This window comes from Novosphingobium jiangmenense (assembly GCF_015694345.1).
In the GTDB taxonomy this organism is placed as follows: Bacteria; Pseudomonadota; Alphaproteobacteria; order Sphingomonadales; family Sphingomonadaceae; genus Novosphingobium; species Novosphingobium jiangmenense.
Genome location: NZ_JADQDC010000004.1, coordinates 1 through 328,521, shown reverse-complemented (window position 1 = coordinate 328,521; position 328,521 = coordinate 1). Strand labels below are relative to the sequence as shown.

Here is a 328,521-nt window from a genome sequence, read left to right as displayed (position 1 = left end):
GGCCGAGAACGCATTCCTTGACGATGGAAGCCATCTGGATCAAAAAGTCATCAGCGCCGATCACGCTCGGCGCAAAGAGACCTGCTGGCCTTTTCCCGCCGCTGCTTCCCAACCTAGGACGTTGTCGAAGGTGATCGACTGGCGCAGGTCTGGCGCGAGCGGCTTGAGCAGGTTGGCGAGGCTGTCGGCGACGCTTTGCGCCCTGAGGCGTGGCTGGGGGATGGCCAGGATGATCCGCGAGTGGCGTTCGTGGGCGATCAGGACGGCGGGTCCGGGAGTTCGGAAGAGCATGCAGTCCGCTTCACGGTCGAGCCACCCGGCGATCTGTTCCGGCGACCAGCCGGCGGCCAGACGGTCCAGCACGGCATTGCGCAGGTCATCGTCGCGTTCGAGGCGGCTTCCGCTCCAGCGGCGTGCCGAGCTCTGCGCCTGGGCATAGGCAGGCTGGTAGCCGACGCGGTTGCCGGTGTTGCGCTTCAGTTCGCGGGCGATGGTCGACGGCTGGCGATCCAGAGTTGCAGCGAAAGCTGGGGGTATCTCGACATGGCACCACCTGTCTGAGGTGTTGCACTTCGTTTGTGAAATCAGGGGGGCTGGGCTGTTCTTCTGGCACAACCACACCAACAGGGAAGCGGGATCCCAGGGCAAGCCCGGGATGACGATGAAGGGAGATGCGGGTAGACCTTGACAAAACGAACCATATAGGTTATAGACCCCACCCACAGGTCAGGAGAGGGCACAAGGCCAACCCGCTCCTCTCCCTTCGGACGCTGATGCCCAGAGTCGCTTTGGTCCAAAGGCTTCCGGCGCGATCGGTGCGGCAGGTGCGCGCGGGTTCAATGCGGGGCGTTAAGCCCAGGACCCACCGGGCAAACCCTGCCGTTACCCAAGGACAGACAGGACACCCCAGGGCTGATAGCACGGCGCCGAACCCTGAGCGACGCTGCGGATGCGGAACCCGCCATGACTTGCGTGACGAAGTCTGCGCAAACGACAGGTTCTTTTCACGCAGCCGCTTGCCAGAAGCCAAAGCAGCCCCGCGAGCCGCTGCCACAGCTTCGTCCTGTCACATATGTCCGCCCACAGGCTGAGCCGACAAGGGGCCCGGAACCGCCCCCGGCCATTCGCAACCGGTCCCGCGCCCTCCCCGCGCGTGCCACGACGGCACCCGCACCGGTCGCGCGATCTGTGCTTATCCCACCGGCGTCATGGTCCGCACTCGCCAGCGGATGAGGCTTCATATCACGTGTCCCGCTCATCCTGAGCTTGTCGAAGGATGCCCACCCCCAACCCCTCCCGCTTGCGGGAGGGGAGACAAGCGCAGCGTCTTGCCCTCCCGCAGGCGGGAGGGCCGCGAGACTTAGCGAGCCGTAGGCGAGTTTAGTCGCAGCGGGGTGGGCGATCAGCGCCGCGCCGGAGATATCTCACGCAAAGCCGCGAAGCCGCAAAGATGTCGCGTCTGCCGGAGGCATCTCACCACCCGGCACGCCCCGGATCCACACGCACACACACCCCGAGGCGCAACACCTTCGCGCCTTTGCGGCTTTGCGTGAGCATCAAAAAGCACACGCTCCCGAAGAGGTGCGGACCTCGGTATTCCAGTCGAGCGTTAGCGCAACCCGAACGAGCCAAGGACCTCCGGACATCAAAACAAAAAAGGGAGCGGCTTGCGCCGCTCCCTCTTGTGGTTCGCCATGTGGCTGGAACTCAGTTCGCCGCCTTCTCGAAGGTTGCGAAGTTCTCGTTCCCGACGAAGCCGAACTTCGTGACCTTGGCGTCCGTGATGATCTTCATCATCCGGTTCGCGATCTCGTAGCTGGCGTATTCCTCGGGCTGGAACTGCAGTTCCGGCTCGGGATTGATCCCCTTCGTCGAAGCGATGATCGAGACCAGCTGGCCTTCGTTGATGGCGGCACCGTTCCAGAGGATCTGGTTGGTTGCCGTCAGCACCAGCTTGTTCTTGATCGGATCGATCGTGACGTTGTTGGGGACCGTCGTCGGCTGCGGGAGGTCGATGTTCACCGCGTGCGTGGCCACCGGGATGGTGATGATGAACATGATGAGGAGAACGAGCATGACGTCGATCAACGGCGTCGTGTTCATTTCCATCATCGGCGAGCCATCATCCTTGCCGCCGCTCATTGCCATGGTTGGTACTCCTGTTCGCTCTCTGGGCCAGTCGAGGGTCCGGGCTTAGCCCGGATCGACCGGCGTCGAGATGAAGCCGACTTTCGGATAGCCGGCGGACTGGACGTTGTAGATCGCACCGGCGATGCACTTCCACGGCACGTTCACGTCGCCACGGATATGCACTTCGGGGATCTTCTCGGGGTCCATGTTGGCAGCGCCACCTTCACGCTTCACGATCGCATCGAGGCGATTGAAAGCCTGCTGGTACAGCTCCTGGTTGTCCACCGGGGTGATGTTGTTGAAATAGACGCGGCACTGGCCGGTGCGCGAAGAACCCTCGTAACCGGGTTCCCTCGGGCTGCGACCTGCAGCGTCGGTCGAGACGACCGAGAGCATCAGGTTCTCGACCTTGTCCTGCGATTCCTCGCTGACAAGAATGGGGACCTTGAGCTTTTCGATCGACTGGATCGCGACGGGCACCGCGATGAGGAAGATGATCAGCAGCACCAGCATCACGTCCACGAGCGGCGTGGTGTTGATGTCCGACATCGGGCGTTCTTCTCCGCCAGCGCCGCCTACAGACATTGCCATGGGTTACATCCTATCCGTCTTGAGCCGCGAGAGGGGCCGGAGCGATCCGGAGAACTGGCTCCGGCCTTTGACCCGCGTTCCGGAAAGGGGCCGGCGGCATGCCACCGGCCCGGTTCTTTGCTTACTTCTTGACCGGGGCGGCCGGGGTGGCCGGAGCAGCCGGAAGAGCAGGCTTCACTGCGCCCTTCGAGTTGATGTTCGCCAGGATGTCGGTCGAGAAGCCCGAGAGCAGCTCGGCGATCTTCTTGTTGCGAGCCTGCAGCCAGTTGTAGGCAAGCACGGCCGGAACGGCGACGAGCAGACCGAGCGCGGTCATGATCAGAGCTTCACCGACCGGACCTGCGACCTTGTCGATCGAGGCCGAACCGGCGAGACCGATGTTGATCAGCGCGTTGTAGATGCCGACCACGGTACCGAACAGACCGATGAACGGAGCGGTAGCACCGACGGTGGCGAGGAACGGAAGGCCACCGGCGAGGCGAGCGTTCACGAACGCTTCCGAGCGGGCGAGCGAGCCGTGCAGCCAGTCATGGGCTTCCATGGCGTCGGTCATCTTGCCGTGCTGGTCTTCGGCGGCGATGCCGTCGTCGACGATCTGGCGCCATGCCGAGTTCTTCTCGAGCTTCGCAGCGCCTTCACGCAGGGTCGGAGCGCGCCAGAACGTGCCGATGTTCTTGTACTGGCCCATGATCTTGTTCTGCTCCATGAGCTTGGTGAACAGGATGTAGAACGAGCCGAACGACATGATCGCGAGGATCACGAGGGTGGCGATGCCGATCCAGTTCGGCTGACCGTTCGGGAACAGGGCTTCCTTGATGCCGAAGGACTTCTGCGGCGCTGCGGCGCCAGCGGCGGCAGCAAGAGCGTAGATGAACATTGCGAGTCTTCCTCTTCAATTCAAATCAAAGTGCGTGAGTGCCGGTTGTGCCAGGCTCTCGTGTCAGTTCCGCGGTCCGGATCAATCCTTCGGGATGACCCAGCGGATCGAGTTCGAATACGAGCCCGTGGTCGGCTGGCCTTCACCGTCGGTCGCGGGCGTGAAACGCGCGCGGCGGCGGACGTTGGCGCAGGTCGCCTCGTCAAGATCCGGGCTGCCCGAAGACCTGGTGATCTGGCAGTCCGTCACCTTGCCGTCGGTACCGACCGTGACACGGAAACCCGTGGTGCCTTCACGCTCTTCGCGAAGCGCACGCGAGGGGTAGTCGTTCGACGTCGCCCAGTTGCCGGGATTGCCCTTGGGCGCAGCACCCTTGGGCTGGAAGCGCGGCGGCGGCGGAGCGGCAGGCGGCGCGGGAAGCGCAACCGGTGCCGGCGGAGCCGGAAGCGGCGGTGCTTCGTTGACCGTCTGGACCTGGGGCGCCGGCGCGTTGAAGCTGATCGGCGGCGGAGGCGCGACGATCGGCGGCGGCGGCGTGTTCTCCTTCGGAGGCGGCGGCGGCGGCGGCTCCTCCGGCGGCTTCTCTTCCTCGATGTTGACCGCCGAGGTCACCTCTTTGACCTTCTTGAACGCCTCTTGAGCCAGCCCCGTAACGAGTGCGTAGCCAACGGCGACATGAAGAATCGCAACGACGATGAGCGCGGTGATCTTGTTACCGCTCATCTGTTGGTCAGCGTATGCCATTCAGCTCCAATACTCCTGATCGCCCACCCGGGCCCGGAGCACGCGCATGACGGCCCTGACCAAGGTGGAGCCCACGCGCAGGATCACCGTCCTGCCCGAAGGCCAATCCAGCAAATTTCAATCCACCCTGCCGGCAACCCGGTCCGCCGACATCAAACCAGGGGGTTTGGCGGCGGCAAGCGTCGGGCTGCTTGTTTTGGATTGCCCGAACGGCCGCATCTTTAACGGCGAAGCCAAAGCCGCGCAAATGCTTTATCCGTTAACTCGTGATTCAGGGTTGCACTGCCTGAAATCAGCCAGAAACGAAGGGGCGGATTCCGCCGGAGACCCTGTTATGCCTAGGTTTGTACCCAATGCCGCGCTGCGCGCAGCAGCCCTCGCCGCGCTCATCTGCGGATTCGCGAACGTTCCCGCGCTGGCTCGGCAGCAGCCGATTCGGGACGTTGACAGCGCAATCAGCGCGGGCGCGTCCGCAACGCTGACATACGCCGACATCGCCTCCATGGCCGATGCGGCAGAGGCCGTCCTGCGCGTGCAGGTCAAGAAAGCATCTCGCCTAAAGCCCGAACAAGCCCCCGGCCTCGCCCCCGGCATGGCCCGACTGCTGGTCGAGGCGCGCACGCAGACGGTGCTGAGCGGCCCGGCCATGGGTGAAACGGTTCGCTACCTCGCCGATGTTCCGCTGGATGCCAAGGGCAAGGTGCCCAAGCTGTCAAAGGCGGTGATGCTGCTGTTTGCGCGCACGGTCCCGGGAAGGCCCGGCGAGATCAGCCTGGTCGATGCAGGCGCGCAGATCGCCTGGTCGGGAGAGACCGAGATGCGCACGCGCGCCATCCTTACCGAGATGCTTTCGCCGGATGCCGCGCCCCGCATCAAGGGCGTGCGCGAGGTGCTGTTCGTGCCCGGCAACCTGATCGGCGAGGGTGAAACGCAAGTGTTCCTGCAGACCGAGAACAACGCGCCGGTATCGCTGTCGGTCGTCAGGCGGCCCGGCATGGAGCGCACCTGGGGGGTCAGCCTGTCCGAGATCGTCGACCAGGCCTCGCGCCCGCCCGCGCGCGACACGCTGACCTGGTATCGCCTCGCCTGCAGCCTGCCCGCGACCATGCCGGCTGGCGCGAGCCTTTCTGGCAGTGCGGCGCAAGTGCGGGCCGCTGCGGAGGACTATGCCTTCGTCATCGCCCAGCTTGGCGAATGTTCGCGCAGCAGGCCCGCCGTGGCCCGCTAGCGTCAGGATCTGAGCAAACGCCGGTTGCCCGCGCCGCCCATGTCACCTAAGGCCCGCCGCGCAGAATCTGCAAATGCAACTGCAAGTTTCAGCGGACGGGAATGACATGAGCGAACCTTTGCGTATCGCGCTGGCCGGGCTTGGCACGGTCGGCGGCGGGGTAATCCGGTTGATCGAGGCCAATGCGGACCTCATCGCACGGCGTGCAGGGCGTCCCATCGTCATTACCACCGTCAGCGCCCGCAACCGCGACAAGGATCGTGGCTTCGACGTCTCGCGCTATGCCTGGGAAGACGACATGGTCATCCTTGGCGAGCGGCCTGACGTCGACGTCGTGGTCGAACTCGTCGGCGGAGCGGACGGCCCTGCACTGGCCCTTGCCCGCACCACCTTTGAAGCAGGCAAGGCACTGGTCACCGCCAACAAGGCGATGATCGCGCATCATGGCGTCGAACTTGCCACCAAGGCCGAAGCCGCCAAGGTCGCGCTCAAGTTCGAGGCCGCGGTTGCCGGGGGCATTCCGGTGATCAAGGGCCTCAAGGAAGGCGTCGCCGCGAACGAGATCGCGCGGGTCTATGGCATCCTCAACGGCACCTGCAACTACATCCTCTCGACGATGGAGGACACCGGCCGCGACTTCGCCGATGTCCTCGCCGAGGCACAGGCCAAGGGTTATGCCGAGGCTGACCCCACCTTCGACATCGATGGCATCGACGCCGCCCACAAGCTTTCGATCCTCTCCTCGATCGCCTTCGGCACGGCGGTGGACTTCAAGCCGGTGCTGGCCACCGGCATCCGCCGCGTCCTTGCCGCCGACATCGCCCAGGCCGATGCGCTCGGCTACTACATCCGCCTGATCGGCATGGCCGAGACCGAGACCGACGCTGCGGGCAATCGCCGCCTGTTCCAGCGTGTCCACCCGCACCTCGTCCATCGCGATCACCCGCTGGCCCACGTCGATGGCGCGACCAACGCCGTGGTGGCCGAGGGCAATTTCGTCGGCCGCCTGCTGTTCCAGGGCGCCGGCGCCGGTGACGGGCCGACGGCCAGCGCGGTCGTTGCCGACCTGATCGACATCGCGCGCGGTGACATTGGCGCGCCGTTCTCGATTCCCGTGGCAGAACTCGACCGCGCGGCTCCGGCCGAAGTCGGGCACCGCACCGGCAAGGCCTATATCCGCTTCACCGTGGCCGACCGCCCCGGCGTTCTCGCCGAAATCACCGCCGCGATGCGCGATGCCGGCGTCTCGATCGAGAGCCTGATCCAGAAGGGTGGCGCCGACGCTGCGCCGGTGATGGTGTCGATGGTGACGCACGAAGGCCCGGAAAGCGCGATTGCCGAGGCCCTGCGCCTGCTCGATGGCTCGCCCGTCCTGGCCGAACCGCCGCTGGTGATGCACATCCTGGGCGAGTGAATCTTCCGGCGCTCTCAGGGCGCCGGGATCTCGCCCTTGGCGATGCGGTCGGCGTCCGAGCCGGGTGGCGGCGGCGGCAGCGCCTTGATGTCGAACATGTAGATTTCGTGCGGCTTCCCGCCGAGGCCGATGCAGCCGCGGCTGCAATCGCGCAGGCCCGAAACGTTGGGAGCGCGCGGGAGACCATCGTCGGTCGACTTCGCGCCGTCGGTCTCGTCGCGCAGCGGCACGCGCTCGCGGTCGCTGGCCTCCTTGCCCCCGCAGACCACGATCGTGCCGTCCGAGCGCTGCATCGGGCGGCACCGTTGCGTCTGCGAATTGGTCAGCAGGTTGCGGGCCACATCGGCGTCGCTCTGGGCCGCACCGGGCACGACCGGCCCCTGGGTTGCCGCAGCAGCAGGCGCCTGATCCTGCGCAAGCGCTGGCCCCGCGCCAAAAAGAAGCGCTGCTGCGGCCAGAACTGCTACTCTCTGTCTCGACAAGACCCTTACCTCGCGTCTAGTGCCAAGGTCACACCAGCGTCATCTCTGCCACGCAATGCCCTTTGCGCGACATAGCGATGATTGCGCATACGTTTGCACAGCTTGCGCGCCGCGTCGAGCCGGGTCTGCCGGTGATATGCTGCACACGGGCTGAACCATATCTCGAAGTACGTCCCCGTTCGTCACCACCCGACCAAGCTGGAGCCATCGTGACCGATAAGACCAACAACCCCGCCGCCTCCCAGGTTCTCGACCGCGTCCTCGTGCTCGAGATGGTTCGCGTGACCGAAGCTGCCGCCATCGGCGCGTCGCGGCTGATCGGTCGCGGCGACGAGAAGGCTGCTGACGCTGCGGCAGTCGAGGCGATGCGCGCGGCCTTCAACGAACTCTACATGGACGGCACCGTGGTGATCGGCGAAGGCGAGCGCGACGAAGCGCCGATGCTGTACATCGGCGAGAAGGTCGGCGCGGCACCGGGCAAGGGCCCGAAGATCGACATCGCGCTCGATCCGCTCGAAGGCACCACCATCACCGCCAAGGACGGCCCCAACGCGCTTGCGGTGCTGGCCGTGGCCGAAGAAGGCGGCCTGCTCAATGCGCCTGACGTCTACATGGACAAGCTGGCATGCGGCCCCGGCTATCCCGAAGGCATCATCGATCTCGACAAGTCGCCGACCGAGAACGTCAAGGCCGTTGCCGCCGCCAAGGGCGTGCAGCCGGGCGACATCAACGTCTGCGTGCTCGATCGTCCGCGTCACTCCGCGCTGATCGACGAGCTGCGCGCGCTGGGCTGCGGCATCAAGCTGATCCCGGACGGTGACGTGGCCGGCGTGATTGCGGTGACCAACGAGGACACCGGCGTCGACATGTACATGGGCACCGGCGGCGCTCCGGAAGGCGTGCTGGCGGCAGCAGCGCTGCGCTGCGTCGGCGGCCAGTTCAAGGGCCGCCTGCTGTTCCGCAACGAGGACGAGAAGGCCCGCGCCCGCAAGTGGGGCATCGAGGACCTGAACAAGCAGTACGACCTCGTCGAACTGGCCAAGGGCGACTGCATCTTTGCCGCAACCGGCGTGACCGACGGTTCGCTGCTCGCGGGCGTCAAGGTCCACAAGAACGGCACGATGACCACCGAGAGCGTGGTAATGCGCGCCTCGTCCGGGACCGTGCGCTGGGTCAAGGGCGAGCACCGCAAGGGCCGCTGATCCGCCAGCCTTGGTGACAACCTGAGGCCGGGTGCTGCGAAGCGCCCGGCCTTTGTGCATCAGGTGCCGAAGCGCACGACGGCGGGAAGCTCGCGCGCGGTCTGCAGCGCCGACGTCCGCCGCAGCTGCTGCGGATTGCTGACCTTGCCGGGGCGCTTCTCGACGTCGCGCGTGCGGAAGGTGCTGACAAGATCGGTGAGGCGCTCGGCCTCCGCCGAAAGGCTGCGCGTCGCCGCAGACGATTCCTCGACCATCGCGGCATTGGCCTGGGTCATCCTGTCCATCTCGGCGACCGCCACATTGACCTGCTCAAGGCTCTCCGCCTGTCGCGCGGCAGACTCTGCGATCTGCGATACGAGCGCGTCCACGGCGGCGATCTGTTCGACGATCCCCGTCAATCGCGCGCCGGTCTCGCCAACCAGCTTGACGCCCTCGCCGACCTGCCCTGTGCTGGTCTCGATCAGGGTCTTGATGTTCTGCGCCGCCTCGGCCGACCGCTGCGCCAAGGCCCTGACTTCGGTGGCGACGACCGCAAAGCCCTTGCCGGATTCGCCCGCCCGCGCCGCCTCGACGCCGGCGTTGAGCGCCAGCAGATTGGTCTGGAAGGCAATGCCATCGATGACCGAGATGATACTGCCGATCTGGTGGGCCGACGCCTCTATGGCAGCCATGGCCGCGACCGCCTGGCGGACGACTTCGCCACCGCTGTGTGCCTCGCCATGGGCGGCGTTGATCGCAGCATGCACGTCCCTCGCCCCCTTCGCAGTCTCGCGCACCCGGCCGGTAACGCCGTGCATTGCGCCTGCCGTCTGGGCGAGGCTGGAGGCCTGCTGTTCGTTGCGGCGGGCAAGGTCGTCGCTGGCGTCGCGGATTTCGGCGATGGAGGTCATGACGCTGGCGGCCCCGACGCGCACGGTCCGCATGGCCGATGCCAGGGCATCGACGGCGCTGTTGTAGTTGGTGCGCAGTTCCTCGTAGCCTTCGGGAAAGGCCTGCGCGATCCGGTACTCGAGGTTCTGGCGGGCCATGCAGTCAAGCCCGGCCGAGAGCGCCGCGACGACCGCCTGCTGTTCTTCCTGAGCCTTGGCCCGGGCGATGCCGTTGTCGCGAAACACCGCGATGGAGCGGGCCATCATCCCGATCTCGTCGTCGCGCTCTGCTCCGCAGGCATCGGACGAGTAGTCGCCCTGGGCCATCCGCTGCATCGTCCCGGCCGTTTCGACGAGCGGCGCGACAACGCGCTGCCGGATGGCACGGGCGGCGAGAAGGACGATGGTCAGAACTGCCACTGCCAGTGCTGCAAAGAGCAGGATCAGCATCAGGACAAGGCGGTTGGCACCTGCCATCAGCTCGGTGCGATAGGCCGTGGACTGTTCGACCAGGCGCTCGACCGCGTCGTGCTGCTTCTCGTAGGCGGGAGTCAGCTCATCGCGATGCACTTGCCGCATCGTCTCGATATCGCCGGAATCGAGAGCCGGAAGGTAACGCTGATCGACGGCTGCCCAGAACGCATCGGCCGTGCCGATGGTCGCCTGCACTTCTTCGCGCAACTCCTCCGGGATCGGCGCCGAGGCCCAATACGCCTTGCGCTGCTCGAACAGCGATCGTTCCTCGGCAAGCGCGGATCTGGCCAGCGCGGCATGCGCCGGATCGACGAGCGTCCTGGTAGTGTGCAGGTAAGGTTCCACGACGAAAGCGGGCGGCGGCAGGATATCGGCCAGCAGTTCGTCCTGTAGAAGGTTGGCGCGATGCAGCGGACCGCCGAAACGGATATAGCTCACGGCGAGCCCCACCACGAGGATCGCGGCAAAGATCAGGCCGACGACCAATCTGGCACCACGCGAAGTCTGCTCGCCGATCATGCCGGTACTCCCGAGTATTGAGAAGTCCGGAATGCAGTATTTGGGTTAATTTGCCCGTCTTGCTACAATAGCGGCATTTACGGTGCTGCTTCCTCCAAGGTTGCATGAAAAAGCCCCGCCAGATTGCTCTGGCGGGGCCTTTCAACTGTCCGAAGGGATCGGCGAAGCTCAGGCTTCGTCACCCTCGATCAGGTAATCACCGGCATCGGCGTCAGTGCCGTGGGTCTCGCCCTCGACCGTCGCCAGCGGATCGTCACCGATCGCTGCTTCCGGGCCCTGCGCCAGTTCCGCCGCATGCTCTTCGGCTGCCGTCGCCGGAGCGATCAGCGATTCCTGGAGCTTGCGGTAGGATGCGCGCAGCGCGGCATCGCGCGAGGAGGCGGCGACGCGCAGGCGGTTCATGCCCGCACCGGTACCGGCGGGGATGAGACGACCGACGATCACGTTCTCCTTGAGACCGATCAGCGAGTCCTTCTTGCCTTCCACGGCCGCCTGCGTGAGCACGCGGGTGGTTTCCTGGAACGACGCGGCCGAGATGAACGAACGCGTCTGCAGCGAGGCCTTGGTGATGCCGAGCAGCACCGGCTTGCCTTCGGCGGGCTGCATGCCCTCGGCCAGCTTGGCGTTGGTTTCGAGCATCTCCTCGAGGTCGACCTGTTCGCCCGGCAGCAGGGTGGTGTCGCCACCGTTGGTGATCTCGACCTTCTGCAGCATCTGGCGAACGATCACCTCGATGTGCTTGTCGTTGATCTTCACGCCCTGCAAGCGGTAGACTTCCTGGATTTCCGCGACGAGGTATTCGGCCAGAGCCTCGACACCCATCACTTCCAGAATGTCATGCGGATCGGGCGAGCCCGAGATCAGGTTGTCGCCCTTCTTGACGTAGTCGCCTTCCTGCACGTCGATCACGCGGCTCTTCGGCACGAGGTACTCGACCGGTTCACCCTCCTCGGGGATGATCGCGATCTTGCGCTTGGCCTTGTAGTCACGCACGAATTCGATGCGCCCTGCGATCTTGGCGATGATCGAATTGTCCTTCGGCTTGCGGGCCTCGAACAGTTCGGCAACGCGCGGCAGACCGCCGGTGATGTCGCGGGTCTTGGCAGCTTCACGCGAAGCACGGGCGAGGATGTCGCCCGCTTCGACGCGCTGGCCGTCCTCGACCGAGAGCGTGGTGCCCGGCGCCATCAGGTAGCGTGCGGCTTCACCCGAATCGTCGTCGAGCAGGGTCAGGCGAGGACGCAGGTCCTCCTTCTTGCCCCGGCCAGCGGCACGGTTCTCGGTGACGACGCGGCTCGACATGCCGGTGGCTTCGTCGGTCTGCTCGGTCAGGGTCTTGCCGTCGACAAGGTCCTGATAGCGCACGATACCCGGCTTTTCGGTGATCACCGGCGTGGTGAACGGGTCCCACTCGGCCAGGCGATCGCCCTGCGAGATGATCGCACCGTTCTCGTGCAGCAGGTGGGTACCGTAGGGCACGCGGTGGATCGCGCGCTCACGGCCCTCGGTGTCGACCACGACGATTTCGCCGTTGCGGGCCAGCGACAGACGACGGCCACGCTTGTCGGTGATCGTCGGGATGTCGCGGTACTGCACGGTGCCGTCCGAGATCGCCTCGAGGTGCGACTGCTCGTTGACCTGCGCCGCGCCACCGATGTGGAAGGTACGCATGGTCAGCTGGGTGCCCGGCTCACCGATCGACTGCGCGGCGATGACGCCGACAGCTTCACCGATGTTGACCGGCGTACCACGGGCAAGGTCGCGGCCATAGCACGTGCCGCAGACGCCCTGCTGGGCTTCGCAGACCAGCGGCGAGCGGATCTTGGCCGACTGCACGCCAGCGGCCTCGATCTTGGCGATCGCGGCTTCGTCGAGCAGTTCGCCCTTCTGCGCGATCACTTCGCCCGACTTCGCCTCGATCAGGTCTTCGGCAAGAGTACGGCCGAGGATGCGCTCGCCCAGCGAGGCAATGGTCGAACCGCCCTGGACGATCGCGCGCATTTCCAGCGCACGTTCGGTGCCGCAGTCTTCCTCGATCACGACGCAGTCCTGCGACACGTCGACCAGACGACGGGTCAGGTAACCCGAGTTCGCGGTCTTCAGCGCGGTGTCCGCGAGGCCCTTGCGAGCGCCGTGGGTCGAGTTGAAGTATTCAAGAACGGTCAGGCCTTCCTTGAAGTTCGAGATGATCGGGGTTTCGATGATCTCGCCCGAAGGCTTGGCCATCAGGCCGCGCATGCCGGCAAGCTGCTTCATCTGCGCCGGGGAACCACGAGCGCCCGAGTGCGACATCATGTAGATCGCGTTGATCGGCTTCTGACGGCCGGTCGCCTCGTCAACAGGCGAGCTCTTGAGCTCTTCCATCATGGCGTTCGCGACCTGATCGCCGCAACGGCTCCAGGCGTCGATCACCTTGTTGTACTTTTCCTGCTGGGTGATGAGACCGTCCTGGTACTGCTGCTCGTAGTCGGCAACCAGTTCCTTGGTCTCGGCAACCAGCGCATCCTTGCTGTCGGGGATGATCATGTCATCCTTGCCGAACGAGATGCCTGCCTTGAACGCGTTGCGGAAGCCCAGCGCCATGATGGCGTCGGCGAACAGCACCGTGTCCTTCTGGCCGGTGTGGCGATAGACCTGGTCGATCACGTCGCCGATTTCCTTCTTGGTGAGAAGGCGGTTGACGATCTCGAACGGAACCTTGTGGCTCTTGGGCAGGCATTCGCCGATCAGCATGCGGCCCGGCGTCGTTTCGAAACGCTTGAGGTACTGCTTGCCGTTCTCGTCGGTCTGCGGAACGCGGGCGATGATCTTCGAGTGCAGCGTGACGGCCTTGGCCTCCAGCGCCTGGTGCACTTCGGCCATGTCGGCCAGCATCATGCCTTCGCCCGGCTCGCCGGCGCGGTCCATCGACAGGTAGTAGATGCCCAAGACCATGTCCTGCGAGGGAACGATGATCGGCTTGCCGTTGGCGGGCGAGAGGATGTTGTTGGTCGACATCATCAGCACGCGCGCTTCGAGCTGGGCTTCCAGCGAAAGCGGCACGTGAACGGCCATCTGGTCACCGTCGAAGTCGGCGTTGAAGGCCGAGCAGACGAGCGGGTGCAGCTGGATCGCCTTGCCTTCGATGAGGACCGGCTCGAACGCCTGGATGCCGAGACGGTGCAGCGTGGGCGCACGGTTCAGCATGACCGGATGTTCGCGGATCACCTCGTCAAGGATGTCCCAGACTTCCTTGCGTTCCTTTTCGACCCACTTCTTGGCCTGCTTCAGGGTCATGGAAAGACCCTTGGCATCGAGACGCGCGTAGATGAACGGCTTGAACAGTTCGAGCGCCATCTTCTTGGGCAGGCCGCACTGGTGCAGCTTGAGTTCCGGGCCGGTCACGATGACCGAGCGACCCGAATAGTCGACGCGCTTGCCGAGCAGGTTCTGGCGGAAGCGGCCCTGCTTGCCCTTGAGCATGTCGGACAGCGACTTCAGCGGACGCTTGTTGGCGCCGGTGATGACGCGGCCACGGCGACCGTTGTCGAACAGCGCGTCAACGGCTTCCTGCAGCATGCGCTTTTCGTTGCGGACGATGATGTCCGGCGCGCGCAGCTCGATCAGGCGCTTCAAGCGGTTGTTGCGGTTGATGACGCGGCGATAGAGGTCGTTGAGGTCCGAGGTCGCGAAGCGGCCACCGTCGAGCGGCACCAGCGGGCGCAGTTCGGGCGGGATGACCGGCACGACGTCGAGGATCATCCATTCGGGGCGGTTGCCCGAATCGATGAACGATTCCACGACCTTGAGGCGCTTGATGATCTTCTTGGGCTTCAGCTCCGACTTGGTCGTCGCCAGCTCCTGCAGCAGGTCTTCCTTTTCCTGCACCAGATCGAGGTTCATCAGCATGTGCTTGACGGCCTCGGCGCCGATGCCGGCCGAGAAAGCGTCTTCGCCATACTCGTCCTGCGCGTCGAGCAGTTCGTCCTCGGTCAGCAGCTGGTACTTCTCGAGCGGCGTCAGGCCCGGCTCGATGACCACGTAGCTTTCGAAGTAGAGGATGCGCTCAAGCTGCTTGAGCTGCATGTCGAGCAGCAGGCCGATGCGCGAGGGCAGCGACTTGAGGAACCAGATGTGCGCAACCGGAGCGGCCAGTTCGATGTGGCCCATGCGCTCGCGGCGCACCTTGGTGACGGTGACTTCGACGCCGCACTTTTCGCAGACGACGCCCTTGTACTTCATGCGCTTGTACTTGCCGCAGAGGCACTCGTAGTCCTTAACGGGGCCGAAGATGCGCGCGCAGAACAGGCCGTCACGCTCGGGCTTGAACGTGCGGTAGTTGATGGTTTCCGGCTTCTTGATCTCGCCGAAGGACCAGCTGCGAATGCGCTCGGGGCTCGCCAGACCGATCTGGATCTGGTCGAAGGTCTCGGGCTTGGCGAGCTGGTTGGTGAATTTGGTCAGGTCGTTCATTTGGTGCCGTTCCCTTGCCTCAAAGCGAGGCGTTGGACGTAAAATCTGGTGCGAAAGGATGGGCGGCGGCAGGACCGCCGCCCGTGTTCCTTACTCCGCCGCCTCGGCGAGACCGTCGTCGTCATCCGTGTCGTCGAGCGACGACAGTTCGACGTTGAGGCCCAGCGAGCGCATTTCCTTGACGAGCACGTTGAAGCTTTCGGGAATGCCGGCCTCGAAGGTGTCGTCACCCTTGACGATCGCTTCGTAGACCTTGGTGCGGCCGACCACGTCGTCCGACTTCACCGTGAGCATTTCCTGCAGCGTGTAGGCCGCGCCGTAGGCCTGGAGCGCCCAGACCTCCATTTCGCCGAAGCGCTGGCCACCGAACTGCGCCTTGCCGCCCAGCGGCTGCTGGGTGACGAGCGAGTACGGCCCGATCGAACGTGCGTGGATCTTGTCGTCGACAAGGTGGTGCAGCTTGAGCACGTACTTCATGCCCACCGTCACCTTGCGGTCGAAGGCATCGCCGGTGCGACCGTCGAACAGCGTGACCTGACCGGATTCATCCAGCCCTGCCAGACGCAGCATGTCGGTCACGTCCTTTTCGACCGCGCCGTCGAACACCGGCGAACCCATCGGCACGCCGTTGCGGACAGCCTGGGCGAACTCGATGATCTGCGCGTCGTCACGTGCGTCGATGTCGCCCGCGTAGTTGTCGCCGTAGATCTCCTTGAGCAGCTCGCGCACCGCTTCCGGCGGCTGGCCGGCTTCGGGGTTCGGGTTGGCCTCGCGCCATGCGTCGAGAGCCGCGCCGATGCGCTTGCCGAGGCCGCGGGCGGCCCAGCCAAGGTGCGTTTCGAAGATCTGCCCGACGTTCATGCGCGAAGGCACGCCCAGCGGGTTGAGCACGAAGTCGACCGGCGTACCATCCTCGAGGAACGGCATGTCTTCCTGCGGCAGGATGCGGCTGATGATGCCCTTGTTGCCGTGACGGCCGGCCATCTTGTCGCCCGGCTGCAGCTTGCGCTTCACCGCAACGAAGACCTTGACCATCTTGAGCACGCCGGGGGCGAGTTCGTCACCACGCTCGAGCTTTTCCTTGCGGTCCTCGAACTTCTCCTGGATCGCCTTCACCGCAGTGTCGTACTGCGCCTTGACCGCTTCCAGCTGTGCCTGGCGCGCATCGTCGGCAACGGCGAACTTCCACCATTCGTGGCGTTCGACGTCGGCGAGCACCTGCTCGGTGATCTCTTCGCCCTTCTTGATGCCCTTTGGAGCGGCAGCCGAGACCTGGCCCAGCAGCATGTCGCGCAGGCGGTTGAAGGTGGCGCGGTTGAGGATCGCGCGCTCGTCCTCGCGGTCCTTGGCGAGGCGTTCGATTTCCTCGTTCTGGATGGCGCGGGTACGGTCGTCGATCTCGATGCCATGACGGTTGAAGACGCGGACGTCGACGATCGTGCCGGCAACGCCCGGCGGCAGGCGGAGCGAGGTGTCGCGCACGTCGCTGGCCTTTTCACCGAAGATGGCGCGGAGCAGCTTCTCTTCCGGCGTCATCGGCGATTCACCCTTCGGGGTGATCTTGCCGACGAGGATGTCGCCCGGGTGCACTTCGGCACCGATGTAGACGATGCCCGCCTCGTCGAGGTTGCGCAGGGCTTCCTCGCCGACGTTCGGGATGTCGCGGGTGATGTCCTCGGGCCCGAGCTTGGTGTCGCGGGCCATGACTTCGAATTCCTCGATGTGGATCGAGGTGAAGACGTCTTCCTTGACGATGCGTTCGCTGATCAGGATCGAGTCTTCGTAGTTGTAGCCGTTCCAGGGCATGAACGCGACGAGCACGTTGCGGCCCAGCGCCAGCTCACCGAACTCGGTCGAGGGACCGTCGGCGATGATGTCGCCCTTCTCGATCAGGTCGCCCACCTTCACCAGCGGACGCTGGTTGATGCAGGTCGACTGGTTCGAGCGTTCGAACTTCTGCAGGCGGTAGATGTCGACGCCCGACTGGCCGGGTTCGATATCGCCGCTGGCGCGGATCACGATACGGGTGGCGTCGACCTGGTCGACCACGCCCGAGCGCAGCGCCGAGATCGCGGCGCCCGAATCGCGGGCCACGGTCTCTTCCATGCCGGTGCCGACATAAGGCGCATCGGCCTTGATCAGCGGCACGGCCTGGCGCTGCATGTTCGAGCCCATCAGCGCGCGGTTGGCGTCGTCGTTTTCCAGGAACGGAATGAGCGAGGCGGCAACCGAGACGAGCTGCTTCGGCGAAACGTCCATCAGCGTGATCTGGTCGCGCGGGCTCATCACGAATTCGCCGTTCTGGCGAGCCGAGACGAGTTCTTCGACGAACGAGCCGTCAGCAGTCAGCTCGGCCGAGGCCTGCGCCACGGTGTGCTTCTGCTCTTCCATCGCCGAGAGATAGATGACGTCCTTGGTCACCTTGCCATCGACGACCTTGCGGTACGGTGTTTCGATGAAGCCGTACTTGTTGACGCGCGCGAAGGTCGACAGCGAGTTGATCAGACCGATGTTCGGGCCTTCCGGCGTTTCGATCGGGCAGATGCGGCCGTAGTGCGTCGGGTGAACGTCGCGGACTTCGAAGCCGGCGCGCTCGCGGGTCAAGCCGCCCGGCCCGAGCGCCGACACGCGGCGCTTGTGGGTGACTTCAGAGAGCGGGTTGGTCTGGTCCATGAACTGCGAGAGCTGCGAGGAACCGAAGAACTCGCGCACCGCAGCCACGGCGGGCTTGGCGTTGATCAGGTCGTTCGGCATGACGGTCGACACGTCGACCGAGGACATGCGCTCCTTCACGGCGCGTTCCATGCGCAGCAGGCCGACGCGGTACTGGTTTTCCAGCAGCTCGCCCACCGAACGCACGCGACGGTTGCCGAGGTTGTCGATGTCGTCGACTTCGCCCTTGCCGTCCTTGAGGTTCACCAGCTCCTTGACCACGGCGAGGATGTCCTCGGTGCGCAGCGTGGTGATGGTGTCCTCGGCATCGAGGCCAAGGCGCATGTTGAGCTTGACGCGACCCACGGCCGAGAGGTCGTAGCGGTCGCCGTCGAAGAACAGGCCGTCGAACAGCGCTTCTGCGGTTTCGCGCGTCGGCGGTTCGCCCGGGCGCATGACGCGATAGATATCGGCCAGTGCATGGTCACGGTCCGGGGCCTTGTCGGCCTTGAGGGTGTTGCGGATCCAGGGACCGGTCGAGACGTGGTCGATGTCGAGCAGTTCGAGCGTGTCGATCCCGGCCTTGTCGAGCAGGTCGAGGTTCTCCGGCGAGACTTCGTCACCGGCTTCGATCCAGATGCGGCCGGTTGCTTCGTCGATCAGGTCACGCGCGGCGTAGCGGCCGAAGATTTCCTCGGTCGGGATCAGCAGTTCCTCGAGACCGTCCTTGGCAGCCTTGTTGGCAGCGCGGGGGCTGATCTTCTGGCCCGCCGGGAAGATCACTTCGCCCGACTTGGCGTCGACGATGTCGAACATCGGCTTCGATCCGCGCCACTGTTCGAGCACGAAGGGCACCTTCCAGCCACCTTCCGCGCGCGCCCACTTCACGATGTCGTAGAAGTGGTGGAGGATCTGCTCGTCATCGAGGCCCAGCGCATGCAGCAGCGCGGTGACCGGCAGCTTGCGCTTGCGGTCGATACGGACGTTGACGATGTCCTTGGCGTCGAACTCGAAATCGAGCCACGAACCACGGTAGGGGATCACGCGGGCAGCGAAGAGGTACTTGCCCGAGGAGTGGGTCTTGCCGCGGTCATGGTCGAACAGCACGCCCGGCGAACGGTGCATCTGCGAGACGATCACGCGCTCGGTGCCGTTGATGAAGAACGTGCCGTTCTCGGTCATGAGCGGGATATCGCCCATGTAGACGTCCTGCTCCTTGATATCGATGAGCGACTTGGTCTCGGTCTCGGCGTCGACCTCGAAGGTCGCGAGCTTGAGCGTCACCTTCATCGGCGCAGCGTAGGTGATGCCGCGCTGGCGGCACTCGTTCACGTCGTACTTCGGCGCTTCGAGGACGTAGCCGTCACGCTCCTTGATATCGAGGCTGGCGGTGCCGGCGAAGTCCTGGATCGGGAACACCGAACGCAGCGTCTTCTCGAGGCCCGAGACATAGCCCACCGACGGATCGGAGCGGAGGAACTGCTCGTACGATTCGCGCTGGACCTCGATCAGGTTCGGCATCTGCACGACTTCGTGGATGTCCCCGAAGATCTTGCGGATGCGCTTCTTCACGCCGGGACGACTGGCTGTCTTGGAAACCATAAAGGTTGCGAGCCTCTTCTCAACAAATGGCCGGAAAACCGGCGGAAATTCTGCCACGCGCAAGGATGGCGCCACCAAACAGCGAAAGGCCGCACAGCGCACGGCGCTCCGTCGAACGGAAGCCATGGCCCGCAGCCTTTTGCGTCAGATGGATTGCCCTTCGCTTCCTTCCCGAGCCACCCCCTGCGCATGGGACGGCCTTGCTCGAAGCGACGAACAGGGGCGGCATATAGGGCACGGCTGTTGCGAAGTCAAAGGGGTGGACCGCGAGGCGGAAGCTCACGGCCGCAGGCGCCGCAAGTAATGAATGCAGTCCATGAACAACGGTTCAGAAACCATGAAACATTGTTTCAGGCGTCGCAAGATGCTGCATCTTACTGGCAATAACGTCACCGTTCATCGCCAATAGGGAACCTTATCTGCGGTTCGTCGCGTTTTCGCTTCATGAACAAGCTCAACACCATGTCGCCCCGCAACACCATGGCGATTTCTGCCATGCTGATGCTTTCTGCAGGAACCGCCTTTGCACAGGACGCTACCGTACCCGTGACTGATGCGCCGGTCGTTGCAGCACCGGTTGCGCCGACCATCGTGATCCCGGTGCCGGAGCCCGTTTCGCCTGCGCCTGCTCCGGTAGTGACCAGTGCGCCCGTAGCGGAGCCCGTTGCCACGGATATAGCAAAGCCGGCGGCGCGCTCGCCGACAACGGCGCGGACTGCGGCCAGAACCGCTGCTCCCGCCAGCCCGGCTGCTGCACGCGAGGATAGCGAAACGGTGACGCCGCCAGTCACGGCGCCGGTGGCTGCCCCCGCCCCGGATACGCGGGAGGCAGCTCCGCCGCCGCCTGTCGCCAGCAATGAACCGGGCGCGCCGGACTGGGCGCTGCCGGTTGGCGCTGCGGCGACGCTGCTCGTCCTTGGCGGCGTTGGCCTTGCCATGAGCCGCAGGCGGCGTCCTTATGAAGAGGACGTGGACTTCGTGCCGCCTGTCGCCACCCGCCCTGCCCTGCGACCGCAGCCCGAGAGCCGCGTTACTCCACCTGTACCGCCTGCGCGCCTCTCTGCGGTGCCCATGGCTTCCACCCCGGTCGTCGGCACTTCCGGTGAGCGTGCAGCCCTGATCGAGAGCATCGTCGCCTCGCCGCCGGACGCTGCGAACCCGTTCCGTTCGCGCAAGGCGCGCCGCCGTCGTGCGCGGATCATGGTCCAGTCGATGGCGGCGCGGAGCGACGTCCCGACCGGGACACCTCGCCCGACCGAGCCCGCAATCGCGGGCGACTACGCCAGCGCCTGATCCTTCGAACTCCCCCAATCCTTCACCCGTCGCCACGTCGTGGTGAAGGGAAGCGGCCTCGTCCACCCCTCCGGACGGGGCCGCTTTTGCGTGCTGCCTACGCATCACATCCGAGAAACGATAAGCCAAATATTGTTTTTCGATATTATTGATTGACGATAAGCCGAATCGGCATTATTGAATTTCGATATCGACCATATCGGAGAACGATCAATGCCCCGCCTCATTCCCCAGACCGCCGCCGCGATCCTCTCGCTGCTGCTGGCTGCCACGCTGTGGTTGCCGACGGTGGACGCGGGCCCGGCATCGTTCGCACGCGCCGAAGGTCCGGTCATGGCGACCTACCAGCTTCCGCTCGTCGCCTGACCGTCACCGTTCAACAGGAGGGAAACACCATGTCCTCGTTCCGATCCGACCCGCTGCTCGGCCTTGCCCGCGCCCTGCTGGTCTTCTTCATGGCAGTGTTCATCGTTGCCGCTGCCGCCTGCGTGATCGCCGTGCCGGTAATCCTGTTCATGCAGGGCGACATCATCGCCGAGATCGCCAAGGAAGCGCCAAAGGCCGCGAACGCCCAGTTCGTCTGGGCCCTTGCCGGACTGATGGTCGCGGTGGCAGCGCTGGTTGCGGCGATGTGGTTCTTCACCCTGAAGCTCAAGCAGATCGTCGACAGCGTTGCTGCGGGCGATCCGTTCATCCCGGAGAACGCCGAGCGCCTGAAGGTCATGGCGTGGATGTCGATCGCGCTGCAGTTCATCGCCGTGCCGGTGGGCCTGTTCGGCGCCTGGGTAGGCGACAAGGTGGAGCCGACCGACGTCGACCTCTCGATCTCGGGCAACGGCCTGCTGCTCGCGCTGGTCCTGTTCATCCTCGCCCGTGTGTTCCGCACCGGAGCGCAGATGCGCGAAGATCTGGAAGGGACCGTGTGATGCCGATCAATGTCAAACTCGACGACCTGCTCCACGCCCGCCGCATGACGCTGACGGAACTGGCCGACCGCATCGACCTGACGCTCGCCAATGTCTCGATCCTCAAGACCGGCAAGGCCAAGGCAATCCGCTTCTCCACGCTCGAGGCGATCTGCCGGGAACTCGACTGCCAACCCGGCGATGTGCTCGGATATGAACGGGACGGGGCCGAATCCGCGTAAAGCTTGACTTCCGGACCCGAATCCTCCAGAGGCCCGCCCCGACCGGTGGGCCTCTTTTGGTTTGCCGATCATCCGTCCGAGACAGTTGGCGTGCGGGATCTGCCCGCACTTAATCTCCAGCCTAGACGGGGAAAAGAGTTTCAAGGCCCCTCGCTCCTTCAGGATCGTGGCGCCCCTCGCGTCTTTTATGGCGCATCTCCTTCCCTTGTCACGGACTCGCCGGTGGCCTTCGGGCCATCGACCCCCGCTTTCGCGGGGGCAAGCAGTAGCCGACTGTCCGGGCCTCCCGGTTCAGTCACATGTGAAGGAGTATGGCATGGATCGTTCGCAGAAAGCCGATTCGGTCGCCTTCCTGAACGGCGTCTTCAACGAGGCCGGCGCGGTGGTCATCACCCGCAACCTCGGCATGACGGTGGCCCAGTCCACCGCCCTGCGCACGAAGATCCGTGAAGCGGGCGCGACCTACAAGGTTGCGAAGAACCGTCTTGCCAAGCTTGCCGTTGCAGGCACCGATTACGAAGGTCTGGGTGATTTCTTCACCGGTCCGACCGCGATCGCTGCCTCGGCCGATCCCGTCGCCGCCGCCAAGGCAGTCGTCGAGTTCGCCAAGACCACCGACAAGATCGAAATCGTCGGCGGTGCAATGGGTTCGCAGGTTCTCGACGCGGAAGGCGTGAAGGCTCTGGCCTCGATGCCCTCGCTCGACGAGCTGCGCGCCAAGCTCATCGGCCTCGTCCAGGCTCCGGCAACCAAGATCGCTCAGCTCGCAACCGCTCCGGCGGCCAAGCTGGCCCGCGTCTTCGGTGCCTACGCCAAGGAAGCCGCATAAGACAGTTCGTTCGATTTACGCTCGCCGCGCCACTCGGGCACGCGGGCACCACAAGATCAGGAGTGAAATACCATGGCCGATATCGCCAAGCTCGTTGAAGAACTTTCGAAGCTGACCGTCCTCGAAGCCGCTGACCTCGCCAAGGCTCTTGAAGAAGCCTGGGGCGTTTCGGCTGCTGCCGCTGTCGCCGTTGCTGCTCCGGCTGCCGGTGGCGCCGCTGCTGAAGCCGCTGAAGAGAAGACCGAATTCGACGTCATCCTGACCGGCGACGGTGGCAAGAAGATCCAGGTCATCAAGGAAGTCCGCGCGATCACCAACCTGGGCCTGACCGAAGCCAAGGCGCTGGTCGAAGGCGCTCCGAAGGCGATCAAGGAAGGCGTGTCGAAGGCTGAAGCCGAAGACATCAAGAAGAAGATCGAAGAAGCCGGCGGCACCGTCGAAGTCAAGTAATCTTCTTCCGGTCTTCCGGACAAGATACAGGGAAAGGCGGGGCTTCGGCTCCGCCTTTTTCGTTTGGCAAAACCGCAGGGTTGCGACACTCTTTCATGGCTTTCCGGGGGGAACGTCATGTCGGAAGAGGTTACGCGCTATCGTCACTTTGCCGCAATCCGGGTGGAGCAACTCGGATACGAGGACGAGAGCCTTCGCCGCCAGTTGTTCTGGGTCCGTGTGGGCAGTTGGCCGCTTCAGCTGATCAGTATCGTACTGCCGGTAGCGGCCGGTTCCGTGGCACTTTCCACAACGGATGACAGCTATGTCGCGGCCCTCAGCTTCGTTGGCGCCGCCGCTGTCGCGCTGCATCGCGGACTGAACTGCGAGGCCTATCAGAGCGCCCTCAAGCGAACGACGCAAGCCGTGCGCAGCATCATCGAGGATTACGAGTGCATTGCGGCACTGGCAGACGAAAAGGTCGCCGACGCCTTGCGCAAGGCCGAAGCCCGCCTGCACGAACTGCGGGCGACCAGCAACGATGTCCCGCCCAAGCGTCGGCAGAGAATTCTGCAAATTCCCGAGATGAATCCCGCAACGGGCGCCTGAAACCGGTCGGCCGGTCGGGCTCCTAGGGGATATCGCCCGCAATCGGCACCAGCACGTCCACCAGCAGCCCGCCGCTTTCGCTGCGGGCGAAGGACAACTCGCCGCCAAAACGCTGCAGCAGCCGGTGTGCCGTGGGGATGCCCAAGCCGAAGCCTGCCGTGTCGCGCGCCCGCGCATCGTCGATACGGTAGAAGGGTGCCAGGATCCGCTCGAACTGATCTTCTGATATGCCCGGCCCATCGTCCGCGATCAGGACGTGCCAGCGGCCGTTGGCATCCGTTTCGACCTTGACCCTCGCCTTGCCGCCGTAGTGGACGGCATTGGCGATCAGCGGATGCAGGGCCATCAGCACGGGCTCGCGCCAGGTCTGGACGACTGCGCCCGGCACGACCTCGACCGAAGCCCTGTCGGGGAACCCGCCCAGCACGAGATCGGTAACGGCGAGGCCGAGGTCGATGGTGACCGGTTCGGGTGCCAGATGCTGCGCGCGCAGATAGCGCTGGAGCGACATCAGCATCGCTTCCATCTCGCCGGTCGCATCGCGCACCAGCTCTGAAATCTCGCGATCGTCGATCAGGTCGGCGGCGATGGTCACGCGCGACAGCGGCGTGCGCATATCGTGGCTGATCGCCTCGAACGAGCGCGCCTGGTCCTCGAGCATGGCGGCGATGCGCTCCTGCATGGCGTTCATCGAACGGGCGAGGCTGCGCAAGTCGTCCGGGCCGCTTTCGCGCACCGGCACCACCTGCCCCTTGCCGATCGCATCGGCAGCGTCCGTCAGTTCACGCAAGGGACGGGTAATGATCCGCAAGGACCAGAGCGAGAGGGCGAAGCCGACCACGGCGGTGATCAAAGTCAGTACTGTCGCGCGCAACGCGATCGGCCAACCTGACGTGACATCGCGCGAGCGGAAGTTCAGCCAGTGCCCGTCGCGCAGGCGCATCGCGCCCACGAGATTGCCATAACCGAGACGGGACGGCTCCAGCCCGAGCATCAGCTGCTGGCCCGCCAGCGTCGGCTCCCAGCGCAGGATATAGCCCCTTATCTCGGCGACGGCCTCGGCATCGCGGCCCGGAATCGCGTGGGGGGAGTTCGCGAGCGCCACTTCGAGATGGCTCGTGCTCATGGTCGAGCCCACCGCCTCCGGGTGCAGCTCATGCAGCCGGTTGCTGACGACCAGCAGTTCGGCCACGCGCCGCGCGTGATCCTCGCGCAGGGTCTCCTTGTCGATGACATCGTAGAACGCGAGGCTGGCCACTGCCTGCACCGCTGCCAGCACCAGCAGCAGCGTTGCGGCGCGGACGGCAAGACGGGACAGGTTCGGCCCATGCGGAGGATGCGACTCAAGCCACGCGCGCAGGCGGCCCATGCCGCCCGCCGATCGTCTTGCCGGACTGCGCCCCACGCGCATCCTGCTTGCCAACTGGCCGAACCCTTCCATTCCGGAAACGCTGTCACTCGCCGACCGACGGGTCAACCATTGCGGCGACGCGGACATCTTTTGTGACACTTGCCAACGGAAAACAGCCGTTTTTCATTACCTTGCGATCTTGCCCGCAGACTTCGGTGCAGTCCTGGCGGCTTCCTCACTGCTGCTGCAGCGCCCGGCACGACTCGCAGACCAAGCGCTTTCCTTCGCGCGTGCTCCGGCCTACACGACCCGTCCCATGTTTGAACAACCGCCGCACAAATGGATCGACGAGCTCCGCGCGATGCTGCGCCTGGCAGCGCCGCTGGTCGGCGCAAACCTGCTGCAGATGGCGGTCTTCGCGGTGGACGTGGTGTTCGTCGCACGCCTCGGGCCGGAGGCGCTGGCCGCATCGTCGCTCTCGGTTTCGCTGTTCGGGCTGCTGATATGGAGCCTGTCGGGCCTGGTCGGTGCGGCATCGCCGCTGATTGCCGCCGAACTCGGACGCCGTCGCCATGCTATCCGTGAAGTGCGCCGTACGGTGCGGATGGCGGCCTGGGCCGGGCTTCTGGCATCTTTCCTGGCGATCGGCGTGTGCTTGCTCGGCGGACCGCTGATGCGCGTGACCGGGCAGGATCCGGGCGTAATCGCGCGGGCGGTTCCCTTCCTGCAAGTCCTGATGTGGGCCGCGATCCCGGCAGTACTGGCCGCACTGCTGCGCACCGTGGTCGCGACTTTGGGCCGCCCCGGCATCGGCACGGCCATCACCGGCATGGCGGTGGCGATCAACGCGCTGGGCAACTGGGTTTTCGTGTTCGGGCACTTCGGCGCGCCGGAACTCGGCCTGCTCGGCTCGGCGATCTCCAGCGTGGTCACCAGCACGGCGATGCTGGTGGCATTCATGCTGGTCATCCGCTTCGATCGGCGCCTCCACCGCTACCGCCTGCTCGGCCGATGGTGGAAACCGGAATGGCAGCGCTTCGGCGATGTCCTCAGAATCGGCCTGCCGATCTGCGGCACGATCATTGCCGAGGCCGGCATGTTCAACGGCGCGGCCTTTCTGATGGGCCGCATCGGCGAGACCGAGCTCGCCGCGCATACGCTGGCGCTGCAGTTCGCGGCCATCGCGTTTCAGGTCCCCTTCGGGGTCGGGCAGGCCGCAACGATCCGCGTCGGCCTTGCCTTCGGAGCGCGCAATAACGCCGCCATCACCTTGGCCGGGAGGGTCGCCACCCAACTCGGCATCGGCTTCATGGCCTTGTCTGCCGGCGTGATGCTACTGTTCCCGCACCAGCTGCTGCAGCTCTACATCGACCCGAGTGCCATCGAAAACGCCCGGGTGGTCGAACTTGCCGTGCTGTACATGATGGTGGCAGCCGCGTTCCAACTGTTCGATGGCGCCCAGGCCGTCGGTGCGAGCATGCTGCGCGGGCTGCAGGACACGCGGGTGCCGATGCTGATCGCGATCTTCGGCTACTGGGTGCCCGGCGTCGGCACGGCGCTGGGGCTCGGACTGCTTACCCGTTTCGGCGGGCTCGGGGTGTGGTTCGGCCTGCTCGTCGGACTCATCTTCGTCGCCGGCCTGATGCACTGGCGCTGGCGCAACCGGGCAAGACTGGGACTCCTGCCTGCCTGAAAGCGCTTTGCCGGTTTGTTCATCGGCGCGAAAAGAATCTGCGCCACACCCATTGACGCTACCTTGGCAGGCACCCATATGCCGCCCGCTGGCACTCTCCCCTTGAGAGTGCCAAGCCTCAATTTTTGCAACTTGGAAGAGGGAGCAACCCTATGTCATTCCGTCCGCTGCACGATCGCGTGCTCGTACGCCGCGTCGAGGCCGAGGAAAAGACTGCCGGCGGGATCATCATCCCCGACAGCGCCAAGGAAAAGCCCGCTGAAGGCGAAATCGTCGCCGTCGGCACCGGCGCGCGCGCCGAGAACGGCACCGTCACTCCGCTCGACGTCAAGGTCGGCGATCGCGTCCTGTTCGGCAAGTGGTCCGGCACCGAAGTCAAGGTTTCGGGCGAAGACCTGCTGATCATGAAGGAATCGGACATCCTGGGCGTGATCGGCTGAGCCGACCTTCCGGATTTCCTGAACCAACTCAAGATATTCAAAGGAACGAGAAATGGCTGCCAAGGACGTACGCTTTTCGCGCGACGCTCGTGAACGCATTCTGCGCGGCGTCGACATCCTCGCCGACGCGGTGAAGGTCACGCTGGGCCCCAAGGGCCGCAACGTCGTGATCGACAAGAGCTTCGGCGCGCCCCGCATCACCAAGGACGGTGTTTCGGTCGCCAAGGAAATCGAACTCAAGGACAAGTTCGAGAACATGGGCGCCCAGATGCTGCGCGAAGTGGCCTCGAAGGCCAACGACGCAGCCGGTGACGGCACCACCACCGCGACCGTTCTCGCCCAGGCGATCGTTCGCGAAGGCATGACTGCGGTTGCCGCCGGCATGAACCCGATGGACCTCAAGCGCGGCATCGACATCGCCGTCGGCAAGGTCGTCGAGAACCTCAAGGCCCGTTCGACCCCGGTCGCCGGTTCCTCGGAAATCGCGCAGGTCGGCATCATCTCGGCCAACGGTGACACCGAAGTCGGCCAGAAGATCGCCGAGGCGATGGAAAAGGTCGGCAAGGAAGGCGTGATCACCGTGGAAGAGGCCAAGGGCCTCGAATTCGAACTCGATGTCGTCGAAGGCATGCAGTTCGACCGCGGCTACCTCTCGCCCTACTTCATCACCAACCCGGAAAAGATGACGGTCGAACTTGAGAACCCGTACATTCTGATCCACGAGAAGAAGCTGTCGTCGCTGCAGGCGATGCTGCCGATCCTCGAAGCCGTGGTGCAGTCGGGCCGTCCGCTCCTCATCATCGCCGAAGACATCGAAGGCGAAGCGCTGGCGACCCTCGTTGTCAACAAGCTGCGCGGTGGCCTCAAGATCGCGGCCGTCAAGGCTCCGGGCTTCGGTGACCGCCGCAAGGCCATGCTGGGCGACATCGCCACGCTGACCGCCGGCGAGATGATCTCCGAAGACCTCGGCATCAAGCTGGAGAGCGTCACGCTTGCCATGCTCGGCCAGGCCAAGAAGGTCACCATCGACAAGGACAACACCACGATCGTCGACGGCGCCGGTTCGGCCGAAGAGATCAAGGCCCGCGTCGAGCAGATCCGCGCGCAGATCGAAGTCACCACTTCGGACTACGACCGCGAGAAGCTGCAGGAGCGTCTTGCCAAGCTTGCTGGCGGCGTTGCCGTGATCAAGGTCGGCGGTGCCACCGAAGTCGAAGTGAAGGAGCGCAAGGACCGCGTCGACGACGCTCTCCACGCCACCCGCGCGGCGGTTGAAGAAGGCATCGTCCCCGGTGGCGGTACCGCGCTGCTGTTCGCGACCAAGGCTCTCGACGGCCTCAAGGGCGCCAACGACGACCAGACCAAGGGCATCGACATCGTGCGTCGCGCGATCCAGGCTCCGATCCGCCAGATCGCTGCCAACGCAGGCCATGACGGTGCCGTCGTTGCCGGCAACCTGCTGCGCGAAGGTGACGAGAACCAGGGCTTCAACGCCGCGACCGACACCTACGAGAACCTCAAGGCTGCCGGCGTGATCGACCCGACCAAGGTCGTGCGCACTGCCCTGCAGGACGCTGCCTCGGTCTCCGGCCTGCTGATCACCACCGAAGCGGCGATCAGCGAGAAGCCGGACGACAAGCCCGCGATGCCGCCGATGGGCGGTGGCATGGGCGGCATGGGCGGCATGGACTTCTAAGTCCAAGCAGCTCACGCTGACACGAATTGGGCCGGGAGGAGCGATCTTCCCGGCCTTTTTCGTATCGGCAGGATGCAAAGCGGGAACAACTGGCGACGGACTGCGTTCTTTGCGGGATGAACTGCGTGCAGCCCGGCCCCGTCGAACTGACCCGACCATGAAGGACGGCTTTGCGGCGGCGCGTCCCTCATCCCGGGCAGCGGCGATCGACCGCGAGATCTACCGCATCCTCTTCGAGAACATGGAAGACGGCTTTTGCGTCATCGAGTTTCTCGATGGCCCGCACGGTCCCTTGAGCGACTATGTCCATGTGCTCGCCAATCCGGCCTATGAGCGGCATACCGGCATTCCCAACGTGGTCGGACAGTACTTGCGCCAGATGGTGCCCGACGAGGCGGATGACTGGATCGCCTTCTACGGCAAGGTCCTGAAAACCGGCGAACCGATCCGCTTCCGCAACGAACTGGTGGTGACAGGGCGTCACCTGGAGGTCTCCTCGTTCCGGATCGGCACCTTCGAGGACCGGCTCGTCGCCGTGCTGTTCAAGGACGTGACCGAGCGCGTCAGCGCGGAAGGGGCACTGCACCAGCTCAACGAGACGCTCGAGCAGCGGGTGGCCGATGCCCTTGCGCAACGCGAACATGCCGAAAGCGCCCTGCGCCAGGCGCAGAAGATGGAAGCGGTAGGCCAGCTGACCGGCGGTCTCGCGCACGATTTCAACAACCTGCTCGCCGGAATCACCGGCGCGTTCGAACTGATCGGACGTCGTCTGGTTCAGGGGAGGCTCGACGAGGTCAACCGTTACGTCGATGTGGGCCTTGGCGCGGCACAGCGCGCTGCAGCCCTGACCCATCGGCTGCTCGCATTCTCGCGGCGGCAAACCCTGTCTCCCCGACCGACCCACGCCAACCAGCTCGTGGCAGACTTCATCGATCTGGTGCGGCGCACGATGGGGCCTGCGATTTCGGTCGGCGTTGAACTTGATCCGGACCTGTGGCCAGCGCTGGTCGATGCGAACCAGCTCGAAAACGCCCTGCTAAATCTGTGCATCAACGCCCGCGACGCCATGCCGGACGGCGGGCAGCTGTCGATCTGGACGGGCAACGTGACCCTCGACGAGGAAGGCGCTCGCAAGCGTGGGCTTGCGCCTGCCGACTATGTAACCATCACGGTCGGAGACACGGGCGTCGGCATCCCGCCCGAAGATCTCGACCGCGTGTTCGAGCCGTTCTTCACGACGAAGCCGACAGGCAAGGGAACTGGTCTAGGCCTGTCCATGGTCTACGGCTTTGCCCGCCAGAGCAACGGGCTGGTGCGCATCCGGTCCACCCCCGGGCTGGGCACGCAGGTGCGAATCTATCTGCCACGGCACGAAGGTTGCACCGATGCAACGGCCGAAGAACCGGTCGTGGGCGCACTTGATGGGCAGATCGGCGCGACCGTGCTGGTGGTCGATGACGAGCCAAGCGTGCGCATGATGATGATCGACGGGTTGCAGTTGATCGGCATGAAATGCATCGAAGCTGCAGACGGGGCTTCTGCGCTGGCCATGCTCGACCGGCATCCCGCGATCGATCTGCTGATCACCGACGTCGGCCTGCCCGGCGGGCTCAACGGCCGTCAGGTAGCAGACGAAGCGCGCCGGCGCATTCCCGCACTCGGCGTCCTGTTCGTGACCGGTTATGCCGACAGCGTGGTGCTGCAAAAGGGCTCCGAAGTCGAACTCGGGACCGACGTGCTGACCAAACCGTTCCTGATCGACGACCTGCAACGCAGGGCCGCGAGCCTGATTGCGAGTGGCGCAACCGAAGACCGCGGACAGGTCAGCCCGGCCTGATCCTTTCGAACAGATCGACCACGGTGTCCTCGTCGAGCGCATGCTCGCCATATCGAACGAACCCGAGCTTTGCAGCCAGAGAGACCGAGGCATCATTACCCCGCTCGATCATGCAGGCGACGCGCACTGCGTCGTGCGTGGCGTCGAACCAGTCCAGCGCAGCCCGCATCCCCTCCGCGGCATAGCCCTTGCCCCAGTGCTCTCGCGCCACGATCCAGCCGGCCTCGACGACATCGTCCATGCCCTTGCCGAAGCCGCGCATCGAATGGAACACGCCGAGCTGTCCGACAAAGGCTCCGGAAGTCCGTTCGTGTGCCAGAAAGAGGCCGTAGCCGTAGAGATGCCAGCATCCGGCCGCGCGCATCGCGCGGGAGAACATGTCGGTGGTCGGATCGTCTGGCCGGGGGCCGAGAAAGCGGTGCACCTCGGGATCGGCAACGAGATCGCGCAGCAGCAGGTAGTCCTCGCGGCCGGGCACCGACAGTATCAGGCGTTCGGTAGTGATCGTGGTCATCGCGTCAGAGCAGCACATCGAGCCCATGCAATGCAAGGCCGACAAGCCCGCCCACCAGCGTTCCGTTGATGCGGATGAACTGGAGGTCCCGGCCGACTGCGCCTTCGATGCGATCGGTTACGGTCCTGGCATCCCAGCGTTTGACCGTTTCCGAAACGAGGCGGACGATTTGGGCTCCGTAGCGGGTCGAAATGCCGACAAGCGTGCGCCGGGCAAAGCGGTTGACGACTTGTTGCAGGCGCACGTCCCGCTGCAGTGCCTGACCGAGTTCTGCCAGACTCGCCCCGAACTGCCCGCCGAGCGCCCCTTTCGGATTGCGCACAACCTGCAACAGACGCGCGCGGCCGCGTTCCCACATTCCGTCGAGCCAGCGGCCGAACGCGGGATTGGCGAGCACCTCGCGCTTCATGCGCTCGACCCTGGCCTTCATGTCCGGATCGTGGACCAGATCATGCGCGAGCGTCTTGAGGCCTTCCTCGATCTTCCGGCGCAAGGGATGGTCGGGAACCACCAGCGTCTCGGCCAGCAGCTTGTAGAGGCCATCGAGGATGGCGTTGGCGAGCTTCTCGTCGAGCCCGGTCCAGCGCAGGATGGTGTTCGCCCGCTCGTGGATGGTTGACTGGATCAGCGGCTCATTGGCCTCGATCGTCTCCGCCGCCTTGCGGATCAGGCTTTCGATCACCGGCATGTGCCGGCCATCGGCTATCGCGGCACCGAGCAGTTGCCCCAGCAGCGGCGCGAGATCGAGCTTCTCCAGTTGTGAGCGCAAGGCCCCCTTGGCCAGCCCGCCAAGCTCTTCGGGATCGAGCGATTCGAGGACGTCGGCCAGCAATCCCGCCGCTCCGTCCCGCAGTCGGCTTTCGCCCGTCCGGGGATCGGCAAGGAACGCACCGGCAGCGGCAGCGGCATTCACCGCACCCATGCGACGGGCGACCACCTGCGGAGTCAGGAAGTTGGCCTGCAGGAACGCGGCCATCGTATCGGCGATGCGGTCCTTGTTCTCGGGAATGATCGCGGTGTGCGGGATCGGCAGGCCGAGCGGGTGGCGGAACAAGGCGGTAACCGCAAACCAGTCAGCCAGGCCGCCGACCATGGCCGCCTCGGCAAAGGCCCGGACGAAGCCGAGCGCCGGGTGCAGGCCTTCAAGACGACGCGTGACGATGTAGATCAGCGCCATTGCGACAAGCAGGCAGGTCGCGACGATCCGCATGCGCCGGGCACGATCCGCAGGCGATTGTCCGGCGCGCTTCGGTATCGGGCGGCCGGGGCCGCTGGTGGCCGAAACGGGTGGTTCGGCAGGGTGAGGCAATTCGGCGGTCACTCCGCCGGAAATGCCTCGTGCTGCGGTTCGTTCCGATGCGCGGAGATGACCGGCTGCGCGGGCGCCGTTGCTCCCGCCGATGGTTCATGGCCGAGCACCTTGCGGGCCAGCCATGGTCCGATCCGCTTTTCGATGCCATCGGCAATGCTGAAGCCCGCCGGCACGATCAGCAGCGTGAGCGCGGTCGACAGGGTCAGGCCGCCGATCACCACAACGCCCATCGGCGCCCGCCACCCGCCGTCGCTGCCAACCGAGACCGCCGTCGGGATCATGCCCGCAACCATTGCCACCGTGGTCATGATGATCGGCTGGGCACGCTTGTGACCCGCCTCGGTGATCGCGGCGAGCTTGTCCTTGCCGGTCGCCATTTCCTCGATCGCGAAATCGATCAGCAGGATCGAGTTCTTCGCGACGATGCCGAACAGCATGAGGATGCCGATGAACACCGGCAACGACAGCGCCTGCCCCATCAGCCAGATCGCGATCAGGCCGCCAAGGGGGGCGAGGAACAGCGACCCCATGTTGACCAGCGGCGAGATGAAGCGGTGATAGAGCAGCACCAGCACCGAGAACACGAGCAGGATGCCCGAGGCGACGGCGATGACGAAGTTCTTCATCAGCTCGGCTTGGAACTTGTCTTCGCCGGCCGCGGTGTTGGACACGCCCTGCGGCAGGTTCTGCATCACCGGCAGCTTCATGATCGCGGCCATGGCATCGCCCTTGACCACTCCCGGAGGAAGGTCGGCACCCACGAAGACGCGGCGGCTCTGGTTGTAGCGCTGGATCTGGGTCGGGCCTGAACCGAAGCCGATCTCGGCCACCCGTGACAGCGGCACCGACCCGCCGGAAGCCGTCGGAACCGGCAGGTTCTCGATGGTCGAGAGGTCGCGGCGCGAGGATTCGGGAAGCTTCACCCGGATCGGCACCTGACGATCGGACAGCGAGAACTTCGCGCTGTTCTGGTCGATCTCGCCCTGCGTGGCGATACGGATCACCTGGCTCAGTGTCTGGGTGTTGACGCCGAGGTTCGCCGCGAGATCGAGCCGCGGCTTGATGATCACTTCCGGACGGCGCAAGTCGGCGCTGATGCGCGGGGCCACGACCAAGGGCAGAGCGCTCATCTGGTCGACAAGGGTCTGCGCGGTCTTCTGCAACTGGTCCGGATCGGAGCCGGCCAGCATGATGCTGATCGGACGGCCCGAGCCACCACCCGGGCCGCCGGGGCCCTGCGCCTGGAAGTTCGCGCGAATGTCGGGAATTGCCTGCAGCTGTGGTGTCAGCTCGCGCTCGAAATCGAGGCTCGTGCGCTTCCGGTCCGGCCGGAGATTGACATAGATGTTGGCGCGCGCCTCGCGCACCGAGGCGAGCTGGGATTCGACTTCCTGCTGCTTGGCCAGCAAGGCAACCACTTCGGCAACCTTGCGCTCGGTCTGCTGCAGCGTCGTGCCCGGCACCATCTCGATGGTGACCGTGCTGGAATCGCTGTCTGCGTCGGGGAAGAACTGGGCCGGGATCGACGCGAACATGATCAGCGTCAGGGCGAATGCGCCCACGCCGATGCCCATCATCCACAGGCGGTGATCGCGCAAGCGCGCGCGGAAGCGACGGCGCGGATGTTCGGCGCGGTAGGCCTTGGCCTTCGACGTATCGAGCGACCAGCCGAGCACCTTCATGTACTTGTCCATCCACGGCCCGCCGCCGTGCTCGGCCTCGCCATGGGCCTGCAGGAAGTAGGCCGCGATCATCGGCGTGATCATGCGCGCGACAAGCAACGAGAACAGCACCGAGATGACCACGGTAAGGCCGAAGTTCTTGAAGAACTGGCCCGACACGCCCGGCATCAGCGCAACCGGGAAGAACACCGCCACGATCGAGAACGTGGTCGCAACGACCGCCAGACCGATCTCGTCAGCGGCATCGATGGCCGCCTGATAGGCGGTCTTGCCCATTCGCATGTGTCTGACGATATTCTCGATCTCGACGATCGCGTCGTCGACGAGCACCCCCGCTACCAGACCCAGCGCCAGCAGCGACATCTGGTTGAGCGTGAAGCCCATCAGGTCCAGCACCCAGAAGGTCGGGATCGACGACAGCGGGATGGCCAGGGCCGAGACGATCGTCGCGCGCCAGTCGCGCAGGAACAGGAACACCACCACGACCGCCAGCACGGCGCCCTCGACCATCGCGTTCATAGACGAACGGTATTGGTCCTTGGTGTAGTTTACCGAGGTGAACAGCAACTCGAAGTGGATCTTGCCACCCTGCTCCTGCTCGATCTTCTTCATTTCCTTGAGCGCGCCGTCGTAGACCGAGACGTCGGATTCGCCGCGCGCGCGAGAGAACGAGAAGGTCACGACGCCCTTGCCGTTGAACTTCGCGATGGATGTCAGTTCGCTGTAGGAATCGCGCACATCGGCAACGTCGGCGAGGCGGACAGTGCGATTGCCGGAAAGGGCGATCTCGGTCTGTGACAGGTCGTAGGCAGACTTGGCGTTGCCCAGCACGCGGACCGACTGGCGCGAACCGGCAACTTCGGTCTTGCCGCCGGCAGCGTTGATGTTGACCTGGCGCAGTGCCGCGTTGACCTGGCTTGCGGTCACGCCAAGCGCCTTCATCTTCATCGGATCGAGCGTGACCGCAATTTCGCGGTTCACCCCGCCCGAGCGGCTGACCTCGGCCATGCCGGGCACCGTCAGCAATCGCTTGGCGATCGTGTCGTCGATGAACCACGAGAGCTGCTCGATGGTCATGTCGTCGGCCTGGACCGCGTAATAGGCGATCGGGTTCGACGAGGTTTCGACCTTGAACACCTGCGGCTCGAGAATGCCTTCGGGCAGGTCCGAACGGATCTGGTCTACCTGGTTCTTGACCTCGTTGACCGCGGCATTGATGTCCTGCCCGATCTTGAACTGGACCTGGGTCTGGCTGCTGCCTTCCGATGCGGTCGAAGTCAGCGTGTCCACGCCGGCGATCGAACGGACAGCCGATTCCACGCGCTGCGTGATCTGGTTCTCGATTTCGGTCGGTGCAGCGCCGGGCTGGCTGATCTGGACGATGACGACCGGGAATTCGATGTCGGGATTGTCCTGGACCTTCATCTGCATGAAGGACACCAGCCCCGCGAGCGTCAGCCCGAGGAACAGCACGATCGGCACGACCGGGTTGCGGATGCACCAGGCCGAGATGTTCTGGAAGTTCATCGCCAGCCCTTACTTCTGAACGACCGGTCGGACCTTGTCCCCGGGGTTGAGGAAGCCGCCCGCTCTCAGAACCACGCGTTCCCGGCCGGACAGCCCTTCGACAACGGCAATGCCCCGCGCACTGACCTCACCGGTCTTGACCGGACGGCGCACGGCCTTGTTGTCACCGTCGATGACGAAGACATACGAGCCCTTGTCGTCCGAAAGGATCGCCGATTCCGGCAGCAGGGGCGCGGTGATCATGCCAGAGGTCAGGGTCGCCGTGGCAAAGCCGCCGGGACGCAGGGCATTGTCATAGCTCAGCGCGATACGGGCGATGCCTTCGCGGCTGGTCTGGTCGATCGTCGGCGAAAGCTGCCAGACCTGTCCTGAAAAGGCCCGCGTCGTGCCGACCGGCGTCACTTCGGCGCTCGCTCCGACCGAAAGGCGCGCGAGATCGGCTTCGGACAGGCGCGCCTGCATTTCCATCTGGCCGTCGCGGGCCATGGAGAACAGCACGCCGGCACCGGGGCTGACGACCTGCCCGGGTTCCGCCGCGCGCGTCAGCACCAGGCCCGAAGCAGGCGCGACGATGTTGAGACGGGCAGCGCGCGCGCCGAGTTCGCCAAGGCTCGCGCGGGCAACCCGCACCCGAGCCACGGCAGCATCGCGCGTTGCGGTCAAACGGTCGACGTCAGCCTTCGAGATGAAGCCGCGCTCGACCAGCTTGAGCGCACGATCGAGATTGGCCTGAGCCAGCCGGGCATCGGCTGCGGCGACTTCGACATTGGCGGCCTGGCTGGCGATCTGCTGGCTTTGCACCGAGCGGTCGATCACGGCGAGAACCTGCCCGGCCTTGACCCAGTCACCGGCATCCACCAGCACCTGGACAATCTGGCCGCCTTCGCCCGCCACGCCCACCGGCATTTCCCGACGCGCAGCGATGGTACCGCTGGCGGTAATGCTGCGAGGTATCGTTGTGGTGCCGGGCACGACGACCGTGACCACCTGCGCCTGCGCGTTCTTGCCTTCGTCGGGAGCGGCACTGTCGCCGGAATGCATGAAGAACCACACGCCGATCAGCGCGGCAGCGATGAGGCCGCCAATGACCCACAGCCGCCGCGTGGAAGCGGGGTCTTGTGGCTCTCCGTCGGACTGCGGAAGCGCGCCGGTCATATTGATGGTGGTTTCGTAATTCATGTCTGTCACTGCCTTCGTCCCATGGCGGGGCGAGGGCGGGCCCCTTGTAACTCGAGTAGGTGTGTTATCTTCATAACGCACTTGCCGCAAGCACGCGGCGCCGCCTTCTGGCAGCTACCTCGCGTCCAATAGACACCCTTCCGACAAGGCGCAATTCCGTCTCGACGAAGGACTTAAGCCGAATTGGACTCCGTGTCTTTCTTGCACCTGTAACTTTTTGTAACCGGTCCGGTATCGAAAGGCGCGCATTGGTTCAGGTCGCGCGCCCTGAAAAGATGACCCAAAGAACAACGGCCGCCTCCCGAAGGAAGCGGCCGCCGCGGATGGAGCTGGTTGGGAGATCAATACTTGAGCTGGCGCTCATACAGATCGCGGTAATGCTGGATGCGGGTAACCCTCAGGCCCTGCATTCCCGAACGGTCGACCGCGCGCTGCCACGAGGCGAACTCCTCGAGCGTGAGGCCATAGCGCTCGCAGACCTCGTCGATGGTCAGAAGTCCGCCGTTAACGGCAGCGACAACCTCGGCCTTGCGACGGACGACCCAACGGGTCGTGTTCGCCGGGGGCAGACTGTCGATGGTGAGCGGCTCACCAAGCGGACCGATGACCTGGGCCGGACGGATTTTCTGGTTCTCGATCATGTCAGTCTCGTGCTTCGGCGCGGCCTTGCCGCGTCACGTTCTGTGTGGCGAAGGCTGTGCCCAAGGTTGCTTTGCCATTCGCTGAAGAGTTTGGGTTAACGACCCGTTCATGCGCCGGAACGCCCGAATTTGCGGACGCAAGGAAGCTGGCTGCACCCTGGTGGAAGCTGCCGATTGCACCCTGTTCGTCCTCGCCCAGGAACTGCAAGGTCCGGCGCAGATCCTGTGATGCGGTGATCCGTGCGCACAACATGTGCCACGACAGCGGCCTTAGCGCAGCCCCGCCCTCGAAAGCCGCATCGCCGCTGGTGAAAGCAGCCGGATTGTTGAAGCTCATGTCCATTGCCAGAAGACTTAGACCCAAGATGGCTAAGGTCTGGTAAAGGCCCTGTTTAGCGGTTGTTCATTCTGGCTTGCGTCGGCCCCACCCTGGCACGCTTTGCGCTTCAGCAGGAAAAAGCCTATGGGCGCGCAATGCTCGATACCGCTGCCCTTCCCGACCTTTTCGACTTGTCCGCACCACTCAAGGCGCGGCGCATCGTGGTTGCCATGTCGGGCGGCGTGGACAGCTCCGTGGTTGCGGGCATCGCCGCTGCCAGTGGCGCCGAAGTGATCGGCGTGACGCTGCAGCTCTATGACTACGGCGCGGCAACCGGCCGCAAGGGCGCATGCTGCGCCGGCGACGACATCCGCGATGCGCGCGCGGTCGCCGACCGTCTGGGCATCGCGCATTATGTGTTCGACCACGAATCCAGCTTCCGCGAGGAAGTGGTCGAGCGCTTTGCCGACGACTATCTCAACGGTCGCACCCCGATCCCCTGCGTTCGCTGCAACATGGGGCCAAAGTTCACAGACTTGCTGGCGATGGCGCGCGAACTCGGCGCGGATTGCCTGGCCACGGGGCATTACGTGCGCCGGGTCATGGGCGCTGCTGGCGCCGAACTGCATCGAGCCGTCGATCCCGCCCGCGACCAGTCGTACTTCCTTTACGGCACCACCGAATCCCAGCTCGATTACCTGCGGTTCCCGCTGGGAGGGCTGCCCAAGACCGAGACGCGTCGGATCGCCGAAGAACTGGGTCTCGTCGTCGCCGCCAAGCCCGACAGCCAGGACATCTGCTTCGTGCCGGATGGCGACTACGCCAAGATCGTCCGCGCGGTGCGTCCCGAGGGAGACGCGCCCGGCGAGATCGTGCACGCGGCCAGCGGCGAGGTGCTCGGGCAGCATCGCGGCATCATCCATTACACGGTCGGCCAGCGGCGCGGGTTGGAGATCGGCGGGCAGCCCGAACCGCTTTACGTCATCGGCCTCGATGCGCCGCAGCGCCGGGTGCTGGTCGGGCCACGCCAGATGCTCGCCGTCAGCCGCGCCAAGATCATCGAGACGAACCGCATCGGTCCGCTCCCGGCGGGCCCCCTGACGGCCAAGGTCCGCTCGTTGGCCAAGCCCGTCCCGGTCGAACTGGAAGGGCCGCTCGGAGAAGGTGCGACGGCTGAGATCCGCTTTCTCCAGCCGGAGTTCGGCGTCGCCCCCGGTCAGGCCGCCGTGCTCTATGCCGGCGAACGCGTCGTCGGCGGTGGCTGGATCGATTCGACCGAGCGCTGGGAAGCCTGAGCGGCTACTTCCACGGCTCGAGCACGCAGCCTGGACCTTCGCGATAAGTTGCGGTCTGGCTGAACACGAGGGCGAAGCGCGCGGTCACGCTCCTTGCCTCGGCGTTCTCGCTCAGCGTCACCAGTTCCATGCCGGGCTCGAAGTCCTTGCGGCAATCCGACAGTTCGCGCCCGCCGACAAAGCGGCACGAGCAGGCGACGCGCGCGCCATAGCTTGCACCCGTCGTCGCATAGCCGCGAATCGCCGACCAGAATGTCGCCAGCAGCGCCAGCACGATCACCAGCAGGATCAGTGCCGCGCGCAGGCGCCAGCTGCGCCTGGGCGCGATGGTCAGCGACGGAGCTGTGGGGGAACTGTGGTTGCCGGTTGCCATGACTGCCGATTCTGGTCGAAAGGACTGGCCCGATGGCCCGCCGCTCGCTCTCCCTTATCGTGACCCTCGCGCTGCTGCCAGCCGTGGCAGCCTGTTCGCAGGGGAAGAACGCGCCTGACGGCCCGCCGCCGGTCTCCGAAGCCGCGCTCAAGGCGGTGGTCAAAGACCCCGGCACCAACCGGGACAAGCTCGCCCGCGCCGTCGATGCCCTGTTCGCTCCCGAAATGGGCGAGACGCGCGCGGTGATCGTGATGAAGAACGGCCGCATTGTCGCCGAGCGCTACGCCGAGGGCTATCACGAGAACACACGGTTCGTGAGCTGGTCGATGGCCAAGTCGGTCACCGGGGTGATGATCGGCATGCTCGTTTCCGATGGTCGCCTGCGGCTTGACGAGAGCGCACCGGTTCCGGCCTGGCAGCGCCCGGGCGATCCGCGCGGCGAGATCACCCTGCGCCAGTTGCTGCAGATGCGGTCGGGTCTGCGCCATTCCGAGGCGATAAATCCGGTCTACGAATCCGATGAAGTGCGCATGCTCTTCCTCGACGGTCGCGACGACATGGCGCGCTATGCCGAGGACCAGCCGCTGGAGGCAGAGCCGGGGCGCAAGTTCGAGTACTCTTCGGCGACCAGCGTGATTCTGGCGGACCTCGCCGCCCGCGTGCTTTCGCCTGCGCCTGATCCCGAGAGCCGCCGCCGCGCCGTGGCAGACTATCTGCGCACGCGGCTGTTCGAACCGGCGGGCATGAAGTCGATGCTGCCCGAATTCGACGCATCGGGCACGCTGATCGGTGGTTCGCTGATCCACGGCACCGCGCGCGACTGGGCCAGGTTCGGCGAGTTCCTGCGTAACAAGGGCTCGGTCAAGGGCGCGCAGATCATCCCGCGCCAGTGGATCGAGTTCATGCTCACGCCCTCGCCGCGCGAGGCGCAGTATGGCGCGCAGATCTGGCTCAACCGGACACCGACGAACGGCGAATCCTCGCTCTTTCCGGAGCGTGGCCCGAGGGACCTGTTCTCGTGCATCGGCCATCTCGGCCAGTACGTGATGGTCAGTCCGAGCCGCGGCCTCACCGTGGTCCGCCTCGGCAAGACGCAGGACGACAAGCTGGCACCGGTCGTCGACGGACTTGCGGATATCGTCTCGCTGTATCGCTGAGAGCGAACTTCAAGGCAGGCGGAACAGGCCCTCGACCACTGTCACGCAATCGCCGCCGAGCAGCACACGGTCCCGTTCGAGACGACAGACGAAATCCGCCCCGCGCGCCGACGCCTGATGCGCAGTGAATTCCGTACGCCCAAGCTTGGCCGCCCAATAGGGCGTCAGGGCAGCATGGGCCGATCCTGTCGCAGCATCCTCGTCGATCCCGCCACCGGGCACAAACACGCGGCTGACGATGTCGGCGCCCGAAGCATGAGCTGTACCGGGCGCCGTTGCGATGAACTGCACGTCCCCGAACCGGAGCAGCGCCTTGAAATCCGGGGCCAGCGCGAGCACCTCGTCGGCGGTGGCATAATGGAAGATGTTGTAGCCATCACCCTGCCAAACCTCGTCCGGTTGCCCCGGCCCCAGCAACGGCACCGCCTCGTCAAACGCGCCGGGCGCAGTGGGCACGGCGGGGAGCGAGAGCACGTAGCGCTCGCCATCCCGCGACACTTCCAGAACGCCTGCCTTGCGGGTCGAGAAGGTCACCCGCCCCCGCATTGGGTCCTGCGCCAGCACGACATGACCCGAAGCAAGTGTGGCATGGCCGCACATCGCGACTTCGACAGCAGGCGTGAACCAGCGCAGTTCGAAATCCGCCGCACCGCTGTGGTCGGGCACGAGAAATGCGGTTTCGGCGAACATGTTTTCCGCGCCGATGGCCTGCAGCGTTGCATCGTCGGGCCAGGCTTCCAGCATCATCACCGCCGCCTGGTTGCCGCCGAGCGCGCGGGCGGTGAAGGCATCGACGTGGAAGTAGGGGACCTTCGAATCGCTCACGCGCCGGGTGCTCCTTGCGCCAGGATGGCCGGGCTGGTGCCGTCAGGTCCGGGATTGAGCAGGTTTTCAGCGCCCATCATGTCCTCGTCGACCAGCCCTTCCGGATCGGGGTGGATGAGAATTTCGACACCGGGGAATTCCGCCGTCAGCTTGTCCTCGATCTCGTCCATAACACGGTGGGCTTCGGTCACGGTCATGCGTCCGTCGACCCAGACATGGAACTGGACGAAATCGCGGTTGCCGCTGGTGCGGGTTCGCAAGTCGTGCAGGCCCTTGAGTTCCGGATGCTGGGCAACAACCTCAAGGAACCGCTCGCGCTTTTCGAGTGGCCATTCGTGGTCCATCAGCTGCTCGATCGCTTCCTGCGAGGCACCCCATGCGCCCCAGCCGAGCCACAGCGCGATGCCGAAGGCGAAGACCGCGTCCGCGCCCTTGATGCCGACGTAGGTATCCAGCACCAGCGCCGCGATCACCGCGAGGTTGAGGAACAGGTCCGACTTGTAATGCACATTGTCGGTGCTGATCGCGAGGCTGCCGGTCTGGCGGATCACGTGACGCTGGTAGGCCAGCAGCGCGACCGTTGCGGCCAGCGCGATCGTCGAGACGATCACGCCCGATTCCGCTTCGGCTACTTGCGCAGACCCGAGGAACTGGCCGACGGCGCGGAAGGCAAGGCCGATCGCCGAGATCGAGATCAGCACGACCTGAAACATTGCAGCGAGCGCCTCGGCCTTGCCGTGCCCGAAGCGGTGGTTGTGGTCGTCAGGCTGCGAGGCGACCCAGACGCCCATCAGCGTGGCGAGGCTGGCGACGAGATCGAGCGCAGTGTCTGCCAGCGAGCCGAGCATGGCCGTGGACCCCGTGGAGATCACCGCCCACGCCTTCATGCCCACGAGCAGCACCGCCACAGAGATGCTGGCAAGCGCCGCCTTGCGGTTGAGATCGTTGTGCGCGTCGGTGCGGGTCATGTCCATGATTCAGAGCCTTAAGGGTAAAGCAGGGTGCTGGTCCAGCCGCCCGCGCCATCGCCGACGAAGCGGCGGCGTTCGTGCAGGCGATAGTCGCGATCCTGCCAGAACTCGATAGCGGAGGGCGTCACGCGATAGCCCGACCAGTGCGCCGGGCGGGGCACGTTGCCATCGGGGTACTGCTCGCGCAGTGCGGCAACGCGGTCGAGATAGACCTGGCGATCCGGCAGCGGGCGCGACTGGTCCGACGCGGCTGAGCCGAGACGTGATTCGGGATGGCGGCTGGCGAAGTAGGCGTCGGCCTCTGCCGCCGTCACCTCGGCGATCGTGCCTTCGATGCGGATCTGGCGGCGCAGCGATTTCCAGTGGAACAGCAGCGCGACATTCGGATTCGAGGCCAGCTCTCCGCCCTTGCGGCTGTGGAAGTTGGTGTAGAACACGAAGCCGTCGGGACCGTGGCCTTTCAGCAGCACCATGCGTACCGACGGGTGACCGTGAGGCGTGGACGTGGCGAGGGCCATCGCGTTCGGATCATTGGGCTCGCTGGCCTTAGCTTCGGCAAACCACGATTCGAAGATCGCGAAAGGATCGTCGTGGGGGATCGCGTCGGAATTCTGTTCAGGTTGCACCGGGATTTCCTGAAGGGGGTTTACGGGGTTTACACTGTCCTGAAAAAAGGCGTCAGGGGCGGTTCGGGCGAAGTCTTTGCACGAGAGCGGCCTCCGCCTTCGCGGGGACTCTGCGCTTCGGGCAGAGGTTTTCCATGACCGGGATCAATTGCATGGAACCGACCTACTCCTCCCGCGCAATGTAGGAAAGGCAACCTTGCGGGCAGGCCTCGCAAATCCTAGCTAGGGAGCCATGGCCGATCCGTATTCGATCCTGGGAGTTCCGCGCAGCGCAAGCGAGAAGGACATCAAGTCTGCCTATCGCAAGCTCGCAAAGGAACTGCACCCGGACACCAACAAGGACAATCCCAAGGCGGCGGAGCGCTTTTCCGAAGTGACCCGCGCCTATGACCTGCTGTCCGACAAGGACAAGCGGGCCAAGTTCGACCGCGGTGAAATCGACGCCGATGGCAATCCGACCGGACCGTTTGGCGGTGGTTTCGGGGGCGGTGGTGGCTTTGGCGGTCACCAGGGCGGGTTCCGCCACGACGGTGGCTTCGAGGGCGGCTTCGGTGGCGGCGGCCCCGACATCGGCGACATCTTCGAAGGCCTGTTCGGCGGGCGCGGCGGAATGGGCGGCGGCTTCGGTGGGGGCGGCGGCGCGCGTCGCGGTCCTCCACCCAAGGGCGCCAACGTGAACTATCGCCTGCAGGTCTCGTTCGTCGACGCGGCAACGCGCGCCAACCAGCGCATCACGCTGTCGGATGGCAAGACCATCGACCTCAAGCTGCCCGCCGGGATCGAATCCGGCCAGCAGATGCGGCTTGGCGGCAAGGGCGAACCAGGCCCCGGCGGCAACGGCGACGCCATTGTCACCATCGAGATCGGCAGCCACCCGTTCTACGAGCGGGACGGCGACAACATCCGGCTCGACTTGCCGATCAGCCTTTCCGAAGCGGTCGGTGGTGCGAAGGTAAAAGTCCCGACGGTCGACGGCGCAGTGATGCTGACCGTTGCGCCCGGCAGTTCTAGCGGGCGCACGCTGCGCCTCAAGGGCAAGGGTTTCACCCGCAAAGACGGTACGCGCGGCGACCAGCTCGTCACCCTGCAGATCGACATTCCTGCCGACGATGCGGATCTGAATGCCCGTCTCGAGGGTTGGCAGGACATGCGCAACGTTCGCGACAAACTCGGGGTCTGAATGAAGGCGCCCGGCCAGCATCCGCCGGACGCGCGACCGCTTGTCGACATGCCCGACCTTTCGCCGGAGGCACGGCGCCGCGAAGCGCTGCGTTGGCGCTCGGGCCTCGCCGAGGCGCGCGAACGCCTAGGCCCGGGGAGCCGTGCCTGGGAAGTGGTCAAGCGCGTGTGGACCGGCGTATTCAACGACGGCTCGATCCATGCTGGCAACCTCGCCTACATGATCGTGATCGCGCTGTTCCCGTTCTTCATTACCGGCGCGGCGCTGTTCTCGTTCATCGGCGAGGCGAGCCAGCGCGCCGCCGCGATCGACACGGTGCTTATTGCCCTGCCCCCGGTGGTCGCCTCGACGATCGAGCCGGTCGCCCGCAGCGTGATCGAAGCGCGAACCGGCTGGCTGCTGTGGATCGGCGGCATCGTCGGCCTGTGGACAGTGGGCAGCCTTGTCGAGACGATCCGCGACATCCTGCGCCGCGCTTACGGCACGCGCTGGGAACACGCCTTTTGGCGCTATCGACTGGCCTCCACCGGCATAACCCTCGCTTCGGTGGTGCTGATCCTGCTGGCGATCTTCGCGCAGGTGCTGATCGGCGCGGCGCAGGAAGTGATCGAGGCGTGGCTGCCCCAGTTCGGCACTCTGGTCGACAGCCTTGCCCTCTCGCGCTTCATCCCGGCCGGCGTCCTCTACGGCGCGCTCTGGCTGCTCTTCATCTCGCTGACACCGGGTGCCTATCGCGGTCGCAGTTATCCCAAGTGGCCCGGCGCGCTGTTCGTGACGGTCTGGTGGATCGCGGTGACGACGCTGCTGCCGACCGCACTCCGGACCTTTTTCTCCTACGATCTCACCTACGGAAGTCTGGCCGGGATGATGATCGCCCTTTTCTTTTTCTGGCTGGTCGGCTTAGGGATGGTTGTGGGGGCCGAACTCAACGCCGCACTTGCCGAAACGCCGGAAGAGCGCGACATGCTGGGACAAGCCGACAATCGCGCACGCGCCTCGGCGGCGAGCGCCGGGAACGAAACAAGAAGCGAGAACGAAAACGCATGACCGGACTTATGCAAGGCAAGCGCGGCCTGATCATGGGCCTTGCCAATGACAAGTCGCTCGCCTGGGGCATCGCCAAGCAACTGCACGAACATGGCGCCGAACTGGCCTTCTCCTATCAGGGCGAGGCGCTGGAAAAGCGCGTGCGCCCCTTGGCGGCAAGCCTTGGCAGCGATTTCCTGATCGAATGCGACGTGTCCGATATGGCCGCGCTCGACCAGACGTTCGAGACGCTGAAAGAGCGGTGGCCGACGATCGACTTCATCGTCCACGCCATCGGCTATTCCGACAAGAACCAGCTGCGTGGGCGTTTCTACGACACCACGCTCGACAACTTCCTGATGACGATGAACATCTCGGCCTACAGCCTCGTCGCCGTGACCAAGCGGGCGATGGAGATGATGCCGAACGGTGGTTCGATCCTGACACTGACCTATTACGGCGCGGAAAAGGTCGTGCCGCACTACAACGTGATGGGCGTGGCCAAGGCGGCGCTGGAAACCAGCGTGAAGTACCTCGCCAACGACTGCGGACCGGCGGGTGTGCGCGTCAATGCGATTTCGGCGGGGCCAATCAAGACGCTGGCCGCCAGCGGCATCGGCGACTTCCGCTACATCCTCAAGTGGAACGAGCTGAACAGCCCGCTGCGCCGCAACGTGACCATCGAGGACGTGGGCGGCGCGGGGCTGTACTTCCTGTCGGACCTGTCGTCGGGCGTGACCGGCGAGACGCATCATGTCGATGCCGGGTACCACACCGTCGGCATGAAGCAGGAAGACGCGCCGGATATCGCGCTGGGGTAATGCTCTCAGACTTCGTCATTCCCGCGAAGGCGGGAATGACGAAGTTATGGAATCCAGCCCCTTGCAGGCTTCAGGGCTGCGTGGGTGCAGGTGTGCCCGGAGCCTGTTCGCCCGCCTGCTCCCGCTCCCGCTCGCGCTTGAGCCTTGCCTCATATTCTTTCTCGATCTGCTCGACGCGCGCCTGTTCGGCGGCGGCATCGGCGTCGATGGTCTGGAGGCGCTTGGCGCGCTCTTCCTCGATCAGCTTGCCGAACTGGACGTCGGAGCCATTCTTCTTCTCGGAATAGGCGCGGTCGATCAGGCGGGTGAGGCAGCCGGTGGCGCCGCCAGCGCCGACCGCGGAGCACGAGTTGGTGCCGAAGTTGCCCACCGTCTCATAGGCGCGGACCTTCTGACTCCATGCCTGGTTGACCGGGGCGTTGGGGTTGTCACGCAGCGGCTTGGGGATGCGGAAGCGCTCGGCCTCGTCCTTGCGCGCGCAGACGGTGATCGTGTTGCCTTCGGACTTCGGACAGGGATCGTCGCCATAGACGATGAGCTGATTGACCTTTTCGCCCGATGGATCGAGCAGCGGCTGGTCGGCGCCTTGCGCAAAGGCCGGAGCGGCAAAGGCGCTCGAGAGCAGCAGGGCGGCAGGGATCAGGCGCTTCATCTTTGGTCTCCGGTCAGGCTCGCCCTGATATAGGGCGCGCGGGCTCTGAATGGTAGATGAAGGAGCGCACTTCCCTGCGCTGGATCAAATCCGCTTCGAAAGCGCGATGGCGGCGCGGCACCCCAAGCGGATGGCGTGGAACAGCACCGGATAGGCAGGCGCCTTTTCCGCCCCCGCCGCCAGCGCCGCATCGCGGTGCTCGCGCTCATCGTCGCGGAATTCGCGGATCATGGCGGCAAGTTCGGGGTCCTCGTCGCCGAGTTCCTCGAGCTGTTCGGTATAGTGCCGGTCGATCTCGGTCTCGATCGCGGCGGTGCACGCCATCGCCGCTTCGGGGCCGATCAGCGCGGTGGCTGCGCCCAGGGCAAAGCCTGCGGCCGACCATACCGGCTGAAGCGCCGTGGGACGCACGCCGCGCCTGGCGATCAGCGCATCGAACTTTTCGCGGTGACCGGCTTCCTGCTCGGCCATGGCGGCGATTTCCGCCGAGTGCGGGGCGCGGTTGCCCATGACGGCGAGTTGGCCTGCATAGATCCGCGTCGCGCCGAATTCGCCGGCCTGGTCGACGCGAAGCATTTCGGCGAACTTGGTCATGTCAGGCTCCCTTGCGGCTCTTGCCGAGCAGCGCGAAGACAAGGATCGCGCCTGCTGTAGAGATCAGGAAATTGAACCCGGCGAGGCTGATTCCGAAGAGGTCCCAAGGGGCAACGTCGCAGCGCACGACCGGCGCGTTCATGATCGCATCCAGCGGATTACCGCCGCCAGCAACGGTCGAACAGGCGGTGACGCCTTCCCACCAGCCATATTCGACGCCGGCATGAAACCCGCCGATCAGGCCGGAAATGCCGATGGCGGTAGCCGCGAGCGTCACCGCCAGATCGCCGGAGCCCTTGCCCTTCATCGTCAGCGCCAGAAGCGCCAGCACGATCGCGGCGATATGCGGATAGCGTTGCCACCAGCACATCTGGCAGGGGTAGAGCCCGAACACGTATTGCGAGATCAGCGCCCCGCCCATCAACGCGGCGGGGACGATCAGAGCGAGCGCGTAGGCGGCGTTGCGGGACTGCTGCGAGGTCATGGCCGGCGCCTTATTAGCGCTTCAGCTTGGCGGCAAGCGCGGCGCGGGGCTGGGTACGGTTCAAGGTCTGCACCGCGTAGTACAGCTGGAAATCCTTGATGTCCTTCGCCTTCAGCTCCTCGGGCGTCATCCGGAAGCGCGGGTCCTCGACCTTGTCCTTCTCGAGGTCCTTGTCCTCCACCTTGATCTCGTTCTGAAGATGCCGCTGCAGGTCGCTTTCGCGGTAGGTCATCTTCGCGCGCTTGCGCAGATCGGGATCGGAAATCTGCGGCACGGCGATGTCCGGATCGATGCCGCCTTCCTGGACCGAGCGGCCCGACGGCGTGTAGTAGCGGGCCGTGGTCAGCTTTACCGAGGTATTGCTGGTGAGGTTGAACTTGGTCTGGACGCTGCCCTTGCCGAAGCTGCGCTGGCCCATGATCACGGCGCGATGCTGGTCCTGCAGGGCACCTGCGACGATTTCCGATGCGGACGCCGAGCCTTCATCGATCAGGACGATCATCGGCACGCCCTTGGCGATATCCCCCTTGGTATCGATCTCGGCCGGATAGACCTCGGTGTCGCGCGCATAGCGGCCGCGCTGCGAGACAATGGTGCCGCGTTCAAGGAACAGGTCCGACAGGGCAATGGCTTCGTCGAGCAACCCGCCGGGGTTGCCGCGCAAGTCGAGCACGAGGCCGGTGACCTTGCCCCCGGTCTTCGCCTTGGCTTCATTCCATGCGCGCTGGACCGAAGTACCGACATCGGAACTGAAACTGGAGACCGAAATGACGGCGACGTTGCCCATCATTTCCAGCTCCACCGGCTTCAGTTCGATGATCTTGCGGGTGAGCGTCACGTCGAAGGGTTCGTCGCGACCGGGGCGGAACACGCTGAGCTTGATCTGCGTGCCCGGCGAGCCGCGCATCTGGTCGACAGCGTCATCCAGCGTGCCGCCATAGATGAGCTTGCCATCGAGGTGGGTGATGAAATCGCCCGCCTTGATGCCCGCCAGATCCGCCGGACTGCCCTTGGTCGGCGCGATGACCTTGACCGCGCCATCGTCCATCGTCACCGACAGCCCCAGCCCGCCATAAGCGCCGTCCATCTGGATGCGCAGGTTCTCGTCGGCGCGCTCGTCAAGATAGGCGCTGTGCGGATCGAGCGTGGCCAGCATGCCATCAATCGCGCCCTTGAGCAGCTTGTCGTCGTCGACCGGCTCGACGTAGCTCGACTTGATCCGTTCGTAGACCGCCATCAGCTTGGCAAAGTCGGGGCCGGATTGCGCGTCGACCGCGGCAAGGCCGGTGGTCGCAGCCGGGATCAGGGCAACGGCAGTAACAAGCGCGGTGGCGCGCAGCAGGGGGGCGAACTTCATTTGCCCGGGGGCCTTTCGCGAAGAGGCAGTCATTGCGGAGTTTTTATAACCCCCGCTGAATTAACACCAGATGAGGTTTTGGGACAGGGCGAGTGCCCTGCATCGACCAAAGGCGGATTCGGCCCGACCAGCGTCTTCAACTGCGCAAGTCGAGCGGGTTGACCGGCGTGCCATCGCGGCGGAGTTCCACCGTCAGCACCGGACGGCCCGGTCCGGCGATTCCCAGCGGCGAGCCCTGCACGACCTTGTCGCCCACCCGCGCGGCAACGCGGCCGAGATTGGTGACGAGCGTGGTCCATCCGCCGGAATGCTCGACGATCACGATGGTGCCATAGCCGCGATAGGGCCCGGCGAAGGCGACGCGACCGTCGGCGGGGGAGACCACCTGTGCGCCGCCTGCAGGGGCTAGGGAGACACCGGTCGTCAGACCCGTTGGCGATTGTGCTCCGAAGCCGGAAACGAGACGACCGGATACCGGCATGATCCACGCGAGCTTCGGGGAGGAGGTGGCCGTCATCGGCGGCGGGGCGTCGACGGCCTTGAGGACCTCGCCCGGACGCGTCGGTGGCAGCACCGGTCCGGGAAGTGCGGCGAGTTGCTGGCGCAAGGCACCATCGGCCTCAAGCTTGCCCATCAGGCCGGACAGATCGCGCGTCTGCTCTGCCAATGCCAGCGCGCGATCCGATTCCTGCGCGGCGACGCCTTGCGCCGCGCGCGATGCAAGGCGCTGGCGGCTTTCGAGCGCGGCAAGTTCAGTGCGCCGGGCGCTGAGCGACTTTTCACCTTCGCGCAGTTGCGTCGCGGCAAGGCGCGCTTCGTCCTGCAGCTTGCGGCCACGGACGATCTCGGCGCGCAGGGAAGCGGTGCGGCGCTGCACTTCGGGGAGCATGGTCTCCATCACCGCGCGCAGGTGAATGGTGTCTCGCACGGAATCGGCGCGAACGAGGCTGAAGGCGAGTGGGCGGCGGGCCATCATCTGCAGCGCGGCGGTGAGGCGCACGACCGGCTCCTGCCGCTCCGCCATGCGATTTCGCAGGGTCTCGCGCTGACGGTCGATCAGCACGATCCTTGCCTGCGCGAGCTGGATCTCGGCCTCGGACTGTTGGATACGGGCAGCTACGGCGGCAGCTTCACGGGCGGTGCGATCAGCCTCGGCAGTGGCTTTCAGTGCAGCCTGTTCGAGCTGTTCGGCGCGGGTGCGTGATTGCGCGAGTGCCTGCCCGGCGCGGCGCAGGACTTCGCCTGCCTCACCGGCATCGGCATAGGGCGTCGCCTGCTGCGCCGTCACCTGCCAGCCGAGCACTCCTGCAAGGCCCAGGCAGATGAAAACGAAAGCAAGGCGTGACGTCATGCCGCCACTATCCTTCGCGGTGATAGGGATGACCAGCAAGAATGCTGGTGGCGCGCCAGAGCTGTTCGGCAAGCATGGCGCGCGCCATCATGTGCGGCCAGGTGGCCTTGCCAAACGCGATCAAAAGGTCGGCTGATTCTCGCAAGGGATCGTCATGACCGTCCGCCGCACCGATCAGGAAGCGGCATTCGCGCACGCCATCGTCTCGCCAGCGGCCAAGGATCGCGGCGAACTCGCTGGAGGTGAGCTGCTTGCCGCGTTCATCGAGCGCGACGGTGCGCGAAGGCGTTTGCGATGGCGTGGGGATTGAGCCGCCACGGTCGGGCAGTTCGGTCATCTTCCAGCCCCACGAAATGCGCTTGGCATAACGCTCGACCAACTCCGCCTCCGGCGAACGGCCGATCTTCCCGCGGGCGATGACGTGGAGCAGCATGGAAACGGTCTAGCGGGGATTGGGCTGCGTGAGAATCCCCGATCCATCCCTTCAGTTCGTCGTCCCCGCGCAGGCGGGGATCCAGAGTGCGCGAATTGTCGTCGCAAAACGACGAAGTTTTAGTGCGCCGGATTCCCGCCTGCGCGGGAATGACGAAAACGGCTTACGCCGCGCCAGCGTCTCCGAAGGCCCACATGCGTTCGAGGTTGTAGAACGTGCGCACTTCCGGGCGGAAGAGGTGAACGACGACGTCGCCCGCATCGATCAGCACCCAGTCCGCCGCCGGAAGACCCTCGATCCGCACGTGGCCGAAACCACCGTGCTTGATCCGCTCGGCCAGCTTCTGCGCCATGGCAGCGACCTGACGGGTCGAGCGGCCCGAGGCGATCACCATGTAATCGGCCACGGAGCTCTTGCCCTCGAGCGGGATGGAAACCACCTCCTGCGCCTGATCGTCGTCGAGCGACTGCAGCACGAGATCGTGCAGCGCGGCGGGGGTATAAGGAGTCTTGGGAGCGGTGCCGGCATTGGCCGACAGCGGTTGTACGCTGGTCATGATGCGCGAAATGGCCTCCGTGGCTCAAGAGTCAAGTGATAACGGTTGGAACGCGCAAGAGTTTCTATGCTCCGCACTATGGCGGAACATGGATCAAGGTGTTGCGCGGTCAGGGTTTTCCTCGCCCGACAAGGCAATGCGTGACAGCATCGCGCATGGCCGCCGGTGCGTAGCGGCGGGACCAATCCGGGTCATGGGCGCGAATCGCGCTGGCCGACCGGTGGTCAGGATCGAAGCGAAGAATGGTCAGCGCCGGAGCGCTCCGCATTGCGCCGGAGACGAACCGCCCGGGCCGCTGGCGCCAGCGGCGCAGCCAGGCCATGGCAGGACTTGCCAAGGCAGCCGAATCATAACCCGGACGGGCGATCACCGCAATCGGCATCTCGCTCGCGATCTGCCGCCAGTGTTTCCACCTGTGGAACTGGGCAAGATTGTCCGCGCCCATCAGCCAGACGAAGCGGCGTTTGGGGTAGCGCCGCTTGATCGCGCGCAAGGTGTCGACGGTGAAGCGCGTGCCAAGTTCGCGTTCGATCGCCGTGGCGCGGATCGGGGCATTGCGGCTCTGTCGACGCGCCGAAGCCAGCCGCGCTGCGAGCGGGGCCATACCTTCGACCGGCTTGAGCACATTACCGGGGGAAACCAGCCACCACACTTCGTCCAGCCTCAGCGCTTGAAGCGCAAAGAGCGTGACGCGGCGGTGGCCGCCGTGCGCCGGGTTGAAGCTGCCGCCGAACAGGCCGGTCAGGGGCGCGGCGGGATTCCTCAGGGGCGAACCTGACCCGAGCCACGGACCAGCCACTTGTAGGTGGTGAGGCCTTCGAGCGCGACCGGGCCCCGCGCGTGCAGGCGACCGGTGGCGATGCCGATCTCCGCACCAAGGCCGAACTCGCCACCATCGGCGAACTGGCTGGAGGCGTTGTGCATCACGATCGCACTGTCGACTTCGGTGAGGAAGCGGTCGGCCACAGCCTGATCTTCGGTAACGATCGCGTCGGTGTGGCCCGAGGCATGGGCGGCGACATGGGCAAGCGCCTCGTCCAGCCCATCGACCACTGCGACCGAGAGGATCGCGTCGAGATACTCGGTGTCCCAGTCGTTGGCGGCAACGGGCACGATGCGCGGATCGATGGCGCGGGCGCGGGCGTCGCCGCGCAGCTCGCAACCCACATCGAGCAGAGGTTCGACAAGGCCGTGCGGATCGGGATAGGTCGCATCGATCAGCAGCGTTTCCATCGCCCCGCAGATGCCGGTGCGGCGCATCTTGGCGTTGAGTACGATCGCCTTGGCCATGGCCGGATCGGCAGCGGCGTGGACGAAGGTGTGGTTGATGCCATCAAGGTGGGCGAGCACGGGCACGCGGGCGTCGGCCTGGACGCGGGCGACAAGGCTCTTGCCCCCGCGCGGCACGATCATGTCGATCAGGCCGGCCGCCGCGAGCATGGCGCCGACGGCGGCTCGGTCCTGAGTGGGCATCAGTTGCACAGCATCGGCAGGCACGCCGCCCTCGACGAGGCCCGCAACCAGCGCCTTGTGGATTGCGCGGTTGGAGTGGACGGCTTCGGAACCGCCCCGCAGGATCGTGGCGTTGCCCGAGCGTACGCAGAGCGCGGCGGCATCCGCGGTCACGTTCGGACGGCTTTCGTAGATGATGCCGATGACGCCCACGGGGATGCGCAGGCGCTGCAGAACCATGCCGTTGGGGCGCGCGGCTTCCGAAATCACTTCGCCGACGGGATCGGCAAGGCTGGCCACCTGATCGACGGCATCGGCGATCCCGGCAAGCCGCTCGGGCGTCAGCTTCAAGCGGTCGAGCATGGCGCCGGTCAGGCCATTCGCCTCGCCATTGGCCATGTCCTGCGCGTTGGCGGCAAGGATTTCCGCCTCGGCGGCGCGCAGCGATGCAGCGGCAAGCTTGAGCGCGCGTTCCTTGGCTGGCGAATCCATCCGCGCCAACTGGCGCTGCGCCGTGCGGGCGGCGCGGGCGAGGCCTTCGACCAGATCGGTCACGGATTCGGGCTGCTGTGCGGGCTGACTGGACATGGGCTGCGCCCTAGCACCTGCGTTGCGCGATGTCATCCGGATGGGTGATTGCAGGGCGACTCGAAGCACTCGATAAGGCTGGATGTGCGCCTGCTTAAACCAGTGCAAACGATTCATCGGGGGACTCACACGCTTCGCCGCGCCTTTGCAGATTCGGATTCGCTAGTCGGGAACCCGCTGGCTAGTTCGCGCCGCGACGGGATCTGAATTAACCAACCAACGCAGATAAACGACGGGGGTCGCCTGCCTGTGCCATCGATAAAGCCTGCCCGCTTTGCGGCTGCGCCAGCTATGGCAAAGGAAGCGCTTGCGCGGGTCCGCAGCTGGTTTCCCGAGCGTGAGTTCTTCATGCGCTCGCAGGGTCAGGTCCGCTTCATCCGCATCTCCTCGCGCCTGCAGATGACTGTGGCCGGTGGCATTGCCGCAGCCGTGCTGCTGTGGCTGGTGGTCATGGCCGCAACGCTGCTTTCCACGTTCACCGCCTCGCGCGACCGGACGGCATTGCTCGAACGGGAAGCCGCAGTGGCCTCGGCAGAAAGCCGCGTGGCCAAGTATCGCGGCGGGCTGGAGGGCGTGGCCGACGATCTCAATCGCCGTCAGGACTTCATCGAGAAGGCCATCGAAGGCACCATCGGCGAACTGCCCAAGGACCTGCCGCAAGGCACCGTGTCCGACAGCAGCGGCGAGGCGCAGAAGACCGTGCGCAAGATCTCTATGGAACTGCCCGAGGCCAAGCGCCTTGCCGAAGTCGAGGCGCGCCAGCTCGCCTTCATCGAGCGGCTGACCCGGTTTGCCGATGCGCGTTCGGCGCAGGCCGAAACCGCGATCCGGCGCGTTGGCCTGAACCCGGCGATTCTCCGCGCATCCTCACGTGAGGGCCAGGGCGGTCCGCTGATCCGACTGTTTACCGACAGCGACGCGACCGTCGATCCGCGCTTTGCCCGGCTTGGTGCCAGCCTTGAGCGGATGGCGGCGCTGGAAAAAGGTCTGCGCCGCATTCCCAACACCCTGCCCGCCAGCCTCGAATACATCTCGAGCGGCTTCGGCTATCGTTCGGACCCGTTTACCGGCGGCCCGGCATTTCATGCTGGCCTTGATTTTCGCGGCCCGGTTGGCGCGCCGATTTATGCCGCTGCTGCGGGTACGGTAAGTTTCGTTGGCCAGCGGCAGGGCTATGGCAATGTCGTCGAGGTCAGCCACGGCAACGGTCTGATGACGCGCTATGCCCATATGTCGCGCACAGAGGCGCGGTTCGGCCAGAAGGTTGAAGCCGGCAGCGAGATCGGCAAGATCGGCAATACCGGGCGCTCGACCGGGCCCCACCTCCATTTCGAAGTGCGGATCAACGACCGTCCGGTCAATCCGCGCCCCTTCCTTGAGGCAAACAGGCATGTTCAGGAAATCCGCGCCGGAAGCGCCGCGCACCGTATCGGGGAGTAATTCAGCAATGGCCGCGACTTTCTCCGTGCTGGGTGCCGACGTTGCCGTGAAGGGCGATCTTTCCGCCAGTGCCGATCTGCACATCGACGGCAGCATCGAGGGCGACATTACTTGCGCCGCACTGGTGCAGGGCGAGAAGAGCACGGTGACCGGTGCGATCAAGGCGCAGAGCGCGCGGCTTTCGGGCACGGTCCACGGCTCGATCGAGGCGGGCGAGCTGGTGATCCTCAAGACGGCGCGCATCCATGGCGACGTGAGCTACGACACGCTGACGATCGAGCAGGGCGCGCAGGTCGACGGGCGCTTCGCCCACCGCGTCCATGCGGGCGAGGAGCCGTCGCTGACTCTGGTCAGCTGAGGGTGCTTTGCATCGTACGCCCCTGACATCCGTCAAGGGCTTGCGGCACCGGCCCGATCCCCCGCCCGGCCACCCAAATCCTGCCGTAAAGGGCGTCCGGGCAGCGGAGCGGGCCGGCGCCGCAACTCTTTTCTTGCCGATTCGCCATTCCCGGCTTACATCGGCGAGGTTCAAGGCCGCTCCGCGAGGGGCGGCCCTTATTGTATCCGCTTTTCGCGGAGCCGCTTTTTTCGGGAGATTGTCCGTGAGCAACCAGCCCACGTATCCGCTGATGCCGCACGCCACCGCGTCCTGGCTCGTCGACAACACCGCGCTGACGTTCGAGCAGATCGCCGAGTTCTGCGGGCTGCACATCCTTGAAGTGCAGGCCATGGCCGATGATCTGGCCGGGCAGAAGTACACCGGGCGCGATCCGATCCACTCGGGCGAACTGAACCAGGCCGAGATCGACAAGGGTCAGGCAAACCCGGACTACAAGCTCAAGATGCAGCGCGCGCCGATCTCGGTCAGCCGCACCAAGGGCCCGCGCTACACCCCGGTTTCCAAGCGTCAGGACAAGCCCGACGGCATCGCCTGGATCCTGCGCAACCATCCGGAAGTTTCGGACGCACAGATCGGCAAGCTGATCGGCACCACGCGCACCACCATCGCCGCGATCCGCGATCGCAGCCACTGGAACATCGGCAACATCAACCCGAAGGACCCGGTGACGCTGGGCCTGTGCTCGCAGCGCGAACTCGATTCGCTGGTAGCCAAGGCCGCCAAGAAGGCCGGCATCGAGGACAACGGCGAGGCCGCCCTGCGCCTCGGCACCGACCGGGAAGCCCTGATCGAGGAACTGCGCGCCGAGCGTCAGGCCAGTGCCAAGGCTGCCTCGGAAGCCGCGCAGGAAGCCGAAGCCGCCGCGTGGCTCGCCGCGCGCCGCGCCGAGGGTATCTCGGACAGCTGAACTTCCGCCTCAGGCTGACGAAAAAGGACCGCCCTTGCGAAGGGGCGGCCCTTTTTCGTTGCCTTTGCAACAGGCTCAGATCGCCAGCACGATCTTGCCGATGTGGCTGCCCTGTTCCATCCGGACGTGGGCGGCAGATGCCTCGGCCAGCGCAAAGGTCTGGTCCATGATCGGGCGCAACTCGCCTGCCGCCACGAGCGGCCAGACCGTATCGCGGATTTCCGAGGCCAGCGCGGCCTTGAATGCCTTCGAACGCGGGCGCAGGGTCGAACCGGTCAGCGTCAAGCGGCGGCGCATGACTTCGGCCATGTTGAGTTCGGCCTTCAGCCCCCCCTGCACCGCAATCGTCACGTGGCGGCCGTCGTCGGCAAGGCACTTCAGGTTGCGTGCGACGTAATCGCCCGCGACCATGTCGAGCACGAGGTCGACGCCCCGCCCTTCGGTGATGCGCTTCACTTCCTCGACGAAATCGCTCGCCTTGTAGTCGATTGCATGGGCCGTGCCGATCTCCAGCGCCTGGCGGCACTTGTCCGGGCCGCCTGCGGTGACGATGACCGTGACACCGAACAGCTTGCCGAGCAGCACAGCCATCGAGCCGATGCCACTGGTGCCGCCGTGGACAAGGATCGTCTCACCGGGAGCCGCCATGCCGCGTTCGAACACGTTGTGCCAGACGGTGAACAGCGTTTCCGGGATTGCCGCCGCCTCGGCCAGCGAGAGGCCCGTCGGCACCTGCAGGCACTGCGCCGCCTCGGCAATGCAGTATTCGGCATAGCCGCCACCTGCCACCAGCGCGCAGACCATCGTGCCGGTGAAGGGCCAGGTCACCCCTTCGCCCATGGCGACGACCTGTCCGGAAATCTCCAGTCCCGGCAGCGGCGAGGCATCGGGCGGCGGCGGATAGAAGCCCTGTCGCTGGATCACGTCAGGCCGGTTCACGCCGGCGAACGCTACCCTGACCAGCACTTGCCCGGGACCGGGTTGCGGAACCGGGACAGTCTCGGGCCGAAGCACTTCCGGCCCGCCCGGGGCGTCCCAGCCGATTGCCGTCATTGTTGCAGGAATGCCGCTCATCCACCGCCCTTGTCGCTAGCGAATACCAATTTGCCCTTGGCTAGCCATGCAAGGCGTTGACAGCAAGGCACTGCAATGCCCAAACTGCCCGATATGGACCTTGATGAGCGCCCTCGCCCGAAAGGGGATCTGGCCAGCCAGCTGGCAACCGAGGTGCTTGACCCTTATTCGCACGACGAACTGAACGAGCGCATCCGCCTGCTCGAACTCGAAATCATGCGCACGGTTGCCCATCGCGACAAGGCGAGCGCCCATCGCGCCGCAGCTGAAGCCCTGTTCCGAACGCCTCCTCCTTCAGGCGAGGCCGGATGAATTCGCGCGCCCTTCCCTTTGCCGAAGGGCGTCACCATATCCCGGCATATACGGGTGTCTTTCAGGCATCTGTTCTCACCCTCACACGTGGTTTAGCCCGGGTTAATAACGCGTGTGCACTCTCCATGTCGGAGAACCCACCGGCGCAAGCCAGAAAGTAGCCGCAACATGCCCAGTTTCGCCCAGAGTCTCGAGAAAACGCTGCACACCGCGCTCGCCAACGCGTCCGAGCGCAGCCACGAGTACGCGACTCTCGAGCATCTCCTGCTGGCCCTGATCGACGATCCGGATGCGGCGCAGGTCATGCAGGCTTGCGGCGTGGACCTTGGCGATCTTGGTGACGTGGTGCGCCAGTACCTCGATCAGGAATACCAGTCGCTCAAGACCCAGGAAAAGGCCGATCCCCAGCCGACCGCCGGGTTCCAGCGGGTGATCCAGCGCGCCATCCTGCACGTGCAGTCCTCGGGCAAGGACACCGTGACGGGGGCGAACGTGCTGGTCGCGCTGTTCTCGGAACGCGATTCCTATGCGGTCTACTTCCTCCAGCAGCAGGACATGAGCCGCCTCGATGCGGTCAGCTTCATCAGCCACGGCATCGGCAAGGGCGGCCGGCAGGTTGAAGGCCGCACGCCCAAGGGCGCCGAGGAAGAGGCTCCGAAGCAGCAGGAAGAAAAGGCCGACGCCAAGGGCCAGAAGAAGGAAACCGCGCTCGACCAGTTCTGCGTCAACCTCAACGAGAAGGCGCTGAACGGCAAGGTCGATCCGCTGATCGGGCGCGGGCCCGAAGTGGACCGCACGATCCAGATCCTGTGTCGCCGTTCCAAGAACAACCCGCTCTACGTGGGCGATCCGGGCGTCGGCAAGACCGCCATCGCCGAGGGTCTGGCGCGCAAGATCGTCGAAGGCGAAGTGCCGGAAGTGCTGTCCGAAGCGGTGATCTACTCGCTCGACATGGGGTCGCTGCTGGCCGGAACGCGTTATCGCGGCGACTTCGAGGAACGCCTCAAGCAGGTCGTCTCGGAGCTCGAGAAGATGCCGCACGCGGTGCTGTTCATCGACGAGATCCACACCGTGATCGGTGCCGGCGCGACCAGCGGCGGGGCCATGGATGCCTCGAACCTGCTGAAGCCTGCGCTTTCGGGCGGGACGATCCGTTGCATCGGCTCGACCACCTACAAGGAGTTCCGCAACCACTTCGAAAAGGACCGCGCCCTGCTGCGCCGGTTCCAGAAGATCGACGTGAACGAGCCGACCATCGAGGACACGATCAAGATCCTGCGTGGCCTGCGCACCGCGTTCGAGGAACACCACAAGGTCAAGTACACGCCTGATGCGATCAAGACCGCAGTCGAGCTTTCGGCGCGCTACATCAATGATCGCAAGCTGCCCGACAAGGCGATCGACGTGATCGACGAAGTGGGCGCGATGCAGATGCTGGTGCCGCCGAACAAGCGCAAGAAGACCATCACCGCGCGCGAGATCGAGCAGGTCATCGCGACGATGGCGCGCATCCCGCCCAAGTCGGTCAGCTCGGACGACAAGAAGGTGCTCGAACATCTCGAGCGCGACCTGAAGCGTCTGGTGTTCGGTCAGGACAAGGCGATCGAGGTCCTGTCCTCGGCAATGAAGCTGAGCCGTGCAGGCCTGCGCGATGCAGACAAGCCGATCGGCTCGTTCCTGTTCTCGGGCCCGACCGGCGTCGGCAAGACCGAAGTTGCCCGCAGCCTCGCCCAGATCATGGGCATCCCGCTGCAGCGCTTCGACATGTCGGAATACATGGAGCGCCACTCGGTTTCGCGCCTGATCGGTGCGCCTCCGGGCTACGTCGGGTTCGATCAGGGCGGTCTGCTGACCGACGCGATCGACCAGCAGCCGCACTGCGTCCTGCTGCTCGACGAGATCGAGAAGGCCCACCCCGACCTGTTCAACATACTGCTGCAGGTGATGGACAACGGCCGCCTGACCGACCACCACGGCAAGACGGTGGATTTCCGAAACGTGGTCCTGATCATGACCACCAATGCGGGCGCTTCGGACATGGCGCGCCAGGGCATCGGCTTCGGCGATGTGTCGAAGGCCGACGCGGGTGACGAGGCCGTGAAGAAGATGTTCACGCCCGAGTTCCGCAACCGTCTCGATGCGATCGTGCCGTTCGGTTACCTGCCGCCCGAGGTTGTCAGCCGCGTGGTCGACAAGTTCGTGCTGCAGCTCGAACTGCAGCTGGCCGAACAGAACGTCCACATCCAGTTCGATGCCGAAGCGCGCAGCTGGCTGGCCAAGAAGGGCTATGACAAGCTCTACGGTGCCCGCCCGATGGCCCGCCTGATCCAGGAAAAGGTCAAGAAGCCGCTCGCCGAGGAACTGCTGTTCGGCAAGCTCGCCAATGGCGGCGAAGTCCACGTCAGCCTCAAGGAGGACGCGCTTTCCTTCGAGCTGACGCCGGCCGCGCCCAAGCTGGTCAAGAAGAAGGCCCGCAAGGGCAAGGCCGGAAGCGCGGCGACCGAAGAGCCGAGCGCGGACGAAGCCGAATAAGCTTCAGGCCTTGAAGGAAAGGAAGGGCGGCATCGCAAGGTGCCGCCCTTTCCTTTGGGATTTATCGCGCCTCGGGCAGCGGCGTATGCGGCGCTGCCCATTCACCCCGGTCGATCAGGCCGTCGCCGTTGCTGTCGATCATCGTGAAGCGCGTGTTGTTGAACGCCATCCATTCCGACAGGGTCAGCTTGCCGTCGTTGTCCGTGTCGGCCACCGCGAGCAGGCTCTGCGGGGTGAGTCCATCCAGCTCCGCCAGCATCGCTGCCCCGGCCTGAAGCTCCGCGGCGTTGAGATTGCCGTCGTGTTCCATGTCCATCATCTCGAACAGGCTTTGCGCGCCCTGAGCGTATTCGGCGCTGGAAATGCTGCCGTCGTGCGCTGCATCAAGCCGGTCGAAGCTGGCCAGCGGATTGCGTGACGGCGGGACAGCGGTGACGGGAGGTTCCGGCGGAGCGACCGCCGGTATCGAAGCCGTGGGCGAGACATCGGGGCCGGTCTCCTTCCCCTTGCCGTCACACCCCGCCAGCAGCACGGCTGCGCACAACGGCGCGAGCAGGAGGGGGCTTTTGCGGAGCATGGCTTGTCTCCCGGATCGCTGGTGGAGGGCTGGGGCAAGCTAACTCCATGACCTGAACCTTGCCTGTCCCGCGTGTCGAAACCTGTGGCATTGGTGCATCTGGAACGAATCCCGGCGGGCAGCCATTGTTCCGGCATGGCAGCGGCATTCTCGTGGATCAGGGCGGAGCCGATGGGCATCCACGTTGCGCCTGCCGACGTATGGATCGACCCGGCACGTCCGGTGGAGACGGCTCTGGTCACCCATGGCCATGCCGACCACGCTCGCGGCGGCCACGGTCGCACGGTGGCGACGCCGGAAACCCTGGCGATCATGCAACTGCGGTACGGGGTTGAAGCGGACAGCGCAGTTCGGGCGGCTCCTGTTACCTATGGCGAGACGCTGGAACTGCGCGGCGGCGTGCGCGCGACGTTCGTACCCGCCGGTCATGTCCTCGGCTCGGCCCAGATCCTGCTGGAACACGCTGGCGAGCGCGTCGTCATCACCGGGGACTACAAGCGCCGCGCAGATCCGACCTGCCCACCGTTCGAGGTGACACCCTGCGACGTGTTCATCACGGAGGCGACGTTCGGGCTGCCGGTGTTCCGCCACCCGCCGATTGCAGATGAAATGGCCAAGCTGCTCTCTGCGCGAGAAAACGATCAGGGGCGCTGCGTGCTCGTGGGTGCCTATGCACTCGGCAAGGCGCAACGCGTGATCGCCGAACTGCGTGCTGCCGGCTACAGCGAAACAATCTGGCTGCATGGCGCGATGGAGCGGATGTGCCGGCTTTACGAGGACCACGGCGTCGATCTGGGCGATCTCAAGGCCGTCGCGGGCGTGCCAAAGGCGGCGCTGGTCAACAGCATTGTGATCTGCCCGCCGTCCGCGCTCAACGACCGCTGGAGCCGTCGCCTGCCCGATCCGGTCACCGCTATGGCGTCAGGCTGGATGCGCGTGCGGCAGCGGGCGCGGCAGCGCAATGTCGAACTGCCGCTGATCATCTCGGATCACGCCGACTGGGATGAACTGACCCACACCATCGCGCAGGTGAACCCGGCCGAGACTTGGATCACCCACGGTCGCGAGGAAGCGCTGCTGCGCTGGTGCGAACTGACGCAGCGCAAGGCCCGTGCCCTGGCGCTGGTGGGGTATGAGGACGAGGACGACTGATGGAGCGCTTCGCCGCCCTGCTCGACGCGCTCGTCCTCACGCCATCACGCAATGCCAAGCTGGCGCTGCTGGCCGAGTACTTGCGTGAGATGCCCGATCCCGATCGGGGCTGGGCGCTGGCCGCGCTCACCGATGGGCTGGACTTCCCGGCAGTAAAGGCGAGCCTGATCCGTTCGCTGATGGCCGAGCGGGTCGACCCGGTGCTGTGGACGCTGAGCCGCGATTACGTGGGCGATACGGCCGAGACCGCCAGCCTGCTCTGGCCTGAGCCGATCGGCGAGCGCCTGCCCCCGCCCTCGGTCGCCGAAGTGGTCGAGACCTTGCACGCCAGCACGCGCAGCACAGCACCCGGAATTCTCACCGACCTGATGGACCGTCTTGACGTCAACGGTCGCTATGCTCTGCTGAAGCTTGCCACCGGCGCAATGCGCATCGGCATTTCCGCGCGCCTCGCCAAGGTCGCATTTGCGCAGGCCTTTGAAGTCAGCGTCGAGGATGTGGAGGAATACTGGCACGGGCAGGCACCACCTTACCTGCCCCTGTTCGACTGGGCCGCCAATGGCGCGGCACCGCCCCGCACCGACCTACTGCCGCTGTTCCGGCCCTTCATGCTGGCCCATCCGCTCGAAGCGGAAAGCCTCGACCTCTCGGAATTCGCAGCCGAGTGGAAATGGGACGGCATTCGCGTGCAGATTGTTCATGTCGCGGGCGAGACGCGCGTCTATTCGCGCAGCGGCGACGACATTTCCGGCACCTTTCCCGAAGTGACCGCTGCGCTGACCACGCCCTGCGTGCTCGACGGCGAACTGCTGGTGCGCGGGGCGCATCAGGGCGGCGAGACTGGCGGGGCGGCAAGCTTCAATGCCCTGCAGCAGCGTCTTGGCCGCAAGTCCGTGTCGAAGGCGATGCTCAGCGATTATCCCGCGTTCGTGCGCCTCTATGATCTGCTCATCGAGGATGGTGAAGACTTGCGCGAATGGGCCTGGGAACAGCGCCGGGCGCGGCTGGAAGCACTGGTGCCCAAGCTGGACCAGAACCGCTTCGATATCTCGCAGGTGATCGAGGCCCGGAGCTTCGACGAACTCGCCGAGATTCGTGCAAGGGCGCGTGACGAGGCGATCGAAGGAGTCATGCTCAAGCGGCGCGACAGTCCCTACGTCGCCGGACGGCGGACCGGGCTGTGGTACAAGTGGAAGCGCGATCCGCTGCTGATCGATTGCGTGCTGATGTATGCGCAGCGGGGTTCGGGGAAGCGGTCCTCCTTCTACTCGGACTACACCTTCGGCTGCTGGAACGGCGATCCGGACGAGGGCGCAGAGCTGCTTCCGGTCGGCAAGGCCTACTTCGGCTTTACCGACGAGGAGCTGAAATGGCTCGATCGCTACGTCCGGCAGCACACCGTAGCGAAGTTCGGCCCGGTGCGCGAGACCGACAAGTCGCTGGTGTTCGAAGTCGCCTTCGATTCGGTCCACGCCAGCAAGCGCCACAAGTCCGGCGTCGCCATGCGTTTCCCCCGCATCAGCCGCATCCGCAACGACAAACCGGCTCATGAAGCTGACCGGCTTGAAACGCTCAGGAACCTGATCGCGGACTAGGCTCTGGCGGAACCCTGCAACGCCATTGCCGTTCTTCCGTAAAGCTCTGGGAGAGAACGCTAATGGCCAACCTTTTGTTCGCCGCTCCGGCCTATGCCCTGGGCCGACTCGCATGGACATCGCTGCGCACCGGGAGCGAGTGGACCCGCTATCGCCAGTGGGATGCAGTGGCGACGAACTGGGCCATCGGTGCCGTGCTCGGCGGCATGGCGGCAGGATTGGCGGCCAAGGCCCTTCCCCACCGCGAATGAAGCGCCAAGTGATTGATTGCGGTCAATGTTGCGGGCGCAGATCGCGGGCAGAAGCAAGGCTCCAGATCCCAGTTCCGGAGCAATTCCTTGGCTACCCAGGCCCCCGCAAAAAGCCCCTACGACCGCCTTGGCGGCATCGACACTCTGCGCCGCATCACCGACCGCTTCTATGACCTAATGGACGCCGATCCGGCCTATGCCGAACTGCGCGCGATGCACGCGCCCGACCTTGCGCCGATGCGCGAATCCCTCCCCGGTTTCCTCTCAGGGTGGAGCGGCGGCCCGCGCGACTGGTTCGAGGCGCATCCCGGCAAGTGCATGATGTCAATGCACAAGCCCTTCCCGATCACGCGCGAGACGGCCACGCAATGGGCCGACTGCATGTCCCGCGCCATCGCCGACGTGTCTCCCGAAGACAGCGAGATTGCAGCAGGGCTCAGCGAGGTCCTTGGCCAGATGGCCAAAGGCATGGCGCGCACCTGATTCCCTTGCGCGCGAAGCCGCGCTAGAAGGCGCGCGTGATCCTCAACGACCGCCAGCGCCGGACGTTTGCCATGGCTCTTGCCGGGATGGCCGGTTTTGTCGATTCGGTTGGCTTCCTGTCGGCGCATGGATACTTCGTGTCGTTCATGTCGGGAAACACCACGCGCCTTGGCGTCGCGCTGGGCACCGCTCCCGCCGATGCATTGGTCCCGATGCTGCTCATTCTCGGGTTCATCGCTGGAGTGACCGGCGGCGCGCTGGTCTCGGAGCGCGCCGGTTCCTTTCGCAAGCCCGCCGTTCTGGCGCTGGTCACCACGCTGCTGGTCGCCGCCTCGCTTGCCCGCTTCGCCGATCACGGAGCGCTGATGATGGCGGCGCTGGTGCTGGCGATGGGCGCGCTCAACAACACCTTTCAGCGCGATGGCGAGGTGACCGTTGGGCTGACCTACATGACCGGCGCGCTGGTCAAGCTTGGCCTTGGTCTTGCGCGACGTCTTTCGGGCAAGCGCGATGGCGCCTGGGCGTCCTGGGCGCAACTCTGGGCAGGCCTGCTGGCTGGCGCGGTGCTCGGCGCGTTCCTGCAGGACCGCCTGCCGCTGGGCTGCCTGTGGATCGCCAGCGCGTGGAGCGCTTTGATGGTGGCGATCGCCTTCAAGGTTCCCGCTGAAAGCTAGGGTCCGCACCCTAGGCCGGCGGGATCCTGAACAGCTTCTCCCGAGAAGTTGCGCCGCGCAACATTTCGACCTTCGAGGGCGCAACTTGCAAGGCCTGCGCCAGCAGTTCGAGAACGGCAGCGGTGGCCTTGCCATCCTCTGGCTTGGCACGGACCTTCACCGCCACGCGGCCGGCTTCTATCTCGATCCCTTCGCCACGTGCGCCGGGCGTGACCCGCACCGCGAGCCGCCCCTCACCATCCGCCAAGGCGCGCAAGGCCTCGGGCGGTGGAAGATCAGCCTTCGGTCGCGCCAAGAACGGCCGCCTTATGCGCCTGCCCGTTGCGGACATACCCTTGGACGCCACGCTGCATCTCGGTGATCGCAACGTCGTTGAGATCGCGCATGTACACTGCGGGACGCCCGCTCCACAGCTGGCGCGAAAGCACGCGCTTGCCGCCGGTGAGCATGGCGCCCGCCGCCAGCATGCCGTCGCTTTCGATATGCGCGCCGCTCATCACGATCGCGCCGAGGCCGACGAAGCCGCGATCCTCGATCACGCAGCCGTGGACCATGGCGAGGTGTCCGACCAGCACGTCCTCGCCGATGATTGTCGGGAAGCCCTCGGGCTTGTTCGGCGCAGGGCTGTCGACGTGGATGACGCTGCCATCCTGGATGTTGGAACGCGCGCCGATGCGGATGAAGTTGACGTCGCCGCGCAGCACGCAATTGTACCAGATGGACACGTCAGGCCCGATTTCAACATCACCGATGATTCGGCACCCCGGCGCGATGAACGCGGATTCGTGGATGCGCGGTGTCTTGCCGTTGAAGGGGATGATCGAAACGTCAGGGTAAGTCATCTACTTGCTCATCAGGCGCGCCGCATGGGCAGCATGGTAGGTCAGCACGCCAGAGCAGCCCGCGCGCTTGAACGATACTAGCGTTTCGAGCACCATCGCATCGCGATCGGCAGCGCCTGCCGCCACCGCCGCCTCGATCATCGCGTATTCGCCGCTCACCTGATAGGCGAAGACCGGCACGCCGAAGGTTTCCTTCACGCGGCACGCAATGTCGAGATAAGGCAGCCCCGGCTTGACCATCACGCTGTCCGCGCCTTCGGCCAGATCCATTTCCACCTCGCGCAGCGCTTCCTCGGCGTTACCCGGGTCCATCTGGTAGGTCTTCTTGTTGCCCTTGAGCAGCCCGCGCGAGCCGACCGCATCGCGGAACGGGCCGTAGAACGCAGAGGCGTACTTGGCCGCGTACGACATGATCTGCACGTTGATATGGCCCGCGCCTTCGAGCGCCTCGCGGATCGCGCCAATGCGGCCGTCCATCATGTCCGAGGGCGCAATGATGTCAGCCCCGGCGGCGGCCTGGTTGAGGCTCTGGCCGACGAGCATCTCGACGGTCTGGTCGTTGAGGACATAACCCTGCTCGTCGATCAGCCCGTCCTGGCCGTGGCTGGTATAGGGGTCGAGGGCGACGTCGGTCAGCACGCCAATGTCGTCGCCGCAGGCGTCCTTGATCGCCTTGATCGCGCGGCACATCAGGTTGTCGGGGTTCAGGGCTTCCTTGCCATCCTCGCTACGGCGATCTGGCTGGGTATTGGGAAACAGGGCGAGGCAGGGAATGCCAAGCGCCACGGCTTCCTTCGCTCGTGCGACGATACCGTCGACCGACCAGCGCGAGACGCCGGGGAGCGAGAGGATCGGGTCCTCGACGCCATCGCCCTCGGTCACGAACAGCGGCCAGATCAGGTCGGCGGGGGTGACCAGCACTTCGCGGTGCATGGCGCGGCTCCATGCGGTGGCACGGGTGCGGCGCAGGCGAGTCATCGGATAAGTCGTCATGGCAAGCAGGCCTAGCGCTTGGCCCGCCCTGCTGCAATCAGTGAGAGCGGTTTGCGGGAATCGCGGTGATCTGCGCAAGCTTGCTGCGGAAGGCGGCAAGTTGCGCCGGATCGACGGTGGCGCGCTGGACGATCGAGGTCATCGACATCGGATTCACGGTCTGGCCCCCTCGATACATCTCGTAATGGAGGTGCGGACCGGTCGAAAGCCCGGTCGAGCCGACATAGCCGATCACCTGCCCACGTCGCACGCTCATGCCCGGCGCGACGGCAATGCGGCTCATGTGGCCATAGCCGGTGCCGATGCCGCCGCCGTGATCGAGGCGGACGTAATTGCCATGCCCGCCATGCCACCCGGCAAAGCTCACGCGGCCATCGGTGGCGGCATAGACCGGCGCGCCCCAGCTGGCGGCAAAGTCGATCCCGGCGTGCATGCGCACATAGCCGAGGATGGGATGGCGGCGTGAGCCGTAGCCCGAGGTTATATGACCATTGACCGGCGCACCGAGGAAGCCGGTCGTTTCCTGCGCGCCTTCGGCCATGCCCTGTGGTGAGTAGAACGCGCCATCGTTGCCCCAGCGCAGGAGTTGCAGCACCGGCTTCCCGGCCCGGACCACGCCAGCATAGAGCAGATCGCCCGGTTGCTGCTCGCCCGTTCCGGCGCGGCGGTTGGCAAAGACCAGATCGAACTCGTCACCCGGCGCGATTTCCTCGAATGCCATGTGTTCGTCGATCGTGCGCAGATAGTCCTGCACCGCAGACGGTGGCGCCCCGGCCGCGCGGGCCGAGCGATAGAGGCTTGCCCCGACGATGCCGCGAATGCGCTGCGGTGAGGTGTCGACGGCAATGGCGTTGCTGGCCAGCGCCAGACCACCACCGCTGCGCCGGATGTCGAGCGCGAGATCGAAGCGCGGGCGGAACGAAAGCTGCTCCAGCGGGCGCGGTTGGGCCGGGCTGGTGCGCGCGCCCAGGCGGATCGAGAAACGCGTGCCCTCTGGAATCGCGCCCGGCTTGACCTGCCCACCGACCAGATCGAGCACCCGCACGATGTCGGTGCTGGCAAGGCCAGCCCGTTGCAGCATGCGCGGGAAGCTGTCGCCTGCGCCGAGCGTGGCGGTGAGGTCGATGCTCGGGCGTTCGGGCGCGGCGGCCAGCGGGATCACTGCAGACGTAGCGTTCATCCGCCGCCCGTTGTCCGCGCCAAATGCCAACGGACGGATGCCCTGCACGCGGAATTCGTCGTGCGCGGCGTCGTCGAGCAAGGTCAGCGGCGCAGCCTGCAGCGGTGCAAAGCTGGGCCACATCAGCACAGCAGCCGCCCCAAGGCCGAGCATGGTGCCAAAGCCCCGGAACCAGCGGGCACTGCCGAGGTCCTCGGCCAGATCGGGAACGAGATCGAACTTCGCGAAGGCGCGTTCGACCGGTGCCGTAAGGCGCGGCCAATGCCGCTCGAGTCCATGTTCCAGGCGACCAAGCAGCAACTGCCAGCGCGTCGGCGGTACCGGTACGCGCGGTGGCGCGGTGCGCTGGCCGAAGCCGCTCCCCCCACCCGCTCCGGCGAGTGCCCAGATCTGGTCCCGTGGCGTGAACACGATTGCTGCCTTACCCTCTTGCGCTCCGGACTGCACGGACAAGGTTAATGTTCGGTGAAATCGGCCACTTTGTCGCCTTGGCTCAAGGGTGTGGCAGTACACACCGGCGCTCGCTATGCTGGAACAGGTTACAGGGGGAACGGGATTGAGCGGCACGGAGACTTTGGGTGACATGGCTGGCGCGCTGGCTGCGGCGCGGACTGTGGAGCCGACTGCGGGCGAGTATCGCGCCGATGGCCACACCCACGAATCCGCCTGCCTCAATTGTGCAACGCCGCTGGTCGGCAGCCATTGCCACGCCTGCGGGCAAGCCGCCCACGTCCACAAGACACTGGGCGCTTTCTTCCACGATCTGCTTCACGGCGTGTTCCATTTCGAGGGCAAGATCTGGCGCACCTTGCCAATGCTGGTTGCCAAACCGGGCAAGCTGACCCGGGAGTACATCGACGGCAAGCGCGCAAGCTACGTCAGCCCGATTGCGCTGTTCCTGTTCTGTGTGTTCCTGCTGTTCACCACGATCAATTCGCTGGGCGGCGATATCGGCGCCAGCGTCAACACGACCGTAGAGCAGGGCCTCAAGCAGGAGCGCGAGGATCTGGTCAAACTGAAGGCCGAGCGCAGCTCGGCTACCAGCGACGCGGCACAATTGGCGAAGATCGATGCGGCCATCGCCGAAACGCGCAAGAACATTGCGGGGCTTGAGCAGGTCAAGGCAAGCGGCATCAGCGTGGCCAATGTCGACACCAGCGGCCTCGAGACAGCGGGCGACGTCGGCTGGATCAACGAGGCGGTGAAGAAGGCCAAGGCCAACCCCGGTCTCGCGCTCTACAAGGTGCAGACCTACAGCTACAAGCTGAGCTGGGCGCTGATCCCGATCTCGGTGCCGTTCCTATGGCTGCTGTTCCCGTTCAGCCGCCGCTTCGGGCTTTACGATCACACCGTGTTCGTGACCTACTCGCTGTGCTTCATGACCCTGCTGGGAATCGTAGCGACGATTGGCGGGAAACTCGGCATCGTCAGCATCGGCGTAGTCGCCATCCTTCCGCCGATCCACATGCTCCTGCAACTGCGCGGCACTTACGGCCTGTCATGGTTCGGCGCATGGTGGCGCACGTGGTTCCTCAGCATGTTTGCTTTCATGGCCATGATGCTGTTCGCAGTCATCATCCTCGTCGAGGCGGGTGGCTGAACCTGATGTCTGAAACAAAGAAGGCCGGAGGTTTCCCCCCGGCCTTCCTTGTTTCAAGCTGATCCGGTGATCAGGCCGGCTGCGGATTGGCCGAGCCGAACTTCTTGCCAGCGCGCGGCACGGCCGAACCCTGCGCTGCCACCGGGCGGGCGGTGCCCGTCGGGTTCTGCGGACGGTCGATCTTGCCGCTGTCGAGCAGTTCCTTGATCTCGTCGCCCGTCAGCGTCTCGTATTCGAGCAGCGCCTGGGCGAGGAGGTGGAGCTTGTCCTCGTTGGTCTTGAGGATGTCGGTGGCACGGGCATGGGCACCATCGACGAGCAGGCGGATTTCGCTGTCGATCAGCTTGTTGGTCTCGTCCGAGGCGAACAGGCGGGCAGAGCCGCCCATGCCGAGATAGCCTTCCTGCTGGTCTTCATACTGCAGCGGCCCGAGCTTTTCCGACATACCCCACTTGGTCACCATCGAGCGGGCCAGCGAGGTGGCGTACTGGATGTCCGAAGAGGCGCCCGACGATACCTTGTCGTGCCCGAAGATCAGCTCTTCCGCCACGCGACCGCCCATGGCGACCGAGAGGTTCGCGTGCATCTTGTCGCGGTGATAGGAATAGCTGTCACGCTCCGGCAGGCGCATGACCATGCCCAGCGCGCGGCCACGCGGAATGATCGTCGCCTTGTGGATCGGGTCGGACGCCGGTTCCTTGACCGAGACGATGGCGTGGCCGGCCTCATGATAGGCGGTCATCTTCTTCTCGTCATCGGTCATGACCATCGAGCGGCGTTCGGCGCCCATCATGACCTTGTCCTTGGCGTCCTCGAACTCCTGCATGGCGACGAGGCGCTTGTTGCGGCGCGCGGCGAGCAGGGCGGCTTCGTTGACGAGGTTGGCGAGGTCCGCACCGGAGAAGCCCGGCGTGCCACGCGCGATGGTGCGCGCATTGACGTCAGGTGCCAGCGGCACCTTCTTCATGTGGACCGAGAGGATCTTCTCGCGGCCTTCGATGTCAGGGATCGGCACGACCACCTGGCGGTCGAAGCGACCGGGGCGCAGCAGCGCTGGATCGAGCACGTCGGGGCGGTTGGTCGCCGCGATGATGATGATGCCTTCGTTGGCCTCGAAGCCATCCATCTCGACCAGCAGCTGGTTCAGCGTCTGCTCGCGCTCGTCGTTGGAATTGCCGAGGCCGTGGCCGCGATGACGACCGACGGCGTCGATTTCGTCGATGAAGACGATGCACGGCGCGTTTTTCTTGGCCTGCTCGAACATGTCGCGCACGCGGCTTGCGCCGACGCCGACGAACATCTCGACGAAGTCCGAACCCGAGATGGTGAAGAACGGCACGCCCGCCTCACCGGCAATGGCGCGGGCGAGCAGGGTCTTGCCGGTGCCGGGCGAGCCGACCAGCAGCGCGCCCTTGGGAATCTGGCCGCCAAGCTTGGAGAAGCGCGAAGGATCGCGCAGGAACTCGACGATTTCCTCAAGCTCCTCGCGTGCTTCGTCGATGCCAGCAACGTCATCGAAGGTGACGCGGCCTGAACGCTCGGTCAGGAGCTTGGCCTTGGATTTGCCGAAGCCCATTGCACCCGATCCGCCGCCCTTCTGCATCTGACGCAGCGCAAAGAAAGCAACGCCGAGGATCAGCAGGAACGGCAGCGAATTGAACAGGATGTACATCAGCATGTTCGGCTGTTCGGCCGCTTTGCCGGCATACTGCACGTTGTTGTCCGCCAGCAGCTTGGGCAGATCGGAATCGCCCGGTACCGGAATGGTGGCGAACTGGCCGCCGTTCTTGAGCGTGCCGGTAATGCGCTCAGGCGCGATCTCGACCGAGCGGACCTGGCCTTCGCTGACCTGCGATCGGAACGCGGAATAGGGAATGGTCGTGGCGTTGGTATCGACACGCGATCCGAACATCGAGACCACCAGCAGGAGTGCGAGGAAGATCCCGCCCCAGACGAGGAGGCTCTTGATCCACGGATTGCCCTGGGGCTGGTCGTCGTTCATCGCTGTCTTTCCGCAATCGCCCGGGAACGCGGGCGGCTCTGGAGCCAATGTAGGGTTGGCCACCCGATTCTCAATAACGCCTGAATCGCAATATAATGGAATTGTGGTTTTTCGGCGACCTGCCTTGAAGGCGAATGTCCCTTAGTGCCGGGGCTTGGGCGCAAGCGTGAAACGCCAAGTCTCCTTGCGCGCATCGCCCTTCACGCCGCCCAGGGTAGCGACCCCGCCCGAGCGCAAGGTGCCGAGCCAGCGTAGCAACTCCGGCCCGCGTGGAACAGGTGCATCGAAAGCAGACAGAATCCGTTCGAGCACACGGAGGGAGAGCGTGTCCGGCAAGTCGGCGGATGGGCGCCACAGCACCGCCTCCCCGGTCTGCGTCACGTCACTCCAGAGTCGAGCAACGATCCATTCCAGCGCCTGATCCGCCTCCGCCAGATGTTTTGCGCTTGCCGCAAAGCCCTTAGCATCGAAAGCCTTGCTTGACGTCAAGGCGTCGCGCGTACGCACGCGCTCGTACCCGGGATCGCGGTTGGAAGGGTCATCAGAAGCAACAAGACCGGCCGCTGCAACGACCGACTGCAATTCGGCGCGGCGCAATGACAGCAAGGGACGGATAAGCGGAAGGTCGGGCGCTCCCGGCACATGGGCAACGGCTCGCATGGCGGCAAGCCCACGCAGACCCGCCCCGCGATTGAGGCGCATGACCATTGTCTCGGCCTGATCGTCGGCATGATGCGCGGTGACGATGGCGACCAGACCTGCGGCCTTCACCCACTCCGCCAGCGCCGCATAGCGCGCCGCCCTCGCCCGCTCCTGAACCCCACTGCCTTTTTCCAGCGAGAGCTTCAGCGTCCGGTGCGGAATGCCACGGTCCGCGCAGACCGCAGCGACCAGCGCCGCTTCATCCGCCGATTCGGCCCGCAACCCATGGTCGACCGTGGCCACGCAGAAGTTGCGCGGCGCAACTTCGTGGAACAGCAGGAGCATGGCCAGACTGTCCGACCCGCCCGATACGGCAAGCCCGACGGGTCCATCGGGAGCAACCGCCGTCCACTGCACGGCAAAGCGCGCAGCGGCAGCGGTCAGGCTATTCCCGGCACCATTACTTGCACTTCACCGTGCCGCGTGCGGCATCGTACTGGCCCTTGAGGCGCCCGGCGATCTCGCCCGGATAAGTCGAGGCGAGTTCGGCAAAGGCGCCGCAAGCCTTCTCGGTATCCTTCAGCTTGACCATGGCGATGCCGAGGTAGAGCAGGCTGTCGGGCGCGCGGGCGCCCTTCTTGTCGGCCAGATAGTTCTGCAGGAAGAACTGCGCCGCCGTGCCCGGCTTGCCATCGTCCAGCCAGGCACGGCCCAGCAGGTTGCGGCCAAAGCTGATCATGTTGTGCTTCGGGTGGCGATCCACGTAGATCTGCAACTGCTGCTGCGCCTCGGGATAGAACTTTGCCTCCCACAGGCGGAAACCGTAGTTGTAATCGTCCAACGCAGCATCGCCGGTTGCAGGCTTTTCGATCGCCTGCACCGCCGCGACGCGCGCCGCCGATGGCGACGCGGGCTTTGCGGCGGCCGGGGTTGCGGGCTTGGCCGGCGCTGGCTTGCTGGTCGCTGGCGCTGCGGGCTTCGGCGCGACCGGTGTCGGCGCCGGAGCAGGCGTTTCGGTTGCGGTCGGAGCCGGTGCGACCGCCGGTTCCTCTGGCGCTGGTGCAGGAGCAGCCGCAGCCTCGAGCTTGGCCAGCCGCTCCTCGATCTTGGCCGAGCGGTTCTGTCCTTCCTCGACCTGCGCCGTCAGCCGCGCCATCTGCGCCTCGACCGCGTCCATCCGCGCCAGAATGTCGGTCACCGCCGAAGACGCGGGCGTGCCGGTGGGCGTCGTGGTCGACTGGCCGGGCGTGATTTCGGGGACGAATGTCTTGCCTGCGCCGTCCGGGAAGACCTTGCGCTGCATCGCGCGGATTTCTGCTTCGATCCGGCGCAGGCGCATTTCAGGATCGACCTGCGCAGTCGTGGTCTTGGGTGGAGTGGACTGGGCCAGAACCGGCGCGGCAATCGGGGCGGCAAGCCCCAGAAGAAGGGCTCCAAGCGGCGCTGCACGCCGGATAGTCAAGGTCATGGTCGTTCCCGTTCAGCGGCGCACGATCCCGCGCGCACCCTCAATCAACGGCGCAAGTTTGCCCGATAGCCAGCATCAAGTCGAGACCGACCGGCAGGTTATCCGCCCGTTGCGGCGTGTTTTCAGCGCTGCGTCGCTGGTGCAGCCGCCGCTTCTGCAGGAGGAGGTGCTGCAGGCATCGTAGCCTCGGGCGTAGCTACCGGTTGTGCGGCGCGCCGACGCACGACAGGCCGTGCGACAGGGGCCGCAGTCAACGGCGTAGCAGAAAGAGATGGCGCAGCAGCAGGAGTCCCGCGCGCCAGCAAGGCGGCCGCAGACACCGGCACATCCTTCACGATCCCTTCCTTCTCGGCAATGCGCGGAACGGCCTGCCCGCCGATGGTCACCGAAAGTGCATCGGGGCGGCCCGTCCACAGCTTCGGCTCGACAACGTCCTGCGGCACCGTGAAGCTTTCGCCCTTGGCCAATTCCTTCTGCAGGATCTGCTTGCCGCTGCCGTCATAGAACTTGACCCAGATGCGGTCCTCGTTAGCGGTAAACACGACAGGACCTGTCGGTTGAGGCGCAGCAACCGGAGTTGCGGGAGGCACTTGGGCGGGCGCCGGCCGAGTCTCTTCCAGGTTCACCAGCGAAGGCAGTGCGGCCGAGGGCAGGTAATAGCTGCGCCAGAACGCCAGACCGCCGAGAGCGATTGCCACGGCAAGGCCGGCCGCAAGCCAGCCCGTCAGGCGCGAGGGCGTCTTTGCCGGATCGCCGACCTCGAACTGGTTGATCGCGCGCGGAGGCGGCGGAGGCGCTTGCCGATCAAGGTCGGCGCGCACTGCATCGGCCACGACTTTCTCGTCGAGGCCTACCGCGCGGGCATAGCTTCGGGCAAAACCCAGCGCATATGGGCGCCCCGGAAACGCGGCATAGTCGCCGCTTTCCAGAGCCTCGAGATGCCGGGCCGTCACTCGCGTGGCCTGGGACAGCTGCTTCAGGTCAAGCCCGGCCGCTTCTCGCGCCGCGCGCAGCACATCACCCGCCTTGGGCAGGGCGGGTTCGCCTGCCGGCATCAGCGTATCGTCAGTATTGGTAATGTCCTGCAGACCGCCGGCTTCAGCCAAGGCGTAACTCCCGTCTTCCGCGCCCATTGATCAGGCATGCTTTGCAACCCGTGTGACAGGCTTCGCCGGACCGCTGTGAAAGTCAACGGCCTTGGGCGAAAAATGGCAGAATTCGGCGACGAAGCGCACTTTTGAAGATGCGAGCGGCGGCGCGGACCTCGCCCGCGCGGATGTCAATCACATTCTATGCCACGATAGAACGCCCATTCGGCTATGGCCGAGCGCAAGTCCCTTGGCGGTTCGGAGAGCCAGCCGTTCATCGCGGTGCGAATCTCGTTCAGGTCGATCTTGCGCACCAGTTCCTTGACCGGGCCCACGGCTGCCGGTGTGATCGACAGGCGGGTTATGCCAAGGCCGAGCAGCGCCAGCGCCTCCAGCCTGCGCCCGCCCATTTCGCCGCATACCGTCACGTCGGTGCCGAACGGCGCCACAGTGTTCACCACGCGGCGCAGGAAACGCAGAATCGCCGGACTCAGCCAGTCATAGCGCTCGGCCAGCTTGGGATTGGCGCGATCCGCCGCGAAGAGGAACTGCGTGAGGTCATTCGTGCCGATCGACAGGAACGACAGCTTGGGCGCCAGCACGTCGAGGCATTCGGCCAGCGCCGGGACTTCCAGCATCGCGCCATAGCGGATCGCCTCGGGCAGGATCTTCTTCTGCTTGCGCAGGAAAGCCAGCTGGCTTTCGAACACGGCCTTGGCCGCATCGAATTCCCACGGTTCGGTGACCATCGGGAACATGACGTTGAGCGTGCGCCCGCCTGCGGCTTCGAGCAGGGCTCGGGCCTGCACCTTGAGCAACCCGTCACGTTCAAGCGCGACGCGCAGGGCGCGCCAGCCCATGGCGGGGTTTTCCTCCGCCTCGCCATCGTTGTGGCGCAAGTAGGGCAGGACCTTGTCACCGCCGATATCGACCGTGCGGAACACCACCGGACGGTCTCCCGCCGCGTCCATGACGTCGCGATAGAGCCGGGTCTGCCGCTCGCGCGAGGGCAGCGTTGCCGAGACCAGGAACTGGAACTCGGTGCGGAACAGGCCGATGCCATCCGCACCGGTCAGGTTGAGCATCGGCGTATCGTCGCGAAGACCTGCGTTCATCAGCACCGTCACACGGGTGCCATCGCGCGTGAACGGCTCGACCTCGCGCATCGTGGCGTAATGCGCCTGGCGCTCGCGGTTCTTGGCAAAGCGCGCCTCGAAAGCCTCGATCAGCGTCGGCGCAGGCCGCACGTCAACCACGCCCTGATCGCCATCGAGCAGCAGATGATCGCCATCGCGGACCTTGCCACGCAACGCCCGCATCCGGCCTACCACCGGAATGCCCATCGCCCGCGCCACGATAACCACGTGCGCGGTGAGCGAGCCCTCTTCGAGGATCACGCCCTTCAAGCGCCGCCGGTCATATTCGAGCAGTTCCGCCGGACCGAGATTGCGCGCGATCAGGATGGCGTCGCCCTTGAGCCCCATGCTCGCGGCCGTGCCGAGCTGGCCCGAGACGATCCGCAGCAGACGGTTCGAGAGGTCCTCGAGATCGTGCATGCGATCGGCCAGCAAGGGATCGTCGATCTGGCGCATGCGCATGCGGGTGCGCTGCTGGACGCGCTCGATCGCGGCTTCGGCAGTGAGGCCGGAATCGATCGCCTCGTTGATCCGGCGCGACCAGCCTTCGTCGTAGGCGAACATGCGATAGGTCTCGAGGACCTCTTCATGCTCGCCGCCCACGCCGAACTCGGCCTGGCTGGCCATGCGGTCGATCTGTTCGCGCATCTTGTCAAAGGCGAGGTAGACGCGCTGGCGTTCGGCCTCGGTATCTTCGGCCACGACGTGTTCAATGGTGACGCGGGGCTGGTGATAGACGGCAACGCCACTGGCCAGCCCCTTCACCAGCGTCAGTCCCTTGATGCGATCCGGCCCGGTCAGGTGCGCGGGAACACCGAGCGTTTCCTCGTCGTCGATCAGCTCGGCATTGGCGATCAGTTCCGACAGCACCATCGCCACGGTCTGCAGCGCCTCGATCTCGACCTCTTCGTAACGGCGCGGCTCGACATGCTGGACCGCGACGACGCCCACGGCCCGTTCGCGTCGCACGATTGGCACGCCGGCGAAGGAGTGGAACTTTTCCTCGCCCGTTTCGGGGCGGAACGCGAAGTCGGGGTGCGCGGCCGCTTCGGCAAGGTTCAGCGTCTCGACGTTGCCGGCGATCGTGCCGACCAGGCCTTCGCCCACCGCCAGCCGGGTGACGTGGACGGCTGCCTGGTTGAGGCCGCGCGTGGCGAACAGCTCGAGCATGCCCTCGCGCAGGAGGTAGATCGAACAGACCTCGGAATCGAGATTCTCGCCGATCACCTCGACAATCTGGTTGAGCTTGGCCTGGGCACCGGCCCGCGAGGCCATGACCTCGTGCAACGAGGTAAGGATTTGACGGGCGGCGGTCACGGCGCTGAGCATGAACGCTGGATTAGCCTAGTGCGCGCGGTTTGGGAATGTTGCGCACAATCCGATGCGGAAGCGTCTGCCCTGCGGATAGCTATTCGCTTCGCCGGACACAAAAGAGCCGCCCGGTGGGGCGGCTCCGTGTGGTGCCTTGGAAGGCGCTCGCGCTCAATGGAGGCGGGACAGCTCTTCCTTGATTTTCAGCTTCTTTCGCTTGAGCTGAGCCACCAGCGTATCGTCAGGGAGGGGCCGGGACATCTCCATCTGGATCTGCTTTTCAAGTCCGGCGTGCTTTGTCTGGAGTGCGCTGATGTGCGTCGATTCCATGCTTTGTCCTCCTTTAGGGATAAAGTCCCTTCAGAAAACCGCACGAGGCCATCCCCGTGCGGGGCGGCGCAACCTTTCGGCCGGTTCTTGCACGACTCGAACAGGCGGCGCGTTGTCATGCTCCCACATTGGCCGTATCTTGCAAGCCAAACCGCGCTGGAGCGTTGCAGTTTACGGGTCATGCCGTAAGTCGTGCTAACCCACCGGTTCATCGGGTCGAAGGAGTTGGGCGGAACGTGACCGAAGAGGAAATGCGCAAGCGGCTTGCGGCGCTGCGTATCGAACACCGTGACCTTGATGCGGCCATCGACGCGCTTTCGCTCAACGGCGCGCGCGACCAGCTGCAGATCGCCCGCCTCAAGAAGCGCAAATTGCTGCTGAAAGACCAGATCGCGATGATCGAGGATTACCTGATCCCGGATATCATCGCCTGAAATCAGACACTTGATTCGCTGATCCTGCAAACGCAGGTTGTCCCGTTAAGAAACGTTCACGAAACGGGACGGCAATCCGCGCGTTGTCCTGTTGGCGAAAGACCCACGACAGGACTATGCGCTGTCCATGCCTTTGTTGCCGAGCCTCAACCCGCGTATCGTCGACGCCCTACATGCGCAGGCGCTGAGCCTGGCCGACGAGGTGCGCACGCGGTTCGAGCGGCTGCGCACCGAGACCAACCGGATCATTGCTGACGATGAAGATCTGCGCCGCGTGCAGGTCAGCTGCGAAGCGTTGCGCACGACGACGCGGGTGATGCATTGCCTCGCCTGGCTGCTCAACCACCGCGCCCATTTCGCCGGTGAGCTTTCCGAACTGCAACTGCGCCGCCACGGCCGTCTGATCGCCAATTTCCCTGACAGCGATCCCGAAGTCGTGGCCACGCTGCCCGAGGACGTGCAGGTGCTGGTGCACGAAAGCCAGCGGCTCTACCAGCGCATCCAGCGGCTCGAACAGGCGTGGCGGTCCGAGGCCATCGCCAATGGCAGCGCAGTGCAGCGCCTGCGCGATCGCCTTGCGCGTGCGGTCGCGGATCATTCGAGCGCGGCGTGATTTGTTTGGCGTCGTGACGTCATTGCTCGCGATTTGACATGACTTGCGCGGTTGCGCAGGCGCGTTGCAGTCCCCATACCCCAGCGATGGCCCAGATGCCCCCGATCCCCGACCGCAGCGAATGGCCCCTCGGCCGCGCCGAGCAGCTCGAACCGCTGGTGCGCCGCGTGCTCGCGCCCAACCCTTCGCCCTATACCTTCACCGGCACGCAGACCTATCTCGTCGGCGCGGGCAGCGATGTCGCGGTGATCGATCCCGGCCCCTACGGCATGGACCACGTCGTCGGCTCCGAAAGCCAGGGCCATCTCGAAGCGATCCTCGCGGCCGTTGGCGATGCCAAGGTCACCGCCATCGTCTGCACCCACACCCATCGTGACCACAGCCCCGCCTCCCGCCCGCTGGCACAAGCCACCGGCGCGCCGATCATCGGCTGCGCTCCGCTGACCATGGAGGACGACGGCCCCCGCGCCGATGCCGCCTTCGACGCCGACTACCGGCCAGACCGCATTCTCGCCGATGGCGAGCGCATCTGCGGTGATGGCTGGACAATCGAAGCCGTCGCCACCCCCGGCCATACCTCGAACCACTTGTGCTACAGCGTGGTCGAAAGCGGCGCGCTGTTTACCGGCGATCACGTCATGGGCTGGTCGACCTCGGTGGTCTCCCCGCCCGATGGCGACATGGCCGCCTACATGGCCAGCCTGCAGAAGCTGCACGACCGCGACGACCGCGTGCTCTATCCCGCCCACGGCCCGCAGATCGACAATCCGCGCCAGCTCGTCCGCGGCATGCTCGGCCACCGCCGCCAGCGCGAACGCCAAATTCTGCGCCTGCTCGAGGATGGCGGACCCCACGCGATCCCGGAATTCGTCGCCGCGATGTACAAGGGCCTCGACCCGCGCCTGCATGGCGCAGCAGGCCGCTCGGTGCTCGCCCACCTGCTCGATCTGGAACGACAGGGACGAGTCCGGGTTGAGGACGAGACATGGATGATCCCAGCCTGACCCCCCGCCCAGCGCCCACACGAACCGCACCAACCCTCGCGCGGATCTCGCTGCTGCCATGGGGCCTGTTCCTCGTCGCGCTGGCCGCTGCCGCGTTCTTCGCCTGGAAATGGTGGCAGCCCGACGACCTCGGCGATCCCTTGGCCACCAGCCTCGTCGCCTTCGAGAAGCAGGACAAGCTGACGGTGTTCAGCGCCGAGCTCGCCCCCGTCGTATCGAGCAACGATTCCCGCCTGTTCGGTCTGGTCAATTCCAAGCAGGTCGCGGTGATTCCCGCACGGATCGACTACACGATCAATCTGGCACAGGTCGGCCGTGACCGGCTGACGTGGAATGCCGAAGGCCAGACCCTGTCGGTCCGTCTGCCCCCGCTCACCGTGAGCCGCCCCAACCTCGACGAAGCCCGCGCGCAGTACTTGCGCGACGGCATCTGGATCAGCCGCGATGCGCAGGACAAGCTGACCCGCGACAACACCCGGCTGGCCGAAGCGCAAGCGGTGCAGCAGGCCGCCAACCCGGTGCTGATGAATCTCGCCCGGCAGGCCGCCAAGGAAGCCATTACCCAGAACCTGTCGATCCCGCTGCAGGTTGCAGGGTACGGCAAGGCAAAGGTCGAAGTCACCTTCGACGCAAAGTAGGACCGCAAATCTGGTTGCATGTGTGACCGTCGTCACCGCCAGAGCGGACCGAATCGCCTAGCGGGCGCCTCGGGACTGGTGGAGACATCGAATGGCTACCGCCGCAATCAATACAACTGCTTATCCGTACTCGCGCGACCAGCGCTTCTTTACCCGCATGGCCATCGGCATGGCGGTGTTCGTCGTCCTCGCGTTCGGCCAGTGGGCCTTGCGCGGGATGTCGTCGCCGACCACGGCGCCCATCTGGGTCCATCTCCACGGCGTGGCGATGCTGTCGTGGCTCGGCATGTTCGTGCTGCAGAACCAGCTTGCGCTGACCGGCAACATCGCCCTGCATCGCAAGCTTGGCTGGGTATCGCTGGCGCTCGTCCTGTTCATCGCCGGCCTCGGCATGTTCACCGGCCGCATGGCGATCGAACTGCACCGCGTGCCGCCGTTCTTCAGCAACGCCTATTTCCTCGCGCTGACGCACATCGGCACCGCGCTGTTCGCCGCCATGGTCATCGCCGCCATCGCCATGCGCCGCGAAACCCAGTGGCATCGCCGCCTGATGATGGGCGCGATGATCCTGATCCTCGAACCCGCGATCGGTCGCCTCGTGCCTGCTCCGATTCTCGGGCCAACGCTGACGCCGATTGTCGAGGGCGCGTTCCAGCTCTTCGCTGTGGGCATCATCGCGATGCACGACTTGCGCGAAACAGGCGCCGTCCATCCCGCCACCCGCTTCAGTGCGCTGGCCGTGGTGGTCCTGTTCGGCGTGGTCATGGGCCTTGCCGTCTTCCCGCCGTTCGTTTCGCTGGCAGAAGGTATTGCGGCAGCGGGTTGAGGTCCCTAAGTCCCCCTCTCGCCCGCAAGACCGAAGCGGGCGGGAGGACGTGACGCGATGACTGCCCAGCCCCTGAACCTTTCCGGCCTTGACCTGCGCGCCGAGATCGACCGCCTGCGCATGGAGCGCAACGCGGTGATCCTCGCGCACTACTACCAGCGCCCGGAAATCCAGGACCTCGCGGATTTCGTCGGCGACAGCCTCGAGCTCTCGCGCAAGGCCGCGGCCACCGATGCCGACGTCATCGCCTTCTGCGGCGTCAAGTTCATGGCCGACACCGCCAAGATCCTCAGCCCTCAGAAGATCGTCGTCCTGCCCGACATGGACGCAGGCTGCAGCCTCGAGGATTCGTGCCCGCCGGACAAGTTCAAGGCGTTCCGCGAAGCCCACCCCGATCACATCGCGCTGACCTACATCAATTGCTCGACCGAGGTGAAAGCGCTGTCCGACGTGATCGTCACCAGCTCCAGCGCCGAGACGATCCTCGCCCAGATCCCGCCCGAGCAGAAGATCATCTTCGGGCCTGACCGCCACCTCGGCGGCTATCTCAACCGCAAGTTCGGCCGCGACATGCTGCTCTGGCCGGGCGTGTGCATCGTGCACGAGGCGTTTTCGGAAACGGAATTGCTCAAGCTCAAGGCGCAGCACCCCGACGCGCCCATCGCCGCGCACCCGGAATGCCCGCCGCACATTGTCGACCATGCCGATTACGTCGGCTCGACCAGCGGCATCCTGCAATATGCCAAGACCATGACCGGCGACACGCTGATCGTGGCGACCGAGCCGCACATCATCCACCAGATGCAGCTCGCCATGCCCGACAAGACCTTCATCGGTGCCCCCGGCGCGGACGGCAACTGCAACTGCAACATCTGCCCCTACATGGCGCTCAACACGATGGAAAAGCTCTACCTCGCCCTGCGCGACCTGCAGCCGCGCATCGAAATGGACGAAGACCTTCGCCTCGCCGCCAAGAAGAGCCTCGACCGCATGCTCGACATGGCAAGCGGCACCGTCGGGCTGGGCGATCTGGGAGCGAAGCCTTTCGGGGGGTGACTCGCCATGCGTTACGCCGAAGCCTTTGAATCGCTCGGATACAAGCTGAGATCAGCTCGTCAGGACTGGTCAGCAGAGAAGGATGATGGCGTCTGTATTACCATCTGGAAGCGCAGACTTAACTGGCAAGACCTTTCATACGATACTCGCGAGCACAAGAACTCCATCGCAGACTGGTCGGTAAAATCCGGGAACAAGAAGCGCATTCTACATGCGAGTCGTGCCCTTATCGAATTTGATGGCTGGATTGATGCCATCCTGATCAGCGGAGAACCGGGGATCAGTTACGAAGATGCCCAAGTGTGGTTTCCCACCGAAAAGCAGGGTCGACGTTGGCGGGTAGTCTACTTGGATGAAGAAACTGGTCACCTCCGTCTGGAGGCCCAATAAGATCTACCCGGCCATCACCCGCCGCACCATCTCCGGCTCGGCCTCGATCACCTTGAGGTAGGCGCGGACGGCGGGCGGCGGCATGTGGCGGGCCATTTCGTATTGGCGCAAGTTCGCTACAGGAATGCCGTAAGCTGCAGCAAACTCCTGCTGGCTCAGGCTCAGGCGGTATCGCAGCACGCGGAACCTGCGACCCATATGTGCTCGTTCAAGGTCTGCCACACTGACATCCCGGTCCTCAGGATCATTAGGGTCTGCCGGAATTGCGATCGTAGTCTCTTTGTTCACTGGAATTGCTCCTTCGCACCGAGATAAATCTTACGGTGCGGCCTCGCCAGACGTGAATGGCAGTGTAGAGTTTACCCTGCACCAAGCCGGTTATCTTCCAACGCTCTTCTTCGTCGCCGATCCGGATCGTTGGCGTAAGCAAGTGGAACGGATCACGGAAAATCCGCATCCCGAACGCAAGCTTCAACCCGTGCTTGAAGCGATTGGCCTCGTCCTTGGCGGGATCGAACTCGAACTCCATTGCCTCTGACTATGTGATTCACACATAGCAGAGGAGCACAGACAAGTCGAGAATGGCGCTACCTTGCGGGTTTTCCCTCACCCAGCCGCGCCAGCACCAAGGCCGCGCCGACGAGTGCCATGCCTATGGCGTCGGGCAGGGCGAGGACCTCGCCGAACGACAGCCAGCCGACAAGGACCGAGACTGCGGGTTGCGTCAGCAGCACAAGCCCGATCACCAGCGGCGGGAAGTGGCCGAGCGAATAGACCAGCAGGCCCTGGCCGACGATCTGGCTCGCCAGCATCAGGCCGATGAGCGGCCACCAGTTCTGCGCGATCACCGGCTCGCCCATCGCCAGCGCGGTGACGAGCAGGACCGGGCATCCGGCAAGGCTTGACCAGAACAGCAGGCTCCACGGCTTCAGCCGCTCGCGCACGTTCTGCACCAGCAGGATGTAGACGACGTAGAACAGCCCGGCGAGGATGCAGAACAGGTCCCCGGCAAGGGTCCGCGCGTCGATCTCCATCGAACGGCCGAGCAGCAGCCCTGCCCCGCCCAGCGCCATCGCCACGGCGGCAAACTCGCGCAAATGCGGGCGGCGGTGCATCGTCACCAGGCCCCAGACCATCAGGATTACGCTGCCCGAATTGCCGAACAGCGTGGCGTTGCCGAGCTTGGTCCGCTCGATCCCGACGTGCCAGCTCGCCAGATCGAGCGCAAAGACAACGCCCGCTGCGGCAATGAACCACCAGTCCTTGGCCGGATACCCGCGCAAAGGCTCCTTCCCGCGCCATGCGAACAAGGCGAGCAACGGCAGCGCCAGGGCCAGCCGCCAGAACCCGGCCGAGACCGGTCCGCTATCGGCGATCCGCACGAACCACGGCCCCAGCGCCAACGCAACGTTTCCTGTCAGCAGGGCAAGGAAATGCTTCGGCGTGGGACGAATTGACAGGTCTGCGTCACTTGAAATCGTCATGGGCGCAGCCTAATCCAGTTGCAAAGCGAAACCTAGGATGGATCCTCGCGTTTCGCGGTCATTTACCGAAAGGCCCTCTAGCATGCACGAACCGCTGTTCCAGCCCCTGCGCCTTGGTGCGATCGAAGCGCCCAACCGCATCATCATGGCACCGCTCACCCGCGGTCGCGCAACCGCCGAAGGCGTGCCGACGCCGGTGATGATCGAATACTACCGCCAGCGGGCCAGCGCGGGGCTGATCATTTCCGAAGCGACCGGCATCAGCCGCGAAGGTTTGGGCTGGCCCAGCGCGCCGGGTATCTGGTCGGACGAACAGACCGAAGCGTGGAAGCCGGTGACCGAAGCCGTGCACGAGGCTGGCGGGCGCATCATCATGCAGCTGTGGCACATGGGCCGCATCGTCCACCCGTACTTCCTCGGCGGCGAACCGCCGGTCTCTGCTTCTGCCACCCGCGCGCCCGGGCAAGCGCACACGCCGGAAGGCAAGCAGGACTTCGCGACGGCACGCCCGCTGCGCCTCGATGAAATGCCGCGCCTGCTCGATGACTACACCCGCGCTGCCGAGAACGCCAAGAAGGCAGGGTTCGATGGCGTGCAGCTCCACGCCGCCAATGGCTACCTGATCGACCAGTTCCTGCGCGACGGCACCAACCTGCGCGACGACGACTACGGCGGTTCCCCGCAGAACCGCGTGCGCATCCTGCGCGAGGTGGTGGAACGGCTGATCGCGGTCTGGGGCAAGGACCTCGTCTCGGTTCGCCTCTCCCCCAACGGCGAATCGCAGGGCACCGACGACAGCAACCCCGCCGCAACCTTCGGCGAAGCAGCGCGCGTGCTTCAGGACCTCGGCATCAGCTTCCTCGAACTGCGCCAGCCCGGACCCGACGGCACCTTCGGTTCCACCGAAGTGCCCAAGCAGGACGCCTTGATCCGCTCGATCTACACCGGTCCGCTGGTCCTCAACAGCGACTACACGCCGGAAGAGGCAGCGGCCGACGTTGCCTCCGGCCGCGCTGACGCGATCAGCTTCGGGCGTCCGTTCATCTCGAACCCCGATCTGGTCGAGCGCATCCGTGTCGGGGCGCACATCAATCCGAACAAGGGGGTGCCACAGACGTGGTATTTCCCCGGCGAGGTCGGCTATACCGACTATCCGACGCTGGCGGAGGAAACCGCCACAGCCTGATGGAGTAATGCCGCATGCCGCCAAGATCATGGCTCTTCGTTCCCGGTGACAGCGAGAAGAAGCTGGGCAAGGCCATGTCTACCGGTGCGCATGCGGTGATCGTCGATCTCGAGGACGCGGTTGCCCCGGCGGCCAAGCCGCAGGCCCGCGTCCTCGCCCGCGACTGGCTGTCGATCCACCGCCAGCAGGTGACCGAAAACCGCCCGCTGGCGCGCTGGGTGCGGATCAACGCGATCGAGACCGGCATGTGGCGCGAGGACCTTGCCGTCGTCATGGCCGGTGCCCCCGACGGCGTGATGCTGCCCAAGTGCGAGGGCCCCGACCAGATCCGCATGGTCGCCGCCGAAATCTACGAGCTCGAACAGCGCAACCGCGTGCCCAACGGGGCGACGAAGATCCTGCCGCTGGTCAGCGAGACCGCGCGCTCGGCGCTTACCATCCCGTCCTATGTCAACGAACCGATGCCGCGCCTTGCCGGGCTGACCTGGGGTGCCGAGGACCTGTCCGCCGTGCTTGGCGCCAGCCGCAAGCGCGATGCCGAAGGCGCATGGACCGATGCCTTCCGCTTCATCCGCGCGCAGTGCCTGCTCGTATCCCATGCCAAGGGCGTCTGGGCAGTCGACACGCTCTACGACGATTTCCGCGACGAGGACGGTACGCGCCGCGCCGCCGAAGCCGCCAGGGCCGATGGCTTCACCGGCATGCTGGCGATCCATCCCAGCCAGGTGCCGATCATCAACGCCGCCTTCGCGCCGAGCGAGGAGGAACTGGCCGAAGCCCAGGCCATCGTCGCGCTGTTCTCGGCAAATCCCTATGCCGGCACGCTGCAGTACAACGGCCGCATGGTCGACCAGCCGCACCTCAGGATGGCAAAGCAGCTACTGGGGATCGGCTGAATCCGCAGGCGGGGCGGCGGCTTCGGCAGGCGCCTCCTCGGCCGCATCGCTCGCCTCGGGCGCAGCCTTCTTCTTCGCCTCGGCATGGACCGCAGCCAGCGGCGGTGACGCTGTCGAGGTATCGAGGTCGATCATGTCGTCCGAGATCGACCCCGGCAGCACTTCGCCACCGGCTGCCGTTGCCACCTTGTCGTCGGCCTTCTTGCCGCAGCCGCCAAGCGCAAGGCCGAGTGCAAGCGGGGCGAGAATCAGGCGACTGATGGCGGGCACGGCGTATCCAGACGTTCGAGAAAACGGTCGAGGTGCGAGAGCAGCGCCTCGTCCCAGGCCTCCGGTTTAACCTCCCTGCCCAGCGCGGCAAGACTGGTCACGCCGAATTCCTCGATCCCGCACGGCACGATGCCGCCGAAGTGCGAGAGATCGGGCGAAAGGTTCACCGAAAAGCCGTGCATCGTCACCCAGCGACGGATGCGCACGCCGATCGCGCCGATCTTCGCCTCGCGCCCGTCCGCACCATGGGTCCAGATGCCGACGCGCCCCTCGGCGCGCCACGATTCCACGCCGAAGTCGGCCAGCGTCTCGATCACCCAGCCTTCCAGCGCATGGACGAAGCCGCGCACATCGCGCGCCCGCTTGCGCAGGTCGAGCAGCACATAGCCCACCCGCTGCCCCGGCCCGTGATAGGTATAGCGCCCGCCCCGCCCCGCCTCGACCACCTCGAAACGCGGATCAAGCAATTCGTCGGGCGCGGCACTGGTCCCGGCGGTGTAGACAGGCGGATGCTCGAGCAGCCAGATCAGTTCCTGCGCATTGCCCTCGGCAATCGCGGCATTGCGCGTCGCCATTTCGTCAAGCGCGGTGCGATAGGGCACTTGCGCGCTTTCGCGGCGGATCTCGATGCTCTCGTCCAAAGCCATGGCCAGCGAGATGGCGCAGCCAGGCGCGTGAGACAAGAGGCGCAGGCGGCAAAACTGACGTTCGACCTCGCCGCCCGACGCTGCTATTGACCCGGCCATGACACCCCGTCTCGACAGCAGCCTCGCCTGGAAGACCGCCACTCGCCTCGTCGCCACCAACCGCGACATGCTGATGGCCATTGCCGGCGTGTTCTTCCTGCTGCCGGGCCTCGCCTTCACCATCTTCGTGCCCGAACCGCAGATGGCGCCGGGCACGCCGCCCGGAAAGATGATGGAGATCATGGCCGAAGCGTGGACCTCGTCGCTCCCGCTCCTGATCGTCGTCACGCTGCTGCAGATGGCCGGGACCGTCACGATGCTCATTGTGATGACCGATCCGCAGCGGCCCACCGTGGCGCAGGCGATCAGCCGGGGCTTCCGCGCCCTTGGGCCGTACATGCTGGCCCAGCTGATCGTCGGCGGTGCGATCGGCATGGCGTTCCTCGTGCTGGTGAGCGCTGCGGCACTGACCGGGGTGCAGGCGATCGGCGCGATCGTCATCCTCGCCGCTTTCGTGGCGATGATCTGGTGCAGCCTGCGCATGGCACTGGTTGCTCCGGTGCTGGCGATCGAGGCCGAGCGCAATCCGGTGCAGGCACTGCGCCGTTCGTGGGCGCTGACGCAGGGCAACTCGGGACGCCTGCTGGCGTTCTTCGTGCTGCTGGGGGTGGTCTTTGCCGTGGTCTATGGCCTGGCGATGATGCTGGTCGGCGTCGTGCTGGTGCTGACCACCGGCGGCGAGCTGCAGCGCGTGCTTACCGCCGCCGTCTCGAGCGCCATCACCTCGGGCGCCCTGGTCTATTTCATCGCGATTCTGGCAGCGGTCTACCGCCAGCTGGCCGGACCGCCGACGGCGGAAATCCGCTCGGTCTTCGACTGAGGGATTATTCCTTCCAGCCCCAGCTGATCACGCAGGGCGGAATGTTGACCGGCTCGAAGCCCTTGTCGATGCGGCGGAAGAACTGGCCCATCAGGTCCCGCGCGCGGGCAGTGTACTGATAGACGAGGAATGCCCCGCCCGGGCGCAGCACGCGATGCGTCGCGCCCATGATCGCCGGACCCACGCCTTCCGGCAGGTTCGAGAACGGCAGGCCCGAAAGCACGTAGTCGGCATGGTCAAACCCATGCGCCTTGACGATCTCTTCCACATCCGCAGCCGAACCATGCACGGCGATGAATCGGCTGTCGCCGATGGTCTTCTGCAGGTAGGCGATGAAATCAGGGTTCGTGTCGATCACGATCAGACGGCCATCGCGGCGCAGCTTTTCCAGCACCGGGCGGCAGAACGTGCCCACGCCCGGGCCGTATTCCACGAAAAGGCGGCATTCTTCCCAGTCGACCACCGACAGCACGCGCTCGATCGTGCGGTTGGACGAAGGGACAATCGCGCCGACCATCGCCGGATGCTTGAGGAAGCCCTTGAAGAAGATACCGGCCGGTCCCGCGAAGCGTTCCACCTTGCGTTTTGCCCGCTGAAGAAGAGGCTCACGCGCCACCTGGGTCGAAGTCATTGCAGGAAATGGTCCTCTGCCGGTCAAGCTGGTTCAAGCGGGTCGCAAATTTGGCCTGCCATTGCAAGCAGTGTTAGCCCGGCCTAGTCAGCAATGGATGAACCAGCCGTGGACAATTTCGATCCCCGGACAAGGGGCCGAGGGATGAGCGAAGGACCGATCCGCCTGCCGAAGGAGCGCATGGCGCTGCTTTTTGCGGTCATGCTGGTGACCGCTGCGGGCAACACCGCGATGCAGTCGGTCATGCCCTCGATCGGCACCCGGCTTGGCATTGCCGACGTCTGGGTGAGCCTTGCCTATTCGTGGTCGGCGCTGCTGTGGGTGATGATGGCACCCTATTGGGCGCGCCGGTCCGACCGTCGCGGCCGCAAGGCGATGATGGCGCTGGGTGTCACCGGCTTCATCTCGTCCTTTGCCCTGTGTGGCATGATCCTGCACTTCGGCCTAGATGGCTGGTTCGGCGCGGGCCTGACCATGGCACTCTTCGCCCTCGCCCGTTCGCTCTATGGCGGTTTCGGCTCCGCTGCGCCGCCCGCCGTGCAGGCCTATGTCGCCAGCCGCACCGGCCGGGCCGACCGCACCAAGGCGCTGTCGCTGGTGGCCTCGAGCTTCGGCCTCGGCACAGTGCTCGGGCCCGCCCTCGCCCCGCTGCTGATCCTGCCGGGCCTTGGCCTCGTCGGCCCCTTCGCCATGTTCGCGCTGTTCGGGATCATCGTGCTGGTCCTGCTGCGCACCCGCCTGCCCGATGACGATCCGCGCTTTGCCGCGCGCGGCGAGGTCATGTCCGCTCCGTTCAGCGCCTCGTCCAACCCGCGCATGGTCGAGGAGCATCCCGATGGCAGCCCGGACGAATTGCCCGAAGCCGAACCGCAGCACCTCGGCATCGACCGCCTGCGCTGGACCGATCGCCGCCTGCGCCCCTGGCTCGTGGCAGGCCTGATAGGTGGCCATGCGCAGGCCATGGTCCTTGGCGTGATCGGCTTCCTGCTGCTTGACCGGCTCGGCCTGCGCGGCGACCCGGATGCCGGTGCAGGCCCGGTCGGCCTGGTGCTGATGTGCGGCGCGGTGGCGACACTACTCGCGCAATGGGGCCTGATCCCCATGCTCGGTCTCGGCCCGCGCACGTCCACCCTGTGGGGCATGGGCCTTGCGGCCCTCGGGATCATCCCGGTCGCCACCGGGCAGGACCTGCACACGATCGCGGTGGGCTTTGCCATCGCCTCGATGGGCTTCGGCCTGTTCCGCCCCGGGTTCACCTCGGGCGCAAGCCTTGCCGTCTCGCCCGCCGAGCAGGGCCAATCCGCCGGAATCGTCGCCTCGGTCAATGGCGCGGCCTATATCGCCGCACCGGCCATTGGCGTGTGGCTCTACAACCATTCGCAGTGGCTGGCCTGGGGCGTGATGGAGGTGCTGTCGCTGGGCGTCGTGCTGCTCTGCCTCTTCGCCATGAGGCGCGATCCCGCCTGAACCGCCTGATCACTTGCCACCGCGCTCGTTTGGCTCCAAGCGCACCGGTGCAATGACCGCACCCCGGCAATCACAGACAGTTATCGCGCGTGGCGCAGGATCGAACGCGCTCAGCTTCGTGATCCGCTTCGCGGCGCGGGCCTCGTTCCTCTACGTCGGCGCACGGCTCTATGGTGCGGCCAACTACGGCGTGTTCACCATGGCCAGCGCGATGGTCGAACTCGCCGCCCCCGTCGCCAGCCTCGGCCTCAAGCGCATGATCTTTCCCTGGCTGGAAGAGGCGACGCAAGGCGAACAGCCACGCGGAGCGACGCACGTCCTGCTCGACGCGCTCCTGCTTGCCACCCTTTCGGGTCTGGTGGTCTCGGCGCTGCTGGTCCTGCTGGCTGAAGCCCTGCCGGGCAGGATCGTTTCAGACAGCCTGCGCCTCGCGCTTGCCCTGATCGCACCGGCGGTGCTCGGGCAGGTCATCGGCGACATTGCCCTCGCCGCAACGCGCTGGACCCACAAGATGCGCTACGAAGTCATCGCGCGGGGCCTTGTCGAGCCCTATGTGCTGACCGCGGTGGCCTTCGGCGCGTGGTATATCGGGCTCGAACAGACCGGCATGGTCATCGGCTACTGGGCCGGATCGGTCGCGCTGGTGCTGTTCTCGGTGTGGAGCGCAAGACATTGCCTCGGTCCGCTCCACTTGCGCCGCTGGCGTCCGCACCCGGCCGAACTGCTCCGTCGCGCCCGCGCCCTGGCGCCGGCCAGCGGCAGCGATTTCCTGACCACGCTTGCCCAGCGCATCGATCTCTATCTCGTCGGCTTCCTTCTCGGCGATGCTGCGGTCGGCGTCTATGGCGTGCTGCGCCAGTTGCGCACGCCGATCCTGCAGGTTCGGCAGGCCTTCGACGGCATCCTCACTCCGCTGACCGCGCGCACGATGATGACCGATGGCGACGTTGCCACCGGCAAGGCGACTGCGGCCGCCACGCGCGTGATCCTGACGATCCAGCTCGGCGTCGTCCTGCTCATGGCCGCGACGGGAGAGGCCCTGCTCGACCTTTTCGGCGCGCATTACGCAGGCGGTTACGCGGCACTGCTGGCGATGGTGCTGGCCGAGACCGTCAACGGCGCGTTCGGCGTGTCCGAGATGATCCTCTATTACCGCCGTCCGGCCCTGGCGCTGCAGGTCAACCTGATCCTGATCGTGATCGCCGCGCTCGCCATCCCGCTGCTGACGCCGCAGTACGGCATCCTCGGTGCGGCCTTCGCCATGCTGCTGGCGGCGCTGGTCGCCTCGTTCATGCGGCGGCACTGGCTTTCAGGCCTCGGCGTCCGGCCCCATCCCTTCCACGCCGCGATCCCGCTGCTTGCAGCCGGAACGTCAGTGCTTCTCGGCGTCTGGCTCGGCGGCCTTGCCAAGGTCAGCGCGCTGGCAGGTGCGCACCCCGTGGTGACCAAGGCCGTCTCGCCCCTGATCGCGCTTGCCTTCTACGGCACGTTCGTCGCGCTCTGGCGCAAGGCGCAGCCCGGCGTCCTCTCGCTCAATCGCTTCCGCGTCAGCTAGATTCTGGAAGCCGTGCGCTTGGCGGCGCGGTTGTGCAGCTGGACCGAGATCAGCAGCAGCAGGTTCAGCACCACCACCTGGTAGAAGAAGTAATAGACCGGGCTGCCCGCGATCATCGCCAGACCCAGCACGATCGCGCGCGGGTTGGGGCCGAGCAGCTTGAGGAAATTGAGCAGCGGCTTCTGCTCGCGCGCCACTTCCGCCCGGATCGCCTCGAGCCTTGGCTGATCGCTGGTGGCCAGAGCGCCGCGCACGGCCTGATCGACCTGATGGGCGTGGGGAGTCATACCCGCGGCGAGGAACAGGTAGCCCTTGGTGATCAGCTCGAACAGCCGGGCAATCGGCCCGCGCGAGCCGAACACGCCGTCGCTGTTGTCCTTGGCATTGTTCAGCCAGGGCACCGCATAGGTCCAGTACTGGTAGAACCGGCGCTGCACCTCGACGTGGTTGGACTGGACGATATGGCTTGCCCCAGCCCCCAGCGTCCATGCCCATGCGGCACCTGAGCCGATCTGGCGGGTCAGCACGAAAGCGAGCAGCACATAGAGCACGATGTGGCTGACATAGTCGCAGACGCCGTCGACCATTTCACCGATCGGGCTGGACTTGCCGGTGATCCGTGCAAGGTCGCCGTCCGCGCCGTCGACCACGTGCCACGACATGTGCAGCGCCATGCCCAGCATCGCGCCCATCGGCCAGCCGAGCGCCCAGGTGCCGCCGGTCGAATCCATGTTGAAATAGACCACGCCCGCCGCGACGACGAGCAGCCCGCCGAAGACCGAGACCATGTTCGGCGTGAGCGGCGTATGCGCGAGCAGCCTCGCCAGCCGCCATGCCAGCGGGTGGTAGAGGTGATAGTTCAGCCCGTCCTGCAATTCCCGCGGACGCTTGGGGCGTTCGATGGCCCCCGTCCGATTCCCCGCGTTCACCCGTGCGACCCCTTGATGCCGTGCCAGACAGAATGTGCATCCCGCCGATGCCGTCTTGGCGCATCAGGTAGCGGTGTCTATAGGCCGTGGAAAGAGCCTCCGATGCTCTGGATGAGGCACCCACGCTTGAATACCCCGTTTTCCGTCGCGATTCCGGCCAGTTCCTACCTGCGTCGCCGCATCGGCGGCATCAGCGGCGTGGCGCGCGGGGTGATTCTCGCCGATCTCGTCGGAGCGGCCTCGATCGTGATCGTGGCCGATTCCCCGGTGGCCGAGGACTGGCACCGCAGCTTTGCCATGCGCACCCGGTCCTTGCCGCAGGTCAGCTACGTATCGCCTTCCGATCCCTTGCCGCCGGGCACTGCCCTGCTTCCGGCCGAAGCGCAGCCGACCAAGGCGGCGCTTGAAGCCCTGCGCGAGGACCCGGCGCTGGTGCTTGTCCCCGGCGACCCGCGCCTGATCCGCGAGAGCAGCGACCATGGCACCGTCATGGCCCTGCTGCGCGCGACGCTGAAGCCCACCGAGGGGCCGGTGGGGCGGTGGATCAACCGGCCGATCTCGTTCCGCATGTCGGCGCTGGCGATGAAGTTCGGAATCGGCCCCGATCCGATCACCTGGTTCACCCTTGCCCTGGCGATGGTCATGGCAGTGATCCTTGGCCAGGGCGGGGTCGAGTGGCTGGCGCTAGGCGGCTTCCTGTTCCAGGCCGTCTCGGTCACCGACTGCGTCGATGGCGACATTGCCCGCGTTTCCTGGGCGATGAGCCGGCGCGGCGCGCTGCTCGATACCGCTTGCGACATGGTCGCCAACCTCGGCTTCGTGATCGGCCTGATGACCGGCGTGATCCGCACCTATGGCATTGATTACGCATGGATTGCGCTGGCTTGCGTGGTGCTGCTGGTGAGCGGCATCATCGCCATGAGCGTGCTCGTCCGCATGGGTCCGAAGCGCGGCAGCTTCGATGTGCTGCGCGCCGCGCTCGAACAGCGGCTTGATGGTCGGCCCGTCCTGCAGACCGTGACCCTGACGCTGGAGCGCCTGTTCAAGCGCGACGTCTACGTACTTGTGGCCTGCGTGTTCTGCCTGCTCGGCCTTGCCTGGGTCCTGCCGGGAATGCTGCTCGGAGGCCTGTGCATCTGGCTCGGCGCGGTGGCCTGGTGCGCCCCGCTGATCGCTGCCGACAGCGAGGGAATGCTGCTTCCGCCGCACATGCGGCAGCTCTGAAGCGGCATTTCCAACTCTCCCCCAACTCGGGGCCAACTCCCCCGCAACTCTGGGACAACTCTACGACAACTCTGGCGCAACCCTGTTGCAACTGTGGCACCCTTTGGTGCTGCATCGCGGCATCAGTGGCCCCCACCCCTTGCGCGATGCGTTGCGTTCCCCCAAATTGACCCGGAAGCGACCGCAACAAGGAACCGGGATAAAACATGAAGGGTGTGATCCTTGCTGCGGGCCGTGGCAGTCGGCTCGGCGATGCGACCGAGTCCCTGCCCAAGCCGCTGATGGCGGTTGCCGGCCGGACTTGCCTCGATTTCGCGATCGAGGCACTGCTTGCCGTGGCCGGTGAAGTCATCGTCGTCACCGGATACCGTGCTTCGTTGATCGAAGAGCACATCGCTGCCGAATGGCCCGACGCGCCGGTCAGGACCGTGCGCAACGGCCAGCTTGAAGCAGGCAACCTGACCTCGCTCGGCGCGGCACGGGAACTGATCGGCGATGCGCCCTTCGTGCTGACCAATGCCGACCACCTGTTCCCGGCCGACATGTACACCCGCCACTTCACCACCGAGGCTGCGGGCCGGACCGTGGCCGTCGCCTGCGAGCGCGAGCGGCCGGTGCTGCCCGACGAGATGAAGGTGATCGAGAAGGACGGCGCGCTGCAGGCGATTTCCAAGACCCTGCCCAAGTACGACGGCGCCTATATCGGCACGACTTTCGTGCGCGAAGTAGCGCGCGCCGGCTACTGGGCAGCATTCGACCGCGTGCGCGAGACCAAGGATCTTGCCACCGCCTCGGTCGAGATGGTCCTGCACGAACTGGCGCAGGACGAGGCGACTGCGCCGCAGGTGCGCTGGCTTTCGGGCCTCAAGTGGTTCGAGGTGGATACCCCCGAGGATCTGGCCGTGGCCCGCGAAAGCCTGACCGCGTGAGCGCAGAAGGCGAAGTCCGCGTTCTGGTGTTCGACCTCGACGGCACGCTGGTGCCGACGATGGACGACTATGCCGACCGCGCGGCGCAGCTGATGGAAGAATCGTTCGGCACACCCTTCGACCAAGCGCGCCGCTCCTATTTCGCCACGTCCGGCCTGCCGTTCGAGAAGCAGTTGCGCCAGCTCTATCCGGGCCAGGATACCGATCCGGTGGCCCAGCGCTTCGAGGACTGGAAGGACGGCTACCTGACCGGAATCGCCATCGCACCAGACACCGCCGCGCTGCTGCAGCAGTGGCGCGACCGGGGCCTGCTGGTGGCGATATCCTCGAACAACCTTGAACACTATGTCGAACGCCTCGCGCGCGACTGGCCCGTCGACATGGCGCTCGGCTATCGCGCGCCTTCGGCCGGAGATCCGGGCTTTGCCAAGGGCGAGCCGCACTTCCGCGCGATCGAGGAACGCTTCGGAATCGCGCGGGGCGGATTCCTGTTCACCGGAGATTCACCGAACGACGCCCACATCGCCGCTGCCGCGCGGGTGCGCTTTCGTGCGCTCCTGACCGACGCGTTCGCTCCGGACGATTTCGAGAGGGCGGTTCCGGGGACCCGGACCCTGACAAGTCTTGCCGAACTTGGTGACCATATTGCCACGGTTGCCGACCCGGTTGCAGGCCTGTAGGGGCGATCCGGCAAAACGGACTATCGCGGGCAGCATTTTTCGGTTAAGGGCGCGGTCCCATCGGAAATTGCTGTGGCTTGCGCGCCCATACTTTGGTGCAGTGCAGGCGGCACGATTGCGAGCAGGGAGTGGGGATTGCAAGGTCTGCCATGACCGGCGGTTCCCCGCTTCGTCTTGACGGACTGAGGATTCGGCTTGCATTCGATGGCATTTCGGTATTTTGAGGCAGTTTGATTACAGCCGCCGCAGGGCGCCTGTCTGAAGGGATCGTTATTCATGAAGCCAATCAAGGTCGCCGTGATCGGCGTGGGCAACTGCGCTAGCTCGCTGGTGCAGGGTGTAGCCTACTATCGCAACAACAACTCGTCGCAGGGCCTCATCCACGACCGCATTGGCGGATATGGCGCCGGTGACGTCGACTTCGTGCTCGGCGTTGACGTCGATGCGCGCAAGGTCGGCAAGGACATCGCCGAAGCCATCTTCGCTGCACCGAACAACACCACCGTGTTCCAGCCGAACGTTCCGATGACCGGCGGCAAGGTGATCATGGGTCGCGTGTCGGACGGCGTTGCCGCGCACATGACCTCGGTCGGCGAAAAGGGCTTCATCGTGGCCGACCAGCCCGAAGCCACCCAGGCCGACATCGTCAAGGCCCTCAAGGACTCGGGCGCCGAAGTTCTCCTGAACTTCCTCCCCGTCGGTTCGCAGGAAGCCACCGAATTCTACATGGAATGCGCGCTTGAAGCCGGCGTTGCCGTCGTCAACTGCATGCCCGTGTTCATCGCTTCGACCCCGGAATGGGAAGCGAAGTTCCGCGAGAAGCGCATCCCGATCGTCGGCGACGACATCAAGGCGCAGGTCGGTGCAACCATCGTCCACCGCGTGCTCTCCAGCCTGTTCGCCGCCCGCGGCGTCAACGTCGAGCGCACCTACCAGCTCAACACCGGTGGCAACACCGACTTCATGAACATGCTCGACCGCCAGCGTCTGGGCAGCAAGAAGGAATCGAAGACCGAGGCAGTGCAGGCCATGCTCGCCACGCGTCTCGAGGACGAGAACATCCACGTCGGTCCTTCGGACTATGTTCCGTGGCAGAAGGACAACAAGCTGTGCTTCATCCGCATGGAAGGCCAGCAGTGGGGCAACGTTCCGATGAACCTGGAACTGCGCCTGTCGGTTGAAGACAGCCCGAACTCGGCCGCTTGCGTGATGGACGCGATCCGTTGCTGCAAGGTCGCGCTGGACCGTGGCGAAGGTGGTGCGCTGATCGGCCCGTCGGCCTACTTCTGCAAGCACCCGCCGCAGCAGTTCAACGACGACGTCGCCGCCCAGATGGTCGACGAGTACGCCTCGGTCGAGAAGCTCGCCGCTGAATAAGCTGCAGTTTCACTGACGGATTGAAAGGCCGACCCGACGCAAGTCAGGTCGGCCTTTTCATTTGCCGCCGAAACCTTTACCCGGAGCGACCATGGATGCGCTGATCATCGCTGCCGGTTTCGGCAGCCGCCTTGCCGAGCTTTCTCCTTCGAAGCCGATGACCCCGGTCGCGGGAGTGCCGCTGATCGAGATCGGCGTGCGGCAGGCAATGCTGGCGGGCGTCACCCGCGTGGTGGTCGTCACCGGCCATCAGGCCGATCTGCTTGAAGCCTTCCTCGCTGACCTTTCGGTTCGCGCCGGGATCGAGATCGTGCCGGTGCGTCTGACCAACTGGTCCACGCCCAACGGCCACTCCGTCATGGCCGGGGCGACGCGGTGCGAGGGCAACTACCTGCTGATGATGGCCGACCACATGTTCGAGGCCGACATTCTCGAGCGGCTGATCCACGAACACCGCCCGGACTGCGCGGTGACGCTGGCGGTGGACCGTCGCATCGACAATCCGCTGGTCGATCCCGAGGATGCGACCTGGGTGAAGATGGACGACGAGGGCATGATCACCGCCATCGGCAAGACCATCACGCCCTACGATGCGGTCGATTGCGGCGCGTTCCTCGCCACGCCGGATCTGGCCAAGGCGATCCACGAGGCGATTGCCGAGGGCAAGCCGGGGAGCCTGTCGGACGGCATGCAGCGCCTGGCCGATGCCGGACGCGCCGGCACGATGGACATCGAGGATGCCTGGTGGATGGACGTCGACGATCCGCGTGCGCATACGCTCGCCGAAGAGCTGGCGCCGTGGCATCTGGCGCGCACTTTCGCGGATATCGGCGTGCCTGCGGGCGAGTAAGCCTGCCCGCCACAGCTTTTCACCGACAGGGCCCACTCCAGCCCCTCCCGCGAGCGGGAGGGGAGAGCAGCGCTATCCGATCAAGGATACTTGAGGTGGATGCGGGTCGACAGGCCCGACTTCGAGATGTTCAGCCGCACCGAGCGGAACGAGGGAATGCTCGCGATCGTCGGCGGGTTGTTGGAAAAGCCGAAGCCTTCCTCGGGCAGGCCGAGCACGCCGCTGCGCTTGAGGTTCCGGCTGCTGTCCTCGTCATGATAGACCGCCAGCGCATAGACGCCGGGCTTGGGCACGTAGAGGCACATGCGCGTTTCCGGCGCGGTCGCATCGACGCGGCCGACATACATTGAGCCCTTCTTGACGAGGAACTTGCGCGGCTCGTCCGCATAGAGCGTCACCGCCATCAGCCCGTTGCCGTTGCGCACGCCATCGACGGTGACGTTGATGTAGGTGTCGCTCACCGGCCCGGCGCAATTGGGGCCGTTGGCATTGGCGGCGGTGCTGCCGGTCATGAGAGTGGCGGCGAGCGCAGTGGCAGTCAAAGCGGCCGCGGCGCGCAACCGTTTCGGCTTGGTCATGTCAAAAAGCCCCGATTTCGATGTTTCCTGCGGCAACCGCTTGTTCCACGTGCCTTCATTGAAAGCCCACGCAGCGCCTTTTCTCTTCCCCGCCACATCCAATAACGGCGGTTGTCTGGTTCGTTAAGTAAGATTCGTGCCGTGAATAGCGGCTGAACCCGGCCCTTGTCCGGCGTTCATGATCCATAACGCAGCAAAACCGGGACATTGCGTGTGGATAATGCGCCCGGTGGCGCTTGTTCCGCCGATTCGCCAACGGTAAGCGCGAGGAATGGGGTGGCTATGCCCGGGCGCATGCGCGTTTACCAATCCGCCTGCCACCCGCTGCAGGAAGATGTCCAGATGACCCCGCTGATTTCGCCCTCGATCCTTTCTGCAGACTTCGCACAACTGGGCGAGGAAGTGCGCGCGATCGACGCCGCCGGGGCAGACTGGATCCATGTCGACGTGATGGACGGCCACTTCGTGCCCAACATCACGATCGGGCCGATGGTGGTGAAGGCGCTGCGCCCGCACACGACCAAGCCGTTCGACGTGCACCTGATGATCTCGCCGGTCGATTCCTACCTGCAGGCCTTTGCAGATGCGGGGGCGGACATCATCACCGTGCATCCCGAAGCCGGCCCGCACATTCACCGCACGGTGCAGGCGATCAAGGGACTGGGCAAGAAGGCGGGCGTATCGCTCAACCCCGGAACCCCGGCGAAGATGCTCGATTACCTGATCGATGACGTCGATCTGGTCCTGATCATGAGCGTGAATCCCGGCTTTGGCGGGCAGAGCTTCATTTCCAGCCAGCTTCGCAAGATCGAGGCGGTGCGGAAGATGATCGACAAGTCGGGCCGGGACATCCACCTCGAAGTCGATGGCGGGGTCGATACCCGCACGATCCGCTCCTGCGTCGATGCCGGGGCCGATGTGCTGGTGGCCGGAACCGCCACGTTCAAGGGCGGGCCCTCGCAATATGCTGCCAACATTGCCGCGCTGAAGGCCATCGGCGCGGGGCAGGCCTGACATGGAGAACGGCGGCTTCCCCGATCTCGGAAGTCGCCCGGCGGACGCTGGCCGTTCCGCCAAGGCATCCGCCATCCCGCTCGAGGCGACGAAGGAGGAACCGCTGGCTGATCCGACGCCCGAGCCGTCCACCCGTTATCTGCCGCTGGAGGACGACCGTCCCGATCCGGCAGTGATCGAGCCCGGCCGCGCGCTGGCGCTGGCCGATTTCGCCCCGCCTGCCATCGGCGCCGGCGATCGCCTGGTGCGGTTCGCCTATAGCCTCGGCCTTCCCGCCAGCGCGATCCACCCTTTCCGCAAGCGGGCAAAGACGCGGCTGACGGCCACGGTCACCCCGCCGCTTCCGGGCGATGCGGCAGCCGGCAAGGCCTTGCGCGCCGGGCATTTCCTCGTCCACGGCTACAAGTCGCCGATTGCCGACACCGCCTTCTCCGGCCCGCGCCTGCCACCGGCGTTCGAGCGGATGGTCCATGGCTTCCGCTGGCTGCGCGATCTCGAATCCGGCGGCACGCGGGCGCAATGCGTGCAGGTGGCAGAGCGCATTCTCGGCACCTGGCTCAATGCAAATCCCAAGCCTGATCCGACGCCTGCCTGGGACGTCGGCAATGTCGGGCACCGCCTGCTGAACTGGATGGTCCACGCGCCGCTGATCCTTTCGGGGCAGGACCGCGCCCTGCGAACGCGGGTGCTGCACACGATCGAGGACACCGCGCGCTGGCTGGACCGGCGGGTGACCAAGGCGGATGACCGGCTGTCCGAAGTGGCGGGCTGGTGCGCGCTCGTCGCGGTCGGCCTGCTAATGGCCGATGGCAAGCCGCGCCGGCTCTATGGCGAGGCCGGGCTGGTCAAGGCGCTAGGCGAACTGGTGGGTGACGATGGCGGCGTGCTGTCGCGCAGCCCGCTCTGCCAGATCGAGGCGATCGAGCTGCTGGTGGAACTGCGCGCCTGCTACGAGGCGATCCGGGCCGAGCCGCTGCCGCAGATCCAGACGATGCTGACGCTGCTGGTGCCACCTTTGCTGGCGCTGCTCCATGGCGATGGGGCCTTGGGCAACTGGCAGGGCGCGGGCGCAGTATCCGCCGAGCGGATCGAGGAACTGGTGCGCGCGAGCGGCATCCGCACCCGGCCTTTGCGCGATGCGCGTCAGTGGGGCTACCAGCGCGCGACGGCGGGCAAGACCGTGCTGCAGTTCGATGCCGGACCGCCGCCGGTAGCGCGGCACACGCGCGATGGCTGCGCCTCGACGCTGGCCTTCGAGCTGAGCCATGGGGCGGAGCGGCTGATCGTCAACTGCGGCGGTGCGGCCTTTGCCGGGGGCATGATCCCGCTGCGGCTCGAACAGGGCCTGCGCGCCACGGCGGCGCATTCGACGCTGACGATCGACGATTTCAACTCCACCGCCGTGCTGATCAACGGCAAGCTGGGATCGGGCGTATCGGAGGTCGAAGTCGATCGCCGCACGCTCTCGGCCGAGGGCGCAGGGCCGGGCGCAACGCGGATCGAGGCGAGCCACAACGGTTATGTCAGCCGCTATGGCCTGACCCACCGCCGCATCCTGATCCTGCGCGACGATGGCACCGAACTGCGCGGCGAGGACCTGCTCGTGCCTTCGGGCCGCAAGGGCAAGCGCGGGATGATCGGCGTGGCCCTGCGCTTCCACCTGGGGCCGCATATCGAGCTGGCGGCGAGCGCAGATGGCAAGGGGGTGACGCTCAGCCTGCCCGATGGCAGCCTGTGGCAATTCCGATCTGGCCGCGATGGGGTCGGAATCGAGGAATCCCTCTGGGCAGACGGGCTCGGACGGCCTATCGGCACCCGGCAACTGGTCGTGACGGCCAAGGTTCCCCGCAGCGGCGAGAGCTTCTCGTGGCTGCTGAAGAAGATGCGATAGATAGGAATTCCCACGTGAGCGAGGTTACGATCAAGCGGGCGCTGCTTTCGGTGTCCGACAAGTCCGGTCTTGTGGATCTTGGCAAGGCACTGGCAGCGCGCGGCGTCGAGCTGCTGTCGACCGGCGGCACCGCCAAGGCCCTGCGCGATGCAGGGCTGAGCGTGAAGGACGTGTCGGAGCATACCGGCTTTCCCGAAATGATGGACGGCCGCGTCAAGACGCTGCACCCGACGATCCATGGCGGGCTGCTGGCCGTGCGCGACAACCCTGAACATGCTGCCGCGATGGCCGAGCATGAGATCGGCGCGATCGATCTCGTCGTGGTGAACCTCTATCCGTTCGAGGCGACCGTGGCCAAGGGCGCCGAGCGTGACGAGGTGATCGAGAACATCGACATCGGCGGGCCGTCGATGGTGCGCTCGGCGGCCAAGAACCACGATTACGTGACGATCCTGACCGACGCTGCGGACTACGCCGCGTTCCTCGGCGAACTGGAGCAGACCGGCGGCGCGACGACGCTGGCCTTCCGCCGCAAGATGGCGGCCAAGGCCTATGCGGCGACCGCAGCCTATGACTCGGCGATCTCGCAGTGGTTCGCGACGGTCGATCAGGGCGAGCACTTCCCGCCCGTCCTCGCCGCCGCGCACACCCGCGTGACGACGCTGCGCTATGGCGAGAACCCGCACCAGGACGCGGCGCTTTACGTGCCCCGCAATCCTGCCGTGACCGGTCTGCCGCAGGCGACGCAGGTGCAGGGCAAGGAACTGTCCTACAACAACTACAACGATGCCAACGCGGCACTGGAACTGGTGGCGGAGTTTGCCGGGGCCAAGCCGACGGTGGTCATCGTCAAGCACGCCAACCCCTGCGGCGTCGCCACCGCGGACACGCTGCTCGACGCGTGGAAGGATGCGCTGGAGTGCGACTCCGTTTCGGCGTTCGGCGGCATCGTGGCGACCAACGTGCCGCTCGACGGACCGACGGCCAACGCGATCTGCGAGATCTTCACCGAAGTGGTCGTGGCGCCGGGCGCCGATGATGCCGCCAAGGAAGCCTTCGCGCGCAAGAAGAATCTGCGCCTGCTGCTGATCGACAGCCTGCCCGATGCCAATCGCAAGGGCCTGACCACCGTGCCGATCGCAGGCGGCCTGCTGGTGCAGGATCGCGATGCCGGCAAGATCGACAAGGCCGACCTCAAGGTCGTGACCAAGCGTGCGCCGACCGAACAGGAACTGGAAGACGCCCTGTTCGCCTGGACCGTGGCCAAGCACGTCAAGTCGAACGCGATCGTCTATGCCAAGGACGGGGTGACGGCAGGCATCGGCGCGGGCCAGATGAACCGTCGCGATTCCTCGCGCATCGCTGCGGCCAAGGCCAAGGAAGCAGCCGAGACGCACGGCTTTGCCGAAGTGCGCACGGTGGGCTCTGCCGTCGCTTCGGACGCGTTCTTCCCCTTCGCCGATGGCCTGATGGCAGCGGTCGAAGCAGGCGCGACCTGCGTGATCCAGCCGGGCGGCTCGATCCGTGACGAAGACGTGATCAAGGCGGCTGACGAAGCTGGCCTCGCCATGGTCTTCACCGGCATGCGCCACTTCCGGCATTGAGGCAAAGCAACTGCTGAATGCCCACCCCCAACCCCTCCCGCATGCGGGAGGGGAGCGAGACTTACTGAACGCAGTGAAGTTAGTCGCAGCGGGGTGGGTATTCGGAGCTCTCGTATTTGCAGACGGAAAAAGGGCCGGCCCCGCGTGGGGACCGGCCCTTTTCGATGCCGTCCAAGGCAGCTGAAATCAGCGGTAAAAGATGTGGCTGTCGACGCGGGCCATGCGGGTCTTGTCCCAGCGGGGCGAGACGCGGGCGGCGTGGAAGAACATGGCGCCTTCGACCGGGCTCTTCCACAGGCCTTCATCGGCGATCTTGGCGATGCGCACGGCGGTCTGCCAGGCGTGGCTGTCGCGGTTGATGGCGGGCATCGAGCGGCCACGCACGAACGAGAACTGCGAGGGCTGGTAGACCACGCCGCAGTAGGAAGCGGGGAAGCGACCGGAGTTGGCGCGGGCCACGATCACGCGGCCGACTGCGAGCTGTCCGGCAAGGGTTTCGCTTTTGGCTTCGAAGTAGACGGCGCCGGCAAGGCACTCGAGCTCGTTCGAAAGCGCGGAAGGAATCTGGGTTTCCTCGACCAGCTCGGAAAGCGATGCCGCGTCGGCGGCTTCAGCTTCGATGGCAGCTTCGGGCGTTGCAGTGGCAACAGGCTGAACCACGGGCTGGGAGATGAAGGTCGCGGTGATCGCGGCCGGGGTGGTGATGGACTGCGCAGAGGCGTGGGATCCGCCAGTGCTGAGAAGCGTTGTGATGAAAGTCGCAGCTATGCTCAGGCTAGCGGCGTATTTGAACTTGGTGCTCATACTCTGTCGTCAATAGGCGGTGAACTTCCGTCCATGGCGCGACAGGACACCGGTGAGCGCGAGAGAACCCCGCGTGCCGGTCTGCTGCCGAAGGGCCATGTCGGTTGCCCCCCGTCTGCGTGCCAGTGCCTTGGGCCTTGTTGCCGTCGGTCACCGCCTGCGCAAAAATCGGTAGGGCGCCTTTATTGTGCGCTGCGGCAGAGTCAACCCGTGTTCAGGCAGGGGAAAGGTTGTCCCGGACGAAGCGTTCGCGATCCGCGACAGTCAGTTCGACTATCCACACATCGGGATCCTGCCGCATTCTACGGTCCAGATAGTCTTCGAATTCCTGTTTATTGTCAGATACTTGGGCCTTGGAAACGCGCCATTTGCGACGTCCATCAAGGTCTGGCATCCGTTCGTAGAGAACGCCAAGCGACTGATTTTCCAAGATAACAAGCAGGATGGTGCCACCGTCCCGCTCACCCTTGTGCAGGACCATGGCAAAGCCGCCGCCGGCCTGAACCGTGCGGACGAGTCCCTGGACTTCGAGATGTGCGGGCAGGCGTGAATCCACCGCCGAACCGCTCAATCGAGCGCGGCGCGCAGGCCGGCGTTGTAGCCATCCAGGCTGGACAGCGGGATGCGCGAGCGCTGGAACGTGCCGGTGCCACGCCCCACTTCCTCGCCATCCTCATCGATCAGCCGCGCTTCGGCGACGAGCACGCGGCGTCGGCCCGAGACCCAGTGCCCTTCCGCCGTTACCCGCCCACCCTTGATCGGGCGGCTGAAGAACAGGTTGAACGAGGTGGTCAGCAGGAAGCGGTCGGTGACGAGCGTGTTGGCGGCATAGAACGCGGCGTCGTCGAGCATCTTGAAGTAGATGGTGCCATGGGCGGCGCCCGCCGCGTGGAAGCACGATGGCGTCACGTCGAAATGGATGCGCGACAGGCCTTCACCGACGACTTCAAGCCGGGATTCGAACAGGTTGTTGACCGGGGCCGAGGCATAGAGGCCTTCGAGCGCGCGCCAGTGCAGGCTTGCGCTGTCGGCGCTGGCCTCAGGCGGCATCGCGATCGATGACGTTGACGAGCAATCCGTAGATCGCGTCGGCGTCGGTTGCAGAGACGAGGCGTTCGTGCATGCGTTCATCGCGCATCAGGCGCGAGATCGCGGCCAGCGCCTGAAGATGCGTGGCGCCCGCCTGCGAGGGCGAGAGCAGGCCGAACACGCAATCGACCGGCATCCCGTCGGCCGCGGCAAACTCGACCGGGTTTTCAAGGCGGAAGAAGACCGCAACCGGGCGATCCAGCCCGTCGATCCGCGCATGGGGAATGGCAACGCCGCGACCGAAGCCGGTGCTGCCGAGCTTCTCGCGCTCCTCGATGCCGTCGATCACCACATTGGCATCGAGTCCGTACACCGCAGCAAAGCTGGCCGCGAGATCGGCAAGGATCTGCTGCTTGGTATCGGCCCGCATGACGCGGACAGCCTGGGGATCGAGTTGAAAGAGAGCCGACATACGGAAAAAACGTATCACATAAGTGCAAAGGCACGGTGAATTGGGGCGCGCCATGCTCCCGAATGCCGCGGAAGGCAAGCGCAAAGCGATTCCGCGGGCCCCGGTATCACGGCGTGCGAAGGAGGCACTTGCGCCTCCTTCGCGTCACCTGTGCAAGCGCCTTACTTGGGTTCGACCCAGCCGATCGAACCATCGCCGCGGCGGTAGACCATGTTGTGAACGCCGGTGCCGGCATTCTTGAACAGGAGCGCATTGGTGTTGCGCAGATCGAGCATCATCACCGCGTCGGAAACGCTGGCGGTGGGAACGTCGACGCGGGTTTCGGCGATGACCAGCGGCGCGTCTGCCGGTTCCTCCTCGCTCGCCTCGTCATGAACGAAGACCGTGTAGGCCGCTTCCTGCACCTGGAAGTTGGCCTCATCAGCCTTGCGGGCGTGATCGGCGCCTTCGTGGCGATCCTTGATGCGGCGGCGATAGCGGCGCAGCTGCTTCTCGATCTTCTCGGCCGACTGGTCGAGCGCGACGTGCGCGTCCTGGGCAATGGCGCTGCCCTTGAGGATCAGGCCCTGCGTCACGTGGGTCACGATATCACATCGGAATCCGCCGTGCGGGGCCTTGCCCAAGGTGACGTTCGAGGAAAGCGCTCGGGAAAAGTGCTTGTCGACGATGGCGCCGAGGCGCTCCTCGGCATGGGTCTGCAGCGCAGCGCCGGTTTCGACCTGGTGTCCCGAAACGCGAATATCCATAAGTCACTTCTCCTGTCACTCGGGCGAGACGCCCGGTCGTCCTCAACCCCGGACCATGCGGCCGGGTTTCAGCGCGACCAGATCGGCTCGGCAAAGCCCGCCATGAATTCGGCATGACGGGCAAGCTCCTCGGCGCTCGCGGCGTGCGGGCGCGGGGAACGGAATGCGCGGGTCAGGCTGGAGGAGACGGTGATCGACTCCTCCACCACGACAAGACCGGCTGCCCCTGCGGCATCTGCCGCCAGTTCGAGGCCGATCTGCCGCCCGCCCATCAGCTCGACATAGAGCTGGGCGAGCAGTTCCGCGTCCAGTAGCGCCCCGTGCTTGGTGCGGTGGCTGCGGTCTATGCCGTAGCGCGTGCACAGGGCATCGAGGCTGAGCTTGGCACCGGGGTGCTTGCGCCGCGCGATGGCCACCGTATCGACCATGCGATCGCGGCTGACGGGTTCGCGCCCGCACATTTCCAGCTCGTTGTTGATGAAGCCGAAGTCGAATCCGGCGTTGTGCGCGACCAGCGGCGAGTCGCCGAGGAAGTCGAGCAGCGCGTCGGCTTCGGCGGCGAACTTGGGCTTGTCGGACAGGAACGTGATCGACAGGCCGTGCACGGCCTCGGCCTCTGCCGGCATGTCGCGCTCGGGATTGAAGTAGCAATGGAAAACCGCGCCCGTGGGCACCCGGTTGACCATTTCGACACAGCCGATCTCGACCAGCCGATCCCCGCTTTTCGGGTCCAGTCCGGTCGTCTCGGTATCGAAAACGATCTCACGCATTGAAGAATATGTGGACCCCTCCGCCGTGGCTGACAAGGGGGTGGGAGGGTTACCGACCGAGGTTTTTTTCCCGGATGGCCGCAACCAGCGCGGCAACTTGCGCCTCCGTCTCGGAGAGGGTGACGCCGGTATCGATGACATGGTCTGCGCGCGCGCGCTTCTCGGCGTCGGGCACTTGCAGCGAGAGGATATGGGCAAACTTTTCGGGCGTCATGCCGGGGCGGGCAAGCACGCGCTGGCGCTGAACCTCAGCCGGGGCAGAGACGACCATGACCGCATCGAGATCGCTGCCGTGGCCCTTTTCGTAGAGCAGCGGGATGTCGAAGACGACGAGCGGTTCGCCCATGTGTTCGACCATGAAAGCATGGCGCATCCGCGCGACGGCGGGGTGGACGATGGCCTCGAGCCGCTTCAACGCTTCGGGATCGCCAAAGACCTGTGCGCCGAGTTCCTGACGCTTGACGCCTTCCGGGCCTGTCGTGCCGGGGAAGGCTTGCTCGATTGCGGCAAGCAGTTCGCCGCCGGGGCCTTGCAGATGGTGGACGGCGGCATCGGCGTCGAACACCGGCACGCCCAGTTCGCGCAGCATCAGCGCGACGGCGGACTTGCCCATGCCGATCGAGCCGGTAAGACCGAGAACAAAGGGGCGGCTCATGCCAGGATCCTTGCGCGCAGCTCGGCGTCGGCTTCCCCGCGCGGCGGCGTCGCGCCGAAGAAGCGGCGAAAGGCGTAGTCGGCCTGTCCGATCAGCATCGAAAGGCCATCAACGGTGCGGAATCCGGCGGCTCTGGCGGCCTTGAGGAATTCGGTCTCGAGCGGGCTGGTGACGATGTCGTAGAACACCGAACCCGGCGGCGCGTGAGTCATGTCGAAGGCGAGCGGGGGCTGGCCGGTCATACCGAGCGAGGAGGCGTTGACCACCAGATCAAAGCAGCCTTCGCGGTCATCGAAAGCAAAGTCGGTGGCATCGGCGAAGTGATCAAGCGGGGCGACGTGGTGTTCGCCCTGCGGGTCGAGTTCGTCGAGGAGGGCGCGGGCCTTGTCGACATTGCGGCCCGCCAGCACGAGGACGATGTGCTCATCCGCCAGCGCGGCGATGATCGCCCGCGCGGCGCCGCCGGTGCCGAGAACGCGAGCCATGCGGAAATAATGGGTCTTGGCCAGCTCCTCGCGCAGGGGTTCGAGGAAGCCGGGAGCGTCGGTGTTGTACCCCACGAGCGCGCCGTCTTCCGGCACGATGGTGTTCACCGCACCGATGCGCTCCGCCAGTGCATCAAGCCGGTCGAGGAGCGGAATTACCGCCTGCTTGTGGGGCATGGTCACGTTGCAGCCGCGCCAGTCGGGATCGGCGCGACGGGCGGCAAGGTAGTCAGCCAGACCCTCGGCCTTGACGTGCGCACGGTCGTAGCGGCCCTCCAGCCCAAGCTTCTCGAGCCAGAAGCCGTGGATCACCGGGGACTTGGACTGTGCGATCGGATCGCCGATCACTTCGGCGTAAGGAACACTCAAGACGGCAACTCACCCTGTTCGCGCAATGCACCGAGCAGGGCCAATAGCGGCATCCCCAGCACGGTGAAGTGGCTGCCTTCGATCTGTTCGAACAGCTGCACGCCCAGCGCCTCGATCCGGAACACGCCGACGCAGCCCGAAACCTCTGGCCACTCCCTGTCGAGATAGCTCTGGATAAATGCGGGAGAAAGCTCTCGAACCCGCAGTTTTGCGGTCTCGCAGGTTTTCCATATCACTAGGCCATCGCGCATCAGGACGGCGGCGGAATGGAGGTGCATGTCCTTGCCGGAGAAGAATTCGAGATGTTCGGCGGCATTCTCGCGGCTCGTCGGCTTGTCGAACTGGCGGCCGCAGACTTCGACCATGGAATCGCCGCCCAGCACGAGCCGTCCGGGCATGGCGAGCGAGACGGCAAGCGCCTTGGCCTCGGCCAGGACGCTGGCGATCTGGCAGCCGGTGACGCCAATCAGTTCGCGCTTGATGGCACTTTCGTCGACATCCGAAGAACGCGCCTCGAAAGGCACGCCCGCAGCCTCGAGCATCATCTTGCGCGAGTAGCTCTGGCTCGCGAGGACAAGAGTCATATCGGTTTGGCTCCATCGCCGCCCGCTCCGGCGGTGCGTTCGTTGTAGAGATTGATCACGGCAGCGGCGGTTTCCTCGATCGAGCGGCGCGAGACGTCGATCACCGGCCAGCCGTTGTCGGCGAACATGCGCCGCGCGTATTGCACTTCGCGCGTCACTTGATCGTTGTCGACATAGGCGGTTTCGGGCGCCTGGTTCAACGAAAGCAGGCGGTTGCGGCGCACCGCGATCAGGCGCTCCGGGCTGGTGGTGAGGCCCACGACCATCGGCCGGCGCAGCGAAAAGAGCATCGACGGCGGCGGGCTTTCCACGACGATCGGGATGTTCGCCACCTTGTAGCCGCGATTGGCGAGGTAAATCGAGGTCGGCGTCTTCGAACTGCGCGAAACGCCCGCCAGCACGATGTCGGCTTCTTCCCAATTCTCCCAGTTCACGCCGTCGTCATGGGCAATTGTGAACTGGATCGCATCGACGCGGCGGAAATAGGCCTCGTCCATCATGTGCTGGCGGCCGGGACGGCCCTTGGCCTGGACGCCGAGCTGCTGCTGCAGAGCATCGGTCACCGCATCGAGCGCCGGGACCATCGGCAGGCCAAGGGCAACGCAGCGCTGTTCGAGCCGCTCGCGCGTTTCGGCATTGACCAGCGTGAACAGGACAAGCCCCGGATTTGCCGCGATTTCGCCCATGATGCGATCGAGATGCTGCATAGAGCGGACCATCGGCCAGAAATGGCGCACGACATCAGCACCATCGAACTGCGCGAGCGCCGCCTTGGCGATCATTTCCAGCGTTTCGCCGGTGGAATCCGACAGGAGGTGCAGGTGCAGGCGCTGCATTTGCGGGCTTTCGGTGGATATCCGGGCAAGGTCGGGATGACCCTGTGGAAACAGCACCGATAAACCACGGGACAGAGTCAGGGACAAGTTTCCACGTCGGATTCACCCTCGTTCCGAGTCATCTTCCGGGGCACTTGTGGACAAGTGGACAGTGTTTTCCCCAGCCTGTGGAGAGCGGTGAGAACTTCGCGTTGACTCATGCACTGTCCAGAGTCGCGAACACCGAAAAGTGTGGAAGGTGACTCACAAATCGGGCAGACGAGTGCAATCCCCGGTTTCCACAGGGCCAACAAACACCTTCAACCTGATTCTAAGAATCTATTTTAGTGGATTGGATCGAGAACCCGATGCCCGGCCCTCTTCTTGAAACGCTGCGTGGTGCCAATCTTTCCCGCCGGCCGATCTGGCTGATGCGCCAGGCCGGGCGCTACCTGCCCGAATACCGCGAACTGCGCGCCGAAAAGGGCGGCTTCCTCGCGCTGGTCTATGACACCGACGCTGCTGCGGAAGTGACCGTGCAGCCGATCCGCCGCTTCGGCTTCGATGGTGCGATCCTGTTCTCGGACATCCTGATCGTGCCCTACGCTATGGGCCAGGACCTCAAGTTCCTCGTCGGCGAAGGCCCTGACCTCTCCCCCCGCCTGCTCGACGTGGCGCTGGACAGCCTTGTCGCGGTGCCTGAGCGTCTTTCACCGATCTACGAGACGGTGGCCAAGGTGAAGGCGCAGATTGGCCCCGAGACGACGCTGCTGGGCTTTGCCGGCTCTCCGTGGACGGTCGCCACCTACATGGTCGCCGGTGAAGGCAGCCGCGATCACCACGACACCCGCGCGCTCGCCTATCGCGATCCGGGCCAGTTCCAGGCGATCATCGATGCGATCTCGCACGTGACCATCGAATACCTCTCCGGACAGGTCGAAGCGGGTGCCGAAGGCCTGCAGCTGTTCGATTCATGGTCGGGCAGCCTCGCTCCTGCTGAATTCGAACGCTGGGTGATTGCGCCCAACGCCAAGATCGCGGCGGAAATGCAGCGTCGCTATCCGCACGTGCCAGTGATCGGCTTCCCCAAGGGCGCGGGCGAGAAGCTTGCCGCCTATGCCCGCGAGACCGGCGTCAATGCCGTCGGCGTGGACGAGACCATCGACCCGCTGTGGGCCGCGCGCGAGATGCCGGCGGGCATGCCGGTGCAGGGCAATCTCGATCCGCTGCTGTTGCTGGCGGGCGGTCCGGAACTGGAAAAGCAGACCATCCGCGTGCTCGAAGCTTTCGCCGACCGCCCGCACGTGTTCAACCTCGGCCACGGCATCGGCCAGCACACCCCGATCGAGAACGTCGAAGCGCTGCTGAAGATCGTACGGGGCTGGTCGCGCGACTGAACCTTTTCGGGCACTTGCAAACCGCGATTTCCGCGCCGAAATAGCCCTGGGGGGCGCATTTTCAGGCGGAAACGCACATCATGCAGCAGGTATTGGCGATGCTCTATCTCTGGCTCAAGGCGGGCCATGTCATCTTCGTGATCTTCTGGATGGCCGGCCTGTTCATGCTGCCGCGCTTCTTCGTCTATCACCAGGAAGCGCCGGAAGGCTCGCCCGAGAATGCGATCTGGGTGGATCGCGAGCGCAAGCTGATGAAGATCATCATGTGGCCGGCGCTGGTGGTGGTCTGGTTGCTCGGCCTGCTGCTCGCCATGGACATCGGCGCGTTTGCGCAAGGGTGGTTTCACCTCAAGCTGGCCTTCGTGCTCGTGCTGACGGCCTATCACTTCTGGCTGGCGAGCTATGCGCAGCAACTCGCCCAGGGCGTGAGGAAACTCTCGGGCAAGAAGCTGCGCATGCTCAACGAGATCCCGGGCATTGCCGCCGCGGTAATCGTCATCATGGTGATCGTGAAGCCGTTCTAGCCGCGAAGTGTCCGCAAACCATCGCGCATCGCGTTGCGGACGAGCCGCATCGGCGAGCGCGGCAGGTGCTTCCATTGCGAGCCCCAGGCATTGGCCCGGGCATCGTGCGCCTGCTGGCGGGGGAAGGCCGCGCTGTGGCGGGGCAGTCTGATCATGTGCCGTTCCTCTCGAATGGCCGGTTTTCCGGCTTGATGCGAGAAGGATACCACCCCCTTGCCCCCATCCACAATTGACTATCGCCCGCCCGAGGCATATCTGGCGATGAACCGGAATGCAGATGCGCTGCCGATGATGCAGCCGCCCTCTCGCTTTCTCCAAGCCCTTCAGAGGTTTCCGGCCATCACCTATCCCACTGGGAACACAAGAAATGCACCTGAAAGAACTCAAGAAGAAGACCCCCGCCGAGCTGGTCCAGATGGCCGAAGAGCTCGAGGTCGAAGGCGCAAGCACCATGCGCCGCCAGGACCTGATGTTCGCGATCCTGAAAGAGATGGCGGAAGACGGCGAGGAAATCCTCGGCATCGGCACGATCGAGGTCCTGCCGGACGGCTTCGGCTTCCTGCGCAGCCCCGAAGCGAACTACCTTGCCGGGCCTGACGACATCTACGTCTCGCCGAACCAGGTCCGCAAATGGGGCCTGCGCACCGGCGATACCGTGGAAGGCGAAGTCCGCGCGCCCAAGGATGGCGAGCGCTATTTCGCCATCACCCGCCTGATCAAGGTCAACTTCGACGAACCGGAGGCCGTGCGCCACCGCGTCAACTTCGACAACCTCACGCCGCTCTACCCGAACGAGCGCCTCAAGCTCGACACGCTCGACCCGACGGTCAAGGACAAGTCGGCCCGCGTGATCGATCTGGTCTCGCCTCAGGGCAAGGGCCAGCGCGCGCTGATCGTCGCCCCGCCGCGCACCGGCAAGACCGTGCTGCTGCAGAACATGGCGAAGGCGATCACCGACAACCATCCGGAAGTCTTCCTGATCGTCCTGCTGGTCGACGAGCGTCCGGAAGAAGTCACCGACATGCAGCGCAGCGTGAAGGGCGAGGTCATTTCCTCGACCTTCGACGAACCGGCATCGCGCCACGTGCAGGTTGCCGAGATGGTCATCGAGAAGGCCAAGCGCCTGGTCGAGCACAAGCGTGACGTCGTCATCCTGCTCGACTCGATCACCCGCCTCGGCCGCGCCTACAACACGGTCGTTCCGTCCTCGGGCAAGGTGCTGACCGGTGGTGTCGACGCCAATGCCTTGCAGCGCCCCAAGCGCTTCTTCGGTGCCGCCCGCAACATCGAGGAAGGCGGCTCGCTCTCGATCATCGCGACGGCCCTGATCGATACCGGCAGCCGCATGGACGAAGTGATCTTCGAAGAGTTCAAGGGCACCGGCAACTCGGAAATCGTGCTCGACCGCAAGGTTGCCGACAAGCGCATCTTCCCGGCGCTCGACGTGGGCAAGAGCGGCACCCGCAAGGAAGAGCTGCTCGTGCCGAAGGACCAGCTCTCGAAGATGTGGGTCCTGCGCCGCATCCTCATGCAGATGGGCACCGTCGACGCGATGGAGTTCCTGCTCGACAAGATGAAGGATTCGAAGACCAACGAAGACTTCTTCGCGACGATGAACCAGTAACAGGAAAGGCCCGGAGCGATCCGGGCCTTTCGTTATAGCTTCATCGCCAATCCCGCGCTCGTCACCCCCGCGCAGGCGGGGGTCCAGCTGGACAGGAAGCGTCGTCGCGATGCGACGGCAATGTCTCTTGCTGGATTCCCGCCTTCGCGGGAATGACGAAGGTTGAGCGACATTTCGGGCAGGGGATAAAATTGCCCCGCTCGCTTGTTTCCACCCATCATGCCCGCCACATTCAGACACATGGCCCCGCGCATTCCTGCCCAGCCTCGGAAGTCCGCGCACACTGGCGTGGTCAAGGCGGTGCTTGGGCCGACCAACACCGGCAAGACCCACCTCGCCATCGAGCGGCTCTGCGCGCATTCTTCGGGCGCGATCGGCTTTCCGCTGCGGCTGCTGGCGCGCGAGGTCTATGACCGGGTCTGCGCGATCAAGGGTGCGGACAAGGTTGCGCTGATCACCGGCGAGGAGAAGATCGAGCCCAAAGGTGCGCGCTGGCACCTGTGTACGATCGAGGCGATGCCCTCGCGCCCGGATCTGGCCTTTGTCGCGCTCGACGAGGCGCAGCTTTCCGCCGATCCCGAACGCGGCCATGTGTTTACCGACCGCCTGCTGCACACGCGCGGTCGCGAGGAGACGATGCTGCTCGGCTCCTCGACGCTGGAGCCGATGATCAAGGCGCTGGTGCCCGAGGCGGATATCGTCACCCGCCCGCGCTTTTCGACGCTCACTCACGTCGGCGCCAAGAAGCTTTCGCGCATTCCGCCGCGCAGCGCGATCGTCGCGTTCAGTGCCGAGCAGGTCTACGTCATGGCCGAGATGCTGCGGCGGTTCCGGGGCGGCGCGGCGGTGGTCATGGGCGCATTGAGCCCGCAGACGCGCAATGCCCAGGTCGCGATGTATCAGGCGGGAGAGGTCGACTACCTCGTCGCCACCGATGCGGTGGGGATGGGCCTCAATCTGGACGTGCATCACGTTGCTTTCGCCGGCCTCTCCAAGTTCGACGGCCACCGCCAGCGACGGCTGACGACCGCAGAAATGGCGCAGATTGCCGGGCGCGCCGGGCGTCACCAGCGCGATGGCACTTTCGGTACGCTGGCGGGCGCGGGTGGCACCAATCCCGAGTTCACGCCGGAAGAAATCTACGCGATCGAGGAACACCGCTTCCCGCCCCTCACCCGTCTGTTCTGGCGCGAGGCGGAGCCGCGGTTCGACAGCCTGGCCGCGCTGATCGAGGATCTCGAGAGCATTCCCCCGCGCCCCGAACTGGTGACGCCGCCCCAGGCCATCGACCTCGCCGTGCTCAAGCGCCTCGCGGAAGATCCCGAAACTGTTGCAAGCGTCCGTGGCAAGCGTGCGGTCGAGCGCTTCTGGGAAGTCTGCCGCCTGCCCGATTTCCGCTCGCAGGGGGAGGAAACGCACAGCCGCTTCGTCGCGCGCCTGTGGCAGGACCTGCGCCACGGCTATCTCGGCGCGGACTACGTGGCGCAGGCGATTGCCCAGTTCGACAACCCCTCGGGCGACATCGACACGCTGCAGGCTCGCGTCTCGGCAATCCGCTCGTGGGCCTATATCGCGCAGCGGCCCGACTGGGTGCTGGCGAAGGAGGAAATGTCGGCCCGCGCCCGCGCGGTCGAGGCCCGACTGTCCGACGCCTTGCATGCGCGCCTGACCGAACGCTTCGTCAACCGCCGTACCGCCGTGCTGATGCGCAAGGCCGGAGCCGACGCCTCGCTGCTGCCGGTGCGCCTGGCGGATGAAGGAGCGGTGCTGGTCGACGACGAGCCGATCGGCCACCTCGAAGGCTTTCGCTTCGTCGTCGATCCCCTCGCCCGCGCGGAGGACCGCAGGCTGCTGCTGGCTGCAGCGGAACGCCATCTGCCCGGCCTGCTTGGCAAGCGCGCCAAGGCGTTGATCGCAGCGGCGAACGATCTGCAGGGCATCGAGTTCGAAGACACCGCGCTTGTCTGGCAGGAGAACGTGGTGGCCAAGCTGGAGCGCGGGCGCGCCATGCTCTCCCCTCGCCTAAAGCCTGATCCCGCTCTCGACCGGCTCGCACCCGACGACAAGGCCGGAGTGGTCGCCGCGCTCGAGTCGTGGCTTCAGGCGCAGCACCAGCGTCATCTCAAGCCCCTGCTCGCGCTCGACGACGCAAGCCGCGATCCCGCTTCGGGCCCGGAACTGCGCGCCCTGCTGCTCCATCTCGTGGAAGCGGGCGGAGTGCTGGTGCGAGAAGGTTCGGGTCTCGACCGGCTCGACGTCGCACAACGCCAGCGTCTCAAGAAGCTCGGCGTGCGCATCGGCGCGCTCGACCTGTTCCTCCCCAATGCCCTGCGCCCCGGCGCGATGCAGGCGTGGCACCGCCTGGCGCGGATCTGGGGCAAGCCGGCTCCGCTCCCGCCCGAGACGATGCAGCCCGTTGTCCACGCCAGGATCGCGCCCGCAGGATACCGTCGCCTCGGCAACGAATGCCTTCGCGTCGATCTCGCGGAAAAGCTGCTGCACGCCGCCCACGCCACGCGCATGGGCACCAAGGCCAGGCGCGTGTTCCTCGATCCTGCCGTCGCCCGTTCGATGAATCTCTCGACCGCAGCCTATGCGGCCCTGCTCCGCGCCGGGGGCTTTCGCGTGCACATGGGCCGTAGCCTGCCCGAAAAGGCATACGGCCCGCCGCACCCGCCGCTGTGGGATTGGCGCCCGACCCGCCGCGAGGCACCGATCGAGAACGAAAGGCCAAAGCCGCCACCCACCGGAGCATTCGCCGCGCTTGCCGAACTGGTGGCGCGATAGAAAGAGGAGAGAGCCTGCTTGCGGATCGACAAGTTCCTCTGGTTCACCCGCTTTGCCGGCAGTCGCGGCCTTGCCCAGGACTGGGTCAGTGCCGGCCACATCCGCCTCAATGGCCGCCGGATCGAGCGATGCAGCGCCGACGTGCGGCTTGGTGACGTGCTGGTCCTGCCGATGCGCAGCCGGGTGACGGTGATCGAGGTTCTGATGATCCCTGCCCGGCGAGGTCCCGCTGCCGAGGCGCAGTCCTGCTATCGCCTGCTCGAAATTCCTGACCAATCGCCGCCCGATCATGCGCCCGCTTGACGCCACCGCCCAAAGGCCTCTAGCACGGCCTCAAACGAAGACCTGAGGGATCAAATCGCCATGACCTACGTCGTCACCGACGCCTGTATCCGCTGCAAGTTCATGGACTGCGTCGAAGTCTGCCCCGTGGACTGCTTCTACGAAGGCGAGAACATGCTGGTGATCAACCCCAGCGAGTGCATCGACTGCGGCGTGTGCGAACCGGAATGCCCGGCCGAGGCGATTCTGCCCGACACCGAATCCGGGCTCGAGCAGTGGCTCGAACTCAATGCCAAGTATTCGGCGGAATGGCCGAACATCACCGCCAAGAAGGACGCTCCGGCCGACGCCGACGAGCACAAGGGCGAAGAAGGCAAGTTCGACAAGTACTTCTCGGCCGAACCCGGCGAAGGCGACTGATTCCAGCAGTTTGCGAGGGCGGGCGCAAGGTCGCCAGCCTCGCTTGCCTGCCCCCTGCCTGCGCAGCGTAAGGCGTTTGTTGTCTCCGCAATGGAGGCAGCAAACGATTTCCGCTGCGCTGCAGTGCGTTCAGGGGTGGTAATTTTGTTGCCGAGATGTTATATGGGCCGCCAAGCGCCGGTGGGCTCATGCCTGTCCGGCGTCTTTTCACCACGAAAACGGCAGGACGAGAACAGCAACCGGATCGCAAGCCTCGCATGACCGTCGATCCGGCGGGCTCATGCCTGTTTCCCCCAAGGCTTCGCACCCCTCCGTTTGCCGGTCCTGCCCGCGTCGAAAGGATTACCAATGGCAGGTAAGGCTCTCGCCTTCGATGTTGGGGACTACGTCGTTTATCCGAAGCATGGTGTCGGCCGGGTGGTCGAACTTCAGGACGAAGAAATTGCCGGCATGAAGCTGCAGCTCTACGTGCTGCGCTTCGAGAAGGAACGCATGACCCTTCGCGTTCCCGTCAACAAGGTCGAAGCGATCGGCATGCGCAAGCTGTCTTCGGACAAGACGCTGCGCGAAGCGCTCGATACGCTCAAGGGCAAGCCCAAGGTCAAGCGCACCATGTGGTCGCGCCGCGCCCAGGAATACGAAGCGAAGATCAATTCGGGTGACCTCGTGTCGATCGCCGAAGTGACGCGCGACCTGTTCCGCGCCGACGATCAGCCGGAACAGTCCTATTCGGAACGCCAGATCTTCGAAGCGGCCTCCTCGCGCCTCGCCCGCGAACTCGCGGCGATGGAAAAGACCGATGAGCCTGCCGCGCTCAAGAAGATCCTCGCGATCCTCAACGAACACGCGCCGAAGTACTACGAAACGGCCTGATCCGTTTCGCGCACTGGCGTTTGAAAAGAGGCCTCCGGGAAACCGGGGGCCTTTTTCGTTGCCGGACTTCCCGACGAACAGCCGCGCCGTTTCCACGAACGACTTGGCCACCATCGTATCACCGTGTTATATCGGCAATACAGTCAGGAGTGACCTTGTCATGTTTCAGAATATCGTTCGTGCCTTGGCAGGCGTTGCTGTCATGGGTCTCGCCACCGCGCTCGGCGGGTGCGACGGCGCCAATATCTCGTTCGACGGCAAGAAGGGCGTGCCCTTGGCCGAACTCGACATGAGCGGCGCTGCGCCCACTGGCATTGCTCTGCTCGGGCCTGACAACGTCCGCGTCACGCGGGGCGACAAGCTGGCGATCACGGTCGAGGGCGAAGGCGCCGACAAGCTGCGCTTTGCCCTGTCCGAAGGCCAGCTCGGCATCACTCGGGACGACTGGAAGCTTGGGCAATCCACCCGCGCGGCGACGGTAAACGTGACCCTTCCGGCGCTCAGCGAAGTGGTGCTGGCGGGTTCAGGCAACCTCACCACCGACCAGCTCGGCGGCAACGATGCCAAGATCACCGTGGCAGGATCGGGCGTCGTCGAAGCCCGCGCGATCGACGCGCAGAAGCTCGGCATCGATGTCGTCGGCTCGGGCAAGCTGCGCGCGGCGGGCAAGGCGAAGGAACTGAAGATGACCGTCGCCGGTAGCGGCGATGCGGAAATGGACGGACTGACCGTCGACGAGGTCAAGGTCGACGTCGCCGGTTCGGGCAATGCCCGCTTCGCCTCCAACGGCCACGTCAACGCCAACATCATGGGCTCGGGCGAAGTGCGCGTGTTCGGCCGCGCCACTTGCAAGGTCAGCGCGATGGGTTCGGGTAAGCTGGTCTGCGAGAATGGCGTGACGCCGAACAGCGATTCCGCTGATGCGAGCGACGCTGCCGAGGAACAGTAAGGTCGATCAGGCCGCGGCGCGGCGGAGGCGGTCGTTGATCGCCACGCCGATGCCGTGGTCCGGAATGGGCGCCACGGCAATCGAGCCCTGTGGCGCCGCCGCTCCATCATGCAGGCAGGCGTAGAGGCGTGCTGCCGCTTCGGCCAGGTCGCCTGAAGATGACAGCGTGACGTCTCCGGCAATCTCGCCGAAGCCAATCAGGAATTCCCCTTCCCGCCCCTCGGTCGCATTCAGCCGCATCGGCTTTCCCGGCGCATAGTGGCTGGCCAACTGCCCGGGTGCCTCGATTTTTGCTGACGTCATGGCGGCACTTTCGCTGCCCAGAACGCCCGTAATCTCGGCCTCGGTGATCGGGCCGGGCCGCAGCACCGTCCACGAACCATCGGCGCGCAGGCCGACGATGGTGGATTCGATCCCTTGCTGCGTTTCGCCGCCATCGAGGATCAGGTCGACCCGGTCACCCAGCGAGTCTGCGACATGGGCAGCGCTGGTCGGACTGACCCCGCCCGAGCGATTCGCCGATGGCGCGGCGAGCGGCAATCCACAGGTTTTCAACAGGGCCTGCATCACCGGATGTGCGGGGCACCGCAGGGCTACGGTGGGAAGGCCAGCGCTCACCGCCGGAGCAAGTCCCGCACCTTCGCGCAAGGGCAGGACCATGGTCAGTGCGCCGGGCCAGAATGCCTCCGCCAAGGCCCTCGCCCGGTCGTCGAACACGGCCAATGTCTCGGCTGCCGTAACGTCAGGCACGTGGACGATCAGCGGGTTGAAATCGGGGCGACCCTTGGCGCGATAGATGCCCGCCACAGCTGCATCGTCGTCGGCGCGTGCGGCCAACCCGTAGACAGTCTCCGTCGGCACTGCGACCGTACCGCCATGCGCGATGACACGGGCGGCCTCATCCAGTCCCCGATCATCGGGCAGGTGCACTTTGGAAGGCTTTGTCGGCTCCATCAGGCTCGCTATAGGGAGAGCCGAGGCCCGCGCCAAGCGCACAGACCTTGTGCCTGAAGTTGCGCGAGACAGGAGAGGACAATGACTTTCACCCCGCCCACCGCCGACCAGCTTCTCGCCATCCGCGTGAGCGCTGGAATCGACGAGCTGGCGCAGAGCGAACGCTTTGCCGCCGCCACGCCCGATCTGGTCGAGGCGATTGTCGAAGGCATCGGCGCCTTTGCGTCGGGCGAATGGGCGCCGCTCCACCGCGACGGCGACAAGATCGGCGCGAAGTGGAAGGACGGCGAAGTCACCCTGCCCCCAGGCTACGTTGACGCTTACAAGGCCTTCGTCGAGCAGGGCTGGAACTCCATCGCCGGTTCGGCAGAGTTCGGCGGCCAGGGTCTGCCGTTCACCCTCGCCACCGCCACGCTGGAAACGCTGGGTGCGGCGAACATGGGCTTCACGCTGCTGCCGATGCTTACCGTCGGCGCAATCGAGGCGCTGGAGCATCATGGCAGCGCGGCGCAGAAGGCGATGTACCTGCCCAAGCTGATCTCCGGCGAATGGTCGGGCACCATGAACCTGACCGAGCCGCAGGCCGGCTCGGACGTCGGCGCGCTGCGCTCCACCGCGACGCCGATCACCGAAGGCCCGCACGCCGGAAAGTACCGCATCGCCGGGACCAAGATCTTCATCACCTTTGGCGAGCATGACGCGGCCGAGAACGTCATCCACCTCGTCCTTGCTCGTACGCCCGGCGCGCCGGAAGGATCGCGTGGCATCTCGCTGTTCATTGTCCCGAAGTTTCACGTGGAACAGGACGGTTCGCTCGGCGCGCGCAATGACGTCCGTTGTGTTTCGATCGAACACAAGCTTGGCATCCACGCTTCGCCGACATGCGTGATGAGCTATGGCGATAATGACGAGTGTATCGGCGAGATGGTCGGTCACGAGAACGGTGGCCTGCGCGCCATGTTCACGATGATGAATTCGGCCCGCATCAATGTCGGCAGCCAGGGCGTGCAGATCGCCGAGCGCGCGTTCCAGCAGGCCCGTGCTTATGCCCGCGATCGCGTGCAGGCCGCTCGGGCCGGTTCGCCCGACAAGTCGCCGGTCGCCATCATCGAGCACCCCGACGTGCGCCGCATGCTGATGCGGATGCGCGCGCTCACCGAAGGCAGCCGCGCCCTGCTCTACTATACCGCAGGACAGGTCGACCGTGGCGCGCTCGGCAACGAAGCGGCGCAGAAGCGGGCGGAACTGCTCGTGCCGATGCTCAAGGCCTGGGGCACTGACATCGGTTGCGAAGTCGCCAGCCTCGGCATCCAGATCCATGGCGGCATGGGCTTCATCGAGGAGACCGGCGCGGCACAGCACCTGCGCGATTCGCGCATCGCCCCGATCTATGAAGGCACCAACGGCATTCAGGCTGCCGACCTCGTCACCCGCAAGCTCGGCTACGATAACGGGGGCGTTCTCCAGTCGCTGATGGCCGAGATCGCTGCGGAAATGGAGGATGTCCCCGAAGTCGCCGCGCTCGCCAAGGATGCCGCCGCCATCGGCCAGTGGATGAGCACCACCGCCTCGCTCGACGACAAGCTGGCAGGCTCGGTGCCCTTCACTACGATGTGCGCGGTGGCCGTTGCCGGTTGGCAGCTTGGTCGCCAGTCACGCGCGTCGGACCTGCACAGCAAGATCGCGGTGACCAAGTTCTTCAACCGCGTGATCGTGCCCGAGGCGCGCGGGCTTGGTTCCTCGGCGATGGCCGGTGCGGCGCTGCTCTACGATCTCGACAGCGAGGCGCTCGCGGGATAACCGCCAGTCGATGACTGACGCCCTGCTGACCCGCATCGCCGAAGCGCTGGAGCGCCTTGCTCCGCCGCGCGACGCCAGCGCCGACTGGCTTGCCTTCCCCGCATACGTCTGGGACGGCAAGGCCGCGCGCGGGATCGATCCGCTCGAGGCCCCGGCGCTCGATCTGATGCAGGGCATCGACAAGCAGAAGGCGGCTGTTGTGGAGAACGTCGCGCGGCTTTCGCGCGGCGCTGCAGCGCACGACATGCTGCTGTGGGGCGCGCGCGGCATGGGCAAGTCTGCCTTGCTACGTGCCGCAACTCTCGCAGCGCAGACCTCCCTGCCCGGCTCGATTGCGCTGGTGCAGGCCAGCCCGGATGCAGGCCTGGCGGATCTCTTCGCGATCCTGCGCAAGATCGACCGCCGCTTCCTCGTCTTCCTCGACGATCTCGGCTTCGATGCGTCCGACAGCGACGGCGCGCGCAAGCTGCGGTCGTGGCTGGAAGGTGGCGTCGAGGCGCGGCCCGCCAATGTCCGCCTTGCCGTGACGTCAAACCGCCGCGCGATTGTCGAGCGGCACTTGTCCGAGCAGGACGATCCGATCAACCCGCGCGACGTGGTGGATGATCGCCTCGCCCTCGCCGACCGCTTCGGCCTCAGCTTGGGTTTCCACAACTGCACGCAGGACGATTACCTCGCGATCATCGCGGGATATGCGGCGCACTTCGGACTTGCTTACGAGGAAGGTGATGCCTTGGAATGGTCCAAGCGCCGCGGTGGGCGCTCAGGCCGTGTGGCCTGGCAGTATGTCAACGAACTGGCAGGCCGGGCCGGGCGGGCGCTTTAGCTAACCCCACCCATTCGTCATTCCCGCGAAAGCGGGAATCCAGCGAAACACAGCGCTCTCACTGGATTCCCGCCTGCGCGGGAATGACGATTTCTTAGATCACTCCTGCGGCTTCACCAGATCCGAATCCGCATTGGGCTTCATGATGAACTTGCCGGTGCCCTTGGGCTGTGGCGGAGCCGTGCGCGCCGGAAGCGGTGTGATCGCTGCCGCAGGCTTCGCGCCCGGCGCCACAACGCGCCAGATCACGCCGCCGGTATCGTCGCTGACCAGCAGCGCGCCATCCTTGGCGAAGGCCACCCAGGTCGGGCGTCCGTGCGCGGTGTTCTCGTCAGCGAGAAATCCGGTCAGCACCGGCACCGGCGGATTGGGCAGGACATTGCCGCGCGTGTCGAACTTCACGAAGACCACGTCATAGCCCGAGAGCGGACGGCGGTTCCAGGACCCATGCCGCGCAATGAACGCACCCTGCTGGAAATTGTCGCCCATCAGGTTGCCGCCCTTGGCAAAGGCAAGGCCCAGCGGCGCCACGTGCGCGCCGAGGCCGTATTCGGGCTTGCGCACGTAATCGAGCATGTACTCTGGCATCGGCGCCTTCACGCGCTGGTCGATATTCTTTTTCCAGTAGATCCACGGCCAGCCATAGTTCGCGCCGAAGGGCACGTTGGTCAGGTAATCGGGCACGAGGTCCGAGCCGAGCATGTCGCGCTCGTTGACCACGGTCCACAGCTCTTCGCTGTAGGGGTTGAAGTCCAGCCCGTTGGGATTGCGCAGGCCACCTGCGTACTCGTACGACTTCTTCTTGGCGAAATCGTACTGGTGGATCGAGGCGCGGCGATATTCCGCATCGATGCCATCCTCGGCGATGTTCGAGGACGAGCCCACCGTGACGTAGAGCTTCGAACCGTCCGGCGTCAGCAGCAGGTTGCGCGCCCAGTGGTTGCCGCCGCCGGGCAGTTCCATCAGCTTTTCCGGCTTGCCGGTCAGCGTGGTCTGGCCAAGTTCATAGGGGAACGAGAGCACGGCGTTGTGGTTTGCCACCAGCAACCGGCCTTCGCGGAAAGCCATGCCGAACGGCGAATCCAGCGCCGGGTTCTCCATCACGAAGCGCTGCTCGGCCTTGCCGTCACCATCGCCATCGCGCAGCAGCACGATCTTGTTGGGCGAGGGATCGCCCGCGCCGACCGCCTTCATCAGGTAGCCCATCACCACGCCGGTAATGCCTTCCACCTTGCGCGGCGGCGAGTTGGTCTCGGCCACCAGCACATCGCCGTTGGGCAGCGTCACAACGGTGCGCGGATGATCAAGCTTGTCGGCAAAGCGGGTGACCACCAGCCCCTGCGCCGCGACCGGCGCCTCGCCATCCTTCCACCCGATCGGATCGGCGGTCTTGATCGTCGGGATGGTCTGGCTGTCGGGCATGGCCAGCTTGGGCTTTGGCCCCGAAGTCTCGTTGAGCGTGTACTCGGCCGAGGACCCGTGGATCGACCAGGCGACCCAGGCGGCGATGATGGCGACGATCACGAGCAGCGCGATCAGCAGTTTCTTGAGCAGCTTCATGAGGCGAATCTAGGCCCGCCCGCCCTTGAGGGCAATGGCGCACCGCGTGAAGTTGCGCGGCGCGACTTTTCGGTCCGGTTGCGCTAAGTTCCGGCGCATGTTCACATTCGCACCCACCGACGGCCAGAGCCGCGCCGAACTCCACGCCGACCTCCTCGAAGCCGCCAAGGCGATCACCGATGGCGAGCCCGACGGCATTGCCAACATGGCCAACCTCGCCGCGCTGATCTGGCAGTACCTCCCCGACCTCAACTGGGCGGGCTTCTACCGCATGGTCGGCGGCGAGCTGGTGCTCGGGCCCTTTGTCGGCAAGCCCGCCTGCATCCGCATTGCCCTCGGCTCGGGCGTCTGCGGGACGGCAGCGGCCACCGCGACCACGCAACTGGTGCCGGACGTCCACGCCTTCCCCGGACACATCGCCTGCGACGCGGCAAGCCGTTCGGAACTGGTCGTGCCGGTGATTCGCGATGGCGCGGTGATTGCCGTGATCGATCTCGACAGCCCCTCCTCCGCCCGCTTCGACGAGGACGACGCGTGCGGAATCGAGGCCTTGGCGGCGGCGATCGCCACGCGGATCTGATTCCTGCCCCGAATCGGGACAGGCGGGAACTCTACGCCCGCCGGAACCTTGGTTTCGTGCGGAGTCTGATGGTAAGTTTGCGGTTAACGAACCTTATCTGGGGCAAACCGCATGCTTCGTCATCTCCTGATCGCCACCGTCGCGCTAAGTGCCGCCTCATCTCCGGCTCTGGCCGGTGATCGCCATCAGGGCGGTCAGGTCAGCGGTGGCTGGCAGGGGGGCTATTCGGGCGGCTACTACGGTGGCGCCGCAGGTCCGATCTACTATCCGCCGATGATCGGCGCGCCCTACCCGACCGTGGTCATGGCGCAGCCGCTGCCCGACGCCCCGCCGCCACCGCCAGAGGGCTATCGCCCCAACAACTACCGCCCCCAGAATTATCAACCCGAACCCGATCCGCGCTGGGCCGAAATGAACGAGCGCTGCGCGAAGGTCTATGGTGACAAGGGCGTCGGCGGTGCGCTGCTTGGTGGCGTGCTGGGCGGCGTTGCGGGCAATCGCATTGCCGGAAAGGGTGACCGGGTCCTCGGCACCGCCGTCGGAGCCGTCGCCGGAGCGGTTGCGGGCAACGTGATCGACAAGGCCGAGGACAAAGGCCTGCGCCGCGAATGTGACGATTACTTCGCCTCGCTCCCGCCGCAAGGCTATCCCGGCGTTGCCTATCCCGGTTACTACCCCGGCTATGCGCCCTACGGCTACGTGATGGTCCCGGTCATGCTTCCGCAGCAAAAGCCCTGCGTTGAAACAACCGTTGTCACCGAGCGATGGGTGGAGACCCGGCGCAGCCGCGTGATCCCACCACGTCCGAGAGTAATCAAGGAAAAGCGGGTCAAGGAAAAGCGCGTCTACACGGGTTGAGACCACCAACTTTTCGTCACAACACCCTCGTCATTGCGAGCCCGCGAAGCGGGAGAAGCAATCCAGAGCATCGCAACAAGCCGCTCTCGATTGCTTCGCTTTGCTCGCGATGACGAAGTCTGAATCGAAAGGGCCCGCCCTCCAATCCGGAGAGCGGGCCCTTTCCTTGTTCACTTTCGTCATTCCCGCGCAGGCGGGAATCCAGACAAAACGACAATCAGAGCTTGCGCCCGATCAGTTCCTTCATGATCTCGTTGGTGCCGCCGAAGATGCGCGTAACGCGCGCACCGCGCCATGCCCGGGCAATCGCGTACTCGTTCATGTAGCCCGCACCGCCGTGGAGCTGGAGGCACTTGTCCATCACTTCCCACTGCAGTTCGGTGTGCCACAGCTTGGCCGCAGCACCTTCCTCCGCAGTCAGTTCCTTCTTCAGGTGCCGAGCCAGCGCCCAGTCGAGATGCGCCCAGCCCACCTGCAGCTTGGTCTTGAGATCGGCCAGGGTGAAGCGGGTGTTCTGGAAATCGAGGATCGGCTTGCCGAATGCCTTGCGCTCACGCGTGAATTCCACGGTATCGTCGAAGGCCTTCTGTGCCGAAGCCTGTGCACTGACGGCAATGGAAAGACGCTCCTGCGGCAGTTCGCTCATCAGGTAGATGAAGCCCTTGCCCTCTTCACCCAGGCAGTTGGTGATCGGCACGCGCACGTCCTCGAAGAACAGCTCCGAGGTATCGGCCTCGTCCTGCCCGATCTTGTCGAGGTTGCGGCCGCGCTTGAAGCCTTCGCGATCGGCCTCGACCAGCACGATCGAAACGCCCTTCCACGCCGGCTGCACTTCGGTGTCGGTCTTGCAGCAGACCAGGATCAGGTCGGCGTTCTGGCCATTGGTGATATAGGTCTTCGACCCGTTGATCACGTAGTGGTTGCCGTCCTTCTTGGCCGTGGTCTTCATGCCCTGAAGGTCCGAGCCGGTGCCGGGTTCGGTCATGGCGATGGCGGTGATCACTTCGCCCGAGACCATCTTGGGCAGCCACTTCTTCTTCTGTTCTTCCGAGCCGTAGGAGACGATGTAGTTGACCACGATGTCCGACTGCAGCGAGAAGCCGGTAGCGACGCGACCGTAATAGGCGCTCTCTTCATCGACGATGGCGTTGTAGCCGAAGTCGAGGCCAAGGCCGCCGTACTCCTCGGGCACGGTCGGGCAAAGCATCCCCAGCTCGCCCGCCTTGGGCCAGATGCTCTTGGGCACGATGCCCGCTTCGGCCCATTCGTTGGAATGCGGAGCCACTTCGTCCTGCAGGAAGCGGCGGACGGTCTGGCGGAAGGCTTCGTGGTCTTCGTTGTAGGCTGTGCGCGGGATCAGGTCGAGCGACATGGCCAATCTCTCCGGTTTCTGGTTTGGTTGTGCGCAGCCTATGCGCACTGGCCCGTCCCGGTCAACGAGAATTAATCGACCAATTAATGTCCGATGGTGCAGGCCATTCTGACGTCGTGACGCCAGAAAAGTGCAATACTGACAGCTATTTAGAACTCGCCTCCGGTCAGTCGCTGGCAGATCAGGTCCAGTTGGTCGAGGTTCTTGTAGCGAATCGTCACCGCCCCGGTCGTCGGATCGGAGTCCGGCTGGATCGTAACCTTGAGTCCGAGAAAGTCCTCGAGGTGCTGCTGGATCGCGGCGAGATCCGCCGCACCCACGGGGTCCTTGCCCGCACGCGCCTGCCGACGCTGGCCCTCGGGCCGCGAAGCCTTGCGCGCGAGCTTCTCGACATCGCGGACCGACAGGTCCTTGGCGACGACTTCGCGTGCCAGCCCGATAGGATCGGGCGCGTTGATCAGTGCGCGGGCGTGACCCATCGACAGTTCGCTGCGCACCACCATGTCGAGCACTTCGTCAGGCAGCCCCAACAAGCGCATCATGTTCGCCACATGGCTGCGCGACTTGTCGACGAACTTGGCGATGTCGTTCTGCGTCAACCCCTCGCTGTCGGCCAGGCGCTGATAAGCACGCGCTTCTTCCACCGGGTTGAGGTCTTCTCGCTGCAGGTTCTCGATCAGCGCCAGCGCCGCAACATCGCGATCGTCGAGCTTGCGCACGATCGCCGGGATTTCGTGCACGCGCGCCTTCTGCGCCGCGCGCCAGCGCCGCTCACCGGCAACCAGCTGGTAGCGCCCGCCCGGCAGCGGTCGCACCACCACCGGCTGGATGACGCCACGCGCCGCGATCGACTGTGCCAGTTCCTCGAGTGCGTCTTCATCGAAGTGACGGCGCGGCTGTTCCGGATGCGGTTCAATCGAAGCGACCGTCAGCAGCGCCAGTCCGCCATCGCGGCTCTCGGCCACATCGGCGGGTGTGACCGAGATGCGCGCAATCGGTTCCTCGCGGCGGACTTCGCCCATCAGCGCGCCCAGGCCACGGCCGAGTCCGGTCCTGCGCGCGGGTGCCTTCACTGCGTCCTCGCCGCTCATGCCGCTTGTCTCCTCTCGGGCAGGCGACCGATCAGCTCGCGCGCCAGTTTCATGTAGGCCTGCGATCCGGGGCAGGCATGGTCATAGATCAGTGCCGGCAAGCCATGGCTCGGCGCTTCGGACAGGCGCACGTTGCGCGGGATCACGCTCTCGAACACCAGATCGCGCAGGCACGAGCGCACGTCATCGGCCACCTGGTCGGTCAGGCGATTGCGCCGATCGTACATCGTCAGCACGATGCCGAGAATGCCGAGGTCCGGATTGAACCGCTCTTGCACCCGCTCGACCGTCTGCAGCAACTGGCTCAACCCTTCGAGCGCGAAGAACTCGCACTGCAGCGGAACCAGAATGGTGTCGGCCGCCGTCAGCGCGTTGAGCGTCAGCAGGCCGAGCGACGGCGGGCAATCGATCAGGCAGATGTCATGCCCGGTATCGCCGTTCAGCACCTTGCGCAGGCGATGGGTGCGGTCCTCGACGCTGACCAGCTCCACTTCGGCGCCCGAAAGGTCGACCGTCGCGGGCACGATATCGAGCCCCGGGATCCGCGTTTCCATCAGGCATTCCGCGACTGACGCCTGATCGATCAGCAGATCGTAAGACGAGCGCTCGCGCTCTCCCGCCGAAATGCCGATACCGGTCGAGCAGTTGCCCTGCGGATCGAGATCGACGAGCAGCGTTTTCCACCCCGTCGCCGCGAGCGCAGTGGCGATGTTGATCGCCGTGGTGGTCTTGCCTACCCCGCCCTTCTGGTTTGCGACCGCGATCGTGATCATGCGCGTTTGCCCTTGGCCTTCGAGGTTCGCGGGGGATTGCCGCCGAGCAATCGGCCACAGATCACACCAGCGTTCGCATCCGTCAGGGATTGTTCCACGTGAAACACGTGATTCCATGATTCGGGGAGCATCTGCAATTCTTGCGCCGCCCCTGCCCCTTTCGGCAACAGCCAGACCGTGTCCGGTGTGGAAAAGCGTGCAGAAAGCGTAACCAATTTGTCCAGTGGCGCAAACGCGCGTGCGGAAATTACCGCGTGCGGACCCGAAGGCAGATCCTCTACCCGTGACAGGACGACGCGGACATTGTTCAATCCGAGGGCGCCAGCAGCGCGTTGAAGCCATTCGGTGCGCAGGCGCCGGGAATCCACCAGCGTGACCGGGCGGTCCGGCTGCAGTGCAGCGACCGCCAGTCCCGGAAATCCGGCGCCAGTCCCGAGATCGAGCCATTCGCCGTCAGGGAGTGTTTCACGTGAAACATGCAGCAGCTGCGCCGAGTCGAGTACATGCCTCACCCACACATGCGGCAGGGTCCCGCGCGCAACGAGGTTCTGCCGCTCGTTCTCTTCGAGCAACAGTAAGACCAGTTTCCTCAAGCGCTCCATGCCAGCGTCGTTGACGCCCAGCACTTCCCGAAGCCAGACCTGCGCTTCCGCTTCAGTCGCAATGATCACGCCGCCATCCTCCGCCGCGCGTGGACCAGCAGGCTGGCCAAGGCCGCAGGTGTGATCCCGGCAATGCGACCTGCCGCCGCGAGGGTGTCGGGCTGCGCTTTCTCAAGACGCTCGACCATCTCGTTCGACAGGCCGGGCACCTCGGCAAAGGGAAAACCGTCGCCCAAAGGCACGTGGTCCGAAGCGCGCAGATCCCGCAATTCGGCATCCTGCCGCGCGAGATAGGGCGCGTAAGCAGCGTCTTCCTCAACCTCTTCGGCAAGCAGCGGATCGAAGGTCTCCTCTCCGATCCACGGACGCAATGTCTCCAGCGTCACTTCGGGGAAGCGCAACCACTCGGTGAGCGAGCGCCGAGCACCATCCGCGCCAACCGCCATCCCGGCGCGGTTGATCTCGGTTGCCGTCGCCTCTTGCCCAAGGGCAGCCTCAAGCCGCCTACGCTGCGCCTGTCGCTCTTTGAACCAGCGCGCCCGCTCTTCGCCGATGCAACCCACTGCAAGCCCGATCGGCGTCAGCCGCGAGCTGGCATTGTTCGCGCGCAGCCGCAGGCGATACTCGGCCCGCGCGGTCAGCATCCGGTAAGGTTCGCTTACCCCATGCAAGGTCAGGTCGTCGATCATCACCGCCATGTAGCTATTGGCGCGATCCAGCTCCGGCGCTTCTCGCCCCAGGACTGCCGCCGCCGCGTGCATTCCTGCAACCAGACCCTGAGCCGCCGCTTCCTCGTATCCGGTCGTGCCGTTGATCTGCCCGGCGCAATACAGCCCCGGAATCGCCTTGACCTCCAGACTCCGCCGCAGCGCGCGCGGATCGATGTGATCATATTCGACTGCATATCCCGGCACGAGGATCTCGGCCTGCTCCAGCCCTTGCATCGACCGGATCATCGCCACCTGCACGTCGGTCGGGAGCGAAGTCGAGACGCCGTTGGGGTAGACGGTAAAGTCGTCCAGCCCTTCCGGCTCAAGGAATACCTGATGCCCGTCGCGGTCGCCGAAGCGATGGATCTTGTCCTCGATCGAAGGGCAATAGCGCGGACCCTGTGCGCCAATCGCGCCGGTGAACAGTGGCGAGCGGTCAAGCCCGCCGCGGATGATCTCATGTGTCCGCTCGTTGGTCCGTGCGATGGCGCAGAACACTTGCGGCAGCGGACGCGCCCTGGTCAGGGGCGACATCGTCCAGGGATCGGCATCGCTCGGCTGTTCGGGCAGGCGCGCCCAGTCGATGGTGCGGCCATCGATCCGTGGCGGCGTCCCCGTCTTGAGCCGCGCCATCGGCAAGTCTGCCGCGCGCAATTGCTGCGCCAGGCGGTGCGCCGAATCCTCGCCGATCCGCCCTCCGTCCATGCGCTCCTCGCCCCGGAACAGACGCCCGCCGAGGAAGGTGCCCGTGCACAGGACGACGGCCCTGCCCTCAATCCGCGTTCCGTCGGCAAGGTCGATCCCGGCGACGCGGCCTTGTTCCAGGTGAAGCGCAGCAGCCTCTCCGCCCACCACCGTAAGGTTCGGCTGTGCGGCGATCATTGCCTGGATTGCTGCCTTGAAGCGTTTGCGATCCGCCTGAACGCGCGGCCCCTGCACGGCACTGCCCTTCGAGCGGTTGAGCATCCGGTAGTGAATCGCCCCCGCATCAGCTGCCCGCGCAATCAGTCCGTCAAAGGCATCGACCTCGCGCACGAGGTGCCCTTTGCCCAATCCACCGATGGCAGGATTGCAGCTCATCGCGCCGACCGTCGCCGGATCGAACGAGACCAGTGCTGTCCGCGCGCCCATCCGCGCCGCGACGGCGGCCGCCTCGACGCCGGCATGTCCGCCGCCGACCACGATGATGTCGAATTGCTGCATAGCCAGCGCGATACGCGACTTGGAGATTCGCGTCAAAGTTTCAGGCGTGGTGTTTCACGTGAAACGCCTACTTGCCGATGCAGAATCGCCCGAACAGCGCATCGAGCATATCCTCGGTCCCGGTGCGGCCAACCAGCGCATCCAGCGCCCGCCGTGCCAGACGAAGGTTCTCCGCCGCCAGCAGACCATCGCGCTCCGCAGCCGCAAAGCGGAGTGCTTCGGCAACTTCGCTCAGGCGCTCATGCTGGCGCTGATTGAGTGCTGCGTCTCCCGGCGCCGGCAGGGCACGGCGGGCATGGTCGACCAGAGCTGAGCGCAGAGCCACCATCCCTTCGCCTGTCCGCGCAGAGACAACCAGAGCTTCGCCCGACTTCCGGGCAGCGGTCTGATCATCGGCGCGCGCAGAAACTTCCCACAGCGTCCGCCCATCCGGCCCTTCTCCCTCTGGCCCTAGCCACAGGATCAGGTCGGCCTTCTCCGCAGCAGCCCGCGCCCGCGCGATACCGATGCGTTCGATTTCTCCCGCACCTTCATCGCGCAGACCGGCGGTGTCCACGAATGTGAACGGCACCCCATCGAGCGACGCCGCAAAGGTCAGAACATCGCGCGTCGTGCCTGGCTCCGCTGCCGTGATCGCCGCTTCCTGCTCGACCAGAGCGTTGAACAGCGTCGACTTCCCCGCATTCGGCGGCCCTGCCAGTACGACGCGGAAGCCTTCCTTCAGCGGCTCGGCACGCGGCCGGTCAAGCCAAATGCCGATCCGTCCGGCCAAGGCGAGGCACTCGCCGGCAAAGCCTGCCGGAAGCGCCGCTTCCCCCTCGCCCACGTCATCTTCGTCCGAGAAGTCGAGCGCCGCTTCCAGCTTCGCCGAGACCCGAAGCAGTTCATTGCGCCAAGCCTCCACCTCGCGCGAGAGCGCTCCCTCTGCCATGGTTAGGGCAACGCGCCGCTGCAGTTCGGTCTCCGCCGAAAGCAGGTCGGCCAACCCCTCCGCTTCGGCCAGATCAATCCGTCCGTTGGCAAAGGCCCGACGGGTGAACTCCCCCGCCTGCGCGCGGCGCAAACCGGGCAGTCGCTCAAGCGCGGCCTCGACTGCAGCAACAACCGCGCGGCCGCCATGGAGGTGTAGCTCTGCGCTGTCCTCGCCCGTCGCCGTTCCCGGACCGGGCAACCACAGCACCATTGTCCGGTCGAGGTGCGTGCCGTCGACCGGATCGGCCAGCGTCGCCAAGGTGGCACAGCGCTGCGTGGGTAGCTTGCTCGTAAGTGCGCTCAGCGCAGCACCAGCCTGGGGCCCGGAGATGCGGATAACGGCAATGCCCGCAGGTGGCGGGCCGGAGGAAAGGGCGAAGATGGTATCGGTCACCGCCCCGCCCTACACTGTTCCACGTGAAACGTCAGTCCTTGGACTTCTTCGAACTCGTTCCCGTCATCGCGCCAAGACCGCCCTGCTCCATGAAGTTCTGGAACAGCTTCAGCCCGATCTCGCCCATCGGCGCGACCTGCTTGGCGAAGCTCTGCAACTGGTCGAGGCTGCCCGCCCCCTGCATCGCCTTGGCGACACTCTCGACATAAACGTCGTTAGCCTTGGAAACATCGGGGAGGCCGAGGAACCGGCGGGCTTCCTCTGGGGTGCAATCGACTTCGACGGTAACCTTCATGTGCGTCCCTTCCCGGCATCCGCTTGTCAGCGAAGACTGTCATGCACGCTTGGCAAAGTCCACCTCCGGGGCCAACATGGTTTCCGACCAAGACCTTTGAATCGCAGGATGAACGACAATGGGTGAAAAGATCACGTTTGCAGCGCTCGATGGCGAAGGCGAAATCCCCGGCTATCTCGCCACGCCCGAAGGGCCGATCCGCGCCGCGATCATCGTCATTCCCGAGATCTTCGGCGTGAACCCCGGCATCCGCCACAAGTGCGAAGCCTGGGCCGATCAGGGTTACATGGCGCTGGCGCCCGACATCTTCTGGCGCTTCGCTCCCGGCGTCGAGCTGGATCCCGACGTGCCCGAGCAGATGCAGGAGGCCTTCGGCTACTTCGGCCAGTACGACGCGGACAAGGGCGTCAAGGATATCGAAGCGGCGATCCGCTTCCTGCGCGGCTACGAAGGCATCGACAAGGTCGGCCTCGTCGGCTTCTGCCTGGGCGGTCGCATGGCCTACATGGCTGCGGCCCGCACCGATATCGATGCCTCGGTCGGCTACTACGGCGTGATGATCGACCAGATGCTGAACGAATCGCACGCAATCGCCAATCCGCTGATGCTGCACATTCCCACCGCCGACCACTTCGTCGGCCCCGAAGCGCAGAAGGCGATTCACGACGGCCTCGACCCGCACCCGAAGGTGACGCTGCACGATTACGAAGGTCTCGATCACGGCTTTGCCGCCGAGATGGGCAGTCGCCGTGATGAGGACGGCGCGGCCCTCGCCGATCGTCGCACCCGCGATTTCTTCGCACAGCACCTCGGTTGAAGATCGGGGGCTGATGCACCTGCGTTGCGCCGGATCAATGCCGGCGCCGCGCACCTGCCCTACCGATAAACAGAACAACGGGAGAAGCACATGAAACTCGGCCTCGCAGCCTGGCACCGGTACATGGTCAGCGGCGACATCGCGCTGCTCGACGAACTCGTCGCGGACGATGCCGTGTTCCACTCCCCCGTTGTCCACACCCCACAGGAGGGCCGCGAGAAGGTGCTGATGTACCTTTCCGCAGCGGGCCACGTCTTCGGCAACGGCACCTTCCGCTATGTGCGCGAACTGGTCGACGGACCCGAAGCCTGCCTTGAATTCGAGTGCGAGATGGACGGGATCAAGGTCAACGGCATCGACCTGATCCGCTTCGACCTCGAAGGCCGCATCGTCGACTTCAAGGTCATGGTCCGCCCGTTGAAAGCGATCAACAAGGTCTGGCAGCTCATGGCCGAGCGGCTGGAGAACACCTGACTCTCCTTCGTCATTGCGAGGAGAGCAATCGACGAAACTATCCAGAGCTTGCGCAGAGCCGCCCTGGATTGCTTCGCTCCGCTCGCAACGACGATTGGGAGAGAGGCATGAAAAAAGCCCGCAGCGTGAACTGCGGGCTTTTTCTAAGCCATTGATCTCTAAAAGAAATCAACCGTCGTAGTCAGCACCCAGAGAGGTGTTGCGCACCGGTGCTGCGGCGGTGATGCGCAGCGCTTCGGCCGACTGCGACAGCGAGCCGATTTCATCGACTTCATCGTCGTCGTCAGGCAGCACGCGCTGCAGCGACTGGATGACGTTTTCCTTGAGCACGGCAGGACGCACTGTCTCTTCGGCGATCTCGCGCAGGGCGACGACCGGGTTCTTGTCGCGGTCACGATCAACGGTGAGTTCGGCGCCGCCCGAGATGGCGCGTGCGCGCTCGGCAGCCAGCAGGACGAGATCGAAACGGTTGGGGACCTTGTCGACGCAATCTTCGACGGTAACGCGCGCCATCAGGCACTCCAATCAATCAAAGGATACGGAAAGGACGGCAGCTAGGCCGGGGGTGTGGAAAAGTCAAGGATTCGCACAGGGCTTTAGCCGTGGCGCCTTATCGTCCATCCCTTGCTAGATTCGTTCTGCTCTACCACACCTTCTTGTTCGAGCATGGCAAGGAGAGTTCTGGAGATGTGGCCGACGTGACCTTCATGTCCTCCGTAGATTCCGAGCGTACGACCAATTTGTGCATTGGTCATTTCACCTGATTGGCGTTCAAGTAGGCTCACAATCGCTGCCTTCAGTCCAGCCATAGCCACTTGCGCTTGGCGGTACTCATCGCTCTGCATAAGGCTTCCCTCAAAATCAGTTACTCGTCGTCGCTCGCATAAGCGGCGCGCAGGTCGTCCGGTGCGAGATCGCTGAACCGGGTGATGCGCGATTCGAAGCGCAGGCGGACCTTGCCGGTGGAGCCGTGGCGCTGCTTGGCGACGATCAGTTCGGCGAGGCCATAGACGCGCTCCATTTCCGCCTGCCACGCGGCATGGGCTTCCTGCACCTTGGGATCGTCGTTGCCCTGCGGCTGCTTCGGCTCCTTGGCAGCGACGTAGTAGTCTTCGCGGAACACGAACCAGACCATGTCGGCGTCCTGTTCGATCGAGCCCGATTCGCGCAGGTCCGAAAGCATCGGGCGCTTGTCGTCGCGCTGTTCCACCGCACGCGAAAGCTGCGACAGCGCGATCACCGGGACCGAGAGTTCCTTGGCCAAGGTCTTCAACCCACGCGAAATCTCCGAGATTTCGTTCACGCGGTTGTCGCTGCGGCCCGATCCCTGCAGCAGCTGCAGGTAGTCGACGATGATCAGGCCGATGTCGTGACGGCGCTTCAGGCGGCGGGCGCGAGCGCGCAACGAGCCGATCGTCAGCGCCGGGGTATCGTCGATATAGAGCGGCAGTTCGGCAAGGCGCTGGCTGGCGAACGAAAGCTGCTGGAAGTCCTCGCGGCTGATGCGGCCCATGCGCAGCGCTTCGGAACTGATGCCCGACTGCTCGGCCAGAATACGCGTGGCCAGCTGGTCGGCACTCATTTCGAGGCTGAAGAAGGCGACCCCTGCCCCCACCGAGTCCTTGAGCGTGATGCCGTCGGCCATGTCGCGCCGCAGCCGGTCGGCCGCGTTGAAGGCGATGTTGGTGACGAGCGAGGTCTTGCCCATGCCGGGGCGTCCGGCAAGGATGATAAGGTCCGAATCGTGGAGGCCACCGATCTTCTCGTTGACCGAGGTCAGGCCGGTTGTCTTGCCCGAGATATGGCCGCCCGAAAGCAGCGCCTTCTCGATCATTTCCAGCGACGCGCGCGTCGCCTGCGCAAAGCTCTGCGCCTCGCTGCCGGTCTGCGCGCCTTCGGCCACGGCATAGAGCGCGGCTTCGGCCTTCTCCACCTGCTCGAGCGGCGCCACCGAATCGCTGGTATCCAGCGCGCCTTCGACAAGATTGCGCCCGACCGAGATCAACTCCCGCAGCAGGGCGAGGTCATAGATCTGCTCGGCCAGCTCGCGCGGGTTGAGCAGGCCCTGCCCGTCGGACGTCAGTCGCGCCAGATAGGCAACGCCACCCAGCTCCTTCAGCCCCTCGTCGCTTTCGAAATAGGGCTTGAGCATCACCGGGGTGACCACCGCCTTGCGATCGATCAGGGCTTGGATGCGTTCGAACACCCGGCCATGGACGGCGGCAAAGAAATGCTCTGATTTCAGCGGGGTCTGCAGCTCTTCCAGGATGCGATTGTCGATCAGCACCGCCCCCAGAAAGGCCGCTTCCGCCTCGACGTTGGAGGGCAGGGCGCGGATTTCCGATGGTTCGCGGGTGAGGATGGCTTCGCTGGCGGACATGGCGGCATAGTGCCCGAACCAGCCCGATCCGGCAATGGACCTGCCCTGTGGATAGCGGGGAGCACGCGGTCAAAACCCTTGCCCGAGCCCGACGCGTCTGCAACACATGAAGCCCTGATGGCAGACCCGCGCATCTCCCATATCGAGCTGGACGAAGCGACGATCATCTGGCGCAACGCCGATATCGAGCAGGAGCGGCGCATCGCGATCTTCGACCTGATCGAGGAAAACACCTTCAAGCCGCTGCGCGCGTTCGAGGCCGGGCATACCGGGCCCTATCGCCTCAAGCTCTCGGTCGACGACGGACGGCTGGTCCTCGCCATTGCCGACGATGCCGGCACCCCGCTCGAAACGATCATCCTCGGCCTCGGCCGCTTCCGCCGCCCGATCCGCGAATATTTCGCGATCTGCGACAGCTACTATCAGGCGATCCGGAAGGCCACCGCGTCCGAGATCGAGACGATCGACATGGCCCGGCGCGGCATCCACAACGATGCCGCCGATACCCTGCTCGAACGGCTCGAAGGCAAGATCGATACGGACTTTCCCACGGCCCGCCGCCTCTTTACCCTGATCTGCGTGCTGCATATCAGGGGCTGAGAACAGACTCGGGGCGCACGACTCTCACAATGCCGAAAAAACGGAATACTGGCCGCCCCGGCGCGGCGCGAAGGCGCATTCTCGGCGTCCTGCTGCTCGTAGTGCTGATCGCGAGCGGCGTGGCATGGTGGAAGGCACGCACGTGGATGCCCGACCGCCGCGATTACGCTGTGCAAGGCGTCTGGCTCAGCGACGACGATGGTCCGATCGACTGGCGCCTGCTGCGCGCTGCCGGTGCGGATTTCGCCTACCTCACGGCCAGCGAAGGCACGTCGACCCGCGACACCGCCTTTGCCGATGGAGTCATAGCCGCGCGCGAACGGGGCATGCAGGTCGGCGCGCTTCACGTCTATGACCTCTGCGCGCCCGCCGATGCGCAGGCGGCAAACTTCGTCACCGTGGTCCCGCGCGACAAGGACCTGCTGCCGCCGGCGATCCGTCTCGACATCGATTCGCGCACCTGTCCGCAGGTCCCCGGCGAAGCGCAGATGCAGAGCGAGCTGACCACGTTCCTCAACCAGGTGGAAAAGCACGCCGAAAAGCCGGTGATCCTGATGGTTTCGCGCAGCCTCGAGAAGGAATACCACCTCGCCGCGCGGATTGATCGCAACATCTGGTTGGCGCAGGATTTCCTCGCGCCGAGTTATGCCGGCAGGCCGTGGGTAATGTGGACCGCCACCGACCGCTTGCGGCTGGATGCCAGTACGAAGCCGCTGCATTGGGTCGTGGTGCAATCGTGAGGATTCTGGTGTGACCGACGTTCTGGCCAATTCCCGCGAAGACCTGATCGCCGCCGCCCGCCGCGCGATGGACACGGCTTACGCCCCCTACTCCGGCTTCCACGTCGGCGCGGCGCTGCTGTTCGATGACGGCGCGATCGTCACGGGCGCGAACTTCGAAAACGCCAGCTACGGCCTCTCGCTCTGCGCCGAGACCGTCGCCGCCTCGATCGCCTCCCACGCCGGACGGCGCGGCGGCTTGGTCGCCGTGGCGGTGCTCGGCGGCATGGGCGGAGCGGTCGAAGCGGCGATCAGCCCGTGCGGCCGCTGCCGCCAGGTGCTGAACGAACTCGCCGCGCTCGGTGGCACCGATCCGCTGGTGATCTGCGTCGGCGCGCACGAAACCGTGGAAATGCGCCTCTCGGTGCTCTTGCCCAACGCCTTCGGCCCCGCCAATCTCGCCTGAACCTATATTGGGAGCCTGACTTGGCCATTCTTTCCGACAAGTGGATCCGCGAAAAGGCGCTGAACGAGGGCATGATCGAGCCCTTCGTCGAGAACCAGCGTCGCGATGGCTGCATCTCCTACGGCCTCTCGTCCTACGGCTACGACGCCCGCGTCGCGCCCGAGTTCAAGATCTTCACCAACGTCGATTCCGCCGTGGTGGACCCGAAGAACTTCGACGGCGCCAGCCTGGTCGATCGCGAGACCGACGTCTGCGTGATCCCGCCCAATTCCTTCGCGCTCGCCCGCACGGTCGAATACTTCCGCGTGCCGCGCGACGTGCTGGTGATCTGCCTCGGCAAGAGCACTTATGCCCGCTGCGGCATCATCGTGAACGTCACCCCGCTCGAACCCGGCTGGGAAGGCCACGTCACGCTCGAATTCTCGAATACCACGCCGCTGCCCGCCAAGATCTATGCCAACGAGGGCGCCTGCCAGTTCCTGTTCCTGCAGGGCAACGAACCGTGCGAAGTCAGCTACGCCGATCGCGCCGGCAAATACATGGGCCAGCGCGGCGTCACCCTGCCGAGGCTGTAAGCCCGGTCCCAAATCGTCATTCCCGCGCAGGCGGGAATCCAGCGCGCAAGGTCTGTCATCTGGATTCCCGCCTGCGCGGGAATGACGAACCGCTGGGGCTTAATCCCCCGCTTAAATCCGGTTGCAATCGTCACCGAACTCGCCAAGCTGCCGCCCATAAACACAACAGGCGGAGAGGCTGATGGAGAAGTCGGAAAGGCCCTATGACGTGGTCGTCTATGGGGCGACGGGGTTTACCGGGCGGCTGGTCGCGGAATATCTGGCGCGGCATTACGGACAGGAAGGCCCGCGCTGGGCCATGGCGGGCCGCTCCGCTGCCAAGCTTGCCGAAATCCGCGCGCTGATCGAAGCGCCCAAGAATACGCCTCTGATCGTCGCCGACGCCGCCGATCCCGCCAGCCTCAAGGCCATGGTCGAACAGGCCAAGGTCGTCGTCACCACAGTCGGCCCCTATCAGCTCTATGGCGAACCGCTGCTGGCGGCCTGCATCGCCGCAGGCACCGATTATGCCGACTTGTGCGGCGAACCCGTGTGGATGCGCCAGATGATCGACAAGTACGGCGAAGAAGCCAGGCGCACCGGCGCGCGCATCTGCTTCTCGAGCGGCTTCGATTCGATCCCGTTCGATCTCGGCGTGTTGATGCTGCAAAAGGAAGCGGTTGCGCGGTTCGGCCGCCCTGCCCCGCGCGTCAAGGGCCGGGTACGCGGCATGAAGGGCGGCGCTTCAGGCGGCACCGCCGCCAGCCTCAAGGCCACGCTTGCCGCCTTGGGCCGGGACCCCTCGCTTATACCGCTGATGCAGAGCAGCTTCTGCCTCACCCCCGGCTTCGAAGGCCCGGCACAGCCTGCGGGCGACAAGGTCCAGCACGACGATGCGCTCGGCTCATGGGAAACGCCGTTCATCATGGCGGCGATCAACACCAAGAACGTCCACCGCACCAACGCCCTGCTCGGCCATGTCTGGGGCACGGACTTCTTCTATGACGAGATGGTGCTCACCGGCCCCGGCGATCAGGGCAAGGCCATTGCCGAACACATGGCCAGGACGCCGATGATCGGCCGTCCCGACGATCCGCAACCCGGCGAAGGCCCGTCGAAGGAAGAGCGCGAGACCGGCTTCTACGACGTCCTGTTCCTCGGCGAAATGCCCGACGGCCAGACCATCCGCTATGGCGTGAAGGGCCGATACGATCCCGGCTACGGCTCCACCAGCCGGATGATCGCCGAAACCGGCATCGCCCTGCTCTCGGCCAAGGCTCCCGGCGTGATCGGCACGCCCGGCGCGATCCTCGGCGAAGCCCTGGTTGACCGCCTGCGCGCCCACGCCGAAATCAGCTTCGCGGCGGAATAGGCGCGCTTGCCTACGTCTGCCGGGGCTGCCTGAGCATCTCCCAACTTCGTCATTCCCGCGCAGGCGGGAATCCAGTTCAATGGCTGGTCGCTGGATTCCCGCCTGCGCGGGAATGACGAGGGTATAGGTTCAGAGCGGGGTGGGCATCCTGCACGACCGTTCAACAACAACAAAGCCCGCCTGCCGCTTTTGAGGGGATCCACGGCAGGCGGGCTCGTTGCAGCAACAGCCCTCGATCTGGGGGGTCAGGCTGCTGCGGCGTAGGCTTCCGCTTCGGCGGCGATGAGGATATCGGCGAGCATCCAGTAGGCCTCGCCCCAGGCCGCCAGCACTTCGTCGGTGGCCACTTCGGCACCCAGCACGTCGCGAATCGCCGGGAGCAGCGCCTCGGCGACATAGGGGTAATGCTCGGCCTTCACGCCGGTCTCGACATGGCGCTGCACCATCCGCGTCACCGCCGGCCCGAGGTTCTCGAGCTTGTCGATGTTCTTCGAGTAGGCGAGGATCGCATTGGCCAGACGGCGCGGCTGCTCGCCGCTTTCCTGCGCGGCGGCGTCGAACATTTCCTTCACATCTTCGTTCTGGAACAGGCGCTTGTACATGGCGGTGGTGATGTCCACCCCGTGCTTCTCGATCACCGGAGCAGTGGCCTTGACGATGGTCTTTGCATGTTCGGAAGCAGTGCGCATGGGGGATCTCCAATCAGGTATTGAAAATACCGGTATTTTATCTGCTTGATTTAGGCAAGAGGAAAAACGATCTTCCTGTCATGCAATTGACCCAGCACACCGACTTCGGCCTGCGCCTGCTGATCGTGCTCGCCCGCAATGGTGCGGCAGTGAGCCTGCCTGCCTTCTCGGCCGAGCAGGGCTTGAGCTACCATCACGTCGCCAAGGTCGCCCAAGGGCTGGTGCAGGCAGGGCTGGCACAATCGCAGCGCGGCCGCAGCGGCGGAATTGCCCTCGCCCGCCCGGCTGACGAAATCACCGTCGGCGAAGCAGTGCGCAAGCTCGAAAAAGGCCTGCGCCTCGCCGACTGCGCGACCTGCGCCCTGCGCGAAAACTGCGCGCTCAGCAGCGTCCTCGCCGAGGCGCTCGAAGCCTTCCTCGCCGTGCTCGATCGCTATACGTTGGCCGATGTCTCGCGCGAGGGCGTCGCCGCCTTTGCGCCATGGGCCGCGATTCCCGCAGCCCCGTCCTGCGCGGTTACGGAGCTTTCCTGAGCGCCGCCACGCAGGCCGCCCGGTCCACGTCGCGCCCATCCCCGCGCCGCGCATCGACATAAGTCGCGGTCGGCTTCCCGCCATTCGCCGGGGGATACAGGTAGACGTCGAGGATGCAGGCCGTGCCCGACCACTGCAGCTTGCGCGCATCGTCCTCGATCACGTCGAGCCGGGGCGGGCCGAACACCCGGCCAAGCTGCAGCGCATCCGATCCGATCACGCCCTCCAGCCCGGGGATCATCTGCACTTGCGCGGTCGGCTTGCCCACCGGCGCCGGACGCGGCACCGTCGTGCGGACCGGGGCGCTGGGCGCTGACCGGACGACGGCGGTCTTGCCGCCGGTTGGCGCCCCTCCCCCACCGCACGAGGCGAGCAGGAGAGCCAGAGCGGGCACGGACAGGATCTTCAGGCGCGTCACGCCTGCGGGATGCCGCGCTCTCGGGTCATCGTCAACCATGGCCCTTGGCGGATTGGCGCATTGCGCCATCGGACCGGCGCGTTCACCGGCTTGCTGCAACGCGGCATAGCGGCTAGGCCAGCGCCATTCCCGAATTCACGGAGCCTCCCTGCATGTCCGAACCGCTTTACGACGTCATCGCCATCGGCAACGCCATCGTCGACGTGATGGCCCCTTGCGAGGATGCGGACATCGAACGGCTCGGCCTCGCCAAGGGCGGCATGACTCTGGTCGACACGGCCCGCGCCACCGAACTCTACGACGCGATGGGTCCGGCCCGCGAAATCTCGGGCGGCTCGGCGGCCAACACGCTGGCAGGCCTCGCTGCTCTGGGCGCAAAGTGCGCGTTCATCGGCCAGGTCGCCGACGATCAGCTCGGCGAAGTCTTCGCCCACGATATCCGCGCTGGCGGCATCGATTTCCAGACGCCCGTCCGCGCTGACGAGCCGCCGACGGCGCGCTGCCTGATCTTCGTCTCGCCCGATGGCCAGCGCACGATGAACACCTTCCTCGGTGCCTCGCAGTTCCTGCCGGCCGAGGCTCTGGACGACGCACAGATCGCCTCGGCCAGCGTGCTCTATCTCGAAGGCTACCTGTGGGACCCGGAAGAGCCGCGCAAGGCCATGCGCCGCGCCATCGCCGCCGCCCGCAACGCCGGGCGCAAGGTCGCCTTCACCCTGTCCGACGCCTTCGTCATCTCCCGCCACGGCGACGATTTCCGCGCCCTGATCGATGATGGCCAGATCGACATCCTCTTCGCCAACGAACACGAACTCGCCGCGCTGACCGGCATCGAGGACTTCCACGCCGGGATCGAACAGCTCGCCGCCAAGGTCCCCACTGTCGTCGTCACTCGCAGCGAAAACGGCGCCCACGCCATCAGCAACGGCGAACACGCCCACGTCCCCGCCGAGCCGATCGACAAGGTCGTCGACACCACCGGCGCCGGCGACCTCTTCGCCGCAGGCTTCCTCTACGGCTACGTCCGCAACAAACCGCTCGCCGAAAGCCTCACTCTCGGCGCCATCTGCGCCGCTGAAGTGATCTCGCACTACGGCGCGCGCCCCGAAGCCAACCTGCAGGAACTTGTGGCCAAGCGCTTGGGCTGACGCCCGAAAAATCCTCCCCATTTCACGAAGTGCAAATGGGGGGTGGCAGCGCGAAGCGCTGACGGAGGGGCCTACCGCCCCATGAACGCCTCGATCTCCGCCACCGTGCGCGGGATGCCGGTGCTCAGGCGTTCGCAGCCGGTGGCGGTGACGAGGTAGAGGTCCTCGATGCGGATGCCCTGATTGGCTTGCTGGTTATACAGCCCCGGCTCGATGGTGATCACCGCGCCCGCCGGGATCGGCTTGGCATAGTCGCCCGCGTCGTGGACATCGAGGCCGACGAAGTGGCCAAGGCCATGGGGGAACTCGTCAATGCGCCCGGCCTTGCGGAACAGGGCATAGACCGCCTCGGTCATGTCTTCGTGAATCACGCCGGGTTTCAAAAGCTTGGCCGCCGCGTCCTGCGCCGCCATGACCAGTTCATAGTCGGCCCGCTGCTGCGCGGTGAACTTGCCAGAGGCCGGGAAGGTGCGGGTGATGTCGCAGGCATAAGTGCCGACAGAGGCCGCCGCATCGATCAGCACCAGATCCTGCGCGCCGATCACCGCATTGCCGTGGGCATAGTGCAGCGAAGCGGCATTGCGGCCGGTCGCCACGATCGAATCGTAGGACAGCCCCTCGCCCCCGCCCTGCCGGAAGCCGTCTTCGAGCAGGGCTGTCAGCTGCCGCTCGGTCATGCCCGGGCGCACCGCCTTCATCGCGGCAAGTTGGCCGGCCTGCGTCGCGGCGAGCGCCTTGCGCATCAGCTCCAGCTCGCGCAGTTCCTTGACGGTACGTAGGGCGGGCAGCAGCGCGCTCTGGTCCTTCATCGTGCAGCCCGGAACATGGCTCATCACCCGGCCATAGAGTTCCATCGCGGGCGGTACCGGGGCCGAAGCGCTGGTGATCGGGCCCATGAAGTGCAGCGTCCGGCTCCGCGCCGCGAGTTGGGTGACGAGGCCATCCAGCCCTGAGGTTCGTCTAACCCTCTGAATTCCCGTGCGTTGTTCGATCAGCGAGCCCAGCGGCAAGCGCTCCACATCCCAGCGCTCGGTCTCGACATCGCGCGACGGGAGCAGCAGGAATTCCCGGTAGGTCCGCTCCGCCGGGGCCAGCACCAGCACGGCGCCGGGTTCGTCGACAATCCCGGTCAGCCACGCGAAATCGCCGGACTGGTAGAACGGCGGACTCACCGGCCCGCTGGTCCGGTCACGCTCCGCCCCATGGATCACCGCCACGCCATCCTTTAGCGTTGCCATCAACTTCGCCCGGCGCTCGCGGTAGACCTCGGGGCCGAACGGGAAGGTGCCCGAGGGCGTGGCGAAGCCTTGCGGCGGCAGGACCTGCGCGCGGATCGAGATCGAGAGCGAGGCGGTCGCGGCGGCGGCTCCGGCGAGGAGCGAGCGGCGGGTCAGGTGCATGTCGGATTTCCCCATGTGTGAGGGAAGCCTAGAGTGTTTCACGTGAAATGCGAGATGCCCGTTTGCAGGGCGATGGTGCCCGGGAGTTGCGGGGGAGTTGGGGGAGAGTTCGGGGGGAGTTGCCCTTCTGCCCCCGAGAGTTGGAAATGCCGGGAGCGTAGGATCAGGCCTGCTGGATATAGACCCGCATCGCGTCCGCCTCGGCCTCGATCTTGTCGAGCCGGTGCTTCACGAGGTCGCCGATCGAGACGAAGGCGACCATGGAATTTCCTTCCACTACAGGGAGATGGCGGAAGCGGCGCTGGGTCATCAGGGCCAGCGCCTCCATCACCGAGGTCTGAGGGGAAACGGTGACGACCGGCGCAGTCATCATGTCGCGCACCTTCATGTGCAGCGCCGCCTCGCCATGCTTGTGCAGGCAGCGGATCATGTCGCGTTCGGAGAAGATTCCGGCCACGCCGCTGTCCCCGTCGCTCACCGGCAGGGCGCCGATGCGGTGGTGGGCGAGCATGTCGATCGCGTCGGAAACCTGCGCGTCGGCGGACACGCTCCAGACTTCACCGCGTCCCTGAATGACTTGCGCAATCGTCATGGCATCCTCCTTCGTGATGCGGCCGACTTGCGCCTTCGGGCGTCTTTTCGGGCCGCCTGAACTCCCATAGGGATCATGCCATCTTGGTGGCCATTGTCAAAGCCGTTGCGCGCACCATCTTCGAACGCCAAAGGACTTTGCCATGGTCGGACGCTCACCCCTCGATGATCCTGAAAACGCTCGATTTGCCTGGGCGCGATACCGGCAGATCATGCGCTGGATGGCGCTGTTCAGCACTGCCGTGGTCGGCGTGGTCCTCTATGTTCTTTACCTCCAGATCGGCTTCGTTTCGATCCACCTTTACATCGCCTCGGCACTGGGCGTCTGGCTGACGATCATGCTGATGGCGGCACTGATGGGACTGGTGTTCCTGTCGAGCGGCACCGGCCACGATGAATCGATCGAGGACCGGCTGGAGGATGAGCGGAACCGTTGAGGTTTCTGTGTCGCGCCCCTATCTTGCAGGCATGAGCGAAACACAGGTCACCCTCGCCCCGAGCGCCGCCGCCCGCGTTGCCACCATCGCGCAAAAGCAGGGCAAGCCCGCAATCCTGCGGCTTTCGGTCGAAGGCGGCGGCTGTTCGGGCTTCCAGTACAAGTTCGGACTGGCCGAAGCGCCCGAGGATGGCGACCTGATCGCCGAGACCGATGGCGTGCGGCTGGTGGTCGACGAGATCAGCCTTGGCCTGCTCGAAGGCAGCGTGGTGGAATACGTCGAATCGCTCGGCGGCGCGGCATTCCGGGTATCGAATCCCCAGGCGGCATCAGGGTGCGGCTGCGGCGCATCGTTCGCGATATGATCAAGGTTTCATCGTTCAACATCAACGGGATCAAGGCCCGCCTTCCCCGCTTGCTCGAATGGCTTGAGGAGACGCGGCCGTCGGTTGCCTGCCTGCAGGAGATCAAGACGCAGGACGAGGGTTTCCCGGCGGCCGAGTTCGAGAAGATCGGCTATCACGCGATCTGGCACGGCCAGAAGGGCTTCAACGGCGTGGCAATTCTGGCCGATGGCCAAGCGCCGGTCGAAGTGCAGCGCGGCTTGGCCGGAGAGCCCGAGGACGAACATTCGCGCTATCTCGAGGCCGATGTCTTCGGCATCCGCGTGGTGTGCATCTACCTGCCGAACGGCAACCCGCAGCCGGGCCCGAAGTTCGACTACAAGCTCCGCTGGATGGAGCGGTTGCGCAAGCGCATGGCCGAGATCGCGGCCGAGGACGTGCCCGCAGTGGTGATCGGCGACTACAACGTGATCCCCGAGGACAAGGACACATTCTCGGTCAAGGCGATGGCCGATGATGCGCTGACGCAGCCCGAATCGCGCGATGCCTATCGCCGCCTGCTCAACGACGGCTGGACCGACGCGATCGACACCTTCAATCCGCAAGGCGGGGTGTGGACGTTCTGGGACTATCAGGCCGGTGCCTGGCAGCGCGACCATGGCTTCCGCATCGACCACGCCCTGCTCTCGCCCGAACTGGCCGACCGGCTGGTGGCGGCGGGCGTCGACAAGGAATACCGTGGCCGCGAGAAGGCCAGCGACCATGCACCGGTTTGGGTGCAGTTGCGGGGCTAACGTTTCGTCGCACGCGGTGAACGGTTCGCAGATTGTCACATCACCTGATTGAATCCCTGTGCAGGGCGTCACCGAAGATTCAGGCGACTCGGGCCATGGGCAGCGAGACGCAAAGACGATTTGTGAAAGCTGACGACAATGGGCCTGTTCAAGCCTGACTTCTTCCGCGCTCTGGCCTTCGGCTTCCTGATGGGAGCGGCGGTCATGGGCATCACTTCGGGGACGACCGCACTGGCGACTCCCGATACCGAACAGGTCTCGCACTAGGATGCGCCGCCCGCTCCTTTCCGCACTCTTGGCGGTGGGAGTGCTGACCGCTTCCTGCCAGCAACCGGCGCAGGCCGAAGGTGCGGTGGCAACGCCGGCCGCAGCAGTCCAAGCCAACGAAGCTCCGGGCAAGAAGACCGCCGTGTTTGCCGGCGGCTGCTTTTGGGGCATCGAGGCGGTGTTCAGTCATCTGAATGGCGTCAGCAGCGTCGTTTCCGGCTATCATGGCGGGGCGAAGAATACGGCGATCTATGACGTCGTCGGCTCCGGGCGCACCGGTCACGCCGAGGCGGTGCGGGTGACCTATGATCCCGCAAAGATCCGCTACGACCAGCTTCTGCGCGTGTTCTTTGCTGTCGGCGCCGATCCGACGCAGCTGAACTACCAAGGCCCTGACCACGGCACGCAGTACCGCAATGCGCTGGTGCCGATGAATGCGGAACAGGCGCGGGTGGCTGCGGCCTACCTCGGCCAACTCAAGAAGTCCGGCCTGTGGAAGCAGCCGCTTGTCACCGCGATCGAGCCCTACAAGGCGTTCTACCCGGCGGAGGGCTATCATCAGGACTTCGCCGCGAACAATCCCGACCACGGCTATATCAAGCGGTGGGACGCGCCCAAGGTGGCGAATCTCAAGCGGCTGTTTCCGGACCTGTACAAGGCCGGCTTCACGCGGAACTGATTGGCGCCTCTTCGTCATTGCGAGGAGACGCAGTCGACGAAGCAATCCAGGGCGTCACAGCAAACCGCACTGGATTGCTTCGCTCCGCTCGCAATGACGAAATGATCAGGGCAAGTAGCCGTCCAACTCCTGATTTGCGTGGCGGCAAGGACGTGCCTATCTAGGGACGATGTCCGGGCACCATCATCACGATTTCGCAGGCGACAAGCTGATCGAGGCCGCGCGCGATGCGCTGGTTGCTTCGGGCGAGCAGTGGACCGAGATGCGTGCCGACGTGTTCGAGGCGCTGGCGGCGCACGAAAAGCCCGCGTCCGCCTATGACATTGCCGAAAGCGTCGGCGCGCGGCGCGGCAAGCGGGTTGCGGCCAATTCGGTCTATCGCATTCTCGACCTGTTTGTGCGCACCAACCTCGCCCGACGGGTGGAAAGCGCCAATGCCTATGTCGCCAACAGCCATCCCGGTTGCCGGCACGACTGCATTTTCCTGATCTGCGACCTGTGCGGCAAGGCCGTGCACAACGATGACGACAAGCTGACCGGTGCGTTGCGCCTGGCCGCGCAGGCAGCGGGCTTTGCCGAGGTGCGACCGGTGGTCGAGATTCGCGGCCATTGCGCGGAGTGTGCTGCCGAGGATTGAATTTGCCTGATGGGGAGAGGGCAGCATGAACGATCAGGCACACGAGCCACGGTACCTGCCGACGCGGAAGCAGTTTGCGGCGGTTATTTCCGGCAATGCGCTGGAATTCTACGATTTTTTGAGCTTCAGCTTCTTCGCGGTGAACGTTTCGCGGGTCATGTTCCCGGCCGGTGCGCCGGGTAGTGCGCTGCTGCTCACGCTGATGACGGCAGGGGCCGGTTTCGGCGCGCGGCCATTGGGAGCGATCCTGTTCGGCCTGCTGGGCGACAAGGTGGGACGCCGCCCGACGATGCTGGCCACCTTCGCATTGATGGGCGTGAGCGCGATCGGGCTGGCGTTGACGCCGAGCTATGCTGTGATCGGAATCTGGGCGCCGGTGCTGGTCGTGCTGTTCCGGCTGTTGCAGGGGCTTGCGGCTGGCGGCGATGTGGGGCCGACAACGGCTTTCCTCGCCGAGAGTTCGCCGCCCCACAAGCGCGGGATGCTGGTGGCGCTGCAACTGGTGGCGATGCGCATCGGCGTGCTGTGCAGCGGCCTTGTCGGGCTGGTGCTGGCGAGCGTGCTGACTCCGGCTGAGCTCGATGCCTGTGGCTGGCGCATCGCCTTTGCCATCGGCGCGGGGATCGTGCCGCTGGCCTTCATCCTGCGGCGGCGGCTGGATGAGACGCTGCATTTGCCCGAGACGGGGCCGAACGTGGTGACCGAGCTCGACGTTCCGGCCTATGCGGCGGCATTGCTGGGGGTGTTCGGCTTCCTGCTGGCGGGCGCGACGGGGGATTTCCTGTTCGTCTATGCGGTGACGTTCCTGAAGATTCCGGTGACGAACGGCTACCTGCTGCAGATGGCGGCAGCGGGGACGCAGATCGTCGGGCTGCTCTTTGGCGGATGGCTGGGCGACCGGATCGGGCGGCAGAAGGTGAACTTCGCCACCGCGCTGCTGGCGGCGGCGGTTTCGCTGCCGTTGTTCCGCTGGGGCATCGCCGCCGGAACGCTGGCGCAACTTGCTCTTGCGGCTGCCCTGCTCCTGCTGATGGCGACGGTTTCCGCCGCGGTTGCCTATGCCGCCTTCGTGGAAATCACGCCGAAGCGGCACCGCGCCGGGCTGGTCGGCATCGGCTATGGCGTGGTGGTGGCGCTGACCTTCGGGCTGACGCCGGTGCTGCTGACGGACTACATCGGCCAGAGCGGCGATCTTGCCGCGCCCGGTTATGCGTTCGTGCTGGCGGCCATCGCGCTGGTCGCGTCGTCGGTGATGCTCGGCAAGCGCACGCCCCGGACCATGGGGAAGGCTTTGGCAACATGATCCTGTTCGACAGCGCCAAAGCATCGGTGTAAGGGCGGTGGGATGAATTCAGAACCGGCAACGCCGCTGCTAGACACGGTCGATACCCCTGAGGATCTTCGTAAGCTTGCGCCTTCGCAGCTTCGCCAGCTTTCGGACGAATTGCGCGCCGAAATGATTTCTGCCGTCGGTTCGACGGGCGGACATCTTGGCTCGGGCCTCGGCGTGGTCGAACTGACCGTGGCGATCCACTATGTGTTCAACACGCCGCAGGACAAGCTGGTGTGGGACGTGGGCCATCAGGCCTATCCGCACAAGATCATCACCGGGCGGCGCGACCGTATCCGCACGCTGCGGCAGGGTGGGGGGCTTTCGGGCTTCACCAAGCGCAGCGAGAGCGAATACGACCCGTTCGGCACCGCGCATTCGAGCACCTCGATCTCGGCGGCGCTGGGCTTTGCCATCGCCAACAAGCTGAGCAACCGTCCCGGCAAGGGCATTGCCGTGATCGGCGACGGCGCGATGAGCGCGGGCATGGCCTACGAGGCGATGAACAACGCGGGCGAGGCGGGCAACCGGCTCGTGGTCATCCTCAACGACAACGACATGTCGATCGCGCCGCCGGTGGGGGGGCTTTCGGCCTATCTCGCGCGGCTGGTGTCCTCGCGCCAGTTCCTGGGTTTGCGTGAAATCGCCAAGCGCCTGTCGCGCAAGCTGCCGCGTCCGCTGCACGCTGCCGCGCGCAAGACCGACGAGTTCGCGCGCGGCATGGCCATGGGCGGCACGTTGTTCGAGGAACTGGGCTTCTACTATGTCGGCCCGCTCGACGGGCACAACATCGACCAGCTCATCCCGGTGCTGGAGAACGTGCGCGATGCGGCCGAAGGGCCATGCCTCGTCCACGTGGTGACGCAGAAGGGCAAGGGCTATGCCCCGGCCGAGCAGGCGGCGGACAAGTATCACGGCGTGCAGAAGTTCGACGTGGTTACGGGCGAACAGGTCAAGGCCAAGCCCGGCGCCCCCGCCTACCAGAACGTGTTCGGCGAGACGCTGGCCAGGCTGGCCGAGACCGACGCGACGATCTGCGCGATCACGGCGGCGATGCCGAGCGGCACGGGCGTCGACAAGTTCGCCAAGGCGCATCCGACGCGCACCTTCGACGTCGGCATTGCCGAGCAGCATGCGGTGACGTTCGCGGCGGGCCTTGCGGCAGAGGGTATGCGCCCGTTCTGCGCGATCTATTCGACCTTCCTGCAGCGCGCGTTCGACCAGGTGGTGCATGACGTGGCGATCCAGAACCTGCCAGTACGCTTTGCGATCGACCGCGCCGGGCTGGTCGGGGCCGATGGCGCGACCCATGCCGGATCGTTCGACATTACCTACCTCGCCACCCTGCCAAACATGGTGGTGATGGCAGCGGCGGACGAGGCGGAGCTGGTCCACATGACCTATACTGCCGCCCGCCACGACAGCGGTCCGATCGCGTTCCGCTATCCGCGCGGCAATGGCACCGGCGTCGCTTTGCCGGACGAGCCGGAACTGCTCGAGATCGGCAAGGGCCGCATCGTGCGGTCAGGGTCGAAGGTGGCGCTGCTCTCGCTGGGCACGCGTCTGGCCGAAGCGCTGAAGGCGGCGGACCAGCTGGAGGCCAAGGGGCTTTCGACGACGGTGGCCGACCTGCGCTTTGCCAAGCCGCTTGATACCGACCTGATCCGCCAGTTGATGACCACGCACGAGGTTGTCGTGACGATCGAGGAAGGCTCGATCGGCGGGCTTGGCGCACACGTGCTGACCATGGCAAGCGACGAGGGGCTGACCGATGGCGGCCTCAAGATCCGCACCATGCGGCTGCCCGACGTGTTCCAGGACCATGATGCGCCGGACAAGCAGTACGACACGGCTGGGCTCAACGCACCGCAGATCGTCGATACGGCGCTGAAGGCGCTGCGCCACAACTCGGCGGGCGTGAGCGAAGCGCGGGCCTGAGCGCCCGCGTCAATCCTGACGTAAAGCGCTGATCAGCCGACCCACATCCACAGCCCGGCAGGGATGCCGAACAGGTGGTAGTGGAGCCAGGTGGCGATGAACCAGACGAGGAAGGCAAGGAGCCAGATCGTCTTGAGGCCGGCCAGTTCGCGCAGTTGTGGCCAGAAGGTCGTCCGCCGCTGCCAGGGCGAAAACTCGCGCTTGTTCTGGGCGACCTTGCGCTTGTCCTGAAAGTGCGAGCCGAGCAGCGCCAGAAGGATCAGGCCGGCCATCAGAATCAGCACGCGCGGGGTGGGCGAGGCGATCATGTGGCCAAGCGCCCAGAGGGCAATGCCCCACATCATCGGATGCCGCGTCACGCGGAAGACGCCGACCGGAATCCACGTGCCGACGCCTGCCGCGCTCTTGCCCGGAAGGGCCGGATTGCGGGCGAAGGAGGGAATGAGCAGCGCCAGCGCGGTGATGGTCAGGATACTGGCCAGCGCCCATGGGGCGACCGACATGCCATTCCACAGTGCACCGTCAGCCGGCGCACGATCGAAGACGACCACCGCCCAGGCGAAAGTGCCGATCGAGACCAGCGAGTAGAGCAGCAGGAAGCCCTGACTGCCAAGTGCGGACGCCAGCGTCGGGCGCAAGGGACCCGACATCAGAAAATGCGTACCGACGAAACCGGCAGTTGCGACCACCAGGTGGATCAATGCAGGATCCATTTGCGCCCCCTCATGCACGTCTCCGCCGTTGATCCGGCGCGAGCTCTGTCAGCAACACTCTAGTCACATTACAATTCTGTAACAATACGGAGTTTCCTGCCGATTGATCCGCAGCGGGTGAGCTCAGCTCACCCCGTGCATAAGCTTCTTGAGCGGGAGCGCTATGACAAGCAGCACTGCGCCAATGCCGACCGAGATCCAGCCGATGGTGGTGAACACGCCGACATAGGTATCAAGGCTGACCTTGAGGTTGGTCACCTGTCCGCCCACGGTCTCGACGCTGGCGACCTGCGCGACCATGCCCGCGACGTATTGCGCCACGGCGATCGACAGGAACCACACGCCCATCATCATGCCGACAATGCGGGCCATCGAGAGCTTGGTGATCATGGACAGGCCGACCGGCGAGATGCACAGTTCTGCCATGGAATGGATGAGGTAAAGACCAGCCAGCCACACCAGACCGACCTTGAACTGGGCATCGGCGAACTGCGCGCCCCAGACGAGGAGAAGGAAGCCGGCGCCCACGCCCATCAGGGCGATGGCGAACTTTACCGGGATCGAGGGCTCGATGCCCTTGCGGGCCATGCCGTTCCACATTGCACTGAAGATCGGCGCGAGCGTGACGATGAACAGGGCGTTGAAGATCTGCGTCTGGCCCGCAGGCATGACATAGACGTCTTCGCTGCCGAAGCCCTGGGAACGGGCATAGACCATGCCGAAGAAGCCCGCGAGCATGACCACGCCGAAGCCCAGCGTCATCCTGCGCTTGGTCGCAGGATCTTCGCCATTGCCGAAGAACCACGCCAGCGCCCAGCCAAGACCTCCAAGGAGCACTGCGAAGAACAGGTAGTAGCTTGCGGGCGTATCGCGGAACATCGCGAAGAGCGGACGCGTCCAGCCGATCTCGAGCTGGGTGTTGCGTTCGGCAAACAGGGTGAGCGAGGAACCGGCCTGTTCGAACAGGGTCCAGAACACCGTGTTGAACACGATCAGCACCATCGCCGCGACCATCATCTGGAATTCGACGCGGTTGCCCGCAGCCAGCGCCCAGATCAGGATGCCGGGTACGGCCAGCAGGAAGGTGCCGAACATCAGCTTGCCCATGATCGGCAGGCCGAGGAAGTAGCCGACGATGCCTTCGCCCGCTTCGGGGGCGACATAGGCCATGAGATTGGTGAACAGGAAGAAGAACAGCGGCACGCAGACCAGCGCCGCGCCATAGATCAGCCAGTCCTTGCGCGGATCGGCGCCGACAGGGCGCTCGCCATAGCCATCGAGGCGCCCACCATCGAACTGGAACAGCACCCACGAGAAGGTCATGCCGATGGCGGCAAGGCCGAAGCCCGCCCACCAGCCGACGCTTTCGGCGAGGATCGGGCAGAAGAACTGCGAGATCAGCGAGCCGAGGTTGATGCCCATGTAGAAGATGGTGAAGCCGGCATCGCGGCGCCGGTCGCCATCGGCGTAGAGCGAGCCGACGATCGTCGAGATATTGGGCTTGAAGAAGCCATTGCCGACGGTGACCAGAGAGAGGCCGGCCAGCAGGATGGCGATGTGGAACTGCGAGCGTTCGCCGTCCGACTGGAACCCGCCCGGTGCAATGCGTCGGGCCTCGGCACCGTCTGCCGTCTTTAGCGAGACGGATTTGTCGTCATTCCCGACGATCTGGAGGCGCTGCCCGCCCATCTCGACCGAGCGCACTTCACTTCCCGCCGCCTCGGTGACGGTGACTTCGTAGCGCTGCCCTTCGATCGTGGCATAGGGCTTGGCCGCCTCGCCGCCGAAGCAGAGCATGAAGTAGCCGATCGCCATCAGGATCGCGCCGAACTTCACCGATCGCTTCGAGCCGAGATAACGGTCGGCGATCAGTCCGCCGATCAGCGGCGTGAGATAGACGAGCGCCGTAAAGCCGCCGTAGATGCCGGTGCTGGTGGTATCGTTGAACAGGAAGTGCTTGGCGAGATAGAGCGTGAGGATCGCCCGCATGCCGTAATAGCCGAAGCGCTCCCACATCTCGGTGGTGAACAGGCGCTTCAATTGCGCGGGATGTCCGAACCACTCGCCGGAGGCGGTGGTCTGCGGGCTCGTCAGGTTGTCTTGGGCCATGCGGGCGAGCGTTCTCGTCGTGTTTGTTGCAACAGATGCCGCGCCTCTCCCGCGCAGCATTCCCGACCGCTGTAGTGCCACGATCGACGATGGCAATAAACTATTTTCAATCGCAACCAATACGGTCTGGACCGGTCCGCGAAAGGCCGAGCCGCCGCGCATCGCCTTCGGCAGTTGTGCGTCTCGCTGTATTATGGCACTAGATCACCATGGTCATCACCACCAGCCAAACCAGCCGCCCGGTCTATCTTCGCCTGCGTGACGAGATCTGTGCGGCGATCCTGGAGGGGCGTTACGCCGATGGCCAGATGCTGCCCTCCGTGCGGGCCTATGCGGCTGAACAGGGTGCCAATCCGCTCACCGTTGCCAAGGCCTACCAGCAGTTCCAGGACGAGGGCCTGGTGATCGTCCAGCGGGGGGTCGGGATGTTCGTGGCGCCGGGGGCCAGCGAAGTCCTGCGCCGCCGCGAGCGCGAATCCTTCCTGCGCGATGAATGGCCGGCAGTGGCCGCACGGATGGCTCTTCTCGGCATTACGCTGGCTGACGTTACGGAAAGCGCCTGAAACGGTCCATTTTTGGGCCGTCCCGACATTATGAAACGATTGTCACACCCGATTCTGCGTGGCAGGATCGTGACTCGCGCTCGTACGGGGGTTCGGGCGCTGGGATCGTCAATAAACGGGGGGCGTCCGCAAGGTCGCCTGGCGGAGGGAAAGAATGATAAGATCGGAGCTGCTGCAAGCGCTCGCCAAGGAGAGTCCTGGTATGCGCAGCGAAGAAATCGAGCGCGTTGTCGACGTTTTCTTCGATGAGATTGCCAAGCGCCTTGCCGAAGGTGGCCGAGTGGAACTGCGCGGGTTCGGCGCGTTCTCCACGCGTGAACGCGATGCCCGCAAGGGGCGCAACCCGCGCACCGGGGAAACCGTCGAGGTTCCCGGCAAGCGCGTGCCCTATTTCAAGGCAGGCAAGGAAATGCGCCAGAGGCTCAACGCCGACTGACGTCTTGTCCGGACAAATTCATGAGAGGCGTTGCAACCGGCGTTGCAGCGCCTCTTTTGCTGTGGCAGGCGCTTGGATTGCCCGTGGGTGGAACAATGGGCGGCAAAACGATGGGCGGACGTGGCGGAATGGTAGACGCCGGGGACTTAAAATCCCTTGATCCTTGATCGTGCGGGTTCGAGTCCCGCCGTCCGCACCAATGAAATCAATGACTTAGGCCGCTCCTCGCGCCTCATCTCCAGACTGCGTGTGTACTTCTGGTGTAATCGTGCCGGGAAGACTCGTCTCGATCGCGGTTATCGCTGAGTCGATATGCTCGCCGGCGAGGTGCACATACCGCATCACCATCGCCAGCGTCTTGTGCCCGCTGATCTTCTGAATCGTAGGGATATCGACCTTCGACATGACCAGCCGCGTGATGGCCGTGTGCCTCATCACGTGGGGCGTCACCTTCGCCGGATCGAGCTTCGCCCTGACGACCACGCGCTTGAATTGGATCGACATCGCGTCGCGCGGTCCGAAGGTCCTGTCGTTCTTCGTGATGCCGAAGATGTAGCCGTCCTTGTCCTCGCGCTGCTCTCGCTCCTTCTTGAGCATGTCAGCCAGCACGGTTGTGATCGGCTGCTCACGCTGTCCAGCCTTTGCTTTGGCCACATGGATGCGGCGAAGATCGAAGTCGATGTCGCTCCACTTCACGTTCAGGATCTCGCGGTGGCGCATGCCCGTGTTCAGCCCGAACGCGACAAAGAGCCAGCAGTACGGATCCTGATCTTCAATCGCTGCTTGCAATAGGGCTTGCTGATTCTTCGGCGTCAGGACCACGATCTGTTTTCGGGGCTCTGCTCCCTTCTTGATAAGCGGGATGTCATCCTTGCGCATCCACTTCCACTCGGCCAGCCGCCGAAGCATGTGAGACAGCGTGGCGAGCTCGCGATTGACCGTCGACTGCATGGCGCCCTGGCCAAGTCGGTACTTCACGTAATGCTGCACGGTGAACTCGGTTATCCGGTCCGCGCGCTGATCCTTGAAGTAAGGGACCAGATGCATGTTGAGCTGCTGCCGCTTCTTAGGGATGCCTTTGCCACCCACCTCTTCCAGGCGATCGATGTAGTCCTTAGCAGCTTCCCGGAAGGTGCGATGGATCTTCCGCCCGGCTGGTAAATCGAGCCGGCCTTCGCGAGCCTTTGTTCGAAAAGTCTCGATGGCGCGCTCAGCTTGCTCCCGGGTCACGCCTTCGCTTTCGCGACCGATCACCCTATGGACGCGCCGGCCGTCCACCATGATGTTGACAGAATAGCGAACGTCGCCAGTCTTCAGGCGTTCTGCTGTGATCCCATGCTCGTGGAGCTTTTCGCCCTTCTGTAGGCCGCGGATTGCCGGACGGGTGAGCCGGTTGAACTTCAAGGCCATGCTTATTCACCTCCGGGCTTGCGGAAGAAGGCGAGATCCGCGTGCTGGGGCATGACTTTGCCGACAGCTCTCTTGAGAACATCGATGCGAACCGCGAGGTCAACCAGAACACCTGGCTTATGACGCGCGATCGGCAAAAGTCGGCTTAGGTCCGAGCCAAGACTGAATTCTGTGTAGGACGAACTGTCATCGCGGAGAGCGGAAAGGCTATCCGATTCGAGATACTTTAGGGCGTTGATCTGCACATAGGCATAGAAGTGTTCACCTTCGGCAGCCCGGCTCTCGGCTTCCGATCCCACCCCCTCCGCCGCATAAAACGGAGCGTCAGCGAAGCGTGCCGCCACCATCGAAGGTGAAACTCCTGCCTGCAAGAGATCCAGATAGAACTGGAATTCGCAGAGATGCCAAGTCTCATAAGCTGCACGGATGCCGCGCCCGGTGTTCGTGCCGTTGGGCAAACCCATCTTCTGGAGCTGCTGAAGGCGGGAAGCGAAGGTCTTGTACTTGATGCCTGACACGTCAAAGGCCACAGCAAGGAACTGGACGACCTTTCCAAACGTGAAGGTCGGCGCCCCCTCCGGCGAAATCCCATTCCCAACCACTGACATCCAACGACTCCAAAAATTTCACGGATACTTATCCGTTTCCGCTTGACCACACAATTAGGGGTGCACTATCTCTTTTTCAACGGAAACCTTTCCGTATCCGTAATTCGGAGTTTGGTCATGAGTGCTACCTTTGATCACGTTCGGGTGAGAGTGCTGCCGGATGGCCGGGTGTCCAGGTCAGACGCGGCGACATATCTTGGCTACGCACCCAAGACTTTGGCGGAGTACGCACGGCTGGGCCGAGGTCCGCGCCCGCGCCGAGTTGGTGGGCGCGTTTTCTACCTGCTCAAGGATTTGGATGCGTTTCGGGACACCGGCGCACGAGAAGCAAGCTAGAAGTACGGCCGTTTTAAAATAGGTTCGATGGACCTATTGACATGTGCCCATGAAATAGGTGTAATGGACCTATGCTATTTGATCGCGCCACCTGCTATCCAGTGAGCAAGGCTTTCTCGCGTCAGCAAGTCCAGGAAAGGACGGGCATTGCGGATGACGTTCTGGCATTCTGGATGAAGCAAGGTTTGCTCGTCCCCCTGCCAGCCGAGCCGCGAGCTCACCGGCGCTTCTCCTTTGCGCAATTGCACGTTGCGATGTTCCTGAACTCGCTCCGTTCTCTTGGCGTGAACGTCGGCGTCCTGCGGCAGTTTGCCGATCTCTTCCAGACGGGCCTCCGTGAGGCTGAAGCTGCAGAGCTGTCGGCTTCTGAGCTCAGCGCAGCGATCCGACTGAATCTGAAGCTTGCTCAGTTCGCATCGGGTCGTCCGGTGCGCGTGCGCATCTCCGCAGACGACTGGGGCAAGTCAGGCACTGCCGAGACTGAGCGCGACATCGTGCAGTCGTGGTTCTGGGAAGAATCGCGCGACGGTGCTTCCGACGCCGGCGCAGAGTATGCCCAGCGCATCTCAGGCAGCTTGGGGACGGCAATTGACTGGGCGCTACAACTGACTTCTGCGGAGCATCTGATGCTTGAGGGCGATAACGCCTGGGTTGCTTGGCAAGATGCTTCCGGCATTGCTCGCTTGGCCCACGATGACGAAGTCTCTCTCCATAACGAGGATGGGCCTCTGGGGGCATTCTACGTCCCGATCTCGCGACTGATTCGGAAGCTGTGGCCTGAACGCGTCGAGCCTGCTCGCCAGAGCCGTAAGGATCGAGTGGCCAGCTTGCTCTCTGGATTGCGGCAAGACCGTGCGACAGATCATACCGAAGGATCAGAGATGGACGGATAAACGAAACCCCCGCGCGGTGAGGCGCGAGGGTTAGCGTGTCAGTGTAGGAGCCGACGCGCCAGCCCTAAGCGAACGTGCGGGGGAACTCAAGAAGTTCCCGGGCGCCAGTGCGCGCCACCCATGAAAGACAGGTCGCAATGGCTGATTTTCAGCATCGGAGGCGTGCGCCTTCAGCATACGCTCGCATCAGAAACCAACTCACCGGTGACGCGATAGCCAGCCGGTTAGAGCTCGCTACCGGGACGACTTTCCGTCGTTCGCATGAACACCACCGTGCGTGTTGGAATAAGTTTGTGTTCCAACGGTGTAATGGGATTCTTGTGGTGCTGGCCATATCGAACGGAGCCAGCCAATGACCAATGATCCCGGCGCACTCGCACCCGTTGCGTACTCGATGAGCGATGCATGTCGCGTGCTCTCGATCGGCAGGACCAGCCTTTATCGACTCGTGAAAGAGGGTCGCATTGAGACCCGAAAGATCGGGACGCGCACCTTGATCCCGGCCGCGAGCCTTCGCGCACTTGTCGAGGGAGAGTCGGCATGAGCAAGCATTCGACGCCCTTCGCCGATCTCGCAAGCTCCCTTGACCGGCTGGCACAGGAACTTTTCGGCGCCAGCGATCTCGAAGGCACCTCACCGGAGTACTTTCAGAGCCGGATGCTTTCTTTCCTCACGTTGCTTGCCGACGTGGTGAAGGCAGCGCGAGTGACGGTTGAGCCGGCAATGGCGGACGAAGCGCATCGCGCTAATTCCGCACCTGGGGAGGCAGCTTGAGCCATGCCTCACAAATGCGAAACCCCGCCGTTTCGGGGCGGGGCATCGCGCGATAAGCTGGCCTGCGGATCGCGCTTCTCCTCTACTCTTGATGCGCACCGCGCGCAATTCCTGATCTCGGCGCACGCAGTGCGGCCCGAGCGGGCAGGGTTGCTTGCGACGATTGCGTTTGGCGGTGCGGCATGATCAGCGCCCCTATTGACTTGCCAGGCGGCTTTCGCGCCACGTTCAGCCTTAGCGGATACGTGCTGACCTGCGAGTGGGAACCAGATGTTCCAACGCAGGAGCAGTTCCACCAGATCCGGCAGCACTATCTGTTCGCTCGCGACGCCTTTCTCGCGACGCAGGTGAACGATGTGTTCATCGTCCACCCAGCGATTGGCGAGGTGGTTGGCCATGCCTGACTATCCATTTCGCGGACGCGGTCCTGCCATAATCCTGCAGTTCCCTCATCGCGCAATTCGAGCGTGGATCGTCAGCCCGATCGTGGGTGACTGCAACAAGTGGATCGCGCAGCTCGTAGGGGCTCCAGTGAACGGCCCGACTCGCACTGAAGTGACGCAATTCAGTCTGCTCGAAGCGCTTGTGAAGGACCCGGCATTTCGGCGAGGTCTGCCTGTCTACTTTCGGGCCCGCCCGGAGCACTGGACGAGGCGGCAGGCATGATCGGCACTATCCGAATGCATGATGGTCAACGCTACTGGGTCGCGAACACAGCGACCTATGTGAGGCCAGACGGGTCACTTGGCATCATGCTGGTTTGGGCATCGCAGTGCCCAGAGTGCGGCGCCAGGTTCCAGTTTACCGCACCAGCCGCAGCCTCAACATTTCGCCCGAACCGCCGGTGCCAGAAACACAAGCGGCCGGGTTGCCGGCCCAAGGTGGTTGCATGACGTACGATCAACCCCTTGCCGCCATGATGGGCGATGTTGCCAAGGCCCTGCTCCCAGAGCCCAACTCTGATTTGTCCAGGCCGCGCGATGGCGTGCTGAAGTTCGGGAAGCGCGGGTCGCTTGAGGTCAACCTCGAGGGCGGCTGGTTCCACGATTACGAGTGCGGCGCCAAGGGTGGTGTGCTCGAACTCGTCATGCATAAAGCCGGATTGCAGGACAAAGCGTCTGCTTTTCGTTGGCTCGAGGAGCAGGGAATCAAGCAGCGCGACGAGCCAAAGACGGCCGAAAAATCCAGCTCAACCTTCTACGATTACCATGACGAGCAGGGTAACACCGTGTTTCGTGTTGAGCGCAGGCTCCGGGGTACGGAGAAGGAATTCTGGCAGCATGGTCCCGATGGGAAGGGCAGCTTTGTATCTCGCAAGGGCTGCATGCAGGGCGTCAAGCGGGTCCTTTACCGTCTTCCTGATCTGCTCAACGCCGATCCCGCGTCGGTTGTCTTCTATTGCGAAGGCGAAAAGGACGTCGACCGGCTTAGGGCCTTGGGTTTCACTGCAACAACCCATCCGGGCGGGGCAGGAAAGTTCGACGCGGTGCGCGATGGCATCAAACAACATCTCGCCGGCCGTCGGGTCGTGCTCCTCGAGGACAACGACGAAGCCGGGCGGGAGCATGCTGCGAAGGGCTTAGCGCTTCTGCGCGGAATCGCATCGGAATGCGCCGTTCTCAGTTTGCCCAACCTTCCCGCAAAGGGTGACGTCTCTGATTGGCTTGATCAGGGCAATTCAGCTTTCGAGCTTGAGCAGGCGGCAGAAACAGCGCTTCTTGATCGGGCAGGCGCGTCAGAGGTGAGTGGCGAAGATCAGGAAGATGATCTCCGTCCAGTTGCTCGGAAGTCGACGAACACTAGCCGACCCGTCATCGAAGTTGAGGCTGGAGAGCTCCACAATATCGCCAGCGCGGGCGAGGAGGCGCTCATCCAGGCTAGCGCTCCGTTCTATTCCCGCAGCGGGAACATTGTCCGGCCTGTAATTGACGATCTGCCCGCGGCTCATGGAAGGCGAACGAAGGTCGCGCGCCTCAAAACGGTGAGTGTCGACTCGATGGTGGATCACCTTTCGCGAAGCGCGCAATGGATGAAGTTTGACGGCCGCAAGAAGCGACTTGCCCGAACTGACCCGCCGCGGGTGGTTGCTCAGACAATCTTGGCGCGCGATGGCGAGTGGCAATTCCCTCGGCTGGCAGGCGTGATCACCACGCCTACTTTGCGACCCGATGGCACCATCCTAAGCGAGCCAGGATACGATCCTGCAACCCAGCTGCTGCTCATGGATCCTCCAGAGCTTCCTAAAATGGGGGATCGTCCGACGAAGGAAGATGCACTGCGGGCATTGGAGCAATTGGACAGTCTTCTGGACGAGTTTCCGTTCGTCAACGACGCCAGCCGCGCCGTTGCTCTGTCTTGCTTGATCACACCGGTGGTCAGAGGCGCGATGCAGGTCGCACCCATGCATGTGACCTCGGCGCCGGTCGCTGGCTCGGGCAAGAGCTACATCATCGACTTGGCGGCCGCGATCAGCATTGGTCAGCGTGCGCCTGTGATCGCGGCGGGGAGGGACGAGGCGGAAACCGAGAAGCGGCTTGTGTCTGCTCTCTTTGCCGGTCAGCCAATTATCTCCATCGACAACGTCAACGGTGATTTGGGCGGCGACTTCCTCTGCCAAATGATCGAGCGGCCGATCGTCGAGCCACGCGTCTTGGGCACTTCGAATTCCATCAGGATCGAGAGCCGCGCAACGACCTTTGCGACGGGCAACAACATTCGCTTGGTGGGCGACATGACGCGGCGTGTCGTTCTCTGCTCGCTTGACCCGAACGTCGAGCGGCCGGAGTTGCGCCAATTCCGCACGCGACCGTTCGACCTGGTGCTTGCTGACCGCGGCAAGTATGTGGCCGCAGCGCTGACAATTGCCCGCGCTTATGCTGTCGCCGGTTTCCCGAACCAGCTTCATGCATTGGCCTCGTTCGAGGACTGGTCGCGCATTGTCCGCTCCGCGCTTGTCTGGCTGGGGCAACCCGACCCCGTGTCGACGATGGAGGCCGCGCGCGCCGACGATCCGACCACGACAAGTCTGAGAAGCTTACTGGCCTCTTGGTATGATGCAGTCGGCGGAGCTGAAAAGACGACTGCCGAGATCGTTTCAATTGCCAAAGAGCGCGATCCCTATGGCAACCAAATTCGGTCCGGCTTTCTCCTTGCTCTGGGTGATGTCGCCGGTGAGCATAGCGGTGAAATCAACTCCAAGCGGTTGGCAAAGTGGCTGTCCACGCACCGCGGGAGGATCATTGACGGCATGAAATTTGTCGATGGCTACAACAGCCATGCCAAGCAGAAGGCCTGGTCGGTGGCCAAGGCGGGGTAGATTTGCGGGTATTGCGGGTATTTGCGGGTATTGCTGTGGCCAACGCGGGGGAAATGGCAGTGACATCTCTAGAATATGGGCTGAAACAATACCCGCGAAACCCCGCAATACCCGCAAGCCCAGTTATCCGGTGCGTGAAGGGTAGGCAGGATGGCAGACAGTGAGTTGACCGACGCTCCGGAATCTGCGGAGCCGAACCCGCCGCACCTTCTCGCGCGGGCGATGCTCGACCCGTACTTTCGCCATGCGCGTGTTGCGGCGGACAGCGCAGCCAAAACGCTCGGCTGGGGCTCTGGTGACGAGGTCGCTGCCGCGTACCCCGCGTCATTCCGAGACCGGTGTGGCAAGGCAAGTGGCGGCGATCTGGCAGACGCTAGCCATGTGCTCATGGCGCAGGCGTTGACGCTCGACACAATCTTCACGGAATTCGCGTCGTCGGCCGTGAGAACAACGAGCGTCGACGCTGCCGAGCGTTTCATGCGACTGGCCCTGAAGGCTCAGGCGAACGGCCGCGCCACTCTCGAGGCCCTGACGAAGCTGCACCAGCCGCGCGAGCAAATTGTACGCCACATCCACGTCAACGAGGGCGGCCAAGCGGTCATTGCTGATGAGTTCCACCACCATTCGACGGCAGGGGGCTCAGGAGAAAACTATGTCGGACAACCTCATGCAACCCGAGCGGCTGGCTCGAGCACCGCGCTGCTTGGCTCTGACCCGCTCCGGGACCCCATGCCAGTCACCGGCGGTGAAGGGCAATCGACGTTGCCGAATGCACGGCGGAAAGGGAAGCGGCGCACCTAAGGGCAATCGCAACGCCTGGAAACATGGCGCGCGATCAAAAGCGGTCGGCGAGGTGCGAAAGTATCTACTGTCTCTGTGATGCTGCGCGGAGTTTCTTTGGACATCGCGCGCGAGGGCTATCCTGAGATTATGAGCAGACCCACAAAGCGCACGCGCGAGATCGAGCAAACCGTTCTTGAAGGGCTTCGCCTGGGCACGCCGCTGGCCCAGCTCTGTCGGCAGGAAGGAATGCCTTCGGACGAGACCTGGCGCAATTGGTGCAAGGCCGACGCGGAGTTGTCCAAGGCCTATGCCGACGCACGTGACGCGGGATTCGACACAATAGCCGCTGAGGTTTTGACCATCATTGATACCCGAGACGAGGATCCGGCCTCCCGCCGGGTGAGGGCGGAATATCGGCTCAAGCTGCTCGCGAAGTGGGATCCGAAGCGCTACGGCGATCGGGTTGACATGACGAGCTCGGATGGTTCCGTCACACTGGGAGCGCCGGTCTACAAGATTGTAACTGAATAAGGCGGCCAGCCGCGACACAGTGGGCACGGGCGGAAGATAATGCCCGTCATGTGTGGCAGGACACTCGTCACGCGGGCCTAGTTCTGGTCATGTAGACGCATGACTTCACAACCCTTTCATGGCGACCGCCCGATTCAGTCCAAGGATGAGGATCGCTTCGGCTTCTCTGCCTTGGCCGAACGCATTGCAGATGCGCTGACCTCACAGGCCGCAGAGAAGGGCTTCGTCTTCGGACTTGAGGGTAAGTGGGGTTCGGGTAAGTCGAGCTTGCTGGCGCTCATTTTGAAGCAGCTCAGCGCCCGAAAGAAGACTGATGTCAACGTCGTGGAGTTCAGGCCTTGGCTGATCGGCGATCGCGACCAATTGCTTGCCGCGCTCTTCGAAGATCTCGCAAAGGCTGTCGCGGAAGCTGAACATGCGGCTGGCGATGCGACGGGCACGTCTGTTCGTGCTGTTAAAGGCGTCGCGGAGCAAATCCGGAGCTTTGCTAGCCACTTGGCACCAGTTGGCAAACTGACGAGCTTGGCGGGTCTCATTGTGCCAGGCGCTACCCAATTAGGGGACATAGTTAGCAAGATCGCCGAAGCGGCCGCGGAGAGGAGCGAAGGTCCTTCTCTGGTTGAGCAAAAGGAAAAGCTCTCAGAAGCATTGCGCCAGCTTGGCTGCAGGATCGTGGTGACCATCGATGACGTCGATCGGCTGGAGCCTTCCGAAGTGCGAGAGCTCCTTCGTCTTGTGCGATCAGTAGCGGACTTCCCGAACGTCACGTACTTGCTCTGTTATGACGCCAGAGCGCTTGAGCGGTCCATAGAGACGAGCACAGGTGTTGCCAATGGAGCGGCATACCTTGAGAAGATCATCCAGACCGAGGTCGCGGTACCACGTCCTGAGTCATTCGCGCTTCGGCGCTGGTTCTTGGCCGAGCTTCAGACGTTCACCGAATGTGGACATCGACGGGTCAGTGAACTGCAAATGGTCATTGACGAGACAGGAGGCCGCGTCCTCAATTCGCCCCGCGCTGTGGTTCGGGTCCTTGACAGCATCCGCGCCTTTTGGCCGAGCCTAAAGGGACGCGTGGACCTCGCCGATCTGGTGTGGCTTCGCATGACCGCAGTCGGATCGCCAAATTTCTATCGCTGGGCGGAAGAATACGTGACGCACTTTGTGGCGCAGTCGACCGGTCGCGCGCATGTGTCCGAATCAGAGCGGATCCTCTCAGTGAAAGAGATGGAGCAAGCCCTCGTGGCTGACGGGCTGAGCTGGGAAAAGCTATGCTACGAAATGCATCGTCACCTGCCCGGCATCGAGGTCGGCAGATTCAATTCTGATCGCGAGGAACGGCTTTACGCGAAGAACGTGCGAAATTCAGCCGCACAAGATATCATGGACAAGCGGTTGGCAAGCCCGAGCCATGCTCGAATTTACTTCACCTTGCTTGATCCCCCTGACGGCGTGACCGAACAGGACCAGAACGAGTTTGTGGCGGCTGCGGTATCTGACTGGAAGGATGTCGCTGAAGTCCTGCACCGCATGTCTGCGCATCGAGGGGATGCTGGAGCGACGAAAGCTGAGCGGATGCTCGACAATCTGCTTCATTTCGATGCTGAATACCTAAAGAAGTTGGCGATCGAGAACCTAATTGTTGGGCTGGCTGAGGCCGCCGATAGACTTGCGGGTGCCGAACAGGTCGATGCGTGGGGATCACCGCGCGCCTGGTACCTGACTATTCGGATTTACCGGCGGCTGGCGGAGGTTTACCCGTCCAAAAAGTTCCGGGCTGCTCTCGTGAAGATTTCCAAGCATAGCAGTTCTTTGGGCTTTCTCACCGAATTACTTCGACGAGAAACCTTCGCGCTTGGTGTTTACGGTAACCGGCGGGATCCCGACAAAGCGCTGGGCGACAGGGAAACATTCGACCGTATCGCAGCCGTCATGATCAAACGATTCCGGCGGATGGGGTTGGAGGGGGTCATGGCACACCCTTGCGCGACAGACATGCTTTATGCCTGGAGCCAAGCGGGTGGCCGAGATGAGCTAAACAAAGAGATCGAGCGGAAGTCGGAAGATGACGATTGGCTCCTCGCCTTCCTACAGAAACTCTACGGCCCAACTTCCAACCTATCGAGAGATGGTCTCGCCACCTTCTTCGATTCACCTGCGAAGCTTTTGCGGCGCATTTACCTGCTATCGGCAAGCGACCCGACCAATGTGGCAGCGGCCGAAGTCATACGGTCTGTTAAAGCGGGTATCCACTTTGATGGCGATGATTTTCAGGCCATTGTCGAAGCTTGGGAAGATCGGGAGCGCTCGGGAGAGCAAGGGCCCGGACAAGAGGAATAAGCCCGCCAAGGCGAGGCCAACTTCAATCCATACTCCAAGGAGTTTCCATGCTCAGACGCTTGATACTGGCCGCTTGTGCTCTCGCAATGCCACTGGCGACCCCGCTGCAAGCGTCAGAGCGGCTTGAGCCCCTTCGCCTCCGCGCCGGGACCAACGCTGTACCCAACATCGCCGGAGACGGGGCGGCTGGCACGATCACCCTCAACTGGCGCGACAACGGCAACGCATGGGGATACGACGTCTTCACAGTCACCGTGCGCGGCCAGATCGCTACGCTGGAAGGCAGGGATCAGATCACCGACCAGCCTCACACCGGCGAGGACATGATTAGGTCCGTTCGCTTCGCCCGTGGCGTCCACAATGGTCGTTCAACCCTCTTCGCGCTTATTGCCAGCCGCCAGATCGTTGTTTCTGTCCCCAAGCCGGCGACCACCACGGTCAAGGTCTATGCTTTGATGCGCAACGACGATGCGGCTGGACCACCCTACGAGTTCAGGGCGGTCCGGTCGCTCACAGCCAGCCGGTCGTATTGCAACGCCGACATGGCATTGAAGACGGAGCTCGGCTTTCCCCTAGCGCGCACTTACAGCGGGCCACTGACAGTGGATGGCTGTCCGCGGTGATTGCTTGTCCCCATGTGAACGCTCTGGGCGCGGCCAGATGAGCAAGCCCAAACCGGACCTCGACGCCACGTTCGAGGAGCGCGGTCTATGGTGGATCGCATCGGCCCCTGACGACAAGGTGGCTGGTATCATCAAAGTCAGCCCGGCAGAAATCACGCTAGAGCTGGTCGGCATTCTGGGGAAGCTGGATGCCAGCTTTTACTCGGCAAGCGAGAATCTGACCATTCACGGCCTCACCATTGGTGGGCAACGGGTGTCCTTGCCGGATGCCTTCAGACTCGCTCGGAACATCAAAGCACCAGGTATTACGACGGACCGCTACTATGCGAGCTTTGCCGCATTCGGCATTTACATCGCCGACCTTGACTCACCGCTGTTCCGGTCGAGTTGGGCACGCCTGCACGGTTTGGAGGCGTGGCTAAACCATTCCCATTTTCGAAGGGGCTACGATCACGAAGCGCGAAGGCTTGATCTGGAAGTTCACGCCAAGTCCATCGAAACGATTGCTGAATTCGACGACTTGGAGGTGCGCACGGGCACCAACATGTATACAGACCAGCGCGGACGAACAGGATTTGACACCACAGTTCACAGTTGCCTTGGGATCCGATCCGGCCAGGCTCGATCTGTGCGCTGGCACCTTGAAGCTCTGGGCAAGCTTCAGAATCTTGCGAGCCTCTGCTTCGGCTATCCTCTTAAGATGCTGGCTGTGGAGCTCACAGGTTTGGATGCTGAGGGCGATGTCTCTGACGAGCGACTAGAGGTCCATGCCTATTTCAGTCGGATGGATGATGCAGAAACGAAGGACCTGGACAGCAGCGCGCCCGTCATTTCAGCGCCGGAGCTGCTAGAGGCTAACCCTTCGGCCATACAGGCGTGGTTTGAGCAGTACGCGCTGCTTGAGCCGGCAATGCACCTCTTCTTTTCCATCATCGGCACCAAGCAGTTATTTGTGAACGTCCGCTTCCTGCTCGCTGTGCAGGCGCTTGAGGTTTTTCACCGTCGAACAGCGTCGGGAAGGTTGTGCGAGCCGTCGGACTTCGAATCTGCTCGCAAGGCACTCGTGGCCGCGATCCCAGATATGACGCCAGCCGCTCTCCGCGAGAAGATCAAGGGCATGTTGAATTTCGCCAATGAGCCAAGCCTCATGCAGCGTTTGCGATCGCTGATGGCTTCGCTCGAGTTGGAGTTCAATGAGATGCCGGCGGGCGTGGGCGGGAAGTTCTGCCGCTCGCTGGTGGATACCCGCAACTACTACACGCACTTTTCGGCAAACCTGCAGGAGAAGTGCTTAGACGGCGAAGGGATGCATTGGGCCACGCGCCGCATCGTCATGCTCTTTACCGTCTTTGTCTTGATGCGGCTGGGCCTGAAACCGGTGGCGATAAGGGCTGCTTTGACGAGACACCAGGAGTTCAACAGGCTGTGGACCCACGAGGGCAATCCATTCGGTTGAAGCAGGCCTTGGGGTGCAAACAGGGCTTATCCTGAGGTTACAACCTCGGAGGCTCCAGTGGGCACCCACATCCTAGACGCATTCTTCATTACACTTGGCCTCGACACTCGCGACTATGAAAAGGGCGAGCGCGAGATCAACGAGCGTTCCAGCCGCCTGAGGCAGGACCAGAAGAAAACGTTCGACGACATCGAGAGATTCAGCCGGAAGACCGGCGAGAGTGTGCGTAGCCTTAGCCGCGACGTTGTCACGCTCGGGCTGGCCTTCATGGGCGCCAAATCGATCAGTGGATTGATCGGTGACATGATGAAGGGCGCGGCATCGGCTGACCGCTTTGGCCAAATCCTCGGCATGAACACCAAGCAGATATTCGCTTGGCGCAAGGCCATGATGGAATCTGGTGGTCAAGCGACTGACGGTGATGCCGCCCTGTCGGCAGTGCAGCGGGCCAAAATGAGCTATCGCATGGGGCAGATGGGGGCTGAGGAACAGGGCATCTACGGGATGCTGGGAATCAGTGGCGATGACCTGCTCGGTGCTGATGCTGGGAAGATCCTGCAGAAGCTGGCGGCAGCACGCGATAGCCTTGACCCGCAGCTCTACGCGAGCTTGCTGCAGCAGATCGGTCTGCCAGCCTCAACTGTAACGTTTCTGATGCAAGGCAAGAAATCAGTCGATGAGTTGATTGCCAAGTATGCCAAAAATTCAAGCGAGATGGAGAATCTCGCTAAGGAGCAGGAGAAACTGCAAAAAGCCCTCACTGATCTGCAGACGACCCTCGCCAACGATATTGCGCCCCCTCTGACGCGCTTCGCCAACTGGCTAAACACCGTCCTCGGGGGCGGAGATGCGCCGAAAGGACCCGGAACCCCTGACAAGCCCGAAATGGTCTGGTCTTTACCTGGCTGGATGAGCGATCTCTTGGGCATCAAGCGCGACAACGGCGGCTGGTCTGTGCCCGGCAGTAAGGCAGGCCAGGTGAGCAACACTCCGCCTTCGGCTGCGTCGGGCACCGGCAAGACGCGTGCCGATCGCAACAACAACCCCGGCAACATCGTAGATTCGCCCTGGACCAGAAAGCAGGCGGGCTACGCTGGAAGTGATGGTCGCTTTGCCAAATTTTCGTCACCAGAGCATGGCTTCGCTGCGATGGAGAAGCTGCTTGCCAACTATATGTCGCAAGGGCGTACGTCCATTTCCTCGATCCTCTCGAAGTATGCTCCAAGCTCGGAAAACGACGTAGGGGCCTACGCTCGGCATGTCTCTCAACTTACCGGATTTGGTCTCAACGACCGTCTCGGGCGCGAGCATATTCCAATGCTGGCGCGCGCCATGGCGCGGCACGAGGGGTATAGCTTCCGCAAACAGGCAAATGTTTCGGGGCTCATGTCGCTGCACCGCAACTTCGCTCGAAACTCCGCTCCTCGTCCCGGCGCGGGCGGGGTGTCAATCAATAGCATGACGATCAACACGAAGGCCACCGACGCCAAGGGCATCGCTGCAGACTTCAAGAGCGCCCTGAATCGCCGACTGGCAACGGCGCAGTATGATCAGGTGATCGCGCCATGACCCTCAAGCATCGCGTCGTGAAAGTGATTGTCGAGTTGTCATCCGGCGAGTTCAACGCAGAGGGAAGCAATCGCGTCGAGATCGAGGGCGTTCGGTGCTCTGCCGACATCATACATGCGGGATTGGTGGGTGCTAAGGCACAGGTGCGACTGTGGGGCTTGTCGCTGGATCTGATGAACAAGCTGACGGTGACGCGCCAGTTCTTCATTCAGCAGCGCAAGCCCAACCGCCTCACGATCGAAGCGGGCGACGACGACAAGACATCCGTTTGTTTCCGAGGCGGCATCCTTGAGGCATGGGTCGATGCGAGCCAGCCGCCCGATGTCTCATTCCTGATCACCGCCGCCTCCGGGCTCGTCGATCTTGCTAAGCCAGTTAAACCAACAAGCTACAAGGGTGGCGTCAGCGCAGCATTGTTGCTGTCGAAGCTCGTCGAACAGATGGGCTATACACTCGAGAACTCTGGGGTGAACGGCGTCCTCCAGAACCCATACAAGCCAGGATCACTCCGATCACAAATCGAGAGCGTCTGCCGGGACGTCAATTGCGAGTTTCTAATCGACGAAACGAATAAGATCGTAGCGATCTGGCCACAGGGCGCAGCACGGGGCGGCAAGGTGGTGAAGATGTCAAACTCAACGGGTATGGTCGGCTATCCGTCGTTCTCCCAAGCGGGAGTACGGATGACCTCGCTGTACAATCCGGAGATTGAATTCGGCCGACGCCTGCAGGTGGAAAGCCAACTGCAGCCAGCAAATGGCATATGGAAGGTTTATGGGCTTGCGCATCGACTTGAGGCAGAAATACCCAACGGATCATGGTTCACAGACGTCGAATGTACCTATCTAGATTTCAAGCCAGTTTAAGCCGCAATCCCGATTCTACTCAAAGCCTGCAATGTAGGCGCGCCATGTGCAGCGGCATCCTTCATCCCAGCCAGGCCAGCACATTTCGCCGTCAATCAGCGCGCCTTCAACCAGCTTGAAGCGCTTCCCTGAAAGTTGCTTGTGGGCCGCTGCCGAGGCCTCTTTCCCCGCAACAGTGCCACCTCCTGCGAGCGGATAACAGGGCGCTCCGGAATGCATCCAGATTCCGACCTCAAGGCCTTGCTTCAGTTCTCTGGCCAGCCGCATCATTACGGTCGCCCGATTGTGGATGGTACGGGCAATCCGTTGGGCTGAGGCTTTCGGCAGGCCTTCGATTTCGTTCAAGAGCCATCCAGTGAGATTTGCAGCATCGCGCCCGCGCCGAATTGAGGCGAGAGCCGCGCGTGATGCTCCGCGTCTCTTAGCGGCTGGTATATCGCTCTCCCCCGCGATCATATCACGCACCATTCGTTCGACGTCGCCGCTGACTAGATCGGGATCAAACCGGACGGTCGGTAAGACGCCAAAACTTCCGATTGTCCCGTGTTTATGGTCTCTGTGGGTACCGCCACGCAACCATGAGAGCCAGCCCATTCTCGCCTCCGCCCTATCCGGAGACCAAGATATCGAGCATGTCGGACCAATTCCGGCAAGGGCTCACGTCAAACTGTGATCCATATCACGCACATGTGATCCAGCATACGTTCCCGTTCCGCCTCATGGTGTTACGTCAAGACGATGAACAAAGTGATTCTCGGAGCCGTTGCGCTCATCACCGTCGCGGGAACCGGCTGGTATTTCGCTTCGCCCTCGATGGCCATGGCTGGGCTGCGCGATGCAGCGCTGCAAGGCGACAAGGACGAATTGGCCGAGATCGTCGATTTCCCCGCCGTACGAGATTCGATCAAAAGCCAGTTCAAGGCTCAGATGGCAGCGGAGATGGCCAAGGAGCAGAACAATGGTTTCGCGGTTCTGGGCGCTGCCTTCGCCATGGGCATGGTAGACACGATGATTGACGGCGTCATCACTCCCGAGGGCATCAAGGCGATGGTCGAGAACGGTCGTCTGAAGGCAAAGACTAGCGCGAACGCGGCGGAGGCAGAGCCTAAGAAGCCAGCCGAATGGGAGATCGAGCGCGTGAGCTTTGATAAGTTCCGTGCGACCCCAAAGGGCGGGGACAAGGCGTTCGCCATGGTTTTCAAGCGCGATGGCCTCGGCTGGGATCTCGTTGAGATCGATCTGCCAGACAATCTGATGGACAAGTCTCGGGCACAGTAAGGGACGGCGCGGCCTGCTCGGTCACAACCCCACCAGCATCGCATCGATCATGCCCTGCATCAGGTCAGAGATCGGGACTGGGACGCTCGTGGACACGTAGCCGCGGTTCTGCGCCCGGCGTTGCCCGTGATCCTTCAGCCATGACCGGCCATGCAGCCTCCAGGCCCGCTGCAGAAGATTGACCGGGAGAAGATAGCAGCGACGGCTGGGCGCGAAGGCATAGGCGATGAAGTCGCAGGCGAGCGGCTTTTGCACCCAGCCGGGCGAGCGGCGCGCTTCGTCACTCCATTGCTCAAGGAGAATGTCGGGCCAATCGTGTGTCCTGACCTTTTCGTCGACCGTGTACACCCGCCCGCAGGACAGTGTCAGTACACGATCGATACCACCCCTCTGCGCCCAACCGTCGTCGTGGACACTCACGGCGCTTACGAGGGTAGGGAAGGCTCGGTTGTAGAGCTCGGGCCACCACGGCGCGTCCGAGAAGCTTCTGGAGAGCGCGAGGCTGGCTGCGAAGTGGTGAGCATTCGGAGCTTTGCTCGCCTCCATCTTGATCCGCGCTGCCGTCGACGGCGAGCGTTTCTCGGAATGCGCCACGGCCACACCTTTCCTCGAGGCTCGGCCAGCTCAGCCAAAGCCTGAAGGGTTAGGTGCGAGGATACCGACCACTCGGCCGAGGATACGCTGCTCCATTCCACCAGGCCGATATGGGCCATCGCACCAGCGCACCTTCTCCGATGGCCCACCGCCAACGGCGGCGACGGTGTTGTGCCAGATGAAGCACCAGCCCCCGGGCTCCAAGCTTACCTCTACAACGTCCCTCCGGTCCGAGCTCGTCCATTGCACGACGAAGTGCTCGCCATGCATTGGCTCTCGGTCTGTGGGGTCGAAGATCGCCACATCGCCCCTCCGCAAGTGTGGCGCGACGATGTCGGATGAAACTTCGTGGGTGCGAAGCGACGCAGACACTCGATCGTAGACGATATAGGTTCGCAAGCCTGGCTGGGGCGCAGCTGTGGATGTGTTTCGCATGATTTGGCTCTCAGGATTGAGGCTGCGGCTGGTCGCCGCGGGGGACAATTCAGGGAATCGAGTGCTCGGAGCGGTCATCTCTATCGCGCACCCACGCCCTTGCTTCAGGCAGCAGCTCCGCCGGAATCCGCGAGCGAAGATCAGCGACCTTTGTTTGCGCTTCGATGAGATCGCTCTTGCCCGAACTGCCACGCATGCACCGCAAGAGCTCATTCTCCCACCAGGTCAGTATGAGCGCGACGCGAAGGTGCTCGCGAGTTGGACTGCTGCGTGTATTGTCATTTGCCGGCGAACTCAGGATCGATCCTGAGCGCCGATACAAAGCACTAAACCGGTGAAGAGTTGCCATCGGCCACCTCCAGCACCCGCCAGCCGTTCTGCGTTCGTCTGCCAAGCATCCTGGCCGCCCGCTTGACCCGCTGACGGAAGGCTTGATCACGCCGTGCGAAATATGCGCGGTGGGCGGCGATCGCGATGTCTGTCTCAGGCACATCGCCCTCGACAAACCAACGGGGAACGGCGCCTCCTTCGGTTAGCGCACCGGTCGGTTCCACCAGCACACGGCCTCCGTGCGCGAGGAAGTCGCGTAGGGTCTTTTTCCAGATGATCATAGCTTAGGCTCCCATAGCTTGCAGAGAACGGAGCGCGGCGACCAGTGACCTCGCATCCCAGTCGAAGCTGCCGGCGTGCGCAGTGAGATATTCGAGGTCCATGCGCAGAATTGCCTGCTCCTCATCTCTCACGTAGGCCGAGCTGTTGTGGAGTGCGGTCCATATCTGCACTGCAACCCCTTTGGGCGTAGTCGCCTGCGTGGTGTGGATCAGCTTGTCGCATTCGTCGACGATTGCCCAGTACGGCGCCAACGCGGCGTCGCGTCCGTCGACTTCTCCGCCGCTGATCATCGCATGTGCCGCCACGCGACGGTTCCAGGCGTCAATGATCGCTGCGTCGCGCCCGCCCTCCTCAGGCACTGCCGCGAGAGTGGGGGCGCCGGTCAGCGGGGAGCTTCCGAACGCGATGCCGACTGAAGCTGTGCCAATGAAGGAGCGCCGGTCCATCACTTCGCCTCCCGCTTGGCGAGAAACGCGACGAGGTCACGGTCTGCGATGATCTTGGCGCCGGTGCTGGCAACAGCAGCTTGGAAGGAGGCGCGGTTCGGGTTAGGAGCCGGATTAGCCATGACGAGTAAGCCTCTCGTTGGTGGTTAGGGCCGGTTGGAAGTTGGCGCTTCCCTCCGGCCTGATTTTTTGTTACATCAATTGCCGATGACGGGTCAAGCAATTTCTGTAACAAAAAAGCGTGGCCGGCCTGCAAAGGCTCCAACAGCGGTCGTTCGGCTTCCCCTCGAGACCATCGAAGCGGCAGAGCGTTGGGCACTGGCGCAACCAGACCGTCCTGCCAGAGCAACCGCCATTGCCAGACTTGTGGAACTAGCAGCAGAAAAATGCTGACGGAGCCTGACGAATGACGACTTGGGACGAATACAGCGCAGTCGCGCAGCGGTTCGAGGCGTCTCGCCGCAAGCTTCAAGACATCATCACCCAGCTGAAAGATGTCGCGGATCACCTTGAAAATAGGACGGACGAAACCTGCTTTGGCAACCTGCCCGGCGAGGGGGCAACTCGCCTGTGGCCCGGCTGCAAGAGCTTTGATGCTGATGATTTTCCGGATCCCGTTCGGATTCAGGCCGCTTTGGATTCATTCAAAGAAGCCGGGCCGGATTACCATAGGGCGTGGCAGGCACTCCCGAGGGAGCATCGGAAGCATCTGGCACCGCCTGATCTGAGTCTGACAACGAAAACTAAGCGCCGGTCATGAAGAAGGACGAGGCCAAACACCTGATCGAGTTCTGGGCGCCACGCTGGATTGAAGAGTATTGGCGTCCGGCACATGGCGACAAAGAACCGAGCTGGTCAGACTTCCGACCATGGATCAAGGCGCGCCACCCGGACATTCTCTCATTCCGGACACCGACGGGGTCACCCGAGTATTTTGCCGACATGTGGTTCGATAAGACCACCGGCCAGAGTTGGAAGCGATAAAGCACGTGGCGGGCACCGGGCCTCAGCATCTTCGAGCGCGCCGGGCCGGACGGACATGACCGTCAACATAGCGACTGCACCTGTCATTGACCTTCTGGCTGCGGCAGAGGAGTTGCAAGCAGACTTCCCGACGATTTCACGCAAGATCAAGAGATTGAGCGATTGCCACTCGATCAAGGTCGATCTCAATATCGCGCTCGACATGATCGCCTCGTGCCCGGCTGCCTCCCGCGCTCATGATGCCGGTCTGGAGTGGGCGCAGCATGCGAGCATGGCGATGATGCACAGCGCCGTCGTCTTCTATGTGCGGGCGACCAAATCGAAGTCGGATCATCGCGGGACACTCGACCTACGGGCAAAGTTCTCCGGCGATCAGCGCAATTTCCATGACCAGCTGGTTGCTCTGCGGGACGATGCGGTCGCACATTTCGGGCCTGGCCCATTGCCGTCCGGCTTTACATTTCATGACGAGAAGCTTGTCCTTCCCATTGATCGCCAAGATGGTAGCAGCGTGATGATGGTCAGCCGGCGGACGGCGTTTGCACCTGACTTCATCGCAGGCTTCCGCAATCATCTCAGTCGCGCATTGATCTTGGTTCAGCGTGAAATCCAAAAGCGTGAAGCCGACGCGTTGCAGGAACTCACGGATAATCCTGAGCGCGACAGCGTCGAAGCCATTCTTCGCAAGCACGTCACAACGGCGGCAGCGGCTATGGGCAGAGCTGACGCACCTAGCGTTTTCCTGTCGGGTGGTCGACAGGGATCTCAAACGGTGATTCAGTCGGACGCCGGTTGGATCGAGATGCGGCGATCGTGAGGGTGTCATGTCTGCAACGTGTCGCATTCAGGTGATCCACCGAAAAGACGCAGTAAGCCATCGAAGTCCGATGGGGCTTTTGTATCAGATCACCACATCACCAGCGCGGTCGGGTCCTACAGCTTCTGCCGCTGCAAACCTCGCAGCCTAACCCGTAGAAAGTTCCGCTGTTGCTCGATGCTAAACTAACGCTGTCCTACATGTGGGCATTCCCTTATTGGGCTCATCGCGATGGCACTTGACATGCAACCCGCTTGTCGATTCAAACCGAGAAAATGAGCGAGCAATGACAGTGACGTCTCACAGACGGCCCCATTTCCGGCATCCCCCGATCCACGAGCAGGCGATTTCGCTTTCTTTTGGCCGGATTCGGGAGTTTGGGATCGTCGATCCAGGTCTCTTCTGGAACGAGATTATGCGAGATTTTCCGGTCGCAGAGACTGGGCCGCGCTTCATCGCCGCGATTGAGATGTTTGAGGACATATCTCCTTTGGTTGAGTGGGAGGTTGTTCCGCAAATCCAGTTGCCGAAGGCGCTTTTCAAGAACGACCGCGGTGAAATAATTCAGGTTCAGGACGACTCCTTCACCTACAACTGGATACGGGATCATTCTGAGCAACAATATCCTCGCTATGAGGTCACATCGCGGCGCCTGTGGGAACTGTACTCAAAGTTCGAGAAGTTCATAATCGGCCGGTACGGATACATGCCGCCACCGAAGCAATGCGAACTCACCAACGTGAACCTCATCCCTGTGGCGCAATTCGGACGTGATTTCTCCGATATTGCGAATGCTTTCCGGGTCGACCCATTCGCTTGGGATGTTCAAGGACTGGTTGCTGACACATACATCCGGCAACGGCTGCACCGGATTGTCGATGCCGACGGTAAGTCTCTTGGCAGGTTGCATAGCGTGATATCCCCAATCGTTGATCCGGAGGGGGCAAAGTTTTTCCGCTTCGAACTGACTGCAAGGAGCGCACCCGGGATCGGCGGACTGCATGCTGTAAAAGAATTCTTTGCGCTTGCGCACGATATGATCAATGGCGCGTTCCTTGAGAGCGTGACACCTCAAATGCGCCAGAAATGGGAAGAGTATGATGGCTAGCACTGCACTAGCGTTTCCGACGGGCCTACAGCCAGAAGTGGCTTCTCGTGCTCAAGACATGTTGAATTCCCGGCTTGCGCCGCATGGTTGGGCCAATTCGACTGAAGCGGTTGAAGGTCCGATTGACCTTGGTCTCCGGGCCGGGGTACGCGTGCGCTACCAGCCTGATCGAAATCCCGATCTGCCCGAAGGCTTGAAGCGAGTAGTTGAATCTATTCGCCGGATGGAAGCCTTGCCGCCCAATTGGGACAGCTACAAGGCTTTCCCATTGGACGATCGGGCTGTTTCGCCCACGATCGAACTGACCGTTGAAGGTTTGCGCAGATGCGCTCCGCCGCGAGTTGTGCCGCTTCCATCCGGTGGTATCGGTTTGCGGTGGAAATCGTCTGATGCTGAGCTGGAAGTTGACGTTGGACCAGAAGGATTGGCGACCGCCCTTCTTGAGATCAATGGCGAAGAAAACGAGATTTCGGATCCGGTCGCAGTAGATCAGTTGTTTCCGATGCTGCATCGCTTTTGCTCATCTCTGTAAGCACAGGGCATGCAGGAAACTGGCGGTGAAGTATCTGACGACACGTCGATAGACGATGATTGCCGGATGCTTCGCCGCATACATCCTGCCTGGATAAATGAGTTCCGCCCGGAGCGGAGCAACTTTGAGATCCGACGGCCGCATGTCGGACTTTCGGTGACGGCTTGGTTGAGTGACGCCGATCTTGAGGCCGTACTGGCCGAGGCGCCTACGTTCGGCGTGGTTCGTGTGACCGCCGGCGAGTTGCGAGCTGCCGGCTTCAAGATCATGCGAGTGCCGGAACCAGACAACCCGAACCACTGCGAATGCTATGGGGCTATCTCAAAGGGAGATCGGAAAAAGCTCGCTCTCGCTTCGGTATGGGTACGACCACCATCAGAACATGATCCCGCTTCGTATGGAGTTCTGGATGCCTTCTGATCCGGCTGAGATGATACGGTGTTCGTCGGCCCAACCGAACGACGGCGGTGTTCAAAGCTGCTAGGCGCACCAGACCACGCGCCCATTCGGAAATCCTCTCCAGGTTCGGCGACCAAGCTTTATCACAGATCGCTGACTTGCCTCACATTTCATTTGGAGGTCGTCTGGCAGACTGGATTACCCCGTCTGTTGCCGACGATTATTTCTTCAACCCGCAGGCGGAACAAAGCAAATACATCCGACGCATCGAGCAGTGCATTTTTAGTGTAATCTGGCCCGGAATTACACGGGGGTTTATGGTATGTTCCACTCCCCCCATCCTGCTCAAAAGGCCCGGATTTTTCTAGCTTTTTGGATCGCTCGGCACTCTCCGGTATTCCGCGACGTGTTACTTAAAATCCCTTGATCCTTGATCGTGCGGGTTCGAGTCCCGCCGTCCGCACCAGATACAATCCTTATCTAAAGTTAACTGGGCAAGCAGTAACTTTACCGATGCAGGCTTTCGTGCGGATACTTACAGACCTGTAAAAAATACAAATCATTCCGCCGCTTGGTCGGTAACTCCGCGGTAGGACTTACGCGCTATTACTGATTCTGTCAGGGACTTGCGTGCGTCCCTGCAATTGTGGTTGCATGCGGGGGAAAGGGCTTTGTCCCAACCGGTCGACGATCAGGTGCCGAATGCAGATGGAGCGGCGGAACAGCGCGCCGCGCCGCGGTTCACCCTGCTCATCCGGGCTGCCAAGCTGATCGTCGACGGCGAAAGCGAATTCCTCTGCGTGATCCGCGATGCTTCGGTGACCGGCCTCAAGATCCGCCTGTTCAACCCCTTGCCCGAACATGCCTCGCTGGCCATCGAAATGAGCAACGGGGACCGCTACCCGGTCGAACAGATCTGGAGCGAGGGCGAATACGTGGGCTTCCGCTTCACCGGCGAAGTCGACATCGAGCGACTGCTGGATGAAAGCCATGGCGCCTTTCCGAAGCGGCAGGTGCGGCTGCGCATCCATCTCGATGCGATCCTGCATTCCGGCGGCGAGGCCGTTCATGTGGCCTTCCAGGACATTTCGCAGCAAGGCGCCTGCATCGAGAGCGACAAGTGGCTCCTGATGAACGAACTGGTCCGGCTGGAGACGGAAGTACTGCCGCCGATCTATGCCAAGGTGCGCTGGCGCAGCCATCCCCGCTACGGCCTCCTGTTCGAGCAGACGTTCAAGCTTGACGAACTGGCGCGAATCGCTGCGCCGCTTCAGGTGAGCGACCATGGCGATGCGCATTCCGTGCTGGGCGGAAAGCTGCGCCGCCCCTGAGTCCGCATCCGCGCCAGCCGATTTCGCGGAACCCGCACCACCTGTTAACCATCCCTTATCCATTTTCCTTCACCTCTGACCCAAGCGGAAAGCGCTTCAGACGGGGGTTTTGATGGTTAACGGAACGATTCGCGCGCAAGCTGCGGCGACCCGCAAGGTGGACGTGGCGATCATCGGTGCAGGGCCGGCGGGGCTGACGGCAGGGTATCTCCTGACCAAGCGCGGCTTCAGCGTGGCGATCATCGAGAAGGACCACACCTACGTCGGCGGGATCAGCCGCACGGTCGAGCACGAAGGTTACCGTTTCGACATCGGCGGGCATCGCTTCTTCTCGAAGAGCCAGCAGGTTGTCGACCTGTGGAACGAGATTCTGCCCGACGATTTCATCCAGCGTCCGCGCATGAGCCGCATCTACTACGAGGGCAAGTTCTACTCGTACCCGCTGCGTGCCTTCGAGGCGCTGTGGAACCTCGGCCTGGTGCGTTCGACCCTGTGCATGGCAAGCTTTGCCAAGGCCAAGGCGTTCCCGAACAAGAAGGTGAAGAGCTTCGAGGACTGGACCGTCAACCAGTTCGGGCAGAAGCTCTATTCGATCTTCTTCAAGACCTATACCGAGAAGGTCTGGGGCATGCCCTGCGACGAGATGAGCGCAGACTGGGCGGCGCAGCGCATCAAGGGGCTGTCGCTGTGGGGCGCGGTGACCGACGGCCTGAAGCGCAGCCTCGGCCTCAACAAGCGCCCGAACGACGGGATGCAGACCAAGACCCTGCTCGAGACCTTCCGCTATCCGCGTCTCGGGCCCGGCATGATGTGGGATGCCGCGCGCGACAAGATCGTCGCCACCGGCAAGGGCGAAGTGCTGATGGGCCATTCGTTCAAGCAGCTCGCCGCCGATGGTCAGGGCGGCTGGCGCCTTTCTGCCAGCGGTCCGGACGGCGACGTGGTGATTGAGGCTGGCCATGCGATCAGTTCGGCGCCGATGCGCGAACTGGCCGCGCGCCTGCATCCGCTGCCGCAGACCACGCTCGAGGCCAGCCGCCTCAAGTATCGCGACTTCCTCACCGTGGCGCTGAAGATCCGCTCGGAAGAACTGTTCCCCGACAACTGGATCTACATCCACGACAGCAAGGTGAAGGTGGGCCGCATCCAGAACTTCCGTTCTTGGTCGCCGGAAATGGTGCCGGACGAGAGCGTGGCCTGCGTCGGCCTCGAGTACTTCTGTTTCGAAGGCGACGATCTGTGGGATTCCTCGGACGACGACCTTGTCGCGCTGGCGACGAAGGAAATGGCGATCCTTGGACTGGTCAGCCCGGACAAGGTGATCGGTGGCGTGGTGGTGCGTCAGGAAAAGGCCTATCCCGTCTATGACGACGAATATGCGGCGAACGTGGCTGCGATGCGCAGCGAGCTGGAAGCGCGCCATCCGACGCTGCACATGGTCGGCCGCAACGGCATGCACCGCTACAACAATCAGGATCACGCGATGATGACCGCGATGCTGACGGTGGAGAACATCGCGGCGGGCGCGCGGGTCTACGACACCTGGTGCGTGAACGAGGACGCCGAGTATCACGAGGCCGGCAACGAGGGGGCCGAGCAGTCGATCCCGGCACGCGTGGCTTTGAGCGAAGATCAGGCCGCGGCGCTCGCGTCGGTCCGTGACGTACCCGAGCGCATTGCGCCGGCCAAGGCTGCCTGAGCCCAGATCTGGACCGCAAGATGACCGGGATGATCCTGCCGATGATCGATCGCCTGCGCCGCGTAATGCTCCTGCGCTATCTGCTCGCCAGCGTTGGCGCGCTGGCAGTGGACATGGGCTCGTTCCTTGCCTTGCTGGCGGTGGGGAGCGCGCCGGTCATCGCCTCGGCCAGCGGCTACTCGCTGGGCATCCTCGCGCACTGGTTGCTGTCGAGCAGGGCCGTGTTTACCGAAACGGTCGCGGCCGAGCGCGGCGCGCGCAACCGGCAGAAAGCGCTGTTCGTCGGTTCGGCGCTGGTCGGGCTGGCGCTGACGACGCTGATCGTCGGCGTCGGGACCGCGCTCGGGCTGGATTCTCGGGCTTCGAAGATCGTGGCGGTCGGCGCCAGCTTCACCGCCACCTGGCTGCTCAGGAAGCGGATCGTCTTCCAGTGACGCGAGGCCTTTCCGGCTTGCGCCCGGGTGCTGGCGCAGGCCTGCCATGGCGCGGCGTCCTGATCGTCTGGCTGCTGGTCAGCGCTATGATGCTGCTGAGCGGCGGCGGACGATTTTCGCCCGCCTTCTTCCTCGATGGCGACGATGCCCTGCGGCTGCAGCAGGTCCGTGACCTGCTGGCCGGGCAGAGCTGGTTCGACCTCCACCAGTATCGCATCGCGCCGCCCGAGGGCGTGGCCATGCACTGGACGCGCGTGGTGGACTTGCCGCTTGCCGCGCTGATCCTGCTGCTGCGGCCCGTGCTGGGCCAGGCGCAGGCCGAGATCGTGACGATCGTGCTGGTGCCGCTGCTGAGCCTGCTCTGCGCGATGGCTCTTGCCGCGCGGCTGGCCAATCGCGAATTCGGGCCGGGTGCCGGAGTGGTGGCCGCTGTTCTGGTGGCGGCTTCGGTCCCTGCCTCATTCCGCATGATGCCCTTGCGCATCGATCATCACGCCTGGCAGTTCGTGCTCGCGCTGGTTGCGCTCAATGGCCTGTTTGCCCGCTCTGCCCGCAGCGGCGGCGTGGTGGCCGGCCTGGCGCTGGCGCTGGCTTTGGCGATCTCCCTGGAGTCCCTGCCGCTGACGGTGATCGTCGGCGGCCTGTGCACCTTGCGGATGATGCGCGGCGAAAGCGCATGGCTGATCGGTTACCTCGTCAGCCTTGCGCTGGCCAGTCTCGCGCTGTTTCTGGCGACGCGCGGCCTGTCCGATCTGGCGCAGCATTGCGACGCGATGTCGCCGGTGCACGTGGCCGTCTTGCTGTGGATCGGCGCCGGGGCGGGAATCGTCCTGCCGCGGCTGCGCCGTCGCCCGCCGGTGGCCAGTCTCGTCGCACTTGGCCTGCTCGGCCTTGGCGGGCTGGCGATTGCGGGGACGATGGCCCGGCAATGCCTGACCGGCGACGCCTTCGCGGCACTCGATCCGCTGGTACGCAAGGTCTGGCTCGATTCGGTGCTCGAAGGACTGCCGGTGTGGCGTCAGGAGGCGGGGCTCGGCGCGACGATGATGCTGATGCCGCTGTTCGGGCTGTGGGCGTGCCTCCGCCTCTGGCAGCGCGCGCGTGAAATCGGAACGCGCCGGCTGTGGCAGGACTATGCGCTTGTGCTGGCAGGCGCCACGCTTGTCGGCCTGCTGGTGGCGCGCGCATCCGGGGTGGCCTGCCTCTTCGCAGCCGTGCCGGCGGCATGGCAGCTTGAGGACCAGTTCAACCGTTGGCGCGAGGATGCCCTGCTATGGCGGCGGCTGGGCCGGATCGTGCTGATGCTGGCGCTGTTGCTGCCAGGCGTGCTGGTGGCGCAGGCCATGCGTCTGGTCAGGCCATCGGCTGAGCCGGCGCACACACTGACCGAAGCCTGCCGCTTTGAAAAGGCTGTGCCCGCTCTTGCCGCCCTGCCCCGGCAGACGCTGCTGACCGGACTGGACATCGGGCCGACGCTGCTGGTGACGACCCGGCACAAGGTCGTCGCAACCGCCCACCACCGCGCCAGCGCAGCGATGCGCGACGTGCTGGATGCGTTCCTGCGACCTGACGAGGTGGCACGCCGGACCATGGCCAAGCGCGGTGCGACCCTCGTGGTGATCTGCCCCGGCGGCAGCGAGGCGCAAGTCTATGCGAGGATAGCGCCGCAGGGCTTTATGGCTCATCTGATCGCGGGCAACGCGCCGGACTGGCTGGAGCCGGTACCAATCGCCGGGCAGAGCGGCGTAAAGGCCTGGGCGGTGCGCGGCCCCTGACCGTTCGGAGGGACGACTTCCGAAGGAGCGGTCAGTTGCTCATCGCAGCAAAAAGAAAGGGGCGGTTCCGAAGAACCGCCCCTTCTGTTTCGTGATCAATGCCCGAGGGCAGTGGATCAGAAGTTGGCCGAGACACCGAAGCGCACGTAGCGCGGGGTCTGGTAGCTGGTCGGCAGACCATAGAACCATTCGCGGATCGATGCGTCGTTACGATCGCCCAGTTCCTGGAAGTCCAGCTTGCTCTTGAAGTTGAACACGTTGAACACGTCCGCACGCAGGGTGATGCCACCCGCCAGCGATTCCATGGGAATGGTGTAGGCAACACCGAGGTCGAGGCGCTTGTTCCAGTCGCTCTGGAACGCACGACCGCGACCGATCGGCTCATTGAGGGTGCCGTCAAGCACGCCGGCCGCGATCTGCGCGTTGCAGTACCACGACGCTGCCGTCGAGTCCGAACCGCGACCATCGTTCTTCGGGTAGGTGCCGATGCAGCCGAACTTGCGCGGCGACTGCAGCAGCGCGTTGAACGACAGCAGCCAGCGCGGCGTGGGCTTGTACGAACCGAACACCTTGAAGGTGTGGGCGCGGTGGTTCGGCAGGTAGCCGGTCGCACCGTCGACGTAGCCGGGTTCGTCGAAGTCCGAGGTGATGCCGGTATCGTCCTGACCGGTATCCGACTTCACGCCACCTTCGTAGTTGCCCCAGGAACGCGACCACACGTACGAGGCATTGAGGCCCCAGGTGCCGTCAAACGGACGTTCCCAGTTCAGTTCGACCGCCCAGTAATCGCGCTTGGCCTTGGGGATACCAATGAACGAGGCCGGGATCGTGATCGGCTGCAGGTTGCCGGCAGCATCCGTGACCTGGAACACGGCATCGCGGCCCGGGTTCATCAGGATGTAGCCACCACCGTTGACGGTCGGTTCGGTCGTCGCGTTGCAGTAGGCCAGCGTCTGGGTGGCGCAGTAGGCACCGATGATCGAGTCATAGGCTTGACCGTCGCCGTCAAGATCGACGTCTTCAAGAACCGTGCCCAGCTTGCGGTGGATCACGTTGATGCCGATGCGCATCTTGTTGTCGAAGCGATATTCACCGCCAACGATGAATTCGTCCATGTACTGCGGCTTGAGGTTCTGCGAGACCAGCGTTGCCGGCGGCGAAACGGTGCCGTCGGAGAAGACAACGCCATCGACCTTGGTGCCGAGCGTCGGCGCGGTCAGGCTGCCCGAGTAGACGCCACCCGCGCCAGTCGGCAGGGTGTAGAAGTCACGCAGGAACAGTTCGGCGCCGCCGAGGCGGATGTTGGTGTTGGCAGCAACCGGCAGGTAGTAGCGGCCATAGAACGCCGAGAGACGAGCCTTCTTTTCGCCCGTGGGGTCGAAGTTGATGCCAAGGCGCGGCGCCCACTGGTTCTTGATCGACACGAAATTGGTGCCGAGCGAGGTCTTGTTCACGAACTTGTCGTTGCGAAGACCCAGCGACAGGTTGATGCGATCGGTGAGATCCCAGTCGTCCTGCACGTAATAGGCGGTGTTGTTCGACTTGAAGTTGCCGCCTGCAGCATAGGTTTGGACGCGGGCATAGTCGGTGTTCGGAGCGATCAGGCCGTTACGGGCGCCCGAAGCGCCGGCGCGTTCGAAGATGTACGCGATGCCGCCCGAGTATTCGCTGATGCTCGCAGCGAACAGCTTCTCGTAGTCCCAACCGAAGCGGAGCTTGTGCTCGCCCAGCAGCGAGAAGTTCAGGTCGACGTCGACGCGGAAGTTTTCGCGGTCGTCGCGGCCCGATGCCACAAGTGCGTTCGGGTTGCCCGACAGCAGCTTGGCAACGCCGCTGCGGCGGTCAACGACGTAAGGGTCGGCGTCCTGCGGACCGGCGTCGGTCTGGTTGAACTTCGAGCGACCGTAGAGGCCCGAGATCGTCAGCCAGTCGGTGAACGAACCGGTGTACTTGAAGATGTAGTTCTCGCCACCGCGCGATTCGTTGACCTGGCTCAGCGCACCGCTCGAAAGGTTGCGAACGTAAACCTTGTTCGTGTCGCTGTCGTTGAAGTAGGTTGCTTCGACGCGGTGACCGTCGAACAGGTTGAGGTCGAGCTTGCCGCCGTAGAACGGGGTGTTCGACTTCTGCGTCACGCGCTGGGTGTCGGTGAAGTTGCCGTCAGGCGCGCCGGTTGCGGCGATGATGCCCTGGGTACGCGCAGTGTCACCCGAGGTCGAGTAACGGGGGTTGAAGAAGCCGAAGAAGAACAGGCGGTCCTTGATGATCGGACCCGATGCCCAGATGTTGCCTTCAACGCGCTCCAGATAGTCCTGGTCGTTGCGGGCAGCATAGGTGTTCGGACGATCGTTACGCAGCGCGTTCGGCTCGTAATAGACGTTGAACCCGCCGTGGAAGGTGTTCGAACCCGAACGGGTAAGTGCAATGACCGCGCCGCCGGTGTTGCGGCCGAACTCTGCCTGATAGCCACCGGTCTTGACCTGGACCTGGTCGTAGAATTCGAACGGAACGGTGGTGCCACCGACGAACGTGCGGAAGTTCGTCACGTTCATGCCGTTGATGTAGAAGATGTTCTCTGCGACCGACGAACCGGCAAGCGAGATGCCACCGAACGCGGTGTCGCCCGAGGTGGCCTGCGGGGTGAGCAGCTGGATCGCTTCGATGCTGCGGGGAACCGGCAGGTTCTCGGCAACTTCCTGAACCGAGAACACCTGGCCGGTGGCCGTGCCCGAGAAGTCGACGCGACGGACCGGAGCGCCGCGAACGACGATTTCGCCGGTGGTCGGTGCTTCGTTGCTGACGGTGAAGTCGTAGTTGTTGCCGCCCAGCGTCACGGCGACGTTCTCGCTGCGGGTGGTGGTGAAACCGTTGGCAGCGACGGTCACGTTGTAGGTGCCGACTTGCAGGCCGACGACCGAGAACGTGCCGTTGGATGCAGCCGTGGTGGTGCGGGTAAAGCCGGTACCGGCCGATTCGACGGTGACGGTGGCGCCGGGGACCGGGTTGCCGGCATCATCGACGACGGTGCCCGAAAGCGTGGCGGCGGTAACGTTCTGCGCCATCGCAGGCGCGACTAATCCTGCCGAAGCGGTGATCCCGGCAGCAAGCAGCGCCAAGGGCGCGGCGCTCGCACGGAGCGCAGAGAAGGTTTTGATGTTCACGTGTCCAGTCCCTTTTGTCCTGATCCTGCGTGGCCGTTGAGGCTCGCGCAGGCCCTTTCCCGTTTCACCAAACCTTGGCGATGCGCCTTGGCACATAGCGTTTGGCCCCCTGGTTTGACGGGCAAGTTGTGTCTGTGTGGCTGAAATGTGTCGGTGCATCAAAACACGATTTGCGCGAAAGAAATGAATTCGACGCATGTGTAGCGAAACTGCCACACCGCCTTTGGTGCAGGCGAGTTGCCCCCGGATTTCGGTGACTTAGTGGTGATGCACGGAAATTACACTTACCCTTGGTTCACTTGCCATTAATTTCAACGGCGACGGTTTCCGTTGAAACAACAGGGCATTGTGAACGTAAAACGGGTTGCAGCGGATACCAGTATTGGACGAAGCGCCGGTGCCGTACATTGCCATTGTTGCAAACTGTGAACCGAGGTCGCTGTTTGCAGATGTGACCGAGGCTCAGGCCGCGGGGTCGATCAGAAGCAGGGGATCGATCCGGCTCTCGCGCCATTTGACCGACCAGTGCAGATGCGGCCCGGTGGCGCGGCCGGTGCTGCCGATTCTTCCAAGCGGATCACCTCGCCGCACCGTCTCGCCTTCGCTGACGAACAGTTCCGAAGCGTGGAGGAAGGCGCTGTTGAGGCCCATGCCGTGGTCCAGCATCAGCAGGCGGCCCTCGAGGCTGAACGGGCTTTCCGCCGCCAGCGTGACCACCCCGTCGGCAGGGGCCACGTAAGTCGTGCCGGCACCGCCGGCGATGTCGAGGCCCGAATGGTAGGCAGCGGGTTCGCCCTTGTAGATGCGCTGCGCGCCGAAGCGGCCCGAGAAGCGGCCCGGGGCAGGCTTGATGAAGTCCTGCCGCCAGCCTTGTGCGCCGGTGTCGCGCGCACGGGCGGCGCTTATCTTTGCGAGTTCGGCGCGACGAAGGCGGAGGTAGTCCCCATCGGTGACGCCGCCGGGTTTGCGGGCGACGTTGATATGCTCGATCTGCCAGGCGCGGGGCGCGATGGCGATGTCTTGAATGTAGGACGGACCACCGGCCCCCGATACGGCGAGGCGAGCCAATGGCGCGGCATCGCGATCGAAGGCGAGAAGGAACGCGCCGTCACTGGCGAATTCCACCTGCTGTCCATCGAGGGTGAGCGCAGTTGTGCCAGACTGTACCCGCCCGCGCAGCCAGCCTCCCTGTGTCACTCGTCCGCCGGGGTTGAGCACAACAGGGCTGGGCGGTGCATTGCCGAGCGCGAACCCGGCCACCGAGGCGACCGTTCCGGTGAGGAAGGCGCGCCTGTGCAGGATCACGGCTGGCGCCTCATCCTTCGAGATGGCGGCGCGTCGAGATTTCGGCGGTGGCGTAGGCTTCCTGACGCTGGGCGCACCAGTAGCGCAGCGCATCGAGCGGGATCTTCTCGCCCGAGACGGCGCAGACGACATGATCGCCGCCCGAAAGCTGGCGGAACGAGCCGGGGAGATAGTGCAGGCGCGCAAGGCGGCCGGATTGGGACATCAGCATGGGGGCAATGTAGACCTTCCGGCGGCTCAGAACAATTCCTGCTGTCCCTCGGGCCTTGCGGCCGGACGCGGTTTCGGCGCGGGCCGGGATGCTGGTGTTGACGTGGGCAGTGTTGCGCCGGTGCTGACGTCGAGTGTGCCGTCCGCGAACTCCAGCCTGAGGGCGGAGCGGGAGGCTGCATCGTCGCGCGTCCGGACGACATGGCCATCGGACCCGGTGACCAGCACGTAGCCGCGCTGCAGCGGGGCCTTCGGGTCCAGTGAGCGGCGCAGGCGATCCAGCGCTTCGACATTGCCGCGCGCGTGTTCGATGCGCTGGAGCAGGACTTCGGGGCGAAGGCGGCGGGCGTCTAGCCGTTCACGTTCCCGCGTGACCCGCGCGCTGAGCAGGGCGGGGCGCAGGGCTCCGGCGTGGCGGGCGAGGAGTGAGCCTGCGATTTCGGTGCGGTGGATCAAGGCGCGGCGCAGGCGTTCGCCGAGATCGTCCACGCGCTGCGCTTGTCCCTGCAACAAGGCTTGCGGCTGGGGCAGGCGCTGGCTGCGGGCCTCGAGGCGCTCCTTTGCCTGCGCAAGCTGGCGGGCAAGCGCGCGGCGCTGGCGGGCGTTGAGATCGGCGACGAAGGCGGCGAGTTCAGCCTGCACCGGGACGGCGAGTTCGGCGGCGGCGCTGGGCGTGGGGGCGCGCAAGTCGGCGGCGAAATCGCACAGGGTGGTGTCGGTCTCGTGGCCGACTGCGCTGATGATCGGGATGGTGCAGTCCGCGACCGCGCGGACGACCTCTTCCTCGTTGAACGACCACAGGTCCTCGATCGAGCCGCCGCCGCGTGCAACGATGACGAGATCGGGGCGCGGGACCGGTCCGCCGGGCTGAATGGCGGAGAAGCCTCGCACGGCGTTGGCGACCTGCGCCGCTGCGCCCTGGCCCTGCACCAGCACTGGCCAGACGACCACGCGGCTGGGAAAACGGTCGGACAGGCGATGGAGGATGTCGCGGATTACCGCGCCAGTGGGCGAAGTGACGACGCCGATGGTACGGGGCAGGAAAGGCAGGGCCTTCTTGCGCGCGGGATCGAACAGGCCTTCGCCTTCCAGCCGTGCCTTGAGCTTGGCAAGGAGGGCGAGCAGGGCGCCTTCGCCCGCGATCTCCATGCGCTCGATCACGATCTGGTAGTTCGAACGGCCGGGATAGGTGGTCAGCTTGCCGGTGGCGATGACTTCGACGCCGTCTTCGGGGCGGAAGTTCAGGCGCTGCACCCCGCCGCGCCACATGACGCCATCAAGCCGCGCATTCTCGTCCTTGAGGCAGAGATAGAGGTGGCCCGAGGCGGCGCGCTTCACGCCTGACAGCTCGCCGCGCACGCGGACGAAGCCGAAGCGATCCTCGACCGTGCGCTTCAGGAGCGCGGAAATCTCGGAGATCGAGAGGGCCGGAGCGTTGTCGCCGACCGATTCCCTCGCTAGGAGCCCGCCCGAGCCGTTGTTATCGTCGTCGTCATAGGGCGCGGAAGGGAAAGCCATGAATATCCTGCTGCTGGGATCGGGTGGGCGTGAACATGCCCTCAGCTGGAAACTGGCCCAATCGCCGCTTCTGGACAAGCTCTATGCGGCGCCTGGCAACCCTGGCATCGCGCAACATGCCGAACTGGTGGCGCTGGACCTGACCGATCATGCGGCTGTCGTGACGTTCTGCGAGAGCAATCGCATCGGGCTGGTCGTGGTGGGGCCTGAGGCTCCGCTGGTCGATGGCCTGACGGATTCGTTGCGCGCAGCGGGCTTTTCGGTGTTCGGGCCGAGCCGGGCTGCGGCGCAGCTTGAAGGCTCGAAGGGCTTTACCAAGGACCTGTGCGCGCGGGCGAACATTCCGACCGCCGGTTACGTCCGCACGAAGTCTCTGGAAGAGGCGCGGGCGGCGCTAAAGGACTTCGGCGCGCCGGTGGTGATCAAGGCTGACGGTCTGGCGGCGGGCAAGGGCGTCGTCGTGGCGATGACCATGGCCGAGGCCGAAGCCGCCGTGGACGACATGTTCGATGGCGCGTTCGGATCGGCCGGGGCCGAAGTCGTGATCGAGGAATTCATGACCGGCGAGGAGGCGAGCTTTTTCGCCCTCACCGATGGGGCGACGATCGTGCCGTTCGGATCGGCGCAGGATCACAAGCGCGTCGGCGATGGCGATGCCGGGCCGAACACCGGCGGCATGGGCGCCTACAGCCCCGCGCGGGTGCTGACGCCTGAGCTTGAGGCGCAGGCGCTTTCGCAGATCATCGCCCCGACGGTGAAGACCATGGCCGATGAAGGCATACCCTATTCGGGAGTGCTCTATGCGGGCCTGATGCTGACCGAGCAGGGACCCAAGCTGATCGAATACAACGCTCGGTTCGGCGATCCCGAATGCCAGGTGCTGATGATGCGGCTGGAAAGCGATCTCGTTGAACTGCTGCTGGCCTGTGCCGACAACAAGCTGTCGAGCATCCAGCCCCCGCGCTTCTCGAGCGAAGTGGCGATGACGGTGGTGATGGCGGCAGAAGGCTATCCGGGCACGCCGAAGAAGGGCGGGCGGATCGACCATATCCCGGCAGCCGAGGCGAAGGGAGCGAAGGTCTTTCATGCCGGTACCGCGCTTTCGGCGGATGGCCTGCTTTCGGCGAGCGGCGGGCGTGTGCTCAACGTTACTGCCAGGGGCGAGAGCGTGAAGGCGGCGCGCGATGCGGCCTATGTCGCCGTCGATGCGATCAGCTTCCCGGAAGGCTTCTGCCGCCGCGACATCGGTTGGCGCGAGATCGAGCGGGAAGAAGCGGGGGCCTGACCGACCGCTGAATTTGCAGGCTTGACCGGGCGGGCGCCACGCGCTCAATTCGGGTTCAGACAGCGCAAGACAATGCGTAAGCCCGGGAGCCTGAAAGCGATGAACCGACGTACCTTCCTTGCCGGTGCCGGCAGTGCCGCAGTCGTGGGCGTAGCCTTGGCCGCCGCACCATCGTTCGGTGCCGCAACTGGCCGCAAGTTCGGTATCCAGCTGTGGTCGGTCGCCAGGATGCTCAGCGAGGATTTCGAGGGCACCATCGCGATGCTGGCGGGGCTGGGCTATCGGGAACTCGAGACCTACGGGCCATACACCTTCAGTGATCCCCGGCAGATCGAGAACTGGAAGAAGACGGCGGCCATGCTCGGGTTTTCGGGCAGCGGTTTCTTCGGGCTGACGACGGCGCAGATCGGCGCAACATTCGCGCGACATGGCCTGACGGTGCCTTCGATGCACACCGACCTGTTTACGCTGCAGACGCGGATGGGCGAACTGGCAGAGGCGGCCCATGCGCTGGGCGCGACCTATGTCACCCTGCCGAGCCTGCCGGCTGACCAGCGCCAGACCTTCGACGATTATAAGCGCGCGGCGGATATGTTCAACGCGATCGGCAAGGATGCAACGCGGCATGGCGTGCGCTTTGCCTATCACAACCACGGCTACGGGCTGGTGCCGGTGGGTGGCAAGGTGCCGCTGGAGACGCTGATCGAGGCGACCGATCCCGCCCACGTCTTCCTCGAAATGGACACCTACTGGAGCACGGCGGGCGGCGCGGACTGCAAGGCCTATCTGGCGCGCTACAAGGGGCGCTACCGGATGGTGCATCTCAAGGACATGAAGGGCGACCACCGCTTCCCCGGCGATGGGGGCGCGCCGTCGGACTGGATCGGGATGTTCCCGTACCTGACCTACCTTGGCGACGGCTCGCTCGACATGGCCGGGATCATCGCCGCCGCAAAGGAATCGGGCGTCGAGCACTTCTTCGTCGAGCAGGACCGTGCCGACGACCTCAAGGTCGCGATCGCCGGGAGCGCGGCCTACATGAAGAAGATCGGCTTCGAATGATCCTGCGGCAGGGCGTCAGATGACGCCCTGCTCCGCCATCCGGGCAAGATCGGCATCGCTCAGGCCCAGCAGTTCGCCATAGATTTCGGCATTGTGCTGGCCGACCTTCGAGGGAGCCGGTCGGCGGACCGAGCCGGGCGTGGCCGAGAGCTTGGGAAAGCTCGACTGCATCTTGAGAGGACCGAAGCGCTCGGTCTCGACCTCGATGATAGCCTCGCGCGCCTGGAAGTGCGGGTCGGCCAGCATGTCGGGCGCGCGGTAGACGCGGCCGGCCGGGATCGAATGCTCGATCATCAGTGCGTCGACTTCGTCGATGGTCAGCGTGCGGGTCCAGTCGTTGATCAGGTCGTCGAGTTCGTCCTGGTTCTCGCCGCGGGCAAGGTGCGTCGCATAGCGCGGATCGTCACCCAGTTCGTCGCGGCCCATGGCGGTGGCGAGCCGCTTCCACAGCGAATCCTTGTTGGCTCCGATCATGAATTCGCCGTCCTTGCACTTGTAGACGTTGGACGGCGCGATGCCCTTGAGGACCGAGCCGGAGCGCTCGCGGATATAGCCGGTGCGGTCGTACTCGGGGACCAGTCCTTCCATGACCTGCAGCACGGACTCGTAAAGCGCGGCATCGATCACCTGTCCGCGCCCGGAGCGGGTCCGTTCGTGCAGGGCGGCCAGCACGCCCATGCAGCCGTAAGTGGCCGTCAGCGTATCGCCGATGGAAATGCCCATGCGGCTCGGCGCGCGGTCAGGCTCGCCGACGATGTAGCGCCAACCGCCCATGGCTTCGCCGATGCCGCCGAAGCCGGCGCGGTCCGAATAGGGGCCGGTCTGGCCGTAGCCCGACATACGGGCGATGATCAGGTCGGGCTTCTCGGCCAGAAGCACGTCGGGGCCGAGACCCCACTTCTCCATCGTGCCGGGCTTGAAGTTCTCGATCAGCACGTCGGCGTGGGCGATCAGGCGCTTGACCAGCGCCTGGCCTTCTGGAACGCGCAGGTTCGCGCTGACCGAGCGCTTGTTGCGCGCGATCACTTCCCACTGGACCTTTTCCGAACCCTGCCCCCAATCGCGCATCGGATCGCCGGTTACAGGGGGTTCGACCTTGATCACGTCGGCGCCCATGTCGCCCAGCAGCTGGCCGCAGAACGGGCCTGCGAGCAGCTGGCCCAGCTCGACGACACGGATGTCGCGCAAGGGGCCGGGGTTCGGAACGGCTGGGATGCTTGTCGCCATGGTCATTCTGCCGCCTCCAGTAGCGGCCATTCGGGTTGGATCGGTGCAGGCAGGCCGGTCTCCGCTTCGCAATTGGCGCGCAGAACCTCGATGCCCGGACCGTAGTTGAACAGCGGTAGCTCGCCGCGTTCTTCGCGCAGGCGCGCGCGCAGGGCTTCGGTCTCGGCGAGATTGACCGCACCACGGTCATCGGCGACCACGCCATAAGCCCGTGCGCCCTGTGGCGTGACTAGGCCCTGCACGATTTCCTTGCCGACCAGTGCCGGATCGCGGGCGAGCGGATCGCCCCAGCCGCCACCGCCCCAGGTGATGAAGTGGAGCATGTCGCCCGCTTCGACTTCGAGATCCTCGACCTTGTTGCCGACGATTGTCTGCGTGCCATCGGGCTTTTCGAGAATCTTGCGTGCCCGCGCTCCCGGCTCGCCACCGTTCACGCCCCATGGCGGCACGAACCAGCGGTCGTCATGGATCGCGATGGTGCCCTTGGAGAGGAAGCGGTAGGTCATGCGGATGCCGTTGCCGCCGCGATGGAGGCCCGCGCCGCCCGAATCCGGCTCGCACTCGTAGCGTTCGATCACCATCGGGAAGTAGCGCTCGAGGAACTCGTTGGGCACGTTGGTGAAGCCCGGCCAGAGCGAGTGGCCGTCGGGGCCATCGCCCATCGGACGTCCCGGGATGCCGCCGAAGCCGATCTGGAACAGTTGGAACCAGTCGCCATTCTTGCCGGCGCGTTCGTCGTTGCCGGCGTAGAACAAGTGTGGCGACGAGGAGAACCCTGCGGCGTTGAGGAATTCCGGCGTCTTCTGGCCGAGAAGGCCCCCGAGAATGTCGAAGATGCGGCCAAGGGCATGGGTGCGGCCCGAAAGCGCGGCGGGGAACTTCGGCTTGAGCAGCGAGCCTTCCGGAATCCGCACGTCGATCAGGTCGTAGAACCCGTCGTTGAACAGGATCTGCGGGTCGAAGACCATGATCATGTAGATGCCGAAGAACATCTTGAACATGTTCTCGTTGAGGAAGAAGTTGATCGAGGCGACCGACTGCGGATCGGTCCCTGCGAAATCGAGTATGACCTTCTCGCCCTCGCGCCACATCGTGCATTTGATCTTGTAGGGGCCGAACCCCATGCCGTCGTCGCAGATGTAGTCTTCGAAGCTGACCGGCTCTTCGGCGATTGCCATGCCGACCAGAGCCTTCATCGCGCGATGGTTGCGGGCGAGCAGTTCCTGCGTGGCCGAGACATAGACGTCGTCGCCGAAGCGCTCGGCCAGCTCGATCACGCGGCGCGCGGCCACGCGGCACGAGGCGATCAGCGCGTTCAGGTCTGCCGCGCACCAGTCGGGCTTGCGGGTCTGGTGCATGACGAGGCGGATCAGGTCGGCGTTATACACGCCCTTGCGCCAGATCTTCACCGGCGGAATGCGCACGCCTTCCTCGAAGATCGAGCGGGCATTGATCGGCATCGAGCCGACGACCTTGCCGCCGATGTCGCTCTGATGGCCGAACATCGAGGTGTAGGCGATCAGGCGCCCGTCCTTGAACACCGGCAGGAGAACGAGCCAGTCGTTCGAATGGCTGACCGCGCCGCCGACCGAATAGGGGTCGGACAGGAAGATCATGTCGCCGTCTTCCAGCGTGCCGTCGAAGTTGTCGAGGAAGCCGCCGATGAACGAGCCGAACTGGCCGACGATCATCTTGCCGGTGTGGTCCGCGATCAAGGGGAAGGCGTCACCCTGTTCCCGGATACCCGGCGACATCGCGGTGCGGACGAGGGTGGCGTCCATCTCAATGCGCGCGTTGCGCAGGGCGTTCTCGATGATGTCGAGCGTCACCGGGTCAATGGCGACGCGCTCGAACGGCTTGTCGTTGGTCTGGACGATGGTTGCAGGCATGGCTGGTGCTCCCTCAGGCCAGATTGATCAGGATGTTGCCGACGTGATCGACGGTGCCGACGCAGCCGCTTTCGATCAGCGTCGTGGAATCCATTTCGCAGACGATGGCGGGGCCGGGGATCACGTCTCCGGCGCGCAGCTTGGCACGGTCATAGATCACGGCGGGCTGTTCGCGTCCGTCCATCCACAAGGTGTGGTCGCGCATCTTGGCGGCGATGGGATTGCCATCGCCCTTTTCCAGTTCGGCGGCGGGCAGATCGAGCGCACGGCCCATGGCCACGGCGCGGAGGTTCACGATCTCGTGCGGGGTGTCCATGTTGAAGGTGAACAGGCGCTTGTGCTCGGCGTCGAAGCGCTCGAGGATTCCGGCGATGCCATCGGCGTTCAGCACGTCCGGCGTGATCGTCAGCGGCACTTCGAAGGCTTGACCCGCATAGCGCACGTCGACTTCGAAAGCGGTGCTGATCTCGTCCGCGGGCACGCCGTCAGCGAGCAGTTCGGCGCGGGTTTGCGCCGCCATTTCGTCAAGGATGGCGATCAGGTCTGCCGCTTCTGTCTGGCTGGCGAGGCGGCTGAACGAACGGGCGGTTTCGGTGCGCATCCGTGTCGTCGCATCGCCGAGCGCGCAGAGCACGCCGGGGCTGACCGGGGAGATCGCAGGCCACGAACCCATCAGGCGCGCCACCGCGTTGACGTGCAGCGGTCCTGCCCCGCCAAAGCCCATCAGCGCAAAATCGCGCGGGTCATAACCCTGCTGAACCGAGATCATGCGCAGCGCGCCGAACATGTTCTCGTTGACGATGTCGATGATGCCGCGAGCGGCTGCCATGAGGTCGATACCGAGCGCATCGGCGATCGTCTGCACCGCCTTCTTTGCGCCTTCGCGGTCAAGATTGAACGTGCCGCCGAGCAGATTCTCGGGAAGGTAGCCGAGCACGACGTTCGCGTCGGTTACCGTGGGCAACGTGCCGCCTTTTCCATAGGCGACCGGCCCCGGCACGGCTCCTGCGCTCTGCGGCCCGACCCGAAGGGCTCTTGTCAGCTCAGGAACATAGGCGATCGAACCGCCGCCTGCGCCAACCGTCTTCACATCCAATGCCGAGGCGCGGACGGAGAGGTGGCCCACTTCGGTGGTGCGCTGGCGACGGGCTTCGAGGTTCTCGATCAGGGCAACGTCGGTGCTGGTGCCGCCGACGTCGAGGGTCAGGATATTCCTGATTCCAGCGTTCCGGCCGACCCAGATCGCGCCGGTTACGCCACCGGCAGGACCGGACATCAGGATGTTGACCGGATGCTCCTCGGCCTTCTGGGCGCTCATCAGACCGCCGTCGGAGCGCAGCAGCGAGAGCTTGCCGTTCATCCCGGCGTCGGCAAGGCGCGACCGCAGGTTCGAGACGTACTTGCCGACGACCGGGCGCACTGCCGCGTTGGCGACGGTGGTCAGGGTGCGCTCGTACTCCTGCATTTCGGGCAGGACTTCGTGGCTCAGCGACACCGGCACGCCCGGCATGATTTCGGCGGCGAGTTCGCCCACGCGCTTCTCGTGGTCGCCGTTGGTATATGCGTTGATCAGGCTGACAGTGATCGCTTCGACGCCATTGGCCTTAAGCACGCCCAACTGGGTGCGGATGTCGGCATCGTCAATCGGGCGGATTTCCGAGCCTTCGGCGCTCATGCGGCCCTTGATCGTGACCGTATCCTCGAGCGCTGCCAGCGGTTGCGGCTTTGGCCAGACGATCCAGCCGGCAAGCCCGCCGGGCACGAAGCTCCGCGCGATCTGCATGACGTGGCGGTAGCCCTCGGTCGTCACCAGGCCGACGCGCGAACCCTTGCCTTCGAGCACGGCATTGGTTGCCACCGTGGTGCCGTGGAGAAAGTATTCGACGTCGCCGGGCGTGATCCCGGCCTTCTCGCAGATCGCGGTGACGCCGTTGAGGATGCCCTCGGAACTGTCGTGCGGGGTCGAAGGCGTCTTGTGACGCCAGAATGCGCTCGACGAAGTGTCGAACAGCAGGAGGTCGGTGAAAGTGCCGCCGACATCCACGCCAAGGCGATAGCCCATTGTCTTATTGCTCCTGCGGAATCTTGGGGAAGGGCGGCGCCTTGGCCACCATCGAGGGAAGTTCGCGGGCCATGACGCTGGCAAGCCAGCGGTTGGCCTCGATCAGTTGCGACAGGTCCATGCCGGTCTCCACGCCCGCGCGGTGGAGCATGTAGACGACGTCCTCGCTCGACACGTTGCCTGCGGCGCCCGGCGCAAAGGGGCAGCCGCCGAGGCCGCCGAGCGCAGCATCAACGACGCAAGCGCCTGCCTCTACCGCCGCCCAGACATTGGCGATGCCGGTGCCGCGCGTGTTGTGGAAATGCACCCGGACCGGCAGCGGCGCGACGGCCTCGACCACGCGACGGACAAGGCGCGAGACGTGAGCGGGGTCAGCCACGCCGATGGTGTCGGCAAGGGCCACCTCGATCGGCTCGGCCTCGGCCAGCGAAGAAGCCATGGCGACGACGCGGTCTTCCGAGACTTCGCCCTCGAACGGGCAACCGAACGATGCACCGATGGTGGCCTGGCCCTTGAGGCCGGCATCCTTGGCCATTTTGACGATGGCTTTTGCCGCTGCGACCGATTCGTCGCTGGTCTGGCCCTGGTTGGCAATCGCAAAGCCATCGGTCGAAACGCAGACGGCGCCGAGCTCGTGCAGGCGGCCCGTGGCGATGGCGCGCTCGGCACCTTTGGCGTTGAGGACCAATCCGATGAAGCTGACGCCTTCTGCCTGAGGCAGTCCGGCGCATACCTCTTCGGCGTCGGCCATCTGCGGCACGCGCTTGGGATTGACGAAGCTCGTCACCTCGATGCGGCGTGCACCGGCGGCGATGCTGCGGCGGATCAGCTCGAGCTTGTCCGCCGTGGCCACGATCGCCTTCTCGTTCTGCAGCCCATCGCGCGGGCCGACTTCGACGAACGAAATCGTGCGGGCGTTCACGCCGCCTCTCCTCGAGCAGGGCAGGGCATGCCGGAAGTCATCAATCCAGGTCTCTCTTCGTATGCAATATTACTGTGCGGGCATTCCGCAGGCTGCCGAAACCTGCCCGTAGGTGCAGGTCTGCAAGCACCTTGACCGATCAAGTTTGTATACAATAAGCTGCCTAACCAAGAAGCGAGCGTCAAGAGGGGGGCGAAAGCCCGTGCGCTCGCAACAAGCGAATGCCGTCAGAGCATGACCGACGTTTTCGAAACAACGTCATCGAACCATCAGGGAGGTTTGAGAATGCGTGCCACCCGTCTTCTGTTGAACACTGCTGCCATCGGACTGATTGCCAGCGCCGCGCCGTCCTTCGCGCAGGAAGCGCCCCAGGATACCGCGAAGGCCGATGAGACCGGCGAGACGATCATCGTTACCGCCCGCCGCCAGAACGAGCGCCTCCAGGACGTGCCGGCCTCGGTTTCGGTGTTGACTGCCACTGCGCTGCAGAACACCGGCGCGGTCAAGGCCGAGGACTTCACCCAGCTTACCCCCGGCGTCACCATCGTCACCGGCACGGCCGAAGCGGGCGACACGCAGATCAACATTCGCGGCATCAACGGCGCGCGCGATGCCGAAAGCTCGGTCGCGCTGGTGGTCGACGGCATTCTCAAGACCAACACCGCGCAGCTCAACCAGCCGCAGGGTACGCTGTCTCAGGTCGAAGTGCTGAAGGGTCCGCAAGGCGCGCTCTATGGCCGCAACGCTGCGGCTGGCGCGATCGTGCTGCAGACCCTGAAGCCCACCGACACGCTGACCGGCGGCCTGCGGGCGTCCTACGCCAACGAAGCGACTTACGAAGCGACCGCGCACATCGCCGGGCCGCTGGGCGAGAACGTCGGCTTCGTTGCCTCGGGCTACTATTTCTCGACCGATGGCTGGTGGCGCAACAAGTTCCTGAACAACTCCAAGACCGTCGATGACAAGGAGAACTGGGCGCTTGATGGCCGCGTGATGATCGGCAAGGGCACTGCGACCCAGATCGATCTCAAGGCGCGCTACGCCGAGTTCCACGGCGCCTCCTTGCCCTTCAACGCCTCGTTCCACCTGCCGCAGTTCGGCACGGTGAACCCTGCGTTCTATGAAGACGTGAACAAGCACCAGTTCAACTTCTACAACAACATCCGCGCCACCAACGATCAGAAGAGCATCGACGCCTCGATCAAGCTCGACCAGGAGTTCGGCAATGGCATGAAGCTGGTCGCCTGGGCGCTCTACTCGGACGTCAAGCAGGACCTCGTCGCCGACGGCACCTCTGCCGACTTCGCGCGCTACATCACCAATTCCGATCCGCGCGTGGCGAGCACGGTCGGCAAGTGCTTTTCGAGCACGCAGGCCCTCACCGGCTATCCAGTCAACCAGCCCGGCAATATCGGCGCGATCCCGGTACCGTTCCTGTTTGCCCCCGCGAACGGCTCCACCTTCGGTCCCTACAGCCCGACGACCTGCGACGGCATCCAGTACCAGCTGCGCAACCAGAAGGACTTCAGCACCGAAGTCCGCCTGCTGTCGAACACCGACGGGCCGCTCACCTGGCAGCTTGGCGCCTACTACCTGCACATCGACCGCAAGACCGGCGTCAGCCTTGGCGGCGATACCGGTCAGGGCGTGATCAAGCAGCTCTACAACGCGCCGGACACCAAGAACCCGACCTCGCTGCTGCTGGCCGACAAGTTCCGCACCAACGTCTATGCCGCGTTCGGCTCGGCCGAGTGGAAGCCGTCCGAAGTGTTCACAGGTGGCATCGCCCTGCGCTATGACATCGAGGATCGCGCCGCCAATTCGTTGGTGCCCAACGTGACCGATCCGTTCACCGGCGGTCCGATCAATCCGGGCCTCGCCTTCGGGGCCTTCACCCCGCAGAACGCCACGTTCAAGCAGCTCCAGCCCAAGGTGACGCTGAGCTACCATCCGACCAATGCGCTGAACCTCTACGCCAACTGGGGCATCGGCTTCAAATCGGGCGGCTTCAACAACCAGGGCTCCTCGGCCGTGGTCAACACCCGCTTCAACAACGGCGTCACGCCGGGCACGATCAACGCGGGCGTTACCATCAACGACCAGTACCGCAAGGAACGCTCCAGCGCCTTCGAAGCCGGCGTGAAGGGCGAGCTGTTCGACGGCCGCATCACCTATGACCTCGCCGGCTACTACACCCGCGTCACCGACATGCAGTTCTTCGAATTCTTCGTCGGCGATTTCGGCCTGCTCCGCGTGGTCTCGAACATCGACCGCGTCGACATCAAGGGCGCGGAAATCAACCTGACCGGCAAGGTGGTCGATGGCTGGAAGGTGTTCGGCTCGTTCAACGTGACGGACAGCGAGATCAAGAAGAACGCTTCGCGGCCCTACACGGTGGGCAACAAGTCGCCCTACACCGCCGACTGGACGCTGAACCTCGGCACGGAAATCAACGCGCCGCTTTCGGACAGCGCCAAGTTGCTGTTCCGCGCCGACTACCGCGTGACCGGGCCGACCTGGTTCCACTCGGTCCAGGATCAGGAACGCCCGACGATCTTCTCGGGCCTCCTGCCGATCTCGGCGCTGAACTTCCTGCCGCCAGCGTTCGGCAACGCCCGTTACGACGTTGCCAAGCGCGATGCCTTCGGGGTGCTCAACCTGCGCGCAGGGATCACCACCGACCGCTACCGCATCGCCGTGTTCGCCGACAACCTGCTCGACCGGAAGTACATCGCCGAGGCGATTCCGGCGATCGAGTTCGGCGGTTCCTTCATCTCGCCGGGCGCGCGTCGTCTCATCGGGGTTGAAGTGGGCGCGTCGTTCTGATCAGGGACAAATGGGGAGCGGGCGCGTGCCCGCTCCCCGATTGCATCAGGAGATTCCGTGTCCAAAGCCTCGCAGGAAGCCTATCGCAAGATCCGCGCCGGGATTCTGTCAGGCCATTTCCCTGCGGGACAATTCGTGCCCGAGGACGAGTTTGCGCAGTATTGCGGCCTTTCGCGCACCCCGGTGCGCGAGGCTATCGCCGAACTTGTCGCCGAAATGCTGCTGCAACGTTCCGGGACCAACCGGGTCTTCGTGCCGGTCTGGTCCGACGAGGATGAGGAAGAGCTGTTCACGCTACGTGCGATGCTGGAAAGTCATTGCGCTTCCCGCGCGGCGCGGATGATCACCGATGAGCAGATCGCCGAACTCAAGGCACATTGCGATTTCATCGACCAGGCCATTGCGGCACCGGAAGGGCCGGATGTCTCCGGCTTCGTCGAAGGCAATCGCCACTTCCACGCGGTGATTCTCGCAGCCGCGCAGTCGGAGCGGTTGGGCCAACTGATGAAGTTCGTCGTCAGCCAGATCGTCGTCCATCGCACCGCCGAGCAGTACAGCCGGGCGGACATGGAGCAAAGCCAGCGCGATCACCGCGACCTCGTCAGCGCATTCGAGATGCGTGACGAGGAATGGGCGGGCGCGGTGGCAAACACCCACATCCGCCGCGCGGCGAACGCCTACCGCACGATGCGGCAGGGCAGCGAGCCGGCTCAGGCCGAGGCCTGAAGCACCCGCAATTCGGCCTGGGGCAGCGCCTCGGCCTTGGCTTGGGCCGTCAGCTCCTGCTTGCGCGCCAGCATCGCATCGCGCAGCGCCACCATATCAAGCCCGGCCTCGCGCGCCTGCGAAAACATGCCTTCCGAGCGTGCCTCTTCCTCGTGGACGTGGTGCTTGATCTCCTCGCTCAGCACCTTGACCTTGGCGTCGAAGAACTGGTCCTCGGGTGAGGTCGCCATGATGTCGTTGATCAGCAACTTCGCGGCATCGTGCTCGACATAGGCCTCGGTATAGGTCTCTTCCTCGATCTTGCCCTTGAGTGCGGGGTAGAAGAGCTCTTCCTCGATGATCGTGTGGATCTTGAGTTCGTTGCAGATCTGCAGGGCCAGCGCCTGCTTGCGGTCGGCGCGGGCGCTGTCGAACTTCTCGAACAGCGCTTCGACGGCGCGGTGATCGGCCTTGAGCAAGGCGATGGCATCGGTGAACTTTGCTTGAGCCATGGTTGCGATTTCCTTGGAAAATGAGTCGGTTGACCGCTCAATCCCTCAAGCCCGGCGAACGTTCCGGAACCTTCGCGGCGGCCCCGCGATTGGGTATGCATGATCGGACCGCAAACGCTCCCGCAACCGCACGAACGCTGGCCCGAAGTGCTTTGGCTGATCCGGCACGGCCAGAGCGCGGGCAATGTCGCGCGCGATGCCGCCGACGCCGCTGGCGACCTGCGCATTGCGCTCGATCACCGCGATGTGGACGTCCCGCTTTCTCCGCTCGGCCAGCGGCAGGCCCGAGCCTTGGGCCACTGGTTTGCGCAGGGCGAGGAGGGCGAGCGCCCCGAGGTCATCCTTGCGAGTCCTTACGTTCGCGCTGTGCAGACGGCCGAGATCTTCCGTGAGGCCGGGGGATGCGCGGGCGACCTGCGCATCTGCATCGACGAGCGGCTGCGGGAAAAGGAATTCGGGATTCTCGACGGCCTGACCACGCCCGGCATCCGCCACTTCCAGCCCGATCAGGCAGAGTTCCGCCGCGTGCTGGGCAAGTTCTATCACCGTCCGCCCGGTGGCGAGAGCTGGGTCGACGTGATCTTCCGCCTCCGCGCGCTGCTCGACACCGTGTCGCTGCATTATGCGGGCAAGCGGGTGATGATCGTCGCGCATCAGGTCGTCGTCCTGTGCATGCGCTACGTGCTCGAGCACATGTCCGAGGCCGAAGTGCTGGCGATCGACAAGGCCGGTGACATCGCCAACTGCGCGATCACGCAATACCGCCTCGACCGGGCGGGCGAGGGCGAGGGCAGCCTTGTGCTGGAGCACTACAACATGGTGGCGCCGATGGTCCGCGAAGGCACCGAAGCAACGCGAGCACCGGATCGCATGGTCGCGGCGCGTGGGTGAGGCAAGGGTTCTCGACGGCGCGTGGCTGCGCGAACAGCCATTGCCGCAGCCGCACGAGGAGAGCGACAAGAACGCACGCGGGCGCGTGCTGGTCGTCGGCGGTTGCTCGATGGTTCCGGGCGGCGTGCGGCTGACGGCCGAGGCGGCCCTCCGCGCCGGTGCGGGCAAGGTGCGGATCGCGACGGTCGGGTCCACCGCGATGATGATCGGCGTGCTGATGCCGGAAGTGGCGGTCCTGCCACTCGCCGCCGACCCTAAGGGCGAGATTGACGCGGCCCGCGCCTCGCTGAAAGCGGAAGTCGCCAAGACTGATTGTCTTGTTCTTGGCCCGGCGATGAGCTGTGCGGACCAAGCTTCGGCGCTTGTCGGAAAGCTGATGGATGCGGCTGGAGAAACCGCGCTGGTTCTCGATGCGGCGGCCCTTATGGCGATCTGCGATCACGCCGGACGCCTGCGCAAACGGCGCTCTCCGGCAGTGCTGACGCCACACATCGGCGAGATCGCGGCGCTGCTTCAGGTGGCTGCGGAAGTTGTGGAACGGGATCGCGCGGCCGCAGTCTGCCAGTGCGCCGGCCAGTTTGGGGCCGTGGTCGTCCTGAAGGGCGCAGTCACGCTGGTGGCGACTCCGGAGGACGAGCTGTTCAGCTACAGCGGCGGAAATGTCGGTCTGGCAACCGGTGGTTCGGGCGACGTCATGGCCGGAATCGCCGCTGCGCTGCTGGCGCGCGGGGCGGAACCGCTGCAGGCGGCGCTATGGTCGGTATGGCTGCACGGCGAGGCCGGCAGGCGCTGTGCCGAAGCGATCGGCCCGCTGGGTTATCTCGCCAGCGAGCTTCTCGGCTTCATTCCGCGGGTGATGGAACGGGCTGCCTAAGCTGGGGGATTCAGTCGGTAGTCCTCGACCGGCACGCCGCCGATCACGTGCTCCTGAATGATCCGCTCCAGCACCGGCGGGGTGCAGGAATGGTACCAGACGTTGTCCGGGTAGACGACCGCGACCGGCCCGACCATGCACACGCGCAGGCAGCCGACCTTGTTGCGCAGCACCCCCTGCGCCCCGCCAAGCTTGAGCTCGCCGAGGCGCTTCTTGAGGTAGTTCCACGCCTCGTCACCCACATCGCGCGGGGCGCACTTGTCCTTTTCGGGGCCAGCGCAGAGCAGGATATGGCGCTTAGGGTTGAACCCGCCCAGCTTTTCGAGCGCTATTTCCGCAAGGGCAATCTCTGCGGGATCGGGGATCATTCGGCCTTGCCATCCTTCTTCAACCAGCGGTCGAGCCAGTTGAACGAGGTCTGGTGCCACTGCAACGAGTTCTTGGCCTTGAGCACCCAGTGGTTCTCGTCCGGGAAGACCAGCAGTTCGGACGGAATGCCCCGGCGCTGGAGCGCAGTGAACGCGGCCAGCCCTTGCGTATAGGGAATGCGGAAGTCCTTCTCGCCGGTGATAACCAGCATCGGCGTCTTCCACTTGGCGACGTGGTTAACCGGGTTCCACTTCTCGAACTCTTCCGGCGCTTCGTAGTAGGGGTGCCCGCCGTGCTCCCACTCGTCGAACCACAGTTCCTCGGTTTCGTAGGCCATGGCACGGGCATCGAACACGCCGTCATGCTGGATGAGGCACTTGAACCGGTCCGGCCAGTTACCGGCGATCCAGTTCATCATGTAGCCGCCGTAGGAAGCGCCCGCCGCACAGGCGTTGTCGCCATCGATCTGCCCATCCAACGCGATCGCGGCGGCAAAGCCCTTCTGCAGGTCTTCCAGCGGCTTGCCGCCCCACTGGCGGTTGATGCCATCGGTGAACGCCTGCCCGTATCCGGTGGATCCGTGGAAATCGACCGAGACAATGGCGTAGCCCTGACTCGCCCAGACGCGCGCGTTCCAGCGGTTGGACCAGCTGTCGTTGTAGGAGCCCTGCGGCCCACCGTGGACGAACAGGACCGAAGGCATCTTGCCCTTGATCCAGCTCGGCTTGGTGATCTGGCCCCAGACCGTATCGCCATCCGCGCCCTTGAAGCTGAAGCGCTGCGTGACGACCGGTGCGCGCTGTGCCAGTGTTGAAGCTGCAACGTCGGTCAGCCGCGCGCCTGCCTTGCCCGGCTTGCCGATGAACAGTTCGGCCGGGGCGTCGAGCGAATCGCGCGTGTAGACCAGGCGACCGTCCTTGAGCGGGACGACATTGCCGATGTGCCCTTCGCGGCCGGGGTTGAGGATGAGGCGCGTGACCCTGCCGTTCACCGGATCGATGCGGAAGGCAGGCGTATCGAGGACGTCTTCGGCGGTTGCGATCAGCGCCTTGCTGTCCGGCGTCCACGTCAGCGAGGCGACCGAGCGATCCCAACCACCGGTCAGCTCGCGGTTCTCGCCGGTCTGCAGGTTGATCAGGTGGACGACCAGACGGTCCGCTTCATAGCCGGGCCGCGCCATCGCGGCATAGGCCAGCCACTTGCCATCGGGCGAAGGGGCGGGCGTATTGTCGGTGGCCTTGTTGGCTTGCGTCAGGTTCTGCGGGGCTGCGCCGTCGAACTTCGATTGCCAGATGTCGAGATTGGTCGAGGTCGGCTCGTTGCGGTCAGCCTGCCGCGCAACGAAGAACAAAGACTGCGAGTCCGCCGCCCAAGCCACGTCCTCGCCGCCGCCGAAGGGCTTGCCCGGGCTGTCGCCGGTGAGGGTGCCAACAGGGCCGTCTGCTGCCTTGCCTACACCCGAAGCCTTGCCGTCCGCGCCGAGATCGAAAGCGAAGACGCGGCTGTAGTTGCCGGGGGTTTCCCATGCGTCCCAGTGGCGCACGAAGCCCGTGCCGTCCTTGTAGTGTCGGCCGGTGCCGGGTCCGGGGAGGGCGGTGTTGCCGTCGTGGTCGCAGCCGAAGGTCGGGCAATCACGCGCGATGTCGCCCCACACGGCGATGCGCTTGCCGTTGGGCGAGAGTTCGAAGCCGGAGACCTCTGTCTTGAAAGCGGTGACCTGCGTCGTCACCCCCGATGCGACATCGACCTTCCAGACCTGCGTGGTCTCGGCTTCGCCGACCTTGCGGTCCGAGAGGTAGTAGAGCGAACCGTCCGGCGCGAAGGCGGGGTCGCTGGCGCTGCCGCCGGTGTCGATCCGGCGGGGGGCAGTCTTTCCATCGGTGCTGCGCACCCACAGCGTCGGCGTGCGCTTGTAGTTCGCAGGATCGGTCGAGGTGATGATGTAGGCGACGGTCTTGCCGTCGGGCGAAACCGCAGTGCCGCCAAGCCGGCCGAGGGTTACCAGATCTTGCGGAGAGAACGGCGCAGCCTGCTGGGCAAGGGCAGGAGCGGCGAAAGCGAAGGCGAGCGGAGCAGCTGCCCGCAACAGCGAGTTGGTTTTCATGGAAACCGGATTAGCGCCGTAAGTCCACGGCGCAAACGCAAAATCAGCCGCGCTTCCCGGCGATGCGAGCGATCTCGGCTGCAACCATCTTCTCGACCATGGCGGGGAGGTTCTTGTCGAGCCACTCGGCCAGCATCGGCTTGAGCAGATCCCGCACCAGCCCTTCGAGCGAGGTCTCGCCCGAGCGGACAATCTGCGGGGTGGCACCGGGCTGCGCCAACATCGACAGCGCCGCCAGCGATTCGCGCATCGATGCGGCTGCGGCGTCGGCGATCAGACCGCCCGTCGGTTCGGCTTCTTCCTCTTCGGCAGGGTCGGTCAGTTCAAGCACGTCGGGGCGCGGGGCGGGCTTGGGCTGCAGGCGCGCCTGCGCCTCGGCCTTGTTGTCGCGCGCGATCACCTTCTTGATCGATTCGAGGATTTCCTCGACGGACGGTTCACCGGCCTGACGCATTGCAGTTAGTACCCCCAAATGCCCCTGCTGCACCGATTCTCTTATGGAAGCGGCGAGGGCGGAATTGTCGCATCCTGCGCGGGCGTGTCAACGGTGCGCGTGGACACCGCCGCAGGCTTGGGATCGCGGTCCCAGTCCCAGATGCGGCCCTTCACGCGATCGTAGTTGACCTGCGGATCATAGAGCGCGCCGCCATCGAGACCGAGGTCGTTGGCATCTGCCTTGCCCATCGCCGCCAGCAGGTTGAACCCGGCGACATAGGCATTGCGCCGCGCCGCCACGAGCTGCACCTGCGCCCGCAGCAGTTCCTGCTCGGCATCGAGGATGTTGAGGATCGTGCGATTGCCGACCGTGTTCTCCGCGCGCACGCCCTCAAGGCTCAGAGCCGCAGCATCGACCGCGGTCTGGTTCATAGCGATGATCTCGTTCGCCGCCTGCAACGATGCATAGGCCGAGCGCACCGAGGCGATCACTTCGCGCTCCACGCCGATTTCCTGCTCCAGCGTGGCACTCTCACGTGCCTGCGCCTGGCGAGTCTGCGCAGCGGGGCCACCACCCTGATAGAGCGGGATCGAGACGCTGACGCCGGCCTGAGCCGTCGTGTTCGCCTGCTGCAAGGTCTGGCTCGAACCCTGGAATGTCCCCTTGAAAGCCTGTCGGCTGCCATTCGTAGACAGTGAAACGGTAGGCAGCTTTGCCGCATCGGCGACCTTCACATCGAAAGCGGCGGCCTTGCTCCGCTCGCGCGCGGCGATCAGATCGGGATTGTTCTCGAGCGCGAAATCGACGGCATCGTCCGCGTTCCCCGGCAGGCCGGGCAGCGGCGGCGGGGGCTGCAGATCGGTCGGTGCCTTGCCCACGACCTGGATGTACCGTTCGCGGCTGGCGATGAGGTTGGCTTGCGCCGTGCGCAGATCGCCACGGGCCAGCGCGAGGCGGGAATTGGACTGGGCAACGTCGGTGCGGGTCACGTCGCCGATCTCGAAGCGGTCGCTGGTCGCCTTGAGGTTCACCTCAAGGACATCGACGTTGCTCTTGTTCAGCCCGACGATCGCGGAATCGCGGATCACGTCCATATAAGCGGCGACGACTTGCGAGAACACGCCGGACTCAGTCGCGCGCAGATCTTCCTGCCCGGCTTCGACGCGGGTCTTGGCGGCGCGGATCAAATTCTTGACCGCGCCCCCCGAATAGACCGGCACGCCGAGGCTGAGATCGATGCTGTTCGACCAGTCGGTGATCAGAAACGAGTTCGGGTTGGCGCGCAGCACCTTGGTGTAGCTCGCCTGACCCTGCAGGCTCGGCAGACCGCGAGCCCGCGCGATCGGTACGCCTTCGTCCGTCGCGCGCTGGTTGGCCCGCGCGGCCTGAAGCGTGGGATTGGTGTTGTAGGCGCTGGTCAGGGCCTCGCGCAGGTCGTCCGCCATGGCAGGCGTCGTGGCGATGCTGGCGGCGCCCGCCACCAGAACGAGGCGCAGCGCCTTGCGGGTAGCCATGAGGCTCAGAAGCTCCATTTCTTCGGTGCGGCGAATTCAGCCAGTACCGCGAAGTCGGCTTCGGCCAGCGGCGTCGCCACGACCTTGCCAAGCGCCTTGCGCCCGAGCGCCAGCCGGGTAACGCCGCGATCGGCAATTCCGGTAACGATGCGGCCGTCGTCGGACAGGAGCGCTGCCAGCGCGTCGGGCAGCACTTCGGCCGCACCGTCGATCAGGATCAGCGAATAGGGACCGCCTTGCGCCGTTGCCAGCGAATCGGCCCGCGTCACGTTGCCGGCAAGATGCCCGGCCAGCGCGGCCAGGTAGCCGTTGGGCGAGATGACCAGCACCGAATCGTCCCGCGTGGCCTGCGCGGCTTCGAGCATCTGTCCGTAGGTCAGCGCCGGCGACAGCGAGCGGCCTTCGCCCAGCGGCACGGCACGATCGATATAGGCGACCGCGCGGCGCTCGGCAGGGACGAAGTCTTCGCGCGGGACCGCGTTGAAGGCGTTGAGCACGGCAGGAGAATTCACCCCGCTCACGCGGAGCTGGCTATCGATCATCGCACGGCGCGCGACCAGCATTTCATTCGCCGCCGGGCGATCTTCAACCACGGTCATTCGAACCCTCATATCTGTTGGGGCTGCACCACCGCACCAGAGGCAGCCTGAATCTTGCCAAGTGCCTGTAGATTATCGACCTGCTGTTTCCAAGGGATTTGCTTGTCGCAAATTGCCGCGTAATGCGCCTCTCGCAATCAAGGCCTCTGGAGGGAGTCGGCAACATGGCGGAAATGGTCACGATCAAGGAAGCGGACCTGATCGAGAGCGTCGCGGACGCGTTGCAGTACATCAGCTATTTCCACCCGATGGACTACATCCGAGCGCTGGGCGAAGCCTACAAGGCCGAACAGGGCCCTGCCGCCAAGGATGCCATCGCGCAGATCCTCACCAACAGCCGCATGTGCGCCGAAGGGCATCGCCCGATCTGCCAGGACACCGGCATCGTCAACGTGTTCATCGAATGGGGGCAGGACTGCCGCCTCGAATCCGACATGAGCCTGCAGGATGTCGTCGATGAAGGCGTGCGCCGCGCCTACAACCATCCCGACAACAAGCTGCGCGCCTCGGTGCTGGCCGACCCTGCCTTCACCCGCCGCAACACCCGCGACAACACGCCCTGCGTGCTCCATGTCGAGATGGTCAAGGGCAACAAGGTCACGGTCGACGTCGCGGCCAAGGGTGGCGGCTCGGAAAACAAGTCGAAGTTCAAGATGATGAACCCGTCCGAGAACATCGTCGACTGGGTGGTCGAGATGCTGCCGCAGATGGGCGCCGGCTGGTGCCCGCCGGGCATGCTCGGCATCGGTATCGGCGGCACGGCGGAGCACTGCGTGCTCCTCGCCAAGAAGGCGCTGATGGAGCCGATCGACATGGCCCAGCTCAAGCAGCGCGGCCCCCAGACCGATATCGAGCGCATGCGCATCGAGATCTTCGACAAGGTCAATGCGCTCGGCATCGGTGCACAAGGCCTCGGCGGCTTGTCGACCATTCTCGACGTGAAGATCATGGACGCGCCGTGCCACGCCGCGGGCAAGCCGGTGGCGATGATCCCCAACTGCGCCGCCACCCGCCACGCGCACTTCAGTCTCGACGGTTCGGGCCCGAGCTTCCTTGAGCGCCCCAAGCTCGACGAATGGCCGCAGGTCCACTGGGCGCCGGATTCGGCAGCCAAGCGCGTCAATCTCGACACGCTGACCCAGGCCGAGGTCGAAGGCTGGAAGGCCGGCGACCGCCTGCTGCTCAACGGCAAGATGCTCACCGGCCGCGATGCCGCGCACAAGCGCATCAAGGACATGCTCGCGAAGGGCGAGGAACTGCCGGTCGATTTCAAGGGCCGCGTGATCTACTACGTCGGCCCGGTCGATCCGGTGCGCGATGAAGTCGTCGGCCCGGCAGGCCCGACCACCGCCACGCGCATGGACAGCTTCTCCGACACCATGCTCGACCTCGGCCTGCTCGCCAGCGTCGGCAAGGCCGAGCGCGGCCCGGCCGCCACCAAGTCGATCGCCGAGCACAAGAGTGCCTACCTGATGGCGGTCGGCGGCGCGGCTTACCTCGTGGCCCGCGCAATCAAGCAGGCCAAGGTCGTCGGCTTCGAAGACCTCGGCATGGAAGCGATCTACGAGTTCACCGTCGAGGACATGCCGGTGACCGTCGCGGTCGACAGCTCGGGCGAGAACGTCCACCAGGCCGCGCCGCTCGTGTGGAAGAAGAAGATCGCGGACGAGGGCCTGCTGGCGGTTTGATGGGTAGGAAAGCCCATCCGGGCTTTCCTTGACGGCACCGGCCCGCTCCCCCGCCCGACCACCCATTAAGGATACTCTCGTGGGAGGTCGGGCGGGGGAGCGGGCCGGTGCCGCAAGCCCCTGACGGATGTCAGGGGCGCACCCAATAAATTCCATGAACGACATTCGCCGCCCGACCGCCGTTATGGCGCGTCGGGCGGTTCGCGTTTAAACAACGCGCGATGACGTCGTCGCAAATCGATCCGGGTATCCCGCGCGTTCCGGCCCGGCAGGTGATCCTGTCGGCAGCGGCGCTGTGGCTGTGCTATTTCCTTCTGATCACCGTGCGCGGTCTGGTGGTGGAGCTCGGCGATTTCTCCGACCTGCTCTGGCGCCGCGCCTTGGTGACGGTTGCGGGCATCGTGGTGACGGTGGCGTGCTGGCCGCTGTTGCGCCGCTTCGATGGTCGACCCCTCGCAACGCGCGTGGCGGCGGCGCTGGTGATCATGCTCCCGGCAGCGCTGGCCCTTGCGGCAGTGAACCAGTGGGCCTTCGCGCCGGTCGAAAAGCGCATGATCGAACGTATCAGCACCGAACCGGGACAGTCCGGCACGACCACGACAACCACCCAGACCACGGTCACCGGCAGTCAGGGCAAGCCGGGGGTCAAGATTCGCCACGACATGGCGGGCAATGTGCTGGTCGACGTGCTCGACGAAGGCTTCATTCCTCCGCCACCGCCCGAGCCGGATTTGCCCGAACCCGCCCCTCCCCCCAAGGCTCAGCCACCAAAGGCTCCCCCTGCCCCCAAGGCCGCGTCGTCGCTGGAACCCCTGCTCAACGAGGAGGACATTGCCGAACTGCGCAAGGTCGGCGACGAGGCGACGATCCAGGCGCTCAAGAACTTCGGCGTGAAGCAGGACGCCGACGGCAGCATGGTGATTTCGCAGCCGGGTCTTTTCGTCCGCCAGTTTGCCGATGGACGCTCGGAAGTGCGGACAGGCGGCAAGGTCTATACCGTTGACGAGGATGGCGACGTCGAGAGCATCAGCGATGCGCCTGAAGCACCTGCGGCGCCGGCTGCGGCAGCATCGGCGGCCCCTCCTGCGCCACCCGCCCCGCCGGTCCTCTCCGCAGCGGAAAGGGAGAAGATCCGCGAAACGGCGCGCCGCGAGGCGGACAAGGCGCTGAAGAAAGCGCAGGCGGCCCGCCAGCTGGCGCTGGAGAAGGCAAGAGCCGTGCGAGCGCGTGAGGTCGCAGCAGCCCGGACAGCGGCGGAACAGGACAAGGCGGAAGCAGCCAGGGCAGAGGCAGCCAAGGCCGAGGCGGCGAGCGGGCCACAGCCTTCCCCGTCCGAGATCGTCACCGAGGACCTGCGCGGCCCCGACCACGTGACGATCATCCGCCAGACGGTGGAGAATGAAGGCCTCTGGCGGCAGCTGACCGACGTTGCGCTGGGTCGCTATTTCCTGCTCATCGCTTGGGCCGCGCTCTATCTGGCGCTGGGCAATGGCGAGCAATTGCGCGCGGCGGAGTATCGCGAAGGACAATACGCCCGCGCCGCCAAGGCCGCCGAACTGCGCTCCTTGCGCTATCAGGTGAACCCGCATTTCCTGTTCAACACATTGAATTCCTTGTCGGCTTTGGTCATGGTCGGGCGAACCGAACAGGCCGAGCGGATGATCCAGTCGATTTCGCGCTTCTATCGCCACAGCCTTGCGGGCGACCCCACGTCAGACATGCCGCTTGAGGACGAGATCGCCCTGCAGCGCCACTACCTCGACATCGAGGCGGTGCGCTTTCCTGAGCGCCTGCGTTGTGAGTTCGACATCCCCGACGATCTGATGACCGCCTGCGTGCCCGGCATGATCCTTCAGCCGCTGGTCGAGAACTCGATCAAGTATGCGGTCTCGACGACGATCCGCCCGGTCACCATCCGCATCACCGCGCGAGAGGCTGGCGGCTTTCTGGTGCTGACCGTGGCAGACGATGGTCCGGGCGAGGGCTTTGCCAATGGCGGCACCGGCATCGGCATCGCCAACGTGAAGAGCCGTCTCGCCGCCCGCTTCGGCGAGGACGTGGCCAAGGTGGAAAGCGGCCCGTTGCCTGCCGGAGGTTATGCGACCGTGCTGACCATGCCGGTCGTCCGGAACGAATGCTGAGGGGACTGACGTTGCGCACGTTGATCGTTGATGACGAACCGCTGGCGGTGGAGCGGATGCAAATTCTCTGCGCCCGGATTCCGGCCCTGCAGGTGGTCGGCACCGCCAGCGATGGAGCCGCTGCACTGCGCCTGATCGAGGCGCTGACGCCCGATCTCGTCCTGCTCGACATGACCATGCCCGAAGTCGACGGCCTTGGCGTGGCGCGGGCGCTGGCCGGGCAAGCCAACCGCCCGGCGGTGGTATTCGTCACCGCGCATGACGATTTCGCGGTGGAGGCCTTCGATTGCGATGCCGTCGACTATGTGCTCAAGCCTGTCGCCCAGGAGCGTCTGGAACGCGCGGTGGAGCGCGCCCAGTCGCGCCGCAGCGCGCCCGCCGAAACGCCGCTCACGCCCGAAAAACCTGCCAGCGAGTGGATCGAGGAGTTCTGGGTCCCGCATCGCTCCGAACTGATCCGAGTTGCTGCCTCAGACCTCGAACGCATCGACGCAGAGCGCGACTACGTCCGCCTGCATGTCGGCCATCAAAACGGGCAAGGCCGCAGCTACATGATGCTCCACACCATCGCCGGGTTGGAAGCACGGCTGGACCCGGAGCAGTTTATCCGCCTCCACCGCTCGACCATCGTCCGGCGCGATCGCATTGCGGGCCTGAAGCACGACGGCCTGGGCGTGTGGTCGGCCGAACTGGCCGATGGCTCGATCCAGCGCATCGGTCGCACCTACCTCGCCCGCGTCAAGGCCATGGCCGGGCGCTGACCTTCTGCCCCAGTAGTCAGCCCTTGTAGAGCGCGTCCACGCGCGCGCCGTAGCGTTCCTTGATCTTGTGGCGCCGGATCTTGAGGCTTGGCGTCATCTCGCCATTGTCGATGCTGAAAGCCTCGTCGGCGAAGGTGAACTGGCGCACCTTCTCGATCACCGAGAGGTCCTTGTTGACCCGGTCCACCGCCGCGCGGATCGCGCTCTTGAATGCGGGAAGGTCCTGCAGTTCCTTGAAATCGAAGTGTTCGCCCTGCGCGCGTGACCATTCGAGCGCCCATTCGGGGTCAGGCACGATCAGCCCGACGATATAGGGCCGCTTGTCGCCCGAGACCATCGCCTGCGCGATCTCCGGCTGCAGCGTCAGCATGCCCTCGATTTTCTGCGGGGAGACATTGTCGCCCTTGTCGTTGACGATCATGTCCTTCTTGCGATCGGTGATGACGATGCGGCCCTTGGCATCGAGGTGCCCGATGTCGCCGGTGTGCAGCCAGCCCGCATTCGGGCCTTCGGGCGGAATGGCGCGCGCCGTCTCGGCATCGTTGTGCCAGTAGCCGTGCATGACGAGTTCGCCCTTCACGAGGATCTCGCCATCTTCGGCGATCTTGACCTCGACCCCCTTCATCGGCGGGCCGACGGTGTCCATCCTCAGGCCGACCTTGGGGCGATTGCACGAGATCACCGGCCCGGCCTCGGTCTGGCCATAGCCCTGCAGCATGGTCAGGCCCATCGCCTGGAAGAACACGCCGACATCGGGGGTGAGCGGCGCGCCGCCTGAAACCATCGCTTTCATCCGTCCACCGAAACGAGCGCGGATCTTTGGTCGCAGGGTCTTCTCGAGGATCAGGTTCATCGGCGCATCGAGCAGGCGTCCCTTGCCCGCGGCCTTGCGCCCGCCGATCGAAAGCGCGCGGTCCATCAGATAGTTGGCAACCTTCCCCTGCTTCTCCACCTGCTTCATGATCCGCGTGCGCAGCACCTCGAACAGGCGCGGCACCACGACCATGATCGTCGGCCGGACTTCCTCGATGTTCGAGGCGAGCTTCTCGAGGCCTTCCGAATAGTAGATCTGCGCGCCCATGCCGATCGGCAGGTACTGGCCGCCGGTATGCTCATAGGCGTGGGAAAGTGGCAGGAACGAGAGGAACACCTCCTCGTCCCAGCCGAAATCGTTGGCCAGAATCTCGGCCGCGCCTTCTACGTTGCACAGGATCGAACCGTGGTGCAGCCGCACACCGCGCGGGGAACCGCCGGTGCCGCTGGTGTAGATGATGCAGGCCAGGTCATCGCGGCCCATCGTCTTGAGCCGTTCGTCGACTGCGGCCCGCGCCGCCACGCCGTCCCCGCTGGTCAGCGACTGCCAGTCATGGAACGAAAGCTTGCCCGCCTGCATCTGGCGCAGCGGCTCCATGCCGATCACGTGCTCCACGCAGGGAGCCGACAGCGCCGCCGGGAGCAGCGGCTGCGACAGCTTCGAGGTCGATACGATCACCGCGCGCGCGCCCGAATTCTCGAGAATGTGCAGGTGGTCGCGCTCGGTATTGGTGATGTAGGTCGGCACCGTCACCAGCCCGGCCGCCATGATCGCATGGTCGGCGATGCACCACTCGGGCCGGTTTTCCGAAACGAGCGCGACCCGGTCGCCGGGATTGAGACCCAGTCCGCGCAGGGACTCCGCCAGCACGCAGACCTGCCGGGCGGCCTCGGCCCAGCTCAGCGCGTTCCACTGACCCTTCGCCTTGGCCCAGAGAAACGGCCCGTCGCCGCGCACTGCCGCGCGATCCAGGAACATCGAAACCAGATTGGGAAAGCCTGCGAAATCGGAAAGCTGCACGTCTTGACCCTCGCCCCTTTTCGGCAGGGAGAGGCGATGCTCCCTGCCAGTTGCAAAGGAACCTAGTCACCCGGTCCCCTTACGGCAACCGGTCACTCCACGCGACAGGCAGATATGCCCGAACGGGCTGGATCAGGGCGCGATGGCGGCGCCTTCGCTGCGCGGATCGGCGGCGCCGCGCCAACGGTCCCCGACCCGTTCGATGGCGTTGGCCTTGAAAGAGGGAGATCGTGCCAGCACTTGTGCATGGCCCAGTTGCTGAAGCGCGGGGATCATCGCTTCCAGAGTCGTGCCCTTTTCCACGAAGATCGCATCGCCGCCCGGCGCAAAGATCACCGGCAGCGCAATCGCGTCGCGCGCGGACAGGTTCCAGTCGAGCACGCCGATGATAGCCTTTGCCACTTGCGCCGGTATCGTCACGCCACCCGCTGCGCCGACCGCGAGGCGCAGCTTGCCGTCCGGACCATAGACCAGCGTCGGCGACATCGAACTGCGCGGCCGCTTGCCGCCCTCGACCCGGTTGGCCGTGGGCTTGCCGTCCTTGTCAGGCACGATGTTGAAGTCGGTCAGTTCGTTGTTGAGGTAGTAGCCGCCGACCATCAGCCCCGATCCGAACGGGCCCTCGATGGTCGAGGTATAGCTTGCGGCATTGCCCCAGCGATCGACCGTGACGAAGTGCGTGGTGCCGTGCTCTTCCTGAGGCTCCGCGCGGGCGAAGGCCAGTCTGGCGCCCGGCGGCGTACCGGGCTGCACCAGTCCGAGCGAGGTGCTTTCCGAGATCAGGGCGGAGCGGGAGGCAAGATAGGCAGGATCGGTCAGGCCGGCGACCGGAACTGCCACGAAGTCGCCGTCGGCCAGGTACTGATCCCGATCGGCATAGGCGAGGCGCTGGGATTCGGCGATGAGGTGCCACGAAACCGGATTTTGCGGCCCAAGCGCCTTGAGGTCGAAGCGCTCCAGCTGCTTGAGGATCGCGAAGACCGTCGTCGCCCCGGACGAGGGCGGACCCATCCCGCAAATGCGGTAGGCTCGGTACATCCCGCAAACCGCCGGGCGGCGCACTGCCTTGTAGTCGGCGAGATCGGACGTGGTCATCGGCGCCGGATTGCGCGGTGCCGTGCCGACCTTGCTGGCGACAAGCGTGGCATTGTCTCCGCTGTAGAAGCTGTCGGCCCCGCGCGCCGCGATCATTTCCAGTGTCGCGGCCAGCGCGGGATTGCGCACCTGCGTGCCCACCGGCAGTGGTTGTCCGTCCGAGCCGTAATAGAGTGCCCGCGCATCGGGATCGAGCGCACCTGTCCGGCTGGCGGCGGCGAGAATGGTGCGCAGGCGCGGGGTGATGGCAAAGCCTTCGCGCGCCAGACGGATCGCCGGCTGGAACAGCGTGCGCCACGCCAGCCTGCCCTTGCCGTTGTGCGCCATCGCCGCCAGCCGCAGATTGCCCGGCACGCCGACGCTGCGCCCGCCCGGGATGGCATCGCCATATGCCAGTGCCTTGCCGTCGACGTAGAACCATTGCGGGGTTGCGGCTTTCGGTGCGGTCTCGCGCCCGTCGATGGTTTCGACGCCGCCTGCCGCATCGCCCAGCACGAGAAATCCGCCGCCGCCTATGCCGGAGCTTTGCGGTTCGACCACGGTGAGGGCCAGCATCGTTGCGATCGCAGCATCGGTGGCGCTGCCACCAAGGCGCAGCATCTGCGCACCCGCCTCGGCTGCGCGCGGGTCAGCTGCGGAAACCAGACCGGGGCTGTCGAGCGGAACGCCCTCCGCTGCGGCGACGGCAGGCGTAGGGTTGGCCGGTGAAATCGCGGCAGTGGGCGGGGGCACGCACCCGCTTGCCAGCAGAAGGGCAACGAGTGGGGCGGGTTGCAGGAAGCGGGGGAGCGACATGCCCCCTTGCTATTCGCTGCCGACCGCCTCGGCAATGGAGGTCATGCCAGCCTGCCTGACCTTCTGTTCCAGTCCTGCGACAAGGCGACGGGCAAGGCCCGGCCCTTCATAGACCATCGCGCTGTATATCTGGATCAGGCTCGCCCCGGCACGGATGCGCGCCCAGGCATCCTCTACGGTAGCAATTCCCCCGACGCCGATCAGCGGAATTGCGCCGCCGCTCGCCTTGCGGAAATCGCGCAGCCGTTGCAGCGCCAGTTCACGCAAGGGTTCGCCCGACAGACCGCCCGTTTCGCCCGCGTGGCTTGAGCGCAAGGCTGGGCGTGTGATGGTCGTGTTGGAGACGATCAGCGCCGCCAGCCGCTTTTCGATTGCGATCCGGCAGATGGCGTCAATGTCCGAAGGCTCGAGATCGGGCGCCAGCTTCAGGAAGATCGGCACGTTCATGTTGCCGCGCGCCTCGATCACCGCATCGAGCAGTGCCGAGAGTGCGCCTTCATCCTGCAAGGCTCTCAGTCCCGGCGTGTTGGGCGAGGAGATGTTGACCGTAAGGTACGACGCCAGCGGCGCCATGAGCCGGGTCATCTGGGCATAATCGGCGATGCGGTCGCCTGAATCCTTGTTCGCCCCGATGTTCACGCCGACGATGCCCGGCAAGCCGTGCTTGCCCGTCTCGCGACGACGGATCAGCCGATTGGTGACAGCCTGGGCGCCTTCGTTGTTGAATCCCATGCGGTTGATCACAGCGCGGTCCTCGACGAGCCGGAACAGCCGAGGCTTCGGATTGCCTTCCTGCGGCAGCGGCGTCACCGTGCCCACCTCGACGAAGCCGAAGCCCATGCCCAGCATGGCATCGGGCACCTCGGCATTCTTGTCGAACCCCGGGGCCATGCCGACAGGATTGGGAAATGCGATGCCGGCGATCCGCTGCGCGAGGTTTGGCGTGGGGGCGACAGGTCCACCGGGCTGCGAAACGGCGAGTGCGCGGATCGTCAGGCGGTGTGCGGCTTCGGCAGGGATTCGAAAGATCAGTGGGCGCAGCAGCGAATATGGCGTCACGGTCAAGCAGTTCCGGTTTTGCAAGCGGTGCAAGGCAAAGAGGCCGGGTTCGGGCAAATCACGCCACACCACACCCCTTCGCCGGTCTTTGCGACGTTATCTTCCCGCGGCCAAGCCTGATCTTCTCGAATCTGACAGCAATTGTAATTGATTGCGCTTGGTATGTTGCGCCTTTGCCACCGAAATTGTCGAATCCATACAATTCTCCCGAACTGCTTCTGCTTAGGAAGGCGATGCGACCCGAAGGGCTCGGTGCAGTCTTGCAACGAGTTCTCGACTTTGAGGCGGCCGGTGACCCCAAGGGGCTCGGCCGCCCTTTTTTTGCCTTGGCTCCTTGCCCTGGCCTATCTGCCCTGCCCTTTTGTTCCGATCGCGGGTTGTGCCTGCTGGAGACCGCGCCTAGATAACCGGAGTGATTCGGTCCGATTTGTCGGATCGCTACCCGGGACCCTGCCAGATGCGTCTTTCGAGCATGGCCGATTACGCCGTCGTCACGATGACCGCCGCTGCGCGCCATTGCGGGCAGAGCCGCGTCTGTGCCCAGCAACTCGCCGACGAAACCGGCCTGCCGGTGCCGACCGTGCAGAAGCTGGTCAGCAAGCTTTCGGCTGCGGGCCTGCTCAAGTCCGTCCGTGGTGCGCGTGGCGGCCTGAAACTTGCGCGCCCGGCCGCAGCTATCACTTTGGCCGATATCGTCGAGGCAGTGGAAGGCCCCATTGCGCTCACGCCCTGCAGCGAGCATGGGCGCCATGATTGCACGCTGGAAGCCGCGTGCACCGTCCGTCCGCACTGGCCTGCCGTCGATGCCGCACTTCGCGGCGCGTTGGCGGGCATACCGCTCACCCAATTGTCCCGTCCTGCCGCAGCGGTGACGGAGGTTATGGCATGACCGAGAACGTCGAACTCAAGGACCAGGCCGCTCGTGAAGCTGCCGCAAAGGTTGCCGAATACGAACACGGCTGGTCGTCTGACATCGAGCAGGAGTACGGGCCCAAGGGCCTGTCCGAAGATACCGTCCGCTACATCTCGGCCAAGAAGGACGAGCCGGAGTGGATGCTCGAATGGCGGCTAAAGGCCTATCGCCACTGGCTGACCATGCCCACGCCCGACTGGGCGAAGCTGAACATCCCGCCGATCGACTATCAGGACGCCTATTACTGGGCCGCCCCCAAGGCCAAGCCAAAGCTCGGCAGCCTTGACGAGGTCGATCCCGAAATCCTGCGCGTCTACGAAAAGCTCGGCATTCCGCTGGAAGAGCAGAAGGTGCTCGCCGGCGTCGAAGGCGCGCGCAAGATCGCAGTGGACGCCGTGTTCGACAGCGTCTCGGTCGCCACCACCTTCCGCAAGGAGCTGGAAGCGGCAGGCGTCATCTTCCGCTCTATCTCCGAGGCGATCCGCGAATACCCGGGCCTCGTGAAGAAGTGGCTGGGCAAGGTCGTGCCGATGCACGACAACTACTTCGCCACGCTCAACTGCGCGGTCTTTTCCGACGGCACCTTCGTCTACATCCCCGAAGGCGTGCGCTGCCCGATGGAGCTGAGCACCTATTTCCGCATCAACGCGGAGAACACCGGCCAGTTCGAACGCACCTTGATCGTTGCCGACAAGGGCGCCTACGTCAGCTATCTCGAGGGCTGCACCGCCCCGCAGCGTGACGAGAACCAGCTTCACGCCGCCGTGGTCGAACTTGTCGCGCTCGACGATGCCGAGATCAAGTACTCCACCGTGCAGAACTGGTATCCCGGCGACGCGGAAGGCAAGGGCGGCATCTACAACTTCGTCACCAAGCGCGCGCTGTGCCAGGGTGCCCGCTCGAAGGTGTCGTGGACGCAGGTCGAAACCGGCTCGGCGATCACCTGGAAGTATCCGTCCTGCGTGCTGAATGGCGAGGATTCGGTGGGCGAGTTCTACTCGGTCGCCGTCACCAACAATTACCAGCAGGCCGATACCGGCACCAAGATGATCCACAATGGCAAGGGGTCGCGCTCGACGATCGTGTCGAAGGGCATCTCTGCGGGCAAGAGCAACAACACCTATCGCGGTCTGGTGCGCGTCGCCCCGCAGGCCGAAGGCGTGCGCAACTTCACCCAGTGCGACAGCCTGCTGCTCGGCGCCGAATGCGGCGCGCACACCGTGCCCTATATCGAAGTGCGCAACCCCAGCGCCACGATCGAACACGAAGCCACCACCAGCAAGATCAGCGACGACCAGCTGTTCTACGCCATGCAGCGCGGCCTCGACCAGGAAAGCGCCGTCGCCCTGATCGTCAACGGCTTCGCCCGCGAGGTGCTGCAGCAACTGCCGATGGAATTCGCGGTCGAAGCGCAGAAGCTGCTCGGCATCAGCCTTGAAGGATCAGTCGGTTGAAGAAGACGCTTACCATCCGCCCTGTCGGCGAACGTGCCGATGCGCCGAAGATCCAGAAGAAGGGTCGCGGCTGGGCGATTTCCGGTTCGCGTCTTGACGCGATTCACGAGCGCGCGCGCCAGTTGCGCCGCGAGCCGGACGAGGCACACCTCGCCTTGGCCGACGAGCTCGCCAAGGAAGACCTCGGCAAGTACAAGTTCAAGCGCTACGCCGTGATCGGCTCGGCCATCGTCGATTTCGCCAGCCAGCCACTGAAGCTGGTCGTCGCGCTCGATCGTGGCGATGCGCCCGAGATCGAACGCCGCCGCGATGCCAGCCTTGCCGAAGTGGGACTCAAGGTCATCCGCTACGATGCAGCCGAAGTCCTCGGCGATCCCGAAGGTGCCTGCGCCGCCGTGCTGCGCGCGATGAAGGTCCGTTACGACGAACTGCGCGCCGCCTCGCGCCCCGCACGCCCCTCCTATTCGCGCTCCGGCGCCCGTCCGCAGCGTTCGCCTCGCGGTTGAAAGAGATGACGATGCTCAAGATTGAAAACCTCCAGGCCTCCGTTGCCGACAAGCCGATCCTCAAGGGCCTTTCGCTTACCATCAACGCGGGCGAGATCCACGCGATCATGGGGCCGAACGGCGCGGGCAAGTCGACGCTGGGCTACACGCTCGGCGGGCGCCCCGGCTATGAAGTGACCGGCGGGACGGCCACATTGGATGGCACCGACCTGTTCGAACTCGAACCGCACGAGCGCGCCGCTGCAGGCCTGTTCCTCGGCTTCCAGTACCCGGTCGAAATCCCCGGCGTATCCTTCGTCCAGTTCCTGCGCGAATCCGCCAATGCCCAGCGCAAGGCCCGGGGCGAGGCTCCGCTTTCGGGCGGCGAATTCCTCAAGCTCGCCAAGGAGAAGGCGGGGCTGCTGCGCATGGACATGGACATGCTCAAGCGCCCGGTGAACGTCGGCTTTTCGGGCGGCGAGAAGAAGCGCGCCGAGATGGTCCAGATGGGCATCCTCGATCCCAAGATCGCGATCCTCGACGAGACCGACTCCGGCCTCGACATCGATGCGCTGCGCATCTGCGGCGAGGGCATCAATGCGATCATGCGCAAGCCCGACAAGGCAGTGTTGCTGATCACGCACTACCAGCGCCTGCTCGATTACGTGAAGCCCGATTTCGTCCACGTCCTTGCCGGTGGCCGCATCGTCAAGAGCGGTGGCCCCGAACTCGCGCTCGAACTCGAAGAGCACGGCTACGAGGCCGTCGCGGCATGAGTGCACTGCCCACCCGCAGGCAAGAAGCCTTCCGCTACGCCGACCTCGCGGCGCTCGAAGCGCTCTGGCCGCTGCCGGTGCAGGAAATCCGTGTCGCTGCGGGCGAGCAGGGCGCGAGTGCCGTCGTTCTCGATGGCGCAAACGATGCCGCGCAGGACATCGCCATCACGCTGGGAGACGGCGCCGAGTATGACCTGCGTCTGCTCAACGCCGGCTCCGCCTACGGCCGCATTTTGGTCAAGGTCACGCTAGGCAAGGGCGCGAAGTTCCACCTCGGCGCAGCCCAGATCGCGGGCGGCGAACAGACCGCCGAGATCGTCACCGAAGTTGTCCATGCCGAGCCTGATGCCGTCTCGAGCCAGATCGTGCGCTCGGTCCTCGGCGGCAAGGCCACCGGCACCTACCTCGGTCGCGTCGTCGTGGCGCGCGGGGCCATCGGCACCGATGGCGAACAGTCGATCCGCGCCATGCTGCTCGATCGTACCGCCACCGCCAATGCACGCCCGGAACTCGAAATCTACGCCGACGACGTCAAGTGCGCCCATGGCTGCGCCGTCGGTGAACTCGATCAGCAGAGCCTTTTCTATCTGGCGCAACGTGGGTTGCCGCCCGCCGACGCCAAGAAGCTCATGCTTCATGCCTTCATCGCAGAGGCCTTTGTCGGTGCGGCGGAGGAAGAGGCGCTGACCGAAGCCGCATTGAACGCACTGGACGCCGTGTTGTGACGACGGACGCGCTCACCCGCACCGCAGAGTGGCCCGGCCTCGTCAATCCTGACGGCAGCCGCTGGCACTACCTCGATACCGCCGCCACCGCGCAGAAGCCGCAAGTGGTGATCGATGCGATGGTGCGCGCGCTGGGCAGTGACTACGCCACCGTCCATCGCGGCGTCTATGCGCGCTCGGCTGACATGACGCTGGCCTTCGAGGCCGCGCGCCGCAAGGTTGCCGCGCTGGTCGGCGGGGCCGAGAATGAACTCGTTTTCACGCGCGGCGCGACCGAGGCGATCAATCTCGTCGCGCAGACCTGGGGTCAGGCGAACCTCAAGGCCGGTGATCGCATTCTCATATCCACGCTTGAGCACCACGCCAACATCGTGCCGTGGCAGCTGCTGCGCGACCGCACTGGCGTCGAGATCGACGTCTGCCCGCTGACCGAGGACGGATTGATCGACCTCGACGCCGCCGAGCGGACGATCACGCCTGCACACAAGCTGGTCGCTTTTGCGCACGTCTCCAACGTCCTCGGCTCCACGCTCGATGCCCCGCGCGCGGTCGCGCTGGCGCGCCGCGTCGGCGCGAAGATTCTGCTCGATGGCTGCCAGTCTGTTGCCCGCCTCACTGTCGACGTGAAGGCCCTCGACGCCGATTTCTACGTCTTCTCCGCGCACAAGCTCTATGGCCCCACCGGCATCGGCGCGCTCTGGGCCAAGGCCGAGATCCTCGATGCCATGCCGCCATGGCAGGGCGGCGGTGCGATGATCGACAAGGTCACGTTTGAGAAAACCACCTACGCCCCCGCGCCGCAGCGGTTCGAGGCAGGCACCCCCGCCATTGTCGAGGCCATCGGCTTCGGCGCTGCGGTCGATTTCGTTCAGGCACAGGGGCTCGACGCCATCCACGCCCACGAATGCGCGCTCGTTGCCAAGGCGCGCGAAGCCCTGCGCGGCATGAACTCGGTCCGCCTGTTCGGCCCTGAAGACAGCGCCGGCATCCTCAGCTTCGCGCTCGAAGGTGTGCACCCGCACGATCTCGGCACGATTCTGGACGAGGAAGGCGTGGCGATCCGCGCCGGACACCATTGCGCCCAGCCGCTGATGGCGCACCTTGGCGTGCCCGCCACCGCCCGCGCCAGCTTCGGCATCTACAGCGATGAAAGCGATATCGCCGCGCTCGTGCGCGGGATCGAAAGGACCAAGAGGATTTTCGGATGAGCGACAACGATCCCCAGAACCCCGCTGAGGTAAAGTTCGCGGTCGAAGAGGTCGAAGCCGTATCGGCCCCCAAGCGCGCCTTCGTCGAAGACGCGGTGGAAGAGACGCCTGCCGAAAAGCTCGAGCGCAAGCGCGACTATCTCGAAGGCTTCCTCGCGGCCAAGCCGGAAGCTGTCTCCTCGGGCGAACCCGGCGGCGACATCTATGAAGGCGTGATCGCGGCGCTCAAGGAAATCTTCGACCCGGAAATCCCGGTCAACATCTACGATCTCGGCCTGATCTATGGCGTCGACGTTTCGGACGACGGGCATGTCGATGTGACGATGACGCTGACCACGCCGCATTGCCCGGTGGCCGAGTCAATGCCTGGCGAAGTCGAACTGCGCGTCTCGGCAGTGCCCGGCGTGCGCGAAGCCGACGTCAACCTCGTCTGGGACCCCGCATGGGATCCTGCCAAGATGAGCGACGAAGCCAAGCTCGAACTGGGAATGCTCTGAACGCTCCCCATATAGGTGTCACCATGACGACCGAAACCAAAGTCCGCCGCCCGCGTCCCGCCGCAGTGATCCTCACGCCCAGTGCGGAGGCGCGCGTGGCACACCTCATGGCGACCGCTCCGGAAGGCGCGATCGGCGTGAAGCTGTCCACCCCGCGCCGCGGCTGCTCCGGCCTCGCCTATTCGGTCGACTACGTGAACGAAGCCAACCCGCTCGATGAGAAGATCGAGACGCCGGGCGGCCTGTTCTTCATCGACAGCGCCTCGGTGCTCTACCTGATCGGCAGCACGATGGACTGGCAGGAAGACGATTTCACCGCCGGCTTCGTGTTCCAGAACCCCAACGCCAAGGGTTCGTGCGGCTGCGGCGAGAGCTTTACCGTCTGATCAGCTAAGCAGGCGGACAACCGCCATCAGACCGGATACTGCCAGCAGAAAGCCCACAAACCCGCGCCACGCCGCATCGCTGACCTTGCCGAAGGCGCGCGTGCCGAGGTGGTTGCCGATCAGCACCGGCGCGAACAGTACGAGCGCAAACAGCACATCGCGCCACGAAGCTAGCTTGAGCGCCAAAGCCGCCGCCGTGCTGGCGATGGACGTGAGCAGAAATACTGTCAGCATCGAGGCGCGCGCAACTTCGCGCGGGATGGGGCGGCGCAAGTAATAGGGCACCACCGGCGGCCCCGGCATTCCCGCAAATCCGGTGAGCAATCCCGCCGCCGCTCCAGTCAGGCCCGTCTCAACCTTCCCCGGCGCGTGTCCCGGCTTGGCGGGCAACAGCACCAGCAGGAATGCGCCAATGGCCACCGCCGCGATGAGCACGCGCGCCACTTCGGGCGGCGTCGCGAACAGCATCAGCAGTCCTGCCGGTGTCAGCAGCATTGCCAGTCCGCCGATCACGCCAGCGCTCTTCTCGCCCGCGTTCCACACCTGCCGCGCGCCGACCAGACCGATCAGCAGCCCGAGCATGTTGGACACGACCACCGCCTCGCCCGGTGGAATCACCAGCCCGATCAGCGGCACCAGCAGGATGGCCATGCCAAAGCCGGCCAGCCCGCGCACGAAGGCGGCGACGAACGCCGCCAGCGCACAAAGCCCGAGCGAAATGAGTGGCAGGTCGAGCGAGGTCAGCTCCGCAGATCCGGCGGCGTTGCCTCGCCCTTGAGCAGGGCAATCGCCTCGTCCAGCGACATCACCTTCTGGTGCTGTTCGCCCAGGGTGCGGATCGCCACGGTGCCTTCCTCGGCCTCGCGCTTGCCCACCACCAGCAGGTAGGGGACCTTCTGCAGCGAGTGTTCGCGCACCTTGTAGTTGATCTTCTCGTTGCGCAGGTCGGTCTCGGCACGGATCCCCGCTGCCTTCAGCTTGGCCAGCGCATCCCTGGCATAGTCGTCAGCGTCCGAAACGATGGTGGCGACCACGGCCTGCACCGGCGCCAGCCACGCCGGCAGGCGACCGGCAAAGTGCTCGATCAGGATACCGATGAAGCGTTCGTAGGAGCCGAAGATCGCGCGGTGCAGCATGACCGGGCGGTGCTTCTCGCCATCCTCGCCGATGTAGGTGGCGTCGAGGCGCTCGGGCAGGACGCGGTCGGACTGGATCGTGCCCACCTGCCAAGTGCGGCCGATTGCATCGGTCAGGTGCCATTCCAGCTTGGGCGCATAGAACGCACCTTCGCCCGGCAGTTCCTCCCAGCCGTATTCCTCGGTGGCAAGGCCGGCGCGGACCACGGCGGCGCGCAGTTCGGCCTCGGCCTTGTCCCACATCTCCTCGGTGCCGAAGCGCTTTTCCGGGCGCAGCGCGAGCTTGATCGAGTAGGTGAAGCCGAAGTGCTTGTAGATGCGGTCGGCCAGTTCGCAGAACGCCTGCACTTCGGACACGATCTGGTCTTCGCGGCAGAAGATGTGCGCGTCGTCCTGCGTGAACTGGCGTACGCGCATCAGGCCATGGAGCGCGCCGTGCGGTTCGTTGCGGTGGCAGCAGCCGTTCTCGTAGAGGCGCAGCGGCAGTTCGCGGTAGGACTTGATGCCCTGCCGGAAGATCAGCACGTGCGCCGGGCAATTCATCGGCTTCAGCGCCATCCACTCGGCATCGTTGGAGACGATCGGGCCCTCATCCTCGACGTTCGGCACCTCGTCGGGGATGACGAACATGTTCTCGCGATACTTGCCCCAGTGTCCGGACTGCTCCCACTGGCGCGCGTCCATGACCTGCGGCGTCTTCACTTCGCGATAGCCCGCGCCGTCGATGGCGCGGCGCATGTAGGCTTCCAGCTCGCGCCAGATCAGGTAGCCCTTGGGGTGCCAGAACACCGATCCGTGGGCTTCCTGCTGGAGATGGAACAGGTCCATCTCGTTGCCGAGCTTGCGGTGATCGCGCTTGGCCGCTTCTTCCAGCCGCGTCAGGTGCGCATCGAGCTGCTTCTTGTTGAGCCAGCCGGTGCCATAGACGCGGCTGAGCATCGCGTTCTTCTGGTCGCCGCGCCAGTAGGCCCCCGAAACGCGCGTCAGCTTGAACGCCGCCGGATCGAGCTTACCGGTCGAGGGCAGGTGCGGCCCGCGGCACATGTCGAGCCAGTCATCGCCCGACCAGTAGACCGTCAGCGGTTCGTCGCCCGGCAGTTCCGCCGCCCATTCGGCCTTGAAGCTCTCGCCCTGCTGCTTCCAGCGGCTGATCAGCTGTTCGCGGCTCCACACCTCGCGGCGCAGCGGCTTGTTGGCGGCGATGATCTTGCGCATCTCCGCCTCGATCGCCGGCAGGTCCTCGTCGGTGAACGGGCGGTCCTTCGGTGCGAAGTCATAGTAGAAGCCGTCGTCCGTGCTCGGCCCGAAGGTGATCTGCGTCCCCGGAAACAGCGCCTGCACCGCTTCTGCCAGCACGTGCGCATAGTCATGCCGCGCCAGGTCCAGCGCCTCGGCCTCGTCCTTCGCCGTCACCAGCGCCAGTTGCGCATCGGCGGTGAAGGGCCGCGAAAGGTCGACCAGCTCGCCATCGACCTTCGCCGCCAGTGCCGCCTTGGCAAGGCCCGGGCCGATTGCGGCGGCGATGTCGGCCGGAGTGCTGCCCGGCGCAACCTCGCGCACGGAACCATCGGGCAGGGTGATCTTCAGCAACTCGGACATGCGGGTCTCTCTGCAATCTCGTGGCAGCGCTTTGGCACAGGAGCGCCGCCACCGGAAGGGCGCGCATCAGGCAATTCGGTCGGTTCGGGAGGCGATGCGCAAGGCCGCCCGAACCGGGCGGCGGCATCGCGGCAGGACTTAGCCCAGCAGCGACCGCCCCCGGCTCGCGGGGGTAGTGGTTGTAGTGCTGGTGCAACGGTCGGCCATCGCTTGCGCTTCTAGCGCGGAACCGTGGCAGAGTCATTAGGTCTATCAGGTCAAGCACCATTGGCATGATGACAATGACGCTTGACATGGCGCGTAGAATGGTCAAGTAACCTTGTCATCAGATCAAGGAGGCTTGACCCATGATTCGCTTCGTTCTCCCCGCCGTGACGGCCCTCGTGATGGTCGTGATCGCCCTGCTCGATATCTTCGAAGTCCTGCCCAAGGGCTCGACCACCACCGCCGTGCTGTTCGTGCCGCTCGTCGCCGCGCTTTCGGGCACGCGCTGCCTGCGCCGCCAGCAGGAGGCCTGAGCCATGGTTGCCCGGATGACTCCCGAACACCGCCGCTACACCCGCGCCGTCATGCTGCTGATGGGCGGCTACGTCGCCACGCTCGTCGGCGTGAACCTGTTCTTCAAGAACAGCGCCCCCACCGGCCTCAGCGCCTATGCCGCTGCGCTACTTCCCGCGCTCCCGGTGATCGGCGTATTCGTGGCGATCGGCCGCCTGCTGACCTCGCTGCGCGATGAATATCAGCGCTACCTGATGACCCGGCAGATCCTCATCGCCACCGGCTTCACGCTCAGCGTGGCGACGGCATGGGGCTTTGTCGAAAGCTTCGGCCTGCTCCCGCACGTCCCGGCGTTCTACGCCACGGTCCTGTGGTTCGGCGGGCTGGGCCTCGGTGGTTGCATCAACGCGCTGCTGGAACGGTGCGGAGGTGGCGAATGAAGAACCGACTCAAGGTCCTGCGCGCCGAGCGCAACTGGAGCCAGGCCGACCTTGCCGAAAAGCTCGAGGTCAGCCGCCAGTCGGTCAACGCGATCGAGACGGGCAAGTACGACCCCTCGCTCCCGCTCGCCTTCCGCATCGCCGATGTCTTCGCCCTGCCGATCGAAGACATCTTCCAGCGTGGAGAATGAAAATGCCCGGAAAGCACCCGCGCCGCATCGGCATGTGGCTGGCCATTGCGATTGGCATCGCCGCTGCCTCGATGTCCGCCAGCAAGCACCACAAGGTTGACCGCCCCGCCAGCACCGCCAATGCCGCCGTTCCTCACGTCACCCTGATCCTTCCGCTCAACTGAGCTTGCCCCGCCCGTTCGTGCGGGCCATGACAGGGCATGACCGACGTAGCGCGCTTTACCCTGCCTTCCGGCCAGCAGATGGCCTACCGCCACCTCGCCGGCACTTCTCCCACCATCATCTTCCTCCCCGGCTACATGTCCGACATGGCCGGCGGCAAGGCGCAGGCCGTGCTCCAATGGGCCCGCGAGCACGGGCGCGGCTGCCTCTTGCTAGACTACACCGGCTGCGGGGAAAGCGATGGTGACTTCGCCGATGGCCGGCTCTCCAAATGGCGTGACGAGATCGTCGGCCTGATCGACCACCTCGGCATCGGGCCTGTGCAACTCGTTGGCTCCAGCATGGGCGGCTGGCTCATGCTCCTCCTCGCCGAAGCGCTGGGCGAGAGGGCAAAGGCACTGGTCGGCATCGCACCTGCGCCTGATTTCACCGAATGGGGCCTGTCGCAATCGCAGCGCATCGAACTCGCCGCCGGGCGCACGATCTACGAGGACAACCCCTACGGCCCCGAACCCACCCCGACTCACGCCGGGTTCTTTTCCGACGCCGAACGCCACAAGCGCCTCGCCAGCGGCATTGCCTTCGACGGCCCGGTCCGCCTGATCCACGGTCAGGCCGACGCTGACGTGCCGTGGGAGATCTCGATCAACCTCGCCCGCGCCCTGCGTTCAGCCGATGTGCAGGTGCACCTGATCAAGGACGGCGATCACCGGCTCTCGCGCCCTGCCGACATCGCGCTGCTCCTGCGCGAACTCGCCGGGCTCGCTGCCGGGCAAGACGCCTGACGTGCCGAAGGACAAGCCTGCCATGATCGATCTTCCCGCACCGCTTTTTGCCGTGGAGCATCGCATCGAACAGCAGGCCTCGCTCATGCAGATCGGTCCCGCCACCATGTCGATGCGCCCGTCCGACCTGCCGATCCCGCGCCGCCGCAGCCCCGAGCAGCAGCGCGAGGCGGAGAAGCAGGCGGGCCTCGAACGCCCGAACCTGCCCGAGCAGGACCGGCTGGCCTACTGCCTGCAAAAGGCCGCCACCGATCCCGACGCGGCGATGGTCGAAGTGCAGACGTGGCTCGGCGAAAGCCGTGACGGCGGGCAGCAGGTCCGCGCCAACCAGTGCCTCGGCATCCTGCGTTCCAACGCCGGGGACTTTGACGGCGCTCTGGAAGCTTTCGCCCAGGCCGTCTCCGGCGTGCCCAAGCAGCAGGAAGTCGCCGCCGTCCCGCTCATGGGCATGGCCGGCAACGCGGCGCTGGCCGGTGGGAAGGCCGAACAAGCGCTGGGCTGGTTTGATCGCGCCATCGCCGTTCAGGGCTATGCCGACAATGCTGCGCTGGGGGCAATGCAGGCCGATCGTTCGCGCGCGCTGGTCGCGCTCGGGCGGCTGGCGGAGGCAGGCGACGCACTCGACGAGGCCCACCGTCTCGCGCCCGAAGACCCCGAAGGCTGGCTCCTCTCCGCCACGCTCGCCCGGCGCAACGGCGAACTCGACCGCGCCCAGCGCGACATCGAGGTCGCCGCACAATATGGCCCGCGCAATCCGCAGATCGGCCTCGAAGCGGGCGTCATCGCGGTGCTTTCGGGCCGGGACGAGGCCGCGCGAAAGTCTTGGGAATCGGTCGTCTCGGCCGACAAGGACGGCGAAGCGGGCAAGACCGCGCAGAGCTACCTTGAACAGCTTGGCCCCGCGCCTAAATCTGAAGCTCCGGCAACCGCAGGAAAGACAGCGCCATGAAACTCTCCGTCCTCGATCTGGTCAGCGTGGTCGAGGGCGGGACAGCAAGGGCCGCGCTCGACAACTCCGCCGCCGCCGCACGCGTGGCCGAGGAATGCGGCTACCAGCGCTACTGGGTCGCCGAACACCACGGCATGGAAGGACTGGCAGGCGCAGCGACCGCCGTCGCGCTGGCCCACATCGGCCATTCGACTACGACCATTCGCATCGGCTCGGGCGGGATCATGCTGCCCAACCACAACCCGCTCGTGATTGCCGAGCAGTTCGGCACGCTCGACGCCCTGTTCCCCGGCCGCATCGACCTCGGTCTTGGTCGCGCCCCCGGTGCCGACCAGCGCATCATGCGCGCCTTGCACAAGGACACCAACCGCGCCGCCGAGGACTTCCCGCAGGACGTGGTCGAGCTTCAGCTCCAGTTCGCCGGCGATCCGCGCGTGCCGCTGCAGGCCTATCCCGCCAAGGGCGCGCGCCCGCAGCTGTGGATTCTCGGCTCCAGCCTGTTCGGCGCGCAGCTCGCGGCGATGCTCGGCCTGCCCTATGCCTTTGCCTCGCACTTCGCGCCCGATCATCTCGATGCCGCGTTGAAGATCTATCGCGAGCGCTTCCAGCCCTCCGAGACTCTGGACGCACCCTATTGCGCCGCCGCCATCAATGTCGTCGCTGCCGAAAGCGATGAGGAAGGCCAGTTGCTCGCCTCGTCGATGGATCAGGCATTCGTCGCCCTGCGCACCGGTACCCCCGGCAAGCTCAAGCCGCCCGTCCCCGGTTACCGCGACAGCCTGCCGCCGCCCGCCCTCGCCATGCTCGAGCATGTCCGCCAGGTCAGCACTTGCGGTTCGGTAACAACGGTCCGCGCTGGCCTCGCCGCCTTTGCCGAACGCACCCAGGCGGACGAGATCATCGTTGCCGCCTCGATCTACGATCAGGAAGCGCGCCTGCGTTCCCTGCGACTCACCGCCGAGGCCGCGCGCGAACTCGCACCAGCCTGAAAACACGTTTCCGCAATCCTTCGGCACGAAAACACGCGCAAAGGGTTCACAACGGCGGGTTAAGCCGGACGCGCCAGAGAACCGGACTTGAGGTCTCGCAACGGCTGGATTACTCTTTGGAACAATGATACGCTTACGTATTCAATAATTACACGAGAGTGAAATATCCTCTCGCAAGGAGAGTCGGGAAAACCCCATGGCGTCAACGTCCGCAAGCCGTTCGCAAGCCCCTGCCGCGCCAGCCTCGCAGGACCCCTCCGACCAGATTGCCCTCGCGCTGGCAGAGCGTTTCGCCGCCGCTCTCCTGCCCGATGAAGCGCTCGATTTCGACACTGCGCGCCTCGCCGAAGCCGCCCGTTTCTCCGCCGGAGCTGCCGCGGTGCGCAAGGGCAGCGATCCTGCCATCGCCATCGAAAGCGTCAGCGGTTCGGACAGCGGCGGCCGTCACTTGCGCATCGCCGTGATCAACGACGACATGCCCTTTCTCGTCGACTCCATCACCTCTGCCATCACCGCGCAGGGCCTCGCTATCGACCGCCTGGTTCACCCCGTCGTTGCGGTGCGTCGTGATGCCGAAGGCAACCTCACCGATTTCCCCGCAGGCGATGCTTCGGGCGAACGCCGCGAATCGATCGTCTACCTCGAAACCGAACGTGCCGACGCGCGCCAGCGCCGCAGCCTCGTCGCCGCGCTGGAAGAGACGCTGGCCGATGTCCGCGCTGCCGTCACCGACTGGCCGCTGATGCAGGCCGCGATGCGCGAGGACGCGGCGGGCCTTGCCGATCCGGAAGGCGCTGCACTCCTGCGCTGGCTCGCCGATGGGATGCTCACCCAGCTCGGCAGCGTCACTCGCCTGCGCGATGGCACCGAGGAGAAGCCGCTCGGCATCTGCCGCGCCAGCGACCGCAGCCTGCTCGCTGACAGTTCCTTCACCCGCGCCTTCCGCTGGTTCGAAAGCGGAAAGGGCCGCGCGCCCTTGATCGTCAAGGCGAACCGCATCGCCAACGTCCACCGCCGGGTGCCCCTCGACCTGTTCATGGTGCCGCGCATCGAACGCGGCAAGGTCGTGGCCCTCTCGGTCCACGCCGGGGTCTGGACCAGTGCCGCGCTCGCCGCCGCGCCCGATCGCGTGCCGCGCCTGCGCACCCAGCTGGCCGAGATGATGGACAAGTTCGGCTTCGCCCCCAACGGCCATGCCGGCAAGGCGCTGGTCCACGCCCTCACCGCCCTCCCGCACGATCTCCTCGTCAGCTTCGACGATGCCGATCTCGAACGCGTCTCCACCGCGATGATGAGTCTGGTCGATCGCCCGCGCCCCCGCCTCGCGCTGGTCGAAGCGCCGCTTGCCCGCCACCTCTTCGCCTTCGTCTGGCTCCCGCGCGACGTGCTTTCCACCCAAGTCCGCCTTGCCATCCGCGCGATGCTCGAAGCCGCCGCCGGAGCGCAGGTGATCGACTGGTCGCTGCAGGTCGAAGGCAGCACGCTGGCCATGCTGCGCTTCGTCCTCGACGTCCGCGATCAGGACACCCGCGCCGACGAAGCCGCGCTCGATCAGCAGCTGCAGGGCATGGTCCGCGGCTGGGCCGGCGCGGTCGAAACCGAGCTGGCCACGAGCGAAGAGCCCTCCCGCGCCGCCGCCATCGCCGCGCGCTATGCCGATGCCTTCCCCATCGCCTATCGCAACGCATCGGGCGCTGCAGAGGCCGCGCGCGACATCCGCGTCCTGCGTACGCTCTCGGGCAGCAACGCCCCGCGCCGTGCCGTGCGCCTGCATCGCAATCCCGGCGAAGCCGCGCTGCGCCTCAAGCTCTACCAGCGCGAAGGCGCGATCGTCCTGTCCGATGCGGTGCCGGTGCTTGAGAACTTCGGTTTCCGCGTGCTCGAGGAAGTGCCCACGCCGCTCGACGGCGGCCGCTTGGGCTACATCCACGATTTCCTCGTCGCCCATCCGGCTGACAGCTCGGTCGAAGACCTGCTCGCCCGCGCGGCCTCGATCGAAAGCTCGCTCGCCGCGGTCCTCAACGGCGCGGCCGAGGACGATGCCTTCAACCGCCTCATCGTCGCCACCGGCCTCACCGCCACCGAAGCCAACTGGCTCCGCGCCTTCTACCGCTACTTGCGCCAGGCCGGCATGACCTTCGGCATCCCCACCGTCGTCGAGGCACTCAAGAACGCACCGACAGTCACGCGCGGCCTTGTCGATGCCTTCGTCGCCCGCCACGATCCCGCTTTCACCGGCGACCGCGATGAGGCCTTTGGCCAAGCCGAGGAGCGCATCCGGACCGGCCTCGCAAGTGTTGCCGCGATCAACGACGACCGCCTCCTGCGCAGCTTCCGCGCGCTCGTCGGCGCGATCCTGCGCACCAACGCCTTCGCCCCCGCTGCTGCAGAGGCGATGGCCTTCAAGATCGATTCCGCCCTCGTCCCCGGCCTGCCCAAGCCGCTGCCGTGGCGCGAGATATTCGTCTATTCCCCCCGCGTCGAAGGTATCCACCTGCGCGCAGGGCCCGTCGCGCGCGGGGGCCTGCGCTGGTCCGACCGTCGCGACGATTTCCGCACCGAAGTCCTGGGCCTGATGAAGGCGCAGCGCGTCAAGAACGCCGTGATCGTGCCGACCGGCGCCAAGGGTGGCTTCTATCCCAAGCAGTTGCCCGATCCCGTCAAGGACCGCGAAGGCTGGCTCGCCGAGGGCAAGGTCAGCTACCAGGTGTTCATCCGCACCCTGCTGTCGATCACCGACAACATCGTCGAGGGCAAGGTCGTCCACCCCGCCCATGTCGTGATCCGCGATGGCGAGGACCCCTACTTCGTCGTCGCCGCCGACAAGGGCACCGCCACCTTCTCCGACGTCGCCAATGCCATCGCCGAATCGAAGGACTTCTGGCTCGACGATGCCTTCGCCAGCGGCGGCTCGAAGGGTTACGACCACAAGGCCATGGGTATCACCGCGCGCGGGGCCTGGCTCTCGGTCCGCCGCCATTTCCTCGAACTCGGCGTCGACGTGCAGACCCAGCCGATCCGCGTGGCCGGTTGCGGCGACATGTCGGGCGACGTGTTCGGCAACGGCATGCTGCTGTCGAAGGCGCTGAAGGTCGTCGCAGCGTTCGACCACCGCCACGTCTTCCTCGATCCCGATCCCGACCCGGCGCGCAGTTGGGAAGAGCGCAACCGCATGTTCGCGCTGCCCCGCTCCAGCTGGGACGATTACGACAAGACCCTGATTTCCAAGGGCGGCGGCGTATTCCCCCGCTCGATGAAGGCGATCCCGCTCTCGCCCGAAGTGCAGGCCATGCTTGGGCTGGACGTCGCCGAGACCGATCCCGAAACCCTCATCTCGGCGATCCTGCGCAGCAGCGTCGACCTGCTCTGGTTCGGCGGCATCGGCACCTACGTGAGGGCCTCAACGCAGAACAACGTCGATGTCGGCGACCCGTCCAACGATTCCGTCCGCGTCTCGGCCAACGAGGTCCGTGCCAAGGTCATCGGCGAAGGCGCCAACCTCGGCACCACCCAAGCCGCGCGTATCGAGTTCTCGCTGCACGGTGGCCGTATCAACACCGACTTCATCGACAACTCCGCCGGCGTCGATTGCTCGGACAACGAGGTCAACATCAAGATCGCCCTCGCCGCCGCCAAGCGCTCGGGCAAGCTGACCGAAGACGCCCGCGTCGAACTGCTCGCCGCGATGACCGACGAGGTCGCCCACCTCGTGCTCGAGGACAATCGCCTGCAGGCGCTGGCCCTGTCCATCGCCGAACGCGGCGGCGCCCCCGCCATGCCGGCATGGTCGCGCCTGATCGACGTGCTCGAGGAAGGCGGCGACCTCGATCGCAAGACCGAAGGCCTCGCCGGTGCCGAAGACCTCGCCCGCCGCGCTGCCGCAGGGCAGGGCCTCACCCGCCCCGAACTCGCCGTGCTGCTTTCCAGTAGCAAGCTCGTGCTCCAGCGCGCGCTGGAAGAGAGCACCGTGGTCGATGATCCCGTGCTCGAAGAGGAACTCGTCGCCGCCTTCCCGCCGCAGATGCGGGAGGCCTACGAAACCGAGATCGTCCACCACCGCCTGCGCCGCGAGATCATCGCCACCAAGCTCGCCAACCGCATCATCAACCGCATGGGCCCGGTGATCCCGTTCGAACTGTGCGAGGAAGAGGGCGTCTCGCTGGCGCAAGTCGCCGCCGCCTTCGTCGCGGCAGAGCGACTGCTTGATCTGCGCAATACCTGGGACCTGCTCGACACCGCAGACATGCCAGAAACTCTGCGCCTCGACCTGTTCGACCGCATCGCCCAAGGCCTGCGCGGCCATGTCGCCGACGTCCTGCGCGCCGGTCGCGGCACGCAATCGCCCGACGCCCTGATCGAGGACCTGTTCGGCGGCGTCGCCCTGCTCTCGCACACCACTGCAGACCTGCTGCGCGGTGCGGCGCAGGCACAGGCGCGCCGCATGGCCGACGATCTCGCCACCAGCGGCGTCCCCGCCGAAATCGCATCGCGGCTCGTCCACCTCTACGACATGGACGGCGCCATCGGCCTCGCCCATCTCGCCGGAGAGCTCAATGTCGATGCCGCCGCACTGACCGGTGCCTTCGCCGATCTCGGCGCAGCACTCGGTATCGACTGGGCGCAACAGGCCGCACGCCGCATGAATCCGTCCGATCCGTGGGAGCGCCTGCTTGTCGCCGGGCTTGCCCGCGATTTCCAGCAGATGCGCCTCGATTTCCTCGCGCGGTCGAAGGGCGGCTCGCCCGATGCCTTCGTCAGCGAATGGCTCTCGGCGAATGCGGTGGCCGTGCGCCAGTTCCGCAGCCTCGTCGCCCGCGCGCAGGCTGCACCGGCAGTGGCTCCGGCCATGCTCGCGCAAGTCGCCAGCCAAGCGAGGACCCTGCTCGGCCGCTGAACCCTCTGGCCGCCATTGCCCAAGCGGCATCATGGTATATACAGCGGAACATAGCTTGTTCCGGAACCATGATGCCGCCGATTCTGCGCCGCGCCTTCCTCGCCCTGCTGCTCGCGCTCGGCCCGGCCACCCCGGCGCTGGCGCAGGACAAAGGCCCGCTGGTCCTCGCCGCCGCCAGCCTGCAGGAAGCGATGACTGACGCCGCGACTGCATGGGCGCGCAAAGGCCATCCCCGCCCGGTCCTTTCCTTCGCCGCCTCATCCGCGCTGGCGCGTCAGGCCGAGGCTGGCGCCCGCGCCGATCTCTTCGCGTCTGCCGATGAAGAGTGGATGGATTACCTTCAGCGCAAGTCCCTGCTCAAGCTTGGCACCCGCGCCCGCCTCACCGAAAACCGGCTGGTCCTCATCGCGCCTGCGCAAAGCCGCGTGAACCTGCGGACCACCCGCAACTTCGCATTGGCCAAGGCGCTGGGCACCGGTCGCCTCGCCATGGCCGATCCCGCTGCTGTCCCTGCCGGTCGCTACGGGCGCGAGGCGCTCACCAAGCTGGGAGTCTGGACCACCGTCGCGGGCAAGGTCGCCGCCGCCGAGAACGTCCGCGCCGCCCTCGCGCTGGTCGAACGCGGCGCCGCTCCCCTCGGCATCGTCTACGCCACCGACGCCATGGCCTCGCGCGCCGTCCGCGTCATCGGCACGTTCCCCGCCGCCAGCCACCAGCCGATCACTTACCCGGTCGCCCTCCTCGCCAGTTCACGCCATCGCGACGCAGAAGCCTTCCGCCGCTTCCTGATCTCCCGCGAAGGCCGCGCCATCTTCCTCAAGCGCGGGTTCGGGCAGCGCTGATGACCGCCGAGGAGTGGGAGATCGTCCGGCTTTCGCTCAAGGTCGGTGCCGTCGCGGTCGCTGCCTGCCTGCCTGTCGCTTTCGCGCTGGCATGGGCGCTGGCGCGGGGGCGCTTCCCCGGCAAGGTCCTGCTCGATGCGCTGATCCACTTGCCGCTGGTCCTCCCGCCGGTCGTGACCGGCTGGCTCCTGCTCCTCGCCTTCGGCCCGCAAGGCCCCGCCGGAGCATGGCTCGATGGCACCCTCGGCCTCACCTTCATGTTCCGCTGGACCGGCGCCGCGCTCGCCGCCGCCGTCATGGCCCTGCCGCTGATGGTCCGTGCCATGCGCCTGTCGATCGAAGCGGTCGACCAGCGCCTCGAAGTCGCCGCCATGACCCTTGGCGCCTCGCGCTGGCGCACTTTCCGCACGATCACCGTCCCGCTCGCGCTGCCGGGCGTGATTGCCGGAACCGTGCTCGGCTTCGCCCGCTCGCTCGGCGAATTCGGCGCGACGATCACCTTCGTCAGCAATATCCCCGGCGAAACCCAGACCCTGCCACTCGCGATCTACAGTGCCTTGCAGATCCCCGGTGGCGAAAGCGCAGTCACTCGCCTTGCCATGATCTCGGTCCTTCTCTCGCTGGCGGCGCTGGTCATCTCCGAAGTCCTCGCCCGTCGCATGGGCAGGAGCGCCCATGTCCTTTGAGGTCACCGTCTCGCGCAAGCTAGGCGATACGCACATCGCCTGCAGCTTCGCCGCGCCCCCCGGCCTCACTGCGCTGTTCGGCCCCTCGGGCGCAGGCAAGACCTCGATCCTCAACATGGTCTCCGGCCTGCTGAGGCCGAATCAGGGCCGCATCGCCGTCGGCGGCGAAGTCCTGTTCGACAGCGCCGCCGGAATGGACATGCCCGTCCAGCAACGCCGCTCCGGCTATGTGTTTCAGGACGCACGGCTATTCCCCCACCTGCGCGTCCGCGCCAACCTCGCCTATGGCGCGCGCCACGGTGGCGTGATGTCACAAGCCGAAGTGGTCGACTTCCTTGGCATCGCCCACCTGCTTCACCGCTGGCCGCGCACCCTCTCGGGCGGTGAGGCGCAACGCGTCGCCATCGGCCGCGCCCTCCTCTCCAACCCCCGCTTCCTGCTGATGGACGAACCCCTCGCCTCGCTTGACCGCGCCCGCCGCGAAGAGGTCATGCGCGTCATCGAGCGCCTGCGCGACGAGATGCGCCTGCCCATCCTCTATGTAAGCCACGATCGCGCCGAGGTCGAACGCCTCGCCGCCACCATTGTCGAGATCTGACCGCTACTTCGGCAGGCCCGCGATGATCGCGTGAAAGCCCTTCAGCGTTTCGTCGATCACCCCTTCCGGCTCCGGATTGGGGAAATGGCTCAGCTTCACGATCACCGTGTTGCTGGCGGGGTGAACGTAGATGAATTGCCCGGCCAGCCCCACGGCGGAATAGGCGCCCGGCTCGCTGTCCAGTTGCCAGGTCTGGAAGCCATAGCCCTTGCCGAGGCCGAGCGCCGCCGATGCCGCGAACGGGATCATCGTGGTCTGCTGCTTGACCCAGCTTTCGGGCACCACTTGCCGTCCGTTGGCCTTGCCCTTGTTCAGCAGCATCAGCCCCAGCCGCCCGAAGTCCCGCAACCGCGCGTTGTAGCCCATGCCCGAAAGCTCGCGCCCTACCCCTTGCGGCCCGTCGGCGATCCAGAAGCCATCCGCTTCCGCACCCAGCGGCTGCCACAGGCGGCGGCTCATGTATGACGCCAGCTTCTCGCCCGTGGCGCTTTCCACCACCCAGCCGAGCACTGCGGTGTCGAGCGTGGCATAGTTGAAGCGGCTGCCTGGCTCCACGGCCTTGGCGATGGTCCTTGCGCGGTCGGCAAAGCGCTCCTTGTTGGCGACGATGGCGTTCATGTGGATTAGCGCGGCAAGGCTCGGCTTTTCGCCGAAGTCGTAGCGCTCCTCGTAAGCCACGCCCGAGCGCATCTGCAGCAAGTGGCGGATCGAGACGCCCTCGTAGCCGCCGCCCTTCAGTTCGGGCACGTACTTGCTCACCGGATCGTCGATCGAGGCAATCTTGCCGTCCTGAACCGCAAGGCCGACCAGCAGCGCGGTGATCGTCTTGGCCATCGAGAACGAGATGAAACGATCTTCAGGGGTCGTCCGGTTGCGATAGTCCTCGAACACTATCCGGCCATCGTGGATCACCAGCAGCGCATTGGTATAGGTCCGCCGCGCCCAGTTGTCGTAATCGGCGGGCATGGTGGCCTTCGCACCTTGCAGCAGAGGCCAGGCCATCTTGCCCTTGGCCACAGTCCGCGTCTCGAAAATCTGCGCGGAGTTGCGGAAGTTGAAGCTGTTGATGCCGTCGTCCAGCCAGTGCTGCCGCATCGAGATGACCGGGTCGGGCGGCGTCTGAACCGGTTCGTCTGCCGCTACCGACATCGGAGCGAGGGTAGCCACGGCCAGCAGTGCCGCGATTGCCGTTCTTGCGCGCATCTTTGTCTCCACTCCCGTCGAGCGATCTTACGTCGCCCATGTGTTATATTGCATAGCATAATCCGCAATGGCCGCTTTCGGCAAGAGTGGCCTTGTAGGGATGGTCTTTTTCGATTGCGTCAGTTGACGCCGGGACGCTTTTGTCCAAACGGCAGGCGCAAGGCAGAGGGATTCGAAGGGTCACCGGATGGAACACGCAGACGTCATCATCGTGGGTGCAGGCCATGGCGGCGCGCAGGCGGCCATCGCACTGCGCCAGAACGGTTTCGAAGGCCGCATTCTGGTGATCGGGCGCGAGCCCGAGATCCCTTACGAGCGTCCGCCGCTGTCGAAGGAATACCTCGCCCGCGACAAGACCTTCGATCGCATCTGCATCCGCCCCGCCCAGTTCTGGGAGGACAAGGCGGTCGAGATGAAGCTCGGCGCCGAAGTCGTCTCGCTCGATCCCGCCGCGCACACCGTCAAGCTCGGTGACGGCAGCGAGATCGGCTACGGCAAGCTGATCTGGGCGACCGGCGGCGATCCGCGCCGCCTGTCATGCATGGGCGCGGACCTCGCCGGTGTTCATGCGGTGCGCACCAAGGAGGACGCTGATCGCCTGATGAGCGAACTCGATGCCGGAGCCAAGCGCGCCGTGGTCATCGGCGGCGGCTACATCGGCCTCGAAGCAGCAGCGGTGCTGACCAAGTTTGACGTTCACGTGACCCTGCTCGAAGCCCTGCCGCGCGTGCTGGCGCGCGTTGCCGGTGAAGCGCTGTCCGAGTTCTATCAGGCCGAACACCGCGCCCACGGCGTCGATCTGCGCACCGGCGCGGCGATGGACTGCATCGAAGGCGATGGCACCAAGGTGACCGGGGTGAAGATGCAGGACGGCTCCGTGCTCCCCGCCGATATCGTCATTGTCGGCATCGGCATCATCCCCTGCGTCGGCCCGCTGCTCTCGGCTGGCGCTTCGGGTGGCAACGGCGTGGATGTCGACGAATTCTGCCGCACCTCGCTGCCCGATGTCTATGCCATCGGCGATTGCGCGGCCCATGCCAACGATTTCGCCGACGGCGCAGTGATCCGCCTCGAATCCGTCCAGAACGCCAACGATCAGGCGACCACCGCCGCCAAGGACATCTGCGGCGCTCCTGTGCCCTACAAGGCGACGCCATGGTTCTGGTCAAACCAGTATGACCTGCGCCTGCAGACCGTCGGCCTCTCCACCGGCCACGACAACGCCGTGCTGCGCGGCGATCCGGCGACGCGTTCGTTCTCGGTGGTCTACCTCAAGAACGGCAAGGTCATCGCGCTCGATTGCGTGAACATGGTCAAGGACTACGTGCAGGGCAAGAAACTGGTCGAAGCCCGCGCCCAGCTCTCGCCCGAGCAACTGGCCGACGCCAGCGTTCCGCTGAAGGAAATGGTGGCCTAAGCCAGCCGCTCCGCAGCCCAGCGTGCGGCATCTGCCACCGCTGGGTCAGGATCGCTGCGCAAGGCCTCAACCATTGGCAGCAGCGTCCGGTCTCCGCTGTTGCCGGCGGCGTAAAGACAGTTGCGCACCATCCGGTCCCGCCCGATCCGCTTGATCGGACTGCCGCTGAACACCTTGCGGAACGTTGCATCGTCCAGTGCCAGCAGCTCCGCCAGCTTCGGCGCGGTCAGTTCGGCGCGCGGCAGGAACGCGCGATTGGCCTGCGCCGCTTGCGCAAAGCTGTTCCACGGACAGGCGGCAAGGCAATCGTCGCAGCCGTAGATACGGTTGCCCAGGGCGGCCCGAAACTCCTCCGCCACCGGCCCCTTGTGCTCGATCGTCAGGTAGGAAATGCACCGCCGCGCATCGAGCTGATAAGGCTTGGGAAAAGCCATCGTGGGACAGGCCGTCTGGCATGCGGTGCATGACCCGCAGCGGTCGGCGTGCGGCGCATCGGGCGTCAACTCCAGCGTCGTATAGATCGCGCCGAGGAACAGCCAGGATCCGTGCGTCCGGCTGACCAGATTGGTATGCTTCCCCTGCCACCCGATCCCCGCCGCCTGCCCCAGCGGCTTTTCCATGACCGGCGCGGTATCGACGAAGACCTTGACCTCCGCTCCCGGCACCTCGGCCACCAGCCACCGCGCCAGCGCCTTGAGATTGCGCTTCACCACGTCGTGATAATCGCCGCCCTGCGCGTAGACCGAAATGCGCCCACGCTCCGGGTGCGCTTCCAGTGCGCGAGGGTCTGCCGCCGGGGCATAGCTCATCCCCAGCGCGATCACGCTCCTCGCTTCGGGCCAGAGCGACTGCGGGCCACGACGGTGATGGAGCCGCGTCTCCATCCACTCCATCGATCCGTGGCAACCATCGGCGATCCACTGCTCGAGTCGAGTCGCGCGGAGGGGGTCATCGCTGGCCGGCGCGATGCCGCAGGCGGCGAAGCCGAGGCGTAGCGCTTCTGCCTGCACTTTGCGCTCGAGAGTCAGGCCTTCGTTGCCAGGAGTTGCCCCTCTGCCCCCGGGAGTTGCCTCTCTGCCTCGAAGAGTTGGACTTGCGTTAACCACACTTGCTGCCCTGCTCGTTCATCGCCTATCGCTAGGGCAATGACCCATGAAGATCGAGCTAGGGGAATGGCCGGTGACTGGCAACGCGGTTGACAGCACCGGGGTGGAACTCGCCATCGAGGCGCGCGGGCTGGTCAAGCGGTTCGACGGTTTCACCGCCGTCGATGGCGTCGACATATCGGTGCCAAAGGGTGCGATCTACGGCATTCTCGGGCCCAATGGCGCGGGCAAGACCACCACGCTGCGCATGCTGCTCGGCATCATCGATCCCGACGCCGGATACCGCCGCGTGCTGGGCCACGAACGCCCGACCGATGTCGCCCGCCGCATCGGCTACCTGCCCGAGGAGCGCGGCCTCTACCCGGCAATGAAGGCTTACGAAGCCATCGGCTTCCTCGCCGCGCTGCGCGGCGTGCCGCTCAAGGAAGGTCGCCGCCGCGGGCGGGAATTGCTGGAAGAACATGGGCTTGGCTACGCGGCTGACCGCCAGATCCGCCAGATGTCGAAGGGCATGGCGCAGACCGTGCAGCTGCTTGGCACGCTGGTCCACAAGCCGGACCTCGTCGTGTTCGACGAACCCTTCTCCGGCCTCGACGCGCTCAACCAGGGCAAGCTCGAACGCATGATCCGCGCGCTGGCGGCGGGTGGAACGACGGTGATCTTCTCGACCCACGTCATCGCCCATGCCGAGCGTCTGTGCGATCAGGTGGCGATTATCGCCGGGGGCAAGGTGCCCTTCGCCGGGCCGGTCGATCTCGCCCGCGATCGCCTGCGCCCGCAAGTCCGGCTCGAAACCCGGGCACAGGACGGACCGTGGCGCGCCGCGCTTCCCGCAGACGTGCGCCACGAAGGCGCGTTCTGGCACTTCACCCTGCCCGAAACCGGCGTCGAACCGCTGTTGCGCGCGCTGATCGAAGGCGATGCCGGCATCCTCAGCCTCTCGATCGAGCGGGCAGGGCTGCACGACGCCTTCGTCGCCATTGCAGGCGAGGCGGCGGCCAAGGCGCTCGAGGATGGCGAAGGAGAAGAGCGGTGAGCGGATTTGCCGAAAAGCTGCGCGCTGCGCTGGTCATCGCCCGGCGCGATTTCGTCGCGGTGGTTTTCTCCAAGACTTTCATCTTCTTCCTGATCGGCCCGGCGTTCCCGCTGATCGTCGGCGGGCTTGCCGGCAACATCGGCGCCAAGGTCCAGCAGAACGTCGAGCGGCCGACCATCGGGCTTGCCATGAGCGCCGAGGACAACAAGCGCATGATGGCCGCGCGCGAAGAGTTGCAGGGGCGGATGGCCGGGGGCCTGCCCGACATGTTCGAACTCGCCACTCCTGTCGCTGGCAAACCCTTCGACGCCAAGGCGGCGCTGGCCGATGGCTCTCGCGAGGTCACTGCCGTGGTCGGCGGGACGCTCGCCAAGCCGACGCTGACGGCCACCGCCGACCGCGCTCGCCAATGGGTCGGCCTCGTCTCCAACCTCGCCGCCCGCGCCCGGGCCGATACGCCGACGGCCTATCCCGACGTGCAGGTTGAAGAGGTCAACACCTCGATCGCCAAGGTCCGCACCGGACAGGTCTACACTGCCCAAGGCGCACAAGTGCTGCTGTTCCTGCTGACGATGCTGCTGGCGGGCATGGTCCTGTCCAACCTTGTCGAGGAAAAGGGCAACAAGATCATCGAGGTACTGGCAGCAGCGATCCCGATGGATGCGATGTTCATGGGCAAGCTCTTTGCGATGCTCGCGGTCAGCCTCGTCGGCATAGCGGTGTGGGGAACGGCAATCGGCACCATCGTGCTGATGGGCGCGAAGAGCATGCCCGCGCTGTCGACGCCCGCTGTCGGCTGGCCCTTGTTCCTGATCCTCGGCTTCCTCTACTTCGCCATGGCCTATCTGCTGATGGGATCGCTGTTCCTGTCGATCGGCGGCATGGCAGCAACGGTGCGCGAAGTGCAGACGCTGTCTATGCCGGTCTCGATGTTCCAGCTCATGGTGTTCTTCTTCTCGAGCTACGCGCTGACGATGCCGGGCTCGTGGGTCGAATGGCTCTCGGTGATCTTCCCGGTCAGCTCGCCCTACGCGATGCTGGCGCGCGCGGCGCAGGAACCTGCCGTCTGGCCACATATCGTGGCGCTGCTGTGGCAGGCGTTCTGGGTGGTGGTGATCGTGCGGGCAGGGGCGCAGTTGTTCCGCCGGACGGTGATGAAGTCCGGCCCGGCGCGCGGCAAGACGAAGCGGGGCCTGTTCCGGCGCAAAGCTTATTGACATCAATGTAGGTTGTGGCAAGCTGCCAGAGTGAAAAGGACCGCGCGGGCAACGCGCGGCCTTTCCGGAGGATAGCCATGGCCACGCAGCTTGCACCCGAAGCCCCGCAGTTCACCTACCGCAGTTCCCCCACCGCGATCGAGGCGTTCACCGCCTGGCTCAAGGACAATCCGCAGGGCGCTCCGGCGCATACCCACAAGTGGGACGTCAGCCGCTCCGACATATATGTCGAGGATCGCTGGCAGCCGATCTTCGCCGAGATGCGCCGCGAAGCACCGGTGAACTTCATCCCCGAATCGCCCTACGGGGCCTACTGGAACGTGGTGAACCACAAGGCGATCCAGCACGTCGAATCGCTGCCCGAACTGTTCTCCTCGTCGTGGCAGTACGGCGGCATCACCATTGGCGATCCCCCGGCCGACGTCGACCCGGCAGTCCTTGCCGAACGCCAGCTGCCGATGTTCATCGCGATGGACCGCCCAGAGCACACCGGCCAGCGTCGCACCGTGGCGCCCGCCTTCACCCCGGCCAAGATGGTCGAGATGGAGCGCGAGATCCGTCAGCGCACCGGAGAGGTCCTCGATTCGCTGCCGTGGGGCGAGAAGTTCGATTGGGTGGACAAGGTCTCGATCGAACTGACCACCGGCATGCTCGCCCTGCTGTTCGGCTTCCCCTGGCCGGACCGGCGCCTCCTGACGTTCTGGTCGGACTGGGCTGGTGACGTCGAACTGACCCTGGCCCGGGACCTCACCGACATGCGCTTCGGCTTCCTCGGCGAGATGGCGCACTACTTCCAGCGGCTGTGGGGCGAGCGCATGCGTTCGGAGCCTTCGGGCGATCTCATCTCGATGATGATTCACTCCGAGGCGATGAATCACATGAGCCCGCAGGAGTTCATGGGCAATCTCGTGCTGCTGATCGTCGGCGGCAACGACACCACGCGCAACACCATGTCGGGCATCGTCCACGCGCTCGACCAGTTCCCCGACCAGCGTGACCTGCTCGCGCGCGATCCCTCGCTGATCCCCAATGCGGTGCAGGAATGCATCCGCTACGTCACCCCGCTCGCCCACATGCGCCGCACTGCCACGGCTGACGCAGACCTGTTCGGCCAGCAGATCAAGGCAGGCGAGAAGCTGATCCTCTGGTACATCTCGGCCAACCGCGACGAGACCGTGTTCGAGAACCCCGACAAGCTCATCGTCGACCGCGACAATGCGCGCAGGCACCTGTCCTTCGGCTATGGCGTGCACCGCTGCGTCGGCGCGCGGCTTGCCGAGCTGCAACTGCGCATCCTGCTTGAGGAAATGCACGAACGGCGGATGCAGGTGCGGGTGGCTGGCGAGGTCGAGCGCGTGCGCGCCAATTTCGTCCACGGATTCCGCAAGCTCGAGGTCGTGCTCGAAAGGCGGTAATCGCGCAGACAGGTAATGGTGCTATGACCTTCGTCACGATGGCGCAGGCAGGGCCGGGCTAGCAAGGCCCAAGTCCTGCCGGTGGGAATTCCGCCCCCCGAGGTAACACCCTCTCACCCATCGGCAGGACACCGGAAGGTTTGCAGATGATCGCCACCCGCCGCCGCTTTGTTGCATTTCTCGCCGCAGGTTCGGTCCTGCCCTTTGCCAGTGCCTGCAGTGCCAAGCCGGCGGCCAAGGGCACGTTCCCGATCATGAAGAGCGAGGCCGAATGGCGCCGCGTTCTGACGCCGGAGCAGTTCTACATCCTGCGCGAGGAAGGTACCGAGCGCCCGTTCACCTCGCCGCTGCTGAAGGAACACCGCAAGGGCACCTTCGTCTGCGCCGCCGATGGCAACGCGCTGTTCTCCTCCACCACCAAGTTCGACAGCGGCACCGGCTGGCCGAGCTTCTGGAAGCCGCTGCCCAAGGGCGTGGCGACCAGCACCGACCGCAGCCTCGGCATGTCACGCACCGAAGTGCACTGCACGCAGTGTGGCGGCCATCTCGGCCATGTTTTCGACGATGGTCCTGCGCCCACCGGCCTGCGCTATTGCATCAATGGCGACGCGCTGAAGTTCCGGCCTGCCTGACATCATCTGGCCTGACCCTTTGTTGTTGTCGGTTGCGGTTGCAGGTTGACCGCAGGCAAAGATGTGCCAACGCGCCTGCGTGCGCAAAGTCCTGGCCTTTCTCCTGCTGCTGCTTCCGCTGCTCTGGCTGAGCTGGACGGGGCCGAGGCCCAATCCCAATCTCGGCACGGGCAAAGTGCTGGTCGAGGACATCCTGGCGGAGGTCCCCGCTGCCGAACGCGCCGGTCTGGCGCCGTTCGCGATCGAGGGGCTGTGGCGAATCAGTGGCACGGACCGCTTCTTCGGTGGCTATTCTGCGCTGGTGCAATCGCGCTCCGGCGGATTCCTTGCCATCAGCGATCGTAACCGCGTCCTTTCGCTTCCCTTGCCGCCGCGCACGGGGTGGAGCTTGCCCAAGGTCCAGCGGGCCGTGTCGTTGCGCCTGGCCGACGGCCGCTACTTCGGCTTCGATGTCGAATCCGCCGTCCGCGATCCTGACGGTGCCTTGTGGCTAGGTCTGGAGGACAATCGCAACGTGGTGCGGGTCGACACGCGTCTCGGCAAGGCGCGGCTGCTGGAAGTACCCGAGATCGCGGACTGGCCGCGCAACGGTGGCACGGAAGCCATGGCGCGGTTGCCAGATGGTCGCTGGGCGATGCTGTGCGAATCCTGCGGGACAGGACGCGGCGGGCTGCATCTGGGCCTGATCTTTCCGGGCCATCCCGGCGAGACCAAGGGGCAACCCTTCGGCGTGATCGTCCCGCCCGGCTTCGATCCGGTCGATGCCGTGGCGCTGCCAGATGGCCGCCTGCTCCTGCTTGTCCGCCGCTTTGCCTTCCTGCTGCCGCACTTCGAGGCGCGGCTGGTGCTAGCCGATTTGCGGCGGCTTGATCCCACGCGTCCGCTGCGGACACAGCAACTTGCGACGCTCGACGGACCCTATTTGCGTGAGAACTGGGAAGGGATGACGCTGGTGCCTGAGGGCAAGGGCCATGCGCTCTGGCTGATCACCGATGCCAACGATTCGGCTTTTCAGGAAACGCGGCTGATGAAGCTGCGTCTTCCGGAGAGATTCTGACCGACGCAACAAAAGCCCCCGATCCGCAAGGGATGGGGGCCTTCGATGTTTCGTCCCTTGCGGGCAGAAGATTAGGCGGCGTTCGCCTTGACCAGCTCGCGCTTCACCTTGAGGGCGCGCGTCGAAAGCTTGGTGTCCGACTGCTTGAGCAGCCAGTTGTCGAGACCGCCGTTGTGCTCGACCGAACGCAGACCGTGCGTCGAAACGCGGAACTTGAAGCTGCGCTCCAGCTTTTCGCTCATCAGCGTGACGTTCTGCAGGTTGGGCAGGAACAGACGCTTGGTCTTGTTGTTGGCGTGGCTTACGTTGTGACCGACTTGGCGGCCCTTACCGGTCAGTTCGCAGATACGCGACATGGCTGAAATCTCGCTTGTGTTCGATAATACCTATCGGGAAGGCGCGGCTCTTATCGATTCACGGAGCGAAGTCAAGGATTCGCGTTTGATGTCTAGGCCGGATCGCCGCATTCGCGTCGATCCTGACACGGCACCGGCCCGCTCCCCCGCCCGGCCACCCATTCAGGATACTCTCGTGGGTGGCCGGGCGGGGGAGCGGACCGGTGCCGCCGCCATTCGCCTTGCGAATGGCCAGCAAACGAATATGCCGTAGGCATGACCCGCTGGCCTCTTCCCGAACCGATGCGACTGGCCTTTGAAGAAGCCCAGTTCGCTGCGGATGCGGGCGAAGTGCCCATCGGCGCGGTGATCGTCAAGGACGGAAAGGTCATCGCCGCTGCCCACAATCAGCCGCGAAAGCTGTGCGACCCGACCGCTCATGCCGAGGTGCTGGCGATTCGCGCAGCCGCTGGGGCGCTGGGGCAGGAGCGGCTTGAAGGTTGCGACCTGTGGGTCAGCCTTGAGCCTTGCGCGATGTGTGCCGGCGCCATTGCCCATGCCCGCATTGCCCGCGTCTATTATGCCGCCAGCGATCCCAAGGGTGGCGCGGTGGAGCATGGCGCGCGGGTATTCGAACAGCCGACCTGCCTGCACCGGCCCGAAGTCTATTCCGGCATGGGTGAGGATGAGGCAGCGGAGATGTTGCGGCAGTTCTTCCGGGAACGGCGCTAGAAAGAGCGCCAGATCTTCACCGGCACCGTGTCCGGTGGCCCGCCGTTGCCGATCGGGCATCGCACCGGCTTGAGCTTGCGCGAATGGCACAAGTGTACCTCTCGCAGCCAGCCATCGCGGCCGAGCAGCAGGCGAATCATCTCGGGCCTGAGGCGCGGATTGGCGATGACCAGCGCCTGCTTGACCTTGCCGACATCCAGTCCCTCGGTGCGCGAGAGGCGCGCCATGTCGGGGAACTCCAGGCTCTGGAACAGCTCCCGCCCCTTGGCGAAGTAGTCCGCTGGACTGATCCCCATGCAGGTGCCGTGCTTGGCCCATTCGTGCATCATCAGGTCGGCCGAAGGGGTGGTGCAGAAGTTGCGGCGCAGGACTTGCGCATCGGGCAGCAGGCGGGAGGGGCAGTATTGCGGAAACTTGCCGCCCTTGCCATCCGGCCACAGACCATGCAGCACGAAGCCGAAGCGACCTTGCCGGCCCGAACACTGCGTGGCGTGGGCGGGATCGTCCTTGCGCGTGCGGCAGAACTCGGGCGACCAGCTTATCGCCAGCGTGTAGCCGGTCGTCGGCACCACGCGGGGCGGCGCATCGGGCGCGGGCAGGGGCGGCACGCTGATCTGCGGCGGCACCTGGCATTGCCAGCCCTGGGCGAGGGCGGGGGTGCCCGCCAATGCCGCCAGCGCCGCGAGCCAGCGCACGGTCAGTCTGCCTTGTCCTGCTTCAGCCACGCCGTCGACGCGGGCAGGAACATCAGCACGCCCGCGGCCAGCATCAGCAGGATCGCCAGCGTCGAGAAGATCGCGAAGGGAATGCCGATCATTGTGGCGACGGCGGGGATGCCACCGAGTCCGATCAGGTCCAGCGCGATCACGACCAGCAGAAACCAGCGCGCAATGGCGAACTTCCCGCGCGATATGGCGAGCGCCAGACCGACGGCGACCAGCATGTTGGCAAAGGGACCGACCAGCAACTGGTTGCGTTCGATCTCCAGCGCTGCCGCCATGGCACCGGCATTGGCGACGATGTTGACGATGCGGATCAGCTGGCTGGCGATCACGCTCGCTTCGAAGGCGCGGATGGTGGCGGGGCGCATCACGGGTTCCGTTCAGGCAATTGGCGTGAAGTCGAGGCCGATGTCGGCGGCAGGCGCGCTCTGGGTCAAGCGGCCGACCGAGACGTAATCCACGCCCGAGGCCGCAATCGCGCCGATGGTATCGAGCCGCACGCCACCCGAGGCCTCGCAGGGGACGCGGCCTGCAACGAGCGCAACGGCCTCGCGCAGCATGTCCGGCCCCATGTTGTCGAGCAGCAGGCGCGTCGCCCCGGCATCGAGGGCGGGCATGATCTGGTCGATGTGGTCGACCTCGCAGATCACGTCCTTCACCCCGGCAGAAAGCGCACGGCGCACGGCCTCGGCCACGCCGCCCGCGACAAGGACGTGGTTGTCCTTGATCATCGCCGCGTCCCACAGGCCCATGCGGTGATTGGTGCCACCGCCGGTGCGCACGGCATACTTTTCGAGATGGCGCAGGCCCGGGATGGTCTTGCGGGTGTCGAGCAGCTTTGCCGTCGTGTCACCCTTCGCATCGACATATTGCCGCGTCAGCGTGGCCACGCCGCTAAGGTGCTGCACCGTGTTCAGCGCGCTGCGCTCGCCCGTCAGCATGGCGCGGGCATTGCCCTCAAGCCGCATCAGGTCAGAGCCCGGCGCAACCCGTGCGCCTTCCTCGACCAGAATCTCGATCTTCATGTCCGGATCGAGCGCGCGGAAGAACGCGGCGGCTATCGGCAGCCCGCACACGGTGATCGCATCGCGGCTGTCCATCACGCCCGAAAAGCGCGCGTCGGCGGGGATCACGCTCTCGCTGGTCACGTCATGCCCGCCGCCGGGCAGGCCTTCACCCAGATCCTCGGCAAGCGTAGCGGCGACGAAGGCTTCCAGATCGAAGCCGGGAATGGAAAAGCTGCTCATGCAGGGCCCAATACCATTCCCGGCCTCTCTGTCGAGTTCAGTGAACGAACCGCGCCACCACGTCGCGGTAGGATCGCGACACCTTCACCTCGGCGCCGCTTTCGAGAACGAGGAAGCATTCGCCATTGGTGTGCGGCTTGACCTGACGCACCTGATCGAGGTTGACGATCTTGGACCGATGCACGCGCTGGAACACGCGCGGATCGAGGCGGCGCTCGAGGTCCTTCATCGTTTCGCGCAGGATCAGCGAATTGTCGCCGGTGTAGATGCACATGTAGTCGCCGGCGGCCTCGATGCGCTCGATCGTGTCGACATCGACGCGGAAGATCTTGCCGCGGTCCTTGATGTTGATGAGCTTCTCGAAGCGGCCTGCCACCGGCTCGCCCTCGTCCTCGATCTCGGGCAGGGCGTCGGGGGCGACTTCGGCGAGCACGTTCTTGAGCTTGTCCGCCTCTTCGCGGCTGCGCTTTTCCGAAAGACGCGTACGCGCGCGGTCAAGCGCGTCGGCGAGGCGGTCTTCCTCGACCGGCTTGAGCAGATAGTCGACCGCATTGGCTTCGAACGCCTTGATCGCGTGTTCGGAATAGGCGGTGACAAAGACGAACAGCGGCGGGTCGATTTCCATCACGCCCTTGACCACCGAGAAGCCGTCGAACCCCGGCATCTGGATGTCGCAGAACACGAGGTCGGGCTTTTCGGTCTTGATCTTGCGGATGGCCTCGCGCCCGTTCGAGCAGGTGTCGATCACCTTGACATCGGGGAAGGCCTGAAGGCGGAGCTGCAGCCCCTGGATGGCCAGTTTCTCGTCGTCGACGAGGATCGTGCGGATCGTCATGCGGTTCCCTTATGGATCACGTTGCGCCCCCGGAACGGTCCCCCCGTTGGAGTTTGCCTGATGGCAGGACGGGTAAAGTGGCAGTCGGTTCCCGAAATCATGCGCCAACTCCCGCCACCTTGCGGACGGGGATCGCCTGCACGGGTTCGGGCTTGGCCTCGAAAGGCAGTTCCAGCACCACCTGAAACCCCCCTTCCGGGCGGTTCGAGATGTCGAAGCGCTGGTTCTCGCCATAGGCCTGGACCAGACGATCGCGGATGTTGGCAAGACCGATCCCGGTGCTGTCACTGCTCACGCCGAACACGCTTGAAGGATCGGTGCCCGCTGGCAAGCCCGGTCCGGTGTCCGACACGGTGACCCGCAGCATCGGGCCGACGAGTTGCGCCTCCACCGTGATTTCCGCGCCGTATTCCATCGGGCTCACGGCATACTTGATCGCATTCTCGACCAGCGGCTGCAGCAGCAGCGAGGGCATCAATCCGTTGCGCACGGCATCGTCGATGCGGAATTCGGTGCGCAGCCGTTCCTCGAAGCGCATGCGCTCGATATCGAGATAGAGCTTCAGCGTCTCGATCTCCTGCGCCACGGTCACCCGCGCGGTCGGCTCGTTGACCAGCGTGTAGCGCAGGAACGACGACAGCCGCGAAAGCATCGCGTTGGCGGGCTCGGTCTGCTTGAGCAGGACGAGGGTCGAGATCGAATTCAGTGTGTTGAACAGGAAATGCGGATTGAGCTGATAGCGCAGCATGGCCAGCTGGGCGCTGGTCGCCTGCGCCTCGAGCCGCATCAGCTGGTCGTTCTGCTCTTCCACCTGCAGGAAGAAGTTGATCGCGTAGTACAGCCCGGTCCACGAGATCACGAGCGTCAGGTCAAGGTAGAACACGCCGACGAAAAGCTGGGCGAAACTGGCATCACCGCCCTGCCGGTAGAGGCTAATCACCCACGAATCGATGAAGGCATAGAGGCCGACTGCTACCGACATTGCCACGGCGGTCACGCCCCAGGTCACGATCGGGCGGCGGTTGATCAGCGCGCGGTAGATGACCGACAGGATCAGCGAGATCGAAAAGCCGGTGATCGTGGCGATGGCGACGATGACGAGGAACGACCACGGTTGCGCATTGGCGATCGACGACATCGCGCGCAGCAGCATCGCGCCGCCCCAGCCCATGAACTGCAGGCGCCAGAAGGCACGGTTCTTGTTGCCGAAGAACGGCGTGGGTCTGAACGGCAGCGCGGCCATGAAAAGGTTTGTAACCGTTAGCGGGAGGTTAGGCTAGCCCGCCTCAGCCCTTGCGTGCCGTATCGATGGCAGCCTGCAAATCTTCCTGCGGCACCGCGCCATGCACCAGCTGTTCGCCGATCACCCAGGCCGGGGTGCCGTTGATGCCAAGCTGGCGCGCCATCTGCAGGTTGCGCTTCAGCTCTTCGTCGACATCCGGCCGCGCAACGAAAGTCCGCGCTGCTGCCAGATCCACGCCCGCTGCCGTGGCGGCTGCGGTGATGCTCGCATCCGAAGGCCGGGCGCCTTCGAACATCGCCTTGTGATAGGCGGGATACTTGCCTTGCGCGGCCGCAGCCAGCGCCATCCGCGCGGCAGGCGCGCTTTCGGGGGCGATGATCGGCAGTTCGCGGACCACGACGCGCAAGTCCGGGTTCTTCGCGATCAGTGCTTCCAGCGCCTTCACGCTCTGCCGGCAATAGGTGCAGGCAAAATCGGTGAATTCGACCAGCGTGACCTTGCCATTGGGATTGCCGAGCACAGCGCCGGGGTAGGGCGTTTCCAGTGCCCCGCGCATCGGGCCGATCTGCGCCGCGGCCTCGCGCTGCTGCAGCCGCTCCATCGCCTCGGGCAGGACTTCGGGGTGTTCGAGAATGTAGGAGCGTACCAGCCCTTCGATCGCCGCGCGTTCCTTGCCGTCGATCCCGGCGCTGGCGAGCGAGGCTTCCAATTGCGGGTCTTCACCAGGCGCGCCATCGGCTTGCCGGTGTTCGTACCACCAGCCCGCAACGGCGCCTCCGGCAGCGAAAAGCAGGGCTACGGCGGCAAGAGCGCCAAGGCGGCGGGGCTGTGTATCCGACATTCTCTGGTGCCTAGCGCGATTTCTTCTGACGTTCCATCATCGCGCGGGCCGACATGGCGATGTCCTGCGCGCGCAACCAGTCGGGCGTGCCCTTGGGCAGCGCGGCTTCCGCGGCTTCCGCGCTGCGCACAGCCTCGCCCAGTTGCATGTTCATCAGCTGCTGTTCGGCACTGGCAAGCCGCGCCCGGGGGATGTCGCCCTTGGCCTCGTAGACGACGCCAAGCTGGTACCACGTGAAGGGATTGTCCTTGTCGCGCGCGGCTGAAGCCTTGAGCACCTTCTCCGCCTCGGCGAAATTGTCCTTGTCCTCGGTGGCGATCAGGGCGTGGCCGAAGGTCGTGGCGATCAGCGGCTCGTTGCTGGTCAGCTGCGTTGCCTTGCGCAAGGGGACGACGGCCTCTGCCGGCCTGCCCGATTCGAGCAGGATCTGGCCTTCGAGTTCGAGGAAGTAGGGATTGGTGGGGTCGGTCGCGATCAGCGCCTTGGTCTCGTCCAGCGCCTTGTCGACGAAGGCCTCCTTGTGGAAGGCATAGGCGCGGGCATAGCGCGCAGGCACGTCGGTCAGGTACTCAGGGTAGGCCCGCAGCGTATCCTGCGGCTCGGCGAGGTAGCCATAGAGCTTGGCCTTCACCCGCAGGAACCGGGCCTGCAATTCTGCCGGCGGCGGCGTGTTCCACGCCGGGTCCTTTTCATAGACGTCCTGCAGCGTGGTGAGACGGTCAGCCGTCATCGGGTGGGTGCTGTAGAACTCGGCATCGGGATTGCTGCGGCGGCTGAAGCCATAGCGGAATTCCTGGTTCTGCAGCTTCTTGAAGAACTCCAGCGAGCCGCGCCCGGAAATCCCGGCGTCCGAAAGGAACTTCGCGCCCGCCGCGTCTGCGGAGCTTTCCTGCGCACGGCTGAAGGCGAGGAACTTGCCCAGCGCGGCCTGCTGCCCGGCCATGAACACGCCCAGCGCGGCATCGGGAGAACCCGCCGCCGCCGCCAGCCCGCCGAGCAACAGCGAGAGCACGGTGATCCCGGTCGCGGGCTTCAGGCCCTCGTCATAGCGGATGATGTGGCCGCCGGTGATGTGGCCGAGTTCGTGGGCGATCACGCCCTGCAGCTCGTTGACGTTGTCGGTCGCGCCGATCAGCCCCGAATGGATATAGATCGCCTGCCCGCCTGCCACGAAGGCGTTGATCGAGCCATCGTTGAGCAGCACGAGTTCTACCGCGTTGGGGTTGAACCCGGCTGCTTTGAAGATCGGTGCCGAGGCATCGCGGAACAGCGCCTCGGTTTCGGCGTCGCGCAGGACCGATTGCGCGGCGGCAGGCTGGATGCACAAGGAAAGCGCGGCGATGAGCGCCAGCAGTCGCTTGAAGAACAGGGCGGGGAGTCGGCGCGTCACGGTGCCGGGACTATCGACCCTGCGCCTGAACCGCAACTGAAGGTGCCGTCACCTTGGCGAGGAACGGCAGGACTGCATCAAGGCCGCGCGTGTCGCGCGAGAAGGGGCGGGCGAACATCATGATGATGCCCTCGTGGTTCACGCCTTCAAGCAGGACCGGCTCGGTGGCCGTGCCTGCCTCGGTCATGCGCCGGGCCAGCGCCCTGGAATTGCGCGGCTTGACCCGCGTATCGGCGTCACCCGTCACCAGCAGCAACGGCGGGGCATCGTTGCGCGCGAAGTTGACCGGCTGGGTCATCGAAGGATCGGGTGCATCGCCGAAGCTGTGGATCGTCGCGGGCGTGTCGAAAGGCAGGAAATCGAATGGTCCCGCCAGCGAAACAGTGCCTCGGATAACTCCGGTATCGAGTCCCACGCCCAGCAGCCACTGCGGATCGAGCGAGAGCATGACGACGTTGTAGGCCCCCGCCGAATGCCCCATCAGCGCCATCCGTGCGGGATCTCCGCCAAGCTTCGCCGCATTGTCCTGCACCCAGCGCAGCGCCGCGGCGCCGTCCTGGAGCATCGCGGGATATTTCGCCTGCGGGTAAAGCCGGTAGCCTGCCAGCACGACCGCGTAGCCTTGCGCGCAGAAAGTCCGCGCAATGAAGCGGTAGTCGTGCGGATCGCCGCTCGACCAGCCGCCGCCGTGGACGAACACCACGATCGGCAGCGCGCCCTTGGCGCCCTGCGGCACGAACATCTCGAGCTTCTGCGCCGGGTCCTTGCCGTAGCGCTCTGCTGCCACCAGCCGGATCGCGCCGTCGCCGCCGTTCAGCAGCTTGTCCGCGCCATCGAGCACGGCAACGGCGTTGTTCTGCATCGCATGGCGATAGGCAAGATAGCCGACCAGCCCCAGCAGGACGATGCACACCGCCGTCCAGCCGATCCACCCCATGCGCCGCTTGCCCTTGTCCGTCCGTGCCATGCGGCTCTGGCTAGCAGGCTGCCGCCATTGCGCAAGGCACCTGCAGGGGCAGGGTGTCAGCCGATAAGGTGGCGTGCCGCGCGCTCGAACAGGGCAGCGTCGTCATGCACTTCGCCCAGCGCGACGATCTCGCCGTTCTCCAGTCGCCGCACCACGACCAGCGCAAATTCGGCACCCTCGGGCGGAGCAATTTCGGTGACCTTGCGCGATGGCAGCGCCCGCAGCGATTGCGCGAGAGCTTCAGGCCCGCGCTTGGCCAGAGCCTTGCCCGCTTCCTCGCGGCGCAGGCGGCGCTCGGCGTTGATCACACCCTTGAGACCACCCGCAGCTTCCGAGAGATAGGCCGCCAGTTCACCGCGTCCCAGCCCGATGCGCTGGGCGTGGGTCAACGCGGTGGCATATTCGGTCAGGCGCGTCTTGTCGTAGTCCGCGCCGAACACGAGCTTGACCACAGGGGTCATCGGCGCGCGTTCCTGCATGGTCAGGCCTGCGTCTTCGAGCAGTTCGGCAAACTCTTCAGGCTCGGCCTGTGCGGCGAGGGCGAAGTCCCAGGCGCGACCGATCGCGGCGTAAAGCGCGCTGCGGGTGCGGTCCTCGCTCGAATTGGCGACCAGCGCCAGTTCGCGCGCCGAAGCGAGCCAATCAGCCAGGGCCTCGAGCTCGTTCTCTGCTGGCGCGCTGACGGGCAGCGGCAGGATATCGTCGTCGAGCCCGAAGGCCGGTTCCGGAAAGGCATCACCGTCCAGCGAGGCGGGACCATCGGCCCAGGCATCGGTCGGCTCGATTAGCGGACGGCGCGGCTGCGCCTTGATCGGCGCGGCATCCAGCGCCTGACCGATTTCCAGCAGCAGTTCGTCGGTCGTTGCCTGGTCGGCCAGTTCCTTCCAGTTGATCGCGCCCATGATGTAGTCGATGCGCGTGCCGTCAGACGAGAACGGCAGCAGGATGCCGCGATAGAGGATCGTGCGCCCGAAGTGGTTCACGAACTCGGCCTCGAAGCCGATCGGCGCCTGGTTGGCGATGATCTGCATGTAGTGGTCGGTGATGCGCGAGAGCAGCGAGCGGCCCGGCACCTGGCTCAAGCGTTCGATCGAGCTTTCCGTGCCGCATTCGTCGGCCAGCTTCGCGCCGAGGAAGGTGATCGCCGGATCCTCGATGCCTTCATCGAAGTGCAGGAGCACGAGGTTGTCGGCAAAGTCCGGGTAATGCCCGGCCAGCAGCGATGCGACCGGGGGGAAGGAGTGATCGCCCAGGAGGCCCGCCCAATAGTTGTAGGCGCGCACCTGCATGCGGCGTTCGTCCTGGCCGACGACCGGCGGCGGTTCGCTCGGCGCATCGTCCTCGAAACCGGAGAGGTCGAGTTCGGCCTCGGCGGCGTCACGATCAAATCCACGCAAAGTATCCATCAGGCTCACCTGGTCCCCTTAATGGGCACAGGTCTGGCGCAACTTCGTGAAGAAGTGCTTAAGTTGCGCCAGTGGAGCTTATGCGAGGTTAACGCGCAGCGATGGCGGCTGCTTTGGCCAGAAGCCGTTCGGCTTGGGTAAGGTGCAGTAATTCCGCCATTTTTCCGTTCACGCGCAGCGCGCCCTTGCCGGAATTGGCCGGGTCGGCAAAGGCCGCGACGATTGCTTCGGCTTCGGCGAGATCGGCCTGCGTCGGCGCAAACACGCGGTTGCAGACTTCGAGTTGCGCGGGGTGAATCAGCGTCTTGCCGTCAAAACCCGAATCGCGGGCCTGCACGCATTCGCCTTCCAGACGCACGGTGTCCTCGATCGCGTTGCACACGCCGTCGAGGATGACGAGGCCATTCGCCCGCGCGGCGAGCACCGCCATGGTCAGCACCGGCAGGAACGCCCCGCGCCCCGGCAACTGGGCAATGCCGCTGTCCTTGGCGAGGTCGTTGAGCCCGAGCACGAAGCCGGCAAGGCGCGTGGTCGCGGCGCAATCGGCAATCCGCTCCAGCGCCAGCACCGCGCGCGGCGTCTCGATCATCACCCACAGCGCAACGTCGGGCGCGAACCCGGCCGCGTCCATCGCTGCCGACAGGGCCTGAATGTCGGCGGCATCGTCAACCTTGGGCGCAAGCACTGCCTCGACCGGCGCCTGTGCCAGCGCCGCAATATCGTCATGCCCCCAAGGCGTCGACAGGCCGTTGATGCGCGCGACCAGACGGCGGTGCCCGAAGCCGCCCGCCTGTACCTCGGCAACCAGGGCAGCGCGCGCCTCGGCCTTGGCTTCCGGTGCTACCGCGTCTTCCAGATCGAGACACACCGCATCGCAATCGAGGTTGCGTGCCTTGGCCATCGCCCGGGCGTTGCTGGCGGGCATGTACAGGAGCGAGCGCAACGGGCGGGCGTCGGTCAATTCGGAAACCTCCGGCTTCAACTTCTCGGCGTGGGAACGGCGTCCAGCCGCCCCTCTTCGCGCGTCGGCATAGGCGCAAAAAAGTGCATGGCAAGTGAAAGCGCCAGCCACGCTGCAGCGGCATGAAGCGCGGTTGGGAGGCTGGCGATGTCCGCCACAGACCCCCACACCCAGGCGCCCAGCGCCATGCCGCCAAAGGTCACCGCCTGATATATCGACAGGCACCGCCCGAGGATGTCCTCCGGGCTGCGCAACTGCATGGCGACGTTGAGGCTGGTCATCGCGCTGGCCCAGCCCATCCCGCCGATGAAGGCCGCAAGCACGGCTACGGGTATGCCGGTGGCGGACGCCATCAGCAGCTGCGCGCAGGCGAAGATCAGCGTCGCCCCGGTCACCACCGACTCGCTGCCGAGACGCTGGCGTACCTTTGAAATCCAGAATGCGGTCACGATCGAACCGATGCCGAACCCGCCCAGCATCAGGCCGTAGTCAAGTTCGCTGCCCTTGAGCATGTCGCGCGCCACGCTTGGCATCAGGGCCTGCAATCCCGCCGCGCCGAAGCCGATGGCAAGGCCGCGCAGCAGCACCTTGCGGATCGGCGAGGACGAGACACAGAACCGTACGCCGCGCCCGATCGCCGCCAGCATCGGCTCGCGCATCGGCGGCAGCGATTCGGGCCGCCAGCGGGCCAGCACCACGATCATGCCAAGATAGCTGATCGCATTGAGGGCGAAGGCAAGACTGGTGTCCCACAGCGAAATCAGGATGCCACCGAGCGCCGGACCCACGCTGCGCGCCAGATTGAACGAGATCGCATTGAGCGAGATCGCCTGAGGCAAGTCCTGCCGCGCGACCTGCAGCCGCACCGAAGCTTGCCACGCCGGGCCGTTGAGCGCGGTACCCATGCCCACCATGAGCGTCAGCGCCAGTAGCGACCATGGCCCGACGTTCTCGGTATATGCCAAGACCGCCAGTACGGAGGACACGACAAGCATCCCCGTCTGCGCCGCCAGCATCACACGGCGACGGTCGTAATTGTCGGCAATCGCGCCGGCAAACATGCCCAGCAGCAGGATCGGGATCGTCGCCGAAGCCTGCACCAGCGCTACCATCAGGTGCGACGTCGTCAGTTCGGTCATCAGCCACGCCGCGCCGACCGACTGGATCATCGAGCCGATGTTGGAGAACAGGTTCGCCGTCCAGATCGCCCGGAATGCCGGATAGCGGAACGGCGCCAGAGAGGTTCCGTGGGCAGGCTTTGATTCGGCAGGCTTGACGGGGGCGACTGGCACTACAGGTATCGGACCTTCATTTTCATGCGGACAGACGTGCCGCCGGTAACGTCGAAGGCCGCCGCATCGAACTTTGGCGCCGACATTCTGACCGGCGCATCGCGCGAGAAGCCGAAGCCCTCCTTCGGCAGGAACAGCGTCTTGTCCATCTTCTTGTTCCCGTTCTCGTCATGCAGGAGGACGATGGCATAGCGGCCCGGCATCACGTCGCGGATCACCATCGGCCCCGGCTGGTCGGCGCGCATCGATGCGGTGCGGTGGGCGGGGTCCTTGTCGCAGCCTTCGGGGAACAGCCTGGGATTCGCGCTCATGCACAGCCACACCATGCCCTTGGCATTGCGCAGGCCGGTCACGTCAACCGTAATGCTGGTCGGTGCGGGTGCGTTGCCGGCGAGGAGGAGAGGCAGCAGGAGTGCAATGCGCTTCATGGTGCGGACAGTCCCTTGTCTGTGCCGCACAGCCGGTCCCACAGGCGGAAATAGAGACCGTAGTTGCAGCGGTATTGTTCATGGTGGCGATGGTGGTGGCTCGCGGTTATCAGCCAGTTCCCTGCTCCGGAATGAACGAGCCACTTCGGGAACATCTCCCAGCCCATGTGATTGGTCACGCCCATCACGGTCATCACCAGCAGCACCAGCCCCAGCATCCCGGCGTGGATCGGGATCACGAAGACCAGCGCAGGGATCAGCAGCGAGACGATGGCCGCCTCTACGGGATGGAAGTTCATCGCCGCCCAGGCTGTCGGCGGGCGGCTGGCATGGTGGATCGCATGGACGGCCCTGAACACCTTCGGGCGATGCATCCATCGGTGGGTCCAGTAGAACCAGGTGTCGTGGATGAAGAGGTAGAGCAGCAGCGAAACCGGCATCCACCACAAGGGGTAGGCAAGCGGATCAGTGTAGATCTTCGTCCACCCGCGCTGCTGCCAGCCCCACGCCACCACGCCTGCCGGCACGCCATAGATCGCCGCCGTGGCAAGGCTCCAGGTGATTTCGGAACGGATCTGCTTTTCCAGCCCCGCATAGTGGCCGGGCCGCACCTTGTGCGTGGCCCAGGCGAACATGCCGCTGGTGAGCAGGTAGCGCACCGCCACGATCACGGTCATGGCAATCGCCGAGGCTACAACGCTGTCCATCGCGAGGGTCTATGCCAAGGTTTCAAGCGAGAGGACAGCCCTGCCTTGGGGCAGGGCTGTTCCCGGACCCTCAGCTCGCGCGGCGAACCTTGTGCTTGTGCGCGCCCACGCCCGGCGCACCGCGCGGACGGAAGCGACGCGGCTTGCCCGCGTCCTCGCGCTCGCCACCGTTGAGCGTGGCTTCGAGCACCGGATTGCGCACCGGACCGCGATCGGCAGCACCGCCGTCACGACGCTCCTGACGCGGCGAGACGTCGCGCGGACGTCCATCACGGCCCTGCGCGCGGCCGCCATGGGCCTGGCTGTCGCGGCGCTGACCACCCCGGCCCTCGCCACCACGCCCCTGACCTTGGCTGCCACGGCCACTATTGCCACGCGCATCGCGGGCATCGCGGCGCGCATCCTGCTCCATTTCCGCAGGCTTGCGGCTGGGGGCGGGCAGCTTGGCGGCTTCGGCCATGAAGTTTTCGGGCAGGCCCAGCGTGTCGATCTTGACCCGCGTCAGCTTCTCGATGTCCTTGAGGTAGGGCTTCTCGTCCGGCGCGCAGAAGCTGATGGCGATGCCGTCAGCCCCGGCACGCGCGGTGCGGCCGATGCGATGGACGTACTGCTCGGGCACGTTGGGCAGTTCGAAGTTGAACACGTGGCTCACCCCCGAAACGTCGATCCCGCGCGCGGCGATGTCAGTGGCGACCAGCACCGGGCACGAACCCTGACGGAACGCCTCGAGCGCGGCGGTGCGCTGCGCCTGGCTCTTGTTGCCGTGGATGGCGCGGGCGTCGATCCCGGCGGAAGTCAAGTGGCGCACCACGCGGTCGGCACCGTGCTTGGTGCGGGTGAACACCAGCGCGCGGTCGAGCTCCTTCGAGGCCAGCAGCGCACGGATGCGCAGCGTGAGCAGCGCCTGCTTCTCGGCCTGGTTGATGAACGTAACGTACTGTTCGACGCGCTCGGCCGTGGTCGAGTTGGGGGCGACTTCGACGCGCACCGGATTGACGATGAACTGCTTGCCAAGGTCTTCGATCGCCTTGGGCATCGTTGCCGAGAAAAACAGGCTCTGGCGGGTCTTGGGCAGCAGGTTGGCCACGCGCTTCAGCGCATGGATGAAGCCCAGGTCCATCATCTGGTCGGCTTCGTCGAGCACGAAGATTTCGGTGCGGCCCAGCGTCAGTGCGCGCTGGTCGATCAGATCGAGCAGGCGGCCCGGCGTGGCGACAAGGATGTCGACGCCCGGCACCAGACGGCGGGCCTGCTTGCCCACCGGCACGCCGCCGAACACGCAATCGACCGACATGTTGAGATAGCGGGCATAGCCCTTCATGTTGTCGGCAATCTGCGCGGCCAGCTCACGCGTCGGCGAGAGCACCAGCATGCGGCACGAGGCCGGCTTGCGCGGCTGCGGATTGGCCGCCAGGCGGTGCAGCGAAGGCAGCGAGAACGCGGCGGTCTTGCCGGTGCCAGTCTGCGCGATGCCGAGCAGGTCGCGCCCCTGCAGCAGGGCGGGGATCGCCTGGCGCTGGATCGGCGTCGGGTCGTTGTAGCCCTTGGATTCAAGCGCACGAAGAATGGGTTCGGCAAGGCCGAGTTCGGAAAAATAGGACATGAATATGCTTTCGTCGGCGCATCGGCAGAATGCCGACGCGCGAGGGAGTTCGCTTGTGCGCACGCGCCAAGACGGCACGAGCGGGGTCGATCGTGCGACCCATGCGTGAAAGGGGAAGCGGGCGGGGCAATGACCGTTCGTCCGGGGCGGATTTCTGCTTCGAGAGCGAAATCTCACGCCAGCACCCGGATTGCAGCGGATTGTCCGCCGCCGGTCTTGCTGCGCTGCACATAGGGGGCACCTCCCGATAAGGCAAGGAAATTCGGGCAAAAGGCGGTTGCAAGGCGCCTTCCACCTCGCCAACGTGCCCGCAAAAGGAGTGGGTCGATGCGTTTCACGTCTGGTCTGATGGCTGCTCTTGTGCTCGTTGGCAGCACCGCACATGCCGCGCCAAAGGGGGCCGAAGCGAAGATGGCCGCGACGGTCGACGCCGAGCAGGCCCGCACGCTCAAGTTCCTTGAGACCATGGTTAACCAGAACTCGGGAAGCCGTAACCTCGATGGCGTGCGCAAGGTGCGGGATATCGTCGTGCCGGAGTTCACCGCTCTGGGCTTCACCTCGCGCTGGATTCCGATGGAGCAGACAGGACGAGCCGGGCACCTCGTCCTCAGCCACAAGGGCCGCAAGGGCAAAAAGAAGCTCCTGCTGATCGGACACCTCGATACGGTGTTCGAGCCGGACTCCCCTTTCCAGACCTATGTGCGCAACGGAGACAAGGCCACCGGCCCCGGCGTGGGTGACGACAAGGGCGGCATCGCCGTGATTCTCGCCGCCGTGCGCGCCATGCATGCGGCGGGAACCCTCAAGGGCGCCAACATCGAAGTCTTCCTCACAGGCGACGAGGAGGAGGCGGGTTCTCCCACCCAAGTCGCTCGCGCCGACCTCGTCGCTGCCGCAAAGGCCGCCGATGTCGCGCTCGATTTCGAAGGCCTCTCCCGCGAGAACGGTCTCGACATGGGCTCGATCGCCCGCCGCTCCTCGCAAAGCTGGGCGCTCACCATCGAGGCGAAGTCCGGCCACTCCAGCGGCGTTTGGGGCGCAAGCGCGGGCGACGGTGCCATCTATGCCGCAGCGAAGATCGTGGACGCCTTCCGCACCGAACTGCCCGAACCCTACCTCACCCTCAACGTCGGCCTGATCGCCGGCGGGGCGGAGGCAACTGTGGCGGAAGACAACGCCCATGTCTCTGCGCAGGGGAAAACCAACATAATCGCCGGCAAGGCCGTGGCACGCGGAGATCTGCGCACCCTCTCGCCTCAGCAAAACGCCGCCGCGATGCGCAAGATGCAAGCCATCGTCGCGCGCAGCTATCCCGGTGTGACCACCGCAAAGATCGAATTCAGCGAAGGCTATCCGCCGATGGCTCCGACCGAGGGCAACAAGGCGCTGCTGGCCCGGCTCAACCAGGTCAACACAACGCTCGACCTGCCGCAGATGCAGCCGCTCGATCCGATGAAGCGCGGGGCTGGGGACATCAGCTTCGTTGCCGAATACGTCGACGGCCTCGTCGGCCTCGGCCCGCACTCCACCGGCGATCATGCGCCGGGCGAAACGGTCGATGTCCCCAGCATCTGGACCCAGGCCAAGCGTGCGGCCCTGCTGATGACCCGGCTCTCGGCGGAGAAGTCTGCGCGGTGACCGAAGCGCACCCGCCCAGTCCCTGCACCGGCGTCTGCGAGATCGACCGGGCGACCGAGGTCTGCCGCGGTTGCCAGCGCACGCTTGGCGAAATCACGGCATGGTTCACCGCCACGGCGCAGGAGAAGCACGCGATCCTCCGTGCTCTCGCCGCCCGTCAAAGCGTCAGCGTCAGGTCCACATAGCCGTAGGTGGTGTTCCCCGTCGCAGGCGCGTTAGGTGCATTCGTCAACAGCCGACGCTTGAGCAGCACCGCCGCGCCGCCATCCACCTGAAGCAGCCCCGGTACGATCCAGTGCCGTACGCGCCCCTCGATCTGGTGTCCGCCAAGGTTGCCCGAAGCCCCGCTCGCATCGCGCACGCCCGTCGCGGCAAACTGGTCGCGCCGGTTCTCCGCCCAGGCCGTGCGCCAGGCCATGAACCCGTCGGTCCGCTTGGAAGGCGTCACCTCCAGTCGCAGCGAGGGCGAGACGATGTTGCTCCGGCGGAATGGACCGTACAGCCCGTTCGGTCCGAACTCGAAACGCCGCGCCGAATAGAGCGCGTCGAACCGCGTGAACTTCCCCGCCTTGCCCTTGTCGCCGCTCGCCGCATCGAACATCGCCACCACGCGCGGGCTCCAGCCGCCTGCGAAGGTGTATCCGGCGTCGGCGTGGACGAACCACGCAAACACGTCGAGGTCCGTCACGTCCGCCGCGCCCGCTGTCCGCCGCGCCTTGCCGAACTGCACCGCGCCTTCGATGTCGTGGTCCCAGGCGCCTGCCTTCGCCTTGACGAAGTGCCGCGCCCCCACGGTCCCGATCCGCCGGTTCGCGGTCGCCAGCTTCGCGCTATCGCGCTCGACCAGCCCGAACGCGTAGGGCTGCAGCGTGCCGCCCAGCACGTTCGGTAGTGTGCCGTGTCCGCCGAAGAACATCACGTCGAAGCTCTCGCGGTCCCACTGCACCTTGTCGTCGCGGATGCTTGCCGCATCATCGGGCAGGCGCTGGTGCGGCAGCGCGAACATGAGGTCAAGCTTGCGCCCCTTGCCCCCGTCCAGCGCGAGCAGCGCTCCAGTGAAGGCATTTGTCGTGTTCCGGAACCGCTGCCGCGCCACCATGCGCCGGTTGCCGAGGTCGAGCGTATAGCGCCCCAGCGTCAGCGCGCTCTTTCCTGCCAGCTTCACCGCGACATTGGCCTGCACCAGTTCCAGCGCATTGACCTCGCCGCTGTTGGCTGATGACCGCAGGTCCTGCCCCCAGGCGCGCGCGTCCCACACCTCGGCATTGAATCGTACCGGCCCGGCATCATAGCTCGCAGCAAGCTCGGTCCTGAGCGAAACCATCGTATCGGTTGCCGGAGCGGGCAGGGGGCGGAACTGCCCGCCGATGGATTCCACGCGCAGCCGCGCCGATGCAGAGAGTGTCCAGGGACTTTCCTCGGCCTGTGCGGGCGGGGCAATGCAACATGCGACGATGGCAAAGGCAATGCGCTTCACGACGGGGTTCCTTTGGCGCGCCCGTCGTCGGGTAGCGCTCCGGCGCGCCATAGCTCGCTCTTGCGCCGCACACCATACGCAGCTAACGGCCCTCTCACGTCACTTGGGGAGTAGCCACCGCGTTTCGCGGCCCTCAGCGTCAACATGCTTGGTCGAGAGGCCATGGCGCAGGCGGCAGGACCTTTCTGGTCCTCCGGGCGAGACCAATGACAGCGAACCCATCGTCCGGGCCGGGCGGAGGGGCACGTTGTCGTTGGCCTGATCGCTCCGCCCGGCCCCGGAAATCATGATGTTCGAAGCTCTCACCACCTCCACCGCGATCGTTGCGCTCGCCGAAATCGGCGACAAGACGCAGCTCCTTGCGATCATCCTCGCCACGCGCTTCAAGCGCCCGCTGCCGATCGTGCTCGGTATCCTCAGCGCAACGCTCGCCAACCACTTCCTCGCCGCGCTGCTCGGCGCAACCGCCGCCGCCTATCTCGATGGGCAGTGGTTCCGCTATGCCGTGGCCATGGGCTTTGTCGCCATGGGTCTGTGGACGCTGGTTCCCGACAAGATGGACGAGGACGAAGCGCCCAAGCCCTCGCGCCACGGTGCCTTCCTCACCACGCTGGTCGCCTTCTTCATCGTCGAGATGGGAGACAAGACGCAGATCGCCACGATCGCGCTAGGCGCGCGCTTCAACGACGCCATCGCGGTGACGATGGGGACGACGCTCGGCATGATGATCGCCAACGTGCCCGCAGTGTTCTTCGGCAACGAACTGATCAAGCGTGTGCCCCTGGATGTCGTGCGCATGATTGCCGCCGCCCTGCTCGTTGCGACGGGCGTCTGGCTGTTTGTGCAGACCCTCGGCATCTTCTGAGGCTTTACGCGTTCGACATTTGTTCTAGAGTGGCGGCATGATCGAATCGGCCGCCACTGCTCCTGACGTGATCGAACGCGAAGCCCGCGCCGTGGCGCGCGGCATCTGCCGCCTGTTCGCGCGCAACGATATCTGGTGCCTGCCCGAAATGCCCTTGCGCTCGGGCAGGCGTGCAGACCTGATGGGGATCGATGCCAAAGGGCAAGTCGTGATCGTCGAGATCAAGGTCAGCCGCGCCGATCTCCTCGGCGATGGCAAGTGGACCGATTATCTCGACCATTGCGACCGGTTCTACTGGGGCCTTGCCCCGCATCTCGATCGCGCCGTTCTCGAAACCGAAGACTTTCTGCCCCATGCCTGCGGCGTGATCGTCGCCGATGGCTACGATGCCGAGATTCTGCGCCCGGCGCCAACTATCCCGCTCGCCGCCGCTCGCCGCAAGGCTGAAGTCGAACGTCTTGCCCGTGCTTCGCTGCGGCGCCAGCTGGTCGGCCTTGATCCGCACTGCGCCACCTGGGGTGGTTGAACGGGAGGGAGTTCAGGCCCGCCGCTTGATGCCCAGAGGCGGCACCAGTGCAAGCAACGCGGCCCGCGACGCAACGAACTCCTGCCATAGTGCCGCGGCCGCCGGTCGAGGGGATTGCCCGCGGGCCGAGACCGCCAACAAGGCTGCGAGCCCCGGTTCCATGATCGACGCCAGATCGTCCACGCCCTGCTTGGCCAGATCGTAGCGCCAGCCGCCGGTGTCGCGCATGATCGCCGGGAAGTTTCGCACATCGGGCTTGCGCATCTCCGGCTGAAGTCCGGCCAGGGTGCAGACCAGAGCGGCGGCATCATGCAATGCCGACCATTTCATCGACATCGCGTTGCCCGCCGCATGGCCAAATTCCACCCGACCTGCCTGCGGCGGCGGTGCGCTGCGCGAATCGTTCGTGGACGTCGGGATCCCGTTCATGCCCCCCGGCCTAGCCTGCAACAGGTTCCCAAATCGCTAAGCCGGATGCCGCGAGGCAGATCGACGCGAAAATCGCTGGCAAGGCCGCCAAGGCGCTGCTAGGTGCCGTCTCGGCCCTGCACCCGTAGCTCAGCTGGATAGAGCGTTGCCCTCCGAAGGCAAAGGCCACAGGTTCGAATCCTGTCGGGTGCGCCATTTCCCATTCCGAGTTGCTGAAGTGATTTGTCGCTTACGCCTCGACGGTGGAGCGCATGAGCCTGCGAGTCCACCGCTTTCCGGCCGACCTCCGGATTCCGCTCTGCCCGAGAAGCACAGCCAAAGACCCGCAACGCCTGACTGCGAGAAGGAGCGCGCCAACGGAAAGGCCCGCGCAAACCGGTCGGTCTGCGCGGGCCCTTGGTCGTCAGCCTTCGCCGGTACGTCAGTCCTTCGAACGTTCGCCGTAGGCGTAGTACTGGTAGTGGTAGTCGTAGGACATGCCGGCCTCGGCGGCGCGATACTTGGTCAGCACCACGCCGGCCATCCGCGCGCCGGCGCTCATCAGGCGTCGAACCGCCGTCTTGGCCTGACCGTAATGGGCGCGGTTGGCTTCGACGATGAACACGGTCGCATCGGCAATGCGCGACAGCAGCGGAGCGTCGGCAAGGCCCATCACCGGCACCGAGTCGAAGATGATCAGCGAATACTGTTCGCGATACTTCTCGACGAAGTCGGTCAGCACCTGCGACGAAAGCAGTTCCACCGGGTTGACCTTCGAAGGGGCAACGGGAAGCACATCCAGATTCTCGGGCGTGTTCGGGATCAGCGCATCCTCAAACCGCACGTCGCCAAGTAGCACTTCGACGAAGCCGCTCTTCGGGCGGGTCGTGCCGAACAGCGCGAACAATGACGGCTTGCGCAAGTCGGCGTCGATCAGCAGCGTCTTGCGTCCGAGTTGCGCATACTTGCGGGCGATGGTCGACGCGGTCAGCGACTTGCCTTCCGATGGCTCCGAACTGGTCACCTGAAGCACGCGATGGTTGCCCGGCACCGCAAAGTCGATCGACGAGCGGATCGAGGAATAGGCTTCCATAAGGATGCTGAAGGGATCGTTGATCTCCTCGATCACGTCGCGGTCCGAAATGTCCGGCGTATAACCGAGCAGTGGCAGGCCGAGCTTGCGCTCGACGTCCTCGGTGGTGCGCAGGCGATCATCGAACGCTTCGCGCAGCACGGCGATGGCCAGGGCCAGGGCCGAGCCGAGGAACAGGCCGATCAGCATGTTCTTGGGCAGGTTGGGCGAAACCGGTCCACCCGGAACCTGCGCCGCATCAAGCTTCGAGCTGGTGCCGGGCTTGAGGTTGGCCGCTGACGAGATCTCGTTGTAGCGGGTAAGCAGCGATGCCAGCTGTGTGCGCTGCGCGGTCGCCTCGCGATCGAGCATGTTGTAACGCACCCGGCGATCCTGCTCGTCGAGCGTCTTGCCCGAAACCTTGTTGAGTTCGCCTTCCAGCGCCTGCTCCTGGCGCAGGGCGATCGTGTAGTCGTCGCGGATGGCGCTCTTGATGTCGTTGCTGGCCTTGTTGATCTGGGTGGTCAGCGATGAAACCTGCGCATTCAGCTCGCGAAGCCGGGGGTAGCTTTCGCCATAACGCTGGCGCAGCTGCGAAAGCTCGGTGATCGCCTTCGAGCGCTCCGCAATCATCCCCTGAATCGCATTGTTCTGCTGCACTTCCGGCAGTTGCCCCGCAGGCACGCCCGAGACGGCGTTCCAGCGCTGTTCGGCGGCAATGCGCTTGGTGCGGGCGGCGGTATAGGTTTCATTCACGGTGGCAAGGGTCGCCACCGTGACCGTCTGCGACGTATCACCGTCCGTTGCCGACGAGGCCATCGGCGCCTGTGCAACAATACCGTTGGCTTTTGCGTAGGCGTTCGCTGCTTCTTCGGCGTTCTGGACGCTGCGCTGCAGCTTCTCGATCTGGCCCTTCAGGTAGTTCTGCGCATAGACGTTGGTTTCCAGCGCACGGCGCAGGTCTTCCTGCACGAACACATCGGCCACTGCGTTGGCAACTTCCGCTGCCAGCTTCGCGCTGGGAGAGGTGTAGGTGATGGTGATCACCCGGTTTTCCATCGGAACGTCAACCTTGACGCCACCTTGGACCATCCCTGCGGCAGCCTCTCGCCGCTCGTGCTTCCAGTCCTTGTCGCTCATCCCGTCGGGACGCTTGGTCGCGAAGTCGCCCAGGAAGTCCTCGCGCGTGTCGAGCTTGCGGGTGTCGACCACCTGATAGGCAATGCGGCGGCTGGTGATGACTGTCGCCTGCGTCTGCATGTAGCGGTCGATTTCGTTGACCGGCACCTCGGGTTCGAGGTTCTGGCCGTCGACGATGTTGCTTGTCAGCGGATCGATGCGGACCGTGGTGGACGCACTGTAGAGCGGCCGGGTCAGCAGGGTGATGACCAGCGCCGCGACCAGTGCCAGCGTGATGATGCCGATCAGCATGAACCGCTGGCGATAGACTATGCCTCGGATCGTAGAGAGGCTCAGCATGCTGCTCAGCCCACCGCCCATTTCACCGTCATCAAGCAGCGCATGCTCCGGGTAAGAGCGGCTTTGAAGGGCAGTGGTCATGCAGGATAATACCTTTTCCAGAATCCGTCCTTGCCGGACCGGCGCATTGTCGCCGCAAGGCGGTGGGCGCAGGTTTCAGGCGAGTCGGCTCGGCTCATCAGATGTTGGTAAACAAGGCGAAGGCGGGCAGGGTCTTGATCAGGTCCTGCCAGAACAGCGAGAGGCCCGAAGTGCCGACGACGACGCGATCGGTCGGCATCAGGATCGGATCAAGCATCGTGCCCGACCGGACTGCGCCGTAATCGAACTTCGCAACTGCCATGCCGCGCGCAGTCTGACGGAAGATTGCCACTTCCTTCAGCTTTGCTTCGCGTTTCAGGCCGTTGGCCAGGGCGATGGCGCCCGAAAGACGCGTGCCCGGCTTGAACGGATACATGCCGGGCTTTTCGACCGATCCCTCGACGGTCACGACATGGGAGCCGAACTGCATCACGTTGACCGAGACCTTCGGGTCCACGAGATCACCTTTGGCAAGCCGCTCTGCCACCGTGCGCTCGAGATCGCGCGTGGTCATCCCGTCCACCTTGATGGAGCCGAGCAGCGGCAGCGAAAGCATGCCGTCGGCGCCAACAGGGATGTTCTCGACCGAGAGGTCCGGTTCGCGGAATACGATGACCGATACGACGTCCGAAGGGCGCAGCGTGTAGGTCGATGATTCGATCCCGGAATAATCCTGCTGGCCAAGTTCCGCCGAGGGAGTCTGATCGACCAGGCCGACTTTTGCCACCGGGCCGGTGCTGCAACCGGCGATCGTCAGTGCCAGCGCACCTGCCAAAGCGGTCCTTGCAGTGCAGCGAGCCATTGTCTTGTTCATGCCTGCTTTCACCTTGCGAGACCTGTCTGGGAAATAAGTATTCTCGGCATAACCCCCGCATCTTGCGAGCGCAAGGGCCGGCCAGATGGCGCGGGACGGCAATTTTCGCGTGTTCTGGACAGTTTGTTATGCATTTATTAACCTCGGACCCGAGTTTTGGGCCGGGTTGTGGCCTTGCGCCCGCAACCAGGGCCAAATGGACTTGCGGGCGCGTAAAAAAGTCTCATGGCTACTGCTCGGAAAACTTGTGCTGCGCTGCAGCATTCTACGCGTTGAGGAACGTTGTTCAAGATGTCGTATTCGTCCGGTATTCTCGGCGGCATTGCCGTGATGCTCTACCTCGTTGCCGCGCTTTCCGCGCTGCGCAGCATGCTTGCGGCACGCGAAGCGACTGCCGGAATGGGCCTGCCACAGTGGCATGCGCGGGTCTGGCTGTTCGCCGGTGTTCTTTTCCTGCTGCTGGCAGTGTCGCGCCAGCTCGGCCTCGAAGAAGCCCTGCGCGCAGCAATGCGGGGAGAGCTCCGCGCCGAGCGTGCCTACGATGATCGATGGGACATCCAGTCTATCACTGCGGCGATCCTCGTCGTGGTCGCATCGCTTTCGGCAATGGCCGGCGCCGTATGGACCTGGCGCAGCGGCATCCTGCAACGTCCCGGCCTTTCGCGGATCACCCTGCTCGCGGTGATCAGTTGCGGCGCGATGCTGATGCTCGTCGCCCTGCGCATGGTCTCGATGCACATCATCGATAGCGTGCTGTACCGGGGGCCGCGCCTCAACTGGATTGTCGATATCGGATCGACCCTGGCCGTCCTCGGCTTGTCGCGCCATTATCTCGTGTCGTTGCGGACACGGGCGCGACAGGGTGGCCGACGCAAGCATTCAGATCTCGCCTGACCGGATAAAACGTTCCACCGCAGCAGTCAGGCGCGAACGCCGTTCCGCCAGATCCGAGGCGACCCCGCCCATCTCGCTCTCCAGCCCCTTGGCAATCGCGGCGCGAAGGTCCGCTTCCTCGTAAGCAACGCCGATGCCGGGACGTCCGTCAAGCTGGCCAACCGTAGCCAGCTGGTGGTCGTTGCGGTGTTCGCCGAAGCTGGCACGGCGCGGGAACAGTACCAGAGGCTTGCCGAACTTCTGCGCGGTCAGCACCGTGCCGATCCCGGCGTGCGCGACCAGGAGACGCGTTTCGCGAATCAGCTTGTCGAACTCGCTCGGCGCGATGCTTTCCAGCGTCTTGATGTTGCGCGCCTGGTAGGTGCCCTTGCCGGTCTGGGCGATGACCGGCATGCCGAGTTCCGGCGCGATCTCGTCCATCGCCCTGATCAGGCGATCGAAGCCCAGCTGCATGCCGACGGTTACCAGAATCACAGCAGGCTCCCTGCAAAGCCGGGGCGACCATCGCGCTCGAGGTGTTCCCATTGGGTGATGCACCGCGTCGAGAAGATGCGGGAAAGCTTGCCGCACATCGAAAGCTGCTCGGCATTGGCGACGCTGTCGATCCACAGCGTCCGCGCGCCGATCAGGCGGGCCAGCGCAATGCAGAAGAAGCCCGGCGCGGCCCCGGTCGAGATCACCACGTCTGGCCGGAAGCGCAGCACGAGCCGGGCCGCCGCAACAAGGCACATCAGCGACTTGAGCGGCTGGTTCTGGTTGCAGTCTGGCAGGATTGTCGCGTTCGTGATCCCGGCGCGCTTGGGCAGGTCGGGGTGCGTCGTGGCGAAGTGGACGTCAAACTGCTCGAGCATCGGGCGAAGCAGCATCATCTGCTCCCAATGGCCGCCGGCCGATGCCGCGGCAAGAACCTTCGTCATTTCAAACTCCAAACCGTTGCGGTCGAACGCAAAAGGCTGTCGCATCCGCTTTGCCAGCGTTGGTCGAAAAGGGTAAGCGCTTCAATTCGAAGCTGTATGCCAAGGAGACCTGACAGTGGCGAACCTGCGCCGCCGCGCGATGACTGCCCCCTTGGCGCTGTTGCTGACGCTCATAGGCACGGCGCAGGCGGCCACCGACATGGCCTGGCCGATCCGCCTGCGCCAGGACATGGCCCGCGTGATGCAGCAGGAATGGCAGTTGCGACAGGCAGCAGGCAGCCTGTGCCCCACCAGCGCGCGCGACAGCGGCGTGCTGTTCGATGACCGCCGCGCCTACGCCGCCAATGACTGGCCCCTGCTGGCACGGACGCTGGGCATGGGCGCGCGTCCGGTCGTTGCCGCGATTGCCGCAGGCGGTCCGGCAGACCGCGCCGGATTGCAACCCGGTGACGAAGTCGTCGCAATCGCAGGCCAAATGGTCGAAGCGATTGCGACGCGGCGCAAGGCCGGTGCGCTGGTCGGCGAAGCGCTGCTGGACGAGATTGCCGAGGCCCCCGGCGACCAACCCATCGCCTTCGACGTGCTGCGCGCGGGAAAGCCCCTGCATATTCAGGTCCGCCCGGTCCGCCATTGCGCCGCGCGGCTGGTGCTGGTCACCGATCGCGGCGTCGATGCTCACAGCGATGCCCGGAACGTCGCCATCTCTACCGGCCTTGTCACCTTCGCGCGCAGCGACGACGAGATTGCGCTCGCGGCGGGGCATGAACTGGCCCACATCATCCTGCGGCACCGCAAGGGCGGCGGCATCTCGGCGCGCCGGTCCATGGAGGACGATGCGGACTCGCTCGGCCTCAGGCTGATGCACTGTGCGGGTTACGATGCGACCAAGGGCCTTGGCCTGTTCCAGCGTCTCGGCAAGGGTGATTGGCTCGGCTTCCTGCGCGCGCCGACCCACCGCAGCTTTGCCAAGCGGGTGGCCCGGCTGCAGGCTGAAGTGCCTGGCCTTACCTGTCCGGTGAGCGCGGCATCGCTGCATCGTGGGTAAGCGGCCGTCCCTCAAAAGGCGCGGTCGTGCACGAGGACGCGCGCGGTGTTGACGATGATCTTGAGATCGCGCCAGATCGTCCAGCCGTCGAGATACTCGAGGTCGGCCTGAAGTCGGTCAGCCAGATCGTTTTCGGTGTCGGTCGCACCACGGAAACCGCGCACTTGGGCAAGGCCGGTCAGGCCCGGCTTGAGCGAGTGGCGCAGCCAGTAGCGGTGGTCGACTTCCCAGAACAGCTTGTCGCCCGCCAGTGACCCGATCGCGTGGGGACGCGGACCGACGATCGACATCTCGCCGCGCAAAACGTTGAACAGCTGCGGCAGCTCGTCGATGCTGGTCCGGCGGATGAAGCGCCCGATGCGGGTGATGCGATCATCGTCCTTGCTGGCCGAGCGATTGCCCGAAGCGTCGAGCTTCTCGACCCGCATCGAGCGGAACTTGAAAATCGGGAAAAAGCGGTTGCCGCGACCTGTGCGCTTCTGCACGAAGAAGATCGGGCCCCGGTCCTCAAGCTTGATCAGCAAGGCCACAAGCAGCAGCAAGGGGGCCAGCGCCAGGACGGCACCTCCCGCCAGAGTCAGGTCGAGCGCGCGCTTGATCGCGCGGGAGCGCAAACCAAGCGGTCCGCTGGCAACGATCAGAGCGCCGTAATCGCGGTCGCGCCGCGCGCCGATCACGCCAAGCTTGCGCACTTCGGGATCGACGATCTCGCCCGAAACGTTGGCGCTCTTGAAAACCAGCGCCCACGATGCGCGCCGATCCGGCGGGCAGGTGACAAGCACGCGGTCCATGTTGAGCATGTAGAGTCCGAGACGGTCCATCATGTGCGGATCGCCAAGGTCCGGTGCCAGATGGTGTTCGCGCGCGTCGATATGAAAGGCGTACGGAATGCGCAGCGAAGCACCGCCGTCATCGATAAGCAGCGTGTTCAGGGCCACTTCGCCGCAACGCGCACGAATGAGCGGGCGCAGCAATGCCCGTACCCAAAGCAACAGCGCCAGGCTGAAGGCAAGGCCGAGTATTGCCGAAACGCGCGAGAAATCCTCGGTGCTCTTCGTGGCAAAGCCTACGAAAAGCAGCACGGATTCCGCTCCAAGCAGTGACAGTGCCGAACGGCCGCGCGCGAAGTTCGGACGGCGCAGTGCCGGTAGTGTATAGACCTGCAGGCCGAGCGCGATCGTCCAGTAGATCGGCAGCATGACCTGACTGTGCAGCAGTGACGCCGGATCGGCGAAGTTGCCCAGATAGAGCCAGCTGGCAGCGCCGAAGCCGCCGATGATGGCCAGGCCATCTGCGAGGAGCAGGGCGACGTAAAGCTGCAACCGGCGCTGTTCAAGCGACGGCGCGAGCGGAAGCGTGATCCGCTTGCGCCCTTGCGACTGGCGCATCTCGTCTGCCGAAATGTGCATTGTCATCGCGTCCAGTTGCCCCTTCAACCATGAGCGGCGGGACTTTGTACCTTGTCCGCCGACGGCCTTGATCGAATCTCTCTAGCGACCAATGCTTTTCTTATTGCACTGCGCAAAAATACCTAGGGTTCATCCTATGGCAAGCGCCTTCGTGCCCTGATGTGACGTACGCCACACCGGGTGACGGAATTCCGCCACGCTTCACCGTGCTGCGGCGCGCGCGATCTCCGCAAGTCCTTGGGCGAGGACCAGTTCACCGTTGCGGTTGTCGGCAATGAGTGTGCGGTGCAGCATGACGAGCCGCTCGCACAGGCGGATGAGCCGCGGCCCCCGCCAGCGCTTCAATTGCTGGGTCAGGTCTGCCCGGTCGCGGAAAAAGACGCGCCGCGCGTCGCTTTCCTGCTGCATGAACGCGTTGATGTCGCCACGCTCGCCGAGCCGCCCCGCCAGTTGCACGAGCTGCCCGGCGCGCCTTTCGAATGCCAGCACCAGTCCGACCGGGTTGATGCCCTGCTCGCGCATGCGCGCAAGTTCGCCGGGAATGCGACGGGCCTCACCCCCGAGCACCGCATTGACCAGCGGCATCATGCCGTCGTCCTCGCTTACCGCGCAGACCTCGTCGAGATCGGCCGCGCTCGCCGTGCGCGGCGCCTGCGGGCTGGCGTCGAGATAGAGCGCGATCTTCTCCAGTTCGCTGCGCGCCATGCGGGTATCGAGCGCGGTCGCCCGGGCAATGCGCTCCGAAAGCTCGTCGGTCAGGCGCACGCCCATGCCGTCGGCCGTGCTGCGGATAGTGCCGGCGACCGATTTGAGGTCTGGCGGATGGAACATGCCGACAAGCGCATCAGCCCGGTTCTCGAGCAGCTTGGCAATGCGCGACTTGTCGGTGGCCGAGCTTGCGACGATCAGGACCGGCCAGCCATCGACCGGGCTTTGCAGCAGCGTTTCGACAGCATCGTAAGCGTCGTCACCGGTCGCGCGGACATGAATTATCCGCCTGTCGCCGAACAGCGAGACCGAGCGCGCCTCGTCGGCCAGACGCACCGGATCGCGCTTCAGCTCGGCGCCGCCGAGATCGACCTTTTCGGCCTCGCCCAGCATGCCGGCGATTTTCGCCGCGGCATCGCTCGCCCCGGACTCGTCCGGTCCGCAAAAATAGAAGATGCGGCAGTCCTTTACCGCGCGTCCCGCACTTGCCGCAAAGTTCTTCTGGGTGACCTTCACGCGGCGCTCAGGAGCGCTTGCGCAGGCGGACCGATACGCGGGTGACGATCTGGTCGGCCACTTCCTGTGACAGGTTCTCGAGCGCGGTCTGCTCCGCCGCGATCACCGCATATTCGCTGTTCACCACGTCAAATCCGGCGTCGGACCCCGCCGTCGCATCGAGTACGACTTCGCCATTCTGCGTGTCGACCAGCTGATAGCGCGCGCGCAGCGTGCGGCGTTCGCGGGTGATCGCATCGTTCGACAGCTGGCCCAGGCCCTCGACGCGGTCGTCGAGGCGAATGTCCAGCCGGTATCGCGATGCCGTCCCTGCCGCTCCCGCGCCGAGACGATCGACCAGCGCGTTGCGCACAAGCCAGCCAGACTGGCCTTCGATCGGTGAGACGCTGACGTCGGCCAGCGCGCGGGCAATCTCGCCCTTGCCGCCGCCGGCATACATCGGCTGCAAGCCACAGCCGCCCATAAGCGCCAGCGAAGCGAGGATGAGAAGGCGCTTATGCGACAAGGTTCACCAGACGGTCGGGCACCACGATCACCTTCTTCACTTCCGCCCCTTCCAGCGCACGCTGCACTTTCTCGGAAGCGAGAGCAAGGCGTTCGAGCTCTTCCTTGGGCGTCCCCTTGGCCACGGTCAGGGTATCGCGCAGCTTGCCCTTGACCTGCACGGCCACGGTCACCTCGTCATCGACCAGCAGCGCGGGATCGACTTCGGGCCATGCCGCGTCGGCCACCAGCCCGGAGCCGAATCGTGCGTAGGCTTCTTCGGCCAGGTGCGGCATCATCGGGCCGACCAGCAGCAGCACCTTTTGGATCGCAGCCGAGCGGCTGGCCGAAGGCGCAGCCTTCTCGATCGCGCCGGTCAGTTCGTAGATGCGCGCCACGGCCTTGTTGAAGCCGAGCGCCTCGATATCCGAAGCGACGGCATGGACCGTCTGGTGCGCCTTGCGGTCGAGCGCCTTGTCCTCGCCAGTCGCAGCGGCGTCGTACTGGCCGAACAGACGCCACAGGCGCTGCACGAAGCGTGCGCAGCCCTCGATCCCGGCTTCCGACCACGGCAGGTCGCGCTCGGGCGGCGAGTCCGAAAGCATGAACCAGCGGATCGCATCGGCACCATACTTCGCAACGATCTCGTCCGGGTCCACCACGTTCTTCTTGGACTTGGACATCTTGATCACGCGCCCGATCTCGACCGGTGCGCCATCCGCCTTCAGCGTCGCACCGTCGCCACTGCGCTCCACCTCGGAGGGCGAGAAGAACACCGGCTGCCCGTTTTCGGGGTTCTTGCGCTCGTAAGTCTCGTGCGTGACCATGCCTTGCGTGAACAGGCTGCCGAACGGCTCTGTCACCTCGATCTTGCCGATGCGAGCCAGGGCGCGGGTCCAGAAGCGGGCGTAGAGCAGGTGGAGGATCGCATGCTCGATCCCGCCGATGTACTGCTCCACCGGCAGCCAGCGCTTGATCTCTTCCGGATCGAACGGGCGGTCCTCCGGCTGGCTGGCAAAGCGCAGGAAGTACCACGAACTGTCGACAAACGTGTCGAGCGTGTCGGTCTCGCGACGCGCGGCATGGCCACACTGCGGGCAGTCGACATGCTTCCACGTCGGGTGGCGGTCCAGCGGATTCCCCGGCACGTCGAAGGTCACGTCCTCCGGCAGCTTCACCGGCAGCTGCTTCTTGGGCACCGGCACCACGCCGCACACCTCGCAGTGCACGAACGGGATCGGCGTACCCCAGTAGCGCTGGCGCGATACGCCCCAGTCGCGCAGGCGCCACACCGTCTTGCCTTCGCCCCAGCCTTCGCCCTGCGCGCGGCCAATGACCGCGGCCTTGGCCTCGGCCACGCTCATGCCGTTGAGGAAGTCGGAGTTGACCAGCACGCCGTCACCCGCCTCGGCCTCGCCCGCAAAAGGCTTGTCCGCATCGGCCGGATCGGCCGCGACCACACGCAGGATCGGCAATCCGTACTTGGTGGCGAAATCGAAGTCGCGCTGGTCGTGCCCCGGCACGGCCATGATCGCACCGGTGCCGTATTCCATCAGCACGAAGTTCGCGATGTAGACCGGCAGGTACTTGCCCGTCAGCGGATGGCGCGCGCCAATGCCGGTGTCGAAGCCCAGCTTCTCCGCCGTTTCGAGCTCGGCGGCAGTGGTTCCGCCCTTCTTGCACAGGGCAATGAAGTTGGCCGCCTCGCAGTTCACCGCCGCGACGCCCTGCGCGATCGGATGATCCGCCGCCACGGCCACGAAGCTTGCCCCGAAGATCGTGTCGGGCCGGGTGGTATAGACCTCGACGCTCTCGCCATTGGAGAGGTCGAAGCGGAACTGCAGGCCCTGGCTCTTGCCGATCCAGTTCTCCTGCATCGTGCGGACCTTCTCTGGCCACTTGTCCAGCGTGGAGAGGCCTTCGAGCAGTTCGTCGGCAAAGTCGGTGATCTTGAGGAACCACTGGTTCAGCTTGCGCTTCTCGACCAGCGCGCCCGAACGCCAGCCGCGCCCGTCGATGACCTGCTCGTTCGCCAGCACGGTATGATCGACCGGGTCCCAGTTGACCGTAGATTCCTTGCGGTAGACCAGGCCCGCCGCGTAGAGATCAAGGAACAGCGACTGCTCGTGGCCGTAATACTCCGGCTCGCAGGTCGCGATCTCGCGGCTCCAGTCGAGGGCGAAGCCAAGCCGCTTCAACTGCGCCTTCATGTTGGCGATGTTGTCGCGGGTCCATCCGCCGGGGTGGACGCCCTTTTCCATCGCCGCGTTTTCGGCGGGCATGCCGAAGGCGTCCCAGCCCATCGGGTGCAGCACTTCGAACCCGCGCATGCGCTTGTAGCGCGCGAGCACGTCGCCCATCGTGTAGTTGCGCACATGACCGATATGGATGCGCCCCGAAGGATAGGGGAACATCTCCAGCACGTAGCTGCGCGGCTTTGCGCTGTTGTCGTCAGCCCGGAACGACTGCTGCTCGTCCCACACCTGCTGCCAGCGGGTGTCGGCGATGGAGGGATCGAAGCGTTCGGGAGCAGTGTTCTCGGTCATGCGCGCTCCTCTAGGGAGCGCAGCCGACTCGTGCAAGATTCGCCTTGCGGAGACTTAGCCTGCGATGGCTGCGCGGCGCAGGTCGCGGGCCTTGGTCAGGATGATGTCTTCCAGCTTCTGCACGGTGGCAGCCTGGACCGGCGCATCGACCCACTGGCCGTTCTGCGAGACCTGGCGGCTGGCCGCCACGCGCAGCGCATCGGCGCGCAGGTCCTGGTCTACGATCGAGACCGTCACCTTCACGCGCTCGCCCGGGTTCTTGGGGTTGGCGTACCAGTCGGTCACGATCACGCCGCCGTTGCTGTCGGTCTGCAGCAGCGGCATGAACGAGAGCGCATCGAGCGTGGCGCGCCACAGGTAGGAATTGACGCCGATCGTGGTGACCTGGCTGGCGGCGAGGTCGGCCTTGGGGCGTTCCTTCTTGCCGCAGGCGGTGACTGCAAGGGCCATGGTCCCGATCATCAGCCCACGGATGACAAGCTTGCGGGTGGGAACAAGCTTGCTGGTGGTCGGGGTGGTCTTGGCGGTCATGGTCACTACGAAACAGTCCTTGGCTTGCAGGTCGGCCCGGTTCCGGACGTTGCCGCAGGTTTGCGCGCATGTGAACGCGCGTGATCGAACAAAGCCTCTATCACCGCCGCGCGCCATGCGGCAAGCGCGATGAACGAACCCGGGATTCGGGGCCGCAAATGGGCGGCGCACCCGTGAATGCTTGCTGAATGTCGTGCGGTCGCCGGCGTTGGCAGTTTTTGCAACCTGTGGACATTGGGCCACACCTTTCCGGGAAGAGTCATCAGCTGCGACAAGGAACAGGTGCGGGACTGGAAACCTTCGCGTGATAGAAGTATTACGTAGAACAATCTGGCCCGGCTTGGATTCGCTTTGGCGGTTCCGGTGGCAAGGTCGGAAAAGCGGGGCAAACCCGGGTTGGGGACGAACGGACGTAACATGGTTGGCAACGGCAACAAGGCTGCAGGAAAGGGTGCAATGCGCCGCCGCCTGCGTGCGCCGTTGACGCTCGGTGCCGCCGTCGTGATCGGCCTCGCCCTTTCGCCTACCGTAACTTCGGCCTTTTCCAGCGGTTTCGACATGGCGCCCGTCAGCCTCGCTGCGCGCGGTGGCATCGGTTCGTTCACGCCGGCTTCGGTCGATGAACGTCTTGCCTCGCAGATCACCGTTCGCGCGCTGAAGAACGGAAAGCTGTTCCGCTTCACGCCCGCCGGCACCGAGACCCGCCCGACGCGGTCGGTCACGGTTGCGGTGCGTGTCGATGCGCTGAACTCGCAGAACTTCGCAGTGCGCGGCCAGTTGGCTGATGCCTCGCAGCCGGGTGCCTCGCCTGTCCGCATCGCGCCGATGGCATTCAACCTCGGCATGGCCCGTGGCTATGCCAGCTTTGCAACGCCCGCTGCCGCTTCCGGCCTGCACGATTTGCAGCGGATCGACATGCCCGATCTTGCCAAGTTCAAGGCTTCGGCCCCTGCCTCCACCCCCAGCCGCTTTGCGCCACGCATCGAAGCCGAAGGTCGCGATCAGGCTGGCCGCGCGCCGCGCACGCTCGAAGGGCAGGGCGATTATCAGCTCGATCTCGGCGGTAGCTATCGCCTGACCAAGAACCTCAACGTCACCGCAGGCGTGCGCTACTCGCCTGAGCGTGATCGTCTGCGTCCGTTGACGGATGGCAAGCAGGACAATCAGGCCGTCTACGTCGGAACCCAGTTCCGCTTCTGAATTCGTTCGGAATTCGTCTGAAACCTGGTCCGTTTCCGCAGTTTTGCTGCAGTGCGAATTCTCGTCCTTTCGCAGCATTTACGTATTCGGCAACTTGTCGCATCTCCGTCATGAACCTACCGTAGTTCCCAGAGGGAACATCGGAGGGTAAAGCATGTCGCGAGTTGCAGTTGTTACCGGCGGTACGCGCGGGATCGGTCAGGCGATCTGTCTGGCACTCAAGGCGCAAGGACGCACCGTCGTCGCCAACTACGCCGGGAACGAGGAAAAGGCCCGCGCCTTCACGGCCAAAACCGGCATTCCCGCCTACCGCTTCGACGTCGGCGATCACGAAGCCACGATCAAGGGCTGTGCGCAGATCGCGGCAGAAGTCGGTGAGATCGACATTGTCGTCAACAACGCCGGCATCACCCGCGACGGCGTGCTCCACAAGATGAGCTTCGATGACTGGAACGAGGTCATGCGCATCAACCTCGGCGGTTGCTTCAACATGGCCAAGGCCACCTTCCCCGGCATGCGCGAACGCGGCTGGGGCCGCATCGTGAACATCGGTTCGATCAACGGCCAGGCAGGTCAATATGGCCAGGTCAACTATGCTGCAGCCAAGTCGGGCATCCACGGCTTCACAAAGGCCTTGGCGCAGGAAGGCGCAAAGTACGGTGTTACCGTCAACGCCATCGCACCCGGCTACATCGATACCGACATGGTCGCTGCCGTGCCGCCCGCTGTCCTTGAAAAGATCGTCGCCAAGATCCCGGTCGGCCGCCTTGGCCATGCCGAGGAAATCGCCCGCGGCGTTGCCTTCCTCACCGCTGACGAAGGCGGTTTCGTGACTGGCTCGACGATGTCGCTCAACGGCGGCCAGCACATGTACTGATGGTGCGGCGGGTGCCTCACGAGCGCCCGCTCCCCCTATGACCGAGACCTATCACCCGCCGATAAAGCGCTCGGTCGAGATCGCCGGGCACAAGACCTCGATCAGCCTCGAACCGATGTTCTGGGAGATGCTGCGCGAGGCGGCGGCGGGCGAGGGCGTGCCGATCAATGCGCTGGTGGCGCGGATCGATGCCGAGCGGATCGGCGCGGAAACGCCGCCCGGGCTGGCGGGCGCGATCAGGTTGTGGCTGGTTGCGCGAATGACCGAGCAGATGCGGGGTCAGGAAGCCGACGGCGCCGGAGCTTCCTGAGCAGGCACAGTCGCTTCGGGCAGGGCCGGCTGCTTGCGCGCGTCGAGCATCTCGGCCGCAGCGTCGAGCGCTTTGGCATCATCTTGCGAAACGCCGCCTGGCTTTTCCTCCTCGCCCGATCCGCAGCCTGTCAGAGACGCGAGCAGCGCCGCAGCAGCGATCGTACGGATCAGGCGAGGGAAATGCGTCACTGCGCGGGCGGTGCCGACTGCTGGTCCTCGCCATCGGCGGCGGCGGCTTGCGCGGCTGCGGCAACGGCAGCGGCGTTGTTCGCGGTATCCCGCACGGCATTCGCTTCGGCGTCAGCTGCGGCCGAGGCATCGACCACCGGCGCCATCGGCGCGGCAGCGGCAGAGGGCTCCATTGCCGGCAGTTCGTCCGCGGGCATTTCCACCGTGTCCTCGGCAGCCGCTTCCGATGCATCGTCGGACTTGCCACAGGCCGACAAGGCAAGGGCTGCTGCAGCGACGATCGCGAGGCTTGCGTACTTCTTCATCGAGTTCCCTCTCTGGGCTGTTTCGTGGCTCCGCATCGAGGCTGGCAGCCCTTTGCGGTGCGTAACAGGGGCTGTTCTATAAGTGGCCAGAGGCTAAGGCAAACGTATCGTTGCCTCTGATGCGACGAACCGTAACAATTGATATAACAACTTCCTTATATCCGTTGACACGTATAAAGGTTTCTTTATATGCCTTTCCGCATGGCCATCCACGACGCCATTCGCGCGCTTGACGACCCTACGCGCCTGCGCATCCTGCGCCTCCTCGCCAGCATGGAACTGGCGGTGGGCGAAGTCGCGCAAGTGCTCGGGCAAAGCCAGCCGCGCGTCTCGCGCCACATCAAGATCCTGTGCGATTCAGGCTTGGCAGAGCGCCGCAAGGAAGGCGCCTGGGTGTTCCTGCGCAGCTCGATCTCCGAAAATTCGGACGGTCCGCTCGCGGCGGCAATCGCTCGGCTGCTCGCTGTTGCCGAACAGGAGGACACCGCTTTCGGTCGTCGTTGCGCCGAAGATCGCCAGCATCTCGATGCCATCCGATCCTCGCGTGAATCCCACGCGCTCGACTGGTTTTCCCGCCACGCCGAAGAGTGGGACGAACTGCGCTCGCTGCATATCGAAGATGGCCCGGTCGAAGCTGCGCTCACTGAAATGCTGCTCGGTCTTGCCGGTGCGGCCAGTCTCGGTCGCATGCTCGATGTCGGCACCGGCACCGGACGCATCGCGGAACTTCTCGCGCCCCACGCTGCGCATGTCGTCGCCTTCGACAAGAGCCCCGACATGCTGCGCATCGCCCGCGCACGGCTCCAGCATCTGCGCGCGGACAGCGTCGAGCTGGTCCAAGGCGATTTCGCGCAGATCCCCTTCGCCGCGCGCAGCTTCGATACGGTGCTGTTCCACCAGGTCCTGCACTATGCCCAAGCGCCCGAAGCTGTGCTGGCAGGAGCCGCCCGCGTCACCGCGCCGGGTGGCCGCATCGCCATCGTCGATTTCGCCGCGCACGATCGCGAAGACCTTCGCCAGACCCACGCCCACGCCCGCCTCGGCTTCTCCGATGCCCAGATCGAGGCGATGTTGCGCGATGCGGGCTTCGTCCCCCACGAAACCCGCGCGCTCGCGGGCCACGAACTCGTCGTCAAGCTGTGGACCGGCGTGCGCCGGGAGGACAGCGTGGCGCAACTCGAACCACGGCAAAGCCGGAAAGCCCCATGAACGCCAGCTACGACCAACTTCGCGAAGCCCGCACCGCGCTCGACACCCCGCTCTTCGCCGGGCTGCCGGGCGACATCAACGTGTCGTTCGAGTTCTTCCCGCCGAAGACCGACGCGCTGATGGCGCAGCTTTGGGACGTGGTCGAAACCCTAGGGCCCCTGCAGCCGAAGTTCGTCTCGGTCACCTATGGCGCGGGCGGCTCGACCCGCGATCGCACCCACGGCACAGTTGCCCGCATCATCAAGGAAGCAAAGCTCCCCGCCGCCGCGCACCTCACCTGCGTCGATGCCAGCAAGGCCGAAATCCGCGAAGTCGCCGAAAGCTACTGGGAAGCAGGCGTCCGCCACATCGTCGCCCTGCGTGGCGACATGGGCGCTCCCGGCGTGCCGTTCACCCCGCACCCGGAAGGCTATGCCAACGCCGCCGAACTGGTCGCGGGCCTGAAAGAGATCGCTCCGTTCGAAATCTCGGTCGCCGCGTACCCTGAAGCCCACCCGGATTCACCGAGCAGCCAAGCCGATATCGACAACCTCAAGCGCAAGCTCGATGCCGGTGCCACCCGCGCGATCAGCCAGTTCTTCTTCGAACCCGAAACCTTCTTCCGCTTCCGCGACAAGCTTGCAGCGGCAGGCATCGATGCCCCGGTCCTCCCCGGCATCCTGCCCGTCTCCAACGTCGCCCAGACGCGCAAGTTCGCCGCCGCCTGCGGCGCCGCGATCCCGGCATGGATGGACGGCCTGTTTGAGGGGCTCGACACCCACCCCGCCTCGCGCCAGCTCGTCGCCGCGACCATCGCCGCCGAGTTCTGCCGCCGCCTCTATGCCGGCGGCGTGCGCGATTTCCACTTCTACACCCTCAACCGCGCCGAACTGTCCTATGCGATCTGCCACCTGCTTGGCCTTCGCCCCAAGGCCCCGGCGCTGGAGAAAGCCGCGTGACTCTCGTACCTTCAACTGCCCGCACAGCCTTCCTCGAACAGGCCGCGCAGCGCATCCTGATCACCGATGGCGCGTTCGGCACCGAGATCCAGAACTTCAAGCTGTCCGAGGCTGACTACGCCGGGACGCTGGGCTTGGCCAAAGACCAGAAGGGCAACAACGACATCCTCGCCCTGACCAAGCCCGAGGTGCCGGAATCGATCCACCGTGCCTATTTCGAGGCCGGGGCCGATATCGCCGAAACCAACACCTTCAGCGCCAACCGCATCAGCCAGGCCGATTACGCCGCCGAACACCTCGTGCGCGAAATCAATGTGGAATCGGCCAGGCTCGCGCGCCGCGTCGCTGACGAGTTCACCGCCAAGGACGGCCGCCCCCGCTTCGTGGCAGGCGCAATCGGCCCCACGAACAAGACCCTCTCGCTCTCGCCTGATGTCAACGACCCCGGCTTCCGCGAGATCGACTGGGACCACCTCGTCGACGTCTATGCCGAACAGGTCCACGCCCTCGTCGAAGGCGGCGCGGACTTCATCCTGATCGAGACGGTGTTCGATACCTTGAACGCCAAGGCGGGCGTGATGTCGGTCCGCAAGGTGGAGAAGGACCTCGCTCGCGAAATCCCGATCATGATGTCGATGACGCTGACCGATCTTTCCGGTCGCAACCTCTCGGGCCACACGGTCGAGGCGTTCTGGTACGCGATCCGCCACGCCAAGCCGCTCACAGTCGGCCTCAACTGCTCGTTCGGCGCGACCCAGTTGCGCCCGCACGTGAAGGCGCTGTCCGAAATCGCCGACACGCTGATCATGGTCTATCCCAACGCGGGCCTGCCCAACGAACTCGGCGAGTATGACGAGATGCCGCAGACCACTGCCGGCCTCGTCAAGGAATGGGCCGACCACGGTCAGGTCAACGTGCTGGGCGGCTGCTGCGGCTCCACGCCCGCGCACATCGCCGCGATGGCGCAGGCAGTGAAGGCCCTGCCCCCGCGCAAGATGGCCGTGCCCGCCACCGTTACCCGCCTCGCCGGGCTCGAACCTTTTGTAATGGCTGCCTGATTTCCATGACCGATACATTTACCGGCTCGCGTTTCGTCAACGTCGGCGAACGCACCAACGTTACCGGCTCTGCCGCGTTCAAGAAGCTGATCCTCGCGGGCGACTATGCCAAGGCGGTCGAAGTCGCGCGCCAGCAGGTCGAGAACGGCGCGCAGGTGATCGACGTCAACATGGACGAGGGCCTGCTCGACGCGGTCGAGGCGATGACCACCTTCCTCAAGCTCATCGCCGCCGAGCCCGACATCGCCCGCGTGCCGGTGATGATCGACAGCTCGAAGTGGGACGTGATCGAAGCAGGGCTCAAGTGCGTATCGGGCAAGCCGATCGTCAACTCGATTTCGATGAAAGAGGGCGAGGAAGCCTTCCTCCACCACGCCCGCCTGTGCATGGACTATGGCGCCGCCGTCGTCGTCATGGCCTTCGACGAAAAGGGCCAGGCCGACACCAGGGATCGCAAGGTCGAAATCTGCGAGCGCGCCTACAAGCTGCTTACCGGCATCGGCTTCCCGCCCGAAGACATCATCTTCGACCCCAACGTCTTCGCCGTTGCCACCGGCATCGAAGAGCACGACAACTACGGGTTGGACTTCATCGAAGCCACGCGCGAGATCAAGGCGCGCTGCCCGCACGTCCACATCTCGGGCGGCCTCTCCAACCTCTCGTTCAGCTTCCGCGGCAACGAGATCGTACGCCGCGCGATGCACTCGGTGTTCCTCTACCATGCCATTCCGGCGGGCATGGACATGGCCATCGTCAACGCTGGCCAGCTCGATATCTACGACCAGATCGACCCGGTCCTGCGTGAGGCTTGCGAGGACGTGGTGCTCAACCGCAAACCTGCCGCCGATGACGGCAAGACCGCAACCGAGCGCCTGATCGAGCTTGCCGAAAGCTACAAGGGCAAGGACAAGGTCGCCGAGAAGGAAGCCGAGGAATGGCGCGGCTGGGACGTCGTCCGCCGCCTCGAACACGCGCTGGTCAAGGGCATCGACGCTTTCGTCGTCGACGATACCGAGGAAGCACGCGCCGCCATCGCCGCCCGTGGTGGTCGTCCGATCGAGGTGATCGAAGGCCCGCTTATGGAGGGCATGAACACGGTCGGCGACCTGTTCGGCTCGGGCAAGATGTTCCTGCCGCAGGTGGTCAAGTCCGCGCGCGTGATGAAGAAGGCCGTCGCCCACCTCATCCCGTTCATCGAGGCGGAAAAGGAAGAGGGCGCCAAGGCCAAGGGCCGGATCATCATGGCCACCGTCAAGGGAGACGTTCACGACATCGGCAAGAACATCGTCGGCGTGGTCCTGCAGTGCAACGGCTACGAAGTGATCGACCTCGGCGTGATGGTGCCGTGGGCAACGATCCTCGACGTGGCACAGAAGGAACAGGTCGACATGATCGGCCTGTCCGGCCTGATCACCCCGTCGCTCGACGAAATGGTCACCGTGGCCGAGGAAATGCAGCGTGCCGGGATGAGCATCCCGCTGCTGATCGGCGGTGCCACCACCAGCAAGGTCCACACCGCCCTGCGCATCGACCCGGCCTATGACGGCCCGGTCGTCCATGTGCTCGATGCCAGCCGCGCTGTCGGCGTCGCCTCGCAGCTGCTGTCCGATACGCAGGCGCAAGGCTTCATCAAGGCCACCGCTGCCGACTACCAGCACGTTCGCGATGCCCGCGCGGGCAAGGGCGCGTCGAAGCTCCTCAGCCTCGAAGACGCCCGCCTCAATGCCTTCGCGCCGGACTTCTCGGAAAAGGCCCCGCCGCCCGAACAGCCCGGCCGCCATGTGTTCGAAGACTGGGACCTGAATGATCTGGTCGAGTGCTTCGACTGGACCCCGTTCTTCCGCTCATGGGAGCTCGCCGGTACGTACCCTGCGATCCTCGAGGACGAGATCATCGGTGAATCCGCGCGCAGCCTCTACGCCGATGCCCGCGCGATGCTCGACAAGATCATCGCCGATAAGTGGCTCACCGCCAAGGGCGTTGCCCAGTTCTGGCCTTGCGCACGGCACGGCGATGACGTGATCCTGCATCCGAACGACGACGAGCTCTCGGTGCGCCTGCCGTTCCTGCGCCAGCAGTTCGTCAAGAGCCGCGGTCGCGCCAACTTCTGCCTTGCGGACTTCATCGATCCGGCGGGCGACTGGATCGGCGGCTTTGCCGTCGGCATCCACGGCATCGATGAGCACCTCGCCCGCTTCAAGGCCGACAACGACGACTATTCCGACATCCTCTTGAAGGCGCTGGCTGACCGTTTCGCCGAAGCCTTTGCAGAACGCCTGCATCAGTATGTGCGCACCACGCTCTGGGCCTATGCCCCCGGCGAGCAGCTGACCAACGAAGCGCTGATCCGCGAACAATATCGCGGCATCCGCCCCGCACCCGGCTACCCGGCTTGCCCGGACCACACCCTCAAGCCGATCCTGTTCGATCTGCTCGACGCTACCAACACCGCTGGCATCACGCTGACCGAATCGCAGGCCATGCTGCCCACCTCCGCAGTCTCGGGCTTCTACTTCGCCCACCCCGAAAGCCAGTACTTCGGCGTCGCCACCATCGGCCGCGACCAGCTCGAAGACTACGCCGGACGGCGCGGCTGGGACGTGCCGGCGATGGAACGCTGGCTGCGGCCCAATCTGGATTGAGCGAACCCTGCGTCCTTAAAACCCTCGTCATCCCCGCGCTGGCGGGGATCCAGAGCGACACTGCGCAAAGTCAGACTGGGTTCCCGCCTGCGCGGGAATGACGAAGGTCGGGGGGCTTACTGCAACCGGCTCGCCTCCACCCGCGACAGCGCCCGCCGCCTGAGGTAATCGGCCTCCACGCCCGAAACCTCGGCCTGCCCGGCCAGCACGCCCAGCGCCGCGCCCAGTCCATGCGCCGCCAATTCGCCCAGCGCGACATCGGTGTCCTGCCCCAGCTCCGCCGCCAGCGCCTTAAGCACCCGCGCCATCTCGGCAAACTCCACTTCGCTTTCCCACGCCGCCTTGCATTCCTCGCGGCGAACGAAGCTGTCGCGCCCTTCAAAGCCCATCGAAAATCTCCCGTCGCGGCGGACAGATCCGCCATGGGAAGAAGCTGTCAGGCCGACGCAAACCGGCGCTTAACCGCCAGCAACGCACCTTGCCGGAGTCGCGCGATGGTTAAGCGGTAACAGAGCTTTCAGCCGAGTCTTCCCCGGAGAAGGATCGCCACGCTCCTCGATCAGCTTGGCCCGCGCATTGGCCCGGCAGCGCAGGTAATCGGCCTCGACATCGCGACTTGCCAGTTCTCGCAAATGCCCGAGCGCCGCACCAAGCCCACGCTCGGCCAACACGCCCAGCATCGGCTCGACCGGCACGGCAAGCTCCGCCGCCAGCGCCTTCAACGCCCGCACCATTTCGGCAAATTCGAACTCCGTCAGCCTCGCGGATTCGTATTCTTCCTTGCGCAACAGGGCCTTGCCGAGGTCAAAGGTCATTGGCCGCCTCCTTGCCACAGGATATGGCCTTTCGGATCGATTGGACAAGCCGTCGCACCCTTGCATAGACGACGGCACTTCGGGGGATAGACCAATGACGCCAGCCGCGCCCGCCATGGGCACAACGGAAGTGTTCCTGATCGCGCTGACGATCATCCTTGCCGTGCCCTATCTCGCCTGGCGGCTCCTCCGCACCGATTACTGGGCGCCGCTGGTGGTGGTGCAGATCATCGGCGGCATCCTGCTCGGCCCCGGCGTCCTCGGCGCAGCCTTCCCGAATTACTACGCCTTCGTCTTCAACCCGCAGGTCATTGGCTCGCTGAACGGCATCGCCTGGTGGGCGGTGATGATGTTCGTGTTCGTCGCCGGTCTCGAACTCGACATCACCGACGCCTGGGCCAACCGCCGCGAAACCGCGATCACCGCTGCCGGAGCCTTGCTGACTCCGCTGCTCACCGGCGCACTGGCCGCGGCCTTCCTGCTGCGCACGCCGGGCTGGATTGGTCCCAACGGCAGCTACCCGCAGGCCGTGCTCGGCATCGGCATGGCCTGCGCGGTCACTGCCCTGCCGATTCTCGTGCTGCTGATGGAAAAGCTCGGCATCTTCCGCGAACCTCTCGGCCAGCGCCTGCTGCGCTACGCCAGCCTTGATGACGTGGCGATCTGGGGCGTCCTTGCGCTCATCCTCGTGGACTGGCACCGGGTGGAACGGCAGGGCATCTTCCTCGTCGCCTTCGCCGTGGCTTCGTGGGCCGTCCGCGCCCTGTTCCGCCGCCTGTCCGAGAATGACCGCTGGTACGTGTCGCTGATCTGGCTAGCGGTCGTCGGCTTCGCGGCCGACTGGTCGGGCCTGCACTTCATGGTCGGCGCGTTCCTCGCAGGCGCCGTGCTCGATGCGCAGTGGTTCACGCGCGAACGTCTCGACGGCTTCCGCCAGTTCCTGCTGCTCGCCGTCATGCCGGTGTTCTTCCTTTCCACCGGCCTGCGCACCAAATGGGACGTCGGCGGCCTTGCCGTATTCGGCGCTGCGTTCCTGTTCCTCGTCGCCTCGATCGCCGGCAAGCTTGTCGGCGTACGCATCGCCGGCCGCCTGCTCGGCTGGGCCAGGGGCGAGGCGTCGATCATCGGCTGGATGCTGCAGACCAAGGCGCTGATCATGATCATCTTCGTCAACGTCCTGCTCGACAAGGGCATCGTCACCAACGAGACCTTCACCGCGCTGCTGCTGATGGCGGTGATGAGCACGATGCTGACCGTGCCGATGGTCACGCCAAAGCTGAAGGCGCTGGCCAAGCCAACGCTCCATTAACGTCCGCGCGCTACGGGTCGGCAGCATGGAACCCGTGGATCTCCTGATGGCAGGCGTTGCCGCAATGGTGCTCGGCCTGTGCTGGTGCCTCTGGCGCGCCGCCACGCTTTTCAACGGCTGGCAGGTTGCCGTCGCCCATGTCTGGCGCGGCGGCTACAGCGATCTCGAACGCCTCGATGATTTTGCCCATATGCAGCAATCCATCGGCACCCTGCGCGGCTTCGACATCCGCGATGGCGAGGGCAAGCGCTGGATCGAGGACGAGGTCGTGTTCGAAACCATTGAGGGGACCCGCACCCACGCCATGGTCGGTCGGCAAGTCCAGCGTTCGTGGAAGCCCTCGGGCGTGTTCCGCGTATGGTACGATCGCGCCGATCCCCGCCGCGTCACCGCCTATGGCCCCGGCTACTGGTCGCTGATGGCGCTGCTGACCTTCGCCGCACTCTATGCCACTTTCACCTGGGGCATAGACTGGGCCCGCACCGGTCAACCACCGCAGTGGCTGGTCGAGTTCTCCGCGCACCAGGTCTCGCAAAAATAAGAGTAGCGCCGGCCTGCGAAGTCCCCTCTCCTGTGGCAAAAGCACCGGAGAGGCCCGCAATGTCCATCGACCCCGTTACCCGCCTGATCGCCATCGAGGAGATCAAGCAGCTGAAAGCCCGCTATTTCCGCTGCATGGACACCAAGGACTACGCCGGCCTGCGTGCAGTCTTCGCCGACGACGCCGTGTTCGACGCCTCATGCTCGCTCTCGATCGAACCTGCCGAGGATGCCGAGAACTGGACCCACTCCGGAGGCGACAACATTGCCGCCTTTGTCGAGTCCGCCGTGGACGCGCTGCGCACCGTCCACCACGGCCACTGCCACGAGATCGAACTGCTCTCGGAAACCGAAGCGCACGGCGTGATCGCGATGGAAGACCAGATCTGGGACGCCGAGGGCAAACCCTTCCTCCACGGCATGGGCCACTACCACGAAACCTACCGCAAGGAGGCCGATGGCTGGAAGATCGTCACCAGCCGCATCAGCCGCCTGCATGTGATCGTGGGCGAATAACCTGCGATGCATCCGGCGTGGAATGACAGCGCCCGATCTGCCATAGCGAGCCGGTGAGCCTGACCGACACCGCATTCCCGCAATCCGAAATCCTCGACCGTCTCCATGCCGTGTTCGGCTTCAACGCCTTTCGCGGTGTGCAAGCGGACGTGGTGGAGCGCGTGCTGGCGGGCCGATCGACGCTCGCCGTCATGCCCACCGGCGCGGGCAAGTCGCTGACCTATCAGCTGCCTGCGGTCATGCTCCCCGGCACCTGCGTCGTCGTCTCGCCGTTGATCGCGCTGATGCATGACCAGCTGCGCAGCGCCACCGCCAACGGCATCCGCGCCGCCACGCTGACCAGCGTCGACATGGACCGGGGCCAGACCATCGACCGCTTCCTCGCAGGCGACCTCGATCTGCTCTACGTCGCCCCCGAACGCGCCAGCCAGCCGCACTTCCTCGATATGCTGACGCGCGGTCGCGTCGCCATGTTCGCCATCGACGAGGCGCACTGCGTCTCCGAGTGGGGCCACGATTTCCGCCCCGATTACCGCCTGCTGCGCCCGCTGATGGACGCCTTCCCGGACGTCCCGCGCCTTGCGCTCACCGCCACCGCCGACCGCCATACCCGCGCCGACATCCTCGCCCAGCTCGGCATTCCCGAGGAAGGCCTGATCGTCGCAGGCTTTGATCGGCCCAACATCCGCTACGCCATCACCCCGCGCGACAACCCCTTGCGCCAGCTGATGACGGTCATTGCCGAGAACCCCGGCCCCGGCATCGTCTACGCTCCCACCCGCGCGCAAGTCGAGAAGCTCAGCCAGCAGTTGCAGGCAAGCGGCCGCCCCTGCCTGCCCTATCACGCCGGGCTCGATCCGCAGGTCCGCGCCGACAATCAGGCACGCTTCGTGGCATCGGAAGACATGGTCATGGTCGCCACCGTCGCCTTCGGCATGGGCATCGACAAGCCCGACGTGCGGTTCGTCGCCCACGCCGCCTGCCCGAAATCGATCGAGAGCTATTACCAGGAAACCGGCCGCGCCGGGCGCGATGGCGATCCCTCGGTCGCCGTCATGCTGTGGGGAGCGGAAGACTTCGTGCGCGCCCGCCAGCGCCTCGCCGAAGTGGAAGAGCACCGCCGTGCCGGCGAACGCACCCGCATCGACGCGCTGGCCTCGCTGGTCGAAACCCCGCACTGCCGCCGTGCCCTGCTGCTGCGCCACTTCGGCGAAAACCCGCCGCCGTCGTGCGGCAATTGCGACAACTGCCTCGATGCCCCGCGCGTCACCGACGCCACCGAAGTCGCGCGCAAACTGCTCTCGGCGGTCTATCGCACCGGCCAGTCCTTCGGCTTCGGCTATGTCGAAAAGGTCCTGACCGGCGTTGCCGACGAGCGCGTCACCCAGCGCGGGCACGACCAGCTTTCGGTCTTCGGCATCGTCACAACCGACGAAGCCCCGCTCCTGCGCCCGCTCGCCCGCGCCTTGCAGGCAAGAGGCGCGCTGGTGGCAACCGAACACGGCGGCCTCGCGCTCGGCGGCGATGCCCGCGCCATCCTCAAAGGCGAGGCTGACGTCCCGCTGGTCCTAGTACCGAAAAAGGAAGGCCGCCCCGGCCGTCGCCGCGGCAGCGCGGGCGGAGCACTAAATCCTGTCGGCGATCCCCTGTTCGACGCCCTGCGCACCCTGCGCCGCGATCTCGCGCGCGAGGCTGGCGTCCCGCCCTACGTCATCTTCCACGATTCCGTCCTGCGCGAAATGGCCGCCGCCCGCCCCGCCAGCCTCGGCGAACTCGGCCAGATCGGCGGCGTCGGCACCCGCAAGCTCGACGCCTATGGCGACAGGTTCCTTGCGGTGATCCGCCAGTGGTGAGGTCGACCAACTAACTTAACCTCGTCATCCCCGCGAAGGCGGGGACCCAGAGCGACCAAGCGCCATGCCCGACAGGACTCCCGCCTTCGCGGGAGTGACGAAGGTTGGGGTCTCTCCAAACTGAAACCAATCGTCATTCCCGCGCAGGCGGCAAGGCACTAGCGCTCTCGACATGCAGCGCGATTTCTCGCCAACAACCTACATCCTCGCTTCAAAGCGCAATGGCACCCTTTACATCGGCGTGACCAGCAATCTCCTCGCCCGCATCCATCAGCATCGCGATGGCACGTTCGAAGGCTTCACCAAAGACCACGGCGTGAAACGCCTCGTCTGGTTCGAGCAACATGCGACGATGGAACATGCGATCACCCGAGAGAAACGCCTGAAGAAGTGGGAGAGAGCGTGGAAAATCCGCCTGATTGAAGAGAGTAATCCGCTTTGGCGAGATCTCGCGGAAGACCTTGGCTTTTCGCCACTCGATTGACCTTCGGGTGAGTGTGGGCGCTGGATTCCCGCCTGCGCGGGAATGACGAATTCACATACACTTTGTCATCCCCGCCAATCACTCTCTGGGTCCCCGCGAAGGCGGGGACCCAGAGCGATCGCTTACCAACCCAGCAACCATCAAACCGAAGGCCGCTCCACCGCCTGCCCCCGCGTCTTCCACAGCGAGAACACCACGCCGCCGGCGATCAGCGCCAAGGTCACGCCAAGGCTCAGCACCGGCGGGAACTTGTCACCGCCAAGCAGGAAGTCCGAGACGAAGATCTTGCTGCCGATGAACACCAGCACCGCCGCCAGCGCGTACTTCAGGTACGCAAAGCGGTCGATCATCGCCGCCAGCGCGAAGTAGAGCGCGCGCAGGCCCAGGATCGCCATGATGTTCGAGGTGTAGACGATGAAGGTATCGGTCGTGATCGCGAAGATCGCCGGGACCGAATCCACCGCGAACACCAGGTCGGCAAGGTTGATCACCACCAGCGCGAGGAACAGCGGCGTTGCCGCGTTGACCAGCTTGCCGGTTTTCTCGTCCGGCACCTTTACGAAGAACTTCTGGTCGTGCAGCTCCTTGGTCACGCGCATGTGGCGGCTGATCCAGCGCACGGCAGGGTTGTTGCCGATGTCGGGATCGTGGTCATTGGTGAAGAACATCTTGATGCCGGTGAACACCAGGAACGCGGCAAAGATGTAGAGCACCCAATAGGCCCGCTCGACCAGTGCAGCGCCGCCCGCGATCATCCCGCCACGCAGGAAGATCACCGCCACGATGCCCCACAGCAGGGCGCGATACTGATACTTGGCGGGAATGGCGAAGAAGGTGAAGATCAGGCTGATCACGAAGACGTTGTCGATCGACAGCGCCTTCTCGATGAAGAAGCCGGTGTAGTACTTCATGCCCAGATCCGCGCCCTTTTCGGCCCAGACCCACGCGCCGAACAGCAGCGCGATGGTGATGTAGAATGCGGTAAGCTTCAGCGATTCGCCGATGCCCATGGCCTTGTCCTCCTTGTGGAGGACGCCAAGGTCAAACGCCGTCAGCGCGACGACAAGGCCGAGGAAGGCCAGCCAGAACCACGCGGGCGTGCCCAGCCAGTCTGCAAAAAGGAATTCCATCAGTCAGACTCCAGTCCCCGCCGCGCCCCAAATGCGCAGGGCGCAGCGGTCGTTCCTCTATTTCAGACTGTTGCCAGAACGGCTTCCGGACGACGCAGGAACAGCGCCGCAAGCCGCGCCTTCACCGCGCTCTTGAGGCTGCGCAGGCGCAGAACATCAAGCGGATCGCGCGCAAGGCGCAGCGCCTCGTCCAGCTTCTGGTGGCGCTCCATCAGGCGGAAATAACGGTCGGACATGTCAAAGCTCCCTAGTCGAGCAGTTGCTACGATCGGGAATGCCGATGCCCGCGAGGGCCAAGTCCGGAAGGGAGGGGGGAGAAGACCCGGACCCGCTTGGCATCGGCATTACCCGATGCGGTCCGACATCACGAAGCGAACTGCCAACATTGGCCAGAACGCCGCGCCAGAGGGGCCCGGTCCGCTCACACAATGTGGAGTGATTCGGTCCGGATTGCAAGGGGGATGTGTAAAGGGTGCCCACCCCCAGCCCCTCCCGCCTGCGGGAGGGGAGCGAGAAGATACGTCTTTTCACAATATGCCGCGCTTCCTCTCATCCCCCTCCCGCAGGCGGGAGGGGGCGGGGGTGGGCAAGCGGCACAGCACAAACCTCTCCCCAAATCCGCTTGCACCCGCAACCGGATTTGATATTAAAGTGATATCAGATTTAAGGGGAATCTCCGATGTCCGAGTCGAAGACGCACAGTGCCAGCACCGAAACCGGCGCCTGGTCGATCAGCGGCTATCTCATGTTGATCCTGATGGTGGCGCTTGTCGCGCTCACCGCGATCCGGGTCATCGGCTTTGCCAGCGGCAATCCCTCCGAGGACGAAGTGCCCGGCTTCATCGCCACCATCGCGGCGCTGCCCGTCGCCATCGTGTTCATCGCCTCGGGCTTCTACATGATCCAGCCCAACCAGGCCGCCGCGATCAACCTGTTCGGCTCCTATCGCGGCACCGACCGCAACCACGGTCTGCGCTGGGTCTGGCCGTGGATGACCAAGACCAAGATCTCGGTCCGCGCCAACAACGTCGTGTCGGAAAAGCTCAAGGTCAACGACTTGCGCGGCAACCCGATCGAGATCGCCGCCAACGTCGTCTGGCGCGTGTCCGATACCGCGCAGGCCCTGTTCGACGTCGATGACTACAAGGCCTTCGTCTTCGTCCAGATCGAAAGTGCAGTGCGCTCGATCGGCTCGCGCTATCCCTATGACGATATCGAGCATCACGAGGTCACGCTGCGCAGCCACCATGATCAGATCAACGCCGAACTGCGCACCGAACTCAACGCGCGGCTGGTGCTGGCGGGCATCACGGTTGACGAATGCGGCCTCACGCACCTCGCCTATGCGCCCGAAATTGCTGGCGCCATGCTTCGCCGGCAGCAGGCCGAGGCGGTGATCTCGGCACGCAAGAAGCTGGTCGAAGGCGCAGTCTCGATGGTCGAGATGGCGCTGACCCAGCTCTCTGAAAAGAACGTGGTCGAACTCGATGACGAGCGCCGTGCCGCCATGGTCTCCAACCTCATGGTCGTCCTGTGTGGTGAGCGTGATGCCCAGCCGGTGGTCAACGCCGGCACGCTCTACCAGTAAGCCTTAAGTCATGGCGCCGAGCCCGAAGAAAGCCTTCCCGCTGCGCATCGATCCGGCACTCTTCGCCGCGATCGAGCGCACGGCCTCGGCCGATTTGCGCTCCGCTAACGCCCAGATCGAAGTGCTGCTGCGCGAGGCCTTGACCCGACGCGGCGTGAAGCTGGCCGCCGCCGAACCCGTCAAGCGCGGACGGCCAGCAAAAACGGAGAACAGTGATGGTTGATCCTCGCTACACCACCCGCCCGCCCAAGGCGGAAGTCCCGGCCGACGACGGCGCATGGTTCGCACCCAAGCGCTTTGGCCTCGGCTCCGGCTTGCCGATCCGCTGGCAGGGTTGGGCGCTCATCGGTGCCTATGTCGCCCTGCTGCCACTGGTGAAGTGGCTCGACGACAGCGGCGACGGACGCTTGCGCACGTTTGGTTTCGCCCTGTTCATCGTTGCCACGGCGGTGGTCTTCTCGATCTCCGCAAAGCGCACGCGCGGCGGCTGGAAGTGGCCCTGGGGCAGCAAGGACTGATTTGGCAGTAGTTGGCCCTGTAACTTCGGGCAGGCCCCGGTTCCCGCCGGAACATAAGGGCCTGTCAATCATTCCGCGCTACCCCGGGTCCAAGAAAACGCCGGGGACCTGATATGCGCATGATGAACCCGTTCGCCTCCAGAGAGCGCCGCCATCGCGGCCAGCGCCTCGCCGTCTTCCTCTTGGGGATCGCGGTGATCGCGACGATTCCCGCAACCGCGCTGCTCGCCCAGGGCCAGCGCTCGCCCTACACCGTTGTCCAGACCGGACGCAGCTACCAAGCGCTGCAGCAGGCCGTGAACGCCATCGGCGAGGGCACCGGCACCATCCGCATCGCACCCGGCGTATACCGCGATTGCGCGGTCCAGCAGGCGGGCGATGTCGGCTTCGTCGCGCAAGTCCCGGGGCAGACGGTGTTCGATGGCGCCGCCTGCGAAGGCAAGGCCGCCATCGTCGCTCGCGGCCGCTCGACCACGGTCGAAGGCCTGATCTTCCAGAACATCCGCGTGCCCGATGCCAACGGCTCGGGCATCCGGCTCGAGCGCGGCAATCTGACCGTCCGCCAGTCATGGTTCCGTGACAGCGAGCAGGGCATCCTTTCTGCCGACGACCCAACGGGTGCGGTTCTCATTGAAAAGTCGACCTTTTCCCGCCTCGGCCGCTGCGATCGCGGCCTTGCCTGTGCGCACTCGGTCTACTTCGGCGACTACGGCAGCGTTACCATCCGCCGCAGCCGCTTCGAGGCCGGACGCGGCGGGCACTACGTCAAGAGCCGCGCGGGCCGCGTCGAGGTCACCCAGTCCAGCTTTGACGATACCGCCGGCAAAACAACCAATTACATGATCGACCTGCCCGCCGGAGCGACCGGCCGCATCGCCGACAACGTCTTCGTCCAGGGTCTCGACAAAGAGAACTACAGCGCCTTCATCGCCATCGCCGCCGAGGGCAAGGCGCACCCATCGACCGGCCTTGCGGTTGTTGGAAACGACGCGCGATTTGCCCCCGGTGTGAGTCGCTCGTCGGCCTTCGTCGCGGACTGGTCGGGCGACAAACTCGCACTCGGCGCGAACGCTCTCGGGTCGGGCCTCAGCCGCTTCGAGTCCCGCTAGAGTTGCACCGAGTTAGGGCAGAGTTGGCGTGGAGTTGCCCCTCTGCCTCCGAGAGTCTATCTGGAGTTGGAATGTTGAGTGCACCGCTCCTGAAGCTGGGTGGACGGCTCTGGGCGCTGCTGCTTGCCCTCACCGTCCTGACCCACGCCATTGCCCCGTTCGAGGCGCCCGTGACCGTGCGTCACGGCTCCGCCTTCAGCGCGGCGACGGCAGAGACGGCAGTAGCTCCGGCAAATCGCGTTCAGATTCAGCGCGTTGCCATTCCGATGGCACCGCCCCCGCCGGTGATCCTCGCACCCGAACCGGCAGCGCCACAACTGGTCCAGCCCGAGGGTTTCTGGCCCCCGCAAACCGCGCCCCCTGCGCCGCAGCCGCTCGCGCTGCTGCCCGCACCAAGAGCACCGCCACTGTCCTGACCTGAGCCCCGCGCCCTTCGGCGCTGTTCAAACTTGTCAGGAATACAGCAATGTCAAACACTTCCACGATTGCGTCGGCCATCGACGCACGCCGCGCCCACGTCGAGGCGCTCCTCTCGGCATACCCCGATGTCACGCCCGAAGAGCGGCAATTGATGGTCAACTGGTTCCGCTCCGAAGCCAGTGCGCTCGACGTCGCGCTGGTTGCCAGCAACCCCGCTGCGGAGCGTGGTTACCGACGCTTTCGGTCTGAAAACGTTGACAAATTTACCATCAAGGACATGGGCTATGCCCTGCTCTTCGCAGCGATCGTCGCGGCCGCAATCCTGCTGATCGCCTGGCGCGCGTTCTAGCGGAGCAAATGACCAGTCCGGTCTCGCTTGGTGTCGAGATAGCGCTGGTTGTGGGGGTTGGCGGGGAGCTGGTGTGCAACGCGCTCCGTCACCTCCACCCCAAGTGCCTGCAAAGTCGCCACCTTCTGTGGGTTGTTGGTCAACAGACGGATCGACCGAACGCCCAGCAGGTCGAGCATCCGCGCCGCCACCGGAAAGTCGCGCGCCTCGCTCGGCAGGCCCAGGCGCTCGTTGGCATCGACAGTGTCGAAGCCCTGGTCCTGCAGTTCGTAGGCGCGCAGCTTGTTGATCAGGCCGATGCCGCGCCCTTCCTGCCGCAGGTAGAGCAGGACGCCCCAGCCTCCCGCATTGGCTTCCTCGGCCATGCGGGCGAGCGCGGCATCGAGTTGCGGCCCGCAATCGCACTTGAGGCTGCCGAGGATGTCGCCGGTTAGGCATTCGCTGTGCAGCCGCACCACCGGCGCGCGCTCGCTGGTCTGTGTGCCGATCACCAGCGCGACGTGTTCGCGCAAGTCATCCCGGGCGCGGAAGGCCACGATTTCAGCATGTTCGCAGGCATGGACCGGCAAGCGGGCGCGGGCCTGGATGGTGAGGTTGAGCGGGTCCTTGAACGCGGCAAGGTCCTCGGCGGAAACCTCGGCGGCGATCTCCACGCCGGTCGAGATCAGGAACGCGGGCAGGATTCCCGCCAGCCGCGCCATCTCCATCGCCGCCACGGCAGCATGATGCGCTTCGATCGGATCGGCCTTGAAAGGCCCGCGCAAGGGGCTGCCGAGATCCTGCGCAGGATCGGCGAGATTGCGCGCAGCTGAAAGGTTGAACGGTTCTGCGCCATGGATCATCACCGGCGCTTCGGGCACCGCAGCATCGCGCTGGTTGGCGAGCTTGAGGGTCGCGGCGCGGGCGGCGGAGATGAGCAGGCGCGCGGCGTAGATGCCGGGCTGGGCATAAGCGGTTTCCGCAGGTAGCAGATCGAGCGCCCCGTCCGCGGCAGTGACCCGGATCGCCCAACCGTGGCGCAGCGCGTCGAGCGCCTTTGCTACGTTACGGGAATCGCTCACAAATCCAGCTCGGTGATCAGCGGAATGTGATCCGAAGGCTGCTCCCACTTGCGCGTCTCTTCCACGAAGCGGTGCGAGCGCGTCTGCGCGGCAGCTTCGGGCGAGGCCCACATGTGGTCGAGCCGACGGCCCTGATCCTTGGCGCGCCAGTAGGAGCGGTAGGACCACCACGAGTAGTTGCGCTCGGGCGCGGGGATATGCTTGCGCCCAAGATCGACCCAGCCGTGCGCATCGGCAAAACGCTGCAGCGTCTCGACCTCGGTCGGCGTATGGCTGACGACCTTGAGCAGCGCCTTGTGATCGTAGACGTCGCATTCCAGCGGGGCGATGTTGAAATCGCCGGTGATCAGCGTCGGGCGCTCGATCTTCTCGGCCCAGCGGGTCATGCGCTCGAGGAAATCGAGCTTCTGGCCGAACTTGGGGTTCACCGCACGGTCCGGAACGTCGCCGCCCGCCGGAATATAGACGTTCTCGACGATCAGCCCGTTGCCGGGGCCGAGCAGTTCGACGCCGATGTGGCGCGCCTCGCCATTGTCCTGCCAGTCATGCTTGCTGAAATCGCGGAACGGGATGCGGCTGACGGTGGCGACGCCGTGGTAGCCCTTCTGCCCGTGGACCGCGCGGTGAGTGTAGCCGAGCTTTTCGAACACATCGTGCGGGAACAGGTTCTCCGGCGTCTTGATCTCCTGCAGGCACAGCACATCGGGCGATTCCTGCGTGAGAAAGCGTTCGACCTGATCGGCCCGGAGGCGGACCGAATTGATGTTCCATGTGGCAACCGAGATCATGGCGCTGCTTTAGGGTTGCCGGGGGGTGATTGCTAGATGGGATGTGGGGAAGAGGTCATCCTTGCGCAGGTTACCGCGATTACCATGCCAGGGCGTAGCGTCAGAGGATTACACCCTGTCTGTATGCAATCTTCGCATCACCCTTAGGTTTTGACCCCCGCTTGGTAATTTCAACATGTGGGAAATGGTTGGCCTGTGTCAGCAAGATCCCGATGAAGGCTTCGCGGTCGAGACCCGCACAGGATTCGATTTCCACATGGATTCGCCACGTGCTGTCCGTCCCGTAGTGCCTGACCACAACGTCGCCACCAAAGACGTTCTCAGCAGCTTGTTTGATGAAAGACTTGATCTCTGGGCGAAGTTCAACAGGCGTTTCGGGCGGTTGAGCGGGACTGGCGACTGGCATGCCTTGCTCTAAGCCGCTTCCTGCAACCGCCGCACAACCGGCTGCTCATGCTGCCGCGCACGCCACAGGTCGAAGTTCGCCTGCATTGCCAACCATGCCCGCGCCGTGCTTGCGCCTGCTTGTTCTAGCCGCAGGGCAAGATCGGGGCTGATCCCGGCCTTGCCGTTCAGCACACGCGAGAGGGCCACGCGCGACATTGCGAGGCGGCTGGCGGCTTCGGTCACGGACAAGTTCAGCGCTTCGATCACTTCATCGCGGAGCAGTTCGCCGGGGTGGGGTGGGTTGTGCATCATCGTCATGACCTCAATGGTAATCCTGATAATCGACGAGTTCGGCGTCGGTCCCAATAAAGCGGAAGGTTATCCGCCAGTTGCCATTGACCCAGACAGACCAATGGCCCTTCAGATCGCCCTTCAGCGGGTGCAGCTTGAAGGACGGCAAGTTCATGTCCTCTGGTGCTGCGGCAACCTCAAGCAGGCCCAGAATGTTCCGGATCTTCTTCACGTGGGAAGCCTGAATGCCACGCGTCGTACCGGTGTTGTAAAAGGCTTCAAGCCCCTTGTGCCGGAATCCGATAATCATGAGGCTGTGTATCGCGTATCGTTGCGCGATACAATGCAAGGTGCCTCCAAAGCGAACAGAAAACAAAACCCTCGGACCGGGGGCATTGGTCCGAGGGTTCCATTTGCGTTCGTCACGCTTGGCGAGGAGGCCTCCAGGAGACCGGGCAACAGGGGGGAAACCCGCCTCGACCGCCTCGCCGAAACCGTTCTAGGCCTTGCTCGCTTGCGCCCCGATGAACGGTGCCTGCAGGTTTGTCGCAGCTTGTCGCAAGGGGTGAACGCTTGAGGGGTGAGGTGAGGGTTGGGGGCGATGGGTGGTGTCGGTGAAGGATCGCCTGTTCAAAAAGTGATCGTCACCCCGGACTTGATCCGGGGTCCCGCTATTGGGCGAACGCTCAGCAAGCGGGATCCCGGGGCAAGCCCGGGATGACGAGGTAAGGGTAGGTTTTTGAGGCTCAGCGCGTCACGGGGCGGCGGGGGTCGGTCCAGCGGAAGGTGCTGTCGGGCACTGCAACGCCGTACTGGTGGCCCGAGAGGCGGACGGTGGTGCGCTTGTTCTGCGAATCGAGGGCGACCCACGAATCGAGCTGCAGGCCGCCGGGCGCGTTGCCGTTGCGCACGAAGATCATGGTGATCGTGCCATATTCGGGATGCTTGGGATCGCGCACCTGCAGGCTGATCACGCCGGGATCGCCGGTGGGCAGCTGCCTGGCGAAGCGCGCTACGTCCTTGTTCGGATCGAGCAATGCGCCCAGCGGGCTGTTGCCGATCGGCCAGCGCTGAACCTGGCGGACCTCGTAGTCAATCATGGTCAGCGCCTTGCCGTCGCCCACGATCAGCAGGGGCACGCCCTTCTGGTACTGGAAGCGGATCTTGCCGGGCTGCTTCATCGTCAGCACGCCGGAGACATTCTGGCCGGAGCGATCGGACTGCGTGAAGTTGGCGCGGAGCGTGGTGATGCCGCGCAGCGCCGATACGGCGCGATCGATGTCGGAGGCTTGCGCCTGCGCCACCGTGGGCGCGGCAAGCATTGCGGGCGTGGCCGCAGCGAGGGCAAGCGAAAGGGCCGCGGCGGAATAGGTTACCGTGCGGCCCATCTTGCGAATCGAGGTGTAGATCGTGTTCATCGCCGTTCCTTGCAGTGTCGGCGTTGAACTCGCCGTGAACCGCCCTGGTTCCGAAGAGACCGGCGGCTCAGGCGAATGTAAAGCGCGAAAGCGCTGATTACTTGATCTTCGCTTCCTTGAACTCGACGTGCTTGCGCACGACCGGGTCATACTTGCGGAAGGTCATCTTCTCGGTCGTGTTGCGGGGATTCTTCTTGGTCACGTAGAAGAAGCCGGTGTCAGCGGTCGAGACCAGACGGATCTTGACGGTGGTGGGCTTTGCCATGGCTCTATCCTGAACTTTCGCGCGCGAAACTGAAAACGAATGTGGCGGCGCGTTTCCACGCCGCCGTCACAGGGTCGGGCCGTTGGGGGAGAATCGGGGCAAAGTCAAGCGAGGAGAGACTCGTGTCGTGATTTGCCGGACGGGGTTGCTTGTGATACTGGTTGCATAAGAAACCAGATTGCAGAGACGATGACCACTGCCAGCCTAGTGACGGACTTTACCCGCCTGCCCGAGATGCCCGAAGGCGTCTATACCGCGCCGCTCAAGCGCCCGGAGCGGGTGGGCGAGGATTGGCTGGAGCCCGCGCAGCGTAGCTACACGGCCGACGAGAATGCCATCTGGGACGAATTGTTCGCCCGTCAGATGGAGGTGCTGCCGGGGCGTGCCTGCAATGCCTTCCTGCAGGGGCTGGAGCGCCTCGATCTCGGTCGCGGCGGCGTTCCCGATTTCGGCAGGCTTTCCGATGAACTCGGTGCGCTGACCGGGTGGAGCGTCGTGCCGGTGCCGATGCTGATCCCCGATCACGTGTTCTTCTGGCACCTTGCCAACCGGCGCTTCCCTGCGGGCAACTTCATCCGCACGCGCGAGACGTTCGACTACATTCAGGAGCCCGACGTCTTCCACGACGTGTTCGGCCACGTGCCGATGCTGACCGACCCGACTTATGCCGATTACATGCAGGAGTATGGCCGCGCCGGGTGGAAGGCGATGCGCTACAACCGGCTGAAGTCGCTGGGCGCGCTCTATTGGTACACGGTGGAGTTCGGGCTGGTGATGGAAGGGGGCGAGCCCAAGGTTTATGGTGCGGGCATCCTGTCCGGCCCCGCCGAGGCCGTGTTCGCGCTCGAGGGGCAGTCTCCCAACCGGATCATGCTCAATGTCGACCGGGTGATGCGCACCGACTACGTGATCGACGACCTGCAGCCGACCTACTTCGTGATCGAGAGCTTCGAGGATCTCTACCACCAGACCGTCGAGCGCGATTTCGACCGGCTCTATCGCGGGCTAGGGGCCGGGTTCACTTATGCCAATATGGCCGTGATCGACGTCGACGACGTGCTGCACCGGGGCACGCTGGAGTATCACTTGCGCGGCGGGCGGGGATCGGGCGCCACGCCGGTCTGAGGCGCACGAAAAAGCCCGGCGCCTTCCAGGGTGCGCCGGGCTCCTTCGGCCTTGAAGGCGGATAGATCCCAGGCTCAGCCCGGGGTCTTGTCCATCTTGTCAGCCTGATCTTCCATGGCGTCGGCCTTCTTCTCGCCCGTTTCACGGACGGCGTCGGCCTTGTTCTCGAGCGCGTCTTCCGAGGCGCCGCCCATGGCGTCAGCCTTGTTTTCCATGGTGTCGGCAGCGGCGTCCGAAGCCTGACGCACCGCGTCAGCCTGGTCTTCGGCAGCGTTTTCCTTGCCGCTGTCGCAAGCCGAGAGGCCAAAGCCCATGGCCAGAACCGACGCCATCATGGCGCCCTTGAAAATTGCCTTCATGTCAGTCCCCTTCAGGTATGGAGAAGGCGGCCAGAACGACCGCCTTCAGGTTGTTGATCAGGAAATCCGGGTTCAGCGAACCGAACCGCGACGGACCAGGTTCACGATGGCGAGCAGGATCAGCGCGCCAAGGAACGAGACGATCAGGGTGCCGGCCGAAATGCCGTTGGTGATCGAACCGCCGCCGATCAGCGGAGCGAGCAGGAAGCCGCCGAGCAGGGCGCCGACGATGCCGACGACGATGTTGAGGAAGATGCCCTGCTGCGCGTCGGTGCGCATCACGATGCTGGCCAGCCAGCCCAGGATGCCGCCGACGACGAGAAGAATGATAAGGCCCATTGTAAGTACCCCTTTGAAGTGCTGTTGCCGGTAAAAATCCCGACAAGTCACTTGGTTCCGCAAATGCGGTGGGGTGATATTCAGAGCTTTGTCAGAAAGTTGTAATCCTAGCGCATCCCGAGCCAGACCAAGGCCACAGCTCCCGCGACGATGCGGTACCAGGCAAAGGGCTTGAAGCCGGACTTGCTGACGTAGGCGACGAACATGCGGATGACGGCGAGTGCGACGACGAACGAGACGGCAAAGCCGATCCCGATCTCGGTCCAGCCCACGCCCATCGTGCCGCTCATCAAGGCATCGCGATTGTCGAGCAGTTCGAGAGTGGTTGCGCCCAGCATGGTCGGGATGGCGAGGAAGAAGCTGAACTCGGCCGCCGTGCGCCGCTCGATGCCCATGGCCAGCGCGCCCATTATCGTCGCGCCCGAACGGCTGACACCCGGGACCATGGCGAGGCATTGCGCAAGGCCGACGCCCAAGGCCTGGCGCAGCGGCAGTTCGCCGATGCCGGTGAGTTCACCGGTCCTGGCGCGCTTCTCGATCAGGAGGATCGCGATGCCGCCGACGATCAGCGCCCAGCAGACGACCGAGGGGCTGCCGAGCAGGACATCGATGTACTTCTTCAGGGCAAGGCCAAGCACCGCCGAGGGGATGAAGGCGGCGAGCAGGTTGCGCAGGAAGCGCAAGGACATCGGGTTGAGCTTGAGCAGGCCCATGCCCACCGCCCAGAACGTCCGCCAGTACTGGACGACCACCGCCAGGATCGCGCCCAGCTGGATCACGACGTTGAACATCGCCCACTGGTGCGCGTCATAACCGAACAGTTCGGTGGCGAGGATGAGGTGGCCGGTCGAGGAGACCGGCAGGAACTCGGTGAGTCCCTCGACGATGCCGAGCAGGATGGCGGTGACGATGGTGTCCATGGTATCCCAAGCGTTTGCCGCAATGCAGCATCAAGTCAAGGCGTCAGGCGGCGAGCCCTTCGAACTGCAGGCGGGCGAGGCGGGCATAGAGGCCGTCGGCTGCCGTCAGGCTGGCGTGGGTGCCCTGTTCGACGATCCTGCCGGCGTCCATCACGACGATGCGGTCTGCCGCGCGGATGGTGGCGAGGCGATGTGCGATGACCAGCGTCGTGCGGTCCTGCATTAGCCGGTCGAGCGCTTCCTGCACCAGCCGTTCGCTCTCGGCGTCCAGCGCGGAGGTCGCCTCGTCGAGCAGCAGGATTGGCGAATTGCGCAGCACCGCACGGGCGATGGCGATGCGCTGGCGCTGGCCGCCGGAAAGGCGCGCGCCGTCTTCGCCAAGGAATGTGTCGAGGCCTTGCGGCAGATCGCGCAGGAACTGTTCGGCGTTGGCGGCGCGCGCCGCTTCCCAGATCTGGTCGTCGCTCGCGCCCCAATTGCCATAGCGCAGGTTGTCGCGCGCAGAGGCGGCGAAGAGGGTGGCGTCCTGCGGGACAAGCGCGGTGCGGGCGCGGATCTCGGCGGGATCGGCGCTGGTCAGCGGCACGCCATCGATGCGGATCGTGCCGCCATGCGGATCGTAGAAGCGCTGGGCGAGCAGGAACAGGGTGGACTTGCCCGCGCCGGAGGGGCCGACGATGGCGACGGTCTCGCCGGGTTCGACGGTCAGCGAGAAGTCGTCGAGGGCAAGAACCTCGGGCCGCGAGGGATAGCGGAAGGCGACGTTCTGGAACGCGATCTGGCCGCGCGGGGGGACGGGAAGGGCAGTGGGGCGCGCGGGCGCAGAGATTTCCGGCTCTTCGCGCAGCAGTTCGTTGAGCCGTCCAGCAGCGCCGGCACCGCGCAGGAGATCGCCGTAGACTTCGGACAGGGCGCCAAGGGCACCTGCCACGAGGCCTGCGGTGATGACGATGGCAAAGATCGTGCCGCCGCTGATCGAACCTTCCGCCACGCCGTTAGCGCCTTCCCAGACCAGCATCGTGATACCGCCGAAAACCAGCACAATCACGATCGAGGTCATCAGTGCGCGCAACGAAATCCGGCGAAGCGCCGTCTGGAAGGTTGCTTCCACGCGTTCGCTGAACCTTTCGAGTTCACGCTTTTCCTGTCCGAAGGCCTGCACGATCTTCATCGCGCCCAGCACTTCCGCCACGATTACGCCGATGCCTGCAACGCGGTCTTGGCTCGATCGAGAGACATTGCGCACGCGGCGCCCGAAAAAGACGATCGGGCCCACGACCAGTGGAATCCCGATCATGAGGATCGCGGTCAGCTTGGGTGCCAGGTAGAACAGGTAGGCCAGGCCACCGATCGCCGTGATCGTGTTGCGCAAGGCGACCGAGACCGTCGTGCCGACGACCTGCTCGATGATCGCAGTGTCCGAAGTCATGCGCGAGGAGATTTCTTTCGGACTGTTGGTCTCGAAGAACGAGGGGGGCAGGCGCAGCAGGTTCTCCTGCACGCGCAGGCGGATGTCGGCAACGACGCGCTCACCCAGCCAAGACACGAAATAGAAGCGGCAGGCAGTGCCGACGCCCAGCACCAGCACGATCATCAGGAGGTATTGGAACGAGGAGTTGATCGTCGAAGGATCGGCGCCGGGGCCGAATGCCTTGTCGATGATCGCCTTGAAACGCGCCGGGATGGCGATGGTCGCAGCTGAAGTGGTCAGCAGTGCCAGCGCGGCAAACAAAAGCTGGCGGGGATACTTCAGCGCCTCGCGCCAGATCATGCGCAGTGGCCCAAGGGTCTTTGCCTTGGGAGCAGGTTCGGCAGCAGGCGGCGGGCTCTGGGTTTCCTCGTCCATGGCGGGTGCCTAGCCGATGGCGGGGATTACCGAAAGGGGGCGGATTATCCGACGGGCGGGTGACCGGCCAATTGTTGCGTTGCACAAACAGCCGAATCGCGCCAATCTGTATACAAACGACTCCCGCGTCCGCGCGGGCCATAAATCAGAAGGTGTTCGCAGTGCTCTACAAGGCTTACGAAATTCAGCGCTCGCTGATGAATGCGGGCAGCGCCTGGGCCTCGATGATGGCTGACGCGCTGACCGATCCGCGCAATCCCTGGGCCGGTGTCGGTCCTTCGCAGACGATTGCCAACGCGCTCGACGTCTTCGCCCATGCAGCAGCGCCGCGTGGCAAGCCCGCCTTTGGCATCAAGGTCATCCATGTCGATGGCACTGCCCATGCGGTGAAGGAGACGACCGTCGTCACCCGCCCGTTTGGTGACCTCAAGATGTTCACCCACGATGGCCTGCCCAAGAATGCGCCGCGCCTGCTGATCGTCGCGCCGATGAGCGGCCACTACGCCACGCTGCTGCGCGGCACGGTCGAACGCATGCTCGAACGCTGCGTCGTCTACATCACCGACTGGGCCGACGCGAAGTACGTGCCGCTGGCCGAAGGCACCTTCGACCTTGACGACTACATCGACTACCTGACCGGCTTCCTCGAGCACATCGGCGAAGGCGCACACATGATGGCGGTGTGCCAGCCATCGGTCCCGGCCTTTGCCGCAACCGCGATCATGGGCGCGAAGAAGCATCCGTGCCGCCCGGTGACGCTGACCATGATGGGCGGACCGATCGACACGCGCGAGAGCCCGACCGCTGTAAACGACCACGCGATCACCAAGCCCTACGTCTGGTTCAAGCACAACGTGATCACCACCGTGCCGACCAACTATCCGGGCGAAGGCCGCCGCGTCTATCCGGGCTTCGTGCAGCTCGCCAGCTTCATGTCGATGAACATGGCCAGCCACATGATGAGCCACTACAAGCTCTTCCAGCACATGAACGCCGGTGCCGACGAAAGCGCCGAGGCGACCAAGGCTTTCTACGACGAATATCGCGCGGTCTGCGATCTGCCCGCCGAATTCTATCTCCAGACCGTCGACGTCGTTTTCCAGCGGCACGCCCTGCCCAAGGGCGAGTTCATCCACCGCGGCCAGGCCGTCGATCTCGGCGCGATCACCGATACCGCTATCCTGTGCATCGAGGGCGAGCGTGACGACATCTCGGGCATCGGCCAGACCAAGGCAGCGCTGAAGGTGACGCCGAACCTGCCCGAGGACATGAAGCAGTACCTGCTGGCCCCGGAAGTCGGCCACTACGGCATCTTCAACGGCTCGCGCTGGCGCACGTCGATCGCCCCGGTGGTCGAGCAGTGGATCGGCCAGTTCGAGAAGAAGGCCAAGGGGCGCAAGCTCAGCGTCGTCGCCTGAACACCAGCATTTGCTCCAGCCGCGATTTTCCCGGAGTCGCGGCTGGTCATGCCTCTGTCACGAAAGCCGGTCTTTCAGAAGGGGCGATCCGGTTCGATCCATCACGGAGGAGCGCTGTAAGGGCGGGGAATGTCGGGGCAGGCTCTCGTCGGACTCGAAAATGCCGACGGGCATTTCGCGCCAATGCCCGTTTGCATCGCGAGCAACCACTGCGTCGCAGTGCGTGCAGAAGTTTGCGTGACCCACTTCTGCACCCTGCCCCTCGGGACGGTTTCGTGAAGCAGAGTGGAAATTGTATCGGCACAGCGGAAACCGTCTGCGGACACGTCTGAAGAGTTTGCGCGGCAAGACCCTGGACATGATGACGACGATTCTGCGTATGATCATGATGAGGCCTTGCAGCGTTCAGCGGCCATGGCATTGCCGCATCTGATGACGGAACTGCCGTTGCGTGAGGTCGATCGCAGATCGATTCTGCGCACGGTCAGATGCATTGGTTGCCTCCGGTATCCCGCAGCATGTAGGACTTCGGGTGGGCATAGGAGATCGTCACTCCGGCCGGGAGCTTGGCGCGGATTGCCGAAATCAGGACGCGCAAGGACGCTGGGGCCAGTGGCCGTCTGCCGCGATGAGCCGTTGCCAGACTTTCGATGTTTGCCGCGTCGGGGAACTGGCGCATCAACGCTTCGCAGATCGATCGTTCGCGCGGACTGAGCTGTGCGAGGATCCTGCGCAGCCGCTGGAGTTGCGGTGCATCCGGGAACGCCTTGGCGCTGCTTTGCGCGACGCTTGCGTAACGTTGGGCGCAAGCCAGAATGCGCGCCTGCGCTTCGGTGACAGACATGCGTGCATCGAAGACATCATCGAAACCGGCGTTCAGCAGCGTGGCGCGGTCTCGCGGCGATGTGGCGCCGAGAATTGCGAACTTGGGCTTGGCCGAAGGCAGCGGAAGGTAGATCCGCAACAGCTGCCTGACCCTGCGAATGTCATTTCCGGCAACAGCAAGCACGTCGTAGTCGGAACGGGTCGGGCTTATGTCGGCAATGTAGCTTTCCGAAACAGAGCGGACCGATTGCTGGGGGAAAACGAATTGCAGCCATTCCGTCTGCTGTATAACCGATGGACTTCCGAATGTCGCGATCCTAGCTACAAGATTTCTTACAGTACTAGGATAGCAATCTATTTCAAAATTGTAGTATAAATAGGATAAAACTGGCGAAGGGTCGCCGATTGCAAAGTCGCATTGTTTTTTGAGCGGTTTTACCATTTTAATGAACTGCTCGGAATGGGATGAAATATCGATGCAATCAGTCTTGGTATAATGGATACTCACCCGGCAAACAACGGTGCGTCACGGTTAACGTATTGCTTCGCTTGAAGCTTTTTTGAATCATTAACAAAATATCAATATATGATTAAACGGGGTGAATGCTGGTTGGCCGCCATATGCGGTTGATTTCTGTAAGCCTGCCCGCAGCAACCTCGGTTTTCCGCCAATTGCACGCTTTTCGATGGAAAGAGGCAGCGACCGATCGACCGTGTCTGCACGAACCTTAATCAACTGGAGGGGTTCTATGCGAGGCCCTGATTCCGGATTTCGCAAATGCGCATACCTATACGTTCCTTGTGATATTCATCACATCTCAAGAAATAAAAAAACATCTAACATCAGATACTTATTTGATGTTTCGGAGGATTCCCTGTCAATAAGGTCCTTACCGCAACTGCTAACGTTATCAATGCGGCGCTGCGACATCGATTTGCTCGAGCCAGCGATGAGCCTGGTTTCCAGGTGACCTGCCGACGCCGGGGCCGAATGCGCCTGCAAAGCGTGGAATGGAACTGCAAGCTTTGCGGGATGCCTGACGCAATCGTCGCCTGCTATTCCGTACCATAGCGGGACGGATGCCGACCCGTTCTGCAGCGCAACAGAGCGCAACGTTCGGGAAAAGCCGCATTTGCCTTCGCGTGGCAGAAGGTCGGGCGTGGCAATGGAGTTTCACGATACGCCCGCAAGGGGAGACGAGGCGCAGGTCGACGCCGGATGGTCTGTGTCCGACCCTCGAGTAAGCATCGTGCTGCCCGTGCACAATGGTGCCGCCTATCTCGATCAGGCGATCCGCTCGATCCGCTCACAGACCTTCCGCGATTTCGAACTTATCTGCGTGGACGACGGATCGACCGACGAAACGCCCGAGATCCTTGTCCGGCACGCCCGTTCCGACTGCCGCATCCGCGTCATTACCAACCGTCCCAACAAGGGCCTGCCCGGCGCCTTGAACACGGGTTTCGCAGCCGCGCGCGGCTCGCTCCACGGCTGGACTTCGGACGACAACATCGCCCGGCCGCAAATGCTGGAACGGCTGGTGGCGGCGCTCGATGCCAATCCGGATGCCGGCATTGCCCATGCGAACTACAGCGTGATCGACGCGGCCGGTGCCGTGATCGGGTTTCAGAAGGTGGGGCCGGCCTCGGAAATCCTGCTCGGCAATCGCATCGGCGCGGCGTTCCTCTATCGCGAACAAGTGACGCGCAGCCTTGGCGGGTATGACACCGGCCTGTTCGGCGTGGAGGACTACGACTTCTGGCTGCGCGCCGCACGGACCTTCCGCTTCGTCACGCTGGATGAGGACCTCTATCTTTACCGCCGCCACGAAGGCAGCCTGACCGATCAGCGCGCCCGGACCATCCACCGGCTCGTCGGCCAGATCATCCGCCGGGAACTGGCGCATGTCAGCGATCCCGGGATGCGCGCAAAGGTCCTGCTGGAGCACGGTCTGGCGAGCCGCCTCGAACCCCGGCTCGGCATGCTGTGGCGGGCCTTCACGGTGCGGCCCTTGTTTGTGCTGGCCAAGGTTCCGGCAGTGGCGCGGCACCTGATTTTCCATCTGATGCGCGCGACTGTTGCCAGAGTTCAGCGCCTCACACGAAGAACTGGGTGATCCACTCGCACTGCAGCGCGGGCTTGGCCTCGCCTTCGATCTCGACCGTGATCTCCATCGTCTGCTGCCACTGGCCGGGACGCTTCTCGTCCATCTCGAGCAGCTTGAACACGCCGCGCACACGCTTGCCGACGCGGACCGGGGCGAGGAAGCGGGTACGATTGCCGCCGTAGTTCACGCCCATCTTGATGTGTTCAGGCCGTGGGCAATCACTTTCCATCGTCAGCAGCGGAATCAGCGACAGGGTGAGGAAGCCATGCGCGATGGGGCCACCGAACGGGGTCAGCTTCGCTTTCTCCGGATCGACGTGGATGAACTGGAAGTCGCCCGTCGCCTCGGCAAACTTGTTCACGCGCTCCTGCGTGATCTCCACCCAGTTCGAGGTGCCGACCACCTGGCCGATCCGGGTCTTGATCTCTTCGGCGGGGACGTAGGTCGTCATGGCGGTGCGCTCTCCTGCTTTTGGCTCTTGCGCCCGCACAATGGCGACAAGCCGGGTCGGGAGCAAGCCGGTTTAAGCGCCTGGTTAAGCGGTGGCGGACCGAGGCAGGGTTGATGGGGCCGGTTTGCGAAAGGGCGCGGGCTGCGCGGTCCGTACCCGCTTGATATAGGCCCACAGCCCGCATTGCAGCCCGACAAGCATGTAGCAGAAGGGCTGGAACGCGATGCCGACGAAGGTCGAGCCGACGAGGTAGATGATCTGCGCCTGCTGCAAGGCCTCGGCCAGCGGCGAGACCCAGCGGAATTCCTCGGACGTCTCCTTGCGGTAGCGTCGTCGCAGGACTTCCATCTGCCACACGCCCAGCAGGTGCAGGCTCAGCCAGAGGGCAAGGCCGGGATAGCCCTGTTCGCCCAGCATTTCGAAGTAGCTCGAATGGTAGGCGCGGCCTTCCTCGACGATCGGCTGGTATTCAAGCGCGGCATTGTTGTCGCCGGCGTAGTCGGCCTTGACCGTGTCGTACTGCAGCCTGTTCTGGCGATAGGCTTCGAAGCCGCCGCCGAAGGGGTGGCGCTTGGCAAACTCGATGGTCCACTTCCACACCGCCACGCGGGTGGAGGCGGACTGGTCGGACTGGTGGTTCCGGATCGTGCTCATGCGGTCGGTGAACTCCTTCGGCAGGAGCGGGACCGCGATCAGGGCGCCGGCGGCCATGACCGAGACGATCAGCAGGCGGCGCTTGGCCGTGCGCAGGATCATTGCCGCCAGCACCACGACGCAGACGAGGCCGGTGCGCGCGCCGGTGCCGATCGGCATCAGCGCGCAGGCAAAGCACAATGCCCAGGCAAAGGTCTTCACGCGCCAGTCTGGCGGAAAGATCGTGCCATAGCGCGAGAGCCACAGTGCCAGCGGGATCACCGCGATGGCCACGGCGGAAATGATCGAGCCTTCGTAAAGCCCGGTGTTGTCGTTCACCAGCAGGCGCAGTTCGCCGTATCCACCGCCGCCTGCCGCCGTCTTGATGCCGCCGCCGATCACGATCACCCCGATCGACAGGGCCAGGATCAGCGTGATCGCCTCGATCCGCAGGCGCGTGCGCAGGGTCAGGGGCAGGAACAGCGCCCAGAGCAGCGCTTTCCACACCCACGCCCACTTGTCGGCCGCTTCCACCGGGAAATCCGCCGCCTGCGTTGTCAGCCCGCAATAGACCAGTAGCGTCAGGAGCAGGAACTGGCGCAGCGAGAAGCGGATGCCGTTCTTGTCCTCGGCCACGAACCACGAGATGAACGCGCAGAGGAACGCGATCAGCGATACCGGGATGTGGCTGAGAATGCCCCAGCTGACCTTCTGCGGCGCGACGATGTCGATATAGCTGTAGGCCAGCACGAAGATGAACGGCTTGCGAAAGCCCGCGCCGATGAAGGCGAGCACGCAGGACAGCAGGAACAGGTCAAGCATCGCTGCTGTCCGGAGCGGGACTGCTACTCTTGCGGAACGGCACCTTGCGGCCGGGCAGCGAGGGATCGTCATCGAGGTCGTCACGATGCAGCAGTCGCCAGACGGCAATCGCCATCAGCACGTGCGGCAGGAATATCGTGAACTTGTCGATCATGTCGGGCCAAGCGCTAGCCGATCGAGGTTGACGCGGCGTTAAGCCTTCCATGGCAGACGGAAGCCATGACACGCGTGCTCCACGTTCTCGACCATTCGCTGCCGATGCACAGCGGCTACACCTTCCGCACCCGCGCGATCCTCAAGGCGCAGGAGGCGCTGGGGCTGGAGGTGCGCGGGGTCACCGGGCAGCGCCACACCGCGCCGACGCCCGCCGATCCCGAAGTGGTCGATGGCCTGACCTTCTATCGCGCAGGGGGTGCTTCGGGTGGTCTTCCGCTGGTGCGTGAATGGAGCGAAGTTACGGCGCTGGCCGACCGTATCGTCAAACTGGCGCGCGAATGGCGGCCGGATGTGCTCCACGCCCACTCGCCCGCACTGTGCGGACTCGCAGCTCTCAAAGCTGGGCGCAAGCTTGGGATTCCCGTGGTCTACGAGATCCGCGCCTTCTGGGAGGACGCCGCCGTCGGCAATGGCACCGGGCGCGAAGGCTCCGCCAAGTACTGGCTGACCCGCGTACTGGAGAACGATGTCGTCAGCGGCGCCGACCATGTGGTGACAATCTGCGAGGGCTTGCGCACCGATCTGATCGCGCGCGGCTTCCCGCCCGAAAAGCTCTCGATCATGCCCAATGGCGTCGATCTCGACCTGTTCGGCGATCCCCTGCCGCGCGATGCAGCGCTGGCCGCCGAACTCGGGCTGGGTGAGGGTCCGGTGATCGGCTTTCTCGGCAGCTTCTACCCCTATGAAGGGCTCGACGACCTGATCGCCGCGATGCCTGCCATCGTCGCCCGGGTGCCCGCTGCGCGCCTGCTCCTGGTCGGTGGCGGCCCGGCCGAGGCGGACTTGCGCGCGCAGGCACAGGCCTCGCCGGTGGCGGATGCCATCCGCTTCGTCGGTCGCGTCCCCCATCACGAGGTAGACCGTTATTACTCGCTGGTCGATGTGGTCTGCTATCCGCGCAAGGCGATGCGCCTGACCGATCTTGTCACCCCTCTAAAGCCGCTCGAGGCCATGGCCCAGGGCAAGCTCGTCAGCGCCTCGGACGTCGGCGGCCATCGCGAGCTGATCCGGCATGGACAGACCGGCACCCTGTTCCCCCCCGACGATCCCGTTGGTCTGGCGGCAGCGCTCTCGGAGCTTCTGGGTACACCGCAAAGCTGGAACGCCCAGCGCGAGGTGGCGCGGGACTTTGTCCGCAGCAGCCATGACTGGGCTCTCAACGTCAGGCGTTATCTCCCTGTTTACCAAGCCCTGTTACCGAATCACCGAATGCCCGCGATTGCCGCGTGATCAGCGATCGCCGGGTCTGAAAAGGCCGGAAGCACAGGATGAGACGCAAGTGACCGCGACGAAGCGCAAGCAAAAGCCCATCACCGCGCACCCGATGTTCCCGGTTGTGACTGCATTGTGGTTCGCGGCCTTCCTGGGGCTGGGAAGCTTTGCCGTCGCGCCCTCTCTGCTTGAAGGCCCTGTGGTGGCTTTGGGTATTCCTGCGGTGCTTCCCGCTGCCGCTCCACCGCTTGGCTTCACGGCGCGCGTATTGCTGGCGCTCGTGATGCTGCTGACGGGAGCCGTGATCGGCTTCGTGGTCGGTCGCCGTCTTGCCCCGCGCGAGGCAGCCGCGCCACGCCGGCGGGACATGGGGGCAACGTCGCGCAGCAGGCCGGTTGCGCAGCCAGAGACCGTTGAGGCGCGCAAACCGCTCAATCCCAGGGAGGATCTGGGCGAGCCGATCGGTGGCATCGATGATGACGCCGAAGTCCCATCGCGCCGCCGCGCGCTTTCCCTCAACGACGAAGGCCGCCTCATGGTGCCTTCCGAAGAGGCCCCGCTGCCCGGCTTCCTGCCGTGGGAACGAGACGAGGCCGCGCCCGCTGCGGAGGCGCACAAGCCCGGGCCGCTCGGCTCGGCAGATCCGCTGGCCATGAAGGGCCTGTTTGACGCCGCAGACAGCGCCTCTCAGGCGGTCCTTTCTCAGACGGTCCTTGTGCCCGCCCCCCCACCTGCCGCTCCTTTTGCTCAGGCCGATGCGGTTCCGGAATCCCCGGCAGCTGAAATTGCGCCTGAAGCGCCGGTCGAGCCCCAGCCGCAGGCGCAGCCGGCGGTATCGGCTCCGCGCCAGACTTTGCACCAGGCACCTGCTGACGACGTGACCCCGCTTGAGCGCGCGCCCCTCGATGCGCTCGGCATGGTGCAACTGATCGAACGCCTAGCCCTGGCCATTTCGCGCCATGCCGCGCCGACACGTGATCTCGCCCCGCTCGAAGCGTCCAGCTTCGTCGCACCGAGTGCGAGGTTTTCGGCCCAGGCCGTGTCTGCCCCTATCCGTCCTGCTTCCGAGGACGCCGCGGTTGCGCCTGCACCGGCGCAAATGCAGCCGGATCGCGTTGTCCCCATTCGGCCCGCCGCCTTCGAGCCGCCTCTGGTTGACCATGCGGTCGAGCAAGCCGATGCGGATGAGATTGACGAAGCTGCAGCGCCGCCCCGCTTTCTCAAGTCGGCAGGTCCAGTTGCCGAATTGGGCGCCTCGGAACAGCAGGCGACGGCAGAACCGGAAGTGGCGGAGGAACGCTATCCCTCGCTGCTCGACATGCAGCCGACCTCGTTGCGCCCGGCCTTCCGCATAGACGACGGCCTCGGCCTTGGCAGCGATGCGGGAGGCGACGTCGAGGATTCCCTGGAGCCGGTCGTGGTGTTTCCGGGGCAGGGTTCGGTGCTTCAGGCGCCGCGGCACTTCGAGCGGCCGACGATCCAGCAGCTTCCCGGCTCGCCCCTTGCCGCGCCCGGTCGCGCGGCACCTTCCAGCCCGACCGAGGCCATGCCCCCGGCAACGGCTGCAGTCCCCGGCGCGCTGCCCGATCCGGAAGAGGCCGACCGCGCCCTCCGGGCCGCACTCGCCACGCTGCAGCGGATGACCGCCCAAGGCTGATTTCTGACGGTCCTGCACGGCACTTTCGGGCAGTAAGGTCCCGGAAACCGGCAATATCTGCCATGTCGCAACCGTATTTACGGCATTAAGCGCCCGCTTGATGCCCTTGCGCAGTTGCAAAATAACTTTCCTGCAGTCATGGGGGCACTTCGCGCAATTTTCGTCGCTTTTCCGCGAGGGTGATTCGCGCGCCGCAGCCGTTTCGGCCATTGCCGCTTTTTTGAATGTAGGACGATCATCGAGATGGGATTTCCGCCGCTTCAGGGCCTCTACGATCCGCGTAACGAGCATGACGCCTGTGGCGTGGGCTTCATTGCCCACATCAAAGGTCAGAAAAGCCATGCCATCGTGGACCAGGCGCTGGAGATTCTGCACAATCTCGACCATCGCGGTGCCGTCGGCGCCGACCCGCTGCTGGGTGACGGCGCGGGCATCCTGATCCAGATTCCCGACCAGCTGTTCCGCAAGTGGGCCTCTTCCGAAGGCAAGGACCTGCCCCAGCCGGGCGATTATGCCGTGGCCATGTGCTTCCTGCCGCAGGACGAGGCCGCGCGCCTGTTCGTGACCGAGTTCTTCGAGAAGTTCATCGCCAAGGAAGGCCAGGAACTGATCGGCTGGCGCGATGTGCCGACCACGCTCGATGGCCTCGGCAAGACCGTGATCGAGCAGATGCCGGTGATCCGCCAGTGCTTCATCAAGCGCGGTGCCGGCACGCCCGATCAGGACGCGTTCGAGCGCAAGCTGCTCGCCATTCGCAAGCAGACGCAGAATCCGCTTGCTGCCATGGCCGAGAAGCACAACCTGCCGGGCGTGACGCAGCTCTACATGCCGAGCTTCTCGACCCGCACGATTGTCTACAAGGGCCTGCTGCTCGCCAACCAGGTCGGCTCGTTCTACGACGATCTGCGCGATCCGGATTGCGTCTCGGCTCTGGGCCTTGTGCACCAGCGCTTTTCGACCAACACCTTCCCGAGCTGGAAGCTGGCGCACCCGTTCCGCTTCATTGCTCACAACGGCGAAATCAACACCGTTCGCGGCAACGTGAACTGGATGAACGCGCGCCGCCGCACCATGGAATCCGAGCTGCTCGGCCCGGATCTCGACAAGATGTGGCCGCTGATCCCGCACGGCCAGTCGGACACCGCCAGCCTCGACAACGCGCTCGAACTGCTGCTGGCCGGTGGCTATAGCCTTGCCCATGCGGTGATGATGCTCGTGCCCGAAGCTTGGGCCGGCAACCCGCTGATGAGCCCGGCGCGCCGTGCATTCTACGAATACCACGCCGCCCTGATGGAGCCGTGGGACGGCCCTGCCGCCGTCGCCTTCACCGATGGTCGTCAGATCGGCGCCACGCTTGACCGCAACGGTCTGCGCCCCGCGCGCTTCTCGATCACGCGTGACGATCTGATCTGCATGGCTTCGGAAAGCGGCGTCCTGCCCTTCCGCGAGGAAGACATCGTCCGCAAGTGGCGCCTCCAGCCGGGCAAGATGCTGCTGATCGACATGGATCAGGGCAAGATCATCGAGGACGAGGAAATCAAGGCCGAGCTGGCCAATGCCGAGCCTTACGAAGAATGGCTCGAGCAGGCGCAGTACAAGCTCAAGGAGCTCGACGTGATCGAGCCCGAGCTGGCTGCGCTGCCGGTGGAAACCACCTCGCTGCTCGATCGCCAGCAGGCCTTCGGGTACACCCAGGAAGACGTCACCAAGTTCCTCGAGCCGATGGCCGTGGCCGGTGACGATCCGATCGGCTCGATGGGCACCGACACCCCGATCGCGGTGCTGTCGAAGCGTTCGCGCCTGCTCTACGACTACTTCAAGCAGAACTTCGCGCAGGTCACCAACCCGCCGATCGACCCGATCCGTGAGGAACTGGTCATGTCGCTGGTATCGATGATCGGTCCGCGCCCGAACCTGCTCGGCCACGATGCCGGCAGCCACAAGCGCCTCGAAGTCGACCAGCCGATCCTGACGAACGAGGACGTCGCCAAGATCCGCTCGGTCGAAGCCGCGCTTGACGGCGCCTTCCGCACCGCCACGATCGACACGACCTGGGATGCCGCCACCGGGGCCGATGGCCTTGAAATGGCGATCAAGGAAATGTGCTGGGCGGCCACCGAAGCAGTGCTTGCCGACAAGAACATCCTGATTCTGTCGGACCGCGCCCAGTGCGAAAGCCGCATCCCGATGCCGGCGGCGCTGGCAACCGCCGCGGTGCACCAGCACCTCGTCCGCCAGGGCCTGCGCATGCAGACCGGCCTTGTCGTCGAGACCGGCGAAGCGCGTGAAGTGCATCACTTCTGCGTGCTGGCAGGCTATGGCGCGGAAGCGATCAACCCCTACGTCGCGTTCGAGACGCTGGAGCAGATCCGCGTCTCGAAGGAGCTTCCGCTCGAAGCCAAGGACGTCAAGAAGAACTACATCAAGGCCATCGGCAAGGGTATCCTCAAGGTCATGTCCAAGATGGGCATCTCGACCTACCAGTCCTATTGCGGTGCCCAGATCTTCGACGCTGTCGGCCTGTCGACCGAGTTCGTGAACGCCTATTTCACCGGCACCGCGACGACGATCGAAGGTGTCGGCCTCAAGGAGATCGCGGAAGAGACCGTGCGCCGCCACGCTGCGGCCTATGGCGACAACCCGATCTACAAGAAGATGCTCGACGTGGGCGGCATGTATCAGCTGCGCCTGCGCGGCGAAGAGCATGCTTGGACGGCGTCGAACATTGCCAACCTGCAGCACGCGGTGCGCGGCAACACGCCTGAAAAGTATCGCGAATTCGCCCAGTCGATCAACGACCAGTCCGAACGGATGCTCACCATCCGCGGTCTGATGGAGCTGAAGAAGGCCGATCAGGCTATCGACATCTCCGAAGTCGAACCCGCCAGCGAGATCGTGAAACGCTTCGCCACTGGCGCGATGAGCTACGGCTCGATCTCTTGGGAAGCCCACACCACGCTGGCCGTGGCGATGAACCGCATCGGCGGCAAGTCGAACACGGGCGAGGGCGGCGAGGATCCCGCGCGCTTCAAGCCGCTCGCAAACGGCGACTCGATGCGTTCGGCCATCAAGCAGGTCGCTTCGGGCCGCTTCGGCGTTACTGCCGAATACCTCGTCAACGCCGACGACGTGCAGATCAAGATGGCGCAGGGCGCGAAGCCCGGCGAAGGTGGCCAGCTGCCGGGCGACAAGGTCGACAAGACCATCGGCAAGACCCGTCACTCGACCCCGGGTGTCGGCCTGATCTCGCCGCCGCCGCACCACGACATCTACTCGATCGAGGACCTCGCGCAGCTCATTCACGATCTCAAGAACGTGAACACCGGCGCGCGCATCTCGGTCAAGCTGGTGTCGGAAGTGGGCGTGGGCACCGTGGCTGCAGGCGTGTCCAAGGCGCGTGCCGACCACGTGACGATCTCGGGCTACGAAGGCGGCACTGGCGCTTCGCCGCTGACCTCGCTGACGCACGCCGGCAGCCCATGGGAAATCGGCCTTGCCGAAACCCAGCAGACGCTGCTGCTCAACAACCTGCGCAGCCGCATCTGCGTGCAGGCCGACGGCGGCCTGCGCACCGGTCGTGACGTCGCCATCGCCGCGCTGCTCGGCGCTGACGAGTTCGGCTTTGCCACCGCACCGCTGATCGCGGCCGGGTGCATCATGATGCGCAAGTGCCACCTCAACACCTGCCCGGTCGGCGTCGCCACCCAGGACCCGGTCCTGCGTGCGCGCTTCACCGGCCAGCCCGAGCATGTGATCAACTACTTCTTCTTCGTCGCCGAAGAGCTGCGCGCGATCATGGCCGAGATGGGCTTCCGCACGGTCGCCGAAATGGTTGGCCGCGTCGATCGTCTCGATACCAAGAAGGCCGTCTCGCACTGGAAGGCGCAGGGCGTCGACCTGTCGAAGCTGCTGCACAAGGTCGAGCCGGTCGAAGGCACGACCCTGAACTGGAGCGAGACGCAGGATCACGGCCTCGAAGCCGCGCTCGACAAGGACCTGATTGCCGCCAGCGCTCCGGCATTGGACAAGGGCGAACCGGTCCGCCTCGAACGCAAGGTCATCAACGTCAACCGCACGGTGGGCGCGATGCTCTCTGGCGAAGTCGCCAAGAAGTACGGGCACAAGGGCCTGCCGGACAACACCATCCACATCTCGTTCAAGGGTGTGGCCGGCCAGTCGTTCGGCGCGTTCCTCGCCCATGGCGTGACGCTCGATCTCGTCGGCGATGCCAACGACTACGTCGGCAAGGGTCTGTCGGGCGGTCGCGTGATCGTGCGCCAGCCAAGCCACGTCGATCGTGACCCGACCGAGAACATCATCGTCGGCAACACCGTGCTCTACGGTGCGATCGCGGGTGAGGCCTACTTCAACGGCGTTGGCGGTGAACGCTTCGCGGTGCGCAACTCGGGGGCCGTCGCGGTCGTCGAAGGCACTGGCGATCACGGTTGCGAATACATGACCGGCGGCGTCGTCGTTGTTCTGGGTCGCACCGGCCGCAACTTCGCGGCGGGCATGTCGGGCGGCGTCGCCTACGTCTATGACGTGGACGGCAACTTCGCCCAGCTCGTCAACGGCGCGATGGTCGACGTCCTGCCGATCTCGGCAGAGCGTGACGAAGACGACGGTGCAGGCCGTCCGCAGCAGCGCGGTGTCGACGTTTACGACTACGGCATGGGCGACATGCTGCGTCACGATGCCGAACGCCTGCGCGTGCTGGTGGAACGTCACCACCTCTACACCGGCAGCAAGCGCGCCCGCGAGATTCTCGACAACTGGTCCGAGGCTCTGGGCAAGTTCGTCAAGGTCATGCCGCGCGACTATGCGCGGGCGCTCCGTCAGATGGAGGCCGAGCGCCTCGAAGCCGCCTCTGTCGCGGCTGAGTAAGGGTTAGATTACAATGGGCAAGGCAACCGGCTTTCTCGAGATCGACCGCAAGGATCGCACTTATGATGCGCCTGCGGAGCGACTGAAGCACTATCGCGAGTTCGTGATCCCGCACGACGATGCTGGTCTCAAGGGCCAGGCATCGCGGTGCATGAACTGCGGCATTCCGTACTGCCACAACGGCTGTCCGGTGAACAACCAGATCCCCGACTGGAACCACCTGGTCTACGAGAATGACTGGCGCGACGCGCTGACCAATCTCCACTCGACCAACAACTTCCCCGAGTTCACCGGCCGCATCTGCCCCGCCCCGTGCGAGGCCGCCTGCACGCTGAACATCGTGGACCAGCCGGTCACCATCAAGTCGATCGAATGCGCCATCGTCGATCGCGGGTGGAAGGAAGGCTGGATCGAGCCGCAGGTTCCGGCGAAGAAGACCGGCAAGTCGGTCGCTGTCGTCGGCTCCGGCCCGGCAGGCATGGCCGCTGCCCAGCAGCTGGCCCGCGCCGGCCACTCGGTCACCGTGTTCGAGAAGAACGACCGCATCGGCGGTCTGCTCCGCTACGGCATTCCCGACTTCAAGATGGAAAAGACCCACATCAACCGCCGCGCGATGCAGATGGAGGCCGAAGGCGTCCAGTTCCGCACCAGCGTCGAAGTGGGCGTGACCGTCTCGTTCGCTTCGTTGCAGGAAAACTTCGATGCGGTGGTGCTCTCGGGCGGTGCGGAAGATCCGCGCGGCCTCAACATCCCCGGCGCAGAACTGCCCAGCGTGCGCATGGCGATGGAATTCCTGACCCAGCAGAACAAGCGCAATGCGGGTGACGATGAACTGCGCGCCGCCCCGCGCGGCTCGCTGCTCGCGACCGGCAAGCATGTCGTCGTGATCGGAGGTGGTGATACCGGCTCTGACTGCGTCGGCACCTCCAACCGCCAGGGCGCCGCTTCGGTCACCCAGCTCGAAATCATGCCGAAGCCGCCCGAAAAGGAAGACAAGGCGCTGAGCTGGCCGAACTGGCCGCTCAAGCTGCGCACCTCGTCGAGCCACGAGGAAGGCTGCGAGCGCGAGTTCGCCGTACTGACCAAGCGCGTCGTTGGCGAGAACGACGTGACCGGCCTCGAATGCGTCCGCGTCGAGTGGGTCGATGGCAAGATGCAGGAAGTCGCCGGCAGCGAATTCGTGCTCAAGGCCGACCTGATCCTGCTCGCCATGGGCTTCGTCGGCCCCCGCAAGCAGGGCCTGCTCGAACAGGCCGGCGTCGAGCTCGACCCGCGCGGCAACGTCAAGGGCAACGTGGTCGACTACAAGACCAGCGTCGAGAACGTCTTTGCCTGCGGTGACATGCGCCGTGGCCAGAGCCTTGTCGTCTGGGCGATCCGCGAAGGCCGCCAGTGCGCCCGCGCCGTCGACGAAGCGCTGATGGGCGTCAGCGAACTGCCGCGCTGATCGTCAGAACATCACTGAACAGGAAAGGGGCGTCCGCAAGGTCGCCCCTTTTGCGTTGGCATCCTTCGACAAGCTCAGGATGAGCGGGCGTCGGTTGAGTTACCTTATGCTCTTACAAACCCCGCTCATGCTGAGCCTGTCGAAGCATCACACGCTAAGTCAGCCATCCCCCTCAGGCGCAACTGCAGGCATGGCCTTGGTCCGGCACACCAGCAGCTTGTCGATCTTGCGACCGTCCATGTCGACCACTTCGAAGCGCCACCCCTGATCGTGGAAATGCTCGCCCTCGTTGGGCAGCTTCTTGAGGACGGAGAGGCAGTACCCCGCCGTCGTCGCGAATTCGCGGTCGTCAGGCAGGTCCAGCCCGAGCCGGTCCGCCAGCGCGTCGGCAGGCAGCGCGCCCGAGATCAGCAGCGAGCCGTCCTCGCGTTCCACCACCATCGGCTCGTCACCGGCATCGGCATGGCCGACGAAGTTGCCGGCAATTGCCGCCAGCAAGTCTGCTGGGGTGACGATGCCTTCAAGGTGTCCATATTCGTCGTGCACCAGCGCGATCGCCACTTCGGCCTGCTGGATCATGCCCAGCGCATCCATCGTATCGAGCTGGTCCGGCACGATTGCGGGCTTCTTCATCAGCCGCCCGAGCTGAACCTTGCGCCCGCGCAGCAGCGTCGAAAGCACGTCGCGCACCTTCACTACGCCAACGATCCGGTCGACCGACCCGTCCGCCACCAGCAGCAGCGAATGAGGGCTGTCCTCGATCGCCTCGCGCAGGTCCGCTTCGCTCGCCTTGCGCTCGATCCAGTGCAGTTCGGTGCGCGGCGTCATCACCTCGCGCACCGGCCTCTCGGCCAGGCGCATGATGCCGGTCATGATCGCCCGCTCTTCCTCCTCGATCACGCCGGAGCGCGTGGCTTCGGCGAAGATCATGTGGAGTTCCTCGGCAGTCACCTCCTGCTCGGTGCCCTGCTTCAGGCCAAGCAGGCGGATGATCGCGCTGGACGAATTGTCGAGCAGCCAGACGAAGGGTGCGGTTACCTTCGACATCAACGCCATGGCCGGTGCCGCCAGCTTGGCAATCGGCTCGGCCGCGCGCAGCGCCAGTTGCTTGGGCACCAGTTCGCCCACCACGAGGCTGAGGTAAGTGGTAACCGCAATGACGATCACGAAGCCCGCGTCGTCGGCGTACTGAGCCGGAAAGCCCCAGGCTTCCAGCCGTTGCGCCATCGGCCCGCCAAGGCTCGATCCCGAATAGGCACCGGCAATGATTCCCACCAGGGTGATGCCGATCTGCACGGTCGACAAAAATTTTCCGGGGTCCGCCGCCAGGGCGAGCGCGACTTTCGCACCCTTGCTGCCCTCTTCGGCAGCAACCTTGAGGCGGGCAGGGCGTGCCGAGACAATCGCCAGTTCCGACATGGAAAACAGGCCGTTGAGCAAGACGAGGCCCAGGATCACGAAGACGTCAGACCAGGGAAAAGGTGTCACGCTATGGCCCCTAACAGATTTACCGGGAAAGGCGAATAGCGCGCGAATTGTTCCTGAGGATCGCGCCATGCAGGTTCCCGTTCGGGAACCGTTCAGTCGAAGTGGGCGTATTTCACCCTGTCAAAGCGCCATCGCGGCGTTAATGTTGAAGTCCGGATGCTGGTAAAAGGGGACAGGAAATGAAAATCCGTCGTGTTCTGATGTCGAGCCTGTGCGCTGTTTCGCTGGTCAGCCTGTCTGCCTGCGTCACCGATCCCAACACCGGCGAAAAGAAGGTTTCTCGCACCGCCATCGGCGGCATTGGTGGCGCGCTTGGTGGCGCCCTCCTCGGCGGCCTGATCGGTGGCAAGACCGGGCGCATTGTCGGCGCCGGCATTGGCGGCGTCGCCGGTGGCGTGATCGGCTACCAGAAGGACAAGCAGATCAAGCAGTTGCGCGAGCAGACCGCTGGCACGGGCGTTGACGTTACCGAGACCGACAATGGTCAGGCAATCCTCGTCAACCTGCCCAACGGCGTAACCTTCGACGTTGACAGTTCGGCGGTGAAGCCGGGCTTCCGCGACACGCTCGACAAGATTGCCCAGTCGCTGACCCAATACCCCAACTCGCTGATCGACGTGTACGGCCACACCGATTCAACGGGCTCCGACGCCTATAATCAGGCGCTGTCGGAGCGCCGTGCGCGCGCGGTGGCAGACTACCTGACCTCGCGCGGCGTCGGCTATGCCCGCATCCGCAGCCAGGGCTTCGGCGAATCGCAGCCGATCGCTTCTAACGACACCGAGGAGGGCCGTTCGGCCAACCGCCGCGTGGAAATCAAGATCGTCCCGATCAGCCAGGACGATGTGAACGCGGCTCGCTCGGGCCAGTAACGCCTCCACATGCCTTGACCAAGCGGCGCGGTCCTTCGGGGCTGCGCCGCTTTTGTTATGGAGCATGCGTTTCGCGGTTGACCGCCGTCGGGTGGGGCTGGCATCGGCGCGTCCGAAGGAGACAGGTTCGCATGCCGATTCAGCGCCGCACGATCAACGGACGCGAGACCAACCCGATCGGGCTTGGCTGCATGTCGCTGAGCTGGGCCTACAGCGGTCGACCAAGCGAGGAAGACGGCATCCGCCTGCTCCAGTACGCCGTCGACATCGGCTACGACCACTTCGATACGGCCCGTCTCTATGGCCTTGGTCACAACGAAACGCAGGTGGGCGTCGCGCTCAAGGGCCGCCGCGACAAGGTCTTCCTCGCCTCGAAGATGGGCATCTTCGCCAGTGGCGAAAAGCGCGGGATAGATTGCCATCCCGATACCATCCGCAGCGAACTCGAAGTCTCGCTCCGCCTGCTCCAGACCGATCACATCGACCTCTACTACATGCACCGCCGCGATTTCACGGTGCCGATCGAGGATTCGGTCGGCGCGTTGGCGGACCTCGTGAAGGAGGGCAAGATCGGCGGGATCGGCCTTTCGGAAATGTCGGCAGAGACCCTGCGCAAGGCTGCCGCAGTTCACCCGATCGCCGCGATGCAGACCGAATACTCGCCGTGGACGCGTCAGGCTGAGATCGCCGTGCTCGAAGCCTGCCGCGAGCTCGGCACCACCTTCGTCGCCTTCTCGCCGGTTGCACGCGGGGTGCTCGCCAATGGCGTCCGCGATCCGCAAGCGCTGCCCGATGGCGACATCCGCAAGGCGATGCCGCGCTTCATGGGTGAAAACTGGCAGAAGAACCTAGCACTGGTCGATGCTTTCAACGCCATCGCAGCGCGCGAAGGGGTGACGCCGGCGCAACTGTCGCTCGCCTGGGTGCTCTCGCGGGGCGAGCATGTCGTCACCATTCCCGGCACCGGCAAGATCGCCCACCTCGAAGAGAACATCGCCCGCTGGGACTGGGAAATCCCCGCGGCCGTGGCAACGGAAGTCGATGCGCTGATCAACCAGCAGACTGTTTCCGGCCACCGCTATGCCGGGGTCATGCTGCCCACCATCGACACCGAGGACTTCGTCTAGGCGAGCTTCGCTGCCCTTTCGGCCAGCCGTTCCACTGCGGCAGCATGGATTGCCGGTGCAGTAACCAGCAGACCGAAGGCGCGGGGATCGCGCTTGTTGTAGTGCAATGGCTTGCCGAACGCGTCCGAAGTCGCTGCTCCGGCCTCTCGCGCGATCAAAGTTGCTGCGGCAATGTCCCATTCGAAGCCCCAGCGCAGCGTCGCCAGCAGGTCGGCTTCGTTCGCTCCGACCATGGCAATGCGCAGCGCGATCGAGTTGGGTTTGTCCACTGTCACGAGATCGGCATCAGCCTTGGGCAGGGTGTCGGCAGGCACGCGCGATCCGGGGAGTATCGTGCGCGTGCTGGCGTGCAGCGTTATGCCGTTCCGCATCGCGCCCTGTCCGGCAATGGCAGACCAGTACTCGCCCCGCGCCGGCGCGCTCAGCGCCCCGATCAACGGTCGTCCCTCGCTGACCAGCGCTACCGACACCGACCACCCGGGCCGCCCGCGCACGAAATCGCGCGTCCCGTCCACAGGATCGACCAGCCAGCACAGTCCGCGTTCCAGCCGCTCGGGATGATCGACAGTTTCTTCGGAAAGCCACCCGGCGGAGGGGAGTAGCGCGCCCAGTTCCCGCTTGAGAAAGGCATCGACCGCAAGGTCGGCGTCGCATATCGGACTGCCCGGCGTTTTCTCCCAGACTTGCGGAGCATGGCCGTGGCCCGGCCAGAGTCCCAGCGCCATGTCTCCGGCGGCGCGGACGATCTGGTGGAGGCGGTCATAGTCGATCATTCTGCGCCTCCATGGACGGCCACCATCCTGATATTCTGCAATTGCGAGACGTTATCAAAGATTGCGTGATGTCTCGCATTGACGCTCCTTTTCAAGCTTCCCACACTGTGCTTAAGGCATTCCGAGTCTAGCGCCAACGGCGTCGTATACCTTTGCGCCAGCATGGCGCGCCTGTTCGAAACGGGGAAAACGCATGAACGTCCATGAGTACCAGGCGAAGGAACTGCTTGCGAAGTTTGGTGTCGGCATTCCTGCGGGGATTGCGGCGCTGACGGTTGAGGAAGCGGTTGCTGCGGCCAAGCAGCTTCCGGGGCCGCTTTACGTGGTCAAGGCGCAGATCCATGCGGGCGGTCGCGGCAAGGGCAAGTTCAAGGAACTGCCCGCCGATGCCAAGGGCGGCGTGCGCCTGGCCAAGAGCATCGAGGAAGTCGAGGCTTTCGCCAAGGAGATGCTCGGCAACACCCTCGTCACGGTGCAGACCGGCGAAGCGGGCAAGCAGGTCAACCGCCTCTACATCACGGACGGCGTTGATATCGCGAAGGAATACTACCTCTCGATGGTGGTGGACCGCGCATCGAGCCGCGTTGCCATGATCGTCTCGACCGAGGGCGGCATGGACATCGAGGAGGTCGCACACTCGACCCCTGAGAAGATCGCCACGATCACCATCGACCCGGCCGAAGGCTTCATGCCGCACCACGGCCGCGCCGTCGGCTATGCGCTCAAGCTGACCGGCGATCTCAACAAGCAGGCCGGCAAGATCGCCGAGCAGCTCTACAACGCCTTCGTGGCATTGGATTGCGACATGCTCGAGATCAACCCGCTGGTGGAGACAAAGCCAGATTCTTCTGGGGCCGCCAACCTCCTCGTCCTCGACACCAAGATGAGCTTCGATTCGAACTCGCTCTATCGCCACCCCGACGTGATGGCGCTGCGCGACGAGACCGAGGAAGACCCGGCCGAGATCGAGGCGAGCAAGTACGACCTCGCCTACATCAAGCTCGACGGCAACATCGGCTGCATGGTCAACGGCGCAGGCCTTGCCATGGCGACGATGGACATCATCAAGCTCAACGGCGAATTCCCGGCGAACTTCCTCGACGTGGGCGGCGGTGCGACGACCGAGAAGGTCACCGCGGCGTTCAAGATCATCCTCAAGGACCCGGCGGTGAAGGGCATTCTCGTCAACATCTTCGGCGGGATCATGAAGTGCGACATCATCGCCGACGGCATCGTCGCTGCGGCCAAGGAAGTGAACCTCTCGGTTCCCCTCGTCGTCCGCCTCGAAGGCACCAACGTACAGCAGGGCAAGGACATCCTCGCCAACTCGGGCCTGCCCATCGTCCCCGCCAACGACCTCGGCGATGCCGCCAGGAAGATCGTCGCTGAAGTCCGGAAGGTCGCCTGATATTTCACCTGATTGTTGTTCCAAGAAGGGGCGTCGGGCAACCGGCGCCCTTTTTTGTTACGCAACGCAAGACCCACTTGTGCAGTTGACGTTTACGTAAGCGCAAATTATGCGGAAGCCCACGGAATCAAGGAAAGGACGCCTTGCGATGAAAGCCCTGGTCTGCGTGAAGCGGGTGATTGACTACAACGTGAAGCCACGTGTGAAGGCGGATGGTTCGGGGGTCGATCTTGCGAACGTGAAGATGAGCATGAACCCGTTTGACGAGATCGCAG

Annotated in this window: 328 protein-coding genes, 2 tRNA genes and 2 pseudogenes; 177 read left to right on the top strand and 155 right to left on the bottom strand. The window is 64.7% G+C overall.

The window, feature by feature from the left end:
• Nucleotides 1-120: 120 nt before the first annotated feature.
• The 5 genes and pseudogenes from I2488_RS08585 to I2488_RS08565 all read right to left on the bottom strand — a co-directional run.
• Nucleotides 121-522 (bottom strand): annotated as a pseudogene (locus I2488_RS08585) (transposase); the annotation flags it as partial.
• A gap of 1,185 nt (nucleotides 523-1,707) precedes the next feature.
• On the bottom strand, nucleotides 1,708-2,148 hold the full coding sequence (locus I2488_RS08580) for an ExbD/TolR family protein (RefSeq protein ID WP_196275372.1): 441 nt from the start codon (nucleotides 2,146-2,148) through the stop codon (nucleotides 1,708-1,710).
• Nucleotides 2,149-2,193: 45 nt separating this feature from the next.
• Nucleotides 2,194-2,721, bottom strand: a complete 528-nt coding sequence (locus I2488_RS08575; RefSeq protein ID WP_196275371.1) for an ExbD/TolR family protein — start codon at nucleotides 2,719-2,721, stop codon at nucleotides 2,194-2,196.
• 121 nt (nucleotides 2,722-2,842) lie between these two features.
• Complete coding sequence (locus I2488_RS08570) at nucleotides 2,843-3,598, bottom strand: MotA/TolQ/ExbB proton channel family protein (RefSeq protein WP_196275370.1); 756 nt, start codon at nucleotides 3,596-3,598, stop codon at nucleotides 2,843-2,845.
• Between the two features lie 81 nt (nucleotides 3,599-3,679).
• Nucleotides 3,680-4,342, bottom strand: coding sequence for an energy transducer TonB (locus I2488_RS08565; RefSeq protein ID WP_196275369.1), 663 nt, complete (start codon nucleotides 4,340-4,342; stop codon nucleotides 3,680-3,682).
• 334 nt (nucleotides 4,343-4,676) lie between these two features.
• Between I2488_RS08565 and I2488_RS08560 the strand changes: the two genes are divergently transcribed.
• Nucleotides 4,677-5,570, top strand: a complete 894-nt coding sequence (locus I2488_RS08560; RefSeq protein ID WP_246465561.1) for a hypothetical protein — start codon at nucleotides 4,677-4,679, stop codon at nucleotides 5,568-5,570.
• A 106-nt stretch (nucleotides 5,571-5,676) separates the two neighbouring features.
• Complete coding sequence (locus I2488_RS08555; protein WP_196275368.1) at nucleotides 5,677-6,984, top strand: homoserine dehydrogenase; 1,308 nt, start codon at nucleotides 5,677-5,679, stop codon at nucleotides 6,982-6,984.
• A 14-nt stretch (nucleotides 6,985-6,998) separates the two neighbouring features.
• On the opposite strand, the gene I2488_RS08550 is transcribed toward I2488_RS08555, so the two are convergent.
• A complete protein-coding gene (locus tag I2488_RS08550; protein WP_196275367.1) occupies nucleotides 6,999-7,466 on the bottom strand; it encodes a hypothetical protein in 468 nt (155 codons plus the stop codon).
• Between the two features lie 209 nt (nucleotides 7,467-7,675).
• On the opposite strand from I2488_RS08550, the gene glpX reads away from it, so the two are divergent.
• A complete protein-coding gene (glpX, locus tag I2488_RS08545; protein WP_196275366.1) occupies nucleotides 7,676-8,668 on the top strand; it encodes a class II fructose-bisphosphatase in 993 nt (330 codons plus the stop codon).
• Nucleotides 8,669-8,727: 59 nt separating this feature from the next.
• Here the strand turns inward: glpX and I2488_RS08540 are convergent, their stop codons facing one another.
• The 3 genes from I2488_RS08540 to rpoB all read right to left on the bottom strand — a co-directional run bounded on the left by I2488_RS08540 (nucleotide 8,728) and on the right by rpoB (nucleotide 19,236).
• The gene (locus tag I2488_RS08540; protein ID WP_196275365.1) at nucleotides 8,728-10,530 is read right to left on the bottom strand and encodes a methyl-accepting chemotaxis protein; all 1,803 of its coding nucleotides are present in this window, start codon (nucleotides 10,528-10,530) and stop codon (nucleotides 8,728-8,730) included.
• A gap of 168 nt (nucleotides 10,531-10,698) precedes the next feature.
• Nucleotides 10,699-14,982, bottom strand: a complete 4,284-nt coding sequence (gene rpoC / locus I2488_RS08535) for a DNA-directed RNA polymerase subunit beta' (protein ID WP_196275364.1) — start codon at nucleotides 14,980-14,982, stop codon at nucleotides 10,699-10,701.
• Nucleotides 14,983-15,072: 90 nt separating this feature from the next.
• Nucleotides 15,073-19,236: a DNA-directed RNA polymerase subunit beta gene (gene rpoB / locus I2488_RS08530; RefSeq protein WP_196275363.1), complete on the bottom strand. Its 4,164-nt coding sequence runs from the start codon at nucleotides 19,234-19,236 to the stop codon at nucleotides 15,073-15,075.
• Between the two features lie 444 nt (nucleotides 19,237-19,680).
• Here rpoB and I2488_RS08525 point away from each other — a divergent pair, with 444 nt between their 5' ends.
• The 7 genes from I2488_RS08525 (at nucleotide 19,681) to I2488_RS08495 (ending at nucleotide 23,543) form a co-directional block, all read left to right on the top strand.
• Nucleotides 19,681-20,529 carry a hypothetical protein gene (locus tag I2488_RS08525; protein WP_196275362.1) on the top strand — a complete coding sequence of 283 codons (849 nt, stop codon included), beginning with the start codon at nucleotides 19,681-19,683 and terminating at the stop codon, nucleotides 20,527-20,529.
• 213 nt (nucleotides 20,530-20,742) lie between these two features.
• Nucleotides 20,743-20,895 carry a hypothetical protein gene (locus tag I2488_RS08520; RefSeq protein ID WP_196275361.1) on the top strand — a complete coding sequence of 51 codons (153 nt, stop codon included), beginning with the start codon at nucleotides 20,743-20,745 and terminating at the stop codon, nucleotides 20,893-20,895.
• A gap of 29 nt (nucleotides 20,896-20,924) precedes the next feature.
• Nucleotides 20,925-21,455 carry a DUF2975 domain-containing protein gene (locus I2488_RS08515; protein ID WP_196275360.1) on the top strand — a complete coding sequence of 177 codons (531 nt, stop codon included), beginning with the start codon at nucleotides 20,925-20,927 and terminating at the stop codon, nucleotides 21,453-21,455.
• On the top strand, nucleotides 21,455-21,676 hold the full coding sequence (locus I2488_RS08510) for a helix-turn-helix domain-containing protein (RefSeq protein ID WP_196275359.1): 222 nt from the start codon (nucleotides 21,455-21,457) through the stop codon (nucleotides 21,674-21,676). Before I2488_RS08515 ends, I2488_RS08510 begins: the two co-directional genes overlap by 1 nt.
• Nucleotides 21,677-21,992: 316 nt before the next feature.
• Nucleotides 21,993-22,505 carry a 50S ribosomal protein L10 gene (gene rplJ / locus I2488_RS08505; protein WP_196275358.1) on the top strand — a complete coding sequence of 171 codons (513 nt, stop codon included), beginning with the start codon at nucleotides 21,993-21,995 and terminating at the stop codon, nucleotides 22,503-22,505.
• A 72-nt stretch (nucleotides 22,506-22,577) separates the two neighbouring features.
• Nucleotides 22,578-22,955, top strand: coding sequence for a 50S ribosomal protein L7/L12 (gene rplL, locus I2488_RS08500; protein ID WP_196275357.1), 378 nt, complete (start codon nucleotides 22,578-22,580; stop codon nucleotides 22,953-22,955).
• A gap of 117 nt (nucleotides 22,956-23,072) precedes the next feature.
• Nucleotides 23,073-23,543, top strand: coding sequence for a hypothetical protein (locus tag I2488_RS08495; protein WP_196275356.1), 471 nt, complete (start codon nucleotides 23,073-23,075; stop codon nucleotides 23,541-23,543).
• A 22-nt stretch (nucleotides 23,544-23,565) separates the two neighbouring features.
• Here I2488_RS08495 and I2488_RS08490 read toward each other — a convergent pair whose 3' ends face one another.
• The gene (locus I2488_RS08490; RefSeq protein ID WP_246465560.1) at nucleotides 23,566-24,984 is read right to left on the bottom strand and encodes an ATP-binding protein; all 1,419 of its coding nucleotides are present in this window, start codon (nucleotides 24,982-24,984) and stop codon (nucleotides 23,566-23,568) included.
• A 226-nt stretch (nucleotides 24,985-25,210) separates the two neighbouring features.
• On the opposite strand from I2488_RS08490, the gene I2488_RS08485 reads away from it, so the two are divergent.
• The 4 genes from I2488_RS08485 (at nucleotide 25,211) to I2488_RS08470 (ending at nucleotide 30,560) form a co-directional block, all read left to right on the top strand.
• Complete coding sequence (locus I2488_RS08485) at nucleotides 25,211-26,587, top strand: MATE family efflux transporter (protein WP_196275355.1); 1,377 nt, start codon at nucleotides 25,211-25,213, stop codon at nucleotides 26,585-26,587.
• A 152-nt stretch (nucleotides 26,588-26,739) separates the two neighbouring features.
• Complete coding sequence (gene groES, locus I2488_RS08480; RefSeq protein ID WP_196275354.1) at nucleotides 26,740-27,027, top strand: co-chaperone GroES; 288 nt, start codon at nucleotides 26,740-26,742, stop codon at nucleotides 27,025-27,027.
• A gap of 52 nt (nucleotides 27,028-27,079) precedes the next feature.
• Complete coding sequence (gene groL / locus I2488_RS08475; RefSeq protein ID WP_196275353.1) at nucleotides 27,080-28,723, top strand: chaperonin GroEL; 1,644 nt, start codon at nucleotides 27,080-27,082, stop codon at nucleotides 28,721-28,723.
• A 157-nt stretch (nucleotides 28,724-28,880) separates the two neighbouring features.
• Entirely contained in the window at nucleotides 28,881-30,560 is a 1,680-nt protein-coding gene (locus I2488_RS08470) for an ATP-binding protein (RefSeq protein WP_196275352.1), read from the top strand.
• Here the strand turns inward: I2488_RS08470 and I2488_RS08465 are convergent.
• The 6 genes from I2488_RS08465 to I2488_RS08440 form a co-directional block, all read right to left on the bottom strand.
• Nucleotides 30,547-31,074 (bottom strand): GNAT family N-acetyltransferase, encoded by a 528-nt coding sequence (locus I2488_RS08465; RefSeq protein ID WP_196275351.1) that lies wholly within the window; start codon nucleotides 31,072-31,074, stop codon nucleotides 30,547-30,549. The genes I2488_RS08470 and I2488_RS08465 overlap by 14 nt on opposite strands.
• Before the next feature lie 4 nt (nucleotides 31,075-31,078).
• Nucleotides 31,079-32,284 (bottom strand): DUF445 domain-containing protein, encoded by a 1,206-nt coding sequence (locus I2488_RS08460; protein ID WP_196275350.1) that lies wholly within the window; start codon nucleotides 32,282-32,284, stop codon nucleotides 31,079-31,081.
• A gap of 107 nt (nucleotides 32,285-32,391) precedes the next feature.
• The gene (locus tag I2488_RS08455; protein WP_196275349.1) at nucleotides 32,392-35,595 is read right to left on the bottom strand and encodes an efflux RND transporter permease subunit; all 3,204 of its coding nucleotides are present in this window, start codon (nucleotides 35,593-35,595) and stop codon (nucleotides 32,392-32,394) included.
• A gap of 9 nt (nucleotides 35,596-35,604) precedes the next feature.
• Nucleotides 35,605-36,774: an efflux RND transporter periplasmic adaptor subunit gene (locus I2488_RS08450; protein ID WP_196275348.1), complete on the bottom strand. Its 1,170-nt coding sequence runs from the start codon at nucleotides 36,772-36,774 to the stop codon at nucleotides 35,605-35,607.
• Nucleotides 36,775-37,115: 341 nt separating this feature from the next.
• Nucleotides 37,116-37,415: a CtrA inhibitor SciP gene (gene sciP, locus I2488_RS08445; RefSeq protein ID WP_196275347.1), complete on the bottom strand. Its 300-nt coding sequence runs from the start codon at nucleotides 37,413-37,415 to the stop codon at nucleotides 37,116-37,118.
• A gap of 1 nt (nucleotide 37,416) precedes the next feature.
• Complete coding sequence (locus I2488_RS08440; RefSeq protein WP_196275346.1) at nucleotides 37,417-37,752, bottom strand: hypothetical protein; 336 nt, start codon at nucleotides 37,750-37,752, stop codon at nucleotides 37,417-37,419.
• Between the two features lie 137 nt (nucleotides 37,753-37,889).
• Here I2488_RS08440 and mnmA point away from each other — a divergent pair, with 137 nt between their 5' ends.
• Nucleotides 37,890-39,029, top strand: a complete 1,140-nt coding sequence (mnmA, locus tag I2488_RS08435) for a tRNA 2-thiouridine(34) synthase MnmA (protein WP_196275345.1) — start codon at nucleotides 37,890-37,892, stop codon at nucleotides 39,027-39,029.
• Nucleotides 39,030-39,033: 4 nt separating this feature from the next.
• Here mnmA and I2488_RS08430 read toward each other — a convergent pair whose 3' ends face one another.
• Nucleotides 39,034-39,402, bottom strand: a complete 369-nt coding sequence (locus I2488_RS08430; RefSeq protein WP_196275344.1) for a hypothetical protein — start codon at nucleotides 39,400-39,402, stop codon at nucleotides 39,034-39,036.
• 32 nt (nucleotides 39,403-39,434) lie between these two features.
• Here I2488_RS08430 and I2488_RS08425 point away from each other — a divergent pair, with 32 nt between their 5' ends.
• Complete coding sequence (locus tag I2488_RS08425) at nucleotides 39,435-40,559, top strand: serine hydrolase domain-containing protein (protein WP_196275343.1); 1,125 nt, start codon at nucleotides 39,435-39,437, stop codon at nucleotides 40,557-40,559.
• A 9-nt stretch (nucleotides 40,560-40,568) separates the two neighbouring features.
• On the opposite strand, the gene I2488_RS08420 is transcribed toward I2488_RS08425, so the two are convergent.
• Genes I2488_RS08420 through pdxH form a run of 3 tightly spaced genes read right to left on the bottom strand, consistent with a single transcriptional unit; the run spans nucleotide 40,569 to nucleotide 42,981 of the window.
• The gene (locus I2488_RS08420; protein ID WP_196275342.1) at nucleotides 40,569-41,384 is read right to left on the bottom strand and encodes a PhzF family phenazine biosynthesis isomerase; all 816 of its coding nucleotides are present in this window, start codon (nucleotides 41,382-41,384) and stop codon (nucleotides 40,569-40,571) included.
• On the bottom strand, nucleotides 41,381-42,358 hold the full coding sequence (locus I2488_RS08415) for a cation diffusion facilitator family transporter (protein WP_196275341.1): 978 nt from the start codon (nucleotides 42,356-42,358) through the stop codon (nucleotides 41,381-41,383). Before I2488_RS08415 ends, I2488_RS08420 begins: the two co-directional genes overlap by 4 nt.
• An 11-nt stretch (nucleotides 42,359-42,369) precedes the next feature.
• Nucleotides 42,370-42,981, bottom strand: a complete 612-nt coding sequence (pdxH, locus tag I2488_RS08410) for a pyridoxamine 5'-phosphate oxidase (protein ID WP_196275340.1) — start codon at nucleotides 42,979-42,981, stop codon at nucleotides 42,370-42,372.
• A 232-nt stretch (nucleotides 42,982-43,213) separates the two neighbouring features.
• Between pdxH and I2488_RS08405 the strand changes: the two genes are divergently transcribed.
• The 3 genes from I2488_RS08405 to fabI are packed head-to-tail and all read left to right on the top strand — an operon-like array spanning nucleotide 43,214 to nucleotide 46,008.
• Nucleotides 43,214-44,161 carry a DnaJ C-terminal domain-containing protein gene (locus I2488_RS08405; protein WP_196275339.1) on the top strand — a complete coding sequence of 316 codons (948 nt, stop codon included), beginning with the start codon at nucleotides 43,214-43,216 and terminating at the stop codon, nucleotides 44,159-44,161.
• Nucleotides 44,162-45,208, top strand: coding sequence for a YihY/virulence factor BrkB family protein (locus I2488_RS08400; protein WP_246465559.1), 1,047 nt, complete (start codon nucleotides 44,162-44,164; stop codon nucleotides 45,206-45,208).
• Nucleotides 45,205-46,008: an enoyl-ACP reductase FabI gene (gene fabI, locus I2488_RS08395; protein WP_196275338.1), complete on the top strand. Its 804-nt coding sequence runs from the start codon at nucleotides 45,205-45,207 to the stop codon at nucleotides 46,006-46,008. The genes I2488_RS08400 and fabI overlap by 4 nt, the downstream gene beginning before the upstream one ends.
• A gap of 70 nt (nucleotides 46,009-46,078) precedes the next feature.
• Here the strand turns inward: fabI and I2488_RS08390 are convergent, their stop codons facing one another.
• The 9 genes from I2488_RS08390 to I2488_RS08350 all read right to left on the bottom strand — a co-directional run bounded on the left by I2488_RS08390 (nucleotide 46,079) and on the right by I2488_RS08350 (nucleotide 53,475).
• Nucleotides 46,079-46,660, bottom strand: coding sequence for a hypothetical protein (locus tag I2488_RS08390; protein WP_196275337.1), 582 nt, complete (start codon nucleotides 46,658-46,660; stop codon nucleotides 46,079-46,081).
• 84 nt (nucleotides 46,661-46,744) lie between these two features.
• Nucleotides 46,745-47,254 carry a demethoxyubiquinone hydroxylase family protein gene (locus I2488_RS08385; RefSeq protein ID WP_196275336.1) on the bottom strand — a complete coding sequence of 170 codons (510 nt, stop codon included), beginning with the start codon at nucleotides 47,252-47,254 and terminating at the stop codon, nucleotides 46,745-46,747.
• A gap of 1 nt (nucleotide 47,255) precedes the next feature.
• A complete protein-coding gene (locus tag I2488_RS08380) occupies nucleotides 47,256-47,738 on the bottom strand; it encodes a disulfide bond formation protein B (RefSeq protein WP_196275335.1) in 483 nt (160 codons plus the stop codon).
• A gap of 13 nt (nucleotides 47,739-47,751) precedes the next feature.
• Nucleotides 47,752-49,095 carry a S41 family peptidase gene (locus I2488_RS08375; RefSeq protein ID WP_196275334.1) on the bottom strand — a complete coding sequence of 448 codons (1,344 nt, stop codon included), beginning with the start codon at nucleotides 49,093-49,095 and terminating at the stop codon, nucleotides 47,752-47,754.
• 136 nt (nucleotides 49,096-49,231) lie between these two features.
• Nucleotides 49,232-50,446 carry a murein hydrolase activator EnvC family protein gene (locus I2488_RS08370; RefSeq protein ID WP_196275333.1) on the bottom strand — a complete coding sequence of 405 codons (1,215 nt, stop codon included), beginning with the start codon at nucleotides 50,444-50,446 and terminating at the stop codon, nucleotides 49,232-49,234.
• A 7-nt stretch (nucleotides 50,447-50,453) separates the two neighbouring features.
• A complete protein-coding gene (locus I2488_RS08365; RefSeq protein ID WP_196275332.1) occupies nucleotides 50,454-50,879 on the bottom strand; it encodes a 23S rRNA (pseudouridine(1915)-N(3))-methyltransferase RlmH in 426 nt (141 codons plus the stop codon).
• Between the two features lie 163 nt (nucleotides 50,880-51,042).
• The gene (gene rsfS / locus I2488_RS08360) at nucleotides 51,043-51,435 is read right to left on the bottom strand and encodes a ribosome silencing factor (RefSeq protein ID WP_039337819.1); all 393 of its coding nucleotides are present in this window, start codon (nucleotides 51,433-51,435) and stop codon (nucleotides 51,043-51,045) included.
• 109 nt (nucleotides 51,436-51,544) lie between these two features.
• Nucleotides 51,545-52,234 carry a nicotinate-nucleotide adenylyltransferase gene (locus I2488_RS08355; protein ID WP_196275331.1) on the bottom strand — a complete coding sequence of 230 codons (690 nt, stop codon included), beginning with the start codon at nucleotides 52,232-52,234 and terminating at the stop codon, nucleotides 51,545-51,547.
• Nucleotides 52,198-53,475, bottom strand: a complete 1,278-nt coding sequence (locus I2488_RS08350) for a glutamate-5-semialdehyde dehydrogenase (protein ID WP_196275330.1) — start codon at nucleotides 53,473-53,475, stop codon at nucleotides 52,198-52,200. Before I2488_RS08350 ends, I2488_RS08355 begins: the two co-directional genes overlap by 37 nt.
• Before the next feature lie 291 nt (nucleotides 53,476-53,766).
• Between I2488_RS08350 and I2488_RS08345 the strand changes: the two genes are divergently transcribed.
• The 3 genes from I2488_RS08345 (at nucleotide 53,767) to I2488_RS08335 (ending at nucleotide 56,222) form a co-directional block, all read left to right on the top strand.
• On the top strand, nucleotides 53,767-54,915 hold the full coding sequence (locus I2488_RS08345; protein ID WP_246465558.1) for a M23 family metallopeptidase: 1,149 nt from the start codon (nucleotides 53,767-53,769) through the stop codon (nucleotides 54,913-54,915).
• A gap of 7 nt (nucleotides 54,916-54,922) precedes the next feature.
• On the top strand, nucleotides 54,923-55,273 hold the full coding sequence (locus I2488_RS08340; protein WP_196275329.1) for a bactofilin family protein: 351 nt from the start codon (nucleotides 54,923-54,925) through the stop codon (nucleotides 55,271-55,273).
• 244 nt (nucleotides 55,274-55,517) lie between these two features.
• Nucleotides 55,518-56,222 carry a cell cycle transcriptional regulator TrcR gene (locus I2488_RS08335; protein ID WP_196275328.1) on the top strand — a complete coding sequence of 235 codons (705 nt, stop codon included), beginning with the start codon at nucleotides 55,518-55,520 and terminating at the stop codon, nucleotides 56,220-56,222.
• Nucleotides 56,223-56,297: 75 nt separating this feature from the next.
• Here I2488_RS08335 and I2488_RS08330 read toward each other — a convergent pair whose 3' ends face one another.
• Complete coding sequence (locus I2488_RS08330; protein ID WP_196275327.1) at nucleotides 56,298-57,296, bottom strand: NAD(P)H-quinone oxidoreductase; 999 nt, start codon at nucleotides 57,294-57,296, stop codon at nucleotides 56,298-56,300.
• A gap of 75 nt (nucleotides 57,297-57,371) precedes the next feature.
• On the opposite strand from I2488_RS08330, the gene I2488_RS08325 reads away from it, so the two are divergent.
• Nucleotides 57,372-57,608 (top strand): DUF1192 family protein, encoded by a 237-nt coding sequence (locus tag I2488_RS08325; RefSeq protein ID WP_425492380.1) that lies wholly within the window; start codon nucleotides 57,372-57,374, stop codon nucleotides 57,606-57,608.
• Between the two features lie 168 nt (nucleotides 57,609-57,776).
• Entirely contained in the window at nucleotides 57,777-60,140 is a 2,364-nt protein-coding gene (gene clpA, locus I2488_RS08320) for an ATP-dependent Clp protease ATP-binding subunit ClpA (protein ID WP_196275326.1), read from the top strand.
• A gap of 61 nt (nucleotides 60,141-60,201) precedes the next feature.
• Here clpA and I2488_RS08315 read toward each other — a convergent pair whose 3' ends face one another.
• A complete protein-coding gene (locus I2488_RS08315; RefSeq protein WP_196275399.1) occupies nucleotides 60,202-60,717 on the bottom strand; it encodes an EF-hand domain-containing protein in 516 nt (171 codons plus the stop codon).
• Between the two features lie 135 nt (nucleotides 60,718-60,852).
• Here I2488_RS08315 and I2488_RS08310 point away from each other — a divergent pair, with 135 nt between their 5' ends.
• From I2488_RS08310 to I2488_RS08290, 5 genes are all read left to right on the top strand, one after another.
• Complete coding sequence (locus I2488_RS08310; RefSeq protein WP_196275325.1) at nucleotides 60,853-61,869, top strand: ligase-associated DNA damage response exonuclease; 1,017 nt, start codon at nucleotides 60,853-60,855, stop codon at nucleotides 61,867-61,869.
• Nucleotides 61,869-63,464: a cisplatin damage response ATP-dependent DNA ligase gene (locus I2488_RS08305; RefSeq protein ID WP_196275324.1), complete on the top strand. Its 1,596-nt coding sequence runs from the start codon at nucleotides 61,869-61,871 to the stop codon at nucleotides 63,462-63,464. The genes I2488_RS08310 and I2488_RS08305 overlap by 1 nt, the downstream gene beginning before the upstream one ends.
• Nucleotides 63,465-63,526: 62 nt before the next feature.
• Nucleotides 63,527-63,715, top strand: coding sequence for a hypothetical protein (locus tag I2488_RS08300; RefSeq protein ID WP_196275323.1), 189 nt, complete (start codon nucleotides 63,527-63,529; stop codon nucleotides 63,713-63,715).
• A gap of 87 nt (nucleotides 63,716-63,802) precedes the next feature.
• On the top strand, nucleotides 63,803-64,198 hold the full coding sequence (locus I2488_RS08295) for a group II truncated hemoglobin (protein ID WP_196275322.1): 396 nt from the start codon (nucleotides 63,803-63,805) through the stop codon (nucleotides 64,196-64,198).
• Nucleotides 64,199-64,233: 35 nt separating this feature from the next.
• Nucleotides 64,234-64,872, top strand: a complete 639-nt coding sequence (locus I2488_RS08290) for a DUF1275 family protein (RefSeq protein WP_196275321.1) — start codon at nucleotides 64,234-64,236, stop codon at nucleotides 64,870-64,872.
• A 10-nt stretch (nucleotides 64,873-64,882) separates the two neighbouring features.
• On the opposite strand, the gene I2488_RS08285 is transcribed toward I2488_RS08290, so the two are convergent.
• Genes I2488_RS08285 through I2488_RS19795 form a run of 4 tightly spaced genes read right to left on the bottom strand, consistent with a single transcriptional unit; the run spans nucleotide 64,883 to nucleotide 68,298 of the window.
• Nucleotides 64,883-65,167 carry a DUF167 domain-containing protein gene (locus tag I2488_RS08285; protein ID WP_196275320.1) on the bottom strand — a complete coding sequence of 95 codons (285 nt, stop codon included), beginning with the start codon at nucleotides 65,165-65,167 and terminating at the stop codon, nucleotides 64,883-64,885.
• The gene (locus tag I2488_RS08280; RefSeq protein ID WP_196275319.1) at nucleotides 65,148-65,714 is read right to left on the bottom strand and encodes a gamma carbonic anhydrase family protein; all 567 of its coding nucleotides are present in this window, start codon (nucleotides 65,712-65,714) and stop codon (nucleotides 65,148-65,150) included. The genes I2488_RS08285 and I2488_RS08280 overlap by 20 nt, the downstream gene beginning before the upstream one ends.
• Nucleotides 65,715-66,707: a porphobilinogen synthase gene (gene hemB, locus I2488_RS08275; protein ID WP_196275318.1), complete on the bottom strand. Its 993-nt coding sequence runs from the start codon at nucleotides 66,705-66,707 to the stop codon at nucleotides 65,715-65,717.
• A 37-nt stretch (nucleotides 66,708-66,744) separates the two neighbouring features.
• Nucleotides 66,745-68,298, bottom strand: a complete 1,554-nt coding sequence (locus I2488_RS19795) for a peptidoglycan DD-metalloendopeptidase family protein (RefSeq protein ID WP_343071015.1) — start codon at nucleotides 68,296-68,298, stop codon at nucleotides 66,745-66,747.
• A gap of 172 nt (nucleotides 68,299-68,470) precedes the next feature.
• Here I2488_RS19795 and I2488_RS08265 point away from each other — a divergent pair, with 172 nt between their 5' ends.
• On the top strand, nucleotides 68,471-69,487 hold the full coding sequence (locus tag I2488_RS08265) for a DUF3667 domain-containing protein (protein ID WP_246465557.1): 1,017 nt from the start codon (nucleotides 68,471-68,473) through the stop codon (nucleotides 69,485-69,487).
• A 70-nt stretch (nucleotides 69,488-69,557) separates the two neighbouring features.
• Here the strand turns inward: I2488_RS08265 and ftsH are convergent, their stop codons facing one another.
• From ftsH to I2488_RS08235, 6 genes are all read right to left on the bottom strand, one after another.
• Nucleotides 69,558-71,489 carry an ATP-dependent zinc metalloprotease FtsH gene (ftsH, locus tag I2488_RS08260; RefSeq protein WP_196275316.1) on the bottom strand — a complete coding sequence of 644 codons (1,932 nt, stop codon included), beginning with the start codon at nucleotides 71,487-71,489 and terminating at the stop codon, nucleotides 69,558-69,560.
• Nucleotides 71,490-71,630: 141 nt separating this feature from the next.
• Nucleotides 71,631-72,548: a tRNA lysidine(34) synthetase TilS gene (tilS, locus tag I2488_RS08255; protein WP_343071014.1), complete on the bottom strand. Its 918-nt coding sequence runs from the start codon at nucleotides 72,546-72,548 to the stop codon at nucleotides 71,631-71,633.
• Between the two features lie 43 nt (nucleotides 72,549-72,591).
• On the bottom strand, nucleotides 72,592-73,599 hold the full coding sequence (locus tag I2488_RS08250; RefSeq protein WP_196275315.1) for a tetratricopeptide repeat protein: 1,008 nt from the start codon (nucleotides 73,597-73,599) through the stop codon (nucleotides 72,592-72,594).
• Between the two features lie 122 nt (nucleotides 73,600-73,721).
• Nucleotides 73,722-74,705 carry a helix-turn-helix domain-containing protein gene (locus I2488_RS08245; RefSeq protein ID WP_196275314.1) on the bottom strand — a complete coding sequence of 328 codons (984 nt, stop codon included), beginning with the start codon at nucleotides 74,703-74,705 and terminating at the stop codon, nucleotides 73,722-73,724.
• Nucleotides 74,706-74,878: 173 nt separating this feature from the next.
• Nucleotides 74,879-77,152 (bottom strand): phosphoenolpyruvate--protein phosphotransferase, encoded by a 2,274-nt coding sequence (gene ptsP / locus I2488_RS08240; RefSeq protein ID WP_196275313.1) that lies wholly within the window; start codon nucleotides 77,150-77,152, stop codon nucleotides 74,879-74,881.
• A 153-nt stretch (nucleotides 77,153-77,305) separates the two neighbouring features.
• Entirely contained in the window at nucleotides 77,306-77,464 is a 159-nt protein-coding gene (locus I2488_RS08235; RefSeq protein WP_082013319.1) for a YdcH family protein, read from the bottom strand.
• Between the two features lie 236 nt (nucleotides 77,465-77,700).
• On the opposite strand from I2488_RS08235, the gene I2488_RS08230 reads away from it, so the two are divergent.
• From I2488_RS08230 to I2488_RS08200, 7 genes are all read left to right on the top strand, one after another.
• Nucleotides 77,701-77,898, top strand: a complete 198-nt coding sequence (locus I2488_RS08230) for a YdcH family protein (protein WP_039333267.1) — start codon at nucleotides 77,701-77,703, stop codon at nucleotides 77,896-77,898.
• 127 nt (nucleotides 77,899-78,025) lie between these two features.
• Nucleotides 78,026-78,511 carry a DUF1465 family protein gene (locus I2488_RS08225; protein WP_196275312.1) on the top strand — a complete coding sequence of 162 codons (486 nt, stop codon included), beginning with the start codon at nucleotides 78,026-78,028 and terminating at the stop codon, nucleotides 78,509-78,511.
• An 86-nt stretch (nucleotides 78,512-78,597) separates the two neighbouring features.
• Complete coding sequence (locus I2488_RS08220; RefSeq protein ID WP_425492379.1) at nucleotides 78,598-79,515, top strand: MBL fold metallo-hydrolase; 918 nt, start codon at nucleotides 78,598-78,600, stop codon at nucleotides 79,513-79,515.
• The gene (locus I2488_RS08215; RefSeq protein ID WP_196275311.1) at nucleotides 79,497-80,153 is read left to right on the top strand and encodes a DUF4230 domain-containing protein; all 657 of its coding nucleotides are present in this window, start codon (nucleotides 79,497-79,499) and stop codon (nucleotides 80,151-80,153) included. The genes I2488_RS08220 and I2488_RS08215 overlap by 19 nt, the downstream gene beginning before the upstream one ends.
• Nucleotides 80,154-80,244: 91 nt before the next feature.
• Nucleotides 80,245-80,979, top strand: coding sequence for an adenylate cyclase (locus I2488_RS08210; protein WP_196275310.1), 735 nt, complete (start codon nucleotides 80,245-80,247; stop codon nucleotides 80,977-80,979).
• Between the two features lie 57 nt (nucleotides 80,980-81,036).
• The gene (gene nadA, locus I2488_RS08205; RefSeq protein WP_196275309.1) at nucleotides 81,037-82,035 is read left to right on the top strand and encodes a quinolinate synthase NadA; all 999 of its coding nucleotides are present in this window, start codon (nucleotides 81,037-81,039) and stop codon (nucleotides 82,033-82,035) included.
• A gap of 6 nt (nucleotides 82,036-82,041) precedes the next feature.
• Nucleotides 82,042-82,425 (top strand): hypothetical protein, encoded by a 384-nt coding sequence (locus I2488_RS08200; RefSeq protein WP_196275308.1) that lies wholly within the window; start codon nucleotides 82,042-82,044, stop codon nucleotides 82,423-82,425.
• Between the two features lie 3 nt (nucleotides 82,426-82,428).
• Here I2488_RS08200 and I2488_RS08195 read toward each other — a convergent pair whose 3' ends face one another.
• From I2488_RS08195 to I2488_RS08185, 3 genes are all read right to left on the bottom strand, one after another.
• Nucleotides 82,429-82,623, bottom strand: coding sequence for a helix-turn-helix domain-containing protein (locus I2488_RS08195; protein WP_196275307.1), 195 nt, complete (start codon nucleotides 82,621-82,623; stop codon nucleotides 82,429-82,431).
• 49 nt (nucleotides 82,624-82,672) lie between these two features.
• Entirely contained in the window at nucleotides 82,673-82,882 is a 210-nt protein-coding gene (locus I2488_RS08190) for a BrnT family toxin (protein WP_246465574.1), read from the bottom strand.
• 130 nt (nucleotides 82,883-83,012) lie between these two features.
• Nucleotides 83,013-83,909 (bottom strand): DMT family transporter, encoded by an 897-nt coding sequence (locus tag I2488_RS08185; protein WP_196275305.1) that lies wholly within the window; start codon nucleotides 83,907-83,909, stop codon nucleotides 83,013-83,015.
• An 82-nt stretch (nucleotides 83,910-83,991) separates the two neighbouring features.
• On the opposite strand from I2488_RS08185, the gene I2488_RS08180 reads away from it, so the two are divergent.
• Complete coding sequence (locus I2488_RS08180; RefSeq protein WP_196275304.1) at nucleotides 83,992-85,095, top strand: alkene reductase; 1,104 nt, start codon at nucleotides 83,992-83,994, stop codon at nucleotides 85,093-85,095.
• A gap of 14 nt (nucleotides 85,096-85,109) precedes the next feature.
• Nucleotides 85,110-85,991 carry an HpcH/HpaI aldolase/citrate lyase family protein gene (locus tag I2488_RS08175; RefSeq protein ID WP_196275303.1) on the top strand — a complete coding sequence of 294 codons (882 nt, stop codon included), beginning with the start codon at nucleotides 85,110-85,112 and terminating at the stop codon, nucleotides 85,989-85,991.
• Here the strand turns inward: I2488_RS08175 and I2488_RS08170 are convergent.
• Nucleotides 85,974-86,261: a hypothetical protein gene (locus I2488_RS08170; protein WP_196275302.1), complete on the bottom strand. Its 288-nt coding sequence runs from the start codon at nucleotides 86,259-86,261 to the stop codon at nucleotides 85,974-85,976. The genes I2488_RS08175 and I2488_RS08170 overlap by 18 nt on opposite strands.
• Nucleotides 86,240-86,908 carry a lipoyl(octanoyl) transferase LipB gene (gene lipB / locus I2488_RS08165; protein WP_196275301.1) on the bottom strand — a complete coding sequence of 223 codons (669 nt, stop codon included), beginning with the start codon at nucleotides 86,906-86,908 and terminating at the stop codon, nucleotides 86,240-86,242. Before lipB ends, I2488_RS08170 begins: the two co-directional genes overlap by 22 nt.
• A 97-nt stretch (nucleotides 86,909-87,005) precedes the next feature.
• Here lipB and I2488_RS08160 point away from each other — a divergent pair, with 97 nt between their 5' ends.
• The gene (locus I2488_RS08160; RefSeq protein ID WP_196275300.1) at nucleotides 87,006-87,827 is read left to right on the top strand and encodes a glycerophosphoryl diester phosphodiesterase membrane domain-containing protein; all 822 of its coding nucleotides are present in this window, start codon (nucleotides 87,006-87,008) and stop codon (nucleotides 87,825-87,827) included.
• Between the two features lie 4 nt (nucleotides 87,828-87,831).
• On the opposite strand, the gene I2488_RS08155 is transcribed toward I2488_RS08160, so the two are convergent.
• Nucleotides 87,832-88,458, bottom strand: coding sequence for a class I SAM-dependent methyltransferase (locus tag I2488_RS08155; RefSeq protein WP_196275299.1), 627 nt, complete (start codon nucleotides 88,456-88,458; stop codon nucleotides 87,832-87,834).
• Nucleotides 88,459-88,602: 144 nt separating this feature from the next.
• Here I2488_RS08155 and I2488_RS08150 point away from each other — a divergent pair, with 144 nt between their 5' ends.
• Complete coding sequence (locus I2488_RS08150; RefSeq protein WP_196275298.1) at nucleotides 88,603-89,925, top strand: MFS transporter; 1,323 nt, start codon at nucleotides 88,603-88,605, stop codon at nucleotides 89,923-89,925.
• A gap of 52 nt (nucleotides 89,926-89,977) precedes the next feature.
• Complete coding sequence (locus I2488_RS08145) at nucleotides 89,978-91,480, top strand: lipopolysaccharide biosynthesis protein (RefSeq protein WP_196275297.1); 1,503 nt, start codon at nucleotides 89,978-89,980, stop codon at nucleotides 91,478-91,480.
• Here I2488_RS08145 and I2488_RS08140 read toward each other — a convergent pair.
• Nucleotides 91,477-92,409 (bottom strand): CDP-alcohol phosphatidyltransferase family protein, encoded by a 933-nt coding sequence (locus tag I2488_RS08140; RefSeq protein WP_196275296.1) that lies wholly within the window; start codon nucleotides 92,407-92,409, stop codon nucleotides 91,477-91,479. The two genes, I2488_RS08145 and I2488_RS08140, sit on opposite strands and share 4 nt — an antisense overlap.
• A 126-nt stretch (nucleotides 92,410-92,535) precedes the next feature.
• Between I2488_RS08140 and I2488_RS08135 the strand changes: the two genes are divergently transcribed.
• The 5 genes from I2488_RS08135 (at nucleotide 92,536) to I2488_RS08115 (ending at nucleotide 97,469) form a co-directional block, all read left to right on the top strand.
• Nucleotides 92,536-93,633, top strand: a complete 1,098-nt coding sequence (locus tag I2488_RS08135) for a CDP-alcohol phosphatidyltransferase family protein (protein WP_196275295.1) — start codon at nucleotides 92,536-92,538, stop codon at nucleotides 93,631-93,633.
• A 206-nt stretch (nucleotides 93,634-93,839) separates the two neighbouring features.
• The gene (locus tag I2488_RS08130) at nucleotides 93,840-94,562 is read left to right on the top strand and encodes a phosphocholine cytidylyltransferase family protein (RefSeq protein WP_196275294.1); all 723 of its coding nucleotides are present in this window, start codon (nucleotides 93,840-93,842) and stop codon (nucleotides 94,560-94,562) included.
• Nucleotides 94,559-95,242, top strand: a complete 684-nt coding sequence (locus I2488_RS08125; protein WP_196275293.1) for a haloacid dehalogenase-like hydrolase — start codon at nucleotides 94,559-94,561, stop codon at nucleotides 95,240-95,242. The genes I2488_RS08130 and I2488_RS08125 overlap by 4 nt, the downstream gene beginning before the upstream one ends.
• 276 nt (nucleotides 95,243-95,518) lie before the next feature.
• Nucleotides 95,519-96,619: an inositol-3-phosphate synthase gene (locus I2488_RS08120; RefSeq protein ID WP_196275292.1), complete on the top strand. Its 1,101-nt coding sequence runs from the start codon at nucleotides 95,519-95,521 to the stop codon at nucleotides 96,617-96,619.
• A 91-nt stretch (nucleotides 96,620-96,710) separates the two neighbouring features.
• Complete coding sequence (locus tag I2488_RS08115; protein WP_196275291.1) at nucleotides 96,711-97,469, top strand: phosphocholine cytidylyltransferase family protein; 759 nt, start codon at nucleotides 96,711-96,713, stop codon at nucleotides 97,467-97,469.
• Between the two features lie 80 nt (nucleotides 97,470-97,549).
• Here I2488_RS08115 and I2488_RS08110 read toward each other — a convergent pair whose 3' ends face one another.
• The gene (locus tag I2488_RS08110; protein ID WP_196275290.1) at nucleotides 97,550-98,047 is read right to left on the bottom strand and encodes a DUF2141 domain-containing protein; all 498 of its coding nucleotides are present in this window, start codon (nucleotides 98,045-98,047) and stop codon (nucleotides 97,550-97,552) included.
• Between the two features lie 342 nt (nucleotides 98,048-98,389).
• Between I2488_RS08110 and rpe the strand changes: the two genes are divergently transcribed.
• From rpe to purH, 3 genes are read left to right on the top strand one after another with little or no spacing between them, the layout of a single operon-like run.
• Nucleotides 98,390-99,061, top strand: a complete 672-nt coding sequence (gene rpe / locus I2488_RS08105) for a ribulose-phosphate 3-epimerase (RefSeq protein WP_196275289.1) — start codon at nucleotides 98,390-98,392, stop codon at nucleotides 99,059-99,061.
• A 1-nt stretch (nucleotide 99,062) separates the two neighbouring features.
• Entirely contained in the window at nucleotides 99,063-100,952 is a 1,890-nt protein-coding gene (locus I2488_RS08100) for a heparinase II/III family protein (RefSeq protein ID WP_196275288.1), read from the top strand.
• Between the two features lie 14 nt (nucleotides 100,953-100,966).
• Nucleotides 100,967-102,556: a bifunctional phosphoribosylaminoimidazolecarboxamide formyltransferase/IMP cyclohydrolase gene (purH, locus tag I2488_RS08095; protein ID WP_196275287.1), complete on the top strand. Its 1,590-nt coding sequence runs from the start codon at nucleotides 100,967-100,969 to the stop codon at nucleotides 102,554-102,556.
• A gap of 186 nt (nucleotides 102,557-102,742) precedes the next feature.
• Here purH and I2488_RS08090 read toward each other — a convergent pair whose 3' ends face one another.
• The 10 genes from I2488_RS08090 to I2488_RS08045 all read right to left on the bottom strand — a co-directional run bounded on the left by I2488_RS08090 (nucleotide 102,743) and on the right by I2488_RS08045 (nucleotide 109,306).
• Nucleotides 102,743-103,360: a cell wall hydrolase gene (locus tag I2488_RS08090; RefSeq protein ID WP_196275286.1), complete on the bottom strand. Its 618-nt coding sequence runs from the start codon at nucleotides 103,358-103,360 to the stop codon at nucleotides 102,743-102,745.
• A gap of 214 nt (nucleotides 103,361-103,574) precedes the next feature.
• On the bottom strand, nucleotides 103,575-103,931 hold the full coding sequence (locus I2488_RS08085; RefSeq protein ID WP_214652275.1) for a DUF1491 family protein: 357 nt from the start codon (nucleotides 103,929-103,931) through the stop codon (nucleotides 103,575-103,577).
• Nucleotides 103,928-104,410, bottom strand: coding sequence for a PaaI family thioesterase (locus I2488_RS08080; RefSeq protein ID WP_196275285.1), 483 nt, complete (start codon nucleotides 104,408-104,410; stop codon nucleotides 103,928-103,930). The genes I2488_RS08085 and I2488_RS08080 overlap by 4 nt, the downstream gene beginning before the upstream one ends.
• Nucleotides 104,400-104,861: a PTS sugar transporter subunit IIA gene (locus I2488_RS08075; protein ID WP_196275284.1), complete on the bottom strand. Its 462-nt coding sequence runs from the start codon at nucleotides 104,859-104,861 to the stop codon at nucleotides 104,400-104,402. Before I2488_RS08075 ends, I2488_RS08080 begins: the two co-directional genes overlap by 11 nt.
• A gap of 161 nt (nucleotides 104,862-105,022) precedes the next feature.
• A complete protein-coding gene (hpf, locus tag I2488_RS08070) occupies nucleotides 105,023-105,607 on the bottom strand; it encodes a ribosome hibernation-promoting factor, HPF/YfiA family (RefSeq protein WP_196275283.1) in 585 nt (194 codons plus the stop codon).
• 68 nt (nucleotides 105,608-105,675) lie between these two features.
• Nucleotides 105,676-106,377: a DNA polymerase III subunit epsilon gene (dnaQ, locus tag I2488_RS08065; protein ID WP_196275282.1), complete on the bottom strand. Its 702-nt coding sequence runs from the start codon at nucleotides 106,375-106,377 to the stop codon at nucleotides 105,676-105,678.
• Between the two features lie 49 nt (nucleotides 106,378-106,426).
• Nucleotides 106,427-107,032 carry a dephospho-CoA kinase gene (gene coaE, locus I2488_RS08060; protein ID WP_196275281.1) on the bottom strand — a complete coding sequence of 202 codons (606 nt, stop codon included), beginning with the start codon at nucleotides 107,030-107,032 and terminating at the stop codon, nucleotides 106,427-106,429.
• Nucleotides 107,029-107,886, bottom strand: a complete 858-nt coding sequence (gene aroE, locus I2488_RS08055) for a shikimate dehydrogenase (protein ID WP_196275280.1) — start codon at nucleotides 107,884-107,886, stop codon at nucleotides 107,029-107,031. Before aroE ends, coaE begins: the two co-directional genes overlap by 4 nt.
• Entirely contained in the window at nucleotides 107,883-108,470 is a 588-nt protein-coding gene (locus I2488_RS08050) for a Maf family protein (RefSeq protein WP_196275279.1), read from the bottom strand. The genes aroE and I2488_RS08050 overlap by 4 nt, the downstream gene beginning before the upstream one ends.
• Nucleotides 108,467-109,306 carry a pyruvate, water dikinase regulatory protein gene (locus tag I2488_RS08045; RefSeq protein WP_196275278.1) on the bottom strand — a complete coding sequence of 280 codons (840 nt, stop codon included), beginning with the start codon at nucleotides 109,304-109,306 and terminating at the stop codon, nucleotides 108,467-108,469. The genes I2488_RS08050 and I2488_RS08045 overlap by 4 nt, the downstream gene beginning before the upstream one ends.
• A 347-nt stretch (nucleotides 109,307-109,653) precedes the next feature.
• Between I2488_RS08045 and hemE the strand changes: the two genes are divergently transcribed.
• The gene (hemE, locus tag I2488_RS08040; protein WP_196275277.1) at nucleotides 109,654-110,682 is read left to right on the top strand and encodes a uroporphyrinogen decarboxylase; all 1,029 of its coding nucleotides are present in this window, start codon (nucleotides 109,654-109,656) and stop codon (nucleotides 110,680-110,682) included.
• 80 nt (nucleotides 110,683-110,762) lie between these two features.
• Entirely contained in the window at nucleotides 110,763-111,206 is a 444-nt protein-coding gene (locus I2488_RS08035; protein WP_196275276.1) for a CopD family protein, read from the top strand.
• Here the strand turns inward: I2488_RS08035 and I2488_RS08030 are convergent.
• Nucleotides 111,203-111,361 carry a hypothetical protein gene (locus I2488_RS08030; RefSeq protein ID WP_196275275.1) on the bottom strand — a complete coding sequence of 53 codons (159 nt, stop codon included), beginning with the start codon at nucleotides 111,359-111,361 and terminating at the stop codon, nucleotides 111,203-111,205. The genes I2488_RS08035 and I2488_RS08030 overlap by 4 nt on opposite strands.
• 212 nt (nucleotides 111,362-111,573) lie before the next feature.
• Between I2488_RS08030 and rho the strand changes: the two genes are divergently transcribed.
• The 6 genes from rho to I2488_RS08000 all read left to right on the top strand — a co-directional run bounded on the left by rho (nucleotide 111,574) and on the right by I2488_RS08000 (nucleotide 118,141).
• Nucleotides 111,574-112,830, top strand: coding sequence for a transcription termination factor Rho (gene rho, locus I2488_RS08025; RefSeq protein WP_196275274.1), 1,257 nt, complete (start codon nucleotides 111,574-111,576; stop codon nucleotides 112,828-112,830).
• Between the two features lie 219 nt (nucleotides 112,831-113,049).
• Nucleotides 113,050-115,617 (top strand): helicase-related protein, encoded by a 2,568-nt coding sequence (locus tag I2488_RS08020; RefSeq protein WP_196275273.1) that lies wholly within the window; start codon nucleotides 113,050-113,052, stop codon nucleotides 115,615-115,617.
• An 18-nt stretch (nucleotides 115,618-115,635) separates the two neighbouring features.
• Nucleotides 115,636-115,920: an RNA-binding S4 domain-containing protein gene (locus I2488_RS08015; protein ID WP_196275272.1), complete on the top strand. Its 285-nt coding sequence runs from the start codon at nucleotides 115,636-115,638 to the stop codon at nucleotides 115,918-115,920.
• A 60-nt stretch (nucleotides 115,921-115,980) separates the two neighbouring features.
• Nucleotides 115,981-116,319, top strand: a complete 339-nt coding sequence (fdxA, locus tag I2488_RS08010) for a ferredoxin FdxA (RefSeq protein ID WP_011443786.1) — start codon at nucleotides 115,981-115,983, stop codon at nucleotides 116,317-116,319.
• Nucleotides 116,320-116,667: 348 nt separating this feature from the next.
• Nucleotides 116,668-117,192 carry a CarD family transcriptional regulator gene (locus I2488_RS08005; RefSeq protein ID WP_011443787.1) on the top strand — a complete coding sequence of 175 codons (525 nt, stop codon included), beginning with the start codon at nucleotides 116,668-116,670 and terminating at the stop codon, nucleotides 117,190-117,192.
• Between the two features lie 160 nt (nucleotides 117,193-117,352).
• Nucleotides 117,353-118,141 (top strand): head GIN domain-containing protein, encoded by a 789-nt coding sequence (locus I2488_RS08000; RefSeq protein ID WP_246465555.1) that lies wholly within the window; start codon nucleotides 117,353-117,355, stop codon nucleotides 118,139-118,141.
• A gap of 6 nt (nucleotides 118,142-118,147) precedes the next feature.
• On the opposite strand, the gene I2488_RS07995 is transcribed toward I2488_RS08000, so the two are convergent.
• The gene (locus tag I2488_RS07995) at nucleotides 118,148-119,095 is read right to left on the bottom strand and encodes an L-threonylcarbamoyladenylate synthase (RefSeq protein ID WP_196275271.1); all 948 of its coding nucleotides are present in this window, start codon (nucleotides 119,093-119,095) and stop codon (nucleotides 118,148-118,150) included.
• Between the two features lie 81 nt (nucleotides 119,096-119,176).
• Between I2488_RS07995 and I2488_RS07990 the strand changes: the two genes are divergently transcribed.
• Nucleotides 119,177-120,895: an acyl-CoA dehydrogenase family protein gene (locus tag I2488_RS07990; protein WP_196275270.1), complete on the top strand. Its 1,719-nt coding sequence runs from the start codon at nucleotides 119,177-119,179 to the stop codon at nucleotides 120,893-120,895.
• A 10-nt stretch (nucleotides 120,896-120,905) separates the two neighbouring features.
• A complete protein-coding gene (locus I2488_RS07985) occupies nucleotides 120,906-121,721 on the top strand; it encodes a DUF815 domain-containing protein (RefSeq protein ID WP_196275269.1) in 816 nt (271 codons plus the stop codon).
• A gap of 99 nt (nucleotides 121,722-121,820) precedes the next feature.
• Here the strand turns inward: I2488_RS07985 and I2488_RS07980 are convergent, their stop codons facing one another.
• Complete coding sequence (locus tag I2488_RS07980) at nucleotides 121,821-123,281, bottom strand: PQQ-dependent sugar dehydrogenase (protein ID WP_196275268.1); 1,461 nt, start codon at nucleotides 123,279-123,281, stop codon at nucleotides 121,821-121,823.
• 97 nt (nucleotides 123,282-123,378) lie between these two features.
• Between I2488_RS07980 and I2488_RS07975 the strand changes: the two genes are divergently transcribed.
• Together I2488_RS07975 and I2488_RS19715 are read left to right on the top strand one after the other, a co-directional pair.
• A complete protein-coding gene (locus I2488_RS07975) occupies nucleotides 123,379-123,861 on the top strand; it encodes a GAF domain-containing protein (protein ID WP_196275267.1) in 483 nt (160 codons plus the stop codon).
• Between the two features lie 111 nt (nucleotides 123,862-123,972).
• Nucleotides 123,973-124,719 carry a glycine zipper 2TM domain-containing protein gene (locus I2488_RS19715; RefSeq protein WP_281390044.1) on the top strand — a complete coding sequence of 249 codons (747 nt, stop codon included), beginning with the start codon at nucleotides 123,973-123,975 and terminating at the stop codon, nucleotides 124,717-124,719.
• A gap of 217 nt (nucleotides 124,720-124,936) precedes the next feature.
• On the opposite strand, the gene I2488_RS07965 is transcribed toward I2488_RS19715, so the two are convergent.
• The 7 genes from I2488_RS07965 to I2488_RS07935 all read right to left on the bottom strand — a co-directional run bounded on the left by I2488_RS07965 (nucleotide 124,937) and on the right by I2488_RS07935 (nucleotide 132,131).
• Nucleotides 124,937-126,091, bottom strand: a complete 1,155-nt coding sequence (locus I2488_RS07965) for an acyl-CoA dehydrogenase family protein (RefSeq protein ID WP_196275266.1) — start codon at nucleotides 126,089-126,091, stop codon at nucleotides 124,937-124,939.
• 149 nt (nucleotides 126,092-126,240) lie between these two features.
• The gene (locus I2488_RS07960; RefSeq protein ID WP_196275265.1) at nucleotides 126,241-127,182 is read right to left on the bottom strand and encodes a ParB/RepB/Spo0J family partition protein; all 942 of its coding nucleotides are present in this window, start codon (nucleotides 127,180-127,182) and stop codon (nucleotides 126,241-126,243) included.
• The gene (locus tag I2488_RS07955) at nucleotides 127,179-127,955 is read right to left on the bottom strand and encodes a ParA family protein (RefSeq protein WP_196275264.1); all 777 of its coding nucleotides are present in this window, start codon (nucleotides 127,953-127,955) and stop codon (nucleotides 127,179-127,181) included. Before I2488_RS07955 ends, I2488_RS07960 begins: the two co-directional genes overlap by 4 nt.
• Nucleotides 127,952-128,626 carry a 16S rRNA (guanine(527)-N(7))-methyltransferase RsmG gene (gene rsmG / locus I2488_RS07950; protein ID WP_343071012.1) on the bottom strand — a complete coding sequence of 225 codons (675 nt, stop codon included), beginning with the start codon at nucleotides 128,624-128,626 and terminating at the stop codon, nucleotides 127,952-127,954. The genes I2488_RS07955 and rsmG overlap by 4 nt, the downstream gene beginning before the upstream one ends.
• Nucleotides 128,623-130,470 (bottom strand): tRNA uridine-5-carboxymethylaminomethyl(34) synthesis enzyme MnmG, encoded by a 1,848-nt coding sequence (mnmG, locus tag I2488_RS07945; RefSeq protein ID WP_196275263.1) that lies wholly within the window; start codon nucleotides 130,468-130,470, stop codon nucleotides 128,623-128,625. The genes rsmG and mnmG overlap by 4 nt, the downstream gene beginning before the upstream one ends.
• Before the next feature lie 67 nt (nucleotides 130,471-130,537).
• On the bottom strand, nucleotides 130,538-131,836 hold the full coding sequence (gene mnmE / locus I2488_RS07940; RefSeq protein ID WP_196275262.1) for a tRNA uridine-5-carboxymethylaminomethyl(34) synthesis GTPase MnmE: 1,299 nt from the start codon (nucleotides 131,834-131,836) through the stop codon (nucleotides 130,538-130,540).
• Nucleotides 131,837-131,867: 31 nt separating this feature from the next.
• Entirely contained in the window at nucleotides 131,868-132,131 is a 264-nt protein-coding gene (locus I2488_RS07935; protein ID WP_196275261.1) for a DUF6489 family protein, read from the bottom strand.
• 118 nt (nucleotides 132,132-132,249) lie between these two features.
• Between I2488_RS07935 and I2488_RS07930 the strand changes: the two genes are divergently transcribed.
• Both I2488_RS07930 and I2488_RS07925 read left to right on the top strand, forming a co-directional pair.
• Nucleotides 132,250-132,948 carry a dienelactone hydrolase family protein gene (locus I2488_RS07930; protein ID WP_196275260.1) on the top strand — a complete coding sequence of 233 codons (699 nt, stop codon included), beginning with the start codon at nucleotides 132,250-132,252 and terminating at the stop codon, nucleotides 132,946-132,948.
• A gap of 90 nt (nucleotides 132,949-133,038) precedes the next feature.
• The gene (locus I2488_RS07925) at nucleotides 133,039-133,422 is read left to right on the top strand and encodes a nuclear transport factor 2 family protein (protein ID WP_196275259.1); all 384 of its coding nucleotides are present in this window, start codon (nucleotides 133,039-133,041) and stop codon (nucleotides 133,420-133,422) included.
• 168 nt (nucleotides 133,423-133,590) lie between these two features.
• Here the strand turns inward: I2488_RS07925 and rpoZ are convergent, their stop codons facing one another.
• The 3 genes from rpoZ to I2488_RS07910 all read right to left on the bottom strand — a co-directional run bounded on the left by rpoZ (nucleotide 133,591) and on the right by I2488_RS07910 (nucleotide 135,802).
• Nucleotides 133,591-133,935, bottom strand: coding sequence for a DNA-directed RNA polymerase subunit omega (gene rpoZ / locus I2488_RS07920; protein WP_039333165.1), 345 nt, complete (start codon nucleotides 133,933-133,935; stop codon nucleotides 133,591-133,593).
• A gap of 83 nt (nucleotides 133,936-134,018) precedes the next feature.
• Nucleotides 134,019-134,267, bottom strand: coding sequence for a hypothetical protein (locus I2488_RS07915; protein ID WP_196275258.1), 249 nt, complete (start codon nucleotides 134,265-134,267; stop codon nucleotides 134,019-134,021).
• Nucleotides 134,268-134,287: 20 nt separating this feature from the next.
• Nucleotides 134,288-135,802, bottom strand: a complete 1,515-nt coding sequence (locus tag I2488_RS07910) for a replicative DNA helicase (protein WP_196275257.1) — start codon at nucleotides 135,800-135,802, stop codon at nucleotides 134,288-134,290.
• Between the two features lie 117 nt (nucleotides 135,803-135,919).
• On the opposite strand from I2488_RS07910, the gene I2488_RS07905 reads away from it, so the two are divergent.
• The 5 genes from I2488_RS07905 to I2488_RS07885 all read left to right on the top strand — a co-directional run bounded on the left by I2488_RS07905 (nucleotide 135,920) and on the right by I2488_RS07885 (nucleotide 139,513).
• A complete protein-coding gene (locus I2488_RS07905) occupies nucleotides 135,920-136,402 on the top strand; it encodes a UPF0262 family protein (protein WP_118072789.1) in 483 nt (160 codons plus the stop codon).
• 29 nt (nucleotides 136,403-136,431) lie between these two features.
• The gene (locus I2488_RS07900) at nucleotides 136,432-137,142 is read left to right on the top strand and encodes a glycoside hydrolase family 25 protein (RefSeq protein ID WP_196275256.1); all 711 of its coding nucleotides are present in this window, start codon (nucleotides 136,432-136,434) and stop codon (nucleotides 137,140-137,142) included.
• Between the two features lie 10 nt (nucleotides 137,143-137,152).
• The gene (locus I2488_RS07895) at nucleotides 137,153-137,587 is read left to right on the top strand and encodes a cytidine deaminase (RefSeq protein ID WP_343071011.1); all 435 of its coding nucleotides are present in this window, start codon (nucleotides 137,153-137,155) and stop codon (nucleotides 137,585-137,587) included.
• 20 nt (nucleotides 137,588-137,607) lie between these two features.
• On the top strand, nucleotides 137,608-138,162 hold the full coding sequence (gene dcd / locus I2488_RS07890) for a dCTP deaminase (protein WP_196275254.1): 555 nt from the start codon (nucleotides 137,608-137,610) through the stop codon (nucleotides 138,160-138,162).
• A gap of 181 nt (nucleotides 138,163-138,343) precedes the next feature.
• Complete coding sequence (locus I2488_RS07885) at nucleotides 138,344-139,513, top strand: saccharopine dehydrogenase family protein (RefSeq protein ID WP_196275253.1); 1,170 nt, start codon at nucleotides 138,344-138,346, stop codon at nucleotides 139,511-139,513.
• A 245-nt stretch (nucleotides 139,514-139,758) separates the two neighbouring features.
• Here the strand turns inward: I2488_RS07885 and I2488_RS07880 are convergent, their stop codons facing one another.
• Nucleotides 139,759-140,202, bottom strand: a complete 444-nt coding sequence (locus I2488_RS07880) for a globin domain-containing protein (protein WP_196275252.1) — start codon at nucleotides 140,200-140,202, stop codon at nucleotides 139,759-139,761.
• Nucleotides 140,203-140,282: 80 nt separating this feature from the next.
• On the opposite strand from I2488_RS07880, the gene I2488_RS07875 reads away from it, so the two are divergent.
• Nucleotides 140,283-140,735 carry an RrF2 family transcriptional regulator gene (locus tag I2488_RS07875; RefSeq protein ID WP_196275251.1) on the top strand — a complete coding sequence of 151 codons (453 nt, stop codon included), beginning with the start codon at nucleotides 140,283-140,285 and terminating at the stop codon, nucleotides 140,733-140,735.
• Here I2488_RS07875 and I2488_RS07870 read toward each other — a convergent pair.
• Nucleotides 140,719-141,192 carry a hypothetical protein gene (locus I2488_RS07870; RefSeq protein ID WP_246465554.1) on the bottom strand — a complete coding sequence of 158 codons (474 nt, stop codon included), beginning with the start codon at nucleotides 141,190-141,192 and terminating at the stop codon, nucleotides 140,719-140,721. The genes I2488_RS07875 and I2488_RS07870 overlap by 17 nt on opposite strands.
• Before the next feature lie 113 nt (nucleotides 141,193-141,305).
• Here I2488_RS07870 and I2488_RS07865 point away from each other — a divergent pair, with 113 nt between their 5' ends.
• The gene (locus I2488_RS07865; protein ID WP_196275250.1) at nucleotides 141,306-142,301 is read left to right on the top strand and encodes an adenosine kinase; all 996 of its coding nucleotides are present in this window, start codon (nucleotides 141,306-141,308) and stop codon (nucleotides 142,299-142,301) included.
• Nucleotides 142,302-142,372: 71 nt separating this feature from the next.
• On the opposite strand, the gene I2488_RS07860 is transcribed toward I2488_RS07865, so the two are convergent.
• Nucleotides 142,373-143,701: an aminopeptidase P family protein gene (locus I2488_RS07860; protein ID WP_196275249.1), complete on the bottom strand. Its 1,329-nt coding sequence runs from the start codon at nucleotides 143,699-143,701 to the stop codon at nucleotides 142,373-142,375.
• A 163-nt stretch (nucleotides 143,702-143,864) separates the two neighbouring features.
• Complete coding sequence (locus tag I2488_RS07855; RefSeq protein WP_196275248.1) at nucleotides 143,865-144,293, bottom strand: CBS domain-containing protein; 429 nt, start codon at nucleotides 144,291-144,293, stop codon at nucleotides 143,865-143,867.
• 142 nt (nucleotides 144,294-144,435) lie between these two features.
• Here I2488_RS07855 and I2488_RS07850 point away from each other — a divergent pair, with 142 nt between their 5' ends.
• The 8 genes from I2488_RS07850 to dxs all read left to right on the top strand — a co-directional run bounded on the left by I2488_RS07850 (nucleotide 144,436) and on the right by dxs (nucleotide 150,717).
• Nucleotides 144,436-144,729 carry a hypothetical protein gene (locus I2488_RS07850; RefSeq protein ID WP_196275247.1) on the top strand — a complete coding sequence of 98 codons (294 nt, stop codon included), beginning with the start codon at nucleotides 144,436-144,438 and terminating at the stop codon, nucleotides 144,727-144,729.
• 31 nt (nucleotides 144,730-144,760) lie between these two features.
• Nucleotides 144,761-145,093, top strand: a complete 333-nt coding sequence (locus I2488_RS07845; RefSeq protein WP_196275246.1) for a HesB/IscA family protein — start codon at nucleotides 144,761-144,763, stop codon at nucleotides 145,091-145,093.
• Nucleotides 145,090-145,866, top strand: a complete 777-nt coding sequence (gene xth / locus I2488_RS07840) for an exodeoxyribonuclease III (RefSeq protein ID WP_196275245.1) — start codon at nucleotides 145,090-145,092, stop codon at nucleotides 145,864-145,866. Before I2488_RS07845 ends, xth begins: the two co-directional genes overlap by 4 nt.
• A 138-nt stretch (nucleotides 145,867-146,004) precedes the next feature.
• Nucleotides 146,005-146,133, top strand: coding sequence for a hypothetical protein (locus I2488_RS19710; RefSeq protein ID WP_281390041.1), 129 nt, complete (start codon nucleotides 146,005-146,007; stop codon nucleotides 146,131-146,133).
• 1 nt (nucleotide 146,134) lies between these two features.
• Entirely contained in the window at nucleotides 146,135-146,812 is a 678-nt protein-coding gene (msrA, locus tag I2488_RS07835; RefSeq protein WP_196275244.1) for a peptide-methionine (S)-S-oxide reductase MsrA, read from the top strand.
• A gap of 169 nt (nucleotides 146,813-146,981) precedes the next feature.
• Nucleotides 146,982-147,449 (top strand): Fur family transcriptional regulator, encoded by a 468-nt coding sequence (locus I2488_RS07830; protein WP_196275243.1) that lies wholly within the window; start codon nucleotides 146,982-146,984, stop codon nucleotides 147,447-147,449.
• Between the two features lie 25 nt (nucleotides 147,450-147,474).
• A complete protein-coding gene (locus I2488_RS07825; RefSeq protein ID WP_196275242.1) occupies nucleotides 147,475-148,752 on the top strand; it encodes an MFS transporter in 1,278 nt (425 codons plus the stop codon).
• Between the two features lie 42 nt (nucleotides 148,753-148,794).
• Complete coding sequence (dxs, locus tag I2488_RS07820) at nucleotides 148,795-150,717, top strand: 1-deoxy-D-xylulose-5-phosphate synthase (protein ID WP_196275241.1); 1,923 nt, start codon at nucleotides 148,795-148,797, stop codon at nucleotides 150,715-150,717.
• Between the two features lie 32 nt (nucleotides 150,718-150,749).
• Here dxs and I2488_RS07815 read toward each other — a convergent pair whose 3' ends face one another.
• Both I2488_RS07815 and I2488_RS07810 read right to left on the bottom strand, forming a co-directional pair.
• Nucleotides 150,750-151,430: an NnrU family protein gene (locus I2488_RS07815; protein ID WP_196275240.1), complete on the bottom strand. Its 681-nt coding sequence runs from the start codon at nucleotides 151,428-151,430 to the stop codon at nucleotides 150,750-150,752.
• 123 nt (nucleotides 151,431-151,553) lie between these two features.
• Nucleotides 151,554-153,539 (bottom strand): peptide MFS transporter, encoded by a 1,986-nt coding sequence (locus tag I2488_RS07810; RefSeq protein ID WP_246465553.1) that lies wholly within the window; start codon nucleotides 153,537-153,539, stop codon nucleotides 151,554-151,556.
• Nucleotides 153,540-153,748: 209 nt separating this feature from the next.
• Here I2488_RS07810 and I2488_RS07805 point away from each other — a divergent pair, with 209 nt between their 5' ends.
• The 3 genes from I2488_RS07805 to I2488_RS07795 all read left to right on the top strand — a co-directional run bounded on the left by I2488_RS07805 (nucleotide 153,749) and on the right by I2488_RS07795 (nucleotide 154,737).
• Complete coding sequence (locus tag I2488_RS07805) at nucleotides 153,749-154,102, top strand: GntR family transcriptional regulator (RefSeq protein WP_196275238.1); 354 nt, start codon at nucleotides 153,749-153,751, stop codon at nucleotides 154,100-154,102.
• 154 nt (nucleotides 154,103-154,256) lie between these two features.
• Nucleotides 154,257-154,538, top strand: coding sequence for an integration host factor subunit beta (locus tag I2488_RS07800; protein ID WP_196275237.1), 282 nt, complete (start codon nucleotides 154,257-154,259; stop codon nucleotides 154,536-154,538).
• Nucleotides 154,539-154,652: 114 nt separating this feature from the next.
• Nucleotides 154,653-154,737 (top strand) — tRNA-Leu (locus I2488_RS07795).
• 14 nt (nucleotides 154,738-154,751) lie between these two features.
• Here the strand turns inward: I2488_RS07795 and I2488_RS07790 are convergent.
• A complete protein-coding gene (locus tag I2488_RS07790; protein ID WP_196275236.1) occupies nucleotides 154,752-155,948 on the bottom strand; it encodes a tyrosine-type recombinase/integrase in 1,197 nt (398 codons plus the stop codon).
• Between the two features lie 2 nt (nucleotides 155,949-155,950).
• Complete coding sequence (locus tag I2488_RS07785; protein WP_196275235.1) at nucleotides 155,951-156,556, bottom strand: hypothetical protein; 606 nt, start codon at nucleotides 156,554-156,556, stop codon at nucleotides 155,951-155,953.
• 407 nt (nucleotides 156,557-156,963) lie between these two features.
• On the opposite strand from I2488_RS07785, the gene I2488_RS07780 reads away from it, so the two are divergent.
• The 13 genes from I2488_RS07780 to I2488_RS07725 all read left to right on the top strand — a co-directional run bounded on the left by I2488_RS07780 (nucleotide 156,964) and on the right by I2488_RS07725 (nucleotide 170,043).
• Nucleotides 156,964-157,785, top strand: a complete 822-nt coding sequence (locus I2488_RS07780; RefSeq protein WP_196275234.1) for a helix-turn-helix domain-containing protein — start codon at nucleotides 156,964-156,966, stop codon at nucleotides 157,783-157,785.
• Between the two features lie 352 nt (nucleotides 157,786-158,137).
• Nucleotides 158,138-158,329: a helix-turn-helix domain-containing protein gene (locus I2488_RS07775; RefSeq protein WP_343071010.1), complete on the top strand. Its 192-nt coding sequence runs from the start codon at nucleotides 158,138-158,140 to the stop codon at nucleotides 158,327-158,329.
• Nucleotides 158,326-158,559, top strand: a complete 234-nt coding sequence (locus tag I2488_RS07770; RefSeq protein ID WP_196275233.1) for a hypothetical protein — start codon at nucleotides 158,326-158,328, stop codon at nucleotides 158,557-158,559. The genes I2488_RS07775 and I2488_RS07770 overlap by 4 nt, the downstream gene beginning before the upstream one ends.
• A gap of 182 nt (nucleotides 158,560-158,741) precedes the next feature.
• A complete protein-coding gene (locus I2488_RS07765; RefSeq protein ID WP_196275232.1) occupies nucleotides 158,742-158,963 on the top strand; it encodes a hypothetical protein in 222 nt (73 codons plus the stop codon).
• 377 nt (nucleotides 158,964-159,340) lie between these two features.
• A complete protein-coding gene (locus I2488_RS07760) occupies nucleotides 159,341-161,875 on the top strand; it encodes a topoisomerase (RefSeq protein ID WP_196275231.1) in 2,535 nt (844 codons plus the stop codon).
• A gap of 150 nt (nucleotides 161,876-162,025) precedes the next feature.
• Nucleotides 162,026-162,676, top strand: coding sequence for a hypothetical protein (locus I2488_RS07755; protein WP_196275230.1), 651 nt, complete (start codon nucleotides 162,026-162,028; stop codon nucleotides 162,674-162,676).
• Complete coding sequence (locus I2488_RS19870) at nucleotides 162,621-162,755, top strand: hypothetical protein (protein ID WP_425492383.1); 135 nt, start codon at nucleotides 162,621-162,623, stop codon at nucleotides 162,753-162,755. Before I2488_RS07755 ends, I2488_RS19870 begins: the two co-directional genes overlap by 56 nt.
• A gap of 17 nt (nucleotides 162,756-162,772) precedes the next feature.
• Nucleotides 162,773-163,189 (top strand): terminase small subunit-like protein, encoded by a 417-nt coding sequence (locus I2488_RS07750; RefSeq protein ID WP_196275229.1) that lies wholly within the window; start codon nucleotides 162,773-162,775, stop codon nucleotides 163,187-163,189.
• A 99-nt stretch (nucleotides 163,190-163,288) separates the two neighbouring features.
• Nucleotides 163,289-165,529 carry a KAP family P-loop NTPase fold protein gene (locus I2488_RS07745; protein ID WP_196275228.1) on the top strand — a complete coding sequence of 747 codons (2,241 nt, stop codon included), beginning with the start codon at nucleotides 163,289-163,291 and terminating at the stop codon, nucleotides 165,527-165,529.
• A gap of 47 nt (nucleotides 165,530-165,576) precedes the next feature.
• Nucleotides 165,577-166,152 (top strand): hypothetical protein, encoded by a 576-nt coding sequence (locus I2488_RS07740; RefSeq protein WP_196275227.1) that lies wholly within the window; start codon nucleotides 165,577-165,579, stop codon nucleotides 166,150-166,152.
• A gap of 37 nt (nucleotides 166,153-166,189) precedes the next feature.
• A complete protein-coding gene (locus I2488_RS07735; protein WP_196275226.1) occupies nucleotides 166,190-167,608 on the top strand; it encodes a HEPN domain-containing protein in 1,419 nt (472 codons plus the stop codon).
• A gap of 57 nt (nucleotides 167,609-167,665) precedes the next feature.
• Nucleotides 167,666-169,177 carry a hypothetical protein gene (locus I2488_RS07730; protein ID WP_196275225.1) on the top strand — a complete coding sequence of 504 codons (1,512 nt, stop codon included), beginning with the start codon at nucleotides 167,666-167,668 and terminating at the stop codon, nucleotides 169,175-169,177.
• On the top strand, nucleotides 169,174-170,043 hold the full coding sequence (locus I2488_RS07725) for a baseplate hub protein (protein ID WP_196275224.1): 870 nt from the start codon (nucleotides 169,174-169,176) through the stop codon (nucleotides 170,041-170,043). The genes I2488_RS07730 and I2488_RS07725 overlap by 4 nt, the downstream gene beginning before the upstream one ends.
• Before the next feature lie 15 nt (nucleotides 170,044-170,058).
• Here I2488_RS07725 and I2488_RS07720 read toward each other — a convergent pair whose 3' ends face one another.
• Nucleotides 170,059-170,388, bottom strand: a complete 330-nt coding sequence (locus I2488_RS07720; RefSeq protein ID WP_196275223.1) for a structural protein — start codon at nucleotides 170,386-170,388, stop codon at nucleotides 170,059-170,061.
• 393 nt (nucleotides 170,389-170,781) lie between these two features.
• Here I2488_RS07720 and I2488_RS07715 point away from each other — a divergent pair, with 393 nt between their 5' ends.
• Nucleotides 170,782-171,321, top strand: a complete 540-nt coding sequence (locus I2488_RS07715) for a DUF2939 domain-containing protein (protein ID WP_196275222.1) — start codon at nucleotides 170,782-170,784, stop codon at nucleotides 171,319-171,321.
• 21 nt (nucleotides 171,322-171,342) lie between these two features.
• On the opposite strand, the gene I2488_RS19540 is transcribed toward I2488_RS07715, so the two are convergent.
• The 4 genes from I2488_RS19540 to I2488_RS19705 form a co-directional block, all read right to left on the bottom strand.
• On the bottom strand, nucleotides 171,343-171,915 hold the full coding sequence (locus I2488_RS19540; RefSeq protein WP_246465552.1) for a hypothetical protein: 573 nt from the start codon (nucleotides 171,913-171,915) through the stop codon (nucleotides 171,343-171,345).
• A 761-nt stretch (nucleotides 171,916-172,676) separates the two neighbouring features.
• Complete coding sequence (locus I2488_RS07705; RefSeq protein WP_196275221.1) at nucleotides 172,677-172,961, bottom strand: hypothetical protein; 285 nt, start codon at nucleotides 172,959-172,961, stop codon at nucleotides 172,677-172,679.
• Nucleotides 172,962-172,964: 3 nt separating this feature from the next.
• On the bottom strand, nucleotides 172,965-173,408 hold the full coding sequence (locus I2488_RS07700) for a hypothetical protein (protein ID WP_196275220.1): 444 nt from the start codon (nucleotides 173,406-173,408) through the stop codon (nucleotides 172,965-172,967).
• The gene (locus I2488_RS19705; protein ID WP_281390040.1) at nucleotides 173,408-173,530 is read right to left on the bottom strand and encodes a hypothetical protein; all 123 of its coding nucleotides are present in this window, start codon (nucleotides 173,528-173,530) and stop codon (nucleotides 173,408-173,410) included. Before I2488_RS19705 ends, I2488_RS07700 begins: the two co-directional genes overlap by 1 nt.
• A 284-nt stretch (nucleotides 173,531-173,814) precedes the next feature.
• Between I2488_RS19705 and I2488_RS07695 the strand changes: the two genes are divergently transcribed.
• The 10 genes from I2488_RS07695 (at nucleotide 173,815) to I2488_RS07650 (ending at nucleotide 182,487) form a co-directional block, all read left to right on the top strand.
• Nucleotides 173,815-174,168 carry a hypothetical protein gene (locus tag I2488_RS07695; RefSeq protein ID WP_196275219.1) on the top strand — a complete coding sequence of 118 codons (354 nt, stop codon included), beginning with the start codon at nucleotides 173,815-173,817 and terminating at the stop codon, nucleotides 174,166-174,168.
• Nucleotides 174,165-174,392, top strand: a complete 228-nt coding sequence (locus tag I2488_RS07690; protein WP_196275218.1) for a hypothetical protein — start codon at nucleotides 174,165-174,167, stop codon at nucleotides 174,390-174,392. The genes I2488_RS07695 and I2488_RS07690 overlap by 4 nt, the downstream gene beginning before the upstream one ends.
• A gap of 55 nt (nucleotides 174,393-174,447) precedes the next feature.
• Entirely contained in the window at nucleotides 174,448-175,209 is a 762-nt protein-coding gene (locus I2488_RS07685) for a hypothetical protein (RefSeq protein WP_196275217.1), read from the top strand.
• Nucleotides 175,210-175,495: 286 nt separating this feature from the next.
• On the top strand, nucleotides 175,496-176,317 hold the full coding sequence (locus I2488_RS07680) for a TIGR04255 family protein (protein WP_196275216.1): 822 nt from the start codon (nucleotides 175,496-175,498) through the stop codon (nucleotides 176,315-176,317).
• Complete coding sequence (locus I2488_RS07675) at nucleotides 176,310-176,849, top strand: hypothetical protein (RefSeq protein ID WP_196275215.1); 540 nt, start codon at nucleotides 176,310-176,312, stop codon at nucleotides 176,847-176,849. Before I2488_RS07680 ends, I2488_RS07675 begins: the two co-directional genes overlap by 8 nt.
• A 9-nt stretch (nucleotides 176,850-176,858) precedes the next feature.
• Nucleotides 176,859-177,269 carry a hypothetical protein gene (locus tag I2488_RS07670; RefSeq protein WP_196275214.1) on the top strand — a complete coding sequence of 137 codons (411 nt, stop codon included), beginning with the start codon at nucleotides 176,859-176,861 and terminating at the stop codon, nucleotides 177,267-177,269.
• 650 nt (nucleotides 177,270-177,919) lie between these two features.
• Nucleotides 177,920-178,579 carry a PilZ domain-containing protein gene (locus I2488_RS07665; RefSeq protein WP_196275213.1) on the top strand — a complete coding sequence of 220 codons (660 nt, stop codon included), beginning with the start codon at nucleotides 177,920-177,922 and terminating at the stop codon, nucleotides 178,577-178,579.
• Nucleotides 178,580-178,691: 112 nt separating this feature from the next.
• Nucleotides 178,692-180,278 carry an NAD(P)/FAD-dependent oxidoreductase gene (locus I2488_RS07660; RefSeq protein ID WP_196275212.1) on the top strand — a complete coding sequence of 529 codons (1,587 nt, stop codon included), beginning with the start codon at nucleotides 178,692-178,694 and terminating at the stop codon, nucleotides 180,276-180,278.
• Between the two features lie 20 nt (nucleotides 180,279-180,298).
• On the top strand, nucleotides 180,299-180,712 hold the full coding sequence (locus tag I2488_RS07655; protein WP_196275211.1) for a GtrA family protein: 414 nt from the start codon (nucleotides 180,299-180,301) through the stop codon (nucleotides 180,710-180,712).
• Nucleotides 180,709-182,487, top strand: a complete 1,779-nt coding sequence (locus I2488_RS07650; protein WP_196275210.1) for a hypothetical protein — start codon at nucleotides 180,709-180,711, stop codon at nucleotides 182,485-182,487. The genes I2488_RS07655 and I2488_RS07650 overlap by 4 nt, the downstream gene beginning before the upstream one ends.
• Nucleotides 182,488-182,603: 116 nt before the next feature.
• Here the strand turns inward: I2488_RS07650 and I2488_RS07645 are convergent, their stop codons facing one another.
• The 4 genes from I2488_RS07645 to xseA form a co-directional block, all read right to left on the bottom strand.
• Nucleotides 182,604-185,648: a TonB-dependent receptor domain-containing protein gene (locus I2488_RS07645; RefSeq protein WP_196275209.1), complete on the bottom strand. Its 3,045-nt coding sequence runs from the start codon at nucleotides 185,646-185,648 to the stop codon at nucleotides 182,604-182,606.
• A gap of 462 nt (nucleotides 185,649-186,110) precedes the next feature.
• Complete coding sequence (locus I2488_RS07640) at nucleotides 186,111-186,953, bottom strand: M23 family metallopeptidase (RefSeq protein WP_343071008.1); 843 nt, start codon at nucleotides 186,951-186,953, stop codon at nucleotides 186,111-186,113.
• Between the two features lie 10 nt (nucleotides 186,954-186,963).
• Nucleotides 186,964-187,164, bottom strand: a complete 201-nt coding sequence (locus tag I2488_RS07635; protein ID WP_039333112.1) for a DUF2093 domain-containing protein — start codon at nucleotides 187,162-187,164, stop codon at nucleotides 186,964-186,966.
• 26 nt (nucleotides 187,165-187,190) lie between these two features.
• Complete coding sequence (xseA, locus tag I2488_RS07630; RefSeq protein ID WP_196275207.1) at nucleotides 187,191-188,681, bottom strand: exodeoxyribonuclease VII large subunit; 1,491 nt, start codon at nucleotides 188,679-188,681, stop codon at nucleotides 187,191-187,193.
• Between xseA and purD the strand changes: the two genes are divergently transcribed.
• Together purD and I2488_RS07620 are read left to right on the top strand one after the other, a co-directional pair.
• Nucleotides 188,680-189,966, top strand: a complete 1,287-nt coding sequence (gene purD, locus I2488_RS07625; RefSeq protein WP_196275206.1) for a phosphoribosylamine--glycine ligase — start codon at nucleotides 188,680-188,682, stop codon at nucleotides 189,964-189,966. The two genes, xseA and purD, sit on opposite strands and share 2 nt — an antisense overlap.
• Before the next feature lie 99 nt (nucleotides 189,967-190,065).
• Nucleotides 190,066-191,028 (top strand): sugar phosphate isomerase/epimerase family protein, encoded by a 963-nt coding sequence (locus tag I2488_RS07620; RefSeq protein ID WP_196275205.1) that lies wholly within the window; start codon nucleotides 190,066-190,068, stop codon nucleotides 191,026-191,028.
• Nucleotides 191,029-191,043: 15 nt separating this feature from the next.
• Here the strand turns inward: I2488_RS07620 and I2488_RS07615 are convergent, their stop codons facing one another.
• The 4 genes from I2488_RS07615 to I2488_RS07600 are packed head-to-tail and all read right to left on the bottom strand — an operon-like array spanning nucleotide 191,044 to nucleotide 197,128.
• Nucleotides 191,044-192,255 carry a CaiB/BaiF CoA transferase family protein gene (locus tag I2488_RS07615; RefSeq protein ID WP_425492376.1) on the bottom strand — a complete coding sequence of 404 codons (1,212 nt, stop codon included), beginning with the start codon at nucleotides 192,253-192,255 and terminating at the stop codon, nucleotides 191,044-191,046.
• 2 nt (nucleotides 192,256-192,257) lie between these two features.
• Complete coding sequence (locus tag I2488_RS07610) at nucleotides 192,258-194,144, bottom strand: hydantoinase B/oxoprolinase family protein (protein WP_196275203.1); 1,887 nt, start codon at nucleotides 194,142-194,144, stop codon at nucleotides 192,258-192,260.
• Nucleotides 194,145-194,157: 13 nt separating this feature from the next.
• Nucleotides 194,158-196,206, bottom strand: a complete 2,049-nt coding sequence (locus I2488_RS07605) for a hydantoinase/oxoprolinase family protein (RefSeq protein ID WP_196275202.1) — start codon at nucleotides 196,204-196,206, stop codon at nucleotides 194,158-194,160.
• A gap of 4 nt (nucleotides 196,207-196,210) precedes the next feature.
• Nucleotides 196,211-197,128, bottom strand: coding sequence for a hydroxymethylglutaryl-CoA lyase (locus I2488_RS07600; RefSeq protein WP_196275201.1), 918 nt, complete (start codon nucleotides 197,126-197,128; stop codon nucleotides 196,211-196,213).
• Nucleotides 197,129-197,413: 285 nt separating this feature from the next.
• On the opposite strand from I2488_RS07600, the gene I2488_RS07595 reads away from it, so the two are divergent.
• Together I2488_RS07595 and I2488_RS07590 are read left to right on the top strand one after the other, a co-directional pair.
• Entirely contained in the window at nucleotides 197,414-199,954 is a 2,541-nt protein-coding gene (locus I2488_RS07595; protein ID WP_196275200.1) for a TonB-dependent receptor, read from the top strand.
• A 57-nt stretch (nucleotides 199,955-200,011) separates the two neighbouring features.
• Entirely contained in the window at nucleotides 200,012-200,680 is a 669-nt protein-coding gene (locus I2488_RS07590) for an FCD domain-containing protein (RefSeq protein WP_196275199.1), read from the top strand.
• Here I2488_RS07590 and I2488_RS07585 read toward each other — a convergent pair.
• Entirely contained in the window at nucleotides 200,665-201,171 is a 507-nt protein-coding gene (locus tag I2488_RS07585) for a hemerythrin domain-containing protein (protein WP_196275198.1), read from the bottom strand. The two genes, I2488_RS07590 and I2488_RS07585, sit on opposite strands and share 16 nt — an antisense overlap.
• A gap of 99 nt (nucleotides 201,172-201,270) precedes the next feature.
• Between I2488_RS07585 and I2488_RS07580 the strand changes: the two genes are divergently transcribed.
• Nucleotides 201,271-202,062 (top strand): histidine phosphatase family protein, encoded by a 792-nt coding sequence (locus tag I2488_RS07580; protein WP_196275197.1) that lies wholly within the window; start codon nucleotides 201,271-201,273, stop codon nucleotides 202,060-202,062.
• On the top strand, nucleotides 202,055-202,936 hold the full coding sequence (locus I2488_RS07575) for an NAD(P)H-hydrate dehydratase (protein ID WP_196275196.1): 882 nt from the start codon (nucleotides 202,055-202,057) through the stop codon (nucleotides 202,934-202,936). The genes I2488_RS07580 and I2488_RS07575 overlap by 8 nt, the downstream gene beginning before the upstream one ends.
• Here the strand turns inward: I2488_RS07575 and I2488_RS07570 are convergent.
• The 5 genes from I2488_RS07570 to I2488_RS07550 are packed head-to-tail and all read right to left on the bottom strand — an operon-like array spanning nucleotide 202,933 to nucleotide 207,958.
• Nucleotides 202,933-203,304 (bottom strand): (2Fe-2S) ferredoxin domain-containing protein, encoded by a 372-nt coding sequence (locus tag I2488_RS07570; protein WP_196275195.1) that lies wholly within the window; start codon nucleotides 203,302-203,304, stop codon nucleotides 202,933-202,935. The genes I2488_RS07575 and I2488_RS07570 overlap by 4 nt on opposite strands.
• The gene (locus I2488_RS07565) at nucleotides 203,301-205,409 is read right to left on the bottom strand and encodes a S9 family peptidase (protein ID WP_196275194.1); all 2,109 of its coding nucleotides are present in this window, start codon (nucleotides 205,407-205,409) and stop codon (nucleotides 203,301-203,303) included. The genes I2488_RS07570 and I2488_RS07565 overlap by 4 nt, the downstream gene beginning before the upstream one ends.
• A gap of 43 nt (nucleotides 205,410-205,452) precedes the next feature.
• Nucleotides 205,453-205,863 carry a DUF2497 domain-containing protein gene (locus I2488_RS07560; RefSeq protein WP_196275193.1) on the bottom strand — a complete coding sequence of 137 codons (411 nt, stop codon included), beginning with the start codon at nucleotides 205,861-205,863 and terminating at the stop codon, nucleotides 205,453-205,455.
• A 41-nt stretch (nucleotides 205,864-205,904) separates the two neighbouring features.
• A complete protein-coding gene (locus I2488_RS07555) occupies nucleotides 205,905-207,359 on the bottom strand; it encodes a TolC family outer membrane protein (RefSeq protein WP_196275192.1) in 1,455 nt (484 codons plus the stop codon).
• Between the two features lie 5 nt (nucleotides 207,360-207,364).
• A complete protein-coding gene (locus I2488_RS07550; RefSeq protein ID WP_196275191.1) occupies nucleotides 207,365-207,958 on the bottom strand; it encodes a protein-L-isoaspartate O-methyltransferase family protein in 594 nt (197 codons plus the stop codon).
• Between the two features lie 164 nt (nucleotides 207,959-208,122).
• On the opposite strand from I2488_RS07550, the gene I2488_RS07545 reads away from it, so the two are divergent.
• The 3 genes from I2488_RS07545 (at nucleotide 208,123) to I2488_RS07535 (ending at nucleotide 212,548) form a co-directional block, all read left to right on the top strand.
• A complete protein-coding gene (locus I2488_RS07545) occupies nucleotides 208,123-209,646 on the top strand; it encodes a fumarate hydratase (RefSeq protein ID WP_425492375.1) in 1,524 nt (507 codons plus the stop codon).
• 221 nt (nucleotides 209,647-209,867) lie between these two features.
• Entirely contained in the window at nucleotides 209,868-211,787 is a 1,920-nt protein-coding gene (locus I2488_RS19865) for a histidine kinase (protein ID WP_425492374.1), read from the top strand.
• Nucleotides 211,781-212,548 (top strand): LytR/AlgR family response regulator transcription factor, encoded by a 768-nt coding sequence (locus tag I2488_RS07535; RefSeq protein WP_196275190.1) that lies wholly within the window; start codon nucleotides 211,781-211,783, stop codon nucleotides 212,546-212,548. Before I2488_RS19865 ends, I2488_RS07535 begins: the two co-directional genes overlap by 7 nt.
• A gap of 16 nt (nucleotides 212,549-212,564) precedes the next feature.
• Here I2488_RS07535 and I2488_RS07530 read toward each other — a convergent pair whose 3' ends face one another.
• The 3 genes from I2488_RS07530 to I2488_RS07520 form a co-directional block, all read right to left on the bottom strand.
• Complete coding sequence (locus I2488_RS07530) at nucleotides 212,565-214,382, bottom strand: AMP-binding protein (RefSeq protein WP_196275189.1); 1,818 nt, start codon at nucleotides 214,380-214,382, stop codon at nucleotides 212,565-212,567.
• A gap of 132 nt (nucleotides 214,383-214,514) precedes the next feature.
• Complete coding sequence (gene ggt / locus I2488_RS07525; protein WP_196275188.1) at nucleotides 214,515-216,272, bottom strand: gamma-glutamyltransferase; 1,758 nt, start codon at nucleotides 216,270-216,272, stop codon at nucleotides 214,515-214,517.
• 9 nt (nucleotides 216,273-216,281) lie between these two features.
• Nucleotides 216,282-217,331 (bottom strand): quinone-dependent dihydroorotate dehydrogenase, encoded by a 1,050-nt coding sequence (locus tag I2488_RS07520; protein ID WP_196275386.1) that lies wholly within the window; start codon nucleotides 217,329-217,331, stop codon nucleotides 216,282-216,284.
• Between the two features lie 457 nt (nucleotides 217,332-217,788).
• Between I2488_RS07520 and I2488_RS07515 the strand changes: the two genes are divergently transcribed.
• Genes I2488_RS07515 through I2488_RS07480 form a run of 8 tightly spaced genes read left to right on the top strand, consistent with a single transcriptional unit; the run spans nucleotide 217,789 to nucleotide 223,775 of the window.
• Entirely contained in the window at nucleotides 217,789-218,220 is a 432-nt protein-coding gene (locus I2488_RS07515; RefSeq protein ID WP_196275187.1) for an SUF system Fe-S cluster assembly regulator, read from the top strand.
• Nucleotides 218,217-219,698: a Fe-S cluster assembly protein SufB gene (gene sufB / locus I2488_RS07510; RefSeq protein WP_196275186.1), complete on the top strand. Its 1,482-nt coding sequence runs from the start codon at nucleotides 218,217-218,219 to the stop codon at nucleotides 219,696-219,698. Before I2488_RS07515 ends, sufB begins: the two co-directional genes overlap by 4 nt.
• Entirely contained in the window at nucleotides 219,695-220,204 is a 510-nt protein-coding gene (locus tag I2488_RS07505) for an endonuclease domain-containing protein (protein WP_196275185.1), read from the top strand. Before sufB ends, I2488_RS07505 begins: the two co-directional genes overlap by 4 nt.
• Before the next feature lie 11 nt (nucleotides 220,205-220,215).
• Nucleotides 220,216-220,959, top strand: a complete 744-nt coding sequence (gene sufC, locus I2488_RS07500; protein ID WP_196275184.1) for a Fe-S cluster assembly ATPase SufC — start codon at nucleotides 220,216-220,218, stop codon at nucleotides 220,957-220,959.
• Nucleotides 220,956-221,684, top strand: coding sequence for a SufD family Fe-S cluster assembly protein (locus I2488_RS07495; protein ID WP_196275183.1), 729 nt, complete (start codon nucleotides 220,956-220,958; stop codon nucleotides 221,682-221,684). The genes sufC and I2488_RS07495 overlap by 4 nt, the downstream gene beginning before the upstream one ends.
• Nucleotides 221,681-222,892, top strand: a complete 1,212-nt coding sequence (locus I2488_RS07490) for a SufS family cysteine desulfurase (RefSeq protein WP_196275182.1) — start codon at nucleotides 221,681-221,683, stop codon at nucleotides 222,890-222,892. The genes I2488_RS07495 and I2488_RS07490 overlap by 4 nt, the downstream gene beginning before the upstream one ends.
• Nucleotides 222,889-223,389, top strand: a complete 501-nt coding sequence (locus I2488_RS07485) for an SUF system Fe-S cluster assembly protein (protein ID WP_196275181.1) — start codon at nucleotides 222,889-222,891, stop codon at nucleotides 223,387-223,389. The genes I2488_RS07490 and I2488_RS07485 overlap by 4 nt, the downstream gene beginning before the upstream one ends.
• 23 nt (nucleotides 223,390-223,412) lie before the next feature.
• Nucleotides 223,413-223,775, top strand: a complete 363-nt coding sequence (locus I2488_RS07480; RefSeq protein ID WP_196275180.1) for a HesB/IscA family protein — start codon at nucleotides 223,413-223,415, stop codon at nucleotides 223,773-223,775.
• Here the strand turns inward: I2488_RS07480 and I2488_RS07475 are convergent, their stop codons facing one another.
• Together I2488_RS07475 and thrS are read right to left on the bottom strand one after the other, a co-directional pair.
• The gene (locus I2488_RS07475; protein WP_281390046.1) at nucleotides 223,776-224,474 is read right to left on the bottom strand and encodes a TSUP family transporter; all 699 of its coding nucleotides are present in this window, start codon (nucleotides 224,472-224,474) and stop codon (nucleotides 223,776-223,778) included. It abuts the gene before it with no gap.
• A 41-nt stretch (nucleotides 224,475-224,515) separates the two neighbouring features.
• Nucleotides 224,516-226,510 carry a threonine--tRNA ligase gene (gene thrS / locus I2488_RS07470; RefSeq protein ID WP_196275179.1) on the bottom strand — a complete coding sequence of 665 codons (1,995 nt, stop codon included), beginning with the start codon at nucleotides 226,508-226,510 and terminating at the stop codon, nucleotides 224,516-224,518.
• A gap of 347 nt (nucleotides 226,511-226,857) precedes the next feature.
• On the opposite strand from thrS, the gene I2488_RS07465 reads away from it, so the two are divergent.
• From I2488_RS07465 to I2488_RS07415, 11 genes are all read left to right on the top strand, one after another.
• Nucleotides 226,858-227,028 (top strand): hypothetical protein, encoded by a 171-nt coding sequence (locus tag I2488_RS07465; protein ID WP_196275178.1) that lies wholly within the window; start codon nucleotides 226,858-226,860, stop codon nucleotides 227,026-227,028.
• A gap of 3 nt (nucleotides 227,029-227,031) precedes the next feature.
• Entirely contained in the window at nucleotides 227,032-227,448 is a 417-nt protein-coding gene (locus I2488_RS07460; RefSeq protein ID WP_196275177.1) for a hypothetical protein, read from the top strand.
• Nucleotides 227,445-227,639 (top strand): helix-turn-helix transcriptional regulator, encoded by a 195-nt coding sequence (locus I2488_RS07455; protein WP_196275176.1) that lies wholly within the window; start codon nucleotides 227,445-227,447, stop codon nucleotides 227,637-227,639. The genes I2488_RS07460 and I2488_RS07455 overlap by 4 nt, the downstream gene beginning before the upstream one ends.
• 2 nt (nucleotides 227,640-227,641) lie before the next feature.
• A complete protein-coding gene (locus tag I2488_RS07450) occupies nucleotides 227,642-227,803 on the top strand; it encodes a hypothetical protein (RefSeq protein WP_196275175.1) in 162 nt (53 codons plus the stop codon).
• A 36-nt stretch (nucleotides 227,804-227,839) separates the two neighbouring features.
• Nucleotides 227,840-228,586 (top strand): alpha/beta fold hydrolase, encoded by a 747-nt coding sequence (locus I2488_RS07445; RefSeq protein WP_196275174.1) that lies wholly within the window; start codon nucleotides 227,840-227,842, stop codon nucleotides 228,584-228,586.
• Nucleotides 228,587-228,608: 22 nt separating this feature from the next.
• A complete protein-coding gene (locus I2488_RS07440; RefSeq protein WP_196275173.1) occupies nucleotides 228,609-229,535 on the top strand; it encodes a tetratricopeptide repeat protein in 927 nt (308 codons plus the stop codon).
• Nucleotides 229,532-230,524 carry an LLM class flavin-dependent oxidoreductase gene (locus tag I2488_RS07435; RefSeq protein ID WP_196275172.1) on the top strand — a complete coding sequence of 331 codons (993 nt, stop codon included), beginning with the start codon at nucleotides 229,532-229,534 and terminating at the stop codon, nucleotides 230,522-230,524. The genes I2488_RS07440 and I2488_RS07435 overlap by 4 nt, the downstream gene beginning before the upstream one ends.
• Nucleotides 230,525-230,720: 196 nt before the next feature.
• Nucleotides 230,721-235,418 (top strand): NAD-glutamate dehydrogenase, encoded by a 4,698-nt coding sequence (locus I2488_RS07430; protein WP_196275171.1) that lies wholly within the window; start codon nucleotides 230,721-230,723, stop codon nucleotides 235,416-235,418.
• 68 nt (nucleotides 235,419-235,486) lie between these two features.
• Nucleotides 235,487-236,260, top strand: a complete 774-nt coding sequence (modA, locus tag I2488_RS07425) for a molybdate ABC transporter substrate-binding protein (RefSeq protein WP_196275170.1) — start codon at nucleotides 235,487-235,489, stop codon at nucleotides 236,258-236,260.
• Nucleotides 236,260-236,946: a molybdate ABC transporter permease subunit gene (gene modB, locus I2488_RS07420; RefSeq protein ID WP_196275169.1), complete on the top strand. Its 687-nt coding sequence runs from the start codon at nucleotides 236,260-236,262 to the stop codon at nucleotides 236,944-236,946. Before modA ends, modB begins: the two co-directional genes overlap by 1 nt.
• Nucleotides 236,936-237,544 (top strand): molybdenum ABC transporter ATP-binding protein, encoded by a 609-nt coding sequence (locus I2488_RS07415; RefSeq protein ID WP_196275168.1) that lies wholly within the window; start codon nucleotides 236,936-236,938, stop codon nucleotides 237,542-237,544. The genes modB and I2488_RS07415 overlap by 11 nt, the downstream gene beginning before the upstream one ends.
• 3 nt (nucleotides 237,545-237,547) lie before the next feature.
• Here the strand turns inward: I2488_RS07415 and I2488_RS07410 are convergent, their stop codons facing one another.
• Complete coding sequence (locus I2488_RS07410) at nucleotides 237,548-238,747, bottom strand: serine hydrolase domain-containing protein (RefSeq protein ID WP_196275167.1); 1,200 nt, start codon at nucleotides 238,745-238,747, stop codon at nucleotides 237,548-237,550.
• A 187-nt stretch (nucleotides 238,748-238,934) separates the two neighbouring features.
• On the opposite strand from I2488_RS07410, the gene I2488_RS07405 reads away from it, so the two are divergent.
• Nucleotides 238,935-240,164 (top strand): NAD(P)/FAD-dependent oxidoreductase, encoded by a 1,230-nt coding sequence (locus I2488_RS07405; protein WP_196275166.1) that lies wholly within the window; start codon nucleotides 238,935-238,937, stop codon nucleotides 240,162-240,164.
• Here the strand turns inward: I2488_RS07405 and queG are convergent.
• Nucleotides 240,161-241,174, bottom strand: coding sequence for a tRNA epoxyqueuosine(34) reductase QueG (gene queG / locus I2488_RS07400; RefSeq protein WP_196275165.1), 1,014 nt, complete (start codon nucleotides 241,172-241,174; stop codon nucleotides 240,161-240,163). The genes I2488_RS07405 and queG overlap by 4 nt on opposite strands.
• 142 nt (nucleotides 241,175-241,316) lie before the next feature.
• Here queG and I2488_RS07395 point away from each other — a divergent pair, with 142 nt between their 5' ends.
• The 5 genes from I2488_RS07395 to I2488_RS07375 all read left to right on the top strand — a co-directional run bounded on the left by I2488_RS07395 (nucleotide 241,317) and on the right by I2488_RS07375 (nucleotide 246,627).
• Nucleotides 241,317-242,306, top strand: a complete 990-nt coding sequence (locus tag I2488_RS07395) for an ABC transporter ATP-binding protein (protein ID WP_196275164.1) — start codon at nucleotides 241,317-241,319, stop codon at nucleotides 242,304-242,306.
• Nucleotides 242,303-243,523 (top strand): ABC transporter permease, encoded by a 1,221-nt coding sequence (locus I2488_RS07390; RefSeq protein WP_196275163.1) that lies wholly within the window; start codon nucleotides 242,303-242,305, stop codon nucleotides 243,521-243,523. The genes I2488_RS07395 and I2488_RS07390 overlap by 4 nt, the downstream gene beginning before the upstream one ends.
• 77 nt (nucleotides 243,524-243,600) lie before the next feature.
• Nucleotides 243,601-244,938 carry a cytochrome P450 gene (locus I2488_RS07385; protein WP_196275162.1) on the top strand — a complete coding sequence of 446 codons (1,338 nt, stop codon included), beginning with the start codon at nucleotides 243,601-243,603 and terminating at the stop codon, nucleotides 244,936-244,938.
• Nucleotides 244,939-245,084: 146 nt separating this feature from the next.
• A complete protein-coding gene (msrB, locus tag I2488_RS07380; protein WP_196275161.1) occupies nucleotides 245,085-245,570 on the top strand; it encodes a peptide-methionine (R)-S-oxide reductase MsrB in 486 nt (161 codons plus the stop codon).
• A 79-nt stretch (nucleotides 245,571-245,649) separates the two neighbouring features.
• Nucleotides 245,650-246,627, top strand: a complete 978-nt coding sequence (locus I2488_RS07375) for an esterase-like activity of phytase family protein (protein WP_196275160.1) — start codon at nucleotides 245,650-245,652, stop codon at nucleotides 246,625-246,627.
• A gap of 71 nt (nucleotides 246,628-246,698) precedes the next feature.
• On the opposite strand, the gene rpmB is transcribed toward I2488_RS07375, so the two are convergent.
• Nucleotides 246,699-246,983, bottom strand: a complete 285-nt coding sequence (gene rpmB / locus I2488_RS07370) for a 50S ribosomal protein L28 (RefSeq protein WP_039333029.1) — start codon at nucleotides 246,981-246,983, stop codon at nucleotides 246,699-246,701.
• A 255-nt stretch (nucleotides 246,984-247,238) separates the two neighbouring features.
• Here rpmB and I2488_RS07365 point away from each other — a divergent pair, with 255 nt between their 5' ends.
• The gene (locus I2488_RS07365) at nucleotides 247,239-247,694 is read left to right on the top strand and encodes a nucleoside deaminase (protein ID WP_196275159.1); all 456 of its coding nucleotides are present in this window, start codon (nucleotides 247,239-247,241) and stop codon (nucleotides 247,692-247,694) included.
• On the opposite strand, the gene I2488_RS07360 is transcribed toward I2488_RS07365, so the two are convergent.
• The 14 genes from I2488_RS07360 to I2488_RS07295 all read right to left on the bottom strand — a co-directional run bounded on the left by I2488_RS07360 (nucleotide 247,691) and on the right by I2488_RS07295 (nucleotide 261,336).
• Entirely contained in the window at nucleotides 247,691-248,419 is a 729-nt protein-coding gene (locus I2488_RS07360; protein ID WP_196275158.1) for a ribonuclease T2 family protein, read from the bottom strand. The two genes, I2488_RS07365 and I2488_RS07360, sit on opposite strands and share 4 nt — an antisense overlap.
• Nucleotides 248,392-248,787: a hypothetical protein gene (locus tag I2488_RS07355; RefSeq protein WP_214652271.1), complete on the bottom strand. Its 396-nt coding sequence runs from the start codon at nucleotides 248,785-248,787 to the stop codon at nucleotides 248,392-248,394. The genes I2488_RS07360 and I2488_RS07355 overlap by 28 nt, the downstream gene beginning before the upstream one ends.
• A gap of 9 nt (nucleotides 248,788-248,796) precedes the next feature.
• A complete protein-coding gene (gene nadC, locus I2488_RS07350; protein WP_196275156.1) occupies nucleotides 248,797-249,663 on the bottom strand; it encodes a carboxylating nicotinate-nucleotide diphosphorylase in 867 nt (288 codons plus the stop codon).
• Nucleotides 249,664-249,700: 37 nt separating this feature from the next.
• On the bottom strand, nucleotides 249,701-250,498 hold the full coding sequence (locus I2488_RS07345) for a LytR/AlgR family response regulator transcription factor (protein ID WP_196275155.1): 798 nt from the start codon (nucleotides 250,496-250,498) through the stop codon (nucleotides 249,701-249,703).
• Between the two features lie 97 nt (nucleotides 250,499-250,595).
• Entirely contained in the window at nucleotides 250,596-251,741 is a 1,146-nt protein-coding gene (locus tag I2488_RS07340) for a sensor histidine kinase (RefSeq protein ID WP_196275154.1), read from the bottom strand.
• Nucleotides 251,742-251,784: 43 nt separating this feature from the next.
• Nucleotides 251,785-252,582: a DsbA family protein gene (locus I2488_RS07335; RefSeq protein ID WP_196275153.1), complete on the bottom strand. Its 798-nt coding sequence runs from the start codon at nucleotides 252,580-252,582 to the stop codon at nucleotides 251,785-251,787.
• Nucleotides 252,583-252,592: 10 nt separating this feature from the next.
• Nucleotides 252,593-253,972: a M48 family metalloprotease gene (locus tag I2488_RS07330; protein ID WP_343071007.1), complete on the bottom strand. Its 1,380-nt coding sequence runs from the start codon at nucleotides 253,970-253,972 to the stop codon at nucleotides 252,593-252,595.
• Nucleotides 253,973-253,982: 10 nt separating this feature from the next.
• Nucleotides 253,983-254,939: an alpha/beta hydrolase gene (locus I2488_RS07325; protein WP_246465549.1), complete on the bottom strand. Its 957-nt coding sequence runs from the start codon at nucleotides 254,937-254,939 to the stop codon at nucleotides 253,983-253,985.
• A gap of 56 nt (nucleotides 254,940-254,995) precedes the next feature.
• Nucleotides 254,996-256,345 carry a PAS domain-containing protein gene (locus I2488_RS07320; protein ID WP_196275152.1) on the bottom strand — a complete coding sequence of 450 codons (1,350 nt, stop codon included), beginning with the start codon at nucleotides 256,343-256,345 and terminating at the stop codon, nucleotides 254,996-254,998.
• 88 nt (nucleotides 256,346-256,433) lie between these two features.
• Nucleotides 256,434-257,306: an HpcH/HpaI aldolase/citrate lyase family protein gene (locus tag I2488_RS07315; protein WP_281390038.1), complete on the bottom strand. Its 873-nt coding sequence runs from the start codon at nucleotides 257,304-257,306 to the stop codon at nucleotides 256,434-256,436.
• A gap of 17 nt (nucleotides 257,307-257,323) precedes the next feature.
• Nucleotides 257,324-258,598 carry an MFS transporter gene (locus tag I2488_RS07310; protein ID WP_196275151.1) on the bottom strand — a complete coding sequence of 425 codons (1,275 nt, stop codon included), beginning with the start codon at nucleotides 258,596-258,598 and terminating at the stop codon, nucleotides 257,324-257,326.
• A complete protein-coding gene (locus I2488_RS07305) occupies nucleotides 258,598-259,026 on the bottom strand; it encodes a DUF2141 domain-containing protein (protein WP_196275150.1) in 429 nt (142 codons plus the stop codon). The genes I2488_RS07310 and I2488_RS07305 overlap by 1 nt, the downstream gene beginning before the upstream one ends.
• A complete protein-coding gene (locus tag I2488_RS07300) occupies nucleotides 259,023-259,733 on the bottom strand; it encodes a sterol desaturase family protein (RefSeq protein ID WP_196275149.1) in 711 nt (236 codons plus the stop codon). Before I2488_RS07300 ends, I2488_RS07305 begins: the two co-directional genes overlap by 4 nt.
• 70 nt (nucleotides 259,734-259,803) lie before the next feature.
• Nucleotides 259,804-261,336, bottom strand: a complete 1,533-nt coding sequence (locus I2488_RS07295) for a DEAD/DEAH box helicase (protein ID WP_196275148.1) — start codon at nucleotides 261,334-261,336, stop codon at nucleotides 259,804-259,806.
• A gap of 327 nt (nucleotides 261,337-261,663) precedes the next feature.
• Between I2488_RS07295 and I2488_RS07290 the strand changes: the two genes are divergently transcribed.
• Complete coding sequence (locus I2488_RS07290) at nucleotides 261,664-262,974, top strand: M20/M25/M40 family metallo-hydrolase (RefSeq protein ID WP_196275147.1); 1,311 nt, start codon at nucleotides 261,664-261,666, stop codon at nucleotides 262,972-262,974.
• Nucleotides 262,971-263,159 (top strand): DUF1289 domain-containing protein, encoded by a 189-nt coding sequence (locus I2488_RS07285; RefSeq protein ID WP_196275146.1) that lies wholly within the window; start codon nucleotides 262,971-262,973, stop codon nucleotides 263,157-263,159. Before I2488_RS07290 ends, I2488_RS07285 begins: the two co-directional genes overlap by 4 nt.
• On the opposite strand, the gene I2488_RS07280 is transcribed toward I2488_RS07285, so the two are convergent.
• On the bottom strand, nucleotides 263,132-264,451 hold the full coding sequence (locus I2488_RS07280) for an alginate export family protein (protein WP_343071006.1): 1,320 nt from the start codon (nucleotides 264,449-264,451) through the stop codon (nucleotides 263,132-263,134). The two genes, I2488_RS07285 and I2488_RS07280, sit on opposite strands and share 28 nt — an antisense overlap.
• Nucleotides 264,452-264,740: 289 nt before the next feature.
• Between I2488_RS07280 and I2488_RS07275 the strand changes: the two genes are divergently transcribed.
• Both I2488_RS07275 and I2488_RS07270 read left to right on the top strand, forming a co-directional pair.
• On the top strand, nucleotides 264,741-265,316 hold the full coding sequence (locus I2488_RS07275; protein ID WP_196275144.1) for a TMEM165/GDT1 family protein: 576 nt from the start codon (nucleotides 264,741-264,743) through the stop codon (nucleotides 265,314-265,316).
• 37 nt (nucleotides 265,317-265,353) lie between these two features.
• The gene (locus I2488_RS07270) at nucleotides 265,354-265,842 is read left to right on the top strand and encodes an MmcB family DNA repair protein (RefSeq protein WP_196275143.1); all 489 of its coding nucleotides are present in this window, start codon (nucleotides 265,354-265,356) and stop codon (nucleotides 265,840-265,842) included.
• A gap of 12 nt (nucleotides 265,843-265,854) precedes the next feature.
• Here I2488_RS07270 and I2488_RS07265 read toward each other — a convergent pair whose 3' ends face one another.
• The gene (locus tag I2488_RS07265) at nucleotides 265,855-266,271 is read right to left on the bottom strand and encodes a hypothetical protein (protein ID WP_196275142.1); all 417 of its coding nucleotides are present in this window, start codon (nucleotides 266,269-266,271) and stop codon (nucleotides 265,855-265,857) included.
• A gap of 118 nt (nucleotides 266,272-266,389) precedes the next feature.
• Between I2488_RS07265 and I2488_RS07260 the strand changes: the two genes are divergently transcribed.
• Nucleotides 266,390-266,466 (top strand) — tRNA-Arg (locus I2488_RS07260).
• Nucleotides 266,467-266,692: 226 nt separating this feature from the next.
• Here the strand turns inward: I2488_RS07260 and I2488_RS07255 are convergent.
• Nucleotides 266,693-268,882: a GumC family protein gene (locus I2488_RS07255; protein ID WP_196275141.1), complete on the bottom strand. Its 2,190-nt coding sequence runs from the start codon at nucleotides 268,880-268,882 to the stop codon at nucleotides 266,693-266,695.
• 97 nt (nucleotides 268,883-268,979) lie between these two features.
• Nucleotides 268,980-269,696 (bottom strand): polysaccharide biosynthesis/export family protein, encoded by a 717-nt coding sequence (locus tag I2488_RS07250; RefSeq protein WP_196275140.1) that lies wholly within the window; start codon nucleotides 269,694-269,696, stop codon nucleotides 268,980-268,982.
• 291 nt (nucleotides 269,697-269,987) lie between these two features.
• Between I2488_RS07250 and I2488_RS07245 the strand changes: the two genes are divergently transcribed.
• Nucleotides 269,988-270,590, top strand: coding sequence for a hypothetical protein (locus tag I2488_RS07245; RefSeq protein WP_196275139.1), 603 nt, complete (start codon nucleotides 269,988-269,990; stop codon nucleotides 270,588-270,590).
• Here I2488_RS07245 and I2488_RS07240 read toward each other — a convergent pair.
• Together I2488_RS07240 and I2488_RS07235 are read right to left on the bottom strand one after the other, a co-directional pair.
• The gene (locus tag I2488_RS07240) at nucleotides 270,576-271,064 is read right to left on the bottom strand and encodes a glycosyltransferase (protein WP_196275138.1); all 489 of its coding nucleotides are present in this window, start codon (nucleotides 271,062-271,064) and stop codon (nucleotides 270,576-270,578) included. The two genes, I2488_RS07245 and I2488_RS07240, sit on opposite strands and share 15 nt — an antisense overlap.
• Nucleotides 271,061-271,507 carry a glycosyltransferase family protein gene (locus I2488_RS07235; protein ID WP_196275137.1) on the bottom strand — a complete coding sequence of 149 codons (447 nt, stop codon included), beginning with the start codon at nucleotides 271,505-271,507 and terminating at the stop codon, nucleotides 271,061-271,063. Before I2488_RS07235 ends, I2488_RS07240 begins: the two co-directional genes overlap by 4 nt.
• 115 nt (nucleotides 271,508-271,622) lie before the next feature.
• Between I2488_RS07235 and I2488_RS07230 the strand changes: the two genes are divergently transcribed.
• On the top strand, nucleotides 271,623-272,552 hold the full coding sequence (locus I2488_RS07230; protein ID WP_196275136.1) for a PDZ domain-containing protein: 930 nt from the start codon (nucleotides 271,623-271,625) through the stop codon (nucleotides 272,550-272,552).
• Nucleotides 272,553-272,563: 11 nt separating this feature from the next.
• Here I2488_RS07230 and I2488_RS19530 read toward each other — a convergent pair whose 3' ends face one another.
• The 5 genes from I2488_RS19530 to I2488_RS07205 form a co-directional block, all read right to left on the bottom strand.
• Nucleotides 272,564-273,961 (bottom strand): sugar transferase, encoded by a 1,398-nt coding sequence (locus I2488_RS19530; RefSeq protein ID WP_425492382.1) that lies wholly within the window; start codon nucleotides 273,959-273,961, stop codon nucleotides 272,564-272,566.
• Between the two features lie 201 nt (nucleotides 273,962-274,162).
• Nucleotides 274,163-275,185, bottom strand: a complete 1,023-nt coding sequence (gene holA / locus I2488_RS07220) for a DNA polymerase III subunit delta (RefSeq protein ID WP_196275135.1) — start codon at nucleotides 275,183-275,185, stop codon at nucleotides 274,163-274,165.
• 7 nt (nucleotides 275,186-275,192) lie between these two features.
• Nucleotides 275,193-275,624, bottom strand: a complete 432-nt coding sequence (gene lptE / locus I2488_RS07215; RefSeq protein ID WP_196275380.1) for an LPS assembly lipoprotein LptE — start codon at nucleotides 275,622-275,624, stop codon at nucleotides 275,193-275,195.
• 55 nt (nucleotides 275,625-275,679) lie between these two features.
• A complete protein-coding gene (gene leuS / locus I2488_RS07210) occupies nucleotides 275,680-278,214 on the bottom strand; it encodes a leucine--tRNA ligase (RefSeq protein WP_196275134.1) in 2,535 nt (844 codons plus the stop codon).
• Nucleotides 278,215-278,268: 54 nt separating this feature from the next.
• Nucleotides 278,269-278,676 (bottom strand): DUF3576 domain-containing protein, encoded by a 408-nt coding sequence (locus tag I2488_RS07205; protein WP_196275379.1) that lies wholly within the window; start codon nucleotides 278,674-278,676, stop codon nucleotides 278,269-278,271.
• Nucleotides 278,677-279,201: 525 nt separating this feature from the next.
• Here I2488_RS07205 and I2488_RS07200 point away from each other — a divergent pair.
• The 3 genes from I2488_RS07200 to I2488_RS07190 all read left to right on the top strand — a co-directional run bounded on the left by I2488_RS07200 (nucleotide 279,202) and on the right by I2488_RS07190 (nucleotide 281,132).
• The gene (locus tag I2488_RS07200; RefSeq protein WP_196275133.1) at nucleotides 279,202-279,945 is read left to right on the top strand and encodes a hypothetical protein; all 744 of its coding nucleotides are present in this window, start codon (nucleotides 279,202-279,204) and stop codon (nucleotides 279,943-279,945) included.
• Between the two features lie 154 nt (nucleotides 279,946-280,099).
• Nucleotides 280,100-280,822, top strand: a complete 723-nt coding sequence (gene phbB, locus I2488_RS07195) for an acetoacetyl-CoA reductase (protein ID WP_196275132.1) — start codon at nucleotides 280,100-280,102, stop codon at nucleotides 280,820-280,822.
• Nucleotides 280,823-280,859: 37 nt separating this feature from the next.
• Nucleotides 280,860-281,132 (top strand): ribbon-helix-helix domain-containing protein, encoded by a 273-nt coding sequence (locus I2488_RS07190; RefSeq protein ID WP_196275131.1) that lies wholly within the window; start codon nucleotides 280,860-280,862, stop codon nucleotides 281,130-281,132.
• Here I2488_RS07190 and I2488_RS07185 read toward each other — a convergent pair.
• Complete coding sequence (locus I2488_RS07185) at nucleotides 281,102-281,323, bottom strand: hypothetical protein (protein WP_196275130.1); 222 nt, start codon at nucleotides 281,321-281,323, stop codon at nucleotides 281,102-281,104. The genes I2488_RS07190 and I2488_RS07185 overlap by 31 nt on opposite strands.
• Nucleotides 281,320-281,628 carry a hypothetical protein gene (locus tag I2488_RS07180; RefSeq protein WP_196275129.1) on the bottom strand — a complete coding sequence of 103 codons (309 nt, stop codon included), beginning with the start codon at nucleotides 281,626-281,628 and terminating at the stop codon, nucleotides 281,320-281,322. Before I2488_RS07180 ends, I2488_RS07185 begins: the two co-directional genes overlap by 4 nt.
• Nucleotides 281,629-281,829: 201 nt before the next feature.
• Here I2488_RS07180 and I2488_RS07175 point away from each other — a divergent pair, with 201 nt between their 5' ends.
• The 4 genes from I2488_RS07175 to metH are packed head-to-tail and all read left to right on the top strand — an operon-like array spanning nucleotide 281,830 to nucleotide 287,475.
• Complete coding sequence (locus I2488_RS07175) at nucleotides 281,830-282,837, top strand: ArsR/SmtB family transcription factor (RefSeq protein ID WP_246465547.1); 1,008 nt, start codon at nucleotides 281,830-281,832, stop codon at nucleotides 282,835-282,837.
• Nucleotides 282,834-283,775: a methylenetetrahydrofolate reductase [NAD(P)H] gene (gene metF, locus I2488_RS07170; protein ID WP_214652269.1), complete on the top strand. Its 942-nt coding sequence runs from the start codon at nucleotides 282,834-282,836 to the stop codon at nucleotides 283,773-283,775. The genes I2488_RS07175 and metF overlap by 4 nt, the downstream gene beginning before the upstream one ends.
• A complete protein-coding gene (locus tag I2488_RS07165) occupies nucleotides 283,772-284,833 on the top strand; it encodes a homocysteine S-methyltransferase family protein (protein ID WP_196275127.1) in 1,062 nt (353 codons plus the stop codon). Before metF ends, I2488_RS07165 begins: the two co-directional genes overlap by 4 nt.
• Before the next feature lie 5 nt (nucleotides 284,834-284,838).
• The gene (metH, locus tag I2488_RS07160) at nucleotides 284,839-287,475 is read left to right on the top strand and encodes a methionine synthase (RefSeq protein WP_196275126.1); all 2,637 of its coding nucleotides are present in this window, start codon (nucleotides 284,839-284,841) and stop codon (nucleotides 287,473-287,475) included.
• A gap of 116 nt (nucleotides 287,476-287,591) precedes the next feature.
• On the opposite strand, the gene I2488_RS07155 is transcribed toward metH, so the two are convergent.
• Both I2488_RS07155 and I2488_RS07150 read right to left on the bottom strand, forming a co-directional pair.
• On the bottom strand, nucleotides 287,592-287,864 hold the full coding sequence (locus I2488_RS07155; RefSeq protein ID WP_196275125.1) for a hypothetical protein: 273 nt from the start codon (nucleotides 287,862-287,864) through the stop codon (nucleotides 287,592-287,594).
• 69 nt (nucleotides 287,865-287,933) lie between these two features.
• On the bottom strand, nucleotides 287,934-288,290 hold the full coding sequence (locus I2488_RS07150) for a hypothetical protein (RefSeq protein ID WP_196275124.1): 357 nt from the start codon (nucleotides 288,288-288,290) through the stop codon (nucleotides 287,934-287,936).
• Nucleotides 288,291-288,384: 94 nt separating this feature from the next.
• Here I2488_RS07150 and I2488_RS07145 point away from each other — a divergent pair, with 94 nt between their 5' ends.
• The 5 genes from I2488_RS07145 to I2488_RS07125 all read left to right on the top strand — a co-directional run bounded on the left by I2488_RS07145 (nucleotide 288,385) and on the right by I2488_RS07125 (nucleotide 292,992).
• On the top strand, nucleotides 288,385-289,599 hold the full coding sequence (locus I2488_RS07145; protein ID WP_425492372.1) for a cation:proton antiporter: 1,215 nt from the start codon (nucleotides 288,385-288,387) through the stop codon (nucleotides 289,597-289,599).
• 46 nt (nucleotides 289,600-289,645) lie between these two features.
• Nucleotides 289,646-290,140: a hypothetical protein gene (locus tag I2488_RS07140; protein WP_196275123.1), complete on the top strand. Its 495-nt coding sequence runs from the start codon at nucleotides 289,646-289,648 to the stop codon at nucleotides 290,138-290,140.
• Between the two features lie 59 nt (nucleotides 290,141-290,199).
• The gene (locus tag I2488_RS07135) at nucleotides 290,200-290,655 is read left to right on the top strand and encodes a nuclear transport factor 2 family protein (RefSeq protein ID WP_196275122.1); all 456 of its coding nucleotides are present in this window, start codon (nucleotides 290,200-290,202) and stop codon (nucleotides 290,653-290,655) included.
• A 53-nt stretch (nucleotides 290,656-290,708) separates the two neighbouring features.
• Nucleotides 290,709-292,508 carry a DNA helicase RecQ gene (gene recQ / locus I2488_RS07130; RefSeq protein ID WP_343071005.1) on the top strand — a complete coding sequence of 600 codons (1,800 nt, stop codon included), beginning with the start codon at nucleotides 290,709-290,711 and terminating at the stop codon, nucleotides 292,506-292,508.
• Between the two features lie 172 nt (nucleotides 292,509-292,680).
• Nucleotides 292,681-292,992, top strand: a complete 312-nt coding sequence (locus tag I2488_RS07125; RefSeq protein ID WP_196275121.1) for a GIY-YIG nuclease family protein — start codon at nucleotides 292,681-292,683, stop codon at nucleotides 292,990-292,992.
• 140 nt (nucleotides 292,993-293,132) lie between these two features.
• Here the strand turns inward: I2488_RS07125 and I2488_RS07120 are convergent, their stop codons facing one another.
• Entirely contained in the window at nucleotides 293,133-294,122 is a 990-nt protein-coding gene (locus I2488_RS07120; RefSeq protein ID WP_196275120.1) for a TerC family protein, read from the bottom strand.
• A gap of 62 nt (nucleotides 294,123-294,184) precedes the next feature.
• A complete protein-coding gene (locus I2488_RS07115) occupies nucleotides 294,185-294,358 on the bottom strand; it encodes a DUF465 domain-containing protein (RefSeq protein ID WP_196275119.1) in 174 nt (57 codons plus the stop codon).
• Nucleotides 294,359-294,801: 443 nt separating this feature from the next.
• Between I2488_RS07115 and I2488_RS07110 the strand changes: the two genes are divergently transcribed.
• From I2488_RS07110 to I2488_RS07085, 6 genes are all read left to right on the top strand, one after another.
• Nucleotides 294,802-295,710 (top strand): SPFH domain-containing protein, encoded by a 909-nt coding sequence (locus tag I2488_RS07110; protein WP_196275118.1) that lies wholly within the window; start codon nucleotides 294,802-294,804, stop codon nucleotides 295,708-295,710.
• A 10-nt stretch (nucleotides 295,711-295,720) separates the two neighbouring features.
• Nucleotides 295,721-295,933, top strand: a complete 213-nt coding sequence (locus I2488_RS07105; RefSeq protein ID WP_084279467.1) for a type II toxin-antitoxin system antitoxin — start codon at nucleotides 295,721-295,723, stop codon at nucleotides 295,931-295,933.
• Entirely contained in the window at nucleotides 295,926-296,228 is a 303-nt protein-coding gene (locus I2488_RS07100; RefSeq protein ID WP_196275117.1) for a hypothetical protein, read from the top strand. The genes I2488_RS07105 and I2488_RS07100 overlap by 8 nt, the downstream gene beginning before the upstream one ends.
• A gap of 113 nt (nucleotides 296,229-296,341) precedes the next feature.
• A complete protein-coding gene (locus I2488_RS07095) occupies nucleotides 296,342-297,337 on the top strand; it encodes a right-handed parallel beta-helix repeat-containing protein (RefSeq protein WP_196275116.1) in 996 nt (331 codons plus the stop codon).
• 74 nt (nucleotides 297,338-297,411) lie between these two features.
• Nucleotides 297,412-297,753 (top strand): hypothetical protein, encoded by a 342-nt coding sequence (locus I2488_RS07090; protein ID WP_196275115.1) that lies wholly within the window; start codon nucleotides 297,412-297,414, stop codon nucleotides 297,751-297,753.
• 50 nt (nucleotides 297,754-297,803) lie between these two features.
• On the top strand, nucleotides 297,804-298,106 hold the full coding sequence (locus I2488_RS07085) for a hypothetical protein (RefSeq protein ID WP_196275114.1): 303 nt from the start codon (nucleotides 297,804-297,806) through the stop codon (nucleotides 298,104-298,106).
• Here I2488_RS07085 and ribA read toward each other — a convergent pair.
• From ribA to rpmG, 7 genes are all read right to left on the bottom strand, one after another.
• Complete coding sequence (gene ribA, locus I2488_RS07080) at nucleotides 298,103-299,167, bottom strand: GTP cyclohydrolase II (protein ID WP_196275113.1); 1,065 nt, start codon at nucleotides 299,165-299,167, stop codon at nucleotides 298,103-298,105. The genes I2488_RS07085 and ribA overlap by 4 nt on opposite strands.
• Entirely contained in the window at nucleotides 299,164-299,955 is a 792-nt protein-coding gene (locus I2488_RS07075; RefSeq protein WP_196275112.1) for an exodeoxyribonuclease III, read from the bottom strand. The genes ribA and I2488_RS07075 overlap by 4 nt, the downstream gene beginning before the upstream one ends.
• Before the next feature lie 100 nt (nucleotides 299,956-300,055).
• Nucleotides 300,056-300,361 carry a hypothetical protein gene (locus I2488_RS07070; protein ID WP_196275111.1) on the bottom strand — a complete coding sequence of 102 codons (306 nt, stop codon included), beginning with the start codon at nucleotides 300,359-300,361 and terminating at the stop codon, nucleotides 300,056-300,058.
• Between the two features lie 8 nt (nucleotides 300,362-300,369).
• Nucleotides 300,370-300,651, bottom strand: coding sequence for a HigA family addiction module antitoxin (locus I2488_RS07065; protein WP_246465546.1), 282 nt, complete (start codon nucleotides 300,649-300,651; stop codon nucleotides 300,370-300,372).
• A 13-nt stretch (nucleotides 300,652-300,664) separates the two neighbouring features.
• A complete protein-coding gene (locus I2488_RS07060) occupies nucleotides 300,665-300,943 on the bottom strand; it encodes a type II toxin-antitoxin system RelE/ParE family toxin (RefSeq protein WP_196275110.1) in 279 nt (92 codons plus the stop codon).
• Between the two features lie 436 nt (nucleotides 300,944-301,379).
• Nucleotides 301,380-302,051, bottom strand: coding sequence for a LolA family protein (locus I2488_RS07055; protein ID WP_425492369.1), 672 nt, complete (start codon nucleotides 302,049-302,051; stop codon nucleotides 301,380-301,382).
• A 97-nt stretch (nucleotides 302,052-302,148) separates the two neighbouring features.
• Nucleotides 302,149-302,316: a 50S ribosomal protein L33 gene (gene rpmG / locus I2488_RS07050; protein ID WP_011446825.1), complete on the bottom strand. Its 168-nt coding sequence runs from the start codon at nucleotides 302,314-302,316 to the stop codon at nucleotides 302,149-302,151.
• A gap of 234 nt (nucleotides 302,317-302,550) precedes the next feature.
• Between rpmG and phhA the strand changes: the two genes are divergently transcribed.
• Nucleotides 302,551-303,441, top strand: a complete 891-nt coding sequence (gene phhA, locus I2488_RS07045) for a phenylalanine 4-monooxygenase (protein ID WP_196275374.1) — start codon at nucleotides 302,551-302,553, stop codon at nucleotides 303,439-303,441.
• Between the two features lie 74 nt (nucleotides 303,442-303,515).
• On the opposite strand, the gene I2488_RS07040 is transcribed toward phhA, so the two are convergent.
• The 4 genes from I2488_RS07040 to I2488_RS07025 all read right to left on the bottom strand — a co-directional run bounded on the left by I2488_RS07040 (nucleotide 303,516) and on the right by I2488_RS07025 (nucleotide 306,905).
• Nucleotides 303,516-303,800, bottom strand: a complete 285-nt coding sequence (locus I2488_RS07040; protein WP_196275109.1) for a hypothetical protein — start codon at nucleotides 303,798-303,800, stop codon at nucleotides 303,516-303,518.
• Nucleotides 303,801-303,872: 72 nt separating this feature from the next.
• A complete protein-coding gene (locus I2488_RS07035; RefSeq protein WP_196275108.1) occupies nucleotides 303,873-304,139 on the bottom strand; it encodes a GlsB/YeaQ/YmgE family stress response membrane protein in 267 nt (88 codons plus the stop codon).
• Between the two features lie 107 nt (nucleotides 304,140-304,246).
• Nucleotides 304,247-305,059, bottom strand: a complete 813-nt coding sequence (locus I2488_RS07030) for an undecaprenyl-diphosphate phosphatase (RefSeq protein ID WP_196275107.1) — start codon at nucleotides 305,057-305,059, stop codon at nucleotides 304,247-304,249.
• Nucleotides 305,060-305,102: 43 nt separating this feature from the next.
• Nucleotides 305,103-306,905: an ABC transporter transmembrane domain-containing protein gene (locus I2488_RS07025; RefSeq protein ID WP_196275106.1), complete on the bottom strand. Its 1,803-nt coding sequence runs from the start codon at nucleotides 306,903-306,905 to the stop codon at nucleotides 305,103-305,105.
• Nucleotides 306,906-307,066: 161 nt separating this feature from the next.
• Here I2488_RS07025 and I2488_RS07020 point away from each other — a divergent pair, with 161 nt between their 5' ends.
• Complete coding sequence (locus I2488_RS07020) at nucleotides 307,067-308,323, top strand: polyhydroxyalkanoate depolymerase (RefSeq protein WP_196275105.1); 1,257 nt, start codon at nucleotides 307,067-307,069, stop codon at nucleotides 308,321-308,323.
• Between the two features lie 484 nt (nucleotides 308,324-308,807).
• On the opposite strand, the gene I2488_RS07015 is transcribed toward I2488_RS07020, so the two are convergent.
• Nucleotides 308,808-309,590 carry a response regulator transcription factor gene (locus I2488_RS07015; protein ID WP_196275104.1) on the bottom strand — a complete coding sequence of 261 codons (783 nt, stop codon included), beginning with the start codon at nucleotides 309,588-309,590 and terminating at the stop codon, nucleotides 308,808-308,810.
• A 724-nt stretch (nucleotides 309,591-310,314) separates the two neighbouring features.
• On the opposite strand from I2488_RS07015, the gene I2488_RS07010 reads away from it, so the two are divergent.
• Nucleotides 310,315-311,265, top strand: coding sequence for a glycosyltransferase family 2 protein (locus I2488_RS07010; protein ID WP_246465562.1), 951 nt, complete (start codon nucleotides 310,315-310,317; stop codon nucleotides 311,263-311,265).
• Here the strand turns inward: I2488_RS07010 and I2488_RS07005 are convergent.
• The 3 genes from I2488_RS07005 to I2488_RS06995 all read right to left on the bottom strand — a co-directional run bounded on the left by I2488_RS07005 (nucleotide 311,246) and on the right by I2488_RS06995 (nucleotide 313,316).
• Nucleotides 311,246-311,707, bottom strand: a complete 462-nt coding sequence (locus tag I2488_RS07005; RefSeq protein ID WP_196275102.1) for a MaoC family dehydratase — start codon at nucleotides 311,705-311,707, stop codon at nucleotides 311,246-311,248. The genes I2488_RS07010 and I2488_RS07005 overlap by 20 nt on opposite strands.
• Nucleotides 311,708-311,791: 84 nt before the next feature.
• The gene (locus I2488_RS07000; RefSeq protein WP_196275101.1) at nucleotides 311,792-313,162 is read right to left on the bottom strand and encodes a putative O-glycosylation ligase, exosortase A system-associated; all 1,371 of its coding nucleotides are present in this window, start codon (nucleotides 313,160-313,162) and stop codon (nucleotides 311,792-311,794) included.
• Entirely contained in the window at nucleotides 313,155-313,316 is a 162-nt protein-coding gene (locus I2488_RS06995; protein ID WP_196275100.1) for a hypothetical protein, read from the bottom strand. The genes I2488_RS07000 and I2488_RS06995 overlap by 8 nt, the downstream gene beginning before the upstream one ends.
• Nucleotides 313,317-313,381: 65 nt before the next feature.
• On the opposite strand from I2488_RS06995, the gene I2488_RS06990 reads away from it, so the two are divergent.
• The 4 genes from I2488_RS06990 (at nucleotide 313,382) to I2488_RS06975 (ending at nucleotide 322,578) form a co-directional block, all read left to right on the top strand.
• Entirely contained in the window at nucleotides 313,382-314,608 is a 1,227-nt protein-coding gene (locus I2488_RS06990; protein ID WP_196275099.1) for a TIGR04063 family PEP-CTERM/XrtA system glycosyltransferase, read from the top strand.
• 49 nt (nucleotides 314,609-314,657) lie between these two features.
• On the top strand, nucleotides 314,658-316,247 hold the full coding sequence (locus tag I2488_RS06985) for a hypothetical protein (RefSeq protein ID WP_196275098.1): 1,590 nt from the start codon (nucleotides 314,658-314,660) through the stop codon (nucleotides 316,245-316,247).
• Between the two features lie 243 nt (nucleotides 316,248-316,490).
• Nucleotides 316,491-321,131, top strand: a complete 4,641-nt coding sequence (gene gltB / locus I2488_RS06980) for a glutamate synthase large subunit (RefSeq protein WP_196275097.1) — start codon at nucleotides 316,491-316,493, stop codon at nucleotides 321,129-321,131.
• Between the two features lie 13 nt (nucleotides 321,132-321,144).
• On the top strand, nucleotides 321,145-322,578 hold the full coding sequence (locus tag I2488_RS06975; protein ID WP_196275096.1) for a glutamate synthase subunit beta: 1,434 nt from the start codon (nucleotides 321,145-321,147) through the stop codon (nucleotides 322,576-322,578).
• A 159-nt stretch (nucleotides 322,579-322,737) separates the two neighbouring features.
• Here I2488_RS06975 and I2488_RS06970 read toward each other — a convergent pair whose 3' ends face one another.
• On the bottom strand, nucleotides 322,738-324,066 hold the full coding sequence (locus I2488_RS06970; RefSeq protein ID WP_196275095.1) for a CNNM domain-containing protein: 1,329 nt from the start codon (nucleotides 324,064-324,066) through the stop codon (nucleotides 322,738-322,740).
• Between the two features lie 179 nt (nucleotides 324,067-324,245).
• On the opposite strand from I2488_RS06970, the gene I2488_RS06965 reads away from it, so the two are divergent.
• Both I2488_RS06965 and I2488_RS06960 read left to right on the top strand, forming a co-directional pair.
• Nucleotides 324,246-324,938 (top strand): YiaD family glycine zipper/OmpA-like lipoprotein, encoded by a 693-nt coding sequence (locus I2488_RS06965; RefSeq protein ID WP_196275094.1) that lies wholly within the window; start codon nucleotides 324,246-324,248, stop codon nucleotides 324,936-324,938.
• A gap of 131 nt (nucleotides 324,939-325,069) precedes the next feature.
• Nucleotides 325,070-326,065, top strand: a complete 996-nt coding sequence (locus I2488_RS06960; RefSeq protein ID WP_196275093.1) for an aldo/keto reductase — start codon at nucleotides 325,070-325,072, stop codon at nucleotides 326,063-326,065.
• On the opposite strand, the gene I2488_RS06955 is transcribed toward I2488_RS06960, so the two are convergent.
• Entirely contained in the window at nucleotides 326,062-326,838 is a 777-nt protein-coding gene (locus I2488_RS06955; protein WP_196275092.1) for a 3'(2'),5'-bisphosphate nucleotidase CysQ, read from the bottom strand. The genes I2488_RS06960 and I2488_RS06955 overlap by 4 nt on opposite strands.
• Before the next feature lie 193 nt (nucleotides 326,839-327,031).
• Between I2488_RS06955 and sucC the strand changes: the two genes are divergently transcribed.
• Together sucC and I2488_RS06945 are read left to right on the top strand one after the other, a co-directional pair.
• Nucleotides 327,032-328,246 carry an ADP-forming succinate--CoA ligase subunit beta gene (gene sucC / locus I2488_RS06950; protein WP_196275091.1) on the top strand — a complete coding sequence of 405 codons (1,215 nt, stop codon included), beginning with the start codon at nucleotides 327,032-327,034 and terminating at the stop codon, nucleotides 328,244-328,246.
• 148 nt (nucleotides 328,247-328,394) lie between these two features.
• Nucleotides 328,395-328,521: pseudogene (locus tag I2488_RS06945) on the top strand (electron transfer flavoprotein subunit beta/FixA family protein); the annotation flags it as partial.

Bases quoted from the DNA above. Each gene is read 5' to 3' on its own strand.
- I2488_RS07000 (WP_196275101.1), bottom strand. From the start codon at position 313,162: ATGCTTGACCTGTTCCTGCTGTCCTGCGTGCTCGCCTTCATCGGCGCG.
- I2488_RS07255 (WP_196275141.1), bottom strand. From the start codon at position 268,882: ATGACCACTGCCCTTCAAAGCCGCTCTTACCCGGAGCATGCGCTGCTT.
- I2488_RS08005 (WP_011443787.1), top strand. From the start codon at position 116,668: ATGGCAGGTAAGGCTCTCGCCTTCGATGTTGGGGACTACGTCGTTTAT.
- modA (WP_196275170.1), top strand. From the start codon at position 235,487: ATGATGCCGCCGATTCTGCGCCGCGCCTTCCTCGCCCTGCTGCTCGCG.
- I2488_RS07190 (WP_196275131.1), top strand. From the start codon at position 280,860: ATGACCGAGACCTATCACCCGCCGATAAAGCGCTCGGTCGAGATCGCC.
- I2488_RS07765 (WP_196275232.1), top strand. From the start codon at position 158,742: ATGATCAGCGCCCCTATTGACTTGCCAGGCGGCTTTCGCGCCACGTTC.
- I2488_RS07695 (WP_196275219.1), top strand. From the start codon at position 173,815: ATGACGACTTGGGACGAATACAGCGCAGTCGCGCAGCGGTTCGAGGCG.
- I2488_RS08515 (WP_196275360.1), top strand. From the start codon at position 20,925: ATGTCCTCGTTCCGATCCGACCCGCTGCTCGGCCTTGCCCGCGCCCTG.
- I2488_RS07445 (WP_196275174.1), top strand. From the start codon at position 227,840: ATGACCGACGTAGCGCGCTTTACCCTGCCTTCCGGCCAGCAGATGGCC.
- I2488_RS07495 (WP_196275183.1), top strand. From the start codon at position 220,956: ATGAGTGCACTGCCCACCCGCAGGCAAGAAGCCTTCCGCTACGCCGAC.
- I2488_RS07805 (WP_196275238.1), top strand. From the start codon at position 153,749: ATGGTCATCACCACCAGCCAAACCAGCCGCCCGGTCTATCTTCGCCTG.
- I2488_RS19865 (WP_425492374.1), top strand. From the start codon at position 209,868: ATGACGTCGTCGCAAATCGATCCGGGTATCCCGCGCGTTCCGGCCCGG.
- I2488_RS07055 (WP_425492369.1), bottom strand. From the start codon at position 302,051: ATGAACACGATCTACACCTCGATTCGCAAGATGGGCCGCACGGTAACC.
- I2488_RS08220 (WP_425492379.1), top strand. From the start codon at position 78,598: ATGGCCCAGATGCCCCCGATCCCCGACCGCAGCGAATGGCCCCTCGGC.
- I2488_RS07800 (WP_196275237.1), top strand. From the start codon at position 154,257: ATGATAAGATCGGAGCTGCTGCAAGCGCTCGCCAAGGAGAGTCCTGGT.
- I2488_RS07870 (WP_246465554.1), bottom strand. From the start codon at position 141,192: ATGGTTGACGATGACCCGAGAGCGCGGCATCCCGCAGGCGTGACGCGC.
- I2488_RS07680 (WP_196275216.1), top strand. From the start codon at position 175,496: ATGACAGTGACGTCTCACAGACGGCCCCATTTCCGGCATCCCCCGATC.
- I2488_RS07340 (WP_196275154.1), bottom strand. From the start codon at position 251,741: ATGGCCGCGCTGCCGTTCAGACCCACGCCGTTCTTCGGCAACAAGAAC.
- I2488_RS07910 (WP_196275257.1), bottom strand. From the start codon at position 135,802: ATGTCCGCCAGCGAAGCCATCCTCACCCGCGAACCATCGGAAATCCGC.
- I2488_RS07395 (WP_196275164.1), top strand. From the start codon at position 241,317: ATGAAGATCGAGCTAGGGGAATGGCCGGTGACTGGCAACGCGGTTGAC.
- I2488_RS07065 (WP_246465546.1), bottom strand. From the start codon at position 300,651: ATGCACAACCCACCCCACCCCGGCGAACTGCTCCGCGATGAAGTGATC.
- I2488_RS08350 (WP_196275330.1), bottom strand. From the start codon at position 53,475: ATGTCCAGTCAGCCCGCACAGCAGCCCGAATCCGTGACCGATCTGGTC.
- I2488_RS07035 (WP_196275108.1), bottom strand. From the start codon at position 304,139: ATGGGCCTTATCATTCTTCTCGTCGTCGGCGGCATCCTGGGCTGGCTG.
- I2488_RS07700 (WP_196275220.1), bottom strand. From the start codon at position 173,408: ATGGACCGGCGCTCCTTCATTGGCACAGCTTCAGTCGGCATCGCGTTC.
- I2488_RS08330 (WP_196275327.1), bottom strand. From the start codon at position 57,296: ATGAGCGGCATTCCTGCAACAATGACGGCAATCGGCTGGGACGCCCCG.
- rplJ (WP_196275358.1), top strand. From the start codon at position 21,993: ATGGATCGTTCGCAGAAAGCCGATTCGGTCGCCTTCCTGAACGGCGTC.
- I2488_RS07275 (WP_196275144.1), top strand. From the start codon at position 264,741: ATGTTCGAAGCTCTCACCACCTCCACCGCGATCGTTGCGCTCGCCGAA.
- I2488_RS07030 (WP_196275107.1), bottom strand. From the start codon at position 305,059: ATGGACACCATCGTCACCGCCATCCTGCTCGGCATCGTCGAGGGACTC.
- I2488_RS07880 (WP_196275252.1), bottom strand. From the start codon at position 140,202: ATGCGCACTGCTTCCGAACATGCAAAGACCATCGTCAAGGCCACTGCT.
- rsfS (WP_039337819.1), bottom strand. From the start codon at position 51,435: ATGACCAGCGTACAACCGCTGTCGGCCAATGCCGGCACCGCTCCCAAG.
- I2488_RS08185 (WP_196275305.1), bottom strand. From the start codon at position 83,909: ATGACGATTTCAAGTGACGCAGACCTGTCAATTCGTCCCACGCCGAAG.
- mnmG (WP_196275263.1), bottom strand. From the start codon at position 130,470: ATGCAGCAATTCGACATCATCGTGGTCGGCGGCGGACATGCCGGCGTC.
- I2488_RS07965 (WP_196275266.1), bottom strand. From the start codon at position 126,091: ATGTCGCTCGACCTGATCCCGCGCACAGCCTACAACGAAGACCACGAA.
- I2488_RS06975 (WP_196275096.1), top strand. From the start codon at position 321,145: ATGGGCAAGGCAACCGGCTTTCTCGAGATCGACCGCAAGGATCGCACT.
- I2488_RS07675 (WP_196275215.1), top strand. From the start codon at position 176,310: ATGGCTAGCACTGCACTAGCGTTTCCGACGGGCCTACAGCCAGAAGTG.
- I2488_RS07860 (WP_196275249.1), bottom strand. From the start codon at position 143,701: ATGCACCTGACCCGCCGCTCGCTCCTCGCCGGAGCCGCCGCCGCGACC.
- I2488_RS07995 (WP_196275271.1), bottom strand. From the start codon at position 119,095: ATGGAGCCGACAAAGCCTTCCAAAGTGCACCTGCCCGATGATCGGGGA.
- I2488_RS07325 (WP_246465549.1), bottom strand. From the start codon at position 254,939: ATGGCACGGACGGACAAGGGCAAGCGGCGCATGGGGTGGATCGGCTGG.
- dxs (WP_196275241.1), top strand. From the start codon at position 148,795: ATGAATTCAGAACCGGCAACGCCGCTGCTAGACACGGTCGATACCCCT.
- I2488_RS08455 (WP_196275349.1), bottom strand. From the start codon at position 35,595: ATGAACTTCCAGAACATCTCGGCCTGGTGCATCCGCAACCCGGTCGTG.
- I2488_RS07595 (WP_196275200.1), top strand. From the start codon at position 197,414: ATGCGTGCCACCCGTCTTCTGTTGAACACTGCTGCCATCGGACTGATT.
- I2488_RS08365 (WP_196275332.1), bottom strand. From the start codon at position 50,879: ATGCTGCTCCACGTCATCGCCCGCGGGAAGATCGGCCGTTCGCCGGAG.
- I2488_RS07235 (WP_196275137.1), bottom strand. From the start codon at position 271,507: ATGACGAAGGTTCTTGCCGCGGCATCGGCCGGCGGCCATTGGGAGCAG.
- I2488_RS08345 (WP_246465558.1), top strand. From the start codon at position 53,767: ATGGCAAAGGAAGCGCTTGCGCGGGTCCGCAGCTGGTTTCCCGAGCGT.
- thrS (WP_196275179.1), bottom strand. From the start codon at position 226,510: ATGTCCGAGTTGCTGAAGATCACCCTGCCCGATGGTTCCGTGCGCGAG.
- hpf (WP_196275283.1), bottom strand. From the start codon at position 105,607: ATGGATATTCGCGTTTCGGGACACCAGGTCGAAACCGGCGCTGCGCTG.
- purD (WP_196275206.1), top strand. From the start codon at position 188,680: ATGAATATCCTGCTGCTGGGATCGGGTGGGCGTGAACATGCCCTCAGC.
- I2488_RS07250 (WP_196275140.1), bottom strand. From the start codon at position 269,696: ATGAACAAGACAATGGCTCGCTGCACTGCAAGGACCGCTTTGGCAGGT.
- I2488_RS07200 (WP_196275133.1), top strand. From the start codon at position 279,202: ATGCGCCGCCGCCTGCGTGCGCCGTTGACGCTCGGTGCCGCCGTCGTG.
- I2488_RS07085 (WP_196275114.1), top strand. From the start codon at position 297,804: ATGTCAAACACTTCCACGATTGCGTCGGCCATCGACGCACGCCGCGCC.
- ptsP (WP_196275313.1), bottom strand. From the start codon at position 77,152: ATGCTCAGCGCCGTGACCGCCGCCCGTCAAATCCTTACCTCGTTGCAC.
- I2488_RS07580 (WP_196275197.1), top strand. From the start codon at position 201,271: ATGATCGGACCGCAAACGCTCCCGCAACCGCACGAACGCTGGCCCGAA.
- I2488_RS07060 (WP_196275110.1), bottom strand. From the start codon at position 300,943: ATGATTATCGGATTCCGGCACAAGGGGCTTGAAGCCTTTTACAACACC.
- I2488_RS07915 (WP_196275258.1), bottom strand. From the start codon at position 134,267: ATGCAGAGCGATGAGTACCGCCAAGCGCAAGTGGCTATGGCTGGACTG.
- I2488_RS08200 (WP_196275308.1), top strand. From the start codon at position 82,042: ATGCGTTACGCCGAAGCCTTTGAATCGCTCGGATACAAGCTGAGATCA.
- I2488_RS07110 (WP_196275118.1), top strand. From the start codon at position 294,802: ATGTCCGAGTCGAAGACGCACAGTGCCAGCACCGAAACCGGCGCCTGG.
- I2488_RS08130 (WP_196275294.1), top strand. From the start codon at position 93,840: ATGAAGGGTGTGATCCTTGCTGCGGGCCGTGGCAGTCGGCTCGGCGAT.
- I2488_RS07440 (WP_196275173.1), top strand. From the start codon at position 228,609: ATGATCGATCTTCCCGCACCGCTTTTTGCCGTGGAGCATCGCATCGAA.
- I2488_RS07865 (WP_196275250.1), top strand. From the start codon at position 141,306: ATGTCCGAACCGCTTTACGACGTCATCGCCATCGGCAACGCCATCGTC.
- I2488_RS07515 (WP_196275187.1), top strand. From the start codon at position 217,789: ATGCGTCTTTCGAGCATGGCCGATTACGCCGTCGTCACGATGACCGCC.
- rpe (WP_196275289.1), top strand. From the start codon at position 98,390: ATGACCCCGCTGATTTCGCCCTCGATCCTTTCTGCAGACTTCGCACAA.
- I2488_RS07040 (WP_196275109.1), bottom strand. From the start codon at position 303,800: ATGAAGGCAATTTTCAAGGGCGCCATGATGGCGTCGGTTCTGGCCATG.
- I2488_RS08210 (WP_196275310.1), top strand. From the start codon at position 80,245: ATGGCTACCGCCGCAATCAATACAACTGCTTATCCGTACTCGCGCGAC.
- I2488_RS08305 (WP_196275324.1), top strand. From the start codon at position 61,869: ATGGAGCGCTTCGCCGCCCTGCTCGACGCGCTCGTCCTCACGCCATCA.
- I2488_RS08540 (WP_196275365.1), bottom strand. From the start codon at position 10,530: ATGATCGGCGAGCAGACTTCGCGTGGTGCCAGATTGGTCGTCGGCCTG.
- I2488_RS06955 (WP_196275092.1), bottom strand. From the start codon at position 326,838: ATGATCGACTATGACCGCCTCCACCAGATCGTCCGCGCCGCCGGAGAC.
- groES (WP_196275354.1), top strand. From the start codon at position 26,740: ATGTCATTCCGTCCGCTGCACGATCGCGTGCTCGTACGCCGCGTCGAG.
- I2488_RS08300 (WP_196275323.1), top strand. From the start codon at position 63,527: ATGGCCAACCTTTTGTTCGCCGCTCCGGCCTATGCCCTGGGCCGACTC.
- I2488_RS08510 (WP_196275359.1), top strand. From the start codon at position 21,455: ATGCCGATCAATGTCAAACTCGACGACCTGCTCCACGCCCGCCGCATG.
- rpoB (WP_196275363.1), bottom strand. From the start codon at position 19,236: ATGGTTTCCAAGACAGCCAGTCGTCCCGGCGTGAAGAAGCGCATCCGC.
- I2488_RS08080 (WP_196275285.1), bottom strand. From the start codon at position 104,410: ATGCCGCCTGAGGCCAGCGCCGACAGCGCAAGCCTGCACTGGCGCGCG.
- mnmA (WP_196275345.1), top strand. From the start codon at position 37,890: ATGCTCGATACCGCTGCCCTTCCCGACCTTTTCGACTTGTCCGCACCA.
- I2488_RS07735 (WP_196275226.1), top strand. From the start codon at position 166,190: ATGAGCAAGCCCAAACCGGACCTCGACGCCACGTTCGAGGAGCGCGGT.
- I2488_RS08525 (WP_196275362.1), top strand. From the start codon at position 19,681: ATGAACAAGCTCAACACCATGTCGCCCCGCAACACCATGGCGATTTCT.
- rplL (WP_196275357.1), top strand. From the start codon at position 22,578: ATGGCCGATATCGCCAAGCTCGTTGAAGAACTTTCGAAGCTGACCGTC.
- I2488_RS07570 (WP_196275195.1), bottom strand. From the start codon at position 203,304: ATGATCCCCGATCCCGCAGAGATTGCCCTTGCGGAAATAGCGCTCGAA.
- I2488_RS07960 (WP_196275265.1), bottom strand. From the start codon at position 127,182: ATGAGCGGCGAGGACGCAGTGAAGGCACCCGCGCGCAGGACCGGACTC.
- I2488_RS07830 (WP_196275243.1), top strand. From the start codon at position 146,982: ATGTCCGGGCACCATCATCACGATTTCGCAGGCGACAAGCTGATCGAG.
- I2488_RS07845 (WP_196275246.1), top strand. From the start codon at position 144,761: ATGAGCGAAACACAGGTCACCCTCGCCCCGAGCGCCGCCGCCCGCGTT.
- I2488_RS08470 (WP_196275352.1), top strand. From the start codon at position 28,881: ATGAAGGACGGCTTTGCGGCGGCGCGTCCCTCATCCCGGGCAGCGGCG.
- I2488_RS07175 (WP_246465547.1), top strand. From the start codon at position 281,830: ATGGCCATCCACGACGCCATTCGCGCGCTTGACGACCCTACGCGCCTG.
- I2488_RS07660 (WP_196275212.1), top strand. From the start codon at position 178,692: ATGGTTAACGGAACGATTCGCGCGCAAGCTGCGGCGACCCGCAAGGTG.
- I2488_RS08425 (WP_196275343.1), top strand. From the start codon at position 39,435: ATGGCCCGCCGCTCGCTCTCCCTTATCGTGACCCTCGCGCTGCTGCCA.
- I2488_RS08020 (WP_196275273.1), top strand. From the start codon at position 113,050: ATGCCCGCCACATTCAGACACATGGCCCCGCGCATTCCTGCCCAGCCT.
- I2488_RS07025 (WP_196275106.1), bottom strand. From the start codon at position 306,905: ATGGACGAGGAAACCCAGAGCCCGCCGCCTGCTGCCGAACCTGCTCCC.
- I2488_RS07685 (WP_196275217.1), top strand. From the start codon at position 174,448: ATGACCGTCAACATAGCGACTGCACCTGTCATTGACCTTCTGGCTGCG.
- I2488_RS08155 (WP_196275299.1), bottom strand. From the start codon at position 88,458: ATGACTTCGACCCAGGTGGCGCGTGAGCCTCTTCTTCAGCGGGCAAAA.
- hemB (WP_196275318.1), bottom strand. From the start codon at position 66,707: ATGACGACTTATCCGATGACTCGCCTGCGCCGCACCCGTGCCACCGCA.
- I2488_RS08430 (WP_196275344.1), bottom strand. From the start codon at position 39,402: ATGGCAACCGGCAACCACAGTTCCCCCACAGCTCCGTCGCTGACCATC.
- I2488_RS08110 (WP_196275290.1), bottom strand. From the start codon at position 98,047: ATGACCAAGCCGAAACGGTTGCGCGCCGCGGCCGCTTTGACTGCCACT.
- I2488_RS07855 (WP_196275248.1), bottom strand. From the start codon at position 144,293: ATGACGATTGCGCAAGTCATTCAGGGACGCGGTGAAGTCTGGAGCGTG.
- I2488_RS07115 (WP_196275119.1), bottom strand. From the start codon at position 294,358: ATGTCCGACCGTTATTTCCGCCTGATGGAGCGCCACCAGAAGCTGGAC.
- rpmG (WP_011446825.1), bottom strand. From the start codon at position 302,316: ATGGCAAAGCCCACCACCGTCAAGATCCGTCTGGTCTCGACCGCTGAC.
- rho (WP_196275274.1), top strand. From the start codon at position 111,574: ATGCACCTGAAAGAACTCAAGAAGAAGACCCCCGCCGAGCTGGTCCAG.
- I2488_RS07105 (WP_084279467.1), top strand. From the start codon at position 295,721: ATGGCGCCGAGCCCGAAGAAAGCCTTCCCGCTGCGCATCGATCCGGCA.
- I2488_RS07610 (WP_196275203.1), bottom strand. From the start codon at position 194,144: ATGCCTGCAACCATCGTCCAGACCAACGACAAGCCGTTCGAGCGCGTC.
- I2488_RS07620 (WP_196275205.1), top strand. From the start codon at position 190,066: ATGAACCGACGTACCTTCCTTGCCGGTGCCGGCAGTGCCGCAGTCGTG.
- sucC (WP_196275091.1), top strand. From the start codon at position 327,032: ATGAACGTCCATGAGTACCAGGCGAAGGAACTGCTTGCGAAGTTTGGT.
- I2488_RS07415 (WP_196275168.1), top strand. From the start codon at position 236,936: ATGTCCTTTGAGGTCACCGTCTCGCGCAAGCTAGGCGATACGCACATC.
- fabI (WP_196275338.1), top strand. From the start codon at position 45,205: ATGACCGGACTTATGCAAGGCAAGCGCGGCCTGATCATGGGCCTTGCC.
- I2488_RS07755 (WP_196275230.1), top strand. From the start codon at position 162,026: ATGGCAGACAGTGAGTTGACCGACGCTCCGGAATCTGCGGAGCCGAAC.
- coaE (WP_196275281.1), bottom strand. From the start codon at position 107,032: ATGAGCCGCCCCTTTGTTCTCGGTCTTACCGGCTCGATCGGCATGGGC.
- I2488_RS08195 (WP_196275307.1), bottom strand. From the start codon at position 82,623: ATGGGTCGCAGGTTCCGCGTGCTGCGATACCGCCTGAGCCTGAGCCAG.
- I2488_RS07635 (WP_039333112.1), bottom strand. From the start codon at position 187,164: ATGCTGATGTCCCAATCCGGCCGCCTTGCGCGCCTGCACTATCTCCCC.
- xth (WP_196275245.1), top strand. From the start codon at position 145,090: ATGATCAAGGTTTCATCGTTCAACATCAACGGGATCAAGGCCCGCCTT.
- I2488_RS07775 (WP_343071010.1), top strand. From the start codon at position 158,138: ATGACCAATGATCCCGGCGCACTCGCACCCGTTGCGTACTCGATGAGC.
- msrB (WP_196275161.1), top strand. From the start codon at position 245,085: ATGATCGCCACCCGCCGCCGCTTTGTTGCATTTCTCGCCGCAGGTTCG.
- I2488_RS08115 (WP_196275291.1), top strand. From the start codon at position 96,711: ATGGATGCGCTGATCATCGCTGCCGGTTTCGGCAGCCGCCTTGCCGAG.
- I2488_RS07295 (WP_196275148.1), bottom strand. From the start codon at position 261,336: ATGTCCTATTTTTCCGAACTCGGCCTTGCCGAACCCATTCTTCGTGCG.
- I2488_RS08050 (WP_196275279.1), bottom strand. From the start codon at position 108,470: ATGACTCTTGTCCTCGCGAGCCAGAGCTACTCGCGCAAGATGATGCTC.
- I2488_RS08485 (WP_196275355.1), top strand. From the start codon at position 25,211: ATGTTTGAACAACCGCCGCACAAATGGATCGACGAGCTCCGCGCGATG.
- I2488_RS08490 (WP_246465560.1), bottom strand. From the start codon at position 24,984: ATGGAAGGGTTCGGCCAGTTGGCAAGCAGGATGCGCGTGGGGCGCAGT.
- I2488_RS08235 (WP_082013319.1), bottom strand. From the start codon at position 77,464: ATGGAATCGACGCACATCAGCGCACTCCAGACAAAGCACGCCGGACTT.
- I2488_RS08390 (WP_196275337.1), bottom strand. From the start codon at position 46,660: ATGAAGCGCCTGATCCCTGCCGCCCTGCTGCTCTCGAGCGCCTTTGCC.
- I2488_RS07815 (WP_196275240.1), bottom strand. From the start codon at position 151,430: ATGGATCCTGCATTGATCCACCTGGTGGTCGCAACTGCCGGTTTCGTC.
- I2488_RS07900 (WP_196275256.1), top strand. From the start codon at position 136,432: ATGCCGAAAAAACGGAATACTGGCCGCCCCGGCGCGGCGCGAAGGCGC.
- I2488_RS07070 (WP_196275111.1), bottom strand. From the start codon at position 300,361: ATGCCAGTCGCCAGTCCCGCTCAACCGCCCGAAACGCCTGTTGAACTT.
- I2488_RS08265 (WP_246465557.1), top strand. From the start codon at position 68,471: ATGGCTGGCGCGCTGGCTGCGGCGCGGACTGTGGAGCCGACTGCGGGC.
- I2488_RS08150 (WP_196275298.1), top strand. From the start codon at position 88,603: ATGAGCGAAGGACCGATCCGCCTGCCGAAGGAGCGCATGGCGCTGCTT.
- groL (WP_196275353.1), top strand. From the start codon at position 27,080: ATGGCTGCCAAGGACGTACGCTTTTCGCGCGACGCTCGTGAACGCATT.
- metF (WP_214652269.1), top strand. From the start codon at position 282,834: ATGAACGCCAGCTACGACCAACTTCGCGAAGCCCGCACCGCGCTCGAC.
- I2488_RS07345 (WP_196275155.1), bottom strand. From the start codon at position 250,498: ATGACGATCCGCACGATCCTCGTCGACGACGAGAAACTGGCCATCCAG.
- I2488_RS06995 (WP_196275100.1), bottom strand. From the start codon at position 313,316: ATGATCGACAAGTTCACGATATTCCTGCCGCACGTGCTGATGGCGATT.
- I2488_RS07135 (WP_196275122.1), top strand. From the start codon at position 290,200: ATGTCCATCGACCCCGTTACCCGCCTGATCGCCATCGAGGAGATCAAG.
- I2488_RS07555 (WP_196275192.1), bottom strand. From the start codon at position 207,359: ATGGCTACCCGCAAGGCGCTGCGCCTCGTTCTGGTGGCGGGCGCCGCC.
- I2488_RS07770 (WP_196275233.1), top strand. From the start codon at position 158,326: ATGAGCAAGCATTCGACGCCCTTCGCCGATCTCGCAAGCTCCCTTGAC.
- I2488_RS08310 (WP_196275325.1), top strand. From the start codon at position 60,853: ATGGCAGCGGCATTCTCGTGGATCAGGGCGGAGCCGATGGGCATCCAC.
- I2488_RS07550 (WP_196275191.1), bottom strand. From the start codon at position 207,958: ATGACCGTGGTTGAAGATCGCCCGGCGGCGAATGAAATGCTGGTCGCG.
- I2488_RS07155 (WP_196275125.1), bottom strand. From the start codon at position 287,864: ATGGGCTTTGAAGGGCGCGACAGCTTCGTTCGCCGCGAGGAATGCAAG.
- I2488_RS07480 (WP_196275180.1), top strand. From the start codon at position 223,413: ATGACGACCGAAACCAAAGTCCGCCGCCCGCGTCCCGCCGCAGTGATC.
- I2488_RS07335 (WP_196275153.1), bottom strand. From the start codon at position 252,582: ATGTCGGATACACAGCCCCGCCGCCTTGGCGCTCTTGCCGCCGTAGCC.
- I2488_RS08460 (WP_196275350.1), bottom strand. From the start codon at position 32,284: ATGCGGATCGTCGCGACCTGCCTGCTTGTCGCAATGGCGCTGATCTAC.
- I2488_RS07905 (WP_118072789.1), top strand. From the start codon at position 135,920: ATGGCAGACCCGCGCATCTCCCATATCGAGCTGGACGAAGCGACGATC.
- I2488_RS07740 (WP_196275227.1), top strand. From the start codon at position 165,577: ATGCTCAGACGCTTGATACTGGCCGCTTGTGCTCTCGCAATGCCACTG.
- xseA (WP_196275207.1), bottom strand. From the start codon at position 188,681: ATGGCTTTCCCTTCCGCGCCCTATGACGACGACGATAACAACGGCTCG.
- I2488_RS07565 (WP_196275194.1), bottom strand. From the start codon at position 205,409: ATGAAAACCAACTCGCTGTTGCGGGCAGCTGCTCCGCTCGCCTTCGCT.
- I2488_RS07270 (WP_196275143.1), top strand. From the start codon at position 265,354: ATGATCGAATCGGCCGCCACTGCTCCTGACGTGATCGAACGCGAAGCC.
- I2488_RS08370 (WP_196275333.1), bottom strand. From the start codon at position 50,446: ATGACGTCACGCCTTGCTTTCGTTTTCATCTGCCTGGGCCTTGCAGGA.
- I2488_RS06960 (WP_196275093.1), top strand. From the start codon at position 325,070: ATGCCGATTCAGCGCCGCACGATCAACGGACGCGAGACCAACCCGATC.
- I2488_RS07460 (WP_196275177.1), top strand. From the start codon at position 227,032: ATGGTTGCCCGGATGACTCCCGAACACCGCCGCTACACCCGCGCCGTC.
- nadC (WP_196275156.1), bottom strand. From the start codon at position 249,663: ATGAGCAGCTTTTCCATTCCCGGCTTCGATCTGGAAGCCTTCGTCGCC.
- I2488_RS08145 (WP_196275297.1), top strand. From the start codon at position 89,978: ATGACCGCACCCCGGCAATCACAGACAGTTATCGCGCGTGGCGCAGGA.
- sciP (WP_196275347.1), bottom strand. From the start codon at position 37,415: ATGATCGAGAACCAGAAAATCCGTCCGGCCCAGGTCATCGGTCCGCTT.
- lptE (WP_196275380.1), bottom strand. From the start codon at position 275,624: ATGTATGCCGGCGGCGGCAAGGGCGAGATTGCCCGCGCGCTGGCCGAC.
- I2488_RS07705 (WP_196275221.1), bottom strand. From the start codon at position 172,961: ATGATCATCTGGAAAAAGACCCTACGCGACTTCCTCGCGCACGGAGGC.
- I2488_RS08215 (WP_196275311.1), top strand. From the start codon at position 79,497: ATGGATGATCCCAGCCTGACCCCCCGCCCAGCGCCCACACGAACCGCA.
- I2488_RS08555 (WP_196275368.1), top strand. From the start codon at position 5,677: ATGAGCGAACCTTTGCGTATCGCGCTGGCCGGGCTTGGCACGGTCGGC.
- I2488_RS07450 (WP_196275175.1), top strand. From the start codon at position 227,642: ATGCCCGGAAAGCACCCGCGCCGCATCGGCATGTGGCTGGCCATTGCG.
- I2488_RS07455 (WP_196275176.1), top strand. From the start codon at position 227,445: ATGAAGAACCGACTCAAGGTCCTGCGCGCCGAGCGCAACTGGAGCCAG.
- I2488_RS07300 (WP_196275149.1), bottom strand. From the start codon at position 259,733: ATGGACAGCGTTGTAGCCTCGGCGATTGCCATGACCGTGATCGTGGCG.
- I2488_RS07015 (WP_196275104.1), bottom strand. From the start codon at position 309,590: ATGGTAAAACCGCTCAAAAAACAATGCGACTTTGCAATCGGCGACCCT.
- I2488_RS07535 (WP_196275190.1), top strand. From the start codon at position 211,781: ATGCTGAGGGGACTGACGTTGCGCACGTTGATCGTTGATGACGAACCG.
- I2488_RS07785 (WP_196275235.1), bottom strand. From the start codon at position 156,556: ATGTCAGTGGTTGGGAATGGGATTTCGCCGGAGGGGGCGCCGACCTTC.
- I2488_RS07925 (WP_196275259.1), top strand. From the start codon at position 133,039: ATGAAACTCGGCCTCGCAGCCTGGCACCGGTACATGGTCAGCGGCGAC.
- I2488_RS08375 (WP_196275334.1), bottom strand. From the start codon at position 49,095: ATGAAGTTCGCCCCCCTGCTGCGCGCCACCGCGCTTGTTACTGCCGTT.
- ftsH (WP_196275316.1), bottom strand. From the start codon at position 71,489: ATGAACGACGACCAGCCCCAGGGCAATCCGTGGATCAAGAGCCTCCTC.
- I2488_RS07245 (WP_196275139.1), top strand. From the start codon at position 269,988: ATGTCGTATTCGTCCGGTATTCTCGGCGGCATTGCCGTGATGCTCTAC.
- I2488_RS07670 (WP_196275214.1), top strand. From the start codon at position 176,859: ATGCAGGAAACTGGCGGTGAAGTATCTGACGACACGTCGATAGACGAT.
- I2488_RS08190 (WP_246465574.1), bottom strand. From the start codon at position 82,882: ATGCGGATTTTCCGTGATCCGTTCCACTTGCTTACGCCAACGATCCGG.
- leuS (WP_196275134.1), bottom strand. From the start codon at position 278,214: ATGACCGAGAACACTGCTCCCGAACGCTTCGATCCCTCCATCGCCGAC.
- I2488_RS08280 (WP_196275319.1), bottom strand. From the start codon at position 65,714: ATGACTTACCCTGACGTTTCGATCATCCCCTTCAACGGCAAGACACCG.
- I2488_RS07930 (WP_196275260.1), top strand. From the start codon at position 132,250: ATGGGTGAAAAGATCACGTTTGCAGCGCTCGATGGCGAAGGCGAAATC.
- ggt (WP_196275188.1), bottom strand. From the start codon at position 216,272: ATGTCGCTCCCCCGCTTCCTGCAACCCGCCCCACTCGTTGCCCTTCTG.
- I2488_RS07810 (WP_246465553.1), bottom strand. From the start codon at position 153,539: ATGGCCCAAGACAACCTGACGAGCCCGCAGACCACCGCCTCCGGCGAG.
- I2488_RS07975 (WP_196275267.1), top strand. From the start codon at position 123,379: ATGTTCACATTCGCACCCACCGACGGCCAGAGCCGCGCCGAACTCCAC.
- I2488_RS08575 (WP_196275371.1), bottom strand. From the start codon at position 2,721: ATGGCAATGTCTGTAGGCGGCGCTGGCGGAGAAGAACGCCCGATGTCG.
- I2488_RS08450 (WP_196275348.1), bottom strand. From the start codon at position 36,774: ATGAATTACGAAACCACCATCAATATGACCGGCGCGCTTCCGCAGTCC.
- I2488_RS07825 (WP_196275242.1), top strand. From the start codon at position 147,475: ATGAACGATCAGGCACACGAGCCACGGTACCTGCCGACGCGGAAGCAG.
- I2488_RS19705 (WP_281390040.1), bottom strand. From the start codon at position 173,530: ATGGCTAATCCGGCTCCTAACCCGAACCGCGCCTCCTTCCAAGCTGCT.
- I2488_RS08465 (WP_196275351.1), bottom strand. From the start codon at position 31,074: ATGACCACGATCACTACCGAACGCCTGATACTGTCGGTGCCCGGCCGC.
- rpoC (WP_196275364.1), bottom strand. From the start codon at position 14,982: ATGAACGACCTGACCAAATTCACCAACCAGCTCGCCAAGCCCGAGACC.
- I2488_RS07560 (WP_196275193.1), bottom strand. From the start codon at position 205,863: ATGCGTCAGGCCGGTGAACCGTCCGTCGAGGAAATCCTCGAATCGATC.
- I2488_RS08380 (WP_196275335.1), bottom strand. From the start codon at position 47,738: ATGACCTCGCAGCAGTCCCGCAACGCCGCCTACGCGCTCGCTCTGATC.
- rpoZ (WP_039333165.1), bottom strand. From the start codon at position 133,935: ATGGCGCGCGTTACCGTCGAAGATTGCGTCGACAAGGTCCCCAACCGT.
- I2488_RS08340 (WP_196275329.1), top strand. From the start codon at position 54,923: ATGGCCGCGACTTTCTCCGTGCTGGGTGCCGACGTTGCCGTGAAGGGC.
- I2488_RS07150 (WP_196275124.1), bottom strand. From the start codon at position 288,290: ATGACCTTTGACCTCGGCAAGGCCCTGTTGCGCAAGGAAGAATACGAA.
- I2488_RS08160 (WP_196275300.1), top strand. From the start codon at position 87,006: ATGACACCCCGTCTCGACAGCAGCCTCGCCTGGAAGACCGCCACTCGC.
- I2488_RS07180 (WP_196275129.1), bottom strand. From the start codon at position 281,628: ATGAAGAAGTACGCAAGCCTCGCGATCGTCGCTGCAGCAGCCCTTGCC.
- I2488_RS07745 (WP_196275228.1), top strand. From the start codon at position 163,289: ATGACTTCACAACCCTTTCATGGCGACCGCCCGATTCAGTCCAAGGAT.
- I2488_RS07125 (WP_196275121.1), top strand. From the start codon at position 292,681: ATGCAGCGCGATTTCTCGCCAACAACCTACATCCTCGCTTCAAAGCGC.
- I2488_RS07100 (WP_196275117.1), top strand. From the start codon at position 295,926: ATGGTTGATCCTCGCTACACCACCCGCCCGCCCAAGGCGGAAGTCCCG.
- I2488_RS07205 (WP_196275379.1), bottom strand. From the start codon at position 278,676: ATGATCGGGACCATGGCCCTTGCAGTCACCGCCTGCGGCAAGAAGGAA.
- I2488_RS07430 (WP_196275171.1), top strand. From the start codon at position 230,721: ATGGCGTCAACGTCCGCAAGCCGTTCGCAAGCCCCTGCCGCGCCAGCC.
- I2488_RS07725 (WP_196275224.1), top strand. From the start codon at position 169,174: ATGACCCTCAAGCATCGCGTCGTGAAAGTGATTGTCGAGTTGTCATCC.
- metH (WP_196275126.1), top strand. From the start codon at position 284,839: ATGACCGATACATTTACCGGCTCGCGTTTCGTCAACGTCGGCGAACGC.
- I2488_RS08565 (WP_196275369.1), bottom strand. From the start codon at position 4,342: ATGGCATACGCTGACCAACAGATGAGCGGTAACAAGATCACCGCGCTC.
- I2488_RS08415 (WP_196275341.1), bottom strand. From the start codon at position 42,358: ATGGACATGACCCGCACCGACGCGCACAACGATCTCAACCGCAAGGCG.
- fdxA (WP_011443786.1), top strand. From the start codon at position 115,981: ATGACCTACGTCGTCACCGACGCCTGTATCCGCTGCAAGTTCATGGAC.
- I2488_RS19715 (WP_281390044.1), top strand. From the start codon at position 123,973: ATGCTTCGTCATCTCCTGATCGCCACCGTCGCGCTAAGTGCCGCCTCA.
- I2488_RS07850 (WP_196275247.1), top strand. From the start codon at position 144,436: ATGGTCGGACGCTCACCCCTCGATGATCCTGAAAACGCTCGATTTGCC.
- I2488_RS08225 (WP_196275312.1), top strand. From the start codon at position 78,026: ATGCCTTTGTTGCCGAGCCTCAACCCGCGTATCGTCGACGCCCTACAT.
- I2488_RS07010 (WP_246465562.1), top strand. From the start codon at position 310,315: ATGGAGTTTCACGATACGCCCGCAAGGGGAGACGAGGCGCAGGTCGAC.
- I2488_RS08000 (WP_246465555.1), top strand. From the start codon at position 117,353: ATGTTTCAGAATATCGTTCGTGCCTTGGCAGGCGTTGCTGTCATGGGT.
- I2488_RS07405 (WP_196275166.1), top strand. From the start codon at position 238,935: ATGGAACACGCAGACGTCATCATCGTGGGTGCAGGCCATGGCGGCGCG.
- I2488_RS07790 (WP_196275236.1), bottom strand. From the start codon at position 155,948: ATGGCCTTGAAGTTCAACCGGCTCACCCGTCCGGCAATCCGCGGCCTA.
- I2488_RS08495 (WP_196275356.1), top strand. From the start codon at position 23,073: ATGTCGGAAGAGGTTACGCGCTATCGTCACTTTGCCGCAATCCGGGTG.
- I2488_RS07615 (WP_425492376.1), bottom strand. From the start codon at position 192,255: ATGGCGACAAGCATCCCAGCCGTTCCGAACCCCGGCCCCTTGCGCGAC.
- I2488_RS08385 (WP_196275336.1), bottom strand. From the start codon at position 47,254: ATGACCAAGTTCGCCGAAATGCTTCGCGTCGACCAGGCCGGCGAATTC.
- I2488_RS19530 (WP_425492382.1), bottom strand. From the start codon at position 273,961: ATGCACATTTCGGCAGACGAGATGCGCCAGTCGCAAGGGCGCAAGCGG.
- I2488_RS19710 (WP_281390041.1), top strand. From the start codon at position 146,005: ATGGGCCTGTTCAAGCCTGACTTCTTCCGCGCTCTGGCCTTCGGCTTC.
- I2488_RS07265 (WP_196275142.1), bottom strand. From the start codon at position 266,271: ATGAACGGGATCCCGACGTCCACGAACGATTCGCGCAGCGCACCGCCG.
- I2488_RS07485 (WP_196275181.1), top strand. From the start codon at position 222,889: ATGAGCGACAACGATCCCCAGAACCCCGCTGAGGTAAAGTTCGCGGTC.
- I2488_RS07435 (WP_196275172.1), top strand. From the start codon at position 229,532: ATGAAACTCTCCGTCCTCGATCTGGTCAGCGTGGTCGAGGGCGGGACA.
- I2488_RS07990 (WP_196275270.1), top strand. From the start codon at position 119,177: ATGACTTTCACCCCGCCCACCGCCGACCAGCTTCTCGCCATCCGCGTG.
- I2488_RS07465 (WP_196275178.1), top strand. From the start codon at position 226,858: ATGATTCGCTTCGTTCTCCCCGCCGTGACGGCCCTCGTGATGGTCGTG.
- phhA (WP_196275374.1), top strand. From the start codon at position 302,551: ATGCCCGAAGGCGTCTATACCGCGCCGCTCAAGCGCCCGGAGCGGGTG.
- I2488_RS07690 (WP_196275218.1), top strand. From the start codon at position 174,165: ATGAAGAAGGACGAGGCCAAACACCTGATCGAGTTCTGGGCGCCACGC.
- I2488_RS07585 (WP_196275198.1), bottom strand. From the start codon at position 201,171: ATGGCTCAAGCAAAGTTCACCGATGCCATCGCCTTGCTCAAGGCCGAT.
- I2488_RS06990 (WP_196275099.1), top strand. From the start codon at position 313,382: ATGACACGCGTGCTCCACGTTCTCGACCATTCGCTGCCGATGCACAGC.
- sufB (WP_196275186.1), top strand. From the start codon at position 218,217: ATGACCGAGAACGTCGAACTCAAGGACCAGGCCGCTCGTGAAGCTGCC.
- nadA (WP_196275309.1), top strand. From the start codon at position 81,037: ATGACTGCCCAGCCCCTGAACCTTTCCGGCCTTGACCTGCGCGCCGAG.
- I2488_RS08570 (WP_196275370.1), bottom strand. From the start codon at position 3,598: ATGTTCATCTACGCTCTTGCTGCCGCCGCTGGCGCCGCAGCGCCGCAG.
- I2488_RS07410 (WP_196275167.1), bottom strand. From the start codon at position 238,747: ATGCGCGCAAGAACGGCAATCGCGGCACTGCTGGCCGTGGCTACCCTC.
- I2488_RS07305 (WP_196275150.1), bottom strand. From the start codon at position 259,026: ATGAAGCGCATTGCACTCCTGCTGCCTCTCCTCCTCGCCGGCAACGCA.
- I2488_RS08405 (WP_196275339.1), top strand. From the start codon at position 43,214: ATGGCCGATCCGTATTCGATCCTGGGAGTTCCGCGCAGCGCAAGCGAG.
- I2488_RS07980 (WP_196275268.1), bottom strand. From the start codon at position 123,281: ATGAAGCTGCTCAAGAAACTGCTGATCGCGCTGCTCGTGATCGTCGCC.
- I2488_RS08075 (WP_196275284.1), bottom strand. From the start codon at position 104,861: ATGTCGGCTCTCTTTCAACTCGATCCCCAGGCTGTCCGCGTCATGCGG.
- I2488_RS08520 (WP_196275361.1), top strand. From the start codon at position 20,743: ATGCCCCGCCTCATTCCCCAGACCGCCGCCGCGATCCTCTCGCTGCTG.
- I2488_RS08045 (WP_196275278.1), bottom strand. From the start codon at position 109,306: ATGCAGCGCCTGCACCTGCACCTCCTGTCGGATTCCACCGGCGAAACG.
- I2488_RS07955 (WP_196275264.1), bottom strand. From the start codon at position 127,955: ATGATCACGATCGCGGTCGCAAACCAGAAGGGCGGGGTAGGCAAGACC.
- I2488_RS07145 (WP_425492372.1), top strand. From the start codon at position 288,385: ATGACGCCAGCCGCGCCCGCCATGGGCACAACGGAAGTGTTCCTGATC.
- I2488_RS08325 (WP_425492380.1), top strand. From the start codon at position 57,372: ATGCCCAAACTGCCCGATATGGACCTTGATGAGCGCCCTCGCCCGAAA.
- I2488_RS07715 (WP_196275222.1), top strand. From the start codon at position 170,782: ATGAACAAAGTGATTCTCGGAGCCGTTGCGCTCATCACCGTCGCGGGA.
- I2488_RS07885 (WP_196275253.1), top strand. From the start codon at position 138,344: ATGGAGAAGTCGGAAAGGCCCTATGACGTGGTCGTCTATGGGGCGACG.
- hemE (WP_196275277.1), top strand. From the start codon at position 109,654: ATGCCCGGCCCTCTTCTTGAAACGCTGCGTGGTGCCAATCTTTCCCGC.
- I2488_RS07095 (WP_196275116.1), top strand. From the start codon at position 296,342: ATGCGCATGATGAACCCGTTCGCCTCCAGAGAGCGCCGCCATCGCGGC.
- rpmB (WP_039333029.1), bottom strand. From the start codon at position 246,983: ATGTCGCGTATCTGCGAACTGACCGGTAAGGGCCGCCAAGTCGGTCAC.
- I2488_RS07385 (WP_196275162.1), top strand. From the start codon at position 243,601: ATGGCCACGCAGCTTGCACCCGAAGCCCCGCAGTTCACCTACCGCAGT.
- lipB (WP_196275301.1), bottom strand. From the start codon at position 86,908: ATGGCTTTGGACGAGAGCATCGAGATCCGCCGCGAAAGCGCGCAAGTG.
- phbB (WP_196275132.1), top strand. From the start codon at position 280,100: ATGTCGCGAGTTGCAGTTGTTACCGGCGGTACGCGCGGGATCGGTCAG.
- modB (WP_196275169.1), top strand. From the start codon at position 236,260: ATGACCGCCGAGGAGTGGGAGATCGTCCGGCTTTCGCTCAAGGTCGGT.
- I2488_RS07320 (WP_196275152.1), bottom strand. From the start codon at position 256,345: ATGGATACTTTGCGTGGATTTGATCGTGACGCCGCCGAGGCCGAACTC.
- I2488_RS08250 (WP_196275315.1), bottom strand. From the start codon at position 73,599: ATGACCTTGACTATCCGGCGTGCAGCGCCGCTTGGAGCCCTTCTTCTG.
- gltB (WP_196275097.1), top strand. From the start codon at position 316,491: ATGGGATTTCCGCCGCTTCAGGGCCTCTACGATCCGCGTAACGAGCAT.
- I2488_RS06965 (WP_196275094.1), top strand. From the start codon at position 324,246: ATGAAAATCCGTCGTGTTCTGATGTCGAGCCTGTGCGCTGTTTCGCTG.
- I2488_RS08175 (WP_196275303.1), top strand. From the start codon at position 85,110: ATGCCGCCAAGATCATGGCTCTTCGTTCCCGGTGACAGCGAGAAGAAG.
- I2488_RS08120 (WP_196275292.1), top strand. From the start codon at position 95,519: ATGAAGCCAATCAAGGTCGCCGTGATCGGCGTGGGCAACTGCGCTAGC.
- I2488_RS08030 (WP_196275275.1), bottom strand. From the start codon at position 111,361: ATGATCAGACTGCCCCGCCACAGCGCGGCCTTCCCCCGCCAGCAGGCG.
- I2488_RS07140 (WP_196275123.1), top strand. From the start codon at position 289,646: ATGGCAGGCGTTGCCGCAATGGTGCTCGGCCTGTGCTGGTGCCTCTGG.
- I2488_RS08100 (WP_196275288.1), top strand. From the start codon at position 99,063: ATGGAGAACGGCGGCTTCCCCGATCTCGGAAGTCGCCCGGCGGACGCT.
- I2488_RS07605 (WP_196275202.1), bottom strand. From the start codon at position 196,206: ATGGGCTATCGCCTTGGCGTGGATGTCGGCGGCACTTTCACCGACCTC.
- I2488_RS08580 (WP_196275372.1), bottom strand. From the start codon at position 2,148: ATGGCAATGAGCGGCGGCAAGGATGATGGCTCGCCGATGATGGAAATG.
- I2488_RS07935 (WP_196275261.1), bottom strand. From the start codon at position 132,131: ATGAAGGTTACCGTCGAAGTCGATTGCACCCCAGAGGAAGCCCGCCGG.
- dnaQ (WP_196275282.1), bottom strand. From the start codon at position 106,377: ATGCGTGAGATCGTTTTCGATACCGAGACGACCGGACTGGACCCGAAA.
- I2488_RS08315 (WP_196275399.1), bottom strand. From the start codon at position 60,717: ATGCTCCGCAAAAGCCCCCTCCTGCTCGCGCCGTTGTGCGCAGCCGTG.
- clpA (WP_196275326.1), top strand. From the start codon at position 57,777: ATGCCCAGTTTCGCCCAGAGTCTCGAGAAAACGCTGCACACCGCGCTC.
- msrA (WP_196275244.1), top strand. From the start codon at position 146,135: ATGCGCCGCCCGCTCCTTTCCGCACTCTTGGCGGTGGGAGTGCTGACC.
- I2488_RS07365 (WP_196275159.1), top strand. From the start codon at position 247,239: ATGACCCGCTGGCCTCTTCCCGAACCGATGCGACTGGCCTTTGAAGAA.
- I2488_RS07290 (WP_196275147.1), top strand. From the start codon at position 261,664: ATGCGTTTCACGTCTGGTCTGATGGCTGCTCTTGTGCTCGTTGGCAGC.
- I2488_RS08440 (WP_196275346.1), bottom strand. From the start codon at position 37,752: ATGAGCTTCAACAATCCGGCTGCTTTCACCAGCGGCGATGCGGCTTTC.
- I2488_RS07075 (WP_196275112.1), bottom strand. From the start codon at position 299,955: ATGATCTCGGTTGCCACATGGAACATCAATTCGGTCCGCCTCCGGGCC.
- I2488_RS07005 (WP_196275102.1), bottom strand. From the start codon at position 311,707: ATGACGACCTACGTCCCCGCCGAAGAGATCAAGACCCGGATCGGCCAG.
- I2488_RS07875 (WP_196275251.1), top strand. From the start codon at position 140,283: ATGCAATTGACCCAGCACACCGACTTCGGCCTGCGCCTGCTGATCGTG.
- I2488_RS07655 (WP_196275211.1), top strand. From the start codon at position 180,299: ATGACCGGGATGATCCTGCCGATGATCGATCGCCTGCGCCGCGTAATG.
- sufC (WP_196275184.1), top strand. From the start codon at position 220,216: ATGCTCAAGATTGAAAACCTCCAGGCCTCCGTTGCCGACAAGCCGATC.
- I2488_RS08180 (WP_196275304.1), top strand. From the start codon at position 83,992: ATGCACGAACCGCTGTTCCAGCCCCTGCGCCTTGGTGCGATCGAAGCG.
- I2488_RS08560 (WP_246465561.1), top strand. From the start codon at position 4,677: ATGCCTAGGTTTGTACCCAATGCCGCGCTGCGCGCAGCAGCCCTCGCC.
- I2488_RS07985 (WP_196275269.1), top strand. From the start codon at position 120,906: ATGACTGACGCCCTGCTGACCCGCATCGCCGAAGCGCTGGAGCGCCTT.
- I2488_RS07545 (WP_425492375.1), top strand. From the start codon at position 208,123: ATGGCGGAAATGGTCACGATCAAGGAAGCGGACCTGATCGAGAGCGTC.
- I2488_RS08400 (WP_246465559.1), top strand. From the start codon at position 44,162: ATGAAGGCGCCCGGCCAGCATCCGCCGGACGCGCGACCGCTTGTCGAC.
- I2488_RS08035 (WP_196275276.1), top strand. From the start codon at position 110,763: ATGCAGCAGGTATTGGCGATGCTCTATCTCTGGCTCAAGGCGGGCCAT.
- I2488_RS08090 (WP_196275286.1), bottom strand. From the start codon at position 103,360: ATGAGCACCAAGTTCAAATACGCCGCTAGCCTGAGCATAGCTGCGACT.
- I2488_RS07780 (WP_196275234.1), top strand. From the start codon at position 156,964: ATGCTATTTGATCGCGCCACCTGCTATCCAGTGAGCAAGGCTTTCTCG.
- I2488_RS07120 (WP_196275120.1), bottom strand. From the start codon at position 294,122: ATGGAATTCCTTTTTGCAGACTGGCTGGGCACGCCCGCGTGGTTCTGG.